A 408,246-nucleotide genomic window follows, 5' to 3' on the forward strand; every position below is an offset into this window, starting at 1 on the left:
GCGCTTAACTCTCGTTAAACCCTTCTTTTTTCATTGGTCACCCCTTTCGAAGTAACCGCCCCTCCCTTGCGGAGTGGTGCAAAGATAGGGAGTTTACTAACAAACTTCCAAGCCTTTTGTTCTTATTTATTTCGTTTTGCCGCTAACTCGCTGTGAACTTGGCGGATTGTTTTTATCCGGATGAGCTCCGGGGGGCTCCGGAAGACAAAAAAGGCCGGTTATATGAGGATCTGCAGCACAGGGTGCTGTATTTATAGCAGTACCCTGCAGCTATAATGGAGCAGGGGCAGATCGTTATAAAGCGACCTGTCCAGGGCACAAGCAGGAAGAAACAGCAACAATCGAACTTAACAGTGAACCTCATGGATAACCCGAGGAAATCCGGCAGTACAGAAAACTCCACACTGCAACGGCAGGAGATCCGCCAGATTACTTATCAACTGCTTCTATAATAATAGGGAGATAACCGGGGGTTTAAAGGGGGTTAACAGGGGTATAACGAGGGCAGATCCCTGTTATACCCCTGTAATATCCAAGTTAATACTCAAGAATAGCTGTTTTAAATATAAATAAAGTATTGATCGGTCCCGACGAAGAACAGAATTACAATACCACCATTTATATAATAGAGCCCGATTTCAATAGACCAACACCATAACCTAATTATCAAATTGAATGAGCTGAGTATATACGCTCAGCCAGATTAAGATCCAATACCTACAGAAATGGAATCCTCTCCATAAGCTCAAAAAGACAACTTACGATATTATACAGCTCAACTCAATCGCTCACATAAAACACTGAACGATAGTACAACCTATCCGACAAGCACTTATTCTCCCCAAAAATCACATAAAGGTTTATCGTATTATAATACACAGAAATTACACCTCACAATAGGCTACCAATGATCGGAAGGGCAAAAAAAACAAGGTTTTTATTTTCTATCAGGAATATAAAGTTTGATCTAGATTAAAAAATTACGAAAAGGGATCACTTATATATAAGATGTTAAAGATATTGAATACTTTTATTCTAAATAAACATCATATTAGTCATGATAGATTATAACGAACTTTTAAAACAAGTAGAAGAATTTTCGAACGCTTATATTATACAGAATATCTCCTCGTGTCATTGTTTTCACAACAGTCTACATACACATTCAGTAGTACAGGCTGCAGATGAGATTTCCTCGTTTTATAAGTTAAATGACGAAGATCATTTTATAGTGATCAGTGCAGCTTATTTTCATGATTTAGGTTATGTAAAATCTGACAATGCGATTGGCCATGAAAAAAGAAGTGTAGAAATCGCTTTAGACTTCCTAAAGGATAAAGGCGCACCGGAGGAGGTAAAAGAAAAAATCAAAGGTTGTATCCTCGCCACCAGAATGCCCCAAGACCCAAACAATCTATTGGAACAGATTCTTTGTGACGCTGACTTGTTCCATTTTGGAGGAGAGGACTTTGAAAACAGGAATAAACTAATGAAGACCGAAGCAGAGGCTGTATTAGGTAAAGAAATTGATAAGGATGTTTGGCGCGCTGGCACTATAAAGCTCTTAGCAAGTCATCATTACCATACAGATTATGCCCAACAAAAGCTCAACGTAAAAAAAGAAGAGAACTTAAAAGAACTGGAGCGAAAACAGGAAAAATCCAAGGACAAGAAAAAAGAAGACAAGAAAGAAACAAAAAAAGAGAAAGATAAAAGTGTCAAACCTGAACGCGGTATAGAAACAATGTTTCGGATAACATCGTCCAACAACCAACGTTTGAGTGATATGGCTGATAATAAAGCCAATATTTTATTGACCGTTAACTCCATTATTCTATCGGTCGTTATTGCGGTATTATTTAGGAAATTGGATAGTAACGAACATCTGATCTTGCCAACAATTATTCTCACGGTAATTGTTGTGGCCACTATGGTCATGGCTATACTTTCAACTATACCCAAAATACCTTCTGGAAAATTCTCAAAACAGGAAATTGAAAATAAGACCGTCAATCTATTATTTTTCGGAAATTTCTATAAAATGAAACTCGACGATTATAACGAAGGAATGCAAAGAGTAATGATCGATTCTGATTTTTTATATGGAATGCTCACAAAAGATGTTTATTCACAAGGAGTTGTATTAGGCAGAAAATACAAGCTACTACGTTATGCCTATGGCATATTCATGTTTGGTCTGGTTATCTCTGTTATTTCGTTTGTTATTGCAACGCTATTGTAAGGCAGATACCCCCCACAAATTCATCATTTTTTAATTATGTTTCGGATGAAAAAAGAAGACCTGTACATCAATAGAGATATCAGTTGGCTTTCCTTCAATGACAGAGTACTTAATGAGGCTGAACGTAAGGAAGTCCCGTTATTGGAAAAATTACAATTCCTTGCTATTTTCTCATCAAACCTCGATGAGTTCTACCGTGTACGGATGCCTGTATTGATGGCATGGAAAAAAATTAAAAAGAAGGCTGCCGACCAAGTCGTCCCGAATCTTGATATTGGAACGTATAAAAAGGCCTCTAAAATTATCGATAAACAGCAGGAAAAATTTGGGCTCTTTTTAACAGATATTATTCATCAGTTAGCTGAAGAAAATATTATTCTGATCTATAATCAAGAGATTCCTTTAGCGATAAAACCTCTTGTAGCCAACTATTTTTTTAATACTATAGCCTCTTACCTGCAAATAATTCCCGTTGACGAAGAATTTTCTTTTTTCCCGATCAACAACCATCTATACTTTGCAATGACAGACAATAATACAACAGACTTGTTCATTGTCAACATACCTGCCGATCGCATGAATAGATTTTTCACTTGTCAGGTCAATTCCAAGACTTACGTTGTCTTCATCGATGATATCATTAAGCTATTTTTACCGGGTCTACTACAAAGTAAAAGTTTAAATTTTTATTCATTCAAAATCACTCGTGATGCTGAACTCAATTTAAAAGATGAATTTGATGGTGATATCGCGCAGAAAATAGAGTCAGAGGTCAAGAAGAGAGATCTTGGTTATGCAACTCGATTCTTACATCAACCGAGCTTTCCAAATCCGCTGATCGAAAGGCTCGCTGTTCTTTTTGATTTGCGAAAAAGTAGTATCGTTGCTGGGGGATATTATCATAGTTTGAAGGATTTTTTCTCCTTTCCAATAAAACAGGATAAACTGTCTTTTCCTAGACAGCAACAGCTAGCCTCACATCAGGACTTTGAGCATTCAATTTTTGATCAGCTCGATCAGCATGATATGTTAATCTGTACTCCTTATGAATCATTTGATCCTATTCTTCGTTTTTTTAATGAGGCAGCAATAAACCCTGATGTAGAAGAGATCCATACCACGCTCTATCGAATTGCCAGCGATTCGCATATTGCCCAAGCCCTAGCGACCGCAGCGAATAATGGTAAAAAAGTGAATGTGTTTGTTGAGTTGAAAGCGCGGTTTGATGAAGCCAATAATATTCATTGGTCAAGAATTATGAAAGAGCAGGGGGTAACGATCAGCTATAGTATCCCAAACCTTAAAGTGCATGCTAAAATCGCCCTCGTCAAAAGAAAAGATGGAAAAGAGAGCGCATTATTCGGAACAGGCAACTTAAATGAGAAAACCGCCAAAGTATATACCGATTACTTCTTAATGACATCCAATCACCAGTTGACAGAAGAACTAAGGTTGCTATTTGAATTTTTACCTAACAGAAAGAAACCGGATAAGCCGACAGATATTCCATTTCAAGAGCTATTGATTGCTCAATTCAATCTAAAGCAGACTTTTGTCACTTTGATTGATGAAACCATTGCTCAGGTAAAGATGGACATCGTTGCTTCGATAAAAATTAAGCTAAACAATTTAGAAGAAGAATCGTTAATCAATAAATTATACGAAGCCAGTCAGGCTGGTGTGAAGGTACAATTATTGGTCAGAGGAATATGCAGGCTTAAACCCCAGGTAAAGGGATTAAGTGAAAACATTGAAGTAAAACGGATCGTAGGGCGATATCTAGAGCACGGGAGAATCTTTATATTCCAATATGGAGAGTATACAAAGGTGTATTTAGGTTCCTCAGACTGGATGAATCGCAATATCTACCATCGGATAGAGACCTGTTTCCCCATTACGGAACCAGTCTTAGCCAACAAGATTCAGCAGCTATTTGAAATTCAATTTGCTGACGACATTGAAGCAACTTTCCTTGATGAGACGGGGCAAAATATACCTGTAGAACATCCGACTGGCAATAAATCACAACAACAAATTGTTGACTACTTAAACAACTGAATTCATGAAAGACGCTACACGATTAACAGCTCTTGCTCTAGGAATGATTTCCACGGTATTGTTAGCTTGTAACCCCAGTAATGCGAATAAAGAACGTACGACTAGTGTAACCGACGTTACAACAGATAAACAACAGACAATTCCGTATAGATTATCATCCGGCGAAAAGATAAATTTGCCCGATGAACTGCTCGAAATATCAGGTATTGCATTTCTTGAAGGACAAGACCAAGATATCTATGCCATTCAGGATGAACAGGGGCTACTTTTCAGATACAATTTGTCGACTCAAAAGCTCACATTCAATCCATTTGGAAAGGATGGTGATTACGAAGACATTGGCATTAGTAAAACACATTTCTTTATTTTAAAGAGCAATGGGGCTGTCTATTCCTTTCCCATCACGGAGAAAGATAACATACAGACGGTCACCGAACAAAAAGATATTTTACCCAAAGGTGAATATGAGGGGCTTTTTGTAGACAAAACAAGTAACCTTGCCTACATACTCTGTAAAGAATGTCGTACGGACAAAAAACAGTCACAAACTACAGGATATATTTTCTCCATTGGAGCCGATGGCAAGTTCAGTCCACAAGGTGAATTTGCAATTCAGATTGATGGACTGAAAAAATTTGATCCGAAAATCAAAAAAACATTCAAACCTTCAGCCCTTGCAAAGAAAACCGACAGCAAAGAATGGTACATTTTATCCTCCATTGACAAGGCACTTGTTGTAACGGATGAAAATTTCCATGTCAAATCTATAACAACGCTGGATCCAAAGCTATTTCCACAACCAGAAGGCATCAACTTTGATTCAAAATCAAATCTTTACATCAGTAGCGAAGCTGGCGATCAAGACAAAGGAATCATCTATAAATTTGAAAAATAATAAGCATGCAACGGGTCTTACCATTCTTTTTACTTTTTCTCGCTACACAAGCTTATTCTCAGCAGAAGAATAAGTCGAATTCGACAACTGACACGCACAAAGAGAAATCGCTGATACAAGCAGTGATTAAAGACAGTACTATTGTTGTAGCAAATGCAAAGTATGGGAAGGCGAGTGGATTTAAAAAGTCATTTCTTGGAGAAAATTATCGTAGAGAATGGGCTGCCAAGACCACATTACCCCTGTTACAGCTCTCTAGATTATATGGCGGTCTGACCCCTGTTAAACAGGGCGGAGGGATGCAATCCATTTCGCTCAGGTTGACAGACCCAACAGGTAGAGAATGGGCGCTGCGATCGGTAAATAAGCGGACAGAGTCTTTGATTCCAGAGGAATTGCATGGCACCTTTGTACAGGATGTTCTGGATGATGCGACGAGTGCACAACATCCTTATTCCGCATTGATGATTCCAGCGCTGGCTAATGCCGTGAAGGTTCCACATGCACATCCCGTTATAGGAGTCGTTGCACCAGATACAATCCTTGGCGAGTATGCTCCTTTATTCGAACACACCATTGCCCTATTGGAAGAACGAGAGCCTATGGGCGACTCCGATAATAGTCCAAAAGCCGTGCGCAAGCTTCAAGAGGACAACGATGATGATTTCAAACCCAAGGCATACCTGAGGGCACGTATGCTGGATGTAATCGTCAGTGACTGGGATCGTCATGAAGATCAATGGCGTTGGTATAATGAAAATCAGGATACTGATGATAAAGACAAGGATTATGTTCCGATTCCTCGGGATCGAGATCAGGCCTTACGTGTGACACAGGGTTTCTTGATGAAAGATATTTACCAGCAGTTTGTCAACCCCGTTATGCAGGGTTTTACAACAGGTATTCCAAATATCAGATACTCCCTTTTTAAATCCAGATTTTTAAATGCACATCCAAGCAATCAGCTTTCCCACAAGGAGTGGACAAAAGAGGTAGATCAGTTTGTCTCCAGTTTGACAGATTCGGTACTCTGGCAATCTGTCAAAAGCTTACCACAATCATCCATCGCTATTCGGGGAGAACAGATTTTCCGTACCCTTCAAAGCAGACGCGATGCTTTGCCCGCTGCAATGGAAGAATATTATCGTTTTATCAATAATATTGTCGATATCCATTTCAGTGATAAGAACGAAAAGGTGGAGATTGCCAGCACCCAAGATGAGGACTTAAAAATCATTGTGTCCAAAATCAACAAAGATGGAAAGGTGACTAAAAGGCTAATGGACAAGACTTATGAAAAGAACTTAACAAAAGAAATCCGGTTATACCTTTCTGAAGGTCAGGACTCGGTCTCCATAAATAATGTAAATTCGCCCATAAAACTGCGCATTATTGGCGATAGTCTGCCAAAGACCTATATAGTTAACAATAGTAAATCAAAGATAAAGCTCTACGAAAATACGGCCGGCTCCACTTTTTTAGGAGAAAAAGGTCGAATCAGGCTACATCAAGGTAAGGACAGCTTGAATACACAGTTTGTTCCCGTCAACCTATACAATTCCTGGCTCCCTTTGTTAACAGCGGGCTATAACGCTGATGATGGCTTTTCTCTTGGACTTGGCGCAGCATATACACATCAGCGGGGTTTTAGAAAAACTCCTTTTACCTATAAACAACAAATTACTGTGGCTGCTGCATTCCGAACAGGGGCCTATAAAATTCATTATCGTGGCGAATGGGAAGATGTTATCGGTAATGCAGACTTCGTCATTGATGCATTAGCAAAAGCGCCCGACAATACGCAAAACTTTTTTGGTGTTGGCAACAACTCCCTATTTCTAAAAGATCAGTATGGCGCGAAATACTACCGTAGCAGGTTCAATATTTTCAATGTCAACCCACTACTACGATGGCACCCATCGTCTACGCTGAATTATGCTATTGGTCCCCATATCCAGTTCTATCACCTGGATCCAATTGAAAATCAGGACCGTTTTATCTTAAATCCGCAAGCCCTCCATTCTTACGATAGTGTTTCCATTACCAATGACAAAGCTTTCGTTGGACTAAATGCTTTTCTGACGCAAGATACACGTAACCGCAAGATCAATCCAAGTAAAGGATTATTTGTCAAGGCAGCGCTACATTCTTTTTTGGGCTTAAATAAATATTCCAGAAATTCAGGTCAACTAAGCGCAGAAATGACAGGCTATTTTAGTGCACTGAATGAAGGTATCATATTCGCAAATAGAGTAGGCGGAGGAACCGTCGTGGGCAATCCTACATTCTATCAATATCTATTTCTAGGAGGTCACGAGAATCTACGTGGCTATCGCCAATATAGATTTGCTGGCGAACAGATGGTATACAACAACCTCGAAGCCCGCGTCAAGATTCATGAGGTAAAAAGCTACGTTCTACCCGGAGAACTAGGGATCATGGGGATGTATGATATCGGGAAAGTGTGGGCAAAAGATCATAACAGTAAGACAGTCCATCAAGGATTCGGCGGGGGACTTTATTATATCGTCGCCAATGCATTACCACTTCACTTTGTGATGGCCAAATCTAATGAAGGTTGGTACCCCTATTTTAGTACCGGCTTCCGTTTCTAAAAGCGTTCAATAAATGGAAATAAAGAATGTACAACTAGCCAAAAGTGAAAGCAGGCTATATAATATCGATAAGAAGCTCCATTTCGAACCTTTTTTTCGTTATCTAGAGTCATTTATCGAAGGCGATGTATCTCCAGATGGTATGATTCCATTATTTGCTCTGGAACGCATCCGGGAGATTGAGCAGGTTAGTGGCAGGCTGTGTAAGCAAAACTTAAGCGCATATAAAGATATTTTACAGCTCATTTACAGCCTTTCGGTATCGCTAATCGATACCGCCCCCAAAAGATACTGGGCGCTTGCAACACCACTCGCCGAAGAAACATTTTATGGCACCGAAGCCTTTTTCGAACTCTGGAAAAATAAGCTGGAGGAACAAGATCTTCAGGATCAGATGCAAGATGGGGGCATCCTGAACAATCAGGAAAAACTGATGTATGCCCTTATTTTTGAACGGTTATATGGACTTCCTGCCAAAGAAAATAATACGATCGTTTACTATCACTTAAATGAGCAGGGTGAAATCATTGATTATTATGATTTAAATATAGATTTCAAATTTGTTGATATTAAGCCAAAAAAGGAACTTCCACAATTTGACGTAGGGCATCTGACCAACAACGCCAATGATACCTCTTTATTCGATTGGGATAATGTTGTCAATACAATTAAGATCGAAGATTTTGAGCTATCAGGATTTACCATCCTCACCGTCAGGAGAAGCAGTTTAGAGCATACACTGAAGCGGATACAATCTATTTTATTAGATCTCGCAACATATAACTACCATCTCTTCCTATCCGATCTCGAGAAAATTATTGCTCCGATCTTGAAGGGATCGGATACAGTTTTCAGCCTGTTTCCATTGTTTCAGCTAAATGGACTACCATTTTTTGATTATTCTATTACCAACAAAAGTATTTTAATTTCGGAAACCTACGCAAACAACAGCTATACCAACATCAATCCGGAAGTCGCTAATTATCTAAAACATCCGCATCTGATCTTCTACAATACAATGGATACTATTAAAAATACCACATCCATTTTTGATGAACGCATCAAGACATCCGGAGTCAAGACCTATCTATGCATTCCGTTGATACATAATCATGCTTTGTCTGGCATTCTAGAAATTTACAGTCATCAACTGGATCAATTGGATAATGAGACAATACACTCACTTCGCGAGCTTGTACCGCTGCTATCCCAGTTATCACATGATATCACGACAGAATTTAAAAAACGTATTGACGAGATTATCATTAACCGGTTTACAACAATACAGCCAGCCGTACAGTGGAAGTTTAACCATATTGCCGCTCAATATATTCAGGAACTCGAAAATGATGAACAAAATGCACATATCAAACCTGTTATTTTTGAGGAGGTATATCCACTTTACGGCGCCATTGATGTCAAAGATTCTACTATTATCCGTAATGCGTCTATTTTAAAGGATTTTAGTTTCAAAGTAAAACAACTGGCTCTCCTCATTGACGAATTGTCTTTGGATGGTCCACATCAATTAATTGTTGCCTTTTCTAAACGTGTAGATCAGATTACTGAATCGCTCGACCATATTTCCTTTGATGAGTCTATGGTAAAGATCATTGAATTCTTCCGAAAGGATGTGCAACCATTTCTCGATGCGGCGAGAAAACAATTCCCAACAAAACATACCATTATTGAGCATTACGCCAGGCACTTTTTTACCAATCGTGATACAGGTGAGTTTTATAGGAATGAATTTGAAACCTCTTTGCGTCAAGTAAACCATATCATCAGTAAAGAACTCAATCATTTCAACAGCTTCATTCAGGGCAATTATCCATCTTACTTCCAAAAATTCAGGACGGATGGTATTGAGTATGATATTTATGTTGGGGAGTCCATTACGCCACAGCAAACTTTTAGCTACGAGTTTATCAATGTTTTTAGGCGGCAACAAATTATATCCATGGCCAGAATCGCTCTAAAAGCACATCATGCGAAGCGCGATCTACCACTTGCATTAGAAACCACACAACTTATCTTCATCAATCCGCACAGCATTGACATCAGTTTTCGGGAAGACGAACGTCGATTTGATGTAGAGGGTTCATTAAATATCCGTTACGAAATCATCAAAAAAAGAATAGATAAGATCCGGATAAAACGTACAAAAGAGAGGCTTACTCAGACAAACAAAATAGCAATCGTCTATTTATCGGATGAGATTTTAGAAGACTTAAATCTAAGTATACAAGCAATTTATGATATGGGAATAATTGAAAGCACTGTAGAACATCTCAAACTGGAAGATGTGCAGGGAATTGTAGGTTTGAAAGCTATTCGTCTTACAGTAAACCTAAACTACAGAGATTTCTCCTAAATTTGTCGAAATCTCTCTCTGCAGTAGAGTAAATAAATAGGAAAAATATTTTAAAAACAGGATTACGATGATAACTGATGCCAACTATTTTTATTTAAGCGATTTGCTTGGCACCTTATTCTTTGCAATATCGGGAACTTTATCCGCAAAACGTAAGGATATCGACATCTTTGGAGCGGCTTTTTTGGGCTTTGTAACAGCTATTGGCGGCGGATCCATGCGTGATGTATTTTTAAACCTGCGTCCCGTTTGGGTCAACGACAGCAATTACCTTATAGCCATATTCTTGGGCATCTTGATCGCTATCGTATTCAATCGGCAGCTCTATGGTTACTATCGCACCCTAACACTTTTTGATGCCATAGGAATCAGCTTCTTCACTATCTTAGGTGTACAAAAATCATTGAACTACGAAAGTAACGTCTATGCGGCAATTATTTTTGGAATGTTCACTGCTGTTTGTGGAGGCATGACACGAGATATTTTGCTCAATGAGACACCATTGATCTTTAAAAAGGAAGTTTATGCAACAGCCTGTCTGGCTGGTGGACTGATCTATATTCTACTCGTTCATCTCAATCTTGATTTATCCTGGGCCGCTTTTATCGCTGCCGGTGTTGTTTTCCTCGTTCGGATGACCGCGGTCAAATACAGATTATATCTTCCCCGATTGGATTGAAGGGAGAGATTTGGAAATTATTCCTGTTGATAGAAAAAGCGTTAGTCCATGCTAACGCTTTTTCTTTTGTTGAGGAAATTTCATTTTATAGCTCACTCGGATATTACCTTTGGCAATCGCATCCAATTTGCTTTTCAACATTGTTTTCTTAAGTGTGCTTAGCTTGTCTGTAAACAATTTACCTTCAAGATGATCATACTCATGTTGAACGACGCGAGCAGCCAATCCAGTTAGATCCACTTCATGTTCTTCAAAATTCTCATCCAAATAATTGATGCGAATATTTTTATGGCGAAGTACATCTTCATTAATATCGGGAATACTTAGGCAACCTTCACCAAAGGCCCATTTTTCACCGGATTCTTCGACCATAATCGGGTTGATGAAAACTCTTTTGAAAGACTTAAGCATTTCTTTATTCTCTTCGTCATCCTCTGCAAACGGTGTTGCATCAATAACAAACATCCGTATTGGCAGACCCACTTGTGGTGCAGCAATCCCAACACCATGTGCGGCATACATGGTATCATACATATCATCAATCAATTTTTTTAAATCGGGATAGTCTTCATCTATTTCTTCAGCGACCTTTCTCAATACAGGGTCGCCATACGCCACTATCGGAAGTTTCATAGTACTATTATATTTTGCACAAAGGTACGGATAATTATTAAAAGCGAATATTTCGTCAAAACTTCCATAAAAGTTACATTTGTCTTATGACTCCATCCTTTAAAGACTTGACTATTCGGCTTAAAATTGACCTCGAACGACAGCTCGAAGTACAACTAACCCTGACCGAACTTGATGGATTTATACAAATTCCTGCTACTGAAATAACAAAAAACATATTTATTTACCCTAATGAGCGATTTTTACGCTATCAGATCTCTGAATCTGGCATTCATATAGATGAAGATCAATTAACGCAAAAATTCGATCTCATCGTACAGCGCATCGTTGCCAAATCAAAGAATAATAGACGCATCTATGCCCGGAAAACCGTCGTTGCCCGCATTGATAAAAAAGTGAGTCAACGGTTCCTCGTGGAACATCATCTGCAGTCAGCTCTCCCCGGAAAATATCGGTATGGACTATATGATCAAGGTGAACTCGTTTCCGTTGCTGTATTCTCTGGTGGGCGCCGTATGAATGATAAAAGCGAAGAGTATCGTTCCTTCGAATTATTGCGTTTTTGCAATAAAGCTGGTTATAATGTGATCGGCGGGCTAAGCAAATTAATCAAAGCCTTCGTTAAAGATTTCCACCCTGGAGATATCATGACATATACCGACCGGGATTGGAGTCAGCATTCCTCATTGGAAAAAATAGGTTTTACAACAAAAGAAATTACGGTTCCTATTAACTTTTGGGTAGCGGGAATACATCGATATACCTATCGCTCCGACGAAGAACTACAAGCATTAATGGAGCGGATCCCAATTGGCTTTCCAAAGGAAAACATGGGAAGCATCAAGATGATTTTATATATAAAATAAGCTAAATTGTGTATATTGTACACTGTATTAGTTTGAAAAAAATAAATAATCAAAAATAATAACGTTATGAAGAGAAAACTTCGCATGGGTATGGTCGGAGGCGGAAATGACGCCTTTATTGGAGCTGTACACCGCATCGCCGCTTTTATGGATGGCAAGATTGAGTTGGTTTGTGGTGCATTTAGCATCGATCCACAGATTTCAAAACAATCTGGGGAAGACTTATTTGTAGCTCCCGAGCGTGTCTATCTAAACTACGAAGAGATGATCGAAAAAGAATCTTTGCTCCCAGAAGGCGAACGCATGGATTTTGTAACGATTGTTACTCCTAATTTTCTACACTTTGCGCCAGCGAAATTAGCCTTGGAAAATGGTTTCGATGTTGTCGTTGAAAAACCTATGACAGTATCTGTTGAAGAGGCAAAAGAATTGCAGGAGACTGTGGAGCGCACAGGCCGTACACTATGTTTGACACATACCTATTCGGGGTATCCGATGGTAAAACAAGCCAAAGCGATGGTGAAAGAAGGCCACTTTGGTAAAATAAGAAAAATTGTTGTTGAATATCCACAAGGATGGTTAAGCCGTTTAACCGAACGTGAGGGCAATGCAGGCGCTGCTTGGCGTGCAGACCCAAAACGCTCAGGCAAATCTTTGGTAATGGGAGATATCGGTACCCATGCGGCTCATCTTGCAGAATATGTTTCAGGATTAAAAATCGAAGAATTATGTGCTGATTTGACAACATTTGTTGAAGGCCGTCTATTGGATGATGATGGTTCGGTATTGTTACGTTTCGAAAATGGTGCAAAAGGTGTATTGATGGCATCACAGATCTCAGCAGGAGAGGAGAATGCAGTCCGTATCCGTATTTATGGTGAAAAAGGAGGGTTAGAATGGGCCAATGAAGACCCGAACAACCTGATCATCAAAATGCTCGATCAGCCTCGCCAATTGTACCGTACAGGAAATGCTTATGCAGCTCCATATACTTTGAGTTCTTTTGCTACACATAATACGCGTATTCCTGCAGGTCACCCAGAAGGCTTATTGGAGTCCTTTGCGAACATTTACCGCAACTTTACCTTGACTGTCACTGCAAAAAGAGAAGGCAGAACCCCAACGGCTGAACAACAAGATTTTCCAACTGTTTACGATGGTGTAAGAGGTATGACTTTTATTGATACTGTTGTAAAAAATAACGAAGGAACAGAAAAATGGACTAAATTTGTCGTGTGATAGACAGATTAGAACATATACTTTCTCTTTTGGAGCGGACACCTGTTCCAAAAGAGAAAGTAATCGTTATTCTAGGCCCAACAGCCTCTGGAAAAACCAAACTGGCAGTACAGCTTGCCCAACAAATTGATGCCGAAATTATCAGTGCGGATTCCCGTCAAATTTACAGACGCATGGATATCGGCACAGGAAAAGACCTCACTGAATATCAAGACATTCCCTATCATCTTATCGATATACAAGAACCGGGCGCGAAATACAATCTTGGAAATTTTATCACTGATTTCAATCAGGCCTATCGATCCATTTTAAACAAAGGTAAACATACAATCTTATGCGGTGGGACGGGTTTATACTTGCAAAGCGTTATCCAACGGGCGCCCTATGCATTGATTCCAAGCATCGAAGGATTCAAAGAAGCGCTTTCGGAACAGGCTGAATCAGAATTAATGGAACGGATAAGCTCTTATACATGTCCCCAAGACTTTCAAATTGATCATTCTACCAATAAACGTATCATCCGCGCCATCGAAATACTGGAGTTTCTCAGACAAAATCCAGATTTCAAACCCGAACAGCAAGCGCCTGATGCTCTTGTCATTGGACTAAATCCGGCTCTTGAAAAAAGAAGATCAAGCATTAGTAAGAGACTGAATGAGCGAATAGAAAACGGTTTTCTACAAGAAGTCGAACAACTATTAGCCGAGGGGATTTCCCATGACCAACTCCAATATTATGGGTTAGAGTATAAATATGCCTCTCTTTATCTCCTTGGACAGTTGGACTATACGACTTTCTTCACAAAGTTAGAAACAGAAATACATCGATATGCTAAACGTCAAATGACTTACTTCCGGAAAATGGAAAAAGATGGGATCAAGATTCATTGGATATAAACAAAAAAGGGCTAGTATTGCTACTAGCCCTTTTCGTTAATCTCTTTCTATTATAACTTGATTTCCTCATCTTTCGCATTGAAAAAGTGGAATTCAGTTAGGTAATATGACGTCATTGGATTTACTTTAATCCATTTACCGTACTTCATAAACCATTTCATTCTTTTAGAAATCAAACCAGACTTAATGTAAGCGTCTATGTATGGGTGAACACATAAGGTCACCTTTTTCTCATTCTGTTCTTGAAGAATAAAACTCAAATTATTTTCAATATCATCCATTAGGACAATACTTGATCGGATTTCACCTGTACCATCACAAGCAGGACATTTCTCGTTTGTGACAATATTCATTTCAGGTCTTACACGTTGACGGGTGATCTGCACTAAACCAAATTTACTTGGTGGCAAAATCGTATGTCTCGCTCTGTCCGACACCATACATTCTTTTAAGAACGTATACAACTCTTTTCGATGATTGGGCTTGTGCATATCGATAAAATCGATGACTACAATTCCCCCCATATCACGCAAACGCAGTTGCCGCGCGATTTCTTTTGCTGCTTCCATATTGACCAGCAATGCATTATCTTCCTGATTCTCCTTATTGGCAGAACGGTTACCGCTATTGACATCAATTACGTGTAGAGCTTCGGTATGCTCGATAACGAGATACGCACCACCCGGCAATGTAACAGTCTTGCCAAAAGCTGCCTTGATTTGCTTTTCAACTCCGAAATGGTCGAAAATTGGTTCTTTATGTTTGTAAAGTTTTACAATTTTCTCCAGATCTGGAGATATATCGTGTATATATGATTTTGTTTCTTCGAAGATCGAAGGATCATTAACATAAATATGCGAAAACTCATCCGTTAGGATATCCCGTAGAATAGTGGATGCACGATCCATTTCGCCGAGAACCTTTTGCGGTGGTTCAGCATTACGAAGACGTTTGGTAAATAGCTCCCATTTTGAGATCAGGTCCAATAAGTCTCGTTGTAGTTCTTCAACACCCTTTCCTTCAGAGACTGTACGGATAATTACACCAAAATTAGCTGGTTTAATTCCTTCGACAATCTTTTTGAGGCGGTTGCGCTCATTACTACCTTTGATACGCTTGGAAATGGAAACAGTACTTGAGAAAGGTACCAAAACGACAAAACGACCTGCAATTGAAAGGTCTGAACTCAGACGAGGTCCCTTTGTTGAGATGGGTTCTTTGGCGATTTGTACTGGCACGAGCATATTTTTGCTCAAGACATCAGAGATCTTACCAGCTTTATCGATATCCTTTTCAAGTTTTAAACTATTGAGCAGTTTCTCTTGATAACTGCCATTCTTTACTATACGTGTAAGCTTTAGCAAAGATTGAACTTGCGGACCCAAATCTAGATAATGTAGAAAAGCATCCTTTTCGTAGCCTACATCTACGAAAGCCGCATTCAGCCCCGGCATAATCCGCTTGATACGTCCGAGATAAATATCTCCGACAGCGAAATTGTTATTTGCGGGCTCGCGGTTAAGTTCAACAAGCTGCTTGTCTTGTAGTAAAGCAATAGTTACCCCTTTATCAGGAGTTGAATCGATAATTAATTCCTTTACCAAAAGCTACTCATTTTTGATACCTATGCAATATCCTATCGCAATTTTTGGTATCCGATTAAACATTTAAAGAACGTTGTTACGAAAAAAACAATCTACACACCCATAAAGACATGTAGATCGTTTCGTAAAGCTATCTCAGCAAAATGGGCCAAGATGTTTAAAAGCTTAACACAAGACTATTTTTTCTTGTGTCTATTTTTTCTTAAACGTTTTTTACGTTTGTGAGTAGCCATCTTGTGTCTTTTTCTTTTTTTTCCGCTTGGCATAGCTAAATTTTTTAATGATTATAAAATAATAAATTAATTACTTGCTCAATTCCCCGATCTTACGGTCGATGAATTGTGATAGGGACGGATCAGCTGCCAGCTCTTTACTTTTTTGAAAAGCAGTTACGGCCTCTTTTTTCATCCCAATATTTTCATAGCCTGTGGCTAAGTAAAAGTATGACTCTGCATCGGGTTTTTGATCGATAACGGTCTTAAAACGCTCGATGGCTTTGTCAAACTGACGGGACTGTAATGAAAACAATCCCAAAGTTTTATTCGCTTCTAAGTTTTTCGGATCAGCAGCAACAACTTCACGCAATAGCGCAATACCTGCCATTGGATTGTTTGTTCCTGATACCATTGCGGCACCTAATCCTGTTTTTGCATCAAGACTACTTGAATTAGCTTTTAACGCCGCCTCATACGCATGAATTGCATTCTGATTAAGAGCTTGGGCTAAAGTAGAATCTTGCAAATTAGTATAAGCAGCACGATAAGCATTACCCGCTTTCAACCAATATTCAAATTGAGGAGAAACCTTTGCCATTTCCTCATACACAAATGCCTGAGGGGCTGGTTTTGCGACATCGTCCCACTTATTTGCCAACTGTTGCAACAGCTTTATCTTATCTTCACCAGAAGCTTTTGCAACTTGGGCCTCAATATCGGAAATTTCTTTGACTAAACTAGCATCTAAACCTTGTTTTGTCATCGAAGAGATATTTTCCAAGTTTACTTCATTGGAAGGTTTCGATTCAGATGCTGCAGCAGTTTGTTTTTCTTTGTCCACCAAACCTTTAATAGGCTGCGCAAATAGCACAGCAACCAAGGCTACTACTGCTCCTATGACTATTATTTGTTTGGTTTTTGCCATTTTAATCTATTTTAAGATTATTTATTGCCGTTTTTTACTTTCTCAACGAAAATTTTAGCTGGCTTGAAGCTAGGAACAAAGTGCTCTGGAATAATGATTGCTGTATTTTTTGAAATGTTTCTTGCAGTCTTCTCAGCTCTTTTTTTGACTACGAAGCTACCAAAACCTCTTACATATACATTTTCTCCTCCGATCATTGCGTTTTTGACAACTTTGAAGAACGCCTCTACGGTCTCTTGAACATCTACCTTCTCTAAGCCAGTTTTGTTAGAGATTTCTGCAATAATTTCTGCTTTAGTCATATCTATTTTACTGTAATTATTTATTTTTCAACCCTTAAGCCAACTAATGTTTGGGGATGCAAAAGTATTGTTTTAAAATGAGGAATGGAAATTATTTAAACACTTTTTTGATAAATAAGCTTCCAAAAGCCAAACATTTACAATCAATTAACGAGATTTCACATCGAGCAAACCGCTAAATAAGTTTCAAAATTAATAACAATTTCCTAATTTACAACAAGTTGATTCATTGGATGTCATAAAAAAATCAAGATATGCCAATTGCATGACTAATACGTTCCAAATCCTCCTGAGTATGATGTGCATTGACAACAATTCTATTCAATAATGAATCTGTAGGAAGGGGATAAGGAAAACTAGAGACCAATATACTCGCTTCCATCAGCCTTGCGTAGAGACTAATATCATTGGAAGAGAAGACCGGAAAATTAGCGATGGCATTTAAATATCCTTTTGAAAGCGATGCGAAATAAAGAATATTTGCCTGCAATTTCTCAAATTGCTTACGATAGATCTGCTCCCCATTTACAAAAGCATAAAGACTCGCGGGGGAACTCGGGGAGGCACCAGTATAAAAATTTGACTTTTTAAGCTGTGCTATCCGTTTCTGGCTGGCCAAAATCAGGCCCGCGTCTGTCGCTAAGCCCTTTGCCAGGGAGGCCACGACAATCAGCTCTATATTTTCTCTCAAAAAACCACGCTCCACCAGTGAAATGCCATTTTCATGCAACACACCGATTCCGTGAGAATCATCCAGCAATAGGGTAACCCTTTTTGCATCCGAAATTTCATCAAAAACCGAAAAATCATATCTTTCAGGCTTCATGTTATCTAGGCTATTGCTAACAATAACAAAAGATGTTTCTTTGGATTTATTGATATAATCGACAGTTCGCAAGCTCCAATCCCTAAAATCGCCAACTATGCCCGGGTTTGCGTCAAGCCACAGGGAAGGATGGCTAGCAGGTGCATAGAGCAATTCTCCCTCTTGCGACAACGTTTTGACAACAAATTGAGTCGCCAAGTAACCGCTTGACAGCAATAATCCAGACTCAAATCCAAATCGCTGCGCCGCATATTCCTCGGCTTTGTCAAATATAGCTTGCTGTACATTGTTATTGCGAGAAGTACCATTATTAACACCATAACGCCTTAACCCTTCGATGAAGAGTTCGGTATATTCATTATCCGTCGCCAACCCTAAATAGGAGGTTCCTCCAAAAAAAAGGTATTCCATTCCATCCAAGTAGATGGATCGTCCAGTCGGTTGATCAAGTTTCGTAAAATTTTTCATTTAAACACTTAGGCGGGTGTCCTCACAAAAGGAAGGACAGCCCATTTTTCATTAATACTGCTCTAACCCCCAAACACCCTTCTTTAAATTTTCAATTACCGGGGGGAGCGCTTTTCCTTTTGGACAGTTTGATTTCAATCAATAATACACATTTCGTTTGACATCTATCCATTGCGGCGGGAACATTTATTTCCTAATCTTTTGATCCGCTTATAAACAGAGCATAGCATTGCAAGTGACAGTTTCCTAGCTTACGAACCATCTATCAATAGACATTCCCATCAACCCTGCAACACCTCCGGATTGGCGATATGCTGTGGGGCTCCTTGTGCGAAAGCAACAATATTCTCAAAAGCCAACTTAAACAACTGTTCGTAGCCATTTTCTTCAACGTAGCCCAAATGGGGTGTGCAAATCACATTCGGCAGCCGCAACAATGGATAATTGGAGTCTGTAATAGGTTCTGACTCGTAAACGTCAACCGCAGCAGCGCCTGGTGTCCCACTGATCAAAGCATCCAAAAGTGCTCCCTGTTCAACCAATTCCGCACGCGAAGTATTTACGAATAGTGCTGATGGTTTCATGGAACGCAGATCTTCCAATTTTACAATAGCTCTGGTTTCTGGCACCAACCTCAGGTGCAGTGTTACCACATCCGCAAAATGAAAGAAATCCGACTTACTTGATGCTGCTAAGAACCCGTCTTTCACCGCCTCTTCTCTGGAGTGCTCACTTCCCCATACAATCACCTGCGCGCCAAAGGCCTTTGCATACTGGGCAACCCGGCGCCCAATCTTTCCGTAGCTCCATATACCTATCGTTTTCCCTACCACAGACTGACCAATATTCGTCTGCCATTGCCCTGCTTTCATCGCTGCAATCGCTTGTGGCAGTTTACGCAAACCATTCATAATTAATAGCCAAGTCAGTTCTGCAGGTGCGACCGGGGACCCAATACTTTCCGCAACAGCAACTTGATAGGCACTGCAAGTCGCCAGATCAAGGTGGTTGGAAATTTTACCCGTTTGGCTGATGAGCCGGAGGTTTGGAAGTCTACCGAGCAGATCCGCAGAGATTTTCGTTCGCTCCCTGATCAGCACTAATGCCTCTGTATTTTTAAGCTTTTCGGCCAGCAGAGCCGGATCTGCATAGGATTGTTTCAATATCTGAACATCGTGACCATCAAGTGTTTTGAAACAATCCAGCTGCCGGACAGCATCTTGATAGTCATCTAAAATGGTAATTCGCATCTTTCTGTGACTTAATTTACACCGCTCTTTAACACGATCGGTTCTCATTCCAAGCATTAATTTACAGCATAAAATCGGAATACGACATTTCATCATCATATTTTGACATTTCATCCACTCTTTTTCGTGGAAGCAATTGCTCCATTCCATTTTTGGATAAAAATCAATAAAATGAAGCTGCTATTAACCTTACTATTTTTAAGTACCACGACCGTTTTCGCGCAATCTATTCTCAAAGGCAGGGTAGTAGAGAAAAATGGTAAACCTATCTATTTAGCCAATGTTTATATAGAAGGTACCTACGATGGGAGTACAACAGACTCGCTCGGAAATTTTACTTTTGAAACCAATGAGCGGAGTGCCAAGACAATCAAAGCGTCCGTTGTAGGTCGCCCACTGTATAGCAAACTCATTGAATTACCATATAAGGAACTTTTGATCATTCAATTGCAGGGTAGTGAGAATCGATTGCAAGAGGTCAGTATTCAGGCAGGGGTCCTTCAAGCCAACAGCTCAGGCAAAAACACGGTGATGAGCCCCTTGGACATTGTCACGACGGCAGGAAGCATGGGCAACATCATTAGTGCTTTGGCAACATTACCGGGGGCACAAGTTGCGGGAGAAAACGGCCGTCTCATGGTTCACGGCGGAGATGCCTCCGAGACACAAACTTACATCAATGGGATACGGGTAGCACAGCCCTATACCGCAACCCCAAATGAAGTTCCTGTCAGGGGTCGGTTCTCACCGATGCTCTTTAAAGGCGTCAATTTTTCTACCGGAGGTTATTCTGCGGAATTTGGTAATGCCTTATCCAGCATTTTGGCCCTTAGTACAGAAAACACCATTGAACAGCCCAAAACAGAAGTTTCCTTATCATCTGTGGGCCTTGGTCTAGGGCATACATTACAATGGGGTAAGAACTCACTGACCTTCAATACTAGCTATACAAACTTAAAACCCTATTCAAAAATCATAACTCCCGACATCAAATGGACCAAACCCTATGAAAACGCTTCCGGAGAACTTATCTATCGCCATCAGTTTAGAAAAGGCTTTCTAAATATTTATGGGGCGTACAATTTTGAGAATATGGGGCTTTTTCAGTCCGACATCAATTACGAGGAGCCTATCCCATTGAAAAAGAAGTCCAACAATAGCTACGCCAACATCACCTACAGTCAAGACTTAGGAAATCGCTGGGCATTCAATTCAGGTGTTGGAATAGGCTATCTGACAGACAAGCTTCATTACAGTAACATTTACCTGCCCAACGACGAAAAGAGCCTCCATGTAAAAGGAACCTTAAGGAAAACCTGGAAAAACAGTATAAAAAGCATTTGGGGAATAGAATATTTTGATAACAATTACAAGGAAGAATACCATCGTCAAGAACTCGCCTACAGCTATGGATACCATAGCAAAATGACTTCGCTGTTTACCGAAACCACTTTTGGCCTATTACCTAACCTTATTGGAAAGATCGGCCTACGGGGGACTACGTCCAATTTACAAAGCAAAAAAACAATAGAGCCAAGGGCATCCTTGGGCTACGCTTTGAACAAGTATACCCAGCTCTCGCTGGCCTATGGAACGTTTCATCAACAAGCCCCCAGTTCACTTTTAAAATATGATCCTCAGCTGGATTGGCTAGCCGCCAGACATTATATCGCAAATTACTTTTACGAGAAAAGCGGACACCTGTTGCGTCTGGAAGCCTACCATAAGACATACGACAACCTGATAAAATATAACAGCCAAACAGCAAGGTACGACAGTCAATATGACAACAATGGCAACGGCAACGTCAAAGGCTTTGATGTATTTTACAAAAACACCAGTAGCGTAAAGAATCTACAATACTGGATTTCATACTCCTACACAGACAGCAAAAGAAATGAAGCGAACTATCCCCATACAGTTACTCCCTCTTATGTTTATAAGCATAGCCTTTTTATTGTTGGAAAATACTGGTTTGCAGGCCTCAGATCACAGCTCAGTTTGACAAATTCGTTTGTTTCAGGAAGAAATTACAATGACCCGAACCAAACCACTTTTATGAATGGTCACACCAAAGGATATAATAATCTATCTATGAGTTGGTCATTCCTCTACAGTCAGCAAAAAATTATCCATTTCTCTGTCAGCAATGTCCTCGGAGCTTCACCAATCTATGGATATCAATATGCAGACCGACCGAATACTCAGGGCATTTATGATCGTAGACCTATTGTGCCTACAGCTAAACGCTTTGTCTTTTTGGGCTATTTCTGGACGATAAGTAAAAATGAAAAAGACAATCAACTGGATAATCTATAACAATCAACAACTCATCATCAAAATATGCCGGTTCATCCAAAATTATTCCCAATTGCAAGCAACTATCCGCAATTTCACTGGAGTTCAACAAAATATGAACCAGCTATGGAAGAATCAAAAATGTTAACCACTAAACGAAAAATCATGAAATCAATTATTATCGCCATTATCTGCTTCATAAGCAGCAGCACATTTGCACAAAGTAACTACGAAAAAAGTATGGGGCAAGCCATGGGCTTATGGCAGTCCGGAGAGATACAGAAAGCATCTGCACTATTGGAACGAATTGCCCAAGCCGAAAAGGACAATTGGATTCCGACCTATTATCAGGCAATGATCCTGACGACAGCCGCCTTCAGGGAAAAGAACAAAGAAACACAAGCAAAATACATAGAATCTGCAGAAGACATCCTGAATAACAGTACGCAGGACAATAACTCGGAATGGCTTGTGTTGCGAGCAATGAATAAAACCGCATTAATGGTAACCGATCCCATGACAAAAGCCAAGGAGTTATCACCAGTCATCATTGGTTTGTATAAAAAAGCATTGGCAATCACACCTAGTAATCCACGCGCGATGTTGGGGTTAGCTGAATTCCAGATGAACGCAAAAAAATATTTCAATCAGGACAGCAGTAAAGAATGTGAGGATGTCAAGAAAGCACTATCTTTATTCAATGAAGAAAAAGTGACTGTTCCTTTTTCTCCTTCTTGGGGTAAAGACCGGGCAGAACAAATACTGAAAGAGTGCAAATAATATTGCTGTGAAGAGATTCCCATTTAAAGCCATTATTCAGGCCATATTAGCAAGTGTGGTTGTCTCCATCTATTTTGTAGTTGTAGCCAAACTCGATCATAAAGATGTCCCTTTGTTATCCATTATCTTGCACCCAAATATGGTCAGAGGTTTATTGTATGGTTTTTTTCTCTTTCTGAGTCATGGCTATCTATCAAAATGGGTGGCTGATAAGTACCCAAGCAGTAAAGATTTTAGGAAGAAGATGGTTGTTTTTTATGGCATCAGCTTTATCTTGACCATATTTGTCGTTTTTTTAGTGAATGCTTTTCTTTCCGGTCTGTTTATCCCGACCGATTCCAAGGACTTTCTCCAACGCTTCAATCATTTCATTAATCAGCAGCGTGTTGCTTACTACTTTCAACTTGCGATTATCTCCTGGTTTATTTCAATGCTATTTTTTGGCTTCTATTTCTATAAAAGATTCAAAGACTATCAGATTAAAGAATCGGAGCAGGAAAAACAACAAATAACAGCCCAATTCGAATCTTTAAAAAACCAATTGGATCCACACTTTCTGTTCAACAGCTTAAATGTGCTGAACGGGCTGATTGAAGAGGATCCCAAAAAGGCTAGCCTGTTTACAACAGACCTGTCAAAGATATACCGCTATGTACTGGAACACAAGGACAAGAGTCTTGTTAGCTTACAGGAAGAACTCAGATTTTCAAAAGCCTATTTGAATCTTCTGGGCCTACGGTTTGAAGCAGGTATCCAGATTGATCTACATATTTCTGAAGACGAGAGCAGTGGTTTTATTTTACCGCTTTCTCTTCAATTGCTCATCGAAAATGTAGTCAAGCACAATGTTATTTCGTTAAAGAGCCCACTGATGTTAAAGATTTATCGTAAAAACGATTATTTGTATGTTGAGAACAATCTACAAAAAAAGAAAGTGCTCAATAGCAACTCTGGCATCGGTTTGAAAAATATCCAGGAGCGTTATGCATTACTGTCAGATCAACCTGTTTACATTCAGGAAAGCGCTGATTTATTCGCTGTGGGGCTGCCGATTATTGCCAAAACAGTAGCATGAAAACCAGCTAATTCAAACATAAGTCAATGCAGTAACATTTGACGACAAGGATCAATCCGGTCTAAGAGGCCATTAAATAAAACAAAGAAAATACCAGTAGCAATTAAATGTCATAAGTAGGCAGGTATGACCTGAATGCGAAATAAATAAACCACTCAGGGATCAGACGATCTATGAGAACGAAAATATGCAATGAAAATATTAATTATAGAAGACGAACTTCCTTCTGCGAGACTGCTCCGAAGAAAATTGGAGCGGCTCGGTTATACGGTGTCAGCCACACTACAGACCGTAGAAGAATCGATTGAATGGTTTAGGTCAAATGACGAACCTGATCTACTTTTTATGGACATTCAACTTGCTGATGGCATATCATTTGAGATCCTCGAGCAGGTAAAACCTAGTTCGGCCATTATTTTCACAACAGCGTATGATGAATATATGTTACGGGCATTTAAACAAAACAGCATCGACTACCTGTTAAAGCCAATTGAAGATGAAGAACTGGAAAACGCGATTGAAAAGTTTCTGCAGTTTAGGCGCCCAGTCTCTCCATTTGATCTAGCAACTTTTGAGGCATTATTTAAAAATACCACCCAAACATTTAAGGAGCGTTTTACGATCAGGATCGGCCAGAGCCTCAAGGTTGTGACCACCCGACAGATCGAGTGCATTTACAGCGAAAACAAGGGCACCTATTTATATACCAATGAAAATGGGAATTATCTGTTCGACCAAACACTGGATGCCTTAACCCCACAATTATCGCCCAAAGATTTCTTTCGGATCAACCGAAGTGCTATCGTGCAATTTGATGCCATCAAAAGCATTGCTGTGCACTCCAATGCGAGATTAAAAATATACCTCAAGCATTACGAATCTGACGAACTGATCGTTTCGAGGGAGAAAGTCGTTGCTTTCAAAAATTGGCTCGATAAATAACCTAGGATTAAACACCCGATTTACTGTTCGTGAAGCTATTAAATCACATCCAAGGATCCAGGCTCAAGTCATCGAACGAGCACTTAGCGGCAAGGAAAAGAAGAATATAGTGGAAGAGGTTACATATTGAGCCTATAATTCAGTGGAATACTGAATCTAAGTGACACGGCAAATCCCTTCATTGGCCGATAATCTTTTTTGTCTTTGATGGAAAAACCATATCCAAAATCAATATCCAAAAGTGTCGCCAGACTAGCTCCGACTTTAGGGGTGAACGTATAAGGCGTCACTTCTGCGCGCACAAATGGGGTCAGTACATAGCTTTGCGGATAATATGTTAGCGCCGCTTCTGGAATAACCGCAAATTTCTTTTGAGTCCAGGTGAAGTTGGCCGTGGCATCTGCCCGCAAGATGTTATCACCTATAAATGGAAATGCAAAATAAGCTCCTGTTTTGATGATACTCCCTTTTTGGAACTGATAGCTCAGGGTCGGACCAATCAAATGGTCTTGTGCTGCTGCCTTTTTTCCAAAAGCCAGCAAAATAACCATACAACCTACCCAAAGTATATTTCTATTTTGCATGACTCATCATTTAATAGAGATGAAAATTCAATGGTATATTCACACCTACAGATACGGTAAAACCATCTATTGGCTTGAAATTTTTCTTTGTATTATAATCGAATCCATAGCCTATCCCCAAATCGACAATTGAAAACAAACTCGCTCCAACTTTAGGAGTAATGGTATAGGGTGTCAATTCAGCTTTGACAAATGGGAACAGGACAAAGTCATTCAGGTAATACGTAAACCCAACTTCCGGAATTACCGTCGTTTTGTTTTCCATCCAGCTAAAATTGGCACCAGCATCTATTTTCATATACTGGAAGTCATTCGGGGCAAATAAGCCCCAACCTGAAACTTTCAAGAAATTTCCGCTCTGATATTGGTACCCCACAGAAGGCCCCCAGATCCATCTATTATGTTCCTGTAAAGGCTTCCTTTGAGCCTTTACTAGCGAAAATGAACAACATAGTGCGGCAATTAACGACAGTGCTTTTAGTTTCATCCAGCTAAATTACAAACTATAATCTATTTTATGGAATACAACAGGCGCACTCCGGAATAGTTTTACTTAAAACAGAAAATAGTACCTATAGGGCTCGGTATCCGCAAATTAAATTGACAAAACTCCCGTTTAGGACAATTTTAATGCTCAAGCAGCTTGATTCTGATAAATTGAGACCTTTCACTCAAGGACCCTTCTTCGCCCCAATACCCATTTATATGGTTGGCCGCGGTATATATATGTCCATCTTTACCCCAAAATAACAGTTCCTCTTTCCAGGTCGGCATCCATTCTTTAAAACTTACCGAAATCATTGGGATTACTTTCCCTTGTTTCACGTGGAAGAGTTGCAGGTCACCTGTGGATTCATAGGGATCAGCATGGAAAGTCATCAAATATTTTTTGTCAGCAGAGAAGAAGGGATAATCACCACATTCCACGATAAGATGTCCATCTTTTCGGTCGAAAAGGCGTACATCAGCGCTTTCCCAATAGTTTCCCGCAACGGCAAAGGCATTCAGAAAATCGTAATGACCCATGTACGAATAGCGAGACTCCAGCTCATTGTCAATATCTTTATCTGTAAAAGTCAGCTTTTTCCCATTTTCTAGCGGTAATTCCAGAATCTTTCCATTTTTAGTATAGGACAGCGTATCCTTGATCATATAATTTTTGGCCGTATTTCGGGCCGCTAAAAACGTTTGTTCATCGATCAATTCCACAAGAAGATATTTATCCAAAGGATGCCCTTTTTCGTAATAGCTTTCTTTTCCGTTCACCGTCTGTGAGACAATGATATTTAAATCCTTGGGTGATATTGTAATTTTATCCTGTTTGCCCAATTTAGATTTTGCCACATATACTTTTTCCCATCGTGTTAAATCATTGGCTTCGCCGTTAGCCCCTTTATAATCCCGTTGAACACGATCCATCACAGCAATCCACTCACCTTCTTCAGCGATTACATCCAGTTTTGTACCAAAAGGATACTTTCCAAGTGCCGGAGCACTTTCATCCGCGCCCTGACGCAACACCACACCAGCACGGTCGATCACATAGAGGTTTTTCAAGACCTTTGTCTGATCATAGTTGATTGGCAATGGAGGAAATTTCTCCGCTACAGCAGTATTCCTGACCGCGACCGAATCCATTTGAGTAGAATCTCCCTTTTGGGTATCCGTCTTCTTCGAACCGTCACCGCAGCCTGATAGTCCCATGGAAATAGTCCCGCCGACTAGCATACACAGGGGTAAAAATAGCAGTCTTTTCATAAAGGTGAAGATAGCGATTCCTGTGCCGAAAAAAAATACTGGTATTCAGGGGTTCTTACCTCCCGGTATAAATATCAAAAAACCAGCAGCTTTGGTTCATCACTATTTGAGTAGCGACCATGGCAATTATTGTCTTTTTCATCCACAATAATTTTAGCTTTTTCGCCAAAGCGTCTTACGATTCACCTGAAGACCACCATGCATTCTTTTTGCCCTAATTACTGTCAATGTGATAACGATCGCGATCGTCAAAAAGCGAAAAATATTCGCGTACCAGTTTCCTGCGGCAGTATCATCGACATCAAAGAGCATCCAAGCCAGATTCATCAGGATATGTAAAGCAATGGGAACCCAGAGATTAAACCTCCATTCAGTATACAACCAGCCAAACAATACCGATCCTAAAAATGTTGTCGTGAAAATGAGCGCCAATTCCACCGGATCCTGACTTTGATATAAATGCAGTAATGCAAATACGAAAGACGTCGCCAGGATAGCGGGTATAAAACCCAAGCGCGTATAGCGGTAAACAAGACCAAAAAAATAAGCCCTAAAGATAAGCTCTTCAAAAAACCCAGCAGATACAGTATTAATCATCAAAGAATTGAAATCAGGTTCTTTGATCAAGGAAAACTTAAATGCATACCCGATAAACATCGGGAGTGTTGCCAGCCCACCGATAGCTAGCCCCGAAATAAATGATCCATTCAAACCAGATGTAGAAATCATGGTGTCCTGATCTTTTGGGCGAAGTAAAAGCGCGCCTATGAACAGAGGGAGTAAGCTAAGTCCATAGGTTGATATATGCCCCAAGGTTCTGTTGTAAAGGAGGCTGGTCATTTTGGAATGGACAGAAGCAAAGAATAATTGATCCAAACCAAAGTAAACCCCGAAAAACAAAAACAAAACAAATAAATTCAAATTTGTGCGATTCATAACTTTTTGGGACAAAACTATAGGACAATCTCAGGACTGAAAAAAATAAGTGGTGGATAGCAAAGATTAGGGACGAATGGCAAACAGCAGCTTAGAATTAATTAAACAAGATTAGTTCAGTAAGTAGGCCTTTACCGAATGAAGCATCGAACGAGACACGAAGGCATACTCCTCCATATTTTCAAAACGCAATAGAAATCCCTGCGCATTGCCTTCTTTGCTCAGTATTCTATCGAAGTTAACCAGATATGATCTGTGACAACGGTGGATATTTGCACCGGTCAGCAGCTCGGCTAGCTTCCCTAGCGTAATACGCACGATCTCCTTTTTTACCCTATTACCTTCGTAGAAATAGACTATGCAATAATTATCCATGGATTTGGCAAATATAAAATCCTGTCGACCAAAATATAAAAACTGGCTTCCATTGGCAACACAAACAATAGCATTGTTATCAGAAACAATAGCGTTGTCATCAGAAGCAACAACATGCGGCCCTGTTAAAGCCACCCGAATCGGAGAAGCTGAATTCTGAGAGATGGGATTCGAGATACGCTGTTCAAGTAAGTTCGCTTGTATTGGCAAAACAAAATCTAGAGAAACAGAGGGGTGAGAGACGGAGTTCGGTATAAGCGGTTCAGATAAGCCCGTCGGTACCAGAGAAGCCAGTCTCTGAAGTGCAGATTTTGAGACCGGCACAGTTTGTTTAGCCCGATTTGCATGCATAATTGTTAAAAAATAGATCAGCCCAATGGGCACATAGAGTGATAGGGTATAAAGCCCCATATATAGCAAGTTAATCCATTGCATGGACACTTGACTAACAATCGAACTATTGTACAGAAAATTCAATATTGAAACTGATACATATACCAATAGCATACGCAGGAATTCTTTTCTTACTGTCCATTCCTTCCTATTGGACAACAAGGCCGAAGTTAATAGATAAGATAAAGCGAAAATGACCCCGTAACCGGCTAATAGTAGGTCCTTGCTAGAATCTTCGAAATTGTAAGTGCCAAAAGGCTGAAAAATAATTAAAAAAAGATAACAGGATACTCCCAGCAAAAAAGCATAAAGCAGCGACCTCTGGAGTGAAAATATCCCCGGAATGATTTGTTGCCCCTGCCTTAACCATAATGTTAAATTGATCATAATCAGCGACAATTTACTAAAATTTCATCATTTCATATCGTACTTTTCAATCGCGCAGAGACTTTCAAGCTAATTATAGCAATTACAATGCACAGTTTTTCGAAGCCCATATCCAAAAAAATCACCCCATTGAACATCTGCCATGGAAGACGTACTTCATGTTGATAGTAATCCACTTAACGAGCTAAGGTAGCTAGTAGCCCCCTCCAAAAATTCCTTACTCAACTGTCAAAGACAGAACCTACCCATAACAATAGTTTACAAAAATGTTGTTATAGCGACGATAGAGCTGTTTAAACCTCTTTTTACATAGCTCTTCTCTGAAAGATACTCTTTTTGTAAAAGGCAGATCATAAAGCTGTTTATTTGATAAACCTATAAACAGCTTTGCTTTTTATTGATTAGTTTTGTGTTTCAACGATAAATTAGAGCATTTCGGTGGCATTATTATTCAACGAGGGACGTCCGGTAGTTAGACTAAGAGCATTTCGTGCTATCGACGATCCTAAAACCTGCGAACGTTTTATAGAAGGGCATGCCCATGTCTTGACGGCAATAGGTGTCAAGAAAGTTACTTCGTCCAAAAATGACTGGATGTATAATCCAGCATCATTCGTCCTTATTGTAGAGTCACTTGACGGCGAGAAGGTATATGGTGGAGTTCGGATACATGCTGCTGGAGGGAGCGAGCCTCTACCGATAGAACAGGCTACAGGCGCTATGGATGCACGTATCTACGATTTAGTATACGAATACGCTCTTCATGGGACAGGAGAAGGCTGCGGTCTATGGAACTCCCGTGAGATCGCAGGCTATGGCATCGGCAGTATCTTCCTCACAAGGGCGGGAGCGGCAATCAGTACACAGATCGGGATCAAATCCCTGTTTGCACTATGTGCTCCATATACGGTAAAACTGGCTGAGAGTGTAGGTTATCGGATAGATACCAGTGTTGGTAACAATGGAACTTTTTACTATCCCAAATTGGATTTATTGGCAACAGTTATGATCATGAGAAATCTGGATACGTTAACCGAAGCCGATCAAGAAAACAAGGAGGCGATATTTTCGCTTCGAAACAATTCCAATATTGTCCGGATAGAAACCTTACGAAATAAAGAGATTGAAATTCACTATCAAATAGATATTCCCAATTTAGATCGTTGGGATCTTGACGAAGTCATAAAAAATTTGCAACACACATCGGCAGATCTCAAAGTAGATCATCGTAATCTAAATATTTTGTAATGGATACTAAACACTATGGTGCCAGTTATTTACAGGACACCGGAGACTTTCTCAAGCAACTAAAAACACATTCCTATAGCCCTTTCAACATAATCAAAGAAGGGCTTGTTGCCGATTTGGGCTGCGGTACAGGAATGGACGCTGTTAACCTTGCAAATTTGTTAGGGGGCAATGTACAAGTCATTGGCGTTGATCATGATGCTGTGTTGATCGATCATGCCAAGTCAGGCAGCAAAGGCGTCAGCAACGTCAATTTCGTACAGAGCGAGGTGTATCAGCTCGGTTTCGAAAATGAGAGTGTTTCGGGCGTACGGATGGAACGGCTTGTTCAGCATCTGACAGCTCCGCAAAACATGTTTCAGGAGGTTTATCGCATATTGCGCAAAGATCAACCATTGGTCATTGTAGAGACAATATGGAATAGCCTGACTTTTTATACGCAACATGTGGATATAGAGGCCAAGATATGTCATTACCTGACAGAAGATAAAGTCAATAACGGTTGGGCGGGCAACAAACTGACAACTGATCTCCTTGCAAATGGATTTCAACAGGTTCAACTGCAAACATTCAATATGGTAACACGCTCTAGGGAAGAAGCTAGCCGTTATTTATTTTTGGATAAAATACTATTGGAGATGTGTGAAAACGGTAAATTAAGCCAAGCAGAATACGACGATTTCCAGCGCACACTTCAGCAATTGGATGAATCTGGCTGTTTTTTAGTCTCCATGAATTTAGTAATTGCTCAAGCTAAAAAATAGTATCCTAAAGATGAAGCGCTGGTTTTTCCTGATCTGTCTTTTTATTTTCGCATGCCTGCCATCACGCGCGCAGCTCACTATTGATCAATCTGGGCAACGGTTGTTGATTGGTCATATGCTCGAGCGCTATACAGGTCCCGAACCCTCAGATTTTTCAACAGTTTCGTCTTCATCAGCCTTTCAACCGCTGAACAGTGAGGTGCCTAACCTAGGGACATCCCCCGATGCCATCTGGTTACGCCTGCCTGTTAAAAATAATACCAAACAAGATTTAGATCTTCTTTTAGAGATCGCCTATCCATTATTGGATGAGATTGAATTGTATAGTCCTAACGAGAATGGTACATATCAATCCATTAGACTGGGAGAGCACCAAAATTTCTCAATAAGAAAATACAAAGTCCCCAATTATGTATTTGATATTCATCTGCACTGTCAGTCAGAAAAAGTCCTTTTTCTCCGTATTAAAAGTGTTGAGCAAATCATATTGCCGATCTACCTCAGTAGCGAACGCAAATTTATGGCGCAGATGAATAACGATAGCCTCCTTAGTGGCATTTATATTGGTATTGTGTTTATTATGGCGATATACAACCTTTTTCTGTTTTTTTCTGTCCGGGACAAGGGCTACCTCTATTATGTCCTATATGTTGTTTGTGCAGGAATCACCCAAATGGGTATCAAAGGCTATAGTTTTCAATATTTATGGCCGAACTGGCCATATTTTGCGACCAAAGGTCCGATTATTTTCGGCTGTTTGTCTGGACTTAGTGCCTTGCTCTTCGCAGGTTCATTTCTCCAATTAGAGAAGAATGCTCCTCGATCAAAACGGATAGTCACGATCTTTATCGTATTATTTGCCCTTGGTACCATCCTCGCATTGATTAATCTGACGCAGGTAGCATTTTTTGTGATGCAAGTGACCACCGGTATAGGCTCTTTGTTTGTCCTCTATCTATCCTACCGCATCATGATCAGCGGCTATAGCCCAGCGAAATACTTTGTCTATGGGTGGACAGTACTATTATTGGGATCTGTAGTGTTTTTGTTAAAAGACTATGGAATATTAGACTACAACAACTTTACGAGCAATTCGGTACAAATCGCCTCAGTTATCGAAATGGCTTTACTTTCATTCGGTCTGGCATACAGTATCAATATACTTAAACAGGAAAAAGAAGAGTCCCAACAACGAGAATTGGCTATCTCTTTGGAAAATGAGCAACTTATCCGCGAGCAGAATACGGTATTAGAACAAAAGGTAGATGAGCGGACACATGAATTGAAGGAATCCAATGAGTCACTGCAAACAACACTATTACACCTGAAAGAAGCCCAGTCACAGCTTGTCGAATCCGAAAAAATGGCTTCTTTGGGGCAGCTGACAGCGGGAGTAGCCCACGAGATTAACAATCCGATCAACTTTGTCACTTCCAATGTCGCTCCATTGAAACGCGATATCAAGATGATCTGGGAAACATTGGACGAAGTCGAACGTATTGCATTTAATACAGACCTTTCCGATAGCGAAAAACAGTTACAGATCAAAAAATTTAAAGATGATTTGGATATCGGATACCTAAAGACCGAAGTCGATTATCTATTGAAAGGAATGGACGAAGGAGCTCATCGAACAGCTGAAATTGTAAAAAGTTTACGTATTTTTTCTCGTGTCGACGAAGACACCTTAAAATTTGCGGATATCAATGAAGGTCTAACGTCCACCATGATCATACTTAACAGTCTGATAAACAATTCGATCGAAGTAGAAAAACATCTTGGTAATCTACCAAGAATAGAATGTCATGCCGGAAAACTGAATCAGGTATTTCTGAATATTATCACTAATGCGGTGTATGCCATAGACAAAAAATTTGGTGGCAACAGCGGTGGGAAACTAAGTATTGAAACGGGTCTTACAGCTGATCAATCTGCTATTTATGTTAAAATAGCAGACAACGGTATTGGCATCCCAGAAAGCATTAGAGACCGGATTTTTGAACCCTTTTTCACGACAAAAGATGTAGGTGAAGGAACAGGATTAGGTATGTCTATTGCCTATAATACCATTGCAAAACATCATGGTAGGATTATTGTAGAATCAGAGGTAGGAGAGGGAACAGCTTTTACATTACACATTCCCATACAACAAACAAATTGATGCCAAAGTAAACCCGAATAGTTCGATAAATTATCATTAATTTCGTTCATTTTGGGAAGATAAACCAGATTATAAAAATTATGCAGACGGAGATTGAAATATTATATATTGATGATGAAGCAAATAACTTGGTTGGTTTTAAAGCAAATTTTAGATACGACTATGTCATTCATACCGCATCAAATACAGCCGAAGCCGAAAAAATACTTCTTTCCAATCCGGATATCCGTGTGATCTTTTGTGATCAACGTATGCCCGGGGAATTGGGAATAGATTTTCTCCACCGCATCAAAAAAGATTATCCGAAGCCAATCCGTATTCTATTGACCGCCTATGCTGACATGGATACGGTCATAGATGCGATCAATAAGGGCCATATATTTCGGTTCGTTCGCAAACCCTGGATGGGTGAAGAAATTATCTCCGCGATAGAAGAGGCAAATAAATTTTATGTCGCAAATTCACTATTGGAGACAAAGAACCAAGAATTGCAGAAAGCATACGATGAGCTTGATAAATTTGCCTATAGTGTGAGTCATGATTTACGTGACCCGTTGACAGGTGTACTCTCTGCTGTAAAACTAGGATTAGAATTTAACAGTATAGACCGCATCCACGAGTTGCTTACCTTGATGGATAGTTCATTGGTTAGTCTAGATGCCTACATCGATAGCTTGCGGGATTATTACCTCTTGCGAAGAGGCGAACTTATGTTGTCTGAAATTAATTTTGATGAGCTTTTTGACAATGTTAGACAGTTCTATAAAATGTACACACAAAATAAGGATGTAACATTTGATATCCGAGTGGAGCAGAAAGAACCATTTCATTGCGATAAAGCGATCCTAGAATTAATCTTGCACAATCTGCTGTCCAATGCTTTCAAATATCAGCAAAAAGAACAGACAAATCCATTTGTCAAATTATCGGTTGACGTATCTGACCAACAAGCGATCATTGTTGTGAGGGATAATGGTATTGGAATTTCGCCCGAACATATCAGCGATATTTTCAAGTTATTTTTTAGAGGCAGTGACCAGGCCAAAGGAATGGGATTTGGCTTATACAATGTACAGAACGCCCTGCTTAAGCTACAGGGTTCAATCGATGTGCAATCGCCACCAAATACAGGAACAACATTTACAGTTAGGATACCGAGCAAATAAGATTTGCTATCCTAAAAAACAGCATTTTTAGGATAGCAGCTTTTGCCGTAGCATAAACTCCAATTGATCATTGGACGTTTCGAGCTGGGCATTCGTTTCAATTATTTTTTGCCGTTCAGTATACACTTCATAAGCACGTTGAATTGTTTCATCGAGCTCCTTCTCACTCCAAGGTTTATTGAGGTAATGAAATATCTTTCCCTTATTAACGGCATCGACCACTGCAGCCATATCGGCATACCCCGTTAAAAGGATGCGCATTGGAGCCGCATCAATTTTTATGACTTCTTCCAAAAATTCTACGCCTGTCATTTCAGGCATCCGCTGATCAGTGATAATGATATCAATGGGGTTATTTTTGACAAGTTCTATCGCTTCGGCACCACTGATGGCCGTAAACACCTTATATTTTAATCGAAATGTTGCTTTAAAGGAAAACAGGTTATTCTCCTCATCGTCAACATACAATATCGAAATCTTCTTATTTTTCATAAGCTCGTTGCCTCCTGTACAAATTTACGGAATAAATCTTCCGGATTAAGTAACAAGAAAGTAGTTTTATGTGATTATTACTTATGTCGATAGCTTCATCCTTTTAATTTTCAGCAGTAATCGTTAGGTTTTTAAAGCCCCCATCCGATGTATGCCCTGTCCAAAATCCCACTTTTCCATCAGAGTTTCCATGTAAGGATTGAACCTCAAGTACTGGGGTAGTATCCGAATTAAAATAAATTTTGATCGTTTGTCCGATTACAAGGAGCGTTACATGAAACCAATCGTTAGGGTCCACCACAGATGTTATGGGCGCTTCGTATTTATCGGGGAACTGCTTTCTCAGATAGGGCCAGTCATTTGTTGGTAGCGCGATATACTGCACCGCATGTTTCTTTCTTATCGGATCCTTTGCATAAAAATTAAATGGCCGGAAATATACGGCTTCATAAGTTGTATCATTAACTCCGTGAAATGCTATCCCCACAAAGCTCTGTTGCAACAGGTCTTTTCCTTTGACATCGAATTCGATATAACCATTTTTAAAAGAACTATCTTTTATCCATGCGATACCAGCATTGGGCCGACCATTAATATGGACGACAGGTGTCCCTGTACTGTCCTTTTCTACGGTCACTGTCCTGTTGACCGGATATAAATCATCCAAAGATAAATTTGTTTTGACGGGCTCCTGTCCTGATGCTATAGACAGCAAAGAAAAGAGTAAACACAAGCAGCATGTAATTTTAAATTTAATCATATTGTTAAAAGATTTGATGTTTATATTAGGCATTGCAAAATATACTTTGATAAAGATAGTTCACAATGGATATATCCTGAATTCATAGCTTGTTCAAATCTGTGCAAGTTTAATCGTGATTAAATATGGCTGAAAATCAATACCATATCAACAAATGTAAAGAGCTCATCGAAGAAAAAGTCGGGTGGGGAAGTAGCGTAGGTTGGCAATCGCAGGATTTTGATAACCTGAGTGAATTGATTTATAAGCAAACCAATGTTGTCCTCAGCACAAGCACCCTCAAAAGAATCTGGGGAAAGGTACAATACAATAGCAATCCCAATTTAAGCACACTAGATGCTTTAGCCAAATTTTCGGGATTCCCCAATTGGCGCACACTAACATCTTCCATCCCCATCGCTGATCAAAACAATAAAGAGGAGCTCAAGAGAAGACCTCATGCTAAAATAGTATATGGCTGCCTTATCCTGTTAATATTAACAGGATTTCTGATAGGGATCAATAGATTTCAAGGAAAATCAAAGAATGAATTATCCTATCGTAAAATCAGCTTTAGTAGTAAACCTGTGACGACAGGGGTACCCAATACTGTCATATTCGAGTACGATGCAAGTCATTCCAATGCAGACAGTGTCTTTATTCAACAAAACTGGGATTCAAAAAGAAGGATAAAAGTCGATAAAAACCGTCATGAACACGCCAGTACCTATTACCGTCCGGGATATTACCGGGCAAAATTAGTCCTCAATGACTCTATTGTCAAAGAGCATGATATTTTTATAGAATCCGAAGATTGGATGGGCTTCATAACGAAGGAACCTGTCCCAATGTATCTGCCCAAGGAAATGATTGATCATGGAGACTGGCAGGGTCTGAAGCAACAGGATATACCACAAAATACCAATAACTACAATTCCGAAATACCAGAATTTGTATTAACACAGGTTTCCAGAGGATGGAATATCGACAGTAAAAATTTCACTTTATCCCTAGCCATTCAGAATACATATTGGCAACTTAATGCTCCTTGCCAACAAAGCGGAATAACACTCTTAGGAACGGATGGAATAATTATGATTCCACTCTCCAAACCAGGCTGTGTCGGTGAACTCCGATTGTGGATTGGAGAACAATTATTAGACGGCGCCTCCCACAATCTATCTGCTTTTGGAGTCGACTTCTCTTCACCTGTATCAGTCAAATGCGTATCGAAATCGGGAAAAATTAAGATAGAACTGAATGAGAAACTTGTCTATCAGGGATTGTTTCCTGCAGGAATCGGGAAGATTATTGGTGTTCGAGTTTCTTTTCAGGGGTCTGGACTTATCAAATCATTTGAGATCCATAATGCAGCCATATTACCTCATTAGAACTTAATCAAAGACTGAATAGTTATGTCGGCAACATTTGAATAGATTCCCCTGCTGCTGTAGATTCACTATTTTTGAAAAAATTTATCCTCTTCACTTTAAAAGCGGATTGAATAGTGTTATCAGCCTTGCGGCAATCTTTGGTCCCTTGATGATGACGCAGACATTTCACTATTTCAGCCAGGGCGACGCGCCAATACATTTTCCCGGCGCCCCATTTATTTTGGGTGCATCGCCCATGCTGTCCAGCAATCTATTAGCCTATTATTTTTTGCAGTATAGAAAAAGAAAGCGATAATTTTCCAATGAACAAAAAAAGCCTTCCTACTTGCGTAAAATGGCTTTTTTTAGATAGTGACCCCGCTGAGGCTCGAACTCAGGACCCACAGATTAAGAGTCTGTTGCTCTACCAACTGAGCTACGAAGTCATTCGACAAATCAAATGTAAGATTCACCAAAGAGAAAGTCAAGTATAAAGGTATATTTTTATTCTTTACCTTTCATCTTTTGTGCCATTGCTTCGATCGCTTTAGAAGTTCCTTCATACAGCGGTTCCACAATTTCATATGACATGTGATAACTCTCAAAAACCTCCTCTGCGAAGTCTAGATTCGACATATACACACCCGATATCTTCTGATAAGCTTCTAAAAAAGCCTGTTTATCGTCAACAGAAAAAAATATTAACGGGTTTAAAATTTTCGTGAACAAATGGAGGTAGAAATCGGCATACACTAATATTTATTCATCGTGGGAATGTCCTCAGACCTCATAGGAGCAGCTATCTTTCCCATGATCATCGGTCTAACCTCCATCTCAATTGGCTTATTTATCGCTGTTTTAGCTCCCTTTTTCAATGGGATAACAACAGTTCGATAACCGATCTTTTCTGCCCGAAGTTCCTGATTCTTGTTCAGTAGCGATTGCGGTACCCAAAGTTCAAAATTACCTTTTTCATCAGCCTGCGTATGGTAATTCCCTATGGTCACATTGGTACCCATCATACTGTCCCCACCAGAAGCGCATACAATTTTTCCGGCGATCTTTACCTTACTGCTATCCTGACCAGATGACACCTGCTTGTTATTAACACGATGGTTTGAGTCTATTTTTTTCCCAGCAGATTTACCTGCATCCTTTTCTTTTGATTGTACCACAATCACTTCTCCCATTGTTCTGCTAATACCATGATCGTTTGGCTTTATTTGTTTTCCGGCGGGTTTTACACCTTTTTCTTTTGATTGTGCGGTAGTCCCTTGAACTATCGTGGCAGTCTGCGCCTGTGCAATATGGAAACTCAATGAACCAATCAACATCAATCCTGCAGCAATACCGCTCCACCTATTGCGCCAAACCGGATTTTTTGCAAAGGAAACACTGGCATCTAGTTCACGTAATAGCTGATCTTCATAAAATCGGCCACAAAGCCCTTTATTGGATTTTTTGATCTGATCGACAATTTCCTGATCGCTCATCTCCGAGAAATCAACGACTACCTTTTCACACTTGCTACAAAAGCGTCCCTGTTCCTGTGCTGTCATTTTACCCCAATCTGCTGCGCAGGATTCTTTTACTTGTAATATGATCTTTTCCATGTCTATGTCTTTATGTTTGGTAAGGGATGCACAAAAATTCAAGATTTCACAATGGCGGAATAAAATAATTTTAAATATTTGTAAAGAGCTAATCGGGGAATACAAGTAAAAATAAAAAAACAGGCTACGTCCGGAAAAAGGTCGGACACAGCCTGTTCACAATATTTATTATCGCTTTCAAATCAACTTTGGAAGCGATTTTTCGAAATCGACTTTTGACATAGTCCTTGCTATACCTGGAGGGGGTAGCCCCCGCCTGTCGTCATTTAATCTTGTTACAGCACTATTTGAGATCAGTTAAGATTTCTTTCACTGCACGCTCAAGCTGCGGATCTTTATTTTCCATACGGTCTTGCACTGTATTTTTTACAAAAATATCCGGTGCGACACCTGTCTGCTCCAAATCCTGACCATCTAGGGTATAACATCCCCAGGAAGGTAAGCGGTAAAAAGAGCCATCAACTAATCCTTTTCCAGAGGTAAAAATAATCCAGCGGTAGGTTTCATTACCGATAATTTTACCCAGTTTCAGTGCTTTGAACCCTGCAGCGGTCATCTCCGCATCACTCAGCGATTGCTCATTGATCAACAGAACAATCGGTTTGGCTGCAGGCGCAAAATTACTTTGCGGAGCACGCCTCCCACCACGGTATTGCCATTGTAGGTAAGGGCGCTGCGACAAAAAGCGCAATACCTCATCATGCACATTTCCACCGGTATTATAACGTAAGTCTAAGATGATGCCCTGCTTGTTATTTTCCTGCTCGGCCATATCGATGAGAAAACGTTGCAATTCGCCGCCCGACATATTCTTCATGTGCGAATAAGCAATCTTATTGTCACTCAGTTTGTCCACACGGCTGCGGTTATCCCTGATCCATTCATCGTAAATCAATTCCCTAAAAGCTGTACTGGAAGCCGGTCGTACATTCGTTTGAACCTCTTTTCCATTACGGCTCAAAGTCAGCTGAATTTCCTCTTCTAATGATGGCCACGTAAAATAGCTGTCTCGATCTGCCGCAGTATTCAATTTAACACCATTGACAGCGACCAACACATCTCCTTCTTTGATATCCACCTCTTTCTTTGCCGCCGGTCCATTGGTCACAATGCGACTAATCTTATAAGGGTTCTGGCTATCATATTCCACGCCGATTTCGTTGGTCACAAAGCCGAATGGTTTACGTTCTTCAGCTCCCATTGAACTGAATCCCAGGTGTGATGAGTTCAGCTCGCCCAACATATCATTCAGGAGAATACGCAGGTCATTCCGGTCGTTGATGCCGGGCAGGTATTTTTCGTATTTCTTTTTGGTTGCGGTCCAGTCTACACCATGGAAGTTGCTATCATAAAAATTCTCCTCCAGATTGGCCCAGGTCTCATAAAACATCTGGTTAAACTCTTTCTCCAGATCCTTATTAAATTTATAGCTCATGGTTATTGCATCGAGCTTGTTTCCCTCCAGGCTATATTTCTGTATGATACTGCGTTGAAGTACAAAATACTTGCCTGCCGATTCCTGTATCTGTCCCATTCCACCCTCAATAACTTTTTCTGTTTTTGGAGCAGTGAATGGTTCATATACTGTACGGTAAGCACTGAATTTTCCTTCGTGGTCAGACCCATAGAAGACATAGGTCTTGTCTGCCTTTTGGATCACCAAAGGGCTATATTGTGTCCCAAATGCAGGGCTGACTTGCTCAATACGATCCCGCAACCCCTCAAGGTCAAGCTGTACCAGGACCGTTTTCTTTGGTTCTGGACTAGGAGCTGCCGATTTATTCTTATCCGCATTGGCCTTGCTCTTATCCTTGGCATCGTTTTCTTTTTTAGGCGCTGTCGGCTTATTTGCGACCGAATCTTTTTTTACGGTCGGTTGAGCAAATAATTCATCAAACTTTGTACTGCGATAAGGTTGGTCAAAATTGGTCAGCGCCATACGGAAGATGCTCGAATTTTGCATTCCGGTAGGGTATGAGGGCTTTGTTCTATTACTCGCAAAATAAATATACTTGCCATCTGGCGACCAATAGGGGCTAGTCTCGGACACACCGGTATTGGTCAGGTTGGTCGTTTGTCCACTCTTGAGGTTATGGACAAAGATATCCTGCTCAAAATTACGCATTGCGGTAAATAACAAATAATTGCCGTCGGGCGAAAATGAGGGCGAAGAATTTTGGAATCCCCAGATTTCGTCTTTGACTACGGGCTGGCTCTTTAGACTACCTAGATCCAACGTACGCACCTCATCACGGCCACTTAGGTATACCGCTTTAGTACGATCGGCATTAAAGGTAACATCACGGTTGTTGCGAAGATCTTGGGTCAGCTGTTTCACTTCGCCTTTTCCATCAGCGGTGCGGGAAAACCAATTTTGATAGCCTTGGAATGTTTGACTATAGAGTAAGGTTTTGCTATCCTTAAGCCATTTTACCTCCATGACGCGCTCTCCCTGCCCGGACATCTGACGGACAAACTTGCCCTCGCTATCGGAAACAAAAAGCTCTCCTCGGGATACAAAAGCTATTTTTTTGCCATCAGGCGAGACATCAAAATTACTGATGCTACCCGAAATATTGAACTCCTTTAGCTTACCGAGGACCTGATTGCGGTTTAAAGCAATATTGGGTTGTACTGTTTTCTTTCCATTGACATCGTAAATATAGAGCTGATAGCCCTTTTCAAATACGATCTTATCGCCGTTTGCTGACACAAAGGGTCGTTTAATGGATTCAGGAAAACTTGTCAGCGCTGTTTTGGTCTTGCCGTTAAGCTGATATAGGTTGTATTCTCCATTATTTTCATCCGAGACGTAGTATATCGTTCCTTTTTGGTCTATCGTAGGCCATAGGTCTTTTCCAACGTAGTCTGTATATTGTTGAAAGGCTTTTGTTTTGGGATTATAGGAACGGATATCTGGATTGAATGCTCCTTTATAGCGCTTGCGGTTTGCCGAACTATATCCTTCCCAGCTATCGTTGAACAGAAGCTCTCCCGATGGTGTGGGAACAATCCCGCTGATGTAATTAAAAAAATGTGGAAATAAGCGTGTTGCCGTACCGCCATCTACTGAGACCTGGTAACCTCCCATACGATTATAACGTGTCGAAGTAAAATAGAGTGTTTTACTGTCCCAGCTCCAGCTATCCACTTCATCCGAGGCGTCATGCGCAGTCAATTGACGGATGTCTCCACCCGCTAAGGGCATGACATAGACATCCATATTCCCGTTTTGATTGGCCGAGAATGCTAACCATTTGCCATCTGGGGAGATACGGGGATTGATCTCATTACCTTCCATACCTGTAAGCCGGACAGCAACTCCACCTTGGCTTGCTACTTTCCAAAGATCACCTTCATAACTGAATACCATCTCCTTCCCATCGGGTGTCAACGCGGGATGAGACAAGAATGTCGGTTGTTGCGCAACAACATAAGCAGTTCCACCAGAGGCCAGAACTGCACTCAAAAGCAGTTTTTTTATCATTATATCTAGGAGGCTAATAATTGTTTGCCTTTAACAAAAATAGAATAGCTTATTGAAAAATCATGGAAGTATTGCGAATTTTACATTTTTATTGAATTTAACCCGATGTTAATAGGTCTTGTTTGAACATCTTCGTATATTTAATGTAAGGCAGGGGAGAGCCTTCAACATTGATATCTGATCATAGTCGCGATAAGCAAAGTCGAATCAGGCACAGACGACACATAGAATACTGATAATAAACCACTTAAATCAAACTAATTTATCTCAACATATAGACGAAGATAATTAGCGTAACCTTCCGGCACAGTGAGCTGAACGCAAGAAGATAATTAGAGTTGCTCGTGAAGACAATTATCACTTGATTTTAATTGCCGATTACACGCTCGCTCAGCTTAACGATCTTTTTCTGTTGAGACTGGGCCGCGAAATTTCTTTATTGATCCTGTCGTAAAATGAAATACTTATCCGTAACTTTGCACGCTCAAATCAAATACTATGGACGCAACGCTAACTCTCTCAGAGGAAGATCTTTACAACAAGCGCAATCGCATACGGATTGCAGTATCACTTTTCTTTTTTTGTCAGGGTATTGCTTTCGCATCCTGGGCCAGCCGCATTCCTGTCATCAAGGAGCGCCTCCATTTGAGCGAAGGACAGCTGGGAACAATCCTATTGATGCTTCCTGTGGGACAACTGGCGACAATGGCTCTTTCCGGGAAGTTGGTTACCAAATATGGTAGCGCCAAAGTCCTAAGTATTGTACCGATTGCTTATGCATTGGTCTTGTGCTCCATCGCTTTTGCCCAAAATGCCTGGCAATTGGGTGCTATTCTCTTTCTGTTTGGTGTAACAGGTAATATGTGCAATATTTCGGTCAATACACAGGGGGTATCTACAGAGCAGATCTATAAAAAGTCCATTATGACTTCTTTCCATGGTGCCTGGAGTATTGCTGGTTTTACAGGAGCACTCGTTGGACTGCTGACTATGAACCTTGGCCTGGATACGCTACCCCATTTCTTGATCATATTGGCTTTCGTCACCGCCAATACATTGATTAATCAGCGGCATCTCGTTCCGGGAAAATCGCCGCAGAAAGAAAAGCGGAGTTTCTTTTCCAAACCGGAGGGAAGCCTTTTGCAACTGGGCATCATTGGATTTTTCAGTATGGCGACCGAGGGTGCCATGTTTGACTGGAGCGGGGTATACTTTAAGGAAATTGTACACGCTCCCGAAAAATTCGTTGTCGTGGGCTATGCTTCTTTTATGATCATGATGGCTATAGGCCGTTTTGTAGGTGATGGTGTAATTCGCAAACTGGGACGCAAAAGAACCTTACAATATAGTGGAATCTTGATGTTTGTGGGCATGATGACCTCAGTCGTTTTTCCTCAATTTATTGTATGTACCCTTGCTTTTATGCTTGTGGGGATCGGTGTTGCCTGTAATGTACCGTCTATCTATAGTATCGCTGGCCAAAACAAAAATGTACCATCGGGCGTGGCATTGGCCATGGTTTCCAGCATTAGCTATCTTGGTTTTCTAATGGGGCCGCCACTGATCGGTTATATCGCAGAGGTCTTTAGTCTCCGTTATTCTTACGGTGTTTTCGCCTGCTTCGGCTTACTCATGTTTGGCATGGTCGGAAGGCTATCCCTATTTAAGGAAACGCAGTCCAATTAGCACCTTTATTGGCCTTAGACAGGTATTCTTAGTGTGTATAGCTGTCTTTGATCGCCACTATTTCGTGGGAATCTTACCCCCGTTCCCTGCTGTACTTTCGCCTGCTTCGGCTTAGCCATGTTTGGCATGGTTGGAAGGTTATCGTTATTTAAGGAAACGCAGCAAAATTCGTGCTTAGCCATGTTTGCTATGGTCTTCGTGCTTTGGCCTATTTCTGTCTATCATGACCGGAAGGACTGCTCCCATCCATTTGATTTGAGGGAATTTAAAATTGGATACCGGACGTTTATTGAATGAAATCATCGGCATAAGAATAAAATAAATACAGGTAGTTCCCACGCCCAATAGCGATCCAAACGCTACATCTTCAAGAAAATGCTGCCCCAAATAAATTCTGGAATAGCCCGTTAGCGCAGCTAGAACAAAACAGAACAAACCTATTCTTTTGTCCTTGGAAATAATGGCAACAGTCGCCGCCATAGCAAATGCAGAAGTCGTATGCCCCGATGGGAAGGAATTGGCGTAGGCCACAGGTAACCAAGAGACAACATGGAATGTCTGGTCCCCTTTAAACATCGCTGCCGGACGCTCTGCATGAAATATACTTTTCAAAACACAGCACACCAAGCCCGAAAAAACATAAGTTCCAAAAATTCCCTTGGCGAAATTCCATTTTTTCAGAAAGCAAAACACAACAGCCAGGGCTATAATACAGATCCCATCCCCAACATATGTGTTCAATGTCATGAGAATATCTGCACTTAGGGAATGATGACTATTAATAAACTGAAATGATTCTCTCTTCGTAAAAAGAAGTAGTATAGAGGCAATCAGTATAAACCATATACCGAAGGTAATGAAAAAGGCACGATTGGTATTATATATCCTTTTAAATTGATTCTGAATCACTTTTATCATTTCACAGGCTTTATCGGACAAATTTAGCTGCCGAATATTAGTAAGTCATTAATTTGTAATAAAATTTAAATTAACACAATTTTTACTAATACTGAAAATATTATGACAAAAGTCTGGAAATGTTACAGAATTAATGACATAATGAGTTTATTGATGATCAATGCCAAAAGATATATTTCTCTTTTAATATACAGCAATTAAATATTAGATTATTCCGATAGTATTCTATCTCAAAAAATCCAAATTGTATATTTTATTTTCAAAAAGAAAGAGTCAATACTTCTGACAGGAGACGAACTGTCTGATGAGAAGAATAGCTATACAAAATAGCGAAGACGATTATGTCTTAAAATAAAACAGGAGAAATACCTTTTATCGTATTTCTCCTGCAATTGAAAAGCGACATCAATACTATCACTTCTCCCTATGTAGCCCCGAGCAGAATCGAACTGCTATCAAATGTTTAGGAAACATCTATTCTATCCGTTGAACTACGGGGCCCTTTCAAAAGCCAAACTTAGGTTTATTTTATAAATAAGTCAATAGCTAGATGAAAATCCATCCTATATTTTTTGTAGGCCTCCATCATTAAGAAAAAAATAGCTCGAGGATGATGTTCAACAATGCCCCCACTATCATTGCACAACAGTACACACCAGATCATGGAGACAGCGAAGGATTAATCTGGCGGAGGAACCAAGATATACAATTCGGAACCAGGACCTATAAAAAACTGAACCACGAAATATAATCGGTTTCTCCTATCGATCACAATCTTTATATTAGGAACAAATATCATATTATGGGATTCTTTAATAATTTATTTGGCAAAAAAAATCGTCCAACAGTGGAAGATGAACAGATCGTTGAGACTCCCCCCGATGCCATCAAAAATTTAACAGCGAGAGATAAACATAGAGATCCACTCTATTTTTACAACTTTTTGGAGCGGATCAAACCTACTGCCGAATGGTTGTTAAATGGATACATCGAAGCAAAAAATAATAACAATAAAATAGGGATAAAAAATTGGAGCAAAGGACTCAGCGAGGGCCTATATAACATGCCTTCAATCTGGTACAGCATGGGGGAGCCTATTGACGTGAATTGGCAGCGCTTCTACCTAAAATATATTGTCTATTACCAAAATTGCATCAATAAGGATTTATTGAATGGCGGTTATCAGTCTAGTTCAAAAATATTGGCAATAGGAATCTTGTTGAATATAGATAAAGATGTATTTGAAAAGATTTCCGAACGTTATATCGAAGAGGGGTATGCAGATTTTATTTTAGATAGTCTAATTCATGTTCAATATCCATCTCATCCCATTGCGGAAACCCTCCAATTCCCAAAAGAAACGTATATACAAAGATTATCGGCGATATTAAGATCAACCTCAAAGCAGGAAGCCCAAGCGATCATAAAGGACACTTTAGAAAATCATTTCTATTGTAAAGAAACTCTTCAGGCAGCCTATAGACGTCATAAAATGGAATTTCATATTGGCTATTGGGCCTGGGAACTGGCGGCCTTGGTCAAAATACTGGAACTAGATGACGACAGCATTAAAGATAATCCTTATTACCCATACGATATGGTTCATTGGACAACAGCATAGACTAACCTTGGTCGGAGCTACATCGCTTGTATTCATTTCAAAGGGTATGGGCTAGACGAATAACTTTAATAGCTCCACCTAAACAAGACACAACAGGCCAATTGAACAAAGCCATAAGGTAGCCTTGGAATAACGCCGGATAAATCTGCGATAGCTTCAACAAAACACAAGCACAACAGGCCAAAGCAGCTATCTTAAACAGATTGCAATCGGTGCAATGTGCTCAACTATTTGACAGGAAAATTTAAAGTGAATTTTATAAAGGAAAAAAATGTGGAGGGAGAAGGATTCGAACCTTCGAAGCCGAAGCAACGGATTTACAGTCCGTCCCATTTGACCGCTCTGGAACCCCTCCAGCATTGCGCTATTTTTAAATAGAACGTCGCAAAAGTAGGTTTTGCATAGCACTTGTGCAACTATTTTGATGCATTAATCTGTAACTACCCCAGTATGAATTGTTTTATTTTTTCGAGACACCCCAGATCCCGTATAAATACATCATCAACCACATATTAATATAATAAAAACTTATTGTTATATTCTAGTCATAATAGATTTTGATGATAGTGTATTGGTAAAATCAATTCGCTTTTTGATCGGAGTTGCCTTATCTTTGTGACAACAAAAAAAGAAAGATATATTATGAGTTTCACAGGTAAAAGTTTTCCAAGCATTACGGTAGATGCAATCGATTATTTAGGCGACAATTTGCAGATCAACATTTTCGAAAAAGCAGTTAAAGAAGGTAAAAAAGTAATTTTATTCTGGTATCCAAAAGATTTCACTTTTGTATGTCCTACAGAATTACATGCTTTCCAAGAGGCTGCTACTGAATTTGAAAAACGCAACACAATCTTAATCGGTGCTTCTTGCGACACAAACGAAGTTCACTTTGCTTGGTTAAACACTGCAAAAGATAATGGCGGTATCGAAGGTGTTGAATATCCTATTTTAGCTGATACTAACCGCAACTTATCTAGCGTATTGGGTATCTTGGACGTTCAAGAAGTTGAGCATCCTGAGTACGGTACATTAGCACAAGGATCTGCTGTTACTTACAGAGCTACTTATTTGATCGACGAAACTGGCCGTGTATTCCACGAGTCTGTAAACGATATGCCTTTGGGCCGTAACGTAAAAGAATATTTACGCCTGATCGACGCTTACGCTCACGTACAAAAATTTGGCGAAGTATGTCCTGCAAACTGGGAAGAAGGTAAAGATGCAATGAATGCAGATCGAAAAGGTGTAGCTGACTATTTAGCTAAACACTAACAATAAAAGACCCTAGGTCTTATCAACAGGGGCCTTTATCCCGGCTCCTGTTGATTTCTCCATCAATCACCTTAATAATAAAATCATGTTACAAGAATTAGAAAACGATAATTTACAAGAAATTGTAAACAATAACGATATTGTGATGGTTCAGTATGCTGCTACCTGGTGTGGTAATTGCAAAATCATGAAACCAAAATTCAAGAAATTGTCTGGCGAAAATGAGAGTGTTCCTTTTATCATCGCTGATGCAGAGAAATTTCCTGAATCACGCAAATTGGCGAACGTCAATAACCTGCCTACATTTGCTGCATTTAAAAACGGTAAATTGGTGAATCAAGTACAAACAAATAAGTTGGACGCATTAGTAGAATTATTCAATGAAGCTGCCGGTAATTAAACATCTTACAGAATTCATCGAACAGAATGATGTCGACTATGTATTGGAGACCATCGAGACATTGGAAGCTCTTACTGAAGCTCCATTGAAAGATGAAGAACTCGACGTGATCGGTGAATTAATTTCTAACCTATACGGAGCAGTAGAGGTTGATAAATTGATAAAAGAAGGCAATTCGAAAAAAGATGCCTTAAATATGTTCATGAAACGTGTTTTAGGAGCAATTGACAAATAATTTTGCTTGATCAAACACCCTGAAGTGAAACTTTCTTTTCATATTTTTAGTTCCCCAAAAGCTAAATTGTTGATAAAATTTAGCAATGTGGAAAACTAATTGAAGGAATCCGACAGAACTAAATATTTTCTACATATATTTACTATGTTAAAGGTTGCCACTTGGAGCGAAGCGACAAAATAACTATTCTCTAAAAATTCGTTTCAGGAAAAAATATTTTAATTGTTAAACGGAAATTTCAACTTGGTTGGAATTTCCGTTTTTTGTTTTTGTCCGTATTTAAAGTTAACTCCTTTATTTTCGCGGGGTTTCACCTACTTTATCGCGAATAATATACATTAAAATTACAATGTATAACGATGCGGTTTTGGATGAAATTTTTATCTTTAAGCATGCGAAAACCCTTTCTTTCCGTCATTATTCTATTGGCTAGTATGCTGTCAAAATCGACTGTACAAGCGCAAAATCCGCAGTGGAATGCCGCCGAGATTAAGCTTAACCTAGAAAAACTGAATGTTTTAGGCTCTGTACTGTACTTTGCAGCACATCCCGACGACGAAAACACCCGTCTGATCGCTTGGCTGGCCCAGGAGAAAAAATATAGAACAGGCTACTTATCCCTAACCCGTGGTGACGGAGGGCAAAATCTCATCGGTACCGAACAGGGCATCGAACTGGGACTGATCCGTACGCAAGAACTTCTTGCCGCACGAAAGATCGACAAAGGGGAACAATTTTTTTCCTCTGCGTATGATTTTGGGTTTTCCAAAACGCCCGAAGAAACGTTTGCCTTCTGGGACAAACAACGGGTGCTCGCCGAAGCAGTATGGTTGATCCGAAAATTCAGACCTGACGTCATCATAACAAGGTTTCCTCCCGATGCCAGAGGCGGACATGGTCACCACCAGGCCTCTGCGATGTTGGCACACGAAGCTTTCAAAGCCGCAGCCGATCCCAAACAGTTTCCAGAGCAGCTTCAATACGTAAAACCATGGCAGGCGAAACGTCTCCTTTGGAATACTTTTAATTTCGGCGGACAGGACAACACGAGCGAAGATCAGCTGAAGGTGGAAATCGGGAACTACAATGCGCTGATAGGTGCTTCCTACGGTGAAATTGCCGCGCATAGCCGTTCTTCCCACAAAAGCCAAGGCTTCGGATCTGCTGCTCAACGTGGTTCTTCTATCGAGTATTTTGAGTATGTCGATGGTACTCCCGCAAAAACCTCTCCACTGGAAGGAATAGATACTTCCTGGAAAAGGGTCCCAAATAGCGGAACAGTACAGTCACTTATCGCAAAAGCCAATCAGAACTACCAAATGGACAAGCCTGAATCGGCTCTACCCAATCTGATCCAGGTCTATAAAGCCCTGGATCAGATCAATGATACGTACTGGAAAAACGAGAAGAAAAAGGAGGTAGAGAAATTAATCTTAGCCTGTGCTGGAATTTGGTTTGAAAGTATCGCAAAAAATCCTGATTATGCGGTAGGTGATCAGATCAATGTCGACAATGCCATTATTGCAAGACGTCCAGATGTTACCGTACAATTGGCTAAGCTAAATGGCAAAGAGATCCATAAAAACCTTGTCAACAACCTTATTTTAAAAGATGCTACCACCATTAGTGCAACAAATTCAACACAGCCTTATTGGCTACATGAGCCTCACGCCAAAGGAAAATTTAATGTCAGTGATTTCAATCTCACCGGTTATCCCGAAAACCCCAATAATCCAAAAGTACGCTTTGAATTATTGATCAATGGTACTGCAATCGCATTTGACCAGAATATACAATATAAATATACTGACCCCGTTCGCGGCGAAATCTATAATCCAATAGTTGTCCTCCCACAGCTCACAGCAAAGAGTTCCAGCCCACTGGCTTTGACTCAAAATACCCAATCTGTCAAAATAAACTTGCTGTTCCAAAAAAATGGACAGGATCCGGCACAATCATTTAATGTAAAGACTATTGGAGCAAAAGGCTGGGAAATATCTCCCGCTTCATTTGAACTCCAGTTTGCCTCCGGCGTTAACAATCTCTCTAAAGAGATCACCATAAGCCCCTTAGATGCTACTGTTTCATCCATTGATACACTGCTTTTTCAAGTCAATCAAAAGGATAGACTAAAAGAGATAAAAACTATAGGTTATAACCATATTCCTGAGATTGTCTATTTCCCTGATGTTGCTATAAAAATGAGCAATATCAATCTAAACAATGAGGTTAAAAAAGTAGCCTATATCCATGGCGCTGGAGATCTGATTCCGGAATCGCTCAGTGCAATTGGCATCAAAGTGGATGTGCTCACAAGCGAACAGCTATTAAAAAGTGATCTCTCAGGCTATGATGCGGTCATCTTGGGCGTAAGGATCTTTAATGTCAATAAAGATATCGCACAGATTCAAAATAGACTATTGGATTATGTCAATAACGGCGGAACTGTCCTCGAGCAATACAACGTAAGCAATGGCTTGGTTTCGAAAAATTTTGGCCCGTATGCTTTTAGTCTTGGAAGGAGTCGGATTACCGATGAACTTGCCGATGTTCATTTTGACGAAAAAGATCCGGTTTTCAATTATCCCAATAAAATTACAAAAGCAGACTTTGACAATTGGGTACAGGAGAGGGGATTGTATTTCGCTGAAAATATCGACAAGAGATACCGTACACCAATCGCCATACAGGATCCTGGTGAGCCTTTGCATAAGGGATCATTATTGATTACGGACTACGGGAAAGGAAAATTTGTCTATACATCGCTATCTTTTTTTAGACAATTACCTGCGGGAATTCCCGGAGCTTACAGATTATTTGTAAATTTGTTATCAAAATCAAAATAAAATATCACAATGGAAAATCAGATTGACAACAACTGCACAACGATAGATGCTGGCAAAGCAAAAGGGATCATCCTTTTAGTCGCTGTAGTATTTGGTGCATTAATTGGCTTCGCTGCAAATGAGACATTTTTAAGCATCATTGGCGGTGCGGTTATTGGATTGATTATCGCTGCGTTTTTTAACAGTGTTATCTATCCTCAAAAGCCTTCAGACAGATAAAATACAGGATGAATAGCTGGAAACGCTACTATTGGATGGTCGTTATCTGGCTATTTATATTTATCCTTTTTCTGTACTTTTTTACGAAACATTATTCATGAGTACAGTAGATTGGGCTGTTCTATTGCTAACACTTTTATCGATTGTCGCTTACGGCATCTATAAAAGTAGAGGGATCAAAAATATTGATGGTTATCTTTTGGGCAATCGTTCTTTGCCCTGGTACCATGTCGGACTTTCGGTAATGGCTACTCAAGCGAGCGCCATTACTTTTTTGTCTGCTCCCGGATTAGCGTATTCTTCGGGAATGAGTTTTGTACAGTTTTATTTTGGTCTCCCATTGGCCATGATTGTACTCTGTATTACCTTTATCCCAATATTTCACAGACTTAAAGTTTTCACAGCCTACGAATTTCTTGAGAAACGTTTCGATGTCAAGACTCGGGGGCTCACAGCATTACTTTTTTTGATCCAACGGGGTATTTCCACTGGTATTACCATTTTTGCACCATCGCTCATCATCTCAACGATTCTCCATATTGATCTGACCTTAACAACACTGGTCATTGGAAGCTTTGTGGTTATCTACACCACATACGGTGGTACAAAAGCGGTATCCCATACGCAGTTGCTCCAAATGAGCATAATATTCGGCTCGCTGCTTATTGCGGGAATGCTTGTCATCCACCTTCTTCCGGCGGACATTGGTCTTTCGAAAGCTCTTCATATCGCCGGCAAATCGGGTAAAACCAATGCCCTGGACTTCACATTTGACCTGAATAATAATTATACCTTGTGGACTGGGCTGATCGGAGGATTTTTCCTGCAGCTTTCTTATTTTGGTACTGACCAGAGCCAAGTAGGACGTTATCTAACTGGATCTTCTATAAGGGAAAGCAGGATGGGCCTGATTATGAACGGGCTTCTAAAGATCCCGATGCAATTTGCCATTCTACTGATCGGAGTCTTGGTATTTACCTATTATCAATACCACCAACCACCGATATTCTTTAACCAGGTCGAAGTACAGAAGCTGAAAGAAAGTCAATATGCAGCTTCCTATCAAGAGCTTGAACAAAAACACATCCTGCTATTCCAACAACGCGAATCTCTCGTCAATGGCCTCAGTACGGCACTGGATCAGGATGATCAGGGGAACATAGAGGCCTCCCGCTCAGCGTTGCACAGACTGAATACACAGATGCAGCAAGTAAAAGACAGTACGCTGACACTTATCAAGAAAAATAACCCAGCAGCTGAGACAAACGACAATAACTATGTTTTCCTTTCGTTTGTAACCAAAGCCTTTCCGAAAGGTCTGATCGGTTTACTGATCGCTGTTATTTTTCTGGCATCTATGGGCTCTACGGCCAGTGCGATAAACTCACTGGCTTCAACGACAACCATAGATATCTACAAACGGTTTATAAACCGCAACGCAACCGAAAAACAGGATCTCCTCTGGTCACGCATATTTACCTTAGTCTGGGGCATCTTTACCGTCGTCATTGCGCTATATGCTAACAAGCTGGGCAATCTGTTAGAGGCTGTGAATATCTTGGGTTCTTTATTTTATGGAACAATCCTAGGCATATTTATCGTTGCTTTCTATATGAAAAAAATTCAGGGAAAGGCTGTTTTCATCGCAGCGATCCTCTCTGAAATCTTTGTCGTCGGCATCTGGTACCTAGACAAAATTCCTTTTCTCTGGCTGAATCTCATTGGCTGTCTGGCCGTCATGATAATTGCATATTTTATACAGCTTTCGCTCAGAAATAATTCTGCTATAACAAAGACAAGCAATACACAATAGAAACAATCCGGAAAAATAAAGTGGCTTACTCGCAAATAAGATGCCTGATTACGAGGTTGTATTTAATTTGGAGAGGTCTTCTCTTTATCCCCGTAACTATAAAAACGAAAAGGCCAAATTCGTAGAGAATTTGACCTTTTCGTTTTTATAGACTGAGAGATGCCAATATCCTATTTAGCATCATTAGTATTTCTTATAAATATTGTAAAGTACGCTCTTATCATATATGGTCAGCTCGGGTGTTGTATCCCGTACAATAAATTTACGCTTAAATGCAACAATAGCTGCCTTTAGGTTAGATGTATCATACCCAATGATTTTAAGCGCATCAATAGCATTAAAACTATCAGGTGGGGCAATCAGTTGACCCTCATCATACCAGATACCAAATCCTCTGCTCGCAAGCTTCTTCCATGGGAAGAAAACGCTAGGATCATTCTTTCGTGCTGGAGCGATGTCTGCATGACCAATAAAATTATTGTCAGGTATCAGGTATCGTGATTTTAATGTATCTAAAACGGTCATCAACGAATTGATCTGAGCATCTGGGAAGGGTTCTCTACCATTATTGTCCAATTCAATCCCAATAGAACAAGAGTTCATGTCCACAATGGCCCCCCACTTAGCCACACCGGCATGCCACGATCTTACATAATCATTCAACATCTGAATAATCTCACCATTTCGACCAATCACATAATGTGAACTAACCTTGGTGCGTGGGATCTGGAACGTTTTTATCGTCTGACCAACACTATCTTGTGCTGTATGGTGGATAATGACAAAATTTGGTTTGCGAACATCATAGTGAATGGCTTCTGCTTGGCGCCAATAGGGGTGAGTCCCTGTCTTTTGTAAGAAGATGACCTTTCTCTCCTGGGGTGTCAATAGATTGGTGTCGGGTTTGGCCACAACTTTTTCCTCCAGTACAACCGCAGGCGCAAAAGACGCTACTAATGGTTTGGCCACAGCAGCTTGTCCCTTGGACTTACAGCCCGCCAAAGACATAAAAACAGCAAGTATGATCCCAATTGACACTGGTCTAAACATTATTTTGGTAAACTATAAACTATTCCCATAGCCAATGACTGGCTCAATTGAACTCTTGAAATAACATCCGGATCATAGATCATAATCCCGTTTAGATTGACATTGATTACCCGAGTTACTTTCGCTGTTATTGTGACATCAAGTCGATGCGTTGGATCTGAAATTTTCTCGTAATCAGCAAATAGATTATAACGTGCTTTCACATTCAGTTTATCCGTAAAGTTCTTATCCAAGTTACCTGTTAGCTGGAATGCCAATGCATTCGAGAAAGAGCGATCTTCTTTGACACCAAACCGCTCTCCTGTACCCTTGCGTTTATTATTATCGCTCTCAGGCTGGCTCATATTTGGCAATAGATAATATCCATATTTATCGTAAAAGCCATCTATCGAACGAGGTTTTACACGCTCATCCAAAATAAAGGTCTGCCGTGCAGTACCCGTACCAAAACGTAAAGAAAACTCATTGCTCGGCTTATACTCAAGACCGAAAGACTCGGTCAAATAAGCTGGCGCCATAAACGCATTTTCAATATAGTCTATTGTATCCTTACCATTTTTGGTTGTGTACTTGTATCCCGCATCAAATTGTGACTCGAAAGTAACCGATGTAAACAAGGCCCAATTTGCAGACAATTTATAAGATAACTTGTTATCCCAAAATATACGGTCATTGTTCTTTTTCGCAATATTGTTATTATTCTTGATCTTACCGTAACGGAGATCAACTTCTGTCACAAAATTAAAGTTGTCACGGGTATAATCTGATTTGTGGTTGGCGTTGAGGCCAACAGCAATAGATCCAACACCGCCACCTTTCCAGTTATCATTAAAGGATGCCTGGTTTAGATTGATCCCAAACTTTGTCCAATGCTTCCAGTAATCGACCTCAAGATTGAGCTTGGGTACCACGGGACGAATGGTTTTGATATTTAAAGGTTGCTCTTTTTGTACAGAAATTACGGTATCTGGTTTTGCTCTAAGATCTTTCAGATCCTGTGCCTTTATACTTGTAAAAGAAAGGCAAAGCAAAGCCATGCCGACAAAATTGAATAACTTCATTCTGAAAACGTCTATTTTTTGTTTACGGTACTAATTTATAATTAATTGTTGGAAAAGGCTCAATAAAATATTGAGAAGGGTTCATTCGATAACGGGAATAGCAATCTTTGATGTAATTTGTTACTTCGTAATCGCTTGCTGCCAAAATGAAAAAATAGGATGGTCTAAATATTCTCCTAAATCGTTCCGACTCCTCAAAATTGAGCCCCGTGACCTTACCAATAAGTTCTTTCGTAAATTTATAATCAATTACATTTTCCTTATAATCGTTTTCTATGGTTTTAGTGAGTCTACGCGCCCTTTTTGCCTCTTTACTAAATAGGCTATAAATAGAGTTGATGCTCAGCCCTGCCCCAGTAGGCCCCACCGAAAATACATCACCATATCCGGCCAGCCGGTAGGCCTTCTCATAATCTTCTTTTGCTTTTTTAAGAATTTCTTCCGGGTTCTTTCGTGCCGATACCTGCACCTCATCAATATAGATAGACTCCCGAATTAAATGAAACAACAATAATCCCTTATTGTCAACAGCAAGGGTATCTGAAAAATATTCCTTGCTCATTGCAACAATCTGATCACCTATCCGGGCAGAAAAGTCAAATTCACCTTTAATATTATTATAGAATACCTCTCCCGTCCTTAGATTGGCAAGTTTCACATTTCCGATACGTTGTTTGGTTTTTTTGTCAAATACGATCCCTTCAACTTTCTTTTCCTGACAAAAAAGTAGAGGGGCACTGCCTAGTATGGCTACAAACAGAAAAATATAGCGTATTAGTTTCACTTTCGTAAAACTACTATATCGCCATACAAAACTGAAATATTTAACATCTTTTAAAGCGTAACTATTTAGATATAACCAATAGTTGTCCTAGGGACAATGCTTCATCTGTAAGGCCATTTAATGATTTGATCTGCTCGACAGAGACATTATAGAGCTTGCTAAGCGAATAGAGGGTTTCCTGCGCTTTCACCTCGTGAATACGCATCGCTACAGGGCTTTTGATCTCCTCGGTCTTCACGGCAGCAGGAGGGGTCTCCTGAACATGCTGAACGATTTCTTCTTTTACAACCTCTTCACGCACGACTTTCTCCTTAGGAGTCTCTCTTCGGTCATATTGATCAAGATGATATCGTTCTATCATTTCTATCAATAGATCTGGATAGCGGGGATTGGTTGCATATCCTGCAGCCTTCAGCCCCTTAGCCCAACCCTTGTAATCATCCTTATCCAACTTAAACAAAGCCGAATAACGGGGGCGTAGCAGAAACTCGGAGTGATCCCTAAACGATTGTTGAGGATTGTCATATACACGAAAACAATCATTAATATTATCGTCGGGACGAGTCACGGATTTACCTTTCCATACGCCGCCGCACTTAATACCGAAATGATTATTTGCTTCACGTGCTAGGTAGCTATTGCCATTGCCAGACTCCAACAGAGCCTGAGCGAGCTTAATGCTGGCCGGAATACCATATTTGTTCATTTCTGCAATTGCTATATCTTTATATTGAGCAATGTAGTCATTTCCAGCCATGGTGGGTCGGCCTACGGAAGAAGATGAAGAAGTTTTTGAATTGGATCCGGATTTAGAGGACGATAAGGTGCCTCTCCGGCTTGAACATGATGTAATCAACATCATGAATACAATCATGCCATAAAAAAACTTCTTCATGCAATAATATCGTGCTTATTTCTTTGTTGACGAGAATTTATTTTGCTTGGAATCGTTATCAAACATATCAAGATGATATAGTTTGATCGTTTTAAGTACTTTCGCAGTCCAGTCTCTACTCGTAGAGTATCCCGAACGAGCTATCGCCTTTACCCAAGCTTCATATTTTTCTCCTGGATGTTTTTCAAAAAGGCTTTGAGTAGTCTTCTTTCTTTTTACTATTCCTACAAAGTCATCATATGAGTCTAATACAGACCTATAACCTTTGTAAGCTGACCGAATAACGGTACTTCTGTTCTTTCCTTTGACACCAAAATGGTTATTCAAATTCTTTGCTATCCTGCTGCCACCATTTCCGCTTTCATGCATAGCGATGGCTAAGATAACCGATGCTGGAACTCCGTGTTCCTCCATCATTTCTTTTGCTATTGGACTGTACTTATCGACATATGCCGCACTTTGAGCTGAAACTTTTGCTGTACCAAAAGTTGCTAAAGCCAGTACCAGTACAAAGCTTTTTAATTGTTTTAAATTCATGAAGAATGTTTTAGTTCTCAAATTACTTCTTGCGCAATGCAAAAAGTCCGTCTCGAATCGGTAATATTACCTTTTCTACGCGCTTGTCCTGAGCTAAACGTGCATTCAAATCAATGATCTGCTTTGTTTGGTTGTCTGGTTTTGAATCTAACACCTTACCTTTCCATAAGACATTGTCAATCAAAATAAGTCCCCCAGACGGAACTTGATTTATTATCGTTTCGAAATAATATAAATTTCTCTTTTTATCAGCGTCAATAAATACCAGATCAAATGTCTCATTCAACGTGGGTATAATCTCCGCTGCATCGCCAATATGGTATCTGATTTTATCTGCGAATTCAGACGTATCAAAATAACCTTGGACTCTTTCCTGTTGCTCTTCATTGATATCAATGGTATGTAAAATACCATCTTGCTGAAGCCCCTCTGCGAGACATAATGTTGCATATCCCGTAAAAGTTCCGATCTCCAAAATACGTTTTGGAGCAACCAATTTACTCAATAAAGAAAGAACTCTTCCCTGGTAATGACCAGATAACATATGGGGCATTGTTTCCTTCAAATATGTCTCCCGATTTACCCTTTTCAGTAACGAATTTTCATCGTCTGTAGTATGTTCCAAATAGGACTCCAAATCGTCGGCAACAATTTCCATAACCACAAAGGTACCAAAAAACATTTTTATGATAAAAATATTTTTTTATAAACAACTGAAAAACAGAACGATATAATTATCGGTTTGTAAAGGAATTTTTTAGTGACTTGCCCTAGAAGCCCAAAAACGCAATATCCTCTTTTTTTGATTTTTGTATTTATTTCCAAATTTCATCAAAAAATAAGCCCTCGAGAAGACGTGCTTCTCGAGGGCTTATTTTTATTATTTAACGATAAAAATATTAAGCAAGATCCGCTGTGATCAAACGTAAAAATTCCGATCGTGTCACGTCATTCTGAAATGCTCCAGTAAATGCGGAGGTTGTTGTAACGGAATTCTGTTTTTGAACACCACGCATGGCCATACACATGTGCTTGCACTCCATTACAACCGCGACTCCACGCGCCCCTAGTGTTTCCTGGATACAGTCTCTGATTTCGTTGGTCAGACGCTCTTGTACTTGCAGACGGCGAGCAAAGATATCTACGACACGAGGAATTTTACTCAAACCTACAATATGTCCGTTTGGAATATAAGCGATATGTGCCTTTCCAAAGAATGGTAACATGTGATGCTCACACAAAGAGTACACTTCGATATCCTTTACAACCACCATCTGGCTATAATCTTCCTCAAACATGGCTCCTCTCAGTACTTCAGCAGCGTCGATATCATATCCATGTGTCAAGAACTGCAGGGCTTTAGCGACACGCTCAGGAGTCTTTACCAGACCTTCACGCTTAGGATCCTCTCCCAAGCATTCCAATATATCTGTATAATGAGAAGCGATGCGATCTACTTTTTCAGTATTGTATTTGTCGATCTTAATATATCCATCCAACTCTTCGTTGTCAAATGAGTGTTGACTCATAGTTTCTACTATTTAAATGTATTAAAGATTAATCGCCAAAATATTCGACGTAGTTATTTTCGGTTTCGTGCAAACGCACACTATGCAGTTCCACTCCTTGCTCTTCAAAAAGTGGTTTCAGGATCTTGAATATCTCAATAGCAATATTTTCTGTAGAAGCCATGACACCCTTCATAAAATCAACATCCAAGTTGAAATTACGATGATCCACTTTATCAATGATGCTACGATTGATAATTTCCTTCATGATCTTTAAATCAATCAAAAAACCAGTTTCGGGATTTACTTCCCCCTTCACTGTGACAAAAAGGTCATAATTGTGCCCATGCCAATTTGGATTAGAACAGAGTCCAAACACTTGTTCGTTTTGTTCATTGCTCCAATCTTCACGATACAGCTTATGTGCTGCACAAAAACGTTCACGACGAGTTATAAATATCATAATAATACAAAGATACGGCTTTAGGCCCAATTTTAACATTTCTATTTTAGGAATGCCGTCAGAATATGGTAATATAATTAACAAGTAAAGATCAGCTGTCGATTTTTATTTTAATGTACTAAAGACCTCCGCGATAATTCGTAATTTTCGCATACTATTAAAAGAAGTCTATCATGAAGATATTAATCGTAGCCGCTACGCAATTCGAAATTCAACCTTTTTTGGAGGTTGCCGCCAACTACCCCAATTGTGACACGGTGATCACAGGCGTAGGGATGGTGGCAACAGCATTTGAATTGGGGAGGATATTACATGAAAACAAATACGATCTCCTTATAAATATAGGTATTGCAGGATGCTTTGACCGCAACCTGAAAATAGGAGAGGTCGTGCAGGTCACCTCAGAATCTTTAATAGAATTGGGTGCAGAAGATGACCTACAGTTTATCCCGATCGAACAGTTGGGTTTCGGAAAATCCAAATTCGGGTCTTCTTTGCTTCAAGGCAAAAATATAGCGATTCCTTTTTTAGCCCAAAGACATGGCATTACAGTAAATAAGGTACATGGGAATGCCGAAAGTATTGCAAAAGTTCTACAGATCAACCCCAGCAGTTGTATAGAGAGCATGGAAGGTGCGGCCGCTTTTTTTGCCGCGGATAAAATGGAACTTCCGGTGATTGAGCTTCGTGGAATCTCCAACTACGTAGAAAAAAGAAACCGTGCCACGTGGAACATTCCTCTGGCAATAATGAATAGTAATAAGGCACTTATACAAACATTGGATTTCTTGCAGTACTTATTTTCCAAAATTTAATACAAAAGTCATTTACTTATTAAAAAATGACATAAAACTATACAATTAGGCTAGTCAAATCTTCAAAATATCAATTTTAAATAGTAGATTTGTAATCTAAAAATTGACACTATTTTACAACTGATGAGAGAAATACAATTCAGAGAAGCACTTCGTGAAGCAATGAACGAAGAAATGCGTAAAGACGACAAAATATTTTTATTAGGTGAAGAAGTTGCAGAGTATAACGGTGCTTATAAAGTAAGCCAAGGTATGCTTGATGAATTCGGTGCAAAACGTATCATTGATACACCTATTGCTGAACTTGGTTTTGCTGGTATTGCTGTTGGTGCAGCTATGAACGGTCTAAAACCAATCGTTGAATTCATGACGTTCAACTTTTCACTTGTTGCAATTGACCAAGTTATCAATGCCGCTGCAAAAATCCACTCGATGAGTGGTGGACAATTTTCTATTCCTATGGTCTTCCGTGGCCCGACAGGAAATGCAGGTCAGCTAGCAGCACAACACTCTCAAAACTTTGAAAACTGGTTTGCAAATACACCAGGTTTGAAAGTGGTTGTTCCTTCAAACCCTTACGAAGCTAAAGGTTTATTGAAATCTTCAATCATTGATCCAGATCCAGTTATTTTCATGGAGTCTGAGGTTATGTACGGAGATAAAGGTGAAGTTCCTGAAGAAGAGTACTACCTAGAAATCGGAAAAGCAAATATCATTCAAGAAGGTACTGATGTTACTGTTGTTTCTTTCGGTAAAATGCTTCCTCGTGTTGTAATTCCTGCAGTTGAAGAATTGAAAAAAGAAGGCATCAGTGTAGAATTGATCGATTTGCGTTCTGTACGTCCTATTGACTACCCAACACTTATTGAATCTGTAAAGAAAACAAACCGTCTGGTTATCGTGGAAGAAGCATGGCCTTTGGCGTCAATCTCTACAGATTTAGCATTTAATGTACAACGCAATGCATTTGACTATTTGGACGCTCCTGTAATCCGTGTGAATTGTGCTGACGTACCTCTTCCTTATGCGCCAACATTGATTGAAGCTGCTTTACCTAATGTAGAAAAAGTAGTTAAAGCTGTAAAAGAAGTATCTTACATCAAAAAATAATTGGATTCTTTTTTGAATCAAATAAAAATCCCTTTTACTAATTGTAAAAGGGATTTTTTTATATATTTATCTGTCCTGTTATTATTAACAAAAATTCCAATAGATGAAAACACTAAAAACAATAGCTATGACGGCTGTAATCGCATTTGTAGCCCTATCTGTATCAGCCCAAAAGAAATATACCCTACGGGTGAATCCCGAAGAGGGAAAGAAAATAGCGCAAAATGTGATCATGGCGATGGATATCGAAACTGGCGAACAGAAGATTGTGACAGACTTAACAATGGGCTTTGATATTACAAATACAGCCAAGAAAGACAATTCCTTTCTATTTGAGCTTAAATACACTGGTATCAATATGAAAATGAGCGGAGAAGCTATGGAAATGACCTATGACTCCAAAAATCCGGAAGCAAATGAATTTTCAAAACAGATGCATGCTACAGTAGGCAAGCTAGTAGATAGTAAGATCAGCTTTTCAATAGATCCATTGGGAAAATCTTCTGATATAAAATTGCCGGAAGGCGTCAACCTTCCTTTTGATCGCAGTATGTTTGAAAATATTAGCACCGTATTGCCTGAGCATGCCATTGGTATTGGAGAATCATGGAGTTCAAAATCTGAATCGGAGGAATCGGGTCTACTGGTCGAAAACAAAATGACTCTCGTCGAAGTAAATGAACAGGGTTATAAGGTAAATGTGGAAGGAAAAATGTTTGGATCCGACGCAAAACAGGTCGGTAGTATCCAAGGATTCTATGTATTGGATAAAAAGACTTGTCTGACTAAAATAACTGAGATGACAAGTGATGTCGATATGCCCGAAGCAAAGATCAAAACAGTCATAAAATGCCAATAGATGGCAACAAAAAAAGGGGCTTAATTTTAAAATTAAGCCCCTTTTTTTGTTATCACAACGATATTAAGCGTTGACTTCCTCTTTGTATTGATCTGCAGATAATAATGCGTCTACGTCTGCTACATTATTCAATTTAATACGAACAATCCAGCCCTCACCATATGGATCAGAATTCACCAATTCAGGAGAAGCATCAATTGCATCATTAACTGATAAAATTGTAGCTGCTACAGGCAAAAACAAATCAGAAACTGTTTTTACAGCTTCGATTGTACCGAAAACTTCATTTGCGGCAACTTCTTCACCTACAGTGTTAATGTCAACAAAAACGATGTCACCCAATTCACGTTGAGCGAAATCGGTAATCCCTACAACTGCTTCATCACCTTCAACACGAATCCATTCGTGATCTTTGGTGTATTTCAATTCTGCTGGAAAATTCATTGTATCTAATTTTTTGATTTTTAATGCCGTGAAGTTACAAAATATCTTCAATTGTCAAAAATGATATTCATTATAAGATTTTTGTGTTTATTTTTAGATTATGAATCCTCAAATCGAAAAACTTTATCAGATCGCGCTAAAAAAAGAGCGTTTTATTATTGGTTTAATGTCCGGAACATCTTTAGACGGTCTTGATATCGCATTGTGCCGTATTGAAAACGCCGGAAAGACGACCAAAATCAGTTTAGAAAAGTTTATCACAATGGATTACGAAGATATATTCAGAACCAAAGTCCGTGAAATATTCGCAAAAAGAACCATCGACCAGCAGTTATTTTCAGGCCTCAACGCATATGTAGGGATCACCCATGCGAACCTGATCAACCAGGCTCTTGAAAGCTGGAATATTTCAGCTACCGAGATAGACTGCATCGCTAGTCATGGACAGACGGTATATCATGCTCCGCAATCGTTGACGAAGGACATTGGTTGGCCAAATAGCACACTGCAAATCGGTGATGGGGATCATATTGCCATACATACCGGCATAATTACACTTTCAGATTTTAGACAAAAACACATTGCTGCAGGAGGAGAGGGGGCACCGTTAGCAGCCTATGGAGACTACCTTCTTTTTTCCCATCCTACTGAAAACCGATTTTTACTGAATATAGGTGGTATTTCAAATTTCACCTTTATTCCGAGTCATCAAAGTAATCTGGAAGCCTATGCGACAGATCTAGGGCCAGGAAATACAATGATGAACCAGTATATGAAAGCTCATTTTGACCAAGAGATGGACAGAGATGCCATGATTGCAAAAAAGGGGACAGTTAATGAGCCATTATTGGAGCAGCTCTTGGCGGAAGAATTCCTAACTTTGGAGTTCCCGAAAACAACAGGACCGGAATTATTCAATCTTGATTACCTGAAAGAGGCTCAAAAACGTTCTGAGACGTTAGATCTCTCAGCAGAAGATATCATGGCAACACTCAATCGCTTTTCGGCCCAAGCGATGATCAACGGCATACGTCGGCAAGCCCTTGGATTAGCGAATTTCTCGGTATATATCAGTGGCGGGGGATTGCATAATCCGCTACTTTTTGAGTACATCAAAGCAAATCTGCCGGACATCAAAGTAGAGAGCTTCGCCACATTAGGGGTTGATCCCGATGCGAAGGAAGCTGTATTATTCGCCTTGCTAGCCAATGAGACCCTCACTGGAAACAAATCCAATGTCGAACATATAAAAGATTCTCCGGCGGTCTGTATGGGCAAAATTAGTCTGCCAGAGTAGACTATTCGCTGTCGATCGCCTCTTGTAAAAACTCCTTGAAGGATAACATCTTTTTATAAGAGGCGATAATATTATCCAATGCGTTTTTGTTTGACAGATCTTTGATCGTCAAAGGTTGATCCAGAACAAAGCTTTTTAACTTGATAAAATCAATATGGGGATTATCTTCGCCATAACCGGCAGGAGCACGTTTTAACAGATCCTCTTTGAAAAGATTTATTTTCCCCTCATCTAACAATCCATTCAGAGTCTTAGCCAATTGTTCGCCACTGTAGTCTATCTCCTGTCTTATCGCTTCCAGGTGTGGCTTCTCTGGTCTCCAATAGCCACAGGCAATAAATGAATTTTCAGCACCAATATGAATATAATATTCAGGTCCACGTAATTTTCTCCCATCAACAGATATTCCGGCTCCAAACCAGGTCTTATAGGGTGTCTTGTCATTTGAAAAACGCGTATCTCTATAGATACGGAATAGACATTTATTGGCTTGTATGGAGGTATTTATTTTAGGATCAAATTCACTCAGGGCAGCTATTAAATCCGTTAGAAAACTCCGGACATCGGCCAATGCGGACTCATATTTCTCCCTGTTATCTGCAAACCATTCTCTTGTATTATTTTCCTTTAATTCGGTCAAAAAATCAAAGGTAGATTTCTGAATGTGACTCATAATTCTTTTAACTGATTAAAATTAAGAAAACATAAACTATCGGTGCTGCCAATAATAAGCCGTCAAAACGGTCCAGGAAACCTCCGTGTCCCGGTAAGATACTGCCTGAATCCTTGACGTGCAAGCTTCGCTTTAACATCGATTCGACCAGATCGCCCAATGTTCCAACAATACTGATGATCATAGCAACGATAATCCATTGCCACAATGGCAAACTTCCAAAATATTTTTCAAGATTTACAGCTACCACAATAGCTAAAATGAAACCACCGAAAAATCCCTCCCAAGTCTTTTTCGGAGAGATCCGCTCAAACAATTTATGTTTACCAAGGCTCCGACCTGCAAGATATGCTCCCGTATCGTTGGTCCAGAGCAATATTAAAAAACCGAGGGGAATATAATGATTATATACACCATTGATAAATCCCAGTTTCGCAAAAAGAAAGAAGGGGAATGTGACATAACAGATACCTAAGAAAGTATAGGCAATATCATTAAAGGGAAAACTTCGCTTTTGAAAAAGTGAAATAATATAGGTCAAACCGACCAGCGGTGTAATAAGCCATAGAAATTTAGGTTCCAAAAGGTTCATAGCTACCATAGACCCCACAGTAAATCCTGTCACCGCCAAAATGATCCCTAAGGTCCTATTAGGCGCACGTTCTTCGGATGATACAATACCGTAAAACTCATACAGACACCATGCACTCAAGAGTGTAAAAAAGATACTGTATAAGTATGGCCCGAATAAGGTGGATGCCACCATGACAGCTACAAAAATAGCACCGGTTATCGCTCTTATCTTCATTTTAGTTTTCTCCCTCTACTTCTTCGATCAATCTTTCAGCAGTTTCAACCGAATTTTCACTAACATATAGTTCTATTTTTCCAAACAGATAAGAAGAATCCTGTTTATTTAATACAACAGCGGCAATACCATTCTCTTCCAGCATTTGTTTCACTATTTCAGCCTGAATAGCATTTGTATATGTTTTAATTTTCTTCCAATCGTTCTCCATGGTTTCCTTTTTGTGTTGACAGATAAAATAAGAATACAAAAATAGCAGTAAAAATGAAGCCTACAACATATATCCACCAAGATTGCACTTCAAATGCATTGATCTCAGCATAGCTTTTACCATTCCTTGTATAATAAAATGCCATGATCGTAGCCCCTGCATTGTTGACAAAATGGCCAAAAATAGGTAACCAAATATTTCTGCTCCATAAATAGAGATAACCAAAAAATGCGCCCAACAACATCCGTGGTATAAATCCAAAAAACTGCAGGTGTATGGCACTAAAAACAATAGCCACAATCCAAATGACAACGTGAGGGCTGGAAATCCATCTTCCCACAATATTTTGAAGGACACCCCTAAATAATAATTCTTCACCTACGGCTGGTATAAATGCCAGAACCACTAGGTTAAATAGAAATCCGATAAAACTTGTTTCCACGATAATCCCCTTGATCAGATCTCCTGATTCTCGCTCGCTACGTTCCATCCATACCTGCACGGATCTCATATTATCAGGCAATTGTAATGACTCGTTCCAATGCCCTATTAAGCTCATCAATGGCATAAAAGCAAGCATTGCGAAAAAGATATATGCAAGTTGCTTTGCCTGTGGCATATATTCCTGTTTAAAATAAGTGATTCCATATCCCTCTCGGGTATTCATCAGGTAGGCTGGTACAACAAAGGATCCCAAGCTACTCAACAGCAATAGAAAACGCATTTCATTCGCTGATCCTTGCATTAGGGTAGCCATTGAAAATGCCTGTCCTGTAAACTTGTAGTAGAAAAAGATAATAAGGATACCGATGACCTGTGAGAGAAAGGTAAATCCGATGACCAACAGGACCAAACGCAATAACGATTGAAAAGGGGAAGTAGTTTGCTCGGGGTACATAAATTTAAAATATGCTTTAAAGATAACAATAAAAGCATGTTACTTTATAAAATCACTGCATTTCAATAGCCATTACTTCATTAAAGTAGTGGAAAAAGACCATTTACTAAAAGCCTGATCCCAGATACCTTAAAATAATTATCAAAGCAAGATAATCTGCTCCACAAACATGCAAAAAGGGCTTTGGAAATAGTTTCCAAAGCCCTTTTTATCGCTATTCCTTTATTAGTTCACCCGTATTGGATCAGCTGGTTTTTGTAGATTTTTGTAAGGATAGGTTTTCATTTCTTCCAATAGAATCTTCACGGTTCTTTCCAATTGTGGATCACGCCCTTCTAACAAATCTTTCGGTAATTGCTCAACAAAGATATCTGGAGCAACACCCTCATTTTCAATAATCCAGTTGCCTTTCAGGTCATATACACCAAAGTTTGGAGAGGTAATACGTCCACCATCCAACAACGGCGGGTATCCACTGATACCAACCAAGATTCCCATTGTTGTACGGCCAACCAGTTTACCTAGACCTTTGAAACGGAACATGTACGGCATCATATCACCTCCAGAACCGGCATTTTCATTTATGATCATCGCCTTTGGTCCATAAATACCATTACCTGGAGTCGTAAATCCTTTACCATCACGAATACCCCAGCCGGATATTAATTCACGGGATAGTAAGTCAATAACATAATCGGCTACCCAGCCTCCTCCATTGTTTCTTTCGTCCATCAGAAGGGCCTTTTTATCCATCTGGGAGAAATAATAACGGTTAAAGTAGGTATACCCCTCAGGACCTGTATTTGGCATGTATACGTAAGCGATTTGTCCATTGCTTAACTGATCTACTTTCTTACGGTTGCGCTCCACCCACTCCATGCTACGCAAGCTCATTTCGTCTGTAAAAGAAATCGGTTTTACAATGACTTCGCGAGCGCCAACCAGAGATGGCTTGGAATTAATTTTTAAGGCCACCTGCTTGCCTACGGTATTATCAAATAGACTATAGATATCCTTATCTTCCGTTAATTCAATACCGTTTACAGCGACAATATAATCGCCTTCTTTGATATTCAATCCCGGTTCTGCCAACGGTGCCTTAAAAGAAGGATTCCACTCCAAACGTGTAAATAACTTCGCTATCTGGTAATATCCATTTTTGATCGTATAGTCAGCCCCTAATACACCTACTGACACAGATGGGGTAGAAGGTTGATCACCCGGATAAATATAATTGTGTCCAACAACCATTTCGCCCATCATTTCGTTCAATAAATAGCCTAAATCAGAACGATGATTAACAAATGGTAGAAACTTCTCATATTTGGTTTTCATGGCTTTCCAATCAGCACCATGCATATTCTCTACATAGAAATAGTCTTTTTGCATTGCCCAAACTTCATTGAAGACTTGTTTCCATTCGGCAACAGGATCTACCAATTGTTGGATACCATCCAATTTTATTGCACCTGCAGTTGGAGACGCAACTTTCTGTCCGGCGTTCACAATATTATAACCATTCCCCGCCTGATACAACATTTTCTTGCCATCAGCACTGATCACAAAACTACGGGCATTCTCAACCAATGTCTTATTTTCCAGATCTTTAAAATCGTAGGCCCCAATGGTACCTCCGCGCTGATAGGTCAACTGGTTTGGAACCAAGCCATTCAGATTCCAATAGGTACCTACCGGCAACGGTAAAGCAACAATGCGGTTCTCGATACGGTCAAAATCTACCTGAATGGATTTCTCTTCAGGCTTATTAGCCGGAGCTTCTTCCTTTTTATCTTTTTTCGGTGCTTTTTTATCGTTTTCTTTTACGCGAGCTGTTTTGTTGTCTTCTTTTTCAGCTGGTTTGTCCGCTTTATCTTCACGAATCTGCTCTTCATCACTTTCATTCTTAAAGAACGAAGGGGTTTTACTTGACAAAATAAAGGCATATACAGCATAATCAACATTACGTTGCGTAGCGGACATATGTAGACCAGAATTGGTCAATCCTGTATTGGTACTCGCCGTGAAGAAAAGATATTTGCCATCCTGTGAAAAGGCAGTACTACTAACAGAACTCATACCATCTGTAATTTGCTGCGTTTTCTTTGTATCCAGATTGTACATAAATACAGCCGGTACGCCGTTTTCCAAAGTACGTGTAAACGAAATCCATTTTGAATCTGGAGACCAGCTCGGTTGAAAATGATTGGATACTCTACCGGTTTGTCCACTCAGCTTATCGTCTGCGACCTTTACAATAGCCTTAGATGCGATATCAATATAGTACAGATTGAGGTGAGCGTCATTATAGAATAATTTCTTCGAATCTGGAGACCAGGTAGGCTCAAAATAAAAATTAGTTTCGCCCAGATTGAAATATAAAGGTTGATCCTTTCCAAATTGATCCACTAAAACCAACTGATAGGAACCATTTTTATCTGAGATGTAAGAAACCCATTTTCCATTGGGAGACCAATCTGGAAAACGTTCATGAGAACCTGGTGAATTCGATAAATTACGTGCCTCACCTTTCTCTTTAGGCACGGTAAAGATCTCACCCCGTGACTCAAATAGCGCACGTTGGCCTGTAGGAGAGAGGGCCGCGTAGCGAATGTCCTCTTTGATATTTTTGTAGAAAGGACGCTTAAACATGGCGTCTGTATTTACACTAATATGTAGGGCGGTTACTTTATTATTGTTTAAGCTTAATGTATTCAATACGCCAGCATATTCAAAAATCAGTTCATTGCCATTTCCATTGAGCGAGCGTACATCGTAGTCTTTGAAATCAGTTAGTTTTTCAACTTTCTTTGATTTGGTATCGTAACTGAAGATGTTTACTATTTTATCACGATCCGATAGAAAATAGACCTTACTGCCTAACCAAAGGGGTTTAACATCGTTGCTTTTTACCTGTGGAATTGCTTCAATTTCCTTAGTTTTTGTATCAAAAATCCAAATAGTCGGTGTACCACCACCTCGGTAACGCTTGAAAGCTACACGATCGCGCTCTGTAGGATCAGTATTTTTGATATAAGCCCAATAACGTCCATCCGCAGAGGGACTGCCTTGGTTAGCTTCTGGCATCAATAAAGCTTTGTCCATACCCAATCTTTGGATATTGGAACTATATAATCGTGGACTCAGCGCATAGGTAAAATCACGTGATGTAGTATAAAATACTTCGTCATTATTCAACCAACCACGCAATACATCTGAAGATGGATGATACGTAATACGCTTGGGTTCACCTCCTTCAATAGGAAGGACATATACATCTGTATTACCATCATAATTGCCTGTAAATGCTACTTTTTTTCCATCAGGAGAGAACATTGGGTTTTGTTCTACACCAGGGTTTGTCGTTAGACGTTTTGGATTTGCACCGTTCTTGTCTGCGATCCAAATATCGCCGCCGTACACGAAAGCAATATTATTGGCGCTGATACTTGGATTTCGGAGCAATAAAGTTTCCTGTGCTTTGGCCTGTAGAAATGATGTTCCTACTAAAAACGCAGCAATAAACTTAAAATGAGTTTTATTCATAAATGTTTAGTGGTTAAAATTTATTATGCAAAGCTACTATTTTGTCTAGTACATTGCTTCGTATATCAACAAAGTTGCATAAAAAATATCACAAAAAAAAAGCCCTGCTGTTGAGCAGGGCTTATATACTGTTATTGAAGATTAAAAACCGTATTCTTGTTCGATTTCCAATACAATACCTTCGTCAACCAAAACACGACCGCAATGTTCGCAGATAATGATTTTTTTACGTTGACGAATCTCAGATTGCATCTGAGCAGGGATTTTATTGTGACATCCTGAGCAGCTATCACGATCGATAGAAACGACCGCCAGACCATTTTTGAATGAATTACGTAAACGATAGTAAACTTTTACCAAACGCTCTTCAATATTAGCTTCCGCTTCAGCAGCTTTTGCTAATAAAGCATCTTCTTCCTTTTGGGTTTCGGAAGTAATTGTCTCCAATTCTTTCTTTTTACCCTCAAGTTCGCCTTTGCTGTATTCCAGGTTACCTACAGTAGTATCGTAGTTTTCTGTTTTGTTACGAATCTCGAACTCTGCTTCTTTGATTCTCTTTTCACAAACCTGAATCTCAAGACCTTGAATTTCAATTTCTTTCGAAATAGCGTCGTACTCACGATTGTTCTTTACCTCATTTAACTGCGACTCGTATTTTTTGATAGCAGCTTGGGCATCCTTAATCATGTTTTTACGCTTAACGATCGAATCTTCTAAATCGTCTAAGTCTGTTCTGATCTTCTCAATACGAGTTTCTAAACCCGCAATCTCATCTTCAAGATCTGCAACTTCCATAGGCAATTCACCACGAACCTGGCGAATTTTGTCTATTTTAGTATGTATGGCTTGCAAAAGCCATAGTGCTTTCAATTTTTGTTCTACGGTTTGTTCCATCAACTGTAGTATTTTATAGGATTTGTATCTATTTCTGTTGTTAAGGTTGCAAAGTTAGGAAATTTTTTCGTAATAATGTCGTACAATAATTCTTGCGTAAATTGTTCGCTCTCAAAATGTCCCGTATCCGCGATGACAATTTCACCCTCGGCATCAAAAAATTCATGGTATTTATAATCTGCTGTCACAAAAAAATCAGCGCCAGATCGCTTTGCTGCACCTAACAAAAAACCTCCTGCACCACCACAGACGGCAACTCTACTGACTTTTCTGTCAAGAAGTGCTGTATGCCGAATAACGTTTAGTTTAAGATTTTCCTTCAAATAAGCTAAAAAATCCCGTTCGTCCATAGGCTCGGGTAAATTACCGATCATCCCAGCTCCAATTTCCACTGTTGTATTCTGCAAATCGAAAAGATCATAAGCCACCTCTTCGTAAGGATGCGCTTCATAAAGTGCCAAAAGCAGCTTTCTTTCTATTGAACGTGTATAGATCACCTCGATCCGCGTTTCTTCGACACGTTCCTGAGTTCCTATTTCGCCAATAGTAGGTTCGGATCCCGCCAAAGGTCTGAAACTTCCATAACCTGCAGTATTAAAACTACATTGATCATAATGTTTTCCAATTTGACCAGCTCCAGCATCAAATAATGCCGTCCTGACTTCTTCTACATGGCTCCTTGGCACAAACACAACCATCTTACGCAATACATTGGGTTTCGATTCCAATATCGCCTGATTAACCAATCCAAGTTTATCTGCTATCTTTGAATTGACTCCGCCAGTGACGTTATCCAGATTGGTATGTATCGCATATAGCGCAATTTTATTCTCAATAGCTTTTATGACAGTGCGTTCCACATAATTCTTTCCATTGAACTTTTTTAAGCCTTTGAAAACAATGGGATGATGTGAAATAATTAAATTGCATCCTTTTTCGATCGCCTCCTGTACAACTTCCTCCGTACAATCCAACGAAATTAATACTTTGGTAATCTCCTGATTTGCATCGCCTACGATAAGCCCGGCATTATCATAAGATTCCTGCAAATCCAATGGAGCCAGCTGCTCCAGATATTGAATAACTGCTTTAATTTTCATCGTTTATAATCACCTCCTTTTCTCTAAATTTATCGTGTTCTTCTAAAATTCTACGGTTCGCGCTAATGTTGAACCAATAGTTAGCCAATGTAACAAAGTGCAAGATGACCAGTACCCCTGAAATAGAAATAGGTAGCGGGATATTTGTCGCCAAATAAATCCATGCGTATAACGATCCTTTCCGAAAGGTAGGGTTTTCCTCTACAGCTATCTTACGGTCATAGAACTCATTGATGAGGGAATCTCTCAGGCGGGAAGCGACCTGAAAATTCCAATAAATATTGATTAATGGAATCGCGACCAACCAAGATTGATTAGGTGTCATCAATCTATTTTCCACTGCGATCAAGTTTAAAGTTCTGCGAATAGTATTCGCAAATAACAACCAAATAATAATCCGTATCGCTACCAGACCTAAGATTGTATAGAGTACTTCGGGCTTATTTAATTCTTTTACTAATTCTTCCTGCGTCATTGAAATATCTTGCTCTTATTTATTTTTCCTGTGATAACAAATCTACTAATTCTTTCAGCTTTTTTATTTGCGGATTATGATCTCCGGTCAATTCAACGATTTTAAAATGACGTTGTTTAGCTTTCGCGTAAAATGGATAAAAGTCATCTTTTTCCATTGTCTTACCTTCTTCGTAGGTCAAGATATAAGTAGCGGGAATTCTCTCCCTTTCTGGGTTTCTTAAACTGATTTTATCAGTCATCGTTTTCAAAGGGTGGGGGACGTCCCGCGGAAACTTACTTTCGTCTTTTACCCAAAATGGAATGATAAAACCTTCCTTCTCAAATTTCAAAAGACCATTGTCCCCAGGCTTTACCATCAAACTCAAGACCGATTCCTGATTATCGGGAAGGATGGCGTCTAAATATACCAATTTTTTTATTCTATCCGGAAGACTGTCTGCTACACCCGTTATTATCATTCCACCATAGCTATGTCCAACCAATACAATATCTCGAAGATCTTCAAATAATATCGTATTGACAACATCGTTGATGTGGGTCTGTAAACGAATAGAAGTATCCGCTAAATGATAACGTTCTCCCAAACCGGTTAGTGTAGGACGATATACTTTATGTCCTTCTTTTTCTAATTCATTTGCTGTCTTTTTAAATTGCCAGGCGCCACCCCAGGCACCATGTACAATAACATAAGTAGTTTGCTGTGCATAAGCAGATTTTAAGCCAACAACTAATGAAAAAAACAATATAAAATAACCTAATTTATTAAATTTCATTACATTATGTTTAGTCAAATTAACACGTCACTCCTCCTAAATCTACTCAACAATTTGCTATGTTCCAATAAGCATTTTCCATTTTGCAGTCGAAAACGATGTATGTGAGTAATTACTCACAAGACTACACCTAGCTTTATCCTTGTTTAAAGATAGATTTCATATTAAAACTGTCCCAACAGATAAAGCAGGGTAGGGGAGAACTCTACACAACTTGTTAGACATACAGCAAAAATATTGTTGGTTTTTTATGGTAATCCTCTTTCTGTTTTTTCCATTCAGCAATGGTTAAACTCTTTATAGACTCGTCAGTGGAAGTCACATTACAGGCTACGCAAAGCTGTGTATTGGATTTACAGTTTTTTACAATATCTTCGAGAAGATGGTTGTTTCGAAAAGGTGTTTCAATAAATATCTGAGTTTGCTTCTCGCGCATAGATTGTAGCTCTAGATCTTTGATTTTCTTTGCACGCTCATTTTTATCAATCGGCAAATAACCATGGAAAGCAAACTTCTGTCCACTAAATCCTGAAGCCATAAGTGCTAATAGGATGGAACTGGGACCAACCAACGGTACCACTTTTATCCCAAGCTGATGAGCGCGAGCAACCACAGAAGCACCGGGATCCGCTACTCCCGGACAGCCGGCCTCCGACATCAATCCTACATTTTTTCCTTGCTTCAAGCCCTCGAAAAAATCATTGATATTTCCTTTGTCGCGCGCATGTTTACCATAATCATGTATAGTCAATTCGCTTTGAGGAATTTTTAATCCAGCCAGTTTGAGAAACTTTCTCGCCGTCTTTTCATTTTCCACGATATATTCGTCCAATGCATTGATTGTCTCAACCAAATAAGGAGTAAAAGATTGGAATGCAGCATCATCGCTCAAAGGAACGGGAATTAAATATAATATACCTTTTGCCATATACAAACCTACTAATTAACGACCATTTGGCTATAGTAATTTTAAACTTAGCATAATTTAACCTTTAAAAATGATTAAGTTTGCGAATTTTAAACTCATTATTAGTATTTTAGCATAAGTATTTGTTGCAACAATAAACATCATCCAAATGATCACACAAATTACAGAAGGCGTAAAAATCTCGGTTGAAACCATCTATCAATCGGAGTATTCTAATCCCGACCGTGAACATTTTATGTTTGCTTATCACATTAGCATAGAAAATTTGAGCGATTACACGGTACAATTAATCAGTCGTTACTGGAAAATATTTGATGCAAAAGGCGACTATCGAGAAGTGTCGGGAGAAGGTGTTGTAGGCGAGCAGCCTGTTATCGAACCGGGCCAGGTACATCAATATACTTCGGGATGTAATCTCAACAGTGAATTTGGTTTCATGGAAGGTCATTACAATATGATCCGTTCTTTGGATAATAGCAGTTTCCAGGTTGAAATACCACGTTTCAATCTGATCGCGGATTATGCATTGAATTAAATTTATCAAGGTAATATCATTATTACCGATTTATCACACAACGAAGCTTTTTTCGCATCGAATAAGAAACTATTTCTTTATTTTTGCGTGCATTCTAAATCAACTTGTTACTGAGATTATGCTGAACTGGATAATTTTGTTCCTCAGCCCATAGTTAAACATAGCATAGAAAGCCATCCATTAGATTTAATTAGTCAGCAATCAAAAAAGATTATTGATTCAATATATAAATAATTGAAAATCAAACGTAATAATATAATTACTTGATTATCAATACATTAAAAAACCATCAGGGGTAATAAATTCCTGAATGGGATTTTATTGTATTAAAATGACTAAAATTAATTTTAGGGTGATATAACGTGAGTATTTTAGCTACAGAACAAGTAAGCCATTCCTTCCATGATAGGTGGCTTTTTAGAGATTTACACTTCGGACTCGAAAAAGGAGAGCGGGTGGCTTTGGTCGGAATAAATGGTACAGGCAAATCAACATTGCTTTCTATTTTAGCAGATCGTACCTTGCCAACATCAGGAAAAGTTGTCAAAGAAAAAGGTATAAAAATAGGCTTTCTCGAACAAGATCCTGATTTCACAGGATTAAAATCAATCAATGATTTTATATATAGTGCAGACAACGATCAGCAACGTCTAATCAGGGAATATGAAGAACTTCTTGAAAGTACTGATATTGATCAAAAAAAATTAGAAGATCTTACTGAAAAAATAAGTTCATTGAATGCGTGGGAATATGAGCATAATATAAAGACGATTTTAAATCGTTTAAATATTATGGACTTTCAGCAGGACATAAAAAGTCTCTCAGGGGGACAACGTAAACGACTCGCACTGGCCAAACTTTTGATAGACGAGCCGGATGTATATATACTGGATGAGCCAACCAACCACTTGGATATAGAAACCATTGAATGGTTAGAAAAGTTGCTGACCACTGGCAGCAAGACGGTACTTTTAGTTACACACGACCGCTACTTCCTTGATAATATATGTACAGAAATCAGAGAACTGGATAGGGGTAATCTTTACATTTATAAAGGGAACTATTCCTATTTTCTGGAGAAGAAGTCAGATCGAGAAACTATCGATGCAGTCATGGTCGAGAAGAGCAGAAATCTACTTCGCAAGGAATTAGAATGGATGCGGCGTCAACCTCAGGCAAGAGGTACCAAATCCAAATCCCGCATCGAAGCTTTCTACGACCTAGAAGAAAAATCCAAATCAATAAAAGGAAATGACTCTGTTCAGCTTAGTGTAAAAGTAAGTAGACAGGGTTCTAAAATTCTCGAACTGGAACATGTATCCAAGCATTATGGAGCGAAAGAAATCATAACAGATTTTTCCTACACATTCAAAAAAGGAGACCGTATAGGTCTAGCGGGAAAAAACGGAACTGGTAAATCAACCTTTTTAAATCTCATCACAAAAGAAGAAACTCCAGATGCCGGAACCATAGCAGTAGGAGAGACCACTGTATATGGATACTATAAGCAAGGGGGACTTGAAGTAAATGAAAATGATCGTGTACTTGATGTTGTAAAAAATGTTGCTGATTATATTGAGATGGCAAATGGAGAAGTGATTACAGCATCTCAATTACTCACACACTTTTTGTTTCCTCCAGAGAAGCAATTTGGTTTTGTAAACAAACTTAGTGGTGGGGAAAGAAAGCGTCTTCAATTGATGCGGGTATTAATGAAGAATCCTAATTTCCTTATACTCGATGAGCCATCCAATGACCTGGACATTGACACATTAAATGTATTAGAAGATTTCCTTGATAATTATAGGGGCGTACTTATATTGGTATCCCATGATAGATATCTATTGGATAAGTTGACAGATCAACTTTTCATATTTGAGGGAATAGGTAAGATCCGTATCTATAATGGAAACTATGCCGACTTCAAATCAGAACAAGAAGAAATCCAAAAATTAGAAAAGGAAAAACAAAAGAAAAATAGCCAAGACAAAGCTAAACCTGAGGTAAAAGAGGAAAAGAAAAAGCTCTCTTACAAGGATCAACTTGAATACAATAAACTGGAAACAGAAATAGAAAATCTCGAGCTACAGGTAAAGGCAAAAACTGAAGAATTAAATCAATTAACAGATCATGTCAAGCTATCAACATTAGCAGAGGAGATCAAAACTATGCAAGAGCAGATAGACCAAAAATCTGAACGATGGTTATATCTTGCAGATTTTATGTAAAATTTTCAATCGGGTTTCACGTGGAACGTAGAGAAAAGAGTAAATTTGTAAACAAATAAAAGCCACGTTTCACGTGGAACAAGGATATAGAGATGTTTAAAAAATACAATGTAATTGTAGTAGGTGCAGGACATGCTGGATGTGAAGCAGCAGCAGCTGCAGCTAATCTGGGTTCTTCCACTTTGCTTATTACAATGAATATGGGAGTGATAGCTCAAATGAGTTGCAACCCCGCTATAGGTGGTGTAGCCAAAGGACAAATCGTAAGAGAAATAGATGCAATGGGAGGATACACAGGTATCATTGCAGATAAATCAACGATTCAATTCCGCATGCTTAATCTCTCAAAAGGTCCAGCGATGTGGAGTCCACGTACACAAAATGATCGGATGCGATTTGCAGAGGAGTGGAGATTACAATTAGAATCTCTGCCAAATCTAGATATGTGGCAAGATACCGTCAAAGAGGTAATCGTTAAAAATGGAAAGGCATGCGGAGTCATCACTTCTATGGGAATAGAAATTAAATCGGATGCTGTTGTCTTAACAAACGGGACATTCTTAAATGGCGTAATCCATATCGGTGACAAAAAATTTGGTGGTGGTAGGACAGGAGAGAAGGCTGCTACAGGACTGACTGAACAGCTCGTTTCACTCGGCTTCGAATCAGGTAGAATGAAAACTGGTACTCCACCAAGAATTGATGGCCGTAGTCTTAACTATAGTCTCATGGAAGAACAATGGGGTGATGAAAAGAAAGGACGATTCTCCTATACAGATGTAGAGATGCCAACAGAACAACGCTGTTGCTGGATTACATATACCAATGATAAGGTACATGAGATGCTTCGTACGGGCTTCGAAAAATCACCTATGTTTACTGGACGAATTAAAGGTTTGGGTCCCCGTTATTGTCCCTCAATAGAGGACAAAATCAATCGCTTTGCGGAGCGTGAGCGACACCAGATTTTTGTGGAACCGGAGGGATTCAAAACAGTGGAAATTTATGTCAACGGATTCTCCACATCACTTCCAGAAGATGTACAATTAAAAGCGCTACAACTTATACCCGGATTTGAAAATGCAAAAATGTACCGTCCTGGATATGCAATCGAATATGACTATTTTCCACCAATGCAGCTTGATCTAACATTGGAAACCCAATTGGTAAAACATCTATTTTTTGCTGGACAGATCAATGGTACTACGGGGTATGAAGAAGCTGCAGCGCAAGGATTCCTTGCTGGTATAAACGCTCATCAACGTATCAATGATGACAAAGAACTTATTCTAAAAAGATCCGAATCTTATATTGGAGTATTAGTAGATGACCTTGTCACAAAAGGAACAGAGGAACCGTACCGCATGTTTACCTCTAGAGCAGAACACCGTTTACTGCTACGTCAGGATAACGCCGATATCCGTCTTACACCATTAGCCTACAAGCTAGGATTAGTCGGAGAAGAGAGACTAAAGAAAGTGCAAGATAAAATAGATAACTCCAATAACATCATTGAATACCTCAAACAGAATTCAACGAATCTTGAAAAGATGAATACGGTATTGGCAGAAGTTGGATCCAGTGCACTTGCTCAAAAAACACGTTTAAGTAATGTGCTAGCCCGACCACAGGTCAGCATACAAGATATCGTCAAAGGCGATGAAGCCTTTGCTCAATATGTTTCGCAATTTGATAATGAAACAATAGAGCAGGCAGAAATTAACATGAAATACGAGAGCTATTTTGAAAAAGAAATAGAAATAGTTAATCGCATGAAGAAGATGGAAGATAGAGAAATTAATCCTGATTTCGATTATAGTTTACTAACTTCACTGTCAATTGAAGCAAGACAAAAATTAGCGAAGGTAAAACCTAGAACATTAGGTCAAGCTTCCCGAATTTCGGGTGTATCACCATCAGATATCAGTGTTTTAATGGTATACATGAGTTAATTGATTGATTTACAGATAATTATAAATAAAAATAAACAAGCTTAAAATAAGCGATTTAAGACAATATTCTATTTTTTATGACAACTTCTTTAAAAAGTAATAAAAGTAGTTCAGAAAGGCTAAAAAGTAGCTTAAAAACGAGATTACTTATTTTAAGCATGTTTATAATGCTCATTGGCTTGTCTATACAATGTGCGAGTATACAACAGCCAACAGGAGGACCTAAAGACTCTATTCCTCCAAAAATTCTGCAGGAAAGCCCTACGAACTTTTCGAAGAATTTTACCGAAAAAAAAATTGTCATAACTTTTGATGAGTATGTCAAGCTGGCCAATCAGCAAAAAGAGTTTAGCATCACACCGGATATGGGAAGTAATCCCCAATTCAAAGTCAAGAAAAAAAATCTGGAAATCACATTACCAGATTCATTGGAAAAAAATACGACTTATAGCATCTATTTCGGCAAGGGCCTAGTAGATTATAATGCAGGGAATGCATTGGTAAATTATGCTTATGTATTTGCAACAGGTGACAAAATTGACTCACTCAGTATATCGGGCAATGTAAAAAGCGCAATGACAAAAGAAGTATTAAAAGAGGTTAAAGTTCTTCTAATACCTACAAGCCAAGATTCTATTTTTGGAAAAAAGAAAGCCAATATCTTTACAATAACAGATACTGCTGGAAACTACAAACTAAATAACCTTCGTGAGGGAACATATCGTATATATGCTCTCCAGGAAAAGAACAATGATCGGATCTATAATGCACCCGATGAAGAAATAGGCTTTCTAAAAGATTCCATTGTATTAGAACGGGACCTTACCAATATCAATTTAGAAGTATTCAAAGCTGTTCCAAAAAAATTCCGCACGCAAGAAAAGAAATTTGAGAAAAATGGAAGTGTGCTCCTCATTTTCAATAGAAGAGTGGATAAACCAAAACTTAATATTCTGAACGATGAAGTCAATAATAAGGATAAAATAGTACGATTCTCGAAGAGTTCCGATTCTGCGACGTTGTTTCTTCCCAACCTAAAAATAGACTCACTTAAGCTCGTTCTAACAGAAGGTGAGAAACCTTTGGATACTATTCTTGTCAGAAGAGGAAATGTCAAAATAGAGCACGTTATAGACCCACAATTTACACCAAATAATGGTAAAGTGGATAGAATCAATCACCTTCAGGTATCAGCTTTTACTCCGATAAAAAATATAGATAAAGCGAAGTTAAAGTTCAAAGAAGATTCTCTTATAAGAACAAACTATCAATTGGCAGTGGATACAAATGACTCCAATATTTACCATATCCGTTATAATTGGAGAAAAGAGAAAAAATATCAGATAGAATTTACAGAAGGTGCCATTACAGGATATTTTGGGGAACAAAATAAAGAGAAGAAATTCGATCTGACTTACGATGATAGTGAAAACTATGGGGATCTAATATTTGACTTTACGGATCTGGATAGCAATACAACCTACTTGGTCGAACTGATCAATGAGAAAAAAGATAGGATATATAGAATGGATAAGATCAATAGTGTTAATCCATCAGTAGTTTACAAACAATTTCCAGGAGGAAAATATACCATACGTGTCATTCGCGATGACAATAATAATGGAATATGGGATACCGGAGATGTTGAGAAGAAGACTTTCCCTGAGCCTGTTGTCTACCTAAATAAGGTTTTCACGATACGTGCAAACTGGGAACAAAAAGATAGCTTTTCATTAAGTGGACTCAAAAAGGAATAAAATTGAGACTAATTTTAAAAAACAAGAAAAAAACTATTGCTAATACGTTTAAGCTAAAACCAAGAGCTATATAATACATAGTTATGTGGTAGCTGCTGTAAAAGCGCTTTCTGTTCATCAGTCAGCGCTTTTATTTTTTTTGCAGGAACTCCAGCATATAAATATCCCGATTCACAACGGGTATTTTCCAAAACAACAGCACCAGCAGCAATAATTACATTGGATTCCACCACCGCATTATCCATTACTATAGCGCCCATCCCGATCAGAACATGATCTTCCACGACACATCCGTGTACCATGGCCTGATGGCCAATATTAACGTAATTACCAATGGTAGTTCCGTATTTTTTATAGGTACAATGGATAACAGCACCATCTTGTATATTGGTATAATGACCTATACGAATATAATTAACATCCCCGCGAATTACCGCATTGAACCAAACCGAACAATGGTGTCCAATCTCTACATCGCCAACAATAGTCGAATTGGGGGCCAAAAAGCACTCCTCAGCTATCATTGGAGACTTATCTAAAACAGGTAAAATAAGTGCCATATCTACTAAAATATCGTGTCCTGTAATATATCCGAATGCTGGGGATAATCTGTCGTATAATGCAAGCCCCTGCTTTCTTTTCTAAGCATAGCCGACTTGGTTACAATATAAGCAACCTGGATCACATTCCGCAGTTCACAAAGCTTCACAGAAAGCCGAGTATTGCGATAGAATTCCTCTGTCTCCTCATATAGTAAATGCAGGCGTTTAAGCGCCCTTTCTAGTCTAAAATCTGATCGAACAATACCAACATAATCACTCATGATCTTTTGGCATTCACGTAGATTATGACTAACTAAAATATCCTCATTGGAAAGGGAGGTCTTCGAGTCATCCCATTCGGGAACATCGGAAACATGGTTTATAGCTCCAACCGATTTTGTAGCATCCAAAAAGATCCGATGAGCATATACAAGAGCCTCAAGCAAGGAATTAGAAGCCAATCGATTTGCTCCATGCAATCCAGTCGATGAACACTCTCCACAGGCATATAGATTACGTATGCTGCTTCGTCCAAAATCATCTACATAAATTCCACCACACAAATAATGGGCAGCCGGAGTGACCGGTATAAAGTCTGTAGCCATGTCCAATCCTATAGAAAGACATTTTTCATAAATATTTGGAAAGTGTTTAATAATATCCTTCTTATCCCTATGGGTAATATCCAAATACACATAATCTATACCTGACCTCTTCATTTCGGCATCTATAGCGCGCGCAACAATATCTCTTGGAGCCAAAGATGCTCTTTCGTCATATTCCTCCATAAAAGACTCACCATTTATCCTTCTAAGAATCCCTCCGAAACCACGAACGGCTTCCGAAACCAAAAAAGCGGGTGAATCCTTCGGATTATATAATGAGGTCGGGTGAAATTGCATAAATTCCATATTACGCACCTTTCCTTTCGCTCGGTAAACCATCGCTATACCATCACCAGTAGCAATAGTCGGATTAGTTGTACTCGAGTACACATGTCCCGCACCACCAGATGCCATGACAGTCACCTTGCTCAAAATCTTGTCTACGAGATGCGATGAGGTATCAAATGCATAAATACCATAACAGGTAATATCTTCCCTATTCTTATCAACATACTCCCCCATATGATGCTGGGTAATCAGATCGATAGCAAAATAATGAGTAACCATTTCAATATTAGGATCGTTGTGTGCTTGTACCAACAGTGCTCTTTCTATTTCATAACCTGTTATATCTTTATAATGGAGAATACGATGAGCCGAGTGCCCCCCTTCTTTAGCTAGATCATAAACTCCAGATTCCTCCTTGTCAAATGAGGTTCCATAAGAAATAAGTTCGGCAATCCGATCCGGAGCCTCCCGAACCACGTTTTCCACAATTTCCACATCGCATAATCCATCTCCAGCTATCTGAGTATCAATGATATGCTTTTCGAAGCTATCTGACTTATCCACAACGGCAGCCACTCCCCCCTGTGCGTATTTCGTATTAGACTCATCCTCATTGGACTTAGTGACTATCAACACTTTACCAAATTTAGAAGCTTTCAATGCAAAGCTCAATCCGGCAATACCTGATCCAATGACCAAAAAATCTACTTTTCTATCTGCCATATATTTTAAAATTCACAAACTATCCCCAAAAGTGATGGTTCAAATTAACGAAAAATGTGGAAAACGTGTAAATAAAAGGTTAAATAAAAATGAAAAGTATTTAACATTCCACAAATCCTCTACTTTCACTACGAATTCCAATTATTTTTCCGCACAAAAATTGGCAGATTTCCACATTTTACAAACATTAACTATTCAACAAAAAAATATGGAAAATAAAAAACAGGAAAAATTAGAATTTTAAAAATCAGCTCTTTAACACCAAATTTCTGTTGAAAAATTGTTGAAAACTCTATAAAAACCTAAAATCAAAATCGATTCAAATCAATTTATACCACTTTTCCACACCCTAATAAACAATAAGAGATTCTTTAATTTAAAATATTAGTATTTATTGAAAAAAAAGATTGTGGAATACGTTCGAAAATCTTTGTTTAGTTTTGTCAACATCGAATCAAACCTTTTTAGGTTACGATATTTGGAAGTGATTAACTCCCCTATTGAAATATCGAAATCTAAACGAGTTTATTTTCGGAAATCAAATTCTTGAGAGATTTTTGAGCTCTTTAGAATTGAATATTTTTTTAAAAAATTTAAAAACAACATTTTATGAGATTATAAAAGAGTTTGTATTGGCATTTTTATGCTTTTTATTCTGGAATTTCGTCTTTGAGGCTATTAGACTTGTTTATTTCACTTCTGATAACTTTATTCGGATTTTATCTGAATCTTAATGCGTTTAAAATCATTTTAAATGGAAAAATCTGTCTATTTAGGTCGTTTTGGCTTTAATATTTACTTTTTTCTAGAATTTTCTTGATTTACTAAGTTTGAAATAGTTTAAACGAGTATTTTTTATTGAATTTCGAACGTAATTTTTGGAAATTTCTATATTTTGAAATTTGAAATTTTTAACCCTTTCAGAATCAGATAAACGATTTGCTAGTATACTTTCGACGTTATATCGGATTCCTACTGGCTTTAAGACAAGGAAAATTTATTTTAAGATCGACTATTTTAAAAAAATTATTTTATATGAGTGAAAATTTTAAAAAACGCTATTTAATGGTGATTTATTACCGATTTCTTTGGGATATTCAAATTTTTGGAGTATTTATTGGTATTTATGCTATTCTCAGCAGCTTTATTATAAATTTTTGTAAAATAGAAGCGATTAGAATTGAATATTTTCCATTGAATTTTCTTAAAAATTGTTATTTGATTCTAAATGACATTTTGAAATATACTAATCGAATCGCATGAACTGCGTATTTGATGAACTTAGCATAATTTCACAGTAGATACACTGAAATCGAATGTGATTGTGTTATTTGAAAAAAGTTCATTGAGAAATGAACATTCTTACTATATTTGCGACCCAGTATCGACTGGGCATTTTTGGAAATTTAAAATTTAAGTGCTTTAGCTTTTGATGAATGGCATTATTGGATATTGTATATTTTTTATGATAATCTCAAGGAGTTTATCATAAAAAATAAGGTCTCTATGAATGCAACTAGAATTATATACTTTGTAACATATAAATTTTGGTCGATTCTAAAGGAGTTTATTTGTGCTGGACAGCGGATTCTAAAGGCTTTAAGATTGGCTTATTCGAACTATTGGATTTATGTTTATAGATTATTGAATTCTTAGAGCCTATAAGAGACTTTACAAACTACAATAGTTAATTATAATAAAATTTTATACTTTTTTAAATTATATTAATATTGTTATTGTAATATAATTTTATATATGGTTTATATTTAATTATATAGAAATTTTTTAAATAATATTCCTTTACACCGATAGAAAGCATAGAAATGGCTATTTTTTCTATATATTTCTGAGTTATTTTGAACGTATTAGTGGACGCTTTGGTAGGAATAAATTATTTATAAACACTTAATTCAATTCTATTCGACTAATAGTTTTTATTGGGCGTTCTAGATTCCGATATAAGCCTATTTTCTATTTGTTATATTGAATAGTTTATCCATAAGGAGCTTGTTTAATAGTCAAGGCCTGCTAGACTTGAATAAAATCCGATTTACTGATTTTTCATATGGATATTCTATTCCCACAGCTTTCATTTAGTTGAATTTCGACCTTACAAGTAGACCAAACCCTCCTAGCTTTCTATATAACTTTTTACTTTCTTATTTTATTAAAAAATTGGATTCTAAAAGACTTTTTATTCCGAATAGCCAATATTTGTCTTTCGGAATCGATTTATTTTCAAAATCGATCTGGGTTATTTAATCAACTACTTCTGACTGTCTAAACCTATTCATAATACAAATTTTTATTTTCGAAATTATGCTGCATAAAACACTTTACCCGAGAATTTAAAGTCTTTGAGATTTTGCTGCAGCACATTATGTTGATAATAGAGACAGATATTCAATTCTCAGCGACTTTATTTGAAAATGGATAGCGCTTGGTCTACGCTTGTTTTACTCCTTTCGATTTGCACATCTAAAAAATAGATCTATTTAAAAATAAAGTCTTTCAGGTTTTCTTAAAACTTCACAGTTAGCTGCCAGTATGTGAATAATCAATTCTCAGCGGCCTTATTTGACAATGGATTTTGTATAGACAATCCTTTATCAATTTTTTTAGATTTTTATTTTTTCAAAAACTAGTTGATTTAAAAATAAAGTCTTTCAGGTTTTATTAAAAATCGCGGCTGACTTCCTGCACGGGAATAATCGATTCTAAACGACTTTATATTTGCGGATGCTATTCTCTTTTAAGTCGACATATTTTTATCCTCTATAGCGGCTCGATATGGTAGTTATTAGAAGGGTGGATGGTTCTTGAAGTTTCTTCCTAAATTTCCCTAGACATCAATATTTTTTTCCTTCATAAATTCATTTTTGAATAGCGGATTCTAACGGCTACAAATTTCCATCGGATAGAAAATGTTAATAAATAAAGCTTCCGTTTATGCTATATTTTTCCTTGTTTTGTATCATGCCTAAGAACGTTCATAAGGCTAGAAATTTATAGAAATTCGTTTTCTGTGTTAGAAAGATTCTGAAACAAACCCGCTGAGATTTTGATATATGATATATAGCTTGGTTATTTATTGGATATACGACTCTAAGAGGGTTAAAAATTGAATATTTCTGGATTTATTTTGTTTTACGATAATAATTTAACTTTAGTTTTTGTATTATTTTTAAATTACTCTATCAACATATTTGATTAATTTGCTTTTTGCTGACTTTTATATATGTAACAATGCTTATTTTTGTTGTTCATAAACTGTTGAAGGTACCCGCATGGAAATTGTAAATTATGAGCTTCAGGCAAAAGGATATAATGATGCTCCGATTGACCCCTCGTTGGATTTAGTAGCCGAAATCCAACGATTAAAGAAAGAAAAGAATGCTGTAATTTTGGCACACTATTATCAAGAGTCTGAAATTCAAGATATAGCAGATTATATTGGGGATAGTTTGGGCTTGTCGCAAGAAGCGGCGAAAACGGATGCAGACTTGATAGTGTTTGCTGGAGTACATTTTATGGCCGAGACAGCCAAGATACTTTCACCAACAAAAAAAGTTATTTTGCCGGACGCTAAAGCTGGTTGTTCATTGTCGGATTCATGTCCACCACATTTGTTTGCTAAGTTTAAAGAGCAATACCCAGATCATTTGGTGATTACTTATGTAAATTGTACAGCTGAATTAAAAGCGCTTTCAGATATCGTATGTACCTCAAGCAATGCTGTACAAATCGTCGAGAGTCTTCCGATAGACCAAAAGATCATATTTGGGCCTGATCGTAATCTTGGCGCTTATGTAAAGAAAAAAACTGGACGTGATCTGGTGTTGTGGAATGGAGCGTGTATGGTACATGAAATTTTTTCTCAGGATAAAATAGATCGTTTGAAAAGCGAATACCCTGAGGCTAAATTTATTGCACATCCGGAATGTGAAGACCATATTTTAGCTAAAGCAGATTATGTTGGTTCCACGGCCGGAATGCTTAAGTTTACACAGACAGATAGTGCACAGTCTTATATTGTAGCCACGGAATCTGGAATTCTTTATCAGATGCAGAAAGCAAGCCCTGAGAAGACTTTTATTCCTGCTCCACCGAACAACGCCTGTGCATGTAATGATTGCCCTCACATGAAGCTTAATACGCTTGAGAAGCTTTATAATTGTTTGAAATATGAATCACCTGAAATTTTACTTCCTGAAGATGTCATACTTCGCGCACAACGGCCTATTGAACGGATGTTAGAGATATCGGCAAGTTTGGGACTGTAGTAATTTGCATAATTTTTGATGATAATCGATATGATAACAAATTGGTTTTCATATCGATTATTATTTTATAATGCTGTTCATCAAGTTATCTTGATGGGGATAGGGAGAATATCCTAGTGAAGCATTACATAATATTTTGAAATTTTAAATTTTTTAACATGTTTGATTTTGATAATACTGAACGCACCAATTTGGAAGAAATGGGGGAGTTTGGTTTAATTGACTATATAAGTAAAGCAGTAGAGCTGACCGAGAAATCAACCATTAAAGGAATTGGTGATGATGCAGCAGTATTGGATTTTGAAGGAAAGAAGACTTTGATTTCTACTGATTTGCTCCTCGAGGGAATTCATTTTGATCTGCGATATGTTCCATTAAAACATTTGGGCTATAAAGCTGTACAGGTAAATTTGAGTGATATCTATGCCATGAATGGAATTGCTTCGCAGATTACATTTTCTATTGGTTTATCTTCCAAATTTCCATTGGAGGCGGTGGAAGAGATCTATCAGGGAGCTTTGATTGCCTGTAAAAAGTATAATGTTGATCTCGTGGGCGGGGATACCTCGGCTTCAGCGCAAGGTCTCGTTATATCAGTAACAAGTATAGGCTATGCCGATGCTGAAAAGATCGTTTATCGTAACGGAGCAAAAGAAGGCGACCTATTGTGTGTATCCGGAGATTTAGGAGCAGCATACATGGGATTACAGCTACTGGAGAGAGAAAAGGATATTTACTTAGAAAATCCTAATGTGCAACCGGATCTGGAGGGGAAGGATTATATTGTTGAACGCCAGTTAAAACCAGAAGCGCGGAAAGATATGGTAGAATTATTTGCAGAATTGGGCATTATACCTACGTCAATGATGGATATATCGGACGGTTTGGCTTCCGAAATACTTCATATTTGTCGACAATCTGATAAAGGTTGTAGATTGTATGAGGAAAAAATACCCTTGGATCAGATGACCTATGATACTGGACGCGAATTTGGTATTGATCCAACCGTTGCAGCACTTAATGGTGGAGAGGATTATGAACTCCTATTTACAATAGCACAGTCAGATCACGATAAGATTAAGAATTTGCCTGATATCAGTATCATAGGCTATATGACAGCTGCTTCAGAAGGCTGTGAAATGATTTCGAAATCGGGAAATCTGTATCCAATTACAGCGCAAGGCTGGAATGCTTTCAAGAAAAAGGATTAAAAAGAAGATATCTAAAAAAAAAAGAAAAGAATTTTCCACAAATAAATATTGAAAAAGTTTGATGTGGAATGTTTCGTTGAAGCAAGATAAAAAAGGCAGCCAAACTAATTTGGTTGCCTTTTTTATTGCTCTAGTTCTTCTTCAAGCACTAAATCTTCTTTTTGTGGATCTCGCTCACCAACATTGAAATTATTGTATCCAAGACCTACTTCTATCTGCAGTAAACGCTGTTGGAGCATCTCTAGAATGGCCAAGAAATTATATACAAACTGAATCTTGTTTTCTGAGTTTTTCAATATCTCCTGAAAATCCAATTTCTTATTGATTTCAATAAGCTCTGCTATCGCCTTTTTCTGTTGTTCGATAGTATAGGGATACTTTACAACAGTATGTGTTACTTCTGCTGGTCTATTGCGAAATTGATACATCATTTGTTCATAGATCATCATTAGTCCATAGAGATCAAAGCTGTCCAGGTTTTCACCTGTTACATCCAATTGTAGTCGTTGTCGTATATCATATTGGATGTTGCCTCTACTAAATAACTGGAGACGATTTTCTTCCATTACCTTTAAGCCTTCACATACCTCTTTAAATTGCTTATAGAGGATAAGTTTCTGAACCAGGTCTTCTCTCAGATCTATTTCGTTTTCGTTTTCATCCAGATCTGGTCTAGGTAGTAGCATCTTCGCCTTAATACGCATCAATGTAGAAGCTACAAAAATAAATTCGCTGGCCATCTCCATATTAAGTGCCTGCATTTGACTCACGTAAGACAAAAAATCATCGGTAATTTTCGAAATAGGGATATCATGAATGTTCAATTCATCCCGCTCGATAAAAAATAGTAATAAATCAAAAGGTCCCTCAAATTGGGGAAGCTTGATTTCGTAACCTTCTTCTACTTGCATATCTAATACAAATTTACATAATAAAATCTTTTGGAATTGTTCATATAGAAACTATTGGTGCTTTTATTTGTTGTAGCTCAATATGGAAATGCGATTTATTTTAAAGATTAAATAAAATTGTCGTTACTTTGTGTAAACATTTAATGTAAAATAGCAGTACTATGCAATTTGAGGCTGGAGAACTATTAAGTAAAATAAACGATCCCTCTGATCTTAAAAAGCTAAAGGAAGACCAATTAGAACAATTAAGCCAGGAATTACGTCAATTTATTATTGATCAAGTTTCGGTGAATGGTGGTCACTTTGCAGCAAGTTTGGGAGTCGTTGAGTTAACCGTGGCATTACACTATGTAATGAATACACCTTATGATCAATTGATCTGGGATGTAGGTCATCAGGCTTATGGTCATAAAATTCTGACCGGACGTCGTGAGATATTTCATACGAATCGCATAGAAAACGGAATTTCGGGTTTTCCCAACCGTTTTGAGTCCGAATACGACGCTTTTGGGGTAGGGCATTCTTCTACGTCAATTTCAGCAGCTTTAGGTATGGCTGTAGCTTCCCAAATAAAAGGAGAAAAAGATCGTCAACATATTGCGGTTATTGGAGACGGAGCTTTAACTGGCGGTATGTCATTTGAAGCTTTGAACCATGCCGGTATTTCTAAATCTAACCTATTGGTGATTTTGAATGACAATTGTATGTCCATAGATCCCAATGTTGGCGCGCTGAAAGAATATTTAACAAGTATTACTACATCAAAACGATATAATAGATTTCGGGATGATATAGCGGCTGTGTTGACTAAAATCTCGGAAGTGGGGCCAAATGCTCTCGGCATTGTAAAAAAACTGGAGAAAAGCATCAAAGGTACTTTATTGAAGAATGCTAATCTTTTTGAGTCATTGAACTTTAGATATTTTGGTCCAGTTGATGGACATGATGTAAAGAAGTTGGCCAAGACGCTTGAAGATCTTAAACATATACCCGGTCCTAAATTGCTACATGTTGTAACAATGAAAGGAAAGGGATTTGCGCTTGCTGAAAAGGATCAGACGAAGTGGCATGCGCCAGGCCTATTTGATAAAATTACTGGGGAGATAAAGAAATCTTCAAGTGAAAAACCTGTAGCGCCAAAATACCAGGATGTTTTTGGACATACTATGGTAGAACTTGCTGAAGCAAATGAAAAAATTGTTGGTATCACGCCAGCAATGCCTTCTGGCTCCTCAATGAATATCATGATGAAAGCAATGCCTGACAGAGCATTTGATGTTGGTATTGCCGAACAACATGCCGTCACATTTAGTGCTGGCTTAGCGACTCAGGGCTTATTACCCTTTTGCAATATTTATTCATCGTTTATGCAACGTGCCTATGATCAGGTTGTCCATGACGTCGCCCTACAAAATTTGAATGTTGTGTTTTGCTTAGATCGTGCTGGCGTAGTGGGAGCTGATGGTGCAACACATCATGGAGCTTATGATATTGCTTTTATGCGTTGTGTCCCGAATATGACTGTTTCTGCTCCAATGAATGAAGAGGAGCTTAGAAACTTGATGTATACTGCACAGTTACCTAATAAGGGACCTTTCGTCATTCGCTATCCGAGAGGAAATGGGGTGATGCCAGATTGGCGCCGTCCATTTACGGAAATAGAAATAGGGAAAGGACGAGTGATTACTGAAGGTGAAGAACTAGCTATCTTAAGCTTCGGTGCTATTGGAAATGAAGCCGTCAAAGCCGTACAGCAATTGAATGAATTGGGAATACACCCAGCGCATTATGATCTGCGATTTGCTAAGCCTTTGGATGAAGCCTTATTGCATCAAGTCTTTAAAAAATTCAAGAAGATAATCACAGTTGAAGATGGTTGTCTGCAGGGGGGCATAGGTTCTGCTGTATTAGAATTTATGGCAGACCATGGTTACAATAGTCAGATTGTACGATTAGGTATTCCTGACCGAATTGTAGACCATGCTGAACAGAATGCACAATGGCAAAATTCTCATTACGATGCTGCTGCAATTGTCGAAGAGGGAAAGAAGATGTGTGATGGAAAATTTACACATACAATGGTTGGATAGATCCAGCCACTTATAATTTACTATAAAAAGGAAATCTTCTAAGGGGATTTCCTTTTTTTTGCTGAAAAAAATTTTTTTGGAATCTTCCTTTCTGTCATGTTACAAAAACGATCGTTCAATGACCTGTAATTATTATACTTTTTTATTTCACAAGGGCTTCAGAATATAGTAGAAAGATGTTGAGTAATGTTGTTAAGTAGAGTTTAAATTCTTATAAATTTAATATTAAAAATATATGAACTAAAGGTTGTATTTCGCTTTTATTTTGGTTAATTTAGTTCTATACCTTTAAGACTGAGCTGTAGTATGTTTACTACTTTTTTTGTTCTTTTTTTGAAATAAATTTGGAATGTTAATAATTATTTTTAGAGATCAATTTTAGCGCGAGTTTTCCACAATTTTACAAGGTAATTTACTGATATATAAGGTTTTATTAATTATTTTATATTTTAGTTTTTTAGCTGATTTTTTTTTGTCATCTTCGTTCTCAGAGAAAGTTATCAACATATTTTTTGTCGCGTATTGTAAATCAACTTATTAACAATTTTAGAATGGAAAAAACGTATTCAAGTGTCTGGAATAATTGTCTTTCGATTATCAAAGATAATATCCCAGCACAAAGTTTCAAGACCTGGTTTGAACCTGTGAAAGCAGTCCGTTTGGAGGGTGACGTTTTGACTATTCAAGTACCTAGCTTATTTTTTTACGAGTGGTTGGAAGAACACTATGTAGGTATTCTTCGCAAGACCGTAAAGAAGTTTCTAGGAGAACAAGGTAGATTGGAATACAATATTGTAGTTGAGAAGTCATCAGCTTCTCATCCCTATACGACTAATCTTCCATCGAATGGCAATGGGGCAGAGGGTAAGAGACAATCTATTCCTGTGCCGGTATCTTTGAATAGAGATATCAAAAATCCATTTGTTATTCCTGGATTAAAGAAATTGCAGGTTGACCCGCAATTGAATCAAAACTACACATTTGAGAATTTTATTGAAGGTGAATGTAACCGTCTTGCTCGTTCTGCAGGCTACGCTGTAGCAAACAAACCGGGAGGTACTTCATTCAACCCTTTAATGATCTATGGTGATGTAGGTTTGGGAAAGACACACCTTGCCCAAGCTATCGGTAATGAAATCAAAAGAAATCTTCCCGATAAGTTGGTCATTTATGTGTCCTGTGAAAAATTCTGTCAGCAGTTTGTGGATTCGTTGAAAAATAACACAATCAATGACTTCGTTAATTTCTATCAGGCAATGGACGTAATCATCATGGATGATGTACACAATTTTGCTGGTAAAGAGAAAACACAGGATATTTTCTTCCATATATTCAATCATTTGCATCAATCTGGAAAACAAATCATTCTGACTTCTGACAAAGCACCTAAAGATCTAGCTGGTTTAGAAGAACGTTTGCTTAGTCGTTTCAAGTGGGGATTATCTGCAGATATTCAAATTCCGGATCTTGAAACAAGAATGGCGATTTTGAAGAAGAAGATGTATTCTGACGGCATTGAATTACCTGAAAATGTCGTGGAATATGTAGCAACACAAATCGATAACAGTGTTCGTGAATTAGAAGGAGCAATGGTTTCTTTATTGGCTCAATCTACATTGAACAAAAAAGAAATTGATTTGGGGTTGGCAAAATCGATGTTGAAGAATTTTGTGAAGAATACACATAAGGAAATTTCAATGGATTTTATTCAAAAATTAGTTTGCGAATACTTTGAGGTTCCTGTGGATATGGTAAAGTCAAAGGTCAGAAAACGAGAAATCGTGCAGGCCAGGCAAATTTCGATGTATTTAGCAAAAAGCCACACAAAATCTTCGCTCAAATCGATTGGCGCATTCTTCGGAGGAAGAGATCATTCAACTGTCATCTATGCATGTCAAACCGTTGAGGATTTAATTGAAACTGACAAGAAATTTAAAACTTATGTCAGCGACATTATGAAGAAATTGAAATCTTAATGTAGCTTGATATCGAGTTAAAGTAAAAAAGGCTGTCTAGATAGACAGCCTTTTTTTGTACTCATATATGGTGATTGAATAAAAAAAACCTCTGAATATGCCTAAGCATATCCAGAGGTTTAATACATTCCTCTTAATTTGAATAGAATGATTATTGTTGTTGATTGCTGTTTTCGTTGTTATTTTCTTTTTGTTCTGTTGGCGCCGGAGTGGCAGGAATACTTACTGCAGGTCGCTCCTCAATGTATTTTTTAAAGGCCACTTTCTGCTCATCGGTCAATAGTAGAGCGATCTTGCTATCTGATTCACCTTGAAGCTTCGTAATGCTCTCTTTTTTTACATCAGCTGTTGTTGTGGTATCTTGGATAACAGCTGCTATCGCTTTTTCTTGATCCAATACAATTGGTGATACGGCAGTTTTTTGTTCATCATTCAGCGTAAGCTTTGTTACCAATTCAGTCACAACTTTAGTTGCATTTTCTTCTGGGGTGGTTTGCTGTGCAAATATTAGGCTCATCGCTAGGAAAAAACCTATACCGGTTAAAAATAACTTTTTCATGATGTTTAATTTTAAATGAAATTATTCAATGAATTTATTAACGTCTGTTTTTAATTATTCCAATAAACTGTTAATTAGCACTGGATTCTGTTTTAGAAGGTTCAGTAGGTGTAGGGACAGCTTTTGCTGGCCGCTCGGCAATTACCTTCTGATAGATAGTTTTTTGATCTTCTGTAAGTAATTGACTCACCTTGCTGTCTACTTCTGTTTGAAGTTTATTGAGGGTTTCGCCTTTCGCAGCAGCAGTGGAAGAGCTGTCTTTTAGAATCGTTTCTTCTGCTTTTGCCTGATCCAATAGAATGGAGGATACAGCAGTTTTCTGTTCATCATTCAGATTCAGCTTTTGTACCAGTTCGGTAGTAGCTTTTGCAGCGGTTTCCTCAGGTGTAGCCTGTTGAGCGAATGTTAGGCTAAGTGCCAAATACAATCCTATACCTGTTAAAATTAGCTTTTTCATATCTATTGTATTTAAAAAGTTACAACTATGATGTCTTGATATAAAAACTAATAAAGCTGGTTTATATTGTATCAAGTATGTTACTTTAACAAAGTTTTAACGCTGTATATTTATTTATCTTATTTATTATCAGTCATATATGTGTTATAGGTGCAAGATATAATAGATAAGGATTGTTTTGTTTTAAATAAAGGGCGGAGAATCGCTTTTGGTATAGAAGAAGGAATATGCTTGTTTTGAAGGATAAATGGCCTTAAAAGGTCTAATAATGGTATTATATGGCTTTATAGGTCTAATATGACATAGAGAAGTATACTCTCTACTATTTTGGCTAGCCATAGATTAATTCATAAAAAAGGTCGATAAATAATCGACCTTTTCCATTAAAGTTAGTTTTCAGAACGTTTTTTCATTCTATCTTTCATTTTTTCTTGCTGTTCATCGAATAGTTTTACTTGATCCGGAGTGAGCCAGGATTTTATTTTAGTTGCTTGAGCTTCTTGGAGTTGTTTGAACTTTTCCATATTGGCTTTGCGGTCTCCTCCATCACTTTTTATTGCCGCTCGCTGTTGGGCTTGGCTTAATGTAAGATTATAAATGGAATCTTTTTGCACTTGATTAAGTGTAAGTAGTTTGTCTAGATGTTCCACACGCATCTTCGCCTGTTCTTCGGGACTACGTTGTTGGCGCTGTTGCGCAAAAGCTACTGTTGTCGCCAAAAGTAGGCCACTTATTACCATTAAAGTTTTCTTTTTCATCGCTTTATATTTTAAGTTTACTTTCCTTTTGAATATAAATTTGACTAAAAAGTTTACTAAAATATTAGCCCTTAACAAAATTTAAGGTTGATTAACACTTAATGCGACTGTATCACTTATAATATTACAAAATTGATCTCTTTGTACTGGATCATTAAATTTAAGTCCTATCGGTAAATAGACGAGTTCTATAGTATCGAAACGATCTTTATATGGTTTTAGACGTTGATAATCCTTTTCAGTGGTTAATACTATTTTATTGCTGCTATTTAGAGATTGAAAAGCTTTTATGATTTGGTCAATATCGGAGTCGTTAAATGTATGGTGATCTCCAAAAGAGATATGATTGACAGAGTTCGCTTTTTTATTGACATGATCTAGTAATGGCTGTGGTCTGGCTATACCAGTCACTAATATTATATCCTTATCTTCGATATCAATCGATCTCCCATCGCTATTAACTGGTTCAAAATAGTCTATATGGCTAAATGTGATCAAGGCCTCTCTGTTATAACGACGGAGCTTTTCTTCTATACCTATCTTTTTCTCATTAGAAATATTAGGTGGACATTTTGTAATGACTATGATCTGTGCTCGTTTAGATTCAGTGAGTAGGTCTCTGAAATTTCCAGCGGGAAATACAAACATAGGTTGCGAAAAGGATCGAAAATCGAATAAAAGAATATTAAATAAAGGAGATAATTTTCGATGTTGATAGGCATCATCCAGGATAATAAGCTGATGATCCGTCTGAAGTTTTTCTATTCCAGTACAACGATCTTCACATACGGCTACTGTGACATTCGGAAACTTGTTTTTGAATTGCAATGGTTCATCGCCTACATCTATCGCTAGAGAATCTGTTTGCACAATCCGGAATCCTTTTGTTTTTCGACCATAACCTCTGCTGAGGATAGCTACCTTGTAGTTGCTACTAAGATAGGAGACAACAAATTCGGTCATGGGACTCTTACCGGTACCACCAACTGCTAAATTACCAATAACGATGGTCGGAATCTGGAAAGATTGGGCTGGTAGCACATGGAAATCATATAGCCGATTTCTCAACCATACGACTAATCCAAAAATAATGGAAAAGGGAAGAAGCAGATATCGCAGGAAAGTCCACATTATTTTGGTATTACTGTCAATCCAATATCTGTAATTTCCTGCAAAGGATTATCTCGCATATTCTGTTCAATGGATATCGTATATAATCCTGTATCTGGAAATACGTAATCTTGATGAATGATAGATTGCTGATTGTAAAGACTGCCTGATGATTTTCCAATCCACTTTCCATCTGATTTTGCCAATTTTATTTCCTTACGGAAGGTATTTGTTTTTTTATCTGGACCCTGTTGGTAAATCAAAACAAAGAGATTTGAAAAAGCATATTCAGGTGTATGGCGCACATCTATAAGTACATCGTATTTTTTCGTCTTGTCGCTAATGTGGAATTGAAAACTAGGATGTGAGGTATATATCCACGTCTTATTTTCGATAGGTTTATTTTCATTGATAATAGCAGTTTGGTCACAAGATGTCCATAAACCAATACATAAAATTCCAAAAAGAAAAGCCTTTAGTTTCATTTTAAATCTATATAAATAGAATATGCCTAACATTTTAAAATTAGGCATATTCGTTTTATTCTGTTTTTGAGGCAGGATTGTTATTGTTACCTTTGTTTTTATTTCTATGACGATTAAAGCGTTTTTTAGGTTTATTATTTTGACCCTCTTTATTTTCTTTGCTCGCTGTTGCAGGATTTGTACTATCCGGATTGCTTTGCTGTTTGGCCACTACCTGTTTTGGTGGATTTTGCTCAGCCTTATCACTTTTCTGACCGCTTTTATTTTCCGGTTTAGCATTATTATTGCTCTTGGTTTTCCGTTTTTTCTTTCTTTTGTTGCGGTCATCCAAACGTGTTAAACTATCTTGACCAACTACATTTTCGTAATCGTAGTTGATAATTTTTTCCTCTCGGATATCTTCGGTTTCTATTGCGCTTGATATGGCCTCTGGTTTAATACCCTGCTTATTCATTTCGACAAGTTCTTTGACTTGTTGAACTGGCATTGCAATCCAGTTTTCTGCTCCAGGGAAAGAAAACCACATCATTTTTTTGAAGATATCGGTTTTCTGGAGATAAGCCACACCTTTTAATGTTTCAATACGGTCGATATTGTTAGGAATGTCTTTCAATGCGTCCATATAACTATCCAATTCATAATTGAGACAGCATTTTAACTTACCACATTGTCCAGCTAGCTTTAAGGTATTCAATGATAAATTTTGATAGCGGGCAGCAGAGGTGGATACGGTTTTAAAATCCGTTAACCAAGTAGAACAACATAGTTCGCGTCCACATGATCCAATACCGCCAAGACGGCTCGCTTCCTGACGCATACCGATCTGGCGCATTTCAATCCGTATACGGAATGCTTCAGCCATTTTTTTGATCAATTCACGAAAATCCACACGGCCCTCTGCAGTATAATAAAACGTTGCTTTTGTTTTATCTCCCTGATAGTCTACATCCGAAATTTTCATTAATAAGCCTAGATCCAAAGCAAGTTTACGTGCTTTATGCATGGTTTCCCATTCAAGATCTTTTGCTGCATTATACTTCTCTACATCCACTTCATTTGGCTTCCGATAGATCTTTTTTGTTACCAATTCAGGGGTAACATTGTTCTTTTTTAATTGTAATCGAACTAACTCACCCGTCAAGGAAACGTGGCCAACGTCATATCCCCCTGTTGAGGGCTCTACAACGACCATTTCTCCCATTTCAAGGTATAGGTTGTCTACATTAATAAAGAAATCCTTTCGAGATCCTTTGAATCGTACTTCTACGATATTGAATGGTTTATAGTTTGATGGCATATCCATATCGGAAAGCCAGTCATATACATCTAATTTATTACATCCGCTAGTCATGCAAGAGCCATTATTTTGACATCCTGCCGGTGTACCACTTGCTGTGGTAGTACCGCAACCTCCGCCGGATGAGCAACTGCCACATCCCATAGTTTTCTATTTATATATATTGAGTTCCTTTCGGAAACGTTTTGTATTTGTATATTAATGTTAATTGCAAAGATAAATCTAAAAATAATATTTTAGGGTTTGCATTTCTTTCTACAAAATAATGCGTTTCCTCAAATAGATTTATTGTTTCTTCAATTTGTTCTATGCTATAATGTACTGCAAATTTTTGGACAAAATCCAATTCTTTGGCAGGTAAAAATACGAGACTGGAGAGTCCTTCCTTAATCAAAATAATCTGCCGCATCATGTTGATCGCATAAAAAAGAAAGCTCTTTTGATTTTCGCGACCCATTTTGGACAAATCCTCTTCAACTAAAGAAATCATGTTTGTTCCTGCGTCCGATACGATAAATCGCAGCCAGTTTACCAAAATGCCAAAATGATTATTGGTCTGAGTATTGAGTTGATTAAGCGCTTCTTGTAAGTTTCCATCAGCTATGAAAGCTATTTCAGATGCTTCCTGATCAGAAAGATGTTGCGCAGTCTTCAAATACTGTGAGACTTCAGTATGATCTAGTTTCTTAATTTTGACCAGTTGTGTCCGAGAAATAATGGTATTTAAAATTTTATCTTGATTCTCTGCAACCAAAATAAATAACGTTTTTTCGGGCGGTTCTTCAATCAATTTTAATAATGCGTTGCCTTGGGTATCCAAGTATTCGGGCAACCACATGATCAAAACTTTATATTCAGCCTCAAAAGCTTTAAGACTCAATTTCTTGATGATACCATGTGCTTCAGCAATATTAATATTGACCTGTTTATTATCTGCATCCAACTGATTTCGCCAGTATTCCAAACCCATATAGGGATTGGTTAAAAAGGACTTTCGCCAGTTTTCAGCATAGTCTGTCGCTGTATCTTCTTTGTGTTTGGCAATAAAAGGATAAGACATGTGCAAATCTGGATGAATCAGTTTGCCATATTTTCGGCAAGAAGCACATTCTCCACAACTATCCGTAGTTTGTTTATTTTCACAGTTTAAAAACTGAGCATATGCATAAGCTAGTGCAAGGCTTCCGGAGCCCTCAGGGCCTAGAAATAATTGCGCATGGCTCACACGGTTTTCATGAACCGTACGAACAAGATGTTCTTTGATGTCTTTATGCCCAATGATATCTTTAAACTGCATACACTATTGCTATTATACAAATGTAATAAATATTGTGATTTATCAGGGTGAATTTGCTTTCTATACTTTTGAAAGCGTGCTTATTAATTGAAATACAATCGCTTATTTAAGTGCAATAAATCTTCGTATGTGGAAAGAAAGGCATTTACAAATCTCAAAAATATTGATTAATTTGTGTATTATTGCACATAATAATTAGTAATTAGGAAATGAGATTCATTGTATCAACATCAATTTTATTAAAGCAGTTACAAGCTATCAATGGAGCATCTAGTACAAGTACTGTTTTACCAATATTGGAAAACTTTCTTTTTGAAATAAAAGACAATAACTTGACTATTTCTGCTACGGATTTACAGACGAGTATGGTTACTTCTTTGCAGATTGAAGCAAAAGAAGAAGGAAGAGTAGCTATGCCTTCTAAGATTTTGATAGAAACACTAAAAACTCTCCCAGATCAGCCCGTTGCTTTTTCAGTAGACATGAATACATTGGCTATTGAAATCAGTGCAGGTGATGGTAAATATAAATTGAGCGGAGAAAATGCAGATGATTTTCCTAAAATTCCTTCTATTGATAACGGATCTATTATAGAAATGCCGGCTCCGGTTCTTTCGGAGGCTATCAGTAAGACTATCTTTGCGGTAAGTAACGATGAATTGAGACCAGCGATGTCTGGGGTTTTAGTGCAATTGGCTGAGAAAAATGTGACTTTTGTTTCTACAGATGCACATAAATTGGTACGTTACACAAGATCGGATATCAGTGCTGAAAAACCTGCTTCACTTATTCTACCTAAGAAAGCACTTTCTTTATTAAAATCGTCATTACCTTCGGATGATACAAAAGTATCTATCGAATATAATCAGACTAATGCATTTTTTAGTTTTGGTAATATCAATCTGATCTGTCGTTTGATCGATGAGCGTTACCCTGACTATGCTGCGGTAATTCCTCAGGTCAATCCAAATAAGCTGACGGTTGATAGATTACTTTTCTTAAACACTTTGAGAAGAGTTGTTATTTTCGCAAATAAAACAACACATCAAGTACGTTTGAAGATATCAGGTAGCGAATTGAATATCTCTGCTGAAGATTTGGATTTCTCCAACGAAGCCCACGAGCGTTTGTCTTGTCAATTCGAAGGGGATGATATGGAGATCGGATTTAACGCTAAATTTTTGGTTGAAATGTTAAATAACCTTGAAAGCGAAGAGGTTGTTATCGAGATGAGTACGCCAAACCGTGCCGGTTTATTGATTCCTGCGACGTCTGAAGATCACGAGGACATTTTGATGTTGGTTATGCCAGTGATGTTAAATAACGCTTAATCTTCTTATCGGTTTTGGAAATAATTACACACCTTATTGACTTTATTCTCCATATTGATAAACATTTGGTTGAAATTGTCAATGATTATCAATTATGGACATACCTTATTTTGTTTCTTATCATTTTTGTAGAAACGGGTGTGGTCGTAATGCCTTTTTTACCTGGAGATTCTTTGCTGTTTGCTGGCGGAATGCTTGCTGCACAACCGAATGAACTGAATGTTTGGTTGATGATATTGATTCTGCTGATTGCTGCAATATCAGGCGACTCTCTTAACTATTCCATCGGAAAGCATTTTGGGATGCGATTGACAAAATTCAAACTTTTTGGAAAACAGGTTGTCAAGGATGAACAGATTGCAAAAACACACGCTTTCTATGAAAAGTATGGAAGTAAAACGATTGTCATAGCTCGTTTCGTACCTATCGTTCGTACTTTAGCACCATTTGTTGGTGGTATTGGCAAGATGAATTATGGTACTTTCATTACTTACAATATAGTAGGAGCTGTGTTGTGGGTGGGCGGCATAACATTAGCCGGCTATTTTTTGGGTAATATTCCAATTATTCGAGATAATTTTTCGAAAGTGGTACTACTGATCATTTTTATTTCAGTACTGCCTATTATATTTGAATTGGTAAAAGAAAAAATAAAAACTAAAAAGGGAGTTCAATAGGACTTCCTTTTTTTCTGAAATTGTCTGTTTTCTATTGGTCAGAAAGAACCTTCAGCTGATTTTCATAGTTGTTGGAGCTTACAGAGAGCATGAAGGTTTTATTTATCGAATATGGATTTTGTTTATCTACTGGTCGATTTTATCCTACATATTGATCAACACCTGTTGCAGATTGTCAATACCTATGCTGGATGGACTTATTTCATTCTATTCTTGATTATATTTGCTGAAACAGGATTTGTGGTTACACCATTCCTTCCGGGGGATTCAGTATTATTTGCATTGGGAGCCATTATTGCCCGACCAGAAAGCAACCTTTCACTGTCACTTTTCCTATTTATTCTAATATGTGCGGCTATTTCTGGCGATTTTGTGAATTATGAGATAGGTAAATATTTTGGAATTCGAGTTTTTAAACCAGACTCAAAAATTTTTAAACCATCCTATCTTCAAAAAACACAAGATTTCTATGCTAAATATGGTACTAAAACCATTGTTTATGCTCGTTTTGTACCTATCGTCCGAACCTTTGCCCCTTTTGTAGCTGGTATTGGTAAAATGCCATACCGTATTTTCGGCAAATACAATATAGCAGGTGGTATATTATGGGTATCGTTATTTATTCTAGCGGGTTACTTTTTTGGGCAGATTCCTTTTTTCAAGCAGAATTTTTCCCTAGTTGTATTAGCTATCATATTTATTAGCCTAATACCCATGTTGATACAGTTTTTAGCGGTTAAAAGGTCAAAAAAAGATTAAACGTTAAATACTAAAGTCAGTCTTTTAAGGTTAAAGGATTGATATGAAATACTTCATTTTAGCATTTACCTTATTTGTCACACAGCTTGCTTTGGGGCAACGTGCCTCTGTCGATCGGCGCCAAGCAAAAGAGGCTTACGATCTGTTGAATAAAATCCGAACAAATCCCGAGAAATATAAAAAGGAATTAAAGCTTTTCAATCTACAAAAGGTTACCCGAACAAAGCTTAATTGGAACAAGCAGCTTGCCGAAGTTGCAGAATATCGGGCTAAAGATATGGCCAAACGGTCTTATTTTGATCATGTCTCTCCTGAAGGCTATGGACCCAATTATTTTATCGAAGAAGCCGGATACGAGTTAAATCAGTCTTGGCTAAAAAAAAGGAGCGCCAATAATTTTGAATCCATTGCTGCTAATCGTGCTAGTGCAACCGATGCTATTAAAGCATTGATTATCGGAAGAGAAGCGCCAGGTTATCATCATCGTACGCATTTGTTGGGTATGGATCAATGGAACGGATCACTATATGATATCGGGATTGGTTATGTGAAGTGCAAAGGAGCTAGTCCTTATGAAAGCTATCTCGTTGTTATTATTGCAAAGCATGATTGGTAAATAAACTATCCTATTTGGAGGTAATTTGAGGAGTATCAGCAATTAATCTATGTTGCGTCTTCAACTTTTATTCGAAAAGTCATACCTTTGCATATGATAAAATCCATGACAGGATATGGCACGGCTTCCAAAGAGAACGGTAAAGTCAAATATAGTGTCGAAATAAAGTCCTTAAATTCAAAATTCCTTGAATTAAATCTTCGTCTGCCCAAAGTAGTTTCGGACAAAGAATTGACCTTGCGTACTGAATGCAGTAAGCTTATTGAACGCGGAAAAGTTAATCTGAATGTAACCGTAGAATATGCTGATCAAACAGCCAAGGCTTCATCTATCAATGCTGATTTACTGAAAAAATATTATGGTCAATTGCAGCAGATCGCAAATGAGCTAAATGATACAAATGTCAATCTATTCGAATTGGCGTTAAATATGCCTGAAGTTGTCACCAACAATGACGATACCGTTGATGATGAAGAATCTAGCGTATTGATGGATGCTTTTTATGATGCGGTAAGACATTTCAATACATTCCGTGAAGATGAAGGAAATGTATTGGCTCAAGATCTAAAAAAGAGAGCTGAAATGATTTTGACCTATTTGGGCGAAGTGGAAGCACTCGAAGTTGAACGTATCCCTTTGATCAGACAACGTATAGAGCAATTTCTCAATGATAGCGTGGGTAAAGAGAATGTAGATCAGAATCGTTTTGAACAGGAGCTTGTTTATTATATCGATAAATTAGATGTCACTGAAGAGAAAGTTAGGTTGCGTTCCCACTGTAACTACTTTCTAAAAGCCTTTGATTCTGACGATTCAAATGGTAAGAAATTAGGTTTTATCTCTCAAGAAATGGGCCGTGAAATCAATACCTTGGGATCTAAAGCTAATCACGCTGGTATACAGCAGATTGTGGTTAGAATGAAGGAAGAATTAGAAAAAATAAAAGAGCAGTTGCTCAACGTATTATAAGGATGAGCGGTAAATTAATTATTTTCTCAGCACCGTCGGGCGCTGGAAAAACAACTATAGTAAGAGACCTTTTAAGTAAACATGGGGATAAAATAGAATTTTCTATTTCTGCGAGTACCCGTGATCCAAGGGGACAGGAAGTCGATGGAAAAGACTACTACTTTATGTCCAAAGAAGAATTTTTGCATAAAGTGGCCAAACAAGAGTTTATCGAATTTGAAGAGGTCTATTCTGGTACATTTTATGGTACTTTGCGTTCCGAAATCGAACGTATCTGGAAAGAGGGTAAAAATGTTATTTTCGATATTGATGTCGTCGGAGGATTACGTCTGAAATCTAAATTTCCAGAGCAGGCAATCTCTATATTTGTGCAACCACCATCATTAGAAGTACTTAAAGAACGTCTAACTGGACGTGGCACAGATTCGGAGGAAAAACTACAGGAAAGATTTGCCAAAGCGGAATTAGAACTAACCTATGCGAATAAGTTTGATGTAATCCTGAAAAATTTTGATTTAGCTACAGCTTGCGCTGATGCTGAGGAAATTGTAATGGGCTTCATCAATAAATAAAGGGCGAAATGAAAAAAATTGGTTTGTTTTTTGGTTCCTTTAATCCGGTGCATGTTGGGCATTTGATTATAGCAAATTACATGGCCAATTTTACTGGACTGGAAGAAGTGTGGTTTGTGGTATCTCCACAGAATCCATTTAAGAAAAAATCTACCTTAGCGGATCCCTACGATCGTTTAGAGATGCTCAATCTGGCAGTGGAAGATTGTGAACATTTGCGTGTGAGCGATATTGAATTTCATTTACCAGTACCGTCTTATACAATAGATACTTTAACGTATCTAAAAGAAAAATATCCAAATAGAGAATTTGTGCTTTTGATGGGGGAGGATATCTTAGAGTCGTTGGAGAAATGGAAGAATGCGGAGATTATTTTGCGTGATTATCATATTTATGTGTACCCTCGTCCGGGTTATGATGGAGGAAAACTAAAGAATCATCCTTCAATAACCATGACAGATACACCATTAATGGAACTCTCTTCTACTTTTCTGCGAAAAGCGATCAAAGAGAATAAGAATATTCAGTTTTTTACACCGCAAAAAGTTATTGATTTTATAGATAAAAAGGGTCTTTATTCATAAGGACTGCAAAATATACAAAGTGAATCCCTGGATCTCTTAGGAAGTCTGGGGATTTTTGTTTTCTATGTGGTAGAAAAGCTAATTGTGCAGCGCATAGCTTTGGAAAATGTAGATATATCGAAAGTGATACCTTTATAGATCAGAAGTAAATAATATTTATGGTATTAGATTTAACAAATGGAATTGTTTTTGGTAGGAATAATTTCTTTACTTTTAAATAGCATTATGTATACTTTATGAGAAGTTTAATTTTATTATTTATTTGCCTAGGTAGTTGGACTTGGGCTTTTGCACAGACAGAAAACGAGGAGGGAAGTAATTATATCATGGATCCCGCTGCTATTGAATTCAGGACAAAGATGACAATACCACCTTATAGTCTGGCGAAGGTGAAAGCTTTGATTGCTAAATTATCTCCGGTAGCGGATAAAGATGGGACAGATACTGGTGTGCTTGCTCTTTCTGCAACGGATTTTAAGAATTTAAGTTTACGCGAAAAATTTACGTATACCATGATTCATGCGGAGGTATATGCTCAGAATTGCGATATACCAGAAAATCAGAAAGCTATTGACAAGAAAATATTTGGTAAATTGCTCGGTGGTTTTAATGAAGCTTGGTGGTCAGAAAGACAGACTGACTTTTTGCAGGAAAACAGAGATTCGGTTATGAAATTGATTCAAGAGTCTGTCTTGAGAAGCAAACGAATGGGAGTGAATTATAAGGAGACGATTGAACAGATCAATGGCTGGCAAATGATTCCATTTATTATTGAATATGCAAAGAAAACCCCTAAAGATAAGGATGCATTAACTTTGCTGTTGTTGCTGATGAAACGTGGCGAGTATAGCGAATTTATGAAGTCTACATCCTTCAAAAAGTTATATGGGGAGACAAGTAATTACTATTCCTACTTGGATTATAATCAAGAAAACGAAGCACTAATATATCGTAGAGCAATGGGGTATTACAATGAAAAAAAAGGTAAATAAAATATGGGCTTGCTGCCTGATCTTGCTAGGTTTTATCAGTAATCCGAGTTTTGGCCAAGAATATCAGGAATATAAAGATATTGCCTGGAATGAACCTCGGTCAAAAGATTCAGCTTATTATGCGATGCGGGAAAGAGCAAGCATACCACCTTTTGGTCTCAAAAAGGTTCAAGACTTAGTAGAGCAACAATCAAAAAAGCTTCCGGAAGAAGCATTGGTAGACTATAACGCCGGAATTTCGAGAGCCGACTTTGATAAGCTGAGCTTTGAAGAGAAGTTTACTTATATAATGATCTATCCTGAAATTTACAGTCAGGCTTGTGCGGAGCGAATGTTTGTATTTAACCCCCAAAGTAAAATATTTGCGCAATTGCTTTTTGTTTATAATGGTGTCTTTTGGAGTGAACGACAGCTTCATTTTATGAAGAAAAATAAAAAAAGAGTAATAGATCTGATCATAGATCAAGCGAACCTAAACAATGTACTCGGATTGAATTATAAAACTGCATTAATAGAAATTGACGCTTGGGAAAGTATTCCCTTTTTGCTCAGTTTCTATCAAAAGAATCCAAAGGACAAAGATATATTGACTACTTTGCTTCAGCTATTGAAAACGTCAAATTTTGGAGCATTTGAACAGTCTAAAATATACAACAAGTTATACGGAGAAAATACGCATTCTGATAGTTGGGTAAATTTTTCAAATGCCAACGAAGAGTATATTGTTGAATCTGCTCAAGCATTATATAAAAAACGTCTAAATCAGTGAGACAAGCACTATCCATATTGATTTTGTTTCTCTTGAGCTATATATCATTAATAGGGCAGGAGAAGGGATATGTTTTGATTCCCGGGGGAGATTACCAACTGGGGGATACGATGAGTCTGGATAATCCGAATAGAACAGTACATATAGAGCCTTTTTGGATTGCCCAATACGAACTGACCAATGCTGAATTTGAAAAATTTGTACAGGCGACGGGCTATCAGACTTTGGCCGAACGATATCATAATGCGATGGTATTTGAGCCTGGACTTGCGGAATTCAGATGGCTGCAAGACAGCACTGCTTATTGGCGTTTCCCAAATGGGATAAGCCGTGGTGGTATAGTAGACAAAATGGATCATCCTGTCACTTGTATATCTTTTAAGGACGTATTGGCTTATTGCACTTGGGCTGATTGCAGGTTACCCAGTTTTGAGGAGTGGGAAGTTGCTGCGCGGGCCGGTAGTGATGGACGTTATTTTGAGGGGGTGAATAAAGAAAATATAGGTCAATATGCTAATATATGGCATAGCAGGGATCACCTTAAAGCAGACTATTCGGATGGTTATATGTATACTTCCCCCGTAGGGGCATTCAAACCAAATCCATGGGGACTTTATGATGTATTTGGTAATGTATTTGAATTTTGTTCGGGCAAGCTAAATAGAGATGGGGAGCGTTATGTGGCTCATGCAAGAGGAGGGTCATGGTGGTGCAGTAGAAATAGCTGTTCGGCATTCAATACGGTCTATATTGGTTCTGTTAGCCCGAATGCCTCATTCAGTAATCTCGGATTTAGGATAGTAAAAAAAGCCTTTACCCCGAAGGATAAAGACTTTTAAAACAAAAAATCTTAAAAGGTTGATTTTTTATCTTCCCATCCAGCCACCATCGACAGTAAGGATGGAGCCATGCACGTAATCTGCTGCTTTTGAAGCAAGGAATACCGCTGGTCCTTTAAAGTCTTCCGGTGTACCCCAGCGTCCAGCAGGTATACGGTCCAAGATAGATTTAGAACGTTCTGGATCGTCTCTCAATGCTTCCGTATTATCCGTTGCAATATAACCTGGAGCAAAACCATTTACATTCACTCCCTTAGAGGCCCATTCATTTGCAAAAGCCTTTACCAATGACCCTATTGCACCTTTGGAGGCCGCATATCCGGGAACGTTGATACCGCCTTGAAAAGTCAATAACGATGCCGTGAATACAATTTTTCCAGTTCCACGTGAAATCATATCTTTTCCAATTTCCCTGGTCAGGATGAATTGTGCATTTTGATTGATTTCGATGATTTCATCCCAGTACTCATCGGGATGTTCAGCTGCTGGTTTACGCAGAATATTTCCGGCATTGTTGAAAAGGATGTCTATGGTTGGATGCTCCGATTTTACTTTTTCAATAAACTGATAGAGTTCGGTTCTTTTTGAAAAATCACATTGGTAAGCATAAAAATTCCTTCCTAATGCTTGGATGGATTTTTCTACTGCGGACCCTGTTGTCTCCAGCGATGCCGAAACACCAATGATATCTGCCCCAGCTTCCGCTAATGCTTCGGCGATAGCTTTACCTATCCCTCTTTTACAGCCAGTTACCAAAGCGACCTTCCCGGTCAAATCAAAAGATTGCAGTATGGACATTATTTTGAGTATTTTATCGTTAATGGTTGATTTAAGTTATTTCTAAATTCTTTGATATAGGATTGCCATTGATCAAAACTGGTTATTTTTCCTGCTTTATTGAATGCAGCTCCAGCAAAATAGGTCAAAGGGTTGTTGTTTTTGACCGTAGTTGCCAATAAAAACTGTTTTGGACTATCCTTAAATACATATTTTACTTTATTAGGCAAGATCACGGCGGTCCCGGTGATTTTATCCCCCTCAGCAGGCTCCCAATAAGCCAAAATGCCATTTTTGTTGTCGTTTAAGAGCTGAGGTTTATCCTCTTTTCGTTTGGCAAGACCAACGACTACAGGGGTGCTGCTTGAAGTCGTATTTTTGATTGCATAACATATTTTGTTCAGTTGGCTTCCCGCGTCCAGAGAGACTGTTTTTTCAACTTGTATATTTTGACCCTTTACATTTTCTGGCTCATAGATAAGCTTAAACGTAGTCCGTAAAGGACCATTATCTAAGACTTCGTATTGACGATAATGTTTGTGATAGACGACCTGCTGATCAATAAATGGAGTTGCGTCGCCTACACCTAGTGTTTGACCCACAGAATAGTAATCCAAACCTTTACCATGATCGGCATGATAATCCCCTGTTTTATACCATTCGTCAATAATAAGATCATTCGTCCTTTTGGACCAAAAATCAAATCCTTGGGCATCTTCAGAGCTGCCTTCTAATGCTTTTCCATAGGCTCTGAATGCAGCAATGTCATTTTCCCAGGCAAAGTCATCTTTACGTTCGGGGACATAACGCGCAAATGTCTTGGTAGTAACGGTTTTTGGAGTATTTCCAGTTACACCAAAAGTCAAAGCACTTTTAGGCGCAATAGATACTTTTATCAGTACATTTTGAGGGGTTGGCTGTCCTAGCTTTTCCAATTGGTAAGCCAGTTCCGCTTTATCCTTGCTATCAACAATCGTAAAGACATTTTTCTTCAACTCAAAATGTTTTTCGAATGTTGCATAAGGAATACTGATCAGCTCTGTTCTAGATACGGCTGAAGGATTTTTAACCGTAATCGTCTTATTGTTTTGGGCAAAGGCGATGCTTGAAAGCCCCAGCGTTAAACTTAATATGAATGTTCTTTTCATTTGATAATGGATTAAAGAGAAAAGATATCTAAATACTACTTAAGCTCAGTGATAGCGCGCTTATCCATATCATCGTAGTCGAGATTTTCGCCCGCCATACCCCAGATAAACGTATAGTTGGATGTTCCAGCTCCTGAGTGAATTGACCAAGGTGGAGAAATGACAGCCTGATCATTATGCATCCAGATATGACGTGTTTCGTCTATCGGTCCCATAAAATGAGATACAGCCTGACCTTCTGGTAACTCAAAGTAAAAATAAACCTCCATACGACGGTCATGCGTATGCGATGGCATCGTATTCCACACGGATCCTGGCTTAAGCTCTGTCATTCCCATTTGTAGCTGACAGGTTTGTACAACTTTATTCAATAACATTTGGTTGATTGTACGGTGGTTGGCTGTTTCCAGAGATCCTAATTCTATTTTATTAGCATCTTCCTTAGTGACCTTTTTGGTAGGATAACTCTGGTGCGCTGGTGTTGAGTTTAAATAAAACTTTGCCGGATTCGCACTTTCTTGACTTGAAAAATAGATATCTTTTGCGCCTTGTCCGATATAGAGAGCTTCTTTGGTTTTAAGTTCATACAATGTTCCATCTACTTCTACCTGCCCATTGCCACCAACATTGATAATACCCAATTCTCTTCTAGAAAGAAAGTAAGGTTCTTTTAATAATTCAGGGATTGTTTCTAATTTAATTTTAGAATTTACGGGCATTGCACCACCAGCCATGTAACGGTCATAGTGTGTGTAGACAAAGTTAACTTTATCAGTTTCAAAAACTTTTTCAATGAGAAAATTATCTCTTAATCCTTGTGTATCTAATGTTTTGTATTCTTTCGGCCCGATTGCATAGCGGGATTCAAAATTAATGCTCATAACGGAATGATTTTTCTTTATTTGAAAGCTAAATTTAGGGCTAATATTTCTCAAAAACGATACAATCTTACGCAATCGATGTCGTACTTATGTAAAGGATCTATTAAGACAAATTTTCTTGCGGTTTTTATTTTTCAGATTTGCTAACTTCGTATATGGTAAAGAAGAAACCGAATATTTTAGTTGTTAATGACGATGGTATCACAGCTCCGGGAATAAAGGTGTTGTTAGAAGAAATGCAAAAAATTGGTAATGTGGTTGTCGTAGCACCAGATTCGGCACAGTCGGGTATGGGGCATGCGATTACGCTTGGTAGACCACTTCGATTGGATAAAATCAATCTCTATGAGGGAGTTGAGATGTACCAATGTTCTGGAACACCGGTTGATTGTGTCAAGCTTGCTGTTAATAAAGTCTTCAAGGGACAGAAGCCAGATATCTGTGTGTCCGGTATTAACCATGGGCTCAATAATTCAATTAACGTGTTATACTCTGGGACAATGTCTGCTGCGGTCGAAGGAGCTATCGAGGGAATACCTTCTGTTGGCTTTTCGTTGGATAATTTTTCCCATGATGCAGACTTCAGCTACTGTAGGCCTTATGTAATTTCCATAACGGAACAGGTTTTGGCCAATGGTTTACCCAAAAATACACTGCTAAATGTCAATTTTCCACAAACACAAGGATTTAAAGGGATTAAAATCTGCAGACAGGCTGGAGGACATTGGGTAGAGGAATTTGATGAACGTATTGATCCACATAACCGTGATTATTATTGGACGACAGGAAAGTTTGTCTTACAAGACCGTGGAGAAGATACGGATAGTTTTGCGCTAGCAAATGGCTATGTTTCAGTTGTTCCTACACAATTCGACATGACTGCACATCATGCTATCCCAGAACTGAATTCATGGAGTTTTGATCATTTGGAAGGTACGACGAAACACAGCAAAGGTGAGAAATAATCTTTGGGCAGGCTCGGGCATAGGAATTGCTTTCCCCTTACTGGCATTTTTGTTGGTGCGTTTTACCGACATCGAACTTCATTTTCTGCCCGAGAAGCCAATGGCAACATATACCATTGCCGTTTTGATCAATTTGATTTTCTTAAGGTTTGCATACCGTTCAGGTAATGATCAGGTAGGGAAAGGAATTATCATCATGACATTTTTGTCCATGATATTATATTTAATTACACATAAAGTGACAGTATAAAACGAAATGTAAAGATATCCGGGCTATACAGGGAAGGTTATTTACGAGTTTTTTATTGTTTATTTTTTTAAGAGGAATAAGATGAAATTAACATTGGGGTTTTCTCCTTGTCCAAACGATACATTTATTTTTGATGCTTTGATCCACCATAAAATTGATACAAAGGGGCTGGATTTTGATGTGGAATATCAGGACGTTGAGACATTAAATTTGAAGGCATTTCAAGGAGATCTGGACATCACCAAACTGAGTTATCATGCTTTTGCTTATGCCGTTGAAGACTATGAATTATTGGATGCAGGTAGCGCCTTGGGCTTTGGTGTAGGGCCAATGCTGATCACAAAAGATGCGACTTTGGCCGAAATGCTCCAAGCGAAGTTAAAAAGTGGTGACGGTTTGGGTGAATTCGATAAGTTAAAGGTGGGATATCCGGGGAAGTTTACGACAGCAAATTTCCTGTTGGGTCTGGCATTTCCGGAATTAACCAATAAAATAGAACTGGTTTTTTCTGATATTGAAGGAGCGTTATTGGATGGTTCTATTGATTTGGGGCTTATTATTCATGAAAATCGGTTTACTTATGCAGAAAAAGGACTGTATAAAGTAGTCGATTTGGGGGAATATTGGGAAAGTACGACAAAATTTCCGATTCCGCTTGGTGGTATTGTCGTAAAACGTTCGTTGCCGAAAGATGTGAAAGCCACGCTTAATGCAATTTTAAAAGAAAGTGTTGAATTTGCTTTTGCAAATCCAAAGTCCGGATTGGAGTTTATCCGTAGTCATGCGCAGGAGATGAGTGAGGAGGTGATGTATAAGCATATTGAACTGTATGTCAATAAATATTCCGTTGAATTGGGTGTCGAAGGACGTAATGCTATTACTAAGATGTTTCAGAAAGCACAAGAAATGGGCTTTATCCCACATTCGGATAAAAAACTCTTTCTTTCTTAGTATCGTACCTTATATCAAGTGTATGTATTAGTAGGTTGCTTGTGTGAAAACTCTACCGTTTGGATCCAAGTGTGGCTATTTTGGATTTAAAGAGCAAATAATCAGGATCTCAAGAACACGAGATCCTCGATAATAGGATAAATTGAGCCGTGCAGAATAAGAAGCTAATCCGATAGAAAAAAATAACGCAAAAAAAATAGTGGTAAGCTGTTAGATATCATATCTAATAACTAAATTTGCCCGATTAGTGTCAAATTGTCTGCAATTTTACTTTGGAGTCATTATTGTACAAAATCTTTAGTTGAGATAGAAAAAAAATTATGTTAAAGTTTTTAAGTAAATTATTTGGAAGTAAATCCGAAAGAGATATCAAGGGGATTCAGCCAGTTGTAGAGCAAATCAAAGCTGAATATGATAAACTTTCAAATCTAACCAATGACGAGTTACGTGCCAAGACCGCTGACTTCAAAGAAAGAATTAAAAATTACCTTGCAGATATTGACCAAGAAATAGATACGCTTAAAAAAGAGGCGGATCAAGATGAGGACGATATGGCTAAAAAGACTTCTATTTATGAGCAAGTAGACAAATTGTCTAAAGATCGTGATAAGAAGTTGGAAGAGGTATTGAAGGATATTTTACCAGAAGCATTTGCTGTGGTGAAGGAAACTTCAAGACGTTTGACAGAAAACGAAGAATTGGAAGTTACTGCCAGTGATTTTGACAGAGAGTTGGCTGTCTACAAGCCAAACGTTATTATCAATGGTGATAAAGCCATTTGGAAAAACAAATGGATGGCTGCTGGTACAGAGGTAACCTGGAACATGGTACATTATGATGTACAGTTGATCGGTGGTATTGTACTACATAGCGGTAAGATTGCTGAGATGGCTACTGGTGAAGGTAAGACATTGGTCGGAACTTTGCCAACCTATCTGAACGCACTTTCTGGACAAGGGGTGCATATCGTGACCGTGAATGATTACCTTGCCCGTCGTGACTCTGAATGGAACGCCCCATTATTTGAATTCCACGGTTTATCAGTAGATTGTATTGATAAACATCAACCAAACTCGCCGCAACGCCGTAAAGCTTACCAATCGGATATCGTATATGGTACGAACAACGAATTTGGTTTCGACTATTTACGTGATAATATGGTTCAGACACCTGATGCATTGGTGCAAGGAAAATTGCATTTTGCCATGGTCGATGAGGTTGACTCGGTTTTAATTGACGATGCCCGTACACCATTGATTATTTCAGGTCCGATCCCTCGTGGTGATCAACATGAGTTCTATCAATTGAAACCACGTATTGAGCGTTTGGTACATGTTCAAAAGACTTATATCAATACCGTATTAAATGATGCTAAAAAAGCATTGGCTGCAGGTGATTCTGATGTAGAAGGTGGTGGCCTAGCTCTATTAAGAGCTTACAGAGGTTTACCTAAAAATAAAGCCTTAATCAAATTCTTGAGTGAAGGTGCTAATCGTTCTATCTTGCAAAAAGTAGAAAACTACTATATGCAAGAGCAAAATAAAAATATGCCTAAAGTTGATGCGGAGCTTTATTTTGTCATCGATGAGAAGAACAATCAGGTTGAACTGACTGAAAAAGGTATTGAATTGATCACAGCCACAGGAGAGGATCCTTCATTCTTTATTCTACCTGATGTAGGTACTGAGATCGCGGAAATTGAAAAGTCTTCATTGACTTTGGAAGAAAAAGCCGCTCAGAAAGAAGACATGTTACGCGATTACTCTATTAAGGCTGATCGTATCCACTCGATCAACCAATTATTGAAAGCATATACCTTATTCGAGAATGATGTAGAATATATCGTTGACGAGGGTAAAGTGAAAATTGTCGATGAGCAAACAGGCCGTATTATGGATGGTCGTCGTTACTCGGACGGTTTACACCAAGCGATCGAAGCGAAAGAAAATGTAAAAGTCGAAGATGCTACACAGACTTATGCGACGATTACATTGCAAAACTACTTCCGTATGTACCACAAACTTTCGGGGATGACTGGTACTGCTTCAACAGAAGCTGGAGAGCTTTGGGAAATCTATAAATTGGATGTTGTTGAAATCCCTACGAATCGTGGAATCCAACGAAATGACCAACAGGATTTTATTTATCGTACTGCACGTGAAAAATATAATGCAGTGGCGGAAGAAATCCAACGTCTGACAGAACAAGGTCGTCCTGTATTGGTTGGTACAACATCGGTAGAAATTTCCGAATTATTGAGCCGTATGCTTCAATTACGGAAGATCAAACATAATGTCTTGAATGCGAAGTTGCACCAGAAAGAAGCCGATATCGTTGCAGAGGCTGGTCAACCGGGCCAAGTAACCATTGCTACGAATATGGCTGGTCGTGGTACCGATATTAAATTGACCGAGATCGTTAAAAACGCTGGGGGTCTTGCGATTATTGGTACTGAGCGTCATGAGTCGCGCCGTGTTGACCGTCAGTTACGTGGTCGTGCAGGTCGTCAAGGAGATCCAGGATCATCACAATTCTTTGTTTCCCTGGAAGATAACTTAATGCGTCTATTTGCTTCTGAAAGGATCTCCAATATCATGGTAAAAATGGGTGTTGAAGAGGGCGAAGTGATGCAACATAGCATGTTGACCAAATCTATCGAGCGTGCACAACGTAAGGTTGAGGAGAACAACTTCGGTATTCGTAAACGTCTATTGGAATACGATGACGTCATGAACTCCCAACGTACAGTAATCTATTCAAAACGTAAAAATGCTTTGTTTGGAGAGCGTTTAGACGTGGATTTGAATAATATGATCTTTGACGTTGCAGAGGAGATTGTTGCTGAAGCCAAAGAGCAAGGTAATTTCGAAGACTTCCAAATCGAAGTAATCCGTATTTTTGCGATTACTCCGGAAATTACTGCAGAAGAGTTTGCGCAAGGTAAGATTGAAGGATTGACAGATCGTCTTTTCGAACAAGCAATTAACGCTTACCATCATAAAATTGACGCAATTGGCGCATTGACAGTTCCTGTATTGAATAATGTGTATGCAGAACGTGGTCAGATTGTTGAAAATGTGGTTATTCCATTTACAGACGGTATCCGCGGTATCCAAGTTTCTGCTAATTTGAAGAAAGCGATTGAGACCAATGGTAAAGAGGTTTTCAAATCGTTTGAAAAAGGAATCGTCTTGGCATTGATCGATGAAGCATGGAAAGAGCATTTACGTGAAATGGATGATCTAAAACAATCTGTTCAAAATGCTGTTTATGAACAAAAGGATCCGATTATTATCTATAAAATGGAAGCCTTTAACTTGTTTAAATCCATGTTGGCTTCTATGAACAAGGATGTCGTGAGCTTTATTTTCAAAGGTGAGATTCCTGGACAGGAAACAACTTCATTACAAGCTAGACAAGTGAATCAAGCTCCGGTAAAGACGGTTGAAACAAAAGCAGAATTAGTTTCACCAACAGGTGTTAGTGAAGAAGATGTGAATGATGGACCGAAAGAACCTGTTCGTAACGAAAATACAGTAGGACGCAATGACGAATGTCCTTGTGGTTCAGGAAAAAAATATAAAAATTGCCACGGCGCAAATAACTAATCGCTAAGAAAAGTTAAACTATGCTGAAGAGAGGATTGATTTTCATACATGCACTTGTGCTATTTACGATCGTTAATGTAAAAGCGCAAGAAAAGGGTGGAGTTATTGTAACCAAAGATTCTTTGATTACACAGCTTCAAAATTTTAGGGCTGCCATGGGAATCAATCCTGTCGAAAGCAAAATCACAACAGTTCCTTCGAAACCTGTTGTACGTTCTGCTGCAACAAGAGTCAAAGTGAGAGGCTTTCGCGTACAGATCTTTGCTGGATCTAGTCGAAATCAAGCTTTTTCCGAGCAAACTCGTTTTCGGGGAATGTATAAAGATGTTGATACCTATATCACCTATGATGAACCCAATTATCGGGTGAAGGTGGGCGACTTTAGAAGTCGTTCCGAGGCAAATGCGTTTATGCGTGAGCTTCGTCAATATTTTAGTAACGTTTTCGTATTTTCAGAAAGCGTTTTTGTCTATCAATAAATCAAACAACCTCATGGCAAGTACGAAAGAAAAAGTCCTGGCCTTAGCCCATCAATATTTCGAAGATACAGTCGCTAACCGTAGATATCTTCATCAAAACCCTGAACTTTCCTTTGAAGAGTATAATACTTCGGCATTTGTAAAGGGGCAGCTGGATCAATTAGGCATCCCTTACGAAGTAAAAGCAGATACGGGTATTGTAGCTCTAATTAAAGGTGAACTCCCTTCAGATGAAGTAATCGCATTGCGAGGGGATATGGATGCATTACCTATTCAGGAAGTCGAAGGACGGCCTTATGGATCCAATAACCCGGGCGTCATGCACGCTTGTGGCCATGATGTACATACATCCTCGCTTTTGGGAACCGCGAAGATATTACATAGCTTGAAAGCTGAATTTGGCGGTACGGTAAAATTAATCTTCCAACCAGGCGAAGAACGTTTACCCGGCGGAGCATCCATAATGATCAAAGAAGGAGCACTACAAAATCCAGCACCTTCTGCTATAATAGGTCAACATGTAATGCCGTTTATCGAAGTTGGCAAAGTCGGATTTCGTGAAGGTAAGTATATGGCTTCCTGTGATGAGTTATTTATGACCGTTAAAGGAAGAGGAGGGCACGGTGCACATCCACATCAGAATATTGATCCGATTGTGATCACAGCACATATTATTACGGCTTTACAGCAGATCGCAAGCCGCTTTGCAGATCCGCGTACACCGACGGTTTTGTCTTTTGGCAAAATCATCGCAAATGGTGCAACAAATATTATTCCCGACCAAGTTTATCTCGAGGGTACATTTCGTACATTCGATGAGAAATGGCGCGCTGAAGCACACGAGAAGATGGTAAAAATGGCTGTTGGAATCGCTGAAAGTATGGGTGCTACCTGTGATTTTGAGGTTCGCAAAGGCTATCCATTTTTGATCAATGAGCCTGAACTGACGAAGAGTGCGCGTACTTTTGCGGAGGAATATCTTGGAAAAGAGAATGTCGTGGATTTAGATCTATGGCCTGCTGCCGAAGATTTTTCCTACTACTCACAAGAAATCAATGCTTGTTTCTACCGACTGGGCACAGGAAATAAAGCGAAAGGAATAACTTCTGCAGTTCATACACCAACCTTCGATGTTGACGAATCCTCGTTGGAGATCAGTACAGGACTAATGGCGTATATCACGTTGCGCAGATTAGGCTATTAGCTCTTTAGTATGTCATCGCATCATATCGTTCGTGAGAACCAGGAGCCTGCTCTGCTGATTGAAGACCTTTTTCTCATAGAAGAAGAAGATTTGGGGCAATTGCTTGAATGGAGTCCAACAATTGTTATCGAAAACAATATGGTTGATCCATTGGATGCTAGAGGATACAAGTTTGATATTGTTTTTGCGCAGACCCAAGCGAATCAAGCACAGGAGAATTTAAAAGTAATTCCATATATCGATAATTTTTTGCAATCAGCCATTGGCTATCTCATTAAACATCAGTATAAAGCGGTCAATATTATTACGGATCAAATAGGTCTTGCATACTATCAACACTATTTGGATCTGATTAATGTGGTCTTGTTAGCTAAGGGGGGACGCTACTATTTTGTCACTACCGGTTTTACAAAATGGAAAACAGGGGGTGAACAGCTAACAATAGATTCCCAAAGTGAAGAAATTACAACAGAGGGGCTTCGGAAAATTGGTGAAGATCTTTATGAAACAGTGACGGATGGCTTATTTACCCTCAGATTTTCGAAATCAAAATATATTTTAATAGGAGAGACAATCTCATGATAACAATAGAATTAGCCGAACAGACAGATATCCGTAGTATTTCTAATATGGCACATATTATATGGCCTGATGCTTATGGAGAAATACTTTCAAAAGACCAGATAGATTTTATGCTGGAGAAAAGCTATACCATTGAGGGCTTAGCTGAAGGAATGGTAGGTGGACAGTTCTTTTATATTCTGAAGGAAGACGGTATTGGCCAAGGTTTTGTTGCATTGAAAACTCTTGCAGATAAACTTCGTATTGAAAAGCTCTATTTGATGCCCAATGTACAGGGAAAAGGTTTTGGGAAAGCATTGATTGACTTTGCTATCGAAAAAGCGAAAGTCAAAGGCAAAGGTATTTTGGAACTCAATGTCAATAGAAATAACCCTGCTTACCATTTCTATTTAAAGCAGGGTTTTCAGGTTACCGAAACGGTTGATATTGCCTATTATGACTATGTGCTCAATGACTATGTCATGCAGCTGGCAATAGATCGTACAGCGTCTTCCTAGTCTTTTAATTTTTCCACACGCGAAGGAGTTTGCTTGCCTTCTACAATACCTGAAGCTCCAATCGCAATAGCTTCGATACTGGAGATAATATTTTGAACGTTTAATGTAGCGACTTCATCCTTTACTGTGTGGTAATACTCATCTTTATCCATTTGGGAAGTCGAGAAAGAATGCGCAGGAACACCTTTTGCGGCTAACACAGCATTATCACTGCGATAGAATAAATTTTGCTTTATATAAGGATCTGAATAAAATTTGAACGTTGTGTTCTTTAGGTTTTCTTGCATTAATTTGCCTAAATCGGATTGATCATATCCTGTTATATAGACAGTATTGGGACCAAATTTTGAATCTTTTCCGATCATTTCCATGTTGATCATTGCTACGACCTGGTCGGCATTGATGTGATTAGAAAAATATTTTGAACCATACATGCCGAGCTCTTCTGCTGTAAATGCCACAAAAATAAGCGTCCTTTCATTGTTGTTTTTCTTTTTATAGTAGTCTGCAAGTGTCAACATCGCTGTTACTCCCGAAGCATCGTCATCTGCTCCATTGGCAATCGAGTCCTGTCCAACAGCAGGTAATATGCCGATATGGTCATAATGGCCGGAGAAAATTACATATTCATTTGGTTTACTTTTTCCGGGGATAACTCCTGCAACATTAAAAAGTGGAAAGTTTTGAAGGTTCCGTTCAATATGAATGTGGAATGTTTTTGGTTTTTCTTTTGTCAGCAGATAAACTATTGAGGGTTTTTGTATACTCGAATCTTCAATAAACTTGGGATTGCTGAGCATCTGACCAAAACGAACAAAAGAGGTTTCAAAGGATGGATCTACTAGTACAAGCGTATTTTCCTTGGATAGGGACTGTTCCCGAAAGGCTTGGGCGAAATCCGCATCCGATGTAATATTAACGATTTTGATGGGACTCTTATCATCCCATTTGAGGTCCACATGGTTCCCAAGCGATATGATATGCTCAGCAGGAATTGTCTTTTTATTTATAGTTGCTGCATTGCTTTTTGGCGAGAGTTTGTCCAGTTGGAATGTCTGTCTGAAAGATTCTTCCGCATAAGGTTTGAGTCCTATTTTTTTCATTTCTCCGGCGATAAAATCTGCTGCAGGCTCGATGTCTTTTGTCAAAGCCGATCGTCCACGCATATCATCCGAAGCCAAGGTATTTAAGATACGGCTCACGTCCTCACGTTGCTGGTCGGAAATTACTTGCTGTCCAAATGTCATGGAAGATAGCGCAATTAACGATAAGGCTAAAAATATTTTAGGTGCTGATTTCATAAAGTTAGTAATGTTCGGATGAAGATAATGATTTCGCCTGTAATTTTAGCGGAAATTTGTAGTGCCTTAGCATAAACCCATGTCATCTTTATGCTAAAGGTCATGACTGTTGAAATGGAGATGTTAATGAGTCCGGGAAAATATGCTTTCGATAAAACTTTCGTGGAGGCCATTGAATTGGCAGCAGGCACGAAAGTTCTTGATGGCCTTTGAAGAAAGACAATTCAGAAAAAAATGTAGTATATTTGGGTATAAATTATTTGACAATGAAAGAAGTATCTGTACAAGAATTAAAGAGCAAGATCGATAATAACGAAGATTTTCAATTGATTGATGTGCGTGAGTCATTTGAATACGAAGTTTCAAATTTGGAAGGTTTAAATATTCCACTTTCGGGAATTTTGATCGAGTCTGATAAGATTGCGAAGGATAAACCGGTTATCGTTCAATGTCGTTCTGGAAAACGTTCAGCACAGGCAATTATGTTGTTGGAGCAACAAGGATTTGATAATCTAGCAAATTTAAAAGGCGGTATCTTGGCCTGGAAAGAGGAAATCGATCCAGAGTTAGACGTTTATTAATATGAAAAACTTGGAGCATCAGACTAAACAAGGTTTCTTGTTTAGTCTTGCTTTTTATATTGTAGCGCTATTAACTCGGCTCTTAAACTTAGGAATCTTCCCTGTATTAGGTAGTCTCTCTATTTTATTGTCCCTCTTATGGGTGATATTGGCCTTGCGGGAAATTATGCTTTCCAGGACTATTTCCAATGGTGAGCGGATGTTGATGGCACTGGCTATCGTACTGCTTAATATTATCGGCGGTATTTTCTATTTCTTTGTGTGGCGACCGCGTGTATTGGGATTAACAAAAAAGTAATATGACAAAATATTTTATACTGAATATTGTATTGAACTTGGCCATTGTATTTTTGGCTTATTGTGGATTTGAAGGGTATAAAGCCGGAAATATGTTGGTGACAGGGTTGTCTATCGCATTTTTGGTCGTCCTGATTTACCTTAAGGTCGTTTTAAGCAAGCGGATAAAAGTTGTTATCCAAGAAAAGGATCGTGAAAAAAAACAGGAATATGCTGCTAAGCAAGCGAAAGGAAAAAATAAATAAGAGCGGAGTTTCTTACTTATTACATACAAAAAGAGCAGAAAACGATCGTCTTCTGCTCTTTTTTATATTATCTACACCTGTTCTTATTTTACAAATGGAGGTTTCGTTACCTTAGCTTTAACTTTTTGATTACGGATATGGATAAAGATATCTGTACCGTCTTTTGCGAATGCAGTATCTACGTAACCCAAACCTACTGATTTTTTCAATGTCGGAGATTGTGTTCCCGAAGTAACACGACCGATTACATTGCCATCAGCATCTACGATTTCATAATCATGACGCGGAATACCTCTGTCAATCATTTCAAAACCAACTAGTTTCTTTTTAAGTCCAGCTTCTTTTTCAGCTTTAAGCGCAGCGGAGTTTACAAAGTCTTTTGTAAACTTAGTTACCCAACCTAAGCCAGCCTCTAAAGGAGAGGTATTGTCGTCGATATCATTTCCATAAAGGCAGAAACCCATTTCTAGACGTAGCGTATCACGAGCACCCAATCCGATAGGTTTAATTCCGTAAGCTTTTCCAGCTTCAAAAATAGCATCCCAAACTTTCTGCGCATCTTCATTGGCAACATAAATTTCGAAACCACCTGCGCCAGTATAGCCGGTTGCTGATACCAATACGTTATCTACCCCAGCAAAAGTACCCTTAGCAAAGGTGTAATATTCCATTGGGGCAAGCTCGATATCTGTCAGTGATTGTAAAGCATCCGCTGCTTTAGGTCCTTGAACAGCAAATAAAGAAGTTTGGTCAGAAATGTTTTTCATTTCTACACCATCGGTATTGTATTTGGAAATCCAGTTCCAGTCTTTTTCGATATTGGAAGCATTGACAACCAGAAAATAGGTGTTATCGTCTATACGATATGTTAGAAAATCGTCTACAACACCGCCAGTTTCATTCGGAATATAAGCATATTGAACTTTGCCGTCATATAATTTCGATACATCGTTGGAAGAGATTTTTTGAAGAAGATCCAGTGCCTTTTCACCTTTAAGGATGAATTCGCCCATGTGGCTTACATCAAAAACTCCTACACCTGTACGAACTGTTTCGTGCTCATCATTGATACCAGTATATTGCACTGGCATGTTGAAGCCTGCGAAGGGAACCATCTTTGCTCCTAAAGCAATGTGTGTCTCCGAAAGGGCAGTATTTTTTAACATAAAAATTAAGTTTTAATCAGTTGCAAATTTAATAAAATATACGTGATTCCTAGCTTTGATTCTATTTTAGAACAAACGATTTAATTCGTTACTTTCAACGAATAGACAGTCAGCTCAGCATCTTCTGTATCAGTATCTTCGCAAAGTAAGAAAATTAAGCCGTTATCGGTTTTTTCCTTGAAGGTGATTCCCTCAAACTTGTGATTTTCGGGTATTTGAAATACTTCAGGTTTGGAAGACAGATCTGTTGATATTTTCCCAAGTAGAGATCCTGCAATCTCCCCATCAAGATAGGTCGATTTTGCATCTTCTGCAGTTGCGATGAAATAAATGTCATCACCGACAACTGTCGCATCGGAAAAACCAGTACTGATCCCATTTAACTTGGGTAATTCAATAGGAGTATACCGATATTTATCTTCAGCCTTACTGTTATATTCTAAAACAGCATTGATGCCTTTGGGGCCATTCCCTCTATTGAAAAACAATATCCGGTCATCAATATGTACTACACCTTCTATGTTAAAGTCTTCCTTGCTTATCCCAAATTTCTGCATAAAATGCGTATAGATCTTGCTATAGTCTTCCTGTATGACCTTTTTTCCGTCCCAGATAAAGCAATTGTTTCTTTTTTCAGTTGACCCTGAGCCATAGAGATAATAACGATTGCCATCGAACGTAATAGATTCAAGATCCATTTTATTCGCTTTGCTTATATTTTCCATGGGCTCAGCTTCCAATAAGACTGTTTTGGATAAGCGTTCCTGAGCGAGGTTATAGCTATAGAGGTAATTGCTGTTGTCCGAAACTATATGAAGCTCATCATTGTTGTAGACAATCCCAGATGCTGCCGCGATGCCCGATATGCTGATAAATGCTTCGAGAATTAATTTTAACATAATTCGTGTATGTTTAAGATTCCAAGTACTTTCTGAAAATCGGACTGGATAGCTGCTTTTACATGAACAGTTTCACCTGACAACGGATGTTTGAAGGTTAATTCAGAGGCATGCAGTAGCATGGTATCCATCTGGTAGTTCTCTTTCCAGAATTTATTTTGCTTATTACAGCCATGTGGACGGTCACCGATAATGGGGTAGAAGATGTGTGCAAAGTGGCGTCGTAGTTGATGCATGCGGCCAGTAAGTGGATTGGCTTCAACAAGACTGTAACGCGAGGTCGCGAATTTTCCGAAAGGAATATCCAGTTCACTTTTGGCTAATAACCTGAACGATGTCTGGGCCTCCTGTATGGTGCCATTTTCTTTTTTCAATGGATAATCAATCAACCCTTCTTCAGGAGCGAAGCCTCTCAGTATGGCGAGGTACTTTTTGTCTATTTGATGTTCTTGAAAGCTTTTTTGTAAGTATTGATCCGTTTCTTTATTTAATGAAAACAGAAGGACACCTCCAGTTTTACGATCTAAGCGATGTGCCGGATATACCGTTTTTCCCAATTGATCACGTAGGAGTTGAAGGGCAAATTCGGATGTATCACGCGCAATGGATGAGCGATGCACTAATAGACCATGTGGCTTATTAATCGCTACAATGGATTCGTCTTCGTACAGAATTTCTAAGGACATATTAGATCTTTTTCAATGCAGCAATGATTTCATCTGCTTTTTCATCAATCTTGGGGCTCAGCCAAATCTGTTTAAATGCGCCACCACCTATAATCTGTTCTTTACCTTGCCATTTGATCTTGGTAAGGGAAAAGAGGTAATAATTGTCCACAACAACAGAATTTTGGACAAAATCATCGACTAATTTGTTTCCAAACAATTGCATGCCCAATCCAAAAAAGGCTTGGTCTTTTGCATGAAGCTGACTTTTCAATAATTGCTCGGCTTTTGCACGTACAATTTTCTCATGTTCCTCTTTGCTTGGGTTTGTCAGGATGGCAGCCAGCATGATGACAACCAGAAGTAAGGAAAATATTCTTTTTTTACTCATTTTTTATGCTAGAATTAGTGCTGATAGATCAGGTCAAAACAGCATCTATCGCTATCAAAATTATTAAATAGATATTAGATATGCACAATTGTTTTTGCATGAAGGGTTTGTTGTGGACGGAGGGAGGAATAAAAAAGGCTGGATCTTAAAAAGAAATCCCATTTAGCAGGGAAAACGCCCAGGAAAAGAAAATCCAGATCAGGTAACAAGTGCCTCCTATTAAGATAAATAATATGAATATTATTGTTAGGATAATACCTATACCAGAGCCTTTGTGTCGACCCTCATAATAGTGCTCGCGTAAAAGTTTGATATTCTTTTCATTGGCTTTGCTATAGAAATCGAAGATGTTACCTAGAAAGGGGATGCTTCCTAAGATCGCATCAAGGGTGATATTGAGCAGCATACGGATGACTAACTTGGGGCTAGCACCATTTCGCCACATGGCGATGACCAGCACCAGTGATGTGCCAAAGCCGGCGATAGCACCACCCAAAGGAATCAAATTCAAAATTGGATCTAATCCGAACCGGAAATTACCAATCTTGAATTGATTATCCATTAACCAAGATATTCGGTTGATCCAACCGAAATCTTGGTCTATTTGTTTCTTCTTATCTTCTGGAGATAATTCTCTATGCATGATTATAATAGTTCGAAAGAAGCGCTGATTTCGCTGGTCACTTTCATTGGTCTGATATTTAAATCAAGGCCATTTCCACCAGCATCGTCTGCTGCTTCAGCCATGGCGCCTTTAAACATCGCATTACGCATCATTGGTTGAACACCAAAGATAATTTGTTGCGGTGTCTCAGAAAGTACGATCGCTTTACCAATTTTTTGTCCTGCTGCTTCGGCAAGAATTTGCGCATTCGCTTTCGCATCCAATACAGCTTTCGTTTTTAAGGTCTTTTCTAACTCTTTTTTCTTCGAATAATCATATTCACTGATGTAAGTGCTTTGAATACCTGCTTTATCAACCCCATCCAACAATTGATCTAAGTTGTTTAAGTTCGTTACTTTAATGCGGTATTGTCTAGAAAGTAAGATATCCGTATCCTTTTTCTTTTTTTCTGGTGTATTGTAACTCCAGATATTCTGGATCGTAAAATCTTCTTTTTTAATACCAGCTTTTGTTGCCGAATCAAATAAGTCTTTTTCTAACTTGTCAATAGCAACCTTTTTCTTGGTGTTTCCATTGTCATAAAACTCTTTTAGTGTAACATCTATATAGATGATGTCTGGAGTCACTTCTTCTTCTGCGCGACCCACTGTGGATACAAATTCTTTATTTACCATTTGTTGAGCGTTTAGTTTTGTCATCAAACCTAAAAAAGCCAGTCCTAATAATATTTTTTTCATGTTTTACTATCTTAAAGTTTTATAATAATACGATTGCTATTGTCGCATTGCTACAAGATTGGAGCCAAAGTAGACAAAAAAGTTTAACGCATAAAAAAAATAAAAACGTTAAGATTTTTAATTTTATTTCTATACCTTTAGGGAAATTAATAAAATAGTGCCATGCAAGAAGGTAAAGTAAAATTCTTTAATGAGACCAAAGGTTTCGGTTTCATCATCCCTAATTCAGGCGAGAGCGAAATTTTTGTTCACGTTTCTGGATTAGTTGACAAAGTTCGTGAGAATGACAATGTATCTTACGAAGTTGAACAAGGCCGTAAAGGTCTTAATGCGGTAAATGTAAGAGTTATCTAATTAGATTCAAGATATATTTATTGTGAAAAAGCCTATGCCATCAGCATGGGCTTTTTTATTGAACAAATATTTTGGACTGATAATTGTATTGACATGTATCAAATATATAGTTTAACATGAAACGTACTTTAGTATTGATCCTTTCTGTTGTGGTGGCAATTTCGATGTCTGCATGTTATTCCACGCATCATGGGCATGGGCATAGGCACAAAGGTGGATCGAAGGGAATGCCCCCTGGTCAGGCAAAAAAATATTATGGAGAACAATCCGCAAAAGATTTTGCTCCAGGACAACAGAAGAAAAAGAAACATAAACATTGATCTTAGGGATTTTTCGCTTTTGCAGAAAATTCGGCAATCGACGAAACAAGAAATAACAAAAAAGAGCTTTCATTTATTAATTGAAAGCTCTTTTTTGTTATTCAGAATGCGCTATGCGAATGGATCATTATCCGCAGGAGGAGTTGAAGTCGGTGTTTGTGAACTTCCAAACGGATCCTTTGGTTGCGAAGATCCAAATGGATCTTGGGCTTGATTGAATGGGTGATTTGTCCCGTTTTCAACAGCCTTTGGATCAGGTCCATATTGATTAGGCCCCTTGTCGCCTTCTAGGATTTCTAAATAAAGTAGGTAAATCCCACCTACAAAAGGGATCAATGATACTAATATAAACCAGCCTGATTTATTGGTATCATGAAGTCTTCTTACGGTAACAGCAAGACCAGGAATAACAAGGGCTAAACTAACTAAGCCGATGATGCCATAGATTAAACTTCCAAGGGTACTGCTTATAGCATAAAAAATTGCTGAGACGATAACGAGGGCTAAAATTAATATAAATTGGGCGAGCATGAACATCCAATATTCTTTACGGCGGGCCCTTCCTTCAAAATTAGCATAGTTGTCACGAACAACTTTCAAAAACCAATCTTTAATTTCCATATAATTTTAAGATTTTTAGGTGAAAAATATGTGTTAGTAAATCAATGTTATTACAATTCTGTTACAATAAATGTACCAATAATTTATCCGATAAAACAATTATTATGGAATGCGTTTTTGTTCAATTTCATTGTTGAATAAATAGGGGGATGAAAAGACCTTTTCATTTATAGCATGTAGTTCGTGCATCCTATTAGCAAGTGGCGGCAGTACATGGAGGTTTTGCTTACTGTAATTTGGGATTGGGTCACAGCACTAAGCACTACCGAAAGATCTCTTCGAGTATATACAGCGATTTTATCTTCTTGAAATTTGTGCGGTGAAGACGGTAGAAATCCAGTAACTTTTCCAATAAAAATTGTCGGTCTGTACTGGACATTTTGATGTGATCACAATTTGAGTATTCTGCTGTTATTAAATCCCGGAAAATTGAAGTATGTGGTTCCTGAAGCACAAGCGGATGTTCGGGGAGACTGTTTGAAAATGTTGCTTCGTGTAGGTTAAAATAGGGCAGAGCCTGTTTGGATGCGGCCGGATAAAAGCCAAGAAAGCGTGTCAGTTTGATTAGAAATACCAGGTGAAAATTGGCCAGATTTAAATGGGTTTCGTCTAACCATCGGATAGACTGGTGGATAAATTCAAATAAATAAGAGTCACTTTCCTGTTCTTTTAATACTTTATACAAGATTTCATTTAAGAAGAGCGCCAGTGAGCTTTTTATAATATCGTAGGGTATTTCTTGCAATACCGGAGTTTGGCGAGCTTCCGAAATGCGCTGTAGTGAACCATTATCCTTGTGTGTTGCGATAATTTCCAGCAGATGTAAAGGTTGTAAGATATTGGCTTTGATTTTTGCCTTTGGCTTACGTGCGCCAGCAATGAGATAAGATTGCATGCCAAATGACTCGGTATATAATTGCGCGACGAGGCTGCTTTCCGAATAATTTGTTGTTTTTAAGACGATACCCCTAGTTTTGTTCAGCATCTTCTTCCTTATCTTTTTTATGAATATCCTCTTTTTGAGCCTCTCCACGCATCTCTATAATCGCATTGCGGTCCACTTTTCGAATCATTCTATAAATTAATGTAAGGAAACCAATGCTGAAGGTAATCACTCCGACGAGCATTGCTAATTTATACCAGTTGGATCGTTGTTCCATGAGGTAATAACCGAGGATAACCAATAATACACCAATGATTATTTCTCTTAGACCCTTGCGAAGATATTTGTTCATAAATGTGAATTGTTGAAAACTATTTTTCTTTACAGAGCAAATATAATACAATAAAATGCTTTATTTTTGCCCATACCATTCCTGTGTAGAACTATTTTTAAAAATAATTCCCATAATGTTGTTGCTTATCTAAAAAAAAATATAGATATTTGCAAACTCTTTGCAGAGAGTGCAAAGGATTAACATATTGTAATAAAGACAACAAAAAAGATAATATCATGTCAAGAATTTGTGATTTAACAGGCAAAGCAGCGTTAACAGGAAATAACGTTTCTCACTCAAACGTTAAAACTAAACGTAAATTCTATCCAAATTTACAAACTAAACGTTTTTACATTCCAGAAGAAGATCGTTGGATTACGTTGAAAGTATCTACTTCTGCTATCAAGACTATCAACAAGAACGGTATCACAGCTGCGATCAATAAATTTATCGTTAAAGGATCAATTTAATATTGATTTATCGCCTGTTACATTAAGATTATTCATGAATTTCAATCCTATATTAGGATCAAAATAAAGTAAAACAATGGCTAAAAAAGGAAATAGAGTACAAGTTATCTTAGAATGTACTGAACACAAAGAAAGTGGTCTTCCGGGAATGTCTCGTTACATCACTACTAAAAACAAAAAGAACACAACTGAGCGTTTAGAGTTGAAAAAATTCAACCCAGTATTGAGAAAAGTTACTGTTCATAAAGAAATTAAGTAATTCACCGATCTTAGCACTTGCAATAGAGGGCTGAGTAAAAATATTTAAAATACCATGGCAAAGAAAGCAGTTGCATCGTTACAAAAAGGTGGCGGTAAAGAATTTACAAAGGTTATTATTACTACTAAATCTGCGAAAACTGGCGCGTATACTTTCAAAGAAGGTATGATTCACAACGATAAAGTGAAAGACGTAGTTGCAGAAGCTCAAAAAAATAACTAGTAGCATTTTCCTTTTTTAAAGTTTTTCTTTAAAAAGAATTCGATAAAAATAGCCGTTTTGGTATCCTACCGAAAGGGCTTTTTTTGTTGAGGACATTTGTTTATATTTGGACATCAATTTTCACTAAACACTCCATGGGATTATTTGATTTTTTTAAGAAAAAACCACAAACACAAGAAGAAGAACAAGCCTTAGATAAAGGTTTGGAAAAAACAAAAGAAGGATTTCTTTCCAAGATAACGAAAGCTGTAGTCGGTAAATCGACTGTGGATGACGATGTGCTTGATAATCTGGAAGAGGTTTTGGTTACTTCTGATGTCGGGGTTACAACGACTTTAAAAATCATCGACCGTATACAGGCACGTGTTGCCAGAGATAAATATGTGTCCACTTCGGAGCTGAATAATTTACTGAAAGAAGAGATTCAGACATTACTGGCAGAAAATAATAGCTCAGACTTTGAAAACTTTAATTACGGGGATCATAAACCCTATGTAATTATGGTTGTCGGGGTGAACGGTGTTGGCAAGACCACCACAATAGGTAAACTTGCCCATCAGCTTAAGCAGGGGGGAAGTAAGGTGGTTTTGGGTGCGGCGGATACGTTTCGTGCGGCGGCTGTAGATCAGCTTAAACTCTGGGGTGAACGTGTTGATGTGCGCGTTGTTGCACAGGCAATGGGTTCAGATCCCGCTTCGGTCGCCTATGATACCATTAAATCCGCTGTAGCGAATGGTGAAGATGTCTGTATTATTGATACTGCCGGTCGTCTACATAATAAGGTTGGTTTAATGAATGAATTGACCAAAATTAAAAATGTCATGCAAAAAGTTGTTCCCGGCGCTCCGCATGAAATTTTATTGGTCTTAGATGCTTCAACAGGTCAGAATGCTATAGAACAATGTACGCAATTCACACAAGCGACAGATGTAAACGCTTTGGCACTGACAAAATTGGATGGAACAGCCAAAGGCGGTGTTGTTATCGGGATATCCGATCAGTTCAAAATCCCCGTGAAATACATCGGTGTGGGTGAGAAAATAGGCGATCTCCAATTATTTAATAAAAAGGAGTTTGTAGACTCACTTTTCAAATAGAAAACTAAAACAATTGTCAGAAATAAGGCGTTCATTCTTTACCGGGAATGATTAATAAACAGCCTCCCTTCGTTTCTCGACAAACCCTTCTAATCATATGAAGACAAAATATACGAAATCTGTCCCTTTGATCAATAAGCCACGTGTGAACGTGGTTACTTTGGGCTGTTCGAAAAATATTCACGATAGTGAAGTGCTGATGGGCCAGTTGAAAGGTAATCAGATGGAGGTGGTCCATGAAGCCTCAAATATACAGGAGAATGATATTGTTGTCATTAATACCTGCGGTTTTATTGACAACGCCAAACAGGAATCCATTGATGCGATTTTGCAATATTCGGAATTAAAGGATCAAGGTAAGATCAATAAGGTGATTGTTACCGGATGTCTATCGGAGCGTTATAAACCCGAATTGCAGGCTGAAATTCCGAGTGTGGATGCATATTTTGGGACAAATGATTTGCCTGATTTGCTAACCGCTATCGGAGCAGATTATCGTCATGAATTATTAGGCGAACGTCTATTGACGACTCCTTCACACTTTTCTTATTTTAAGATCGCGGAAGGTTGTAATCGCCCATGTTCATTCTGTGCAATACCTTTAATGCGTGGTAAGCATGTTTCCAAATCAATTGATGATTTGGTTAAAGAAGCTAAATTTTTGGCTTCAAATGGAACCAAGGAGTTGATTTTAATTGCTCAGGATTTGACCTATTATGGACTTGATATCTACGGTAAACGTAATCTTTCTGATTTGATGCGCCATTTATCAGATGTTGATGGTATCGATTGGATCCGTTTACAGTATGCTTATCCTTCTGGTTTTCCTATGGATATTTTGGATGCAATGAATGAGCGTTCAAATATTTGTAATTATCTGGATATGCCATTGCAGCATATCTCTGACCCGATGTTGAAGTCTATGCGTAGAGGGACGACCAAACAAAAGCAGATTGATCTTGTCAATGCCATTCGCGACAAAGTACCGAATATCGCATTGCGAACAACATTAATCTGTGGATATCCAGACGAGACCGAACAAGATTTTCAGGAGATGTTGGAATGGGTAGAGGAAACCCGTTTTGACCGTTTGGGCTGTTTTACCTATTCTCATGAAGAAAAGACGCATGCACATACCTTGGCGGATAATGTGCCACAAGAGGTAAAAGAAGAACGTGTTGAGGCTATTATGGAGGTTCAACAAGGCATTTCTTATGAGATTAATCAATCTAAGGTAGGTAATACCTATAAAGTGCTTGTGGATCGTGTGGACGGAGATTATTTTATCGGACGTACAGAATATGATTCCCCGGAAGTAGATAATGAGGTGCTGATTTCGGCATCAGATTCCTATGCACGGATCGGAGATTTTGTTCAGGTAAAAATAGATCGTGCAGAGGATTTCGATCTCTATGGCGAAATAATCAAAAAATAATACTTGATTGATCTGTGCAGATCATGAAATAATATACAGAGGAGCCTCCCAGATATGGGGAGGCTTTTTTTGAAATTGCATTTTTATTTGATTTGTATTTTTTCATTGAGGTATCAATGAGCTCGTTATGCCCAGTTTATTGGTCAGAAAGAACCTTCCGTCGATTTTCTTCGTTGTTGCTGTTTGTGAAATCATGAAGGTTTCAGTTGGACATTTGTCAATAGAATGATATAATTTAAAAGTGGAATGAGCTTTTTATTAAAAATCAGTATTTTGTCTGCTCAAACTAAATACATTTGTATATCGTACAATAAGCATATATGAAAGCAACTTATATCGAATATAGTGAGACAAACAGTTTCTCCAAAACATTGCTGGCCTATCTGGCTCATGACGAGGCACTGAAACCGTTTGTTGGACACTGGCCTACATTTGACGGTTTTGAGAAGCAATTGCACGAAAAAAGGCATTTTGGCCACCGCACCATTCTTGTGGAGCGCCTAAAAGCTCAATATGCGACATTGTTGCAGGATTCTCCCACCGTAGCTGCAAATATAGATTTGTTGTTGCAGGAGAATACCTATACGATTACCACAGGTCATCAACTGAATATCTTTACAGGGCCATTATACTTTATATTTAAGATAATGACAGCGATACGTCTGTCAGAGGACCTGCGGGTCGAACATCCGGACAAAAACTTTATTCCGGTATATTGGATGGCAACTGAGGACCATGATTTTGAAGAAATTAATCATACCAAGGTCTACGGAAAGAAAATCGCATGGGAGACACCTGCGGTATCCGCTACAGGACGTATGGATACCGCATCCATTGTCGATGCGGTAAAGCAATACACCAATATCCTTGGTCTTTCAGACAATTCTGCTAAGCTTACACGTATTGTAGAGCAAGCTTATCTGAAACACATAAGGTTATCTGATGCGACGCGTTATCTGGTGAACGAACTTTTTAAATCCTATGGTCTTTTGATTATTGATGCAGATGATAAAGAACTGAAGGAATTATTTAAGCCGATTATCAAAGCAGATATTTTATCCGAAAATAGTTTTAAGGCCATTACAGACAGATCAAAAGAACTGGAAGCGAAGGGATTTTCTACACAGGTACATGCCCGGGAGATCAATTTCTTCTATCTGACCGATGAATTTAGAGAACGCTTGGTTCTGGCCGCAGACGGCCGATATGAGGTTCTGCATCAAAATATATATTTTACCAAGGAAGAGCTGGAAAGAGAAATAGATGCCCATCCTGAACGCTTTAGTCCAAATGTGGTGATGCGCCCAATGTATCAGGAAATTATCCTTCCTAATTTGGCCTATATTGGTGGTGGTGCAGAAATGGTCTATTGGATGCAATTAAAATCTAATTTTGATCAGTACCAAATAGATTTTCCCATCTTAATTCCGCGAAACTCAGCCATGATTACCGAAGATAATGTGGCCGCCAAGCTTTTCCGGGTCGATCTAACCTTCAAAAGCATTTTTCGCCCTGCGGAGGTTTTGAAGAAAGAATATGTGCGTCGTCATACGAAGGAAAGATTAAATCTTAATGATGAATGGATGGAACTGAATGCTATCTTTGGAAAGATAAGGTTACGTACACACAAAATTGATCCTAGTCTAGGACCCAGCACCGAGGCGATAAAAGCTCGTTTGAAAAAGGCGATGAACAATCTGGAGAAAAAGTTGATGAAAGCCGAAAAACGAAATCATCAGCATGCATTGGCAGATATAGACAATGTAAAAGAAAAACTCTTTCCAGGAGGAGGATTACAAGAGCGATCTGAAAATTTTGCCTTGTTGTATGTAAAATATGGTGATAACCTTTTTAGAGATCTCTATAAATACTTTAATCCCCTAGATTTCAAATTTACAATCTTATATTAAAAGTCAGTATTTTACTGACTTTTTTATGAATACTAGGCAAGCACGAGGATGAAACTTACCAGTAATTTGTGCAATCTCCTTTTTATTCAGCATAGACCCATCTTCCGTTACCTTTGATTTTTGCTTCGTTATTTTTTCATATCATGTTTTATGATGCTTTGTTTATAATTTCATAATATTTCGTTTAGCTTCTGTTAATACTATCGAAGTAGTTTTGTTGTCGTATTACAACCAACGACTAAATGAAAGAAATATTACTTACGACTTGTGCCATTGCGATAGGAACAGGTTTGTATGCGCAAACAACCCAAGCAGGATTTTCCGGAAAGATTACGGACGAGAATAACAAAGGGGTTCACGGAGCTTCAGTGGAGGTTCGTAACGAATCTACGGGTTTTACCACCAAAACATCGACCAACGCCAATGGCGATTTCAATTTTAAGGAACTTCCGCTCGGAGGGCCATATATTATCAAAGTTACCTTTATTGGTTATGGCGAACAGATTCGTTCGGGCTTCACACTAAACCAGGGCGATATGATTCGCTTGAATATTCCGATTCAAAATACATCTAACGTATTGGAGACAGTTGAACTCACAGGAGTAAGTACATTGAAAAATAAAATTGAGAACCTTGGTGCTGCAACTGCGGTGACAGCCCGGGATATCGCAAAACTACCTGTCAATGGTCGTAACTTTACGTCTTTAATGGATCTGTCTCCGTTAAGCAATAAAGATAATATTAGTGGGCAATTAGGATCTTCTACCAATTTTACGATAGATGGTATGAATGCAAAAAATCCTACTTCGGCAGGTTCAACAACTAGTCGGAGTGGTGCTCCTTATTCCATCTCTATTGAAGCGGTCCGCGAATTTAAGGTGGTAACAAACCAGTATGATGTCACCTATGGAAGAGCAGGTGGCGGAACAGTCAGTGCCGTGACCAAACAGGGAACAAACAAGACTCAGGGCAGTGCATGGTTATATTCCAGAGCGGATTGGTTGTCCAGTCCTTATGATATCAATGGTAAAAAGCGGATGAATGATTTCTCCACTTACCAATATGGATTCACTTTGGGAGGTCCGATTATTAAAGATAAACTCCATTATTTTGTTGCATGGGATCATCAACGTGATGCTCGGCCGTTGATAATTGCTGATATAAGCTCAACGTTTGATGAAGAACGTTTCGGTATCACAAGAGACAACCTTGATCAATTTGTGGATATTGGACGTAGAAAATATGGCTTGGGACAGGAGGCGCAGACAGGTTCTTTTGATAAAAAACGTCCATCAAATGCAATCTTTGGACGTATTGACTGGCAAATAAATGATAAGAGTCTCTTAACGGTTCGAAACAATTTTACAAGCGATATGAACAGGCTGGGGTTGCAAGACAATAAGGACATCATGATGTATGAATCATATGGAAATGATAAAAATATTGACAATAGCTTATTGGCCACATTACGTACAACCGTATCCCCTAAGATCACCAATGAATTAAAAGTGCAACACCTTTATACCTACCAAAAGAGTAGCCCAGGAGATCTTTTGCCAAGTCAAAATATTCCGCGTGCGATCGTCGAGGATATAAAGTCTACTACTGGTACTAAAACATTGCAATTGGGTGGGCATCGTTTTGCTCAGGAATCCTTCAAAAATAACGTACTGCAACTTGTCGATAATATCTATTATAGCACCGATAATATCAATTATACTTTCGGTGTGGATCTGATGTATACGCATGCGAGTTCTATTTATGGTAGTGAGGTGAATGGCCGCTTCCACTTTAGACCGAGCGACAATGGAAATACGGCATTGCAGAATTTCGAAGCAATGACACCATATAACTATTACCGTGAGGTTCCATTGGTGGCAGATCCAACGGTTACGGGCAATATATTTAATGCAGGTGTCTACGGGCAATTACAGACCAAATTAGCCAAAGGCTTGGATCTGGTAGCTGGGCTACGATTAGATTACGGCCATTATCCAACCTCACCACTGAATGAAGATCTGTTAAAAGAAGTTGGCGTTCGTACAGACCATAAACTGAAATCTTTTGTTGTGCAACCACGTTTTCAGATGACCTGGGATGTAAACGAAGAGCGTAAAGACTTTTTCCGTGTCGGAGGGGGGATTTTCGCATCGGATATCAATAACTATATGACGATTAATAACCTTACTTTCGATGGAAAGCATTTTGCTACGGTTGATGTGCGTGGTAAAGATGTGCCTACGCCAGATTTCATAGGTTACAGAAAAGATCCTTCTACCACGCCAACATTGGCACAATTTCAAACGCCAACGATTAACACCTATGGACCAGATGCAAAGATTCCAGTGGTGTATAAAGCAAATATATCTTATACACACTTCTTTACAGAGAAGCTAAAAGCAAGTCTTTCAGGATATATGAATTTGGGACGTAATAACTATATGTATGTGGATCGTAATATGGTGAAAGATCCTTTCTTCAGATTAGCGAATGAAGATAACAGGGGCGTATTTGTCCCGGCTTCTACTATCGTTGCCGGTGCTCCAGATTGGAAACAAGGAAGGATTTCTAATAAATACGGACGCGTTTTGGAATTGAATTCCGAAGGAAAAGTTAATCAATTCGCAGTTGTATTGGATGCTAGCTATCAATATTACAAAGATGGATCCATATCTGTAAGTTATACCTGGAATGATGCAAGAGATAATACTTCATTCAATGGAAATGTGGCCAACACAGCTACACTGTCTTTGGCCGTGAAAGATGATCCAAGGGACCTAAGTGTGATGAGCTATTCAAATACGCAATTTCGCAATAAGATAGTTATCTATGGTACTTTGCCAACATTCTATGGAGTCAGTGTAGGGGTTCGCTATTCAGGTATCGGTGGTACGCGCTACAGCTTATTAGCTGGAGGAAATATCAACGGAGACTTTGTTACCAATGATAATGATCTAGCTTTTGTTTTTGATCCGAATAATGCAAACACTCCAAAACGTATAGTTGATGGATTGAATAATTTATTGGATAATGCTGCGAGCCAAAGCCTCAAAGATTATATCAAGAAATATGAGGGTAAAATCGCTCAGCGTAACGGAGGGGTAAATGGTTTCTATGGTATAATAGATCTGCGGATTGCTAAAAAGTTCAATTTATATAAGAATCATGCTTTGGAGGTCTCCGGAGACCTCTTCAACGTTGCCAACTTATTTAAGAAAACCTGGGGTGTAAATGAAGCACTCGGAAATCAAAGATTATATGCTTTGGGTGGAAAAGATGCAGATGGCAAGGCTTTGCCACAATTTGACGCTACTTTACAACAGTTTAATTACAGTGTAGCAAATACTGGGGTTATCTCACGTTCGGGCAATCCATATCAATTTCAGTTGGGATTACGTTATTCTTTTTAATATGATTTAGAAAAATGGCAAGGAGCTGTATCAAAAGCCGATTTTGGCAAATGGCTCCAAATAAAACTCTAAAAATTCATTAAACCAAAGGAGAAAGGACCAAAATTCAGTAAGAATTTGGTCCTTTTTTTACAATAGGTTTTTTTTTACGAAAAAATAGAACGATGTCGATATCAAGGGTGAGATCGTTGTTTTGCCATGAGTTTTCCCGTGTATGTTTGACGGCGATTGTTGGTTCGTCACTAGTTTTGTTGGGTACCAAATTAACACCATATTATTATCAAATTCGCCCTGTAAGTAGTTTGAGTGCACAGTGAATCTACCTTGAGTCCACCTTTAGGGCTGCTCTCATTGCGGTTACACGTTTTTTACAAGTTGGGGGCAGAGCGAATTTAGTGTAAACTTGTCCATAAGTTATTTACAGGAAGGGGCAAGGGAAATTGCAAGATGCGTCTTACTTTATTTTATCTTTGAAATTTGATTATCTATGGAAGTGATGAATGCCTAAGCATTCATCACTTTTTCTTTTGGCAGGAATACTTCAGCCATCATATGACGGACACTGCCTCCACCACAGGTTTCAATGACATGTAAATCTTGATGAATGATTTTGCCATGTTTTTCCAATTGTGCTGTTTGGTACAGTGTCAATGACGACAATGCTTTATCACTTAGGACAATAAAGCGATTTCCATATTTGTTTCTTACCTGAAGGCAATTTGCTGCAAAATTTTCCAGTTGATTTTCGTTGATCTCGATGATTTCCTTACCTGTTTCTTTTAATTTCTTTAGTAGCGCATCACGCTCAGATGGATTATCAATCGCAGTGGGGCATAAAATTGCAAAATCTTCTCCCACGGCCAATACCACGTTGGTATGGTAGATAGGTCTACGTTCGCCATTGACTGTCTGAAATGCATGAAAGACAATAGGCGTATAGTTTTCAGTTTTACAGTATTCGTCCAACATGGCTCGGTCTGCTCGTTCAGATAGGGCACAATATGCAATACGATGTGTGCGATCTAGTACAAGAGCACCTGTTCCTTCTAAATATTGTCGATTATTTTCGGATTCGCTGAGGTCTTTAATCAACTTTACATAATAACCATTTTGCTTCAATGGCCCCTCAAAGTCCAATAAATGTTCTTTTCGGCGGTTGGGGGCAAACATCGGATAAAAGATAATTTTGCCATCCTGATGGAAAGAGACAATATTGTTCGGAAATATACTGTCTGGGCTTTCGGATTTTTCATCATCCTGAATGACGGTCACTAAAATACCATGTGATTTCAATTCATTGACAAGAGCATCAAATTCTCCTTGTGCTTCTCTATTTACTTCTTCGCCGCTTAGGTTTTCAATATCCTTTTGGAAAAAATTATTGACTGCGGTCTGTTCATTTTTGCGGAAGACAGAGGGTCTTACTAGAAGGACGCTGTCTGTTACCTGTTTTCTCATGATTTATAATCGTTACTTCGCTGGTTTATATTTGTTAAAAAAGAAATGATATTCTTACTTGTATGAGTCCTATTGTAGGAAAGAGAAAATACCGGTTCGCGATATTTTTAAGCGCATCAGCTATTCCAGAATATGCCTGACATTCGTTTTGAATAATTTCGTTGTGTCAGCAATCACTTTACAATTGGTACTTATACTAATGTATCGAAAAATCAGCGCCATTGCAAAAAGAATATCTTTAAAAAGAAAAAATGATGGTTGAAAAATAGTAGCATAATCTTTTGTTTTTTGTCATTGTGTCAATTTATTTCAGGATTGGTTGGTATATTTTTAAAGCTAATAGTTATTGGTTGTTTTTATTTTAATTTTAATGTAGTGAGGACAATCGATTGCACATTCGCTTGTATTTAAAACTGACTTTTTATCCACTTTTTTGCTTCGTTTTCAGTCATTTATTTTGCTATCTTTGCTCATCCAAAAAACGACTGTTTATAAGAGAGTTAATTACCTAATTATTATGTCGCTAACTGTCTATAAGCGTTAACTTTTTGCACACATGAGCAATATACACTTCCAAGAAAAATTCGAAAGTCGCCACAATGGCCCAAGTCCAGTTGAAGCGAATGAAATGTTGGCCAAATTGGGCGTATCGTCAATTGACCAGCTAATTGACCAAACGGTCCCTTCTCAAATCCGCGCTCCAAAACCTTTAAATCTTCCAAAAGCATTGTCTGAGGTTGCTTATTTAAAGCGGATAGCGGAAATCGCAGAGAAAAATAAAGTTTTTAAATCTTTTATTGGTCAAGGTTACTATGACGTGATCCTTCCAGGTGTAATTCAACGTAATGTGTTTGAAAACCCAGGATGGTATACACAATATACTCCTTACCAAGCAGAAATTGCCCAAGGTCGTTTACAAGCACTGTTAAACTTTCAGACCGTTATTTCTGATTTTACTGGATTGGAAATTGCAAACGCTTCATTGTTGGATGAAGCTACAGCTGCTGCTGAAGCGATGTTTATGCTTTACTCAGCGCGTAAAAACAAAGATGCAAATGTATTCTTGGTTTCTGAAAATGCTTATCCACAGACGATCGACGTGTTAAAGACGCGTGCGCTTTCTTTCGGTATCGAGCTGAAAATTACAGCTATTCAAGAATCAGAACTGACAGATGATGTTTTTGCTGCATTTGTACAATACCCAGCGGCGGACGGATCAATCATTGATTACAAATCATTTGCTGACGCTGCACACAGTAAAAATATTACAGTATGTGCGGCTGCGGATCTAATGAGTTTAGCCTTGTTGACTCCTCCGGGAGAATGGGGGGCAGATGTTGTTGTTGGTAACTCACAACGTTTTGGTGTACCAATGGGATTCGGTGGTCCTCATGCAGCATTCTTCGCTACACGTGATAGCTTCAAACGTAATATTCCCGGACGTATCATTGGTGTAACTTCTGATTCAAATGGAAAGTACGCTTTACGCATGGCTTTACAAACTCGTGAGCAACATATCCGTCGTGATAAAGCATCTTCGAATATCTGTACAGCGCAAGCTTTATTGGCTATTATGGCCTCTTTCTACGCTGTTTACCATGGTCCAGAAGGAATCAAAAATATTGCATCCCGTATCAATGCTTTGGCAAATTTATTGGATCAAGCTTTACAGTCTTTGGGTTATACTCAATTGAATAACGCTTACTTTGATACTCTACGTGTAGATTTAGGTGGACACGCTGGCGCTTTAAAATCTGAAGCGTTGAACAATGAATTGAACTTCTACTACAACGGTTCACAAGTTTCTATCGCTATCGATGAAACAACAACCTATGAGGATATCAAAACGATCGTAAAAGTGTTTGCAAAAATTCAAGGCAAAACATTGAACGATGTAGATTTCGATACGCTAGAGGAAAACTTAAGCTCTTCGATTCCTGCGGAATTGGTTCGTACTTCAGCTTACTTAACTCATCCAAACTTTAATAGCTACCATTCTGAACATGAAATGTTACGCTATATTAAATCGTTGGAAGCGAAAGATTTATCGTTGTGTCATTCTATGATCCCATTGGGTTCATGTACAATGAAGCTGAATGCGACAGCTGAAATGACTCCAGTTACCTGGGCGAGATTTGGTGGATTACATCCATTTGCACCAACAGATCAAACTTCGGGTTACATGCAGATGATCGGTGAATTGAACGATTGGTTATCAGAGATTACTGGTTTTGCTAAAATGAGCTTTCAGCCTAATTCAGGAGCGCAAGGTGAATATGCAGGTCTAATGGTTATCCGTGCTTATCATGAGAGTCGCGGCGATCATGGCCGTAACATCTGTTTGATTCCAGCTTCCGCACATGGTACAAACCCTGCATCGGCTTCAATGGCTGGTCTGAAAGTGGTGGTAGTGAAATGTGATGAACTTGGAAATATTGATATCCCAGATTTAAGAGCAAAAGCAGAAGAGCATGCTGCTCACCTGAACTCTTTAATGGTAACTTACCCATCTACACATGGTGTATTTGAGGAATCTATCATTGAAGTTTGTGAAATCATTCACGCCAATGGTGGTCAGGTATATATGGATGGAGCAAACATGAATGCACAGGTAGGTTTGACTAGTCCGGGCCATATTGGTGCTGACGTTTGTCACTTAAACTTGCATAAAACGTTCTGTATTCCACATGGTGGTGGTGGTCCAGGTATGGGGCCGATCGGTGTTGCTAAACACTTGGTACCTTTCTTACCAAACCATCAAGTTGTTTCTACTTCAGGAGAAGAAGGAATTACTGCTGTTTCGGCTGCACCATTTGGCTCGGCATCAATCTTGATTATCTCCCACGCTTATATTTCGATGATGGGTGGTGAAGGGTTGACTAATGCTACACGTACAGCAGTACTGAATGCAAACTATATTAAAGCGCGTTTGGAAAATGCCTACCCAGTACTTTATTCTGGTAGCAATGGTCGTTGTGCACATGAGATGATCTTAGATTGCCGTGGATTCAAAAATGTAGGTATCGAAGTTGCTGATATCGCAAAACGTTTGATGGACTACGGTTTCCATGCACCAACAGTTTCTTTCCCTGTTGCGGGAACATTGATGGTTGAACCAACGGAGTCTGAATCTAAAGCTGAATTGGATCGTTTTTGTGATGCATTAGTTGCCATTCGTCAGGAGATTGCTGCGGTTGAATCCGGCGAAGTAGAACAAGCAAATAACGTATTGAAGCATGCTCCGCACACAGCAGCAGTGGTTACTGCAGATGAGTGGGATAGACCTTACAGTCGTCAAACAGCGGCTTACCCGTTGGAGTATGTAAGAGAACGTAAGTTCTGGCCTTCTGTAGGTCGTGTAAACGACTCTCAGGGAGACCGTACATTGATCTGTTCATGTCCTTCTATCGAAGAATATGCTGAGGCGTAATAGCCTTAAAAATAATATCCTTAAAGCCTCTCCACATCGGAGGGGCTTTTATTTTTACTGAAAATTTAGAAAAGGTCATTATATTTTTGTTATACAAAATGTATTGACCTTTAGTGTGAGACGAATTGGGACTAGGCAAATAAAGCATTATACTGTAAAAGGTTTAATCCACGCGACAGGAGTCTGGGCAATATTTATGGGTTTTAAATGAAGCCTTTATAAACCAAAAGGATAGGCACAGAAAAGAATGTAAGTATGATGATCCCCAAACATTCTTGAATAAGTTCGGAAAAACTAGTAGGACTATTTTACTACTATATTTTAAATAGTTGCGCCTATTAAATCATTTTTTTATCTTTCTAACGTTTTATCTAAAAAACTGATAATCATGAAAAGACAATTGAGCGTAATGTCCCTATTACTGGGCGCAGCTATTTTGATCACAAGTTGCGGCAATAGCAACGAATCCAAGGATGGTGCAGGAGATGATAATGAAACAAGCACGGGAATCTCGGATGTGGTTAAAGGGGTATCGAATCTAGATAACCTGACTGACGGTGCAAAGAAAATGGAAGAACTTCAGACCAAACTAAAATCTGAAAAACCATTGAGTTCGGACGAATTAAAAGCATTTCTCCCAGAAAGTTTAGACGGTTTGAAAAGAACATCTTATTCTGCGGGCTCTATGTATGGCGTCAGTGTCGTTTCTGGCGATGCTACATATACTGTTGATGATCAAAAGGATATTAAAATAAGCATTATTGATGGTGCCGGTGAGACCGCTTCGGCTATCGTTAGCCTTGCTCAAATGGGTTTTATGGTCGATTCGGAAAATATTACTGATACAGAAGTAGAGAAAACGGGTGATTTTGAAGGAAAGCGTGCAAAGACAATGGATAATAAAGGTGTAGAAGGTTCGACACCAAAGAGTTCTGAAATCAGTTACCTTGAAAAAGATCGTTATTTAATTACACTAAGGGGCAATGGGTATAGTTTGGATGAGCTGAAAGCATTCATGGGTAAATTGAATGTAAACGCTTTAAAATAAAATATCGATACGTTAAATCGATCTCAAAAAGTCCAGATACTCTGTCTGGACTTTTTTGATGATCAGCTACTCGTGTGCGGTAAATCACTCGAAAACAATTGGCAATTTCATTGGAGCCTCCTCTGAAAAGGAAGATTATTGTATCATTTTAGGGTACAATCACACCGATATCCTATTTTGGAAGTATATTTGTGTTGAAACATTTCGATATGAGGATAACATCACGATTCAATCTTTTTATTATTGCAGCAGTGATCACATCTTGTGCTGGCAATAAATATGCTAAGACCGAAAAGGTATATAAAAAACAAGCAAAAGAGTTTTCTAATTTGTATCGCCAGACTCCTGTATCTGGGCAGTTGGAGAAAGTAAATGTCAAAGATCAGCAATGGATCGCCTCCATCAATTTTGGTATCCGAAAGCCTAATTTTGTCGTCATTCATCATACAGCGCAAGATTCGTTAGGACAGACAATCCGCACGTTTCACTCTGCGAAAGCCGGTGTAAGTTCACATTATGTTGTGGGGCGGGATGGCAAGGTGGTACAGATGGTAAATGATCTATACCGGGCCCATCATGCAGGTCTGGGTAAATGGGGGAATGATACTGATCTGAACTCCTCATCGATAGGTATCGAGTTGGATAATAATGGGACGACAGACCCCTGGACGGATGCACAGATAAATGCGTTGATTCAGCTGCTGAACTATTTGAAAAATACCTATAAGATTCCACAGGCAAATTTTATTGGACATATGGATCTGGCACCTTCGCGTAAAAATGACCCATCACGATTCCCTTGGAAAAAATTGGCAGATCAGGGATTTGGCTATTGGTATGAGGAATTTTTAGAAACGCCACCAATCGATTTTAATCCAAAAATGGCTTTGCGTATTATTGGCTACGATGTCCGTAATCTGGATGCAGCCATAAAGGCTTTTAAAATTCACTATATTCAACAAGATGTGAATACTGCATTTTTGAATGAAAACGATCTAAAGATTATGTATTCCATCTATAAAAAATACTTATAGTGGTTTCTTGATCTGTATAAAAATGAGAGGAGCAATTTGTGATAGAATTGCTCCTTTTTATTTGAAGGGCTAGCAGACCCTAGAGCTTCTATTAGCGTGCTGTTGATGGCGTTTGGCCATGATAAGGATGGCGTCGAAGTCCTTCAATCGCCATAGGGCTTTTTTGATGATCCTATTTCTTGTATTTGTCCCAATAGGTTTCAAATACACGTTGATAGATGAGTTTGAACCAAGGGGTAAATTTCTCTGGAAAGTGTGCGATCTCATCTTCGATCTGCTGCTGATCCATATATTGTATGGCTGCTACTTCTGCAACATTAAAATTAGACTCACCATTGAATTTTCCAATAAGCACATGATCAAATTCATGTTCGGTAAGGCCATTGTCAAACTCGGCTTTGTATACAAATGAAAATGAATCATATAGGTCTGATGCCTTGATCCGGAGTTCTTCCATCAGACGACGTTCGGCAGCATCTAAGTTGCTCTCGCCAAGACGTTGGTGAGAACAGCAGCTGTTAGTCCATAAACCGCCGCAATGATATTTGTCCAAAGCCCTTTGTTGTAAGAGTAGCTGGTCCTTGTCGTTGAACAAAAAGACACTGAAAGCTCGATGTAGCAAACCCTTTTCGTGAGCTTCGTATTTTTCCATACTCCCAATGACACTGTCATTGGAATCGACTAATATTACATTTTCTTGCTTCATAAGGCTCAGACATAAATATAGTCCAATTTAACCAAATTGGACTATATAATAAATTATAGCAGAGATTTGTATTATACGGTTTTTACAAACTTCTCGTCGTAATTTTCAATATCAATGATATAACCGTTTTTAATTAAGAATTCAAATAACGGTTTGGCTTCTTCCGAAACGGGCATATTTTGCGTTGTGATGATTTTATTTTCCTTTTTCAATAGATATGGATAAGCATAAAGCTTTACATTTTTATTGAACATACCTGATATGTAGGATAATAGTTCATTGGTGTAGAGTTCTTTATTGTAGTTGTCCGAATTGAAGATATTTTTTAAGTTATAAACGTTTGTTGCAATCCCGATATTTTTGGGCTTGAAGTTGCTTATAAACTCCGCTAAATGGTTATTTCTACGGAAGTTGCTGACGATAATGTTATTGCCTGTGGCGCATAATTCATCTGCTCTTGACGCAAATTCGTGTAGATCTTCATCCGTGATTTCATGTGTATCTTCCAGTACATTACCCATTAATACCTCAATCAATACAATGGTATCGCTGTCTGTTGCCTCTGTATTTTTCTTGAACTGCTCGACAGCAAGGTTAAATAGGTCAAAGTTAGGAAGTGATTTCTGGCGGTATTTTGTGCGAAGTAAGATGATATTCTTTTTGTACAAATAATCCTTGATCTGTACCGCTTTACCATCTGGCTGGAAAATAGCCGCCTTTGCAAATCCTTTGGCAATGAGATATAAGTTGATCAGTCGTTGGCTGACATTTTCAAACAAAGGACCATTTAACTTAACTAAATCAATTTCGACCGATCCGACCGATAAATTATCGACCAAGGATTCAATTAAGGTCTGCACATTTTCTGTGTAGTAGTAAGCCGCAAACAGTAGGTTTACACCGATAATGCCCAGTACTTTTTGTTGCAGCTGATTGTCACTGTCCAAAAGTCTGACGTGAACAATAATATCATTTGTTGGGCCACCGACCTCGTGCTGAAAACGTAGACCAATCCAGCCATGAGGCTCATTGGTTTTGGTGAAGTTAAGCGTGGTAACAGTGTCCGCAAAGGCAAAGAATTTTTTGTTGCAATACTTATCGCCATGTAGTCGTTGCGTCAGTAAGTTAAATTCATGGGAAAGCATCTTTTTTAAGCGGGTTCTGCTGACATATCTGCCGTCTTCTTCCTCACCATAAATCGCGTCACTAAATGCCATGTCATAAGCCGACATTGTTTTTGCAATTGTGCCTGAAGCGGCCCCTGCATTGAAAAAGTTTCGTGCGACTTCCTGTCCAGCACCGATCTCAGCGAAGGTCCCATAAATCTCAGGATTTAGATTTATTTTCAAGGCCTTGCGCTTGGTTTCAAAAATTTCTCTTGCCATAGCACAAAGGTACAAAAATCAAAAGTCTAGTGAAAATTAAAGTATGAAAGAGAAAAACAGAATAAAATTAGGCTTGTTTTATAACAAGCCTAATTTATTAAAAGCATAGAATAATGCGCTGCTGTGTAATGCCTGACTAAATTTGTTTTCCAGCAACATTGTTTTCGCTTCCTCAAGAGGGATAAGAAAAACTTCAATCTCCTCGTGTTCGTCCAGATCTTGTTCCTGAACTTTCTGTCCACCTGTCATGAGATACGTATACGTAATGTTGCCACTTGTTGCAGGATTGGCATAGATGCTCGCAATCTCTTCAATTTTAGCGAACTGATATCCCGTTTCTTCGAGCATTTCCCGGACTGCGGCGTCTAGTGGATTTTCTCCTGGCTCAGTGGTACCGGCCGGAATTTCTAATGAAATGATACCGGCACCATGACGGTATTGTCGGATTACTAACAACTCATTTTGTGCAGTGATGCCGACCATATTGACCCAATCCGGATATTCCAGGACATAATAGTGGTCATTAATACGCCCATCGGGTAGTTCGCAAGTATCCCTGCGTAATGTTGCCCAAGGTTCCTTACAAATATATTCAGATGATAATCGTTTCCATTTTTCCATTTATCCAACAATATCTTTCATCATGCGGTCTACCTTTTCTTCCAATATATTTTGAAGGCTTAGGTAATTACTTTTATCTTGAAGCGTCCCCTTAACGGAGCAATAGAATTTGATTTTGGGCTCTGTACCCGAAGGTCTCGCTGAAATCACGTCACCATCCACAGTGATAAACTGTAATACATCCGACTTTGGAAGAGTAATTTCGCTTTTGTGGCCTGTTTTCATGTCAGTTGTCTGGGAAAGCTCATAATCCCGAATTTCTTTGACTTCGATTCCGCCGAGCTTGGTAGGTAGGTTTTGCCGTAGACCAGCCATCATGGCTTGAATTTCCTCGGCTCCAGCTTTTCCTTTTTTTGTTAAGGAGATCAGTTTTTCCTGATAACAGCCAAATTCTTGATAGATGTCTAATAAAACTTCATATACAGTCTTGCCTTTTGACTTAAAATATGCAGTCATTTCTGCCAAGAAAGCACATGAATTAGGCGCATCCTTATCCCGGACTAAATCGCCGACTAAGTAGCCATAGCTTTCCTCTCCACCGGCAAGATATTGTGCTGAATCACCTAGTTTTGTTATCAGTTCGCCGATATATTTAAACCCAGTGAGTGTTTCATAATGAGCGACATGGTAATGATTTGCAATGTCAGCCTGAAGGTTACTGGTTACAATCGTTTTCACAATATAAGGGTTGTTGCCCAATTGTTTTAGATCACTTTTTGCACTCAGCACGTAATAGATTAACAAACTGCCAATTTGATTACCATTGAGTAATTGAAATTGGCCTTGGCTGTTTTTAACCGCAATCCCAACGCGGTCCGCATCAGGATCGGTTGCTAAAACAAGGTCCGCGTCAATCTCTTCCCCTTTTTTCTTCGCCAAAGCCATGGCATCCTCCTCCTCAGGGTTAGGATAGATCACTGTAGGGAAGTTGCCATCCGGAGTCGCTTGTTCGGTAACCACAGTAACGTTTTCAAAGCCCCACGAGGCAAGCATTTTTGGAACGATCGTAATTCCAGTACCATGTATCGGAGAATAAACTATTTTTAGGTCCTTCTGTGCCTGTACAGCCTCCGGGTGTATACTTAATGCTTTATTGGCATCAATATAAATTGGATCAATTTCTTCTCCAACAGGAATAATATTTTGGGTATTCCCTTCAAATCGGATGTCTTTGACGCTGGCGATAGCATTGACCTCATCGATCACATTTTTATCATGGGGAGCTGTCAATTGCGATCCATCGTTCCAATACGCTTTATAGCCATTGTATTCTTTGGGATTATGCGAAGCAGTCAACATGACCCCACTTTTACATCCAAAATGGCGGATGGCAAAAGATAGCATTGGTGTAGGACGTAGCTCGTTAAAAAGATAAACCTTGATGCCGTTTGCTGCAAATACTTGGGCAACAAGCTGACCAAAGGATTGCGAATTGTTACGGCTATCGTAAGAGACAGCTACTTTTATTTCTTCGCTAGGAAACTGTTTTTTTAGATAATTTGATAATCCCTGTGTAGCTTTTCCAATTGTATACTTATTCATACGGTTGGATCCCACACCCATAATTCCTCTTAAACCTCCTGTTCCAAACTCAAGATCCTTGTAGAATGAATCAATAAGTTCTGTCTCTGCCTGATCATCTATTAATTTCTGGACGGAGGCTCTTGTTTCCTCGTCATAACTGGAGGTTAACCAATCGTCGATTTTCTCTAGTATGTCTTTATCTAAATTTCCCATGATCGTTAAATATGGCTAAATGTAAAAAATTCTTTTATGCGTCACAACCTGCATAGGCGCGGTCTATGACTGTAATATACCACTTTTCCCCTTCTTTTGTGACATGAAAAACGAAAGGTTCTTCGCTTTCGTTGGAAGTCATGATCGCACGGTAGCTTCTGGTTTCTATATTTCTCAATCGCTGTAATTCGGTTTGATTAATTTTTGCATCTAAAATCTCATTCATGAATTTGGCCGTTTGTGACAGTTCATTCGGACGGGACTTCTTGTCATAAAAAAAACCTAGTTTGTCCCATTTCATTGTTCCACAGTCAAAAGCAGGCAATTTTCCTGCTTTTAGAGGGCCTTTGTAACTCAGTTTTTCATACGAATGATATTCTGGTACTGGTTTGGAAAAGTTAAAACTACTTTGATGTACATACGAATCCAATGCCCCCGGACGATATATAATATAGATCCCTAATTTTGGATGGATATAGTTGTTGATTGTTTTACTGTCTTGATCGGTATATGCTTTGGCAATTTTTTCCAATACTTCTTCCAGTGTTTCAGTATCCTCTTTCTTCACTTCTTTTTCGATCGTGTCCGGTTTGCTTATAGTATCCAAAGGGATAGAATCCGGGGCAATTTTTACTGCCTTGTCTTCTTTTTTATTGTTTCTACAGGAGATCACACCTATGGAGAGACAGATAAGAACAAAGAAAAAGAGATTTCTCATGTGATTTTCGTTTATTATATATTATTTTTTTGAAGTCAAGTTTTCGATGATCGACTTTAATATAGACCGTGTTGACGGCAGCCACCATTGCTCGAGAATAGCCTGAATGGTTTCTTCTCTATTTTCGCGCAATTTAAGAATTATTTCTTTTCTGAAGTTTAGTTTAGAAGTCTGCCATGTTTTTTGATTAAACTGCGTGATCTCTCTTATCTTCTTTGCGGCGGTATTAAAAAGTATATCCGCTGGAACGACTTCATCCACTAAGCCCTGTGATTTTGCTTCCTGGGGAGAAAGCAGTTTTCCCTCGAGGAGATTCTGATAAGCATGTCGTTTCCCGATCCAAAAAGCATAAAGTTGAAAGATACTTTCAGGAACGATAAGCCCAACAGGTATTTCATTAAGTCCTATGACAAAATTACCCTCAGCCATGATTCTATAATCGCAACATAAGGCAAATACACAACCCCCAGCAGGGCTATGGCCAGATATGGCGGCAGCTATCGGTTTAGGGAAAGAGGCCAGTAGCGAGGTTGCCTCCAAAAAAAGATTCCAGAATTCCCGGATTTGATCCTCATCATAGCCGAATAGGGTTATTAGGTCAAGACCGGCACTAAAAAAGTTCTCCTTACCAATAAGGATCGCCCCACGCACAGCATCGTTTTCTTGGCTAGATTCCAATGTCTCTATAAGCTCTTTCAATAACTGTGTATCGATGGCGTTAGACTTACCCCGATCCAAAAAAATACTTAAAATATGGTCTTCTATTTTGGTTTTGATATGCTCCATAACGAATTTATATAAATTTATAACGGTTTGTTCGGGTTGCTATTGTGGTTTTACTTCTATTAAATATTCAAGATGGGTAATTTTACCCTCCATGTCAATTCCTTCGATGGTAATTTTATAAGTTCCGGGTTCATCAGAAGTGAAAAAATCAAATTTGGTTTTTCCATTTTTCTCTGTTACCAGATTAGGCTCCCAGGCGATGGTTGCTCTCAGGTCTTGCTTGAGCTCCTGCTTTTGCGTGGTATTATACTGTGGTTTGAAAAAGCTACGGTTTACATGTAGTCCTTTAGGCACAATTGTAACAATTCCAGTCGGTGTATAGGACGCTGAGAGAGCCTCACCAGATTTACTCGTGATAACCAATACACCATTTCCGCCATACATACCATAAATGGCGGTATTGCCTATGCTTCTCAGCACCTCGATACTCGCGATATCCTGAACATTGATCATGCTGATCTGATCAGCCTCAATGTACATGCCATCTAAAACAACCTGCATGGGACTACCCCCGTTCATTCCCATCGATCGGGTACTGTAAGGAACTCCATTTCGGAAGATGACGCCCACTAGTCTCCCTGCGAGACATTGCTCCAGGGTTGTGCAAGTCGATAGATCTTCCGCAGATAAGACCTGATCTGCATGGCCCGGGCCATTGAGATTTCTTGAATTTTTGTCTGCTTTATTGGTCCTTACCCTGTTCACCTGCACTTCCTCCAATTTAATACTTTTTTGAATTATACCAGCAGCTTCCAGTTCCGTCAAAAATTGCTGGCTACTTTTGAGCTGATCGATCAGTTTGCTGTTTACATCATTCGCGACCAATGGCTGGTCTTTGCTTTCATTAACTGCAGGAGCTGTGGTCTCGTCGACAAGTATATCGACTCTATTCTTCTCCTTCGGACCGTTTCCGGTTACTATAAATTTAATACTGTCGGCGAATAAGAGGCCCTCAAAAACAAAACGACCATCATTATTTGTCAATGTATCTATACTCAGCATCATATTGCTGGTTGGTACTAGGGTCACCTTAGCATTGGGAACGACCGCTTTGCGCCCAGTTTTCTTTACCGTTCCCGAGATCGTGAGTCCTTTTTCTGGTGGATACAGATTATTGGTTGGAAGGAGAGAATTCTTCCAATCCAGTATACGCCAGCCTTGGATCAACATGAGGTTGTCAAGCTCACTAAACCGGATGTTATTTAGATCTTCAAAATAATAATTGGGCCGCTCTACAAAACCACGGAGATCGGATTTGAGTAGAAGCTCCGAGATTATGGAAGAATAATATTGGTCTGTGGTAGAGTCGACTTTACTGAGATTGACTACAGCTGCCGAGAGTGCCGCTATTTTTGAGGTATCGCTACTGCCTTCTTTAACGGAGAGGTTTGCGATGACCTGGTCTCTCGTCGCAAAAGAGGATTTATTTAATTGGATCGCTATTGGAAATATTGTTTTAGGAGCATTGTAATTAAAGACGAGCCTCTCGATGATGGGAGTCATCTGCTCATTAAGTACAGACAGTTGAATCACTCCCGAAGGAAGATCCTTTTTGGGAATGTTGAATAGAATCTCCGGTTCATTTAACTTTTGCTTTACAGCATGTAGTACGATGCCGTTATATTGTGCGATTAGATAAACCTCTTTGCCGGTTACCAAATCGTTAGTGGAGGATAATTGGGCTGCAATCTTGTCTTTTAAACCCGAATTTACGGTGAGTACATAGCCTGAGGCTGCTACTGGAGGCAGTGGGGTGCTTACCGAATTTCCATCTGGGAAGATTGCTGTGGCAATATATTTTTTTCCAGTGCTTAGAATTAGCGGCATACTTCCCATACCAAGGGTATTGGTCTCAAATTCGATGATCGGCGCTTGGTTTTCCTCCCCGATTTTGATTTTTGATTTTATACCCAAGCCTGCGGGGCTAAGCACTTTGACTCCAGTTTTACTCAAGATATTGTTTACTAATTCACCGCTTTCAGGAAAAATCTGGATACTGTTTTGCTGATTTGGATTTGGGATAGTAAAACTCTTTAAAACACGTCTTTTATCTGAGGACAGGAATTGCAATGTTAATAGCCCGCCTTTAAAGTTATCTTTGAGTTCAAGTGCTATTGTTCCATTTTCATTGGATTTTAACCGTCCAGTCTTTTCCTTTTGGCCATCTTGTTTGAGGGCATAGCTTACACTACTGTTTATTAGAGGTGCTCCTTGAATTGTTTTTAGATTGATCTGGAAGAAATTTTCATTTTCATTTTTAAGGAATGTGCTTTGGGTTATGACATTATCTGCTCTTCCGTTGGTAATAGGGATAATACGCTCATAGAAATTGGATATGGAATCATTTTGCATCCAACGGGTGTACGCTCTAATTCTATACGAACCCTCTACGAGGGTGTCAGATAAGCTGAAATCACCAATGCCGAGCCCTAATGTTAGTGGAATTTTGATGCTCTTGATGACGTTATTTGTTGGGGAGATTAATTCGATATTGGCGATTTTGCTGATATTGCTCAAATAATTGAAAGGTGCGGTGGTACAATACATTTTGAACCAAATATTTTCACCGGCCGAATAGTCATTTTTGTCTAGGTGTAGATAAATTTTTTCAGTGACATGATTTTCATGGTAGGACTCTAATGTCTGTAACGTTTGATCAATTTGAGCGAGCGCCCAGAAAGGAAGTAATAGGCAATTGACTAACAACAATATTCGAGCGTACATATGACTAATGTTTCTTGAAAATTAGAAAATATTTTTCCTTTAATCAACTTATAAATCAAAATATTATCGAATTGGAGAAGTTAAATTATTTGTATTGATGCTTTGGAGTTCTTTTGAGCCAGAAAATAAATTTAAAATCCGTTTTTGAACCATCTTATGCCTGAAAATTAGCATAAAAAAAATATCTTTGTGCTATGAATATCCTAATAATCGGTTCCGGAGGTCGTGAATCTGCCTTCGCCTATAAGTTGTCGAAAAGTCCACGTTTAGGTCAATTATTTATTGCTCCAGGAAATGCTGGTACTGGAGCATATGGCCAAAATGTCAATATTAAAGTTACTGATTTTGAAGCTATAGCATCCTTTGTGTTGGAAAATGCTATCCAAATGGTAGTCGTAGGACCTGAAGAGCCATTGGTAAAAGGTATTCATGATTATTTTTTGAACCGTGCAGATTTGAAAGATATTCCAGTAATCGGCCCGCAACAGGAAGGAGCGCAATTAGAAGGCTCAAAAGATTTTTCGAAACAGTTTATGGATCGACACGGCGTACCTACCGCTGCATCACGTTCTTTTGACGTCGCGTCATTGGACGAAGGATTGGTGTATCTAGAGAGCCAAAAGTTGCCGATCGTTCTTAAAGCCGATGGTCTGGCTGCTGGAAAAGGTGTTTTGATCTGTGAAACACTTGAAGATGCCAAAGCTGAATTGAAAGCTATGATTGCGGATTCCAAATTTGGTGAGGCTAGCCGCGTCGTTGTCGTTGAGGAATTTTTAAAAGGAATTGAGCTATCGGTATTCGTATTGACGGATGGAAACTCCTATAAGGTATTACCTTCTGCGAAGGATTATAAACGGATAGGAGAAGGAGATACTGGATTAAATACAGGTGGAATGGGATCTATTTCTCCAGTACCTTTTGCCGATGAAACATTTTTGAATAAAGTGGAAGAACGTATCATCAAACCAACTGTAGAAGGACTGAAGAAAGATGGTATTCCCTATAAAGGCTTTATTTTCATTGGATTGATGAACATTGAAGGGGAACCATATGTCATTGAATATAATGTTCGTATGGGCGATCCAGAAACAGAATCTGTATTGCCACGAATTGAATCTGATCTGTTGGATCTGCTCGAAGGCGTTGCGCAAGGAAATTTGGACCAACGTTCTTATACGGTTTCTCCAAAAACAGCTGTTACGGTGATGTTAGTGGCTGGAGGTTACCCCGGAGCCTATGAATCTGGAAAAGAAATCGTGAATATGGAAAACGTCAAGGAATCTATTGTATTCCAGGCAGGGACCAAGGAGCAGGATGGTAAGGTTGTCACTGCCGGTGGACGTGTAATTGCCGTTACGACATTACAAGACTCACTTTTTGATGCTCTTCAACAGGCTACTGCTGATGCCGGAAGAATTTATTTTGAAGGAAAATACTTCAGACGTGATATCGGTTTTGACCTAATCTAAAAAATATTTAAAATTATTTTTGTAATACTGATTTTAAGGTCTATATTTGCAACTCCAAAAACAAGACAGCTTTTGGAGTTGCATTAAAAATGGCCCGTTCGTCTAGGGGTTAGGACGCAAGATTTTCATTCTTGAAACAGGGGTTCGATTCCCCTACGGGCTACAAAAGGAGATACTGCTTACCAGTTGTCTCCTTTTTTTATGCTCAAAAACTTGGGTAACAAATTGTCCCCGCCTGGATATTTGTGGTTTGATTATGACTTTCTTAAGCCTTTGATTTCCTGTTAAATAGAGAGCCTGACTATAAATATTTACTTCCTTTTATTTAACGTATGATATTAATACTATTTCAAGATGATATCAAGTACCACATGCAGGACTTGGATAAATAGTGCAATTTGCAAAGTGTATTTGGATGAAATTGATGTCAAAAGATCCATCAAACTGGAATACCACTTCCTCTTATGAAAAGCTTTAACGTTGAGGGTGTCCGGATTTATATGGAATTCTATCTGCTAAAAATAGGATGTCATACCAACCATGATAAGCTGAATACAAAGTCAATGTGTTAATTTACAGTCTTTTGTGTGTTTGATTTTTTGCTTTGATACAAATACGCAGATTATTGAGATAATTCGATAGTCTCAAAAATTTTACGTTAGCTACTTTTGAGTAATCAATTATAGAATATAATACCTTAGGGAAGCACTTAGAAATACAGATTAGAGATATCCCATTAAATTTTTGCTGAAGGAACGAATATTATTGTGCTAGTCATCGATATCGCTTACATATATCGACCATTTGAACGAGAGAAGAGAATTATACTAAGAATTGCAGAGAGTATAATGCTTGGAATTTGAAAACGGAAATAGAAAGTATTAGAAAAGTAAATTAAATAAATTAGGAAGACTTTGAAGCTATTGCACTAAAGTCTTTTTTAGATGTCAAAAGCTAATACCATTTAGCTTTAATTAAAAATAATCAATTATGTGTAAAATTTTAAAAGAAGTTTGCCCTTCAAAAGGGCGGGCATCGATTCGTTCGTCCTAAAATTACGATACCAAGAAAATTAATTAAATCCCTGATATGCCTTCTGCGAGATAAGCCTAAAGATAAAATATACTCAAGCGGTCAACAGGGATACTGAAAAAAAGTATTTGAAATAAATTCTAACCAATTAATAACTTATGAGAAGAAAACAAGTAGCGAGCAGAGCCTTGTGTCGATTTGGCAGACTCTGGGTCTTTCTGATTCTCACCTTTGGTCTTTGGGCCTGCAAGAACGATACAACAGCAATTATTGGAGAAGCTAAGCCTTTTGATCCCGCTAAGCCGGTCATCGTGTCTGATTTCAGCCCAAAATCAGGAGGAATGGGACAACGCTTAATTATTTATGGACAGAATTTTGGTAATGATCCCAAAAACGTTGCTGTATTTATTGGCGGGAAAAAAGCTGTGGTTATCAATGCTTTGGGCGAATCTCTTTATTGTCTGGTTCCAAAGCAGGCTTTTAATGGCGATATCGAAGTGTGGGTAGGTGAAGAAAATAGGCCGGTTATCGGTAAGGCCGAAAATAACTTTGAGTATCAACGGAAAATGGTTGTTTCCACTGTTGTTGGATATCGGAATGCGCGAGGTGATGAGCCCTGGAAAGATGGTAAGTTTAAAGATGCTGACCAAAATAAAATGGCCAGTGGCTTTTGGGAGCCTTCTTTTATGAAGTTCGATCCAGCGAACCCAAAGCATTTATGGGTGACTTTTGACAATAACAACGGACTTTATTTAATCAATTTTGCGGATAGCACAGTTACAACAAGACGTGCCGGTTTGAACCGTCCCCGAAGTGTTGATTTTACATTAGATGGCAAGTACATGATTGTTGCACAGGATCGTGGTGGTGAGGACGATGAGTCTACACTGCTATTTTCTCGTGCTCGTAACTTTCAGGACTATGAAATCTTGACAAGAAGTAGACAATGTAATGGTGCATCCGTCCATCCGGTAAATGGGGAGATGTATTTTAATAGTTATGCCAAAGGTGAGTTTTATCGTTTTGATCTCAATAAATATTTCAGCGAAGGTCTCGGTGTTAAGCAATATACAAATCCATTTCTGATTCAAGATCCGGAATGGGAATATAAGATTCTAATTCATCCCACCGGCAACTACGCTTATATTGTGGTCATTAATCAAGGCTATATCCTCCGTGCTGACTATAATTGGGAGAGAAAGCAGTTCAATCAACCCTATTTAGTCTGTGGCCAGGTCAGAAGTACTGGCTACAAAGATGGCGTAGGCTCTTCTGCACGCGTCGACCATCCCTACCAAGGAGTATTTGTTAAAAATCAAACTTATGTGGACGCGAATAAACCCGATCTCTATGATTTCTATTTCACAGATCAAATGAATCATGCGATACGTATTCTCACACCCGAAGGAAGTGTGACGACCTTCGCTGGAAGAGGAAGCTCAAGTATCAATAATAACCCCTATGGTTATGTTGACGGGGACCTTAGAGAGGAGGCCCGCTTTGACAGGCCATCTGGTATTGCCTACAATGAGAAAGAGGGTGCTTTCTATATCGGTGATCAGGCAAATCGCAGAATCCGTAAGATCGCACTGGAAGAAATGGGGGAGAATAACCAAAATTAACCGTTGAATAACATGATAAATAAAATTTTACTAACATGTATGTTACTTCTTGGCATTACCTTCAGTACGTTAGCCCAAGGAACGTTAGAAGTAACTGGTATCGTAACAGATGCTAAACAGCAACCCTTGATGGGTGTTAGTGTTTTTGTCAAGGAGACCCCAGGTCTAGGTACGGTGACAGACAAAAACGGACATTATAGAATCAAAGTCGAACAATATAAGAAACTTGTTTTTTCGTTTGTTGGCTATCAAAAACAAGAGATTTTGATCAAAGATGCTTTGACGGTCAATGTTGCTTTGAAAGAGTCGGAGACTAGTGTGTTGGATGAAGTTGTAGTGACCGGGACCGGTAGCCAGAAAAAATTGACGCTCACAGGGGCTACAAGTGATGTTGACGTAAATAATATGAAGTCTAACCCGACTTCGAGTTTGTCAAATGCATTGGCGGGAAATGTCCCTGGGGTAATGGCAATGATGCAATCAGGACAACCGGGTAAAAATATATCCGAATTCTGGATCCGGGGTATTTCTACGTTCGGAGGGGGATCTTCGGCTCTTGTATTGGTAGATAATATTGAACGGAATATCAATGATATTAATATTGAGGATATAGAAACTTTTACTGTGTTAAAAGACGCCGCAATGACTGCAATCTATGGCTCTAAAGGTGCTAATGGGGTCATTTTAATTACCACTAAGCGAGGTAAAGATGGTAAAATTAGTATCAACTTCAAAGACGAAACCATTTATAATACACGAACAATTACCCCTGAATTTGAAGACGGATTGACTTACGCTAATTTGTTAAATGAATCCCGTATAACACGGAATTTTGAACCGATTTACCAACCAGAAGAGCTGGAGATACTCCGTTTGGGGTTGGATCCAGATCTCTACCCGAATGTAAATTGGAAAGATCTGTTGTTGAAAGATGGTGCCATGACGTACCGGGCAAACCTCAATATGACGGGGGGTGGGGCAACAACCCGATATTTTTTATCAGGAAGTTATATTGATGAGGGTGGTATGTACAAAACGGATGAAACATTACGTAATGACTACAATACTAATGCAAATTATAAGCGTTGGAATTATCGTTTGAATGCAGATGTTAATGTAACAAAGTCAACAGTCTTAAAAGTTGGTGTGGCTGGATCGCTGGCCAAAAGGAACAGCCCGGGTTTAGGTGACGGCGATTTTTGGGGTGTACTTTTTGGTTATTCACCTATTCGCACACCAATATTGTACTCAAATGGATATGTTCCTGCAATTGGGACAGGAAATCAGACAAACCCTTGGGTTGTGGCAACACAAACAGGATTTAATGAAAATTGGACAAATAATGTTCAGACTAACGTCTCCATTGAACAAAATTTCGATTTCATTACTAAAGGCCTGCGTTTTAGAGGAATTGTTGGTTATGATACAAACAATGACAATAGTATACAACGACGAAAATGGCCTGAGCAATGGCGGGCAGAACGTGCCCGGGATGAAAATGGTAATCTTGTATTTACGCATATTTCCAATCCGAGCGAAATGGTTCAAACAAGTAGTTCGGGGGGAGAGAGACGTGAATTCTATGATATGATGTTCAACTACGACCGTAGTCTGGGTGATCACAATATTGGTGCGGTAGCACGTTTTACGCGGGATGCGCTCATCAAGACGGTTGATATTGGCACCGATATCAAGAATGGTATAGCAAGAAAAAATCAAGCATTGGCCGGCCGATTAACTTACAATTGGAAAGCACGTTATATTGCCGATTTTAATTTCGGTTATACTGGTTCAGAGAATTTTGCACCAGGAAGGCAATACGGCTTTTTCCCTGCTGTTTCAGCAGCATGGAATGTATCGGAAGAACCATTCATCAAGAATAACTTTTCTTGGCTTAACTTATTTAAGATACGCTATTCCTGGGGAAAGGTCGGTAATGATCAATTAGGTGGAGGACAACGTTTCCCTTATTTGTATACTATTAATGAAATTGGCCATTTTGACAACCAAAATTGGATTCCTGAGGGTGGATATCAATGGGCTGACTATAGTTTCAATCGATATTATGGGGGGATGAGGTACAGTCAAGTATCTTCATCAAACGTTACATGGGAGATGGCGACGAAAAAGAATTTGGGTTTCGATGTCGCACTATTTAAAGACCGGATTATTGCAAATTTAGATTTCTTTAATGAAGAACGGACTGGGATCTATATGGCACGTGGTTTTTTGCCCTCCATGGTGGGGTTAGAGAGTACTCCAAGTGCTAATGTCGGTGCTGTAAAATCCCAGGGTTTTGACGGTCGTTTGGAATATCGACAAAAAATTGGTGAGGTGAATTTGACCGCTAGGAGCAACATTACTTATAGTAAGAATGTCATAACAGAAATAGATGAGGAGAACAACGTATATGCCTATCAGAATCAAAAAGGCTACCGCGTGGATCAGGCTAAGGGGCTGATCGCCATGGGGCTTTTTAAAGACTATGACGATATTCGCAACAGCCCTAAGCAAACCTTCGGGACTTATCAACCGGGAGATATTAAATACAAAGATGTAAACGGTGATGGTATCATTGATGATGGGGATCGTGTGGCAATCGGAGCTACCAGACGACCGAACTTAATTTATGGTATCGGGACATCTGTTAGCTGGAAGAATTTGGATATTAGTGTTCACTTTCAGGGAGCTGGTAAATCTACCTTCTTTACCTATGGCAAAACAGTGTACGCTTTTAGCGAGGGTGAATGGGGGCAGGTAATGAAAGGTGTAATGGGTGATAACCGCTGGATTTCTGCTGATATCTCAGGAGACCCAGCAACCGAAAACCCCAATGCGTCTTATCCACGATTGAGCTATGGTGCAAATCCAAACAATTTCAGGGAGTCTACTTTTTGGTTGCGTAATGGTCAATATATCCGCCTCAAAACTTTGGATATAGGCTACACGCTGCCCAAGCATCTAACGAACCGAATCAAGACAAATAGTATTCGTATTTTTCTTGTTGGATCCAATTTGTTGACATGGTCAAAATTCAAACTCTGGGATCCAGAATTGGCTAGCCCACGAGGAGAGGATTACCCACTACCGAAGTCATTTACATTTGGCATCAATGTTAACCTTTAAAATCAAAAGCGATGCAAAGAAATAAATTATATATTAAGCTCATGCTTATACTAAGTATAAGTGTCATTTCTTCCTGTAAAAAAGATTATCTGAGATCTGATCAATATTTTAATGATCGGCTGACCACCGAGAAGGTGTTTAAAAGTAAAGTTTATTCTGAACAATGGCTTGCACATGTCTTTGAGGAATTCAAAGGTGAAAATGCTGATGTTGCGAGTAAAGGACTTACACCGCATTGTTTTGCAGATGATATGTATTTTGGGGACAGGGATAAGGATTATGACCCATCTAAAAATGAACTGTCTTATAATATGTTCAAAATGGGACTCTATACTGAGAATGATAAACAAGGAACCTGGACACAAAGTTATCGTGGGATCCGGAATGCTTCTACATTTATCCAGAATATTTATATGAACACCGAAATGTCGGCTGCGGAGATAAACGATTATAGAGGACAGGCACGTTTTGCGCGGGCATATTTTTACTGGTTGTTGCTTCGAAAATATGGCCCTATTCCTTTATTACCAGACCAAGGATTAGATTATACCGATAGTTACGACGATTTGGCTATTCCTCGAAATACTTACGAAGAATGTGCGGAATATATTAGTAATGAAATGCTGCAAGCAGCGAAAGAAATGGAAGCATTGGGAATGAAACGTGGTCAAGATGGTTCTGCTCGTCCAACTGTTGGAGCAGCATTGGCAACGCGCGCTAAAGTATTACTGTATGCTGCAAGCCCATTGGCCAATGGAAACAATACAAGTTACGCCGCTCGACTGGTAGATAATAACGGTAACCGTCTCCTTTCGGTAGATTATAAAGAAGAAAAATGGGCAAAAGCAGCTGCTGCGGCAAGGGATGTAATCGAACTCGGTGTATATCGACTTTATACAGCACCATTTCAGGAGACTGGTGATGATGCTACTGTGAAACCACCTCAAGACCACAATTTTTCGGATAAAAGTTGGCCTTCTGGCTGGTCTGATATAGATCCGGCGAAGTCTTATGCACAGGTCTTCGACGGTACTTTACAAGCTTCAGGCAATCCAGAATTAATTTTTACAAGAGGAAATAATCAACCTAATGAGGGTATTGACCAAATGGTCATTCATCAATTGCCACGTTCTGCAACAGGGTGGAATACACATGGGCTCACTCAAAAGTTGGTCGATGCATACTATATGAATGACGGTACGGATGTCCCAGGGAAAGATAAAGAAATCGGACGCGGAAATGGCTCCAATCGGGCTTCAGGCTATGTTTCACAAGCAGATTATGATGCTAAAAAATATAGACCATTGCGCCCTAATGTTTCATTGCAGTATGCCAGTCGTGAGCCTCGATTCTATGCTTCAGTTTCTTACAATGGTAGCTTTTGGACCTTGCTCAATGAAACGAAAACGGAGAATCGAAACCAACAAATATTTTACTATAGTGCGGATTCCAAAGGTAATGGCTTCAACTCTGCAAATGGTTATTGGTTGCGAACTGGATTTGGCATCAAGAAATTTGTACATCCGAGTGATACCTATGAAGGAGGCAATGGTGCTCGTGTCGTACCTAAAGCAGAACCGGCTATCCGTTATGCCGATATTCTCCTTATGTATGCGGAGGCGCTCAATGAACTGAGTGGTTCCTATAGTATTGCCTCCTGGCGCGGAGGATCTTACAGCATCAGCCGGAATGTAGCCGAACTACAAAAAGGTATACATCCTGTTCGTATCCGCGGAGGTGTGCCGGATTATTCGGCCAGTATATATGGGAATAAGAATGAGTTACGAAAATCATTGAAACGTGAGCGCTTTATCGAATTAATGGGAGAAGGACAACGTTACTATGATCTGCGTCGTTGGATGGATGCACCTGTGGAAGAAGCACTACCAGTCTATGGTTGTAATGTATTGATGAATGAAAAGGAACGAGATCTTTTTTATCAACCCGTTGCAGTCTGGACGTTGAAAACAACTTTTGCTGACAAGATGTGGTTTTGGCCGATTAGCCATACCGAACTTAAACGCAATAAGAACCTGACTCAAAATCCTGGATGGACTTACAATGATTAATCAAATATGAATTTTATGAACAAGTCATACATACAATTGTTATTCTTCACTTTACTCGCTGTCTGCAACTCTTGTAATGATGAATGGAAAGAAGAACAATTTGAACATTATGTTTCTTTTAAAGCACCTTTGGAAAGTGAAGGGGTCGCTAATATCTATGTTCGTTACAAGGATGGGCAAAAGACCACCTTTATGCAGCCACTGGAAGTCAGTGGATCGACAACCAATGATAATAATCTTTCGGTCAAGGTTGGGGTGGATGCCGATACATTGGGCGTACTAAATTACGAGCGATTCCAGACGAGGACGGATTTCTATTACAAACAGCTCAGTACTAGTTTTTTTTCGATTCCATCAGCGGTGGATATCAAGTCCGGGGAAAATACTGGATTAATAGCCATTGATTTTACATTGAAAGGTATTGATATGACGGAAAAATGGGTACTTCCCTTGACCATTTTGGATGATCCGGGAGCTAAATATAAGGTTAATCCCCGGAAGCATTATAAAAAGGCACTCTTACGCATCAACCCTTTTAACAATTACTCCGGAACCTATAGCGGGACAGCCCTGAAGGTTGTTATGGAGGGACATGAAAATGAAACCCCGATCGTAAAAAGTCAAATCAAGAGTTATGTTGTCGATGAGAATACGATCTTCTTTTACGCGGGTAATATAGATGAAGAGCGGCAGGACCGGAAGAATTATCAAGTTTTTGCAACATTCAATGACAAAGGTGGGGTAAGCTTTCGTGCCGTAAATCCAAATATGAAGTTCGCCGTTAAAAAAGATGCAAGTTACACCGTGACAGAACAGATGGATGCCGTTCGCCCTTATTTATTGCATCGTTATATCACGATTAATAATGTGGATTACGAATTTACCGATTATACCCTTGTTTCTACTACGGCGATCAAATTCAAGGTTTCTGGCTCATTGATTTTGGAGCGTCAGCTCAATACACAGATTCCAGATGAGGATCAAGCCATTGAATGGTAAACTTTATCAAACCATTCGGCGAGCTATTGGTTATATCATAAGGTATAAAAAATAGTAGTTATGATTGGTATAGTAGGTGGCCTAGGTCCTTATGCTGGCTTGGATATAGCCAAGAAAATTATAGATGAAACAGTGGCAAGTTCCGATCAGGAACACTTGCCACTGTTGTTGTTTTCCTGCCCTAACTTGATTCCAGATCGTTCCGCATATTTATGGGATACATCGAAGGAGAATCCAGGAAAGGCAATTGCGGCGATTTTAAAACAACTGGAACAGGCTGGCGCAACGATTGCGGCAATTCCGTCGAATACAGCGTATGCAGAACCGATTTTTTCAGTTATTCAGGATGAAATGGCCCGTTTAGGAAATGAGCTGAAGTTGCTTCATATTGTCCATGAAACGGTGCGATTTGTCCATGAAAATTATCCAGAGAGTACAATAGGTGTTTTATCGACGGCAGGTGAACAAGCCTATAGCCAATATCGAGAAGCTTTTATGAAAAAAGGATTTCCTATTGTAGAGCCTGAGGGAGCGCAAAAGGAAAAGGTAAACAATGCTATTTACGATAAAGATTATGGTATTAAGGCGCAACCAGCACCCATAGCAAATAAGGCAAGAGAAGACCTATTAATGGCGATGGATGACTTGAAAAAACAAGGCGCGCAGGTGATTATTTTGGGATGTGCTGAATTGCCATTGGCTATTCCCGAAAAAGATCACAACGGAATGGTTGTCATTGATCCCAATCGTATTCTCGCCCGAGCACTTATTCAAGCCGTTGCTCCCGGAAAACTCAAAGCACTCTAGTGTTGCTTTGTCAAATTGGCAGATTTTTTACCCGAAAGCTTGTTGGTATGAGTTTTGTCATCTGATTAATAGTTGTTTATATAACAGGGAGGAACAGATGCAAAAGATCATACACCGGGAAAACGATCGTGGCCATATTGATTTTGGTTGGTTGAAAAGTGCCCATTCGTTCAGTTTTGGGCAATATTTTGACCCAGAAAAAGTAAACTTTGGAGCTTTACGTGTATTAAACGATGATCAGGTTGAAGGGGGGCAGGGCTTTGGTCGTCATTCCCATGACAATATGGAGATTGTGAGTATACCTTTGGAAGGAGTACTTTCCCATCAGGACAGTATGGGCAATGTCCGAAACATTGAAACAGGAGATGTACAAATTATGTCCGCAGGAAAGGGGGTAAAGCATTCAGAGTTTAATGGTGATCAGAAAGAGCTTGTTAAGTTTCTTCAAATCTGGATAATACCTCATGAAATGAATCTTACTCCTCGTTATGACCAGAAGTCTTATCTTCATTTGGACCGTCATAATAAGTTTGTAACCATTGTGTCGCCTGATGTTTCCGATCCAGATGTGGTTCATATTCATCAAGATGTATATTTCAATATTGCTGACTTGGATGAAGGGAAGACAATCCCGTATACTGTTCATTCTGAAAGAAATGGGATTTATCTTTTTGTGCTTGAGGGTAAGGTACAGGTTGCAGGCGAAACATTGTCGCGAAGAGACGCGATGGGCATCTACGAGTCGGATAAAATTGAGATTCAGGCTGTGTACAATGCAAAGCTGTTACTTATTGAAGTTCCAATGTTTTAGTACAGGGAGCCTGCTCCTTTCATGATTTGGTAATGCTTGATTTTATGCTATTTGCATTGTTCGGCGAAACTAGGGATACATGAAAAAAGAAATATAAAGATCTATTATAAAAATAAGGAGTTCTGTAAAAGGGACTCCTTATTTTTTGTAAATTGGAGCAGGAATAGAAGTAAAACCCATGAACAATTTATTACATGCTTTTGAGGGCAGGGACGTTTTACTGATTATGTTATCAGTTCTGATTGGACTGTTGATTGGCGTAGAACGCGAATACCGTAATAAATCTGCAGGATTACGAACTTTTATACTGGTGAGTTTTGGCTCCTGCCTTTTTACTATTATTTCGTTGAAGATAGGTGTCGGAAATCCAGATCGACTAGCAGCTAATATTATTACAGGAATTGGTTTTTTAGGGGCTGGGGTAATCTTTAAAGAAGATAATAAAGTTAGTGGAATTACAACAGCAACAACGATATGGGCAACCGCATCTTTGGGAATGTGTATTGGCACAGGGAATATTTTTTTAGCCTTTATTGGTGTAGGCCTGGTTTTAGTGATTTTGGGGCTATTGACCTATTTGCAGACTTATATTGATAATTACCATAAAATTAAAGACTATGAACTCCAGACATTATCTGAAGCAGATTTTGAACATACTGAGCAGTTGATCAGACAGATGGGATTTAAAGCAACGATTGTAAATCAACGGTATAATAAGGAGAGTCTAAACACCACTTGGCGATTGACAGGCAACATAAATCGACATAAAGAACTCGTTAAAGTTTTGCGAAGGGATAAACAAATTGTTGCATATCAATATTAGGAGGGGGAGCCAGGATCGGAATCTTGTACAGGAGAAATCTTTTGCAACAACTGATTCACTTCGTCTTCGGTTGCGGTCAATTTTGCCCGACATACCTCAATGAGATCAGATGCACGTTTGATTTTCTCTGCAAGCTCATCAATATTTGTTGTTCCATTCTCAATTTCTTTTACAATCGTTTGTAATTCATTGAAGGCATCGGTATACGTGTATTTTTGTTCCATTGTATGCTATCTCTTTAAATTTTTCACGCTAATATATTTCCGGTTAGTTGTTTTTGGAACTGGTGCTAAGCGCCTTCTTATCCGTTACAGTACTTGTAATTTCGCCATCTTCCACCATCGTTTGGATCAGATCACCCGGAGATATCTGATCGATAGATTGAAGTAACTTGCCATTGACTTTTGTAATGGAAAACCCTTGTTTAAGCAGCCTCCGCGGATCAGAAAGCTGGATAATCCGTTCGGTATGTGCCAATGCCGTTTTATGTTCATAAAAGCGTAGTTTGATCAGCGCAGCCAGTTCGTGCTGAATCTGTTGAATATTGGCGCGCGCAGTCTGAAGTTCTCTTTTCCCAACCCATTGGATATGCGTTGCCATTTGAGCCAAAGTATTCCTTTCTTCCTTAAAACGAGTAGAGATCAGTTGCTGGATGCTTTCAGCTGCTTTGTCAATAGGAACAGAAAAATTATGAAACTTTTGAATGAGAAAATCAGCCAGCTCACTTGGTGTGATTGCATTTTTGTAGGCCACCATCTCACTCACAGTATAGTTGGTAGAATGACCAATTCCGGTCAATACAGGAATAGGGAAGATTGCTATGGCCCTTGCCAACAAATAATTATTGTAGCTCGATAGGCCAACCTCACCGCCACCGCCACGAATAATGGCAACCACATCAAATTCAGCTATTTTATCGGCAATGATCGCAAGTTGATTAATGATTGATGGAATAGATTTATCACCCTGTAAGAGCGCCGGAAATAAGGTGCATTCCAACCGATAGCCCCAAGGATTTTGATTGATAATCTTGTAAAAATCGGAAAGGCCTTTACTTGTTTCCACCGAAACAATGGCTAGTCTTTTTGGAAGCGTTGGGAACGGAACGGATTTATTAGCCTCGTAAATGCCCTCTTCTTTGAGCTTTCTTATGCTATCTAACTTCTCTTTCTCCAGCTCACCCAACGTAAAAGTTGGATCAATATCGACAATCCTTAAGCTCAAACCATACATCGGATCATAGGAAATACTTGCTTGAAATAACATCGTAATCCCTTCCCGTAAGGGTTCTTGCGCAATTTTCAGAAAATTGTTGTTGATTCGGGTGAAGTCTGCTTTCCACAAAGTTGATCTGATTTCAGCTACAATTTTACCGTCTTGCTTTTCAACGAGCTCAGGGTAACAATGTCCGGAATGCGTATAGTGGTTGAGTTTATTCATCTCCGCTTTGATCCAATATAAGCTCTTGTAACGCTCAGCAAGCGTTTTTTGGATACTTTTGCTAACCTCCAAAAGGGAAAATATTGTTTTATCTTGAATCAATTCCGGCATTAACCAAACTTACAGAAAAAAAAAGATTTATACTCGCTCATACCAAAAATCCATGTACTGAAGCTGTAAAAAACAGGCGTAACAAAATTGATTTTTTTAAGAGAAAGGACTTTGCTTTTTTATTTTATTCGTATTTTTATTTGATAGAACCTAAAAAACGATAAAATCAGAATGAAAAAAGGATTTTTTGGGGTGTTATTTGCAGGTTTGTTCTGTATTGGCCCCTTGTTCGCTCAGTATAAGTCGACCATAAAGAATGAAACCATACTTTACAATAATGTTGATCAGCTACTCCCTCTAGGTAATCTGGCACAATTACGTATTGCCGTCGTTGTGCCTCATGCTGAAAAATATGCTGCGTTTACAAACCAATTGGCACGTTATGCAGGCATTACGCTATTTGATTTCAGTAAATTTGATGAAGAGATCAAATATTATAATACGATTATTGTTGCGGGTAAGGAAGATGATTTGGATGCCGACTGTCTGGCACAGTTAAAGCAGGCGGTACTGAACAACAAAAAGGTTGTTCTTTGTCATTTCTTTGAACAAGAACGTAACAAAAAATCATTGTCCGAACATCCACAGTCTGATTTGATCGAGTTGTTGGCTCCTTTTACGGAACTTGGTCAACGCAATGCCGCGATGTCTATTTTTGGTGGTGCCGCCATTGCTGCAGGAAATATTAAGACAGCCCAATCGAGACTGCAATACAGTTCAGGTGAAAACTCCAATCTGAATTTGGGTAAATTGACCAAAAAAATTGATGCTATTGCACAAGAAGCTATTGAAAAGCAGGCAACCCCCGGTGCAGTTGTGATGATTATCAAAGATGGGCAGGTGCTATTGGAGAAATCTTATGGTTATCATACCTATTCAAAAGACATTCCAACAAAAACAAGTGATATTTTTGATCTGGCCTCAGTCAGTAAAATTGCGGGTACTACACCTGTGATTATGCGATTGACGGAGCGTAATATCATTAATCTCGATAGTACGATGGGGCATTATCTGTGGCAGGCAAAGTATACAAATAAAAAGGATATCAAATTGCGTTCTGTGATGCTACATGAAGCAGGGTTTACGCCATTTATTCCTTTTTATAAATATTTAAAAGCAGGTGATGTTGTTGCCGTACCGGACCAACAACATCAGGTGAAGATGGCCGACAATAGTTATATTCTCAATCACTATTACCGCGATCTGATGTGGCCCGAAATGTTAAAATCACCTGTTAAGCCAACAGGAAACTATGTGTATAGTGATATTAGCATGTATGTGATGAAGGAGGTTGCTGAACATCAGACGGCCGAACCATTGCAGGATTATGTTCAGGAAAATTTCTATAAACCATTAGGTATGACACATGCGGGATACCTTCCAAGGGAAAGATTTGCGAAGGAACAGATTGTGCCTACTGAGCAGGATACTTCGTTCCGTAAAACATTGTTGGAAGGTTACGTGCATGATCAGGGGGCAGCTATGGCCGGTGGTATCGCTGGACATGCCGGCTTATTTGCCACAGCCAATGACCTCGCGATATATGGCCAGCTTTTGCTCAACCGTGGAGAATACGGAGGCGAGCGGTATTTTAAATCTGAAACAATAGATCTTTTTACGTCTAAGCAGTCTGCGACAAGCCGAAGAGGATTGGGGTTCGACCGCTGGGATCCCAACCCGAAAAATGAATATCCCTCTAAATTAGCCAATAGTACCGTCTTTGGGCATACGGGATACACAGGCACATGTATCTGGGTGGATCCCCAAAACCAATTGATTTATATCTTCCTATCTAATCGTGTGCACCCGCAGGTTAGCACCAAATTGTTGGATCTCAATATCCGTAGCCGGATTCAGGATGCCATTTATGAAGCAATCAATGAAGTGAAGAAATGATAAAAAAACTATTGTTCATGGGGCTGGGCATATTATCTTTAAACAGGTTGGCTTATAGTCAGGATTATAAAAAAGTTCATCAGGATCTGATTATTGTGGATGGACATAATGATGTAATCTATGAATCAATTTTCGGAGGAAAGGATATTGGTCAGCGACTGAGTACGGGCGCTACGGATTTGCCGCGACTAAAAGAAGGAGGAGTCGATGTGCAGGTATTTGCTGTTTGGTCCGACGATGCAAAATGGAAGACTGGAGCATTTGAGCATGCCAATGCGCAAATAGATGCACTGGAGAAAATGATCGCTGCCAACGCCGAGAACATTGCTTTGGCAAAATCAGTAAGGGTTATTGATGCTATTTTAAAAGCCGGAAAAATTGCTGCATTGATCGGTGTGGAGGGCGGTAATATGATCGAAGGGAGCATAGACAATCTCATCAAACTCCATGAACGTGGTGCGAAATATTTAACCTTGACCTGGAACTATAATGTACCTTGGGCGAGTTGTGCTGCGATGGAGTCTGGTAAGATGGATTCTAGGGCAAAGGGATTAACAGATCATGGGAAAGCGATCATTCGAAAAATGAATGAACTTGGTATGCTAGTCGATCTCTCCCACGCTGGTGAACAGACTTTTTATGATGTCATTGCGGTTTCCAGTAAGCCTATATTGGTGTCACACAGTAATGCCTATCGTTTATGTCCACATTTCCGAAATTTAAAAGATGAACAATTGGAGGCCCTGAAGAAAAATGGCGGTGTGATCGGTGTCAACTTTTACTCCGGTTTTTTAGATCCTGGGTATGAGACACGATTAAAGAGAATATATACACAGCAATTTGGTAAGAATGCCGATACCACTTTGAGTACCTGGAAGATGTATGATAAGTTGCCAGCGGATGCTAGGTATGAAGTCGACGCGCCAATATCCAAACTATTGGACCATATTGATTATCTCGTCAAGAAAGTAGGAATTGAACATGTTGCCGTTGGATCGGATTTTGATGGCATCGAATCTGCTCCCCGAGGCTTGGAAGATGTTTCTAAATTTCCTTTTTTAACAAAAGGACTTTTAGAAAGAGGTTACAACAAAGCAGATATCGCTAAAATTATGGGACAGAATTTTCTGCGGATTTTAAAAGAAAACGAAGGATAGGTGGGTTACTTTGCCAGCTTATAGAATAGTCACATAAAACACCTTCCATGCAGAGATGTAGTATACTTATAGTATTTATTCAGTATTGTTAAAGTATCGCTAAAATATTAACTGAGGAGCGATTGTTAATACTTTGAGATTATCGGATTGGTGTAATGGATGAGGAACTAAACCCCTTATTAATCTTCTTATTATTACCGGATAGAAATTTGTAATTTCGTAGAATGGCAAAAACAAAATCAGCATATTTCTGTCAAAACTGTGGCTATGAGGCTCCCAAATGGATGGGACAATGCCCTTCGTGCAAGCAATGGAATAGTTTCGTGGAGGAAGTGGTCGAAAAGTCAAGCTCAAAAGTTCCTGAATGGCGAAGTACAACAACAACAACAGGGAATACAAAGCGGGCAAACAAGGCGGCTATTATTCATGAGATTGTATATCAGGATGAATCGCGTATCTTGACTCCAGATCAGGAGTTTAATCGGGTGTTGGGAGGGGGAATCGTCCCGGGCTCCCTGGTGTTGATAGGAGGCGAACCCGGAATTGGAAAATCTACATTGATGCTCCAGCTGGCTTTGTCCATTCCACAGGTCAAAACCCTATATATTTCCGGAGAGGAGAGCGAGCAGCAAATCAAGATGCGGGCCGAGCGATTATCACAATCTTCTAAAGCCAATTGTTATATTCTGACGGAAACATCTACACAAAATATTTTCAAGCAGATAGAGACAGTACAACCTCATGTCATTGTCATAGATTCCATCCAAACCTTGCATTCAGCGCAGATTGAATCGGCACCGGGCTCGGTTTCCCAAGTGCGGGAATGTACAGCCGAATTACTCCGGTTTGCCAAAGAAACCAGCACACCTGTATTTATTGTAGGGCATATTACCAAGGATGGTTCCATTGCAGGACCGAAAGTCTTGGAGCATATGGTCGATACCGTACTCCAATTTGAGGGTGACCGCCATCACGTCTACCGCATATTGCGTGCGGTAAAAAATAGGTTTGGCTCCGCGTCTGAATTGGGTATATATGAAATGCAGGGTTCTGGATTGCGGGAGGTGTCAAATCCGTCCGAAATTATGATTTCACAGCGAGATGAGCCCGTGAGTGGTGTTTCCATTGCGGCTATGCTTGAGGGAATGCGGCCGATGATGATTGAAGTTCAGGCCTTGGTAAGTAACTCGGCATTTGGTACTGCCCAACGTTCATCTACAGGTTATGATACAAAACGATTAAACATGTTGTTGGCTGTATTGGAAAAGCGATTTGGTTTTCGGTTAAGTGCACAGGATGTATTTTTGAATATTGCTGGAGGGCTTCGTGTTGAAGATCCAGCAATCGATCTGGCAGTTATCGTGGCTATTATTTCGTCGCAACAAGATATTCCGATAAAGACCAGTTTGACCTTTGCCGGTGAAGTTGGTTTATCCGGAGAGATCAGAGCTGTCAACCGGATTGAACAACGTATCCAAGAAGCAGAGAAGTTGGGCTTTGATGGGATCTTTATTTCCAAGTTTAATACCAAAGGATTGGATGCCAAGAAATATAATATTGCTATTAGGCCAGTAGCTAAATTGGAAGACCTGTTTAGCGCTTTATTTGGCTAAATAATAAATCAGTTAAAAAAAACAGGTGCCCTATTTTCGGACACCGTTTTTTCTTTAATATTTCTCCTATTTCCCTATAGCCTAATGGCTAACATTCATTTTTACTTTAATACTTCTTTTAGCTTCGCACGTAAAGCATCGCCATGTAAATTCTTCGCAATGATTTTTCCATTCGGGTCAATCAATACATTTTGAGGGATAGATTTCACCGCGTATAATGTGCCAACATCATTTTGCCAACGTTTTAAGTCAGAAACATGTTTCCAATGTAGCTTGTCTGTGTGAATGGCCTTGATCCAAGAGTTGCGGTCTTTGTCAAAGGATATACCCAGGATTTCAAAGTTGTCTCCTTTGAACTGTCCGTAAGTTTTTACAAGATCTGGACTTTCAACGCGACAGTCTGGACACCAAGAAGCCCAAAAATCAAGTAGTACATATTTACCTTTGAAATCGGATAGTTGTACAGGGCTGCCTGTTGTATCATTTTGGGTAAAAGCAGGCGCAACTTTTCCGATCTGAACAGTCTCCAGTGCATTTAGATATTCCTGAAACTCTTTTCCTTCAAGGGAATTTTTTACATTGCCACTCAAGGTATTATAAAGCGCCTGTAACTCTGTATAGACAGGGTCGTAGCCGCCTACACGACGCAAATCAACTAAAGTTGAGATGGAATCCGGTGCTGCTTTTACACGGGCGATATATTCCTGTTTGGTCAATTCTTTTTTCTGGGCTAAACCAAAGAATGGAAGAACCAAAAAAAGTAGTGTGATGTATTTTATCATGTTGCTATTCTTGTATATATTTACAAATATAAGAAAATCCACTAATTTGGTAGATTAATAAAATGTCAAAAAATGAACTTCAACCTAATAGCTAAACTTCCACAAGTCGGGACATCGATCTTTACCAAGATGACCACGCTTGCCAATGAGGAGCAGGCGCTGAATCTGTCTCAGGGTTTTCCAGACTTTGAGACGGATCCCAAGCTTGTGCAATTGGTCTCTGCCGCAATGGAAAAAGGGCACAACCAATACGCACCAATGATCGGTGCACAAAGTCTACGGGAGACGATCGTAAATAAATACAAGACGGTATATGCCGTGGATATAGATCCGAATGAAGAACTTACGGTTACAGCCGGGGGAGCACAGGCCATCTTTACAGCTATAGCAACAGTCGTCAGCCAGGGAGATGAAGTAATTATATTCGAACCGGCATACGATAGTTATGCCCCAACGATTGAATTGTTTGGCGGTAAGGTTGTTCCAGTTCGATTATTGGCACCAGATTTTCAAATTGACTGGGATTATGTGGCTACACTGATCAACGAAAAAACGCGATTGGTGATTATCAATAATCCGAATAATCCTACTGGAAAAGTACTCGGAAAAGAGGACCTAAATAAACTTGGGAAGCTATTAGCGGGAACAAACACCCTGTTATTAAGCGATGAAGTTTATGAACATCTCGTTTTTGATGGAGTTTCCCCGCAATCTGTTTTAAGTATACCGAGTTTGCGTGAACGGAGTTTTGTCGTCGCTTCCTTCGGAAAACTGTTGCATACCACGGGATGGAAGATCGGCTACTGTGTGGCGCCAGTTCTATTGATGAGCGAATTTCGAAAAATCCATCAGTTTAATGTATTCAGTGTTAATACGCCTATGCAGATTGCAATTGCCGAATATTTGAGAGATATTGCTTATGTGGAGAGTCTTGCTGGTTTCTTTGCGAAGAAGAGAGACTTACTCAAAAATGGATTGGCGCAGTCTCGCTTCAAGATTCTCCCTTGTGAAGGGACCTATTTTCTTAATCTCGATTATAGTGCCATTAGTCAGGAGAAGGAGTTTGATTTTGCCTGCTATTTGACAAAACATCACAAAATAGCGACGATTCCGCTCTCTGCGTTTTATAAACAAGCTACAGATCAGCAAGTTTTACGTGTTTGTTTTGCTAAGCAGGATGTTACTTTGTTAAAAGCAGTAGCGATTTTAAACGAAATATAGTGGGATTTCTATGCTAAAATAAGGGCTAAAAGGTTTTATTTAAAATATTGTTAAGAATAAGCCACTTTATTAAAATTTTACTTCAACTTAACTCACTAATTTCATAAATTTGTAATTCACGTTTATCAATATATCCATAAAATGGCTAGATTAAATTTATTGGAAGAAACACGCTTCGAAAAAGTCCCCGTAAGCGTCTATCCAGATCAAAATTCAGCTTCGAAAAACGTTGCAAATCGTATTGCTGAAATTATTCGTGCAAAGCAGGAGAAAGGTGAAAAAGCTGTTCTAGGTCTTGCTACTGGTGCTACACCGGTGAAAGTTTATCAAGAATTGATTCGCTTGCACAAAGAAGAAGGTTTAAGCTTTAAGAACGTGATTACCTTCAATCTTGATGAATATTTTCCTATGCAACCTGACGCCGATCAGAGCTATGTGGCTTTTATGAACAAAAACTTGTTCGATCATGTAGACATTGATAAGGCGAATGTAAATATTCCTGATGGTACCCTAGCACCGGATCAAGTCAATGCATTTTGTGAAGCATACGAACAAAAGATTACTGCTGCTGGTGGTTTAGATATTCAATTATTAGGTATTGGTCGTACAGGCCATATTGGTTTTAATGAACCAGGTTCTGCTCCAAACTCTGGTACCCGTATTGTAACCTTAGACGATTTGACACGTCGGGATGCATCACGTGCTTTTGGTGGTAAAGAAAATGTGCCGAGAAAAGCGATCACGATGGGCGTGGGTACAATTTTCAAAGCGCGCGAGATTATCTTGATGGCTTGGACTGAAACGAAAGCAGAGATCATTAAGAAAGCGGTTGAGGGCGAGATTTCGTCAGAGATTCCTGCAACATATCTTCAACTATCGGATAATGTCGAATTCATCTTAGATGAGGCAGCGGCATCCTTGTTGACACGTTTTGACCTTCCATGGTTGGCAGAAGATGTTACCTGGACGCCAACATTGATCAAAAAAGCTGTTGTTTGGTTAGCGCTGGAAATCAATAAACCGATTTTGAAACTGACGGACGAAGACTATAGCGCTCATGGTATGGCAAAGTTGGTGACAGAAACTGGCCCTGCTTATAACATCAATATCCGTATTTTTAATGAACTTCAACATACGATTACAGGATGGCCAGGGGGTAAACCCAATGTAGACGATTCACAACGTCCAGAGCGTGCTAATCCGGCTAAGAAAAATGCGATTGTATTTTCTCCACACCCAGATGATGATGTCATCTCTATGGGCGGTACATTTATCCGTTTGGCTGACCAAGGGCACAATGTGCATGTTGCTTACCAGACTTGTGGTAATACGGCTGTGTGGGATGATGATGTGGTACGTTACTTGGAATTTGCTGAAGATTTGGCAAATCAAATTGGTGCAAATACAGAGGCAGCTCAAATCAATCAGATTTATGATGAAGAAAGAGCAATCTTTGCAACGAAAAAACCAAATCAGATCGATACCGAACTTGTTCGCAAAATAAAGGCATTGATCCGTAAAGGAGAAGCCATTGCTGGAGCTCGTTTAGTCGGTTTGCCAGATGAAAATATCCATTTCCAAGATCTACCATTCTACGATAGACAAAAATTTGCAAAGGATGTATCGTTTGAAGATGATATCCAACAAACGATGGAATTGTTGCGTCAGGTAAAACCGCACCAAGTATTCGCCGCAGGAGATTTTGCAGATCCACATGGTACGCATAAAGTATGTTTCGATATTTTGTTCGAGGCTTTGAGAAGATTGAGCAAAACTGACGAGTGGACAAAAAACTGTTGGTTGTGGTTGTATAGAGGTGCATGGCATGAATATCCGATCCATGAGATCGAAATGGCAGTTCCATTATCTCCACAAGAGGTATATCGCAAGCGTTTAGCGATCTTCAAACATCAATCCCAAAAAGATCTACCTGTATTCCCAGGTGATGATCCACGTGAATTCTGGGTACGTGCTGAAGACCGTACAAGCGATACCGCAGCAATGTATGACCGATTGGGTCTTGCCAACTATGAAGCGATAGAAGCTTTTGTAAGATGGAAATTTGACTAAAATAGCCTGAATTAATATAGGAAAGCTCTGAATCTTAATTGGTTCAGAGCTTTTTTGTTTTTAGTTGTTATAGCAAGCAAAATTTTTATACCTTTGCTTCGCTATTTAGATTAATTAAAAATAATTACTCAAGATTATTAACATGGACAAACACTTACTTGCACTTGCCTCTACATTTTTAATCGGAAGCGCTGTATACGGTCAAACTTCAGGAATCGTAAAAGGAAAGGTTGTGGATGCAAACAACAACCCATTAAGCTCAGTAACCGTTTCAATCGGTGATAAAACAGTACGGACAGACTATAAAGGTCATTTTAGACTTCAGGGTGTCGATCAGAATGCAATCATCCGTTTTACTTATTTAGGTTATCAGGCTACATCGGTTGATTATGTATTTAACTCAACTAGTCGTGAAGTAGTCATAAAACCGGTGGTGTTAGTGGGCAATGAGCAAGCTATCGATGAAGTGGAAGTGTTCGGTGAGCGAAATAAGAAGCCGAAGGGGCTTGAGATGATTACCCGTATGCCGTTAAAACCTTCCGATCAGATTCAGAGTATATCGGTGATATCCAATAAAGTAATTCAAGATCAGGGCATATTAACATTGACTGATGCTGTTAGAAATATTCCGGGTGTTACGCTATTTGGTTCTTACGGTGGTGTCAAAGAATCACTATCTACACGGGGTTTCAGAGGTGTGCCAGTTTTGAAAAATGGCGTACGTATGGATTCGCAGTTTCAGACTGCTTCGGGCGTTGTTGATATGCAAGGGGTGGAGTCTATCCAGATGATCAAAGGATCTGCAGCGGTGACGCAAGGTGTTATTACAGACCTCGGGAATGCCGGTGGGGTGATTAATGTCGTGACAAAAACGCCTAATTTTACAAACTCTGGTGAGGTTGGGGTACGTGTGGGAAGCTGGGGGCAGTTTCGGCCGACATTCGATTTTCAGACTGTATTAGATAAAAAGCAGACTGTCGCTTTTCGTATGGATGGTGCCTATGAAAGAAATGATAGTTTCAGAAAAGGGCTTTCAGCCAACCGTGTCTATCTGAACCCATCACTGGCCTGGAAACCTACTGAGAGAACAACGATCACATTGGAAGGAGACTATTTCAACGATAACCGTACCCCGGTAAATTCGGCGGTTAGCTTAAACCCTTTGCAGAGTATTAATGCTTTATATGTCATACCCAATAATAAATTCTTAGGTATGAATTCTGATAATGTTAATACAGAGATGAAGAGCTTTATGGGACAGATCAATCATGAATTGACCGATCGTTGGAGTATTCGCGCCTCAATTGCGACATCATCTTATCAGGTCGATAACTTGACAACATCAGCGACTCTTATAAAGGATCGTGAGGAAAAGTTCAATACCTTTTCGCGGAAGATGAGTAAGAGTTTAAGAGATGATAAGAATAAGACATTTCAGTTTGATCTGATTGGAAAAGATCTTTATACAGGTAAGGTAAAGCATTTGGTACAGGCGGGAGTTGACTATCGTATCGCCGATGCAACAACAACTTCGTTTGGTACCAAATTGAGTTTGTTGGACAGTAAAGTTCCCTTGTCAAAGCCTGATCAGGCAGCTTTAGCCGGGGGTATAATTGACGTGATTGATATTCATGGCGATTGGGCCAACGATTTGACCCAAGTATCTTATGTGGATTCATTGGGGAATAATCAGATAGGAAAGAAGGTGGCTTTTGAGGCTAAAACTCCTGTTAGAAATTACTATTCTTCTGTTGGCTTCATGGCGCAGGATGTTATTGAATTCAATAAATACATTAAGGCAGTATTGGGTTTGCGTTACTCTGAGATGACGACGAAGGACTTTATATCAAACGGAAATAAGAGGGTATCAGCTTGGAATCCGATGGCAGGTGTTATCGTAACGCCTTTCGAGAATTTCAATGTATTCGGATCTTATACGAACTCAACCAGTCTCAGAAGTGCAGCCAATCCAATGGTTGATGGGACCAAAGCGGGTGCTTCAACTACCGAACAGTTCGAAGGGGGGATTAAATCAGATTGGTTGGATAATAGACTGCGTTTCAATTTAACGTATTTCCATATTTATACATCTGACCTAACGAATGCGGAATATAATGATGCGAATCAACCAACAGGTCTTTATTTTAAAGCGGGTGATTTAGTCCGGGATGGTATCGAAGCTGAATTAAACGGTCGTGTGTTGGAAAATCTAACGGTTATGTTGGGCTATGCATATTTAGATGCCCGATATAAAAATTCTCCATCCTACATGAATGGCTCTGCTCCAATGAATGCGCCAAAACATACGGCCAATGCTTGGGTGCAATATGTCTTTAATCAAGGTGCTTTAAGAAATCTGAGCTTAAGTGCCGGAGTGTATTATGTGGGCGATCGTCCAGTAAATGAGTATAGTCTAACACCGCAAGGCCACGGTGAATATTATGGCGAAAAACCATTCAATATGCCAGCTTATACAACTTTAAATGCACAGGTGGGGTATAAATGGCGAAGGTTTGATGCAAAAGTTTTTGTTAACAATATCACCAACGAGATTGGCTTGAACTCGTATTTCCGTGGCGGTTTTATTAATCAGATCGACCCTAGAAATGCTGCCGTATCATTAAGCTATAAGTTTTAAGTAGAGCGCATTTAATCGTGAGCACAAGTAAAAAGGGGTGTTTTTCGAATAGAAAACACCCCTTTTTTAATTTTAAACGGCCATCGGAAGTATTATTTCAGCACTTTAATGATGACTTTCTTTATGTTGGCTATTACTGTTTTTGTTGTAATAATCCCGTTCAGTTTTTAATATGCAATAACGTCTCCGGATCTACCTTTGGCATCAAAGACCTTGAATAGATATTTTTTGCCCGCTTGAAAAGGAATTGCGCCATTTACTTCTTTTGATTTCAATGTCGGTGTACTTCCATTCTCTGTATAATAGACTTTGAATCCGGGGTAATCGGTGTTGATATAAAGCTGGTTACCCTCTTTTTTAATACCAAGCTTCGGAAGGCGATAGGTGTAACCCCCATCAATAATATCCAGTTTCTTCAATTCATCCTCGCCTAATTTCTTAATAAATGCTGTATACGACTTACGATAGGTTGCTTCATCATAAGAATTGCCTTTTTCCCAAGCTTGTTCTTGCGCCCAGGCGCGATCGGCAATAGCAATTAATCGAGGGAATATCATCTCTTCAAGGCGTTGATCTGTCGATACTTTTTCGGCCCAGAGGGCACCCTTAATGCCGAGTAGATTTTTCTTTCCTTCAGTAGTAAGCTGCTCTTTGTTGGTATACGCTTCTTTTACGAGATCTTTTCCGGTATCATCTTTACGAAGATTAATGAAGAAGTTTTCCGGCGAGAAAGAATAGGTTCTGTTCAGGTTTACAGTACCTACCCAGCTATGGCCTGGATCTGCAAAGTCGCGGTCCCATGACATATCCAGATAGTTGTTTGCCGCGCTGGTATAGACAACTTTATAGCCTGCATTTGCTAAGCGGTAAGCTAAATCCTCCTGTCCTTGACCCGGAAGATTATTCCATACATTGAGATGGATGCCGGATTTACCCAATTCCGCGTTAACTTCCATTCCTTTCCCTTTATTGCGCATGCCCATCTCTTCCCATCCAGACATCGTCAAACCCTTATCTTGAACAAGCTTGTTAATTTTGGCGATATATATCGGCCATACATCAAGTACATTGCTGATATTATTATCCTTCATGAAAGCAAGGATTTTTGGTGATTTTTCCCAGACACCACTCGGTGTCTCATCTCCTCCCAAATCGATAATTTTCAAGGGTACTCCAGCTTTTTCATGAATCGCTTTGATTTCATCGACCACTTTGCTCAGGAAATGATACGTTGAAGGTAGGGCAGGGTTCATCACATTGTCGTTCCAGTTCTGTGCAGAGTTATAGACTGATTTATCATCCGCATCATCCAACAGGAATTCTTCAGCTTTTTGCTTATCGCCTGCCTTTGTAAAATGTGCAAAGCGTGCACGCATTGCTTTGATCGCGGCACGGGCATGCCCCGGTGTTTCTACTTCAGGTATCACATCGATATGCCTTGCTTGCGCATATTTTAAGATTTCGATATAATCAGCTACGGTGTAGAATTGATGCGCTTTTGCAGTTGCACCAGAGCCGTAAGCAGGTTGAATTCCTTTACCGTCTTCAAAATTAGCGGTACGGTTGGCCCCCACTGCAGTCAGTTCCGGTAAGGATGGAATTTCCAATCGCCAACCTTCATCGTCAATAAAGTGGAAATGGAATTTATTTAATTTGTAGGCAGCCATCAGATCCAAAATGCGCAACACTTCTGCCTTGCTATGAAAATTACGGGCCGCATCCAACATAAATCCACGGTAGCCATAACGAGGACTATCTTCTATTTTTGTGTAAGGTAAGGCAATTGATTTGCTCGTTTTATTCCATTGTTGATGATTAATCAAGGATTTCAAAGACTGTATGGCATAAAATGCACCTGCCTTATCCGCCGCTTCTATACGGATACCTTTTGCATCGATGTTTAGGCGATAAGATTCAGGTTTTAGATCGTTTGCTTTGACGATAACAACACCATCTTGTTTTTCAGAGCTAGTTGACAACTTGATACCTGCGTATTTGTTCAGGAAATCTGTCAGAAAGCTTGCTTCGGAAGATAATTCACTGGCGATAAATACTTTTGTACTAGTCGATATATTGAACTTTGTATTATTGTTAATACTAATATTGCTGGGTAGGGGGATAATGGCCTGCGCCTCTATACCCTCGGTAAGTTTATTTTGGTCATATTTATAAGACCAATAATCCGCTTTTTCAGCATCGGATTGAGGTGCTGTTTTCACCGCAGTGTAGTTCTGAATATCTGTTGAAAGCCCAGTTTTGCTATTTTTTATGTACAAACCGATTGGCCCGTCGGTATAATTGACGAGTCCTGTTGTGATGAAATCAATATGGATGGTGTCCTGTGATTTTAATAAAAAATTGTTTTTCTTAAAGCTTACCTGAAATAGATCGCCATTCCTGTGGTCAATGGCAAATCTTTTATCTACTTTACCAGGATCAATAGATCTGATAAAATTAAACCAGAGGCTCCAATCATTGAGCTGTATCGCACTTTTGCTCGTATTTTTCAGAATGATTGTTGAGACAGGATTTTTACGGATGTTCTGGCCATCCTTGACCTGCCAGGTGAGTTGCAGCTGATCTGCAATTGAGCTCGATTTTTGAGCATATGCTGCTTGGCTAAAAAGTGCCATGCCAAGACCCGCATAGAGTAGAGGATTTTTAATTTTTTTAAAATTAGTCATGTTGGTTACTTTTTCAATGAGTCTAAATATAGCTATTTTAGAGGGTTTTAAGATCTATTTTAAAAAAAATGAATAAAAATTTCGATAAAATTTTGACGGATTTAGAAAACTTTCTATATTTGCACACCGAAACAGAAAACGGCCCGTTCGTCTAGGGGTTAGGACGCAAGATTTTCATTCTTGAAACAGGGGTTCGATTCCCCTACGGGCTACGAGAGTGGGCAAATTAAGTAAAAACTTGATTTGCCTTTTTTTTTGTCCTATTCAGCTACTTTGTTCACATATCCCAATTTGTATTTTTACGATTTGTTCATCTGTTAGATTTGGTTTTAGCTTTTCATCATAGATTTATCAACACGATTTTTTTAACATATAACTCCTGTTTATAATATACAGGAGTTATATGTTAAAATGCCTTTTGCACCCTAATTAGTGATTCTCTAACAATTGTATTAAAGAGATAATGCTTTTTTTGATCTATTTCTCCCAAAAATCCAATTCAGCAATGGCCAAAGTCTTTTTGTTGCCAGCAATAGTCGCTGCCTTAATCTGAATATATCTGGCAGAGACCTGTTTTTTAAAATAGTGTAACCTTGGTGTTGGATCATTTATGAGATTGCCAAATTCAAAGTTTTCTATGGTCTCCCAGTTTTTGCCATCGTTACTGACTTGTATAATACCTCTTTCCATCATGCCATCTATTTTTTCTTTTGGAGGGGTATAAACAAAGGCGTTTAAGTGTTTTTCCATCCCTAAATCTATAGCGATTTGCTTTTTATCCTCAATTAAGGAAAGCCAATAGGTTTCTTTGTTAGCATCGAATGCCATTGATGCATTATTTGTGTTGGCTTCACTACTTACATTTAACAACTTCCAGTTTTTCTTGATCAAACCGAATGTTTCCGAGGCCACACTACCCTTATCCTGATGTGAAATAGCAATCGCTTTAATCTTGTTATTATTAATTAGAACAGGACCTGTATATTTTTTTGATGATATGCTAGGTTCTGTGCCGTCTGTAGTATAATAAATCTCAGTTCCTCTGCTTAGATTTTCTGCGGCATTCTGTCCATGGGGTTTCCATCCAAATACATGTATTTTGGGCGATATAGTCAATAGTCCATTAATATCTCTATCGAGTTGTAGCTGAGGAGGTTTTTCACGGTAATAATGCGCTTTAATTGTTGCAATGGCTGGTGATGCTCTAGAGGAAAGTACTTTAAGCCTGAACTTTGAAGCCCGGACCTCCGGAAAACGTAGGATACGCTTATAACCGATATTTGTCGCTGAAGCTACTTTTTGCCACTTATTCGATAGCCAGGCTTCAAGTACGTGTTCCTCTACTCGTTCACCATGAGAAGCTATTGCTTCCTGTAGAACAATTCTATTTATGGTAATTGGGTTTCTAGTGGTGATTTCTATTCTTTTCTCAGCTTTATTCAATAATACATACGTATTTGAGTTATTATCTAGTACCTGTTTATTACCCTTAGCATTAGCAAATAAATTTTTATCATAGGTTTCTCTAATTCTTTTACCTACTTCAGTCAGTACTTTTACATCTTCAGAGGAGAATTTACCCGCTCTGTTTGGAGGGATGTTTAATAAAAATGTAGAGTTGCCTCCGACAGCTCTCTCATAGATATCAAACACATCATCTGAACTACGTACTTTTTGTTTTTCATCATCGCGGTAAAACCATCCTTCACGTATTGAGGTATTTGTTTCTGCTTGCTGGTAGTGTAAATATTTCCCTTTGTATAAATCGTCCCTGCTACCTAATGATTCTTGAGTTAGGTCCGGAAAATTGGTCGCAGTGTTAGGATTCTCGGGGTAAGGAATTATGTTCCACTCAGTACTTCGTGTTGCTCCGGCCTCATTACCACACCAACGGATGTCTTCTCTACCGAAAATAACAGCCTTTGGTGCCAAGGTATGGATCAGTTGCTTCCATGCCGCATAGTTATATTTCTGGCCACCTTTTGTTTTTGGATGGGCGCCGTCGAACCAAACTTCATCAATCTGTCCATACTCCGTTAAAAGTTCAAATAGTTGGTTAAGGAAATATTCATTATAATCATCAACTTCAAATTCAAACCTAGTTTTGTTCGTAAAAGGCTTTCCGCTGATCTGACGTGGAATACTGCGTTTGGTGATTTTACTTAAATTTCCATATAAACCAGTAGGGCTTTCTATCTGGAAAAGGTCCGCCGGCGATAAATAAACGCCTAGTTTTAAACCATATTTTTTACAAGAGGCTGATAGTTTTTTTAGAATATCACCCTTACCATTTTCGAAATCTGTAGACATGATGCCATGATTGGTATAGCGGCTTTGCCAAAGTACAAACCCATCATGGTGTTTAACGGTCATAATAACCATCTTCATCCCCGCAGCTTTTATAGCCTGGCACCACTGATCAGTATGAAGTTCCTTTAAATCGAAAATTTTAGGGTCTTCTTTGCCATTGCCCCATTCCATCTGCGTAAATGTATTCGGGCCAAAGTGTATAAAGGCAATAAATTCATTTTTTAGAGCCGCAAATTGATTCTTTGTTGGTACCACATGTGCTGCTTTAGCTATAATAGTAGCCTTGGTGTCATTTTCAAAAACAGGGATTGTATTTTGCGGCTTTATCATATTGCTTTGCGCAGATGCATTTAAATAAAATAAGAGCCCTATTAATATATTGATAATTCTTCTTTTCATTTTAAGTTGATTTTTTATGTAAAATGCGGTTAAATTTAAGTGTCTGACAGCAGCTGATAACAGCTACAATTTGTGTTGCATTTTCTGTCTCAATAGCAATAAATCATCCGTATAATCATCTGCGTAATTTATTATAAATATGTAGGTTATTCTAACCGTCTTAATATGTCATTTGGAGTAGCTTTAAAATCAAATGTTGATTTATTTTTGTGTTCAGTGATTTGCACCGAAAAATCATAGCTTTTCTCTTTTTCGAACAATTGACTAGTTTTAAACGATTTTACTATACTTTTATATTTTCCTATGGCTGGAATATAGTCTTCTGCCAGCAGCTTTTTCTGCCCATCAATAGTGGCATACAATTGTACTTTACTTGACTTTGATGCGATTAATCCAAAGTTCTCTATTGTTATTTTTGCTACAGTTTGTTGTGCAGTGGTTTCAAAAGTTGGTTTTCTCGCACTTAAAATAGCGTCATTATAGTTAACCCAGGGTACTCGGGTATAGCCAAAAAGTATTTTGCCAGAACGGTATTTACCAAGCAACTTTGGGGCAAAATCATCCTTTTCTAACTCAAGGCCGTTTATGTTGAAGGTCAAAATCAAGTCTTTCCCAGATTTTTTTGTCTCAGTTACGCTGGCACCTCTCCCGAAATTTACTGCCGTAGATGATCCAAAACGAAGCGAATTAACATCTATTTCAGTTTGTGGGTCAAAACCATCTTCTGCTTTTATCTTAATTTTTATGCTTTTTGTTTTTGGATCTGGGAAACTTTGATTGATCATTGTAATCAAGACACCGGGGTTCAAAGGAATTACAATGGCCTTGGAGCTATGGTTGTCATTGGCCAAATCTTTATCTTTTTCGATGTCAACTACAGCAAAATTCGCTTGGATGGCTCTTCCATGTTTATCTTGAAAAACCCGCATCCTTTCATATTTAAACCAGTTTTCTACATACCCATCTTCGTGAAAGGAAATACCAGGGACGTAGGCTTCACCAGCTTCTGTAACCCAGTTAATTCCATCTTTTGAACGAAGATAGTAAGCAATGCGACCTAGCCAATCATTTACAATTAAATTGTACTGAATATTATCCTTCCATATTACAGGATCTTCAAACTCTCCTTCTATATCTGGGTAGGCCCTTTTGTTTGAGATCTGATTATAAGTTGATATACCAGTTTTACTTATCCAACTACCACCGCCACGACATATCATGAGATAAGATCCATCCTCTCGCTGCGCAAAGGTAAGATTGGAAAGTCCTTCTATAATTGGCCGATCTCTTTCGTCGAATTTAAACTTTCCTTCAACCCATGGTCCATTTTCATTATTGGCGATATAATTTTTATCAATAGCGTACAATACTAATCTCCCATCCTTTAGTGTAAAGGCATCTACATTATGTCCATAGCCAATGGTATCTTTAATTTTGAAGGGGCCAAAAGAACTTTTACTGACAGCATGATAAATAATAGATTTTGGCCATTCGTGATGGCCTTTCGGGGCACTCTCACGCCAGCCGGCAACGTACATGTGATACAAATCATCCTTGCCTGAAATAATATCAGCACACCAATAAGACCTTTGGCGGTCTTCAATTCCGTTATCCACATATCGTGGCAGTATATTTTTTCCGCCCCAGCTATCATCACTTAGTTTCCCTTTGGGCATGGGTAAAAATCGATCTTTAAAAGCGGCTCCTTTTACTAATTGGCTCCAGTTTGAGGGACGTGGTCTATCAATTATTTGTGCATTAACTTCACTGGTAGTTATGACAACCAACAATAGGTATAATAGTTTTTTCATTATCCGTTTATATTAAGTATTGGTAAAAGCCGGCATCGAATATACTCCCCAGTGAATGAAAATGTCAAACTTAGCATCTTTAAACCATTCTGGTGTCTGATTTTTTTTCAAAGATTCCCAATTAGCCTGATAAGATTGTTGTGCTTTTGCCGGAGTTGTTAAACAAATCAATAACAAAAGGAATAATAAATAATTCATAATTTAAATATGGTTAGAAAGATATTTTTTATTTCCAATCAATCTCTAGCGAAGAGAGGAGTGATTAGCAAATCATCAAAAGCGTCAATTTTGTGTTTGATTATACAATAATATAAATTTGGAAATCGATTTCCAAATTTATATTATTGAATCCATAGTGAATTGTTGGAAGCTCAATTAAAAGTTACTTTTTTAGAACAGCTTTACTTTCTTTTGGAACTATTTCGGACAATAAGTTCACTTTGAATGATTAATCTTTCTCCTCTGCCCTTATTCCCTCCATTTTTCAAAAAAGAATTAAAATATAGATTAGCAGTATGCCTACCTAGCGATTTACTATGTTGATCTATAGAGGATAAGCTGGGCGTGGTCAGTGCGGTAAAAAATTCGTTTGCATAACCAATAATTCCTAACTGGTCCGGCACAGAAATCCCTAATTGTTTTGCAGCCCGCAATACACCTAAAGATTGATGATCAGAGGTAACAAAAAAAGCATCGGGCGGTTCGGTCGTCGAAAGTAGTTTGACGGCTGTCTTGAAAGCGTTTTCCTCATCAAGTACATCAGAAACAACAAGATCATCTATTAAAACTAATCCATTATCTCTTATTGCATTACAATAACCTTGCTTGCGGTCCTGGTAGATTGAGATGTGATCAGGGCCACCCAAAAAAGCAATGCGACTATACCCTTCTTTAAGCAGTTGTTTAACAGCGCTGTAGGAGTCCTGTGTATTGTTGTTGGTGACACTATATCCTTTTGTACACTCCGATCCTTGATTATATTCGATAGATCTATCAAACTGGATTAGACCAATGTCATGATGAATAATTTCTTCGAGATATTTTGGAGACTGTGTTTCTAAACTAATTGAAATAAAGATGCAGTCTACATTTTGTCGAATCAATGTTTCAATTGCCAAGCCCTCTTTTTTAAAGGATTCATGCGATTGGCAGATAATTAGGCTATGATTATGCTCAAAACATACTTCTTCAATACCAGCGATGGCATCTGAGAAAAAACTTTGATTAATATGAGGCACTATAACACCAATAGTCTTAGAAGAGCCTTGTCTTAGATTAGCAGCTGAAGAATTGTGTTTGTAATTGAGTTCTGCTGCTTTTTTCCTCACCATTTCGACAATATCCTTATTAACAGATGGGTAGTTATTTAGAGCTCGGGATACATAAGAAGCTGTGATACCCAGTTCTGTTGCTATATCATATATTGTTACTCTTTTTTTACTCATTATTATCAAATTTGACACAAGGTATCCAATTTTCAGTCATATAAAAAAAATAAGTATGTATTTATTTGGAAATCGATTTCAAACATTTATTTTTGATCAGAATAACTGAATAATAACAGCAAACGATAATAAATACATTGAGAAAGTGTACTTACTATTGCGCATAAATGCAATTAATGTTTGTTTGCAAGATTAAACCGCTAAAATGACAACAAAATCAAATAAGCCTCCTGATGTGGTAGTTTGCATTCTTTTCGTATGCGCAATTGCGTATCAGCTGAGCTTTTTGATATCATTTTTAAAGAACTCTTTTACGTTGAATATTGTTAAGACAGCTATCATAGGTTCCAGAATAATACAAAATATGGATAAAACTGCGTGCGGGCTGTGTCAGGGGCAAATGAAATAGCACTAGTTTTCAAAAATTATTGAATCTTATAAAGACTAAATTATAAATGAATATTTCAAAATCTTTTATTTGTCCGCCAATATTGAGCAATAGTGTGAAATTACGATGACAGCGTTAAATTTACCAAAGGTGATATTAGGGACTAGTTGTCTAGGAAATCTCTACGTTGCACTCCCATACGAGATTAAGTGTGCGATTGTATCAGCATATATCAAAGGTAGCAATCCTGATGAACCCGTTTTTTTTGATACTGCTGGCAAGTATGGGGCTGGTTTGGCGCTAGAATGCCTTGGAAAGTGTCTGAGAGATCTTAAAATTGAATCATCGGCAGTATCTATCAGTAACAAACTTGGCTGGCTAAGAACAGAACTTACCGGCACTGAACCAACGTTCGAAAATGGTGTTTGGAAAGAATTAAAATATGATGCGGTTCAGAAAATCAGCTATGATGGCATTTTAGAATGTTATGAACAGGGGAATATGCTATTGCAAAGCTATCAGGCTAACTCTGTATCTGTACATGATCCTGATGAATACCTGGCATCGGACGCTAAAGGAGACAGCCAAAGATATCAGGATATTATGAAAGCCTATGTGGCATTGAAGGAACTAAAAGCTGCAGGCAAAGTAAATTCCATTGGTGTTGGCGCAAAGAACTGGCAAGTTATAGCAAGGATTTGCCAGGATATTCAACCCGATTGGATAATGATTGCGAATAGCATGACTGTACACAGTCACCCAAAAGATTTACTCGGTTTCATCAAAAGAATGAAGTTTCAGGGGGGCCATGTGATTAACTCAGCAGTTTTTAATGCTGGTTTTTTAATTGGTGGAAGCCACTACAATTACAGGTATGTCGATCAAAAAACACCGGCGGGCAAAAGGTTACACCTTTGGCGCGAGCGTTTTTTTAAAGCATGTGCATCTTACAATCTTACTCCAGCAGCAGTGTGTGCAAAATTTGGGATAGCTGCTTCGGGAATAAGTAGTATCGCTTTAAGCGCGAGTTCTCTCGAGCATATTGAACAGAACATTGGTTTGATCCATACCTACATACCTAAAAGTTTTTGGCATCATCTATATCAGGAAAATTTGATTAGCGAGGAAGGTTTAAATATGACGTTTGGCTTTTAGTATATGAATAAGTGTCAAAAAAAAATAAATTATGAAAACTTTAATTTGTACAGGACCACAAAAACTAGCATACAAAGAAGGCACAATGCCAAAAGCCAAAGCTGATTTTGCGATTATAAAAATCCATCGTATTGGGGTTTGCGGTACCGATTTGCATGCATTTGAAGGAAAGCAACCCTTTTTTACTTATCCCCGCATTTTGGGGCACGAGATTTCTGGTGAACTGATCGATACTGGCGGTAATCAAAACTTTGAAGTGGGGGAGCCTGTGACATTTATTCCTTACATCAATTGCGAAAACTGTATTGCCTGCTTAAGTAAAAAACCTAATTGTTGCATAAATATAAAAGTCTGCGGAGTGCACACTGATGGAGGCATGGCGGAGTTTATACAGATTCCTGCACGTTTGTTGGTAAAGGGATGTGGCTTAAGTTTTGATGAACTGGCTTTGATAGAGCCTTTGGCTATAGGCGCTCATAGCCTGCGTAGAGCCCAGATAAAACCAGGTGAGTTTGTCCTTGTAGTCGGAGCGGGTCCAATAGGACTTGGTATTATAGAACTCGCCAGAATTGCTGGCGCTCAAGTAATTGCGTTGGACATCAACAACAACCGTTTAAATTTCTGTAGTGAAAAATTAAATCTAAGACACATCATAAATGCAAACAATGAAAATGTAGCGGATAGATTAGCTGAAATTACTGGAGGTGATATGCCTACAGTGGTGATAGATGCTACCGGTAACCAAAAAGCGATTAACAATTCTTTTTATTACATGGCACATGGTGGCAGATATGTATTGGTTGGCTTACAAAAAGGTGAATTGATTGTGAGTCATCCGGAATTCCATAAACGCGAAGGTACCCTCATGAGCAGTCGAAATGCAACTATAGAAGATTTTGATCATGTAATAAACTGTATGAAAAAGCGATTGATCAACCCCGAATATTATATTACACACAGGGTATTTTTTGATGAAGTAAAAACTAAGTTTAAAAGTTGGCTCGACCCATCATCATCGGTAATAAAAGCTATGATATCCATTCGTTGATATAAGTTAATCATAATTTAGTCCCCATAAAATACCGCATAATATAAATTAATATATTCTATTGAAAACCTTGAAAACCCAAAGGGACTATCAGTACGATCAAAGTAAAAAGTAGTTTATGAAAACAGAGTGATAGCTATACGCAATCATGACATTCAAAATAGCGTGTACAATTTGAATAATAACCATTTTGGTGAGAACTAAGTATAGGTAAAAAGAAAACAAAAGCTTTTGGTATTAAAGAAATAGCGTGATGAATTTAGATAAACAACATTTAGCGGGTATTGACAATCAGGAAATTGAAGTTCCCAAGGAGTCAATATTTACTATGCCGGAACGGGTCATCCAATTTGGAACAGGAGCACTCTTACGTGGCCTGCCTGATGATTATATCCATCAGGCCAATCAAAAAGGAATATTTAATGGCCGTATAGTTGTTGTCAAATCAACACGCACTGGAAATACAACTGCATTTGACAATCAGAATGGGCTCTATACTTTGATTACGAGGGGGCTGGAGAAAGGAAAAATTAAAGAATTGAAATGTATTAATGCTTCAATCTCCAGGGTGTTGTCTGCCCATGATTCGTGGGAAGAGATACTTACAACAGCGACTTCTCCTTTGATAAGCATTCTGATTTCAAATACAACTGAAGCTGGACTGTTGGAATTGGGAGGAGCTATTGATGACAGCCCCCCGGGAAGCTTTACGGCAAAGGTAACAGCTTATTTATATCATCGATTTTCCCATTTTAATGGCGATAACTCTAAAGGTCTTGTCATCATTCCTACGGAGTTAGTTTCAGATAATGCTAAAGTACTTAAGCGTAACATCGTCTGGATTGCAGAACAGCAAAAATTAAGCAAAGATTTTATTGATTGGATTGACAAGGCCAATTACTTTTGCAACTCGCTGGTAGATCGTATTGTTCCCGGTAAGATCTCTGAAGAGGTACTTTCCTATACTGATCAACTTGCAATTATGGCCGAACCGTATAAATTATGGGCTATTGAATCAGATAATCAGGATGTTAAGAATATTTTGAGTTTTGCATTGGTTGATAGCACTGTGAAGATAGTTCCCAGCATTGCGCAATATCGAGAATTGAAACTGCGTCTGCTTAATGCTCCGCATATCTTATGTTGTGGTATTGCGCTCTTGTCCAATACAGAATTTGTTAAGGACTTCTTTAATAATGAGATCTTAGACCGTTATATTCAATATTTACTTTTTAAAGAGATAAGTCCAATAGTTGAGCAATCAGGGATCAGTCATGAACTTATTCAACCATTTGGTGAGGTAGTTATTGATCGTTTTAAGAACCCATTTTTATTACACAAATGGCAGTCCATCGCATTTCAGTATACGGCCAAACTTAACATGCGCGTGTGTCCTTTAATTGAACAATGGTATAGTAAACAATCTGAACCACCGATTGGTATTGCTATTGGCCTAGCTGCATACATACTTGTCATATGCAATCAAGCCACAACAGAACCTTCATTTCAAGATGACGCAAGCTTAATAATATCAAGACACCGGAAGTATTCCAATTTAACAACAAGGATATTATCCGATCCTAAGATATGGGATAAACCACTTCATAATTATCCAGGTCTCACTTCAATAGTTCATACAATAGTTACTCATATAGAGCGGCAAGGTATATTGGCAACCATAAATTATTTTTTATAGACTAACCAAAAGTGTCTTTTAATCTAGGATAGATTACAGATTACTTGATTAATTTTTCATTGATATTTCAGGTAGTCTTTTAATTGACAAATAAACAAGACTCCCGAATTTAGGCATTTCCCAGATTCGGGAGTCTTGCAGATGCTATTGTCTATTAGAATTTAAAACAGGAAACATTTCCTGCGAAATCAGCGATATAAATAAAATCGCCATCTACTGTGATTTCTGAAAAAATAGGAGCACCCAGGTTAAATTTGGAGAGTAGCTTCCCTTGTTTGTTGAGTATATAGACGTAACCATCCGAAGCACCGAAAAACAGCTTCCCTTGGACTTCAGTTACCGATGACTCTACGGTTCCAACCAATTTATGTTGGTCAGGACTACTGTAAGGGGAAGTGTATACCAGTGCCTCGCCAGTGGAAAAATGCCATTTCTCTTCTAAAGTCTGAGGGTCGTATGCTTTTATTCCGTTTGTGGATGTCGGCATGACCAATAGGTCCTCAACAATTTTGGGCGAGGCCATGACTTTGAAATCATCAGTTTTGATACTTTTTTGCGCGATTTCGCCCGTCTTTAAGTTTAGCTTAAATATACCATTGAGCCCCGTTGTATACAGATAACCGTCTTTTGCTGTAACGCCGCCGCTTCTAAAACGTAGCCCATCTTCCTGACGTTTCCAAAGTAGCTTTCCCGTTTGGATATCATATGCACATAAGGCATTCCAGTTGTATCCTGCCAATAAGGTTTGATCTACGACCGATAGCTCTGCTGGAGTCGCTTCGCCGCCCGATGGATCGACACCTTCCCAAAGCACTTTTCCGGTATGGATGTCAACTGCTGACATACGTTTGCCCAGACCTGCATAATAAATTCCGTTGTCAAGTGCTGGACCAGATACGAATGTAGGAAGGCTTGGATTGGATGGTTTTTTTGTCCACAGGATTTTGCCTGTGTTTGCATCGATGGCATATACATTTGTTTCGACATCAGTTGCGAGCAATATTCCGTCGCTGTAGCGCAGCTTATGTTTGATGGAATTGATTGTTGGCAATGACCACAGCGTTTTGCCGGTGCGTTTATCTAGTGCTATAATGGAATGATTAGTCCCAATACCATCGTCCATCGTCGCAACGAAAAGTTTATCTCCAACAATCAGCGGACTGGTTTTCCAGATGTTTCCGTTTACAGCAGCAGACCATTGCAGTTTCATGGTGCTTTCTGCACGACCAACCAAATTAAAAGACTGCCTTTTTAAGGCTTGTTCACCATTTTCATAATGAATAGTAATGAGTGCATCATATTGTCCTTTTTGTTTTCCGAAGGGCACTTTTGCTTGCCATAACCAATCGCCAGAAGAAGACAGCTGAACATTGGCTAGACGTTTACCGGTTTCGTGGGCAGAGATTTCCACGGCTACCTTTTGTATTTTTCGCTCACTGTCATAAGCACTGACCACGATTGGAAGAGTTTCTAGCGTATTTATTTGTTGGTCAGCGGTCGGATGTACCAGTTGGATATGGTCACGTAGATTGGTATAAATAGGTTTAATATCTTTGATTCCTTGTTTGTCGATATCGACCACGACAAACTGCGCTGCCGAATTATCAATTCCTCCTTTATTGGGAGCGTTTGAACAGACAACATAGACTCCCTTTTGTTTAAAGACAAAATTGTTGTGCCAATGGCCATAAAACCAAGCTTTCAGATTAAATTGCATCAAGTCAATTTGCTCTTTCTCACCTTTCAGGATAAAGTCTGGACCAGCGAAGAAGTCATGATTGATAAAGATCAAGGGTTTTGATCTGTCCATTGTTGCAAGGTCTTTCTTAAGCCAGGCGATGATCTGGTCGGCTGTGTAACTTGGTTTATAATCTCCATTTGGCATTGGTGTCACGACAAAATGGGCAGGACCAGCATCAAACGAGTAATAGGTCGGACCAAAGAGGTCTTCAAATAGTTTTTCTCCATATTCTCCCTTTACGAGATCATGGTTGCCCACTGTATAATATGTAGGTCTGCCCATCAGTTCGGAGTTTACTTGCTTGGCATGAAAAAGCATGCCTGGTTCATAACAGATATCACCGGTATGCATAATCAAGCTCGCCTTTTGCTGTTGCGCATAATTTCTGACGTTATCTATCCATGGACCATAAAGAGGCGTTTCAGTATCCGTAATTTGGATGAAACGCAAAAAATCAGTTTGTTGTACGGCGTCTTTGGTTAAGGCAAAATCCAAATTTTTCTGCTCGGCACGAAGCGGAATATAGTGTGTTTTAGTCGCCTTATATCCACTAGGGATGGTAACAAACAAAAAGCGCGCGCTTGGATTGTGAGGTAAGGTATATGTTCCTGTGTTGTCCGTTTTTACAACATCATAACCGTCAGATACAACAATTCCGGCAAGTTGTTTTTCGTTCTGTTCGAACTGGTTGTTTCCATTTTGATCTTCAAAAACCCGTCCTGTCCGTTGCTGTGCAAATAGGGGCGAGATCAGAAGTAGAAGGCATGTGATTAGTTGAGTTAATTTTATCATAGTTTTATAAAGTAGAGCCAGCTGCTTCGAAAGGAGAGCTGGCTCTATATGGTTAAAATCAAACCGTTATTTCCAGCCCATTGGCTGTTCCAATTTTGGGTTCAATACAGTTTGTTCGATGGGTATCGGAAAGTAATAATATTTCGCTTCATTGAAGCTTCTTGGGCGTTGTGGTGCTTTATCATCCAAAAACATAACCTTCCCTGAGGTTTCGTTTTCAAGAAAGAATGTTCCTTCATTCACATAAAATTTCACAATTTTCTCCTTTACTGCTGCGGGAAGGTTTGCTATTGGCGATTCATCCCCTTTTTTAAGGATGGCAATATCAGCGACCCCATCTCCGGTTACATCTATTCCACCTAACGCAGGAATATACATTCCTCCTGGAGCCTGTGCAAGTAAAGCTCCGGCTTTCCAACGATAAAGATCATCAAAACGGAATCCTTCACAGGCGAGTTCAACACGACGTTCTCGGCGAATTTCTAAAAGTACACCTTTATTGACACCAGAGACTGCTGGGTATTGGTTTGCGAGATATGTATCTGGTGTCGCATTGGCAGCGGCAAGGTTTAAAGCAGGCATACCTACACGACTACGAATCTTATTTACTGTAGCATCAATATCAGCTTGGGTCAATTTTGCTAATTCAGCTTTTGCTTCGGCGTTGATCAATAATACTTCAGCATAACGCATAATTGGTAGATCTGTATAATTAAGGTCCCAGCCACCACGCAATGCAGGATCGCGAGGGTAGAACTTAATTTGAAGTAAGCCTCCAAAATCGGGACGAGTGATGTAAGGCGTGCCTGCGGCATTATTACTAAATCCTGGAGGCATCACTGTCTCCGCAAGGCGTGGGTCGCGATTCTGGAAAATCTCGGTGAAATTTTTCTTGCCATAATTTGCCTCAGAAGTAAATGGGGTACCATCTTTCATTAAAAATTCGTTGGCCAAGCTAGCACTTAGCGCCCATTGCCAATCTAACACTGTATGCGTATTATTTGCAACGCCTAGATCGCGACTATTCTTTTGGATAAAGATGATCTCTTTATTGGTCGATAAGTTATTGCTAGAAAAGAGCGCACGATAGTCCGCCGCGTTATTTCCTGAAATTACAAAACCGCCGTTATTTATGATTTCCTGAGAGGCAGATGCAGCTCTTTCCAAAAATGTCGCTGCTGTATTTTGTAAATTTAATTCTGTGTGGTATTTACGGAAAGTTCCCTCGTGAAGCGCGATTCGTGACAATAGGGTCAATGCGCTCCATTTTGTTATATAAGAATTGTCTGTCCTTGTCGGTAGTACATTTGCCGCTGCAAATTCTAGATCTTTCATAAGGGAGTCGACCACCGCGGTACGCGGGTCTTTTGCTTTATATAGATCTTCGGAGGAGGTTCCTAATACTTGAGAGTACCAGGGTACGTCGCCATATTTTTTTACCATCTTATAGTAGAAGTTTGCACGGAATAAACGTGCGATTCCTATATAATGGTTAATGACAGCAGGGTCTCCGCTTACTTTTCCGACATTGTTTAGCATATAATTTACATCACGCAATGGGGCCCATGCATCCTTATCCCAACCCTTGACGGTCGCAGGAGAAAGCGTGCCCGCTAGGAGTGTTCTGACCTCAGCATTTTGATCGTTGTTGCTCAAAGCAATATTATCCGAATATAAGTCTGTATATTCAGCCCGCATTTGTTTGTAAAGACCATTTGTGTATGTCGCTAGATCTTCAGGAGTATTAAAAAAGACATCTTTGGTGATAGCAGAGCCGGAAGTTCTATCGAGGTAGTCCTTTTTACAGGATACTCCTAGGAATACCAGCGATGCTAAAGCGATATAATTGATACGTTTCATTTTTTGAGTTTTAGAATTAAAGATTCATGTTCAGACCGAAAGTAAATGTCCTTTGAAAAGGATAAGCTGCCTGTACCCGATTCGCTGATGATGGATATAGACCGCCCAACGATTCTGGATCCAATTTTACCTTGAGGTGTGAAATCTCGAAGACGTTTTCTGCGCTAAAGAAGAAACGTACCTTATGCAATTTGATGCGTTCAAGTACGGATGCAGGCAACGTATAACCGAGCGTAAGATTTTTTACCCGCATATAAGCCCCGTTTTGCATATAGCGTTTATTAGGTATACCCAGTTGCTGGTAGTTATCCTCCGCAGAGTAAGCACGTACTGCTGGGAAATAAGCATCCTGATTTGTCGGCGTCCAATGATCGGCATTTTGTGCTGTAGGGTTAGTCCAAGGTTGTGCATACACGCCCCAGAAATAGATATTGGATCCACCTGGGTACCAATCGCGTTTTCCGATACCCTGCAAGAATACGCGGAAATCAAAACCCTTCCATCCTGTAGAAAGGTCAATACTATAGGGTAGTCTAGAGCTGTTGTTGCCGATGATATGCATGTCTCCTGGATCATCTACGGTTCTCTTGCCCATATCTACTTTCCCATCCCCATTACGGTCTGCAAAGATTGGATCCCCAGCATAGAATTTATAGGATTGATCGTCAGTTCCCATAGCAGTTTGATTCGGATGGTCAGCTACATCAGCATCACTTTTGAAAAATCCAGTGATATCAGCTCCCCATATTTCTCCGATTTCTTGCCCGACGTAATTGTTTATCCAGTTGTTACCCAGAGATTTGCTTGGGTTGTCAAATCGTGTTATCCAGGATCTGTTATCAGCTAATGTAAGCGCAATATTATACCAGAAAGGTGAACCTCCTAATTCTTTGCTATCGCGCCAAGTCAGACGCAATTCCCAACCTTTGGTTTTTAAATCACCTGCATTTTCCACGGGAACGACTGTGCCAAATGGGCCTGGCAATACTTTCCCTGGTACCAGCATGTCTTTGGTATAGCGTGTATATTTGTCAAAATTAACTCCCAACTTGCTGTTGAAGAAATTCATATCAATACCCGCATTGACCGTTTGTATTGTTTCCCAAGTAAAGGTGTCTGAAACAGCATTGGGACTATATACTGCTTGAGGTTTCCCATTACCCAAGATATAATCCGTTTGCTTGTTGGTCATAATGGGAATGTATGGATAAGCATCACGGTAAGGATAATCAGAATTGTAATTGAATAACTGATTGCCCAAAGAACCATAAGACCCCCTGATCTTTAGAAAATCCATGGCCAGCGCATTTTTTATCGGTTCAAAAAAGTTTTCTTTTGAAACGGCCCATCCTGCTGAAATAGAAGGAAAGAAGCCCCAACGATTACCTGCCGGAAAACGAGATGACCCATCAAAACGGCCATTGAACTCTGCTAAGTATTTTTCTTTATAATTATAGCTAACGCGGGAGAATATGCCTTGCACTGCCCAGTCTTTAATTCGTTCATCTTTGGAGATATCTCCAGTCGCGGTTCCGATAGAGGGAACAGACGAAGATATTAGGCTTAACGCTTTGATCCAGTTTGTATTATTGTAATTATATTCTTGGTTATAACCGACCATTGCCTGCAAATAATGATCTCCGAATTCCTTATGAAAGTCAGTATAGATATTATAGACATTATACCGAGTCGTTGAATTGTCATTTCTTGCATAGGTATTCGAAAATGTCGGTGTTAAGATCGCTTGCGGGCCCGTTTTGTACATGGATGGGACATCGTAAGAACGCGTCAGGCCAGAGGTCCGTCGGATTGTTGCATCTGCATTTAAGTCCCAAACTCCTTTGATTAATGAAGCTTTGGCCGCAAATGTCGTTACAAATTCATTGATGCGATCATCCTTTCTTCCTCCTTCTTGTAATGCGCCGAGTACCTGAGCACCGGCTCTTGTCCAAGTGCCATCAGGGTTAAAAGGTACATCTAAAGAATTTGTTCGGTTAACGTTCCAGAAGAAGTCTCCGTCTAGAAATACCGGTGCTTCATAATTGGTACTGGTTAAAAGTGTATTGTTGGAAATTTGCAGCCAACTGGTTACATCAAGATCAACTTTTCCCCTGACGTTATACCGTTTGTAAATATCATTTCCGTATTTTAAAAGCCCATCTTGCTTATAATAATCACTGGAAAGGTAATAGCCGATTTTATCAGATTTCTTAGCGATACTCAGATTAGCGTTGTAAGTTGGAGCTGTATTGTTATAGGCTTCTTTTAACCAATCTGTTGTACCTGTATATACCCAATCTTGACCATTATCGGACAAGGTCACAGCGGGTAACGACGGATCTAGCGAACGTTTTTTTGCATATTCACGGGCAGATTCTGGATAAAGGTTATACAATGGCTTGCCTGCTTCGTTCTTGATATCCATGACTTGATAAGGGTCTGTAATAAATTTAGGTAACTTTCCTAAAGTCCGATAGCCAACATTGCTGCTGAACGAGATATCTAATTTGTCGCTCTTCGCTTTTTTGGTAGTGATTAATACAACGCCAAAACCACCACGAGCACCATAGATAGCCGCAGAGGCAGCATCTTTTAATACAGATACATTCTCTACGTCATTTGGATTGATTCGAGCAACCTCATCTGTCGAATAAGGAATATTATCCACTAATATTAGTGGTTCTCCGCCATTTAAACTTGTAAAACCACGTACATTAAATGAGGGATTGGTGGTTGCACGTCCGTTAGAACTTGTGATATTCAAGTTTGGGATTAACCCTTGTAATCCAGCGCCAAGATTTGCAATCGGACGGCTTTCTAGTTGTTTTGACGATATCATATCAACGGCTCCGGTGAGATTCACTTTTCGTTGTGTACCATAACCAACAACAACAACCTCGTCCAATTGTGAATTGCTTGCTTGCAAGGTCACGTTCACTGTACGCTGGCTACCTATTTGCACACGTTCTGTGGTATAACCCATATATTGAAAAACCAGGACAGCGTTCTCCGGTATACGAAGTTTGAATTGACCATTGGCATCGGTTTTGGTCGAAAGTGTAGCGTGACCTTCGACAGATACTGTAACACCAGCAAGTGTAGACTCTGGTCCGCGTACAGTACCAGTTATCTCGATATCTGTGCGTTGTTTTTCCGAAATAACAATCGTGTTATTGAGGATCTGATACGTCAGGTTCTGACCTTTTAGAACTTTGGATAAGGCCTGTTGTATAGGTCCATGATCGACATGGATACTTACAGGTTGCAAACTGTTCAATAGTTTTTCATCATAGAAAAAGCGGAGATCGGTTTGTTTTGAAATTTCTTGCAAAACTTTCTCTACCCGTACTTTTTTTAAAGAAAGATTGACAGTCTGTGCTGTTCCCGACGCATGGGCTCCAAGTGCGAGGGAAAGCAAAGAAAGAGTGCTTAACTTTATCATACATAAAGTTTTAAAGGCCGGAGGGATACGGAATCCCCGATCTTTCTCCTGCCTTTTCATTGGAGAAAAAAAATTCATAAATTAGAATGATTTTTAAGGTTTTAAAATTTCTGTTGGTAATCAGTAAAATAAGCCTTGAATTTAACAGGGGATGCGTCAACATCCCCTTTTTTGTTAACCGCAAGGCACTAAAGTTGATGTCTATACCATAGGCCGTTTAATATTTGGGTAATTAGTCTCATTGTATTATAACCTTTCGTCCGATAATATCAAATTTGCGTCCCGTGGCAAGAGCCAAGATCTGCAATACTTCTGAAAGTCTACTATTTCTGCTGATGGAACCTTTGTAGGTTGAATTTGCTCCGATTGTCTCCATATTTTCAAACTCAACATCATACCATCGGGCGATCTGAAGAGAGATATCTTTGAAATTGTTGCCATCGAAATAAAATTCATCCCGTTGCCAAGCTGTATTTTTTGTCAGGTCAGTCGTTGTAACTCTGATATCGTTTGTTAGCGATGTTGTCGCCTGTTGACCTGGCTTGATAATCGTTTGGTTACCTTCTTTAAGGACTTTCACACTACCTTCCACTAAAGATGTAGAAACCTCTTTGTGATAGGCATTGACATTAAAAGTTGTTCCAAGCACTTCAATTGTGGTACCGTTGGCATTGATCCGGAAAGGTCTGTTGGCATCTTTTGCGACCTCAAAATAGGCTTCCCCTGTTAAAGCAACTTGACGTTGATTGGGTTCGAAATGGGTGGGGTACGATAATTTTGTAGAAGCATTCAACCATACTTTTGTTCCATCTTCAAGAATAATCATATAAGAACCCGCATTTGGAACATCAACAAGAAAATTCTTTCCTTGTTGATCGGAAGATTGCTCAAGTCGCTGGACAAATGGATCGGCTAGTTGTTTTTCTTCTCCTTTTGGGGTTATGATTTTGGCATAATGCCCTCCAGGAAGGATATCATTGTGAAAGGCCTGATCATGTGAAGGAACTTCTGCAGCCAGTTCCAGTGGCTTTTGATTTGGCGAAGAAAATCTGTTGTACATCCAAAGGCTACAGCCCGAAACGGCTACAAGCATCGCTGCCACCATCCATTTGGAGCGAAGCCAAGTTAGTCGTCGGACGGTAGGAGTAGATTCACTAAATAGCTGTTCCTCTAGCTTCGTATTGATACGTGATGCTAATCCTGTTTGGCATTCCTTTAATTGCTCCTCCTCGGGTTGATCCTGTGCATAAAACCAGTGAAGAACTTGTTGTTCTTCCTCTGGTGTACACTGGCCTTCCAGATACTTTTTGAGCAAAGCTTTAGCTTGATCTGACGATTCTTGTTCCTTCATACAAACCTATAATCGGAGAAGGAGAATAAAAGTACCGAAGAAAATTATGAAAATAGTTTAAGTAGCTGTAAACTAGGTGTATATTTTTTATTCGTTATTTGAAACGAAGCTTTAGCCAACCCAGGGCTAACGAAATATTGTTTTTCACGGTTTGTTCGGATATAGCGAGTTCCGAAGCAATATCTTTGATGGACATGGATTCCTTTCTGCTAAGTGAAAATGCCGATTTCATTGTTGTGGGCATTTTTTCTATTTCGGTGTCGATCAATACCGCTAATTCTTTTGCCAGAAGTTCATCTTCGGATGTCGGGGACGCAGCTTGAAAGCTTGCCAGTAGTTTTTCGGCACGGACAATTTTCTTTTGTTCGTTTATTGTCCAGTCGATAATTTTATACTTAGCAGTTTTAAATAGATATGGGTATAACGAGTATTCTATTGTGATGTTAAGACGTTGGTGCCATAGTGAGACAAATATTTCTTGCAAAATGTCTTCACTGTCCTCAGTACAGGAAACACGGCGCTGAATAAAACGGAAAAGTACATCTGAATAGCGATTGACTAATTCAGAAAAAGCATAACGGTCATCCGCTTGAATTCTGATGAATAGCTCGGTGTCGTCTAACTGTTTCATAAGTACCGCAATTTGTGCTAAATATCCCTTAGTTTAATGAGGTCAAATTTATAATTGTGGTGTTAAGTTAATATTAAAAACAAAAGATTTGATGATGTTTTTTTAAGCAAACGATTGCATAATCTCCATTTATAACAAAAACCATCAGTTTTCTCAATAAATAGTAAGAAAACTGATGGTTTAAAAGAATGTTACCAGAAAATAATCTAAAAAAAACACGACCCTACAAGCGCGCGTCCACTAATTTTCGATCTAATATTCCTTTGATATCGAACACAACGGAAGGATTCTTTTTTAAATTTTTGAGATCCAGGTGTAAGAACTCTCGATGTCCTACAGCAAGAATAATACTGTCATAATTGCCGGACTGCGGAAGAGTTGTTAATAGGTCAAGGCCAAAATGTTTTTTTAATTCATCGGGGTTTACCCAAGGGTCATAGATATCGACCTCCAAGCCAAATTCTTTGAGATCTTGAATCATGTCAACGACTTTACTATTACGAATATCTGGACAGTTTTCCTTAAAGGTTACGCCCAATACTAAAGCTTTGGCACCATCGAATTTGATGTTCTTCTGTATCATCAGTTTGACGACCTTGGAAGCGATGAAAGAAGCTACTTGATCATTAACCTCCCTACCGGATAGGATAACATGGGGATGATAGCCTAACTGTGTTGCCTTTTGAGCAAGATAATAGGGGTCTACTGAAATACAATGTCCACCAACTAAACCGGGTTTGAAACGGAGAAAGTTATACTTTGTTCCAGCGGCATCGAGCACATCCTGCGTATCTATACCAACGCGGTCAAAGATCAAAGCGAGTTCGTTCATAAACGATATATTGACATCACGTTGTGCATTTTCAATAACTTTCGCCGCTTCGGCCACTTTGATTGAAGGAGCAAGATGTGTACCTGCATGGATAATTTGTTTATAAAGTCCATCCACAACAAGTCCCACTGCAGCAGTACTTCCGGAGGTTACTTTCATCACTTTTTGCAGTGAATTGACTTTGTCTCCGGGATTTATGCGTTCTGGTGAGTATCCAACAAAGAAGTCCTGATTAAATTTCAGACCTGAGTTTTTTTCCAAAACCGGAACACATTCTTCTTCGGTACACCCGGGATAAACCGTGGATTCATAAATTACCAGGTCACCAACTTTTAGGAGCTCACCGATCATTTTAGAGGCAGCCAAAAGTGGCGATAGGTCTGGCGAATTATAACGATCTATAGGCGTTGGAACAGTTACAATATAGACATTGGCATCTGCGATATCTTGAACGGTTGCACTTGCATCATAGCCTTTGCGCTGTTCCGATTTCGTAAATAGACTCCTTGCACGCATAAGCTCATCTGCAGGAGTTTCCAATGTACGGTCTATGCCGGCTTTAAGTTCGTCAATACGTGTTTTGTTGATATCGAAGCCAATCACTGGAAAGAAATCAGAGAAAGCTATCGCTAAAGGCAATCCCACATATCCCTGTCCAATGATGGCAATTTTTTTTATCTGAAAGTCTGTCATATTTATATTTAAAGTAAAGATACGTTCTTTACGTTGAAATTAACCTCTCGTCAACCAACCACTACGTCCAGCAGTAGCAATGGCATAAGGAGTGATCCAAAATAAACTAAAGGCATAAAATATACTGTAGCTATATGCCCAGAATGCTTCTTTCGCATTTGCATTTTTAGAGGCAAAGAAATATGCTTGGATACTTGAAAATATAAGAATACCTACCAACGTTGAGCTTAAGAACATCAATGGATAATGGAATACTGTCCATAGCATCAATAATAGCATAGGGTAAGAAAGCAACACTTTTTGCCATTGCATAAGCAATAAGATACGCGCACCCCACTTCGGTCCTTTGCGAAAGTTTTTAAAGGCAAATTGACTCATCATAATGTTTTCACGCACATTGCTTCTTTCCCAACGGATAAACATTTTATATAAGTTTTTATAACGTACAGGAGTGTCAGTATATACAAATGCGTTAGACTGGAACAATACATGAAATCCTTGTTTCAAAATCATATTGGTCATGGCACGATCTTCTCCGATGTCAGAAGGTTGTCCCATAAACGTTTGGTGAATCCAGTCTTCAAGACAGTTCATCACGGCTTCTCTGCGATATCCAGATAATGCCCCTGGCGTACACATCACAGTACCTAGCATGCTTTGAGCCGAACGTACAAATTCAAAACTAAAGACGAAACTCACATTTAGCATACGTGGTATAATAGCCTTTTTATTATTCAATACACGCACATTACCTGCTACAGCGCCACATTCCTGATTGGTTACAAATGGGCTGGCCATATTACGGATCGTATCCTTGTTGACCACAGAGTCACTATCTACTGTAATAAATACTTCACCGGTACCCAATTTAAAACCGCGGTATAACGCATGGCGTTTACCCATATTTTTAGGTTGTTGGTAGATCTCTATGCGATCACCCAGCTCCATTTTGGCACGTTGTATCCAAGCAAAAGTATTATCCTTACTTCCATCATCAATGGCGATAATCTGAAGTTTTTTATCGGGATAATCACTACTTGCCAAGCTATGAAGTGTATCGTAAACCAATTGTCCTTCATTATAAGCCGGAACTATAATCGTACAGGTTGGAAGTTCTTCATCTGAAACAGATGCAATCGGCTTGTATTTACGATGAAGTACAATTAAAAAGATTAAAAAGCTGATCGCGATAGTGGCCAAAAATATTCCTAAGCCTACTAAAAAGGTTCCACCTATACTGTCTAAACGTTGGAAACGTAATGCATCAAAATCTGGTTGGAGCATATATACACCAAAGACCGATGCAAATAGTACGAAAAAGGTCGCTCCAAAAATACCGTATTCCTTTGGTCCAAAATTGCTTTCTTCGACTTTCTCTACCTTGGTCTCGGATTGCTGCTGTTCTTCATTTACGTCGTACATTGCAGGTTCCCATTGTTTAGCCATCTGCTTTGATACGATTGAGTTTTCTTTCATGTAATTCATAGCCATTCTATTTTTAGATATACATTCTTCTTTACTTTCTTTGCTGACTCAAACGAGGAGTCTTTTGTAATGAAAATATTACGAATCCATAAACGCAAAATACATGCCTTTATTTTGTGCCAAAAATTGAGCGAACGACCCTTTTGTAACGTTCTTGATACATTTTTATTGATTTTAAGATGTTGAATTACAGTGATTTATTACTGTATTGGCGCTTATGTAATCAAAAAATAACAAGCCTATATGAGCATTAGACATTTAAGGTTTTTTAACGTTTTTGGGAATTTTTTTAAGAGAACTTGACAGTTTAAGTGACAAACTGTGTCCGAAAGAAGGCAGTGACTTTGTATGAAAAAAGGGATATCAAGCCTCGCTGATACCCCTTTTGATTTTGCAGATTTTTCGCGATAGATTAACCGCCAAATTCCATCAAATAATTTTTTAAGAAATCATTTAAGTCTCCATCCAATACCGCTTGTGTATTTGATGTCTCGTAATTTGTGCGTAAATCCTTGATCAATTTATAAGGATGTAGTACATAGTTACGAATTTGGGATCCCCATTCGATTTTCTTTTTATTTCCTTCGATCGCAGCGGAGGCTTCTTGTCGTTTGCGCATTTCAATCTCATACAATTGTGATTTCAATAGGCGTAACGCATTTTCCTTATTTTGCAATTGCGATCTCGTTTCCTGATTTTTGATAATAATGCCTGTAGGTTTATGGTGGAGTCGTACAGCTGTTTCTACTTTGTTTACATTTTGACCACCAGCACCTCCAGAACGGAAGGTATCCCATTCGATTTCTGAATCTTTGACGTCTATTTCGATATTATCATCAATCAGGGGGTATACATAAACCGAGGCAAAGGAGGTATGTCGTTTTGCATTGGAGTCAAACGGCGATATACGAACCAGTCGATGTACTCCGTTTTCACCTTTAAGGTAGCCATATGCAAAGTCTCCAGATAGTTGAAGAGTGACACTTTTAATTCCGGCAACATCCCCTTCCTGAGAATCCTGTTCGGTGACTTTATACCCATTTTTCTCCCCCCACATGATATACATCCGCATCAACATGGCCGCCCAGTCACAGCTCTCAGTACCACCAGCTCCCGCGGTGATCTGTAAGATCGCATCCAGCTGATCCTCCTCTGCACTGAGCATATTTTTGAACTCCAGTTCTTCGACCTGTTCCAATGCAAGTTTATACTGGTCGTCCAGTTCTTTGTCAGTAGCGTCTCCAGACTGAAAAAACTCGTACATTACATAGGTGTCTTCAACCGCTGAAGCAACTTCATCAAAATGATCTGTCCATACTTTCTGGTTTTTGATCGCCAACAGTATTTTCTCTGCAGCTTTGGAGTCATCCCAAAAGGTTGCTTCCATTGTAATGGCTTGATCTCTTTCTATTTCTTCTTTACGGACATCGATGTCAAAGATGCCTCCTCAGGGAAGTAACACGATCCCTCAAGTCTTGAATTTGTTCTTTTGTCATATCTGCTAATGTAGATATTTTTAATCAATAAATCCGTTCTTAAATTCAATATGTTATTAAGACTGTAGCCTGTTATATTAAGAATAATATTATAAGCCATAGACTTGTACTGCTGGCCTCTAATTCTGCAATACTCTCCACTCAATACTAATATTTGACCTTTTTTTTTTAGTTTTGATATCATCAACAGCATAAACCTTCATTTTGCGATCTGTGCAAGGTGTAATGAAAAAATACGGAAGGTTCTTATTAGCGGTTTAAAACAAATAATTTCAACAAAAACAGTATGTTTCCAAAAATTAATTTTACAACAACCAAAGCCTACCAATATTTGGTAGATCATTATATTGATATCAATCAGCAGGACCTCCGTGAGCTTTTCGTGGCAGACCCACAGCGATTTGAGAAGTTTTCGATCCTTTTCGAGGATATTCTTTTAGATTATTCTAAAAATCGCGTAAATGAAGAGACAATGGCGCTGCTGATCCAGTTAGCAAAGGAATGTCAGCTCTCCGAAGCAATCGTGGCTATGTTTGCGGGTGAGCGGATCAATGTGACCGAAAACAGACCCGTTTTGCACACCGCATTGAGAAATCAATCCGATCAACCTGTTTTTGTCGATGGAAAGGATGTGATGCCTGCTGTTAAAAGCGTGTTGGCACATGTGAAAACGTTCACAGAGCAGATTCTCTCCGGTGAATGGAAAGGCTATACAGGCAAGGAGATCACGGATGTTGTTAATATCGGTATTGGTGGCTCTGATTTGGGACCAGTAATGGTTACCGAAGCCTTAAAAGCTTACAAGACCAGGCTGAATGTACACTTTGTCTCTAATGTAGATGGTACACATATCGCTGAAACACTAAAGGGAGTAAACCCCGAAACAACATTGTTCCTGATTGCGTCCAAAACCTTCACAACACAGGAGACGATGGCCAATGCGCATACCGCTAAGGATTGGTTTCTAAGTAAGGGAGCAAGTGAGCAGGATGTTGCTAAACACTTTGCGGCGTTGAGCACCAATACGGAGGCAGTAAGGGCTTTCGGAATAGACCCACAAAATATGTTTGAATTTTGGGATTGGGTTGGCGGACGTTATTCCCTATGGTCTGCAATCGGACTGTCCATTAGCCTAGCTATTGGTTTTGATAATTTTGAGGAACTCCTAAAAGGTGCATACGATGCTGATGAGCATTTCAGAACCAGCGCCTTGGAGGAAAATATTCCGGTGATATTGGCTTTGCTTGGTATATGGTATAATAATTTCTTTGAAGCCGAAAGCCACGCCATTCTCCCTTATGATCAATACTTACACCGTTTCGCAGCCTATTTCCAACAAGGGGATATGGAGAGCAACGGAAAATATATAGACCGGAATGGCGAGCGTGTAGACTACCAAACAGGACCTATCATTTGGGGTGAACCTGGAACAAACGGACAACATGCTTTTTATCAATTGATCCACCAGGGTACAAAATTGATACCATGTGATTTTATCGCTCCAGCAAATAGCCTTAATCCAATAGGCAACCATCATCAGCTTTTATTGTCTAATTTCTTTGCACAGACAGAGGCACTAATGAATGGTAAAACGGAGGAAGAGGTTGTTGCTGAATTACAAAAAGTGGGTAAATCCAATGAAGAGGTGGCGGAATTGAAAACGTATAAAGTATTTGAGGGTAATCGACCAACAAACTCTATTTTATTGAAAAAAATGACGCCACGTACACTGGGTAGGCTCATTGCCTTGTATGAACACAAGATTTTTGTGCAAGGTGTGATCTGGAATATCTACAGTTTTGACCAATGGGGCGTTGAACTGGGTAAACAGTTGGCCAATAAGATTCTACCAGAATTAGGTGATAATAATCCCATCAATAGTCATGATTCTTCCACCAATGGATTGATTAATACTTATAAATCCTGGCGTGATTAAGATGACCGGAAAGTACATGGCATTCAGGAATACTGATACCACTATATAACATAAGCGGCTGACTTTTCCCAAAGTCAGCTGCTTATGTTATAACGATTTTGCACAGTTTTCTTCTGCTAGCGAATTAGCTTATACAGTTTTATTTTGTATACGGATGGCATTTAGAATCGCCAAGAGTGCTACCCCAACATCGGCGATAACAGCTTCCCAGAGCGTTGCAACTCCTCCGGCCCCCAAGATCAAGACAATAATCTTTATACCCATCGCTAGGATGACGTTCTGCCAAACAATATTGCGGGTAATTTTACCAATTTTTATTGCGGATAAAATTTTATGAGGTTCATCATTTTGGATCACGACATCTGCCGTTTCAATGGTCGCATCAGCTCCTAATCCACCCATTGCTATACCTACCTGAGCTAAAGCTACCACGGGGGCATCATTGACGCCATCTCCGGCAAAAGCGACATTGCGTCCTTCGTCAATCAGTCTCTGAACATGACTTACTTTATCTTCGGGTAGAAGGTCACCGTAAGCTTTGTCAACACCAAGTTCCCTCGCGACCTCATCTACTACTGCTGTTTTGTCACCGGACAACATGACCGTGTATAAGCCTTGGGCCCGCATAGCCGAAATAACCTCTTTTGCATCAGGCTTATTTCGATCTGCAACGGTAATGTAGCCCGCATATTGATCCGCTATGGCAATCAATACAATGGAATAGACAATTTGCTTTATTTCTTCCGGATAACGAATGTTGAACTTGTCCAGCAATTTACTATTGCCAGCGAGGACAAGCTTATTGTTGATCGTTGCTTTGAGTCCATGGCCTGCGATTTCCTCAATCCCTTCAGTAATGAATGAGTTGTCTCCCGGATGGTAGCTAGCTATTGCCTTCGCGATAGGATGGGTAGAATTTGATTCAATGGCCTTGGCATAATCCAGTAATGTTGTCGCTTGTCCATTGACAGCGTGCACCTCCTTTACTTCAAAAACACCTTCGGTGAGGGTACCTGTTTTATCCATAACAATAGTATCAACTGTGGTGATGGCATCCAGGAAATTGCCGCCTTTGAATAATATTCCATTTCTGGAGGCCAATCCTATTCCGCCGAAGTAACCCAAGGGGATCGAGACCACGAGTGCACAAGGACAACTGATCACCAAAAAGACCAAACTGCGGTAAAACCAGTCTCTAAAGCTATAGTCACTGACAAGGAATATAGGGACGATAAGTACCAGAAGTGCCAGGGCAAAGATGATAGGGACGTAGATTTTTGCAAACCTTGAGATAAAGAGCTGTGTTTTAGATTTGCGCGCTGTCGCATCCTGCACCATCTCCAATATCTTGCTCAATTTGCTGTCCTGAAACGAGCTGACTACAGTGATTTCAGCAACTGTTTCTAGATTTATCATACCTGCAAAAACAGTGTCACCCTTATATTTGGTGTCCGGTTTGCTTTCTCCGGTTAGCGCTGCGGTATTGAACGCCGCCCGTTCATTGATCAGTCTGCCATCCAGAGCGACTTTTTCGCCCGCTTTGACGAGGATAATTTCACCGATTTCAACCGTCTTAGGGTTGGCATCCACTTGTTTTCCATCTCGCAAGACCGTGACTTTGTCCGGACGGATATCCAATAGTGATTTAATGGATTTTTTTGCGTTGTCCACTGCGGTATCCTGAAACCATTCGCCAATCTGATAAAATACCATGACAGCTACGCCTTCCTCAAATTCCCGTATTGCGAATGCGCCCAAGGTTGCCACGCTCATTAGAAAAAACTCGTTGAAGAAATCGCCACGCTTTGCTTTTCGAAAAGCCATTTGGATAACCGGAATACCTGCCAATAGGTAAGCAATGCCATTTAGAAGGAGAGACGCGTAAAACGGAAGTGTGATCTTAAATGCGTACTTGAGTATCAGCAGCGTGATCAATATGATGAGAGCTATAAGGAGTTTGCGTTGTGAAATCCACCAAGGTGTATCTTTTTCTGTATGGCTATGCTCGTGATTGTGTTCGCACATATATCGAGGGGGTCTATTAAATAATATAAATTTAGCTATTTTAAGCTTAAAAAGCGAGTGGAAGCTTAATAAAAATGGCCGATAAGCGGGTTTCCAAAATAGACGTTCCATCAGTAAGTCGTTCGCCATGCTGAAACAGAAAAGGCTGTTCTTCAAATAGAAAAACAGCCTTTTTATATTCAATAAATATAATTTTAGTCTTTTGAAGTACTTCCGATGATCATTTCTAGTATTGCGACAACAATGGCAAATAAGGCCGCAGTCCAAAATCCATCCACATTAAATTTGTCTCCAAGGAGTGAGTCTGAAAGCAAGACCATTAAAACAGTGATAATAAAGGAAACCAAACCCAGTGTTAGCCAGTTCAAAGGAAAGGTGAACAGCCTCAAAATAGAACCTACAGTAGCATTGACAAACCCGATAACCAATCCTGTGACAATAGCCCAGCCAAAACCAGCAACTTTTGCACCCGGTATAATCCAGCAAGCGATTGCGACAACAACTCCGGTGAGTAAAAGACTAATAATAAATTTCATAATATGCGCTAATTTATAAACAGTGAATAAAGTAATAATATAAAAACTATCGTGCAAACGCGATGCCAAAATTTAATGTGTATATACCGACAAACTGCTGTTTCGTTTCCTCTTTTCTCACCCTTTGTCCGGATCTGCTTAAACCTTGTTCAGAAGTCAACGATTAATTCGCTACCATTTCCTTATCGATTCAGTAAGTGATCTATAGCGAAACGACAGAAAAAGGGGATAAGATTTACAAAGAAGGGGCGTACTAAGAGTCATGCGAGGTCGAATAAGCCCCAAATAAGACTTGATAATGAGGAGTGTAGAGTTAAACCAAAAGCGAATCTTTGTGTCTATTTAAATAAATTGAAATCACGGAATATAAATGTATGCAAGCATAGTAAATATTTTGTATATTTATTTATATTAATAAATAAGATACTAGCGATCGTTTTTTAGTTATAACTCATAAATAGTAGACCAATGAAGAAAATTATGATGTCATTCATCATGTTACTTGCTACAGTAACATTGTTTGCACAAACAGATCCGATCATCGGAAAATGGGAAAACCCAAGTGGTGAGGGGCGTGTGGAGATTTATAAAAAAGGGGACAAATTTTTCGGTAAACTGTATTGGCTTAAATTTCCGAACAATGAGTCCGGACAGCCCAAGAAAGATGTGAAAAATCCTGACAAAGCGCTTCAGAGTAGAGCGGTTCAGGGATTGGAGATCCTGACCAATTTTACAAAAGACGGCAATACCTATGAGGATGGAAAAATCTATGATCCAAAAACAGGAAAGACCTATAGCTGTAAAATGACTTTAAAAGGTGATAAACTTGACATACGTGGCTATGTGGGGGTCAGCTTATTGGGTAGGACTGAAACCTGGAAGAGGATAAACTGATAGGAGCAAAGCGAGCAACCCAAAACCGACCTTCTTGATGGCAATGGTTTGGTATAAAAAAGGCAATTTATTTCATTAGAATAAATTGCCTTTTGGTTTTGTGGAGGAATAACAGTATTTTCATCTGCAAATTATAATAATCGCTGTATGTCCGTAAAAATGTCTTATGTTGAGAACGTAAAACTTGCGCTGCAATCTATTGTAGGCAATAAACTTCGGACATTTTTAACAGCGTTGATTATAGCTATTGGGATGATGGCCCTGATTGGCGTGTTGACATCTATTGACGCCATGAAAAATTCCCTCACGGATTCTTTTTCCTCCATGGGCTCCAACTCATTCAATATTCGAAATCGGGGTATAAATGTTCAGATTGGTACCGGTGGAACTCGATCCAAGGTCTTCGCAAATATAACCTATGCCCAGGCATCCCGTTTCAGACAGAATTTTCATTTTAACGCGATAACCTCCATCAGTGCCAATGTAACCTGGAATTCGACCGTAAAATTTCAATCCAAAAAAACCAATCCCAATATTGGACTCATAGGGACAGATGAAAATTATCTTCAAACCTCAGGATATGTAGTCAATGAAGGACGTAATTTCTCTGTTCGGGATGTGGAAACCGGTGGAGCTGTGATTATTATTGGTAGTGAGGTCAGTAAAATGCTTTTTAGTGAAATCATAGATCCAATAGGACAATATATCACAGTCAATAACATTCGTTATCAGGTGATAGGCGTATTGAAAAGCAAGGGGTCCTCTGCAGGTATGGGGGGTGATAGAGCCTGTTTTATCCCTTTGGTGAAAGCAAGATCTGTCATGCAGGTCGTGGAACCATCCTATGTAATCACCGTTTCTTCTAATGATCCAATGCGATTAGAAGCTGCAATTGGAGAAGCTTCCATTGTATTTCGGAATATTCGCGGGCTATCTGCGAGACAAACCAATGATTTTGAGATTACCAAATCCGATGCTGTAGCACAAATGCTTATGCAGAATATGGCGATGGTGACCCTGGGAGCTGTCGTGATTGCTTTTATTACCCTTGTTGGTGCATCTATCGGATTAATGAATATCATGTTGGTGTCTGTTACCGAACGGACACGGGAGATAGGTATACGGAAGGCAATAGGGGCTACACCCAGTGTGATACGCAAGCAATTTTTGATGGAGGCCATTGTCATCTGTATGATGGGCGGCGTCGCGGGTATATTTATCGGCATCCTGATCGGTAATTTATTAGCCCTTCAACTGGGGACATCCTTTATTATTCCTTGGGCAGCTATTATTCTTGGATTTGCCGTGTGTGGTCTTGTCGGGATGCTATCTGGTTATTATCCGGCATCAAAAGCTTCAAAATTAGATCCCGTGGATGCGCTGCGTTACGAATAAACCAAATCTGTATTAAATTAATACATTGTTGATCCCTATCAGTTGTTACATTTTTAACACTGCGCTGTCATGCTGCCCGTGATCCGAGGAGGCTTGCCAGTAATCCGAAATCGCCAGCCAGGGATCTATTCCATGATGATACCATTATTCGTTGCAAAAGGAAGGAAATGAAAGGGCGGTATAAATTTGTGCAAACGGTTTAATGTTATCAAAACATTGATTTGAGGTGAATTCTCAATAAACAGGCTGTTTCCACCAAAGAAAAACTGTAATATTGTATAAAAAAATAAATTCGAATTATGTACAATACATTACAACCAGTTTTACAAAAGGAATTGGAAGCAATCAAAGAAGCGGGATTGTATAAGCAAGAGCGGGTGATTGTTACCCCTCAAGGAGCAGATATTAAAGTGAGCACAGGACAGGAAGTCATCAATTTTTGTGCAAACAACTACTTGGGACTATCTTCTCACCCGAAGGTTATCGAAGCGGCAAAGCAGGCCATTGATACACATGGTTATGGCATGTCTTCAGTACGTTTTATCTGTGGTACACAAGATGTACATAAAGAATTAGAAGCAAAGATTTCCCAGTTCTTAGGAACAGAAGATACGATTTTATATGCTGCGGCATTCGATGCGAATGGCGGTGTTTTCGAACCATTGTTTGGTGCTGAGGACGCAATTATTTCCGATGAATTGAACCACGCTTCGATCATTGATGGTGTACGTTTGTGTAAAGCGCAACGTTTCCGTTATAAGAATGCAGATATGGCAGATTTAGAAGCACAGTTGCAGGAAGCCTCAGGAGCAAGACACAAAATCATCGTTACTGATGGTGCATTCTCTATGGACGGATCAGTAGCGCCATTGGACAAGATCTGTGATCTTGCAGACAAATATCAAGCTTTGGTGATGATCGATGAATCGCATTGTACAGGTTTCATTGGTGCCACAGGCCGCGGTACGCATGAACTTTTCAACGTGATTGATCGTGTAGATATCATTACCGGAACACTTGGTAAAGCCCTTGGTGGTGCTTCTGGTGGCTTCACATCAGGTAAAAAAGAGATTATCGATTTGTTACGTCAGCGTTCACGCCCTTATTTATTTTCAAATACATTGGCACCAGCAATTGCAGGCGCTTCTGTTGCGGTTTTGGATATGCTGAGTGAGACAACCGCTTTGCGTGATAAACTTGAATCCAACACCAAATATTTCCGTGAAAAAATGACGGAAGCAGGATTTGATATCAAACCAGGTTTCCACCCAATCGTCCCTGTGATGCTTTACGACGCGAAACTTGCACAAGCTTTTGCTGCTAAGATGTTGGACGAAGGTATTTATGTGATCGGTTTCTACTATCCTGTTGTACCTCAGGGAAAAGCTCGTATTCGTGTTCAAATTTCAGCAGGACATGAGCTTGCTCACTTGGATAAAGCTATCGCCGCCTTTACTAAAGTAGGTAAAGAATTAGGTGTAATTAAATAAAATACACATAGTTATAAATTTTATGGTGCAAAATGTTTATCTTTGCACCCTGAATTTAAAAACAAATTTACTTGCTAGATGCAAAATATTAGAAACATAGCGATTATCGCTCACGTCGATCACGGTAAAACTACGTTGGTAGACAAAATCTTACACTTCACAAATCTTTTTAGAGACAATGATGGTACAGGTGATTTAATTCTGGATAATAACGATTTAGAACGTGAACGCGGTATTACTATTGTCGCTAAAAACGTTTCTGTTGAATATAAAGGAGTAAAAATTAACGTTATTGATACACCTGGTCACGCCGATTTCGGTGGTGAGGTTGAGCGTGTATTGAAAATGGCTGATGGTGTTGTATTGCTAGTGGATGCTTTCGAAGGTCCAATGCCGCAAACACGTTTCGTTACACAAAAAGCATTATCATTAGGTTTGAAACCTTTGGTTGTTGTCAATAAAGTGGACAAAGAAAACTGTCGCCCAGAAGAAGTATACGAAAATGTATTTGATTTATTCTTTAGCCTAGATGCTACAGAGGAGCAATTGGCATTTCCAGTATTATATGGTTCTTCCAAACATGGTTGGATGTCAACAGATTGGAAAGAAAAGAAAGAAGATGTATCTGAACTATTAGATGCGATCATCAATCACTTCCCACCTTCACCATTTGTTGAAGGTACATTGCAAATGCAGATCACGTCGTTGGATTACTCTACGTTCGTAGGACGTATTGCTATTGGTCGTGTAGCTCGTGGTATAATTAAAGAAGGTCAACCAATCTCGTTGGTAAAACGTGACGGTAAGATCGTGAAATCACGTGTAAAAGAATTGCATACATTTGAAGGTTTAGGCCGTCGTCGTGTACAAGAAGTTAAATGTGGTGATATTTGTGCTGTTGTTGGTATCGAAGGTTTCGATATCGGTGATACAATCGCTGATTTTGACAACCCAGAGCAATTGGAAGTTATTAGCATTGATGAGCCAACAATGAATATGTTGTTCACGATCAATAACTCACCATTCTTTGGTAAAGAAGGTAAATTGGTTACTTCTAGACATATTCACGATCGTCTACAAAAAGAATTAGAAAAGAACTTGGCATTACGCGTCGTTCCTACTGAATCTCCAGACGCTTGGTTGGTATATGGACGTGGTATCCTTCACTTATCTGTATTGATCGAAACAATGCGTCGCGAAGGTTACGAATTGCAAGTAGGTCAGCCGCAAGTAATCTTGAAAGAGATCGACGGAAAGAAATGTGAGCCTATCGAGGTGTTGGTTGTTGACGTTCCTGCAGAAGTTTCTGGTAAAGTGATCGAGTTGGTAACACAACGTAAAGGTGAGCTTTTAGTGATGGAAACGAAAGGTGAAATGCAACATCTTGAGTTCGAAATTCCTTCTCGTGGTATCATTGGTCTACGTAACAACGTATTGACTGCTACAGCTGGAGAGGCTGTTATGGCACACCGTTTGAAAGGATACGAGCCTTGGAGAGGAACAATCCCTGGACGTTTGCATGGTGTATTGATCTCTTTGGATAAAGGTACAACCACTGCTTATTCTATTGATAAGTTACAAGATAGAGGTAAGTTCTTCGTTGATCCAGGTGTGGATATTTATGAAGGACAAATCTTAGGAGAGCACATCCGTGACAATGACTTAACGATCAATATTGTTAAAGGTAAACAATTGACAAATATGCGTGCATCTGGTACAGATGATAACACGCGTATTGCACCAGCAATTAAATTCTCTCTAGAAGAATCTATGGAATATATCCAAGCGGACGAATACATCGAGGTTACACCACTATCTACCCGTTTGCGTAAAATCTACTTGACAGAAAATGAGCGTAAAGTAAACGCGAAAAAATTTCAATAGTAGGTAACTAAAGATTGTAAAACAAAAGGGGCTGTATCTTGAAATTTGATACAGCCCCTTTCTGCTATTATTCTAAATAACTAAACGTTATATTTACTTCTTTTCTCTGACTTCAGCAGCTCGGTAGGTATCCCCATCCGTTGTGTAGATTTTGAATTGCGCTTCATAGCCTTCAGGGACATAAATAACGATAGGCATGCGACCATTGTAACGTACGGTCTCAGGTTGAGCGCTTACAAAAAGATTGCGCTTTGCTTTATCTGGGCATGCCATCATTGTGCTTGCTACATTTCCATTAGTTTTAAATACGTAGTAATCATAACCCCATCCTTGAAGATCTTTTTTCTCAAAGGAACCAGCTAGATTAAAATTGTTACAACCATCTACCTCCATCCATTTACCTACAGAGAATTCGATCTTCTTATTCTTATCATTCTCCGAATACGGAACTTCTATAATCATTTTTTTGTATCCTTTTTCCGCTGCAGGAAAAATATTTAAGTCTATTTTATCAATCACCATTTGTGCTTTACTTACTGTTGTGGATGCGACGAAAACGAATAGCATCATGACCATAACTTTAAATACATTTTTTCTCATAACCTTTTTTTTATTTTATTCTTTAAAACGCAATTTCTATCGCTATTGCTACTTTGTTTTGTAAAACTATATTTCTAAGACGACTTAAAATACAGAAGGATTAATTGGTAATGAATAAATATTTAGAATAATTGTTTGTTAATCCTGTTAAAGGTGTAAAAGAGCTCCCTTTGATAAGCTCTGGGTAATGCATTTGTTCATCGTTTGTTTTGTAATAAATCATGGTGCTTGCGTGACCTCAACAGGAACGCAAAATCCGTCGCTGACCTATATGGCATTAACAGCTAGAGCCGTAGATTATGCTGTCGCTGAAATGAAAAAAGGCGACCTCTAAATTCATAGAACTGCATCATGACAGCGGCTGTATTTTTTCGTGAGAGCTTTTAATTCATAGCGACTATAATCAGCCAAGATTGCGTAACTTTGTGTGAGATAAGGATTATTATGAGTAAAAAAGTGGAGCATACTCCAAAAGAATATATTCAAATAAAGGGGGCTAGAGTCAATAATCTGAAAAATATTGATGTTGATATTCCCAAAAATAAATTAGTTGTCATTACAGGAATGTCGGGTTCGGGAAAATCTTCCCTCGCTTTTGATACCCTATATGCTGAGGGGCAGCGACGGTATGTTGAAAGTCTTTCTTCCTATGCACGACAGTTTATGGGACGGATGAATAAACCTGAAGTCGATTACATCAAGGGGATCGCCCCAGCGATTGCGATTGAACAACGTGTTATTACCAGTAATCCCCGCTCTACTGTCGGAACTTCTACCGAAATATATGACTATCTGAAATTACTATATGCAAGGATCGGTAAGACGATTTCTCCTGTATCAGGCAGGGAGGTGACTAAAGATAGCGTGAGTTCGGTGGTAGATTTTGCGCTAAAGTTTGACGAGGGAGAATCTGTCACGCTCTTGGCTCCATTGGTGCCTTCCCATGGGCGAAAGCTTAAGGAAGAGTTGTCTCTCTTACTGCAGAAAGGATTTGTCCGTGTCGTTTATCAAGATAAAATGCAAAAAATCGAAAGTATTATTGACGATAAGAGCATGGCAAATGAAACGATTCAGGACGGCGAGGTATTGATCGTAGTGGATCGGGTACGTATCGAGCAGGACGATGATACCATTAATCGATTATCAGATTCTATTCAAACCGGATTTTTTGAGGGTAAAGGTGAATTGTATATCGAAGAAAAGGGTAAAAGACATCATTTCTCACATAAGTTCGAACTCGATGGAATTACTTTTGAGGAGCCTAGTCCCAACTTCTTTAGTTTCAATAATCCCTATGGTGCCTGTCGTCGATGTGAAGGCTATGGGAAGATCATTGGTATAGACCCAGATCTTGTTATACCAGATAAGAGTCGCTCTGTCTATGATGGCGCTATTGCTCCCTGGCGAGGAGAGAAAATGGGCGAATGGTTACAGGTGCTGGTAAAAAATTCTCTAAAGTTTGATTTTCCGATACACCGCGCCTATTCTGATCTGACCGCAGCGCAAAAAGAATTACTCTGGACGGGAAATAGTTATTTTACTGGGCTTAACCAGTTCTTTGAAGAGCTTGAAGAACAGACCTATAAAATTCAATACCGTGTGATGTTATCCCGTTACCGTGGTAAGACCGACTGTCCGGATTGTAGAGGAACAAGGTTGCGCAAAGATGCGACCTATGTAAAAGTGGGTGGTAGGTCAATTACCGATATCGTATTGATGCCTCTTGAAGAAGCTTTGGCATTTTTTACAGATTTGTCTCTGGAAGGAAATGAAAAGGTGATCGCCAAACGCTTGTTGGCCGAAATTAATAACCGGCTACAATTTCTATGTGATGTAGGGTTAAGCTACCTTACCTTAAACCGTCTGTCCAATACATTATCTGGGGGAGAATCGCAACGGATCAATTTGGCAACTTCGCTCGGAAGTTCGCTCGTCGGCTCAATCTATGTGTTGGATGAGCCGAGTATTGGGTTGCACCCGCGCGATACACAGCGTCTGATTTCGGTACTGAAATCCCTGCGTGATGTAGGTAATACGGTTGTTGTGGTTGAACATGAACAGGAGATGATGGAGGCTGCCGATTACCTGATCGATATTGGCCCTGAAGCAGGGATCAATGGTGGTGAGATGGTATTTGCTGGAACATATAGTGAGATCCTAAAAGATGATAGGAGTTTAACCGGTCAATACCTGAGTGGCAAGAGCAAGATCGAAGTTCCAAAAAAACGGCGAAAATGGTCCAATAGCATTACTGTAAAGGGAGCGCATGAAAATAACCTTCAGGGGATCGATGTGCAGTTTCCATTAAATACATTTACCGTTGTATCAGGGGTATCGGGATCCGGAAAGACCTCCTTGGTGAAACGTATTCTTTATCCGGCGTTGCAGAAATCAATCGGTAATTATTCTGGTGAACAAACTGGTGTATATGATTCCATAGAAGGTGATATTGCACAAGTGGAACAGATCGAAATGGTTGACCAGAATCCAATCGGTCGTTCTTCACGGTCCAATCCAGTGACTTATGTTAAGGCTTGGGATGAGATCAGGGCATTGTATGCCAATCAAGCGGCATCCAAAGCTGCGGGATTGAAACCTGCTGCGTTTTCTTTTAATGTCGAGGGCGGCCGCTGTGATGTCTGTCAAGGTGAGGGGGAAGTGAAGATCGAGATGCAATTTATGGCGGATATTGTACTTCCGTGTGAGGCCTGTGGTGGAAAACGTTTCAAGCAGTTTGTGCTAGATGTGCAATATAAAGGTAAATCCGTAGCAGATATACTTGAACTGAGCGTTGATGAAGCCATTGTCTTCTTTGGCGATCAGCCTAAGATATTGGCGAAGTTACAGCCATTACAAGATGTTGGTCTGGGGTATGTAAAGCTCGGGCAGTCTTCCAGTACGCTCTCAGGAGGTGAGGCCCAACGGATTAAACTTGCTTCCTTTCTGATCAAAGGCAATAACAGCAAGAAGACCCTGTTTATCTTTGACGAACCAACTACTGGTTTACATTTTCAGGATATTAAAAAACTGTTAAAATCGTTTGATGCTTTGATTGCTCTCGGCAACAGTATTTTGGTCATTGAGCATAATATGGATATGATCAAGTCGGCGGATTGGGTAATTGATATTGGACCTGAAGGGGGTAATAAAGGTGGAAAGGTGGTTTTTACGGGACTTCCAGAAGATCTCGCGCATTGTAAAGATTCTTATACAGGACCATTTTTAAAAACACATTTAAAAGATTAAACCCTACATTAGCATTCGTTATTAAACGGCGGGGCCTGCGCAGCGGGCGCTTTACTCAATACTCAATACTCAATACTATTATGATTAAAAGATTTTTTTTAAGTGTCGTATTTGGAATAGCCGCACTCTCCTCCATGGCACAACAACCGGAGAGACCCAAATTGGTCGTCGGTCTGATGGTGGATCAGATGCGCTGGGATTATCTATATCGTTTTGCGGACAGATATGGAAATGATGGTTTCAAGCGACTTTTGAAAGAAGGCTTCTCCTGTGAGAATACCCTGATCAATTATATTCCGACCTATACAGCTATAGGACACAGTTCGGTATACACGGGTTCTGTTCCTTCAATCCACGGTATTGCGGGTAATGATTGGATCGAGGAGCTTACAGGCAAGAATATGTATTGTACCCAAGATGACAATGTCGTTGGTATAGGTACTACAGAGAAAGAAGGAAAACAATCCCCACGTAATTTACTGGCGTCTACGGTAACGGATCAGTTGAAACTGGCGTCAAATTTTAAATCTAAAGTCATTGGTATCGCAATTAAAGACAGAGGCGGTATATTACCTGCCGGGCACTTTGCGGATGCTGCTTATTGGTTTGAGGCGAAGTCAGGCAATTGGATTACCTCCAATTTTTATATGGATCAATTACCGAAGTGGGTCGTTGACTTCAATAAGAAAAAGTTAGCGGAAAAATACCTTAAGGCAGACTGGAAGCCGATGTACAATGTGAGTACTTATGCTGCGAACAGTATTGCTGATGATAATATCTATGAGGGGAAATATCCAGGTGAAGAGAAACCAACCTTGCCGCGTGCGACATCTAAGTTGATGAAAGACGAAGGTCTTGAGTTGATCAAAACAACACCAATGGGTAATCAGTTTACCTTAGATCTGGCAATGGAAGCCATCAAAAATGAGCAGATGGGAAATAACCCAACTAAAAATACCGATTTCCTTTGTGTCAGTCTTTCGGCGACAGATTATGTTGGACACCGTTACTCATTGACAGCTGTGGAAATTGAAGATATTTATCTGCAATTGGACAAACAACTGGCCGATTTCTTTGCTTATCTGGATAATACTGTTGGTAAAGGCAATTACACCTTTTTCCTGACAGCTGACCATGGTGCTTCTTACAACTCTAGATTCTATATGGATATGAAAGGAAACGGCGGTTATTTCTATTCCCGTCAGATTATTTCGGATCTAAACAAAAAGTTGAAAGAGAAATTTGGACAGGAAAAAATCGTCAAGAGTATGATGAATTATCAGGTTCATTTGAATAATCAAATCATTGATTCGCTTCAATTGGATCGGGATAAAATTAAAGAGACAATTATTCGCGAATTGCGCCACACCGAAGGTGTTGCATATGTTGCAGATATGGAAAAGAGCGAAGGCCTAATGATTCCGGAGCCTGTGCGTGAAAAAATGATCAATGGGTATAATTACAAACGAAGTGGTGTTATCCAAATCGTTTGTGAACCACAATGGTATGATGGTACGCCACGATCTACGGGTACGACACATGGTACTTGGTCGGGATATGATTCCCATATTCCATTGGTATTTATGGGCTGGGGCATTAAGCCTGGTGTGTCCAATACCGAGGTCCATATTGTCGATATTGCGCCTACAATTTCATCACTATTGCATATTACCGAACCCAATGGAAGTATCGGTAAACCCATTACAGCGGTATTGGGCCAATAGCAATTAGATGATCAAATAATATTCGCCCTTAGCATAAGGATATCCAATGGGTAAATTGTGCTAAGGGCTTTTCTTTTACAGGCTAGTTTTATAGGTTTTATTCTATTGAATAAAAAACGTAAATTTGCAATTCAACAGGGGGTTAACAAATTATGCTTTCCAAAAAGACAAAATATGCAATTAAGGCACTTATGGTGCTCGGTCGTAACTACGGAAATGAACCTATGCAGATCGTTAAGATTGCACAGGAAGAAAATATTCCAAAAAAATTCTTGGAACAGATTCTCCTTGAAATGCGCAACGCAGGGATTCTCTATAGTAAAAAAGGTGCAGGGGGTGGCTATAGTCTAAATAAAGCTCCAGAAGATGTATTTTTATCTCAGGTAATGCGTCTGATCGATGGACCGATTGCTTTGCTCCCTTGTGTCAGTCTAAATTTCTATCGTTCCTGTGAAGAGTGTACCGAAGAGCATGCCTGTGGCATCCGTGATACATTTGTGGAAGTGCGGAATGCGATGTTGCAAATTTTGAATGACACCAGCATTGCACATCTAATCAATAAAGAAAAAGAGTTGAATCTAAACGTCGAATAATCGACTTGTTCGATGCCGTATGCAGGCTAGGCAAAATAGCTTGTTTGCAATGAATAGTATAGACAGCAGTGGCGCAAGCTTACTGCTGTTTTTTTATACTGAAGGTATTTCCAAAAACATATCTTGGCAGAATAAGCCCCCTTAGCATGATTTATTGGTATAGACAATAATTTGAGTTTTGCTTTAGAATAAGATAAATTTTATAATTTTAGGGCATTCATAATATACGGACAGATCACTTGAAAAACGATGAAAATGATGAGGTTAAGCTGGTTTCTCTTTTAATTAAGGGAGACAAATTGGCTTTCTCTAAGCTTTATGAACACTATTCTCCCACCTTGTTGCACAAGCTGAACAGATTGCTACCAGACGAGGAGCATGTGTTGGAAATACATCAAATTGCCTTCGTACGATTATGGGATATGCGCGCCAAAATTATTCCCGAGAAAGGTGTTTGGTCATTGCTACATACAATAGCCCGTAACCTGACCATTGATTATTTTCGCCAATCAGCTACAGATGAAGCTGTGCGTAAAGCACTTCTGACACAGGCAACCTTATATTATGAACTGGACGAAGCCAATGATACGTTGGAACAGCTATCTGATGAGCTATCAAAAGCGATAGAAAAATTACCCCCCAAGCGCAGAGAAATCTTCCTGTTGTGCAAATTCCAGGGAAAGAGTTATGAAGAAGCCGCAAAGATCCATGAAGTTTCAGTTGGTACTGTAAAAGATCACATGGCCAAAGCTATGCGTTTTTTAAAACAGGAACTCGGAGCCAAACTTTTTATGCTGTTGATAACACTTTTGGGGCTTCTTAACTAGGGATTTGCCTCACATAAGGCTAGTCTCAATAGTCTTTTTTATCCTCCTTAAACCTAATTTTTAATTTTTTTAAAAAAAATGATTTTCTAAGCATAGACTTTCTATGTCTTCTCCGTATTAAGGTTATTAAGGCTGTGATTTGAGCGATTATTATGTACGATAAAAAGGAGATTTTCGAGAAATACTTAGCCGGCACCTGCACGCCGGAGCAGGCCGCTTGGTTGGTAGCATTATTCGCTGACGAATCTTTTCGTGAGGAACTGGAAATGTATATGGATGCGGCAATGGATGATCAGCTGGAGGAAGAGGACATTATTGAGGAATTGTATACCCAATCGAAAAACCAATACCCAATCTTAGAATCGCTGCTCACTGGAGAAGAGATTAAAACGAAACCATCCATTTTGATCCGCTTATGGCCATGGGCGGCCGCTGCGGCAGCAATACTGATTCTCTATGTAGGAGGGTATCAATATAAAGCATATGAGGAGGCTCCAAGCACTACCGCTGTTACTGTCACGAATAGACATATGGAAAGCGCCAAAGTGGAATCACTGATGACATTGACGCTGCCGAATGGCGAGAAAATTGAGTTGACGGATAGTAGCAAAACGCAATACGCTGCTGCAAAAACAACAAATGAAGATTCTTTTTTTGAGATCAAAAAATTTGAGAATGCCTCCGAACCTATGGTACAGGAAATTAACGTTCCAACGGGTAAAACTGGAGCAATCGTGTTGACTGATGGAACCAAAGTTTGGCTCAATACGGGTACTAAATTACGTTACGATGCCAATTTCGTTGGATCCGAACGTGTCGTTTATCTGGAGGGAGAAGCTTATTTTGAGGTTTCGCACAATAAGCAGAAGCCTTTTGTGGTGGTTTCAAATGATCAAAAAATCAAGGTACTGGGGACGCATTTTAATGCTAAGGCTTATGCAAGTAATCGGACCACAACAACATTGATGGAAGGTAGTGTTGCCGTTTCTACTGCATCGAAGGTCCGTATTTTGACCCCGGGAGAATGCAGCGTTGTCGACCCAGGGAAGAATAATATCGATGTTTCTCCGGCCTTATTGTCCAATGTTAATGCTTGGCGAAATAATGAATTTTCATTTTTTAATGCAGGTTTGGAAGAGATCGGAGTGGAGTTGTCGCACTGGTATGGCATAGATGTTAGGGTGCTCGGCCAAGCTGACGAATTGGGCTTTACTGGAGTCATTTCCAAAGAAAAGACATTAGAAGAAGTATTGTCCATCTTGCGGAGAACAGGACAGATAAAATATCAAATCACTCCTTGGGGAGCAAAAGAAAGGAGGGTGATTCTGATGATGTAGTTTTACCTATGCAATCTAACTAACCACTGCTGAGCGGGGGACAGCAGTATACCTTAATTATTTGACCAATAAATTACGACCAAATGAATTTATTCAATTCCAGAGACCTATTGAAAAGGAGGGCTTTGGGCAAACGCACTGCAATTTTATTTGTTGCACTGACCTGTGCGCAGTTTAGCCTGGCGGCTTTTGCACAACGGGTCACTATAAAGAGGAAGGGAGTTCCACTTTCTCAAGTATTTAGTGAAATCAAGAGACAATGCAATTGTGATTTCTTCTACAATGAGTCTCTTGTCAAATCCAATACGGCGGTGGATATCGACATGCAGAATGCTACTGTGCAAGAAGTATTGGATCACTGTTTTAAAGATCAGTCGCTGCAATATAGCATCGATAATAAGACAATTGTAATTACCCCTAAGCCTCGTTCAGCCAAACAGCAGAAAGTACAGCTACGTGGTCGTGTAATGGATTATAAGGGAAAACCTCTGGTCGGCATTACGGTGGCCGAAAAAGATAATCCAAAGAATGCTGTTGGAACGGATACTGATGGGACGTTTATCCTATCGGTAACAAATGCAAATACAACATTGATTTTCAAAAGTATGGGTTTCCAGACTTTGCAGATATCCATGCAGGGTAAGACTTGGATAGAGGTGCGCTTGACTCCTGTCGAAAATCAGTTGGACGATGTGGTCGTCACAGGCTACCAAAACCTACAACGCAAATCATTGACCGGTTCGGTCGCTACGGTTAATATGGAGCAGTTAGAAACGATATTTCAGCCGAATATTGATAAACTCCTACAAGGACAGGTACCTGGGCTTATGGTCATGAGTACTTCGGGTGCTCCGGGCGCTATGCCGCAAATTCGCATTCGTGGTACTGCTGCGTTAAGCGGGAATGTGCAGCCTTTATGGGTTGTCGATGGTATTATTCTGGATGACGCGGTGAATGTTTCTGTTGATGATATTATGACTAATAGAAACCTGATCGCTTCTGGTATTGGTGGTGTCAATGTGGAAGATATCGAAAGCATCAATGTCTTAAAAGATGCAGCGGCAACGGCTATCTATGGAACTAAAGCCGCTAATGGTGTCATTGTAATTACTTCCAAAAAGGGGCGGGCTGGTAAAACCCGAGTGAATTTTTCAAGCACCTTAACGATGGGAGAGCGACCACAGATAGCGGACGCCTATATGATGAACTCCAAGGAACGGGTGGACGTCAATTTAGAAATGTTACAGCGGAATTTGTTTAATGCAAACAGCCCTAAACCCGGCGAATATGGTACTGTTACTGATTTTGAACGTTATTTTATTGATGCAAATGATAAGCGGATTAGCTGGGGTCAATTTGAAGACAAGATAAAGTACCTGGAAACGGTCAATACCGATTGGTTTAAACATCTATTCAGAAATTCGCTATCTCAACGGTATAACGTAAGTTTTTCCGGTGGAAATGAAAAGACGACTTTTTATGCCTCAGGAAGCTACAATAATGATCAGGCGACCGCGAAAGGCGTGGGACAGAAAACCTATACTGGATCATTGAAAGCCTATACTTTCTTAACACCCAAGATGCGATTGGGAGTCATGATGGATATCAATGCACGCGACAATAAGAGTTTTTTTGCTGTCGATTCGCGCGAAAACCCCTATGAATGGGCGATCTATACCACACGTGCGCAACCCGCTTTTGACGGTGATGGAAATTATAGTTATTTCTACCATAATACCTTGAAATATAATTTTATGGAAAATAGGGAGCAGGGCTGGAGAAATGCAAATAACTTCGGACTACGGTCTTCAGTGGATTTTGAATGGAAATTCATGAAAGATCTGACATTTACTTCTTTGTTTAGTTATACGAAACAAAATACACGAGATGTCGATGTTGCTTTGGAGGATAGTTATTTTGTGCGGAGCCGGAAAAAAGACTATTACGATATCATCGACTATACAGCAGTGCAGATCTGGAAGGATGGAGGTTATAGAAGAGGAAAGGCATCCGTCAACGGTTCGATTACCTTTCGGAATCAAATAATCTATAATCCCCTCTTTAAAGACAAGCATTATCTAAACGTGATGCTAGGGCAAGAGATCCGTAAATCTAAGACTGAGGAGGAAGTAACGCAGGTTTATGGATATGCACATGATCGAGGCCATCAACAAGTGCCACAGTTTGAGCTGATGAAAAAGATGGGTGTTCCCTATTGGACAGAACGTCTGGATGAAGCTGCTGCAGTATCTTATTTCGGTGCATTCAATTATACCTTTGACAATAGATATACCGTAAGCTTTAACGCCCGTACAGATGGTTCCAATAGATTTGGTCTGAAAACTAATCAGTTATTTCAGCCACTTTGGGCATTTGGAGCGAACTATCAGATGAAGCAGGAGCGTTTTCTAAATCAGATTGATTGGTTATCCTATTTGACACTAAGAGGATCCTATGGCAGCCAGGGTAATGTTGCTTCTCAAGCCTACTCCGACTTGGTTGCGACGATCGGCGCGGTGAATGTAGATAATCCGGTCAATTATTTAATTATCAACGCACCGAAAAATCCTTATCTCAAATGGGAAAAGACCTATACAACCAATTTGGGGCTTGAATTTGGCTTATGGAAACGCCGTTTAATGGGCTCTGTCGAATTTTATAATAAAAAAGGCACAGACCTGTTGGGATCGAAACAAGTGTCACAAGTGACCGGATTCGAATCGCTTCAGGTGAACTGGGCGACAATGCGCAATCGAGGTTGGGAGTTTTCTGTCAGCTCAATCAATATTGATTCTAAGAATTTTAGATGGTCATCAAATATTAATTATGGCTTGAACAAAAATGAGGTATTGGACGTTAATGCCAAGCCAACGGTGGGCAGTCTGACAGAAGCAAATCGGACTAACTATGCATCATCTGCAGTAATTGGCAAGCCACTAGATGGGGTATGGTCTTATCGTTATGCAGGACTCAATACAGATGGTAGAGCTACATTTTATACCAATAAAGAAGGGGAAAAGGTACTCTATGGTATGACGAACTTGGATGGCCTGAAGTACGAGGGACCCAATCTACCAACGACGCAATTGGGTTTTACCAATACGTTCGCCTATAAGCGTTTGTCTTTGTCAGCCTTGTTTATTGGTAGTTTTGGTAATGTGATGCGACTGCGCAACCTCTCACAAAACTATGCCCTGACTTTTCCAGAGCCCACACAGAACCTGTCGAGAGAATGGGTAAACAGATGGCGTAAACCAGGGGATGAACTCAATACGAATATCCCTAAACTTGAAGATTCTGCGTTCGAGGCCGCTGTGACAGGTACTTCACCATACAATGGCAGAATGTACGATAACTCTGATTTGAGAACAGTAAAAGGTGATTTTGTGCGCTTGCAGAACCTCTCCATTTCTTATGATTATTTTACGCCTAGATTGCGGGCATTGGGAATCCAGAATATTCGCCTTATGTTACAGGGTAATAATCTCTATGTATGGAAAGATGCTAAACTGAAAGGTCAGGATCCGGAGGCGCAAGGAAGCAAAATGTCTTACGCAGACTCGAGATCCGTTCAGGTATCGTTTGGAAATACATTCCTCCCCGTGCCACGATCATACACAGCATCTTTACAAGTTCAATTTTAAACCTAAAAGCTATTATGAAGACTACATCTAAATATTTGTTGCTGGGTATGTTTTGTTCAGCAGTAGGCTTGTCATCTTGTACGGGCTTATTGGATATAAAACCCGTCAATAGTATGACACCCGAAACAATCAATGATTATGAATCGATTTTATTAGGCGGGTATCCACGCAGCGATTATTTCTATAAAACCGAATTAATGACCGATAACGCAATGGTCAATCTCAATACAACGTATAAACCCAGTGCTGCTGATGAACCCTGGTTCTTGTTTGCCTCATCGCATTTATTGGACAATAGTCCTAATGATCCCTATTGGGGGCAGCTTTATAAGACTATTTTTTATGCCAATACAGTCTTGGATAAGTTCAAAGAAGTGATCCCTACCAGTGAAGAACAGTCAAACTACGATAGGATAAAAGGTGAAGCGCTCGCATTGCGGGCTTATGCCTATTTTTACCTAGTTAATATGTATGCTGATGTATATACAGCAAATAACCTGGAACTCCCAGGTGTACCAATGCCTCTTGATGCCGTCGATGTTAACGAATTCAGCAAGAATAATGTACGCCAACCTTTAGGAAAAGTATGGGGGCAGATCGAAGCAGATTTGGGTCAGGCCGCAGATCTATTGCGCGGAAAGCCTACGAATGATCGTTTTCGGCTCAATATTACGACTGTACAATTATTACGTGCCCGTGTGTCATTATTTATGGGACAATATGATCAGGCAATAGCCTTTGCCGGAGAAGTGATGTCAAGTGCAAAGCTCGCTGATCTCAATACCATGCAATCTTATATTGACAGTAAGTCCAATAAGTATGCTTTTTCGGGCAATGTAGGCTTTATTGATACAGATTATAATAGAGAAATACTATTCTTTACAGCAGGAAGAGCCAATAATAATATCTTTTACTATTCTCAGGCAGCATTTAAACCTACCGAAGAGATCTTGGACCTGACTAAAAGAAATGGCAACCTGGTTGATTACAGGCAATACTTGTTTGATTCATTTGAAGACTTTTCACAGCCTGATGGTGTCATGGTTGGAAAGACGGTGTACCATATGTTTGCCACACAGGAAAAATATTGGTTTTATATTGGCTTTAAAGCCAGTGAGGCCTATGTGATACGTGCTGAGGCCTACGCTAGAAAACAGCAATATAGTAATGCTTTGAAAGACCTCAACGATCTGTTGGTGACGCGTTACAAAAAAGGAACGTTTATCGGGTTAAAGGAAAGTGACTATATTGATAAAGCAGGTATTTTGAAAAGAATACTCGAAGAGCGCCGTCTGGAAACTGCATTCGATGGCGGACTGCGATTTTTTGACTTACGTAGAATTGGAAAGCCCGAAATCAAGCATACCTATAAAAATGGACAGGAGTTTGTAATGCGCAAAGATGATCCAAAATATGTCTTGCAGATTCCTCAATCAGAACAGAATAATTCACCAAATATGCCTATTAATCCACGATAATCAATTCATCAATGAAGAAGATATTTTCAATCGGCCTAGTAAGCATGTTGTTACTGGCCAGTTCATGTACAAAAAATGAATCAATCAATTCCTCGGAATCTTTCGGATTTCAAGAGCGTTTTGGCCCAAAAGAAGAGGAGTTACCCGCTGTTAAGGAGATGTTCAAGACCTATGATTTATGGCTGCGTCTTAATTTTAAGGATCCGAAGGAGGTGACAAATAGTATTTTGGTGCAAGATGTCAATAATCGCTATGGAGCAACACCAATCGAGGACAAGGCCAAACCAAGTGCCATTATGTTTGTAGATACCCTGCTGCATAATGTTTCTACCGATTTTGTGCGGCGGGTATTTCCACGGGAGTTCTTTTTCGTAAAGACCTATAATGGTTCTTGGTGGAAACAGGATATTTATGTCTTGGGACGTTCGCGTTTAATTGTCTGTTGGCCCAATGAACGATTAAATACCCAACCTATTACGGTGCCTGAAACACATTATTACCGGGATTCTGTACTTACGCGTATGGTTTGGGGCAATTTGTCCGGGATGCTCGCGCAGCGAATGGAAGGAAATGTTCCTGGATTTGAGGCTGCCGGAATGCCTTATGACAATGGAAAGGCACTCGATGAAATTAACAAAAATTTTCCGGGCAATAGTGATGAAGATATTGAAGCTCGTAATCGTGAGGTTTCCAAATTAGCCGCAGAACGTGGTTATATCTCTGGCTCTGGCTCGAGGGGTTACGAAGTTGACTTGGGGCAGTGGTTTAGTCTGTTGACAACTGAATCCTATCAAAACATTAAAAAAGTATACTTAGATACCAGTGAAAAAAGAACGGCTAAATATAAGATATTGACAGATTTTCTCAAGAAGGAATACCATTGGGACATCCAAGCGGCTGGTAACAAGTATCGCCAAAAATTAAATAGTTTTAATTAATGTCACGCCAAACCTTATAGAAATATAATAAAAAAGCCAATTCATCATAGGCGGGTTAAAGACACTCGTCTATGATGATTAACGAAGTAAACAATTATTAAATACAAGCATCTAAAATCAAATTTGTACACATGAAAATTTTAAAAATGATCGCCTTGTTGGCCCTCCCTAGTGCGGTGATGGCACAACAGTCGGATTTCAGTATTGAGGGAAAAATACAACAACCCAAAAAAGAAGGACAAGTATTTATGTCGATCCGTACTCCGAATAGTCAGGTATTGGATTCGGTAAAAGTAAATAAGGGTACCTTCGCTTTTAAAGGCCAAGCCAATGGACCTACCATGGTCTACATTGTCTACGACCAAGAAAACAAAGGTTGGGACAAGATCGGGTACAAAGGAGATATGCTAGGTATTTATGTCGATAAAGGAAAGACAACTATAACAGCTAAAGACTCAGTAAAAACAGCTGTTGTTAAGGGCTCACCACTTCAAGATGCACATGCAGCATATAAGAATCTTATCAAAGAATCCGAGGATGGAATTAACGCGATCAATCTGAAATACAGCAGCGCTACTGCAGAGCAACGCAAAGACGATGCTTTTGCTGGACCGCTTCGGGAGCAGTATATGAAATTTGCGGAACAGAAGAAACAGTTGCAACAAGACTATATCGCGAAGAATCCAAACTCTTATTTCAGTTTATTGGCGATTCAGGATCAACTTTATGCTGGGGCCGAAATTTTAACTTTGGAACCTGAATTTAATAAACTTTCGGCATCTGTACGTAGTTCGGAAAGCGGAGAAGCTTTCGCGAAGCAGATCACGGCAGCTAAATCAACTGCGGTTGGGGTACTTGCACCAGACTTTACACAGCATGATGTCAATGACAAACCTGTTAAGTTATCTGATTTTAGGGGTAAATATGTGTTGTTGGATTTCTGGGCTTCTTGGTGTGGTCCTTGTCGGGCCGAGAATCCCAATGTTGTAGCAGCTTATGGTAAGTTTAAGGATAAAAATTTTACAGTACTGGGTGTTTCGTTGGATCAACCGGGCAAGAAAGACAACTGGTTGAAAGCTATTGAAGCGGACAAATTGAGCTGGACAAATGTAAGTGATCTGAAGTTTTGGAATAACGAGGCGGCTAAGCTCTACGGTGTACGCGGTATCCCACAGAACTTCCTGATCGGTCCCGACGGGAAGATTGTTGCTAAAGACCTACGTGGAGAACAGCTACATGAGAAATTAGCAGAACTATTGAAATAACATGATGACGAGATTAAAGTTTATTGCACTGGGAATAGGAACTATTTTATCCTTGTTTTGTGTTTTTGCTCTTCGTGCTCAGACAACTTCTAAGGTTGTTTTTGTAGGAAAAGTTGACCCGAAATTTGATGGTACCAAGATCTATCTTTATAACAATATTACGGGCGATAATGATACAGCTACTGTTACAAAAGGGATCTGGCAAATAGAACGGCCATTTACGGTAGCCACCCGGCACATGTTGGCCGCTGAGGCGGAGTCTAAAAAACATGGCGGTTACGCGCCCTTTGGTATTCTGGTTGATGCTCCTGCAACAATTCACATTGCGGGTGATCTGGAGTCTTTCTATACCTCCAAGGTTTCGGGATCCAAAGCCCATGATGTACTGAATCAGTATTTCACACTCATGCAGACTAAGGGGGCGGATGAAGCTGCAGTGATTACGCAGGTCGTTGCTCAAAATAACAATTCTTTTGGAGCAGCTTTTTTATTGGACCGCTATGGAAAGGCCATGAAACCGGAGGAAGCCTTAAAGGTTTATGAGGGACTGACGCCTGCTATCAAGCAATCCTATTATGGTAAATCTGCCGGCAATCAAATTCGTGGAGCTTTGTTGTCAAAAGAAGGAGCTTTGGTGGCGAATTTTTCGTTGCCAAATGAAAACGGTCAAAAAATTGACTTCGCTTCTATGAAAGGTTCCTATGTGCTATTGGACTTTTGGGCTTCTTGGTGTGGTCCCTGTATCGAAGAGTTTAAAACACTCAAGGAGATTTACGGAAAATATAAGGGTAAATCAGCGTTTGAGATTTTAAGTATTTCTACTGATAAGAGTGAAAATGCATGGAAGAATATGCTTAAAACCCAACAATTACCCTGGATACAACTGCACGATAATCCGGCGGACAACAGTATTGCAGTGAGTCGGTTTGCTGTGACAGCCTTACCCACAACTTTCTTGGTAGATCCGAATGGAAAGATTCTTGCTAAAAACCTAAGGGGAGAGGAATTAAAGGCTTATTTGGTTAAGCTATTCGGTTACTAGCCGCTCCGTTAGCCAATTTTAAGCATAAGCGTCAGCATCTGAAAATGCTGGCGCTTTTTTGTCCTGGTTAATTAAAGGAATGGAAACTATATTTCTTCTGATATTATCAGTTGTGTCTTATTGGGAAAAGAAAGCTGGTGTAACATCCTGCTCTATCCAAATTTGTTAGACATTTCTATTTAATTTCCTGTTTTACAGTTTGTTGTTGTAAGTTTTTGTGTTTTTTTAATTTCTTAATTATTTAACATAATTTTACGAATTTTCCGTAGCAACATTGATATCTTTATTGCGACAATATATAAACGGAAATTTATGAGACTAACCTATACCTTAGTTTTGTTTCTTGTACTTTCAGCCATAAGCTCTATTTCCTATGCCCAACAGAGGCTTACAGGTGTAGTTGTTGATGCCAAAGACAAAGCCAAACTCCATCAAGCGTCAGTTGCTTTACTTAACCCAAAAGATTCTATTTTAATTAAGTTTGATCGAACAAAAGAAAATGGGACTTTCCAAATTGCCAACCTGGATACAGGTATTTATAAAATGGTCGTATCCTATCCGCAGTATGCTGAGCTCGTGAGAGATATCCATATTACAGCTCAAGGTCTTGATCTTGGCATGATATCGCTGTCAAAGGCAGCATTACTTTTGGAGGAGGTACAGGTCAATGGACGAATTCCAGTCGTTATTAAAGGAGATACGATAGAGTATGATGCCGGTAGTTTTAAGGTTGAGAAAGATGCTAAGGTTGAAGACTTGCTCAAAGTGCTTCCCGGTATTACGATCGATGGGACAGGGAAGATTACAGCGCAGGGAAAAGAGGTAAAAAAGGTGCTGCTTGATGGCGAGGAGTTTTTTGGGGATGATCCAACCCTGATCACCAAAAATATTCGGTCGGATATGGTGAGCAAGGTACAGGTATACGAAAAGAAGTCAGATTTAGCTGTTCGTACGGGTATGGATGACGGAGAGCGTACACAAACTATTGATATAAAACTCAAGGAGGATAAAAAGAAGGGCATGTTTGGTCAGGCAATCGCTGGTGCAGGAACAGATAAGTATTATGGCGGGAAAGTCATGCTCAATAAGTTTAAGGGAGCGCAGAAGATTGCCGCTTATGGTATTTTGGCCAATGATGGCATGATAGGTTTGGGCTTTGAGGATAGTCAAAAATATGGTGTAGGTGGAAGTGGCAATGTGCAGATGATGGATGGTGGAGGTATCATGATTTCTTCCAATGGAGACGAAACTGATGGTGGATGGGATGGCCAATACAGGGGCGGAGGTGTGCCTAAAGCGTTGAATATGGGGGTAAGTTATTCCGATAAATCTAAAAATGATAAGCACAAAATTAATGTCAATTACAAACGTAGTCAGATCAATGTTGATAATACAAGTACCTATAATGCGCAGAATAACTTGCCAGAACGGGCACAAATAGACAGTAATACAACCAGAACGGAAAATGAAAACAGAGCAAATGTTGCTAATTTGAGGTACGACTATAAGTTGGACTCGTTAGCTGATTTGACCGTGAATATGGGCTTTAATAAATCCAATAGGGATAATATCTCTGAGGCGGAAGCTTATCAGAAAACATTGAGTGGACAGCCGATTACAAATACCATATCGCGTACGGATCTGAATAGTGATCAGGATAAATTCAATGTGAATGCTATCTTGACCCGACGGTTTAAAAAAGAACGTCGCTCCATCACATTTAATGTCAATGCAAATACGGATCGGAATCTTTCGAAGACACAGTATTTTTCGGAAAACTATTTTGAAAATAGCCGGCGTACCGACACAATCGATCAATTTAAAAAAGATGAATTCAGAAATAATACGTATGGCGCTTCGATAACCTATACAGAACCCCTTTCGAAAAAGATTACAGGATCAATAGGGTACTCTTTTTCCAGCAATAAATCAGAGACACTCAATCAATCCTTCAATAGAGATCCTATCACACAAAAATATACCGTGCTGGATGAAAGTGTATTGAATGATTTTAATTTTTCCAGTTTAAAAAATAGTATCAATACTTCGTTGAACTATAAAACAAATGACTTGACAGTCAATCTGAGTAACCAAACAGAATTTGAGGCTGTGAAAAGGACTTATAATAATTTAAACACCGTATTGCAACGTGATCAGACTTCTTTAAGGCCTTCACTTTCGGTAAATTACAAAATTTCTAAAAGTAAAAACATCGGTTTCCGTTACAGTGGACAGACTGCGCAGCCTTCATTGACACAGATCGAACCACTCAAACAAAATGCCCAGCCGCTCGTAGAATACTTGGACAATCCAGATCTGAAAGCTGGTTTCAACAATTCCTATTCTGTCAATTATAACTCTTATAAACAGCTAAAAGATCAAAATATGTATTTCTATGTTGGCGCTTATCAGGGGAAACGCAATATTAATAGTAGTGTGCGCTATAACTTGGAAGAGGGTACCCGACAAATCTCCTATGTCAATATTGATAAGGATAATTGGTCTGTGTATGGAGGTGGAAGCTATAGTTTTCCGATACAAAAGAAATGGGGATTAAAGATGAATCTTGGTATGGACCTTAACTATAATAGTCAGTATAGCTATCTTTCTTTATTGAATCAAGAACCACAGCTAAACCGTAACAAAACTTGGAGCGTAGGACCTAATATAGGTTTTAACCGTTATAAAGCAAATAAAATGGACTTTTATATTAACTTGAGTCCAGGCGTGGAAAAAATGGATTCCTATTTACAACCCGAATTGAATCAGACAACATTTAAATTCAATTCTTATTCGCAAGTCACCTATTACTTACCCAAAGACTTTAAAATTTCGGTATCCATGCAACAGAATTATCAGGCTGCAACAAAGACTTTGCAATCCATTAACATGATGAACATGAATGGCTATATCTCTAAAAAGTTCTTAAAGGACAAATCTTTGGAAGCGCAATTATTTGTCAACGATATATTAAATAAAAATATTGGAGTGCGTCGCTATCAAGATGGTACGGCATTTATCCAGACAAGCAACAATGTATTACGTCGTTATGGGATGTTAAAAGTGATCTACAATTTTACAACAATGAAAGGAGATGCCAAATGAGGAAGCAAATAATATTAATGATGGTGCTTTTGTGCTTGTCCATTACTGCTATACAGGCACAGCATGCATTCTTTCCGAGCAGTGGTACTGTAACTTTCGAAAGGAAATTTCATGTGCAGAACTACTTGAAACGAACTTATTTAAGTAAGCCCGATCTGGATACCTGGGATAAACTGGGGGTGGAGAATGCGGTCAAAAATGGACCTGTTGAAGTGATCACACATCATACGTTGAAGTTTTATGATACCGAGACTTTGTTTGAAACCGTGCAGGAAGATTACCCCGCTAACTATCGAAATGTCTCCTGGTATAATCCGGCATTGACTGATTCAAAAACTTATTTGAATTTCAAGAACCAAGAATTCATCAAATTATTGCCTTTTGGCGATGAGCAACTGTTGATGAAGGATTCTCTGCCAACAGTGAAATGGAAGTACACTGATGAGTATCGGAATATCGCCGGCTATGATTGTCGGCGAGCAAATGGAATCATACAAGATTCGATCTATGTTGTCGCATTTTTTGCGGGACAGATTCCGATATCAGGGGGGCCAGAATTAATCCATGGGCTTCCGGGCTTGATCTTGGGGATATCTATCCCTAGTATGAATATCAATATGTTTGCAACGAAGGTCGAGATCACCAATACTCCAGTGTCCAATGTGCTTACCAAAAAGAAGAAAGTTGTTGCCGAGTCGAAAACGGAGGTTATAAAAAAGTTAAAAGATACTGTCTATGATTGGATGGATGAGAAAGATTTTAAAAAGAGATTACAGAATGTCTTATTCTAACCGCTCTTGGCTTGGTATCTGTAGCTAAAGCAAATCATAAAAAGGGAATAGAGATACCGGAGGCTTTTGAAAACAAAGGATGCCTGTCTTTTGCGACAGGCATCCTTTGTTTATGCTATATCTAACGTTTAACTAACGTACTGTACTACCGACTTTGATCGATGTATCCGGTTTGACGAAATCCAATCTACCATCAGCATCTTCGGCCATCAGGATCATACCCTGTGAGGTAATGCCTTTGATTTCACGAGGTTCTAGATTTACCAAAATTGAGACCTGGCGTCCGACAATCTCTTCTGGACTAAAGAACTCCGCGATACCAGATACAACGGTGCGTTTGTCAATACCTGTGTCTATTGTTAATTTTAGTAATTTCTTTGTTTTCGCAACTTTTTCAGCTTCTAAAATTGTCCCTACGCGGATATCCATTTTGACAAAATCGTCAAAACTTATATTTTCTTTGGCAGGGGCGACCTTCGCGTTGTCCGCGAGATTTTTTAGTTTCGCTTCCGCAAGTTTGTTTAATTGAAACTCCACTTGCTCGTCTGTTATCTTATCAAACAACAATTGGACTTCACCCAACTGATGGCCATCCTGAATTAGGCCTTCGTTGCCTGCATCGTTCCAATTTCCTTGTGGGAAATTGAGCATTTCAAATAATTTGATTGCTGTTTTTGGTAAAAATGGTTGTGCCAACAGGGCAAGGTTAGCAACAATCTGAGACGCTACATTTAGGATCGTTTTTACGCGTTCCTCGTCCGTTTTTATTACTTTCCAAGGTTCTTCATCAGCCAAATACTTGTTTCCAAGGCGTGCCACATTCATAAACTCCGCCAGCGCTTCACGGAAACGGAATTGCTCCAGTGATGATTTAATAGACGCCGGATAGGATTTTAACTCATCCAATACCGTTTGATCCACTGCTGTTAATGGAGATCCATTTAATACTTTGCCATCGAAATATTTATGGGAAAGTACCATCACGCGGTTGACAAAGTTACCAAAGATCGCTACTAGCTCGTTGTTAATCCGCGCTTGGAAATCCTTCCAGGTAAATTCAGCATCCGAGGTCTCAGGTAAAATAGAGGTTAATACATAACGTAATTCATCCTGTTTGTCTGGGAATTCCTGTAGATACTCATGTAACCAAACAGCATGGTTTCTGGATGTCGATAACTTATCGCCTTCCAAATTAAGGAATTCATTTGCAGGTATATTTTCTGGCAGGATATAGTCTCCATGAGCATGAAGGATCGCCGGGAATATGATGCAATGGAATACAATATTATCTTTTCCGATAAAATGGATTAATGTTGAATCGTCCGCTGGATTATCATGGGTTTTCCAATAGTCTTCCCAATTTTTTCCGTGGTCGATTGCCCACTGCTTCGTTGCAGAAATATAACCTATTGGTGCATCCAGCCATACATAAAGTTTCTTTCCTTCTGCTTCTTTCAGGGGAACATCTACCCCCCAATCCAAATCTCGGGTCATGGAACGTGGCTGCAAACCTGACTTGAGCCAAGACTGACATTGGCCAAAAACGTTGGATTTAAGAATGTTTTTCTTACCCTCGATTAACCATTTTTCCAACCAAGGTTGATATTTATCCAATGGTAAATACCAATGCTTCGTTTCTTTTAATACGGGAGTCTTCCCACTTAATGTTGAAATTGGGTTGATCAGGTCTGTCGGACTTAGTGAGGTACCACATTTTTCGCATTGGTCACCATAGGCACCTTCGGATTTACAGTTTGGACAGGTCCCGGTAATATAACGGTCAGCCAAAAACTGATGGTACTCCTCATCGTAGTATTGCTCCGAAAATTTCTCGACAAATTCACCTTTATTGTATAAGTTCAGGAAAAAATCTTGTGACAGTTGGTGGTGAATCGGTTCGGAGGTACGGTGGTAGATATCGAAAGAAATGCCAAACTCTTCAAAGCTTTCTTTGATTTGTTTGTTGTATTTATCAATGATCTGCTGTGGCGTAATACCCTCTTTTTTTGCGCGGATGGTAATGGCTGCACCATGTTCATCCGAACCACAGACATAGACCACATCTTTTTGATTTAAACGCAAATAGCGAACAAAAATATCACCTGGAATATAAGCTCCGGCAAGGTGTCCGATATGTAAAGGACCGTTGGCATAGGGTAATGCCGAAGTAATTGTATAACGTTTTTTATCTAGAATACTCAATGCTTGAAAGTATATTAAAGTTTTTACTTGTTTCTTTCACAAAGATAATTCAATTTGCGGTATAATACTAAGATAAATTTGTTGTCTCCTCATCCATTGAAAATTTTTATTGGAGGAAACCATCATGAGTTGGAACAAATTACTTTGGGCTAAAATAAAATGAGTTGGCTAATGATCGCTTCATGGTCATTAAGAATCAAATTATATATGAAACATAATAAATATGTCTAAAATACCTGATTTTCTTAAAGAAGGCGACAAAGTCGCCATCGTTTGTCCTGCAAGCTTTATCCGCGGGAATATTGATATGGGGATTGAAACATTGAAGAGCTGGGGGCTTGAAGTCCTGGTGGGGGAGACAGTAGGGACATCTTATCATCAATTTGCCGGCGATGACCACTTACGTGCTGCAGACCTCCAATGGGCTCTGGATGATCCATCCATTAAAGCCGTATTTGCTGCCCGAGGGGGCTATGGGTGTGTTCGGATTGTCGACGAAATCGATTTTTCTAAGTTTGAGCAGCATCCCAAGTGGCTGGTCGGCTTTAGCGATATTACAGTATTGCATAGCCATATCCAACGTAACTATAAAATTGCGACGATACATGGGCAGATGCCCAAATCTTTTGAATCAGGAACCAAAGCCTCCTTGGAGACATTAAAAAATGCGTTGTTTGGTGCTTCCACAGACTTTAGCTATGAACAATCTGTGTTCCCAAACCGCTCTGGTGAGGCTGAAGGCAAGCTAATTGGTGGAAATTTGGCTATTTTATTGTCTGTTTTGGCGTCAGACTCAGATGTCAAGTATGCAAATAAAATTCTTTTTATCGAAGATGTGGGTGAGGCTTATTATTCCGTGGATCGTATGCTGTGGGCGCTGAAACGTGCTGGCAAATTCAAAAAATTGAAAGGTCTTATTGTGGGCAGTTTTTCATCCATGAAAGATAACGATCCTACATTTGGACAGACTGTAGAGGAGATTATCTGGGATAAAGTCAACGAATATGATTTTCCTGTCGCCTTTGGTTATCCAGCAGGACATATAGATGATAACCATGCACTGGTATTAGGCCGCAAAGTGAAATTAGTAACGAGTGCCGATAAGACGGAGCTCATCTATTTATAGCGGTTAACCATATCGATAATTAAATAGCTTTGTCCGGGACAATACTGTTTAATTATCGATATTTTTATATTATCCTGAATGTACAGGAATAACCATCATGGCTGCCTGACTTTTCCAAGCCATTTTTTGTGCAATACTGGTGTTGAAAATCCGGCTAAGCAACCCTTTGTCGCGATGGAATGTAACCATCATATCAATGTGGTTTTCATTAATATATTGATTGATGCCAACGGCAATATCCGAGTGTAAGATATAGCTGTATATGGGATGGTAGGGGGCCAGCAGATCGTTCATAATGTTAATCTCTGTGCTGACAACTTTACTGGCGGGATCTTCCTTGGTGACGTGCACAACATAGACTTCACTCTTTCGGAGTACTTCAGCTGCATTGATCAACAGCCGGTCTAACTTAAGCTTCACTTCTTTGAGATTGGTTGCGATCAGCATCTTTTTAGGGATTCTGAATTCGGCTTTGGCAGGTACAACCAATAACGGCGTGTGGCAATTCTCAATTAATTTTAGTGTGTTGCTACCCAAGAGAAGCTTTTTAAAACCACTTTTTCCAGCAGTTCCGACGACAACAATATCGATATCTTCCTCAGCACAAGTGCGGTTGACACCATAGCTCAATTCATACTCCTCCAGTATCACTTTCCATGCTATTCCCTGTGGAAAGAGTTGCATGAGATCTTCTTGCCACACGTTGAGATCTTTTTGTTTTTCTTCTAATATATCCAAATTGCTGATGACAACAGGCTCTGTTCCAACTGTTGGTATAACCTCATAAGTATGGTACAACACAACCCTTTCTATGCCCCAAAGTGGAGCTAATTTTGCGGCATATTGAGCTGCAGCATAGGCATTGTCCGAGAAATCTGTTAACAAGAGAAGATTCTTCATAATAATTTTATAATCGGGTCTATGGGACTTAAATTACGTATTTAGTATCATAAATACAATATTTTTCTGTCAGCTTCCCTATTTTTCTTTAAGTGTATTCCCTCATTTCGTCCTTGTTTCTTTCACTCAAATAGGCATGTTTTGTTATATTTCTTAATTTATATCAAGAAGAGCTAACACATTTTGCCCTAATTTTGTTCTCATTAAAGGTGGATAAAGTACGTCGCATGAAGGGGGAAAGTTCACCGATACCTCTGTAGGATAAATTGGTACTAATTAGCGAATGAAATGAGTTTATTGATACCGCTGGAAATAGACACAAATCAATAAAAATTGATTATTTTAGAAATATCAAACAGTAATTAACATTTTAATACATTATAATTTTCTATTTATGGCAATTTGGAATTCATTGGGAAAATATAGGGATACAGGTTTATTGATCCTTCGTATCGGATTAGGTGTCATGATGATTATGCATGGTTTGCCGAAGCTGCAAGGAGGTCCTGAGCTCTGGGCGGGGGTTGGAAAGGCCATGGGCAATATGGGCATCAATTTTATTCCGACATTTTGGGGCTTTATGGCTGCGGCTACGGAAACTATTGGTGGTCTTTTCTTACTATTGGGCCTTTTTTTTAGACCTTCAGCCTTGTTACTTGCTTTTACCATGCTGGTTGCTGGATTGATGCATCTTTCAAAAGGTGATGGTGTCTCTGGCGCATCTCATGCCATTGAATTGTTCTTTGTATTTCTGGGACTCGTCTTTATCGGTCCAGGGAAACATTCTGTAGACAAGAAATAGATTGTATACATAGAAATCTATGTAGAATGGCAGCACCCCTAAAAAAGTGTATTCTGAACATTGAATATTTGGAAAGAGACTTTAAAGGGCGATGAATAAGAAAAGAAGGGTGTCTGGATCTTTTAGACACCCCTTTATGCTATTTATGATTTATCCATTGGAATAACTAATAAGTTTGCAGCGCCGTTCCAGGCAATTTTTTTGGATATACTAGTTTTAAATAAGCTCGCCAATAAACCTTGTTTCTTGTGAAATGATAGGATGAGGTCTATATGTTTCTCTTTCGCATATTCTGCTATTCCCAATGTAATATCATCATGACTGATGTAATCATAGATGGGTTTATACTTATCCAGCCGTTCATGCAAATGTTTTAATTCTTGTGCCAAATCCGCGGCAGAGCCTTCTTTCTTCGCAACGTTCAAAACATATAACTGCGCTGAAAAAGTGTCGAGGACTTGATCTAGGTTAAATAGGCTCAGTTTTCTGTCAACTTCTTTCAGGTCAGTGGTTGCCAGTACATTTTTTGGAACAGCCGGATTTACCTTATGGGAGACAATCAACATCGGTTTATTGCAGATGTCCATTAAGGTAATAGCATTGCTTCCTACCAAGATCTTTGCGAAACCGGTCTGTCCTGTGATCCCTAGCGCAACAAGATCAATATCTCCGGATTTACATAGGTCATTTACACCTATCGGAAGATCGACATCTTCCATCTTGTGGGACAGTGTCACTTGTGGTGGAAAAAGTGGCCCGATTAGCTCCAACCAGGCATTTAATTCTTTCTCTTTGGCCTCTTTTACTTCGTCGTTAACCACAACAATAGGTTCATTGTTTACAATTGTTACACTATTATAAGTATGGTAAACAATAACTTTTTCAGTTTTCCAAGCCTCCACACATAAGGCTACTTGTTTTGCGGCTAAAAGTGCATTTTCTGAAAAGTCGGTTAGAAGCAGGATACGTTTCATTGTGATATCGTTTTAAGGGTAAAATCCATCATTATCCAGGCTCTTATCTTATAGATTCTGACGTTGTTAAGCTATTGTCAGTCCTATTTTTAAAGCCTTTATATGTAGAACAATTAATCTTACGATAAGTTACAAAGAAAAGATGAATTTGATGTTAAAGCTTTGAGATTGTGATGAGCATCATAAAAAAGGCAACCGTTGTTACGATTGCCTTTTTTCGCGGAATTTTACCCGTCTTTATTTTTTGTTCGCAAAATTAATGATATAATCAGTCATTACTTTCGCACTCTCATCTTTTACAAAATCAAGGTCCATCTTAGGTTGGGGTTTGCCTTCTTCCCATGCCGGTTTACCCTGTAATTTCAATAAAGCATTGATGCGGTCCTTATTTTTCTTGAGATTGTCGTCTTTTTCTTTTTTGAATTTATTTAATTCCAATGAAATTTTGACATCTTCATCTTTTTGAGCCTCTTCAATATCTTCTTTCAAATATTTGTATTCCAGTGAATTTTTAATCCGGGTCTCATGTAGTGTCTCCAACTTTTTATCCACTCCACTCATATCCGCTACTTTTTTGAAGTTACTGGATTGAATTTGATCCCAAGGAAGAGCAGATTTTTCTGAGCTTTCACCAAATTTCTCTGCGGAGAATTGGGATGGGAATGTAATGTCAGGAGTTACTCCTTTGTGTTGCGTACTGCTGCCATTGACACGGTAAAATTTACCCAGCGTGATGTTGATCTGTCCATATTGTGGTGCTCCTTCCGGTGTGTCCGGATCTTTCTCTCCTGATGCTTTCAATAATAGGCGACTTGTAGGGCTGATCACACGCGACATATCAATAGCCGATTGAACAGTTCCTTTACCGTAACTTTGTGAGCCAAGGATTACTCCTCTACCATAATCTTGAATTGCACCGGCGAAAATTTCTGATGCCGAGGCAGAGAAACGATTGATCATTACACCTAATGGGCCATCCCATGCTACACCTGCATTCTTATCTTCTTCGACATCAATATTATTTTTAGTATCTCTCACTTGTACAACAGGTCCCTTATCAATAAACAATCCCGTAAGATCAATCGCTTCAGGAAGTGAGCCGCCGCCATTGAAACGTAGGTCGATAATTACAGCATCCACTTTGGCTTGTTTTAGCGTATCTAAGATCATTCTTACATCTCTTGTTGTACTTTTATAGTTTGGATCGCGTCTTCTGTAGGCCTCAAAATCCATATAAAATTTAGGAATATTGATTACCCCGACTTTATACATTTTTCCATCAGCGCCTTTGATGTTCATGATCTCTTTCTTGGCAGATTCTTCCTCGACTACGATTTTTTCGCGTACTAAGGAAACAATGCGCGGATGTGAGTTCATCGGTTGTCCTGCCGGGATAATCTTAAGTCGTACGATCGTTCCCTTAGGACCTTTTATTTTGGCTACAGCGGCGTCTAATCTCCAGCCGATGATATCTTCAAATTCACCATCTTTACCTTGGGCCACAGCTATAATCTTGTCATTCACTTGGATGGTCTTGTCTTTAAAGATAGGTCCACCGGGAATGATCTCATTGATGCTTACGGCCTCATTGTCTATGGTCAGTCTTGCTCCAATACCTTCAAATGTATTCGCCATTCCTTCATTAAAGGCTTGCGCATAAGAAGGATTAAAATAAGAAGTATGTGGATCTACAGCATCTGTAAGCGCCTGCATGATGATCTGAAAGGCGTCATTTGAATTATATTTCTTTGTTTGTGAGATTAAATTCACATAACGTTTTTTCAATGTTTCCACCTGCTTGGTTTTTGCACTGTCGGTAGATTTTCCACTAGCAGTTTCCAGGTTCAACAAATCGTACTTCACACGTTTACGCCATTGATCGTTGGCTTCGGCATCTGTTTTGAACCAACCTAATTTTTCACGGTTAGGCTGATAATATTCATCTTTGGTAAAATCTTGCTTTTTGTCGATTTCAGAAAGTGCATATTGCATTCTTTCCAAATATCTCTTTTTATAGACATTGAAGATCTGAAAGGCAGAAGAAAGATCTCCTCCTTTTATATCCTGGGCAAGGTTATTCTTGTAAGCCTGAAATGCATCAATATCCGATTGAAGAAGATAATTCTTGCTCTGGTCTAAACCTTTGATCAGATTATCATAGATAATTCCAGATATCGAATCATTCATTTTGACCTTCTTGTAGCTTGCATTTTCCAATAATCCAATCACTTCTTTCGCGATGATCTGATGTTGTGTGCTCGGTTTGAGCCCACCATCATCTGGAAGTGCTACTCGTGGTTTTGAACCACAAGAGACAATAGATACCACAAAAAGTGCAAATATGAGTTTCCTAAACATATTTTCGACAGTTTTAATAATCATTTTATAAATAAAAATATTCAGCTCTTGTTGATAAGCGTGCTAAATTTAGTGAAATTCATAGCACATTATCATAGATTCTAAAAATTTATTTGATTTATCCTTTAATATTTACAAAAAGCTTAAAATACGATTTATTTCTTACTTTCGATTCTTCGGTTGCTATTATCTTACGAAGATCAATTAATTGTACAATTCGTTTTTCAGTTGTGTATAAGCCTTGTAGGTCTGGTCGGCCGAAGGATAGTCCTTCAATACAAGGTATACTTCGCCCAATTTGTCTAATATCGCCAACGACAACTGTTTGTTATTCTCGTTGGAGGCCAATTCAGCCGCTTGAATAAATTCTTTGATAGACACCTTGTAATTCCCATCCTTTTGCTTGGAAGCGGCAAGCAGATATTCGATCTCTGCGAGCTCGCCACTCAGGTTTTTTGCATTGGCCAGATCACGTGCCTGCAATAAAAACCATTGTGCTTCGGTGTATTTGTTTTGTTTAAAATAGATCTCCGCCAGCATCTCCCATGCGAATATTTTACCTTCATAAGCCTTTGCTTTATTAAATAAGGGGATAGCACTTCGGATAATGTTATTTTCGGCGGCCTTAAAGTTTTTTTGTCCTGCACGGGCCATAGCAATTAATAACCAGGCATTGGCCTGCTCGAGATAGCTTTTGCTTACCGTGGCATAGGTATGATATTTTTGGGCGCTTTCTTCGGCTTTGTCGAAATCGCCATGATACAATTGAAAATTGCTCAAATTCAAGTTAATTGTTGCAATATCATCTTTGTTGTCGGTACGATTTGCTAATGATAATGCATCATATAGAAATTTTGAAGCAGCACTACTATCATTATTCTTAATTGCAAATAAGGCAGCCTCATTGGCTAAGGCATAGCCCGCAATCCAGTTTTCCGCTTTTTTCTGATTTTCGATGGTATTATTCCATGCTGTGGTATTAGCCGGAACGGGATTCATCAGATATTGAAAATGCCCCATATTAGTGGTGCTTTTCAACTGCAGTAATAAACGTTGGAATAGCAGTTGCCTAGCGATTTCCTTGCTAAAGCTTTTTTTGCCAGTATAATTGTCTTCAATAATTTCGTTTTCAGTCTTTGGGGGAGGTAGGAAATACACCTCCGGACCTACGCCGCTAAAGGAAGCATCATATTTTTTTATCGCCCCAGTATAGTCTTTTGGGGTATTCTGTGCCATAACCTTTCCGCTCATTCCAAGGGTCGTGGTTAGGGCAGTCAAAAGTAAGGTCCAGTATTTCGTCATACTCATTCATTATTACGCGTCAATTACGTCTCATACAAACTTAGATAAATTGTATACCAAAAGCAATTTATCGATCTCTGCTCTTCCATAAAGAACTTTAATAATAGAGCAAACTCAGATAAATTGTATAGTGAAATCAATTTATCGATCTCTGCTCCGCCATAAAGAACTTTAATAATAGAGCAAATATGGAGAAAAATTGTGTGAAAAAATGTTAAAGTGTTTTTTGAGTATTAAGTAGTTCGTATTGAGACCTTGGCGGTACAAGCCTGTAGCTTACCGGTTATTTTCTTTTTTAGCTACGGATCCACTGCCTGGGTGTCCTTCATTAGGCTACACTAAAATATTTAGTTATTGTAGGGTTTAATTTTTAAATTTGTACTATGGCAACACGTATCCCTCTTGCAGAACGATTACGACCACATCAATTGAAAGATTATGTGGGGCAGCAGCATATTGTTGGTCCCGATGCAGTACTTTATCATGCGATCCAACAAAAGAATATCCCCTCAATGATATTATGGGGGCCTCCAGGTGTTGGAAAGACAAGTTTAGCGCTGTTGATTGCCAAGGAGCTGGATAGACCTTTCTTTGCCCTGAGTGCAATTCAGGCTGGCGTAAAAGATATCCGGGAGGTCATTGATAAAGCCGAGCGACTGATGAATTTCAATCAGGATCAGCCAATTCTGTTTATTGATGAAATACATCGTTTTTCCAAATCCCAACAGGATTCGCTACTGGGGGCTGTTGAGCGCGGTTTGGTTACACTGATTGGCGCGACAACTGAAAACCCTTCATTCGAGGTTATATCAGCCTTGTTATCCCGTTGTCAGGTCTATGTGCTGGAGCACCTCTCAGAGGCAGATCTTATCGGTCTGGTTCAAAAGGCACTGCATGAGGATGAATATCTCCAAAAGCAAGCAATTGCTGTTGAAGAGTATGAGGCGCTGTTACGCTTGTCTGGTGGTGATGCACGTAAGTTACTAAATGTACTTGAACTTGTTATCAATGCCGCAGTACTTCACAAGGAACCCATTAGCAATGCTTTTGTGTTGAAGCAGGTGCAACAGAATATGGCGATCTATGACAAAGCTGGGGAACAACATTATGATATTATTTCGGCTTTTATTAAATCTATACGGGGATCTGATCCGAACGCGGCTGTATACTGGCTTGCCCGAATGATCGAAGGGGGAGAAGATCCTTCATTTATCGCCCGCAGGTTATTGATTTTAGCTTCAGAAGATATTGGAAATGCCAATCCCAATGCGCTCTTATTGGCGAATAACTGTTTCCAGGCAGTGAACGTCATCGGATGGCCCGAATCACGCATTATTCTTTCGCAAACCGTCATTTATCTGGCAACTTCGGTCAAGAGCAATGCATCCTACGAAGCCATCAATAAGGCACAGGCGCTCGTGAAACAAACCGGTGACCTGTCAGTTCCCTTACATATCCGTAATGCACCGACCAAACTGATGAAGGAGCTCAACTATGGAGCCGAATATAAATATGCACATGCTTATCCTGGAAATTTTGTGCTACAGGAATTTCTGCCCAAAGAGGTTAGTGGTGTAAAATTATACGAACCGGGGCAAAATCCTCAGGAGGAGAAGATCCGCCAGAGCCTTCGGGACAAATGGAAAGAGAAATATAGATATTGAGAAAGTAAAAATGCCACTACAAAATCTCAATACTCAATACTAACTACTCAATACTAATATCTATATTTGTTTTACAAATTGCTTCAACATATGAACATAGTGCCTCTAAAGCAAGTAGGGCGTTGGGCAGCGATAGCGCTGATCGGACTTACTGTTCTTTCCTGTAAAAAGGATAATCCAAAGCCCGAACCGGAGCCGGAACCAACTGACCGTACCGAAGGTCAGCTTATTAAAGACGATATTTATAAATATTATAAGCTCTATTCCGTTTGGGCGGATGGATCTATTCCGGATTATTTAAAAAATCCGGCTCAGTATACCGATCAATATGGTTCGGCCAGTAACGTGCTTGATGCACTCAAAAGGTTGACACCTGTCCATGTGGCGGCTGGTTACGCAGGGGTTTTTGACCGCTTTTCCTTTATGGAAGGTATCAACGGTTACAATATCGCTGAGCAGGCCAGTACAAAGATGGATAACAATGAAGGCTATGGCATTTCCGTGCAATGGTTTTCTTTGGATGCAGCTACTGCACGACCTTATATTTCCTTTGTTGAAGGGGGCTCTCCAGCGCAATTGGCGGGGTTTAAACGCGCCGATATCATTACATCTGTCAATAATGACAAGGAAAATTATTCGATCGAAGTCAGCTGTCCGGATGGGGGCAGAGCCTGCGAAGTAAAAGATCCTGCAGCCTATAGTCGATTGAGAAATAGAATCAATTCGGCATTGGATGCAGCAGCTCTTACTCTTCAGGTGAAGCGTGCGGATAATAAGCTGTTCGAAAAAGCGATGAGCTATAACAATTCGTATGTGATCAATCCGATCTACAAGGATACGATCTATCTCAACAGTAATAATAATGTCGGTTATCTGGCCTTATCTTCTTTTGAGGAGATTGGCAGTAACAATCAAAATCAGAAGAATATTGATGCGGCCTTTGCCCAATATGAAGCCAAACAGATCAAAAGCCTGATTGTTGATCTGCGTTACAATGGCGGGGGCTATGTAGATGCGGCTATCTATGTTGCGGATAAGATCGGCGGCGCCAAGACCAAAGGTAAACTGATGCTGACCTATGAAATGAATAAGTATATGCAGTCGGATGCAGCAAAGAACTTAAGAGATCAACTGAATATGCATGATACCTACTTTGACGGATTAAGTACGTTAAATCTTAATAAAGTTTATTTCTTGGTGAGCGAAGAGACTGCTTCAGCGGCTGAGATGCTAATCAACGTGCTTACTCCGCATCTTCCGGTCGAAATTATAGCCACCGAATCAAGAACCTACGGTAAGCCGGTTGGGTTTTTCGAGCAGAAAGTCCGAGACAAAGTATCTTATTGGCCGGCTTCATTTATTCTGAAGAATTCACGCGGAAATCTCGGTGAGAAATATAACAAGGGAACTGAATCTGGTTTGCGTGATTATTGGGACGGTCTAGTTCCTGATAAGAGTGGTGTCGGTGACGATGTTTCAGCCGACGCTGGAGATCCTAAGGAGAAAATGCTGGCAACTGCTTTGGCTGATGCAGCCCCCACAAGTAAATCACGGGCAGCTATACGCAGTATTTCTGCACGTACGATCCAAACGGTGAATCAGGGCAAAATGCATACAAGGCCAGAACGTGGCATGATCAAGACAAGGAGTAAATAAGTTAGTGTTGCTACTTGAGAAGAGAGCAAGTATGAGAATAGCTATGAGAGATATGGAGGTCACAGGATAATCAAGTCATCCTGTGACCTCTTACTTTAATAAAATCTTAATACTTATTACTCACTACTAAATATTGATGAATAACACAGCTGGGCAGCGGCCGCGTCGGGCAAGCATTGTAGATAACCTACCGGTATTTCACCTACAATTTTTTCCAAAATTGTATTCATACTCGCAAAGAGATCTTTATTCCATCGGATTGCTGTGCAACTTGGTAACACAGCAATAAAGCCTTTAAGTCCTGGTTGCCAGGTAAAGGTATTGGTCGGAGCCTGCTGTAACCGGACGAAGGCTTTTAGCGGTAATCGTTCATTTTTATAACAAGGGGTCTTGCCGCTCCATGGTGTTCCATAGATAAAAATGCCCGCCGCTGTTATTCGGATAGCCGGGTTATCATCATTGAGCAATACAGTATTGGGAATATGGGTAAGCCAAAGCCTACTATGCGTACTTTTTCCAGTTCCACTTTTCCCTAAAAATGCGATTCCGTTACCCTCATGATTGACCACGGAGGCATGGATCATTATGGTATCATGCAGGAGGCTGGCCTGACCAAATATCATCATGGACATCCAGGTAATTACAGCACTCTGTTCACCTGCTGAGCTCTCAGGAACATAAATCGTAGATCGCTCAAAGTTGCGGTTGCTATACTGATACCAAGTTCCATTTCCGTTATCATTTACTATCGTCGTAATAAATGTGTCCTCCTTCTCATAAAAACGAAAGCGATCTCCCCAAGCAATAGACTCATCTGTCCGCAATAACCCCATATCCGCTGTTACTGGTGCTTTTTCTAGACTGATATTAATTGTAATATCAGCTTTATCCTCAGCAATACCGATCTGAAAATCCCGAAAGGAACCCAGGATATGATTCAAAGCAATATGAGTCGGATGGTTAAACTCCAAGATTAAGTCAGCGATGCGGTAGCGGGTTTGAGATAACTCAGGTGAATTCGTTATATTCATAATTCAGTTCCTATGTGAATAATTACTTCATGAGCTTGAAGGCTCGGTTCGTCTTTTATATATTTATTGGTATGCCCAGATTTTTTTCATAACTATTTGTATTTGCTAATCACTGCTCGTACATTAATCGAGGTAGATGCGGTGTTGGCATTTATCTGCGAGATGTAAGTCGTGTGTTACAAATAAACATATTTTATGTTTTCCATATTCGAGCAGGCGTTGTGTTAACATATCCGAAGTCGTCCTGTCCAGAGCTGAGGTCACCTCATCAAAGAGCCAGATATCACCATCGTGCATCAGCGCCCTAGCAATAGCGATACGTTGCGCTTGTCCCTCTGATAAACCCATGCCAGATTCCCCTACGAGGGTATCTACCCCATCTGGAAAGTCAAATACAAATTCTGCACAGGCCAACCATAGTGCCTGTTCTATATCCAGCGCTCCGTCTTCTTTCACATGGAGGAGAAGATTTTCCCGTATTGTTCCGCTAAAGAGTGAATTGCCCTGTGGGATATAGGCAAAATTGACGCGATGTTTTGCCTCCAACGATCGTTCTCCATCTATATCTACTAATGTGATATCGCCTTTTTCAGCTTTGAGCAGTGATAACAATAGGCGGATTAAGGTGGTCTTTCCTTTTCCACTGGGACCAATAATTGCTGTTGGTTCACCCACTTTGAGGGAAAGGTTTAACTGCTGCAGGACCCATTTGTCCTCGTAACGAAAGGATAGGTCGGTGATGCGCAGTTCTTCCGTTTTGTTCAGGCGCTCCTGTTTTACTTGAGGTTCAATCTCACCTTCTTGTAATTCCAGTAGCCGATCTGCAGATACCCGAAAGCGAACAAAACCTGGAATATAAGCAATCAATGCAAGAATTGGTGTTTGAATTCGAGCGACCAATTGTAAAAAGGCCGTCATTGTTCCAAAAGTAATCTGTCCGGATTGTAGCCGATAGACTCCCCAGATGAAGGCGACCAAATATCCTGCATTCATGGCGACTTTCATAGCGCCCTGGGTATAGGTTGAAAAATTGATCTGACGCATTTTCAGTAAGAAAAGTTGCTGCTGACTTGCTGTCAATTTTGCCCTCCTTTTTGGGAAAATGCCCATGGCTCGAATAAGCAAACGGAAACGTAAATTTTCTTGAAGAACTTTTGAGAAATTACTTTCCTCCTCTTTTACCTCCTTGCTCAACTTGCGCATTCTGCGGAAGTAAATCTTTGAAAATACAAATAGAGGTGATATGGCCAGGATCATAAGCGCAAGCATCGGATCCATATACCATAAGAAACCGACCGACGCCAACAATTGGATAATAGTCAATACAAAGGAAAGCACCATATTGGCAATGGTATTGGCAACTTCTTCACAGTCGGTCTGAATCCGGATCTGGATATCACCTGTATGCCAGTTTTTGATCAGTTTCCATACGGATAACATCTGTGCATCGAGCATGGTTCGTTGCAGTTGGAGTGTAAGCATGAGCTTGACACGCTCCAACAGACGGCCTGAATAGCCTTTTATTGCCACATTTAGCGTGATGCTTCCAATAATGCCCATCAACAGCCATTTAAGGGGTAATTCTCCTGGGGAAGTCGCTACATCCACTGCTTTTTTGGACAGGTATACAAAGATCAGAGAAAGACCGATACAGATCAGTTCCAATACAAAGTATAGGAGCAATCTACCGCGGTAACCATCGCTGACTGACCATGCCCAGCGCGCATGTTGTTTCAGGCTGTTGTTGTTCATTTGGATAGATCAATGGAAAGGTTATTTTTCCAATAGTCCTTGTTTCTCAAAATCCGCAAGTAAAACTTTAGCATCGGATTGTGCTTGTTCCTCTTCCACCTCATAGTTTTCACAGAGTAGTTTAACGATGGTAGTCGTGTCAAACTCTTTTTCTTTTAATTGCTCCCAAAGCCATGCTGCAGTGCTATTTAGTGTGTATACCGTTGATAAATCAACCATATCCTGACTCGGGTCAACAATTAAATGATCTGAACCAATTGTTCTCAATACTAAATCCGATCTTAATTTCATATATAAATTATCTGTTTATTCATGAGCTAATTTTCCTTTTTTAATATACTCATGCTGCCTTCGGCGGTTTTAATATCCTATTGAATACCCAAATTTTTCTTACTTGTTTATGGTATTTGGGTATGTCACGTATTAGGGTTAAATACAATAAGTAAAATCAAAGTTAATAATTATTTTTTCAACCTTTTTATTTGTCGTTATAGATTTCAGTTTCTTCAGCAGGATCTGCTCTATCGGGCTATTAAGCGTTTCAGTTTTGCAATAACCCGGCGTAGCAGACGAATATGATACCATCCTAAGCCGCGTAATCTTGCCCAGCTATGATTTAAATTATTTTCCAATGCTGAGTTTTGTGGGAAATGAATAGAAGCGACCGCAATAATATCCGTGCTACTTATATACTCCCGCAATACAAGATTGCCATCGCCTGCCAATACGATCTGCGCATTCTTTTCTCCTACATAACGGTGAAAAACATATTTCCCCTCATGTTTGGCCAATATATTACTGCCTAGTTGCAAAGGTTCACCGCGATAAGCCTGTAATAAAACGCTGTCTCCGTCATCAATAAAAGGACGCATGCTCCCGCCTTTGATACGGATACGAACTTCCTTGCCCTCATTTAGCATACCTTGTACTTCGGCAAAATAGAGCTCATTGGAGATAACACGTGTCTTATTGTCTTCCGAATGTTCAGCCATATATTATTGATTGGGTTGAACAAAATATTGGATCACCGGTTGTAGATACGTGTCTTTCAATAGGACTTTCTTGTTTTCATCCAAGAGATATATTGTTGGAGATGCCTTGAGGTCATACAAGTTGAACGAGAGTATCTTGCTATCGGTATCAAAACCATTGATCCATTTTTCGGACATTTCTGGCATATAATTTTTCCATTTACTGGGATCTCCCCAAGGGTCGATGGCTAATACTTGCACCTGTAATTGCGAGAATAACTCAACTAATTGTGGGGTATCGCGGAGTTGGTGGATCGTCTCCTTACAATGGGTACAATCGGGATCATAAAAGATCAAAAAGGTGAATTTTCCTTTAGTTTGTGAGAGTTTCTGTTTTGTGCCATTGGCCAGTCCATAGCTAAAATCTTCAGCAAGTTGACCTACCTTATTACGTAACACTAACTTGTAGACAGGTCTATAGGCCTCTTTTTCCAGATCCGATAATAGATCTGTTTTGATCATATAACGTAGAACAGACTCGTAGATGATGTCATTTCGCATCGGTGAATTACCATCATAGAGATAACGTTCGTATAGTTTGATGAAGTAGTCGAAACTGGTCCTATTGGATTTGGCTTTGTCTAACATCAGGTCTACCGCTTTGTCCCGCATAGCGGAATCAGGTGTTTTTGATAATAATCCGATAAAATCAGCGAGTTGCTGCTCTCCTTTGTCTGGATTTTTAACCTGAGCAGTGTCTTTCATGTCGAACTTATCCCAGAAATGTAACAAGCTACTATCTGCGGTACTCATGGCACTCGCTTTTTGCGGTATTGTTTCGTTACTTTCTTTTTTTGATTTATTATTTCCATCACAGGCCCACAAAAGACCTACAATCATGCCTATCGGCAACCAAAGACCAAGAGTTGAACTTTTCATTCTAATTTAATGCTTAACTTCGCTAAGTTAATAAAACTTTCAAGATTCCATTGATAGAATCAACAGCATTAATTGAGGCTAGAGCTGTCCATGTGCCTGGCCGCTATCTAAATTGAAATTCCTGATTTCTTTGGGGCAAGTCGTAGCAAAAGAATGCCTTTTTACGTTAGATGCCTGAATAGCGAAAGATTTAAGCGATGAGGTAGAGAGCTCTTTCCTGCCTGTTTAGAACCTCTGGTGTAAATATTTTAAACGATTTAATTAAATAGTTTTACTAATTTTGCGGCAAACGCCAATATATCGAATGAAAAAAATAGTATTATGGTTTTGCATGATCGGATTTGTGGGCTCAGTATACGCACAGACCAATCCTGCCAATATCAAAGTAGATAATCTGACAGATGCACAGATAGAGCAATACGTAAAACAAGCTGCTTTAATGGGCTATGATGAGAGCCAACTGGATGGTTTTGCCCGTGCGCAAGGGGTATCTGCTGTTGAAGTACAAAAATTAAAAGAACGTTTGGCGAAAATTAAGCGCAAGAAACAACAACCAGACCAATCGCAGCGAACTAATACGACCGCTACTACAGGGCGAGTAGCTGGTCGTCAAGTGGGAGGTGTAAATGCGACAGATTCCTTGCAAAATAAACGCAATAATAATCCCGATTCCGTTCAGCATGATGATGGTAAATTGAAGATTTTTGGGGCGGACCTGTTTAAAAATAATAGCATCACTTTTGAGCCCAATCTTCGGATGGCGACACCAAGTTCTTATATAATTGGTCCTGATGATGAGATCTTATTGGATATCACAGGTGATAATGAAGCCTCTTATAATTTACCTGTCAGCCCAGATGGAATGATCAAGGTGGAATATGTTGGTCAGATTAATGTTGCGGGCTTATCGATCGCTGCGGCGAAGAGTAAGATTGAACAACGTTTGAGTGGAACCTATCCTGCAATCCGTTCAGGAAGGACCAATGTAAGTGTAACAATTGGTAATATCCGCACGATCCGTGTTACTTTGACCGGAGCTGTTACCAAACCGGGTACCTATAGTTTACCTTCTTTAGCGACAGTCTTCAATGCACTTTATGCTTCTGGAGGCCCCAATAAAAATGGTACTTACCGTCAGATCCAGGTGATCCGTGGTAATCGTGTCGTCAGCACAATTGATGTATATGATTTTTTGGCCAATGGTATACAACAAGGTAATATACGTTTACAGGATCAAGATATTATCCATATTCCTGTATATGGAGCGCGTGTGCAGTTTGAGGGTGAAGTAAAACGACCTGCTATTTTCGAGACTGTCGCTGGAGAATCATTGTCCGATATCTTGCGTTACGCAGGCGATTTTACAGAGAATGCCTATACTGCGAAGATCAAAGTCTTGCAAACGACAGGACGTGAGCGCAGTGTGCAAGATGTCTATGCTGACCAGTTCGCAAATTATACGCCTAAGGGTGGAGATCAATATATTGTAGAGCCGATATTAGAACGTTATGCCAATCGGGTATCTGTTCTTGGTGCGGTATTCCGTCCAGGTATATTTGGTTTGGAGTCAGGTCTGACACTCAAGCAAGTGCTTGAAATGGCTGATGGTGTACGTGAGGATGCCTTTTTGGAACGAGGAATCATCAATCGTCTGAAAGCAGATAATACCTCCGAGTTAATTAATTTTAATGTACGCGAAGTATTGGCTGGTACAGTTGCTGATATACCATTAAAGCGTGAGGACAAGATCGAAATCGCTTCTATTTTTGATTTACGTGACGAATATAAATTTACCGTTCAAGGCGAAGTACGTTTTCCTGGTGATTTACCTTTCGCTAGCAATGCAACGCTAGGTGACGTTATTCAAAAAGCTGGCGGATTTACTGAGGCTGCAAAAAATGCACGTGTGGAGATTGCCCGAAGACTTCAACAGCGCAATGCTGACGATCATAGTTCTTCGCAGACTATTTTAGTCGATATTAAAGATGGTTTCCTTACAGATCCGACTATCGCTTTACAACCTTATGATGTTGTTTCCGTCTTAGGAGACGCTGGGTTCCGTACACAGCGGCAAGTCACGATCGAGGGCGAGGTGCTCTATCCGGGTATTTATACCATTTCACGTGAAGATGAACGTATTTCCGATATCATCAAGCGGGCGGGTGGCTTAACAACGTACGCTTATATTGAAGGAGCATCTTTAAAACGTACGGGGATGTCCAAATTGAAAGCAGAGGAGAAAAAAGAGAAAGAGCGTCTGAAAAAAGAGCTTGAGCAAGATAGCCTGGACGAAGTGGGAAATAACAATAAGAAAAATAGACAAGATAGAGAGTCTGAAGAGGAAAATGCAGATAACTCAAAAGCTAAAAGTACAGCATTGGCCAAGGTGTCACAACAAGGAATGTCTGCAGCGGATGTTGAACCCAGCGATCTTGTTGGTATTGAATTAAACAAGATCCTGGAAAATCCCTATCAACGTGGTGATTTATTGGTTTTAGACGGAGATATAATTACTGTACCCAAAGAACTGGAGACAGTGAAGGTCGTCGGTGAAGTCTTGAACCCAAATAATGTGGTATATGTCAAAGGCAAGAACCTGAAGTATTATATCAATCAAGCTGGTGGTTTTACAGATAATGCTTTGAAAAAGCGTGTCTTTGTCCAGTATGCCAATGGTGCAGTAAAAGGGAAAGATGGAGGTTATCCTATGGTGAAGCCCGGGGCTGAGATTGTCGTTCCTAAACGTGCTCCGAGAGAGAAGCTAAGTTCACAGGCTTGGATTGGTATTGGAACAGGGATCGCATCAACATTGGCAATTATTGTGAGTTTGTTTAAATAGATATGACCGAGACAAAGAATAAACCCGATATTACGTTAAAAGAACTCATTCTCAGTATTAAGAATTGGATTCGTTACCTAATCTCCAAATGGTATATTGTGATTCTTGCCATTATCTTAGGTTCAGTGGCAGGTATACTTTATGCTAAAATAAAAAAGCCGGTTTATACAGCTACAACCAGTTTTGTATTGGAAGGTGCTGAGCCTGGTAATGGATTAGGACAATATGCGGGAATAGCTTCCATGATGGGGGTGGATCTTGGGGGTGGAAATGGAGGAATTTTTCAAGGCGATAATTTAATCGAGCTATATAAATCAAGGACAATGATTGAAGCAGCGCTTCTAAAGCCATCACAAAGTGATTCATCCAAAGTGCTATTGGACTATTATTTTGATATGGAGCAGCTAAAGGAGGAATGGAAGAAGAAGCGACCAGAATTGTTAACTGTTGATTTTGCTCTGAAGCACCAAAATAGTGCTACTATCCAACGACATAGGGACAGTGTTATTAGTAAAGTTGTCGACGATATCAATGCTAAAAAATTGGCTGTTGGAAAACCTGATAAAAAATTGTCTATTATAAAAATCGATGTTTCAGGAACAAATGAAATTTTTGCCAAGGAATTTAACGAAGCACTTGTTACAGAAGTGAACGAGTTCTATATAAAGACAAAGACAAAAAAATCATTGGATAATATTTCCATCTTACAACATAAGACAGATTCTGTGAGAGCAGCAATGAATGGAGCAATCTCTTCTGCTGCTGTTGCAATCGATAATACACCAAATTTAAATCCGACAAAGCAAGTCCTTAGGGTCGTTCCTGCGCAGCGATCACAGTTTTCTGCGGAGACCAATAAAACAATTCTAGCTCAGCTTTTACAAAATTTGGAACTATCAAAGCTTGCATTAATGAAGGAGGCACCGTTAATTCAGATTATAGATAACCCTGTTTATCCTGTTAGGGAGAGCAAAATCGGGCTGATAAAAGGAGCGGTTATTGGGGCTTTTCTTCTTTGTTTTATGACTGTTATTGTATTAACTGTCATGAATACAATTCGCATGTCCATGAAAGATTGAGTTAAATAAGCTTTATGATTGGTATTATAATACAGGCGAGATTAGGCTCGACTAGACTGCCTAAGAAGATATTAAAACCTTTTGAAGGTAAGACTATACTTCTTTTTTTGATCGAGAGATTGCGACAATTGAATTTGCCGATTGTCGTTGCAACGACTACGAATGGAAATGACGATGAGTTGTGTGACTATTTGTCAACTCACCAAATAGCCTATTATAGAGGAGATGAAAATAATGTTCTTGCGCGTTACATTGGTGCCGCATCTTATTATAACTTTGATACAGTAATCAGAATATGCTCCGATAGTCCATTGATTGATCTTCACAAACTGGAGAGTTTAGTTGAGCAGTATAGGGCAGAAGATTGTGATTATTTCTCATTTTCTTATAAAAATGTGCCTACGGTACTCACGCATTTTGGCGTATTTGGTGAGATTGTGCGTTTGGAGGCGCTTAAATTGTTGGATAAATCTGTTGACGATCTTAAGATTAAGGAGCACGTGACTTACGGCATCTATACAAATGCTAAAGATTATAATGTCAAGTTGGTCGAGCTTACAATATTTAAACAAGACTTTGAGCGCATTCGGCTAACGATTGATACTCCGGAGGACTATGACAATCTTTTGTCAATAGGTGAAAAATATAGAAGTTTTCTTAATGAACCTTTTGAAAAGCTTGCAGAGCGGATAAGTCGCGATGAGAAATTATTAAAAAAAATGGAAACAATTATTATGAGCAATAAAAAATAAAAGATATGGAAAGTAAAAATGTATATATTATTGGTGAAATAGGACAAAATCATAACGGTTCCGTTGATTTGGCGAAACTAATCATAGATTTAGCTTGTCGGCCAATTGAAGAAGATCTATTTGGTTTAAAATTGCAGCCAATGAATGCTGTAAAATTGACAAAAAGAGATTTGAAACAAGAGTTGTCGAAATCGCAAATGGATGCTGCTTACAATTCACCACATGCATTTGCAAGCACTTACGGAGCACATCGTGAGGTATTGGAGTTGAATGATGAGCAACACTTTGAAATTTATAAATATGCCAAAGAGAAAGGTGTTGATTTTGTTGAAACATTATGTGCAATTGGATGTCTTTCCCTGTTAAAGCTTTTTACACCAGATTATCTGAAGGTTGCGAGCCGGGATTTGACCAACCTCCCTTTATTGGAAGCATTGGCAGAAACCCAAATTCCGATTATTGTTTCTACGGGTATGGCGGGTAAAAAGGAATTAGATGATGCTATTGGTGTAATCACTAAATATCATAATAATTTGAGTATTTTACATTGTGTATCACAATATCCAACTCATCCTAAAAATACAAACTTAAACACGATTCCTTTTTTGCAGAAAAATTATCCTGACTATAAGATTGGATATTCGGATCATACAATAGGCATCGCTACTCCACTCGCAGCGGTTGCTATGGGGGCTGAGATTATAGAAAAACATATCACAATAGATAGAAGAATGAAAGGGACTGACCAAGCGGGATCGTTAGGACCAGATGGTGTGAACAGGATGGTTCGTGATATCAGACTGTTTGAGGGATCCTTAGGTGTAGAAGATATTTTTATTGAAGATGATGTAAAGGCTGCAAAAGTTAAATTGGAACGTTCGATAGCAACATTAAAAGATCTTAAAGCGGGTGATATTATTACAGCTGATGACCTTCATTTGCTCTCCCCTGGTGACGGGTTGAAGTGGTCAGAAAGAGATACCATCATAGGTAAAACTATTAACAAGGATATCGCAAAAGATGAAATTATCTATAGCGCCTTTATTAATTTTTAAATATTCATATCATAATGAAATTACCAAAGCTAATAGCAACAGATATTGATGGAGTATGGACCGATGGTGGTATGTATTATGATATTGATTTCAATGAATTAAAAAAATTTAATACTCTTGATAGTGCGGGAGTCCTCTTTGCCAAAGCTTTAGATATTCCGGTAGTGATCATTACTGGGGAACAAACTGAGATTGTCAGACGTCGGGCGATAAAGTTAAATATTGAACGGTATTATCTTGGTGTAAAAGATAAATTAACGTTACTGAAAGAAGTTTGTTCAGAATTAAATATCGCTTTAGAGGACGTGGCCTATATTGGAGATGATTTAAATGATATCGAAGTTTTGGAAAATGTCGGATTCTCAGCATGCCCATCCAGCGCTCCGAGTTATATTAAGGAGATTTGTTCCCACATTTGCGAAAAGAAGGGTGGAGAGGGAGTATTTCGAGAATTCGTCGAGTATATCATCGGCGAAGATTTGATTAAAGAATTGATTCGGCATAAAGTCAAATTAAATAGACAGTAATTATGACGGCTGTTAAAAAGGTTAATTCTTCCTTAGTATTTTTGTTTTCTAAATACTTTGTATTCGGAATACAATTCCTGAATGCTTTTTTGCTAGCTGTAAAACTGGGACCGCATTATTTTGGGATATGGGCATTTATATCATTGGTGCTTCAATACTTTGATTATTTTAATTTAGGCATTGCAAATGCCGTGAATGTGTTCTGTTCATTTAACAAAAACAGAACACAATTTATATCTTATATTGTTGGAAATTCTGTTTTCCTAATTGCTATTTTAAACATTTTTGCTCTTAGCTGCTATCTTTTTTTGGTATTTGTGTCACATATTGGGGCGAAATATGAACTTGAACGTTTTTTCCTATTTACACTTGTTATTTTTTCATCAGGTTATTTTATAGCGCTATTTTCCAATGTTTTAAGAGTTTATAATCAATTAATCCCTATTTCATTGGTGCAGTCCTTTTTGCCATTAGGAACTTTGGCATCATTGCTTTTTTTTAATGGAGAACATCTCCTTCAATCCATTTTATGGTTTTATGCTTTATCTAACATTCTTGCATTGTTTATTTTGATTTTCAGGATGCCATTTGCAGTGAAATTTAATTTAGATATTAGACTTCTGAAGCGGGTTTTGGTCTTGGCACTACCCTTATTTTTCTATAATGCGAGCTTCTATTTTATTTTTATTTCGGTGCGTTCGCTTGTTAGTAAGTACTATACTATAGAGGAGTTCGGTTTCTTTACGTTTACATTTTCAATAGCAAATATTATTGTCTTGATCACGGATTCCCTATCATTTTTAATTTGGCCAAAATTATTGAATAGATTTAATGTTTTGTCGAAAGAGGAATCCATGAAATTACTTGTACGGGTTAGACAAGCTTTTTTGACATTCTCTCATTTGGGATTTTATTGTTCATTGATCTGTTATCCAATCCTTATTAGATTTATGCCAGGTTATGAAGGTACCTATAAATCGTTTTTAACGGCTGTGATATCAGTTGTATTATTAGCGAATAGTTTCGGTTTTCAAAGTTTAATTATCGCGAAAAGGGGGGAACGTTATCTTGCGATAGTTTCTTTTGTCCTACTGATTATGTGCTTTGTCTTATCGCTTGTTTTGATCTCCATATTTAAGATTGAATTAGCGTACGCAATTTTGGGTACGGCCTTCTCCTATTTTATATTTAATATTATTCTGGCAAATAAAGTTTACCTTTTGTTATCGGGAAAATCGGCATCCCTTCTAAAGATCATTGATTTCGGCTGTAGTTATCGTTTGTATATTCCGTTGCTCGTTGTGTGTCCAGTTCTTTTTATTAATGAAAATTATATACCCTATTGCATTGCAGCTTCAAGTGTAGTTTTTCTTAGTTTGAATTGGCGTTCGATTAATAGCATTATAACGTTAATAATGCGTATTATCAAAGATCCTGACTTTCTTAAAATATAAAAATGAACTATTTTTTAGTAAGCACCCCTTTACAGTATTGTAATGCGCATAACATTGATGTTGAAGGAGGAAAAACACTTGTATTTCTGGGTGATTTCCATGGAGGAGCTGAGTTTTATACAAAGATTAAAAATAGCATATATTGGGAGGGAAAATTTTATTTTGACTCCTACCGTCAATTGCTTTCGTTCTTAAAAAAGGTGATCAATGCGAACGATAAACTGTTTATTGATTCAGATTATGGACTTCAGACTAACTGGATGTTATCTAAGATAAAAACGAAGGAGATTTTTGTATATGAAGAGGGATATGGGAGCTACAGAAATGACTTGTTGAGCGCAAGATGTAAGAGTAAGATTTTATATCGATTTTTAAAATTTTTAGGCAATAAAGAACATTTTGGTGATAGCAAATTTGTGAAAGGTATCTATCTATATGATCTCCCCAAACATAAGCGGCACGTTTCGGATTTTAAAAATCAGCGATTTAGTTTTCGTAAGCCATTTGTCGACAATTTGAATGAGATTTGTGATGAAATCCTTACAATCGAAGAAAGAAGGGAATATCAAGAGATGGTTGAAGGGAAATCAGTTTATCTTTATCTCACAAATTGGGATTATAACAAAAACATCGAACATCTTTTCCAAGATAGAAAAAATTCGGAAACTGGAGATACCTTACTGATATTAAAACCGCATCCCAGGATTAAACAATTCAGTAGCGAATTTGAGTTTGATCTCGTTTTATCTAATAATGTTATGGTGGAATTGATTTTGTTAACGTTTCATAGGTTTGCAAAGGAGCTTTTTGTGTACCATGATGGATCGAGTGCATTACTTTATCTGACTGATATAAACAATACGATTATAGATGCAATTTAAACTACCGGCTTTAAATAGGTACAGTGTATATGTTCTACTATACCACTTGCTGTTTTTGGGTTTTTCCATGTCCAGCTTGATTCCTATGCAGGTCATGCTCGTTTATTTGGTGGGTGTTTTTTGTATTGAGTTTAGATCAGTGTCGAGGAATGTCTTCTATACAAGTGTTTTCGGAGTCTTATCTTTTTTTGGCGGTATCTGTTTTCTTTTTAAGGGTTTCTACGTCAACAGTAGTTTGATCGTTTATCAACTGTTCTTTGGAATAATTTTGCAGTTCTACTTAGAACGTAGGATTGGCCCCGAGATATATGCGTTTATTTTGATTATTTACTGTTCGTTTATTTATTTTAATATTTTTCGTGGTGTGGATCCTGATTATATTCTATATCAACGAAGTAGAAATATGGTAAGCTTTTATGCGCTGTTATATACTATTTATTATTATATAGAAGATTTTCGCTGGAATAAAAAGGTCAATATTTTACCCGCATTGAATTGTTCTGTCTTAGCTCTTTTGTTGGTTGGGCGCTCTGGAATTATTGTTTCTCTGTTGTTGTTGCTATTCGTTTTCTTTTATCAATTTAGTTTTATTTCGACGTTTTCTAAAGTAAAACGAATTTTAATTATTACTGCTGTATCAGGAGTATTTGTTTATACGAATTATCAATTGCTTATGCAGTTATATGAATCTTCTTTCGGTCGATTTATTGAATTGGGGGTAGATATGACAGGAAGGGAGGATATTAATCAGCTGTATTTGAGTAAGATGATCGGTGATCCGATGGCACTTATTTTTGGTGTTTCATTGAATGATCCTATATTCGAAAGATTTGATTTCAATTTACATAATTCATTCTTTTCAGCCCATTATTTTTGGGGTATTTTTAGTCTAATATTCTTTGCTATTATATTGAAATGTTTCTTCGTAAAAGGGAATATTTTTTATAAGGGATTATTTGTAATCCTTTTAATTCGAGGTTCTACCGATCAAGTTTTTTTTATTGACTTTATGGATGTAATAATTTATTACTTAATGTTCCTCATTTTTAATTTAGGTAACAATGTTGATTCGGACCGAACTATAAATGATAAAGTGGTATGCGTTTGATTCTTGTAATAAGTGATTTAGCGCGAATATTCATTCACCTGATATGCGTTGATTTTGTGATTAATAAAATAATTTTCCACAAGAAATTTTCATGTTTTAATGGGACTATAGTTCCCATTGATCGTCTATAATTAATGTGGGGATATTTTGTGATATAAAGTTATGACAGTATTTCAAATAAGTAGTGAGTTAAATATAGGCTCTGTTGGTCGGATTGCTGAGCAAATTGGGGAGGCGGTACTTGCCAAAGGAGGGAAAAGTATCATTGCTTATGGCAGGGAGGGAGCGGCTTCCAAATCGTCGTCTTATAAAATTGGTGATAAGGTGGATTTTTATATTCATGCCTTAGGGACACGCTTCACTGATAGACACGGTTTTTTTTCTATTGGAGCTACTAAAAAGTTAATTAGAGAAATAGAACGTATTAACCCAGATGTTATTCATATGCAACATCTGCACGGTTATTATATAAATATTGAATTGCTTTTTAATTTCCTTGCTACGTTTGGGAAACCGATCATTTGGACTTTTCATGATTGCTGGTCCTATACAGGACACTGTGCTTATTATGATTTGGTGGGGTGTTCCAAATGGCAGACAGAGTGTGGTCATTGTCCTCAATTAGGGGAATATCCCAAAGCATTTTTTAAAGATAATTCTCGCAGGAATTTTTTGGATAAGAAACGTTTATTTAATTCGGTAAAGAATTTAACAATTGTGCCTGTATCGAAATGGCTAGAGAAGGAAGTCCGAAAATCGTTTCTTAGTTCTCATCGGATTAAAACGATTCAAAACGGGATCGATGTTGATAAATTTAGATATTCGGGTAATAATATTAAGACACAGTTTAATATTGAAGATAAATTTGTAATTTTGGGCGTGGCCAACCCTTGGGACACAAGAAAAGGATTGAGATTTTTCATTGAGATGGCAAGTAGTTTGACCGATCGGTTTCAGATAGTCTTAATAGGGCTGTCTAAACGTCAAATTGCTGAGCTTCCGCCAAATATTATCGCTTTAAAAAGGACAAATAATATCGATGAGCTTGTTGATTTCTATTCTTCTGCGGATGTTTTTGTGAATCCAACGTTGGAGGATACCTTTCCAACAACTAATTTGGAGGCGCTGGCTTGTGGAACACCCGTAGTTACCTTTGACTCAGGGGGAAGTTCAGAGGCCGTTGACGCAGGTACTGGGATAGTTGTCCGTCAGAAGGATTCAGCCTCGTTAAGCGAAGCGATATTTGAAATTGAACGTAACGGTAAAGCATATTATTCAAGTAATTGCAAAGAACGTGCTCGAAACAACTTTAAAAAGGAAGACCGCTTTCAAGACTATATAGAGCTATATTATGATATATTAAATAAGAGTAGTAGATGAAAAGAGAAAGGCCATATCAAATATGTACCAAGACAATAATGGATACATCGGATCCAAATATCATTTTTAATGAGAAGGGGGAGAGTGATTATTATACAAACTATATTGAAAATATTTTACCAAACTGGCATACTGACGAACGTGGACTTGAGGAGTTAATGAAAATCGCTGATCGTATAAAAAAGACCAGTAAAAATAAAGACTTTGACTGCATTATTGGACTCAGCGGGGGATTGGACAGTTCTTATGCGGCCTATGTCGCAAAAGAAATTATGGGTCTAAGACCTTTAATATTTCACGTGGACGCAGGTTGGAATACAGATAAAGCGGTAGGTAATATTGAAAAGCTTATTAATGGACTTAACTTAGATCTTTATACTGAAGTAATTAACTGGGAGGAAATGAAGGATCTCCAAATTGCTTTTTTAAAATCTCAAATTGCGGATCAGGATTTGCCTCAAGATTATGCATTCTTTTCCGCATTATATAAATTCGCTAAGAAACACAAAATAAATTATGTCCTGACAGGGGGGAATTTTTCTACCGAATGCTGTCGGGAACCAGAAGAGTGGGGGGGATTCCCGGGTATCGATGTACGATTAGTAAAAGACATTCATGGGCAATTTGGTAAACGTCCATTAAAAACATTTCCATTGGTCGATATTTTAAAATATAAAATTTACTATCGTTATATCTATGGAATGGAAGTTTTCAAACCCCTCAATCTCATTCCATTTGTTAAGAAAGATGCCGAAAATTTGTTGTTTGAAAGGTATGGTTGGGAATCTTTTCAACATAAGCATCATGAGTCACGTTTTACTCGTTTTTACGAGGACTATTGGCTGCCACGAAAATTTGGTTATGAAAAGCGACGTGCACACTTTTCATCGCTGATCCTGACTGGGCAGATGACGCGAGAGGAAGCTTTAGAGAGAATATCTCGGCCGGAACTTTCCGATGAATTCTTGCAAAGAGAATTTGAATATATCGCTAACAAACTGGACTTAACTCCGGATGAATTGCAGGCGATCTTTGAAGGTAAAAATAAGACCTATAAAAACTATAAAAGTAAGATAGAGATCATCAAGTTGGGAGCTAAGATGATGCAAAAAATGAAAATAGAAAAGCGTTTATTTAGATGATAACTTTAGTAGATTATGGTGTCGGAAATATCAATGCCTTTGTTAATGTTTACAAACGTCTTGATGTACCTGTTAAAATTGCGAAAACAAGGACGGACTTGATTGGAGCCGAGAAGTTAATCTTGCCTGGTGTTGGACATTTTGATCATGCCATGACACAGTTGAATCAATCCGGTATGCGTGAGACTTTGGATGACTTGGTGCTTGGAGGGGATATTCCGGTGATTGGTATATGTGTCGGAATGCAAATGATGGCGAAGAGCAGCGATGAGGGTGAGATGGAAGGATTGGGCTGGATAGATGCTCAAGTGAAGATATTTGATAGAAAAAAGATAGACTATGTAACGCAGTTGCCACATATGGGCTGGAACGATGTAAAACCAATAAAAGATTTGGCATTATTTAATGGGCTTGAAAAAGATGCTATTTTCTATTTTTTGCATAGTTATTACTTTGAGTGTAACTGTTCGGAAGATATCTTGGCTGTCACAAACTATGGAGGAGAATATACTTCAGCCGCTCATTATAAAAATCGATTTGGAATTCAATTTCATCCCGAAAAAAGCCATCACTACGGTGAAGTTCTATTGGGCAATTTTGCAAAGTTAAATGTAGAAGAAAATGTTACGACCAAGAATTATTCCCAGCCTGCTTATACAGGATAACGGATTAGTAAAGACTGTTAATTTTAAAAACCCAAAATATGTTGGTGATCCCATTAACGCTGTAAAGATCTTCAATGAAAAGGCTGTTGATGAGCTGGCAATTTTCGATATCGATGCAACGGTAAAAGGTTTAGAGCCAAATTACAGTTTGATAGAGCGTATCGCTAACCAGTCGCGCATGCCGTTGTGTTATGGTGGGGGGGTGAAAACCGTTGATCAAGCTCAACGAATATTTGGGCTCGGAATTGAGAAAATAGCGTTGTCTTCTGCTGCATTACAAAATCCGAGATTGATAACCGAAATAGCGGATCGGGTTGGAGCGCAATCTGTTATTGTTGTTTTAGATGTTAAGAAGAAGCTTTTTGGTGGCTATGAAGTTTATACTCATAATGGCAAGAAATCTACAGGGATCAACCCTTTCCAATTTATCGAACAGGCACAGCGATCGGGGGCTGGGGAAATTATCATTAACTCAATTGACCAAGATGGAATGATGAAGGGCTATGATAAAACGCTGATTGATAAGGCCCGTGAGAAAACAACGCTCCCAATGACAGTTTTAGGAGGAGCGGGTTCTTTGGAAGATATTCGAGATATTATCGATCGGCACAAAATTATCGGTGTAGCTGCAGGAAGCTTGTTTGTATTTAAGGGAGTTTACAAGGCAGTTTTGATTAATTATCCAACAAAGGAAGATAAAGATAGACTATATCAGCGTTAAGGCCTGTGGTAGATCTGTTTAATAAACCACATACTCATATCTTTTAGGTCTAAATGTTGTTTATTTGAGCAAAACAAAAAAAAGGCTTATTTTTATCCCAATTTTAAGAGGGATTATAGATGCAATCAGGATTAAGTTTTACAGCAATAGATTTCGAAACAGCTACAGCCAATCAGAATTCGGCTTGTGCAATAGGGTTAGTTGTTGTAGAAAAAGGTATTATCGTTGATGAATTTTATTCACTGATTCAGCCGCCGAATAATCAATATATGTGGCAGACTACGCGGGTTCATGGAATTAAACCTAAGGACACAGCTCTGGCCCCTACCTTCAAAGAATTATTCCCCCAGATCTTTCCACTGATTAATAACCGGTTAATGGTTGCTCATAATGAATTATTTGATCGTGGTGTGCTTCGTAAAACAATGAATTATTATAATCTTTCTTATGAAAGTTTGGGCTTGAGCGAAAAGTGGGAATGTACATTTCGTATTTATCAGGGAAAGGGTTTTAAGCCCGCACGGCTAAATGCCTGTTGTGAAGTTTTGGGAATTGAACTTAATCATCACGAGGCGCTCTCAGATGCCCGTGCTTGTGCTAATTTGTATTTAAGGCATGCCGATATTCCTTCTTTGGCATGATATTTACCTTTATTCGATATAGAACGAAAGGAAGCTTTCGGTTGTTCTCATTTTAAGTTTTATATTTGATATATTAATTGAGGGATTTCCTTTATTATTTAAATTTTAATGATATTATGATAGCCATACCTGCAAAAAGTATGCGAATTGGTATTACATTCAGTGCATTTGACCTGCTGCATGCCGGTCATATCAAAATGCTCGAAGATGCCAAGAGGCAGTGTGATTTTTTAATCTGTGGGCTACAGACTGACCCTACGCTGGATCGACCAGAAAAGAATAAGCCTGCACAAACTGTTGTGGAGCGTTATATTCAGCTCAAAGGTTGTAAATATGTAGACCAGATTGTACCCTATGCGACAGAGCAAGATTTGGAGGATATACTCCGATCATTTAAAATTGATGTCCGTATCGTGGGCGATGAATATCGTGAGAAAAGTTTTACAGGGAGAGTATATTGCGAAGAAATGGGTATAGAGCTATATTTTAATAGCCGTGATCATCGTTTTTCAAGTTCTGGACTGCGCAAGATTGTCGCTAAAGCAAATGCTGGAGAGGAACCCCTTTTTAATGCTAATAAGTGAATAAAATGAAAATCGGAATAACATTTGGTGTATTTGATCTTTTACATGCAGGTCATATTATGATGCTTGAGGAAGCAAAGAGACATTGTGATTATTTGATTGTCGGGCTCAATACGGATCCATCTGAGGTGTTCCCAGAAAAGGCAAAGCCAACACAAACCATCGTTGAGCGTTATATTCAATTAGAAGGATGTCGTTATGTGGATGAAATCATTCCATATGAAACAGAACAAGATCTTATCGATATGATTAAGGCCTTACCGATTCAGGTTCGTATTATTGGTGAGGAATATCGTGATACTGATTTTACCGGCAGATCGTATTGTGTAGAAGAGAATATCGAAATTTATTATAATAAGCGTACACATCGTTTTTCTAGTGCGGGCCTACGGAAAGTTGTAGCCGATAAAGAAGCGGGAAATAACTAAAATACTATGAGTGCTATTATCCATGTTGTATTGACTGGTGGGGTCGGCAGCCGTCTCTGGCCGCTTTCGCGGAAGAGCTATCCAAAGCAATATCTTTCTTTATTCAAAGAAGGCTCATTATTTGAGATGACCATAAAACGAAACCAGTCTCTGTGTGGTCAGGTTATCGTCGTTGGGAATCGGGATAATCACAATCTGAGCCGAGAGGTGATGGAAAACAATGCTATCGAATATATTGATATTGTTGAAGCTACTCCGCGTAATACTGCTGCTGCAATAGCTTTTGCGGCCTTTGCAGCACAACCAGACGATATCTTGATTGTAACTCCCTCTGATCATGTGATTGTGGGGGATCAACCTTATGCGGAGGCCATTAAAGCTGGTATTGAAAAAGCGAATAAGGGATATATTGTCACATTTGGTATTCAACCAAGTCGTCCTGAAACGGGGTATGGCTATATAGAATATAAAGATGATAAAGTGTTGTCCTTCCGGGAAAAGCCTAATCAGGATACTGCCGAAGACTTTATCGAGCGAGGTAATTTTCTTTGGAACTCAGGAATGTTTTGTTTCAGGGCAGATACGTTTTTATCGGAATTACAAACTTTCGAGCCTAAGGTATATGCTACAGCATTGGCGGCATGGCAACATCGTCAGCACGACGAGCTCGATCTACAGCTCTCTAAAGAGATCCCTTCTATTTCGATCGATTATGCGGTTATGGAACGGTCAAAGAAAATTCGTGTTGTCGCCACCAGTTTCCAATGGTCTGATTTAGGATCTTTTGAATCAATGTACGATTATTTAAAGTTAACTGGACATCCTGTCGATGAGAATGGCAATATGGTTATTGGTACTGATATTTACACGGCCTTTGTCGGTTTAAAAGATAGTATCCTTGTTCATACAAAAGATGCTATCCTCGTTCTTCAGAAGGAAAAATCACAGGACGTAAAAAAAATATACAATACGTTAGAACGACATCAATCCAAACTGATTGACTAGTTTAATAAAGGAGCTTGATTATCGTATGATCAGGCTCCTTTGTTTTATGCAGCATTGTCCATGTTATTAAATCTGTTTTCTGTGAAATGGTCTAGGTTAAGGAATAGTAATCTGATTAGGACGCTGTTTCTTAGTAAATTCCCAAATGTCCCTTATTTGTCCCTGCAGATTTAATGTTGAATTAATAGTAATATCAGATATTTGGTTTTGTTTAAGAGCGCCTGTATGTGCAGCACTTTAGTCATTTAATTTTAACCAGCATATTGATATGATGACCATAGCCATATTTATTTTTTTATTTTTAGGAGGATGTTTTTTCTGGCGGAAGAAACAGCAAGAGCAACGATTTAATCGAAGCGTTGGAATGACTGTTAGCTATATGTTCCAGGAGCGCCCGGGGCAATATAGTGGAGATAGGAATGCCAAAAGTGGGGTATTTGTCTTTAAAGCGGAACGGAATGATGATCGGTTAAAGAATATTGTTATCCGAAAAGTAAAGCCGTTGCACACCGCGTTGGATGTTAATTTAGAGCAGATTTTGGTTATTCCATTTGAGCAGAAGGATAATAGGAAATCTGATGTTTCTGTCCGTTTTAAGATTAACAGGCGAGCTGAAAAGATTGAGGACCTAAAGGGGGGGCGTGTAAATATTTCTGGAGTTCTGAATTTTGAAGAAAGGAGACCTGAATTATTTACAGCGACGTTATCCATTTCGGATCTTTATCAAAAGACTGAAGCTTGATTGTGCCAGCAGAACTTTTGTTTTATTTTTATGGGTACCTTATTCTTTAGGTGCCCATTTTATTTAATTCGGGTTGATGTTCCACGTGAATTAACAGCTTTAGAAGCTGTTAATTAAGTGTTTGAGCCGATTAAGGTTTCAATGTGAGTGCAGCTTATGTTAATTAACAATTTCTTCATTTGCAGAAGTAAGTGGTATTGAGTACTTTTGTTACTCATTAAAACAGGGCCAATGTTAGAATCATTGATTACATCCAAGACTCGTCTCAAATTATTGATCAAGTTTTTTGTGTCAGCAAGTAATCAAGGACATTTGCGCGGATTGGCAGATGAATTTCAGGAATCAACCAATGCAATTCGAAAGGAACTGAATCAATTGTCTGAGGCCGGGTATTTAGAAAAAAGTACAGATAAGAATAAGATAGTATACCGAGCCAATACCAAACATTCCTTATTTAAGCCTTTACAAAAATTAATTCATACCTATTTGGGAATAGATGATGTTGTTGAATTTATTCTACAAAAAGCTGGAGATATTCAGGAAGTTAGCTTGGTTGGAAACTATGCCGAGGGCATAGACTCTGGGAATATAGAAATATTAATTTGGGGCAATGATTTAAATCAGGCATATTTATTGCAGTTAGCGGATAAAGTTGGAAAGAAATTAAAAAAAGAAATCGTTGTTAATTTCGAGGACTATGATGGGCATCGTATTGTTTTATTCGACAACAATAGTAAGATTTATCCCAGAACATAAAATTAGATGTCTCTTACGAATGAAAATTAGGGTGTTTGGGAACCATTATAAAATAAAGAGTAAGTAGCGATGTGCTGTGTTTTGGATGCAGGCATTTTTTGAATTGACAATTATTGATCGTAGATTATACGTATGGATATTTTAAAATTAATTGGAAGAAATCAAGAGCTCTTCAATAATGATATTGAACAGCATGAAAAAGAACTAACGGAAATTGTTAGTTCGTCTAAATTTTTGGTGATTGGGGGTGCGGGATCCATAGGATCGGCGACGACAAAAGAAATTTTCAAGAGAAACCCAAAAAAATTGCATGTTGTCGATATTAGCGAAAATAATATGGTGGAACTGGTTCGCGATATTCGAAGTAGTTTTGGGTATATAGACGGAGATTTTCAGACTTTTGCACTAGATATTGGGTCGATAGAATACGATGCTTTTTGGAATGCTGATGGAGACTATGATTATGTGTTGAATTTGTCCGCATTGAAGCATGTACGGAGTGAAAAAGACCCTTATACCCTGATGCGAATGATTGATGTTAATATCTTTAATACAGATAAGACAATTCAACAATCCATTGATAAGGGCGTTAAAAAATATTTTTGTGTTTCAACTGATAAAGCCGCAAACCCAGTTAATATGATGGGAGCTTCTAAGCGAATTATGGAAATGTTTCTGATGCGTAGAAGTAAGCAAATCGATATCTCGACTGCTCGCTTTGCGAATGTTGCTTTTTCCGACGGTTCCCTGTTACACGGTTTTAATAAGCGTATTGAGAAACGCCAACCTATAGTTGCACCCAATGATATTAAAAGGTATTTTGTAATACCGAAAGAGTCCGGGGAGTTATGTCTTATGTCATGTATATTTGGTCAAAACCGTGATATCTTTTTCCCAAAATTGAGTGAAAACCTTCACCTCATTACTTTCGCTGAGATTGCTGTTCAATACCTGAAAGAAATCGGTTACGAGCCATATTTGTGTGATAATGAGGACGAAGCAAGGACATTGGTCGATAGTATGCCCCTAGCAGGGAAATGGCCATGTCTCTTTACAAAAAGTGATACCACGGGGGAGAAGGATTTTGAGGAATTCTTTACATCGGCCGAAACTTTGGATATGGAGCGTTTCGAAAACCTCGGAGTCATAAAAAATGCACTGGATGAGGATATCGATAAGATCAATTTATTTGAGGACACGATTAATGCCATGAAAAATTCTGGGACATGGGGGAAAGAGGAAATAGTAGAGCTCTTTAATCAGATGATTCCTGATTTTGGCCATAAAGAAACAGGTAAGTATTTAGATGCAAAAATGTAAAAAATGGAAAAAATAAATCAACTTATTTCATTTGTAAGGGAGCAATACAAAACAGATAAATTCATTCCGTTGCACGAACCTAGATTTCGAGGAAATGAAAAAAAGTATGTTTTAGATACCATTGACTCCACATTTGTATCTTCAGTAGGGGCTTACGTAGATCAGTTTGAAGAGATGATGCAAACATTTACTCAAACAAATAAGGCCGTTGCGGTTGTTAATGGAACTTCTTCTTTGCAAGTTGCTTTGAGGTTAGCTGGAGTTAAAGCTGGGGACGAAGTTATTACCCAGGCATTAACTTTTATTGCCACGGCGAATGCAATTATGTATAATCAGGCAATTCCAGTTTTTGTTGATGTCGATTTAGATACTATGGGATTGTCACCTAAAGCAATAGAGGCATTCTTGGAACAATTTGGAGAAATTCGTGAGGATGGCTGTTTTAATAAATCTACAGGAAGGAGAATTGCAGCATGCATGCCTATGCATACATTTGGTTTTCCTGTCCATCTAGATGAATTGCTCGCTGTTTGCGAGAAATGGCAGATTCCTGTAGTTGAAGATGCCGCAGAATCTCTAGGCAGTTATTATAAGGGAAAACATACGGGGTCTATGGGGCTTATAAGTGGTTTTTCGTTTAATGGAAATAAGACTGTTACTTCTGGAGGAGGAGGAGTGATCGTAACGAATGACTTTGAATTGGGAAAAAAGGCAAAATACTTAACGACTACCGCGAAAAGACCTCATCCATACGAATTCTTTCATGATGAATTAGGATATAATTTTAGAATGCCAAACCTAAATGCAGCATTAGCCTGTGCTCAATTAGAAGAATTGGATGGTTTTTTGGCAGATAAAAGAGAGTTGGCAGCAGGGTACGCCAATTTATTTCATGATTTAGGGATAAAGTTCAGGGTAGAATTGCCGGAAGCTAAAGCTAATTATTGGTTGATGTGTGTCGAGTTGGAAGATAAAGTAGAAAGAGAAAATTTTCTTAAGTACACAAATGATGCTGGAATTATGACACGTCCAATATGGAATTTAATGCATCGTTTGCCCATGTATTCCAATTTCCAGCGTGATGAGCAAAAAAATGCTGAGTTTTTAGAAGAACGGATAGTTAATGTCCCTAGTAGTGTTAGATAAAAATGGATAAAATTGCTATTATAGGGTATTCTGGACATTCTTATGTCGTATTGGATGCTTGTTTGAAAAACGACTTATATGTTCAATTCTATAGTGATTTATCCGAAAAGGAAGAGAATCCTTTTGATCTACAATATTTGGGGGATGAATCAAGTGAGAATTTCGATTGGAGTATCGCAGATAGTTATATTTTAGGGATTGGAGATAATAATATTCGAGAAATCATTTCATCTAGGATTATAGCTAATGGAAAAAAGATCCTGAATGTTATTCATCCTACTTCCACTATTGCAAACCTTGTGAAATTAGGCAACGGAAATTATATTGGACCTCAGTCCATTATAAACACATGTGTGCAAATGGGTGATTGTTGTATTGTGAATTCGGGTGCGATAATTGAACATGAGTGCCAGATAGCAGACTACGTTCATTTAGCGCCTGGTTCCGTGCTGGCAGGACAAGTTATTATAGGACGGAAGACATTTGTTGGAGCTAACGCTGTTGTTAAACAAGGGGTAACCATCGGTGACAATGTAATAATTGGTGCAGGAAGTGTCGTTTTGAATGACGTATCAACTGGAGAAGTTTGGGTTGGGAATCCTGCAAAAAAAATTAGATAATGAAGAATAAAGTTATAATTATTGCGGAAGCGGGGGTTAATCACAATGGAAGTTTAGAAAATGCTTTCAGGTTAGTTGATGCGGCTGTCGATGCAGGTGTTGACTATGTGAAATTTCAAACCTTTAAAGCGGATAAGTTAGTAGCGAAGTCTGCGAAAAAAGCGGATTATCAAATCCAGAATACAAAGGATGAAAAAGATTCGCAGTTAGATATGTTAAAAAAGCTAGAACTTTCACATGATGATCATGAAAAGCTAATTCAGTATTGCAATCAAAAGAATATTAATTTCTTTTCTACGGCATTTGATCTAGACTCTTTACAATATTTGAAAGACATTGGTTTAACTTTAGTAAAAGTTCCATCAGGGGAAATTACGAACTTGCCTTATCTTCGTCTGGTAGCAAAGTTGTTTGATAAAGTAATTTTATCCACTGGAATGAGTACATTGGAGGATATTCGTTTAGCTATTGATGTCTTTACAAAAGAAGGCATTAATAAGGAGGATATAACAATATTGCATTGTAATACGGAATATCCAACACCAATGCAAGACGTTAACATGAAGGCGATGTTGCATATTGGGAGCACATTCCATACCGAAATAGGTTATTCCGATCATACACTCGGAATTGAGGTGCCGATCGCAGCTGTTGCTTTAGGTGCTTGTGTTATAGAAAAGCATTTTACTTTAGACAAGCATATGGAAGGTCCCGACCATGCTGCTTCGTTGGAACCGAGTGAATTGAAAGCTATGGTTTTAGCAATAAGAAATATAGAACAAGCTATTGCCGGATCTGGATTGAAAGAGCCTAGTGAGTCAGAGAAGAAAAATATTGCAATCGCACGAAAAAGTATCGTTGCAAAAGTATCGATAAAGAAAGGTGAAATTTTTTCTGAAGAGAACCTTGCTGTAAAACGCCCTGGCTCTGGTATTTCTCCAATGTGTTGGGATGAGGTCATTGGAAAGATTGCTGGACAAAATTTTGAAGAGGATGATTTAATTTGTCTGTGATGAAGAAAATTTGTGTAATAACGGCGACTCGAGCGGAATATGGTTTATTAAGACCATTAATGATAAAGCTTCGTGAAAGCGGGGAGTTTCAACTACAAATTTTGGCAACAGGGGCTCATCTGTCTCCAGAATTCGGCTTAACCTATAGATTTCTTGAGGAGGATGGATTTCACATTGATGAGAAGGTAGAAATGCTTTTGTCGTCAGATACTGCGGTCGGTATTGTTAAATCAATGGGGTTGGGTATGATAGGATATTCCGAAGCTTTTGCCCGATTGACTCCAGAAGCCATTATAATATTGGGCGATCGATATGAAATGCTATCTGTTGCATCAACTGCTGCAATTTTTAATATTCCGGTCATTCATTTGCATGGAGGAGAAATAACCGAAGGAGCCTATGATGATGCGATAAGACATGCCATTACTAAATTAAGTGCATTACATTTCACCTCGACTGAAGAATATAGACAACGCGTAATTCAAATGGGGGAACAGCCCGAAAAAGTGCATAATGTAGGTGCTATTGGTTTGGATAATATTGTCGACTTGCAATTGCTAACCAGAGAGCAACTCGAAGAGAATCTTGGTATTTCTTTAAAAAAATACAATTATCAGGTAACATTTCATCCCGAAACATTGTCCCATTTTTCGTCGAAAGATCAATTTCAAATACTGTTAAATGCTATTGAGAAGCAACAGGATAGTTATTTTATTTTTACAAAAGCAAATGCAGATACGGATGGACGTATCATCAATCAAATGATAGATGAGTTTGTTTATAAAAATTCGGATAAGGCTTCTGCTTATATTTCTCTTGGCAGCTTACGCTTTTTATCTGTTGTTAATATTTGTGATGCTATTGTTGGAAACAGTTCTAGTGGAATCATTGAGGCCCCTTCTCTCGGTACGGCAACAATAAATATAGGGGATAGACAGAGGGGGCGTACACAGGCAGATACTGTCTTAAATTGTGTTATTGAGGAAGAGGATATTCTACATTGTTTTCAGCAGATCAAAACTGCGAAGGATCAGAATCTAAGGGCTAATATCGTCAATCCATATGGAAATGGAGGAACATCAGATAAAATTATGAAAATTTTATACGCTGTTGATTTCAAAAAATTACATGTTAAAGAATTTTACAATATAAACCATAACTAATGAATATTGTTAAAAAGCATACTATTCTGCAAACAGAAACTGTTCGGGATGCACTAATTAAGTTAGATCAACTGGCTTCTGATGCGATTTTATTTGTGGTTGATAACCAAAATAGATTATTGGGGTCCATGACGGATGGTGACTTGCGACGGGGATTTATTAAAGGTCTTGATTTCGATCATAAATTGATAGACTTTATTCAGCCCTCACCTAAATTTATACTGGAAAAGGAGTATAGTTTAGATAAGTTGGAATCATTTAGGGCCAGCCATTTCAAAGTTGTACCTATTTTAAACGACCAGAACATAATCGTTGATATATTAAACTTTAGAACTAGGTCTACTTTAATTCCTGCAGATGCAGTTTTAATGGCAGGCGGAGAGGGTAAACGCTTAAGACCACTTACAGAGACCACGCCCAAGCCACTTTTGAAGGTAGGCGAAAAGCCAATTATTGAATATAATATTGATCGTCTTCAAAAAGTAGGAATTAAGAACGTCAATTTAAGTATCAATTATCTAGGAGATCAGCTAGTAGATTACTTTGGAGATGGTTCTGAAAGGAACCTGAACATTCGTTATGTTAGGGAAGCCAAGCCACTGGGAACTATTGGGTCAATTCTTTTAGTTGAACACTTTGAACATGATGATATTATTGTAATGAATAGCGATCTATTGACAAATATAGATTATGCTGATTTTTTTAGGACTTATAAAGATTCTGGTGCAGACATGGCGGTTGCCGCTACCTCATATCATGTTGATGTACCTTATGCTGTTTTAGAAGTTAATGAAACAAATACAGTAAAGTCGCTAAAAGAAAAGCCACGGTACACCTACTATTCCAATGCAGGAATATATATCTTAAAAAAGGATATATTAAAAATGATTCCAGAAGATCAATTTTTTGATATCACTGATTTGATGGACCGTATTATTGAAATGAATCTGAAACTTATTACGTATCCGATAAATGGTTATTGGCTAGATATTGGTAAACATGAAGATTTTAGAAAGGCTCAAGAAGATATTAAACATATAAAACTATGAATTACCTTATAAGTTGTAATATATTTTGTGATGTCGACGAGGAGCAATTGATAGGAATTCTTTTAAAAAGATTAACAAACTTTTTTTTTCTAACTAAAGATGAAGAAGATTTAATTAGAAAATATCATGTTGATGTTTTAAAAAAAATAGAGTATTGTTTTCAAAATGTTGATAATAAATATTTTTCTGCTGACGGGAAAGTGTTTTTTGCCTCGTACCATTCAGGACAATATCTTATTTATTTATACTTTTATAGCCAAATTTTTGCCAGGTTAAAACATCAATTGAAAGATAAATTTTATTATTTAAATAAAATATTGCATTCGGTTGATATTTATGCGGAGGTTGAATTACCTGCGGTCTTCTTTTTTGAACACCCCTTGGGATTAGTGCTTGGCCGGGCGCAGTATGGAAATAACTTTTTTGCAATGCAGGGATGTACAATAGGTGGAAACAAAGGCGTATACCCTATAATCGGAGATAATGTAAAAATGTACTCCAATTCAAAGATACTCGGAAAATCAAGGATCGGAAACAATGTTTGGATATCTGCAAATGCATATATTAAGGATGAGGACGTTCCATCTGATACAATTGTATTTGGGCAATCTCCGAATCTAATTTTTAAAGATATTAAGAAACAATGAAAATTTTAGTTAGCCTTTGTGCTCGTGGTGGATCTAAGGGGATTCCTCGGAAAAATATAAAAAAATTGAATGGACGTCCATTAATTGACTACAGTATACAATTTGCAAAACAAATAGAACAACGCTATAAAGAAGTAACTATAGAGCTTTCCACGGATGACGAAGAAATAAAGAATGTTGCCGAACAGCTAGGCCTGCCAACAGAATACAGGAGACCCATGGATTTAGCTTCTGATAGCGCAGGGAAGGTCGATGCTATACGTGATCTTTTATCTTATTCAGAGATAAAATATCAAAATAAATTCGAATATGTCTTGGACTTAGATATTAGTTCTCCCTTGAGAACTATTTCGGATGTCGTAGAGGCCTTTTCGATTATGGAACGAGAAAAGGATGCACTTACTTTATTCTCCGTTAATAAGGCACATAAAAACCCATATTTTAATATGGTGGAAAGAAATGAATCGGGGTTTTACCAAACATCAAAAAGAAGAGATATTACGACTTTATCCAGGCAAACTGCTCCTGACGTATATGAATTAAATGCATCCTTTTATATTTATCGACGTGCGTTTTTTGACTCAGAGGTGAAAGGGGTTATAACAGAGAAGTCATTAATATATAATATGGATCATATATGTTTTGATTTGGATACACCCATCGATTTTGAATTTATGGACTACCTTTTGTCTAATAACAAGTTACCATTCCAGTTAATATGAAAATACTGTTTGTAGGCTTAGGGGCAATAGCAAGGAAACACATTAAGGCGATTCGACAAATTGAGCCGAATGCTATGATCTACGCATTGCGACGAAATAGATTATCAACAACGGATGAAGGGGTGGTGAATGTCTTTGATCTGAAAGAAGTCTCCGAAGTTGATTTTGTGATAATTTCAAACCCTACGTCGGAACATGGGTCTACTATTTCTACTTTATTAGGTCTAAATGTACCCTTGTTTATAGAAAAACCTTTGTTTCACAATTTAAATCACGATAAACTTGTTCAATCCATTGTCTGCAAAGGAATCTCTACTTATGTTGCTTGTAATCTTCGTTTTTTGGATAGCCTTGTATTTGTCCGTGAGTTTATTAAAGGAAAGCGAATAAATGAGGTAAACGTTTATTGTGGATCATATTTACCCAATTGGCGGCCAAATGTAGATTTTCGAAAGGTATATAGTGCGAACAAGGAAATGGGCGGAGGGGTGCATATCGATTTAATACATGAAATTGACTATCTCATATGGTTATTCGGTTTTCCAAAATCGACGAAGAAAGAATTTTCAAATGTTTCATCACTCAATATTTCTGCATATGATTATGCTAATTATTTAATGTTATACGATGATTTTGCAGCAAGTGTTGTTCTAAATTATTATAGAAAAACTCCAAAGCGAAGTCTAGAGGTCATTTGTGAAGAGGGTGAATGTTCTGTTGATTTGTTAAAGAATGAGGTGAGATGGAATGACGAACTTATTTTTTCCTCAAAACAAACGATAACAGATACTTATCTGCCGCAGATGGAGTTTTTTATTGAAAATGTAATGCAAGGATCAAAAGAAAAAGGTTTTAATGATATAGTTGAAGCTTATAATATTTTAAAGATATGCCTGGAAGATTAGAAAACAAAGTTATTATAGTAACGGGTGGAGCCGGCCTTATAGGTAAGCATATAGTGAATTATTGTCGAAATGAAGGTGCTGTTGTAGTTGATGTGGATATAAACAATGACGTTGATCTTTCGAAAGGAATTTATGCTTGCGATTTAACAGATGAGTCCCAGATTGTTAAGCTGGTCGATGACGTCAAGAATTTTTATGGAAGAATAGACGGTTTAGTGAATAACGCTTATCCGAGAACGAAGGATTGGGGCCTTCAGTTTGAAAAGATTCCCTATGCGTCTTGGCAATCTAATATCGATATGCAGTTGAACGCGGTATTTTTACTTTCTCAGACAGTTTTGGTCGTTATGAAAGAGCAAAAATCAGGTTCAATTGTAAATATTGGTTCTATTTACGGAGTCGTTGGTAACGATTTCACCATATATGAAGGATATGGAGGGACATCTCCGGCAGCATATGCTGCCATAAAAGGCGGGGTAATAAACCTCACAAGATATTTGGCATCTTATTTTGGAAAAGATGGAATAAGGGTTAACTGTGTTTCTCCTGGGGGAATAATAGATAAACAACATCCCTCGTTTATTGAACGCTATGAAATGAAATCTCCGCTAAAAAGAATGGGACGAGCGGAAGAAATGGCTCCTCCTGTGGCATTTCTGTTATCAGAAGAAGCTTCTTTTATTACGGGACACAATTTAATGGTTGACGGCGGCTGGACAGCGATATAGATATTTATTTCATCTTTAGATTACTAAATTGACAAGCGCCATCCGATCTATAACTATTGTAAGATAGGAATGTAATTATTGGGAACAAAAAGTTTATGTTTTATTTTCTGGTGGGGTATATTGGATTAATAATGGAAGTATGTTGAGAACTATAAAAGAAAAAATTTTGGCAATAGTTGTAGATAACAGTTTTGTCAAAAATAGTTTAATTTTCACTTTATTTGCAACGATTAATAACGGACTTAATTTTCTCCTGATTTTTTTACTTTCGGGATATTTATCTAAACAAGCATTTGGTGAACTAAATCTGTTTTCGACTATCTTATTGGTTTTCACGACTATAATTCCTTTAGGTACTCAGGGATATATTTCTGTTATTTATTATAAAAAAAATAAGAAGTATATAAATAGGATTATGAATACGATCATTTCATTATCTTTAATTGTTTTTCTTCTATTTTCCCTTATCTTTTATTTGCTGCCGTCTAGTATAACAAACTATTTGAGTATCCCACTCGAGTATGTGTATTGTGCCATTGCTATTTGTTTTTTTCAAGTCATATACTTAATGCTTCTGGAAGTCTTTCGTCTCGAGGAGAAACCGGTCAAATATGGCTTGTTAACAATGACCTTTGTTGGGCTGAATATTGGTCTGACCTGGTATTTATGCGTACAGCGAAATTATGGGTGGGAGGGAAGAGCCCTTGCCCAGTTCATATCAAGTATTATATGTTTTGGGATTTCAATTTATTACTTACGTCAATTGGGCTTCTATATAGGATTCAGTGTAAATAAAAATCATTTAAAACGAATAACTCGCTTTGGTTTACCACTAATTCCCCATAGTAGCACGGTTTGGCTAAGGATGGGATTAGACCGTTATATCATAAATTTCTTTCAAGGAGCGAGCATATTAGGGTCTTTTAGTTTTATTTTCAATTTTTCAGGTCTTATCCTTATGGTTGGAACTGCTTTTAATGCTTCTAATTCAGTATTTATTTTTAAGAATTTAACGAGTGGTTCTCCAAATATAAGTGTCAAGTTAAAGAAGCAAGTTTTAATCATGACGATTACCTTTGCATTAATTACAGTTACATCCATGGTTGGAATTTATGGAATCATTACATTGTTTATGCCTAAGTATATCGATGCTGTTCCCTTTATATTTCCCCTTTGTGCTGCTGCTTTTTTTCAATGTATATATTATTTATTTGTCAACTATATTTTTTATTATAAAAAGACGAAGGAATTGATGTATATCACTTTTTCTATTTCAATAATTCATGTAATTTTATCTATTTGCATAACAAGATATACTGTTGTTGGTTTAGCATATTTAAATTTGCTATCTAATTTCATAATATGCTCATGTGTTATATACTATAGTAACAAATTATATCCTATACTCCGTAAACAAAATATAAATGAGTAAATTTAAATTAAAAGACACAATTGATAGGCTGATCTACAGAGGATTCAATATTCTATCGGAGCTACTTTTTTATATAAAGAGAAACGAAAGGGCATTGGTTGCCAAGAACGTTCAATATAAAGGGAAACATCGAGGGGAAAAATTTTTTATTTTGGGAAATGGTCCATCACTTAATACACTTAATCACCAATATTATGACTATATAAGTAAGCATATATCTTTTGCAGTGAATCTCTTTTATAGGAATGATAAATTCCCTGAATTTGAGCCTACATATTATGCAATGGTAGATCCTTTGTCTATTACCAAGGCTTATGAGAGTATGTACACTGAGTTTAATGATAAATACAAAAACTCCACCTTAATAGCAGATTATCGTGCAAAGGAATTAGTGGATAAATTGGATCGTAGAAACAGATCTATATATCTTTATTCCAAAAAATTTCCAACTGATCATATCGAATGTGATATCTCCTCAAATAGTTTTATAACGATGAATGTCGTGAGCACATGTATTTTGACAGCGATATATATGGGGGCAAAGGAAATATATCTATTGGGAACGGATTATAATTCGTTTGCATCACGTAGTGATGTCCATTTTTATAAAGAAGAGGAGGGATTGAACAGAAAGATTGAAAATAGATTGGGATATCAACTTAAATACTATCATATAACTACAGAATTTCATTACTTAATCGCTAAGCTTGCCAAGAAAAAAGGTGTAAAAATTGTAAATCTCTGCGAAACTAGTTTACTTGATGCTTATCCATTGGGCCGCTTTGAAGATTTAATGAATAATATTATACCAAATGAATAAAGTAAAAGAACCACATATTTATGTGCAATTTATAATCCCAGCTTATTTTATTTTTTTGATAAGCAAATTTGCAATTGGAGATAGTATTCCTGGTGCGAATGCTCTTTTTACGTCTTTATTTGTTATGATGGGTTATAGTGCTCTTTTTTTGCTTTTAAGACGTTTTACTAAGGGTGCAATTATTCCTGCCTTTGTTTCTCTATTAGTCTTTTGTGTTTTATTTATTGTCCCCTTTAGTGAAAATTACCGGCTTGTAGACTTTTTTTTAGTATTCAATTATTTTGGAATAGCGCTAATTCCTATTTTTTACACCTTAAATTTTAAAATATATAGATTATTGGCATATTTGACTATTTGCTATTTCTTTTTTTTTATCATAAAAGGAACAGTACCAGATGAAGTTTTTTCGATAAGTCGAAACTTCATTTCTGTTGTACTATTAATTAGTGTAGGTTTTCATATTATTTCAGCGACGCAAAATAATAGAAAACCAAGTCCTTTAATTCTGGTCCTAGCCTTGTTTGTTGCAGTTTGGGGGGTAGGTCGAAGCGGAATTTTTTCTTTTTCTGTATTGTTAGTATTAATACCTCTTCTGTCAAATTATAAGTTTCTTTATAAGTTTTTATTAATTTCATTGATTTTAATCCTGTCTATATATGCATATACTTATTTTGCAGATTCGATATTTTATACAGCACTGTATCGAATAGAAAATATGGGCGCTGAGGACGTACGAGAAACTATGAATCAAGAGTATCTAAAGACGACTTTCACGTCTCTTTCGAATATTATTTTTGGTACACCATTACTTGATATTGAGTCGTTGGCGCAAGTCGAATATAATCCGCATAACTCATTTATTCGTTTACATATTTTTTACGGACTGTTTGGTTTTATAATTATAATATGCAGTATTATATACGCTCTCATTAAATATGTAAAAATAGGCAATTATGTTTTTATGGTACTTCTTATGGTTTTATTGTTTAGATCGTCTGTTGATTCCACCGCTTTTCATGGACCATTAGATCCGCTTATTTTTTATTTATTATTCATGCCATTGAAAAACATTAAATTAGTAAAGAGATGATAAAAAAAAGAATCGTGAGTTTCTATAGAAAACTTAAATCGCTTTATTTTATTCACCGATTTGGTTTAACAGATATCGAACAACCATTATATTTTGGTGGAGCATCGAAAATTAGTAAGGATTTACATACTGAAAAGTATGTTTTTATTGGCGCTAATTGTACTATATATCCTAAAGTCAGTATAGGTGCGTACTCTATGCTAGCCAATAATGTGTCAATTCAAGGTGATGATCATGAATTTAGAATAGCAGGAATTCCCACTATTTTTTCTGGACGTAGGGTGGTTCGAAATACCAAGATAGGGCGAGATGTTTGGATTGGCGCTCATGTTATTATTATGACCGGGGTCGAAATCGGAGATGGCAGCGTTATCGCTGCTGGGGCTGTTGTGACAAAAAATGTTGAACCTTTTTCTATTTATGCAGGCGTACCTGCTAAAAAAATACAAGATCGCTTTACGACGTTAGAGGAACGAAATAAACATGAAGAATTCCTTCGAAAAGATCCGCAGAATATATCAAGAGAAGGATTAGAATTTTGCAATGATTTAGAGATATGATAAAACCATTTATAATCACACTGAGTTTTCTTTTTCTTTTTTTGACGCAATCATTCTTTTCAATAGGACAGGTTGCTCAAAAAGGGAGAAGCCAGAGATCTATTGAACAGCAGATGCTTAACAAGGGAGCTGTTTCATTGGGAGCTGCAGAATACGACTTTACATCTTTTATTGACATACCTAGTAATTCCACAATCGATGGCAATAATAGTGTGTTTAAAGGAGGGGTTAAACTTGTTAAAAAGCGATATTCTTCGCCAAAATTGATACAGATAATAAATAGAAAGAATATTATAATAAAAAATGTAATTTTCGATGGGGGATTTACGAATCAATTTTTCAGCAACGCCAGCAATGCTAGTGAGCTGTTTAATTTAATAAGTATAGAAGGATCCACAAATATAACCTTCGAAAACTGTACTTTCCGAAATTTTACTTCTAGTTGGAAAAAACAAAATGAGCAATATTTTGGTATATTGGGGATTAGGCGTTCTAACACTATTAAGTTTATCAATTGTAGGTTGGAGAATTTCCAAACCGAAGGCATTGTTATGTATGAAACAAATAACATCGTAATAAAGAATTTAAAAGTGGAAACAACTGTTGGATGGACTCCATTACATTTTTGGTATTGTGATGGTATTGTCTGCGACAATGTAAGTATTAAGACACACCGAAATGGAGGAAGTGCCATTACTGGAGCCTATAGCAACGCAGTTTTTTCCAATATAAATATTGTAGGTGGTAAAGGAATCCAGTTCTCAAATGAGAAAAACGAGAGACCATATGATTCGAAAAATATTGAGTTCAGGAACTGTAATATAAAAACTAGTTCATTTGGAATAGGGCGATGGAATTATGATAATCGTTTTAGTGAAAATGTACGCATAACCAAATGTTCAATTTCCTCATACGGTGCTAATCCAGTATATTTTTGGGCAATACGATTTGATAACGTAAAGAGGGGGTATATCGAATCTTCTAACCTAAACTCTGGTCAAAATAATTCGTCTCTTATTTGCTTAAGTAATACCGATAACATTAATGTCACCAATAATCGAGGCACAGGCTATAATATTGTTTACCTAAATCTTAACAGTAGTTTAAACGGTTTAAATATTGACAATAACACTTTTACTTTGCAACCTTCCTCTAATTTTAATAGTGGAGTTGAGGGAACTTTCATCGTAAGTAAAGATGGTCCTAAAAATAATACTCCGTTGACTCTTTCAAATGTGTCTATTACTAACAATCAGGTTTCGGACATATCGAACGGAATCCTTTATTTGCAAAACCATGTTAATAATTCGCTTTTAAGAGTAAAAAATGTTACTGTTAGGGGTAATACTTTCAAATATCCTAGTACATCCAGTTTCCAATTCAATAGTATTTATTTTTCCAATGCTCAGGATATTGCTTTGGAGGATAATCAAATTATAAATTCTGGATTTCTGCAATTTGACAATACAAAAAATTTAAAGACGAATAACAATAAGATAGTAAACAGTAGATTGAAAAATCTATGGAAAATAAAATAATCATCTTAACAAGATAGAGAATATGAAGATACAAAATAAAATCCTCTTAATAACAGGAGGTACAGGTTCCTTTGGAACAGCTGTTTTAAATCGCTTCTTGGGTACAGACCATTTTAAGGAAATTCGTATATTTTCTCGTGACGAAAAGAAACAAGATGATATGCGTAATCTATATAGAAATGACAAAATAAAGTATTATATAGGTGACGTAAGAGATTATGCGTCAGTTGAACCAGCGACACGTGGGGTAGATTACATTTTTCACGCTGCAGCGCTAAAGCAAGTACCTTCTTGTGAGTTTTTTCCAATGCAGGCGGTAAAAACGAATGTTGAAGGTACACAAAATGTGATTCGTGCGGCTGCTTCAAATGGCGTGAAAAAAGTCATTTGTCTAAGCACAGATAAAGCGGCTTATCCAATCAATGCGATGGGAATATCTAAAGCGATGATGGAAAAAGTGGCTGTGGCCGAAGCACGTAATCTAACAGATACCGTTGTCTGTTTGACTCGTTACGGTAATGTAATGGCCTCTAGGGGTTCAGTAATCCCTCTATTCTTAAATCAGATTCAAAAAGGTGAGCCAATTACAATTACGGATCCAAATATGTCAAGGTTCTTCATGTCACTTGAAGATGCAGTAGATTTGGTACTATTTGCCTTTGAACATGCTAATCCTGGAGATCTCTTTGTTAATAAAGCGCCTGCGGGTTCCATCGGTGATTTAGCAAAAGCATTGATTGATCTTACTGGAAAAGAAGTGCCTGTGAAAATTATCGGAACGAGACATGGTGAAAAACTTTATGAAACACTATGTACTCGTGAGGAGATGTTGAAAGCGGAGGATATGGGCGACTTTTATCGTGTTCCTGCAGATAATCGTGATTTAAATTACGCCAAATATTTTTCTGAAGGAGAAGAAGATGTTTCGAAGATTGAAGATTATCACTCTCATAATACAGAGCAACAAGGAGTAGAAGGCTTGAAAAAGCTTGTTTCCAAATTACCATTAATCAGGAAGGAAGTTTTTGGAGAAGATGTTATGCAATATCCTTATTAATCCAGATATTATATGATTGATTTTATTCAAGGAGGAATTGCTAAGGATCATCGTGGACAGATTCGTTTTGTTAATGACTTTGACATGTCTTTGGTGAAGCGGTTTTATATTATTAAAAATACTGATCTTGATCTAATTCGTGGCTGGAGAGCTCACCGCGTAGAGCAACGTTGGTTTTATGTTCTTTCTGGTAAGTTTTCAGTTGATGTGGTGAAAATCGATGATTGGGATCAGGCTTCTTCGGATCTCCCTATAGAGAAAATAATTTTAGATTCAACTGAAAATAAGGTACTTCATCTTTCCGCTGGATATGGTACCGCATTTCAAGCTTTGGAATCTGATTCGGAATTATTGGTATTCGCAGATTTTGGTATTGAGAATGCCCAAAATGATGATTATACTTATCCATTAGATTATTTTAAAAATAGAAAAGAGCAATACATATGAAAATAGGGATAACGGGACAGAACGGATTTGTCGGAGCTCATCTTTATAACTCGATAAGACTTTATCCTACGGAGTTTGAACAGATAGATTTCCGGAAAGAATATTTTGATGACGATGAAAAGCTAGATCAATTTGTAGCTCAATGTGATGTAATCGTACATTTAGCTGCAATGAATAGGCATGAAAGTGAGCAAGTAATCTATGATACTAATATAGGACTGGTCAACAAATTAGTAGCTTCGTTAGATAGAACTGGTTCCAAGGCACATGTTTTGATTTCCTCGTCGACACAGGAAGAGCGCGACAACTTATATGGTCGCTCAAAACGTGAAGGCCGGGAAGCCTTGAATAAATGGGCAAATGAAAATGGTGGCAAGTTAACTGGTTTACTTATTCCCAATGTGTTTGGCCCTTTTGGGAAACCCTTTTATAATTCGTTCGTTGCGACATTTTGTTCTCAATTAACGCATGGTGAAAGACCAACGATTGCGAATGATGGCGAAGTTAAGTTAATTTATGTGCAAGAATTAGTTGACGACATTATCGAGCAAATTCGTGAAGGTGAGCATCGACCGTTGTATGTTGTAGAACCGACAGCAATAAAGAAGGTATCTGAGGTCCTCGGCCTTTTAGAGCACTATAAAGATTTATATCTAGCAAAAGGAGAGGTTCCGGTTTTGAATGATCGATTTGAGCTCAATCTATTTAATACTTATCGGTCTTTTATGGATCACAAAGCTATTTATCCGAGAAAATTTCAACTTCATGCTGATCCGAGAGGTACATTTGTTGAGATTATCCGCATGGGTATTGGCGGACAATCGTCCTATTCGACAACTGTTCCCAACATCACTCGCGGGAATCATTTCCACACTCGTAAAATAGAACGTTTTGCCGTAATTCAAGGAAAGGCACTCATACAATTACGCAAAATAGATAGTGACGAGGTAATGGATTTTTATCTCGATGGATCGACTCCTTCTTATGTAGATATGCCTATTTGGTACACCCATAATATTACAAATGTTGGTGATAATGAGTTGATTACAATGTTTTGGATTAACGAGCCTTATGACCCGTCTGATCCCGACACCTATTTTTTAGAAGTGTAGATAGACAATAAATAAGACACTGGATAAGAAAAGATAGGTCTTGCAGCCATCATGATTTATTCAAACAAAATGAACGGAGTGCATAAGTACATTAAGAAGTAAATAATGAATTGATAGCTTCATCACCATTAGAATATAAATTTATAAAGATGAAAAAACTGAAAGTAATGACGGTCGTTGGCACACGACCAGAAATTATTAGATTGTCACGCGTACTGACTGCATTAGATGCTTCGGAGGCTGTAGACCATGTGATTGTGCATACAGGACAGAATTACGATTACGAATTAAATCAAATCTTTTTTGAAGATTTGGGACTTCGTAAACCAGATTATTTTTTGGAGGCAGCTGGGAAAACAGCAACAGAAACTGTTGGAAATATTTTGATCAAAATTGATCCGCTATTGGAAGAATTGCGGCCTGATGCATTCTTAGTGTTAGGGGATACGAATTCTTGTCTATGTGCAATTCCCGCTAAAAAACGTCATATTCCTATTTTCCATATGGAGGCTGGAAATCGATGTTTTGATCAGCGTGTTCCTGAAGAAACGAATCGTAAGATTGTTGACCATACAGCAGATGTTAACTTAACCTATTCTGATATTGCGAGAGAATATTTACTGCGTGAAGGTTTACCTGCTGATCGTATTATCAAAACAGGCTCACCAATGTTTGAAGTATTAAATCACTATTTGCCTGAAATTGAAGCATCGGATGTGTTGACTAAATTAAATTTAGAAGAGCGTAAATTCTTCGTCGTTTCATCGCATCGTGAAGAAAATATCAATAACGAGAGAAATTTTAGAGGTTTAATGGAATCTTTAAATACTATCGCTGAACAATATGGTTATCCTGTTATCGTGTCGACTCATCCACGTACCCGAAATATGCTCGATAAAATGCAGATAGAAATGCGTCCGGAGATTCAGTTCCTGAAGCCATTGGGATTTCATGATTATAATGCCTTGCAGATGCGCTCTTATGCCGTATTGTCGGATTCGGGAACAATTTCTGAAGAATCTTCGATCTTAAACTTTAGAGCTTTAAACATTCGTCAGGCGCATGAAAGGCCAGAGGCCATGGAGGAAGCTTCGGTTATGATGGTTGGCTTGTCCCCTGAACGTGTATTGCAAGGGCTCACCCAAGTATTGACACAAGAAGTAGGCGAAAAGCGTAATTTTCGTCGTGTGGCAGATTACTCAATGCCAAATGTATCAGAGAAAATGGTCCGTATCATACTTTCTTATACGGATTATGTAAGAAAAGTAGTGTGGTCAGAAGAGATTTAAACAAAAAAATGAGCTATTCTCCAAAAATACTAATTCATAGTATTGCTTTTAGTCCTGATGGTGTATCTACGGCTTATCTTTACAATGATATTGCCCTAGCCTTTCAGCAAAAGGGATATGAGGTGGTTGTGTTGACAACAACCCCTCATTATAACGTGCTCCCCGAAGAATTGGCAAAACAGCCAATGACGAAAAAATTGGGTGGATTATATTATACCAGTTCTTTTAACGGAATTAAAGTATTGCATATTCCACAGAAAAAATTCGGTTCAACTGCATTACGTATTTTAGGATTTGTCTATTGGCACATTCTATCGTTAATTTTAGGCTTGGCTGAAAAAAGAGTATCGGCAATTTTATCCCCATCTCCACCTTTGACAATAGGTTTTATCAATTTATTAATAGGCAAAGTTAAGGGAGCGAAGGTTGTCTATAATGTTCAGGAGATATATCCCGATTTTCTGATTGAACAGGGGGGCTTAAAATCAAAGCCGATCATTGCAGCGCTTAAATGGCTGGAAAAATTGGTTTATAATAAATCTGATGCTGTTACGACCATTGATCAAGTTTTTTATAATACCATTGTTGGGCGTTTCAAAGAACCTCAAAAATTACATATAATTCCCAATTTTGTAGATACTACGCTGTATAGACCTTTGACGAATGAAGAGATTAGTTTAGATAACAATCTTTTCGTTAAAAATGATACTGTTAAAGTAATGTATGCTGGTAATATTGGTCATGCACAAGACTGGGAGCCTTTATTAAGTGCAGCGATTTTGTTAAAAGATCAACCAATAGAGTTTTATATTATTGGCGAGGGGGTGATGAAAGATCATGTCATACAACAGGCAAAGATCAATGGACTAAATAAAGTGCATATTCTTCCTTATCAGCCAAGGGAAAGTATGCCACATCTCTTGGCCTTTTCGGATCTTCAGTTTATTTTCATGTCTAAAGAGATGGAAGGACATGGTTTCCCTTCAAAAGTCTATACAATTATGGCGTGTGCTAAGCCTCTGATTGTATGTTCTGGTGAAAAAACGCCAATTGTTAACTTTTTGCAAGCACAGCATTGTGCGAAGTTAATTACCACAAGAGATTTTGCAGAAAAAGTAAATGAAATTGTTGCTTTTCTAAAAGCAAGTTCGAAAGAAAGCTTACGCGCTTTGGGTGATGCCGGTTATGAAGAGATTACGAAGAAATATTCGAAGGAAGTTGTAACAGTTGATTATATCCGTTTAATTAATAAACTAATCTGATTATGTCAATAATTATCACGGGAATGACAGGTTTTGTTGGCCAAAATTTAGAAAAATATCTAAATCAACATCATATAGAGACAGTAGGATTAAACTTGCGTGATCAAGATTGGAGAACCAATTTTCCAAAACAAGCGAAAGCTGTAATACACCTTGCAGGAAAGGCACATGATACAACCAATACTTCTGCCGATGAGGAATATTTTAAAATTAACCGTGATTTGACCATTGCGTTATTTGAAGAGTTTTTGCGAGCGGATATACAGGATTTTTTTTATTTTTCTTCTGTCAAGGCTGTTGCAGATACGGTTGAAGGTATTTTAGATGAAAATGTACAAGGAAAGCCAATAACTGCATATGGAAAATCTAAATTGGAAGCGGAAAATTTTCTTCTTAAACTAAGGTTGCCAGACAATAAACGGCTATTTATCATTCGTCCATGTATGATTCATGGGCCTGGAAATAAGGGAAATTTAAATCTTTTATATAGTATTGTTAAAAAAGGTATTCCTTGGCCCTTAGCAGAATTTCAGAATCAGCGTTCTTTTTTAAGCATTGATAATTTGAGCTTTCTAATTGAGCAAATGCTTGCGCGACCTGAACTTAAGTCTGGAATTTATAACTTTGCAGACGACGATTCATTGTCTACAAACGAATTGGTTTATTTGATTTCGGAAACGCTTGGAAAAAAGGCAAAATTGTGGCATATACCAGCCGGATTGATCCGAAATGGTGCTAGAATTGGAGATGTATTGCCATTACCACTTAATTCTGAGCGGTTGAAAAAGCTTACGGAGTCCTATGTGGTTTCAAATACAAAAATTAAATCGGCATTGGGCATTGAAAAGCTTCCGTTAACAACCAAAAAGGGACTTAAATTAACAATTCGATCTTTCCAAAACAATTCCTAAAATTAGGTCAGATATAAATTTTTATAAAAATGATATACATAATTGTACTAATTGCTTTATTTATTTTAGAGATCTTATATTTTAGAGTTGCAAATCATTTTAATATTATTGATAAACCGAATGAAAGATCTTCTCATTCCTCGATTACACTGCGGGGAGGAGGGATAATTTTTTATTTTGGTGCAATGATCTATTTTGTATTATCGGGCTTCCAATATCCTTGGTTTTTCCTGGGATTAACGATGATGACGATAATTTCTTTTTTGGATGATGTTTTTACGTTATCAAATAAACTCCGATTATTAATTCATTTTGTTTCAGTCCTTCTCATGTCTTATCAGCTCGATCTGTTTGATCAACCTTGGTATTACTTAATAATAGGGTTTGTATTTGTAGTAGGAGTGATCAATGCCTATAATTTTATGGATGGCATCAACGGGATTACAGCATGTTACAGTTTAGCTGTTGGGATGCTATTAATTTTGACTAATTACCGATTGCACTTTATGAGCCAAGATTTATTAACCTATACTATGTTGGCCGTGCTTGTCTTTGCTTTTTTTAATTTTAGGACGAAAGCGAAGTGTTTTGCGGGTGATGTAGGATCAGTTTCGATTGCCTATATTTTGTTATTTGCACTGGGTAGCTTGATTCTCGCTACTGGAAATCTTATTTATATTCTTTTCCTAGCAGTTTACGGTGTGGATACTATCTGGACAATCATTCGTCGGCTATCTCGAAAGGAAAATATCTTTGAAGCACATCGCTCGCATCTATATCAGTATTTGGGTAATGAGGCTGGTGTTAATAAATTACTGGTTTCTTTTATCTATGGGGCAATTCAATTTGGAGTAGGACTTCTGGCGATTCAGTTTGCTTCGAAAGATTTTATAACACAATTGACTTTTGCTCTGGTAATTATATTCGGATTGAGCCTTATTTATTTAGTAATAAAAACTTATATACTTAAAAAGTACACGTAGTCTTGGTATCTTGCATATAAATATAGAATTGGGCGGAATGTAAAGCTATATAGATTTTAGGCACAGATCTTGCTAACCTGATGCTGTTCTAAAAAGAAGGCATTATAAAATGGTATTTTTAGAGAGAGTATGAAGAAAAAAATATATTTTTGTCGTTAAAATCAGTGAATCAATTTATAATTTAAAATAACACATGCGATTAATTTCAAAGTATGGTTTAGCTTTAGGACTATTTTTAGGGGTCTTAATGATGTTTAGTTCTTGCGGATCGCGGAAGAATATGGCGTACTTACAGCCTGATTCGTCTCAAATTAATACATTATACGAGCAATATGTTCCGAAGATTCAAACAAATGATATCTTAACAATCGTCGTCTCAGCTGCTGACCCAAAAGTTACAGCACCATTTAATCCCCTGAGCTCAATGGCGAATGGTAATTTGACTCAACAGACTGATATGGCCTTACGACCTACTTATACAGTTGATGATAATGGAGATGTTATATTGCCTATGCTTGGAAAGGTGCATGTAGCTGGGCTGACAAGGGTGCAAGCCATCGAAAAAATTAGGAACGAGTTGGGACAATATATTAAGGATCCCGGTGTAAATATTAATTTTAATAATTTTAGAGTTTCTGTACTGGGGGAGGTCGCGAGACCTGGTTCATTTATTATGCCAACAGAACGTGTAACGGTATTGGAAGCGTTAGGGATGGCTGGTGATTTGACAATTAGAGGCGTAAGGGAAAATGTTATGCTAATTCGTGAAGTGGATGGACAGAAAACTACACATCGTTTGGATTTAACCCAGCAAAATACATTAAATTCGCCATACTATTATTTGGCACAAAATGATGTGATCTATGTTGAACCTAATAAATCACAAATCAACAACTCGAAGCTTGGCAGTAACACAAACGTTATTATCTCCATTGCTGGTTTATTAATCACCGTAATTTCAGTATTGACCCGCTAATAAAACTTATGGAACAACAACCAATACAGTTAAAGGAAAAAGAAGAAGAGATCAATTTAAGGCAGCTTTTTGAACAATATGCGTATTATTGGAAATGGTTTGTATTAGCGGTTATTTTGTCCGTTGGGATAGCTATTGTTTATTTACGTTATGCACAGAAAACATATAGCACCACTGCAAAGATCTTACTAAAAGATGAAAAGAGTGCATCGGCTGGTGAACTTGCTGGAATCACGGAGTTAAGTAGTATGGGATTTGGAGGAGCCCGCTCTGCATATGTGTCGGACCAAATTGAAGTGCTTTCCTCTCGCAGATTAATGCGAAAGGTCGTGGATATGCATAATCTCAATGTAACCTATATCTTAAAGGGAAATATTAGGTCTTCTGAAATCTTAGAGAAAGAAATGCCTTTCTTTGTGCAACCTCAAGGCAATCAGGATAGTATCAAAGTAAACCTCCAGGTGATGCTAAAGGAAAATAGTACCCTGCATATTACAGATTTAGTTTCCGGGGAAAAATTGGTTGCAAATTTTGATAAAAATCTAAAAATCGGAAAAAATAGTATTATTTTTCGACGCGGGATTAGCAAGAAAATTAACCCTAACGCAGAGTATATCGTTAATGTACTGCCCAAAAATTGGGCGGTAGATGCTAATTTAGCTGCAATTAGTATTTCTCCAAATAAGGAGACACAATCTTATATTGTGAATTTTTCCATGATATCAGTATTGGGTAATAAAGCTGAACTGATTTTAAATTCGTTAATCGATGTCTATAATGCTGATCTAACGAACGATAAAATGCGGATGACTCGTGCGACCTCAGATTTTATCAATAAACGTTTGATGATAATCTCCAAAGATTTATCGGGTGCGGACGAGGAAGCTGCTGAGTTTAAGTCCAATAACGCTATGGTTGATATGGCCACAGAGGCTGGGGTATTCCTGAATACTGCTTCAGATAATGATAAAAAAGTATTGGAGTATCGCACACAGCTACAGTTGGTAGATCATATGAACGATTATCTGAGAAATCAAGAGGTTGGTAAGTTATTGCCTTCTAATATTGGTTTACAGGATGCTTCAATTGGGTCATCAATAGAAGCATACAATAAATTGGTGCTGGAACGCGACGATTTATTAAAATCTGCATCTGATCAAAATCCCGCTGTCGTTGCATTGAATGAAAGTATTGCAGAGAGTGACAAGAATATTCGTCAATCCCTGAGAAATTATCAGAAGGTAACTCAATTAGCATTAAATAGTATTCAACAAAAATCGAACGAAATTAGAGGACGGATTAGTTCTATCCCAAGTCAGGAGCAGGGTTTTAAGAAGATTTCAAGACAACAACAGATTGTTGAATCTCTCTATCTATTGTTATTGCAAAAGCGAGAAGAGAGCGAAGTTAAGGCAGCAGCGACTCCTGATAATCTCAAGATAATTGATGCAGCTTATGGAAATGGATTTCCAGTTTCACCTAAGAAGCCCATTGTATTATTTGGCGCTTTAGTTGCGGGATTCTTAATTCCTTTTGTGATTTTTTACTTGAAGTTTTTATTAGATAATAAAATTCATTCTAGAAAAGATATTGAAGAGATCGTAAAGATTCCAGTTTTGGGAGAGATACCTTCTGCCGAAGATACTATTGTACATTTAAATGATCGTTCCTCATTGGCCGAAGCCTTCCGTATTCTGCGTACCAACATGAATTTTATGTTTGGGGCGGAAAAGAAGGATGCGTCTAAGGTTGTATTTGTGACATCCACGATCTCTGGTGAAGGTAAGTCTTTTGTTACGACGAATCTAGCACAGATCTTATCTATGTCTGGCAAGAGGGTTGTGTTAATTGGTGCAGATATTAGAAGTCCAAAAGTGTTGGACTATCTGGGCTTGTCCCATCTGCAGCATACTAACGTCGGGATTACGCAGTTCTTGATAAATCCGGAGATGAATGTTGATAATATCATTATTAAGAAACCAGGAAACTATGATTTTGATGTAATCTATTCAGGTTATATCGCTCCAAATCCAGCGGAGTTATTAATGAATGGTCATTTTGATGATGTAATAAAATATACTCGCGAACATTATGATTATATTTTAGTGGATACAGCACCCGTGAGTTTGGTAACCGATACTTTATTGATTGCGCATAATTCAGATTTAACATTGTATGTTTCTCGGGTTAATTACTTGGATAAGCGTTTATTGCAGGTACCTCGCGAGTTGTATCTTGATAGTAAATTGAAAAATCTTGCCGCTGTAGTCAACGATGTAGACTTCGCTAGAGGCTACGGTTATGGTTACGGTTATGGCTATGGTTACGGCGACAAAGGAAAGAAAAAGAAAACAACCATAGCTCAGGTATGGCAGAGCATTAAAGATCGCTTAAATATAAAATAATACTACAAGTTAGGTTTTTTGGCCTTATTGTTGTTTGAACCCAAGTCGATTACTTCGACTTGGGTTTTTAATTTTATAATAATATCTAATACCAAACGTTTTGACTATAAACTTTTGGTATTGCTAATCAATCACTATGAGAAAAAAACTATTAAGCACATTTATTGGATTGTTTTTCTTTGGAATCGCATCTGTTTACGCGCAGTTTTCACGACCTGTTAGTGTAGGGGCCGGTGCTGGTGCTACATTCAACCTCACAGATTTGGGTAATGTCGAATCGAAATTTGCATTCTATGGAGAGCTGGATTATTTAATTACACCCTATATTTCCGTAGGTCTACACGGTGAAAAGGGTACCCTAAGTGGAAATGGCTATGAGAGTGAATTTAAAAACCGTTATTTCGCTGGAAACCTGAATGGAAAGGTTCGTTTGGGACAATTTTTGGATCGCACCAACAATTATAGCTATTACACTTTGGGAGCAAATATATTTTCACGGATTCTTTCGAATATCTATGTAGGCGCTGGAGCAGGACTGGTGAAAAATCGTATTTCAGGAAATTTTGACGCTAAATATGCAGATGCTATTGTAAGTCAAGGGGGCGAACTTGCGGAGGATTTAGGTGAAATTCATTTTGTAATCCCTCTTAATGTTGGTGTAGATATTCCCTTTGGTCGAACTTTATATGGCCCACAATGGGCAATCAATGTGAATTACCAGCATACTTTGACTACAAATGATAACTTAGACGGGATTATAAACAGAAATAATGATCAATATGGATTTGTTTCCGTCGGCCTAAAGTATGCGCTTTTCAACAGGAAATAGATAGCTTAATGTTTAAAAGACAAAATAAAAGAAATGGAAAATAAAATATGCAGACAATTTACAAGTCCAATATTTGGATTTTTGGCCTTAGCAATCTTAATTAGTTTCTCTGCCTGTAAATCAAATTCAGCAATCTATAAAGCGCCAAAAGTAAATGCTTTCCGGGGGGGTAAATTACCTGCGCCTCCAGGTATGATTTATGTTCCCTCAGGAACTATACTTTTTAAAGGGTCACTTGATAGCGGTAATGTGGGTAAAAATGTAAGTGTGAGCGCATTTTTTATCGATGAAGCTGAAGTAACAAATAAACAATACCGTGAATTTGTCAATTGGGTAGCTGACTCTGTTGCTGTTACAGATTATCTTCAAGACGATCAATACTTTTTAGAAATAGCTGGTGAACAAGTTGGACAACGCAGAATTAATTGGACAAAAGTCAAAAAAATGTCTCCGTTGTGGAAAAGCAATGATCCCAATATTCAAGAGCGGTTGGCTCCTATGTTGGAAATGAAAGGAAATCGAAGAGCACTCAACCCCGAAGTAATAAAATATCGTTTTTCGTATTTGCAATCAAAAGGTAATGTAAAAAAAACGTATGTTACGGATTCTGTAGCGGTCATGCCCGTAGAAGATATTTGGACGAAAGATTTTCCAAATGCACAGTTAGCTTCCTTAGACGCGAATTACTTTACGCATCCATCTTTTGACTATTACCCTGTTGTGGGTGTTACCTGGAGACAAGCACGAGCGTTTACCGATTGGCGTGCCAATGAAATGGCTGCTACGGTTTTAAAAAATTCTTATCTTAACGGTTATCAGTTAAGTTTGAGCCTCCCTACGGAAGCTCAATGGCAATATGCGGCTTCAGGAAAATTAGACCCACAAGATACAATTGCGGGTTCAAGAATGACTATAGATGGTACGGAAGGTAAAAAGAAATTAGCTGTAAACTTTAAACAAGGAGATGGTACTTATTCACGGGATGGGGCAACATTCACATTGCCGGTTAAGTCATATATGCCAAATGCTTTTGGTGTTTACAATATGGCTGGTAATGTTTCCGAGTGGACGTTAGATGCCTACAGCCCCTCTGCAGTCGTATTTGTAAATGACCTTAATCCTGCATTATTATATGACGCTGACGAAAAGGATGGCGATGCACTCAAACGGAAGGTCGTACGTGGTGGTTCATGGAAAGACAACGGTGAACAACTAAATAGTGAGACACGTAATTATTCGGTGGATTATGAACCGCATTCTTATATCGGTTTCCGTTGTGTGATGTCCGCATTCGAGATGCCTACAGTGCAAAGTAAAACGCGTAAGTATTAATCTTGGCTGTAAATATAAATTCAATAATGATGAACATGAAAATATTAATAACAGCTTCCATGACATTGGTCATGGGATCGTTGCTCGCCCAGCAAGTGACGACAATAGATACTGTCCCTAGAAGACAGGATACTTTAAATAAAGTAATGTCTGCAATACCAGTTGTGCCAGGAGAAATTAATCCTGACACGATTCCTACAACAGATGGTTTTTATCAGGCCAATAATATGGAAGATGCTGTGCCCTTTGCTTATCCCGAAGTAAATAAAAAGAATATCAGGTTTTATAAGCGAGTTTGGCGTGATATCGACCTAAAAGATGAAAAAAACTACATCTTGGCTATTCCAGGAAATTCGTTAATTGAAGTCGTGATGAAAGCAATTGAAAAAGGGAAATTATCCCTGTATAGTCCAGATGATGATTCATTCAAAGGGCGATTAAGCGCACAAGAGGGAATGGCGCGCTTTGCGGATAGCGTATTGGTGCCCATCTTTGACGGTGAAGGAAATCAGATTGATTCGAAAATGGCGCTCAATGAATTTGATCCAAGCCGCGTGACCAAATTTCGTGTTAAAGAAGATATCTTCTTCGATAAACAACGGAGTCGATTAGAGACTCGTATTATAGGTGTAGCGCCATTAATGAATATCACCACGTCTGCGGAGTTGGCCGAATCTGTGGGGGCGACACCTGCCTTTTGGCTCTATTTTCCGCAATTGCGCTACAGTTTGGTGCAAGTTGATATTTCTGATCCGGATAAAGGGCTCTATGATATGACTATGGACGATTTCTTTGTGCAGAATAAGTTTGCAAGTACAATTGTACGCGAATCATCTCCAGGTATGTTGCAAAATGTCAAAGAATCTGAGAATGGTGGGCAATTACTGGATGGTAGAAAAGTGGAAGAAAAGTTGGATGCCTATAAAAAGAAATTATGGAGCAATCCAAAGGGAGTCAAAGCTGAGGAATTGGAAGGAAATCAGTCAAATATACAACAACAGCAAGAAAGTAAATCTACGGATGCTGAAAAAAGCAAGAAAACTGAAGAGGAATTATAAATTGATATTAGACTTTTGCACAGATAGTTTAGTACCTATGCAGAAAATGTCTTAAAGATTCTTTGAAAGGGCAGCTCATTGCGAAGTAGGAATGGGCTGCCCTTTACGTGTAAATTTTAAAATCTAATCCATATCTTTCCCGATAAATTTAGAATATGCCTGTACCCAATAGTAGAAAAGAGCTTCCTGTGGAGCATATTTAAAATAACGCAGGAAATTAAGAAAAAGACGCTTTGAAGCTTTAGGCTGAACCGATATTGTCGATATTGTCTTTCCTCCTTTAAATCTTTCATCATTGTAACCGAAACTTCCGGCATACCAGACCTCGTTGATCATCGACTTAACATCTAGATCTTCGGGATAAGGAAATGGAACATAGGATTTTGGTAGTCCAATATAATCAACCAAAGTTTTATGTAATAAATGAATCCATTTTAAGATACCCGCTTTCTTATAGATCTGTTTTAAAGCGATTGGATCAATTGTATTTGAAAGGGTATAATAGAGACGGGCGGAATCGCAAAACTGTCGTAGTCCGATTCCAAACCCCAATAGATGCTTCAAAATATGAGAATTTACTTGCAGCAGCTGCATTTCGGGTGCGAGTAACCTGATTGGTACATTGTGAATTAGCAATTTTTCATAACTATCGCTATATTTTCTAGAAATCTTTCTTAAATAGTTGTATTTTAATGGGCTACGGATATCAAAAAGTTTTTTATGATGTTCAATATGAACCCCTTGCCAATCATAGTCCAAGCTAAATCCTGCGGTATCTTTAAACGCTATACCTTCTGTTTTCAATTGATTGCGGGCTACAGAATACCCATCTGCTTCAAAATACCAATCTACATCGCCACTAATACGATGAAGTGGGGTGCGGTAACAGTTCGCCACTCCTTGACCTTTCTGCAAGATTGGACGGAGCCCTAATGCATTAAAAGAATCAAACTGCTTTGCGATGACCTCATTCATTTGTATATTATTCCGTTCGACACGGTCTATTCTTACAGCCCATTTTAACCGTAATGATTGAGGTGGAAGCTGATTTTCTTCCAAAAAAGGAAAGCTGTCATAAATTAAGCCCTCTATTGTATGGTCGATGGCATAATGATGTATTTCATTCCAATTATCAATAGTTAGTGGTTGATCTAAAAATAGGGTTCCTTCTCCCCATAAACCTATTCGTAGCAATTGAAAAAATGTATCCTTTAGTTGGTTGTTCATTTAGATTCTTCGCAAAAACAATTTATCCAAAGATAATGATTTTCACGGGTACTCCCGCAGCTTTAAATTGTCTAAATTTGTGGTGAATAGCATAAATCTACTTGCATCAATGATAAAGATAATAGCTCAATTAGTTACCTTCATCATCGTTTATTTATCTTTTAATTCAGTAGTTTTGCACTGCTAATTATTTTGAAGACATACAATTGCTTCCTCTGCCGCAATAAAATACACGAACGACTAGAAATTTTTAAAAAAAGTTATTAATCCTGCTATTTTAGGTACGATAAATGCAATCAGATATTAGGGATACTTTAAAATAGTTAATTACTGAAAGGGATACTTTTTAATCGCAAAATACGATTAAGGTATATAATATTCTTTATATAATTTAGATGAGTAATTTATGGAAAGAGGGTTTGTCCATCAACAAGCCTCGTTGGATAATTCTGCTGTTAGACATGATCATTGTCTTGACAGCTTTTTTTGTCAGTTATGTTCTTATATTCAAGCATAGGGGAGAAGTAAATATAGAAGACATGGTCAGACAGGCATTGCTTGTTTCAGTAGTCTATTTGATCTGGTTCTGTATCTTGGGCACATTTAAAGGAGTTGTTCATAAGACCGGTATTCGTGAATTGCAACGTATTGTCTTGGCGATTGGATTGGCCTATTTTTCTGCTGAACTCATCTGTAAAGGAATAGAGTGGTTATATCCCAATTATGATGGCATACTTCCTTTTTCGGATACACAACTTCTTTTTCACGCGTTGATAGCAGGTTTCGGAATGACCTTTAGCAGGGTGCTTTATCGTGCACTCTATCATGAGCTGATGTGGGGAGGTAAAGATAATCGTATTCCTGTTATCCTTTTTGGGGCGGGTAATATGGGGAATACTACCTTTCACTTTATCCATACCACTTCGCGTAATAAATACCGTATCGTGGCGATTATGGACGATAATCCACATCGTATAGGCAACCGTATTCAAGGTTTTAAAATCCATGATATAAACGATTTAACTAAAGATTTTGTATTAAGGCATGGCAAGGCCTCCGAAATTATTATCGCAGTGGATGACCGGAGACCGGAGCGATTGAATAGGGTGTTTAAGCTCGCCGAACCGATTCCATTAATTGTTAAAATTATTCCAGATACTGCTCGTCTATTGGCAGGTGAAGTAGCGACAAGACAAATCCGGAGTTTGCGTATTGAGGACTTATTAGGCCGGAAAGCGATTGATCTGCATAATTCTACCATTGCCTCCGAGATGAAAGACCAGATCGTGCTGGTAACCGGAGGAGCTGGTTCAATCGGTGGTGAACTGGTGCGCCAGCTAGCCCATACTGACTTAAAACAACTTATCGTGGTGGATCAGGCTGAATCCGATTTGTATGATATACAACAGGAACTGAGTAGCAGCAATCATTTTGCACGTTGTACCTTTATTGTCGGGAACGTACGGGATGAATCTTTTATGGACACCTTGTTCCAGTTTTATAGACCTACCTATGTCTTCCATGCCGCGGCCTATAAGCATGTGCCCCTGATGGAAGCCAATCCTTATGAGTCTATTTTAACAAATGTATGGGGATCTTACAATGTCGCACTGCTGGCCGATAAATACAATGTTTCCAAATTTGTGATGGTCTCCACAGATAAAGCAGTTAATCCGACGAATGTAATGGGGGCTACAAAACGTGTTGCCGAAATCGCGATATCAACGGTCAATATACGTTCGAAGACTAACTTTATTGTGACTCGCTTTGGTAATGTATTGGGCTCTAATGGCTCCGTCATCCCACTATTTGAAAAACAGATGCTCAAGGGCGGGCCACTAACAATTACCGATGAGAATATAACCCGGTATTTTATGACCATCCCCGAAGCCTGCCAATTGGTACAGGAGGCTGCGGTAATGGGTAAAGGTGGGGAAATATTTGTCTTTGATATGGGCGAACCAGTTAAGATTATGGAGCTCGCCAAGCAGATGATTAGGCTCAAAGGATATAATTATCCCGAAGATATTGATATCAAAATTGTCGGTCTCCGTCCTGGAGAAAAAATCTTTGAAGAGCTTCTTGCGAATGGAGAGAATACGGAGAAAACCTATCATGAAAAGATTATGATTGCAAAGGTTAATACACCCGATTTGGAATTGCAGAAGGCACGTGTAGAGCAATTATGTACACTTGTGAAGGCTGCCGATCCTAATGATGATAAAATGAATTTAGTGCAGTTGATTAAGGATATCGTACCCGAATACAGGTCCCAGAATTCGATGTTTTCGGTATTGGACAAATAGCTGCTGTAAGGCTGCGAATAGTAAATAGCTTTTTAATTCGAAAAATAAGTATCTTTATACAACGGGCAATAGATGAGTTTGTTATGAAGCTATTTATTTTTTCTCTATTTTTTACTTTTGCGATCAATTCCTGTTTACTAGCACAGGAAAAATTTGATCCTGTAGCTTGGCAAGCTCCATACAGTCTTAGTCTTGACGACTGGGGAATAGAACGATTTCCGATACCCATGGACTTTGCACCTAAAATTCCTTATAAAGGAGTAGAAGATGTACGTTTTACGACCGGATGGAGTAAGCCCGAGAGCGAAGAATATTGGTCTTATGCTTTTTTGTGGTATGTGGAAGGAACTCAAAAGCTTGAGGCAAAAACAATTGAAAATAATCTGGCCATGTATTTCGATGGACTCGTAAATCGGAACATCGAAAAGCGCGCCCTGCCAAAGGAGCTGATCAAGAAAACCAGGGCACATTTCAAGAAATTATACAAACCGGAAGGGCAGGACGAATCGACCTTTACCGGAACCATCCACATGGTGGATTACATGGGTAAAAAGCCAATTGTTCTACATGCAACTGTTCATTTAAAAAAATGTGCTGGAACAGATCACACAATTATTTTTCATCAGTTTTCTCCACAAGAACGAACTGCTCCTATATGGACAAAGCTAAATGGATTATGGGACAGCTTTCGTTGTTCTGAATAGCTTGTTTATCTGTTAAGGAGTAGTATTAGATCTGATGTCTAAAACATCATTTTGCATTGATAAATGGAAAGTCTAAACTTCGGCATATCACTTTTTGTGATTGGCTATTTCCAGTCAATTGTAATATCTTTAAAGTCTACAAAATAAGGTTCTTCCGCCAAATGCGAATAACCGAATTTAAATAATTTGATTACTTTCACAGCCGGAAGTATGTTTTCGAATGTATAGGTACATTTTATAGGCACATCCGTATTTAGTTGAATGGTTGTTAGATAATCTGAAGCGCCATTGGTGAATGATTTTTTTAACGAGTTTTTTAGGCATTAATTTTCGGCTTTGGTTTTTCCAATACGACTTTTATCTCTTGGCAATCCTGCTGCGCCTGAGAATTCATAGTTATACCCAAAATCAGCATACTAAAGATCGATAATGTCTTAAACATGTTCCTATGTTTTTAGATTTATTAATAACATTACTAGTTAAATATACGAAAGCGTCCTGATTATTTGATGTTTTTTTATTTTCAGAATTAATTATTGTAGAGCAATTCGGAGTCGATGCAAAAAGGTGCTGATTTTAACATTTTATAACATTATTCTTTAAACGATTCCGGCTGTAGGCTGTTCTATTTATAAACAACGAAAAGAAAGATATTATGAGTGAATTAACATGGAAAGGCCGTTGGAATGAAATCAAAGGCAAAGTAAAGCAGCAATATGCAGATCTTACGGATGATGATTTATTGTATGCAGAAGGCAAAGAAGATGAATTGGTCGGTAAACTTCAGAAGAAGACTGGAAAAACACAGGATGAGGTAAATAGTTGGTTAAACGGTTTGTAGAAATAAGTGTTTTTTTGTGATAATAGGAAGAGCGGTTAACAATTATGTTACCCGCTTTTTTCGTACCGAGATTCCCGTGTCTATGTTTATTGGTTAGATGTGCTGATTTAATAATTAATGCAACTGCGTTGCTTTTATGTATATGATTATTATATTTGCATCTGTGTTGCATTCGTGTTTGCCAAATAAAAAGATTTTAATCCTTTCTCATTGGCAGTATGAATAAAACAGCAAAACGAATAAAACCAAAACATATGACCAAGTCAGTAAAAATTCTTCTCGCAATCATGCTTATCTCTGGACTATTTGTGTCTTGTAAGAAAGACAAACAGGAGTCCGACATTAGTCGGCCGACAGCTGAAAATGTGGAAATCGGTTATGCAAATAATAAACAGGCGATTAGAGGCCGCGATTTTCATTTTAATGCAGATCTCCTTGCCGGAGATAAAATAGAATCGGTTCAGGTCAAGATTATGCCAAAGGCTGGGCAGACCTATACCTCATTATGGAAAATGGAAATCGCCTGGGATGAGTTTAAAGGATTAAAAAATGCCAGTGTACATAAACATTTTACCATTCCACAGGAAGCACCCGAGGGAAGATATGATTTCTTCTTCATTGTAAATGACGTAAATGGATCGAAGCTGGAGTTAAAAGAAGATTTTCAGATTTTTGATGCTGCTAATATGCCCGTCGATCCCGTCGTGGACCGTGATATCTTTTCCCGAAACGATGATATGGTTTACTATATGGGTACCTATGTTGAGACCCCGATAGTATTCAAAAAAGGAGATAAGTTTACGGCCCGGGCGCAGATTAAACAAATACAGGGTGACGGCATCTTATATACAGCATTGATCAAACGGACGCTGAACCACTTTCCTGAAACTATCGATAAGCTGGATCTCACTAAAGCCATAATTATTTCCAAAGTAGAGCATAAAGATCTAGGGCCAGCATCTAAAGTAAATACATATAAGTTGGCCAATGGTGCCATTACTGGTGACGATATTATTATCGGCGCGGAAAACGACGGTTTGGGCAATCAGATCGCTGGCGACCGACAATGGCAATCTGGTCAGTACAATCTCGTCATTCTATATAAGAACACAACGTTTAAGATGAGTACCTTCAAGTCCATCCCCATTACAATAACGTATTAAAATATTCGCTTTTGAATATAAAGCCCCTACCCTGAAAAGGAAAAGGGCTTTTTTGGGAATATACATTACCTTGGAAAACTCTGAGACGCCACATAGCGTACTTGCTCATTGTAAAAGTATATTAAAAAGTTTCAACATCTCTTACGGCTTGCTCAGATAGAAGGTATATGAAAAATACATATTGTGAGGCCGAACTTAAAGCTTTACAAATCTAAATTTCTGATTATTCCCAGCTCCTGCAGTCCAAATTTGGACTTTTGTTCTGTTGGAAGTATTCGTATAATGGGCTTTTTAGTTTTTTTAAGAGCTTTCTTTTTATACGGGATAAATATCAATCATTGGACGTTCGCCATCGCCGTAGAAGTATTCGAAGAGTTAGCTGTTTTGATTTCCGAAATTTTTGACAAGGCAGTTACTTAGTACAGGTAAAAGGTGTCATCAGTCATGTTTGTTACTCTGCTTATTCGTCTTCCTTTTGAGCTAATGGCAGAAGCTATTTCTCTATCATTTAAGTTATGCCTCATACGAAAGCTGCTTAATTAAAATGAGCGCTATTTTTTGGTTGATAGCGATTCAATTAGTGCTCTCTGAGTAGAAATAAGTTCCTTTTGCGTTTGTATTGTTTCCTCCTGAATAGAGATTGTACGGTTAACTTGATCTAACTGCTCTTTCAAAGCTTCCATCATATTCACAGAAGTGTTATTTTCTTGTTCGTAGAATGATTTGAAAGGTTCCAGATCAGTATAATATTTTAGGAAATTGTGGTTTAGTGCCGAGGTATACAATGCTAATTTTTGGATTGATAGGGTTTCTTGCTTAAAGTCGTATTCAATGTTTTGTGAATTTTTTACATTTATTTCCTCCATTAAGCGAGCGTTGCTAACACCTTGATTTTTTGCTTCTGTTTTTATTATTTCACCAATATGAATTTTCATAAAACTATCTCTAGGTTTTCCAAAAATATCTTGGCTAAAAACAAAAAATTTTTGGTTATTAATTTATATCTATTTATATTTGTATAGTAATCAGTTCGCTGATTGAGTCTCGTCAACTAAAACCAGCAATTTTATCGACGCGAGGCCTTTAGGAGCATATTATCCCAATTTTGTATATTTGTACAATATTTGGGAAAAGCTCCTACTGGAAACCGCGTCAGGTCCTTGCTGGTACCATGTTGGCGGTGGAAGGTAGGAGCTTTTCCTTTTTTGTAAGTTTCTACTTCCCTCCATACTATTTATTTAATAACCCAGCTATTAAATTATGAAACAGCTAGAGTCAAGAACACATCCATCATCACAACGACAGATCAAGGATTATTGTCGCCAACATGCGGTAATCCTACTCATTAAGAACAAGCACTGTCCACCAGAATAGCGTCTAACACGCTTAAAATCAACAATGCGCAATACCTTACAGTATTAAAATGCACATTAAGAAAGGCCCAAAAAGCCCTACTTATTGGCATAATGTTGTTGATTTTGCCGGCCTGATTTTTCCAAGATCGATGCCCGACAATTACACGATCCTCCATTCTTTTATTCTAGCACCTTAAAAGTACGGAATTCGCAACTCACAAGCAAAGGTTTTAAAAAATAAATATAGAATTTCTATAAGTTGGGTCGGTTTTTCATTTTTCCAACGGATGCGGTATCGTCCATATCTATTCACATGTAACTGTCTTAAACCGCATCTGAGAACCTATTAATAGTTCTATTTATTTACCGGAGTGGTCCCAGGCAGACCCTGGGATGAAATTGCTGATTCCAATCGGACAGGATAATCTCTGCCTTAGGCCACTCCATTAAAACTTAAAAAATGAGACATTTTTTTAGGGTAGGAGAGGTCTTGCCCCATCTGAAGACAACATGCTTAAATAGTGCCCTACTATCTATCCTATGCTTAGTTTCTATGTTTAGTTTATCGGCTCAGATGCCCCGCAAGGACAGCGGGGCCGATGGGCCTAGTCATACAGATCCGGTCATGCTCGGGTTTAGAGTGCCCGAGGAGTTTTGGTCCATCCAATTTACAGTTTTTGAGAATGGTACTTATAAAAAGCAGACACTGGAGAGATATCGCGGTAAACCATTAATCTTAGATTTTTGGGCCACTTGGTGCACTTCCTGCATGCCTAATTTTCCTAAACTAGATCGCTTTAAAGAGCGCTATGGAGATGATATTAATTTTCTGCTCGTCAATAGTTATGACCTTGATACGGCAAAAGTAGTTGATATCTTTGTAGGTGAAAAATATGCCAAATACCGTACAAAAACACCTTCCATACTATTTGATAGCTACTTAAAGCAACTATTCCCACATCAGTCTGTACCGATATTTATTTGGTTGGATGACTTTGGGCGCTTAGGCGCAACATCGATCTCGGACTTTCTCAATGAGAACCAAATCGAAGTACTGACCAATAAAAGGAAAGGTAGAAAGAAATGAGACCGATCCTTGTACTATTGATCCTGCTGTTTATAAGGGATGTATTCGGTCAGGTATCGCTATCGGGTAAGGTGCAGAATGAGGCGGGAGACCCCATACCACAGGCTATGCTCCGTAATAGCGTAAATGAATTATTGGCGACCACAGACAATGTTGGTTTTTTTTCATTCAATGTATTAAAACTGCCAGTCCTGATCAATAGCAATAAGTTTGGATACATTTCCGATACGTTGCTGGTGACAAACGTCGCACCCCTTAGTATTGTGCTCAAACGAAATCATATACAGCTGGACGAAGCAGTGGTGTATAGTGATGGGTTTCAAAAATTGCCAAAAGAAAGAGCTACTGGTTCTTTCGAACACCTGAATGCTGAATTGCTGAAAAGAAGGGTGTCAACTTCTATATTAGGACAATTGGATGGGGTGGCGACTGGATTGCAGTTTGATAATCGAAATAAAAGCGCGCAGCTAAATATTCGCGGTCTAAACTCGTTCTCAGGGGCCAACATAGCACTGTTGATTGTCGTTGACAATTTTCCTTTTGAAGGCTCGCTGGATCAGATTAACCCTAATGATGTCGAATCCGTTACTTTGCTCAAGGATGCAGCCGCCACCTCAATCTGGGGAGCGAGGGCTGGAAACGGTGTAATCGTTATTACCACGAAAAAAGCAAATAGTAGATTTCAGGCCACTTTTTCTTCCAGTTGGACTCTTCAGGCTCCTGAAGATCTTTATTATACGCCAATTGTAAAAGCTACTGATGCCATCGATGTCGAAATGATGCTGTTTGATAAGGGGCATTATAACAATCTCTTTACTAATCCACTTTCGCTAAGAAAGATCGTTCCATCGCCAGTGGTCAGTATGCTGCAGAAAGCCAAAACCGGCGAGATATCCCATGATGCAGCGATGCAGTATATCGATGGGTTGAGGGGTAATGATGTGCGCAAAGATAAAGAAAGATTTTATCGTTGGGGTGGCCTGCAACAGCATTATCTGCGTATAAATAATGGCTCACCTAGGTCTGATCATAGTCTGTCAGTTGGTTGGGATAGATCTCTGGCAAATGAATTGATGAATAGCGATGACCGCATAAGCCTAAGGCAGAACAATCTATTTCGGATTGGTCGTCGACTGCAGATCCAGGCGGATCTTTCCTATGCCACCAAGATGTTGAGATCTTCGCTCGGGATAAGTAACTATGTTACTTATCCGTATACGAGGCTTTTTGACGATAATAGCAATGGTATCATGGTGCCTTATTTATTAAACCCGGATTACCTAAAGAGCCTGACCAAAAGTAAACTGATGGATTGGACACTAAATCCTTTTGATGATTTGGGACAGAGTCAATCCCGGGGTAATATTGCTCATATGGCTGCCAATCTGACCACAACTTACAAACTGATGGAAGGGTTAAATATGCAACTATTGTATGGGTTGGAAACCCAAAAGTCTAAAGGAAGGGCGCTGTACGAAGAGAATAGCTTCTTTTCCAGGGACCTTATCAATAGATTCACACAGGTTGATAAGGACGGAAATGTAAAATATATTGTGCCAAAAGGTGCTATCGAAGACCGATCGTACAACGAGATGGTCGGACATCGTGTAAGAGCGCAGCTAGATTACGATAAAAATTGGAACGATACGCACAAGCTCAACCTGCTCATAGGATCCGAATGGAGCGATCGCCAGTCGCAGGGAAATTCGTACCGTAATTATGGACTGGATACGGATGTATTGACCGTAAAGAAAGTGGATTATGTCAATGCTTATCCAACTTATGATAATTTGTATAATAATGCTTACATCCCGTATAGTGGCTCCAACAGTGCAAGCGTCCAGCGATTTATATCGCTCTATGCAAATGGAGCATACGCCTATAAGGGGAAATATATATTGACCGGATCTATGCGCAAGGACGGAAGCAATAAGTTCGGGGTAGTGACCAACGAGCGCTGGAATCCGCTGTGGTCAGTGGGGGCAGCCTGGAACTTGTCAAAGGAAACATTCCTGAAAAACTACACCTGGTTAAATAATCTGCGTATTCGGAGTACCTATGGTACTAGTGGTAATATCAGCGTTGGAGCGACTCGTGATCCGATTATGACCTATTCCAGTGCCGCTAATTATACAAACTATCCATTTGGTATCATCTCTACTCCCCCAAACCCTTATTTAAAGTGGGAAGAGGTACGGACGTGGAATAATGGACTGGATTTCGCAATTCTTAAGAATAGAATTTCAGGTTCGTTTGAATGGTATGACAAATGGTCTATCGATCTGATCGCACCGGATCAGATCGATCCGACGACAGGATTTGCAGAGGTACAGCGTAATATTGGTAAAATCAGGGGTAAAGGTTTTGATGCCAAAATTGAAATTTCGTCTCCTATAACAAGTCGCCTGCAGTGGCGTACTACAATAGGGCTTTCTAAGTCGAGTACTGTGGTCAAAGAATATAAAGGCGCACTATATTCTTCTTCTGTGTATGTTGAAAATAACGGTGGAATCATCAATCCGATTATTAGAAAAGAGATGTATCCGATTTTCGCTTACCGATTTGCAGGGTTAGACCCCGAAAACGGCGACCCGCAGGGTTATCTAAAGGATGACTTATCTAAATCCTACACCAAAATGATGAACGATTCATTGCAGTATATGCGATATTATGGTAACGCACTGCCCAAATATTATGGCTTTTTTAGGGGCATGATTGCTTGGAAATCACTGGTGGTTACATTCTCTGTCAATTACAAATTTGGACACTACTTTAAGAAAAACACAGTGAGCTATGCCGGTACGTCTATCGTGATGGGCGGACATAGTGATTATTACGACCGATGGCGGCAGCCTGGTGACGAAAAGAGGGCGACCGTGCCCTCCATGATCTATCCCGGAGATGCGAATAGGGACAGATTTTATCGATATTCCGAAGCTAATGTCTTAAAGGGAGATGTAATCAGGCTACAGGATATCCAGTTGAGCTACGGCCTTACCAAGGTACCGCTGCGGTTTACTGCGTCGGTCAATAATGTGGGGATATTATGGCGGGCCAATAAAAATGGATTAGATCCGGATTATTTTGCTACTCCACCCAGTCGTATTTATGCAATAGGTGTTAATTTAAACTTACAAAAATGAAAATGATATCTTATTGGTCAAGAATTGCATGCACTGTATGCTGCTGTGCAACACTGTTTTTTCTGCATTCCTGCAATAAATTTTTGGATAAAAAGGCAGAGAGCGCGCTGGTGATCCCTAATTCATTGCCAGCGCTACAGGCTTTGCTGGATAACAATAATATAATGAATATCTATATGGGATCTGGGTTGATAGAGGTTGGAGCAGATGATTTTTATATATCTGGGGCTTCGTATAATGCGCTCTCCGAACTAGAAAAGCAAGCCTATACTTGGCGGCCATATGCATACTTCACAGTTGCGGAAAGAAATATGAATTACTCAAATATATACCGTGTAGTCTTTAATGCAAATACGGTACTGGAGCAATTAAAGAAAATAGATGGTGGCAGTAGCGAGATTTATAATTCCATTAAAGGGTCGGCACTTTTTTTCCGGGCATATGCATTTTATCAATTGGCTCAAGTATATTGTGAAGCTTATAAAAGTGGCGATGCTGAATATAACAAGTTGAATCTCGGAGTGCCAATAAGGTTAACGCCAGACTTTGAGGAAAGATCGGTCAGGTCTTCTCTAGAAGATACCTATGTCCAGATAGAGAAAGATTTAATGGAAGCTGTCCAACTACTGCCGGACAGATCGGAAACTGCAATGCGTCCTTCAAAGTTGGCTAGCTTGGCTATGTTAGCCCGCCTTTGTCTTACAATGGGCGCTTATGATCAAGCTCTTCTTTATACTGATCGTGCATTGAATATAAATGATATTCTCATGGATTATAAGGATAGAAATTTTCAAAGTGCGACACCATTTGAGATCTTGAATCCGGAGACGATATTTTTAAGTTATAATGCGACGGTGTTTGCAATAGACCCTAGCATAGCTAATGTCGACACAATACTATACCGCAGTTATGAGGATGACGACCTCAGAAAAGCATTGTTTTTTAACCTAAAGTCAGACGGGACGGTGGCTTTTAAAGGTAGCTATATCGGATTTTATAATTCTGTATTTTTTAATGGTATTGCAACGGATGAGCTTTATCTCATCAAGGCTGAATGCCTTGCACGACAAGGCCGGCTTGACATGGCTAAAGCTGCCTTAAAATCCTTGCTGGATAAGCGATATCGAAATGGATTTATCTTTCCTGGGGGGATACAGCTACAAGATGAGGTCTTGCGCTATATTCTCAACGAACGACGCAAGGAGCTTTTATTTAGAGGGTTGAGATGGACGGATATCAGGAGGTTGAATTATGATAAGCGGTTTAAAAAAGATTTAAGACGAAATCTTTTGTTGGATGGGGAGTGGAAGGCTTATGAGTTACCCGCCAATGATAAGAGGTATGCTTTTCAGATTCCTGATGATGTGATCCAGCTGTCGGGTATGCAACAGAATCCACTTTAACAAAAACAGGTGCTATCCTACTTATTTAGATAGCACCTGTTTAAATACCTCTCGTCTAAGTGTTTCACTTAGTTTGCACGAAAGGACTCGACTGTTTCGTTTGGAGTACTTGATGCAATAGCTGATTGAATGCGTTGTTGTACGCTTTGACCCGTTCCTGGTACCATGTAATTCAGATCTATAACACCCGAGTTCGGACTTGTTTCCGGCGCGTTTAAATTACAGGCCGTTTGGGCCAAACCGGGACATGTTGAACTTTTACCTTCCGAATATTGTTCAGCATTTGTAGGATCATTGTTTGAAGGATTCGTCGCTCCATCAAAATGCCATTCCTTAAGTTCAGGATCCACTTTATTTACTTTCACTGCTTCCTTTTTATCATTCGCATTCGCACCGATGATAATACCTGCGATCAAGGCTCCTGTCCCCAGTGTGCCAATCACTTTTTTTACTACTTTGTTCATGTTTCTATGTTTATAATTTTAAAAAAGTTACCTATCCTTATTATCCTCCTGGATCAGCCGTGGAGTGGTTCCCTAGTGACCAACTTATACTACCTGAGCTCAGCCGATCTGTTATCTTATACCAAAGTTAGGACCGCAATCTTCCATGGATGTATGACTTTTCGGTAGGCCATTGTATGATTTTTCGATCAATAGCTATCGTTCGCCCTCATTTCTATCGGTACCGTAGTCCCCCGGAGCGACTCCTGTCTGCTTCTGGAAAAAAGTCGAGAAATTTTGCTGATGTCCATAGCCACAATAATTGGAAACCTCTTTGACAGAATACCCTATGAGCAACAAATCTTTGGCCTTTTGGATTAAGAGCTTATTCCAGGTCTGCTTTGGCGTTTCACCGTACGTCGACTTGTAGACTTTGCCCAGTTTACTGATGTCCGTCTCCAGTGCATCGGCAATGGCCCGGATCGAACAGTAGCTAAAGGTCTGCAGTACCTGATCGCTGATCATCTGTAAGGCGCGTTCGGCCAGCAGCTCATCCGGATTGATCTTTTCATGCCCCTCAAAATTTTTGTAAATAGCAATATCGTACAGGTCATAGACGAGCTTGACCGCCAGGGCTTCGTTGTCCTTATGATACTTGAAAAAACGTGTTTCAATCTGGGACAGCTGATAGCAGGTCCGCTCTTTGATAGGCCAGATGGCACTCTGATAAAACCGATCTTTATCCCGTAAATGGGCGGATCTGAATTCTGATAGAAAATGGTGCTTCTGGTATATGGCGGGTCTTATATAGCCTATGTCGACCAAAACGCCATATACCAGATACTCGCTGGGGGCTAGGTCTGTATGGAGGGCCCCATTGGGAATATAGATATAGCTGGCGCATGCGGAGGGAAGCGCTGCCCGGCTGTTACCTGATGCTTGCTCAAGTATGATTTCGGTAGGTGAATGGAGATTGTACAGTAGGTGGTAATCTGCTTTACACGTTTCGATGGATAGCCTGTTGGGTACTTGCACATGGGCCTGCAACCGGTAAAAAATGACGCTATGATAGTCGATGTATTCTTCGACAAGCTGAATGCCTGAATCCTCATACCGCTGTAGCGCTGAATCGGCCAGCTTGGGCAAAAATGCGCTCACTTGATGATTAAATTGATCTACCTCGGGTAGCTTAAAATGGAATGTTTTTTTCATAAATTATGGTTTTTGGTTATTTAATGTGTTTGTTATTACCTCCTTCCCTTGTATCGAGATCCGCTGTCGCTGTTCGCACCTGTAACGTTGGCTCGGTGGTCTCAAGAGGTTTTATAATTGGCTTGGCAATGCGATGTAAGAGTGGATGATTCCAGGCACAGAGGTTGTACCAGATCATCACACAGGAAAAATGGATCAAGCCCATCGTCAAGGCTATGCCGACGTGCATCAAAATGATGCCGGTACTGACGTAGATACGGATTCGGCCATTGATCCAGAGCAATGGGGATCCCAATTCTAAAAGCAATGTGGCGATTCCTAGTCCGGCCCAAATATTTGTAAGCTGATGAGCAGATTGGGGAATACTGAACAATGAGGGGCTCAAGGGTTGCTGAATGGCTTTCCATATCGCTTCGCCATTCCACCAGGTGGGGCCCATGGCTTTACCCAAGCCTGCAAAAAAATACACGACAGTAAGCTGTAACCTAAAAACTGTGGACCCAAGTCGGGCCCATCTTTGGTGAGGTAGGCCACGACTTTCTAAACAACAGAATATGAGGCCGGTAAACAAACCTGCCTGTGCGAGATAATCTGCTCCGTAGCTCCAGGTATAGTTGGCGATAAAAAAAAGATAATGCAATATAATGAGCCCCAGCATTGCGGCTCTGCGATAGTGGTCAAAAAACAAGGCTAACCCACAGATGATGTATAGCAAGCCAAAGAAATGGATCCACTCTAGGCTGGCTATTGTGTACTCCGATAAATTGGCAATTAGGGTGTGGATAGATAGTGTATCTGGTCTTTGCTGCCATGAAATGCTGTGCTCGTTCAGAAAAGTGCCCTGGCCAAATAGCATACTGAGGTCTGGCCATAGCCGCCACATGTCTATGGCCAATAGCAGACCTAGTCCCCTAAACATAATAGGTAGGATCGTATCGGTGCTTAGTTGTTCTTCCTTGTTCATAATCTTAATTTTTGATATACTCAAAAAGAATAATGTATGGGGATGAAAGGAGTTGCTCACCTTTTTGACCTAATGCTGGTATATATTTCGTTATTAAACGACATGAAATGCTGTCGGCGGCCTCAATATCAGGCAGACTCCCTGTTAGGTTGCTGATTGAAGCACGCACCTGATCCTGTAGGTAGGACTGACTGCTGTCAACGAATGATGAACCCAATTGCAGGTAACTGTTGAGCCGGAGCATTCCGGTGGTACTTTGTATGCGTGGTTCGCTCAGCAGAGTTTCGTTACCCTCTTGATATTGGATATATTCAAGCTGTACCTGCATGCCTACGCTGGGGCCATAGAAAGTATAGCCTCCACTCAGTCCTGCGAGGTCCTGATAGAGGTAAGCATACTCGAATATATCTGGCAAATGATCCGGAAGTTTAAAAATGATCCGTAGGTTGTAGACTGATGCCATACAGAAATGTATGGCACAGCCCAGCGTAAAAATCAGTCTTAACATAGGTTTAAGTGGAGTGTAACTGCTATTTTAATTGTTTTGTAAACTGTTCTTTGGGCGAAGAAGGAAAGAATAAACGGGTGGATAGTCCATCTTGAATGGGATTGTCCACCGCCTGCAGATGTATGTAATTTTTGTTGTTTATGTTCTGCCCGGGCACGACGGGAGTAGGATCGACGTTTAGCGCAAAAAAGAGGCCTGCGCAAATGAGATAGTTGAATAACTTGGATTGTTTCATGATATAAGTATTTTTTTGTTTATTTCTTTAAATTGTTAAAATCAAGGGATAACTTTGGGTTAACTATTTGTTTATGTCGGCTGTAATTATTTACTTTACGGCTATAACTATTTTTGTAACCAATCAACATAAACCTATTATGAGCAAATTTCCTGTGGTTATAATCGATGATCTGTATGGTGCACTGGAGGATACAGCCGCCGTATTGGAAGAGCTTGGCTTATTTCAGATAGAAGGTAAATTTATGTCAGTAAGAGATGCTGAACTGTATTTTTTAAAGGCGGACGAGAAGGCTTATATTATTTTCTGCGATATTGAGATGCCCGATTATTCGGGCTTGGATGCGATCAAGAGGCTCCGTGATTATTGTTCTCACTTTGTGTTTGTTACAGGTTTTGCTAATGAATATGCTTTAAAGGGGCATAAAGTGCATGTTGATGGCCTCCTGTCCAAGCCCGTAGAGGTGGATGAACTGCTGGACTTGTTAAAGCATTTACAAAGTAAAGCCTCCGCCAATAGTGCTGATCAGTCCCCCAAGACCGAACCGACCATTTTTCTGGATTTCGTTGATCCAAATAGCGAACTCCATCTTGCACGAAAGAATGGTCCTCCAATGCGAAAACATCCAGAAAATAAAAGGGTATATGCAAAAGTCCCGATCGCACTTGCGGAAATTGCTTATTTGGAAAAAAAAGGAAATTACATTCATTTTTACGCGCTTAGGTCAAATGATGAGTTTGTCTTGCTGGGGGTGCTCAATAAAAGGATGATAGACATGGAAGATCTACTCCAGCATGATCCGAGATTTGTCCGAGTCGATCAGTCTGTATTCATTAATTTAAATTATGTTAAAAAAGTGAGTCTGGAAGGAGTCAATGTCGGACCAAAATTTCTATCTGTTTCAAGATCGCGTGCTGATGAACTCAATAGAAGATTGAAAATGATGGATATTAGCCACAAATTGTAAGGTCATGCCAGCGAGAAAACAATTTATGCTTACCTGGCTCAAAAATATTGTACTGAGCGCCGCGATTGTCTTTGCGCTGGCTTATATTTTCCTTATCATACCTTCGGCATTTCAGGATTGGCGGGATCAATTGACTGCCTTGAGCCTGACGGGTATTATATACATGGTGGTTATACATCTGATACTCCCTAGACTTTTTATATGGTCCAGGTATAATGCCTGGCTGTTGATTACTTTCGTCATGCTAATTTTTCTGTTTTTTTGTTCTATTCCAATCTTGATTAGCCTGTATACGGGTGCATTGAAATGGACACCGGGAAAATGGGATATTGAAAATTTCTGGCCCGTGATATTTTTAATCATTCCGCCCGTACTGGTAGCTTTCTTTATGTATAGCTGGCAATTTGGTGTCGATAAGTGGTTAGCCTATCGGGAAGTGCAGCAGCGGCTTAACGAAATCGAACATATATCCATAAATTGGGAATTAATTGCCCTGACAAAAGACCTCGATCCTCATTTTATAACAAATAGTATGGCTACCATCCGGGCATTGATTCGCAAATCACCGGCAAATGCATTGCTCGCTGTAGGTATATTGGGTAATATAGCCAAGGTATATATGAGTAATCATGATACATGGTTTTACTTAAGGAGGGAGATGGAAATGGTCGATAAATTAGTAGGGATGTATGAATTTATAAAGGGACATTCAATTTCGCTAAAAGTGGAGAATATATCGGACGGAGCTTATATAGTTCCCAAAATGCTCCTGTTCAATCTGGTCGAAAATGCATTGCAATACGGAGAGACATCCGTGAAGACGTACCCTATACGGATAATGATTACCATGGCAGAGGATAATAGGATGCAGCTGCAGGTATCTAACAGGATCGCCGCCAAAGCGGTGACAGGTAAGATAAGTCACAATACAACGCTACAAAGAATAGAGCGCCAGCTGCGGTTACTGGATCCGCAGCATGGCGTTCTGACGGTGTCTAATAATGAATCTGTATTTATGGTGTCGGTCTCTTTTTATCAGCATAGCATAGCCAATGCTGAAATAGAGCAGAAAAATGCGTAATTTAAAGCAATTATAAACCTTTACCATCCGTGGGTATTTCTTTTATTTCGCAGGGCTTGGCAGACCTTGAAATAGAGCTGATATTTCTTTATCCCTAGAAATAACCCTACCTGTGCGTCGATGGTCTTAAACCCATAGACCATGAACCTAAGTGTATTCTTACATACATTAATAGATCGTATTGAAAAATTGACCAAAATTTTAGTGGCGATATACCACCTGCTGATCACGTTGATCCTCATCCTTAAAGTAAAGAAAGTGGAACAAAAACCTTTACGCGAGCGTAAACTCTGGACACATACCGAAGTGACCGATTATCTCGGTATCAGCATTTCGACTTATAAACGCCGTGTGCGGGAGGGGCTGCTCAATCCGATGACACTCACCGGCGATGACCGCTACTTTGAAGAAGATCTGATCGAGGCACTCGAACGGAGCAGGCTCAAAGGAAAAATATAAGTTCCGGACTTTTTTGAGGTGGAATACCCCCAGGGAATAGTATTTCCGCGCCATACTTTTGCAGTCTTGCCAACCAAAAGTATGAAACAAACGCTTGACTGTTTGTTTTTTCTCCATAGTAGAAACGGAGAGTCATTCGGCCGATTGAGAAATTCCCTTGACTGGTTGGTGCAGTCGGGGGAATTTACTGTTCAGTCACACGGAAATATGAAACAGTCACCCGTCTGTTTCATTTCCCCGCCCGGGGAAATGAACTTTTCATTGGTCTGTTTGTGTCAGTCCTTGGATTGCGCGAATATTCCAGGGGACGGAATCGCTATTTTATTGTGCGAAGCTGAGCAGTCACACCGCAAAATCATCCCTTTCTGGCACTTTGCCGATCAGGTTGGCTCAAATAGGTTCAATTACGTTCAATCTGGGTCAAAACTTCATTTTCGGTCAGTTCCCATGATATGTTTGTGTCATTAGATAATCTCGCGAGGAATATTTAAGCGTTAACAAACAGATTATTAAACAGACCTGCCCACATGCATAGTAGAAATGGGAGGTCATAATACAAAGAATATGGCAACAAAAATGAAAGCCCTGATTGGCTTTGGAAAAATGAAAGATGATGAACTAGTCATCAGCTGCAATACAATTATCGGTGCAATGACCGGCAATGCCAAGTACCCGGCACCGACGCCCGCATTGACGGATATACAGACCTTGTTGGATGATTTCACGGCCAAGCTGGCCATTGCCCGTAAACGTGGTTCGCCCGAAGATACCGCTCTCAAAGATGAGAGCCGTAGCCCGCTTATTGTGGTGATGCAGCAGCTCGGATACTACGTCAATTCGGTGGCTCAGGGCCATCTCTCCACGTTATTAAGTTCGGGATTCCCAACCAATAGCACCTCCTTTGCCAATCAGGTGCCACTCAAAGTGGATAATGTGCGGCTCTCGGACGGACGGCAGTCCGGGCAGGTGAAGCTGGACTTTGCGCCCCAAAAGATAGCAACTATCTACGAATACCGGTATCGCATCCGAAGGGATAATCCGATCGAATGGGGCGACCGCTTTACGACCACTTCGTCAAGGAGCAACATTATCGCGCCCCTGGAAGTGGGGCAGTTCTACGAAGTGCAGGTGCGCGCAATCAATACCCAAGGGGTTGGCGACTGGAGTGATTCGGCCAATATCCTGGTACGCTAATGCACATGCTGCTCAAAAGAGTCAGACAGGGGAAAAATAGTACCCTGTCTGAATTATATGTAGACGGACTGTTTCAATGTTATGTCCTTGAAGACAGTATACGTGACCATAAAATCAAAGAACAGACTTGCATTCCGGCCGGGAGGTATAGTCTGAGGGTTAACTATTGGGGCGGAATGAATACCGCTTATAAGAAGCGTTTTCCGGATATGCATCAGGGGATGATCGAGATACAGCATGTACCAGCTTTCAGTAGCGTCTATATCCATATCGGCAATACGCATGCGGATACGGCCGGCTGCCTGTTGGTGGGGACTTACTTTCATAGAGACAAGCTCCGCGAAGACTATGAAGTCTATCAGTCACAGCAGGCTTACCAGAATTTATATCAAGTGGTGATCGATCATATAAAAAGCGGCAAGGTCATCCTATCCATCGAAAATAGGCTGATGGGAGGCAACTATGCCAGTTTGAGCCGGGGTGTGTAAATCACCAAAGACGGCATAAACCGAGTGAGAAGAGCTCATGAATACAATTGAAAATAAATACTTATAAATAATGCCTTAAAGGAAAAAGATGAGGCTGACACAAAATAAAAAATTTATACGGATGAAAAAGGTAATTAATAAAATAGGAAAGGTATTGGGACTAGTACTTGCGGCACCGATAAAGCTGCCTGCAAAGGCATTAAATATCGTCCAGTATTTTGTGCTGGGACTTGGGATCATCGAATCGGTCATAAACGAAGACGATCAGATGATAAGTGAAGGGGAGAAGGATGAAATAGGACCTGAAGATAAAGAGGGACGGCTCGAGGAACAGGCCCAAGATATGCAAAGGGTAAACCCCGCAGAGAAAGGAGTGATTGATGAAACTTAGTGATATGCGGTTGTCGGCAATTGGTGGCACACTCTGCGGTATCTGGGCGTCTTTTTCAGTAGGTGACCTGCTTAACGGCGCATTGACAGCATTGGTCGGAACGCTTGTGAGCTTCTTATTAAGCCGTCTTTTAAATCGGATATTTAAGCGTAAACAATAAAATGAATGCAAATGCGCTGCTTATATAATTTAACATTTTATAACAATTTCTTTTAAACGATTCCTGCTGCAGGCTGTTCTATTTATAAACAACGAAAGGAAATAGCATGAGCGAATTAACTTGGAAAGGCCGTTGAAATGAAATTAAAGGCAAAGTAAAACAGCAGTATGCAGATCTTACGGATGATGATTTATTGTATGCAGAAGGCAAAGAGGATGAATTGGTTGGTAAACTTCAGAAGAAGACTGGAAAAACACAGGATGAGGTGAATAGTTGGCTGAACGGATTGTAGAAATAAGTGTTTTTTGTGATAATAGGAAAAGCGGATAGCAGTAATGTTATCCGTTTTTTTTTGAAATAAGCCTAGATAGGTAAAATGTTTTGATGTTGCTATTTCAGTAATTCTGTACTGCGGGCAATAGCATGTTGATGTTTACGCAATATCTTTATCAAATAACTAGAAATATCTCTGCTATTTAGGCCAAATTCGATAACTTTAATAGAGAACTTAAATATTAAATCCAACAAAGCATGAATCATCATAATTTTATGAGCGCTATTGATCAGAGCATTTCTGAAGGCGTTAAAAGAGGTATACTTCATTTAACTCAGGAAGGTAATCTGACAACCGACAACCTTATTCGCATCAATGACTCCGAGTTAGTGAACTTTACCTCTTGCAGCTATCTTGGACTGGAGCATGATGAACGTTTAAAACGTGCTGCAATAGCTGCTATAGAAAAATATGGTGTGCAATTTTCCGAATCGAGAGCATACGTTTCCATTGATTTATATAGGGAACTGGAAGATTTAATGAGCGAGATTTTTGAAGCACCTACCATTGTTGCCCCGACGACAACACTCGCACATTTGTCTGCCATACCTGTTATTCTGGACGTTGGAGATGCTATCATCGCCGATCAGCAACTTCATAATTCGGTATTAAGCGGTATAAATGTATTTAGGGCAAATTGGCCAATTCACTTTGAAGTCCTCCGGCATAACCGCTTAGATGTACTGAAGGAACGCATCGAAACACTCCAAAAAACGTATAAAAGGGTTTGGTATTTTGCTGATGGGGTGTATTCTATGTTTGGTGATCGCTGTCCTGTTGATGAAATCTTTGATTTGTTGGATTCCTTTCCCACATTCCATACGTATATCGACGATGCGCACAGTATGAGTATAATGGGCAAAAACGGGAGAGGATACATACTTAGTAACCATACCATACACGAGCGAATGATTGTCGCCTCATCGATGGCCAAAGCCTTTGCTACAGGCGGAGGTATTTTGGTTTTCCCGAATAAGGAAATCGCCAGAAGGGTGCGTGCCTGTGGGGCTCCATTCAATTCCTCCGGTCCCTTGCAGCCAGCGACCTTAGGTGCTGCAGTTGCCTCTGCAAAAATCCATTTAACGGATGAAATATATGTGCTACAAACTGAACTGGCAAAGAGGATAAAATACGCAAACTCATTATTTAAAGCAACTTCATTGCCATTAATTTCGAATTTTGATTCGGGGATATTCTTCGTTGGTACATCGAGGGCCGAGCTGGCATACATTATTATGGAAAAAATGATCAAGCGCGGATTTTTGTTGAATATTGGGGTATTTCCTGCTGTGTCCAAAAACCATTCCGGTATAAGATTTACAATTACAACACTGCAATCCTTCGATCAGATAGAAAGAATGGTAAAGACGCTGAATGAAGTATTTTTTGAAATTTTAGGTGAGCATCAATATTCTGTTGATCAGATCTATAGCGCATTCAAGGTCGTCGCCCGTTTGGAGGATCGTCCAGCAGGCGAATTCATTAGCGAATATAGCCCTGAAAAAGAATAGAGCATACCATGCCATTTTCTGCTAAACGGAAAGTAAGGAGGGCATTGCTATTAGATGTCCTCTTATGAATTTTTGGAATTATTCTGAGAATATACGCTTTGCTATCCGGCAGACTCTTCGACCGAGTCATATGCCCACCCTAAAATGTTCTTGATCGAAGCTTTGATCCTGTTCAATCCCTCTGGGGTGGAGATGTCTATTTCACAGACGGTACTTTTTGTATGCGCTGCATGAAGAACAATATAATAGATTCCTGCAACCAGAATAGTGACAACTGCCCTGAGATCGAGGTCTTTGCCTTCAAGTTCTTTATCTGCAAAGGCAAAGAATAGTGCACTCATCTTTTCTCGTTCCTGCGAAATTTCAGACATTAGTGTAGATTCCTCGCAGATCTGCCAGGCCAAAATCTTTTGCATTTCTGTATTAGTAAGAAAATCTTCAAACTGATTTAATAATAAAGATTCCAAAAAACCTCTTGACCCTATCTCGGGCGCATTCCCAAAATATCCCACAGCGCTCATTGTCGCAGTAAGCCAATAGTCTTTACCCCTGATGTAAGTTTCAACTAGCTTGTCCAGTGTGCCGAAGTATAGACCAATGAGCTTTCGGTCTACGCCTGCCTCTTTTGAAATATTGGCAATGGTAAGACCGGGATAACCTTTTTCTTCAAGTACTTTGCCAACGGAAGCAATTAACTTCCCCATGGTTCGTTCTTTATTATTTTTTTCTCCTTGATATTTTTTTCTCGACTGTTGTTTATTGGCCATAATACTGCTTGAAATCGAAAGATTTAAAGATTAATATCAAATATAAAAAAATTAACTTAGCATACCTTTAATTAGTTAAAGAGTTGTAAGTTATTTAAACGATTGGTTATAAAAAATATTGCATCTTCTCCCCACTCATTATCTGAGTTGGTAGGCTTTCTGCTGAGCAGGCTGTTAAATCGGATATTCCGACGAAAATAGGAGCGGGGCATCTGCGCGAGTAGATGCCCCGATTTCGACGGTAAAAGTATTTATACGCTTGATCTGTATTAGTACTTTTTATATTTCGATTGATACGGGTCTTGTCTTGTGAAGGCTGCGATGGCATAAAGTTTGGATTTAACCTATCGATTTTTAATAAAATTTTGATTTACATATACACACGAACGATGAGAAAATTTATTCAAACTTTGGGATTAGGTATGCTTATTTTGACAGCGATAATCAGCTTCACATCATGCAGCAAAGATGATGATCCTGCAGACAACAATCTTTTTATCGGTAAATATGAAGGGAAGATCGCATTTGACGACCTGAAGGATAATAGTAAGGATGTCGCTTCTGCAGATGGTACCATTACAGTAACAAAAACCGGTAATACCTATAACTTTGCTTTTGGCAATAGTATTCCTAATCTAAATGGTGTTGACTTCGAAGAAAAGGACAATGTGTTGATTAATATTGGCTCGGCGGGTACTGGAGTAATTCGTATTGATGCCGGCAAATTAACGATCGGTTATACCAAAGATGACAAGGTCTGGACAGCCGATTGCCAGCGTAAATAACAGGAATAGATTGAATTCTTTTTTGAGCCATTGCCATTTTGGGAATGGCTCTTTCTATGTGCATATCCCTTCAGTTAGTTTCTTTTGGCATAAAGAGGCTTCTTCAAGATATCGCGCAGTTCCTCCTCCGTGTAACGTTTATTGCCACTTTGTAAAAGTTCGAATCCGCAAAAAAGTCGCAACCCGTTCATTGAAAAAAAACGATATTCATATATATCCCTAGAGTAACCGGTAAGCGCTTCCAGTTTGCTGCGTGGCATGCCTTGCGGATAACCATGTTCGATGCTTTTGGATTTATAGAGTTCCGCAAGCTGCTTTTTGCTGAGCTTGCAACGCTCCGGGGCCTTATGCGCTGGTTGCTGGCCGAAGGACTGGATAAAGTGGTTTAAGCGTTGGCCGGTTTTCCAGACCATCGCACCGGAAGTAACGCCCATTTTGGCTTCTAGCTCTTTTGTCGTTGGTGTTCTACCAAGCTCCTTGGCTAAACTCAAGTAATAATCTTTGATGCTAAATTTTGTTACAGGGGTTTTGGTACCTGCGAGATAACATAAGTTGTTCCAACCAAATTTTTCTTTCAGGTACCACACCGAAGGATAATTTTCTGGCTTTAGCCGATTGTAGTCTTTGTAATATTTGATACGATGTTTTTTGATTAACTTAATCACTTTCTCTTTGGCTTCGGCTACTGTCATCGTTGTAATCCGAAAGTAGCTAGGTAATTTGACATGCTCTAATACATCAGCCCAGCAGTTGACCTTAAAATGCCTGTAATAGGATAATGGGTTGTAGAGCCCGTTCTTCCTAGTGCAATCTGATATATTGGGCGATCGCCCTTGTTTGATATAAAATTTGACAAGTGAATTTTTTAGTTTTCCAATAGATGGTATCCGACGTTCATTTGCCTCAAAGCCTGCTGCGACGATAAACTTATTCCACGATCCGAAATACTTAGTTATACTCGATGATTTTGCTGAAAATTCCCTGCGCATAGGGATGCGTCCTTTTTGGCTATAAAAATCTTTTAAAAGGGCAAAAAGTTCGGCTTCAACTTCAATTTTTGTTTTATTGACGTTGGGCTTAAATCCTGCCGCACAAATAAAATTGTTCCATGTACCAAAATAGCGACGTGCGATGGTATTGATATTTTCCATCTCTCGCCGGACCGGTGTTCTGCCATGCTTGCTGTAAAATTCGTTCACTTTGGAAAACGCGTCGGCAATAATAACTTCTTGTGTTTGTTTCAAAATCCCCTATAAACTTGTTATTTTTTCTATATAGAAAAATATTCTGCAGTTTATCGATCTGAAAAGCTGCATATGAAATAACTAAATATAATAATATTTCCTCTTGATACAAGATATTTGTCTTACAAATGATTTAATACGGATATTATATTGCTTATCTCATAATAGAGGGAAATCCTACGTCCAACTTCAATATCGAGGTATTTCAATATGCAAATACCGAAAAAATTGACGGCAAATGCTAATAATATTAGTATTTTGTTTAAATTTGTACAATAACCAATTCAAAAAAATATGAAAAGTAATTTAACAACCAAATTTATAGATCCTACTACGGATTTTGGTTTCAAACGTATTTTTGGGTCAGAGCCCAACAAAGATTTGCTCATATCTTTTCTTAATGGCTTGTTTAATGGGCGCAAGGAGATTGTAGACTTAGTTTACAATAAAAATGAATATGTCGGCGACGCCGGAGATATTGGTTCGGTAATTTTTGATCTTACCTGCACTTCAATAAGCGGAGAGCAGTTCATTATCGAAGTACAGCGAAGTTCCCAGGTCAATCTTAAAAAACGAATGTTGTATTATGGCAGCAAAATTATTGCCGATCAGGCGCCCAAGGGGAATCGCAGAGAGTGGAATTATGCTATTAGCGAAGTTTACGTTATTGTGTTAATGGATGGCTTTGTTTTTCAGGATACAAACAGTAGAGATCAGGTGTTGCATGATATTTGTTTGTGTTACAGGGAGACAGGTGAGATTTTTTACGAAGATCTAGGGTTTATTTACATTCAATTGCTTAATTTTGTAAAAGCTGAAGAGGAACTAACAACGGATTTGGAACGTTGGCTCCATGTATTATGTCACATGTCAAACATGGATAAATTACCATCGTATCAACGACAGCCGATCTTTAAGAAGTTATTTAAAATTGCGGAATATAGTCACATGACAAAGGAGGAACGCGATATGTATAATGTAAGTCTAAAACGGAAGTGGGACGCAGAAGCTGTGCGCCAATATCAGGAGCAAGAGCTCGAAAAGGCAATAAAAAAAGGAATTGAACAAGGAATCGAACAAGGAATTGAACAGGGAATTGAACAGGGAATTGCAAAAAGTAAGCGTGAAGAACAGGCTAGAATTGAAGCAATGGTAATAGAAATGAAGAAGGCAGACTTATCCATACAGCAGATTGCTCAAATTACAGGATTGACCCAACAAGAGATCCAGAAACTTAAATAACGAGAATTTCCCAGTGGTAAATAATTGGTCTACGTCTATTAAGATAGGGGTAGACTTTTTTCGTAAAAAAGACCTCCTCCATTAAAGGAGAAGGTCCGATGTATAAATGTAGGGGTGATTTTTCTAATTTGCTGTCAATGCCACGGCATTGAGCTGTCTGGAAGTTCCATCGGGACCCACGGCTACGATATTATCAAAGATAACACGAGTACCCGGTACAATACCATTTAATGCCGAGGACATGCTGGAGCTCAATTGACCACCCGAAGTGGATAGGACAATAGCATCAGCCCGCGGCTTAGCCAGGATCATCGTGAACTTGGTGACCTTAAAAGAAGCATCAAAGTCAAAGTTGTCCAGTTTGGCAAATAAGGCATTCTGCGCTTTCAGTGCGACGGTCGCCATTGATCCGCCTGTTTTACCGGCAAATTTTGCAATAGGATCCGGGATTCTTTTGACACGAAACTCGGTTGAGCTCAGCGTCTGTGTTTTACCAGGAGCGACTTCGGCCGAGACGGAGATACGAGTTGTGCCAGGTGAACTTACCCGTACATTATATTTACCACCTCCTGCGCTGGATATACTGCCACCTCCGCTCATATTCACATGAACTTTATCCGTAGGTGTTCCCGGAGCGGAAACCGATATGGGATTATTGACCCCGATATACAGTACATTCATTTTATCCGGTGATACAACCGCCGAAGGACGGGCCACCTGATAGGTCTGCTGCGGTGTACGATATTCCTTAAAGGATCCATCTGTCTGTTTAACTTTGATAACCCCAGTCCATGAGAAGATACCCTCTCGATTAGTCGGTACCGAGTAGACACCTTTACCATCTACAATCTGTAGAGATGAGCCATTGACCGAAATTGCTGGTTCGGATTTGGAATCTGAGGCAGTCAAGAAGACCTCAGCTTTGTACGGTTGTCCCTGTACGAGGTACGAGGTAGGTGCCACGGCTACTGCGGCAAACTTATCCAGATTGACTACTGCCTGGTCCATTTTACCTAAGATAATCTTAACAACATCTGACTCTGCATTTTGTGCATCGGTCTGGATCTTCGTCAGAATGGTCATTGCTGCAGTCAATGGTGTGCCACTGCCAAAATTAATTTCTTCCCAGGATTTCTTGCCATTAACAGACTTTTCAGGATTCTTGGCTTCCAGAGAGAAGGAGACCATTTTCTGCTCCTCCGGGGTAAGCAATGCCAATAACTTGGCACGCGTGTCATTGATCTTATCCTTGAGGATAGTACCTTTTTTCTCGTTGATCATCAGATTGGGCGAGATATCTTCATTTTCCCGTTTGACAAGATCTCCTTTTTCTTCATCGTAACCACCGCCCTGTTTCACAAATTCTTCTTTCAGGGACAGAATATATTTATCCAATTCGCCAATAATGGCCTGCGCCTTTTTAGCTTTATCGTAAATAGGCTTTGCACGTGCCGGTTCTTCTTTTAACTTGGTATTTTCAAATGCAGCAAACAGCTGTTGTACAGCTGTATTGACATTTGACTTGGATGTTTCGAGACTATTATTGATATTTTTGAATGCATCCAAGATGGAATCCGGTACATTGAGCGCTAATAAGGCCAATAGTACCAGATAGAGGATGCCGATCATCCGCTGTCTTGGCGTTTCTCTTCCTAATGCCATTTTTTCTAATTTAAGTAATACAAGGTGGAAATTATATACGTGGCTGGTTCATAGCACTGAGCATATTGCCGTAGATAGCATTCAATGCATTGAGGTTTTTAGCCAGCTTGCCGACTTCTTCCTTGAACGCCTTGGAGTCGTCTAAGGACTCGTTGAAGTTCTGCATGGTATAGCTCAGGTTCTCGTAAAACTTATTCATGGATTGTAGGTGAGATGCAGAGTCGCGTAGTTCACGTTCGTACATGGTATTCAGCTGCCCTAGATTGGTCGTCAGGTTTTTCACCTGATCGTGGTAGTTTGCTGTATCGCCAGAGGTATTGGACATCGCCACGAGGTTTTCCGAAGCTTTTTCAAAAGCGAGGCTCAGGTTGTCAAATTTGGAGGTTGCTGTTCGGAGTTTCTGCGTAAATTCCTCGGTTGCCAATGAAACGTCAGACAGTTTGTTAATAGCTGATACCTTCTCGCTGAAGTCACGTAACCCACGGCCCAAGTTTTCGATACTTGCTGGCTCAATATTGGCGTCTGCAAACATTTTGTCCAAAGCGGCTGTCGCCGATGGGCCCGCAGGCTGTGCAACCACTGCTTTGCCACGAACAGGAAGTTCGCCATTGAAATTATCGTCCAATTCAGGATAGACACGGCTCCAGTCTGGTTCTGGCGCTGGGGGATTGAATCCCATCAGAAAGAAAAGTAGCGCCTCTACACCCAGTCCGATACCGATCATATAATTGGCTGTGCTACCGCCGATATGGAGAATCTTGAAGAGTACCCCAATAATGACGATACTTGCTCCCCAGGATATGGCCACATTCAGCCATCTTGAATTGTCTTTTTTCTTGCTCATTGTGATTATTTATGTTTTTGGTTTAATTTTTTTGATGCTTCTATTTTCGTTTGACTTTATCTGTATAAAACGGATTTGTCTATTTAATAGTATACATTATCGGGATATCATCCCAATTTTCGTTGATTGTGCAATAGACCCTCCCTAATTCAAAAAATATACCAAAGATCCCCATTGATCTAAATTTTGCACCCTTATTCAATCCATTTGAAATTTGAAATAGACTTTTTTTAAATAAAATAAACGTTCATTGGTCTCAATAGTTATATTGATCGTAAAAAGATAGAAAGCCCGTGGCTGATATGAAAATGTCTCGCTCAAGCAATATCTTTGTAAAGTAATTTTGAAATTAATATGCAGATTTTATTTCTTGTTTTATCGGGACTCTTGATCCTCCTTAGTTTGCTGCCTTTTATCCGCTGCCAGCACTGGATCTTTCGTGTGGCCGAGTTTGTGAAATTGCAGCTGCTGGTCTTTCAGGTGCCGGTGTTGGCCTGGGGATTTTATCTGCTTGCTGAATCACCATGGATTTGGGTAATACAGATTGTTCAGGCCTTGCTGATTGCTTATCATGTATTTATCCTGGTGCGTTACACTAAATTCTGGCGTAAGGATAAATACGAAAAAGGAAAAGATGCCTCGGATAGCATTAAAATTATATCTTGCAATGTGCTGCAGTTCAATAAAGAACATGGGCGTTTTATCGATTTGATCCGCAAAGAACAACCCAAGATCTTCCTGACCATGGAAAGTGATGCAGTATGGGAAAAGGCTTTAAGGGTACTGGAATCGGACTATCCAAATGTTGTCAAGGTAACTTTGGACAATACCTATGGGATGCATTTTTATACCAAGCTGAAAGTCAATAAAAGTCAGATTCACTATTTTGTTGCAGATGATATTCCAAGTATTGAAGTCGAATTGGAAACGGAAGATGGCCATCGTTTTGTCTTTTTTGCGGTACACCCTCCCCCACCGAGTCCGACAGAGGAAGAAAATTCCAAAGAGCGGGATGGTGATCTGCTCAGTGTGGCAAAAAAGGTACGCGATTATAAAATGCCCGTAGTGGTTACGGGTGACTTTAACAATGTGGCTTGGGCTAGATCCTCCGTCCTGTTTAAGAAAACCAGCAAGTTGATCGATGCGCGGATAGGACGTGGAATCTTATCTACATTCCACGCCAATTATTGGTTTTTCCGGGTACCCTTGGATTTGCTGTTCCACAGTCCAAATGTATTTATAGATAAGTTGTTTATTTATCCTTCGGTCGGTTCAGATCATTTCCCTATGGGCTGTACCTTTTTTATCGACCGTTATTCGGATGAACAGGCTGAAGATATCGAACACCTTGAGCAGGGGGAAATGTCCGAAGTAAACGAGCTTATCATCGAAGGCCGTGAGGAGGAAAGTGATAATCGAAAGTAGGGCATAAACTATCGTCCTATCTTTAGCTTATATTCCTTTAAAGAAGCGACCGAGAAATAACCCAGCGCATTGTTGGATATATTGGATCTGGGGTTACCTGGGGCTGCATTACTCACATTATTATTTTGGTATTCGCTCCAGTATCGATACGCTTTTTCATCCACACAGTAACGGCGAACGATGACCTCGTCGCTTGGGGATAAGTCTGTCTCTAGGTCAGAGATGTAATGTGTCACTTTTAACCCATCATTGAACTGGTCTGATTGTGCATCGGCAAAGCGAAAGGGGCCACTATTGATAGATAATGTATAGATATAATAATTGGAAATCTTGGCGGGATCTTTAAAAGTCAGTGTAGCAAAAAAATAGGTTTTTCCAGTGAGACTTTTTTCTGAGATGCCAGTGGAGTCCACGGCGACATAGCTTGGCATCTGACAGCTCGAGCTGTATTGTTGTTTTTGTACGGTAACATTCAGCGCATAGCTCCTGCCGGCAACGGGTTTAAAGCTGCGATGGATATAATAACCATCTTTTTCATATTGAAAGGAATAGATCCTATTTTCATTGTCTTTTACAGATACTGTGGCATCTTTGATTCCGGAAGTATTGACGAGATCGGTAAATCCAACGGATCTCGAGACGCGTATCCGCTGTACTAAACTCGCGTCAGACAGCTGGGCGTCAATAACAACGCGGGCCGCAGCTTTATGGAGATCGAGATCCATTTTTTCCTCACAGGACGAAATGAGTAGTAATAGACAGGATAGGATAGAAGATTGTCTAACATTCATGGCGTTTAAAATTTAAAATTCCAGGTAACTGAGGGGACGATGCCAAATAAAATTATTTTATAAGCTTCTGTCAGGTTGGGGTTGGTTTTGTTCTTCCGAAAGTCAATAGTATAAGCGTTTTTGCGGTTGTAGGCGTTATATATGCCAATTGTCCAGCTGGAATGAAAACGTTTATTCGTATGATGTGGATCGTAAGTTGCCGATAAGTCTAGGCGATGGTAGTCCGGCATACGGTAGCCATTCCGTTCTGTATAGTAGAATAAGGACTTGCCGTTGACAAGGTACTTTCCACTGGGAAAGGTAACGGCATTTCCGGTATTGAAGACAAATGTTCCGCTAAGTGTCCAGTTGTTTGAAAGCGCATAATTCGCCACGACCGAGAGATCATGTGTACGATCCTGACGCGCATTGAACCAATTTCCGCCATTGATCCCGTTAAATTTACGACGGCTCTTGGAAAGGGTATAACTAATCCAGCCCTTTAGCCGGCCGCTGTTCTTACGGAGGTAGCCTTCCAATCCATAGGCCCGGCCTACACCAAAGAGTAGCTCCCCTTCAAAATAAGCATTGGCCTGTAATGTTGCACCATTGCGTATATCAATCTGATTGCCCAGACGCTTATAATAGGCCTCTACCGAAAAATCATATTGCTTGTTCGCAATAGTACGAAAATATCCCAAAACGGCCTGGTCCACACGTTGTGGTTTGATATTTAGACTGCTGAGGGCATATTGGTCAGTAGGAAGACTTGCCGTGGTATTGGTCAGTTGATGAAGGTTTTGCACGATGCGGTTATAGGAGGCTTTTAAGCTGCTGTGTTCATCGAGCAGCAGGCTGGCAGACAGGCGTGGTTCCAGATTGATATAGTGTTTAGCAATCTGGCTGTTATCCCGCTTTTCAGAAATAGGCTTTCCGTTTTCGTCAAATTGATAGAAAGTCCGTTTGCCTAAAACCATAAAATCATGGAGATGGATGCCATAGTGTATAGATAGATTCGTTGTAGGTTTCCATTCATGGGAGATATAGCCCCCTAGATCGATCCCGCGCTGGCTTTCGATAGCGGTCGGGTTGACAGATTGACTCTTACCGGTAGCGAGATTGGCTGGCCGGATGGATTGGGCCAATGCAGCTACCCCAAGCCGAATGGTATTATTGGTATTCGCATAATAGGAAAAATCCTGCTTGGCATTGATATTCCGAATTTTGGAGGCGACCTGAAAATCAATCTGCTCACTGGAAACACCTGCCTGATAATCGAATCCACTGTAAATAAGGGAAGTGCTGCTGGATATTTTATCACTGAATCGGTGGTTCAATCGTGCTGTTGCAGTGCTGTTCCCCCAAGCAATATTAAAGAGGTCGCTGTATTTTAATTTGTCTTTGCCATGATAGCCCGATAAGTATAGGCTGGTCTTCTTCCCAAGATTAAAACTGAGCTTGGCATTTAAATCATAAAAATACAGGTTATTATTATCCATATCTTTACTTTTGGCCAGTTTTAAAAAGGAGTCTGCATAGGAGCGGCGGCCACTGAATAGAAAAGAACTCTTGTCTCGGACAATTGGTCCTTCAAATTTTAACCGGGAAGCGATAATCCCTAGACCACCTTCGCTGGAAAATTGCTGTTTGTTACCATCCAACATAGAAATGTCTAAGACTGAGGAAATCCGTCCGCCAAATTGGGCTGGTATACCCCCCTTGTAGAGTTGAACATCCTTGATCGCGTCCGAATTAAAGGTAGAAAAGAATCCCAGCAGATGCGAAGCATTATAGACGGTAGCTTGGTCGAGCAGGATTAGGTTTTGTCCACCATCCCCGCCACGTACATTGAAACTGGTCGAACCTTCTCCACCACCTTGTACACCGGGTAAAAGTTGTATTGTCTTTAATAGATCCTTTTCACCAAATAATACAGGCAGACGCTGAATGTCCCTCATATCAAGATGAATGGTACTCATTTGCGGATCATCGAGCGCCTCACCCTTTTCTTTTGCCGATACAACAACTTCGGCTATTCGATTGGCAATGGGCTTTAGATCAAAATTTCTTTCACAGGATTGGAATAGTTCAATCGTAACGACCTGTTGCTGATAGCCGATGTAACTGATCGTAAATCGATGTATTCGCTGAGGTAGTGTGATACTGTAATGCCCCAGTAGGTCTGAAGTGGCGCCTATGCTGTCATTTACACTATTAATAATTGCTCCGTTAAGCGGCTTTCCGGTGCTTGCATCTCGAATGATACCACTTAGTACAGCTTCTTGTGCTGAGACAATAAAAGGGGAAAGTACAAGAGAAATGGGAAGAAAATACTGAATTATTGGACGCATTTTTGGCTCTTATCTGAATTGATTTGTATACAATAAAAAATGAAATGATGTATTAACCCTTTATTAATATTTGTTTTGATAGTTTAAGCGAATCTCACGGCATAATGTCTCCTATTTTTGTTCGGTTTAGCTATTATGTAACGCTTTTGGTACATTGAATATTGTTCTAAACCTGTTAATTAAGCGGCAGATTTACTTGATATCAGCATATTGATTTACAGGGGTAAAAAACAGTATGATGGATATTTATTTAGAAATGTGTAATTTAACAACTGCTAAACAATGTTGTAAATCTAACTAATGGGTAAAGATTATCATTATAAAATGTCTACCGAGGAACTGCAGTCAAAGACCATAGATTTTTTGCGTTTCCCTCTGATCGTGGGGGTGGTATTTATCCATACCGATTTTTCAGATATCGTGATGGCGGGTGTAAAGCAGATTAGTTTTGTTAATTATCCTATTTTCTCACGGGTATTTTTCTTATTCTCCAAGGTTATTTTCGAGGCCTGTGTGCCGCTTTTCTTTTTTATTTCGGGTTTTTTGTTTTTCTATAAAACGGAGGGGTTTTCCAGGGAGATTTACCTTAAAAAATTAAAAAACCGTATTCGTTCACTTTTGGTTCCTTATATTTTCTGGAACCTGTTGATCATCCTATTCCTTATGCTTGCACAAACGTTTTTATCAGGCAGTTTGGTTTCTGGTAGGAACAAATTAATAACAGATTATAGTTTATTGGATTGGCTCTGGTCCTTTTGGGATACTTCTCAAGTAAATCCACATATGAAGAAAACCTTGCCGATCAACTCGCCATTTTGGTTTATTCGTGATTTGATGGTCGTGATAGTTTTTTCTCCGATAGTTTATATACTCATTAAAAAGTTGAAGGCTTATGCTGTGATTATATTGGGATTGCTCTGGATTTTTAATCCTTTCTTTTATTTGCCGGGACTGAGCATAGTTTCTTTCTTTTTCTTTACAGCGGGAGCTTATTTCAGCATTCATAAAATGAATTTTGTGGAAGTCCTAAAACCAATGTTGCGCGCGCTCGCCCCCTTGTATATTTTGATAGTGGTTATGGCGCTCTATTTCGCGGGTGCTGGATGGTGGTCCTATCTCTATTGTGCAGGGGTTGTTGTGGGGCTTCTCCTCGCAATAACGGTATCCGCCTATTTTATCGAAAGCGGAAAATGGCATTTGAACCCTTTTTTAACCAATGGCAGCTTTTTTATTTATGCCTACCATCGTTTGCCATTGGTATTTGTGATCAAAATTTTATTTAAGTGGCTCAATCCGCGGTCGGATGGAGCGTTGTTATTGTTGTACTTAGCTTGTCCGGCTATCGTCATCCTGCTGGGGCTGCTTATCTACAGCCTGCTTAGGCAACGGTTGCCCCGATTCACGGCGATAATCAGTGGTGGACGTTAATACGATCAATATGAAGAGGTATAAATGGATAATTGTTGTAGTACTGGTGCTCTTTGTAGGTGCATTGTCCGTCAAGTATGGACGAAAGATGCTCAACAAAAATAAATACAAAAGAATCAAAACCGAGTATGTATTTACGGATGTCATCAATCTAGGATGCACTTCGGTCAAACAACAAGGAGCATCGAATACCTGCTGGTCTTACACTGGCAATTCGTTTTTGGAGTCGGAGATGATTCGGATGGGGAAAGAGCCTGTTGAAATTTCTCAGGTTTTTACCGCTAGACAGGCCTATTTGGATAAGGCGCATAATTTTGTACGCCTCCATGGTGGCCTGACAATGGGTGAAGGAGGTCAATTACATGATGTATTGAATGTATTCCGCAAATATGGCGCGATGCCTCGATCGGCTTATGCTGGACTGCGTGGTAATCATACCTATAATGATTTCAGGGAGATGACCCCGTTATTAAATTCAATGCTCAAAGTATTGGTCAAGAGTAAGCCCTTGACACCGAATTGGGAGAGAGCCTATAGTGCCGCATTAGATGCGCATCTTGGGGAAGTCCCCGAAAAATTTGACTATAAAGGGAAGACTTATACCGCACGCACATTTGCAGATCAGGTGATCGGAATTAATCCGGACGATTACATGGGGTTCGCTTCTGTGACAGATCACCCGAATTATAACCCTTTTGTGCTCCTGGTACCCGATAACTGGTCCTTTGATCGTTTTTATAATGTACCGATGCAAGATCTGACGGGCATTATTGACGGGGCGTTGCAGCAAGGCTATACAGTTGCCTGGACAACAGATGTGTCAGAGAAGGGCTTCTCATGGCAGTATGGAATTGCTTATGTGCCTGAGAAACCATTTGACAGTATGTCTAATGAAGAAAAAGAGAAAATGTTCGTAAAACCAATGGCTGAGAAAAAAATCACGACTGATGAGCGGCAACAAGCTTTCGACAATTGGGATACCACGGACGATCATGCGATGCATATTGTTGGACTAGCCAAAGATCAAAATGGTAAAGAGTACTATCTTGCTAAAAACTCTTGGGGTAAGGCCAATGATTTTAAAGGGTATATGTATGTCAGCAAAGAATTTGTAAAATATAAAACGATTACCCTGATGTTGCATAAAAATGCGCTCAATCCTGCATTGTTATCTAAAATTAGTTTAACAGAACTATAAGTATTGCAAAAAAAGCTGCAGATGTTGTTGTAATTCCCAATTGTTTCCATAATTCAATGGGAGGTTTGCTGTATGAAAAACAACAACACAATCATACAATTTTCTGGAGCTTTCCTGATGGCCTGGATGCTATTGGGGGTAACGAATGCGCAAGCCCAACAAGGTCGATCTATACCCGATAAAGTGCATCATGCCGAACCGCTATATAATGATCTTGTACGTGATTTGGGCGCAAGGAAGGGTGAGAAAGAGTTTAATATCGGTGCAGATATTAAAAAAATGGGTAAAGCAGATGAGTATGGCTATTTGGCCGAATATGAATTTGCACCCATAGATCGATTGGGACTGGAAGTAGAGACAGACTTTGCCTATACAAAAAGCAAAATGACCAATGTATCCTCAAGCAATAAACTTGAAAGATTAAGATTGTCATCGCAATATTCCTTCTATGTTGCTAAGAAGCAAGCAACAACATTGGCCGTAGGTTATACCCAGATTTTTAATTTTGTAGACGGGGGAACCGCATTTAATCCTTTTTTCGTAGCTGCTAAGAGCTGGTATAGCAATTGGCATACATTGATCTATACGGGACCAGAAATTGCTTATCATTATAAATCACATACAACTGAAATGAACTGGCAGATCAATACTTCCTTGCATTACACGCTACCCCATACAGACCATTTTATTGGAATGGAGGTCAACCAAGAAGTCGCCTCAGGTCGCTTGGAAACGACACTTCGGCCACAGGTTAAATTGGGGCTGAATGATAAAATGGCTCTCGGTATGGCGGTCGGATTGCCGATAGGAGGAAAGGAAAATGCAATTAGCTCATTTTTTAGGTTGATTTATCAACTTTAAAAAATGAGCTAATTTCTGAAAGAATGTCGCTTATGTTAGATCGGATTAAATACGCTTTTTGTAGAGCGATAAATGATTTGATGTGGATTTAAAAGGTTGACTATTAGCTTGCTGTAAATAAATGGGACGAACGCCTTCGTCCCATTCTATCCATTAATATTATCAAGTCGAACGCAAAAAAAATGACTTGACGGCTCAAAAGTAGAAAATATAATTGGAACTTTTTGCGTGAAAATTGAAGTTAATCGTGTTAAAAAATGTAAAAAGAATATTTTGTGGGGAGTAGGCTACAATAAAAAAGCGGCTAGATTTTATCTAGCCGCTTTATAAATTGATACTATGTATCTAATTGTTTTTAGTTACGTACACAACGAACGTTTTTGAATGTTGATTGTACTACACTTAAACCTAATAGGTTGATGTTAGCCAAAGGTTCAGCTGTACCTTGAGCACCTAAAAATCTTGTGCCAGTTAAAGTTTGTTTTTTTGCAGCATGGAAAGCCCAAGCGCCAAGTCCCGGTAACGTAATTGGACCTAATAAATTCGTTCCTGATTCATTGGTCCAGAATGCTGTTTCACGGCCACGGCTGGTTCCAAAATTTAAGTTGATCAATCCACTGGTTGCGTCGAAATTAACAAGATTCACGGCTGTAATCTCACCATTGTAATAGAATCTAAGGGCATTGGATGTAGCACCGAAAGCTGGATTACCGCCACCACTATTTGTAGCTGCAAGTGGATACTCAATAAATGTACCTGTATTATTGTCGCCTGTTGCTCCAGGTGCAGGAGCTGGAACTAATAATGACAAAATATTACCTAGGATGTTTGATAACAATCCATCTCCAGTTGTATAAGGTTGGAAGTCCGTATGTGTCGGTTGTCTCCATAGTCCTGCTGGATAAACCAGTTTACATGGATCTTGGTTGGTAGATGCTGTTGCTAATTGACGAGGAATTACGCTGCCAAAGGCAAAGAAACCACTTCCATCAGTTGCAGCAGTTTGCGCGTTGTCTGCGTAGAATCTGTAAGGGTTATGACCTGCTTGGTAATACAGATTGGATCTCGCCCATTTGGTTGCATTGTTAGCGGATACTAATGGAGATTCGACAATATTCGCCAATAAACGATGGTTATTGCCTAGTACTGGAGTTAGGTTGAAACCAATGTTTATCGGATTAACTGACCCATAAGTACGAGCCACACCGTCTGCGTGTGTAATTGCTAGGTTTGATACCGATACGACAATATTACTCAAAGGAGCTGTTCCTGCGGTATAGGCGTAAGCAATTTTAGCATCAGAAAAAGCTGGATCTATATTTGTAAAGCTTGACCAGTTAATGGTTGGTGTAAATGTCGTGGCCTCAGGTGTAACTGTGCCCGTAGCAAGATTAAGTGTTCCCGTTCTCAATGTCAAGCCTGATACAGATACAGTGCCTGAGTTCATTGGTCCAAAGATACCCATAGAGTTTAATTCAATCGCTAAGCGAGAGAATACATGGTTAAACGTGATTGGCAAGGAGACATCAGATCCAGGTGTACTTGGAATAGTAACATTGCCAGATGCGTACAATACATCTTTATTCTCCGGCATTAGTAAAGACGTATTGCCTGTCGTGATTGTTGGGATAGCGTCCTGATTATTGTAAGACAATGCAACCCATTTGTAGGTTTGTCCAGCGCTAACAGGAACTGTAACAGCGGTACCACCGACTGTAAATTGTTGTGATGAAAGTACCTGAGTGCCATCCGCCGAAAGTAGGTACAGGCGGTAGGTAACACCGCTTGGAAGAGCTGCTGCACGTAAACTGTTGTTGGCTGCAGCAGCTTGACCTGAACCGATATTTTTTACCGTAACGCCTGATGCGGCTGTGAAAGGTATATTATTGTCCACTGCAGTTACGACGTCAACATCATCATAAGACTTTACGTTTAGTTTCGTCTTTCCCGTAGTTGATAAACCTTGTTTGACGGAGCCATTTGAGCCCTCGTTTATTCCGTTAATTGATAGAACAAGATTTGTTCCCTCATGCTGATCGGTCTGCTCGACAGCAGTTTTATCTTTGTCTTTGGAACAGCTCGTCGCGAGCATTCCAGAAGTGGCTAATATAACGGTAGCGACAATCCAATTAGCCTTCTTAATTGTTAAAAAGTTCATAAATTTCTTAAAATTGTTAATTTAAATCCTCTTGTTTTATTAGCTAATGGTTATCCTTCTCCATTACCAACCCCACCTGGTCCATCTGTTGGATCATTGACTCCTGGGGAGCCACCTGGGGTTACACCTGAACCTGCAGCAATGCCTTGCTCAAGTTCTACAACTTGCTCCTTAATGGACGGAGCAATGTACATTTTTTTTGCGTTCTTATTCATGATAATATTATTTGGATAATCCATGCTATTGCTAGCATGGGGTTTAAAATTTAATGGACAATTTAATACCTCATTGTTAAAAATTTGGAAAACTAACGTTTTGATAAGCTGCTTGTCTCTGCGTACAGACAAGTATTGTTGTTATCGCTGCGTCAATTTTAATGTTATAATTCTATTATAAATTTATATATGTCTACTCTTCTTTTATAGTTTGGCTAGCACACTATTCATTTTCGAATTGTAATATTACGACTAAATATCAACTTGTGCAAAAAAATATTGTAAATTATTTTCTCTAATAAAATTCATTTGATTTTTGAATATGTTTCCTTTTCATCGTTTTATTGTTTGTCTGTTTTTTTGCATAACTGTCATTTAATGTAGAATAGAAGTGTTTTTTAATACTTTTTTATTGTATTATATGACTGTAATACTCTGCTTGAACAAAGTTGTTTGCCTTTTGTTTTAAAATTGAATAAAATTTTTTTGGTAAATTTTTGTTTTATAATTAATGTGTTTGAACAGTTATTTTCTTAATAGTCCGTATTTATACGTATATGTCGGCGCTTGCTTTATTTCTGGAATATTTTCATGTTTTCAATATCGATAATCAATTTCCTAATAATACTCACTTCTTTTTGAAATAAAATATTTGCCATGATGTTCTTTTTATTTTTATTGAAAAACAGTTATAGTGATTTATATTTATTGTTTTGGAAAAATATATATCTATTTAGGCTTATTGTTTTTTAATGTTGTTTCTGTGTTTTGATTTCATAATAATTAAAGTGTTTAAGCAATCAACTTTTTTGACCCTAGATTTCAGTTTCCGAGTAAAACTCATTCTTTTAGTCATTTCTAAAAAATCACCTCAGACTCTTTTTTGATAGTGAGATTGTTCCAAATTCTGCCTGAATTCTCATCCGAATGTCATGTAAAAGTTCTGTTTTAGGCTGGTTTGTAGTGCTTTAGCTACAGGAAAACAAACATCGCCCGAATTCCTTCGGCTCCTTCAAAATATTATCTACTTTCGCCCAACTTCTCAATGGAGGAGTGTCATATTATTATGTGTTAAAAGTCTTAGTATTAAGTATATACTGCCTTTTTTCATAGTGTGTACTAGTTACACAAACGTAAATTGCTTTAGAACATTTTAAAAATATAAGAAATGAAAACGAACAATGAAAACTTGGCTAACCTAGATGGCCGTCATCCTTATGAAGCTCCTTGCATGAATGTACAAAATGTCGCACTGGAATATAGCATTGCTGCTGGTTCTGTAAACAGTTCGGTAACCGAATCTTGGCAGACTGAGACCCAGACTCAACAAATCGATTGGTAATAAATAAGGTGAGTTAATTAATTAGTGATATAAACAATCATTTTTATGAATAAGTTTACAATAAAATTTGGTTTTGCTTCGATCTTGGCATGTGCATTATTTATCTCTTCATGTAGTAAAGATAATAATAACGTGATCATTCCAGATGGGCCAACCATACGTTTAAATATAGGTCAAGCTTTTGCAGTGGCAGATCCGGTAAAAGCAGCATCAGTTGGCCGTAACTATGCTTCGGCAACACAAACAGTAGAAATTCCGTTTGACAATCAATATACTTTGGTGGCGACCTTGACAGCTGAAACCACAACCGCACCAGGCTTAAAAGCATCTAACCGGGCAGCTACCGTTTCAACTGGTACTGATCAGAAAGCATTGAAACAAGGAACTGTCTATTATGTTGCAATTTTTGATGCAGCAGGTGACTATAAGGAAACAAAAACTTTTACGCAGGGAAACAGCGCACAGGATTTTGCGATTGACAAAGGAAAATATACTTTCGTAATTTATGCGTCCGGTACCAATAAGACCTTGCCTTCAATTGCCACTGGAGCAAAGTTGAGTACCGTGAATTTCGCAGGTCTAACTGCTGATAAGGACTTTATGTTGGATCAGGTTGATTTTGAGGTAAAAGATGGACAGAATCTATTGAATGCTGATCTGGCGCATTTGTTTACACAAGTAACACTGAAATTTGATGCTTCCCAGTTGGGCTCAGTAAGCAGTATTGCGGGCGCAACAATTTCTCCTTCCAATACGGCTGTTGATGTTGCGCTTACAAACGGTGCATTGACCTTTACTGGGGCTGCAAATCCCGTAGCCTTCAATCTTAAAAATACAGCCGGAAAAGTAATCAATTCGGATTCTACTTTTATCACAACCGCTGCTACAGCAAACGGTACAATTGTACTGTCTGGTGTTTCGATCGCTGGAAGTGCTGCAAAGAACTTGACAAAAGCAGGCTGGAATCTTAAACCGGGCATAAAATATCAACTGGATATTACCTTGAAGAAACCGATTGAAGTGAATATTGGTGATGAGGTCTGGGCTTTAGGAAACTTGACCTATACTACGGATGGTAATGGAAATCCAGTATACGGTTTTGCCAAAACAAATGATACTTACGGCAACTATTGGTTCAATAGCTACGTAAAACCAAAGGTTTTCAACGTCAATAATCAACGTCCAAACAGAGATGTCAATGGCGTTGATGGTGATCCTTGTGCATTGGTGTTGCCAGCGAATACCTGGAGACTTCCAACAGCTGCGGAAATTAACCAATTGATCAACAACACAAATAGTGGCGGTAAGGATAATCCACAGGATGTCAACGCTTGGGCGCCAGCTCGTTATGTAGATACGTACGATGGCACTGCTGCTACCAATTTGGGGATGTTCTTTGGTAAACAGGGTAATCCTGGGGCTGATCGCTATAAATTCCTTTACTTACCTTACGGTGGATCTTATAATGATAATAACTCTGGTGATGGAATGGGGACACAAGGTTTATATTTATTAGCCGGTAATCAGCGTCTGCAAATGACTGGTACAAAGGGAGACAGTGGCTGGTCTATTAATGTAGGCCCTGCGGAGGCAAATTATGCATACCAAGTGCGTTGTGTAAGAAAATAGTTCTTCACCTAAACATCGTAAAGATAATTTATTTGGATAATAAGTTTAATGGAGGCGCATTCCCCGATTTTGGGAATGCGTTTTTTTATACGATTTTCTTTATTTCGTATTATTTTTGTTTGCCATATCATTTGACCTGTCTTGAATAGAAAATAGGACAGTCCGATTATTTAGCCTGCTATTCCCTGGGATTTGTTACTGTCCAGGTGATCCAATAACGTTTGATTTAAAATTGGAGAGGTTTTTAGCATGTCGCGAACGGGATATTTTTCAGCTATATTCTTGAGTGCCTCAAGATGTCGCTCATGGTGTAAATCTGTACCGACAAAATCATACATGCCCGATTTGAGCAATGTCATGGCAATCGCTTTACTATCTACACCATAATAGCGACTGAGCGATAATAAGTTCAATTGCAATAGACAGCCCGCATCCTTAATCTGTTTGTAAATATTAAAATTTCCATGATAATAGTTGTATCGCTCAGGATGCGCAAGAATAGGTTTATAACCAAGTTTCTGGATGTCTAAAATAATGTGAAAAAGTGCTTTGGATTCGGATAGGTAAGACATCTCGATCAGAACATAACCACCAGGCATCACACAGAGTTCATCTTGTTGAATAAGCGATGTCAAGCCATCATCGATCATGTGTTCGGCAGCAGCAAAAATATCAGCTCCGTTGCCATTCTCTTTCAATCCTTGAACAAGGGCCGTCTGTGCTTCCTCGATGGTTGACTTGTTATTTGGATGTACGCCAGCCATAATATGAGGGGTACAGATAAATTTCTTTAAGCCCAAGCGCTGTAGCTCTTGAATATAAGCGATAGAATTTTTTACCGAGGTACTGCCGTCATCTATTCCGGGTAGCAGATGGTTGTGCATATCCACTTCCAAAAACTCCAGTTGCGCCAAGGGTCTTACGGATGATGGCTTTTTATTTTTAAATAAATTGGTTAAAAAATTCATAATATATAATTCAGCTATATGGTTTTGTCTGTCTTACAGGATGTTTTACAAACAATATGCCAGTTTTAACGTTTATCAAAGAGATATAAAATATAAGAAAGAAAAAGTTTTGTTGAATAATAATAAATTTTAACGACCTTTTGTTAGTGATTTTTTAACTTTTATCATTGTTTGTAATATTTTCGGTATAATAGTTGCTTAGTCCACGATGATATGAAGATGGGTATATGGCGCCTACCATTATCGATTTTTCAGTAAAAAGACCAAATGATTGTTAAATTTTAAGTATCTTGGTCGTCCTTTACAAAATTGAAATAAGCCATATGCGTTGTACCAACTTCATTAAAGAATACGACGGTAAAAAAATAAACTAAAACGGGAAGAAAGCTATGATGGGATCTCTATGGGATTTAAGAAAACGGTTGCGGAAGGATAATCCTCGATGGGTCATTTTGCTTATCGATATGTGGTTTGTATTTGCAAGTTATGTGTTTTCAAATTACGTAGTCAACAATTTCAAGGGCGTCTTTGATGTCGCTTTGATGCTAAAAAAGCTGGTATTGGTCTTGCCAGTATACTTGTTAATGTTTCTATTTTACAATACGTTTAAAGGGATTGTCCGGCAGACAGGAATACGGGATACCATTAAGATTTTTAAAACGGTTGCTTCAGCCTACCTCGTGCTTATGATATTAACCTTTGGTATCAAGATGACTGTGGAAAAAGGAACAGCGATAGGTGATTTTCTCCGCTTATCGTATGGAGTATTGACTATGCAGGCTTGTATTTTGATTGTAACTATGGTGGGTGCGCGCGTCGTATACCGTACCATTTACGAGTATCTATTTTTGCCAGCCCGTAAAGGTGAAAATGTGTTGATTTTTGGCGCTTCACGTCCAGGACTAGTATCTTTCTCGCTGTTGAAGGAGGATCCACGAATCAAGTACCAAGTTGTCGCCTTTGTAGAAGATAAAGTCTCACGTATTGGTAAACGTCTTGCAGGGTTGAAAATCAAAGATATTACTGAAATTACCAAGGAATATATTAGCAAACATGAAATCACGCAGGTGATTATCGCGGTGGAGAACAATGACCCTGAGCGATTGGAATATGTATCAGATTGGTTCCAAAATATTGGGCTTGAGCTCAAAATTATGCCATCGGCCCGCATCCTGCTCAATTCTGGGGCAAAACGGGAAATCCGTCCCTTAAAAATCGAAGATTTGCTTGGTCGTAAGCCTATTAAATTGGATCATCCGGAGATTGAAGAGGAGATGAAGGGAAAGGTGATTTTGGTCACTGGCGCTGCAGGTTCGATAGGCTCAGAATTGGCTCGTCAGATTGCAAGACGACACTATAGCAAATTGATTCTATTGGATCAGGCTGAGTCCGCATTGTATGATATCCAGCAGTCGATAAAAGCAACACAACCCGAACATCTGCATTGTATTGTTGGCGATGTGCGGAACTTCGCCTTTATGCAAAATATATTTGCGCAGTACAAACCGGATCTTGTATTTCATGCAGCGGCATATAAACATGTACCACTGATGGAGGCCAACCCTTATGAATCCATTCAGACAAATGTAATCGGAAGCAAGAATGTTGCTGACCTCTGTATGCAGTATGGGGCACAGAAAATGGTGATGGTGTCCACAGACAAGGCGGTCAATCCGACGAATGTCATGGGTGCAACCAAACGAATGGCTGAAATCTATGTGAGCAGCTGTAGTGGCAGATCCGAAACTAGTTTTATCATCACCCGATTTGGCAATGTGCTCGGTTCCAACGGTTCAGTAATCCCACTGTTTGAGAAACAAATGGCAAGCGGGGGGCCATTGACGCTGACACATCCTGAAATTACGCGTTTCTTTATGACTATTCCTGAAGCCTGTCAGTTGGTACAAGAAGCCGGTGTGATGGGAAAAGGAGGGGAGATATTTGTCTTCGATATGGGCAAATCTGTTAAAATAATGGATCTGGCCAAACGGATGATCAAGCTGAAGGGCTATCGCTATCCAGAAGATATTGATATTAAGATAGTCGGTCTGCGTCCAGGTGAGAAGATCTTTGAGGAATTGTTGGCTAATAATGAAAATACGGTAAAAACCCATCATCCGAAGATTATGATTGCAAAAGTAAAACATGATGAATTGATCTTGAAAGCGGAACGGATCAATGCTGTTTGCCAGCAGATTGTGGATGCGGATCAGCATTTGCCTGACTTTATGGGCTTGGTCGCAGCGATGAAACGAATCGTTCCTGAGTTTAAATCTCAGAATTCCGAATACGAGGCGTTGGATAACAATGAGCTGGTGGACGAGGTCCCGGTATATTCGCTTATAAAAAAGATTTAAAAGTAACACAAAAGAATATAGACCTATCTATATACAAATGTCCCATTGCTGGGACTTTTGTATATATTATGCGTTCTCAATCGATTAAAACTTGCCAATTCGCAAAAATCAACCTAATTTTAATGAAAATTTAATTAGAGTAATAATTTTGGACAGATTAGCTTGAGAGGTATTCCGTCGATAAGCAACGTATATGAATAAAAAAATTATAATCACCGGAGGTGCAGGATTTATTGGGTCCCATGTCGTCCGTGAGTTTGTTACAAAGTATCCGGACTATCAAATTATTAATCTGGATGCGCTAACTTATGCCGGTAACCTAGAAAATCTGAAAGATATAGAGGATCGTCCGAACTACACTTTTGTGAAAGCCGATATTACTGATCAGACGATCATAAATTCAGTTTTTGAACAATATCAGCCGGATGGTGTCATTCATTTGGCTGCAGAATCACATGTAGACCGTTCAATTGTAGATCCTACAGCATTTGTAATGACTAATGTGATTGGTACAGTAAATTTGTTGAACGCTGCTCGAGCAATCTGGAAGGATAATTTTGAGGGGAAACGTTTTCATCATGTCTCAACAGATGAGGTGTTTGGTGCTTTGGGTGAAACAGGTTTTTTTACAGAGGACACCAAATATGATCCACATTCACCTTACTCTGCTTCCAAAGCAAGTTCGGATCATTTTGTGCGAGCCTATCATGATACCTATGGATTACCGATTGTCTTAACCAATTGTTCAAATAATTATGGTCCCAATCATTTTCCTGAAAAGCTAATCCCTCTTTGTATTCATAATATTTTAAATAATAAACCACTGCCAGTATATGGGGATGGAAAGTATACTCGGGACTGGCTTTTTGTAATTGACCATGCGAAAGCGATAGACTTGGTTTTCCATCAAGGTAAAAATGGCGATTCTTACAATATTGGTGGTTTTAATGAGTGGCAGAATATAGATCTGATCAAAGAACTATGCCGACAAATGGATGCCAAGTTAGGCCGTGAAGAGGAGACAGCCGCTTCTCTGATTACTTTTGTGAAAGATCGACCTGGTCATGATCTGCGCTACGCGATTGATGCAAATAAAATAAATACGGAATTGGGTTGGAGTCCATCGGTGACATTTGAACAAGGCTTATCACTGACAATAGATTGGTTTTTGTCCAATCAGGAATGGCTGGATCATGTGACTTCGGGGGACTATCAGAAGTATTACAACAACCAGTATCACGGCGCTTAAACATGAAATATACAGAAACTAAACTATCGGGTTGCTTTATTTTGGAGCCGGCCGTTTTCGAAGATGAGAGAGGTTATTTCTTTGAATCGTATAATGAAAATAAATTGGCCGAAATATTGGGACATAATCCCCATTTTGTACAGGATAACCAATCGAAATCTCAATTTGGTGTGGTCAGGGGGTTGCACATGCAAGCAGGGGAGCATGCACAGGCAAAACTGGTCCGTGTGTTAGAAGGCAGCGTATTGGATGTGGCAGTTGATGTTAGGCCCAATTCGCCCACCTATGGACAGTATGTTGCTGTAGAACTCTCAGCCGAAAATAAAAAGCAAATGTTTATTCCGAAGGGCTTTCTACACGGCTTCTCCGTGTTGTCTGAGCAAGCGGTATTCTTCTATAAATGTGACAATACCTATCACAAAGAAGCTGAGGATGGCGTACATCCGTTAGATCCGCAATTGGCCATTGATTGGTGGATTCCGGTCGATCAGATGATCTTGTCGCAAAAGGACAAAGAGGCACAAAATTTTACAGCATTATACAATAAATTGAAATAACAAAATAGAGGGTCTATGTATTTTCAAGCTTCTGTTTGGGAGAAATAGCCGGTTTAGAATGTTTATACCATAAAAAAAGATTTTGATGAGAATTGTCATTACAGGCGCTTCTGGACAGTTAGGTTCCGAATTAAATGAATTATTGGCAAATGATACCGAAAAAGAATGCTACTTTTTGGATAGAAAGCAGTTGCCACTGGATCAAGTGTCCTTAATTCAGGATATTTTGGCGATGTATCAGCCAGATTTAATTATTCATGCGGGCGCTTATACCGCAGTTGATAAGGCCGAGGAAGAACCTGAGCTGGCAGATTTGATCAATCATCGGGCTTGTGAGGAAATTGCGCAATACTGTCATCTACATGGTACTAAATTGATTGCGATTTCGACGGATTATGTATTTGATGGTGGTTCTGCTGTTCCCTTAACCGAAGAGGCACCAACGGCACCGATCAATGTCTATGGGAAGACCAAACTTGCTGGCGAGAACGCTATTCGAAAATGGTGCCCTGAAGCAATCATTATCCGGACCTCCTGGGTATATTCTTCCTATGGAAAGAATTTTGTGAAGACAATGTGCCGCCTAATGGCTGAACGGGATGAAGTAAATGTAATTAATGATCAAATTGGTAGCCCAACCTATGCAAAAGATTTAGCTAGAGCAATTTTGAAAATCGCTGATGCAGCAAATTGGGAAGGGGGTATCTATAATTACAGTAATGAAGGCCAAATCTCCTGGTATGATTTTGCAGTAGCAATACGTGATTTCCGTTCGTTTGATTGTCAAGTAAAACCAATTCCGACGAGTGCCTATCCGACGCCAGCGCAACGACCAAAGTACTCACTGCTGGACAAATCGAAAATTAAAGAGGCTTATGATGTGGTTGTGCCAGAATGGAAGGAGAGCTTAGCTAAAATGCTAGCCGAGGAAATTAAAAAATAATAAAGAGATTGTTACGCTGAAGGCTTATACAACTGGAGTCTAAATACTAAGATCTCAATACTCATTACTCAATACTCATTACTCAATACTATAAAATGAAAGGAATTATATTAGCCGGTGGATCTGGAACTCGTTTGCACCCATTGACACTTGCCGTAAGTAAGCAATTAATGCCGGTATATGATAAGCCAATGATATACTATCCATTGTCTACATTAATGTTGTCTGGCATTCGCGAAATATTGATTATCTCAACTCCTCAGGATTTACCAAACTTTCAAAAGCTATTGGGCGATGGTTCGCAACTGGGCTGTAGGTTTGAATATAAGGAGCAGCCAAGTCCTGATGGCCTGGCGCAGGCATTTTTGTTGGGCGAGGAATTTATAGGTGATGATAAGGTCGCGCTAATTCTAGGGGATAATATTTTCTATGGCTCGGGCTTGTCAAAGCTATTGCAGTCTTGCGCCGATCCTGATGGTGGTGTTGTATTTGCGTATCCTGTACACGACCCGGAACGTTATGGTGTAGTAGAATTTGATGCGATGAAAAAGGTCATTTCTATTGAGGAAAAACCAGCGCAGCCGAAATCGAACTATGCTGTTCCTGGAATTTATTTTTACGATAACGATGTTGTCGCGATCGCAAAAAGTATCAAACCTTCAGCGCGTGGGGAATTGGAGATTACAGATATCAATAAAGAATATTTAAAGCAGGGAAAATTATTGGTGGGTATATTTGACCGAGGAACAGCCTGGCTGGATACGGGTACTATACAATCACTGATGCAGGCTGGGCAATTTGTGCAAGTCATTGAGGAACGACAAGGCATGAAAATTGGAGCAATTGAGGAAGTCGCGTATCGTATGGGATACATTGACCGACAACAACTGCTTTCTGTTGCTGAACCTTTGTGTAAATCAGGATATGGGGAATACCTGAAACATATCATTAGATAATCGAATTGCTGTGTAATGCTAGTCTACCTTTAGAATAACCTCTTTTATGAAGAGTGAATAAAGAGGCTTCATAAAAAGCGAATTTTTTGTTGTTGAGGTGTATTTTTTATATATTGTGTATAGTCATCTTATTATACACAATATCCATTATGAAAAGTTTCTATTCTCCTTATGTGCGGGAAGTCTTCTACTTATTTTTACGACATAAAATAATTACTCTTATTCCAATTCCGGGAGCTCAGAAAAGAGGCTGACCTATATTGAAAAAAATTTCATTATATTTATGTATTTTTCTTTTATAAAACAATTCTTTTTTAATAGTTGTTTTTAAAGAGGCGGTAATAAGATATAGATCAATTTAGATTCCGCGTGAATCATTCGAATTAGTACTAAATGACTGAAAAGAGGTGTTAAGGCGTATAGGACTAATTATTATATGGAATAATAACAAGCACATGATTACTGTAGGCATTATCGATAGAGACGAACGCGCAAGACAAGAAACCCAGCGTATACTTAATGAAGAAAATGAAGTGGGAGCAAATAGGATCAAAGTTCTTTTTGATATAGGCAGTGGACGAGTAGATCGGACCATGCTGGCTCCTGATGTATTAATTGTTGACATTGAAAATCAGGAACAATTAATTGTTGAACATGCAAAAAATGCCTTCCCAAAAACTGAAATTATCATATTAACAGAGGTAGCTGATGTACGGACAGTGCGTAACTGCTTTCGATATGGTGCTGTCAGCTATCTATTAAAGAAAACTTGTCTGCAATCTTTGGCGTCTGCAATCAACATTACTATGAATGATGGATCATTTGTAAGTCCCAGCATCAATAGGGCCCTGATCGAACAGAGCTTTAAATCAAAGAAATATGAGGACCTGCTCACTGCACGGGAACTCCAGATTGCCAATGGGATTATCGAGGGATTGAGTTATAAAATGATTGCTCAAAAGTATACCATTTCATTGGATACCGTCCGCATTTACATCAAACGTATCTACCGCAAGCTTCAGATCAATAGCAAAGGCGAGTTGATCGCCCAGCTGACGGCTTAGCATTTCGTTACATGAATATGTGACGTCGTTTATTTTAATCTCATGGAATTTAGCCTGACTTTTATGGATATTTGAATCGTATACTATGCCAATAAGAAGCCGCTGGATTTTCCTGATTCTTTTCTGCTATTCTGTTCTTTTATCCTCCCAAGTGAAAGGTCAGCAACAATACGATATTGCGTATTATTTTGAACGCGATACAATCCAGATTATATCTTCACAAACATTCTCCAATAAATTAAATATCATTAATCACACTGATAGAGCAATTGAATTAAAACCTGTAGCAGCTAATACTGCTGCGCTCAGGGGCTTGATAAAATTACCTGGATCGATTATTTTAAAGCCCAAAGAAGCGAAAAATTTCCCGCTGAAATATATGGCTGATCGCAGGACAATTGCTGAGAGAACACAGGCCTTTACGATCGGATTTGAATCGAATGATCCCATCGTAAAAATACAGGAACCTCAATCCTTTTACACGCAGTTGGCTATGGAACAGTCTTTTCTCATACAGACTGAACAATCGGAATATTACCTGGATCAGGCGACAGGGCAGACACAATTTTTAGTACGGGCTGTCAATCGGGGACTTGTACCACTGACTGTTCAGTTGCGTTTTCCTAACCTTTCTCCTGACCTGGAGATCATTGGTGAGACCCAGCCATTCACATTGATTGCGGGAGGACAGTCTTTGCTGACTTTTACTGCCCGTTTGCGTAAGAAAAATATAAATATGGATTTTGATGTTGATATTCAGGCCGTCGAGGGCGGAGGTAGCGTGTTGGCCTCCAATCGTATCCGTATGATGACAGTGGGAAGTGTAAAGCGTTTTTTTTCCAATATGAATTTGCAAAATCAACCCTTTGACAATCGAGCTGCTTTACGTTATATCAACATGGGTAAAGATATTTCGGTTTACCAGTTACAGGGAGATGGCAAAATTGATCTAAACAATAAAGATAAATTGAGCTATCGAATGAATTTCGATTATTATCAAGATCAACGCACCTTTAATCTATACGATACCTATCTGGATTATGATACCGAAAAGTGGGGCGTGAAACTGGGTAATATTTATGAGAATCTCGATCAGTTCATCAATGGACGCGGTATAAAAGGTACCTACAAATTCGATAAACGGCGTTCCCTCAGTTTGTATGCAATCCAGAACAATTACATGTTGTTCACGGAGATAGATAATCCAATTCCTGGTGGAGAGATATTTGGCGTTAAATATGCCATTCAAACTGAAAAAAATCAGGAAAACAGCATCACCTACTTACATAGCAATAATGATTATCGTGGTGTACGCAGCGGTCTGTTCAGTGGTAAACGTTTTATTGATTTGGGCAATAATAATAGCCTTTTCTTGGAAGGAGGGACGAGTATCGAACAGGTTGAAAGCGGAAATAATAGGCTCGCGGTGGCAGGGGGGATAAATTATAATAACTCTTTTGGCAACTATCAGATTACAAGTGTCAATTATTATAGTTCACCGTACTATGTGGGGCTGCGTAGAGGTCTTACCCAAACAGATTCACGTATAACGATGTCAATGGCCAACGATCGAAACCTTTCTGCCCGGATCAGCTATATGGATAATAATCCAAAATACCTTGCGGGAGATAGAAACTATTTTTTTAATAATGCCTCTCGGATACAGATTTATGAGTTGGGGTATCATACCGGCCTTGGAAAACTACAACTTGAGCTCAGGCCTTATTTTATGGCACAACATGGTGCCTATCAGAATTGGTGGGGAATTGCAACTAATCCGGTGAATTGGAAGTCGAACTCCCTTCGCACAGTAGCTGACCTTAATTTTTTTACCTCAAGCCACCGGTTCTCGCTGCAAACGGATTATGGATATACCTACAGGAATACATCCAATAGACCTATTGCGCCGTTTCATTCGGTCCGCATCAATGGTAATTATACGAATACGTTTTTTGGATTTAATACATTTATTCAGATTAACCCGTACTATTTAAGCGATCTTTTGGCTACCAATGCAAATTCGAATTACAGCATTTATTCATTGGGTCCAAATACGCAATTTTACGCCTTTAATAATCAGCTACATGTGCAGCTCTCGACCATGTATAGCTATTATGGCTTCTCCCGAAGTAACAATCTTTCGGTAAATGGTAATGTCCGCTGGCAGATAAAAGATAATTGGAATCTGACGGCCGACATATTCTATACAGCAATAAGCGGAAAATCGTTGTTTCTTGTAGATCCGAATTTACCACCTGATCCTAACCCACTGAATCGTTATTCTTTTGATAATAGGCAGATTCGCCTGGGAATAGAAAAGAATTTTGGCCGACGTGCTGGTCAGAAAGGTCATAAGCTGGAACTGACTTTTTTCGAAGACGAAAACAATAACGGTAGCAATGACGTCGGAGAAGCCAAAGCCAGGGCCGTTTTGGTGCGAATTGGAAAGGAAGTGGCGCTAACAGACGAAAAAGGGCAGGTGAAATTTGTTGATATGGGTGCTGGTCCATATATCGTACAGGTGGAGAATAGCAAAGGCTGGGTTTCGCAGGGGCCGATCAATGTATTGATGACTAAAAACCAACGGCTGGAAATTCCACTGATAAAAACAAGGCCATTAAAAGGTCGTATTAAGGTCGTTGAAAATAAGTATCTAAAAACGAGGCCGCAGCTAGGGGGAATAAAAATAACCGCCGTAGATCGCCAAGGGAAAACCTACAGTACACTAAGTTCTGAAAGCGGCGATTATGTGCTGTACCTTCCATTGGGAAATTACAGTATAGCTGTTGTTACCGAAGGAATGCCCTTCTCGATCGAGAACCAAAATTGTGCAGTCGAAGTTAAAGTGGATAAGGACTGTGTGATTCCCGATTTTAACTATCGGGACGAACGCAGAAAAGTTGGTGTTAAACGCTTTTAAGGAGCGACGAAGCTAAAAATAATATTGGCCGAATACGCGCCGGCAGGTTTATTGAGGAGCATACCTGTTGCACTAGCGGGGATACTGTAAAGAATATTGAGATTACGGTCTATCACGGGATCGGCATTCTGGATTAGCTGTTGGGCCGTAGTGGACAGGGTAATGGTATTCATGCCGCTCTGACCGGCCATCGGACCGATGCGCAATACATTTAAAGGAATACTGTTGGCTCCAGCGGTGAAACTTGTCGATGTCGCGCGCACGTAAAGGTTGTACGGCGTAGTTTTACTCACCTTAAGATGAGCTGGCATATTTAAATTGACACCATTCTTATAGTCATTGGCTGTCGCAAAAGCAAGATTGACGGTTTGTTGATTGGCAACTATTTCGCCTAGGTCGCTTACGACAACAGACAGGTTTCCATTTGCTTGTGCCTGTAGGCTGCCGCTGGGATAGGCTGATGATAATTTGTTCCAGCTGTAGGTCAATGGGACGGAATAAGTGCCTGCCTGAATAAAATTTGTTTTCAGCTGGTTTAATCCAATGTTATAGGTATACGTCAACGTCTGATTATTGTTGGTTGGAACAGCAATACCGGCTGTATTGGTTAAAGATTGATCCGTGGTGGATAAAGCTGCGCTTGTCGCATTCGCAATACCTGTTAAAGTCGTATTGACGGTTGAGACAGGAGTAACAGGTGTGGTGTTAAAGGCCGAGTTGCTGCTAAAGCTAAATTGTGTGTTTCCGCTCTTGATACTTGGTATATAGGGGACGGTGGTCGATAGTGGTATGACGCTATTAACGTTGATGCCATTAGCAGCACGATAATAACTCAAGTCATTGACCAAAATGCTGGTTGTACCGATACTCGCCGGAGGGCTTATAAATCCGGGCACATCGATGGAGAAATCTTGGCTCGCGGGAGTAATGGTGCCGCCTAAAATACCTGAGGCGGTAAGCGATAGTGTAGTTTTATAAATGCCTGCAACCCAGGTTTGATTTGCAGTCACAAAACGTGAGTTGATAATAACCGGACCTGCAGAAAGACTTACAGTTGCTAGCGAACTGATTAGAATTTGATTGGTAGTTGATAAGATAACATCATTACTTGAACCGAGTAACGAAAGATTGTTAATTTTTTCTAGTTTAAGGTGTGCTACATTTAAAGGGACTGTTCCCCCGCCTGTTGTACTGACAAAACTCGTACTGTTAATTGCCCTGGTGCTGATTGTTGGGAGTAGGGCGATTAAAGTAAAAGAATATTGGCCGCCTGTAAAACTTTGGATATAATCCGTACGTCCTTGAATATTTGCTTGCGGCAAACTGATCGTGACTTGAGCCATCGCATGAGGTATGCAGTGGCTTATACCAATCAGGAATGCAGCGAGACTAATATGTAATTTCCTTCTCCGCAATTTTTAAATCATATTGGCTACCAGCATCGAGTATCGCTACAGCGAGATATCGACCGGGCGCAAGTTTACCAGGTAGGTCTACACGGACCCATTGTTCTGAATCGGGAAGCATTGCTATGGCCACAGCGTCCACAGGTGTCTCTTCCCCAGTTTCTATATTGGTCAGCTCAAATCGTACATAAGCATCCTTATTGATCTGGCCTGTATTTTTAACTTTGACTTCCATCCGATGGATGGTTTTACCTTCCTGAACAGTAGCAGCACCTTTATCTTCAAAAGCAAGAAATTCCAGATCACCAACTTTTAACCCTATTGGCGTATGGTATACTTGGATACCAACCTCAATCAGGACGTTCATATGGAGTCCATTTGCCTGTGCAGCTTTTTGTTCTTTAACCTGTGTAAAGAAAAGCATGCTATGGCGTTGCTGCTTTGTTGTCGGATGATCAGGGATTTTCATGGAAAGATTGACCACTTTTGTTTCCCCAGGCGCTAGCTGTACCGTATTTTCAGATAAGGTAAGCCAGGAAGCGTTTGATCCAATATTATCACCTGTGGCATAATACCGTTTACTGCCCAACGAGTCACGGTCCCAATCTTTCAGATTCGCGACAAAGGAAAGTGAACTAGTAGAGGTGTTGTTGAACGTAATGGCTTGACTGACGGTCTGTCCAGCTTCACCAGTGAAGAATATCCGGGAAGGTGAAATTGAAATACCCTGTCCGTGGATCAGGGTATTGCATATCAGGATAATAAATACTGCTAAATAATATCTCACGAATAAAATGTTTAGTCAGATTTTTATCGTTGTGTTGCGGTATAAGTTACTGTCGTACTATAGGTCGATCCAGCAAGATTTAATAACGATGCCGGATTTGAGATCGTGTAATCAACTGTATAAACAGCGCCTGTAGATGCTGTAGAGTTATTAACCAAAGCTGCAGGAGAAGTGCTAAGTGGTACATTGGCAACTGGAGTTCCACCATTGGCCGTTGCAGCCGGTACAGTAACTGTAACAATATCTAGTGCAGGTCCGCCAGCAGGAGTAAATGCTCCTCCAGCGGTTACCGTAAGATCATAAGGCTTATTGCTGACCACAGTAAAGTGACTCGCTTTCTCTACCGTTTTTGCCCCGGCATAATCCGCAGCGGTAGTGTAATTAAAATTGACGGTAGGGGCTGCGCCCAAAGTAATAGAGATTGCATCGGTAAGATTAATATTGACAGTAACTGGTCCCGATGTTGCACTTGGATTTTGCGCTTTTGCTTGAAAACCGAAGCATATGGCGGCGACGGCAATAAAGACTATTAATAGGTTCTTTTTCATAATTTCCTCGTTTTACGGATATTTAATGTGAGTAAAGTTAACTAGGATGCAATGGAAATACAATGTGCCATAGTCACATAATGATGTTATAAATTCGATAATGCACGCGCGATTGAAAGTCGAATTGACAGTTGTAAATAATGAGGTTTAGTGTACTCTTTTTTGGAACCATTACCCGAAACTATAAATCAAACAGCCTATATTTGCGCTCAAATGGCTGAATCCAAAAGAATCTATCAAATTGATCTCTTTCGCTTTATCGCCGCATCCGCGGTGGTATTGTACCACTATTTATATCGGGGATATAAAAGCGGTAACATGTCGTTGTTGCGCTTCGACGAGATCGGTGAATATTTCAAGTATGGGTATCTCGGTGTAGACCTTTTTTTTATCATCAGCGGTTTTGTGATCGCCTTTTCCATAAAACATCGTTCACTACCCAAATTTTGCTATTCGCGATTCAAACGTTTGTATCCAATGTACTGGATCTGTTTGATCATAACATTTGTGATCGTTTATGTCTTTGGGGCGCCACGCTACCTTGTCACATTCAAACAGCTCTTGGCCAATTTTACGATGCTGCAGGAATTGTTCGGCCAGGGAAATATCGATGGTGCTTATTGGTCCCTGTATGTTGAATTGAAATTTTATCTCATCATTGCTGTATTTCTTATCGTAAACCGATTTAAGCAGATCAGTCTAGACTATCTTGTCTACTTTTGGCTGTTGTTGTCAAGCTTGCGCTTGTTTGTTGGGCCATCTGAAATTTACGATGCCATCCACCATCTTTTCATTCTAGACTGGAGCGCTTATTTTATTGCAGGAATCGTATTTTGCCAAATTTTTCTACAAGGTCCCGTGTTGAAGCATTTTATCGTATTGCCCTGGTGCCTGTACTTATCCATCGATGGCGCTATTGGTCGAATCCATTGGCTAGCAAGGACTTTTCACAGTGATTTTTCCCCCTATATTATTGCTGCGACCATCGTTGTATTTTATATGGTTATGTTACTTGTTTCCTGTAAAAAGCTACAACGCTTCAATTCACCTAAATTTGTCAAAATTGGGATGCTGACTTATCCCTTATATCTTATTCATCAGCATATTGGTTTTATTATTTTCAATCAGCTTCATAGTTACATAAATAAATATGCACTTGTTTCTACTGTTACACTCCTGATGTTGGCGGTTGCATATATCCTGAGCGATTGGGTAGAGCCTCGTATCATGAGGCTCTTTAAGCGATCGTAACATCGACTTGATATCCTGTTATGGTTGTCGGATAAGTGCAATAGTTTTTCCCAGGAATTCATCTTTACCTCCCCTGATTCCTTCTATTGCTGGGCTTCCTTTGGGGTCCAGTTTGATGCCCACACGTTGTGTATCATCCCATTGGGTAATATATCTATATCCAGATACCACTAAACATGGTCCGTATTCCTCCAGGCAAGAAAAAATGGAGATACGTTACCATCCGCTGCCGCGGTCGTCGAACCGATAACTTGGGCATTGGGATGGGTAGAATAGGCCATTGTATGGAATTCGGCACTACTTTGTGTAATTTCATTGACTAGGATCACAACTTTTCCTTTATAGTAATCCGGATTTGTGTTTCCAGTCTTTGCCAATCAAATCCTTGTATGGAATTTGCTTTTTTATTCATTGCCTTATTTCAAATCGCTCAAGCTTTATTGGAAAAGAAATAGAAATTTTTTACAAAAGTTAAGAGTTTTAATTAAATTATTTAGCTGTAAATCTGTAGTTTATGATTTTTTTTCTTTTGTTTTTTTGATTGATAAGGGATTTAGTGTTTAATTTTAGTAGTTTGGTCTCAAACAAACAATTATACGCCAAAGTAGAGCTTCCCATACGATTTAGCAAGAGCTATTAAACTGTGGTGTAAGGTAGTGAAAGGCGCTGACTATAAAAGCGGAATGAGTTTAATTTCGATCTATATAACTGATTTAACAAAACTGAAAAACATAAAAAGAAGGAGGTAAATATATCGGGTATTGTGCTACAATCACCTAGCTGCATGACGATAAAAAGTAACGTATTCTTGGACCTATTTTGACAAATTAAACAGCTGAAATTAATAACCACTTGTCAAAAACCAAGTTTTACTATGAAACCAATTTTTAACACTTCTGCGTATGGACGTCAGTATCTGTACCAGAAAAAAAGATTCTCCTTGGGGGTCGTATTATTTTTGCTTGCCAACGGTGTGCAAGCATCTGCTTTACGTACTGGAATTCCTGAGATTCCTGCACCTAATGGAGCACTTATTGAAGAAACAAACCTAACAAAACTACAACGTGAACTTTCTGGTCGTATTGTCGATCAACAGGGACAGCCCGTCTCTGGTGTAACTGTCAAAGTCAAAGGAAGTTCTGTTACCACTTCCACGGATAAAGATGGACGATTCCGTATTACAGCCGGAACAAATGCCATACTGAATATCAGCGCTGTGGGCTATAAAGCTCAAGAACTTTCGGTACCGGGTAGCGGCGAACTACAAGTCCGTCTGGAGAGTTCTGTGAATGATCTGGAAGAAGTGATCGTTGTCGGTTATGGTACACAAAAGAAAACAAACCTAACTGGAGCTGTTGCTTCAATTGGAGGGGAGCGCCTTGAAAACCGTTCTGTACCTACCATTACACAAGCGTTACAGGGAACGGTAGCCAACCTAAATATTTCTACACCAAACGGTGCTCCCGGTACAAAACAGCAAATTAATGTGCGCGGGTATACTGGTATTGCAATAGATGCAAATGGCAACAAAGTCAATCGGTCGGCCGGGCCACTGGTCGTAATTGATGGAGTACAGGGCGGTGATCTGAGCAGTATTAATATGAACGATGTGGCGAGTGTATCAGTCGTCAAGGATGCTGCTGCTGCTGCAATCTATGGATCAAGTGCCCCATATGGTGTGATTATCATTACCACAAAAAAGGGTAAAGCAGGCAAGCCTGTTATTACCTATAATAACAATTTTGGTTTTGCGCAACCCATTAATCTACCTAAATTCACCAACTCACTGGACTTCGCCAACGCATTTAATGAAGTTGGAGCAAATTCCAATTATACAGCTAAGTTATTTGATGATGATGTCATCAAGCGGATTAAAGATTATCAGGCGGGGATCTTAAAAGACGAGACCATGAAGAATCCAAGTTCTGACAGCTGGCTTGGCTGGAACGCGGCGAACGCAAATAATGACTGGTTTGATATTTATTTCAAGAAGGCAAGTTTCAGTCAACAGCATAATGTTGGCGTGTCAGGGGGATCTGAAAATTCGAACTACTATGTAGGTTTGGGCTATAATCAACAGGATGGTTTGTTTAACTATGCCAAAGATCAATACAAACGTTATAATGTACGAGCCAATGTGTCTACCAATATTACCTCCTGGCTTACCTTTAATTTCAGAACTGCATTGTCCCGTGCGCAAACAGACAATCCTGCAGTCTACGGCGGAATTAGTGGTGGTAATAGCTATTCGTACGATTATTTTCACCAGATCGGCCGGACTTTCCCAACTGTACCGATGAAGAATCCAGATGGCAATTGGTCGGAGGGCAGCGGTATTGGTATATTTACGGATGGCGGGCGAGCAAAAGCAACAACGGACAATGCGATCTTAACGGGTGAGTTTTTAGTACATCTGACCCCAGGTTGGGATTTTACGGCCAACTACACGTTTGATGGTACTTATATCGATAACAGCAATCACCGCAAAACATTTTATGTTGTCAAGCCAAGTGGTGCAAAAGATCCACGCGGAGGTACTTCGCCGAATTATTTCGAGCGCAATACGTATAAAAACCAGCATTACACGGTCAATGCGTTTACATCCTATGAAAAGACATTTGGTGGACACTATTTTAAAGCCTTGGCCGGTTTTACACAGGAACTGTATGATAATCTTCGATTGCAAGGATCAAACGACAATCTTTACTCCGATGAAGTACCTTCATTGGGATTGACCTATGGTGTCAACCGTAATGCAAACGATGAAGCATCACAGTTGGCGATACGAGGGGCATTTGGACGGATCAACTACAATTATAAAGAGAAATATCTGCTTGAACTAAACGGGCGATACGATGGAACATCGCGTTTTCTAAAGGATAAACGTTTTAAATTTTATCCGGGGATATCGGCCGGATGGGTGCTCTCGAAAGAAGATTTTTGGCAACCGTTATCCAATACGATTGAACAATTTAAGATTCGCGGATCTTATGCCAGCTTAGGCGATCAGGCCTTTACGGATAATTACTACCCATTCTATCCGAATTTGGCAACGACATTGCCAACCGATACCCGCTGGATCTTTAATGGAGGTCGGGGATCAGCAGTTGGAAGCCCTGGATTGGTCAACTATGGACTCTCATGGGTAACGACAAATACACTCGGCTTTGGAGTGGATGCCGCATTCCTGAAAAATAAGTTAAATGTCAGCTTTGACTGGTACAAACGAAATGGTAAAAATTATGCCATGGAATCACAGGGGCTACCAGCGTTGTTGGGGGTGCGTCCACCTCTTGTCAATGACGGTGAAACAGAAACAAAGGGTATTGAGTTGACTGTAGGTTGGAAAGATAAAATCAATGAACTTTCCTATGGAGCAAATTTGGTCTTCAGTGATTATGTAGGAAAGGTAACCAAAATCACCAACCCGCAGGGGCTAATACAGCGCCAATGGTATTCGGGTATGACGATGGGCGAAATATGGGGTTATGAAACTGTTGGCTTGTTTAAAGACCAAGCAGAAATCGATGCGACTAATCAATCCTTTATCCACGGTGGTACTTGGAACATTGGCGACGTTCATTACAAAGATCTCAATGGCGACGGCAAGATTGACAATGGCGATAATACACTATCCAATCCTGGTGACCGTAAGATCATTGGTAATACCACTCCGCGTTACTCTTTTGGCTTGAATATGAATGCTGAGTATAAGGGATTTGACCTGACGGTATTTCTGCAGGGGGTAGGAAAACGTGATATAATGTTTGACCCTAGCTCAAACTATTTCTGGGGCTTTACAGGAAGCGAGTGGCAATCATCCTATTTTACGGCCCATACAGATCGCTGGACAGCTGACAATCCAAATGGGTACTTGCCAAGAGCTTATTTCAACAGTGACAGAAATCGAAAGGCACAAAGTGGGTACCTACAAAATGCAGCTTACCTACGCGTGAAAAACGTACAACTAGGTTATACGCTGCCTAAAGAATTGCTGGACAAGATTAAATTCAAGCGGGCACGCTTATTTTTTAACGTGGAAAATCTAGCGACAGTTACAAGCTTGATGAAGATTGTAGACCCCGAACTTGTCAATGATATTGGTAAGGTATATCCGGTGCCAAGAAATTGGGCTTTTGGTTTGAATGTTACATTTTAAAATTTAGGAAAGATGAAAACGATAAAATATTTTGGTTTAGTGCTCGCTTTGATGTCATTAAATATATCCTGTAATGATGACTTTTTGGAGCGGCAACCGCTGGATAAAATAAGCGATGCGAATTATTGGAAAACAACCAATGACCTCAAACTATATGTCAATAGTTTATATGATCGAAATGATCTGTTGGCTAGAGAAGATGGCTGGGGGTCAATTGGTCCATATGGCTGGGATGCGGATAACGGCAGTGATACTGAGGTGCGGTATATCTATAATACACGGATGAATGCGGAGAAAACAATTGCCGATGATAATGATGGCTGGGGAACCAATGATTGGGCAGCGTTGCGTAGTATTAATTACTTTTTAGATCATTATAAGACAGTAGAGGCTGTGACCTCTTTTGATGCGGTAAAACAATATGTTGGTGAGGCACTCTTTTTCCGCGCAGGATTTTATTTTACCAAACTAAAGAACTATGGCGATTTGCCTTGGGCGGAGACTACCGTGGGATTGGATTCAGAAGTTCTTAAAGCCGCTCGTACTCCGCGTAACCAGATTGTGGAAAATATCTTGGCCGATTTAGATAAAGCGGTGGATTATCTACCTAGTGGTAAAGGCGGATGGACCGGGCGTCTGACCAAAGAAACCGCGATGGCATTGCAGTCACGTATCGCTTTATACGAAGGTACCTGGGAGAAATACCACGCAGGAGACAATTTTAGGCCTGCAACAAATAAAAGTCAGCAATTTTTGGAAAAAGCAGCTGCAGTGTCTGGTCAGTTGATTGCCCTTTCAGAATCTACAGGATATCCCGCTTTGGACAATGTCGGGGTTGAGAATGGATATAGAGATCTATTTAACCAGGAGAACTATAGCACAAGTAAAGAGGTGATGTTTTGGCGTAAATATGAGGCCGGGGCGGTAAATAGTATCTGGGATCGCTACTCGGCAAATGGTGCAGGAAGGGGAGCAACTAAGAATTTGGTTGACTCCTACCTTAAAGCGGATGGGACGCCTGTTGCTGCGGGGTATGACGATAGTTCTTTACTGAAAATCGTAGAAAACCGGGACCCACGTCTGGGACAGACGATTCAGATTAATGACAAAAAACATTATAGATGGGATAAAGCAAGCCCGATTATATATTTCACAGCACCTGCTTTTGATGGTTGGGATTCGGAAGAATCTTGTCCAACTGGGTATCAGATCTATAAAGGGCATAACTTCCGTTATGCGGATGCAAGGGCAGCTGGACAAGGTTTACAAGCGTTGATTTATTTCCGTTATGGTGAGGTGCTGCTGAATTATGCAGAAGCGAAAGCTGAACTTGGAACAATAAATCAAAGCGATTTGGATAAGAGTATCAATAAATTGCGTGGGCGTGTGGGAATGCCTGGTTTGACAACTGGTGTAGCCAAAGATCCTAATTTCGAATTCTCAACGTTGACAGCGATTATACAGGCTGTACGTCGCGAACGGAAAGTGGAACTGGCCTGCGAAGGATTCCGGGTAGATGATATCTTCCGTTGGGCTGCCGCTGGGGAGCTTATTGTCGGAAAAGAACCAGTGGGGGCAAAAAAAGCATATTGGGTTGGGTTCAAATTTGCTGATTATTTACCCGAAGCTACTCCTGATCTGTCGAGACAGGCTAAATTTGATGAAAGGGTTGCCTCTTTGGAAACAGATGCAAAGGGTTATATCCGAATATTTAAGAAAACATTGAATGGCGGGACACAGGGTTTTAAATTTAAAGTAGACCGGGATTATTTAATGCCGATACCGACCAATCAATTGACTTTGAATACTAACTTGAAACAAAATCCAGGCTGGTAATCTGTCGCAGTTTTAGGTATTTTAACCTGCTGTGCCAGGGTCTAAAGCGACTAGGTATACTTTGTGAAAAGGCTCGGTGTTAGATAACACCGAGCCTTTCTGTTTTTCATGGTATGATGTAGGGGGTTATTTTTTCCATTGAAGTGCACCTTCATGTGCAAGGGCCATGGTGGGAGATACACGCGAAACAGCTTCTGCTGAACAGCTTGCGTCGATCAGCACAAACTCAGCGCTGTCATTCGCTTTGGGCCATTGCATATTGCCTTTGTCATCCAATGGCAAGCTATTGTGTGTTGCAAAGCGAAGTGTCCTTGATAAGTCAAACTCAGATCTCCAACCGTATATTTCGGCCATTAAATTGGCTTTTTCTAACATGTTTCCGGGGCCAAAAGTGCTCCAATAGTCCTGTACGTTGTCATTTCCCACCAACACTTCAACACCCTGTTTCAATAATGTTGGGATGGGCATGACTAAGTCACCGAATGGAATGGAAGAGACAATACCGACTTTGGCAGCAGCCAATTTTTCGGCAATGCGTTCTACCTCAGCTAGTGGTAACTGAGCCAACACAAAGGCATGACTCACAAAGGTGCGTCCCTGTAGCTTCGGATTCTGAAGCGCTTGTTCGGCAAGGTAATCAATCGTGTGAATACCTTCTTTTCCACCGTCATGCAAGTGGATGTCAATCCCTTTGTTATTGTCAAGGGCTAGTTTTACAGTATAATCGAGTACTTTTTCAATGTTTTTATCTATCCCATAGGGATCTACACCACCGATATAAGCGACTTGATCCATCTGTGCCACATCTTTCATCAAGGGAGCGGAGTCGGTATAAAAAAATCCATGTTGCGGAAAAGCGACCAATTCTGCCTTGAAACTCTCCCTGCGGCTGTCTAGTGCTTTTTGGAGGTTTTCCAAAGAACGAAGTCCAGAAGTGGTGTCGACGTTAAAATGTGTCCGGGCAAAGGTGGTCCCATAGCTTTGCAGCAGGTCAATAAGTTGCTCTGCCCGTGTGGTCGATGTCTGAAGTATTTCAGGGATAATTTCCTGTTCATAAGCTATCATCTCAAGCACCGTTCTCTTCTTTGGAGATTGTGCTTGCCATGGAAGTCCATAAAGTGTCTTGTCCAGATGGACATGCATATCGCTGAAAGCGGGTAGCATCAAGTATCCCTTCGCATCAAGTGCTGTAGCGAGCTTTGGATCATTTGGAAATATCTTTGTAATTTTTCCAGCATTAACTTCTATGCAGAAGAGTTCGGTTTTAGTTGCTTTTATCCCCCGTTCATCTGAAACAAAGCCAGTTTCCAAAAGGACATTTTTTAGTGTATAATTCCCCTTTAATGGGGCTGTGTATGGAGTTGACATGATGTTTAATACTGTTTTAATAGCAATTGTATGTCACAATGGAGCAATCAAAAGCTTATAGAAAGCAATTGACCGCCATTGTGGTAAAAAGATCTGTTGTGTAGTACTTTGTTTGTCAGAAGCCTAATAGACAATATTGCCCTGATAGATAAGGGATCCTACAGGCGAAATTCGTGAAATAGCCTCAGCCGAACAGCTCGCATCGATGAGTACGATGTTTGCATCATCGCCGGGTTTCGGCCATTGCTGTTTTCCTTTGTCATCCAAAGGAATCGGGCCTGCTGTGGCCAGTTTTAGCATACGTGACAAGCCATACTCTGTGACCTGACCATATACCTGTGCTGCCATATTAGCTTTTTGAAGGACACTTCCTGTTCCAAAGGTATTCCAATGATCGACAATACTGTCATTTCCCGTCATCACGGTGACGTTATTTTCCATCAGTGTAGGGATAGGCATAATTAGGCCAGCAAAAGGAATGGTAGAAACAATACCAATCTGTGCTGCACCAAGCTTTTCAGCTATTTCCTGTTGTTTGGCTTTTTCCAGTCTTCCCAATACAAAACAGTGGCTGAGGTAGGTCTTGCCTTTCAATGCGGAGTTTTCATTTACTTTTTTGATCAGATATTCGACCGTTTTTAGTCCTGATTCTCCGGACTCATGTAAATGGATATCAATCCCTTTGTTATGATCCAGCGCTAGCTGAACAGTGAAATCCATTGTTTTCTCAATAGCACCGTCTATAGTAAATGGATCTACTCCGCCGATAAAGTCAATATTGGTCTTTGCGGCCTCCTTCAAGTAAGGTACGGAATCCGTGTAATATACGCCATGTTGCGGAAAGGCAACCAGCTCTGCTCCGAAACTATTTTTTTTGTTTTCCAGCGCAAGCTGTAGATGACGTAGGGAATCTAACTTAGAGGTAGGCTCTATGTTTACATGGCTGCGCGCGAAGGCTGTACCCTTGGATTGCAGTAATTCAATTAGTTTTTCCGCTTTATAGGTTGAATTTTTCAGCAGCTCAGGAAGGATCTGTTGTTCGAGTGCAATCATTCCTTTTACACCACCTGCACCACGTCGTACAGCTTGCCATTTATCACCGTAGAATGTCTTGTCCAGATGAATGTGCATGTCTCTAAAAGAAGGAAGCATCAATCGCCCCTTTGCATCAATGGCATTCGCATCAGTACTATTGGCGCTTATTTTTTTGATTTTTCCGGCTTCGATATGTACGGAGAAAAGACCGGTTTTTGTAGCGATGACATTGCCATTGCCATCATACTCAAAACCTGTTTCCAACAGAACATTCTTTAGAGTATAACTTTTTTTGCCTTGATGTCCGTCCAGAACGTGCTGATGAGCGAGTTGGCCACCTTCTTCTGCTAATAGCATACCAGGGATCAATGTTGCTCCAGCAAGTGCCAGGGCAGAGTTCAGTATAAATTCCTTGCGTGTAAGAGCTATTGGTTTCATTTTTATTTCCTATTTACGTTACAATCTGTGTGGCGGATCAATTTTATTGATCCGCCTTTTACAAAGATATATAGGGTGAGCTTTAGTACTACTGGGCAATTTCTGCCATTTCTTGTGCGATTTATCTTTTTTCTCTAAAATCACTGGGACTTACACCAGTCTGCTGTTTAAAGAAATTAGAAAAATAAGCTTGATCTGCAAAACCCAATTCAAACGTAATTTCCTTAATGGAGGATTCCGTACTTTGGAGAAGGCGTTTTGCTTCAACACAGATTCGTTGGTGGATAAGCTGGGTAGCGGAGATTTTCAGATGTTTCTTACATAGAATATTAAGATAGTTTGGAGAAATATGCAGCTTGTCTGCATAGAAAGCGACCATTTTTTGTACTCTGAAAAACTCATCTATGAGCATGTTAAATTTGGCAAGACGAGGGACGGATTGATAGACTTTAAATTCGGTGAAGACATGCTCCGCTTCTCTACTGACAATGGCCGCGATAACACCGGCACGGGCCGTAATCAAGGGAATCAGTGAATGCTCCCGTTCCAATTCTTTTTTGACAGATTCAAATTCATAATGTAGCTGAACGAAGGCCTCCTTGGTCAGGTCGATTACCGGATGATTCTGATAATTGATAAAGGAAAAGCGAAAGAAGGGTGCAAAATGCTCGAAAAACGATCGTTCGATCATTAATTGGTAGCCAATAGTTCCAGCATATACATGCCATTTGTGCATCTGACCCGGAAAAAGTACATGCACCTGATGGTCTTTAATGGGATAATTTATGGAATCAATGGTATGAACACCAGAAGCTTTATCAAATAAATTGATAATGAAAAAATCATGCTTATGGGGCTTGTCTATTAGCCTTTCTCCATGTAATTCATTGAAAAGAAGTTCTTCACGGCCGGCGGTCTGTTCTTTGCGAAAACCGTCCAGTCCAATGACAGGTGCCCAGATGTTAGCATTTCGTTTGTCCATAGTAGATCGTATTAGACCTAAAATACGAAATGCGCTTTGTTTTTTTTCTAATACATAAAAATAAACAGGCTATTCGATCTGCGCTGTGCTGCTGCTGGGAACTAACAGTAGTCATTTTCCTAATTCTTTCCTAAATTCGGAATACATTTGTAGCGATGAGAGCAATATACTGGAGTTAAGCAGTATGGGAATTCGGTAATAAAAAAACAATAGTCCAATGAAAGTACTTGTAATTGAAGACGAAACGGAATTGAGAGAAACACTAAAAGACTCTCTCATCAAAGAGGATTATATGGTAGAGACTGCTAGCGATTTTAGATCTGCGCTGGATAAAGTTTCGGTCTATGACTATGATTGTATTTTATTGGATATCATGCTTCCGGGTGGGAGTGGGCTTCAGGTATTGGATCTGCTGAAAAAGGAGGGTAAGTCGGATAATGTTATTATTATCTCCGCAAAAGATTCGTTGGATGACAAGCTAAAAGGACTGGAACTCGGAGCGGATGACTATCTGACGAAACCCTTTCATATTGCCGAATTAAATGCGCGGATTAAGGCCGTGTTGCGCAGAAAACGACGGGATGGCAAAAACACATTGGAGATGGGCAATCTTGTGCTTGATCTGAACGAGCGCAGTCTTTCGATTAACGGCGAATCTGTCCCTCTGAATAGAAAGGAATTTGATATCCTCAATTACTTTTTACTAAATAAAAACCGTCTTGTGAGCAAGAATGCATTGGCAGAGCATGTTTGGGGAGATAATACGGATCAGGCAGATAACCTCGATTTTATCTATTCACAGATAAAGAACCTGCGAAAGAAGTTTTTGACGAAAAAAGCCGAAGTTGATTTTGAAGCGGTCTACGGAATAGGATATAAACTTGTTGAAAAATGAAATTAGCCAATCAAACGCTCAAATATCTCTCTATTTCGGTACTGGTCGTCATTGCAGTATGGTCTACCATCTTTTATTTATTTATGCTGGAAGTGATCCATGATAATATAGATGAGGAATTGGAGAATCAAAAACGCTTAATTATTCAGGAACTGGCTTCTGAGGCAATTGTATCTCCGGATCTGGAATTTGGAATTAACAATTATAAGGTACGTGAAATTTCTGAGCAACAGGCGGTCAAAATGCAGAATGTATATAAAGATACTATGCTCTATATGCAGGACGATGATGATCCAGAACCTGAATTGGAGCCCGTACGTATGTTGACGACAGCTTTTGAGCACAAGGGACACTACTACGAATTATCAATTATCAATTCGATGATCGAGGAAAGCGATTTAATCAAAAACCTGTTTTATTCCGTCCTGATTTTATTTGTCCTATTGGTCGTCAGCATTGTCTCAATCAATAAAGTCGTTATACAACGATTATGGAGCCCGCTATATCGGTTTTTAGATCAATTGACTAAATTCCGGCTGGGAAAATCTGGCGATAAGCCTGCTATGGATACCAATATCCAGGAGTTTAAAGATTTACAGCTTGCTGTAACGACCTTAATACATCATAATGAGGAAACGTATGAACAGCAGAAACAGTTTATTGGCAATGCATCACATGAGTTGCAGACGCCTCTGGCCATTATGATCAATAAGTTGGAAATGATGGCCGAAACTGGTGGGCTACAACCTGAACAGTCGAATACTATCGCCGAAGTATTGAATACTGCTGAAAGATTGGTTCGATTGAATAAATCATTATTGCTGCTCAGTAAGATCGAGAACAAACAATTCCTGCATAATGAGGATCTTTCAATCAATCAGCTTGTCACACATATTACGGATGAACTAGAAGATATTGCTGCTTTTAAAAATATTAGGATTAATGTCGGACAACAAGATGAACTGAATGTGCGATTAGATAGCGCTCTGGCCAATATCATTGTATCAAATTTGATCCGTAATGCATTGTTTCACAATATGAATGGAGGTGAGGTAAATATAGCGATTACTGAAAATACGCTTGTAGTTGCGAATACGAGCCGACAGACTGCTTTGGATAATGAACATGTGTTTTCAAGGTTCTATAAATCGGATGCCTCGTCCAAAGGTACCGGACTGGGACTGGCGATCGTTCAGGCAATATGTAATTTATACGGTTTTTCTATTTCCTATCATTATGACAAGAGTCAACATATATTTAAGCTAGATTTTCGCCCAGCATAAATAACATTCCCAAATCTTTACAGAATCATGGTTTTACTTTGTAATACATTAAAAATAGTAAAGTCATGAACGGTAAAATGATATTAAGTGCATGTATTCTTGCACTCTCAACAATTGGAGCTTCTGCTCAGGATATTCTCCAAAGCCAGGTACCCGCTGTGGTGGTGAATAGTTTTCAACAAAAATTTCCAAAAGCCAAAGGGGTAGACTGGGAACTGAAAGCAGGACTATATGAAGCCGAGTTCGAAACAGGTTTGTTTGGTACAGATCATGAAGTATGGATTCAAAGTAATGGTAAGATTGTGCGTCACAAAGAGGAACTTGCCAAAAATGATTTACCAAAAGCTGTTATTGCAAAGGTGAAAAAGGATTTTCCGGGCTATCGCATAGAAGATGTAAAAAAGATCACTGAAGAACAAAAGATTACGTACGCATTCGAAGTAAAAAGCCGGACAGACGAATGGAAACTTGTCGTCGATACACAGGGGAATATATTGGGTAAAATAAGAGATTAATCTGAATAACGAGTTTGGTTAAGTAAAAAACACCTGGTTAGCATTCCTAACCAGGTGTTTTTTATTTAAACTAACCTTCTCTCTAAATTAATCTTCACCCTCTTCGGCATGTAATTCGAAAGTTAGACGGAGAATGTCATCCCCGGGATACTTGGCAACATAATCAGTACGATTCCAATCTGCGCGAGTAACAGTAGCTTTGGTCGCGGAATCCTTGAATTTACGTAGAACGAAGGCAACCTCTTTTTCACCAGCATTGTCTTTCCCAGCAGTAAAATAAGTCGTAATACCGGTGGTCTCAATGGCACCTGTTACTGCCGAACCATCACCATAAGTCGTTTCTTTTGGTTGGAAAATAGCGCCTGTTAAGCTATTGCCAGAATTTAAAATAAAGGCACCGCCGGTCAAAAAGGCTTTGTATAAATTGGCTGTTGCTTTATCTTTAATATATTGTCCCTGAATTTCCTGACCAGTGGCATCAAATTGTTTGAAGTCAATTTTATAAATTCCGTCTGGTTTAAGATGAGCGTGTCCAGCTAGTGCTTTGCCGGTATTGTCAAAGATGATAGAAGAGGGTTCTACATTATCTTTATCGGCAAGATCATGAAAATGGTTGCCATGTACTGTACCTTTAACTTCTGTAAAAGTAAGCTTATAGCTTGCTTTCACATCTGATGCTTGAATGGTCAAAGGAGATTCTACAGTTGCCGCATTTCCGGCCTTATCTGTCACTGTAAAGTGAAAATGATATTGGCCCGCCGGAACTTCAGATGGTATGTCGATGTGCTCATGGAAAGTCACATTTTTTCTGCCAACATATTTCTCATCGGTATAAATTTTGGCAAATTTGAAGGATCCACCCTCCTGATGGATTTCGATCTCAATTTTTTCGATAAGTGCTTCAGCCACAATCTCACCTTCAAGATGGAGGTCTGTTCCGGCCTTGACCGTTTTATTATTGTCAGATCCGATTTCTAAGGTCCCGATCTCAGGTTTTGTTGTGGCAGGAATATCGGTATTGTCTTTCTTACAAGAAGACAGGAAGCCAAAGAAAAGCGCTGTAAACAGTAATAAAAAGTTGATGTTTCTAGTTTTCATGTTCATTGGGTTTAAATTTTATGATAGAAAATAATTGAAGTATTTTGTGCGTTAGGGCGCTGTTATTCAGTGATACGTACGCTGATTCCACGTTGGATGCTCCAGCCGGATTGATCCGTCACTTGGATCATAAAGTGATAGTTTCCGGGATCGACATCTGCAGGGACATCAATCTGAAATTGGGCATCATACTGTTGCGGTTGTCCAGGTATATTGACAGATTTGACCAGAACAAAAGGCTTGACGGGTTTCTTGATCGGTTCTAAAGTACATTCTTCGACTTCGGTACTGTGAGAATGATGGTCAAAATTATGATGAACGTCAATGCTGTAGCTGCCCAAAGCGACATTGTCGGAAAGTTTTGCGCGGAACGTAAAACTGGATCCACGTTTGATTTGGCTGCATTGTTTCGGAAAGGCGGTCGCTGCACTGATATCAATTGTTGGTTTTTCGGTATCAATACTTTCCTTATCCTTCTTACAAGCGATGGTAGAGGCCGCCATGAAGGCTATGAGTCCATATTTTTTGAGTGTTTGCATATGTATATTTATTTTTATCATGATGAGTTAGCACTTGTTGTATTATTATATCAATGAGTTTGTTAGCTTCGGTTTTGCTTTCCGAAAGGGATCCCGACAGATAAGATGATATTTCGTCCCTGTTCAGGGAGTGAGATCAGTCGGTAGAAACTAGTGTGATCCATATATCTTGTGTCAAAAATGTTCTGAACTTGTAAGCGCAATTGAAGAGCTGATTTGCCCAGAACCAGCTGTGTTCCCGCTCTGAAATTGAGGATTTGATAACCTTTTGTTTTTTCTTCTGGTGGGACAATATGCTTTTGGCTAGCGGTCCATTTGGAATCCAAAGAGAGATAAGACTCCTTAAAATAGGTGCTACTTTTGGGCGACCAACTGAGATCCAACACAAGTGAAGGGGCCGGAGAGAAGGGTAATGTATAACCTTTCTTGCTGCCCGAAAGTTGTTCGGATCGAACATATTCGCCCAATAATTCTACTTTCCAATGGGTTAAAGGACGATATTCCACTTTTAGTTCAGCACCATAACGCCGTACTTTGCTTTGGGAATATTCAAATATTTGGTTGCCGGCACCATAATACTGGTCATAACCCGATGTAGGGTTGAGATAGATGTAATTGGAAAAATAGTTGAAAAAAGGGGTGAAAGCGATGTACGTATTTCCATTGCGCCGAGCTACAGATAAGTCCATCTGGTAGGATTGCTCGGGAGAAAGAGACGCATCCCCCTTTTCATAACTGAAATAATGATAGTTCACACCATTGGCGGCCAGTTCCTGTGCAATAGGTACCCGAAAACTTTTACCAACGTTCAATTTTGCTTCCCATAAACCCATTTGCCGGGTAGCACCAAGAGACCAAACGAGGCTATTGAAACTACGACGAAGTTCATTCGCCCTAATGATATTGGCAGATTGATTGTTTTCCAGTTTGGATTCAAACCAGTCCTGATAAGACGAACTGTGGATATTGCTGTAATCATAACGTAACGCACCATAGAGTATGGTTTGTTCGTTTATGGGATACTGATCGTGGATAAATAGACCTAGTGCTTTTTGTCTATAAGCAGGAATAAGGAAGCTCCATCCATCTATATTGTTAAGTTGATACTCAGCATTGCCACCTATAGTGAGTCGATGTGTAGCCAAGATAAATTCATCTTTTACCGTCATATGATAGATCTCTTTATCATACAGTCGTTCGAGATTCATTGGAATGGTCATGTCCTGCGGGTAAACTGGGGGCATATATCCATGTGCGGTGTAGTTGTTGAATTCTTGGCGATAATTTCTTTGGTAACCAAGATCCACCCAGATCTTATGTGCCTCATTTGCGATGTAATTTCGGCTAATGAGTTTAAAATGATTAACATGCTGACTTGGATAAAGGATGTCCCGATTAGAACGGTCATACAGTACTGTATCTACACCACGTGGCTCTAAGCCATGCGCATTGGCGAAAAATCCGATTTTAGTATGGTAGTTGCTCAGATAAAAGATAGACGAAAACCGATCGGAGACATAGCCGCCTCGAAGTTGAAAACTGGTCTCTTGTCCTGCGGTGTTGCGAACCTGTCTATCTTTTAACCGGACAGCATAGTTGTAAACATATACCGTGTCGGTCGGTACACGATAGTCGGCGTAGCCTAAATGTGTTGCCCCGCCACCAAAAACCCAGTTGCCATTCCTGCCCTGTAGTTGTAGCGAACCTCCATAGGTGGCATTATTGGATCTGGTCAATAGATTGACATGACCTTTCAATCCATTCTCTTGGAGTTCTGTTGGAGAGGAAAGGCGGATGACGCCACCAATAGCATCCGATCCATACATAAACGAACTGGCTCCTTTAATAATTTCAGCAGTGCCAATGCTGTATTGATCAATTTCCAGCCCATGATCCAGCCCCCATTGTTGTCCTTCATGCTTAATTCCATTTTCGACAGTGGCCACCCGATTAAAGCCGAGACCTCGAATTTGTGGTTTGGATTGACTTGCACCAATACCTATGGCATTGACACCTGGAAGTCGGCTTAAAGTTTGCATCAAACTGCCAGCCTGATATTTCTGTAATGAGTCACTGGTTAGGACATCGATGGACATTGCCCCTTCTGCTGATTTTTTGTAACGTCCCCCTTCAATGTATACCTCCTTTAGCCCAATTGTCTTTGTTGCTTTTTCTTGTGCATAAGCGGGGTATAAGATACTATAGGTAAATAAAAGCGAGAAAATCGTACGTCTGTTCATCAATTGAGCCGGGCTTGTTATAAGTTCTATATTGCAATTAAGTTGCAACAAATATAGGTAAAAAGAATTCAAAAGCAACAGTGTTGCGTAATAAGGTTACGATAATAAATTCCTGAATTCGGCAATAATAAAATTATTTGCGCTCAATTTTCTTTGAATAAGCTAGTTAGATTTCGGTGAAAGAACGGGTGAAATGTAGCGATTGGATAAGGTCTAGTCATTTACAGTTAAGATGAGGCATTCAAAAATACGTTGGACAGCTCTTTATCTTTAAAAATCAACATATTGACTGGTTGTAAAAGCTCGCACTAAGTTTCTCTTTTATAGTGGAATAATCCTGATAAGACAAAACGTGCGATCACTGCAAGAAATGGATTTACTTAAGAAAGGTTAAAGCTCGAAGATTTATAGCTGAATCATGTATTTTTATGTAGCTTTACATGTATAAATAGTGGTTTATGAGACTGGTATCAAATTTTTGGGTTGTTTTTTTCTTGCTTTTTTTAAGTAGTTCAACTGTAATTCATGCACAGGTAACTCAGATAAATGCCGATTATCTCGTATTGATGAATGCGGACACGCTGTACGGAAAGATCTCTTCGGTCAAGGATCGTAAACTAAAATTTGAGAACTTACAAAAAGAAAAGCTGACTTTTACCCCAGATCAGGTGTTTCGTGCTTATTGGCAATCCAAAAAGAAGGTATATGCACCATCCTATGTAGAAAATGGGCTGGATCCAGTGCCAGGGACTTCTCTGCAGACCTATCAGGTCCGAAAGGCGCAAGACCTGGAACCGACTTTTGCAGAAGTTCTTGTCGATGGTGAAATTATGGCCTACTTTGTTTCCGAATTACATTTTGGAGGCAGTGGCGGAATGATGATTGGTAGCGGTGGAGCTGCGCCAATGATTGGTGTCGGATTTACGAAGTCAAAATATGCTTATGCGCTCAAGAAAGCAACTGGTGAGGTTATTGAAATAAACAGCAATTCGAGTGGGTTATTTAGTGGGAACAAAAAGAAACGTACACTGACATTGGCGCGTCTGATAAATGATGAACCCGAATTATTTGCCGAATTTGAAAAAGAACAGAAATATAATTATGATGTATTTATCAAATATATTATGAGATACAATGAGTTACAGCGCGCGAAAGAGTCTCCGTTGGATTCATCCAGGTTGTTTATTTATTAACGTTTATCTAGTTACATTTCTATAGAAAAGAAATATGGGGCTTATTATTTTTATTGTACTGACCATTATCGCAGCTTATGGTTTTTGGCTTTTATTTGAAAAGGCGGGGCGTCGTGGTTGGGAGGGTATTGTTCCGGTTTATAGTCAATGGATTCAGGGGCAGATCACCAATAGACCGGTTTGGTATATTGTGTTGTTGATCGTTCCCATTGTGAATGTCTTTGTCTTTTATAATTTATACCTGGATTTTATCCATTGTTTTGGCAAGAGAAGATTTTGGGAAAACTGCGCTGCGGTATTGTTACCTTTTATCGTATTACCACTTTGGGGGCGAGATAAAAATGTCCAATTTCTCAATGGAATTTATGCCAAAAAGCTCAAAACGGCAAACAGCGAAGGAAAGGTAATGACAAAGGAAATCCAACTGGGGTTGCTGCACGAATCCTACAATGAATTCAAAGTCAAGTATCCCTATAAGAAATCCATGGTCCGTGAATGGGCGGATGCGATCGTTTTTGCAACTGTTGCAGCAACATTGATCCGAGGTTTCTTACTGGAAGCCTTTATGATCCCTTCGGGGTCTATGCAGCAGTCGCTTTTGATCGGTGACTATTTATTTGTGAGTAAATTGAATTATGGACCACGTATTCCCAATACACCTATTGCATTTCCTTTTGCACATCATACAATGCCCGTTATTGGTGGAAAGGCTTTCTCTGAATTGATTGAGCTTCCATACAAACGGCTTCCAGGTTTCCAGCAGATCAAGCGGAATGATGTTATCGTATTTAATGCACCAGCAGGGGATACTGTCGCGATAGAGAATCAAGACCAACCTTATTATGATTTGGTGCGCTCAATGGGTTATGAAGCCGTACACCAGCAATTTACCATTAAAACACGTCCCGTGGATAAAAGAGAGCATTTGATCAAACGCTGTGTTGGAATGCCCGGGGACAAGATCAGTATGAAAGAGGCTGTATTATACGTAAATGACCAACCTGGTTTTATCGCACCAGAAAGTCAGATGGATTATATCGTGATGACCGATGAAACAGGTTTGGATGAACAACGAATGAAAGACATGGGCATCGAGATAAGGTTGCTTCAGCCCGGAGCTTATATTGTTTTTCTAACCCAAGAGCAGGCTCAAATGGTGAAATCATGGTCCAATGTCAAATCGATGCAGATGAATCTTGGGAAACCGGGGGAAGCTCAGATCAACACGTTTCCAAATGATCCGCAGTACAGATGGAATTATGATAATTTTGGACCTTTTGTGATTCCGAAAAAGGGTATGAAAGTTATTTTGAATGCGCAGACCTTACCTCTTTACCAACGCGCCATTCAGGTCTATGAGCATAACCGATTAGAGAAAAAAGCTGATGGCCTATACTTGAATGGTAGCAAGACGGACTCATACACATTTAAAATGGATTACTATTGGATGATGGGAGACAACAGGCATAATTCGTTGGACGCAAGGGATTGGGGCTTTGTGCCCGAGGATCATATTGTGGGTAAAGCCTTATTTACCTGGATGAGCTGGAATACAAATGGAAAAGGGCTTTCTAAAATACGTTGGAACCGCATTTTTAAAGGTATTCATTAGATTGACAAAAATGAAATAGAAAGGGGAAGACCGCAAGACCATCCCCTTTCTATTTGTATTGCTTTTTCTATTTGTTTATTTTTTCAAGCAGCGAACTTGAGCTGCTGCATTTTGATTGAGTGATGCAATTTGTGTGAAGCCAGTAGTACCTTGTGTTCCTGTCAAAAGTAAGTGGTCTAATCATGCTGTGTTTTTAGGAACAATCTTGGTAATTATGGTATGATTCTTACCAAGATATGACTCGCTCTTTAAATTTCGTTGAATTGCGATTTTTCCGTATTTAATTGATCTGAAATAAGGTGTATTTCTAGAGATTTCTATTTTAATTTAAAAATTACGAGCTAGTTGAGAGTGTTTTTATTATCCTAATAGTTAAGTATAGTGTTTATTTTTATTTGTTTCTTTCTTTTTTTGCGGAGATAGCTTTTTGTGGTAATTGTTCTTAGTGATATGGGTTATTTTTAGCTGTATCTCATTAAATGGCACTTTTGTACTGTATTTTCCTCAATCGATTGCGTGAATGTTACGCAATCGATTGAGGAGTTTTATATGATAAAATATATCGTAAAGGTTATTTTATAGGCATGTAATTTTTGTGTGACTAGAGTTTTTGATCTACCTTCACTAGCACTAACACTAAATTAATATGAAGAGAATCTTACCTATGATTTTTCTCGTGTTGTTGTCTTATTTCCATGTTTTCGGTCAAACAATCCCATTGGAGGGGATCGTTCGAGATGGCAAAGGGCAACCGCTGGCGGGCATGACCGTCACCGAACGAGGTACAACAAATCAAGCGTCGACGAACCAGCAAGGTTCGTTCACCTTATCCGTAAAAAGCCTTCCAGTTACATTGGTTTATTCTGGTGTCGGCTTTAAAAAACAAGAAGTCCGTGTTACAACACAACAAGCTCCACCGGTGGTCCTTTCGAGTGACGATTCGTCATTGGATGAAGTTGTTGTTGTCGGGTATCAAAAACAATCGGTCAAAAAGACAACCAGTGCTGTCCAAGTGATTTCAGGAAAGACCATTGAAGATCTGCCTGCACCAAGTTTCGAAAGTCTGTTACAAGGACGCGTAGCAGGGGTCAACATTCAAAACTTTACAGGTGAGCCCGGAGCAAGGAATACTTTCACCGTTCGTGGAAATACGACGATATCCCCAGATCTAAATTCTGAAGTCGACCTGGCAAATACCATGAGTTCACCATTGTATATTATTGATGGTATGCCACTATCGGTCTCTGACTTAGGTGGTTCTTCTGCAACCGGTACAAACTATATCGCTGGTATAAATATCAATGATATAGAAAGCATTGTTGTCCAAAAAGATGCTGCAGCAACAGCTGTATGGGGTTCTCGTGGAGCGAATGGTGTAATTGTAATTAAGACGAAACGAGGCCGGGCGGGAATTCCATCTATACGGGCATCTTATTACCGGGGAATTACAGAGCGCCCTCAATTGCAAAGAACATTGGGAGGTGCTGCGGAAAGACGGACAAAGATGGATATCCTAAGCCAATATGCTTCTTGGAGTCAAATGGGTGGATTTACACAACCTTTGACCGATAGTTTAAACAGTAGTTATAATAATGCTACCGATTGGCAAGATCTATTTTATACCACAGGCAATATCGATAATGCCGATGCGAGTATTTCTGGTGGAAGTGAGTCGGTTAACTATAGATTGTCTGCTGGATATTATAACGAAGATGGTGTTGTCCGTAATACAGGTTTTAAACGCTATTCCATTAGGGGCAATTTTGGGTTTACGCTTTCACCAATTATAAAATCGGATTTTATGGTGTCAGCAGCGAGAATTAATCGCAAACGCGGCCTCGGTAGAGGTATTGATCAAGTTGTTCCTGTTAACCAGGGAGAGATGCCCTCTTCTTTTGTAGGTCTTGGCCAAGCGGATTATGATTTCTATCTGGGTCAATATGATAAATTGAAAGATGATAATCAGACCGATAATATCAATATATTCTCAAAAACCTATGTGGACATTGTTGATGGCTTGCAATACTCATTGGAGGGGTCTGTACAAGCAAATCTCGATAGTAGAAACCAATTTCAACCTAGAGAACTTAATCAGGGAATCAATTATGCTGCATCGACTGGCAGAAATGCATATACCTATAATATCGCGAACGTTCTGAATTATATCAAGACATTTAACGATAAACATACAATTAATTTAACAGCATTACAGTCCTTTCAATATGATAAACAGCTATCTCACAAAACGGAAGGGTTTAATCTGCCTACGGACGATATTCATGTCATCCAAGGTGTCGCGACTAAGGACTTAATCGCGAGTACCAATAAAGTTGAGTCTGGACTGCTGTCTTATATGGGACAGTTTTCTTATGATTATAAATCACGTTATATTTTCAATGCATCTTGGCGTGCAGACGCATCTTCAAGATTTGGTGTCAATACAAAGTGGGGGTCTTTTCCTGCATTGTCTGGAGCTTGGGTTATTTCCGATGAGAGTTTTATGGAAAAATTTGACTGGGTTAACCTGTTTAAATTAAGAGGAAGCTGGGGAAGGTCAGGTGTGCTACCAGAGGATTTTTATGCACCATATAATGTTTGGGCATTGTCATCCGATACTTATAATGGTACAACATTCGCTGTGCCATCATTTGCCAAGCCATTGACTTTAAAGAATTTGACCTGGAATAAATCAGAGCAAACAAATATTGGATTCGACTTGGGTCTTTTCAATGATCGTCTAACTGTAACGTTCGACGCCTATAGAAAGGTGCTTAAGGATCCAATTATGGGATTTTCATTCCCATATTACACCGGTTACACAAAGTTATCGTTTAATGTTCCAATGTCAGTTTATAATGAAGGTATTGACCTGACTATTATGACTAAAAATCTATCTAAGACAAGTGCATTGCAATGGAATACAAATCTAAACATGACTTTTAATAAAAATAGAATTGGTTCATTGCCCTTTGGCGACCGTAGTTTCTATGCAGACTCTAGGGGATATAATCAACAGTTATTGTACACTGTAGGTAGCCCGATATATCGCTGGGCTCAAATGTTGTATCAAGGCGTATATTCACATCAAGATCAGATCCCTGTAAATCCGGTAACAGGAAAGCCGCTCACTGTTTTTAAAGGAAATTACCCTGTTAAACCGGGCTACCCGATTTGGACAGATGTAAATCAAGATTGGGATACGTGGAGCGATGAGGATAAAGGGGCTGCAGACGGCGACTTAATGTTGACAGGTAATCCTAATCCACGTATTACAGGCGGTCTGTATAATGAGTTTATATACAAAGGTTTTTCGATCAGTATGTTAAATACCTTTACGATTGGTCGTGATATTATTAATAACTTAAAAAGTAACCAGTTCAATGCTATTGGTGGAAATGTAACTAAATTCACAAATAATAGGTTGCCTGATTTAGAAGGTCTGGATTACTGGACTCCAGAAAAGGCCAAAGATCCTAATTATCAAGCGAACTTTCCATCGATATCTCCCTACGGAAGTTATTTCTATCAATACCTTCCATTTAGTACCATGTTTAATGAAAATGGAACCTATTTCAAAATCAAAACAATCTCTGTTGGATATCTTCTACCGAAACATATCGTAGAAAGATTAAAAATAGGTGCACGAAATATTAGATTCTATGGTATGCTGGATAATCTTCACACGTTTCAGAAAGCTTCCGTACCCGATGCTGAATTGGTAACGCCTCAGGGTGAGTACAGCGGTGGGGCGTATCCTTTGCCTAGAAAATATACAATTGGTTTAGAAGTTAACTTTTAAAAGCGATCAAAATGAAATTTAAATATATATTATCGTTAATCGGGATGTCGGGCCTCATGTTTTTTAATTCCTCTTGTTCGAAATATCTTGATTTGAAGCCAGAAAATAGCACTTATGATGAAGTATTCTGGAAGGATGGAGAAAATGTGAATAGGGCAACTTTGGGTGCGTATGCGCTATTGCGCAATTCACTCCGTGCAGATCGGTCTTACTTTATATTCGGCGATATTGCGTCCGGAATAGTACACCCTGGGGCTGAAGATTGGAATATGAGTGATTTGTCAAGGTCAGGAGGCTATAAATTTAGCTATGCTCCTTACCTGGAAGGTAGTTTGTGGAACTGGACACGTTTCTATGGCGTGATTAATCAATGCAATTTAATTGTTGAGCAAGCCGAAGCGATGGATATCAAATTGTTTGGAGGAGGGGAGGAGGAGAAGAAGGGCTATATTTCAAACGCTCGCTTCTTACGGGCATACACTTATTTTTATATGCAGCGGGTCTGGGGGGATGTGCTACTAGTCAAAGAGACTTTTAAAGATCCTCAAAATATCCCGGACATGGGGAGAACATCAGAAAAGGAAACCCTAACGTTTTGTAAGGAAGATTTATTGTATGCTATAGCTAATCTTCAGCAGAATTCTACAAAGAGTTTTGCATCCAAGGGAGCTGCCAATGCTTTAATGGCTGAAGTGTGTGCTTGGGAACACGATTATGTTAATGCTGAAAAGTACGCGAACGAGACCTTAAAACTTGGATATGCTTTAGAAGACGTCAAAGATTATCGCAAGATATGGCAGGGTAATTCTAAAGAGTCAATCTTTGAATTGAATATGCTGTATAGTGAGAGTGGAAATGAATTCACTGAAGATTTCTTTAGTAGATTTTTGTCAAGTGCCAGTATCCCAGGTAAAGGCAGTGGTTCAGTGTGGAATATTGAATCAGAATTTCTTGAAACAGAGTTTGATGAGCCTGAAGCAAGATTGGATTCGATGTCAATGCCGTTCCCAGATAATGCGCAGGTGAAAACTATTCGCAAATATGATCATGTTGTCGAGTATAGAGAAGGGAAGTACGCAGTTAGTAATAATCTGGTATTAATTCGTCTTGCAGATATTATTTTATTGAGAGCGGAGGCTTATTATAAGAATGGTAAGACAGCACTTGCATTAAATGACTTAAATACAATTAGAAAGCGAGCAGGACTCAAGGAGATACAAGTTTCCGGTGAAGAATTGTTTACAGAAATATTCAGAGAACGGAGAAGGGAGCTCATCGGAGAAGGGGTCATTCAATTTGATTTGATTCGGATGAATATGTTTGAGAAACTTGATGAATATTCGGCTTATTATTCGGCTGATAGAATTGCTAACAAAGGATACTTTTGGCCTTTGGATATGCGCAACCTATTGCCGCAGAACGAATTGTTGACGCAGAATCCGTGGTGGAAAAATCATTAATTAGAGAAATTATGAAAAAAATTATTGTAAATATAGCTTGCCTATTGGGAATTATAGTAGCTATTAGTTCATGCAAAAAGAACGATTATTTTGTTGGTGGTGACCTTCATAATCCAAAGATTAATATGACTACCTATGATTGGATGAAGAGCAATAAATATGGTGTTTTTGATACGGTACTAATGCTGATCGATAAGGCGGGTGTGAAGGATAAGATCAATGCGCAGGGCATTACTTTTTTTGCGCCGACAGACTATGATGTTTATAACTATGTGCAAGCTCGGACGAGACAGGTCCAAAAAGTAGATCCAAAAAAAATGTGGACCGTAGACTCAATTATGAAATATGAATTGGGGCGATTTGCGGATTCTATTGATATGTATATCACAAAAGAACAATTGACAAATGATAGACTAACAGCCGCAGGTAAAAAATATAAAAATAACAAAGGGGGCAATTTTATCATTTCGTATGAAGAAACACGAGATCCTGCATTAGGTTATAATGAAAACTCTACTGTAATTCCAAGGGTAGTGTTATTTACCTATCTGTATCAGGCTATTGGTGATGTTTTTGATGTGAAATCAATTGTTCCACCTGTTGGTAGCCGTACATTAGTCCAAACTTCTAATGCGCAGACGACTACGGGTGTGGTACATGTATTAAGTAATTCACATGTTTTATTCTATTATCGTTAATGACTATGAAAAGTAAATTAATATATACTATCGGACTTGTGGCACTTGCACTAGTAGGATGTAAAAAAATACCGGAGGGAAACTTGAGCGACATTATACGCTACGAAACGCTCCCCATAGAAATTCAAATGGGAAGATCTACAGTTTCAACGGCAATAAATCCTGCCGGCTCTAGCAAGCCTATTGAGGTGAAATTGTTGAAAGTATACCAGAAAGAAACAGGAAAAGATGTGACAGACATTTTCTTGCAAACATTTCCTATTAAAATCTGGAAAAAACTATACGATTCCAAAGTGGATACTACATTGGACTTGATTGCCGCAAAACAAAAAGATACTGTAATGACGGCGTTAAGTATAAATAAATTTTCAGGAGCAATTGAGGCAACTCCAAATACCCTGAAGCTTCCAAAGGGTAACTATGTTTTTGATCTCGAAATAAAAAATGCAGTTGGAACCAGAACATATCCAGCGATTGGTGAATTTTCATTGGTTGAAGCACCTTACTTCGATGTCCCGGCAGTTAGATCTACTGTTGCTATGAAGGTTGGGGCGGAAACGACTACAAAATCTATCCCAAGCAATGCGAGCCATATTAAAGTGACGTATTTGGGACTTGGAGAAAACAAAGTCGTTGTGAAAATAGTTGATAAAAACGGTCTTCCGTTTAATCCTAAAAAAGGTGAAATAGCGAGACGTCCGAATTCGGGAACTGCTGGAGGCTTTTTACAGACAATGCAAGATTACTCTATTTCAACTACGTTATTTGATGATCGGATGGAGTTTGTTTATGGTGTGTTGCCTTTCCCATTGGTGTCATTGGGCAACGGATTTAATTATTATTACCGAATTCCAGCGCCTTATGTCAAATTTGATGATAGTCTAGACTTGCCTTATAATACTTATTCATGTAATGCGAGATTTTCTTTTCAAGCATTTGTTCCAGGGACATACCAAGTGGAGGTTATAGTTCCGCAAGTGACGAGGGTGAATTAGTTATCATATGCTATTGTATGAAAAGGAGGTGTGCTTTTGTATACCTCCTTTTCATATAATAGAACAATTGTTTTTTATGTGGTTGAACAATGTGGATTTTAGATTTGTTGAATAGGAAATAGAATAAATTATATGTATACCAGTTAATAGCTGAATTAAAGATGTAACCAAAATAATAATCGATATGATAAATAAATTTATGGCCTTAGGAGTGGGGCTATTGGTGAGTTCCAATCTAATGGCACAATCTGCTCAGGATTTTAAGCAGACCTATGCGGATCTTTCCGTGTTCGAAGATGCATTCGCATTAAAATTAAAAAAAGGTATTAAGAAAAAGCAGGTCGACCAGATTGGTGACACCACATTGCGCAGAGTAGCCCTATCTATGCTGGATGGTAAATACAGTAAAGACTATAGATATGCAACTTATTCTGCCTTATTGAATCCATCGACATTGGGTCATCAGTTGAGTATTGGTGATGGCTATAGTAAGTATGAAAATATGACTGGGGTATACCTTCCAAAAGGGCGGCATATTGTCATTGTGGATGGGATTGCAAATGGGAAAGAAGTCAACCTAGTCGTGCCAAATTGGTTGCGTAAAGCTCCGGATCCGACCCAACCTACAGAGGACCCGAAAGGCTGGGGATTAGAAAAGCAAGAATTTAGACTACATAATGGCGTGAATATTATCCAGCTCAATGATTTTGGAAGTTTAGCTTATATCGATTATTTCTCTGACGAACCTGAGAAAGAAAAACCTGTTACTGTACATTTTCCAACTGGACAGGTAAACGGGTATTTTGATATAAAAAAACAGGGGAACAAAGAATGGGACAGTCTGATTGATCATGCAGTCTTTCCAATTATGGATGCAAAGGGCGAACATATACAAACAGCTTATCCCATAGAAGCAATGAAGAAATATGCCTATGGGAGAGGTGTTGAACTGATCAGTAATTATGATTCTTTAGTATTCAGACAGCATCGTTTGATGGGTTTGGAAAAATATAAAAAAGTTCCTAAGAATCGCATCCTTGCACGGGTAAATTATAATTATTACATGTTCCGTGACGGGGATGGTGTTGCCTATATGGGTGACAAAGTCGGTTATGCGATGGGTATGGTTGTTGATCCTGCTTCAGTAATTAAAGGAGATCCCTGCTGGGGGTTTAGCCATGAAGTAGGACATGTGCATCAAACGCGACCAATGTTCAATTGGGGGGGACTTGGTGAAGTGAGTAATAACCTGTTTTCTTTATATGTAACACGATCATTTGGTAATAAAACACGCGTTTCTGAGCAGGATAACTTTGAAAAAGCCAAATCCAGTATTATTGAGAAGAGAATTTCCTATTTATCCGATCCTGATGTATTTAATCGTTTGATCCCTTTCTGGCAATTACAGTTATATTTTGAGGGAATTGGAAAGCGTCCAGATTTTTATGCTGACCTATTTGAGGCTTTTCGTCAACAGAATAGCGTTAAACCTTCACGAAGAGGACGTTCGGATTGGAGCTCCGATAGGATGATGGGCGAGCGGAACCCAGCTGTTCATCAATTAAACTTTGTCAAAACAGCATGTGAGGTTGCCAAAATAGATCTGACGGATTTCTTCGATAAGTATGGATTCTTTTATATCGGTACATTGGAGTATGATGATTACGGAAAGTATACTTATACAATGACGCAGGAAATGGTTGATGAATGCAAGAAGTCTATTAAGAATATGAACTTGTCCCAACCTAAAGTAGATCTTACTACGTTAAGAGACAATTAGTATTGACGACGTATAGAACAAGAAACTCCGAATTGCGAAAGGTAATTTGGAGTTTCTTGTTTTAAGCCAATTCCTATAGCAATCAGCGGGTGAGATATGATCAGTTATTCGCATTTTTTTTTCGGTAAAAATTCGGATCATTATCGATTTAAATATTGTTGATCTTATGGCTTGCATCGCTTCTTTGATGCTAAACTTAGACGAGCTTTCAATTTTGAATCGCTTGGACTAGCCCACTCATCATTTCCTAAAAAGTAATCCATAAAAGTATTTACTGAAAACGTTTAGATTGTTAATTAAATGTGGTGATAAAGAAAACTTTTTTTATAAAATTATAAAACTACTTTGTTTATAGACAATGAGGAATAAATTGCGCAATCGTTTGTGTCGATTACGCAATCGATTTCGTTTAGTTGACCTCTAACCACTCTAAAGTTTTTGTTATATCATTGTTACGTACTATCAATTATTAATAAGACCTAAAAGTCTAACAATTATTCAGAGCCGTTATATAGTTTTTATAAGCTAAATAGTGCCAATTTTTTTTTAAGCCTAAGACATAAAATCGAATGAAAAGACTATTTTGTTTTTTATTTCTTGTCCCTATGTGCCCAAATGTAAAGGCTAACCACCTTAATTTTTGGGTTTCAAAACAAGATACTTCTGAAATCAATGAGGTTGACAAGCGATTACTTAGAGGGCGACTGGCTACCTTATTGCAAAAACAAGGTGTTAGAGACAGTCTCAATTTAAGAAACGTTGAAACACTGCCTGTTGTCAGTATTCCAGAGGTTTTAAAAGGGCAAGTTGCCGGTCTCTACGTACAAGAAGCGACAGGCGAACCAGGAGCGCCAAAGAATATGGTACTTCGGGGATTAGGATCGCCATTATTCGAAATCAAAGATGCGATTAATGTGCAACCGGCAGTATTTGTCAATGGAATACCCATCGCAAGAGACAACAACTTTGCCTATTCAATTCAGCAGTATCAGTTTAATCGTATTGGACCTGGAACCGACAACTTCGCAGGTATTGACCTAGCAACTGTAGAGTCTATCGAAGTGATAAAAGATCCGGTTAAATTGGCAAGGCTTGGACCGCTAGCAGCTAATGGAGCAATTTGGATCCTGACAAAACCGGGTAGAGAGGGGGAACGTCAAATTTTCATTAATACATATGTTGGGCTAGCAACAAAACCCGTAGTAACCCCCGTAAATGCCCAATATGAGAATATGTTCCGATCGGTATTCTATAACAAATATGGATCAGTTACTGACCGTCTGAATTACCCAGGATATCTGAGCGATTCGACTAATGTAAATTATTACGGACCAGCAAATTGGAATGAGGATTATTATAAAACCACACCGATCTATGGTGGAAGTTTAGGTATACGTGGTGGTAATGATCGTGCGAACTTTTCGTTCGTAGGAGGGTATACCAAGAATGCAAGTTCGGCTGACAAAACTAATATCGAGCGATACAATGCCTTGTTTAACGTTAATATGGCTCCTTTTAAATGGTTGAATTTTGGTGCCACAATTAATGCAAGCCGTAGTTTGAGAGATCGTAATCGCAGTCTCAGAGATCGATTTGGTGAAGCTTCCTATGTGCCTGATTTATCTGTGCCAATTTCACCAGGTAAGGATATGTATGCACAGTATCTAGATATCTATAAAGCGGCATTGGATAAGAATACCGTCAATTTCTTAAATTCACTGGTAACATTAGATCTTTATTTTCTCAAAAACCTAAAATTTAATACTTCCTTAGGAATTGATTATTCTGAGGGTGCAAGACAAGCTTTTTTTCCTGGTTCATTGATGGAAACCAATAACTATATGTCGAGTTATTTTGGTTTTAATCAACGTTTGGTGTACAATAACCGCTTGGAATACAATCTCCAATTTCAAGAACAACATAAATTGGACTTGACCTTGGGATCTTCTTATACGCAAGACCTGTACCGTTACAATTATGCACGTGCATATGATGGGCCAAACGATTTTATCAAGGTTAACGTTGTCGATGGCGATCCTCAAAAAGGAAGTTATTTAGTGCCAATTGGGGGACTATATGTCAATAGGTACAGTAATCGTGAGGATTTTAGATTGCACTCCCTGTATTTGGCTGCCAATTATAGCTACAAAAATCTCTTGGACTTGAATGCGGTATTACGTTACGATGGTTCTTCAACAATGCAACCTGATTCGCGTTGGTTGATGACACCGTCATTCGCTGCGAAATATCATTTGATACCCGAAAATGAGGACAATTTATTTAACCATTTGGGCGTAAAAGCCTCTTGGGCACGAATTGGGAAACCGGTATTTACAAGTAAATTTGCCATTGGCCCAAATTATACCGCTGATCTAAATTGGGGATCCGAAAAATCTTTGGTGTCCTATAATGGTTTTGCCGTTGCATCCAGACCTTATTCAGAAGGTTGGGTAGGTTACGATATCAAATGGCCTTATACAGATCATGCCGAATTGACCGTTGACGGAACCTTATTGGAGAAAAAAATTGATTTTGAAGTCTCCTTATACCAAAAGAAAGATGCAAATCAATTGATTAATTCACCTATTCCTGCTGAGTATGGTTATTCTGGACAAATTGTTAATGGCTTAAGTGTAAAAAACACCGGGGTGGATCTTAATCTCTCTGCCAAAGTATTGCCTAATCATGAGACATTGCAGTGGAATACATCACTCAATCTGAATTACAATCAAAATAAATTGACAGCGCTTCCGGGGGGACGCAAGCAATTGAAAGTGGGTAATCGCTTATTAAAAGTTGGGGAGGCCATTGATCGGTTTTGGTTGTACGAAAACCAAGGATCTTATGATACCGAGGCGAGTATCCCAGTTCAAAACGGTCAGAAAATACAGTTTGACGGGGTGGATTTTGCCGCGGGAGATCCCATATGGAAAGATCAAAACGGAGATTTTAAAATCAATGACGAAGATCGTGTCCTGAAAGGAAATGCAATGCCTAAGCTGACAGGTTCGTTTCAAAACTATTTTAAATACAAAGGTTTCGACCTGAATATGCAATGGTATTTTGCGCTTGGGCATAAGGCCTTGAATCAACGTGCTTCCAATAAATATAACTTCGTCAATACCGAAAATACCAACTCATTGGATGGGATTCGTGAAGTATTTCACTGGCAACAAGATGTAGATATCAATAAATATCCAATTTATAACCCTTGGAGTCCGATTGTAGCCTACCGTGTAGACCAAGATCTGTTTTTGGAAAATGCTTCTTTCTTAAAATTGAGATCCTTGACCATAGGTTATGATCTAGCTCAATTGAACAATGTAAAAGACACGATGAAGACCATTCGTAGAGCTTATGTTTACGTTTCAGGTACCAATTTATTGACGATCTCTAAGTTCTCAGGAGCAGATCCCGAACTGATAGATTTTAATGGATATTATACCGGTTATGGACTACCATTGTCCCCAATGGTTTCTTTAGGGGTTAAGTTAGAGCTGTAATTATTTAATAGTAGAAAAGAGTATGAAAAGATATAATCGATGGGCGGTAATCTTCTTGATGGCACTGGGCATCACTGCTTTTACGAGCTCATGTAATAAAAAATTGGATATTGTCGCTTCCAATCTCGGATCCGAGAAACTGGAATGGCAATCCATATCTGATACGCGCGCGCACTTAATGGGCATTTACGGCCTGATGCGGGCAGCATTAGTTGATAACTATGGGCATTGGGTATACGGAGAAATCCGCTACGGCGACTTTACACCTTATTCACGTGCTGATCTTCGCGTCGTCCGAGAAAATAAACTAAGATCTGCTTATCCTTTACTTAAGGATCTTACGGACTGGCGTAGATTCTACGCAGTGATCAATGCCGCTTCACTTTTTATCGAACGTGCACCCGAAGTGATGGCGAAAGACAAGCGATATACAGAAAGGGATATGAAATACGATGTTGCACAAGCACGTACAATCCGTGCCCTGATGTATTTCTATATGGTCCGTATCTGGGGTGATGTTCCACTATTAAAAGATTCTTACGATAATGGTTCCTTTGTGGAAGTTGCGCGATCTACGGAAGCGACTGTTTTAGCTTTTGCGGAAACCGAACTATTAGCCGCTGCACAGGATTTACCTTACCGTTATGCTGTAGGGACACAGAGCTATTATGGCCAGACTTATAGTACATGGGTTGGTGTTTTGGTGAACAAAATAACAGCCTATTCCCTATTGGCACACGTAGCGGCATGGCAAGGAAAATACATCAATGCGGAGGTATATTCGCGATTTGTTATCGACAACTATTCACAAGCGAATCTTGAACTATTGACCACATCAGCATTGGTGAATCCGACCGATGGTCTATTTGGGCCAAGTACAAGAGCACAGATCTTAGCGATTCGCTCTTCATACGAATTGGGCGAAGCGACGAATACAGGCCATATCGAATCATTGACTTTAGGTTATCCGATTGTCACCAAAGCTAAACCAGATATCTATGTGAGCCGAGACACGATCAATAAATTGTTTGATGACGTCAACGACACGCGTTTTGGTATTGACTCCGTATCAGGATTAGTACGGACTAATTACTTTACCAACTACAACGGTGATATTCCGATTTTTAGTAAGATCAAGGTCATCCGTAATGGTAATGGAGATTCTGATTTTTCCATTTTTGGATCGAACGTAGTTTTTACCCGCCTTGAAGAGATCTACTTACTGCAAGCAGAAGCAAAAGCTGTACTCAATCAGCGTGATGATGCCATTAAGTACCTCAATGTGATTAAAGAGCGTCGCGGTCTAAAACCCTATATCAGCAACTCGCCAAAAGACTTATTGGAAGAAATCTTTCTAGAGAGAAGACGGGAATTGATGGGAGAAGGCTGGAGATGGTACGATCAAATACGCCTGGCAAAGATTAAGAAAAATAATCCTGTGATGAACGATTTGATTCAGAAAGGTGGAATCTATTGGCCGATCTCCTCGGATGTTCTGGAAAGAAACTCCAAACTGGTGCAAAACTCATATTGGAAATAATAGAATAGATAATCATGAAAAACAAACATATTTTTTTAGGCTTATCGCTAATCGTATTGCTACTGGGCGTTGCTAGTTGTAAAAAAGGGAACACCTATTACGAAGATTTTCAAGTCAAGTATACCGAATTTGATGGAACTTCATTGGAATTTTTAGAATCACAAGGTAATACCTATGACTCCTTGCTGTTAGTTTTGGATCGTGTTCCTTCGGTACGCGCTAAGTTGAAAGATGCTAATGCAAAAACGACCTTTTTCGCTATGACGAATAGTAGTTTTACCAATGCTTTGGATGCCATGAACGGTGTACGAAAAGCGGGAAACAGATCTCCGTTTTATCTTGAAGACATTCCACAATTGATCCTTGATTCCTTGACGTATCATTATGCATTTAATGGTGAATATGATACGCCTTACCTACGTGATTTTGTTGAAGGAAAAGTGATTAAAGCTATTGACGATTATAATATGACCTTAAAGTATAAAGTGACATCTGCTTCCGGAATTATAGGCGGCGGTCAACAACAGATCATATTGAGTGATATGAATAAGTCTATTTTTCAACGCTACTGGCAGGAAAGCGCAACATCTGTGGTGAATATCCGTACACAAAACGGTATGTTACATGTCCTCGCTCCAAGTCATAATTTCGGATTTAGTAAACTCGCTAAATTATTAAACAAATAGCATGGAAAAGAAAATATTTAAATCGGAAAAACAGTTATTAGTGCTCGGGATGGGACTTTTCATGCTCGCCTCATGTAATAAGTACATTCCAGATGACCAAGACTCACTCGGTACTGACGTAGTGTATAGCACCAATGAATTTATGCCATTGTTAGGAAGAAATACCTTCTATAATAATATTGTCAATATTGGGCAGAATACTTCACAACCCCTCAATTTTAAAATCGTAAACGTGCGTGATATTGATGGACAGCCTTCAACACTTTTTGAAGATAAATTTCCGGTAAAAATCTGGACAATGGCATATAGTGGCGAAGAGAAATCTATCGCTGAAATTGAAAATAAACGTAAGGTAGAATACCGTCCTATTCTCGAGATTCTTGAGAAATCAGGTAATATAAATTTTTGGGGACAGGCCGTAAATTCGAATTTTGTCAAAGCACAACCAGATTCAGGCTATGTGTTTGATATTGAAGTTAACAACACTGGTGGACGCAGGTATTTGCGGAATTTCAAATTAAAGCCCTATCGGGAACGTGCATTTGAACCGAGCATCATGGATCCAGTGACAGGCTTAGCGCCACTACCATATACGAATCCCAGCAGGACAACCAATTTGTATGGCGTACGAACAAATCAATTTATTTATCCAGGTCTAATTAATGTGTATTTCAATAAATTGGAGAGCAAGGGGACAGGAAGTAGAACCTTGACCGTAAGTTTCTTGGATTCTTTAAATCGTCCAATTGATGTGAAGAAATTTGCCGCAACAGAATGGGGTAAATTAGTGCATGGTTTCAACCATAGATTTGAAAATGGTAAAGTGATTTATGACGTTGCTTATCCTATTCCATTGGCACCGATCAAAACCGACTATTCTTCAAGTGATGGTACTTATGCCGTGATGAATTTCAAATTTCGCAGGAAAGGGCAGTTTGGTTTTCTCGAAGATTGTGGGATCGAGATGCCATTTGCGATCTATGAAGAAGGAGATTGGGAGATACAGTTTCGCTTCACCAGGGAAACGCCAAAATTTGACTGATGATGGACGGACTAATTAGCTTAAAGATTATGAAACAATTTAGCATAATATTAACTTTCATTTGTGCCTTGTTTGTGGGGGATGCATGGGCCCAGACCATGGTCAAGGGTGTTGTGAAAGGAAATGATAACAGAGCGCTCAGTGGCGTCTCTATACGCTTGGAAAACCCCAAACGAGATCTGGGAAAAACCGGAGAAGATGGACGGTTTGTCATTTCGGTCCCGAACAGCGGGGTGATGGTGTTTTCCTATCAGGGCTATCGTACGGAGAAGTATACGATTGTTGCTGGAAAAAAGGAATACAATGTGACCTTAGAAAGTACGGCACAGGAACTTGAAGAGACTGTTGTGGTGGGATACCAACAACGTAAAAGAGAGACATTGACTGGATCCGTAGTAACGATCTCCGGTAAGGAAATACAGGATATTCCTTCAGGTAACTTTGTTGACCTTTTGCAAGGTAAGGTTGCTGGTTTAAATATTCAGAACAATACAGGAAGTCCTGGTATGCGCGGAACGATGGCTGTACGGGGGATGTCCAGCTTTAATGTTTCAGGTAGTGGTGACAATACCTTTGTGACACCCACTTCACCTTTATTCGTTATTGATGGTGTCCCTATCGATGACAACTCGGGTTATGAATATGGATTTGAAACAGCGGGCCCCGGTGTGTCGCCAATTTCCATGATTCCACCAGAAGATATCGAAGATATTACCGTCATGAAAGATGCGCAGGCAACAGCGATGTATGGATCGCGGGGTGCCTATGGTGTTATTCAGGTGCGTACCAAACGTGGTAATTCGAAAGTGCCTATCGTAAATTATCAAGGTCAGTTTTTCTTGTCGGCAGTGCCGCAATTGCGTCGCGTGATCGGTGGCAAGGGCGAGCGGATGGTTCGTTTGGAGCAAATCCTGATGAATGATACAACATTAGCTGCAGCACTCCGACGTATCAACGATTCACCAATATTGGCCGATTCCCTGAATCCCTATTATAATAATTCAACCGATTGGCAATCTTATTTCTACCGCAATACCATGAATCAGACACATAATATTGGTATCTCTGGTGGAGAGCGTACATTCAATTACAAAGCCAATATGAACTATTACGATGAAAATGGTATCATCGCCAATACGGGTTTTAAAAGATATTCAATGACCTCCAATATGCAGTATGAGCCGAGCGATCGTTTCAGAATGATGACCAATATCAATGTCAATGTGGCGCAAAATAAGATGGGTTCAGGGAATGCGTTGATGCAGACGGGGGTAGGGAAGTCGGTTAATACTACATCGCTGTACCCTTCACCTTCCTTATTTTCTGGAAGTATGGGGGCGTTATCGGCATTGGGTGTGGATGACCAGAATAAAACCGGGAATTATTTAGGGCAATTGGAATTGCAATATGTACCTATTAAAGATGTACGTGCATCCGTTACCTTAAACTATAACTATACCACTTCAACAAAAGATCGTTATACCCCCGAGGTGCTATTAGGAAACTCTTCCGAGGTATATAGCTATTATAGTAATAGGAGCAAAGTCTACAACCGGAACCAACTATCTTATGTGAAGGCTATTAAAGATAAGCATCTTTTTAACCTTTACGGGTTTACGGAAATGGAAATATCCGCATCCTCCGAAGACTTATCGAAGATTCGCGGAACGGCCAATGATCAATTTCAGACAGGAATTAGTTATAATACAAGAAACACACTAGGTGGATTGTTAAACTCATTGAATAATTTTAGATCGGTTGCTTATGCAGGGAGCTTTTCGTATAACTACGATTCAAAGTATATTCTTGATTTGACCTACCGTGTAGATGGTAGTTCGTTGACCGGTGGTGCAACACCTTGGACCAAAAATCCTTCAGCGGGCTTACGTTGGAATTTCAAGAAAGAGAAATTTATGGAAAATGTGGATTGGTGGGATACAGGTTTCTTGAGAGGATCGGTCGGTCGGACAATTTCACCCGCAGGGACCCTGTCGGACATCTACGGTTGGTATAAGATTGATGATGGTCGCTACAACAATAGACCAACAACATCATTAGATCTGGATATTGCCCCCAATACGGGATTGGTACCCCAATCGACAACACAATGGTCTGCCGCAGCAGAGCTTGGATTTTTCAATAGCTCGCTTTATATTACTTACGAAACTTATTACAAGCAATCGGATAAGATTTTAGATAAAAAACCAATTGCAAATCACAACGCGTTTTCAAATGTATTGACCAACGAGAAAGCAATGGTGAACAAAGGGCATGAGCTGAGTATTCAATATCGACCAAAATTAACGAACTCGGATTGGGAACTGAATGCGAATGCTACGTTTGCAATAAACAGAGATTATGTAACCTCATTGCCGGATGGTGCACGTCAACTTGTAAGGGCTGATGGATCAGGATACGATCTTCCACAATTCTTCCGTCTAGGACGTAATGCATTTACTTTTGTCTTATATGATTATAAAGGCGTTTATAAAGCTGATGATCAAGTACCAGTCAATCCGCTAACGGGACTGCGTTACCGGGCAGGAGGGGAAATGAACGAAGGTAAATTCTTCCGTGCTGGAGATCCCATTTTTACAGATCTAAATGGTGACTATGTGCTAGACGAAAATGATTTAGTTTATGTCGGTAATTCGCAGCCAGCAATCACAGGTGGATTGTACCTGTATACTCGCTATAAAAACTGGTCTTTGCGTACGCAATTATCCTATACCATAGACCGTGATATCTTAAATACAGCCTTGACGGATCGCTTCCGGAACTATTCGGATCCAAGTGGACAGAACTATGGCTCTGGAGCACCAGGTGCTTATGTACCTTTGGATGCTTATAATGTATGGCGGCAATTGGGTGACAATGCGGATTATCCAAATGTTTCAGACTTTACACGTTTGTCGTTATATAATCCTTACCGTTACAATTCAACCATGTTTATGGAGGATGGCTCCTACGTGAAAATTAATTCGGTCACCGTGGGCTACAATTTTGATAGAAGATGGGCACGTCGTTTTGGGGTGTCATCTGCCCGCATCAACCTGACAGCAAACAATGTGTACACATTTAGTAACTACTCTGGGCCAGATCCAGAATTGGTAACAGGTGTGGGACGTGATGGCTCAAACGGTTATCCAAGTAGAAGAACCTATTCATTGGGAGTAAGTGTACAATTCTAAGTTCGAAGACAACATGAGAAAGAAATTTTTATATCTATTTATATTGGGAGTATCCCTGGGTTTGGGCTCCTGCGGAAAGGACTTCCTAAATATTACTCAGATTGACAAATTAACGGGAAATAATTACTGGACCAGACAAGCAGATGTCGATCAGTACATGGGGGGGATCTATTCTACTTTCAGAGAAGCAACCATGACGAATATCTTTTTTCCGGCATCAGGCGACTTGCGTTGTGCTCCTACAAATCGGACGAGCGCAACATCAGGGGCTGGAAGGGATTATATTTCATTGTTGAGACAAAATGATTTGAATGCGATTATGTCTAGAACTAGTGAGGATGTGAGTAATAATTTTGCCTATTTCAGATTTCCTAGGATCACTCAATGGAATAACTTCTATAAGATGGTTCAAAATGCGAACATTGTCATCTACCAATTAGAAAATAAAGATATGCCATTCCTTAGTGAGGATATGAAAAAAACCTATAAGGCAGAGGCTGTTTTCCTACGTTCCTTAGCTTATTTTTTCATGGTGCGTTTGTATGGTGATGTCCCTTATTATACGGATGTAAATACGAACCCCTTACCGCGGACAAATATGTTCACGGTATTAAAGAACCTTTCGGCCGATTTGGATGCCACCTATAAAGATCTGCCTTGGACCTACGATGATCCTTCCGTTGTTGCTGTGAAAGCGATGCGCGGTGCTGCCATGACACTTAATATGCATATCAATATGTGGGTCGCAGGACTAGGAACGGATGATAAAACAGTACTTTATCAGAAAGTCGCAGATCTGGGAAAAGAGTTGATGGAAGAAAATGGCGGAGCTTATGCTTTGTTGGACCTCAGCAGAACAAAAGAGATCTTTAAAGGCCGGACAAAAGAAGGCTTGTTTGAGATTGTACAAAACTTCAACTATGGCGAAAGTTTTCACTTGTCGGCATCTTATTCGGATTATGTGCTCCATGCGCCGAATAAAGTGACAACCAAGTCCTATATCTATTACGATCCAAAATTTATGGAAAAGATGTATCCACCAACTGAAGACGATCAGCGTAAAGTGTATTGGTTTGATAAAGATATTTATTCGACAAATGGAGATTTTCAATGTCTAAAATTTTCAAATGTATTTATGGAAGAGGGAGAAGATAACAATCCAGATGATAACCAAATGGTATTCCGCTACCCTGACCCAATTTTATTACGAGCAGAAGCTTTGGCGGAATTAGGAAAAGATGAAGAGGCAAGAACTGTTGTCAACGTCATTCGTACTCGTGCTAAAGCAGCACCTATTCGAGACAGTGGGGATGATTTGAAAGATGCTATTTGGTGGGAGCGCGTCAGAGAACTATTAGGAGAAGCAAACTTCTTTTATGACCTGGTACGCACGAAAAAGGTAATCAATTCGGAATACACAAGTGCTCCTATGTCAGTTGCAGCCTTTAACTCGGGGGGGTGGACCTGGCCAATTGATAAGTCTGCACGGACAAATAACCCTTATATGCAATTAAATAATTACTGGAACTAAAGGAATAGATCATGAAAAAGATTTGGAAATATACTTTTTTACTGTTGATGGCAGTTTCGCTGTTTTCGGCCTGTAAAAAAGAAGATTATATCGATACGGGTGTTCATGAAGCGAAGTTTAACGGTACGATCTGGAATTATCTGGAATCAAGACCCGATTTGTTTGATACCCTAATGGTTGCATTGAAAGTTGCTAAATTGGATGCTGTACTTAAAAATGATGAAGTAACCTTCTTTGCCCCCCCCGATCCTTGTGTTTTGAAATCTGTATGGTTGTTAAACCAACAGTTGTTTCGTTCTGGACAAGATTCCATAACAAAATTGGATCAAATTAGACCCGAGGTCTGGAGAAAATACCTGTCCAGGTATATTTTTAAAGGTAAAAATGTAGCCAAAGATTATCGTCAGATTGATACACTAAACTTGGCGGCATTTCCAGGTGGAGTTTATAAAAACCTGGATGGTGGTGATATGAATATAGGCGTACTCTATAATGACGTTGTCAGTAAAAATGAAAGCTCTGGTGGTACACAGGTTATTAAATATGCGGGTTACCGTCAGCTTTATTTAAACTATCCTTATTCTATGAGTGTACCTGATGAAATTAAGGATTATTTTGTTCCTTTTATTACAGCACCGGTAGCCACATCGGATATTCAACCGACTAATGGTGTATTACATGTATTGCAATTTTCGAAACATGCATTTGGATTTCAAAATTATGAATTTGCAAATGAGGCTTACTTGTTGGGTGTGCTTCCCAAAAAATAACGATCTGATATTATTATGAAAAGAAATTTAATAACCAAAATAGCTGTTCTGATTGTAGCATTAATCACATGTGCTGCTTGTAGCAAGGACATCGTAACCGGAACAGATCCGTACGCCGGGGGCAAGGAACCTTTGGGCATTGGATTTTATATAAATTATCCAGAACCAGGAACGGCAAAGCCAGGGGAATTGGTGGATTTTTATGTCAAAGGACTAAAAGGTAAATTGGATCAAATTAGCTTTTTTGTGAATAACACAGCGGTAGAGGTCGTGTCGGCGAAAGATTCGCTAGTCACGATTAAAGTCCCGGCACAGATTACCTCGGGAGATGCCAAAATTGTTGTCGGTGAAGAAATCTTTTATGGGCCACGCCTGGAAATTGAGGGGAATACTTCGGTGGACGAAAACTACGGTATGGTGAATGGATTTAGAGGCTCAGTATATGATATTCTGCCTAATGCCGGTGGTTTTATTGTCGCTGGATCTTTCTACAATTTCGAAAATGAAGCAGTGGATAAAAAGGTTTATCGCAATGGTGTACATTTTATTGATGCCAATGGCAAGACCAGCGATAATATGAAATTTGGCCAAGGGGCATTTGGCGGCGGTTTTGTACGGTCAATTGCAAAGACAAGTGATGGTAAATTTATCTTTGCCGGCGCTTTGGGAACTTTCGCCAAACGAGCGATCAATAACATTGTTCGCGTCAACAATGATGGTGCGATCGATTCCATGATTGTAGAGGTGATCAATCCGGGTAACGACCCTAAAAATTCATTGGATACGGTATCCGCATTTAACGGTGGTGTAAGCGGGTTAATCCTTAGAGCTTTTACTACTACTGATAATAAAGTGATTGCAGTAGGTAACTTCACATCTCATTTTAAGATTGATTACGACTATTCTTCCCGTGATTCCCGTAGATATATTATCTCGACGGCAAAGAGCGTCATTCGCATGAAGGAGGATGGTTCGTTGGATTCTACATTTGCGCTGAACAACTCCGGTGCCAACGGACAGATTATGGATGCTGCAATGATTGATAATGAGCGTATAGTCATCGTGGGTGCCTTTACCACCTATAATGGTAAGGCCGCCAATGGGATCGCCTGTATTAAATCAGATGGTTCCCTGGATGAGACCTTTACCTTAAAAGGAAATATTACCCGATTATTTGCACTAAGTTATAACAGTACCTTGAAGAAATTAGTTGTTTCGGGCATTTTTACAGGTGCTGGTGCTTCAGGAAAGGTAAATAATATTGCACTGATGAATACAGACGGTACAGTTGATGAAACCTTCATCTTGCGCGATATTGGTACTGGCATTATCAATTATGCTCAAATTCTAAACAATGGACAGCTGATTATTGATGGAACACATAAAACCTATGCGGGTGTGCCAAGAGCAAATCTATTGATCTTGGAAAAAAATGGCGAATTGCTGCAAAAATATAATTCATTGGGACCATTCACGGGTGCACTTTTTAAAGTAATCGAGACGAAATCTTCTTTAGGTGAACCTGCATTGTTGCTTGGAGGGAGCATTCTCCAATATGGGCAAAAAACAGTAGGGAACTTTCTACGTTTGGAAATCAAGAATTAACCCAATAAATAAACTGGTTATGATTAAGTATTTAAAAACTTTTAGACATATTTCTTTAGCACTTGCTACCTTAATGGTATTAGGTGCTTGTAATAAAGATTTTCCGAACTTGTTGCAGAATTTCAATGAAGCAAAGGATAGTCCAGAAAGTCGTGATAAGGTGTTATTGGTTATTGTTGACGGGCTTTCAGGTCCTGCTATGCAAGACATTGCTCCAACGAATATTGATTTGATGACACGCAATGGCCTAGTTACTTATGGTAGTTTAGCTGACCCAACAACCGAATTTGAAGTGACTAATCAATCGGTTACTGCCTCGTTGCTGACGGGTGTTAATAGTGCTAAAAATAAGGTCGTCGGGACGGATTTAAGCCCGATTGATTTGAATAAGTATCCAACGATTTTTACGAAGTTGAAGCAAAATGCAACAAGTCGTAAATCGAGCCTTTTCACTTCTGACGCAAAGTATGGTACTACCCTGGGTAAAGATGCCGAAGTTAAGGTAGAAAGTAATGATGTTGCGGTGGTCACTGCGGCGAATACAGCATTGGCAAATACCGAATCGGATTTGAATGTTATCCATTTGACGGAGGTTGATAAAGCGGGGAAATCCTCAGCCTATACGGCCGAGGATACAAAATATGTTGCTGCAGTCAATGTAATGGACAAACAGGTCCAATCTTTATGGGCAACGATCAAGAAGAGAACTAGTTTCAATACGGAAAACTGGGTCGTGATTGTGACTTCTGCTCAGGGGGGAGTATCTACGGATCCGGTGACCGATTTTACACCTTATGGGGATAGTAAAAGAGATACATATAGCTTATTTTATTCACCAAAGTTTGCACGGAAAATTGTTCCAAGACCCAACTCTAAAGATATTCCTTTTGTGGCAAATGCGACGAGATATACCTATGCGAGTAACAACCAAGTCATTGGCAAACTAGCTGATGCAAGTAAATTCAATATGGGAATGGGGAGCGACTGGACGATGACCCTCTTTTTAAAATATAATGTTGCTAACTCCAATTATTCTTATCCGATATTTTTTGCCAAACGTGTTGAGGGCTTTACTGGAGCTGGCTGGAACTTCTTTTTAGAAGGAAACTACTGGGGTTTTAATAGCTCAATAGCAGGACAAGCATTCGGTCCCGGTATTAATGATGGTGAATGGCATGCGCTGACTGCTGTTATTAAGCGAAGCGGATCTCAGGATTCTGTCTATGTGTATACGGACGGAACAAACGCGACAGTGTCAGGAAAGTCCTCTCAAGTGGGTGCCAACGGGAATAATCTTGATAACACAAGCCCTTTAACACTGGGCTACAATCCCGGCAATGGAAATACGGATTGTAATATATCGATATGTAATGTACAGGTTTATAATCGTGCCTTTTCGGCCGAAGAAGTAAAACGATTCGGAGGGATAACACATATTGATGAAACGTACCCGTTCTGGAATAATCTTCAAGGATATTGGCCTGGATATGACGATGTCAATACAACTGTACTCACAGAAAAAACGGGGAAGGGAGCGGGTAGCTTCAAATTGACAGGTCCTGTCGCCTGGACAAGTTTCAATGAATTGGTGCCGTTTTTTAAGCCACCAATTGAGGAATCCTTCTATCGTCTAGTGCCTAATGCCGTGGATATTCCTTTTATGATTTATCAATGGTTGGGGATATCGGTAGAATCATCATGGAATTTGGACGGCAAGAGCTGGACGCCAAACTATACACAAATTAGAAAATAACCAAATTTTGACCTAATGAGAAAGAGATATTTAGTTTTTGGATTATTTGTTGGGTTGATGGCTTTTGCCTCCTCCTGCAGTAAATATGGTATTGAGTTTCCAGATGGTTATCAATCTGGAGATTCTACTGAAACCCCACTTAAATCGGATACGACCATGGGCAAAGCTGATAAAAGTTTGTACCATCGGGCTCGGATATACCCTGGTTTGGTAGGGGAAAATGTGACACGTGTTAAGGATACCACGATTTCTATGTTAATGAATAGAAAGTATGTGTCATCTTTTGATTATAAAGTCAGCGTAACGCCTGCGCCAATTTATACCACAGGATTATATGCTCCCGCAGGAGAGGTCATTCGGATTACAGTACCTGCGGGTGCCATTGGTATGACAGTACAGATAGGTGTACATACAGATAATATAACAGGTAAAGATGCTCCCCGTAGGGATCCAATTTTGTACACTAGAAAGGAATTATTTCCGGGGACAAACTACATTAAAAACTTGTATGGTGGAACCATATGGATTATTAATCAGAAAGCAAGCACAACTCCGGTTAATATTAAAGTAGCAGGTGCTGTCAAGTCCACTGACTTTATTTTAGGGAAGTCCACTGTGACCGATTGGAAAAAACAGGTTTTGTCGCAAGATGTGCCTTGGATGGATCTCATCGGTGAGCGCGTTGCCTTCTCCGTTCCCCGTTCACTGGTTGTCAAATTTATCCAGTCAGGAAAAATGGATCAGGTGGATGCGGCTTTGCGTTTGTGGGATGAAACCTACATCAAAGATTATTATAATTGGATGGGGTTGTCTGCCGATGCGGCCGATCCTATAAATCGCTATCCGGAATTTTGGGAAAGAGGAGTGATGGATATTCATCCTTCATTGGGTTATGCGCATAGTGGTAGTCCATGGGTTATGCAAGAAGATGAATATTGGCTGGATGAACTGACAAATCCGAACACAATCAGAAAAGGAACTTCATGGGGATCGTACCATGAGGTCGGGCACAATTACCAAGCGAGCTGGGCTTGGAGCTGGTCTGATTTAGTGGAGACGACAAACAATCTGTTTATTTTTAATGCAGCGCGAAACCGTGGCGTTACTTCTCGCATAGATTTCCATCCGGCATTGAAGACATCGATTCCAGCGGCATTAAAATTTGCGGCGTTAACTTCGGCGAAGAATTTTTCTAATTTCCCTGAGGAATTGGGCATAGAGGCTGATGATCCTTTTGCACGATTAACACCTTTCCTTCAGATTTTTGATAAGACAAAAGGAAAAAATGGTGAATCAGGCTGGGATTTCTTCCCTTACATCTATAGTAAGGCGAGGAATGAAAATTTTGCTAGTTCTTTAGACCAGGGAAAACGTGATTACTTCTATCGTCAGCTATGTAATTTTACAGGTAAGGACTTCAATCGCTTTTTTATCGCATGGGGTATTCCGGTAAGTAGCTCAGCTAAACGTGAAATGCGTGAGAAATATCCACCAATGGATCGCGCGATTTGGGAGTACAATCCGTTGACTTTTACAGGTGGTGATGGCGTATTACAGCCACGTTATTTCTTGCCAAGCGGCCTGTTTGAATTTACTGCCAATGTCGCAACAGCAACCAACGAAAGTACCGGTAAGTTTACTGCGATGACAGATGGCGATCCAAATACCTATTGGCACACCTGTTGGTCAGGCTGTTCTATTCCTACTACGTTACCCGTAGAGTTGACCATGAACATGAAGGAAGTCAATGTCTTTAAAGGTTTCTATTACAAAAATAGAAAAGGGCAGACTTTTGCAACCAAAGTTAAAGTTTATATCAGCCGCGATAATAAAAATTGGACCGATATGGGGCAATTTGCCTTAGCAAGCACCTCGCAGACAACTGCTCAAAATGAAGCAATGAAAGAATTTGCATTTTCTAACCTTGTGGAGGCCCAATATGTGAAATTTGTGTTCCCAGATCCAAATACTGGTGGAGCTGTACACGTTGCGATTGCTGAGTTAGGGGTGTTTTACGATATATAAACTTAAGTTATGAAAAGATTATTCAATATAAAGAAAGCCTTAGTTCTTGTCGTTATTGCGGCGTCTTTGTTGGTTGGCTGTACAAAATATGCCAATCCGCCGGCCATATATGAAGACTATGAACAGAATTTGCAACAACCGGTTAAACGGAAGGTGCTTTTTATCTCCATTGATGGGTTGGTAGGACAGGAATTAAAAAAGAGCGTGCCAAGTAATATTGCAGAATTACTCAAAACGAGTAAGTATACGTTTAATGCCCTTGCTGATGAGAATACCAGTAATCCATCTTCTTGGATGACGATGATGAGTGGAGTAACATATACCAACCACCGCATTGTCGACGAGTCTTATATTCCAAGACCAAATGAAGATGATCCACATGAAAATGTTGCGGGTTATCCGTCCATGTTGTATCGTATCTCAACCGTAGCTCCGTCAATGAAGACAAGCGTAGTATCACGATCGGTTACTTTGAATGACAAACTGCTTGTCAGTGCGAATGAAACATATAACGGCGCGACTGATGAAGACGTCAAGAAGAAGGTGTTAGATTTGTTTAACACCAAGAATAGCGATTTTATGATTGTACAATTTACGTCCTTATTGGAAGCGGGCGAAAAAGGTGGGTTTACAATGAGCAATAACGATTATGCGAACGCCCTAAAGAAAGTTGATGGTTATATCGGTGAAATCGCAAAAGGACTGGCTGCCCGCAAGAATTATCCAAATGAAGACTGGTTAGTGATTTTAACATCAAATCACGGTGGAATTGGAGATTCTTACGGAGGTAAAACGATGCAAGAACGCAATACCTTTGCCATATTTCAGAATAAAAACTTTAAAGGTGCTGAATTGACCGGTAAACCCATGAGTTATGTTCGGATGTGGGGATACGATGGTACAGGGAATAAACCGTTGGGCGTAAGAGCTGTCAGTGACAATTTGGGCAATTCAAGCGATTATGACTTGGCGACCACAAAAGAATTAACAATTTCTGCGCGTTTCAGGTTTAATTTAAATAATACGATTATTTCATCAACCTATTCACCCAATACATATAACTATTGGTACTCAGGGATTTTCGGGAAGGATTCTAATACTTCCCTCGCTACTCCAGGATGGATGTATTTTACCTGGGGAAATGATTTACAGGTGAAGATCAGTGATGGAGTGAAGGAGGCTACCTGCCAGACAGCGAAAGTCAACGGCGAATGGTATACCATGACCACAGTCATCAAAGCGATCGGAAATGATCAGGTTAATATCAAGATTTATAATAATGGGACATTAGCGCAGGAAACGACTACTTCAGGAATGAATGTGGCCAATATCAAAACAAATGACCCTTTGATTTTTGGGTATAGACCAAGTATATCGTACGATTTGGTCGATTTTGATATGTCTAATGTATCGATCTTTAATAAGGCATTTACGCAAGATGAAATCCGCAATTCTTTATGTTCCGTAGATGAATTGACTAATTCTTCTTTTGTCAATAGCCTGAAAGGTTATTGGAAGATGTCACCTACTGAAAGCGGTTCAATTCAGAATGAGGTATTGGGTAAAAGTGCTATGGGACTTAGTGGAGATTTCCAATCTAGAATGACCTCCGAAGTGGTACCTTGTACTTTGGGTGAAAACGCAGTGTTTATTCAGGCAGCTGACTTTTTCCCACAAATATTTTATTGGTTAGAAGTTCGGACGTTAAAGGACTGGAAATTGGAAGGACAGGTATTTTTAAATAAATACGAAGTGGAGTTCCTCTTGCCAAAGCAATAAGAAAATAGATTATAAACTACGATCCATCGCATTGGTGGAATAAACGTTATTAACAGATGAAAAGGAATTTTAAAATGAGCTGGACATTTAATGTCATTTTAGGAGCTTTTTTACTAAGTATGGGGAGTTGTAAAGAAGAGGAGCTGGTATTTCCGCCGCAAGGGGATCAGGAAATCATTGTAACGGAGACACGCCCCACAGCAAAGCCAACAAATTTGACTTATGTGTCAGCCTTTAACCAGAATATAGAAATACATTGGCCTGCTTTATCCGATCGCGTCGTCAAAGCACAGATTAAATATAAAGATGGTGTTGTAGATAAGGTATTGGACATTACTAAATTTAATGATCCAACAGTCATTCACTTAGGTGAATTGAAAAGCTATGATTTCGCAATGCAATATTTTACCTCGGATGGTACCGGCTCTAAAGTGACCAAAACTATATTAAAGCCGAGAGCCTATGAGGTGGATTATAAAATAGAGAATGTTTCAGTACAAGCAGTTCCAGGCGGGGTAACATTTATCTTTCCAAATACATCACAGCGTGAGCTTCCAGGAAAACTGTCTTATGCAATTGCAGGAAAATCTTTTGAGGTAGGCTTGAAGGGGAATACACAGGACACCGTGACGGTTTTGAATTTAACCGACGAAACGAAAAAGATAGATTTTTCCTTAAAATTCCAGGATGACCAATGGAAGAGAACAGCGACCGCTCAATCTCAAACGGCTCCCGGTTTGTTAACCTATAAGTTGATTCTACCGACAGTTATTCCCTATACCGAAGGTAATAAAGGGATCTTGTCTTGGATAAATGCGACAAAAGATCCCGTTACTGTTAAAGTTCAGTATGAATTAAACGGAGTGAGCAAAAATGTTATCGTTGAAGGAAGTACAGATTTAAAAGGAAAACTAGTATTTGATGTTCAGGGGGCAATGACTCCTATCACATACACGATGGAGACAGAAGGCCAGACTTCACCTGCTTTAAATGGCCGCGTAGGACTATTGGAAAAAACAAGTTGGACAGCAGAGGTATCTTCAACTGAATCTAAGGAAGGTGCTGCAAATGGTATAGGGAAAAGCCTCATAGACGGAGACATCACAACATATTGGCATTCTACTTGGTCCTCTAGTGATAATCCAGTATATCCACATTGGTTTATAATTGATATGTCAAAGGTGGAAGTTTTAGGCCGTTTTGGTATGATTCGTCGCCATAATAATACGACAGGTGGATTTAAAACCTTTAACATAGAAGTATCATTGGACAAGGTCAATTGGGTGATGGTTGGTAAAGATTTAACATTCAACTCGGCGGATAACCCAGCTGCTTGGCAAGAATATGAAGTAGCACCAACCAAAGCAAGATATGTACGAATTACAATGACAGTACCGATGAATAGTGCGACATCTACTCACTTAGGTGAGTTTAGAGTGTATGCTTATTAATTGCAATTATCGTTTTTCGACTTAACAATGGAAAGATGAAGTTCGATATTAATAATCGGAGAATGAAGATATTCGATTTAGAAATTGCCTAGAAAGTGGATACTCTCTAGGCGATTTTCTTCTGAAGTATTTCCTTGAATGGCAAACAAAGATCGCTCGGTGAGTGGTATCTAGTTTTAAGTTAGGTTTAGTTATTCGTAACCGATTTGTATGTTATTCACATAACATATTTGACTAAAAGTTTCGGTCTTGGTTCCTGCCCACTTTGAATCCTCTACTAAGGTATATCCCGGTGTTCTAGTGTGTCAGACTCGGACTCACCGTGGAAACAGCTCGGGCGGATATCAAATCTGTTTGTACTGAGGCAGGGTGGAGTCCTGAGGTGTCTTCACTAGGGGAACCGCTGTTGTTCGTAGCAATATATTTTCTGTTGGCAGACCGTGAATTTTTCTCTCTTTTTTGGGAATCCCTTTTCCGACTGATTGCGGCAGACTGTTGTTATCTTATTCCCCCGATATCAGGTTCCCAGCTGCTCTACTAATTGATGGCTTTCCGAATATTGACGGAGCTGAACATTTTGGCCAACCTGATCTGAAACGATAGCTTGTTGTCAAT

General features: G+C 39.2%; 331 protein-coding genes, 5 tRNA genes and 2 pseudogenes. 213 read left to right on the forward strand and 125 right to left on the reverse strand.

Translation table 11 applies throughout. The annotated features are described in order from the left end of the window. Positions 1-1,057: 1,057 nt before the first annotated feature. From M2408_RS18370 to M2408_RS18395, 6 genes are all read left to right on the forward strand, one after another. Complete coding sequence (locus M2408_RS18370) at positions 1,058-2,242, forward strand: Pycsar system effector family protein (protein WP_259184769.1); 1,185 nt, start codon at positions 1,058-1,060, stop codon at positions 2,240-2,242. 45 nt (positions 2,243-2,287) lie between these two features. Next, the gene (gene ppk1 / locus M2408_RS18375; RefSeq protein WP_259184779.1) at positions 2,288-4,300 is read left to right on the forward strand and encodes a polyphosphate kinase 1; all 2,013 of its coding nucleotides are present in this window, start codon (positions 2,288-2,290) and stop codon (positions 4,298-4,300) included. A 4-nt stretch (positions 4,301-4,304) separates the two neighbouring features. Continuing rightward, positions 4,305-5,195 carry a hypothetical protein gene (locus tag M2408_RS18380; protein ID WP_259184781.1) on the forward strand — a complete coding sequence of 297 codons (891 nt, stop codon included), beginning with the start codon at positions 4,305-4,307 and terminating at the stop codon, positions 5,193-5,195. A 5-nt stretch (positions 5,196-5,200) separates the two neighbouring features. Then, positions 5,201-7,810, forward strand: coding sequence for an outer membrane protein assembly factor (locus tag M2408_RS18385; protein WP_259184784.1), 2,610 nt, complete (start codon positions 5,201-5,203; stop codon positions 7,808-7,810). A gap of 13 nt (positions 7,811-7,823) precedes the next feature. After that, positions 7,824-10,184: a GAF domain-containing protein gene (locus M2408_RS18390; protein WP_259184792.1), complete on the forward strand. Its 2,361-nt coding sequence runs from the start codon at positions 7,824-7,826 to the stop codon at positions 10,182-10,184. Between the two features lie 67 nt (positions 10,185-10,251). Then, positions 10,252-10,863: a trimeric intracellular cation channel family protein gene (locus M2408_RS18395; RefSeq protein ID WP_259184793.1), complete on the forward strand. Its 612-nt coding sequence runs from the start codon at positions 10,252-10,254 to the stop codon at positions 10,861-10,863. Between the two features lie 51 nt (positions 10,864-10,914). Here the strand turns inward: M2408_RS18395 and def are convergent, their stop codons facing one another. Continuing rightward, positions 10,915-11,496 carry a peptide deformylase gene (def, locus tag M2408_RS18400; protein WP_259184803.1) on the reverse strand — a complete coding sequence of 194 codons (582 nt, stop codon included), beginning with the start codon at positions 11,494-11,496 and terminating at the stop codon, positions 10,915-10,917. A gap of 86 nt (positions 11,497-11,582) precedes the next feature. Here def and M2408_RS18405 point away from each other — a divergent pair, with 86 nt between their 5' ends. The 3 genes from M2408_RS18405 to miaA all read left to right on the forward strand — a co-directional run bounded on the left by M2408_RS18405 (position 11,583) and on the right by miaA (position 14,497). Continuing rightward, on the forward strand, positions 11,583-12,362 hold the full coding sequence (locus M2408_RS18405; RefSeq protein WP_259184806.1) for a hypothetical protein: 780 nt from the start codon (positions 11,583-11,585) through the stop codon (positions 12,360-12,362). Positions 12,363-12,428: 66 nt separating this feature from the next. Further along, positions 12,429-13,601, forward strand: a complete 1,173-nt coding sequence (locus M2408_RS18410; protein ID WP_120261351.1) for a Gfo/Idh/MocA family protein — start codon at positions 12,429-12,431, stop codon at positions 13,599-13,601. After that, complete coding sequence (miaA, locus tag M2408_RS18415) at positions 13,598-14,497, forward strand: tRNA (adenosine(37)-N6)-dimethylallyltransferase MiaA (protein ID WP_259184820.1); 900 nt, start codon at positions 13,598-13,600, stop codon at positions 14,495-14,497. The genes M2408_RS18410 and miaA overlap by 4 nt, the downstream gene beginning before the upstream one ends. Before the next feature lie 50 nt (positions 14,498-14,547). Here the strand turns inward: miaA and M2408_RS18420 are convergent, their stop codons facing one another. From M2408_RS18420 to M2408_RS18445, 5 genes are all read right to left on the reverse strand, one after another. Continuing rightward, on the reverse strand, positions 14,548-16,101 hold the full coding sequence (locus M2408_RS18420; protein WP_077436961.1) for an Rne/Rng family ribonuclease: 1,554 nt from the start codon (positions 16,099-16,101) through the stop codon (positions 14,548-14,550). A 303-nt stretch (positions 16,102-16,404) separates the two neighbouring features. Beyond that, the gene (locus M2408_RS18430) at positions 16,405-17,241 is read right to left on the reverse strand and encodes a tetratricopeptide repeat protein (protein ID WP_104384819.1); all 837 of its coding nucleotides are present in this window, start codon (positions 17,239-17,241) and stop codon (positions 16,405-16,407) included. 17 nt (positions 17,242-17,258) lie between these two features. Further along, positions 17,259-17,543 carry an HU family DNA-binding protein gene (locus M2408_RS18435; RefSeq protein ID WP_028071165.1) on the reverse strand — a complete coding sequence of 95 codons (285 nt, stop codon included), beginning with the start codon at positions 17,541-17,543 and terminating at the stop codon, positions 17,259-17,261. Between the two features lie 247 nt (positions 17,544-17,790). Next, the gene (locus tag M2408_RS18440; RefSeq protein ID WP_259184842.1) at positions 17,791-18,837 is read right to left on the reverse strand and encodes an aminotransferase class I/II-fold pyridoxal phosphate-dependent enzyme; all 1,047 of its coding nucleotides are present in this window, start codon (positions 18,835-18,837) and stop codon (positions 17,791-17,793) included. A 281-nt stretch (positions 18,838-19,118) separates the two neighbouring features. Beyond that, positions 19,119-20,087: a D-2-hydroxyacid dehydrogenase family protein gene (locus M2408_RS18445; protein WP_259184844.1), complete on the reverse strand. Its 969-nt coding sequence runs from the start codon at positions 20,085-20,087 to the stop codon at positions 19,119-19,121. A 171-nt stretch (positions 20,088-20,258) separates the two neighbouring features. Here M2408_RS18445 and M2408_RS18450 point away from each other — a divergent pair, with 171 nt between their 5' ends. The 4 genes from M2408_RS18450 (at position 20,259) to M2408_RS18465 (ending at position 25,182) form a co-directional block, all read left to right on the forward strand. Then, positions 20,259-22,406, forward strand: coding sequence for a TonB-dependent receptor (locus M2408_RS18450; RefSeq protein WP_259184852.1), 2,148 nt, complete (start codon positions 20,259-20,261; stop codon positions 22,404-22,406). A 144-nt stretch (positions 22,407-22,550) separates the two neighbouring features. After that, positions 22,551-23,165 carry a hypothetical protein gene (locus M2408_RS18455; protein ID WP_259184854.1) on the forward strand — a complete coding sequence of 205 codons (615 nt, stop codon included), beginning with the start codon at positions 22,551-22,553 and terminating at the stop codon, positions 23,163-23,165. A gap of 7 nt (positions 23,166-23,172) precedes the next feature. Continuing rightward, positions 23,173-24,240, forward strand: a complete 1,068-nt coding sequence (locus M2408_RS18460; RefSeq protein ID WP_259184861.1) for a sensor histidine kinase — start codon at positions 23,173-23,175, stop codon at positions 24,238-24,240. Positions 24,241-24,432: 192 nt separating this feature from the next. Further along, positions 24,433-25,182 (forward strand): LytTR family DNA-binding domain-containing protein, encoded by a 750-nt coding sequence (locus M2408_RS18465; protein ID WP_259184863.1) that lies wholly within the window; start codon positions 24,433-24,435, stop codon positions 25,180-25,182. A gap of 119 nt (positions 25,183-25,301) precedes the next feature. On the opposite strand, the gene M2408_RS18470 is transcribed toward M2408_RS18465, so the two are convergent. The 5 genes from M2408_RS18470 to M2408_RS18490 form a co-directional block, all read right to left on the reverse strand. Then, the gene (locus M2408_RS18470) at positions 25,302-25,766 is read right to left on the reverse strand and encodes a hypothetical protein (protein ID WP_259184865.1); all 465 of its coding nucleotides are present in this window, start codon (positions 25,764-25,766) and stop codon (positions 25,302-25,304) included. A 10-nt stretch (positions 25,767-25,776) separates the two neighbouring features. Next, on the reverse strand, positions 25,777-26,253 hold the full coding sequence (locus M2408_RS18475; RefSeq protein WP_259184867.1) for a hypothetical protein: 477 nt from the start codon (positions 26,251-26,253) through the stop codon (positions 25,777-25,779). Between the two features lie 140 nt (positions 26,254-26,393). Further along, entirely contained in the window at positions 26,394-27,524 is a 1,131-nt protein-coding gene (locus tag M2408_RS18480; protein ID WP_259184870.1) for an SH3 domain-containing protein, read from the reverse strand. Positions 27,525-27,677: 153 nt separating this feature from the next. Then, the gene (locus M2408_RS18485; protein WP_259184873.1) at positions 27,678-28,460 is read right to left on the reverse strand and encodes a CPBP family intramembrane glutamic endopeptidase; all 783 of its coding nucleotides are present in this window, start codon (positions 28,458-28,460) and stop codon (positions 27,678-27,680) included. A gap of 111 nt (positions 28,461-28,571) precedes the next feature. After that, positions 28,572-29,615: a LytTR family DNA-binding domain-containing protein gene (locus tag M2408_RS18490; RefSeq protein ID WP_259184875.1), complete on the reverse strand. Its 1,044-nt coding sequence runs from the start codon at positions 29,613-29,615 to the stop codon at positions 28,572-28,574. 438 nt (positions 29,616-30,053) lie between these two features. Between M2408_RS18490 and M2408_RS18495 the strand changes: the two genes are divergently transcribed. The 4 genes from M2408_RS18495 (at position 30,054) to M2408_RS18510 (ending at position 34,954) form a co-directional block, all read left to right on the forward strand. Continuing rightward, positions 30,054-30,863: a hypothetical protein gene (locus M2408_RS18495; RefSeq protein ID WP_223584006.1), complete on the forward strand. Its 810-nt coding sequence runs from the start codon at positions 30,054-30,056 to the stop codon at positions 30,861-30,863. Next, complete coding sequence (locus M2408_RS18500) at positions 30,863-31,627, forward strand: methyltransferase domain-containing protein (RefSeq protein WP_259184897.1); 765 nt, start codon at positions 30,863-30,865, stop codon at positions 31,625-31,627. The genes M2408_RS18495 and M2408_RS18500 overlap by 1 nt, the downstream gene beginning before the upstream one ends. A 10-nt stretch (positions 31,628-31,637) precedes the next feature. Continuing rightward, complete coding sequence (locus M2408_RS18505) at positions 31,638-33,788, forward strand: 7TM diverse intracellular signaling domain-containing protein (protein WP_259184909.1); 2,151 nt, start codon at positions 31,638-31,640, stop codon at positions 33,786-33,788. 80 nt (positions 33,789-33,868) lie between these two features. Beyond that, complete coding sequence (locus M2408_RS18510) at positions 33,869-34,954, forward strand: hybrid sensor histidine kinase/response regulator (protein WP_259184915.1); 1,086 nt, start codon at positions 33,869-33,871, stop codon at positions 34,952-34,954. 27 nt (positions 34,955-34,981) lie between these two features. On the opposite strand, the gene M2408_RS18515 is transcribed toward M2408_RS18510, so the two are convergent. Together M2408_RS18515 and M2408_RS18520 are read right to left on the reverse strand one after the other, a co-directional pair. Beyond that, positions 34,982-35,446 carry a response regulator gene (locus M2408_RS18515; protein WP_120261335.1) on the reverse strand — a complete coding sequence of 155 codons (465 nt, stop codon included), beginning with the start codon at positions 35,444-35,446 and terminating at the stop codon, positions 34,982-34,984. A 103-nt stretch (positions 35,447-35,549) separates the two neighbouring features. Continuing rightward, positions 35,550-36,206: a hypothetical protein gene (locus M2408_RS18520; RefSeq protein WP_259184920.1), complete on the reverse strand. Its 657-nt coding sequence runs from the start codon at positions 36,204-36,206 to the stop codon at positions 35,550-35,552. A 125-nt stretch (positions 36,207-36,331) separates the two neighbouring features. Here M2408_RS18520 and M2408_RS18525 point away from each other — a divergent pair, with 125 nt between their 5' ends. Next, positions 36,332-37,576, forward strand: a complete 1,245-nt coding sequence (locus M2408_RS18525) for a hypothetical protein (protein ID WP_259184922.1) — start codon at positions 36,332-36,334, stop codon at positions 37,574-37,576. Between the two features lie 355 nt (positions 37,577-37,931). On the opposite strand, the gene M2408_RS18530 is transcribed toward M2408_RS18525, so the two are convergent. From M2408_RS18530 to M2408_RS18545, 4 genes are all read right to left on the reverse strand, one after another. After that, positions 37,932-38,004: transfer RNA gene (locus M2408_RS18530), tRNA-Lys, on the reverse strand. Between the two features lie 58 nt (positions 38,005-38,062). Further along, positions 38,063-38,194, reverse strand: coding sequence for a hypothetical protein (locus M2408_RS18535; RefSeq protein ID WP_259184923.1), 132 nt, complete (start codon positions 38,192-38,194; stop codon positions 38,063-38,065). 116 nt (positions 38,195-38,310) lie between these two features. Beyond that, entirely contained in the window at positions 38,311-39,171 is an 861-nt protein-coding gene (locus M2408_RS18540) for a hypothetical protein (RefSeq protein ID WP_259184935.1), read from the reverse strand. A 283-nt stretch (positions 39,172-39,454) separates the two neighbouring features. Next, positions 39,455-42,658: a S41 family peptidase gene (locus M2408_RS18545; protein ID WP_259184945.1), complete on the reverse strand. Its 3,204-nt coding sequence runs from the start codon at positions 42,656-42,658 to the stop codon at positions 39,455-39,457. A 498-nt stretch (positions 42,659-43,156) separates the two neighbouring features. On the opposite strand from M2408_RS18545, the gene M2408_RS18550 reads away from it, so the two are divergent. Then, positions 43,157-44,344 (forward strand): MFS transporter, encoded by a 1,188-nt coding sequence (locus M2408_RS18550; RefSeq protein WP_259184947.1) that lies wholly within the window; start codon positions 43,157-43,159, stop codon positions 44,342-44,344. Between the two features lie 174 nt (positions 44,345-44,518). Here M2408_RS18550 and M2408_RS18555 read toward each other — a convergent pair whose 3' ends face one another. Both M2408_RS18555 and M2408_RS18560 read right to left on the reverse strand, forming a co-directional pair. Then, positions 44,519-45,262 carry a phosphatase PAP2 family protein gene (locus tag M2408_RS18555; protein WP_259184949.1) on the reverse strand — a complete coding sequence of 248 codons (744 nt, stop codon included), beginning with the start codon at positions 45,260-45,262 and terminating at the stop codon, positions 44,519-44,521. Positions 45,263-45,691: 429 nt separating this feature from the next. Then, positions 45,692-45,763: transfer RNA gene (locus tag M2408_RS18560), tRNA-Arg, on the reverse strand. A gap of 301 nt (positions 45,764-46,064) precedes the next feature. Here M2408_RS18560 and M2408_RS18565 point away from each other — a divergent pair. Beyond that, a complete protein-coding gene (locus M2408_RS18565) occupies positions 46,065-46,883 on the forward strand; it encodes a PoNi-like cognate immunity protein (protein ID WP_259184959.1) in 819 nt (272 codons plus the stop codon). Positions 46,884-47,157: 274 nt separating this feature from the next. Here the strand turns inward: M2408_RS18565 and M2408_RS18570 are convergent. Next, positions 47,158-47,238, reverse strand: a tRNA-Tyr gene (locus M2408_RS18570). 287 nt (positions 47,239-47,525) lie between these two features. Here M2408_RS18570 and M2408_RS18575 point away from each other — a divergent pair. The 6 genes from M2408_RS18575 (at position 47,526) to M2408_RS18600 (ending at position 53,671) form a co-directional block, all read left to right on the forward strand. Beyond that, the gene (locus M2408_RS18575) at positions 47,526-48,158 is read left to right on the forward strand and encodes a peroxiredoxin (protein WP_259184961.1); all 633 of its coding nucleotides are present in this window, start codon (positions 47,526-47,528) and stop codon (positions 48,156-48,158) included. Positions 48,159-48,243: 85 nt separating this feature from the next. After that, entirely contained in the window at positions 48,244-48,558 is a 315-nt protein-coding gene (locus tag M2408_RS18580; RefSeq protein WP_223584017.1) for a co-chaperone YbbN, read from the forward strand. Further along, the gene (locus M2408_RS18585; protein ID WP_077436919.1) at positions 48,539-48,793 is read left to right on the forward strand and encodes a DUF6952 family protein; all 255 of its coding nucleotides are present in this window, start codon (positions 48,539-48,541) and stop codon (positions 48,791-48,793) included. The genes M2408_RS18580 and M2408_RS18585 overlap by 20 nt, the downstream gene beginning before the upstream one ends. Positions 48,794-49,185: 392 nt before the next feature. Then, positions 49,186-51,639, forward strand: coding sequence for a PIG-L family deacetylase (locus tag M2408_RS18590; RefSeq protein ID WP_259184979.1), 2,454 nt, complete (start codon positions 49,186-49,188; stop codon positions 51,637-51,639). 9 nt (positions 51,640-51,648) lie between these two features. After that, a complete protein-coding gene (locus M2408_RS18595) occupies positions 51,649-51,858 on the forward strand; it encodes a hypothetical protein (protein ID WP_259184981.1) in 210 nt (69 codons plus the stop codon). 97 nt (positions 51,859-51,955) lie between these two features. Continuing rightward, on the forward strand, positions 51,956-53,671 hold the full coding sequence (locus M2408_RS18600) for a sodium:solute symporter (protein ID WP_259184983.1): 1,716 nt from the start codon (positions 51,956-51,958) through the stop codon (positions 53,669-53,671). A gap of 183 nt (positions 53,672-53,854) precedes the next feature. Here M2408_RS18600 and M2408_RS18605 read toward each other — a convergent pair whose 3' ends face one another. The 8 genes from M2408_RS18605 to M2408_RS18640 form a co-directional block, all read right to left on the reverse strand. Next, positions 53,855-54,721, reverse strand: coding sequence for an N-acetylmuramoyl-L-alanine amidase (locus M2408_RS18605; protein WP_259184991.1), 867 nt, complete (start codon positions 54,719-54,721; stop codon positions 53,855-53,857). After that, the gene (locus tag M2408_RS18610; protein WP_259184993.1) at positions 54,721-55,782 is read right to left on the reverse strand and encodes a DUF3078 domain-containing protein; all 1,062 of its coding nucleotides are present in this window, start codon (positions 55,780-55,782) and stop codon (positions 54,721-54,723) included. Before M2408_RS18610 ends, M2408_RS18605 begins: the two co-directional genes overlap by 1 nt. Positions 55,783-55,804: 22 nt before the next feature. After that, positions 55,805-56,566, reverse strand: coding sequence for a hypothetical protein (locus tag M2408_RS18615; RefSeq protein WP_259184995.1), 762 nt, complete (start codon positions 56,564-56,566; stop codon positions 55,805-55,807). A 61-nt stretch (positions 56,567-56,627) separates the two neighbouring features. Next, a complete protein-coding gene (locus tag M2408_RS18620) occupies positions 56,628-57,461 on the reverse strand; it encodes a glucosaminidase domain-containing protein (RefSeq protein WP_259185006.1) in 834 nt (277 codons plus the stop codon). 15 nt (positions 57,462-57,476) lie between these two features. Further along, positions 57,477-57,998, reverse strand: coding sequence for a glucosaminidase domain-containing protein (locus M2408_RS18625; protein ID WP_259185014.1), 522 nt, complete (start codon positions 57,996-57,998; stop codon positions 57,477-57,479). Between the two features lie 22 nt (positions 57,999-58,020). Continuing rightward, complete coding sequence (locus tag M2408_RS18630; RefSeq protein WP_259186169.1) at positions 58,021-58,656, reverse strand: O-methyltransferase; 636 nt, start codon at positions 58,654-58,656, stop codon at positions 58,021-58,023. Positions 58,657-58,897: 241 nt separating this feature from the next. Continuing rightward, positions 58,898-59,527, reverse strand: coding sequence for a GTP cyclohydrolase I FolE (gene folE / locus M2408_RS18635; RefSeq protein WP_104384782.1), 630 nt, complete (start codon positions 59,525-59,527; stop codon positions 58,898-58,900). Between the two features lie 28 nt (positions 59,528-59,555). Further along, complete coding sequence (locus M2408_RS18640; RefSeq protein WP_259185029.1) at positions 59,556-59,969, reverse strand: 6-carboxytetrahydropterin synthase; 414 nt, start codon at positions 59,967-59,969, stop codon at positions 59,556-59,558. Between the two features lie 173 nt (positions 59,970-60,142). Between M2408_RS18640 and mqnB the strand changes: the two genes are divergently transcribed. From mqnB to M2408_RS18655, 3 genes are all read left to right on the forward strand, one after another. Then, positions 60,143-60,784, forward strand: a complete 642-nt coding sequence (gene mqnB, locus M2408_RS18645) for a futalosine hydrolase (protein ID WP_259185036.1) — start codon at positions 60,143-60,145, stop codon at positions 60,782-60,784. Positions 60,785-60,907: 123 nt separating this feature from the next. Next, the gene (locus M2408_RS18650) at positions 60,908-61,894 is read left to right on the forward strand and encodes a pyruvate dehydrogenase complex E1 component subunit beta (RefSeq protein ID WP_120261315.1); all 987 of its coding nucleotides are present in this window, start codon (positions 60,908-60,910) and stop codon (positions 61,892-61,894) included. A 103-nt stretch (positions 61,895-61,997) separates the two neighbouring features. Continuing rightward, positions 61,998-62,753, forward strand: a complete 756-nt coding sequence (locus M2408_RS18655; protein ID WP_259185048.1) for a DUF6263 family protein — start codon at positions 61,998-62,000, stop codon at positions 62,751-62,753. Positions 62,754-62,816: 63 nt separating this feature from the next. On the opposite strand, the gene gcvH is transcribed toward M2408_RS18655, so the two are convergent. Beyond that, the gene (gene gcvH, locus M2408_RS18660; protein ID WP_259185057.1) at positions 62,817-63,197 is read right to left on the reverse strand and encodes a glycine cleavage system protein GcvH; all 381 of its coding nucleotides are present in this window, start codon (positions 63,195-63,197) and stop codon (positions 62,817-62,819) included. A gap of 100 nt (positions 63,198-63,297) precedes the next feature. On the opposite strand from gcvH, the gene M2408_RS18665 reads away from it, so the two are divergent. Beyond that, positions 63,298-64,494, forward strand: a complete 1,197-nt coding sequence (locus tag M2408_RS18665; protein WP_259185059.1) for an anhydro-N-acetylmuramic acid kinase — start codon at positions 63,298-63,300, stop codon at positions 64,492-64,494. A gap of 1 nt (position 64,495) precedes the next feature. Here M2408_RS18665 and M2408_RS18670 read toward each other — a convergent pair whose 3' ends face one another. The 10 genes from M2408_RS18670 to M2408_RS18715 all read right to left on the reverse strand — a co-directional run bounded on the left by M2408_RS18670 (position 64,496) and on the right by M2408_RS18715 (position 74,799). Then, positions 64,496-65,167, reverse strand: a complete 672-nt coding sequence (locus M2408_RS18670; RefSeq protein ID WP_259185061.1) for a DUF2461 domain-containing protein — start codon at positions 65,165-65,167, stop codon at positions 64,496-64,498. 7 nt (positions 65,168-65,174) lie between these two features. Next, positions 65,175-65,975: a phosphatidate cytidylyltransferase gene (locus M2408_RS18675; RefSeq protein WP_259185063.1), complete on the reverse strand. Its 801-nt coding sequence runs from the start codon at positions 65,973-65,975 to the stop codon at positions 65,175-65,177. Between the two features lies 1 nt (position 65,976). Then, a complete protein-coding gene (locus M2408_RS18680; protein WP_259185065.1) occupies positions 65,977-66,186 on the reverse strand; it encodes a DUF2007 domain-containing protein in 210 nt (69 codons plus the stop codon). Next, positions 66,161-67,084, reverse strand: coding sequence for a CPBP family intramembrane glutamic endopeptidase (locus tag M2408_RS18685; RefSeq protein ID WP_259185066.1), 924 nt, complete (start codon positions 67,082-67,084; stop codon positions 66,161-66,163). Before M2408_RS18685 ends, M2408_RS18680 begins: the two co-directional genes overlap by 26 nt. Before the next feature lie 225 nt (positions 67,085-67,309). Beyond that, a complete protein-coding gene (locus M2408_RS18690) occupies positions 67,310-70,627 on the reverse strand; it encodes a S41 family peptidase (RefSeq protein ID WP_259185075.1) in 3,318 nt (1,105 codons plus the stop codon). 141 nt (positions 70,628-70,768) lie between these two features. Further along, complete coding sequence (locus M2408_RS18695) at positions 70,769-71,521, reverse strand: zinc ribbon domain-containing protein (RefSeq protein WP_223584035.1); 753 nt, start codon at positions 71,519-71,521, stop codon at positions 70,769-70,771. Continuing rightward, complete coding sequence (locus M2408_RS18700) at positions 71,521-72,621, reverse strand: Nif3-like dinuclear metal center hexameric protein (protein ID WP_259185092.1); 1,101 nt, start codon at positions 72,619-72,621, stop codon at positions 71,521-71,523. The genes M2408_RS18695 and M2408_RS18700 overlap by 1 nt, the downstream gene beginning before the upstream one ends. After that, entirely contained in the window at positions 72,611-73,096 is a 486-nt protein-coding gene (locus M2408_RS18705; RefSeq protein ID WP_223584037.1) for a hypothetical protein, read from the reverse strand. Before M2408_RS18705 ends, M2408_RS18700 begins: the two co-directional genes overlap by 11 nt. Before the next feature lie 19 nt (positions 73,097-73,115). After that, positions 73,116-73,871, reverse strand: coding sequence for an alpha/beta hydrolase (locus M2408_RS18710; RefSeq protein WP_259185096.1), 756 nt, complete (start codon positions 73,869-73,871; stop codon positions 73,116-73,118). A gap of 217 nt (positions 73,872-74,088) precedes the next feature. After that, entirely contained in the window at positions 74,089-74,799 is a 711-nt protein-coding gene (locus M2408_RS18715) for an SAM-dependent methyltransferase (protein WP_259185098.1), read from the reverse strand. 148 nt (positions 74,800-74,947) lie between these two features. Between M2408_RS18715 and apaG the strand changes: the two genes are divergently transcribed. The 4 genes from apaG (at position 74,948) to M2408_RS18735 (ending at position 81,271) form a co-directional block, all read left to right on the forward strand. After that, on the forward strand, positions 74,948-75,334 hold the full coding sequence (gene apaG / locus M2408_RS18720; RefSeq protein ID WP_223584040.1) for a Co2+/Mg2+ efflux protein ApaG: 387 nt from the start codon (positions 74,948-74,950) through the stop codon (positions 75,332-75,334). A gap of 362 nt (positions 75,335-75,696) precedes the next feature. Next, positions 75,697-77,562, forward strand: coding sequence for an ABC-F family ATP-binding cassette domain-containing protein (locus M2408_RS18725; RefSeq protein ID WP_259185108.1), 1,866 nt, complete (start codon positions 75,697-75,699; stop codon positions 77,560-77,562). Between the two features lie 92 nt (positions 77,563-77,654). Further along, positions 77,655-79,514 carry a tRNA uridine-5-carboxymethylaminomethyl(34) synthesis enzyme MnmG gene (gene mnmG / locus M2408_RS18730; protein WP_259185115.1) on the forward strand — a complete coding sequence of 620 codons (1,860 nt, stop codon included), beginning with the start codon at positions 77,655-77,657 and terminating at the stop codon, positions 79,512-79,514. Positions 79,515-79,672: 158 nt separating this feature from the next. Then, positions 79,673-81,271, forward strand: coding sequence for an Ig-like domain-containing protein (locus tag M2408_RS18735; RefSeq protein ID WP_259185116.1), 1,599 nt, complete (start codon positions 79,673-79,675; stop codon positions 81,269-81,271). Between the two features lie 53 nt (positions 81,272-81,324). On the opposite strand, the gene M2408_RS18740 is transcribed toward M2408_RS18735, so the two are convergent. Both M2408_RS18740 and nadB read right to left on the reverse strand, forming a co-directional pair. Further along, a complete protein-coding gene (locus tag M2408_RS18740) occupies positions 81,325-81,831 on the reverse strand; it encodes a gamma carbonic anhydrase family protein (RefSeq protein WP_259185118.1) in 507 nt (168 codons plus the stop codon). 5 nt (positions 81,832-81,836) lie between these two features. After that, complete coding sequence (gene nadB / locus M2408_RS18745) at positions 81,837-83,429, reverse strand: L-aspartate oxidase (RefSeq protein ID WP_259185127.1); 1,593 nt, start codon at positions 83,427-83,429, stop codon at positions 81,837-81,839. Positions 83,430-86,716: 3,287 nt separating this feature from the next. Between nadB and nadA the strand changes: the two genes are divergently transcribed. Both nadA and thiL read left to right on the forward strand, forming a co-directional pair. Then, entirely contained in the window at positions 86,717-87,712 is a 996-nt protein-coding gene (gene nadA, locus M2408_RS18750) for a quinolinate synthase NadA (protein WP_120261293.1), read from the forward strand. A gap of 158 nt (positions 87,713-87,870) precedes the next feature. After that, on the forward strand, positions 87,871-88,923 hold the full coding sequence (gene thiL / locus M2408_RS18755) for a thiamine-phosphate kinase (protein WP_259185143.1): 1,053 nt from the start codon (positions 87,871-87,873) through the stop codon (positions 88,921-88,923). A gap of 122 nt (positions 88,924-89,045) precedes the next feature. On the opposite strand, the gene M2408_RS18760 is transcribed toward thiL, so the two are convergent. After that, positions 89,046-89,834, reverse strand: a complete 789-nt coding sequence (locus M2408_RS18760; protein WP_259185152.1) for a ScpA family protein — start codon at positions 89,832-89,834, stop codon at positions 89,046-89,048. Positions 89,835-89,995: 161 nt separating this feature from the next. On the opposite strand from M2408_RS18760, the gene dxs reads away from it, so the two are divergent. Beyond that, a complete protein-coding gene (dxs, locus tag M2408_RS18765; RefSeq protein WP_259185164.1) occupies positions 89,996-91,924 on the forward strand; it encodes a 1-deoxy-D-xylulose-5-phosphate synthase in 1,929 nt (642 codons plus the stop codon). Between the two features lie 551 nt (positions 91,925-92,475). Then, positions 92,476-93,900, forward strand: coding sequence for a chromosomal replication initiator protein DnaA (gene dnaA, locus M2408_RS18770; protein ID WP_077436883.1), 1,425 nt, complete (start codon positions 92,476-92,478; stop codon positions 93,898-93,900). Between the two features lie 151 nt (positions 93,901-94,051). Here the strand turns inward: dnaA and M2408_RS18775 are convergent, their stop codons facing one another. The 7 genes from M2408_RS18775 to M2408_RS18805 all read right to left on the reverse strand — a co-directional run bounded on the left by M2408_RS18775 (position 94,052) and on the right by M2408_RS18805 (position 99,863). Further along, entirely contained in the window at positions 94,052-94,459 is a 408-nt protein-coding gene (locus M2408_RS18775) for a hypothetical protein (protein ID WP_120261288.1), read from the reverse strand. Positions 94,460-94,529: 70 nt separating this feature from the next. Next, positions 94,530-94,916, reverse strand: coding sequence for a hypothetical protein (locus M2408_RS18780; protein ID WP_259185185.1), 387 nt, complete (start codon positions 94,914-94,916; stop codon positions 94,530-94,532). Positions 94,917-95,305: 389 nt separating this feature from the next. Then, positions 95,306-95,674 carry a hypothetical protein gene (locus tag M2408_RS18785; protein ID WP_259185188.1) on the reverse strand — a complete coding sequence of 123 codons (369 nt, stop codon included), beginning with the start codon at positions 95,672-95,674 and terminating at the stop codon, positions 95,306-95,308. 81 nt (positions 95,675-95,755) lie between these two features. Then, positions 95,756-96,805, reverse strand: coding sequence for a tetraacyldisaccharide 4'-kinase (gene lpxK / locus M2408_RS18790; protein ID WP_259185194.1), 1,050 nt, complete (start codon positions 96,803-96,805; stop codon positions 95,756-95,758). Then, on the reverse strand, positions 96,805-97,269 hold the full coding sequence (locus M2408_RS18795) for a gliding motility lipoprotein GldH (protein ID WP_259185196.1): 465 nt from the start codon (positions 97,267-97,269) through the stop codon (positions 96,805-96,807). The genes lpxK and M2408_RS18795 overlap by 1 nt, the downstream gene beginning before the upstream one ends. Before the next feature lie 55 nt (positions 97,270-97,324). After that, positions 97,325-98,710: a regulatory iron-sulfur-containing complex subunit RicT gene (locus tag M2408_RS18800; protein ID WP_259185200.1), complete on the reverse strand. Its 1,386-nt coding sequence runs from the start codon at positions 98,708-98,710 to the stop codon at positions 97,325-97,327. Positions 98,711-98,720: 10 nt separating this feature from the next. Then, positions 98,721-99,863 (reverse strand): hypothetical protein, encoded by a 1,143-nt coding sequence (locus tag M2408_RS18805; protein ID WP_259185201.1) that lies wholly within the window; start codon positions 99,861-99,863, stop codon positions 98,721-98,723. A gap of 209 nt (positions 99,864-100,072) precedes the next feature. Here M2408_RS18805 and dnaN point away from each other — a divergent pair, with 209 nt between their 5' ends. The 10 genes from dnaN to M2408_RS18855 all read left to right on the forward strand — a co-directional run bounded on the left by dnaN (position 100,073) and on the right by M2408_RS18855 (position 107,971). Next, entirely contained in the window at positions 100,073-101,194 is a 1,122-nt protein-coding gene (dnaN, locus tag M2408_RS18810) for a DNA polymerase III subunit beta (RefSeq protein WP_104384747.1), read from the forward strand. Positions 101,195-101,208: 14 nt separating this feature from the next. Further along, positions 101,209-101,871, forward strand: coding sequence for a DedA family protein (locus tag M2408_RS18815; protein ID WP_120261281.1), 663 nt, complete (start codon positions 101,209-101,211; stop codon positions 101,869-101,871). A 111-nt stretch (positions 101,872-101,982) separates the two neighbouring features. Further along, complete coding sequence (locus tag M2408_RS18820) at positions 101,983-102,630, forward strand: DedA family protein (protein WP_259185219.1); 648 nt, start codon at positions 101,983-101,985, stop codon at positions 102,628-102,630. A gap of 43 nt (positions 102,631-102,673) precedes the next feature. Then, on the forward strand, positions 102,674-103,246 hold the full coding sequence (locus tag M2408_RS18825) for a CAP domain-containing protein (RefSeq protein WP_259185231.1): 573 nt from the start codon (positions 102,674-102,676) through the stop codon (positions 103,244-103,246). A gap of 93 nt (positions 103,247-103,339) precedes the next feature. Beyond that, entirely contained in the window at positions 103,340-104,215 is an 876-nt protein-coding gene (locus tag M2408_RS18830; RefSeq protein WP_120261278.1) for a YicC/YloC family endoribonuclease, read from the forward strand. A gap of 2 nt (positions 104,216-104,217) precedes the next feature. Further along, a complete protein-coding gene (gene gmk, locus M2408_RS18835; RefSeq protein WP_120261277.1) occupies positions 104,218-104,787 on the forward strand; it encodes a guanylate kinase in 570 nt (189 codons plus the stop codon). A gap of 8 nt (positions 104,788-104,795) precedes the next feature. Continuing rightward, positions 104,796-105,371 (forward strand): nicotinate (nicotinamide) nucleotide adenylyltransferase, encoded by a 576-nt coding sequence (gene nadD / locus M2408_RS18840; RefSeq protein WP_259185267.1) that lies wholly within the window; start codon positions 104,796-104,798, stop codon positions 105,369-105,371. A 236-nt stretch (positions 105,372-105,607) separates the two neighbouring features. Beyond that, on the forward strand, positions 105,608-106,363 hold the full coding sequence (locus M2408_RS18845) for a hypothetical protein (protein WP_259185269.1): 756 nt from the start codon (positions 105,608-105,610) through the stop codon (positions 106,361-106,363). Further along, the gene (locus tag M2408_RS18850) at positions 106,344-107,132 is read left to right on the forward strand and encodes a hypothetical protein (protein WP_259185271.1); all 789 of its coding nucleotides are present in this window, start codon (positions 106,344-106,346) and stop codon (positions 107,130-107,132) included. The genes M2408_RS18845 and M2408_RS18850 overlap by 20 nt, the downstream gene beginning before the upstream one ends. Beyond that, positions 107,129-107,971, forward strand: a complete 843-nt coding sequence (locus M2408_RS18855; RefSeq protein ID WP_259185280.1) for a formylglycine-generating enzyme family protein — start codon at positions 107,129-107,131, stop codon at positions 107,969-107,971. The genes M2408_RS18850 and M2408_RS18855 overlap by 4 nt, the downstream gene beginning before the upstream one ends. Positions 107,972-107,998: 27 nt before the next feature. On the opposite strand, the gene M2408_RS18860 is transcribed toward M2408_RS18855, so the two are convergent. The 3 genes from M2408_RS18860 to kduI are packed head-to-tail and all read right to left on the reverse strand — an operon-like array spanning position 107,999 to position 110,777. Next, positions 107,999-108,763, reverse strand: coding sequence for an SDR family NAD(P)-dependent oxidoreductase (locus M2408_RS18860; protein ID WP_259186170.1), 765 nt, complete (start codon positions 108,761-108,763; stop codon positions 107,999-108,001). 5 nt (positions 108,764-108,768) lie between these two features. Then, the gene (locus M2408_RS18865) at positions 108,769-109,896 is read right to left on the reverse strand and encodes a DUF4861 domain-containing protein (protein WP_259185291.1); all 1,128 of its coding nucleotides are present in this window, start codon (positions 109,894-109,896) and stop codon (positions 108,769-108,771) included. A 35-nt stretch (positions 109,897-109,931) separates the two neighbouring features. Continuing rightward, positions 109,932-110,777, reverse strand: a complete 846-nt coding sequence (kduI, locus tag M2408_RS18870) for a 5-dehydro-4-deoxy-D-glucuronate isomerase (RefSeq protein WP_259185301.1) — start codon at positions 110,775-110,777, stop codon at positions 109,932-109,934. Between the two features lie 155 nt (positions 110,778-110,932). Between kduI and surE the strand changes: the two genes are divergently transcribed. From surE to M2408_RS18910, 8 genes are all read left to right on the forward strand, one after another. After that, positions 110,933-111,742 (forward strand): 5'/3'-nucleotidase SurE, encoded by an 810-nt coding sequence (gene surE / locus M2408_RS18875; RefSeq protein ID WP_120261270.1) that lies wholly within the window; start codon positions 110,933-110,935, stop codon positions 111,740-111,742. After that, entirely contained in the window at positions 111,732-111,992 is a 261-nt protein-coding gene (locus M2408_RS18880) for a hypothetical protein (RefSeq protein ID WP_259185316.1), read from the forward strand. Before surE ends, M2408_RS18880 begins: the two co-directional genes overlap by 11 nt. Before the next feature lie 81 nt (positions 111,993-112,073). Next, on the forward strand, positions 112,074-112,943 hold the full coding sequence (locus tag M2408_RS18885) for a menaquinone biosynthesis family protein (RefSeq protein WP_259185318.1): 870 nt from the start codon (positions 112,074-112,076) through the stop codon (positions 112,941-112,943). 320 nt (positions 112,944-113,263) lie between these two features. Next, complete coding sequence (gene secA, locus M2408_RS18890) at positions 113,264-116,551, forward strand: preprotein translocase subunit SecA (RefSeq protein ID WP_259185331.1); 3,288 nt, start codon at positions 113,264-113,266, stop codon at positions 116,549-116,551. A gap of 20 nt (positions 116,552-116,571) precedes the next feature. Further along, positions 116,572-117,030, forward strand: coding sequence for an SPOR domain-containing protein (locus tag M2408_RS18895; RefSeq protein WP_120261266.1), 459 nt, complete (start codon positions 116,572-116,574; stop codon positions 117,028-117,030). A gap of 13 nt (positions 117,031-117,043) precedes the next feature. Next, positions 117,044-118,234, forward strand: coding sequence for a M20 family metallopeptidase (locus tag M2408_RS18900; protein WP_259185338.1), 1,191 nt, complete (start codon positions 117,044-117,046; stop codon positions 118,232-118,234). A gap of 9 nt (positions 118,235-118,243) precedes the next feature. Beyond that, positions 118,244-118,816: a thiamine diphosphokinase gene (locus M2408_RS18905; RefSeq protein ID WP_259185340.1), complete on the forward strand. Its 573-nt coding sequence runs from the start codon at positions 118,244-118,246 to the stop codon at positions 118,814-118,816. After that, entirely contained in the window at positions 118,813-119,313 is a 501-nt protein-coding gene (locus tag M2408_RS18910; RefSeq protein ID WP_259185342.1) for a GNAT family N-acetyltransferase, read from the forward strand. Before M2408_RS18905 ends, M2408_RS18910 begins: the two co-directional genes overlap by 4 nt. On the opposite strand, the gene M2408_RS18915 is transcribed toward M2408_RS18910, so the two are convergent. Continuing rightward, complete coding sequence (locus M2408_RS18915) at positions 119,310-120,614, reverse strand: M20/M25/M40 family metallo-hydrolase (protein WP_259185354.1); 1,305 nt, start codon at positions 120,612-120,614, stop codon at positions 119,310-119,312. The two genes, M2408_RS18910 and M2408_RS18915, sit on opposite strands and share 4 nt — an antisense overlap. A 90-nt stretch (positions 120,615-120,704) precedes the next feature. On the opposite strand from M2408_RS18915, the gene M2408_RS18920 reads away from it, so the two are divergent. Genes M2408_RS18920 through M2408_RS18935 form a run of 4 tightly spaced genes read left to right on the forward strand, consistent with a single transcriptional unit; the run spans position 120,705 to position 121,737 of the window. Next, positions 120,705-120,827 carry a hypothetical protein gene (locus M2408_RS18920; protein WP_259185356.1) on the forward strand — a complete coding sequence of 41 codons (123 nt, stop codon included), beginning with the start codon at positions 120,705-120,707 and terminating at the stop codon, positions 120,825-120,827. 53 nt (positions 120,828-120,880) lie between these two features. Continuing rightward, positions 120,881-121,195 (forward strand): rhodanese-like domain-containing protein, encoded by a 315-nt coding sequence (locus tag M2408_RS18925; RefSeq protein WP_223584073.1) that lies wholly within the window; start codon positions 120,881-120,883, stop codon positions 121,193-121,195. Between the two features lies 1 nt (position 121,196). After that, the gene (locus tag M2408_RS18930) at positions 121,197-121,493 is read left to right on the forward strand and encodes a PLDc N-terminal domain-containing protein (protein WP_259185372.1); all 297 of its coding nucleotides are present in this window, start codon (positions 121,197-121,199) and stop codon (positions 121,491-121,493) included. A 1-nt stretch (position 121,494) separates the two neighbouring features. Further along, a complete protein-coding gene (locus M2408_RS18935) occupies positions 121,495-121,737 on the forward strand; it encodes a DUF6358 family protein (RefSeq protein WP_223584074.1) in 243 nt (80 codons plus the stop codon). Positions 121,738-121,820: 83 nt separating this feature from the next. Here M2408_RS18935 and gcvT read toward each other — a convergent pair whose 3' ends face one another. From gcvT to M2408_RS18965, 6 genes are all read right to left on the reverse strand, one after another. Beyond that, positions 121,821-122,903, reverse strand: coding sequence for a glycine cleavage system aminomethyltransferase GcvT (gcvT, locus tag M2408_RS18940; protein WP_120261258.1), 1,083 nt, complete (start codon positions 122,901-122,903; stop codon positions 121,821-121,823). Between the two features lie 80 nt (positions 122,904-122,983). Further along, positions 122,984-123,802 (reverse strand): DUF6929 family protein, encoded by an 819-nt coding sequence (locus tag M2408_RS18945; RefSeq protein ID WP_259185392.1) that lies wholly within the window; start codon positions 123,800-123,802, stop codon positions 122,984-122,986. Then, complete coding sequence (locus tag M2408_RS18950) at positions 123,796-124,488, reverse strand: pseudouridine synthase (RefSeq protein WP_259185406.1); 693 nt, start codon at positions 124,486-124,488, stop codon at positions 123,796-123,798. The genes M2408_RS18945 and M2408_RS18950 overlap by 7 nt, the downstream gene beginning before the upstream one ends. Before the next feature lies 1 nt (position 124,489). Next, on the reverse strand, positions 124,490-124,858 hold the full coding sequence (locus tag M2408_RS18955; protein ID WP_259185408.1) for a DUF4359 domain-containing protein: 369 nt from the start codon (positions 124,856-124,858) through the stop codon (positions 124,490-124,492). Between the two features lie 145 nt (positions 124,859-125,003). Beyond that, positions 125,004-125,501 (reverse strand): DUF4112 domain-containing protein, encoded by a 498-nt coding sequence (locus M2408_RS18960; RefSeq protein ID WP_120261254.1) that lies wholly within the window; start codon positions 125,499-125,501, stop codon positions 125,004-125,006. A 2-nt stretch (positions 125,502-125,503) separates the two neighbouring features. Beyond that, the gene (locus tag M2408_RS18965) at positions 125,504-126,220 is read right to left on the reverse strand and encodes an SIMPL domain-containing protein (RefSeq protein ID WP_259185410.1); all 717 of its coding nucleotides are present in this window, start codon (positions 126,218-126,220) and stop codon (positions 125,504-125,506) included. Positions 126,221-126,382: 162 nt separating this feature from the next. On the opposite strand from M2408_RS18965, the gene M2408_RS18970 reads away from it, so the two are divergent. Next, a complete protein-coding gene (locus tag M2408_RS18970; RefSeq protein WP_046672593.1) occupies positions 126,383-126,574 on the forward strand; it encodes a cold-shock protein in 192 nt (63 codons plus the stop codon). 116 nt (positions 126,575-126,690) lie between these two features. Continuing rightward, the gene (locus M2408_RS18975) at positions 126,691-126,894 is read left to right on the forward strand and encodes a quinol oxidase subunit 4 (RefSeq protein WP_120261252.1); all 204 of its coding nucleotides are present in this window, start codon (positions 126,691-126,693) and stop codon (positions 126,892-126,894) included. Positions 126,895-127,005: 111 nt separating this feature from the next. On the opposite strand, the gene M2408_RS18980 is transcribed toward M2408_RS18975, so the two are convergent. The 3 genes from M2408_RS18980 to M2408_RS18990 form a co-directional block, all read right to left on the reverse strand. Further along, complete coding sequence (locus M2408_RS18980) at positions 127,006-127,515, reverse strand: DUF805 domain-containing protein (protein WP_259185431.1); 510 nt, start codon at positions 127,513-127,515, stop codon at positions 127,006-127,008. Positions 127,516-127,777: 262 nt separating this feature from the next. After that, entirely contained in the window at positions 127,778-128,500 is a 723-nt protein-coding gene (recO, locus tag M2408_RS18985) for a DNA repair protein RecO (RefSeq protein WP_259185441.1), read from the reverse strand. Next, positions 128,484-128,750 (reverse strand): signal peptidase, encoded by a 267-nt coding sequence (locus M2408_RS18990; protein ID WP_223584083.1) that lies wholly within the window; start codon positions 128,748-128,750, stop codon positions 128,484-128,486. The genes recO and M2408_RS18990 overlap by 17 nt, the downstream gene beginning before the upstream one ends. 218 nt (positions 128,751-128,968) lie before the next feature. Between M2408_RS18990 and rpmB the strand changes: the two genes are divergently transcribed. The 7 genes from rpmB (at position 128,969) to M2408_RS19025 (ending at position 137,535) form a co-directional block, all read left to right on the forward strand. Next, positions 128,969-129,202: a 50S ribosomal protein L28 gene (gene rpmB, locus M2408_RS18995; protein ID WP_046672597.1), complete on the forward strand. Its 234-nt coding sequence runs from the start codon at positions 128,969-128,971 to the stop codon at positions 129,200-129,202. Positions 129,203-129,278: 76 nt separating this feature from the next. Further along, on the forward strand, positions 129,279-129,461 hold the full coding sequence (rpmG, locus tag M2408_RS19000; RefSeq protein ID WP_002998409.1) for a 50S ribosomal protein L33: 183 nt from the start codon (positions 129,279-129,281) through the stop codon (positions 129,459-129,461). Positions 129,462-129,515: 54 nt separating this feature from the next. Further along, on the forward strand, positions 129,516-129,683 hold the full coding sequence (locus M2408_RS19005; RefSeq protein WP_223584084.1) for a DUF4295 domain-containing protein: 168 nt from the start codon (positions 129,516-129,518) through the stop codon (positions 129,681-129,683). 134 nt (positions 129,684-129,817) lie between these two features. Continuing rightward, positions 129,818-130,780, forward strand: a complete 963-nt coding sequence (ftsY, locus tag M2408_RS19010; protein ID WP_120261247.1) for a signal recognition particle-docking protein FtsY — start codon at positions 129,818-129,820, stop codon at positions 130,778-130,780. 97 nt (positions 130,781-130,877) lie between these two features. After that, positions 130,878-132,215 (forward strand): 30S ribosomal protein S12 methylthiotransferase RimO, encoded by a 1,338-nt coding sequence (gene rimO / locus M2408_RS19015; RefSeq protein WP_259185515.1) that lies wholly within the window; start codon positions 130,878-130,880, stop codon positions 132,213-132,215. A gap of 320 nt (positions 132,216-132,535) precedes the next feature. After that, complete coding sequence (bshC, locus tag M2408_RS19020) at positions 132,536-134,125, forward strand: bacillithiol biosynthesis cysteine-adding enzyme BshC (protein WP_259185533.1); 1,590 nt, start codon at positions 132,536-132,538, stop codon at positions 134,123-134,125. 242 nt (positions 134,126-134,367) lie between these two features. Continuing rightward, positions 134,368-137,535: a TonB-dependent receptor gene (locus M2408_RS19025; RefSeq protein ID WP_259185535.1), complete on the forward strand. Its 3,168-nt coding sequence runs from the start codon at positions 134,368-134,370 to the stop codon at positions 137,533-137,535. A gap of 504 nt (positions 137,536-138,039) precedes the next feature. On the opposite strand, the gene ctlX is transcribed toward M2408_RS19025, so the two are convergent. Next, entirely contained in the window at positions 138,040-138,993 is a 954-nt protein-coding gene (gene ctlX / locus M2408_RS19030) for a citrulline utilization hydrolase CtlX (RefSeq protein WP_259185542.1), read from the reverse strand. A 556-nt stretch (positions 138,994-139,549) separates the two neighbouring features. Between ctlX and gcvP the strand changes: the two genes are divergently transcribed. The 3 genes from gcvP (at position 139,550) to M2408_RS19045 (ending at position 144,505) form a co-directional block, all read left to right on the forward strand. Continuing rightward, positions 139,550-142,423: an aminomethyl-transferring glycine dehydrogenase gene (gene gcvP / locus M2408_RS19035; protein WP_259185560.1), complete on the forward strand. Its 2,874-nt coding sequence runs from the start codon at positions 139,550-139,552 to the stop codon at positions 142,421-142,423. A 388-nt stretch (positions 142,424-142,811) separates the two neighbouring features. Next, positions 142,812-143,471, forward strand: coding sequence for a hypothetical protein (locus tag M2408_RS19040; protein ID WP_259185562.1), 660 nt, complete (start codon positions 142,812-142,814; stop codon positions 143,469-143,471). A 209-nt stretch (positions 143,472-143,680) separates the two neighbouring features. Next, positions 143,681-144,505, forward strand: coding sequence for an N-acetylmuramoyl-L-alanine amidase (locus tag M2408_RS19045; RefSeq protein WP_259185565.1), 825 nt, complete (start codon positions 143,681-143,683; stop codon positions 144,503-144,505). A gap of 172 nt (positions 144,506-144,677) precedes the next feature. Here M2408_RS19045 and idi read toward each other — a convergent pair whose 3' ends face one another. The 7 genes from idi to M2408_RS19080 form a co-directional block, all read right to left on the reverse strand. Further along, positions 144,678-145,211 carry an isopentenyl-diphosphate Delta-isomerase gene (idi, locus tag M2408_RS19050; RefSeq protein WP_259185566.1) on the reverse strand — a complete coding sequence of 178 codons (534 nt, stop codon included), beginning with the start codon at positions 145,209-145,211 and terminating at the stop codon, positions 144,678-144,680. A 71-nt stretch (positions 145,212-145,282) separates the two neighbouring features. Further along, positions 145,283-146,596, reverse strand: coding sequence for a nicotinamide mononucleotide adenylyltransferase (locus tag M2408_RS19055; protein WP_259185567.1), 1,314 nt, complete (start codon positions 146,594-146,596; stop codon positions 145,283-145,285). Between the two features lie 78 nt (positions 146,597-146,674). Continuing rightward, positions 146,675-147,217: an NUDIX hydrolase gene (locus M2408_RS19060; RefSeq protein WP_259185569.1), complete on the reverse strand. Its 543-nt coding sequence runs from the start codon at positions 147,215-147,217 to the stop codon at positions 146,675-146,677. Next, positions 147,218-148,954, reverse strand: coding sequence for a phospho-sugar mutase (locus M2408_RS19065; RefSeq protein ID WP_259185575.1), 1,737 nt, complete (start codon positions 148,952-148,954; stop codon positions 147,218-147,220). A gap of 34 nt (positions 148,955-148,988) precedes the next feature. Next, positions 148,989-149,672 (reverse strand): hypothetical protein, encoded by a 684-nt coding sequence (locus M2408_RS19070; protein ID WP_259185576.1) that lies wholly within the window; start codon positions 149,670-149,672, stop codon positions 148,989-148,991. Positions 149,673-149,693: 21 nt separating this feature from the next. Continuing rightward, positions 149,694-150,458 carry an enoyl-CoA hydratase/isomerase family protein gene (locus tag M2408_RS19075; RefSeq protein WP_259185577.1) on the reverse strand — a complete coding sequence of 255 codons (765 nt, stop codon included), beginning with the start codon at positions 150,456-150,458 and terminating at the stop codon, positions 149,694-149,696. A 39-nt stretch (positions 150,459-150,497) separates the two neighbouring features. Beyond that, entirely contained in the window at positions 150,498-153,182 is a 2,685-nt protein-coding gene (locus M2408_RS19080) for a carboxypeptidase-like regulatory domain-containing protein (protein WP_259185582.1), read from the reverse strand. Between the two features lie 194 nt (positions 153,183-153,376). On the opposite strand from M2408_RS19080, the gene purD reads away from it, so the two are divergent. From purD to M2408_RS19125, 9 genes are all read left to right on the forward strand, one after another. After that, entirely contained in the window at positions 153,377-154,651 is a 1,275-nt protein-coding gene (gene purD, locus M2408_RS19085; RefSeq protein ID WP_259185591.1) for a phosphoribosylamine--glycine ligase, read from the forward strand. A gap of 91 nt (positions 154,652-154,742) precedes the next feature. Beyond that, a tRNA-Glu gene (locus M2408_RS19090) sits at positions 154,743-154,814 on the forward strand. A gap of 1,027 nt (positions 154,815-155,841) precedes the next feature. Further along, positions 155,842-157,305, forward strand: coding sequence for an IPT/TIG domain-containing protein (locus tag M2408_RS19095; RefSeq protein WP_259185598.1), 1,464 nt, complete (start codon positions 155,842-155,844; stop codon positions 157,303-157,305). Between the two features lie 12 nt (positions 157,306-157,317). After that, complete coding sequence (locus M2408_RS19100) at positions 157,318-160,431, forward strand: TonB-dependent receptor (RefSeq protein ID WP_259185600.1); 3,114 nt, start codon at positions 157,318-157,320, stop codon at positions 160,429-160,431. 11 nt (positions 160,432-160,442) lie between these two features. Further along, positions 160,443-162,500 carry a RagB/SusD family nutrient uptake outer membrane protein gene (locus tag M2408_RS19105; RefSeq protein WP_259185601.1) on the forward strand — a complete coding sequence of 686 codons (2,058 nt, stop codon included), beginning with the start codon at positions 160,443-160,445 and terminating at the stop codon, positions 162,498-162,500. A gap of 15 nt (positions 162,501-162,515) precedes the next feature. Further along, positions 162,516-163,499, forward strand: coding sequence for a DUF4973 domain-containing protein (locus M2408_RS19110; protein WP_259185603.1), 984 nt, complete (start codon positions 162,516-162,518; stop codon positions 163,497-163,499). Positions 163,500-163,559: 60 nt separating this feature from the next. Next, positions 163,560-164,306: an aspartate/glutamate racemase family protein gene (locus tag M2408_RS19115; protein WP_259185612.1), complete on the forward strand. Its 747-nt coding sequence runs from the start codon at positions 163,560-163,562 to the stop codon at positions 164,304-164,306. Positions 164,307-164,403: 97 nt separating this feature from the next. Continuing rightward, positions 164,404-165,117: a pirin family protein gene (locus M2408_RS19120; protein WP_259185616.1), complete on the forward strand. Its 714-nt coding sequence runs from the start codon at positions 164,404-164,406 to the stop codon at positions 165,115-165,117. Positions 165,118-165,295: 178 nt separating this feature from the next. Then, on the forward strand, positions 165,296-165,940 hold the full coding sequence (locus M2408_RS19125) for an MgtC/SapB family protein (protein ID WP_259185617.1): 645 nt from the start codon (positions 165,296-165,298) through the stop codon (positions 165,938-165,940). On the opposite strand, the gene xseB is transcribed toward M2408_RS19125, so the two are convergent. Continuing rightward, a complete protein-coding gene (gene xseB, locus M2408_RS19130; RefSeq protein WP_259185623.1) occupies positions 165,937-166,164 on the reverse strand; it encodes an exodeoxyribonuclease VII small subunit in 228 nt (75 codons plus the stop codon). The genes M2408_RS19125 and xseB overlap by 4 nt on opposite strands. A 43-nt stretch (positions 166,165-166,207) precedes the next feature. Next, positions 166,208-167,491 carry an exodeoxyribonuclease VII large subunit gene (xseA, locus tag M2408_RS19135; protein WP_259185631.1) on the reverse strand — a complete coding sequence of 428 codons (1,284 nt, stop codon included), beginning with the start codon at positions 167,489-167,491 and terminating at the stop codon, positions 166,208-166,210. A gap of 171 nt (positions 167,492-167,662) precedes the next feature. On the opposite strand from xseA, the gene M2408_RS19140 reads away from it, so the two are divergent. From M2408_RS19140 to radA, 3 genes are all read left to right on the forward strand, one after another. After that, entirely contained in the window at positions 167,663-169,387 is a 1,725-nt protein-coding gene (locus M2408_RS19140) for a serine hydrolase (protein WP_259185639.1), read from the forward strand. After that, positions 169,384-170,544 carry a dipeptidase gene (locus M2408_RS19145; protein WP_259185646.1) on the forward strand — a complete coding sequence of 387 codons (1,161 nt, stop codon included), beginning with the start codon at positions 169,384-169,386 and terminating at the stop codon, positions 170,542-170,544. Before M2408_RS19140 ends, M2408_RS19145 begins: the two co-directional genes overlap by 4 nt. 224 nt (positions 170,545-170,768) lie before the next feature. Further along, a complete protein-coding gene (radA, locus tag M2408_RS19150; protein ID WP_259185658.1) occupies positions 170,769-172,157 on the forward strand; it encodes a DNA repair protein RadA in 1,389 nt (462 codons plus the stop codon). Between the two features lie 101 nt (positions 172,158-172,258). Here the strand turns inward: radA and M2408_RS19155 are convergent, their stop codons facing one another. Continuing rightward, positions 172,259-172,939: a TlpA disulfide reductase family protein gene (locus M2408_RS19155; RefSeq protein WP_259185660.1), complete on the reverse strand. Its 681-nt coding sequence runs from the start codon at positions 172,937-172,939 to the stop codon at positions 172,259-172,261. Positions 172,940-173,011: 72 nt separating this feature from the next. Between M2408_RS19155 and M2408_RS19160 the strand changes: the two genes are divergently transcribed. The 3 genes from M2408_RS19160 to M2408_RS19170 all read left to right on the forward strand — a co-directional run bounded on the left by M2408_RS19160 (position 173,012) and on the right by M2408_RS19170 (position 178,868). Further along, positions 173,012-174,160 carry a methionine aminotransferase gene (locus M2408_RS19160; RefSeq protein WP_259185666.1) on the forward strand — a complete coding sequence of 383 codons (1,149 nt, stop codon included), beginning with the start codon at positions 173,012-173,014 and terminating at the stop codon, positions 174,158-174,160. Between the two features lie 141 nt (positions 174,161-174,301). After that, entirely contained in the window at positions 174,302-176,230 is a 1,929-nt protein-coding gene (gene nagB, locus M2408_RS19165; protein ID WP_409049495.1) for a glucosamine-6-phosphate deaminase, read from the forward strand. A 142-nt stretch (positions 176,231-176,372) separates the two neighbouring features. Then, positions 176,373-178,868 carry a TonB-dependent receptor gene (locus M2408_RS19170; protein WP_259185668.1) on the forward strand — a complete coding sequence of 832 codons (2,496 nt, stop codon included), beginning with the start codon at positions 176,373-176,375 and terminating at the stop codon, positions 178,866-178,868. A gap of 167 nt (positions 178,869-179,035) precedes the next feature. Here M2408_RS19170 and M2408_RS19175 read toward each other — a convergent pair whose 3' ends face one another. Continuing rightward, positions 179,036-181,552, reverse strand: coding sequence for a family 20 glycosylhydrolase (locus M2408_RS19175; protein ID WP_259185676.1), 2,517 nt, complete (start codon positions 181,550-181,552; stop codon positions 179,036-179,038). 140 nt (positions 181,553-181,692) lie between these two features. On the opposite strand from M2408_RS19175, the gene M2408_RS19180 reads away from it, so the two are divergent. After that, positions 181,693-181,764 (forward strand) — tRNA-Glu (locus M2408_RS19180). 265 nt (positions 181,765-182,029) lie between these two features. Here M2408_RS19180 and M2408_RS19185 read toward each other — a convergent pair. The 4 genes from M2408_RS19185 to M2408_RS19200 all read right to left on the reverse strand — a co-directional run bounded on the left by M2408_RS19185 (position 182,030) and on the right by M2408_RS19200 (position 187,517). Beyond that, a complete protein-coding gene (locus tag M2408_RS19185; RefSeq protein WP_259185685.1) occupies positions 182,030-184,261 on the reverse strand; it encodes an alpha-L-fucosidase in 2,232 nt (743 codons plus the stop codon). A 146-nt stretch (positions 184,262-184,407) separates the two neighbouring features. Next, complete coding sequence (locus M2408_RS19190) at positions 184,408-186,072, reverse strand: glycoside hydrolase family protein (protein WP_259185686.1); 1,665 nt, start codon at positions 186,070-186,072, stop codon at positions 184,408-184,410. 12 nt (positions 186,073-186,084) lie between these two features. Further along, positions 186,085-186,270, reverse strand: a complete 186-nt coding sequence (locus tag M2408_RS19195; protein WP_259185688.1) for an alpha-L-fucosidase — start codon at positions 186,268-186,270, stop codon at positions 186,085-186,087. Between the two features lie 203 nt (positions 186,271-186,473). After that, positions 186,474-187,517: a LacI family DNA-binding transcriptional regulator gene (locus M2408_RS19200; protein ID WP_259185693.1), complete on the reverse strand. Its 1,044-nt coding sequence runs from the start codon at positions 187,515-187,517 to the stop codon at positions 186,474-186,476. Between the two features lie 514 nt (positions 187,518-188,031). On the opposite strand from M2408_RS19200, the gene M2408_RS19205 reads away from it, so the two are divergent. The 3 genes from M2408_RS19205 (at position 188,032) to M2408_RS19215 (ending at position 191,804) form a co-directional block, all read left to right on the forward strand. Continuing rightward, positions 188,032-189,060, forward strand: a complete 1,029-nt coding sequence (locus tag M2408_RS19205) for an aldo/keto reductase (protein ID WP_259185697.1) — start codon at positions 188,032-188,034, stop codon at positions 189,058-189,060. Positions 189,061-189,091: 31 nt separating this feature from the next. After that, positions 189,092-190,108, forward strand: coding sequence for a zinc-binding alcohol dehydrogenase family protein (locus tag M2408_RS19210; protein WP_259185699.1), 1,017 nt, complete (start codon positions 189,092-189,094; stop codon positions 190,106-190,108). Positions 190,109-190,361: 253 nt separating this feature from the next. Next, positions 190,362-191,804 carry a tagaturonate reductase gene (locus M2408_RS19215; RefSeq protein ID WP_259185705.1) on the forward strand — a complete coding sequence of 481 codons (1,443 nt, stop codon included), beginning with the start codon at positions 190,362-190,364 and terminating at the stop codon, positions 191,802-191,804. Between the two features lie 154 nt (positions 191,805-191,958). Here M2408_RS19215 and M2408_RS19220 read toward each other — a convergent pair whose 3' ends face one another. The 8 genes from M2408_RS19220 to prfB form a co-directional block, all read right to left on the reverse strand. Continuing rightward, positions 191,959-194,337 carry a PQQ-binding-like beta-propeller repeat protein gene (locus M2408_RS19220; RefSeq protein WP_259185707.1) on the reverse strand — a complete coding sequence of 793 codons (2,379 nt, stop codon included), beginning with the start codon at positions 194,335-194,337 and terminating at the stop codon, positions 191,959-191,961. A 66-nt stretch (positions 194,338-194,403) separates the two neighbouring features. After that, positions 194,404-196,197 (reverse strand): RagB/SusD family nutrient uptake outer membrane protein, encoded by a 1,794-nt coding sequence (locus M2408_RS19225; RefSeq protein ID WP_259185710.1) that lies wholly within the window; start codon positions 196,195-196,197, stop codon positions 194,404-194,406. A 16-nt stretch (positions 196,198-196,213) separates the two neighbouring features. Beyond that, a complete protein-coding gene (locus tag M2408_RS19230) occupies positions 196,214-199,639 on the reverse strand; it encodes a TonB-dependent receptor (RefSeq protein WP_259185712.1) in 3,426 nt (1,141 codons plus the stop codon). A 238-nt stretch (positions 199,640-199,877) separates the two neighbouring features. Further along, on the reverse strand, positions 199,878-200,990 hold the full coding sequence (locus tag M2408_RS19235; protein ID WP_259185731.1) for a FecR family protein: 1,113 nt from the start codon (positions 200,988-200,990) through the stop codon (positions 199,878-199,880). A 94-nt stretch (positions 200,991-201,084) separates the two neighbouring features. Next, on the reverse strand, positions 201,085-201,621 hold the full coding sequence (locus tag M2408_RS19240) for an RNA polymerase sigma factor (protein WP_259185740.1): 537 nt from the start codon (positions 201,619-201,621) through the stop codon (positions 201,085-201,087). Positions 201,622-201,844: 223 nt separating this feature from the next. Beyond that, the gene (locus tag M2408_RS19245) at positions 201,845-203,146 is read right to left on the reverse strand and encodes a nucleotide sugar dehydrogenase (RefSeq protein WP_259185745.1); all 1,302 of its coding nucleotides are present in this window, start codon (positions 203,144-203,146) and stop codon (positions 201,845-201,847) included. 39 nt (positions 203,147-203,185) lie between these two features. After that, entirely contained in the window at positions 203,186-204,631 is a 1,446-nt protein-coding gene (locus tag M2408_RS19250; protein ID WP_259185747.1) for a glycosyltransferase family 2 protein, read from the reverse strand. 412 nt (positions 204,632-205,043) lie between these two features. Next, a protein-coding gene (prfB, locus tag M2408_RS19255; protein ID WP_120261199.1) for a peptide chain release factor 2 occupies positions 205,044-206,127 on the reverse strand; the annotation gives its coding sequence in 2 pieces (ribosomal slippage) (positions 205,044-206,066 and positions 206,068-206,127; 1,083 coding nt in all). 286 nt (positions 206,128-206,413) lie between these two features. Here prfB and pgi point away from each other — a divergent pair. Beyond that, entirely contained in the window at positions 206,414-208,063 is a 1,650-nt protein-coding gene (gene pgi / locus M2408_RS19260) for a glucose-6-phosphate isomerase (RefSeq protein WP_259185760.1), read from the forward strand. Between the two features lie 129 nt (positions 208,064-208,192). Here pgi and M2408_RS19265 read toward each other — a convergent pair whose 3' ends face one another. Both M2408_RS19265 and M2408_RS19270 read right to left on the reverse strand, forming a co-directional pair. Beyond that, positions 208,193-210,088: a heavy metal translocating P-type ATPase gene (locus M2408_RS19265; protein WP_259185762.1), complete on the reverse strand. Its 1,896-nt coding sequence runs from the start codon at positions 210,086-210,088 to the stop codon at positions 208,193-208,195. A gap of 194 nt (positions 210,089-210,282) precedes the next feature. Next, positions 210,283-210,624, reverse strand: coding sequence for a phage holin family protein (locus tag M2408_RS19270; protein ID WP_120261196.1), 342 nt, complete (start codon positions 210,622-210,624; stop codon positions 210,283-210,285). Between the two features lie 468 nt (positions 210,625-211,092). On the opposite strand from M2408_RS19270, the gene M2408_RS19275 reads away from it, so the two are divergent. The 4 genes from M2408_RS19275 (at position 211,093) to typA (ending at position 216,287) form a co-directional block, all read left to right on the forward strand. Further along, positions 211,093-211,518 carry a DUF2147 domain-containing protein gene (locus tag M2408_RS19275; protein ID WP_120261195.1) on the forward strand — a complete coding sequence of 142 codons (426 nt, stop codon included), beginning with the start codon at positions 211,093-211,095 and terminating at the stop codon, positions 211,516-211,518. A 147-nt stretch (positions 211,519-211,665) separates the two neighbouring features. After that, a complete protein-coding gene (locus M2408_RS19280) occupies positions 211,666-212,913 on the forward strand; it encodes an ABC transporter permease (RefSeq protein WP_120261194.1) in 1,248 nt (415 codons plus the stop codon). Positions 212,914-213,212: 299 nt separating this feature from the next. Next, positions 213,213-214,403, forward strand: a complete 1,191-nt coding sequence (kbl, locus tag M2408_RS19285) for a glycine C-acetyltransferase (RefSeq protein ID WP_259185769.1) — start codon at positions 213,213-213,215, stop codon at positions 214,401-214,403. A 78-nt stretch (positions 214,404-214,481) separates the two neighbouring features. Next, the gene (typA, locus tag M2408_RS19290) at positions 214,482-216,287 is read left to right on the forward strand and encodes a translational GTPase TypA (protein WP_259185778.1); all 1,806 of its coding nucleotides are present in this window, start codon (positions 214,482-214,484) and stop codon (positions 216,285-216,287) included. Positions 216,288-216,380: 93 nt separating this feature from the next. Here the strand turns inward: typA and M2408_RS19295 are convergent, their stop codons facing one another. Then, the gene (locus M2408_RS19295) at positions 216,381-216,887 is read right to left on the reverse strand and encodes an ecotin (protein WP_259185779.1); all 507 of its coding nucleotides are present in this window, start codon (positions 216,885-216,887) and stop codon (positions 216,381-216,383) included. A 444-nt stretch (positions 216,888-217,331) separates the two neighbouring features. Between M2408_RS19295 and uvrA the strand changes: the two genes are divergently transcribed. The 12 genes from uvrA (at position 217,332) to M2408_RS19355 (ending at position 236,877) form a co-directional block, all read left to right on the forward strand. After that, positions 217,332-220,133 (forward strand): excinuclease ABC subunit UvrA, encoded by a 2,802-nt coding sequence (gene uvrA / locus M2408_RS19300; protein WP_259185786.1) that lies wholly within the window; start codon positions 217,332-217,334, stop codon positions 220,131-220,133. An 80-nt stretch (positions 220,134-220,213) separates the two neighbouring features. Then, a complete protein-coding gene (gene pafA, locus M2408_RS19305; RefSeq protein ID WP_259185788.1) occupies positions 220,214-221,857 on the forward strand; it encodes an alkaline phosphatase PafA in 1,644 nt (547 codons plus the stop codon). A 152-nt stretch (positions 221,858-222,009) separates the two neighbouring features. Next, on the forward strand, positions 222,010-222,450 hold the full coding sequence (locus M2408_RS19310; RefSeq protein WP_120261185.1) for an Rrf2 family transcriptional regulator: 441 nt from the start codon (positions 222,010-222,012) through the stop codon (positions 222,448-222,450). Between the two features lie 239 nt (positions 222,451-222,689). Continuing rightward, on the forward strand, positions 222,690-223,277 hold the full coding sequence (locus M2408_RS19315; protein ID WP_259185813.1) for an RNA polymerase sigma factor: 588 nt from the start codon (positions 222,690-222,692) through the stop codon (positions 223,275-223,277). 152 nt (positions 223,278-223,429) lie between these two features. Then, positions 223,430-224,614, forward strand: coding sequence for a FecR family protein (locus M2408_RS19320; RefSeq protein ID WP_259185833.1), 1,185 nt, complete (start codon positions 223,430-223,432; stop codon positions 224,612-224,614). A gap of 83 nt (positions 224,615-224,697) precedes the next feature. Then, positions 224,698-228,258 carry a SusC/RagA family TonB-linked outer membrane protein gene (locus tag M2408_RS19325; protein WP_259185842.1) on the forward strand — a complete coding sequence of 1,187 codons (3,561 nt, stop codon included), beginning with the start codon at positions 224,698-224,700 and terminating at the stop codon, positions 228,256-228,258. A gap of 14 nt (positions 228,259-228,272) precedes the next feature. Continuing rightward, positions 228,273-229,736: a RagB/SusD family nutrient uptake outer membrane protein gene (locus M2408_RS19330; RefSeq protein WP_259185848.1), complete on the forward strand. Its 1,464-nt coding sequence runs from the start codon at positions 228,273-228,275 to the stop codon at positions 229,734-229,736. An 11-nt stretch (positions 229,737-229,747) separates the two neighbouring features. Then, positions 229,748-230,674, forward strand: a complete 927-nt coding sequence (locus M2408_RS19335) for a hypothetical protein (RefSeq protein ID WP_259185852.1) — start codon at positions 229,748-229,750, stop codon at positions 230,672-230,674. A 131-nt stretch (positions 230,675-230,805) separates the two neighbouring features. Further along, the gene (locus M2408_RS19340; protein ID WP_259185853.1) at positions 230,806-231,939 is read left to right on the forward strand and encodes a TlpA disulfide reductase family protein; all 1,134 of its coding nucleotides are present in this window, start codon (positions 230,806-230,808) and stop codon (positions 231,937-231,939) included. Between the two features lies 1 nt (position 231,940). Further along, positions 231,941-232,981, forward strand: coding sequence for a TlpA disulfide reductase family protein (locus tag M2408_RS19345; protein WP_259185856.1), 1,041 nt, complete (start codon positions 231,941-231,943; stop codon positions 232,979-232,981). A 312-nt stretch (positions 232,982-233,293) separates the two neighbouring features. Then, complete coding sequence (locus M2408_RS19350) at positions 233,294-236,086, forward strand: outer membrane beta-barrel protein (RefSeq protein WP_259185859.1); 2,793 nt, start codon at positions 233,294-233,296, stop codon at positions 236,084-236,086. Then, positions 236,083-236,877 (forward strand): GLPGLI family protein, encoded by a 795-nt coding sequence (locus M2408_RS19355; protein ID WP_259185860.1) that lies wholly within the window; start codon positions 236,083-236,085, stop codon positions 236,875-236,877. The genes M2408_RS19350 and M2408_RS19355 overlap by 4 nt, the downstream gene beginning before the upstream one ends. A 132-nt stretch (positions 236,878-237,009) precedes the next feature. On the opposite strand, the gene metG is transcribed toward M2408_RS19355, so the two are convergent. Next, positions 237,010-239,079: a methionine--tRNA ligase gene (gene metG, locus M2408_RS19360; RefSeq protein ID WP_259185869.1), complete on the reverse strand. Its 2,070-nt coding sequence runs from the start codon at positions 239,077-239,079 to the stop codon at positions 237,010-237,012. A gap of 223 nt (positions 239,080-239,302) precedes the next feature. On the opposite strand from metG, the gene M2408_RS19365 reads away from it, so the two are divergent. Continuing rightward, positions 239,303-240,205 (forward strand): LD-carboxypeptidase, encoded by a 903-nt coding sequence (locus tag M2408_RS19365; protein WP_259185871.1) that lies wholly within the window; start codon positions 239,303-239,305, stop codon positions 240,203-240,205. 69 nt (positions 240,206-240,274) lie between these two features. On the opposite strand, the gene M2408_RS19370 is transcribed toward M2408_RS19365, so the two are convergent. Next, positions 240,275-241,105: a universal stress protein gene (locus tag M2408_RS19370; RefSeq protein ID WP_223584137.1), complete on the reverse strand. Its 831-nt coding sequence runs from the start codon at positions 241,103-241,105 to the stop codon at positions 240,275-240,277. A 394-nt stretch (positions 241,106-241,499) separates the two neighbouring features. Between M2408_RS19370 and M2408_RS19375 the strand changes: the two genes are divergently transcribed. Further along, entirely contained in the window at positions 241,500-241,907 is a 408-nt protein-coding gene (locus M2408_RS19375; protein ID WP_259185874.1) for a DoxX family protein, read from the forward strand. 143 nt (positions 241,908-242,050) lie between these two features. Here the strand turns inward: M2408_RS19375 and M2408_RS19380 are convergent, their stop codons facing one another. The 3 genes from M2408_RS19380 to M2408_RS19390 form a co-directional block, all read right to left on the reverse strand. Further along, the gene (locus M2408_RS19380) at positions 242,051-242,881 is read right to left on the reverse strand and encodes a universal stress protein (protein ID WP_259185878.1); all 831 of its coding nucleotides are present in this window, start codon (positions 242,879-242,881) and stop codon (positions 242,051-242,053) included. A gap of 237 nt (positions 242,882-243,118) precedes the next feature. Further along, entirely contained in the window at positions 243,119-245,239 is a 2,121-nt protein-coding gene (locus M2408_RS19385) for a carboxy terminal-processing peptidase (RefSeq protein ID WP_259185885.1), read from the reverse strand. Positions 245,240-245,443: 204 nt separating this feature from the next. Beyond that, entirely contained in the window at positions 245,444-246,541 is a 1,098-nt protein-coding gene (locus M2408_RS19390) for a lipopolysaccharide assembly protein LapB (RefSeq protein WP_259185887.1), read from the reverse strand. Positions 246,542-246,924: 383 nt separating this feature from the next. Here M2408_RS19390 and M2408_RS19395 point away from each other — a divergent pair, with 383 nt between their 5' ends. Together M2408_RS19395 and M2408_RS19400 are read left to right on the forward strand one after the other, a co-directional pair. Next, on the forward strand, positions 246,925-248,205 hold the full coding sequence (locus tag M2408_RS19395) for a replication-associated recombination protein A (protein ID WP_259185888.1): 1,281 nt from the start codon (positions 246,925-246,927) through the stop codon (positions 248,203-248,205). 90 nt (positions 248,206-248,295) lie between these two features. Beyond that, on the forward strand, positions 248,296-249,861 hold the full coding sequence (locus tag M2408_RS19400) for a S41 family peptidase (protein WP_259185893.1): 1,566 nt from the start codon (positions 248,296-248,298) through the stop codon (positions 249,859-249,861). Between the two features lie 116 nt (positions 249,862-249,977). On the opposite strand, the gene M2408_RS19405 is transcribed toward M2408_RS19400, so the two are convergent. The 5 genes from M2408_RS19405 to M2408_RS19425 form a co-directional block, all read right to left on the reverse strand. Next, entirely contained in the window at positions 249,978-250,892 is a 915-nt protein-coding gene (locus M2408_RS19405) for a hypothetical protein (RefSeq protein WP_259185894.1), read from the reverse strand. A 123-nt stretch (positions 250,893-251,015) separates the two neighbouring features. Next, the gene (locus M2408_RS19410) at positions 251,016-252,644 is read right to left on the reverse strand and encodes an ABC transporter ATP-binding protein (RefSeq protein WP_259185896.1); all 1,629 of its coding nucleotides are present in this window, start codon (positions 252,642-252,644) and stop codon (positions 251,016-251,018) included. 21 nt (positions 252,645-252,665) lie between these two features. After that, positions 252,666-252,935, reverse strand: coding sequence for a PqqD family protein (locus tag M2408_RS19415; protein ID WP_120261165.1), 270 nt, complete (start codon positions 252,933-252,935; stop codon positions 252,666-252,668). A 230-nt stretch (positions 252,936-253,165) separates the two neighbouring features. Beyond that, positions 253,166-253,636 carry a S24/S26 family peptidase gene (locus M2408_RS19420; RefSeq protein WP_259185899.1) on the reverse strand — a complete coding sequence of 157 codons (471 nt, stop codon included), beginning with the start codon at positions 253,634-253,636 and terminating at the stop codon, positions 253,166-253,168. Positions 253,637-253,639: 3 nt separating this feature from the next. Further along, positions 253,640-254,554: a DUF5106 domain-containing protein gene (locus M2408_RS19425; RefSeq protein WP_259185901.1), complete on the reverse strand. Its 915-nt coding sequence runs from the start codon at positions 254,552-254,554 to the stop codon at positions 253,640-253,642. A 304-nt stretch (positions 254,555-254,858) separates the two neighbouring features. Between M2408_RS19425 and M2408_RS19430 the strand changes: the two genes are divergently transcribed. The 45 genes and pseudogenes from M2408_RS19430 to gldN all read left to right on the forward strand — a co-directional run bounded on the left by M2408_RS19430 (position 254,859) and on the right by gldN (position 300,727). Next, the gene (locus tag M2408_RS19430) at positions 254,859-257,393 is read left to right on the forward strand and encodes an SLBB domain-containing protein (protein ID WP_259185911.1); all 2,535 of its coding nucleotides are present in this window, start codon (positions 254,859-254,861) and stop codon (positions 257,391-257,393) included. A 2-nt stretch (positions 257,394-257,395) separates the two neighbouring features. Next, the gene (locus M2408_RS19435; protein ID WP_259185912.1) at positions 257,396-258,472 is read left to right on the forward strand and encodes a lipopolysaccharide biosynthesis protein; all 1,077 of its coding nucleotides are present in this window, start codon (positions 257,396-257,398) and stop codon (positions 258,470-258,472) included. Positions 258,473-258,486: 14 nt separating this feature from the next. Continuing rightward, positions 258,487-259,224: a cytidylyltransferase domain-containing protein gene (locus tag M2408_RS19440; protein WP_259185913.1), complete on the forward strand. Its 738-nt coding sequence runs from the start codon at positions 258,487-258,489 to the stop codon at positions 259,222-259,224. A 5-nt stretch (positions 259,225-259,229) separates the two neighbouring features. Beyond that, positions 259,230-260,279 carry an N-acetylneuraminate synthase family protein gene (locus tag M2408_RS19445; RefSeq protein ID WP_259185916.1) on the forward strand — a complete coding sequence of 350 codons (1,050 nt, stop codon included), beginning with the start codon at positions 259,230-259,232 and terminating at the stop codon, positions 260,277-260,279. Positions 260,280-260,293: 14 nt separating this feature from the next. Next, entirely contained in the window at positions 260,294-260,806 is a 513-nt protein-coding gene (locus M2408_RS19450; protein WP_259185917.1) for an HAD family hydrolase, read from the forward strand. A 1,456-nt stretch (positions 260,807-262,262) separates the two neighbouring features. Then, a complete protein-coding gene (locus M2408_RS19455) occupies positions 262,263-263,141 on the forward strand; it encodes a hypothetical protein (RefSeq protein ID WP_259185918.1) in 879 nt (292 codons plus the stop codon). A 403-nt stretch (positions 263,142-263,544) separates the two neighbouring features. Next, positions 263,545-264,249 carry a hypothetical protein gene (locus M2408_RS19460; protein ID WP_259185920.1) on the forward strand — a complete coding sequence of 235 codons (705 nt, stop codon included), beginning with the start codon at positions 263,545-263,547 and terminating at the stop codon, positions 264,247-264,249. Between the two features lie 162 nt (positions 264,250-264,411). Beyond that, on the forward strand, positions 264,412-265,629 hold the full coding sequence (locus tag M2408_RS19465) for a glycosyltransferase (RefSeq protein WP_259185921.1): 1,218 nt from the start codon (positions 264,412-264,414) through the stop codon (positions 265,627-265,629). Next, positions 265,626-266,771: an N-acetyl sugar amidotransferase gene (locus M2408_RS19470; protein ID WP_259185924.1), complete on the forward strand. Its 1,146-nt coding sequence runs from the start codon at positions 265,626-265,628 to the stop codon at positions 266,769-266,771. Before M2408_RS19465 ends, M2408_RS19470 begins: the two co-directional genes overlap by 4 nt. After that, positions 266,768-267,436, forward strand: coding sequence for an imidazole glycerol phosphate synthase subunit HisH (gene hisH / locus M2408_RS19475; protein WP_259185930.1), 669 nt, complete (start codon positions 266,768-266,770; stop codon positions 267,434-267,436). Before M2408_RS19470 ends, hisH begins: the two co-directional genes overlap by 4 nt. Next, a complete protein-coding gene (locus tag M2408_RS19480) occupies positions 267,393-268,157 on the forward strand; it encodes an AglZ/HisF2 family acetamidino modification protein (RefSeq protein WP_259185932.1) in 765 nt (254 codons plus the stop codon). Before hisH ends, M2408_RS19480 begins: the two co-directional genes overlap by 44 nt. 119 nt (positions 268,158-268,276) lie before the next feature. Beyond that, on the forward strand, positions 268,277-268,798 hold the full coding sequence (locus M2408_RS19485) for a 3'-5' exonuclease (protein ID WP_259185933.1): 522 nt from the start codon (positions 268,277-268,279) through the stop codon (positions 268,796-268,798). A 116-nt stretch (positions 268,799-268,914) separates the two neighbouring features. After that, positions 268,915-269,382 (forward strand): adenylyltransferase/cytidyltransferase family protein, encoded by a 468-nt coding sequence (locus M2408_RS19490; RefSeq protein ID WP_259185934.1) that lies wholly within the window; start codon positions 268,915-268,917, stop codon positions 269,380-269,382. Positions 269,383-269,387: 5 nt separating this feature from the next. After that, positions 269,388-269,810: an adenylyltransferase/cytidyltransferase family protein gene (locus M2408_RS19495; protein WP_259185936.1), complete on the forward strand. Its 423-nt coding sequence runs from the start codon at positions 269,388-269,390 to the stop codon at positions 269,808-269,810. A 6-nt stretch (positions 269,811-269,816) separates the two neighbouring features. Beyond that, complete coding sequence (locus tag M2408_RS19500) at positions 269,817-270,815, forward strand: mannose-1-phosphate guanylyltransferase (protein ID WP_259185940.1); 999 nt, start codon at positions 269,817-269,819, stop codon at positions 270,813-270,815. Between the two features lie 364 nt (positions 270,816-271,179). Then, positions 271,180-271,557: a hypothetical protein gene (locus tag M2408_RS19505; protein ID WP_259185941.1), complete on the forward strand. Its 378-nt coding sequence runs from the start codon at positions 271,180-271,182 to the stop codon at positions 271,555-271,557. 231 nt (positions 271,558-271,788) lie between these two features. Then, on the forward strand, positions 271,789-272,313 hold the full coding sequence (locus M2408_RS19510) for an ArsR family transcriptional regulator (RefSeq protein WP_259185943.1): 525 nt from the start codon (positions 271,789-271,791) through the stop codon (positions 272,311-272,313). A gap of 132 nt (positions 272,314-272,445) precedes the next feature. Further along, positions 272,446-273,633 carry a UDP-N-acetylglucosamine 4,6-dehydratase gene (locus M2408_RS19515; RefSeq protein ID WP_259185945.1) on the forward strand — a complete coding sequence of 396 codons (1,188 nt, stop codon included), beginning with the start codon at positions 272,446-272,448 and terminating at the stop codon, positions 273,631-273,633. A 3-nt stretch (positions 273,634-273,636) separates the two neighbouring features. Beyond that, the gene (locus M2408_RS19520) at positions 273,637-274,779 is read left to right on the forward strand and encodes a LegC family aminotransferase (protein WP_259185946.1); all 1,143 of its coding nucleotides are present in this window, start codon (positions 273,637-273,639) and stop codon (positions 274,777-274,779) included. Positions 274,780-274,781: 2 nt separating this feature from the next. Continuing rightward, positions 274,782-275,399, forward strand: coding sequence for a NeuD/PglB/VioB family sugar acetyltransferase (locus M2408_RS19525; RefSeq protein WP_259185951.1), 618 nt, complete (start codon positions 274,782-274,784; stop codon positions 275,397-275,399). Further along, positions 275,399-276,412 carry an N-acetylneuraminate synthase gene (neuB, locus tag M2408_RS19530; RefSeq protein WP_259185956.1) on the forward strand — a complete coding sequence of 338 codons (1,014 nt, stop codon included), beginning with the start codon at positions 275,399-275,401 and terminating at the stop codon, positions 276,410-276,412. The genes M2408_RS19525 and neuB overlap by 1 nt, the downstream gene beginning before the upstream one ends. Beyond that, positions 276,412-277,575 carry a UDP-N-acetylglucosamine 2-epimerase gene (gene neuC / locus M2408_RS19535; RefSeq protein WP_259185959.1) on the forward strand — a complete coding sequence of 388 codons (1,164 nt, stop codon included), beginning with the start codon at positions 276,412-276,414 and terminating at the stop codon, positions 277,573-277,575. The genes neuB and neuC overlap by 1 nt, the downstream gene beginning before the upstream one ends. After that, a complete protein-coding gene (locus tag M2408_RS19540) occupies positions 277,575-278,624 on the forward strand; it encodes a nucleotidyltransferase family protein (RefSeq protein ID WP_259185960.1) in 1,050 nt (349 codons plus the stop codon). Before neuC ends, M2408_RS19540 begins: the two co-directional genes overlap by 1 nt. Beyond that, positions 278,621-279,271: a hypothetical protein gene (locus M2408_RS19545; protein WP_259185961.1), complete on the forward strand. Its 651-nt coding sequence runs from the start codon at positions 278,621-278,623 to the stop codon at positions 279,269-279,271. The genes M2408_RS19540 and M2408_RS19545 overlap by 4 nt, the downstream gene beginning before the upstream one ends. After that, entirely contained in the window at positions 279,268-279,993 is a 726-nt protein-coding gene (locus tag M2408_RS19550) for a cytidylyltransferase domain-containing protein (protein ID WP_259185963.1), read from the forward strand. The genes M2408_RS19545 and M2408_RS19550 overlap by 4 nt, the downstream gene beginning before the upstream one ends. Then, a complete protein-coding gene (locus M2408_RS19555) occupies positions 279,990-280,898 on the forward strand; it encodes a Gfo/Idh/MocA family protein (RefSeq protein WP_259185965.1) in 909 nt (302 codons plus the stop codon). Before M2408_RS19550 ends, M2408_RS19555 begins: the two co-directional genes overlap by 4 nt. Continuing rightward, the gene (locus M2408_RS19560; protein WP_259185967.1) at positions 280,883-281,626 is read left to right on the forward strand and encodes an SDR family oxidoreductase; all 744 of its coding nucleotides are present in this window, start codon (positions 280,883-280,885) and stop codon (positions 281,624-281,626) included. The genes M2408_RS19555 and M2408_RS19560 overlap by 16 nt, the downstream gene beginning before the upstream one ends. A gap of 139 nt (positions 281,627-281,765) precedes the next feature. Continuing rightward, positions 281,766-283,058: an oligosaccharide flippase family protein gene (locus M2408_RS19565; RefSeq protein WP_259185970.1), complete on the forward strand. Its 1,293-nt coding sequence runs from the start codon at positions 281,766-281,768 to the stop codon at positions 283,056-283,058. Further along, positions 283,051-283,878, forward strand: a complete 828-nt coding sequence (locus M2408_RS19570; RefSeq protein WP_259185971.1) for a 6-hydroxymethylpterin diphosphokinase MptE-like protein — start codon at positions 283,051-283,053, stop codon at positions 283,876-283,878. Before M2408_RS19565 ends, M2408_RS19570 begins: the two co-directional genes overlap by 8 nt. Further along, entirely contained in the window at positions 283,871-284,968 is a 1,098-nt protein-coding gene (locus M2408_RS19575; RefSeq protein WP_259185972.1) for a hypothetical protein, read from the forward strand. Before M2408_RS19570 ends, M2408_RS19575 begins: the two co-directional genes overlap by 8 nt. Continuing rightward, positions 284,965-285,180 (forward strand): annotated as a pseudogene (locus M2408_RS26390) (hypothetical protein); the annotation flags it as partial. The gene M2408_RS19575 and the pseudogene M2408_RS26390, both read left to right, overlap by 4 nt. 84 nt (positions 285,181-285,264) lie before the next feature. After that, positions 285,265-285,429: pseudogene (locus M2408_RS26395) on the forward strand (DapH/DapD/GlmU-related protein); the annotation flags it as partial. A 95-nt stretch (positions 285,430-285,524) separates the two neighbouring features. After that, complete coding sequence (locus M2408_RS19585; protein ID WP_259185975.1) at positions 285,525-287,066, forward strand: right-handed parallel beta-helix repeat-containing protein; 1,542 nt, start codon at positions 285,525-285,527, stop codon at positions 287,064-287,066. 22 nt (positions 287,067-287,088) lie between these two features. Continuing rightward, positions 287,089-288,123 carry a polysaccharide biosynthesis protein gene (locus M2408_RS19590; RefSeq protein ID WP_259185978.1) on the forward strand — a complete coding sequence of 345 codons (1,035 nt, stop codon included), beginning with the start codon at positions 287,089-287,091 and terminating at the stop codon, positions 288,121-288,123. Between the two features lie 12 nt (positions 288,124-288,135). Next, on the forward strand, positions 288,136-288,570 hold the full coding sequence (locus M2408_RS19595) for a WxcM-like domain-containing protein (protein ID WP_259185980.1): 435 nt from the start codon (positions 288,136-288,138) through the stop codon (positions 288,568-288,570). Continuing rightward, positions 288,567-289,682 (forward strand): NAD-dependent epimerase/dehydratase family protein, encoded by a 1,116-nt coding sequence (locus M2408_RS19600; protein ID WP_259185984.1) that lies wholly within the window; start codon positions 288,567-288,569, stop codon positions 289,680-289,682. Before M2408_RS19595 ends, M2408_RS19600 begins: the two co-directional genes overlap by 4 nt. Positions 289,683-289,849: 167 nt before the next feature. After that, the gene (gene wecB, locus M2408_RS19605) at positions 289,850-290,971 is read left to right on the forward strand and encodes a non-hydrolyzing UDP-N-acetylglucosamine 2-epimerase (RefSeq protein WP_259185986.1); all 1,122 of its coding nucleotides are present in this window, start codon (positions 289,850-289,852) and stop codon (positions 290,969-290,971) included. Positions 290,972-290,979: 8 nt separating this feature from the next. Continuing rightward, positions 290,980-292,233 (forward strand): glycosyltransferase family 4 protein, encoded by a 1,254-nt coding sequence (locus M2408_RS19610; protein WP_259185987.1) that lies wholly within the window; start codon positions 290,980-290,982, stop codon positions 292,231-292,233. A 2-nt stretch (positions 292,234-292,235) separates the two neighbouring features. Beyond that, entirely contained in the window at positions 292,236-293,144 is a 909-nt protein-coding gene (locus M2408_RS19615; RefSeq protein WP_259185989.1) for an NAD-dependent epimerase/dehydratase family protein, read from the forward strand. A gap of 29 nt (positions 293,145-293,173) precedes the next feature. Next, positions 293,174-294,127 carry a glycosyltransferase family 4 protein gene (locus M2408_RS19620; protein WP_259185994.1) on the forward strand — a complete coding sequence of 318 codons (954 nt, stop codon included), beginning with the start codon at positions 293,174-293,176 and terminating at the stop codon, positions 294,125-294,127. 280 nt (positions 294,128-294,407) lie between these two features. Next, complete coding sequence (locus tag M2408_RS19625; protein WP_259185995.1) at positions 294,408-295,103, forward strand: polysaccharide biosynthesis/export family protein; 696 nt, start codon at positions 294,408-294,410, stop codon at positions 295,101-295,103. A gap of 8 nt (positions 295,104-295,111) precedes the next feature. Then, positions 295,112-297,508, forward strand: coding sequence for a polysaccharide biosynthesis tyrosine autokinase (locus tag M2408_RS19630; protein ID WP_259186000.1), 2,397 nt, complete (start codon positions 295,112-295,114; stop codon positions 297,506-297,508). Between the two features lie 136 nt (positions 297,509-297,644). Continuing rightward, positions 297,645-298,337, forward strand: a complete 693-nt coding sequence (locus M2408_RS19635) for an outer membrane beta-barrel protein (RefSeq protein ID WP_259186002.1) — start codon at positions 297,645-297,647, stop codon at positions 298,335-298,337. A 33-nt stretch (positions 298,338-298,370) separates the two neighbouring features. Beyond that, positions 298,371-299,669, forward strand: coding sequence for an SUMF1/EgtB/PvdO family nonheme iron enzyme (locus M2408_RS19640; protein ID WP_259186009.1), 1,299 nt, complete (start codon positions 298,371-298,373; stop codon positions 299,667-299,669). 35 nt (positions 299,670-299,704) lie between these two features. Further along, positions 299,705-300,727, forward strand: a complete 1,023-nt coding sequence (gene gldN, locus M2408_RS19645) for a gliding motility protein GldN (RefSeq protein WP_259186010.1) — start codon at positions 299,705-299,707, stop codon at positions 300,725-300,727. Between the two features lie 123 nt (positions 300,728-300,850). On the opposite strand, the gene M2408_RS19650 is transcribed toward gldN, so the two are convergent. Then, positions 300,851-301,954: a nucleotidyltransferase family protein gene (locus tag M2408_RS19650; RefSeq protein WP_259186012.1), complete on the reverse strand. Its 1,104-nt coding sequence runs from the start codon at positions 301,952-301,954 to the stop codon at positions 300,851-300,853. 395 nt (positions 301,955-302,349) lie between these two features. On the opposite strand from M2408_RS19650, the gene M2408_RS19655 reads away from it, so the two are divergent. The 4 genes from M2408_RS19655 (at position 302,350) to M2408_RS19670 (ending at position 306,968) form a co-directional block, all read left to right on the forward strand. Then, positions 302,350-304,260 carry a nucleoside-diphosphate sugar epimerase/dehydratase gene (locus tag M2408_RS19655; RefSeq protein ID WP_259186013.1) on the forward strand — a complete coding sequence of 637 codons (1,911 nt, stop codon included), beginning with the start codon at positions 302,350-302,352 and terminating at the stop codon, positions 304,258-304,260. Positions 304,261-304,343: 83 nt separating this feature from the next. Then, positions 304,344-304,964, forward strand: coding sequence for a hypothetical protein (locus tag M2408_RS19660; protein ID WP_259186014.1), 621 nt, complete (start codon positions 304,344-304,346; stop codon positions 304,962-304,964). A 655-nt stretch (positions 304,965-305,619) separates the two neighbouring features. Then, positions 305,620-305,805 (forward strand): CsbD family protein, encoded by a 186-nt coding sequence (locus M2408_RS19665; RefSeq protein ID WP_046675215.1) that lies wholly within the window; start codon positions 305,620-305,622, stop codon positions 305,803-305,805. Between the two features lie 254 nt (positions 305,806-306,059). Then, positions 306,060-306,968: a DUF4625 domain-containing protein gene (locus M2408_RS19670; protein WP_259186018.1), complete on the forward strand. Its 909-nt coding sequence runs from the start codon at positions 306,060-306,062 to the stop codon at positions 306,966-306,968. Between the two features lie 551 nt (positions 306,969-307,519). On the opposite strand, the gene M2408_RS19675 is transcribed toward M2408_RS19670, so the two are convergent. Continuing rightward, the gene (locus tag M2408_RS19675; protein ID WP_259186019.1) at positions 307,520-307,903 is read right to left on the reverse strand and encodes a hypothetical protein; all 384 of its coding nucleotides are present in this window, start codon (positions 307,901-307,903) and stop codon (positions 307,520-307,522) included. Positions 307,904-308,783: 880 nt separating this feature from the next. Here M2408_RS19675 and M2408_RS19680 point away from each other — a divergent pair. The 3 genes from M2408_RS19680 to M2408_RS19690 are packed head-to-tail and all read left to right on the forward strand — an operon-like array spanning position 308,784 to position 313,956. Further along, positions 308,784-309,410, forward strand: a complete 627-nt coding sequence (locus tag M2408_RS19680; RefSeq protein ID WP_259186021.1) for a TlpA family protein disulfide reductase — start codon at positions 308,784-308,786, stop codon at positions 309,408-309,410. Beyond that, positions 309,407-312,553: a SusC/RagA family TonB-linked outer membrane protein gene (locus M2408_RS19685; protein ID WP_259186024.1), complete on the forward strand. Its 3,147-nt coding sequence runs from the start codon at positions 309,407-309,409 to the stop codon at positions 312,551-312,553. Before M2408_RS19680 ends, M2408_RS19685 begins: the two co-directional genes overlap by 4 nt. Further along, complete coding sequence (locus M2408_RS19690; protein ID WP_259186028.1) at positions 312,550-313,956, forward strand: RagB/SusD family nutrient uptake outer membrane protein; 1,407 nt, start codon at positions 312,550-312,552, stop codon at positions 313,954-313,956. The genes M2408_RS19685 and M2408_RS19690 overlap by 4 nt, the downstream gene beginning before the upstream one ends. A 68-nt stretch (positions 313,957-314,024) precedes the next feature. Here the strand turns inward: M2408_RS19690 and M2408_RS19695 are convergent, their stop codons facing one another. From M2408_RS19695 to M2408_RS19715, 5 genes are all read right to left on the reverse strand, one after another. Further along, positions 314,025-314,420: a hypothetical protein gene (locus M2408_RS19695; protein WP_259186030.1), complete on the reverse strand. Its 396-nt coding sequence runs from the start codon at positions 314,418-314,420 to the stop codon at positions 314,025-314,027. 195 nt (positions 314,421-314,615) lie between these two features. Beyond that, complete coding sequence (locus M2408_RS19700) at positions 314,616-315,611, reverse strand: helix-turn-helix transcriptional regulator (RefSeq protein WP_259186032.1); 996 nt, start codon at positions 315,609-315,611, stop codon at positions 314,616-314,618. Positions 315,612-315,627: 16 nt separating this feature from the next. Further along, the gene (locus M2408_RS19705; protein ID WP_259186034.1) at positions 315,628-316,575 is read right to left on the reverse strand and encodes a hypothetical protein; all 948 of its coding nucleotides are present in this window, start codon (positions 316,573-316,575) and stop codon (positions 315,628-315,630) included. 4 nt (positions 316,576-316,579) lie between these two features. After that, positions 316,580-317,083: a hypothetical protein gene (locus tag M2408_RS19710; RefSeq protein ID WP_259186036.1), complete on the reverse strand. Its 504-nt coding sequence runs from the start codon at positions 317,081-317,083 to the stop codon at positions 316,580-316,582. A 22-nt stretch (positions 317,084-317,105) separates the two neighbouring features. Further along, complete coding sequence (locus M2408_RS19715; protein WP_259186038.1) at positions 317,106-317,318, reverse strand: hypothetical protein; 213 nt, start codon at positions 317,316-317,318, stop codon at positions 317,106-317,108. Positions 317,319-317,457: 139 nt separating this feature from the next. On the opposite strand from M2408_RS19715, the gene M2408_RS19720 reads away from it, so the two are divergent. From M2408_RS19720 to M2408_RS19760, 9 genes are all read left to right on the forward strand, one after another. Continuing rightward, positions 317,458-318,285: a LytTR family DNA-binding domain-containing protein gene (locus tag M2408_RS19720; protein WP_259186041.1), complete on the forward strand. Its 828-nt coding sequence runs from the start codon at positions 317,458-317,460 to the stop codon at positions 318,283-318,285. A 4-nt stretch (positions 318,286-318,289) separates the two neighbouring features. Continuing rightward, on the forward strand, positions 318,290-319,366 hold the full coding sequence (locus M2408_RS19725) for a histidine kinase (RefSeq protein WP_259186046.1): 1,077 nt from the start codon (positions 318,290-318,292) through the stop codon (positions 319,364-319,366). A gap of 141 nt (positions 319,367-319,507) precedes the next feature. Further along, positions 319,508-319,825, forward strand: a complete 318-nt coding sequence (locus M2408_RS19730; protein WP_259186047.1) for a helix-turn-helix domain-containing protein — start codon at positions 319,508-319,510, stop codon at positions 319,823-319,825. Positions 319,826-320,389: 564 nt separating this feature from the next. After that, positions 320,390-321,019, forward strand: a complete 630-nt coding sequence (locus tag M2408_RS19735) for a fibronectin type III domain-containing protein (protein ID WP_259186049.1) — start codon at positions 320,390-320,392, stop codon at positions 321,017-321,019. Positions 321,020-321,024: 5 nt separating this feature from the next. After that, on the forward strand, positions 321,025-321,507 hold the full coding sequence (locus tag M2408_RS19740; RefSeq protein WP_259186050.1) for a DUF5675 family protein: 483 nt from the start codon (positions 321,025-321,027) through the stop codon (positions 321,505-321,507). A gap of 121 nt (positions 321,508-321,628) precedes the next feature. Continuing rightward, positions 321,629-321,898 carry a hypothetical protein gene (locus M2408_RS19745; RefSeq protein ID WP_259186052.1) on the forward strand — a complete coding sequence of 90 codons (270 nt, stop codon included), beginning with the start codon at positions 321,629-321,631 and terminating at the stop codon, positions 321,896-321,898. Beyond that, positions 321,888-322,058, forward strand: coding sequence for a hypothetical protein (locus tag M2408_RS19750; protein ID WP_259186054.1), 171 nt, complete (start codon positions 321,888-321,890; stop codon positions 322,056-322,058). The genes M2408_RS19745 and M2408_RS19750 overlap by 11 nt, the downstream gene beginning before the upstream one ends. Positions 322,059-322,200: 142 nt before the next feature. Further along, positions 322,201-322,350: a CsbD family protein gene (locus M2408_RS19755; RefSeq protein WP_259186172.1), complete on the forward strand. Its 150-nt coding sequence runs from the start codon at positions 322,201-322,203 to the stop codon at positions 322,348-322,350. A gap of 239 nt (positions 322,351-322,589) precedes the next feature. Beyond that, complete coding sequence (locus tag M2408_RS19760; RefSeq protein ID WP_259186056.1) at positions 322,590-323,903, forward strand: aminotransferase class I/II-fold pyridoxal phosphate-dependent enzyme; 1,314 nt, start codon at positions 322,590-322,592, stop codon at positions 323,901-323,903. 101 nt (positions 323,904-324,004) lie between these two features. Here M2408_RS19760 and M2408_RS19765 read toward each other — a convergent pair whose 3' ends face one another. Beyond that, positions 324,005-324,670 (reverse strand): TetR/AcrR family transcriptional regulator, encoded by a 666-nt coding sequence (locus M2408_RS19765; protein ID WP_259186059.1) that lies wholly within the window; start codon positions 324,668-324,670, stop codon positions 324,005-324,007. A gap of 389 nt (positions 324,671-325,059) precedes the next feature. Between M2408_RS19765 and M2408_RS19770 the strand changes: the two genes are divergently transcribed. Next, positions 325,060-325,455: a hypothetical protein gene (locus M2408_RS19770; protein WP_259186060.1), complete on the forward strand. Its 396-nt coding sequence runs from the start codon at positions 325,060-325,062 to the stop codon at positions 325,453-325,455. A gap of 74 nt (positions 325,456-325,529) precedes the next feature. On the opposite strand, the gene M2408_RS19775 is transcribed toward M2408_RS19770, so the two are convergent. Beyond that, positions 325,530-326,699: a homing endonuclease associated repeat-containing protein gene (locus M2408_RS19775; RefSeq protein ID WP_259186062.1), complete on the reverse strand. Its 1,170-nt coding sequence runs from the start codon at positions 326,697-326,699 to the stop codon at positions 325,530-325,532. Positions 326,700-326,993: 294 nt separating this feature from the next. Here M2408_RS19775 and M2408_RS19780 point away from each other — a divergent pair, with 294 nt between their 5' ends. After that, complete coding sequence (locus M2408_RS19780) at positions 326,994-327,941, forward strand: Rpn family recombination-promoting nuclease/putative transposase (RefSeq protein ID WP_259186063.1); 948 nt, start codon at positions 326,994-326,996, stop codon at positions 327,939-327,941. A 123-nt stretch (positions 327,942-328,064) separates the two neighbouring features. Here the strand turns inward: M2408_RS19780 and gldM are convergent, their stop codons facing one another. Continuing rightward, positions 328,065-329,603 (reverse strand): gliding motility protein GldM, encoded by a 1,539-nt coding sequence (gene gldM / locus M2408_RS19785; protein ID WP_259186064.1) that lies wholly within the window; start codon positions 329,601-329,603, stop codon positions 328,065-328,067. Positions 329,604-329,634: 31 nt separating this feature from the next. Continuing rightward, positions 329,635-330,447, reverse strand: coding sequence for a gliding motility protein GldL (gene gldL / locus M2408_RS19790; protein WP_259186068.1), 813 nt, complete (start codon positions 330,445-330,447; stop codon positions 329,635-329,637). Between the two features lie 354 nt (positions 330,448-330,801). Here gldL and M2408_RS19795 point away from each other — a divergent pair, with 354 nt between their 5' ends. Next, entirely contained in the window at positions 330,802-331,872 is a 1,071-nt protein-coding gene (locus M2408_RS19795; protein WP_259186070.1) for an endonuclease/exonuclease/phosphatase family protein, read from the forward strand. Positions 331,873-331,880: 8 nt separating this feature from the next. Here M2408_RS19795 and M2408_RS19800 read toward each other — a convergent pair whose 3' ends face one another. Beyond that, the gene (locus tag M2408_RS19800) at positions 331,881-332,663 is read right to left on the reverse strand and encodes a DUF4249 domain-containing protein (protein WP_259186071.1); all 783 of its coding nucleotides are present in this window, start codon (positions 332,661-332,663) and stop codon (positions 331,881-331,883) included. A 5-nt stretch (positions 332,664-332,668) separates the two neighbouring features. Then, entirely contained in the window at positions 332,669-334,993 is a 2,325-nt protein-coding gene (locus tag M2408_RS19805) for a TonB-dependent receptor (protein ID WP_259186073.1), read from the reverse strand. 300 nt (positions 334,994-335,293) lie between these two features. On the opposite strand from M2408_RS19805, the gene M2408_RS19810 reads away from it, so the two are divergent. From M2408_RS19810 to M2408_RS19820, 3 genes are all read left to right on the forward strand, one after another. Beyond that, positions 335,294-336,421, forward strand: coding sequence for an acyltransferase (locus M2408_RS19810; protein WP_259186076.1), 1,128 nt, complete (start codon positions 335,294-335,296; stop codon positions 336,419-336,421). A 10-nt stretch (positions 336,422-336,431) separates the two neighbouring features. After that, positions 336,432-337,619, forward strand: a complete 1,188-nt coding sequence (locus M2408_RS19815) for an aminopeptidase C (protein WP_259186077.1) — start codon at positions 336,432-336,434, stop codon at positions 337,617-337,619. Between the two features lie 72 nt (positions 337,620-337,691). Continuing rightward, a complete protein-coding gene (locus M2408_RS19820) occupies positions 337,692-338,480 on the forward strand; it encodes an HAEPLYID family protein (RefSeq protein ID WP_259186078.1) in 789 nt (262 codons plus the stop codon). A gap of 355 nt (positions 338,481-338,835) precedes the next feature. Here M2408_RS19820 and M2408_RS19825 read toward each other — a convergent pair whose 3' ends face one another. Together M2408_RS19825 and M2408_RS19830 are read right to left on the reverse strand one after the other, a co-directional pair. After that, positions 338,836-340,638 carry a hypothetical protein gene (locus M2408_RS19825; RefSeq protein ID WP_259186079.1) on the reverse strand — a complete coding sequence of 601 codons (1,803 nt, stop codon included), beginning with the start codon at positions 340,636-340,638 and terminating at the stop codon, positions 338,836-338,838. A gap of 50 nt (positions 340,639-340,688) precedes the next feature. Further along, entirely contained in the window at positions 340,689-340,853 is a 165-nt protein-coding gene (locus M2408_RS19830) for a hypothetical protein (RefSeq protein WP_259186080.1), read from the reverse strand. A gap of 1,168 nt (positions 340,854-342,021) precedes the next feature. Here M2408_RS19830 and M2408_RS19835 point away from each other — a divergent pair. Further along, positions 342,022-342,195, forward strand: coding sequence for a hypothetical protein (locus M2408_RS19835; protein ID WP_259186081.1), 174 nt, complete (start codon positions 342,022-342,024; stop codon positions 342,193-342,195). 45 nt (positions 342,196-342,240) lie between these two features. Further along, a complete protein-coding gene (locus M2408_RS19840; RefSeq protein ID WP_259186082.1) occupies positions 342,241-343,824 on the forward strand; it encodes a hypothetical protein in 1,584 nt (527 codons plus the stop codon). Positions 343,825-343,994: 170 nt separating this feature from the next. Here M2408_RS19840 and M2408_RS19845 read toward each other — a convergent pair whose 3' ends face one another. Further along, positions 343,995-344,792, reverse strand: a complete 798-nt coding sequence (locus M2408_RS19845) for a tyrosine-protein phosphatase (RefSeq protein WP_120261076.1) — start codon at positions 344,790-344,792, stop codon at positions 343,995-343,997. 389 nt (positions 344,793-345,181) lie between these two features. Here M2408_RS19845 and M2408_RS19850 point away from each other — a divergent pair, with 389 nt between their 5' ends. The 7 genes from M2408_RS19850 to M2408_RS19880 all read left to right on the forward strand — a co-directional run bounded on the left by M2408_RS19850 (position 345,182) and on the right by M2408_RS19880 (position 354,838). Next, positions 345,182-347,149, forward strand: a complete 1,968-nt coding sequence (locus M2408_RS19850; RefSeq protein WP_259186083.1) for a nucleoside-diphosphate sugar epimerase/dehydratase — start codon at positions 345,182-345,184, stop codon at positions 347,147-347,149. A 193-nt stretch (positions 347,150-347,342) separates the two neighbouring features. Continuing rightward, positions 347,343-348,398 carry a dTDP-glucose 4,6-dehydratase gene (gene rfbB, locus M2408_RS19855; protein ID WP_259186087.1) on the forward strand — a complete coding sequence of 352 codons (1,056 nt, stop codon included), beginning with the start codon at positions 347,343-347,345 and terminating at the stop codon, positions 348,396-348,398. 2 nt (positions 348,399-348,400) lie between these two features. Beyond that, positions 348,401-348,955 carry a dTDP-4-dehydrorhamnose 3,5-epimerase gene (rfbC, locus tag M2408_RS19860; protein ID WP_223584224.1) on the forward strand — a complete coding sequence of 185 codons (555 nt, stop codon included), beginning with the start codon at positions 348,401-348,403 and terminating at the stop codon, positions 348,953-348,955. An 85-nt stretch (positions 348,956-349,040) separates the two neighbouring features. Then, positions 349,041-349,898, forward strand: coding sequence for a dTDP-4-dehydrorhamnose reductase (gene rfbD, locus M2408_RS19865; RefSeq protein ID WP_259186091.1), 858 nt, complete (start codon positions 349,041-349,043; stop codon positions 349,896-349,898). A gap of 95 nt (positions 349,899-349,993) precedes the next feature. Next, on the forward strand, positions 349,994-350,854 hold the full coding sequence (gene rfbA / locus M2408_RS19870) for a glucose-1-phosphate thymidylyltransferase RfbA (protein ID WP_259186099.1): 861 nt from the start codon (positions 349,994-349,996) through the stop codon (positions 350,852-350,854). Positions 350,855-351,309: 455 nt separating this feature from the next. After that, on the forward strand, positions 351,310-351,918 hold the full coding sequence (locus M2408_RS19875) for a response regulator transcription factor (protein WP_259186102.1): 609 nt from the start codon (positions 351,310-351,312) through the stop codon (positions 351,916-351,918). 85 nt (positions 351,919-352,003) lie between these two features. Next, positions 352,004-354,838 carry a collagen binding domain-containing protein gene (locus M2408_RS19880; protein ID WP_259186103.1) on the forward strand — a complete coding sequence of 945 codons (2,835 nt, stop codon included), beginning with the start codon at positions 352,004-352,006 and terminating at the stop codon, positions 354,836-354,838. Here M2408_RS19880 and M2408_RS19885 read toward each other — a convergent pair. The 3 genes from M2408_RS19885 to M2408_RS19895 are packed head-to-tail and all read right to left on the reverse strand — an operon-like array spanning position 354,835 to position 357,579. Then, complete coding sequence (locus M2408_RS19885; RefSeq protein WP_259186104.1) at positions 354,835-356,181, reverse strand: hypothetical protein; 1,347 nt, start codon at positions 356,179-356,181, stop codon at positions 354,835-354,837. The two genes, M2408_RS19880 and M2408_RS19885, sit on opposite strands and share 4 nt — an antisense overlap. A gap of 46 nt (positions 356,182-356,227) precedes the next feature. Then, complete coding sequence (locus M2408_RS19890) at positions 356,228-357,031, reverse strand: hypothetical protein (RefSeq protein WP_259186106.1); 804 nt, start codon at positions 357,029-357,031, stop codon at positions 356,228-356,230. A gap of 23 nt (positions 357,032-357,054) precedes the next feature. Beyond that, positions 357,055-357,579: a hypothetical protein gene (locus M2408_RS19895; protein WP_259186108.1), complete on the reverse strand. Its 525-nt coding sequence runs from the start codon at positions 357,577-357,579 to the stop codon at positions 357,055-357,057. A 213-nt stretch (positions 357,580-357,792) separates the two neighbouring features. Here M2408_RS19895 and M2408_RS19900 point away from each other — a divergent pair, with 213 nt between their 5' ends. Then, positions 357,793-358,830, forward strand: a complete 1,038-nt coding sequence (locus tag M2408_RS19900) for an acyltransferase (protein WP_259186109.1) — start codon at positions 357,793-357,795, stop codon at positions 358,828-358,830. Between the two features lie 170 nt (positions 358,831-359,000). Here the strand turns inward: M2408_RS19900 and M2408_RS19905 are convergent, their stop codons facing one another. Continuing rightward, positions 359,001-359,207 carry a S41 family peptidase gene (locus M2408_RS19905; protein ID WP_259186111.1) on the reverse strand — a complete coding sequence of 69 codons (207 nt, stop codon included), beginning with the start codon at positions 359,205-359,207 and terminating at the stop codon, positions 359,001-359,003. Between the two features lie 497 nt (positions 359,208-359,704). Here M2408_RS19905 and M2408_RS19910 point away from each other — a divergent pair, with 497 nt between their 5' ends. Continuing rightward, positions 359,705-362,989, forward strand: a complete 3,285-nt coding sequence (locus tag M2408_RS19910) for a TonB-dependent receptor (RefSeq protein WP_259186113.1) — start codon at positions 359,705-359,707, stop codon at positions 362,987-362,989. Between the two features lie 12 nt (positions 362,990-363,001). After that, positions 363,002-364,825, forward strand: a complete 1,824-nt coding sequence (locus M2408_RS19915; protein WP_259186115.1) for a RagB/SusD family nutrient uptake outer membrane protein — start codon at positions 363,002-363,004, stop codon at positions 364,823-364,825. Positions 364,826-364,951: 126 nt separating this feature from the next. On the opposite strand, the gene M2408_RS19920 is transcribed toward M2408_RS19915, so the two are convergent. The 3 genes from M2408_RS19920 to M2408_RS19930 all read right to left on the reverse strand — a co-directional run bounded on the left by M2408_RS19920 (position 364,952) and on the right by M2408_RS19930 (position 368,648). Continuing rightward, the gene (locus tag M2408_RS19920) at positions 364,952-366,193 is read right to left on the reverse strand and encodes an amidohydrolase (protein WP_259186116.1); all 1,242 of its coding nucleotides are present in this window, start codon (positions 366,191-366,193) and stop codon (positions 364,952-364,954) included. Positions 366,194-366,316: 123 nt separating this feature from the next. Further along, on the reverse strand, positions 366,317-367,666 hold the full coding sequence (locus tag M2408_RS19925) for an amidohydrolase (RefSeq protein ID WP_259186117.1): 1,350 nt from the start codon (positions 367,664-367,666) through the stop codon (positions 366,317-366,319). A 121-nt stretch (positions 367,667-367,787) separates the two neighbouring features. Next, on the reverse strand, positions 367,788-368,648 hold the full coding sequence (locus M2408_RS19930) for an AraC family transcriptional regulator (protein ID WP_259186118.1): 861 nt from the start codon (positions 368,646-368,648) through the stop codon (positions 367,788-367,790). Positions 368,649-368,865: 217 nt separating this feature from the next. Between M2408_RS19930 and M2408_RS19935 the strand changes: the two genes are divergently transcribed. From M2408_RS19935 to M2408_RS19945, 3 genes are all read left to right on the forward strand, one after another. Continuing rightward, a complete protein-coding gene (locus tag M2408_RS19935; RefSeq protein WP_259186119.1) occupies positions 368,866-369,543 on the forward strand; it encodes a response regulator transcription factor in 678 nt (225 codons plus the stop codon). Continuing rightward, positions 369,540-370,826: a HAMP domain-containing sensor histidine kinase gene (locus tag M2408_RS19940; protein WP_259186124.1), complete on the forward strand. Its 1,287-nt coding sequence runs from the start codon at positions 369,540-369,542 to the stop codon at positions 370,824-370,826. The genes M2408_RS19935 and M2408_RS19940 overlap by 4 nt, the downstream gene beginning before the upstream one ends. A 65-nt stretch (positions 370,827-370,891) precedes the next feature. After that, positions 370,892-371,341, forward strand: coding sequence for a PepSY-like domain-containing protein (locus M2408_RS19945; RefSeq protein WP_259186126.1), 450 nt, complete (start codon positions 370,892-370,894; stop codon positions 371,339-371,341). A gap of 87 nt (positions 371,342-371,428) precedes the next feature. On the opposite strand, the gene M2408_RS19950 is transcribed toward M2408_RS19945, so the two are convergent. The 3 genes from M2408_RS19950 to M2408_RS19960 form a co-directional block, all read right to left on the reverse strand. Beyond that, on the reverse strand, positions 371,429-372,439 hold the full coding sequence (locus M2408_RS19950; protein WP_259186127.1) for a DUF4625 domain-containing protein: 1,011 nt from the start codon (positions 372,437-372,439) through the stop codon (positions 371,429-371,431). Between the two features lie 62 nt (positions 372,440-372,501). After that, positions 372,502-372,978 (reverse strand): DUF4625 domain-containing protein, encoded by a 477-nt coding sequence (locus M2408_RS19955; RefSeq protein WP_259186128.1) that lies wholly within the window; start codon positions 372,976-372,978, stop codon positions 372,502-372,504. 62 nt (positions 372,979-373,040) lie between these two features. After that, positions 373,041-375,218 carry a TonB-dependent receptor gene (locus tag M2408_RS19960; RefSeq protein WP_259186129.1) on the reverse strand — a complete coding sequence of 726 codons (2,178 nt, stop codon included), beginning with the start codon at positions 375,216-375,218 and terminating at the stop codon, positions 373,041-373,043. A gap of 458 nt (positions 375,219-375,676) precedes the next feature. Between M2408_RS19960 and M2408_RS19965 the strand changes: the two genes are divergently transcribed. From M2408_RS19965 to M2408_RS20055, 19 genes are all read left to right on the forward strand, one after another. After that, a complete protein-coding gene (locus tag M2408_RS19965; protein WP_259186130.1) occupies positions 375,677-376,411 on the forward strand; it encodes a hypothetical protein in 735 nt (244 codons plus the stop codon). 34 nt (positions 376,412-376,445) lie between these two features. After that, entirely contained in the window at positions 376,446-378,023 is a 1,578-nt protein-coding gene (gene lepB, locus M2408_RS19970) for a signal peptidase I (RefSeq protein ID WP_259186140.1), read from the forward strand. A 646-nt stretch (positions 378,024-378,669) separates the two neighbouring features. Continuing rightward, entirely contained in the window at positions 378,670-381,822 is a 3,153-nt protein-coding gene (locus M2408_RS19975; protein WP_259186142.1) for a SusC/RagA family TonB-linked outer membrane protein, read from the forward strand. Between the two features lie 11 nt (positions 381,823-381,833). Further along, positions 381,834-383,282: a RagB/SusD family nutrient uptake outer membrane protein gene (locus M2408_RS19980; RefSeq protein ID WP_259186143.1), complete on the forward strand. Its 1,449-nt coding sequence runs from the start codon at positions 381,834-381,836 to the stop codon at positions 383,280-383,282. 11 nt (positions 383,283-383,293) lie between these two features. Then, complete coding sequence (locus M2408_RS19985; protein ID WP_259186144.1) at positions 383,294-383,980, forward strand: hypothetical protein; 687 nt, start codon at positions 383,294-383,296, stop codon at positions 383,978-383,980. A gap of 5 nt (positions 383,981-383,985) precedes the next feature. Next, positions 383,986-384,975 (forward strand): DUF5007 domain-containing protein, encoded by a 990-nt coding sequence (locus M2408_RS19990; protein ID WP_259186146.1) that lies wholly within the window; start codon positions 383,986-383,988, stop codon positions 384,973-384,975. A gap of 184 nt (positions 384,976-385,159) precedes the next feature. After that, on the forward strand, positions 385,160-386,755 hold the full coding sequence (locus M2408_RS19995; protein WP_259186147.1) for a M60 family metallopeptidase: 1,596 nt from the start codon (positions 385,160-385,162) through the stop codon (positions 386,753-386,755). Positions 386,756-387,324: 569 nt separating this feature from the next. Next, complete coding sequence (locus M2408_RS20000; protein ID WP_259186148.1) at positions 387,325-390,258, forward strand: SusC/RagA family TonB-linked outer membrane protein; 2,934 nt, start codon at positions 387,325-387,327, stop codon at positions 390,256-390,258. Between the two features lie 22 nt (positions 390,259-390,280). Then, a complete protein-coding gene (locus M2408_RS20005) occupies positions 390,281-391,798 on the forward strand; it encodes a RagB/SusD family nutrient uptake outer membrane protein (RefSeq protein WP_259186149.1) in 1,518 nt (505 codons plus the stop codon). Between the two features lie 14 nt (positions 391,799-391,812). Then, a complete protein-coding gene (locus tag M2408_RS20010) occupies positions 391,813-392,484 on the forward strand; it encodes a hypothetical protein (protein WP_244211815.1) in 672 nt (223 codons plus the stop codon). A 1-nt stretch (position 392,485) separates the two neighbouring features. Beyond that, positions 392,486-393,526: a DUF5007 domain-containing protein gene (locus M2408_RS20015; RefSeq protein WP_259186150.1), complete on the forward strand. Its 1,041-nt coding sequence runs from the start codon at positions 392,486-392,488 to the stop codon at positions 393,524-393,526. Between the two features lie 29 nt (positions 393,527-393,555). After that, positions 393,556-396,717, forward strand: a complete 3,162-nt coding sequence (locus M2408_RS20020; RefSeq protein WP_259186152.1) for a SusC/RagA family TonB-linked outer membrane protein — start codon at positions 393,556-393,558, stop codon at positions 396,715-396,717. A 13-nt stretch (positions 396,718-396,730) separates the two neighbouring features. Further along, positions 396,731-398,248 carry a RagB/SusD family nutrient uptake outer membrane protein gene (locus M2408_RS20025; protein WP_259186154.1) on the forward strand — a complete coding sequence of 506 codons (1,518 nt, stop codon included), beginning with the start codon at positions 396,731-396,733 and terminating at the stop codon, positions 398,246-398,248. Between the two features lie 11 nt (positions 398,249-398,259). Further along, positions 398,260-399,018, forward strand: a complete 759-nt coding sequence (locus M2408_RS20030) for a hypothetical protein (RefSeq protein WP_259186155.1) — start codon at positions 398,260-398,262, stop codon at positions 399,016-399,018. 15 nt (positions 399,019-399,033) lie between these two features. Continuing rightward, positions 399,034-400,623: a DUF5008 domain-containing protein gene (locus M2408_RS20035; protein WP_259186161.1), complete on the forward strand. Its 1,590-nt coding sequence runs from the start codon at positions 399,034-399,036 to the stop codon at positions 400,621-400,623. A 19-nt stretch (positions 400,624-400,642) separates the two neighbouring features. Beyond that, complete coding sequence (locus tag M2408_RS20040) at positions 400,643-402,376, forward strand: LamG-like jellyroll fold domain-containing protein (protein WP_259186163.1); 1,734 nt, start codon at positions 400,643-400,645, stop codon at positions 402,374-402,376. 15 nt (positions 402,377-402,391) lie between these two features. After that, positions 402,392-404,401 (forward strand): M60 family metallopeptidase, encoded by a 2,010-nt coding sequence (locus M2408_RS20045; protein WP_259186165.1) that lies wholly within the window; start codon positions 402,392-402,394, stop codon positions 404,399-404,401. Between the two features lie 9 nt (positions 404,402-404,410). Further along, positions 404,411-406,180, forward strand: a complete 1,770-nt coding sequence (locus M2408_RS20050) for an alkaline phosphatase family protein (RefSeq protein WP_259186166.1) — start codon at positions 404,411-404,413, stop codon at positions 406,178-406,180. 56 nt (positions 406,181-406,236) lie between these two features. Beyond that, the gene (locus M2408_RS20055; RefSeq protein WP_259186168.1) at positions 406,237-407,631 is read left to right on the forward strand and encodes a discoidin domain-containing protein; all 1,395 of its coding nucleotides are present in this window, start codon (positions 406,237-406,239) and stop codon (positions 407,629-407,631) included. The last annotated feature ends 615 nt before the right edge of the window (positions 407,632-408,246 follow it).

It is taken from the genome of Sphingobacterium sp. BIGb0165, from assembly GCF_024810095.1.
Classification (GTDB): domain Bacteria; phylum Bacteroidota; class Bacteroidia; order Sphingobacteriales; family Sphingobacteriaceae; genus Sphingobacterium; species Sphingobacterium detergens.

Coding starts and splice junctions, on each gene's coding strand:
- M2408_RS18370 (WP_259184769.1), top strand. CDS start 1,058: ATGATAGATTATAACGAACTTTTAAAACAAGTAGAAGAATTTTCGAAC.
- ppk1 (WP_259184779.1), top strand. CDS start 2,288: ATGAAAAAAGAAGACCTGTACATCAATAGAGATATCAGTTGGCTTTCC.
- M2408_RS18380 (WP_259184781.1), top strand. CDS start 4,305: ATGAAAGACGCTACACGATTAACAGCTCTTGCTCTAGGAATGATTTCC.
- M2408_RS18385 (WP_259184784.1), top strand. CDS start 5,201: ATGCAACGGGTCTTACCATTCTTTTTACTTTTTCTCGCTACACAAGCT.
- M2408_RS18390 (WP_259184792.1), top strand. CDS start 7,824: ATGGAAATAAAGAATGTACAACTAGCCAAAAGTGAAAGCAGGCTATAT.
- M2408_RS18395 (WP_259184793.1), top strand. CDS start 10,252: ATGATAACTGATGCCAACTATTTTTATTTAAGCGATTTGCTTGGCACC.
- def (WP_259184803.1), bottom strand. CDS start 11,496: ATGAAACTTCCGATAGTGGCGTATGGCGACCCTGTATTGAGAAAGGTC.
- M2408_RS18405 (WP_259184806.1), top strand. CDS start 11,583: ATGACTCCATCCTTTAAAGACTTGACTATTCGGCTTAAAATTGACCTC.
- M2408_RS18410 (WP_120261351.1), top strand. CDS start 12,429: ATGAAGAGAAAACTTCGCATGGGTATGGTCGGAGGCGGAAATGACGCC.
- M2408_RS18430 (WP_104384819.1), bottom strand. CDS start 17,241: ATGGCAAAAACCAAACAAATAATAGTCATAGGAGCAGTAGTAGCCTTG.
- M2408_RS18435 (WP_028071165.1), bottom strand. CDS start 17,543: ATGACTAAAGCAGAAATTATTGCAGAAATCTCTAACAAAACTGGCTTA.
- M2408_RS18440 (WP_259184842.1), bottom strand. CDS start 18,837: ATGAAAAATTTTACGAAACTTGATCAACCGACTGGACGATCCATCTAC.
- M2408_RS18445 (WP_259184844.1), bottom strand. CDS start 20,087: ATGCGAATTACCATTTTAGATGACTATCAAGATGCTGTCCGGCAGCTG.
- M2408_RS18450 (WP_259184852.1), top strand. CDS start 20,259: ATGAAGCTGCTATTAACCTTACTATTTTTAAGTACCACGACCGTTTTC.
- M2408_RS18455 (WP_259184854.1), top strand. CDS start 22,551: ATGAAATCAATTATTATCGCCATTATCTGCTTCATAAGCAGCAGCACA.
- M2408_RS18465 (WP_259184863.1), top strand. CDS start 24,433: ATGAAAATATTAATTATAGAAGACGAACTTCCTTCTGCGAGACTGCTC.
- M2408_RS18470 (WP_259184865.1), bottom strand. CDS start 25,766: ATGCAAAATAGAAATATACTTTGGGTAGGTTGTATGGTTATTTTGCTG.
- M2408_RS18475 (WP_259184867.1), bottom strand. CDS start 26,253: ATGAAACTAAAAGCACTGTCGTTAATTGCCGCACTATGTTGTTCATTT.
- M2408_RS18480 (WP_259184870.1), bottom strand. CDS start 27,524: ATGAAAAGACTGCTATTTTTACCCCTGTGTATGCTAGTCGGCGGGACT.
- M2408_RS18485 (WP_259184873.1), bottom strand. CDS start 28,460: ATGAATCGCACAAATTTGAATTTATTTGTTTTGTTTTTGTTTTTCGGG.
- M2408_RS18490 (WP_259184875.1), bottom strand. CDS start 29,615: ATGATCAATTTAACATTATGGTTAAGGCAGGGGCAACAAATCATTCCG.
- M2408_RS18500 (WP_259184897.1), top strand. CDS start 30,863: ATGGATACTAAACACTATGGTGCCAGTTATTTACAGGACACCGGAGAC.
- M2408_RS18505 (WP_259184909.1), top strand. CDS start 31,638: ATGAAGCGCTGGTTTTTCCTGATCTGTCTTTTTATTTTCGCATGCCTG.
- M2408_RS18510 (WP_259184915.1), top strand. CDS start 33,869: ATGCAGACGGAGATTGAAATATTATATATTGATGATGAAGCAAATAAC.
- M2408_RS18515 (WP_120261335.1), bottom strand. CDS start 35,446: ATGAAAAATAAGAAGATTTCGATATTGTATGTTGACGATGAGGAGAAT.
- M2408_RS18520 (WP_259184920.1), bottom strand. CDS start 36,206: ATGATTAAATTTAAAATTACATGCTGCTTGTGTTTACTCTTTTCTTTG.
- M2408_RS18525 (WP_259184922.1), top strand. CDS start 36,332: ATGGCTGAAAATCAATACCATATCAACAAATGTAAAGAGCTCATCGAA.
- M2408_RS18535 (WP_259184923.1), bottom strand. CDS start 38,194: ATGTCGAATCTAGACTTCGCAGAGGAGGTTTTTGAGAGTTATCACATG.
- M2408_RS18540 (WP_259184935.1), bottom strand. CDS start 39,171: ATGGAAAAGATCATATTACAAGTAAAAGAATCCTGCGCAGCAGATTGG.
- M2408_RS18545 (WP_259184945.1), bottom strand. CDS start 42,658: ATGATAAAAAAACTGCTTTTGAGTGCAGTTCTGGCCTCTGGTGGAACT.
- M2408_RS18550 (WP_259184947.1), top strand. CDS start 43,157: ATGGACGCAACGCTAACTCTCTCAGAGGAAGATCTTTACAACAAGCGC.
- M2408_RS18555 (WP_259184949.1), bottom strand. CDS start 45,262: ATGATAAAAGTGATTCAGAATCAATTTAAAAGGATATATAATACCAAT.
- M2408_RS18565 (WP_259184959.1), top strand. CDS start 46,065: ATGGGATTCTTTAATAATTTATTTGGCAAAAAAAATCGTCCAACAGTG.
- M2408_RS18575 (WP_259184961.1), top strand. CDS start 47,526: ATGAGTTTCACAGGTAAAAGTTTTCCAAGCATTACGGTAGATGCAATC.
- M2408_RS18580 (WP_223584017.1), top strand. CDS start 48,244: ATGTTACAAGAATTAGAAAACGATAATTTACAAGAAATTGTAAACAAT.
- M2408_RS18585 (WP_077436919.1), top strand. CDS start 48,539: ATGAAGCTGCCGGTAATTAAACATCTTACAGAATTCATCGAACAGAAT.
- M2408_RS18590 (WP_259184979.1), top strand. CDS start 49,186: ATGCGAAAACCCTTTCTTTCCGTCATTATTCTATTGGCTAGTATGCTG.
- M2408_RS18595 (WP_259184981.1), top strand. CDS start 51,649: ATGGAAAATCAGATTGACAACAACTGCACAACGATAGATGCTGGCAAA.
- M2408_RS18600 (WP_259184983.1), top strand. CDS start 51,956: ATGAGTACAGTAGATTGGGCTGTTCTATTGCTAACACTTTTATCGATT.
- M2408_RS18605 (WP_259184991.1), bottom strand. CDS start 54,721: ATGTTTAGACCAGTGTCAATTGGGATCATACTTGCTGTTTTTATGTCT.
- M2408_RS18610 (WP_259184993.1), bottom strand. CDS start 55,782: ATGAAGTTATTCAATTTTGTCGGCATGGCTTTGCTTTGCCTTTCTTTT.
- M2408_RS18620 (WP_259185006.1), bottom strand. CDS start 57,461: ATGAAGAAGTTTTTTTATGGCATGATTGTATTCATGATGTTGATTACA.
- M2408_RS18625 (WP_259185014.1), bottom strand. CDS start 57,998: ATGAATTTAAAACAATTAAAAAGCTTTGTACTGGTACTGGCTTTAGCA.
- M2408_RS18630 (WP_259186169.1), bottom strand. CDS start 58,656: ATGGAAATTGTTGCCGACGATTTGGAGTCCTATTTGGAACATACTACA.
- folE (WP_104384782.1), bottom strand. CDS start 59,527: ATGAGTCAACACTCATTTGACAACGAAGAGTTGGATGGATATATTAAG.
- M2408_RS18640 (WP_259185029.1), bottom strand. CDS start 59,969: ATGATATTTATAACTCGTCGTGAACGTTTTTGTGCAGCACATAAGCTG.
- mqnB (WP_259185036.1), top strand. CDS start 60,143: ATGAAGATATTAATCGTAGCCGCTACGCAATTCGAAATTCAACCTTTT.
- M2408_RS18650 (WP_120261315.1), top strand. CDS start 60,908: ATGAGAGAAATACAATTCAGAGAAGCACTTCGTGAAGCAATGAACGAA.
- M2408_RS18655 (WP_259185048.1), top strand. CDS start 61,998: ATGAAAACACTAAAAACAATAGCTATGACGGCTGTAATCGCATTTGTA.
- gcvH (WP_259185057.1), bottom strand. CDS start 63,197: ATGAATTTTCCAGCAGAATTGAAATACACCAAAGATCACGAATGGATT.
- M2408_RS18665 (WP_259185059.1), top strand. CDS start 63,298: ATGAATCCTCAAATCGAAAAACTTTATCAGATCGCGCTAAAAAAAGAG.
- M2408_RS18670 (WP_259185061.1), bottom strand. CDS start 65,167: ATGAGTCACATTCAGAAATCTACCTTTGATTTTTTGACCGAATTAAAG.
- M2408_RS18675 (WP_259185063.1), bottom strand. CDS start 65,975: ATGAAGATAAGAGCGATAACCGGTGCTATTTTTGTAGCTGTCATGGTG.
- M2408_RS18680 (WP_259185065.1), bottom strand. CDS start 66,186: ATGGAGAACGATTGGAAGAAAATTAAAACATATACAAATGCTATTCAG.
- M2408_RS18685 (WP_259185066.1), bottom strand. CDS start 67,084: ATGTACCCCGAGCAAACTACTTCCCCTTTTCAATCGTTATTGCGTTTG.
- M2408_RS18690 (WP_259185075.1), bottom strand. CDS start 70,627: ATGAATAAAACTCATTTTAAGTTTATTGCTGCGTTTTTAGTAGGAACA.
- M2408_RS18695 (WP_223584035.1), bottom strand. CDS start 71,521: ATGGAACAAACCGTAGAACAAAAATTGAAAGCACTATGGCTTTTGCAA.
- M2408_RS18700 (WP_259185092.1), bottom strand. CDS start 72,621: ATGAAAATTAAAGCAGTTATTCAATATCTGGAGCAGCTGGCTCCATTG.
- M2408_RS18705 (WP_223584037.1), bottom strand. CDS start 73,096: ATGACGCAGGAAGAATTAGTAAAAGAATTAAATAAGCCCGAAGTACTC.
- M2408_RS18710 (WP_259185096.1), bottom strand. CDS start 73,871: ATGAAATTTAATAAATTAGGTTATTTTATATTGTTTTTTTCATTAGTT.
- M2408_RS18715 (WP_259185098.1), bottom strand. CDS start 74,799: ATGGCAAAAGGTATATTATATTTAATTCCCGTTCCTTTGAGCGATGAT.
- apaG (WP_223584040.1), top strand. CDS start 74,948: ATGATCACACAAATTACAGAAGGCGTAAAAATCTCGGTTGAAACCATC.
- mnmG (WP_259185115.1), top strand. CDS start 77,655: ATGTTTAAAAAATACAATGTAATTGTAGTAGGTGCAGGACATGCTGGA.
- M2408_RS18735 (WP_259185116.1), top strand. CDS start 79,673: ATGTTTATAATGCTCATTGGCTTGTCTATACAATGTGCGAGTATACAA.
- M2408_RS18740 (WP_259185118.1), bottom strand. CDS start 81,831: ATGGCACTTATTTTACCTGTTTTAGATAAGTCTCCAATGATAGCTGAG.
- nadB (WP_259185127.1), bottom strand. CDS start 83,429: ATGGCAGATAGAAAAGTAGATTTTTTGGTCATTGGATCAGGTATTGCC.
- nadA (WP_120261293.1), top strand. CDS start 86,717: ATGGAAATTGTAAATTATGAGCTTCAGGCAAAAGGATATAATGATGCT.
- thiL (WP_259185143.1), top strand. CDS start 87,871: ATGTTTGATTTTGATAATACTGAACGCACCAATTTGGAAGAAATGGGG.
- M2408_RS18760 (WP_259185152.1), bottom strand. CDS start 89,834: ATGCAAGTAGAAGAAGGTTACGAAATCAAGCTTCCCCAATTTGAGGGA.
- dxs (WP_259185164.1), top strand. CDS start 89,996: ATGCAATTTGAGGCTGGAGAACTATTAAGTAAAATAAACGATCCCTCT.
- dnaA (WP_077436883.1), top strand. CDS start 92,476: ATGGAAAAAACGTATTCAAGTGTCTGGAATAATTGTCTTTCGATTATC.
- M2408_RS18775 (WP_120261288.1), bottom strand. CDS start 94,459: ATGAAAAAGTTATTTTTAACCGGTATAGGTTTTTTCCTAGCGATGAGC.
- M2408_RS18780 (WP_259185185.1), bottom strand. CDS start 94,916: ATGAAAAAGCTAATTTTAACAGGTATAGGATTGTATTTGGCACTTAGC.
- M2408_RS18785 (WP_259185188.1), bottom strand. CDS start 95,674: ATGAAAAAGAAAACTTTAATGGTAATAAGTGGCCTACTTTTGGCGACA.
- lpxK (WP_259185194.1), bottom strand. CDS start 96,805: ATGTGGACTTTCCTGCGATATCTGCTTCTTCCCTTTTCCATTATTTTT.
- M2408_RS18795 (WP_259185196.1), bottom strand. CDS start 97,269: ATGAAACTAAAGGCTTTTCTTTTTGGAATTTTATGTATTGGTTTATGG.
- M2408_RS18800 (WP_259185200.1), bottom strand. CDS start 98,710: ATGGGATGTGGCAGTTGCTCATCCGGCGGAGGTTGCGGTACTACCACA.
- M2408_RS18805 (WP_259185201.1), bottom strand. CDS start 99,863: ATGCAGTTTAAAGATATCATTGGGCATAAAGACATCAAAGAACATCTT.
- dnaN (WP_104384747.1), top strand. CDS start 100,073: ATGAGATTCATTGTATCAACATCAATTTTATTAAAGCAGTTACAAGCT.
- M2408_RS18820 (WP_259185219.1), top strand. CDS start 101,983: ATGGATTTTGTTTATCTACTGGTCGATTTTATCCTACATATTGATCAA.
- M2408_RS18825 (WP_259185231.1), top strand. CDS start 102,674: ATGAAATACTTCATTTTAGCATTTACCTTATTTGTCACACAGCTTGCT.
- M2408_RS18830 (WP_120261278.1), top strand. CDS start 103,340: ATGATAAAATCCATGACAGGATATGGCACGGCTTCCAAAGAGAACGGT.
- gmk (WP_120261277.1), top strand. CDS start 104,218: ATGAGCGGTAAATTAATTATTTTCTCAGCACCGTCGGGCGCTGGAAAA.
- nadD (WP_259185267.1), top strand. CDS start 104,796: ATGAAAAAAATTGGTTTGTTTTTTGGTTCCTTTAATCCGGTGCATGTT.
- M2408_RS18845 (WP_259185269.1), top strand. CDS start 105,608: ATGAGAAGTTTAATTTTATTATTTATTTGCCTAGGTAGTTGGACTTGG.
- M2408_RS18850 (WP_259185271.1), top strand. CDS start 106,344: ATGAAAAAAAAGGTAAATAAAATATGGGCTTGCTGCCTGATCTTGCTA.
- M2408_RS18865 (WP_259185291.1), bottom strand. CDS start 109,896: ATGAAAAGAACATTCATATTAAGTTTAACGCTGGGGCTTTCAAGCATC.
- kduI (WP_259185301.1), bottom strand. CDS start 110,777: ATGAGCATTAATTTTGAATCCCGCTATGCAATCGGGCCGAAAGAATAC.
- surE (WP_120261270.1), top strand. CDS start 110,933: ATGGTAAAGAAGAAACCGAATATTTTAGTTGTTAATGACGATGGTATC.
- M2408_RS18885 (WP_259185318.1), top strand. CDS start 112,074: ATGAAATTAACATTGGGGTTTTCTCCTTGTCCAAACGATACATTTATT.
- secA (WP_259185331.1), top strand. CDS start 113,264: ATGTTAAAGTTTTTAAGTAAATTATTTGGAAGTAAATCCGAAAGAGAT.
- M2408_RS18895 (WP_120261266.1), top strand. CDS start 116,572: ATGCTGAAGAGAGGATTGATTTTCATACATGCACTTGTGCTATTTACG.
- M2408_RS18900 (WP_259185338.1), top strand. CDS start 117,044: ATGGCAAGTACGAAAGAAAAAGTCCTGGCCTTAGCCCATCAATATTTC.
- M2408_RS18905 (WP_259185340.1), top strand. CDS start 118,244: ATGTCATCGCATCATATCGTTCGTGAGAACCAGGAGCCTGCTCTGCTG.
- M2408_RS18910 (WP_259185342.1), top strand. CDS start 118,813: ATGATAACAATAGAATTAGCCGAACAGACAGATATCCGTAGTATTTCT.
- M2408_RS18915 (WP_259185354.1), bottom strand. CDS start 120,614: ATGAAATCAGCACCTAAAATATTTTTAGCCTTATCGTTAATTGCGCTA.
- M2408_RS18920 (WP_259185356.1), top strand. CDS start 120,705: ATGCTAAAGGTCATGACTGTTGAAATGGAGATGTTAATGAGTCCGGGA.
- M2408_RS18925 (WP_223584073.1), top strand. CDS start 120,881: ATGAAAGAAGTATCTGTACAAGAATTAAAGAGCAAGATCGATAATAAC.
- M2408_RS18930 (WP_259185372.1), top strand. CDS start 121,197: ATGAAAAACTTGGAGCATCAGACTAAACAAGGTTTCTTGTTTAGTCTT.
- M2408_RS18935 (WP_223584074.1), top strand. CDS start 121,495: ATGACAAAATATTTTATACTGAATATTGTATTGAACTTGGCCATTGTA.
- gcvT (WP_120261258.1), bottom strand. CDS start 122,903: ATGTTAAAAAATACTGCCCTTTCGGAGACACACATTGCTTTAGGAGCA.
- M2408_RS18945 (WP_259185392.1), bottom strand. CDS start 123,802: ATGTTAAAATTAATTCTCGAAGCATTTATCAGCATATCGGGCATCGCG.
- M2408_RS18950 (WP_259185406.1), bottom strand. CDS start 124,488: ATGTCCTTAGAAATTCTGTACGAAGACGAATCCATTGTAGCGATTAAT.
- M2408_RS18955 (WP_259185408.1), bottom strand. CDS start 124,858: ATGAGTAAAAAAAGAATATTTTCCTTACTTCTGGTTGTCATCATGCTG.
- M2408_RS18960 (WP_120261254.1), bottom strand. CDS start 125,501: ATGCATAGAGAATTATCTCCAGAAGATAAGAAGAAACAAATAGACCAA.
- M2408_RS18965 (WP_259185410.1), bottom strand. CDS start 126,220: ATGAAAAAAATATTATTAGGACTGGCTTTTTTAGGTTTGATGACAAAA.
- M2408_RS18970 (WP_046672593.1), top strand. CDS start 126,383: ATGCAAGAAGGTAAAGTAAAATTCTTTAATGAGACCAAAGGTTTCGGT.
- M2408_RS18975 (WP_120261252.1), top strand. CDS start 126,691: ATGAAACGTACTTTAGTATTGATCCTTTCTGTTGTGGTGGCAATTTCG.
- M2408_RS18980 (WP_259185431.1), bottom strand. CDS start 127,515: ATGGAAATTAAAGATTGGTTTTTGAAAGTTGTTCGTGACAACTATGCT.
- recO (WP_259185441.1), bottom strand. CDS start 128,500: ATGCTGAACAAAACTAGGGGTATCGTCTTAAAAACAACAAATTATTCG.
- M2408_RS18990 (WP_223584083.1), bottom strand. CDS start 128,750: ATGAACAAATATCTTCGCAAGGGTCTAAGAGAAATAATCATTGGTGTA.
- rpmB (WP_046672597.1), top strand. CDS start 128,969: ATGTCAAGAATTTGTGATTTAACAGGCAAAGCAGCGTTAACAGGAAAT.
- rpmG (WP_002998409.1), top strand. CDS start 129,279: ATGGCTAAAAAAGGAAATAGAGTACAAGTTATCTTAGAATGTACTGAA.
- M2408_RS19005 (WP_223584084.1), top strand. CDS start 129,516: ATGGCAAAGAAAGCAGTTGCATCGTTACAAAAAGGTGGCGGTAAAGAA.
- ftsY (WP_120261247.1), top strand. CDS start 129,818: ATGGGATTATTTGATTTTTTTAAGAAAAAACCACAAACACAAGAAGAA.
- rimO (WP_259185515.1), top strand. CDS start 130,878: ATGAAGACAAAATATACGAAATCTGTCCCTTTGATCAATAAGCCACGT.
- bshC (WP_259185533.1), top strand. CDS start 132,536: ATGAAAGCAACTTATATCGAATATAGTGAGACAAACAGTTTCTCCAAA.
- M2408_RS19025 (WP_259185535.1), top strand. CDS start 134,368: ATGAAAGAAATATTACTTACGACTTGTGCCATTGCGATAGGAACAGGT.
- ctlX (WP_259185542.1), bottom strand. CDS start 138,993: ATGAGAAAACAGGTAACAGACAGCGTCCTTCTAGTAAGACCCTCTGTC.
- gcvP (WP_259185560.1), top strand. CDS start 139,550: ATGAGCAATATACACTTCCAAGAAAAATTCGAAAGTCGCCACAATGGC.
- M2408_RS19040 (WP_259185562.1), top strand. CDS start 142,812: ATGAAAAGACAATTGAGCGTAATGTCCCTATTACTGGGCGCAGCTATT.
- M2408_RS19045 (WP_259185565.1), top strand. CDS start 143,681: ATGAGGATAACATCACGATTCAATCTTTTTATTATTGCAGCAGTGATC.
- idi (WP_259185566.1), bottom strand. CDS start 145,211: ATGAAGCAAGAAAATGTAATATTAGTCGATTCCAATGACAGTGTCATT.
- M2408_RS19055 (WP_259185567.1), bottom strand. CDS start 146,596: ATGGCAAGAGAAATTTTTGAAACCAAGCGCAAGGCCTTGAAAATAAAT.
- M2408_RS19060 (WP_259185569.1), bottom strand. CDS start 147,217: ATGGAAAAATGGAAACGATTATCATCTGAATATATTTGTAAGGAACCT.
- M2408_RS19065 (WP_259185575.1), bottom strand. CDS start 148,954: ATGGGAAATTTAGATAAAGACATACTAGAGAAAATCGACGATTGGTTA.
- M2408_RS19070 (WP_259185576.1), bottom strand. CDS start 149,672: ATGAGAAATCTCTTTTTCTTTGTTCTTATCTGTCTCTCCATAGGTGTG.
- M2408_RS19075 (WP_259185577.1), bottom strand. CDS start 150,458: ATGGAGCATATCAAAACCAAAATAGAAGACCATATTTTAAGTATTTTT.
- M2408_RS19080 (WP_259185582.1), bottom strand. CDS start 153,182: ATGTACGCTCGAATATTGTTGTTAGTCAATTGCCTATTACTTCCTTTC.
- purD (WP_259185591.1), top strand. CDS start 153,377: ATGAATATCCTAATAATCGGTTCCGGAGGTCGTGAATCTGCCTTCGCC.
- M2408_RS19095 (WP_259185598.1), top strand. CDS start 155,842: ATGAGAAGAAAACAAGTAGCGAGCAGAGCCTTGTGTCGATTTGGCAGA.
- M2408_RS19100 (WP_259185600.1), top strand. CDS start 157,318: ATGATAAATAAAATTTTACTAACATGTATGTTACTTCTTGGCATTACC.
- M2408_RS19105 (WP_259185601.1), top strand. CDS start 160,443: ATGCAAAGAAATAAATTATATATTAAGCTCATGCTTATACTAAGTATA.
- M2408_RS19110 (WP_259185603.1), top strand. CDS start 162,516: ATGAACAAGTCATACATACAATTGTTATTCTTCACTTTACTCGCTGTC.
- M2408_RS19115 (WP_259185612.1), top strand. CDS start 163,560: ATGATTGGTATAGTAGGTGGCCTAGGTCCTTATGCTGGCTTGGATATA.
- M2408_RS19120 (WP_259185616.1), top strand. CDS start 164,404: ATGCAAAAGATCATACACCGGGAAAACGATCGTGGCCATATTGATTTT.
- M2408_RS19125 (WP_259185617.1), top strand. CDS start 165,296: ATGAACAATTTATTACATGCTTTTGAGGGCAGGGACGTTTTACTGATT.
- xseB (WP_259185623.1), bottom strand. CDS start 166,164: ATGGAACAAAAATACACGTATACCGATGCCTTCAATGAATTACAAACG.
- xseA (WP_259185631.1), bottom strand. CDS start 167,491: ATGCCGGAATTGATTCAAGATAAAACAATATTTTCCCTTTTGGAGGTT.
- M2408_RS19140 (WP_259185639.1), top strand. CDS start 167,663: ATGAAAAAAGGATTTTTTGGGGTGTTATTTGCAGGTTTGTTCTGTATT.
- M2408_RS19145 (WP_259185646.1), top strand. CDS start 169,384: ATGATAAAAAAACTATTGTTCATGGGGCTGGGCATATTATCTTTAAAC.
- radA (WP_259185658.1), top strand. CDS start 170,769: ATGGCAAAAACAAAATCAGCATATTTCTGTCAAAACTGTGGCTATGAG.
- M2408_RS19155 (WP_259185660.1), bottom strand. CDS start 172,939: ATGATAAAATACATCACACTACTTTTTTTGGTTCTTCCATTCTTTGGT.
- M2408_RS19160 (WP_259185666.1), top strand. CDS start 173,012: ATGAACTTCAACCTAATAGCTAAACTTCCACAAGTCGGGACATCGATC.
- nagB (WP_409049495.1), top strand. CDS start 174,302: ATGGCTAGATTAAATTTATTGGAAGAAACACGCTTCGAAAAAGTCCCC.
- M2408_RS19170 (WP_259185668.1), top strand. CDS start 176,373: ATGGACAAACACTTACTTGCACTTGCCTCTACATTTTTAATCGGAAGC.
- M2408_RS19175 (WP_259185676.1), bottom strand. CDS start 181,552: ATGACTAATTTTAAAAAAATTAAAAATCCTCTACTCTATGCGGGTCTT.
- M2408_RS19185 (WP_259185685.1), bottom strand. CDS start 184,261: ATGAAAAGAAGAATTATCAATATATTAATAGGGCTCTTATTTTATTTA.
- M2408_RS19190 (WP_259185686.1), bottom strand. CDS start 186,072: ATGAAAAAACTATTATACCTATTGTTGGTTGTCATAACTACCAGTGAA.
- M2408_RS19195 (WP_259185688.1), bottom strand. CDS start 186,270: ATGAATTATTTATTATTCCTTTTGTTATTGATTTGTTTAACAACTCCG.
- M2408_RS19200 (WP_259185693.1), bottom strand. CDS start 187,517: ATGAGTAAAAAAAGAGTAACAATATATGATATAGCAACAGAACTGGGT.
- M2408_RS19205 (WP_259185697.1), top strand. CDS start 188,032: ATGACAGCGTTAAATTTACCAAAGGTGATATTAGGGACTAGTTGTCTA.
- M2408_RS19210 (WP_259185699.1), top strand. CDS start 189,092: ATGAAAACTTTAATTTGTACAGGACCACAAAAACTAGCATACAAAGAA.
- M2408_RS19215 (WP_259185705.1), top strand. CDS start 190,362: ATGAATTTAGATAAACAACATTTAGCGGGTATTGACAATCAGGAAATT.
- M2408_RS19220 (WP_259185707.1), bottom strand. CDS start 194,337: ATGATAAAATTAACTCAACTAATCACATGCCTTCTACTTCTGATCTCG.
- M2408_RS19225 (WP_259185710.1), bottom strand. CDS start 196,197: ATGAAACGTATCAATTATATCGCTTTAGCATCGCTGGTATTCCTAGGA.
- M2408_RS19230 (WP_259185712.1), bottom strand. CDS start 199,639: ATGATAAAGTTAAGCACTCTTTCTTTGCTTTCCCTCGCACTTGGAGCC.
- M2408_RS19235 (WP_259185731.1), bottom strand. CDS start 200,990: ATGAAGGAACAAGAATCGTCAGATCAAGCTAAAGCTTTGCTCAAAAAG.
- M2408_RS19240 (WP_259185740.1), bottom strand. CDS start 201,621: ATGAAACAGTTAGACGACACCGAGCTATTCATCAGAATTCAAGCGGAT.
- M2408_RS19245 (WP_259185745.1), bottom strand. CDS start 203,146: ATGACAGACTTTCAGATAAAAAAAATTGCCATCATTGGACAGGGATAT.
- M2408_RS19250 (WP_259185747.1), bottom strand. CDS start 204,631: ATGAATTACATGAAAGAAAACTCAATCGTATCAAAGCAGATGGCTAAA.
- pgi (WP_259185760.1), top strand. CDS start 206,414: ATGTTTCCAAAAATTAATTTTACAACAACCAAAGCCTACCAATATTTG.
- M2408_RS19265 (WP_259185762.1), bottom strand. CDS start 210,088: ATGTGCGAACACAATCACGAGCATAGCCATACAGAAAAAGATACACCT.
- M2408_RS19270 (WP_120261196.1), bottom strand. CDS start 210,624: ATGAAATTTATTATTAGTCTTTTACTCACCGGAGTTGTTGTCGCAATC.
- M2408_RS19275 (WP_120261195.1), top strand. CDS start 211,093: ATGAAGAAAATTATGATGTCATTCATCATGTTACTTGCTACAGTAACA.
- M2408_RS19280 (WP_120261194.1), top strand. CDS start 211,666: ATGTCCGTAAAAATGTCTTATGTTGAGAACGTAAAACTTGCGCTGCAA.
- kbl (WP_259185769.1), top strand. CDS start 213,213: ATGTACAATACATTACAACCAGTTTTACAAAAGGAATTGGAAGCAATC.
- typA (WP_259185778.1), top strand. CDS start 214,482: ATGCAAAATATTAGAAACATAGCGATTATCGCTCACGTCGATCACGGT.
- M2408_RS19295 (WP_259185779.1), bottom strand. CDS start 216,887: ATGAGAAAAAATGTATTTAAAGTTATGGTCATGATGCTATTCGTTTTC.
- uvrA (WP_259185786.1), top strand. CDS start 217,332: ATGAGTAAAAAAGTGGAGCATACTCCAAAAGAATATATTCAAATAAAG.
- pafA (WP_259185788.1), top strand. CDS start 220,214: ATGATTAAAAGATTTTTTTTAAGTGTCGTATTTGGAATAGCCGCACTC.
- M2408_RS19310 (WP_120261185.1), top strand. CDS start 222,010: ATGCTTTCCAAAAAGACAAAATATGCAATTAAGGCACTTATGGTGCTC.
- M2408_RS19320 (WP_259185833.1), top strand. CDS start 223,430: ATGTACGATAAAAAGGAGATTTTCGAGAAATACTTAGCCGGCACCTGC.
- M2408_RS19325 (WP_259185842.1), top strand. CDS start 224,698: ATGAATTTATTCAATTCCAGAGACCTATTGAAAAGGAGGGCTTTGGGC.
- M2408_RS19330 (WP_259185848.1), top strand. CDS start 228,273: ATGAAGACTACATCTAAATATTTGTTGCTGGGTATGTTTTGTTCAGCA.
- M2408_RS19335 (WP_259185852.1), top strand. CDS start 229,748: ATGAAGAAGATATTTTCAATCGGCCTAGTAAGCATGTTGTTACTGGCC.
- M2408_RS19340 (WP_259185853.1), top strand. CDS start 230,806: ATGAAAATTTTAAAAATGATCGCCTTGTTGGCCCTCCCTAGTGCGGTG.
- M2408_RS19345 (WP_259185856.1), top strand. CDS start 231,941: ATGATGACGAGATTAAAGTTTATTGCACTGGGAATAGGAACTATTTTA.
- M2408_RS19350 (WP_259185859.1), top strand. CDS start 233,294: ATGAGACTAACCTATACCTTAGTTTTGTTTCTTGTACTTTCAGCCATA.
- M2408_RS19355 (WP_259185860.1), top strand. CDS start 236,083: ATGAGGAAGCAAATAATATTAATGATGGTGCTTTTGTGCTTGTCCATT.
- M2408_RS19365 (WP_259185871.1), top strand. CDS start 239,303: ATGTCTAAAATACCTGATTTTCTTAAAGAAGGCGACAAAGTCGCCATC.
- M2408_RS19370 (WP_223584137.1), bottom strand. CDS start 241,105: ATGAAGAATCTTCTCTTGTTAACAGATTTCTCGGACAATGCCTATGCT.
- M2408_RS19375 (WP_259185874.1), top strand. CDS start 241,500: ATGGCAATTTGGAATTCATTGGGAAAATATAGGGATACAGGTTTATTG.
- M2408_RS19380 (WP_259185878.1), bottom strand. CDS start 242,881: ATGAAACGTATCCTGCTTCTAACCGACTTTTCAGAAAATGCACTTTTA.
- M2408_RS19385 (WP_259185885.1), bottom strand. CDS start 245,239: ATGTTTAGGAAACTCATATTTGCACTTTTTGTGGTATCTATTGTCTCT.
- M2408_RS19390 (WP_259185887.1), bottom strand. CDS start 246,541: ATGACGAAATACTGGACCTTACTTTTGACTGCCCTAACCACGACCCTT.
- M2408_RS19395 (WP_259185888.1), top strand. CDS start 246,925: ATGGCAACACGTATCCCTCTTGCAGAACGATTACGACCACATCAATTG.
- M2408_RS19400 (WP_259185893.1), top strand. CDS start 248,296: ATGAACATAGTGCCTCTAAAGCAAGTAGGGCGTTGGGCAGCGATAGCG.
- M2408_RS19405 (WP_259185894.1), bottom strand. CDS start 250,892: ATGAATATAACGAATTCACCTGAGTTATCTCAAACCCGCTACCGCATC.
- M2408_RS19410 (WP_259185896.1), bottom strand. CDS start 252,644: ATGAACAACAACAGCCTGAAACAACATGCGCGCTGGGCATGGTCAGTC.
- M2408_RS19415 (WP_120261165.1), bottom strand. CDS start 252,935: ATGAAATTAAGATCGGATTTAGTATTGAGAACAATTGGTTCAGATCAT.
- M2408_RS19420 (WP_259185899.1), bottom strand. CDS start 253,636: ATGGCTGAACATTCGGAAGACAATAAGACACGTGTTATCTCCAATGAG.
- M2408_RS19425 (WP_259185901.1), bottom strand. CDS start 254,554: ATGAAAAGTTCAACTCTTGGTCTTTGGTTGCCGATAGGCATGATTGTA.
- M2408_RS19430 (WP_259185911.1), top strand. CDS start 254,859: ATGAAAAAAATAGTATTATGGTTTTGCATGATCGGATTTGTGGGCTCA.
- M2408_RS19435 (WP_259185912.1), top strand. CDS start 257,396: ATGACCGAGACAAAGAATAAACCCGATATTACGTTAAAAGAACTCATT.
- M2408_RS19440 (WP_259185913.1), top strand. CDS start 258,487: ATGATTGGTATTATAATACAGGCGAGATTAGGCTCGACTAGACTGCCT.
- M2408_RS19445 (WP_259185916.1), top strand. CDS start 259,230: ATGGAAAGTAAAAATGTATATATTATTGGTGAAATAGGACAAAATCAT.
- M2408_RS19450 (WP_259185917.1), top strand. CDS start 260,294: ATGAAATTACCAAAGCTAATAGCAACAGATATTGATGGAGTATGGACC.
- M2408_RS19455 (WP_259185918.1), top strand. CDS start 262,263: ATGAACTATTTTTTAGTAAGCACCCCTTTACAGTATTGTAATGCGCAT.
- M2408_RS19460 (WP_259185920.1), top strand. CDS start 263,545: ATGGTAAGCTTTTATGCGCTGTTATATACTATTTATTATTATATAGAA.
- M2408_RS19465 (WP_259185921.1), top strand. CDS start 264,412: ATGACAGTATTTCAAATAAGTAGTGAGTTAAATATAGGCTCTGTTGGT.
- M2408_RS19470 (WP_259185924.1), top strand. CDS start 265,626: ATGAAAAGAGAAAGGCCATATCAAATATGTACCAAGACAATAATGGAT.
- hisH (WP_259185930.1), top strand. CDS start 266,768: ATGATAACTTTAGTAGATTATGGTGTCGGAAATATCAATGCCTTTGTT.
- M2408_RS19480 (WP_259185932.1), top strand. CDS start 267,393: ATGTTACGACCAAGAATTATTCCCAGCCTGCTTATACAGGATAACGGA.
- M2408_RS19485 (WP_259185933.1), top strand. CDS start 268,277: ATGCAATCAGGATTAAGTTTTACAGCAATAGATTTCGAAACAGCTACA.
- M2408_RS19490 (WP_259185934.1), top strand. CDS start 268,915: ATGATAGCCATACCTGCAAAAAGTATGCGAATTGGTATTACATTCAGT.
- M2408_RS19495 (WP_259185936.1), top strand. CDS start 269,388: ATGAAAATCGGAATAACATTTGGTGTATTTGATCTTTTACATGCAGGT.
- M2408_RS19500 (WP_259185940.1), top strand. CDS start 269,817: ATGAGTGCTATTATCCATGTTGTATTGACTGGTGGGGTCGGCAGCCGT.
- M2408_RS19505 (WP_259185941.1), top strand. CDS start 271,180: ATGACTGTTAGCTATATGTTCCAGGAGCGCCCGGGGCAATATAGTGGA.
- M2408_RS19510 (WP_259185943.1), top strand. CDS start 271,789: ATGTTAGAATCATTGATTACATCCAAGACTCGTCTCAAATTATTGATC.
- M2408_RS19515 (WP_259185945.1), top strand. CDS start 272,446: ATGGATATTTTAAAATTAATTGGAAGAAATCAAGAGCTCTTCAATAAT.
- M2408_RS19520 (WP_259185946.1), top strand. CDS start 273,637: ATGGAAAAAATAAATCAACTTATTTCATTTGTAAGGGAGCAATACAAA.
- M2408_RS19525 (WP_259185951.1), top strand. CDS start 274,782: ATGGATAAAATTGCTATTATAGGGTATTCTGGACATTCTTATGTCGTA.
- neuB (WP_259185956.1), top strand. CDS start 275,399: ATGAAGAATAAAGTTATAATTATTGCGGAAGCGGGGGTTAATCACAAT.
- neuC (WP_259185959.1), top strand. CDS start 276,412: ATGAAGAAAATTTGTGTAATAACGGCGACTCGAGCGGAATATGGTTTA.
- M2408_RS19540 (WP_259185960.1), top strand. CDS start 277,575: ATGAATATTGTTAAAAAGCATACTATTCTGCAAACAGAAACTGTTCGG.
- M2408_RS19545 (WP_259185961.1), top strand. CDS start 278,621: ATGAATTACCTTATAAGTTGTAATATATTTTGTGATGTCGACGAGGAG.
- M2408_RS19550 (WP_259185963.1), top strand. CDS start 279,268: ATGAAAATTTTAGTTAGCCTTTGTGCTCGTGGTGGATCTAAGGGGATT.
- M2408_RS19555 (WP_259185965.1), top strand. CDS start 279,990: ATGAAAATACTGTTTGTAGGCTTAGGGGCAATAGCAAGGAAACACATT.
- M2408_RS19560 (WP_259185967.1), top strand. CDS start 280,883: ATGCCTGGAAGATTAGAAAACAAAGTTATTATAGTAACGGGTGGAGCC.
- M2408_RS19565 (WP_259185970.1), top strand. CDS start 281,766: ATGTTGAGAACTATAAAAGAAAAAATTTTGGCAATAGTTGTAGATAAC.
- M2408_RS19570 (WP_259185971.1), top strand. CDS start 283,051: ATGAGTAAATTTAAATTAAAAGACACAATTGATAGGCTGATCTACAGA.
- M2408_RS19575 (WP_259185972.1), top strand. CDS start 283,871: ATGAATAAAGTAAAAGAACCACATATTTATGTGCAATTTATAATCCCA.
- M2408_RS19585 (WP_259185975.1), top strand. CDS start 285,525: ATGATAAAACCATTTATAATCACACTGAGTTTTCTTTTTCTTTTTTTG.
- M2408_RS19590 (WP_259185978.1), top strand. CDS start 287,089: ATGAAGATACAAAATAAAATCCTCTTAATAACAGGAGGTACAGGTTCC.
- M2408_RS19595 (WP_259185980.1), top strand. CDS start 288,136: ATGATTGATTTTATTCAAGGAGGAATTGCTAAGGATCATCGTGGACAG.
- M2408_RS19600 (WP_259185984.1), top strand. CDS start 288,567: ATGAAAATAGGGATAACGGGACAGAACGGATTTGTCGGAGCTCATCTT.
- wecB (WP_259185986.1), top strand. CDS start 289,850: ATGACGGTCGTTGGCACACGACCAGAAATTATTAGATTGTCACGCGTA.
- M2408_RS19610 (WP_259185987.1), top strand. CDS start 290,980: ATGAGCTATTCTCCAAAAATACTAATTCATAGTATTGCTTTTAGTCCT.
- M2408_RS19615 (WP_259185989.1), top strand. CDS start 292,236: ATGTCAATAATTATCACGGGAATGACAGGTTTTGTTGGCCAAAATTTA.
- M2408_RS19620 (WP_259185994.1), top strand. CDS start 293,174: ATGATATACATAATTGTACTAATTGCTTTATTTATTTTAGAGATCTTA.
- M2408_RS19625 (WP_259185995.1), top strand. CDS start 294,408: ATGGCGTACTTACAGCCTGATTCGTCTCAAATTAATACATTATACGAG.
- M2408_RS19630 (WP_259186000.1), top strand. CDS start 295,112: ATGGAACAACAACCAATACAGTTAAAGGAAAAAGAAGAAGAGATCAAT.
- M2408_RS19635 (WP_259186002.1), top strand. CDS start 297,645: ATGAGAAAAAAACTATTAAGCACATTTATTGGATTGTTTTTCTTTGGA.
- M2408_RS19640 (WP_259186009.1), top strand. CDS start 298,371: ATGGAAAATAAAATATGCAGACAATTTACAAGTCCAATATTTGGATTT.
- gldN (WP_259186010.1), top strand. CDS start 299,705: ATGAAAATATTAATAACAGCTTCCATGACATTGGTCATGGGATCGTTG.
- M2408_RS19650 (WP_259186012.1), bottom strand. CDS start 301,954: ATGAACAACCAACTAAAGGATACATTTTTTCAATTGCTACGAATAGGT.
- M2408_RS19655 (WP_259186013.1), top strand. CDS start 302,350: ATGAGTAATTTATGGAAAGAGGGTTTGTCCATCAACAAGCCTCGTTGG.
- M2408_RS19660 (WP_259186014.1), top strand. CDS start 304,344: ATGAAGCTATTTATTTTTTCTCTATTTTTTACTTTTGCGATCAATTCC.
- M2408_RS19665 (WP_046675215.1), top strand. CDS start 305,620: ATGAGTGAATTAACATGGAAAGGCCGTTGGAATGAAATCAAAGGCAAA.
- M2408_RS19670 (WP_259186018.1), top strand. CDS start 306,060: ATGACCAAGTCAGTAAAAATTCTTCTCGCAATCATGCTTATCTCTGGA.
- M2408_RS19675 (WP_259186019.1), bottom strand. CDS start 307,903: ATGAAAATTCATATTGGTGAAATAATAAAAACAGAAGCAAAAAATCAA.
- M2408_RS19680 (WP_259186021.1), top strand. CDS start 308,784: ATGAGACATTTTTTTAGGGTAGGAGAGGTCTTGCCCCATCTGAAGACA.
- M2408_RS19685 (WP_259186024.1), top strand. CDS start 309,407: ATGAGACCGATCCTTGTACTATTGATCCTGCTGTTTATAAGGGATGTA.
- M2408_RS19690 (WP_259186028.1), top strand. CDS start 312,550: ATGAAAATGATATCTTATTGGTCAAGAATTGCATGCACTGTATGCTGC.
- M2408_RS19695 (WP_259186030.1), bottom strand. CDS start 314,420: ATGAACAAAGTAGTAAAAAAAGTGATTGGCACACTGGGGACAGGAGCC.
- M2408_RS19700 (WP_259186032.1), bottom strand. CDS start 315,611: ATGAAAAAAACATTCCATTTTAAGCTACCCGAGGTAGATCAATTTAAT.
- M2408_RS19705 (WP_259186034.1), bottom strand. CDS start 316,575: ATGAACAAGGAAGAACAACTAAGCACCGATACGATCCTACCTATTATG.
- M2408_RS19710 (WP_259186036.1), bottom strand. CDS start 317,083: ATGTTAAGACTGATTTTTACGCTGGGCTGTGCCATACATTTCTGTATG.
- M2408_RS19715 (WP_259186038.1), bottom strand. CDS start 317,318: ATGAAACAATCCAAGTTATTCAACTATCTCATTTGCGCAGGCCTCTTT.
- M2408_RS19720 (WP_259186041.1), top strand. CDS start 317,458: ATGAGCAAATTTCCTGTGGTTATAATCGATGATCTGTATGGTGCACTG.
- M2408_RS19725 (WP_259186046.1), top strand. CDS start 318,290: ATGCCAGCGAGAAAACAATTTATGCTTACCTGGCTCAAAAATATTGTA.
- M2408_RS19730 (WP_259186047.1), top strand. CDS start 319,508: ATGAACCTAAGTGTATTCTTACATACATTAATAGATCGTATTGAAAAA.
- M2408_RS19735 (WP_259186049.1), top strand. CDS start 320,390: ATGGCAACAAAAATGAAAGCCCTGATTGGCTTTGGAAAAATGAAAGAT.
- M2408_RS19740 (WP_259186050.1), top strand. CDS start 321,025: ATGCTGCTCAAAAGAGTCAGACAGGGGAAAAATAGTACCCTGTCTGAA.
- M2408_RS19745 (WP_259186052.1), top strand. CDS start 321,629: ATGAAAAAGGTAATTAATAAAATAGGAAAGGTATTGGGACTAGTACTT.
- M2408_RS19750 (WP_259186054.1), top strand. CDS start 321,888: ATGAAACTTAGTGATATGCGGTTGTCGGCAATTGGTGGCACACTCTGC.
- M2408_RS19760 (WP_259186056.1), top strand. CDS start 322,590: ATGAATCATCATAATTTTATGAGCGCTATTGATCAGAGCATTTCTGAA.
- M2408_RS19765 (WP_259186059.1), bottom strand. CDS start 324,670: ATGGCCAATAAACAACAGTCGAGAAAAAAATATCAAGGAGAAAAAAAT.
- M2408_RS19770 (WP_259186060.1), top strand. CDS start 325,060: ATGAGAAAATTTATTCAAACTTTGGGATTAGGTATGCTTATTTTGACA.
- M2408_RS19780 (WP_259186063.1), top strand. CDS start 326,994: ATGAAAAGTAATTTAACAACCAAATTTATAGATCCTACTACGGATTTT.
- gldM (WP_259186064.1), bottom strand. CDS start 329,603: ATGGCATTAGGAAGAGAAACGCCAAGACAGCGGATGATCGGCATCCTC.
- gldL (WP_259186068.1), bottom strand. CDS start 330,447: ATGAGCAAGAAAAAAGACAATTCAAGATGGCTGAATGTGGCCATATCC.
- M2408_RS19795 (WP_259186070.1), top strand. CDS start 330,802: ATGCAGATTTTATTTCTTGTTTTATCGGGACTCTTGATCCTCCTTAGT.
- M2408_RS19800 (WP_259186071.1), bottom strand. CDS start 332,663: ATGAATGTTAGACAATCTTCTATCCTATCCTGTCTATTACTACTCATT.
- M2408_RS19805 (WP_259186073.1), bottom strand. CDS start 334,993: ATGCGTCCAATAATTCAGTATTTTCTTCCCATTTCTCTTGTACTTTCC.
- M2408_RS19810 (WP_259186076.1), top strand. CDS start 335,294: ATGGGTAAAGATTATCATTATAAAATGTCTACCGAGGAACTGCAGTCA.
- M2408_RS19815 (WP_259186077.1), top strand. CDS start 336,432: ATGAAGAGGTATAAATGGATAATTGTTGTAGTACTGGTGCTCTTTGTA.
- M2408_RS19820 (WP_259186078.1), top strand. CDS start 337,692: ATGAAAAACAACAACACAATCATACAATTTTCTGGAGCTTTCCTGATG.
- M2408_RS19825 (WP_259186079.1), bottom strand. CDS start 340,638: ATGAACTTTTTAACAATTAAGAAGGCTAATTGGATTGTCGCTACCGTT.
- M2408_RS19830 (WP_259186080.1), bottom strand. CDS start 340,853: ATGAATAAGAACGCAAAAAAAATGTACATTGCTCCGTCCATTAAGGAG.
- M2408_RS19835 (WP_259186081.1), top strand. CDS start 342,022: ATGAAAACGAACAATGAAAACTTGGCTAACCTAGATGGCCGTCATCCT.
- M2408_RS19840 (WP_259186082.1), top strand. CDS start 342,241: ATGAATAAGTTTACAATAAAATTTGGTTTTGCTTCGATCTTGGCATGT.
- M2408_RS19845 (WP_120261076.1), bottom strand. CDS start 344,792: ATGAATTTTTTAACCAATTTATTTAAAAATAAAAAGCCATCATCCGTA.
- M2408_RS19850 (WP_259186083.1), top strand. CDS start 345,182: ATGATGGGATCTCTATGGGATTTAAGAAAACGGTTGCGGAAGGATAAT.
- rfbB (WP_259186087.1), top strand. CDS start 347,343: ATGAATAAAAAAATTATAATCACCGGAGGTGCAGGATTTATTGGGTCC.
- rfbC (WP_223584224.1), top strand. CDS start 348,401: ATGAAATATACAGAAACTAAACTATCGGGTTGCTTTATTTTGGAGCCG.
- rfbD (WP_259186091.1), top strand. CDS start 349,041: ATGAGAATTGTCATTACAGGCGCTTCTGGACAGTTAGGTTCCGAATTA.
- rfbA (WP_259186099.1), top strand. CDS start 349,994: ATGAAAGGAATTATATTAGCCGGTGGATCTGGAACTCGTTTGCACCCA.
- M2408_RS19875 (WP_259186102.1), top strand. CDS start 351,310: ATGATTACTGTAGGCATTATCGATAGAGACGAACGCGCAAGACAAGAA.
- M2408_RS19880 (WP_259186103.1), top strand. CDS start 352,004: ATGCCAATAAGAAGCCGCTGGATTTTCCTGATTCTTTTCTGCTATTCT.
- M2408_RS19885 (WP_259186104.1), bottom strand. CDS start 356,181: ATGGCTCAAGTCACGATCAGTTTGCCGCAAGCAAATATTCAAGGACGT.
- M2408_RS19895 (WP_259186108.1), bottom strand. CDS start 357,579: ATGAAAAAGAACCTATTAATAGTCTTTATTGCCGTCGCCGCCATATGC.
- M2408_RS19900 (WP_259186109.1), top strand. CDS start 357,793: ATGGCTGAATCCAAAAGAATCTATCAAATTGATCTCTTTCGCTTTATC.
- M2408_RS19910 (WP_259186113.1), top strand. CDS start 359,705: ATGAAACCAATTTTTAACACTTCTGCGTATGGACGTCAGTATCTGTAC.
- M2408_RS19915 (WP_259186115.1), top strand. CDS start 363,002: ATGAAAACGATAAAATATTTTGGTTTAGTGCTCGCTTTGATGTCATTA.
- M2408_RS19920 (WP_259186116.1), bottom strand. CDS start 366,193: ATGTCAACTCCATACACAGCCCCATTAAAGGGGAATTATACACTAAAA.
- M2408_RS19925 (WP_259186117.1), bottom strand. CDS start 367,666: ATGAAACCAATAGCTCTTACACGCAAGGAATTTATACTGAACTCTGCC.
- M2408_RS19930 (WP_259186118.1), bottom strand. CDS start 368,648: ATGGACAAACGAAATGCTAACATCTGGGCACCTGTCATTGGACTGGAC.
- M2408_RS19935 (WP_259186119.1), top strand. CDS start 368,866: ATGAAAGTACTTGTAATTGAAGACGAAACGGAATTGAGAGAAACACTA.
- M2408_RS19940 (WP_259186124.1), top strand. CDS start 369,540: ATGAAATTAGCCAATCAAACGCTCAAATATCTCTCTATTTCGGTACTG.
- M2408_RS19945 (WP_259186126.1), top strand. CDS start 370,892: ATGAACGGTAAAATGATATTAAGTGCATGTATTCTTGCACTCTCAACA.
- M2408_RS19950 (WP_259186127.1), bottom strand. CDS start 372,439: ATGAAAACTAGAAACATCAACTTTTTATTACTGTTTACAGCGCTTTTC.
- M2408_RS19955 (WP_259186128.1), bottom strand. CDS start 372,978: ATGCAAACACTCAAAAAATATGGACTCATAGCCTTCATGGCGGCCTCT.
- M2408_RS19960 (WP_259186129.1), bottom strand. CDS start 375,218: ATGAACAGACGTACGATTTTCTCGCTTTTATTTACCTATAGTATCTTA.
- M2408_RS19965 (WP_259186130.1), top strand. CDS start 375,677: ATGAGACTGGTATCAAATTTTTGGGTTGTTTTTTTCTTGCTTTTTTTA.
- lepB (WP_259186140.1), top strand. CDS start 376,446: ATGGGGCTTATTATTTTTATTGTACTGACCATTATCGCAGCTTATGGT.
- M2408_RS19975 (WP_259186142.1), top strand. CDS start 378,670: ATGAAGAGAATCTTACCTATGATTTTTCTCGTGTTGTTGTCTTATTTC.
- M2408_RS19980 (WP_259186143.1), top strand. CDS start 381,834: ATGAAATTTAAATATATATTATCGTTAATCGGGATGTCGGGCCTCATG.
- M2408_RS19985 (WP_259186144.1), top strand. CDS start 383,294: ATGAAAAAAATTATTGTAAATATAGCTTGCCTATTGGGAATTATAGTA.
- M2408_RS19990 (WP_259186146.1), top strand. CDS start 383,986: ATGAAAAGTAAATTAATATATACTATCGGACTTGTGGCACTTGCACTA.
- M2408_RS19995 (WP_259186147.1), top strand. CDS start 385,160: ATGATAAATAAATTTATGGCCTTAGGAGTGGGGCTATTGGTGAGTTCC.
- M2408_RS20000 (WP_259186148.1), top strand. CDS start 387,325: ATGAAAAGACTATTTTGTTTTTTATTTCTTGTCCCTATGTGCCCAAAT.
- M2408_RS20005 (WP_259186149.1), top strand. CDS start 390,281: ATGAAAAGATATAATCGATGGGCGGTAATCTTCTTGATGGCACTGGGC.
- M2408_RS20010 (WP_244211815.1), top strand. CDS start 391,813: ATGAAAAACAAACATATTTTTTTAGGCTTATCGCTAATCGTATTGCTA.
- M2408_RS20015 (WP_259186150.1), top strand. CDS start 392,486: ATGGAAAAGAAAATATTTAAATCGGAAAAACAGTTATTAGTGCTCGGG.
- M2408_RS20020 (WP_259186152.1), top strand. CDS start 393,556: ATGAAACAATTTAGCATAATATTAACTTTCATTTGTGCCTTGTTTGTG.
- M2408_RS20025 (WP_259186154.1), top strand. CDS start 396,731: ATGAGAAAGAAATTTTTATATCTATTTATATTGGGAGTATCCCTGGGT.
- M2408_RS20030 (WP_259186155.1), top strand. CDS start 398,260: ATGAAAAAGATTTGGAAATATACTTTTTTACTGTTGATGGCAGTTTCG.
- M2408_RS20035 (WP_259186161.1), top strand. CDS start 399,034: ATGAAAAGAAATTTAATAACCAAAATAGCTGTTCTGATTGTAGCATTA.
- M2408_RS20040 (WP_259186163.1), top strand. CDS start 400,643: ATGATTAAGTATTTAAAAACTTTTAGACATATTTCTTTAGCACTTGCT.
- M2408_RS20045 (WP_259186165.1), top strand. CDS start 402,392: ATGAGAAAGAGATATTTAGTTTTTGGATTATTTGTTGGGTTGATGGCT.
- M2408_RS20050 (WP_259186166.1), top strand. CDS start 404,411: ATGAAAAGATTATTCAATATAAAGAAAGCCTTAGTTCTTGTCGTTATT.
- M2408_RS20055 (WP_259186168.1), top strand. CDS start 406,237: ATGAAAAGGAATTTTAAAATGAGCTGGACATTTAATGTCATTTTAGGA.